Origin of the sequence: Pandoraea apista, from assembly GCF_001465595.2 — a bacterium.
GTDB lineage: Bacteria > Pseudomonadota > Gammaproteobacteria > Burkholderiales > Burkholderiaceae > Pandoraea > Pandoraea apista.
Window position 1 is genome coordinate 3,442,694 of record NZ_CP013481.2, and the last position, 461,373, is coordinate 3,904,066.

General features: G+C 62.2%; 396 protein-coding genes, 4 tRNA genes and 8 pseudogenes (2 of these 408 only partly in view). 174 read left to right on the plus strand and 234 right to left on the minus strand.

What is annotated here, in order from left to right; genetic code table 11:
• From AT395_RS15705 to AT395_RS15735, 7 genes are all read right to left on the minus strand, one after another.
• On the minus strand, nt 1–1,136 hold the 5' portion of the coding sequence (locus AT395_RS15705) for a 2-isopropylmalate synthase (RefSeq protein WP_042116519.1). 409 nt of this gene lie to the left of the window's left edge; 1,136 of the gene's 1,545 nt are visible here — the first part of the coding sequence; its start codon is at nt 1,134–1,136; its stop codon lies beyond the left edge, outside the window.
• A gap of 407 nt (nt 1,137–1,543) precedes the next feature.
• Nucleotides 1,544–2,029 (minus strand): peptidoglycan-binding protein LysM, encoded by a 486-nt coding sequence (gene lysM / locus AT395_RS15710; RefSeq protein ID WP_042116520.1) that lies wholly within the window; start codon nt 2,027–2,029, stop codon nt 1,544–1,546.
• 194 nt (nt 2,030–2,223) lie between these two features.
• Nucleotides 2,224–3,102 carry a CDP-alcohol phosphatidyltransferase family protein gene (locus AT395_RS15715; protein WP_039374156.1) on the minus strand — a complete coding sequence of 293 codons (879 nt, stop codon included), beginning with the start codon at nt 3,100–3,102 and terminating at the stop codon, nt 2,224–2,226.
• Nucleotides 3,103–3,262: 160 nt separating this feature from the next.
• A complete protein-coding gene (locus AT395_RS15720; protein WP_048629723.1) occupies nt 3,263–3,898 on the minus strand; it encodes a phosphatidylserine decarboxylase in 636 nt (211 codons plus the stop codon).
• Between the two features lie 366 nt (nt 3,899–4,264).
• Nucleotides 4,265–5,281, minus strand: coding sequence for a ketol-acid reductoisomerase (ilvC, locus tag AT395_RS15725; RefSeq protein ID WP_042116521.1), 1,017 nt, complete (start codon nt 5,279–5,281; stop codon nt 4,265–4,267).
• 78 nt (nt 5,282–5,359) lie between these two features.
• Entirely contained in the window at nt 5,360–5,851 is a 492-nt protein-coding gene (gene ilvN / locus AT395_RS15730) for an acetolactate synthase small subunit (RefSeq protein WP_010806091.1), read from the minus strand.
• Between the two features lie 84 nt (nt 5,852–5,935).
• Complete coding sequence (locus AT395_RS15735) at nt 5,936–7,705, minus strand: acetolactate synthase 3 catalytic subunit (RefSeq protein ID WP_042116522.1); 1,770 nt, start codon at nt 7,703–7,705, stop codon at nt 5,936–5,938.
• A 449-nt stretch (nt 7,706–8,154) separates the two neighbouring features.
• Here AT395_RS15735 and AT395_RS15740 point away from each other — a divergent pair, with 449 nt between their 5' ends.
• The 11 genes from AT395_RS15740 (at nt 8,155) to AT395_RS15790 (ending at nt 16,824) form a co-directional block, all read left to right on the plus strand.
• On the plus strand, nt 8,155–8,727 hold the full coding sequence (locus AT395_RS15740) for an RNA polymerase sigma factor (RefSeq protein WP_042116523.1): 573 nt from the start codon (nt 8,155–8,157) through the stop codon (nt 8,725–8,727).
• Nucleotides 8,724–9,152 carry a DUF3619 family protein gene (locus tag AT395_RS15745; protein WP_042116524.1) on the plus strand — a complete coding sequence of 143 codons (429 nt, stop codon included), beginning with the start codon at nt 8,724–8,726 and terminating at the stop codon, nt 9,150–9,152. Before AT395_RS15740 ends, AT395_RS15745 begins: the two co-directional genes overlap by 4 nt.
• 22 nt (nt 9,153–9,174) lie before the next feature.
• A complete protein-coding gene (locus tag AT395_RS15750) occupies nt 9,175–10,023 on the plus strand; it encodes a DUF3106 domain-containing protein (RefSeq protein WP_048629719.1) in 849 nt (282 codons plus the stop codon).
• Nucleotides 10,024–10,408: 385 nt separating this feature from the next.
• On the plus strand, nt 10,409–10,852 hold the full coding sequence (locus tag AT395_RS15755) for an RDD family protein (protein WP_048629720.1): 444 nt from the start codon (nt 10,409–10,411) through the stop codon (nt 10,850–10,852).
• Entirely contained in the window at nt 10,849–11,805 is a 957-nt protein-coding gene (locus AT395_RS15760) for an esterase/lipase family protein (RefSeq protein WP_053086408.1), read from the plus strand. The genes AT395_RS15755 and AT395_RS15760 overlap by 4 nt, the downstream gene beginning before the upstream one ends.
• A gap of 245 nt (nt 11,806–12,050) precedes the next feature.
• Complete coding sequence (locus AT395_RS15765) at nt 12,051–12,977, plus strand: UDP-2,3-diacylglucosamine diphosphatase (RefSeq protein WP_376738475.1); 927 nt, start codon at nt 12,051–12,053, stop codon at nt 12,975–12,977.
• Nucleotides 12,978–13,151: 174 nt separating this feature from the next.
• A complete protein-coding gene (locus tag AT395_RS15770; RefSeq protein WP_042116527.1) occupies nt 13,152–14,186 on the plus strand; it encodes a glycosyltransferase family 4 protein in 1,035 nt (344 codons plus the stop codon).
• A 38-nt stretch (nt 14,187–14,224) separates the two neighbouring features.
• Nucleotides 14,225–14,659 (plus strand): diacylglycerol kinase, encoded by a 435-nt coding sequence (locus AT395_RS15775; RefSeq protein ID WP_042116528.1) that lies wholly within the window; start codon nt 14,225–14,227, stop codon nt 14,657–14,659.
• Nucleotides 14,660–14,799: 140 nt separating this feature from the next.
• Complete coding sequence (locus AT395_RS15780; RefSeq protein ID WP_042116529.1) at nt 14,800–15,471, plus strand: TetR/AcrR family transcriptional regulator; 672 nt, start codon at nt 14,800–14,802, stop codon at nt 15,469–15,471.
• Nucleotides 15,472–15,474: 3 nt separating this feature from the next.
• Nucleotides 15,475–16,071, plus strand: coding sequence for an LOG family protein (locus tag AT395_RS15785; RefSeq protein WP_042116530.1), 597 nt, complete (start codon nt 15,475–15,477; stop codon nt 16,069–16,071).
• Between the two features lie 267 nt (nt 16,072–16,338).
• Nucleotides 16,339–16,824, plus strand: a complete 486-nt coding sequence (locus AT395_RS15790; protein WP_048629726.1) for a DUF2062 domain-containing protein — start codon at nt 16,339–16,341, stop codon at nt 16,822–16,824.
• A 33-nt stretch (nt 16,825–16,857) separates the two neighbouring features.
• Here AT395_RS15790 and AT395_RS15795 read toward each other — a convergent pair whose 3' ends face one another.
• On the minus strand, nt 16,858–17,469 hold the full coding sequence (locus AT395_RS15795; protein ID WP_048629727.1) for a DUF924 family protein: 612 nt from the start codon (nt 17,467–17,469) through the stop codon (nt 16,858–16,860).
• 54 nt (nt 17,470–17,523) lie between these two features.
• Nucleotides 17,524–18,255 carry an alanyl-tRNA editing protein gene (locus AT395_RS15800; RefSeq protein ID WP_042116533.1) on the minus strand — a complete coding sequence of 244 codons (732 nt, stop codon included), beginning with the start codon at nt 18,253–18,255 and terminating at the stop codon, nt 17,524–17,526.
• 364 nt (nt 18,256–18,619) lie between these two features.
• Between AT395_RS15800 and AT395_RS15805 the strand changes: the two genes are divergently transcribed.
• Together AT395_RS15805 and AT395_RS15810 are read left to right on the plus strand one after the other, a co-directional pair.
• Nucleotides 18,620–19,057 (plus strand): tetratricopeptide repeat protein, encoded by a 438-nt coding sequence (locus AT395_RS15805; protein WP_048629728.1) that lies wholly within the window; start codon nt 18,620–18,622, stop codon nt 19,055–19,057.
• 66 nt (nt 19,058–19,123) lie between these two features.
• Nucleotides 19,124–20,122 carry a hypothetical protein gene (locus tag AT395_RS15810; RefSeq protein ID WP_124988692.1) on the plus strand — a complete coding sequence of 333 codons (999 nt, stop codon included), beginning with the start codon at nt 19,124–19,126 and terminating at the stop codon, nt 20,120–20,122.
• Between the two features lie 52 nt (nt 20,123–20,174).
• Here AT395_RS15810 and AT395_RS15815 read toward each other — a convergent pair whose 3' ends face one another.
• The 17 genes from AT395_RS15815 to trxA form a co-directional block, all read right to left on the minus strand.
• Nucleotides 20,175–20,618, minus strand: a complete 444-nt coding sequence (locus AT395_RS15815) for a group II truncated hemoglobin (protein ID WP_042116539.1) — start codon at nt 20,616–20,618, stop codon at nt 20,175–20,177.
• 87 nt (nt 20,619–20,705) lie between these two features.
• A complete protein-coding gene (locus AT395_RS15820) occupies nt 20,706–23,255 on the minus strand; it encodes an ABC transporter permease (RefSeq protein WP_048629730.1) in 2,550 nt (849 codons plus the stop codon).
• Nucleotides 23,242–23,838, minus strand: coding sequence for a DUF4126 domain-containing protein (locus AT395_RS15825; RefSeq protein WP_042118786.1), 597 nt, complete (start codon nt 23,836–23,838; stop codon nt 23,242–23,244). Before AT395_RS15825 ends, AT395_RS15820 begins: the two co-directional genes overlap by 14 nt.
• Before the next feature lie 278 nt (nt 23,839–24,116).
• Entirely contained in the window at nt 24,117–24,434 is a 318-nt protein-coding gene (sugE, locus tag AT395_RS15830) for a quaternary ammonium compound efflux SMR transporter SugE (protein WP_042116544.1), read from the minus strand.
• A gap of 452 nt (nt 24,435–24,886) precedes the next feature.
• Nucleotides 24,887–25,597, minus strand: coding sequence for a two-component system response regulator KdpE (kdpE, locus tag AT395_RS15835; RefSeq protein ID WP_042116545.1), 711 nt, complete (start codon nt 25,595–25,597; stop codon nt 24,887–24,889).
• Complete coding sequence (locus AT395_RS15840; RefSeq protein ID WP_048629748.1) at nt 25,590–28,415, minus strand: sensor histidine kinase; 2,826 nt, start codon at nt 28,413–28,415, stop codon at nt 25,590–25,592. The genes kdpE and AT395_RS15840 overlap by 8 nt, the downstream gene beginning before the upstream one ends.
• 182 nt (nt 28,416–28,597) lie before the next feature.
• On the minus strand, nt 28,598–29,182 hold the full coding sequence (gene kdpC / locus AT395_RS15845; RefSeq protein ID WP_048629731.1) for a potassium-transporting ATPase subunit KdpC: 585 nt from the start codon (nt 29,180–29,182) through the stop codon (nt 28,598–28,600).
• Between the two features lie 79 nt (nt 29,183–29,261).
• On the minus strand, nt 29,262–31,388 hold the full coding sequence (kdpB, locus tag AT395_RS15850) for a potassium-transporting ATPase subunit KdpB (RefSeq protein WP_042116547.1): 2,127 nt from the start codon (nt 31,386–31,388) through the stop codon (nt 29,262–29,264).
• Between the two features lie 28 nt (nt 31,389–31,416).
• On the minus strand, nt 31,417–33,222 hold the full coding sequence (gene kdpA, locus AT395_RS15855; RefSeq protein WP_042116549.1) for a potassium-transporting ATPase subunit KdpA: 1,806 nt from the start codon (nt 33,220–33,222) through the stop codon (nt 31,417–31,419).
• Nucleotides 33,219–33,311 carry a K(+)-transporting ATPase subunit F gene (kdpF, locus tag AT395_RS15860; protein WP_064675054.1) on the minus strand — a complete coding sequence of 31 codons (93 nt, stop codon included), beginning with the start codon at nt 33,309–33,311 and terminating at the stop codon, nt 33,219–33,221. The genes kdpA and kdpF overlap by 4 nt, the downstream gene beginning before the upstream one ends.
• A gap of 327 nt (nt 33,312–33,638) precedes the next feature.
• Nucleotides 33,639–34,610 carry an amino acid ABC transporter substrate-binding protein gene (locus AT395_RS15865; protein WP_224787451.1) on the minus strand — a complete coding sequence of 324 codons (972 nt, stop codon included), beginning with the start codon at nt 34,608–34,610 and terminating at the stop codon, nt 33,639–33,641.
• 116 nt (nt 34,611–34,726) lie between these two features.
• Nucleotides 34,727–35,635 carry a LysR family transcriptional regulator gene (locus AT395_RS15870; RefSeq protein WP_048629732.1) on the minus strand — a complete coding sequence of 303 codons (909 nt, stop codon included), beginning with the start codon at nt 35,633–35,635 and terminating at the stop codon, nt 34,727–34,729.
• A gap of 105 nt (nt 35,636–35,740) precedes the next feature.
• The gene (locus AT395_RS15875) at nt 35,741–36,514 is read right to left on the minus strand and encodes an SDR family oxidoreductase (protein ID WP_048629733.1); all 774 of its coding nucleotides are present in this window, start codon (nt 36,512–36,514) and stop codon (nt 35,741–35,743) included.
• Between the two features lie 172 nt (nt 36,515–36,686).
• Nucleotides 36,687–37,700, minus strand: a complete 1,014-nt coding sequence (locus tag AT395_RS15880) for an amino acid ABC transporter substrate-binding protein (protein WP_048629734.1) — start codon at nt 37,698–37,700, stop codon at nt 36,687–36,689.
• A 264-nt stretch (nt 37,701–37,964) separates the two neighbouring features.
• Nucleotides 37,965–38,552, minus strand: a complete 588-nt coding sequence (locus tag AT395_RS15885) for a P-loop nucleotide/nucleoside kinase family protein (protein ID WP_042116554.1) — start codon at nt 38,550–38,552, stop codon at nt 37,965–37,967.
• Nucleotides 38,549–38,926: a cupin domain-containing protein gene (locus tag AT395_RS15890; RefSeq protein WP_048629735.1), complete on the minus strand. Its 378-nt coding sequence runs from the start codon at nt 38,924–38,926 to the stop codon at nt 38,549–38,551. Before AT395_RS15890 ends, AT395_RS15885 begins: the two co-directional genes overlap by 4 nt.
• A gap of 38 nt (nt 38,927–38,964) precedes the next feature.
• On the minus strand, nt 38,965–39,816 hold the full coding sequence (gene trxA / locus AT395_RS15895) for a thioredoxin (RefSeq protein WP_048629749.1): 852 nt from the start codon (nt 39,814–39,816) through the stop codon (nt 38,965–38,967).
• Between the two features lie 174 nt (nt 39,817–39,990).
• Between trxA and AT395_RS25850 the strand changes: the two genes are divergently transcribed.
• Nucleotides 39,991–42,573, plus strand: a complete 2,583-nt coding sequence (locus AT395_RS25850; protein WP_053086409.1) for a cation:proton antiporter domain-containing protein — start codon at nt 39,991–39,993, stop codon at nt 42,571–42,573.
• 126 nt (nt 42,574–42,699) lie between these two features.
• On the opposite strand, the gene AT395_RS15905 is transcribed toward AT395_RS25850, so the two are convergent.
• A complete protein-coding gene (locus AT395_RS15905) occupies nt 42,700–43,599 on the minus strand; it encodes a pirin family protein (protein WP_042116557.1) in 900 nt (299 codons plus the stop codon).
• Nucleotides 43,600–43,800: 201 nt separating this feature from the next.
• Between AT395_RS15905 and greB the strand changes: the two genes are divergently transcribed.
• Entirely contained in the window at nt 43,801–44,361 is a 561-nt protein-coding gene (gene greB / locus AT395_RS15910) for a transcription elongation factor GreB (RefSeq protein ID WP_048629736.1), read from the plus strand.
• Nucleotides 44,362–44,451: 90 nt separating this feature from the next.
• Here the strand turns inward: greB and AT395_RS15915 are convergent, their stop codons facing one another.
• The 4 genes from AT395_RS15915 to AT395_RS15930 all read right to left on the minus strand — a co-directional run bounded on the left by AT395_RS15915 (nt 44,452) and on the right by AT395_RS15930 (nt 48,836).
• Complete coding sequence (locus AT395_RS15915) at nt 44,452–46,866, minus strand: RelA/SpoT family protein (RefSeq protein ID WP_048629737.1); 2,415 nt, start codon at nt 46,864–46,866, stop codon at nt 44,452–44,454.
• A gap of 60 nt (nt 46,867–46,926) precedes the next feature.
• Nucleotides 46,927–47,133: a DNA-directed RNA polymerase subunit omega gene (rpoZ, locus tag AT395_RS15920; RefSeq protein ID WP_010804294.1), complete on the minus strand. Its 207-nt coding sequence runs from the start codon at nt 47,131–47,133 to the stop codon at nt 46,927–46,929.
• A gap of 90 nt (nt 47,134–47,223) precedes the next feature.
• A complete protein-coding gene (gmk, locus tag AT395_RS15925; protein WP_042116559.1) occupies nt 47,224–47,901 on the minus strand; it encodes a guanylate kinase in 678 nt (225 codons plus the stop codon).
• A 5-nt stretch (nt 47,902–47,906) separates the two neighbouring features.
• Nucleotides 47,907–48,836, minus strand: coding sequence for a YicC/YloC family endoribonuclease (locus AT395_RS15930; protein WP_042116560.1), 930 nt, complete (start codon nt 48,834–48,836; stop codon nt 47,907–47,909).
• A 211-nt stretch (nt 48,837–49,047) separates the two neighbouring features.
• Between AT395_RS15930 and rph the strand changes: the two genes are divergently transcribed.
• From rph to hemW, 3 genes are read left to right on the plus strand one after another with little or no spacing between them, the layout of a single operon-like run.
• The gene (gene rph / locus AT395_RS15935) at nt 49,048–49,776 is read left to right on the plus strand and encodes a ribonuclease PH (protein WP_042116562.1); all 729 of its coding nucleotides are present in this window, start codon (nt 49,048–49,050) and stop codon (nt 49,774–49,776) included.
• 2 nt (nt 49,777–49,778) lie between these two features.
• Nucleotides 49,779–50,396 carry an RdgB/HAM1 family non-canonical purine NTP pyrophosphatase gene (gene rdgB, locus AT395_RS15940; protein ID WP_042116563.1) on the plus strand — a complete coding sequence of 206 codons (618 nt, stop codon included), beginning with the start codon at nt 49,779–49,781 and terminating at the stop codon, nt 50,394–50,396.
• A gap of 5 nt (nt 50,397–50,401) precedes the next feature.
• Nucleotides 50,402–51,622, plus strand: a complete 1,221-nt coding sequence (gene hemW / locus AT395_RS15945; RefSeq protein ID WP_042116565.1) for a radical SAM family heme chaperone HemW — start codon at nt 50,402–50,404, stop codon at nt 51,620–51,622.
• A gap of 136 nt (nt 51,623–51,758) precedes the next feature.
• On the opposite strand, the gene AT395_RS15950 is transcribed toward hemW, so the two are convergent.
• Entirely contained in the window at nt 51,759–53,483 is a 1,725-nt protein-coding gene (locus AT395_RS15950; RefSeq protein WP_104927626.1) for an acyl-CoA synthetase, read from the minus strand.
• A 316-nt stretch (nt 53,484–53,799) separates the two neighbouring features.
• On the opposite strand from AT395_RS15950, the gene AT395_RS15955 reads away from it, so the two are divergent.
• A tRNA-Ser gene (locus tag AT395_RS15955) sits at nt 53,800–53,889 on the plus strand.
• A gap of 289 nt (nt 53,890–54,178) precedes the next feature.
• On the plus strand, nt 54,179–55,645 hold the full coding sequence (locus AT395_RS15960) for a hypothetical protein (protein WP_048629738.1): 1,467 nt from the start codon (nt 54,179–54,181) through the stop codon (nt 55,643–55,645).
• Nucleotides 55,646–55,653: 8 nt separating this feature from the next.
• Here AT395_RS15960 and AT395_RS15965 read toward each other — a convergent pair whose 3' ends face one another.
• Both AT395_RS15965 and AT395_RS15970 read right to left on the minus strand, forming a co-directional pair.
• Nucleotides 55,654–56,358 (minus strand): tyrosine-type recombinase/integrase, encoded by a 705-nt coding sequence (locus AT395_RS15965; protein WP_072632849.1) that lies wholly within the window; start codon nt 56,356–56,358, stop codon nt 55,654–55,656.
• A gap of 375 nt (nt 56,359–56,733) precedes the next feature.
• Nucleotides 56,734–58,842 (minus strand): annotated as a pseudogene (locus tag AT395_RS15970) (polymorphic toxin type 22 domain-containing protein); the annotation flags it as partial.
• A 479-nt stretch (nt 58,843–59,321) separates the two neighbouring features.
• On the opposite strand from AT395_RS15970, the pseudogene AT395_RS15980 reads away from it, so the two are divergent.
• Nucleotides 59,322–60,465, plus strand: a pseudogene (locus AT395_RS15980) (IS3 family transposase).
• Nucleotides 60,466–60,547: 82 nt separating this feature from the next.
• Entirely contained in the window at nt 60,548–60,913 is a 366-nt protein-coding gene (locus AT395_RS25920; RefSeq protein WP_048629739.1) for a hypothetical protein, read from the plus strand.
• A 725-nt stretch (nt 60,914–61,638) separates the two neighbouring features.
• On the opposite strand, the gene AT395_RS26295 is transcribed toward AT395_RS25920, so the two are convergent.
• The gene (locus AT395_RS26295) at nt 61,639–62,205 is read right to left on the minus strand and encodes a BrnA antitoxin family protein (protein ID WP_312024211.1); all 567 of its coding nucleotides are present in this window, start codon (nt 62,203–62,205) and stop codon (nt 61,639–61,641) included.
• A 310-nt stretch (nt 62,206–62,515) separates the two neighbouring features.
• On the opposite strand from AT395_RS26295, the gene AT395_RS16000 reads away from it, so the two are divergent.
• The 4 genes from AT395_RS16000 (at nt 62,516) to tcuC (ending at nt 67,513) form a co-directional block, all read left to right on the plus strand.
• Complete coding sequence (locus AT395_RS16000) at nt 62,516–63,469, plus strand: LysR family transcriptional regulator (RefSeq protein WP_048629740.1); 954 nt, start codon at nt 62,516–62,518, stop codon at nt 63,467–63,469.
• 63 nt (nt 63,470–63,532) lie between these two features.
• Complete coding sequence (gene tcuA / locus AT395_RS16005; RefSeq protein WP_042116573.1) at nt 63,533–64,942, plus strand: FAD-dependent tricarballylate dehydrogenase TcuA; 1,410 nt, start codon at nt 63,533–63,535, stop codon at nt 64,940–64,942.
• The gene (gene tcuB, locus AT395_RS16010) at nt 64,929–66,137 is read left to right on the plus strand and encodes a tricarballylate utilization 4Fe-4S protein TcuB (RefSeq protein ID WP_048629741.1); all 1,209 of its coding nucleotides are present in this window, start codon (nt 64,929–64,931) and stop codon (nt 66,135–66,137) included. Before tcuA ends, tcuB begins: the two co-directional genes overlap by 14 nt.
• 56 nt (nt 66,138–66,193) lie before the next feature.
• The gene (tcuC, locus tag AT395_RS16015) at nt 66,194–67,513 is read left to right on the plus strand and encodes an MFS transporter (RefSeq protein WP_042116575.1); all 1,320 of its coding nucleotides are present in this window, start codon (nt 66,194–66,196) and stop codon (nt 67,511–67,513) included.
• 172 nt (nt 67,514–67,685) lie between these two features.
• Here the strand turns inward: tcuC and AT395_RS16020 are convergent, their stop codons facing one another.
• Nucleotides 67,686–68,135 (minus strand): (R)-mandelonitrile lyase, encoded by a 450-nt coding sequence (locus AT395_RS16020; RefSeq protein ID WP_042116576.1) that lies wholly within the window; start codon nt 68,133–68,135, stop codon nt 67,686–67,688.
• A 129-nt stretch (nt 68,136–68,264) separates the two neighbouring features.
• Here AT395_RS16020 and AT395_RS16025 point away from each other — a divergent pair, with 129 nt between their 5' ends.
• Nucleotides 68,265–69,158 carry a LysR family transcriptional regulator gene (locus AT395_RS16025; protein ID WP_042116577.1) on the plus strand — a complete coding sequence of 298 codons (894 nt, stop codon included), beginning with the start codon at nt 68,265–68,267 and terminating at the stop codon, nt 69,156–69,158.
• 84 nt (nt 69,159–69,242) lie between these two features.
• Here the strand turns inward: AT395_RS16025 and AT395_RS16030 are convergent, their stop codons facing one another.
• Nucleotides 69,243–70,154, minus strand: a complete 912-nt coding sequence (locus AT395_RS16030) for a SphA family protein (RefSeq protein ID WP_048629742.1) — start codon at nt 70,152–70,154, stop codon at nt 69,243–69,245.
• A gap of 860 nt (nt 70,155–71,014) precedes the next feature.
• On the opposite strand from AT395_RS16030, the gene AT395_RS16035 reads away from it, so the two are divergent.
• Nucleotides 71,015–71,602, plus strand: coding sequence for a BPSL1445 family SYLF domain-containing lipoprotein (locus AT395_RS16035; RefSeq protein WP_042116581.1), 588 nt, complete (start codon nt 71,015–71,017; stop codon nt 71,600–71,602).
• Nucleotides 71,603–71,918: 316 nt separating this feature from the next.
• The gene (locus tag AT395_RS16040) at nt 71,919–74,588 is read left to right on the plus strand and encodes an AAA family ATPase (protein ID WP_048629743.1); all 2,670 of its coding nucleotides are present in this window, start codon (nt 71,919–71,921) and stop codon (nt 74,586–74,588) included.
• Between the two features lie 14 nt (nt 74,589–74,602).
• On the opposite strand, the gene AT395_RS16045 is transcribed toward AT395_RS16040, so the two are convergent.
• The 4 genes from AT395_RS16045 to AT395_RS16060 form a co-directional block, all read right to left on the minus strand.
• A complete protein-coding gene (locus tag AT395_RS16045) occupies nt 74,603–75,772 on the minus strand; it encodes a helix-turn-helix domain-containing protein (protein WP_048629744.1) in 1,170 nt (389 codons plus the stop codon).
• Between the two features lie 201 nt (nt 75,773–75,973).
• Nucleotides 75,974–76,840 (minus strand): response regulator transcription factor, encoded by an 867-nt coding sequence (locus tag AT395_RS16050; RefSeq protein ID WP_048629745.1) that lies wholly within the window; start codon nt 76,838–76,840, stop codon nt 75,974–75,976.
• Nucleotides 76,837–77,868, minus strand: a complete 1,032-nt coding sequence (locus AT395_RS16055) for a helix-turn-helix domain-containing protein (RefSeq protein ID WP_042116585.1) — start codon at nt 77,866–77,868, stop codon at nt 76,837–76,839. Before AT395_RS16055 ends, AT395_RS16050 begins: the two co-directional genes overlap by 4 nt.
• Before the next feature lie 322 nt (nt 77,869–78,190).
• Nucleotides 78,191–78,979: a response regulator transcription factor gene (locus AT395_RS16060; protein WP_048629746.1), complete on the minus strand. Its 789-nt coding sequence runs from the start codon at nt 78,977–78,979 to the stop codon at nt 78,191–78,193.
• Nucleotides 78,980–79,457: 478 nt separating this feature from the next.
• Between AT395_RS16060 and AT395_RS16065 the strand changes: the two genes are divergently transcribed.
• The 6 genes from AT395_RS16065 (at nt 79,458) to AT395_RS16090 (ending at nt 88,143) form a co-directional block, all read left to right on the plus strand.
• Nucleotides 79,458–80,414, plus strand: a complete 957-nt coding sequence (locus AT395_RS16065; RefSeq protein ID WP_312024212.1) for an acid phosphatase — start codon at nt 79,458–79,460, stop codon at nt 80,412–80,414.
• Between the two features lie 163 nt (nt 80,415–80,577).
• The gene (locus tag AT395_RS16070) at nt 80,578–80,877 is read left to right on the plus strand and encodes a YXWGXW repeat-containing protein (protein WP_042116588.1); all 300 of its coding nucleotides are present in this window, start codon (nt 80,578–80,580) and stop codon (nt 80,875–80,877) included.
• 121 nt (nt 80,878–80,998) lie between these two features.
• On the plus strand, nt 80,999–82,567 hold the full coding sequence (locus AT395_RS16075) for a DUF1254 domain-containing protein (protein ID WP_082117951.1): 1,569 nt from the start codon (nt 80,999–81,001) through the stop codon (nt 82,565–82,567).
• Nucleotides 82,568–82,788: 221 nt separating this feature from the next.
• On the plus strand, nt 82,789–83,844 hold the full coding sequence (locus tag AT395_RS16080; protein ID WP_042116589.1) for an AI-2E family transporter: 1,056 nt from the start codon (nt 82,789–82,791) through the stop codon (nt 83,842–83,844).
• Nucleotides 83,845–84,389: 545 nt separating this feature from the next.
• Entirely contained in the window at nt 84,390–86,975 is a 2,586-nt protein-coding gene (gene acnB / locus AT395_RS16085) for a bifunctional aconitate hydratase 2/2-methylisocitrate dehydratase (RefSeq protein WP_042116591.1), read from the plus strand.
• 385 nt (nt 86,976–87,360) lie between these two features.
• Complete coding sequence (locus AT395_RS16090) at nt 87,361–88,143, plus strand: hypothetical protein (RefSeq protein ID WP_125347690.1); 783 nt, start codon at nt 87,361–87,363, stop codon at nt 88,141–88,143.
• A gap of 100 nt (nt 88,144–88,243) precedes the next feature.
• Here AT395_RS16090 and AT395_RS16095 read toward each other — a convergent pair whose 3' ends face one another.
• Nucleotides 88,244–88,927, minus strand: coding sequence for a TetR/AcrR family transcriptional regulator (locus AT395_RS16095; RefSeq protein WP_042116594.1), 684 nt, complete (start codon nt 88,925–88,927; stop codon nt 88,244–88,246).
• A 184-nt stretch (nt 88,928–89,111) separates the two neighbouring features.
• Here AT395_RS16095 and AT395_RS16100 point away from each other — a divergent pair, with 184 nt between their 5' ends.
• From AT395_RS16100 to AT395_RS16130, 7 genes and pseudogenes are all read left to right on the plus strand, one after another.
• Nucleotides 89,112–90,398 (plus strand): alpha/beta fold hydrolase, encoded by a 1,287-nt coding sequence (locus AT395_RS16100; RefSeq protein ID WP_048629757.1) that lies wholly within the window; start codon nt 89,112–89,114, stop codon nt 90,396–90,398.
• 52 nt (nt 90,399–90,450) lie between these two features.
• Nucleotides 90,451–91,364 (plus strand): annotated as a pseudogene (locus tag AT395_RS16105) (VOC family protein).
• Between the two features lie 29 nt (nt 91,365–91,393).
• Nucleotides 91,394–93,103, plus strand: coding sequence for an AMP-binding protein (locus AT395_RS16110; protein WP_048629758.1), 1,710 nt, complete (start codon nt 91,394–91,396; stop codon nt 93,101–93,103).
• Entirely contained in the window at nt 93,100–93,588 is a 489-nt protein-coding gene (locus AT395_RS16115; protein WP_042116605.1) for an acyl-CoA thioesterase, read from the plus strand. The genes AT395_RS16110 and AT395_RS16115 overlap by 4 nt, the downstream gene beginning before the upstream one ends.
• Nucleotides 93,585–94,364 (plus strand): maleate cis-trans isomerase family protein, encoded by a 780-nt coding sequence (locus tag AT395_RS16120; protein WP_042116607.1) that lies wholly within the window; start codon nt 93,585–93,587, stop codon nt 94,362–94,364. Before AT395_RS16115 ends, AT395_RS16120 begins: the two co-directional genes overlap by 4 nt.
• Nucleotides 94,365–94,406: 42 nt before the next feature.
• A complete protein-coding gene (locus AT395_RS16125; RefSeq protein WP_048629759.1) occupies nt 94,407–95,555 on the plus strand; it encodes an FAD-dependent monooxygenase in 1,149 nt (382 codons plus the stop codon).
• Between the two features lie 73 nt (nt 95,556–95,628).
• Nucleotides 95,629–97,008 (plus strand): MFS transporter, encoded by a 1,380-nt coding sequence (locus AT395_RS16130; RefSeq protein ID WP_048629760.1) that lies wholly within the window; start codon nt 95,629–95,631, stop codon nt 97,006–97,008.
• A gap of 124 nt (nt 97,009–97,132) precedes the next feature.
• Here AT395_RS16130 and AT395_RS16135 read toward each other — a convergent pair whose 3' ends face one another.
• The 7 genes from AT395_RS16135 to AT395_RS16165 form a co-directional block, all read right to left on the minus strand.
• Complete coding sequence (locus AT395_RS16135; protein WP_042116613.1) at nt 97,133–98,371, minus strand: phenylacetate--CoA ligase family protein; 1,239 nt, start codon at nt 98,369–98,371, stop codon at nt 97,133–97,135.
• Nucleotides 98,372–98,428: 57 nt separating this feature from the next.
• Nucleotides 98,429–99,241: an ABC transporter ATP-binding protein gene (locus tag AT395_RS16140; RefSeq protein ID WP_042116614.1), complete on the minus strand. Its 813-nt coding sequence runs from the start codon at nt 99,239–99,241 to the stop codon at nt 98,429–98,431.
• Nucleotides 99,242–99,338: 97 nt separating this feature from the next.
• Nucleotides 99,339–100,613 (minus strand): ABC transporter substrate-binding protein, encoded by a 1,275-nt coding sequence (locus tag AT395_RS16145; RefSeq protein ID WP_224787561.1) that lies wholly within the window; start codon nt 100,611–100,613, stop codon nt 99,339–99,341.
• A 132-nt stretch (nt 100,614–100,745) separates the two neighbouring features.
• Nucleotides 100,746–101,822 carry a branched-chain amino acid ABC transporter permease gene (locus AT395_RS16150; protein WP_048629761.1) on the minus strand — a complete coding sequence of 359 codons (1,077 nt, stop codon included), beginning with the start codon at nt 101,820–101,822 and terminating at the stop codon, nt 100,746–100,748.
• 66 nt (nt 101,823–101,888) lie between these two features.
• Nucleotides 101,889–102,803 carry a branched-chain amino acid ABC transporter permease gene (locus AT395_RS16155; RefSeq protein WP_042116617.1) on the minus strand — a complete coding sequence of 305 codons (915 nt, stop codon included), beginning with the start codon at nt 102,801–102,803 and terminating at the stop codon, nt 101,889–101,891.
• An 81-nt stretch (nt 102,804–102,884) separates the two neighbouring features.
• Nucleotides 102,885–103,691 (minus strand): ABC transporter ATP-binding protein, encoded by an 807-nt coding sequence (locus AT395_RS16160; protein ID WP_042116619.1) that lies wholly within the window; start codon nt 103,689–103,691, stop codon nt 102,885–102,887.
• Nucleotides 103,692–103,751: 60 nt separating this feature from the next.
• Entirely contained in the window at nt 103,752–105,725 is a 1,974-nt protein-coding gene (locus AT395_RS16165; protein ID WP_042116621.1) for an AMP-dependent synthetase/ligase, read from the minus strand.
• A gap of 333 nt (nt 105,726–106,058) precedes the next feature.
• Here AT395_RS16165 and panV point away from each other — a divergent pair, with 333 nt between their 5' ends.
• Together panV and AT395_RS16175 are read left to right on the plus strand one after the other, a co-directional pair.
• Entirely contained in the window at nt 106,059–106,730 is a 672-nt protein-coding gene (gene panV, locus AT395_RS16170) for a pandorabactin biosynthesis transcriptional regulator PanV (RefSeq protein WP_042116622.1), read from the plus strand.
• Nucleotides 106,731–106,817: 87 nt separating this feature from the next.
• Nucleotides 106,818–107,435, plus strand: a complete 618-nt coding sequence (locus AT395_RS16175) for a GNAT family N-acetyltransferase (protein ID WP_042116623.1) — start codon at nt 106,818–106,820, stop codon at nt 107,433–107,435.
• Nucleotides 107,436–107,546: 111 nt separating this feature from the next.
• Here the strand turns inward: AT395_RS16175 and AT395_RS16180 are convergent, their stop codons facing one another.
• The 9 genes from AT395_RS16180 to AT395_RS16220 all read right to left on the minus strand — a co-directional run bounded on the left by AT395_RS16180 (nt 107,547) and on the right by AT395_RS16220 (nt 116,037).
• Nucleotides 107,547–108,647 (minus strand): diguanylate cyclase, encoded by a 1,101-nt coding sequence (locus AT395_RS16180; RefSeq protein WP_048629762.1) that lies wholly within the window; start codon nt 108,645–108,647, stop codon nt 107,547–107,549.
• 227 nt (nt 108,648–108,874) lie between these two features.
• Nucleotides 108,875–109,231 carry a RidA family protein gene (locus tag AT395_RS16185; protein WP_042116624.1) on the minus strand — a complete coding sequence of 119 codons (357 nt, stop codon included), beginning with the start codon at nt 109,229–109,231 and terminating at the stop codon, nt 108,875–108,877.
• A gap of 56 nt (nt 109,232–109,287) precedes the next feature.
• Nucleotides 109,288–110,721, minus strand: a complete 1,434-nt coding sequence (locus AT395_RS16190; protein WP_048629763.1) for an FAD/NAD(P)-dependent oxidoreductase — start codon at nt 110,719–110,721, stop codon at nt 109,288–109,290.
• Entirely contained in the window at nt 110,718–111,026 is a 309-nt protein-coding gene (locus AT395_RS16195; RefSeq protein WP_042116628.1) for a (2Fe-2S)-binding protein, read from the minus strand. Before AT395_RS16195 ends, AT395_RS16190 begins: the two co-directional genes overlap by 4 nt.
• Nucleotides 111,004–112,104 (minus strand): NAD(P)/FAD-dependent oxidoreductase, encoded by a 1,101-nt coding sequence (locus tag AT395_RS16200; protein ID WP_048629764.1) that lies wholly within the window; start codon nt 112,102–112,104, stop codon nt 111,004–111,006. Before AT395_RS16200 ends, AT395_RS16195 begins: the two co-directional genes overlap by 23 nt.
• A 3-nt stretch (nt 112,105–112,107) precedes the next feature.
• Nucleotides 112,108–112,923, minus strand: a complete 816-nt coding sequence (locus AT395_RS16205) for an ABC transporter permease (RefSeq protein WP_048629765.1) — start codon at nt 112,921–112,923, stop codon at nt 112,108–112,110.
• 12 nt (nt 112,924–112,935) lie between these two features.
• On the minus strand, nt 112,936–113,871 hold the full coding sequence (locus tag AT395_RS16210; RefSeq protein WP_376738415.1) for an ABC transporter permease: 936 nt from the start codon (nt 113,869–113,871) through the stop codon (nt 112,936–112,938).
• A complete protein-coding gene (locus AT395_RS16215; RefSeq protein ID WP_048629766.1) occupies nt 113,868–114,947 on the minus strand; it encodes an ABC transporter ATP-binding protein in 1,080 nt (359 codons plus the stop codon). The genes AT395_RS16210 and AT395_RS16215 overlap by 4 nt, the downstream gene beginning before the upstream one ends.
• A 22-nt stretch (nt 114,948–114,969) precedes the next feature.
• Nucleotides 114,970–116,037 carry an ABC transporter substrate-binding protein gene (locus AT395_RS16220; RefSeq protein ID WP_082117953.1) on the minus strand — a complete coding sequence of 356 codons (1,068 nt, stop codon included), beginning with the start codon at nt 116,035–116,037 and terminating at the stop codon, nt 114,970–114,972.
• A 173-nt stretch (nt 116,038–116,210) separates the two neighbouring features.
• On the opposite strand from AT395_RS16220, the gene AT395_RS16225 reads away from it, so the two are divergent.
• The 3 genes from AT395_RS16225 (at nt 116,211) to AT395_RS16235 (ending at nt 118,636) form a co-directional block, all read left to right on the plus strand.
• Nucleotides 116,211–117,101 carry a LysR substrate-binding domain-containing protein gene (locus tag AT395_RS16225; protein WP_224787552.1) on the plus strand — a complete coding sequence of 297 codons (891 nt, stop codon included), beginning with the start codon at nt 116,211–116,213 and terminating at the stop codon, nt 117,099–117,101.
• A gap of 137 nt (nt 117,102–117,238) precedes the next feature.
• Nucleotides 117,239–117,712 (plus strand): cupin domain-containing protein, encoded by a 474-nt coding sequence (locus AT395_RS16230; RefSeq protein ID WP_048629767.1) that lies wholly within the window; start codon nt 117,239–117,241, stop codon nt 117,710–117,712.
• Between the two features lie 90 nt (nt 117,713–117,802).
• Nucleotides 117,803–118,636 carry an AraC family transcriptional regulator gene (locus AT395_RS16235; protein WP_048629768.1) on the plus strand — a complete coding sequence of 278 codons (834 nt, stop codon included), beginning with the start codon at nt 117,803–117,805 and terminating at the stop codon, nt 118,634–118,636.
• On the opposite strand, the gene mnmH is transcribed toward AT395_RS16235, so the two are convergent.
• From mnmH to AT395_RS16255, 4 genes are read right to left on the minus strand one after another with little or no spacing between them, the layout of a single operon-like run.
• A complete protein-coding gene (gene mnmH, locus AT395_RS16240; RefSeq protein ID WP_048629769.1) occupies nt 118,572–119,675 on the minus strand; it encodes a tRNA 2-selenouridine(34) synthase MnmH in 1,104 nt (367 codons plus the stop codon). The two genes, AT395_RS16235 and mnmH, sit on opposite strands and share 65 nt — an antisense overlap.
• Nucleotides 119,672–120,319 (minus strand): tetratricopeptide repeat protein, encoded by a 648-nt coding sequence (locus AT395_RS16245; protein WP_048629770.1) that lies wholly within the window; start codon nt 120,317–120,319, stop codon nt 119,672–119,674. The genes mnmH and AT395_RS16245 overlap by 4 nt, the downstream gene beginning before the upstream one ends.
• A 24-nt stretch (nt 120,320–120,343) precedes the next feature.
• Nucleotides 120,344–121,831 carry a glycosyltransferase family 2 protein gene (locus tag AT395_RS16250; RefSeq protein WP_082117954.1) on the minus strand — a complete coding sequence of 496 codons (1,488 nt, stop codon included), beginning with the start codon at nt 121,829–121,831 and terminating at the stop codon, nt 120,344–120,346.
• 14 nt (nt 121,832–121,845) lie between these two features.
• Nucleotides 121,846–122,388 carry a cytochrome b gene (locus tag AT395_RS16255; protein ID WP_231586235.1) on the minus strand — a complete coding sequence of 181 codons (543 nt, stop codon included), beginning with the start codon at nt 122,386–122,388 and terminating at the stop codon, nt 121,846–121,848.
• A 355-nt stretch (nt 122,389–122,743) separates the two neighbouring features.
• Here AT395_RS16255 and AT395_RS16260 point away from each other — a divergent pair, with 355 nt between their 5' ends.
• Nucleotides 122,744–123,568 (plus strand): isocitrate lyase/PEP mutase family protein, encoded by an 825-nt coding sequence (locus tag AT395_RS16260; RefSeq protein WP_042116641.1) that lies wholly within the window; start codon nt 122,744–122,746, stop codon nt 123,566–123,568.
• Between the two features lie 185 nt (nt 123,569–123,753).
• Nucleotides 123,754–124,560 carry a class II aldolase/adducin family protein gene (locus AT395_RS16265; protein ID WP_082164874.1) on the plus strand — a complete coding sequence of 269 codons (807 nt, stop codon included), beginning with the start codon at nt 123,754–123,756 and terminating at the stop codon, nt 124,558–124,560.
• Here the strand turns inward: AT395_RS16265 and AT395_RS16270 are convergent.
• A complete protein-coding gene (locus AT395_RS16270) occupies nt 124,506–125,468 on the minus strand; it encodes a LysR substrate-binding domain-containing protein (RefSeq protein WP_048629771.1) in 963 nt (320 codons plus the stop codon). The two genes, AT395_RS16265 and AT395_RS16270, sit on opposite strands and share 55 nt — an antisense overlap.
• A gap of 121 nt (nt 125,469–125,589) precedes the next feature.
• Entirely contained in the window at nt 125,590–126,978 is a 1,389-nt protein-coding gene (locus AT395_RS16275; RefSeq protein ID WP_042116645.1) for an MFS transporter, read from the minus strand.
• A gap of 508 nt (nt 126,979–127,486) precedes the next feature.
• Here AT395_RS16275 and AT395_RS16280 point away from each other — a divergent pair.
• From AT395_RS16280 to AT395_RS16300, 5 genes are all read left to right on the plus strand, one after another.
• Nucleotides 127,487–129,298 (plus strand): CPBP family intramembrane glutamic endopeptidase, encoded by a 1,812-nt coding sequence (locus tag AT395_RS16280; protein ID WP_048629772.1) that lies wholly within the window; start codon nt 127,487–127,489, stop codon nt 129,296–129,298.
• 63 nt (nt 129,299–129,361) lie between these two features.
• Complete coding sequence (locus AT395_RS16285; RefSeq protein ID WP_042116648.1) at nt 129,362–130,033, plus strand: DUF1345 domain-containing protein; 672 nt, start codon at nt 129,362–129,364, stop codon at nt 130,031–130,033.
• Between the two features lie 250 nt (nt 130,034–130,283).
• Nucleotides 130,284–131,729, plus strand: a complete 1,446-nt coding sequence (locus tag AT395_RS16290; protein WP_048629773.1) for a cytochrome ubiquinol oxidase subunit I — start codon at nt 130,284–130,286, stop codon at nt 131,727–131,729.
• A gap of 40 nt (nt 131,730–131,769) precedes the next feature.
• The gene (gene cydB, locus AT395_RS16295; protein WP_042116651.1) at nt 131,770–132,768 is read left to right on the plus strand and encodes a cytochrome d ubiquinol oxidase subunit II; all 999 of its coding nucleotides are present in this window, start codon (nt 131,770–131,772) and stop codon (nt 132,766–132,768) included.
• A gap of 180 nt (nt 132,769–132,948) precedes the next feature.
• Entirely contained in the window at nt 132,949–133,512 is a 564-nt protein-coding gene (locus AT395_RS16300) for a YbhB/YbcL family Raf kinase inhibitor-like protein (protein ID WP_224787555.1), read from the plus strand.
• 82 nt (nt 133,513–133,594) lie between these two features.
• On the opposite strand, the gene folE is transcribed toward AT395_RS16300, so the two are convergent.
• On the minus strand, nt 133,595–134,161 hold the full coding sequence (gene folE / locus AT395_RS16305; RefSeq protein WP_042116653.1) for a GTP cyclohydrolase I FolE: 567 nt from the start codon (nt 134,159–134,161) through the stop codon (nt 133,595–133,597).
• Between the two features lie 232 nt (nt 134,162–134,393).
• Here folE and AT395_RS16310 point away from each other — a divergent pair, with 232 nt between their 5' ends.
• From AT395_RS16310 to AT395_RS16325, 4 genes are read left to right on the plus strand one after another with little or no spacing between them, the layout of a single operon-like run.
• Nucleotides 134,394–135,359, plus strand: a complete 966-nt coding sequence (locus AT395_RS16310) for an HlyD family secretion protein (protein ID WP_053086412.1) — start codon at nt 134,394–134,396, stop codon at nt 135,357–135,359.
• Nucleotides 135,356–136,351, plus strand: coding sequence for an ABC transporter ATP-binding protein (locus tag AT395_RS16315; RefSeq protein WP_042116656.1), 996 nt, complete (start codon nt 135,356–135,358; stop codon nt 136,349–136,351). Before AT395_RS16310 ends, AT395_RS16315 begins: the two co-directional genes overlap by 4 nt.
• Nucleotides 136,348–137,490: an ABC transporter permease gene (locus tag AT395_RS16320; RefSeq protein ID WP_042116657.1), complete on the plus strand. Its 1,143-nt coding sequence runs from the start codon at nt 136,348–136,350 to the stop codon at nt 137,488–137,490. Before AT395_RS16315 ends, AT395_RS16320 begins: the two co-directional genes overlap by 4 nt.
• A gap of 7 nt (nt 137,491–137,497) precedes the next feature.
• On the plus strand, nt 137,498–139,030 hold the full coding sequence (locus AT395_RS16325; protein WP_082164876.1) for an efflux transporter outer membrane subunit: 1,533 nt from the start codon (nt 137,498–137,500) through the stop codon (nt 139,028–139,030).
• Here AT395_RS16325 and AT395_RS16330 read toward each other — a convergent pair.
• Nucleotides 139,015–139,977, minus strand: a complete 963-nt coding sequence (locus AT395_RS16330; RefSeq protein ID WP_042116660.1) for a LysR family transcriptional regulator — start codon at nt 139,975–139,977, stop codon at nt 139,015–139,017. The two genes, AT395_RS16325 and AT395_RS16330, sit on opposite strands and share 16 nt — an antisense overlap.
• A 179-nt stretch (nt 139,978–140,156) precedes the next feature.
• Between AT395_RS16330 and AT395_RS16335 the strand changes: the two genes are divergently transcribed.
• The gene (locus tag AT395_RS16335; RefSeq protein WP_042116661.1) at nt 140,157–140,576 is read left to right on the plus strand and encodes a VOC family protein; all 420 of its coding nucleotides are present in this window, start codon (nt 140,157–140,159) and stop codon (nt 140,574–140,576) included.
• Nucleotides 140,577–140,699: 123 nt separating this feature from the next.
• Nucleotides 140,700–141,404 carry a fumarylacetoacetate hydrolase family protein gene (locus AT395_RS16340; RefSeq protein ID WP_042116662.1) on the plus strand — a complete coding sequence of 235 codons (705 nt, stop codon included), beginning with the start codon at nt 140,700–140,702 and terminating at the stop codon, nt 141,402–141,404.
• A 743-nt stretch (nt 141,405–142,147) separates the two neighbouring features.
• On the opposite strand, the gene glpK is transcribed toward AT395_RS16340, so the two are convergent.
• The 4 genes from glpK to AT395_RS16360 form a co-directional block, all read right to left on the minus strand.
• Nucleotides 142,148–143,650 carry a glycerol kinase GlpK gene (gene glpK, locus AT395_RS16345; protein WP_048629774.1) on the minus strand — a complete coding sequence of 501 codons (1,503 nt, stop codon included), beginning with the start codon at nt 143,648–143,650 and terminating at the stop codon, nt 142,148–142,150.
• A 39-nt stretch (nt 143,651–143,689) separates the two neighbouring features.
• Nucleotides 143,690–145,228 carry a glycerol-3-phosphate dehydrogenase gene (glpD, locus tag AT395_RS16350; RefSeq protein WP_042116666.1) on the minus strand — a complete coding sequence of 513 codons (1,539 nt, stop codon included), beginning with the start codon at nt 145,226–145,228 and terminating at the stop codon, nt 143,690–143,692.
• A gap of 173 nt (nt 145,229–145,401) precedes the next feature.
• The gene (locus AT395_RS16355) at nt 145,402–146,235 is read right to left on the minus strand and encodes a DeoR/GlpR family DNA-binding transcription regulator (RefSeq protein ID WP_125347694.1); all 834 of its coding nucleotides are present in this window, start codon (nt 146,233–146,235) and stop codon (nt 145,402–145,404) included.
• A 139-nt stretch (nt 146,236–146,374) separates the two neighbouring features.
• Nucleotides 146,375–146,875 (minus strand): hypothetical protein, encoded by a 501-nt coding sequence (locus AT395_RS16360; RefSeq protein ID WP_042116668.1) that lies wholly within the window; start codon nt 146,873–146,875, stop codon nt 146,375–146,377.
• A gap of 547 nt (nt 146,876–147,422) precedes the next feature.
• Here AT395_RS16360 and AT395_RS16365 point away from each other — a divergent pair.
• Nucleotides 147,423–148,574 (plus strand): glycerate kinase, encoded by a 1,152-nt coding sequence (locus tag AT395_RS16365; RefSeq protein ID WP_042116669.1) that lies wholly within the window; start codon nt 147,423–147,425, stop codon nt 148,572–148,574.
• A 160-nt stretch (nt 148,575–148,734) separates the two neighbouring features.
• Here AT395_RS16365 and AT395_RS16370 read toward each other — a convergent pair whose 3' ends face one another.
• The 5 genes from AT395_RS16370 to prpB all read right to left on the minus strand — a co-directional run bounded on the left by AT395_RS16370 (nt 148,735) and on the right by prpB (nt 156,222).
• Entirely contained in the window at nt 148,735–150,183 is a 1,449-nt protein-coding gene (locus tag AT395_RS16370; RefSeq protein WP_048629776.1) for a bifunctional 2-methylcitrate dehydratase/aconitate hydratase, read from the minus strand.
• A 24-nt stretch (nt 150,184–150,207) separates the two neighbouring features.
• Nucleotides 150,208–151,398, minus strand: coding sequence for a 2-methylaconitate cis-trans isomerase PrpF (gene prpF, locus AT395_RS16375; protein ID WP_048629777.1), 1,191 nt, complete (start codon nt 151,396–151,398; stop codon nt 150,208–150,210).
• A gap of 11 nt (nt 151,399–151,409) precedes the next feature.
• A complete protein-coding gene (acnD, locus tag AT395_RS16380; RefSeq protein WP_042116673.1) occupies nt 151,410–154,022 on the minus strand; it encodes a Fe/S-dependent 2-methylisocitrate dehydratase AcnD in 2,613 nt (870 codons plus the stop codon).
• 129 nt (nt 154,023–154,151) lie between these two features.
• Entirely contained in the window at nt 154,152–155,303 is a 1,152-nt protein-coding gene (gene prpC / locus AT395_RS16385) for a bifunctional 2-methylcitrate synthase/citrate synthase (protein ID WP_042116674.1), read from the minus strand.
• A gap of 28 nt (nt 155,304–155,331) precedes the next feature.
• Nucleotides 155,332–156,222: a methylisocitrate lyase gene (gene prpB / locus AT395_RS16390; protein WP_042116676.1), complete on the minus strand. Its 891-nt coding sequence runs from the start codon at nt 156,220–156,222 to the stop codon at nt 155,332–155,334.
• A 441-nt stretch (nt 156,223–156,663) separates the two neighbouring features.
• On the opposite strand from prpB, the gene prpR reads away from it, so the two are divergent.
• A complete protein-coding gene (prpR, locus tag AT395_RS16395; RefSeq protein WP_048629782.1) occupies nt 156,664–158,673 on the plus strand; it encodes a propionate catabolism operon regulatory protein PrpR in 2,010 nt (669 codons plus the stop codon).
• A gap of 29 nt (nt 158,674–158,702) precedes the next feature.
• On the opposite strand, the gene AT395_RS25625 is transcribed toward prpR, so the two are convergent.
• From AT395_RS25625 to AT395_RS16410, 4 genes are all read right to left on the minus strand, one after another.
• A complete protein-coding gene (locus tag AT395_RS25625) occupies nt 158,703–158,864 on the minus strand; it encodes a hypothetical protein (RefSeq protein WP_156181660.1) in 162 nt (53 codons plus the stop codon).
• Between the two features lie 164 nt (nt 158,865–159,028).
• A complete protein-coding gene (locus AT395_RS16400) occupies nt 159,029–159,832 on the minus strand; it encodes a MetQ/NlpA family ABC transporter substrate-binding protein (RefSeq protein WP_042116678.1) in 804 nt (267 codons plus the stop codon).
• Nucleotides 159,833–160,242: 410 nt separating this feature from the next.
• Entirely contained in the window at nt 160,243–160,947 is a 705-nt protein-coding gene (locus AT395_RS25630) for a hypothetical protein (RefSeq protein ID WP_156890207.1), read from the minus strand.
• A 443-nt stretch (nt 160,948–161,390) separates the two neighbouring features.
• Nucleotides 161,391–162,359 (minus strand): LysR family transcriptional regulator, encoded by a 969-nt coding sequence (locus AT395_RS16410; protein WP_042116679.1) that lies wholly within the window; start codon nt 162,357–162,359, stop codon nt 161,391–161,393.
• Between the two features lie 278 nt (nt 162,360–162,637).
• Here AT395_RS16410 and AT395_RS16415 point away from each other — a divergent pair, with 278 nt between their 5' ends.
• Genes AT395_RS16415 through AT395_RS16430 form a run of 4 tightly spaced genes read left to right on the plus strand, consistent with a single transcriptional unit; the run spans nt 162,638 to nt 167,413 of the window.
• Nucleotides 162,638–163,957, plus strand: coding sequence for an MFS transporter (locus AT395_RS16415; RefSeq protein ID WP_042116681.1), 1,320 nt, complete (start codon nt 162,638–162,640; stop codon nt 163,955–163,957).
• A complete protein-coding gene (locus AT395_RS16420; RefSeq protein WP_048629784.1) occupies nt 163,954–164,733 on the plus strand; it encodes an SDR family NAD(P)-dependent oxidoreductase in 780 nt (259 codons plus the stop codon). The genes AT395_RS16415 and AT395_RS16420 overlap by 4 nt, the downstream gene beginning before the upstream one ends.
• A 47-nt stretch (nt 164,734–164,780) precedes the next feature.
• The gene (gene ilvD, locus AT395_RS16425; RefSeq protein WP_048629785.1) at nt 164,781–166,526 is read left to right on the plus strand and encodes a dihydroxy-acid dehydratase; all 1,746 of its coding nucleotides are present in this window, start codon (nt 164,781–164,783) and stop codon (nt 166,524–166,526) included.
• Nucleotides 166,523–167,413, plus strand: coding sequence for an NAD(P)-dependent oxidoreductase (locus tag AT395_RS16430; protein ID WP_048629786.1), 891 nt, complete (start codon nt 166,523–166,525; stop codon nt 167,411–167,413). Before ilvD ends, AT395_RS16430 begins: the two co-directional genes overlap by 4 nt.
• A gap of 72 nt (nt 167,414–167,485) precedes the next feature.
• Here AT395_RS16430 and AT395_RS16435 read toward each other — a convergent pair whose 3' ends face one another.
• From AT395_RS16435 to AT395_RS16445, 3 genes are all read right to left on the minus strand, one after another.
• Nucleotides 167,486–169,090, minus strand: a complete 1,605-nt coding sequence (locus tag AT395_RS16435) for an ABC transporter substrate-binding protein (protein WP_042116689.1) — start codon at nt 169,088–169,090, stop codon at nt 167,486–167,488.
• Nucleotides 169,091–169,217: 127 nt separating this feature from the next.
• Nucleotides 169,218–170,090, minus strand: a complete 873-nt coding sequence (locus tag AT395_RS16440; RefSeq protein ID WP_048629787.1) for a 4'-phosphopantetheinyl transferase family protein — start codon at nt 170,088–170,090, stop codon at nt 169,218–169,220.
• Between the two features lie 272 nt (nt 170,091–170,362).
• Complete coding sequence (locus tag AT395_RS16445) at nt 170,363–171,208, minus strand: IclR family transcriptional regulator (protein WP_048629788.1); 846 nt, start codon at nt 171,206–171,208, stop codon at nt 170,363–170,365.
• Between the two features lie 391 nt (nt 171,209–171,599).
• Here AT395_RS16445 and AT395_RS16450 point away from each other — a divergent pair, with 391 nt between their 5' ends.
• Nucleotides 171,600–173,960 (plus strand): cytochrome P450/oxidoreductase, encoded by a 2,361-nt coding sequence (locus AT395_RS16450; RefSeq protein WP_048629789.1) that lies wholly within the window; start codon nt 171,600–171,602, stop codon nt 173,958–173,960.
• Nucleotides 173,961–174,238: 278 nt separating this feature from the next.
• Here AT395_RS16450 and AT395_RS16455 read toward each other — a convergent pair whose 3' ends face one another.
• The 3 genes from AT395_RS16455 to AT395_RS25635 all read right to left on the minus strand — a co-directional run bounded on the left by AT395_RS16455 (nt 174,239) and on the right by AT395_RS25635 (nt 177,604).
• A complete protein-coding gene (locus AT395_RS16455; protein WP_042116696.1) occupies nt 174,239–175,450 on the minus strand; it encodes a multidrug effflux MFS transporter in 1,212 nt (403 codons plus the stop codon).
• Between the two features lie 165 nt (nt 175,451–175,615).
• A complete protein-coding gene (locus AT395_RS16460) occupies nt 175,616–176,971 on the minus strand; it encodes an MFS transporter (protein ID WP_042116697.1) in 1,356 nt (451 codons plus the stop codon).
• 294 nt (nt 176,972–177,265) lie between these two features.
• Nucleotides 177,266–177,604: a hypothetical protein gene (locus tag AT395_RS25635; protein WP_125347660.1), complete on the minus strand. Its 339-nt coding sequence runs from the start codon at nt 177,602–177,604 to the stop codon at nt 177,266–177,268.
• Between AT395_RS25635 and AT395_RS16465 the strand changes: the two genes are divergently transcribed.
• Nucleotides 177,603–178,280, plus strand: a complete 678-nt coding sequence (locus tag AT395_RS16465) for a hypothetical protein (protein WP_048629791.1) — start codon at nt 177,603–177,605, stop codon at nt 178,278–178,280. The genes AT395_RS25635 and AT395_RS16465 overlap by 2 nt on opposite strands.
• Before the next feature lie 118 nt (nt 178,281–178,398).
• Here the strand turns inward: AT395_RS16465 and AT395_RS16470 are convergent, their stop codons facing one another.
• A complete protein-coding gene (locus AT395_RS16470) occupies nt 178,399–178,665 on the minus strand; it encodes a hypothetical protein (protein ID WP_042116701.1) in 267 nt (88 codons plus the stop codon).
• Nucleotides 178,666–178,981: 316 nt separating this feature from the next.
• Complete coding sequence (locus tag AT395_RS16475; protein WP_072632852.1) at nt 178,982–180,535, minus strand: EAL domain-containing protein; 1,554 nt, start codon at nt 180,533–180,535, stop codon at nt 178,982–178,984.
• A 265-nt stretch (nt 180,536–180,800) separates the two neighbouring features.
• On the opposite strand from AT395_RS16475, the gene AT395_RS16480 reads away from it, so the two are divergent.
• Entirely contained in the window at nt 180,801–181,373 is a 573-nt protein-coding gene (locus AT395_RS16480) for a C1 domain-containing protein (protein ID WP_048629793.1), read from the plus strand.
• Here the strand turns inward: AT395_RS16480 and AT395_RS16485 are convergent.
• Nucleotides 181,312–182,229 (minus strand): LysR substrate-binding domain-containing protein, encoded by a 918-nt coding sequence (locus AT395_RS16485; protein ID WP_048629794.1) that lies wholly within the window; start codon nt 182,227–182,229, stop codon nt 181,312–181,314. The two genes, AT395_RS16480 and AT395_RS16485, sit on opposite strands and share 62 nt — an antisense overlap.
• 193 nt (nt 182,230–182,422) lie before the next feature.
• Here AT395_RS16485 and AT395_RS16490 point away from each other — a divergent pair, with 193 nt between their 5' ends.
• Nucleotides 182,423–183,919: an acetyl-CoA hydrolase/transferase family protein gene (locus AT395_RS16490; RefSeq protein WP_042116711.1), complete on the plus strand. Its 1,497-nt coding sequence runs from the start codon at nt 182,423–182,425 to the stop codon at nt 183,917–183,919.
• Between the two features lie 195 nt (nt 183,920–184,114).
• Here the strand turns inward: AT395_RS16490 and AT395_RS16495 are convergent, their stop codons facing one another.
• The 5 genes from AT395_RS16495 to AT395_RS16515 all read right to left on the minus strand — a co-directional run bounded on the left by AT395_RS16495 (nt 184,115) and on the right by AT395_RS16515 (nt 190,570).
• Entirely contained in the window at nt 184,115–185,710 is a 1,596-nt protein-coding gene (locus AT395_RS16495; protein ID WP_042116713.1) for a methyl-accepting chemotaxis protein, read from the minus strand.
• Nucleotides 185,711–185,980: 270 nt separating this feature from the next.
• On the minus strand, nt 185,981–186,337 hold the full coding sequence (locus tag AT395_RS16500; RefSeq protein WP_048629795.1) for a GFA family protein: 357 nt from the start codon (nt 186,335–186,337) through the stop codon (nt 185,981–185,983).
• 183 nt (nt 186,338–186,520) lie between these two features.
• Nucleotides 186,521–188,407 (minus strand): methyl-accepting chemotaxis protein, encoded by a 1,887-nt coding sequence (locus tag AT395_RS16505; RefSeq protein ID WP_042116717.1) that lies wholly within the window; start codon nt 188,405–188,407, stop codon nt 186,521–186,523.
• 414 nt (nt 188,408–188,821) lie between these two features.
• Nucleotides 188,822–189,532, minus strand: a complete 711-nt coding sequence (locus AT395_RS16510) for a GntR family transcriptional regulator (protein WP_042116719.1) — start codon at nt 189,530–189,532, stop codon at nt 188,822–188,824.
• A 27-nt stretch (nt 189,533–189,559) separates the two neighbouring features.
• A complete protein-coding gene (locus AT395_RS16515; RefSeq protein ID WP_042116720.1) occupies nt 189,560–190,570 on the minus strand; it encodes an asparaginase in 1,011 nt (336 codons plus the stop codon).
• A gap of 112 nt (nt 190,571–190,682) precedes the next feature.
• Here AT395_RS16515 and AT395_RS16520 point away from each other — a divergent pair, with 112 nt between their 5' ends.
• Nucleotides 190,683–192,038: an MFS transporter gene (locus AT395_RS16520; protein WP_048629796.1), complete on the plus strand. Its 1,356-nt coding sequence runs from the start codon at nt 190,683–190,685 to the stop codon at nt 192,036–192,038.
• 18 nt (nt 192,039–192,056) lie between these two features.
• On the opposite strand, the gene AT395_RS16525 is transcribed toward AT395_RS16520, so the two are convergent.
• Nucleotides 192,057–192,941 (minus strand): LysR family transcriptional regulator, encoded by an 885-nt coding sequence (locus AT395_RS16525; RefSeq protein WP_042116724.1) that lies wholly within the window; start codon nt 192,939–192,941, stop codon nt 192,057–192,059.
• Nucleotides 192,942–193,102: 161 nt separating this feature from the next.
• Between AT395_RS16525 and AT395_RS16530 the strand changes: the two genes are divergently transcribed.
• Entirely contained in the window at nt 193,103–194,239 is a 1,137-nt protein-coding gene (locus AT395_RS16530) for an agmatine deiminase family protein (RefSeq protein WP_048629797.1), read from the plus strand.
• A gap of 206 nt (nt 194,240–194,445) precedes the next feature.
• On the opposite strand, the gene AT395_RS16535 is transcribed toward AT395_RS16530, so the two are convergent.
• Nucleotides 194,446–195,306: a DMT family transporter gene (locus AT395_RS16535; RefSeq protein ID WP_048629863.1), complete on the minus strand. Its 861-nt coding sequence runs from the start codon at nt 195,304–195,306 to the stop codon at nt 194,446–194,448.
• A gap of 198 nt (nt 195,307–195,504) precedes the next feature.
• Here AT395_RS16535 and AT395_RS16540 point away from each other — a divergent pair, with 198 nt between their 5' ends.
• Entirely contained in the window at nt 195,505–196,845 is a 1,341-nt protein-coding gene (locus AT395_RS16540; RefSeq protein WP_048629798.1) for an aminotransferase-like domain-containing protein, read from the plus strand.
• An 88-nt stretch (nt 196,846–196,933) separates the two neighbouring features.
• Here AT395_RS16540 and AT395_RS16545 read toward each other — a convergent pair.
• Nucleotides 196,934–197,009 (minus strand) — tRNA-Ile (locus AT395_RS16545).
• Nucleotides 197,010–197,037: 28 nt separating this feature from the next.
• Nucleotides 197,038–199,125, minus strand: a complete 2,088-nt coding sequence (gene rpoD, locus AT395_RS16550; protein WP_224787557.1) for an RNA polymerase sigma factor RpoD — start codon at nt 199,123–199,125, stop codon at nt 197,038–197,040.
• Between rpoD and AT395_RS25925 the strand changes: the two genes are divergently transcribed.
• The gene (locus AT395_RS25925) at nt 199,124–199,711 is read left to right on the plus strand and encodes a hypothetical protein (protein WP_042116734.1); all 588 of its coding nucleotides are present in this window, start codon (nt 199,124–199,126) and stop codon (nt 199,709–199,711) included. The genes rpoD and AT395_RS25925 overlap by 2 nt on opposite strands.
• A 14-nt stretch (nt 199,712–199,725) precedes the next feature.
• Here the strand turns inward: AT395_RS25925 and dnaG are convergent, their stop codons facing one another.
• The 3 genes from dnaG to AT395_RS16565 form a co-directional block, all read right to left on the minus strand.
• Nucleotides 199,726–201,609, minus strand: coding sequence for a DNA primase (dnaG, locus tag AT395_RS16555; protein ID WP_048629864.1), 1,884 nt, complete (start codon nt 201,607–201,609; stop codon nt 199,726–199,728).
• Between the two features lie 69 nt (nt 201,610–201,678).
• Complete coding sequence (locus tag AT395_RS16560; protein ID WP_010806280.1) at nt 201,679–202,128, minus strand: GatB/YqeY domain-containing protein; 450 nt, start codon at nt 202,126–202,128, stop codon at nt 201,679–201,681.
• Nucleotides 202,129–202,500: 372 nt separating this feature from the next.
• Nucleotides 202,501–203,751 carry a BaiN/RdsA family NAD(P)/FAD-dependent oxidoreductase gene (locus tag AT395_RS16565; RefSeq protein ID WP_048629865.1) on the minus strand — a complete coding sequence of 417 codons (1,251 nt, stop codon included), beginning with the start codon at nt 203,749–203,751 and terminating at the stop codon, nt 202,501–202,503.
• 91 nt (nt 203,752–203,842) lie between these two features.
• Between AT395_RS16565 and tsaD the strand changes: the two genes are divergently transcribed.
• Nucleotides 203,843–204,874: a tRNA (adenosine(37)-N6)-threonylcarbamoyltransferase complex transferase subunit TsaD gene (gene tsaD, locus AT395_RS16570; RefSeq protein ID WP_042116736.1), complete on the plus strand. Its 1,032-nt coding sequence runs from the start codon at nt 203,843–203,845 to the stop codon at nt 204,872–204,874.
• Nucleotides 204,875–204,955: 81 nt separating this feature from the next.
• Here the strand turns inward: tsaD and folE2 are convergent, their stop codons facing one another.
• From folE2 to AT395_RS16590, 4 genes are all read right to left on the minus strand, one after another.
• Entirely contained in the window at nt 204,956–205,765 is an 810-nt protein-coding gene (gene folE2 / locus AT395_RS16575) for a GTP cyclohydrolase FolE2 (protein ID WP_042116738.1), read from the minus strand.
• Between the two features lie 199 nt (nt 205,766–205,964).
• The gene (dxs, locus tag AT395_RS16580; RefSeq protein ID WP_048629799.1) at nt 205,965–207,881 is read right to left on the minus strand and encodes a 1-deoxy-D-xylulose-5-phosphate synthase; all 1,917 of its coding nucleotides are present in this window, start codon (nt 207,879–207,881) and stop codon (nt 205,965–205,967) included.
• 199 nt (nt 207,882–208,080) lie between these two features.
• The gene (locus tag AT395_RS16585) at nt 208,081–208,986 is read right to left on the minus strand and encodes a polyprenyl synthetase family protein (protein WP_094068486.1); all 906 of its coding nucleotides are present in this window, start codon (nt 208,984–208,986) and stop codon (nt 208,081–208,083) included.
• A 117-nt stretch (nt 208,987–209,103) separates the two neighbouring features.
• The gene (locus AT395_RS16590; RefSeq protein ID WP_042116740.1) at nt 209,104–209,373 is read right to left on the minus strand and encodes an exodeoxyribonuclease VII small subunit; all 270 of its coding nucleotides are present in this window, start codon (nt 209,371–209,373) and stop codon (nt 209,104–209,106) included.
• A 227-nt stretch (nt 209,374–209,600) separates the two neighbouring features.
• Between AT395_RS16590 and AT395_RS16595 the strand changes: the two genes are divergently transcribed.
• From AT395_RS16595 to AT395_RS16605, 3 genes are all read left to right on the plus strand, one after another.
• Nucleotides 209,601–210,716: an aromatic ring-hydroxylating oxygenase subunit alpha gene (locus AT395_RS16595; protein ID WP_042116743.1), complete on the plus strand. Its 1,116-nt coding sequence runs from the start codon at nt 209,601–209,603 to the stop codon at nt 210,714–210,716.
• Nucleotides 210,717–210,976: 260 nt separating this feature from the next.
• Complete coding sequence (locus tag AT395_RS16600) at nt 210,977–211,837, plus strand: DMT family transporter (protein WP_042116745.1); 861 nt, start codon at nt 210,977–210,979, stop codon at nt 211,835–211,837.
• A gap of 154 nt (nt 211,838–211,991) precedes the next feature.
• Nucleotides 211,992–212,876: a sulfurtransferase gene (locus AT395_RS16605; RefSeq protein WP_058375218.1), complete on the plus strand. Its 885-nt coding sequence runs from the start codon at nt 211,992–211,994 to the stop codon at nt 212,874–212,876.
• 128 nt (nt 212,877–213,004) lie between these two features.
• Here the strand turns inward: AT395_RS16605 and AT395_RS16610 are convergent, their stop codons facing one another.
• From AT395_RS16610 to polA, 4 genes are all read right to left on the minus strand, one after another.
• On the minus strand, nt 213,005–214,009 hold the full coding sequence (locus tag AT395_RS16610) for a ZIP family metal transporter (protein ID WP_231606168.1): 1,005 nt from the start codon (nt 214,007–214,009) through the stop codon (nt 213,005–213,007).
• Between the two features lie 105 nt (nt 214,010–214,114).
• Nucleotides 214,115–214,990 carry a dienelactone hydrolase family protein gene (locus AT395_RS16615; protein ID WP_048629801.1) on the minus strand — a complete coding sequence of 292 codons (876 nt, stop codon included), beginning with the start codon at nt 214,988–214,990 and terminating at the stop codon, nt 214,115–214,117.
• Between the two features lie 232 nt (nt 214,991–215,222).
• Entirely contained in the window at nt 215,223–216,587 is a 1,365-nt protein-coding gene (locus AT395_RS16620; protein WP_048629867.1) for an NAD(P)/FAD-dependent oxidoreductase, read from the minus strand.
• 207 nt (nt 216,588–216,794) lie between these two features.
• A complete protein-coding gene (gene polA, locus AT395_RS16625; RefSeq protein ID WP_048629802.1) occupies nt 216,795–219,533 on the minus strand; it encodes a DNA polymerase I in 2,739 nt (912 codons plus the stop codon).
• On the opposite strand from polA, the gene AT395_RS16630 reads away from it, so the two are divergent.
• Nucleotides 219,534–220,268: an LOG family protein gene (locus AT395_RS16630; RefSeq protein WP_042116753.1), complete on the plus strand. Its 735-nt coding sequence runs from the start codon at nt 219,534–219,536 to the stop codon at nt 220,266–220,268.
• A gap of 105 nt (nt 220,269–220,373) precedes the next feature.
• Here AT395_RS16630 and AT395_RS16635 read toward each other — a convergent pair.
• A pseudogene (locus tag AT395_RS16635) lies at nt 220,374–221,474 on the minus strand (YeeE/YedE family protein); the annotation flags it as partial.
• Nucleotides 221,475–221,929: 455 nt separating this feature from the next.
• On the opposite strand from AT395_RS16635, the gene AT395_RS16640 reads away from it, so the two are divergent.
• From AT395_RS16640 to AT395_RS16650, 3 genes are all read left to right on the plus strand, one after another.
• On the plus strand, nt 221,930–222,301 hold the full coding sequence (locus tag AT395_RS16640; RefSeq protein ID WP_224787559.1) for a hypothetical protein: 372 nt from the start codon (nt 221,930–221,932) through the stop codon (nt 222,299–222,301).
• A gap of 128 nt (nt 222,302–222,429) precedes the next feature.
• Complete coding sequence (locus AT395_RS16645; protein ID WP_048629803.1) at nt 222,430–223,401, plus strand: homoserine kinase; 972 nt, start codon at nt 222,430–222,432, stop codon at nt 223,399–223,401.
• Nucleotides 223,402–223,432: 31 nt separating this feature from the next.
• Entirely contained in the window at nt 223,433–224,242 is an 810-nt protein-coding gene (locus AT395_RS16650) for a BPSS1780 family membrane protein (protein WP_042116762.1), read from the plus strand.
• Nucleotides 224,243–224,339: 97 nt separating this feature from the next.
• Here AT395_RS16650 and AT395_RS16655 read toward each other — a convergent pair whose 3' ends face one another.
• Nucleotides 224,340–226,661 carry a UvrD-helicase domain-containing protein gene (locus AT395_RS16655; RefSeq protein WP_048629804.1) on the minus strand — a complete coding sequence of 774 codons (2,322 nt, stop codon included), beginning with the start codon at nt 226,659–226,661 and terminating at the stop codon, nt 224,340–224,342.
• Between the two features lie 111 nt (nt 226,662–226,772).
• Here AT395_RS16655 and AT395_RS16660 point away from each other — a divergent pair, with 111 nt between their 5' ends.
• Together AT395_RS16660 and galU are read left to right on the plus strand one after the other, a co-directional pair.
• Entirely contained in the window at nt 226,773–229,634 is a 2,862-nt protein-coding gene (locus AT395_RS16660; protein WP_048629805.1) for a valine--tRNA ligase, read from the plus strand.
• 29 nt (nt 229,635–229,663) lie between these two features.
• Nucleotides 229,664–230,548, plus strand: a complete 885-nt coding sequence (gene galU / locus AT395_RS16665) for a UTP--glucose-1-phosphate uridylyltransferase GalU (RefSeq protein WP_042116767.1) — start codon at nt 229,664–229,666, stop codon at nt 230,546–230,548.
• A gap of 77 nt (nt 230,549–230,625) precedes the next feature.
• On the opposite strand, the gene AT395_RS16670 is transcribed toward galU, so the two are convergent.
• Together AT395_RS16670 and AT395_RS16675 are read right to left on the minus strand one after the other, a co-directional pair.
• Nucleotides 230,626–230,853 (minus strand): sulfurtransferase TusA family protein, encoded by a 228-nt coding sequence (locus AT395_RS16670; protein ID WP_010806302.1) that lies wholly within the window; start codon nt 230,851–230,853, stop codon nt 230,626–230,628.
• 109 nt (nt 230,854–230,962) lie between these two features.
• Complete coding sequence (locus AT395_RS16675; RefSeq protein WP_042116771.1) at nt 230,963–231,493, minus strand: NUDIX domain-containing protein; 531 nt, start codon at nt 231,491–231,493, stop codon at nt 230,963–230,965.
• Nucleotides 231,494–231,730: 237 nt separating this feature from the next.
• Between AT395_RS16675 and AT395_RS16680 the strand changes: the two genes are divergently transcribed.
• A complete protein-coding gene (locus tag AT395_RS16680) occupies nt 231,731–233,026 on the plus strand; it encodes a chloride channel protein (protein WP_042118847.1) in 1,296 nt (431 codons plus the stop codon).
• Between the two features lie 30 nt (nt 233,027–233,056).
• Here AT395_RS16680 and AT395_RS16685 read toward each other — a convergent pair whose 3' ends face one another.
• The 5 genes from AT395_RS16685 to alaS all read right to left on the minus strand — a co-directional run bounded on the left by AT395_RS16685 (nt 233,057) and on the right by alaS (nt 239,707).
• Nucleotides 233,057–234,181 (minus strand): threonine aldolase family protein, encoded by a 1,125-nt coding sequence (locus AT395_RS16685; RefSeq protein WP_072632853.1) that lies wholly within the window; start codon nt 234,179–234,181, stop codon nt 233,057–233,059.
• A gap of 90 nt (nt 234,182–234,271) precedes the next feature.
• Complete coding sequence (locus AT395_RS16690) at nt 234,272–234,466, minus strand: 4-oxalocrotonate tautomerase (RefSeq protein WP_042116773.1); 195 nt, start codon at nt 234,464–234,466, stop codon at nt 234,272–234,274.
• 123 nt (nt 234,467–234,589) lie between these two features.
• Complete coding sequence (locus AT395_RS16695; protein ID WP_042116775.1) at nt 234,590–235,360, minus strand: class II aldolase/adducin family protein; 771 nt, start codon at nt 235,358–235,360, stop codon at nt 234,590–234,592.
• 101 nt (nt 235,361–235,461) lie between these two features.
• Nucleotides 235,462–236,727, minus strand: coding sequence for a YbfB/YjiJ family MFS transporter (locus AT395_RS16700; RefSeq protein WP_048629806.1), 1,266 nt, complete (start codon nt 236,725–236,727; stop codon nt 235,462–235,464).
• A 355-nt stretch (nt 236,728–237,082) separates the two neighbouring features.
• On the minus strand, nt 237,083–239,707 hold the full coding sequence (gene alaS / locus AT395_RS16705) for an alanine--tRNA ligase (RefSeq protein WP_042116778.1): 2,625 nt from the start codon (nt 239,705–239,707) through the stop codon (nt 237,083–237,085).
• A 252-nt stretch (nt 239,708–239,959) separates the two neighbouring features.
• On the opposite strand from alaS, the gene AT395_RS16710 reads away from it, so the two are divergent.
• Complete coding sequence (locus AT395_RS16710; RefSeq protein ID WP_048629807.1) at nt 239,960–241,183, plus strand: CaiB/BaiF CoA transferase family protein; 1,224 nt, start codon at nt 239,960–239,962, stop codon at nt 241,181–241,183.
• A 114-nt stretch (nt 241,184–241,297) separates the two neighbouring features.
• On the opposite strand, the gene AT395_RS16715 is transcribed toward AT395_RS16710, so the two are convergent.
• The 15 genes from AT395_RS16715 to AT395_RS16785 all read right to left on the minus strand — a co-directional run bounded on the left by AT395_RS16715 (nt 241,298) and on the right by AT395_RS16785 (nt 258,015).
• A complete protein-coding gene (locus tag AT395_RS16715) occupies nt 241,298–242,161 on the minus strand; it encodes an isocitrate lyase/PEP mutase family protein (RefSeq protein ID WP_042116783.1) in 864 nt (287 codons plus the stop codon).
• Complete coding sequence (locus AT395_RS16720; RefSeq protein WP_048629808.1) at nt 242,158–243,573, minus strand: FAD-dependent oxidoreductase; 1,416 nt, start codon at nt 243,571–243,573, stop codon at nt 242,158–242,160. Before AT395_RS16720 ends, AT395_RS16715 begins: the two co-directional genes overlap by 4 nt.
• A complete protein-coding gene (locus tag AT395_RS16725; RefSeq protein ID WP_048629809.1) occupies nt 243,570–244,187 on the minus strand; it encodes a cysteine hydrolase family protein in 618 nt (205 codons plus the stop codon). Before AT395_RS16725 ends, AT395_RS16720 begins: the two co-directional genes overlap by 4 nt.
• Before the next feature lie 22 nt (nt 244,188–244,209).
• Nucleotides 244,210–246,282: a hydantoinase/oxoprolinase family protein gene (locus tag AT395_RS16730; RefSeq protein WP_048629810.1), complete on the minus strand. Its 2,073-nt coding sequence runs from the start codon at nt 246,280–246,282 to the stop codon at nt 244,210–244,212.
• Nucleotides 246,279–247,973 (minus strand): hydantoinase B/oxoprolinase family protein, encoded by a 1,695-nt coding sequence (locus AT395_RS16735; RefSeq protein WP_048629811.1) that lies wholly within the window; start codon nt 247,971–247,973, stop codon nt 246,279–246,281. Before AT395_RS16735 ends, AT395_RS16730 begins: the two co-directional genes overlap by 4 nt.
• Nucleotides 247,967–248,515: a LeuD/DmdB family oxidoreductase small subunit gene (locus tag AT395_RS16740; protein ID WP_042116794.1), complete on the minus strand. Its 549-nt coding sequence runs from the start codon at nt 248,513–248,515 to the stop codon at nt 247,967–247,969. Before AT395_RS16740 ends, AT395_RS16735 begins: the two co-directional genes overlap by 7 nt.
• Nucleotides 248,516–248,538: 23 nt before the next feature.
• A complete protein-coding gene (locus tag AT395_RS16745; RefSeq protein ID WP_048629812.1) occupies nt 248,539–249,807 on the minus strand; it encodes a 3-isopropylmalate dehydratase large subunit in 1,269 nt (422 codons plus the stop codon).
• A 4-nt stretch (nt 249,808–249,811) separates the two neighbouring features.
• On the minus strand, nt 249,812–250,522 hold the full coding sequence (locus AT395_RS16750; RefSeq protein WP_042116798.1) for an ABC transporter ATP-binding protein: 711 nt from the start codon (nt 250,520–250,522) through the stop codon (nt 249,812–249,814).
• Nucleotides 250,519–251,277 (minus strand): ABC transporter ATP-binding protein, encoded by a 759-nt coding sequence (locus tag AT395_RS16755; protein WP_048629869.1) that lies wholly within the window; start codon nt 251,275–251,277, stop codon nt 250,519–250,521. Before AT395_RS16755 ends, AT395_RS16750 begins: the two co-directional genes overlap by 4 nt.
• On the minus strand, nt 251,270–252,286 hold the full coding sequence (locus AT395_RS16760; RefSeq protein WP_042116800.1) for a branched-chain amino acid ABC transporter permease: 1,017 nt from the start codon (nt 252,284–252,286) through the stop codon (nt 251,270–251,272). Before AT395_RS16760 ends, AT395_RS16755 begins: the two co-directional genes overlap by 8 nt.
• Before the next feature lie 16 nt (nt 252,287–252,302).
• Nucleotides 252,303–253,175, minus strand: a complete 873-nt coding sequence (locus tag AT395_RS16765) for a branched-chain amino acid ABC transporter permease (RefSeq protein ID WP_042116801.1) — start codon at nt 253,173–253,175, stop codon at nt 252,303–252,305.
• Nucleotides 253,176–253,179: 4 nt separating this feature from the next.
• The gene (locus AT395_RS16770; RefSeq protein ID WP_042116803.1) at nt 253,180–254,391 is read right to left on the minus strand and encodes an ABC transporter substrate-binding protein; all 1,212 of its coding nucleotides are present in this window, start codon (nt 254,389–254,391) and stop codon (nt 253,180–253,182) included.
• 20 nt (nt 254,392–254,411) lie between these two features.
• On the minus strand, nt 254,412–255,209 hold the full coding sequence (locus AT395_RS16775; RefSeq protein WP_042116805.1) for a GntR family transcriptional regulator: 798 nt from the start codon (nt 255,207–255,209) through the stop codon (nt 254,412–254,414).
• A gap of 179 nt (nt 255,210–255,388) precedes the next feature.
• Nucleotides 255,389–256,573 carry a porin gene (locus tag AT395_RS16780; RefSeq protein ID WP_048629813.1) on the minus strand — a complete coding sequence of 395 codons (1,185 nt, stop codon included), beginning with the start codon at nt 256,571–256,573 and terminating at the stop codon, nt 255,389–255,391.
• 548 nt (nt 256,574–257,121) lie between these two features.
• Complete coding sequence (locus AT395_RS16785; protein ID WP_048629870.1) at nt 257,122–258,015, minus strand: LysR substrate-binding domain-containing protein; 894 nt, start codon at nt 258,013–258,015, stop codon at nt 257,122–257,124.
• Between the two features lie 165 nt (nt 258,016–258,180).
• Between AT395_RS16785 and AT395_RS16790 the strand changes: the two genes are divergently transcribed.
• Both AT395_RS16790 and AT395_RS16795 read left to right on the plus strand, forming a co-directional pair.
• Nucleotides 258,181–258,708 carry a hypothetical protein gene (locus tag AT395_RS16790; protein WP_048629814.1) on the plus strand — a complete coding sequence of 176 codons (528 nt, stop codon included), beginning with the start codon at nt 258,181–258,183 and terminating at the stop codon, nt 258,706–258,708.
• Between the two features lie 49 nt (nt 258,709–258,757).
• On the plus strand, nt 258,758–259,609 hold the full coding sequence (locus AT395_RS16795) for an MBL fold metallo-hydrolase (protein ID WP_048629815.1): 852 nt from the start codon (nt 258,758–258,760) through the stop codon (nt 259,607–259,609).
• A gap of 230 nt (nt 259,610–259,839) precedes the next feature.
• Here the strand turns inward: AT395_RS16795 and AT395_RS16800 are convergent, their stop codons facing one another.
• Nucleotides 259,840–260,430 (minus strand): dihydrofolate reductase family protein, encoded by a 591-nt coding sequence (locus AT395_RS16800; RefSeq protein WP_048629816.1) that lies wholly within the window; start codon nt 260,428–260,430, stop codon nt 259,840–259,842.
• A gap of 237 nt (nt 260,431–260,667) precedes the next feature.
• Between AT395_RS16800 and AT395_RS16805 the strand changes: the two genes are divergently transcribed.
• Nucleotides 260,668–261,084 (plus strand): winged helix-turn-helix transcriptional regulator, encoded by a 417-nt coding sequence (locus AT395_RS16805; protein ID WP_042116817.1) that lies wholly within the window; start codon nt 260,668–260,670, stop codon nt 261,082–261,084.
• Nucleotides 261,085–261,671: 587 nt separating this feature from the next.
• Here AT395_RS16805 and AT395_RS16815 read toward each other — a convergent pair.
• Nucleotides 261,672–261,748 (minus strand) — tRNA-Arg (locus AT395_RS16815).
• A gap of 254 nt (nt 261,749–262,002) precedes the next feature.
• Here AT395_RS16815 and AT395_RS16820 point away from each other — a divergent pair.
• From AT395_RS16820 to AT395_RS25645, 5 genes and pseudogenes are all read left to right on the plus strand, one after another.
• Nucleotides 262,003–262,623, plus strand: coding sequence for a hypothetical protein (locus tag AT395_RS16820; RefSeq protein ID WP_042116822.1), 621 nt, complete (start codon nt 262,003–262,005; stop codon nt 262,621–262,623).
• Nucleotides 262,624–262,781: 158 nt separating this feature from the next.
• On the plus strand, nt 262,782–263,528 hold the full coding sequence (locus AT395_RS16825) for a hypothetical protein (RefSeq protein ID WP_048629818.1): 747 nt from the start codon (nt 262,782–262,784) through the stop codon (nt 263,526–263,528).
• Nucleotides 263,529–263,557: 29 nt separating this feature from the next.
• Nucleotides 263,558–263,791: pseudogene (locus tag AT395_RS16830) on the plus strand (AAA family ATPase); the annotation flags it as partial.
• Nucleotides 263,766–264,110, plus strand: coding sequence for a hypothetical protein (locus tag AT395_RS16835; protein WP_125347666.1), 345 nt, complete (start codon nt 263,766–263,768; stop codon nt 264,108–264,110). The pseudogene AT395_RS16830 and the gene AT395_RS16835, both read left to right, overlap by 26 nt.
• Before the next feature lie 614 nt (nt 264,111–264,724).
• The gene (locus AT395_RS25645; protein ID WP_125347668.1) at nt 264,725–265,117 is read left to right on the plus strand and encodes a hypothetical protein; all 393 of its coding nucleotides are present in this window, start codon (nt 264,725–264,727) and stop codon (nt 265,115–265,117) included.
• A gap of 287 nt (nt 265,118–265,404) precedes the next feature.
• On the opposite strand, the gene AT395_RS16840 is transcribed toward AT395_RS25645, so the two are convergent.
• The 3 genes from AT395_RS16840 to AT395_RS16850 all read right to left on the minus strand — a co-directional run bounded on the left by AT395_RS16840 (nt 265,405) and on the right by AT395_RS16850 (nt 266,734).
• Nucleotides 265,405–265,851: a replication protein gene (locus tag AT395_RS16840; protein WP_048629820.1), complete on the minus strand. Its 447-nt coding sequence runs from the start codon at nt 265,849–265,851 to the stop codon at nt 265,405–265,407.
• 1 nt (nt 265,852) lies between these two features.
• Nucleotides 265,853–266,104, minus strand: coding sequence for a helix-turn-helix domain-containing protein (locus AT395_RS16845; protein WP_048629821.1), 252 nt, complete (start codon nt 266,102–266,104; stop codon nt 265,853–265,855).
• Between the two features lie 321 nt (nt 266,105–266,425).
• Entirely contained in the window at nt 266,426–266,734 is a 309-nt protein-coding gene (locus tag AT395_RS16850) for a hypothetical protein (protein WP_048629822.1), read from the minus strand.
• A 156-nt stretch (nt 266,735–266,890) separates the two neighbouring features.
• On the opposite strand from AT395_RS16850, the gene AT395_RS16855 reads away from it, so the two are divergent.
• Both AT395_RS16855 and AT395_RS16860 read left to right on the plus strand, forming a co-directional pair.
• The gene (locus AT395_RS16855) at nt 266,891–267,154 is read left to right on the plus strand and encodes a hypothetical protein (protein WP_048629823.1); all 264 of its coding nucleotides are present in this window, start codon (nt 266,891–266,893) and stop codon (nt 267,152–267,154) included.
• Between the two features lie 292 nt (nt 267,155–267,446).
• The gene (locus AT395_RS16860; protein WP_048629824.1) at nt 267,447–267,707 is read left to right on the plus strand and encodes a hypothetical protein; all 261 of its coding nucleotides are present in this window, start codon (nt 267,447–267,449) and stop codon (nt 267,705–267,707) included.
• 194 nt (nt 267,708–267,901) lie between these two features.
• Here the strand turns inward: AT395_RS16860 and AT395_RS16865 are convergent, their stop codons facing one another.
• Nucleotides 267,902–268,225: a transcriptional regulator gene (locus AT395_RS16865; RefSeq protein ID WP_072632854.1), complete on the minus strand. Its 324-nt coding sequence runs from the start codon at nt 268,223–268,225 to the stop codon at nt 267,902–267,904.
• 86 nt (nt 268,226–268,311) lie between these two features.
• Here AT395_RS16865 and AT395_RS16870 point away from each other — a divergent pair, with 86 nt between their 5' ends.
• The 4 genes from AT395_RS16870 to AT395_RS16885 all read left to right on the plus strand — a co-directional run bounded on the left by AT395_RS16870 (nt 268,312) and on the right by AT395_RS16885 (nt 270,627).
• Nucleotides 268,312–269,052: a S24 family peptidase gene (locus AT395_RS16870; protein WP_048629825.1), complete on the plus strand. Its 741-nt coding sequence runs from the start codon at nt 268,312–268,314 to the stop codon at nt 269,050–269,052.
• Between the two features lie 19 nt (nt 269,053–269,071).
• Nucleotides 269,072–269,458 carry a hypothetical protein gene (locus AT395_RS16875; protein ID WP_048629826.1) on the plus strand — a complete coding sequence of 129 codons (387 nt, stop codon included), beginning with the start codon at nt 269,072–269,074 and terminating at the stop codon, nt 269,456–269,458.
• Between the two features lie 472 nt (nt 269,459–269,930).
• On the plus strand, nt 269,931–270,350 hold the full coding sequence (locus tag AT395_RS16880) for a hypothetical protein (protein ID WP_048629827.1): 420 nt from the start codon (nt 269,931–269,933) through the stop codon (nt 270,348–270,350).
• Nucleotides 270,351–270,444: 94 nt separating this feature from the next.
• On the plus strand, nt 270,445–270,627 hold the full coding sequence (locus tag AT395_RS16885) for a hypothetical protein (protein ID WP_048629828.1): 183 nt from the start codon (nt 270,445–270,447) through the stop codon (nt 270,625–270,627).
• Between the two features lie 574 nt (nt 270,628–271,201).
• Here the strand turns inward: AT395_RS16885 and AT395_RS25650 are convergent.
• A complete protein-coding gene (locus AT395_RS25650) occupies nt 271,202–271,711 on the minus strand; it encodes a hypothetical protein (RefSeq protein WP_156219777.1) in 510 nt (169 codons plus the stop codon).
• A gap of 153 nt (nt 271,712–271,864) precedes the next feature.
• Between AT395_RS25650 and AT395_RS25655 the strand changes: the two genes are divergently transcribed.
• The 4 genes from AT395_RS25655 to AT395_RS16900 all read left to right on the plus strand — a co-directional run bounded on the left by AT395_RS25655 (nt 271,865) and on the right by AT395_RS16900 (nt 273,899).
• The gene (locus AT395_RS25655; RefSeq protein ID WP_156219779.1) at nt 271,865–272,014 is read left to right on the plus strand and encodes a hypothetical protein; all 150 of its coding nucleotides are present in this window, start codon (nt 271,865–271,867) and stop codon (nt 272,012–272,014) included.
• 123 nt (nt 272,015–272,137) lie between these two features.
• A complete protein-coding gene (locus tag AT395_RS16890) occupies nt 272,138–272,491 on the plus strand; it encodes a hypothetical protein (RefSeq protein ID WP_048629829.1) in 354 nt (117 codons plus the stop codon).
• Nucleotides 272,488–273,381, plus strand: coding sequence for a ParB/RepB/Spo0J family partition protein (locus tag AT395_RS16895; RefSeq protein WP_053086413.1), 894 nt, complete (start codon nt 272,488–272,490; stop codon nt 273,379–273,381). The genes AT395_RS16890 and AT395_RS16895 overlap by 4 nt, the downstream gene beginning before the upstream one ends.
• A 2-nt stretch (nt 273,382–273,383) precedes the next feature.
• Nucleotides 273,384–273,899, plus strand: coding sequence for a hypothetical protein (locus tag AT395_RS16900; protein ID WP_053086414.1), 516 nt, complete (start codon nt 273,384–273,386; stop codon nt 273,897–273,899).
• Nucleotides 273,900–273,913: 14 nt separating this feature from the next.
• On the opposite strand, the gene AT395_RS16905 is transcribed toward AT395_RS16900, so the two are convergent.
• A complete protein-coding gene (locus tag AT395_RS16905) occupies nt 273,914–274,360 on the minus strand; it encodes a hypothetical protein (RefSeq protein WP_048629830.1) in 447 nt (148 codons plus the stop codon).
• 36 nt (nt 274,361–274,396) lie between these two features.
• On the opposite strand from AT395_RS16905, the gene AT395_RS16910 reads away from it, so the two are divergent.
• From AT395_RS16910 to AT395_RS16925, 4 genes are read left to right on the plus strand one after another with little or no spacing between them, the layout of a single operon-like run.
• Entirely contained in the window at nt 274,397–274,729 is a 333-nt protein-coding gene (locus AT395_RS16910; protein ID WP_058375219.1) for a hypothetical protein, read from the plus strand.
• Nucleotides 274,726–275,394 (plus strand): hypothetical protein, encoded by a 669-nt coding sequence (locus tag AT395_RS16915; protein ID WP_048629832.1) that lies wholly within the window; start codon nt 274,726–274,728, stop codon nt 275,392–275,394. The genes AT395_RS16910 and AT395_RS16915 overlap by 4 nt, the downstream gene beginning before the upstream one ends.
• Nucleotides 275,387–276,568: a hypothetical protein gene (locus tag AT395_RS16920; protein ID WP_053086415.1), complete on the plus strand. Its 1,182-nt coding sequence runs from the start codon at nt 275,387–275,389 to the stop codon at nt 276,566–276,568. Before AT395_RS16915 ends, AT395_RS16920 begins: the two co-directional genes overlap by 8 nt.
• Nucleotides 276,565–276,819, plus strand: coding sequence for a hypothetical protein (locus AT395_RS16925; RefSeq protein WP_048629833.1), 255 nt, complete (start codon nt 276,565–276,567; stop codon nt 276,817–276,819). The genes AT395_RS16920 and AT395_RS16925 overlap by 4 nt, the downstream gene beginning before the upstream one ends.
• A gap of 2 nt (nt 276,820–276,821) precedes the next feature.
• Here the strand turns inward: AT395_RS16925 and AT395_RS16930 are convergent, their stop codons facing one another.
• A complete protein-coding gene (locus AT395_RS16930; RefSeq protein WP_048629834.1) occupies nt 276,822–277,103 on the minus strand; it encodes a hypothetical protein in 282 nt (93 codons plus the stop codon).
• A gap of 32 nt (nt 277,104–277,135) precedes the next feature.
• On the opposite strand from AT395_RS16930, the gene AT395_RS16935 reads away from it, so the two are divergent.
• The 5 genes from AT395_RS16935 (at nt 277,136) to AT395_RS16950 (ending at nt 283,189) form a co-directional block, all read left to right on the plus strand.
• Nucleotides 277,136–278,824, plus strand: a complete 1,689-nt coding sequence (locus AT395_RS16935) for a DNA cytosine methyltransferase (protein WP_048629835.1) — start codon at nt 277,136–277,138, stop codon at nt 278,822–278,824.
• 224 nt (nt 278,825–279,048) lie between these two features.
• The gene (locus AT395_RS16940; RefSeq protein ID WP_072632856.1) at nt 279,049–279,294 is read left to right on the plus strand and encodes a DUF4224 domain-containing protein; all 246 of its coding nucleotides are present in this window, start codon (nt 279,049–279,051) and stop codon (nt 279,292–279,294) included.
• Between the two features lie 3 nt (nt 279,295–279,297).
• Nucleotides 279,298–280,368, plus strand: a complete 1,071-nt coding sequence (locus AT395_RS16945; RefSeq protein WP_048629836.1) for a tyrosine-type recombinase/integrase — start codon at nt 279,298–279,300, stop codon at nt 280,366–280,368.
• A 57-nt stretch (nt 280,369–280,425) separates the two neighbouring features.
• Nucleotides 280,426–280,743: a hypothetical protein gene (locus AT395_RS25660; RefSeq protein ID WP_156219782.1), complete on the plus strand. Its 318-nt coding sequence runs from the start codon at nt 280,426–280,428 to the stop codon at nt 280,741–280,743.
• Nucleotides 280,744–280,942: 199 nt separating this feature from the next.
• Nucleotides 280,943–283,189, plus strand: coding sequence for a hypothetical protein (locus tag AT395_RS16950; protein ID WP_072632857.1), 2,247 nt, complete (start codon nt 280,943–280,945; stop codon nt 283,187–283,189).
• Nucleotides 283,190–283,315: 126 nt separating this feature from the next.
• On the opposite strand, the gene AT395_RS16955 is transcribed toward AT395_RS16950, so the two are convergent.
• The gene (locus AT395_RS16955; protein WP_167370736.1) at nt 283,316–287,662 is read right to left on the minus strand and encodes an IPT/TIG domain-containing protein; all 4,347 of its coding nucleotides are present in this window, start codon (nt 287,660–287,662) and stop codon (nt 283,316–283,318) included.
• Nucleotides 287,663–288,790: 1,128 nt separating this feature from the next.
• Between AT395_RS16955 and AT395_RS16960 the strand changes: the two genes are divergently transcribed.
• On the plus strand, nt 288,791–289,510 hold the full coding sequence (locus tag AT395_RS16960; protein WP_042115264.1) for a hypothetical protein: 720 nt from the start codon (nt 288,791–288,793) through the stop codon (nt 289,508–289,510).
• Between the two features lie 103 nt (nt 289,511–289,613).
• On the opposite strand, the gene AT395_RS16965 is transcribed toward AT395_RS16960, so the two are convergent.
• The 3 genes from AT395_RS16965 to AT395_RS16975 all read right to left on the minus strand — a co-directional run bounded on the left by AT395_RS16965 (nt 289,614) and on the right by AT395_RS16975 (nt 292,872).
• Nucleotides 289,614–291,179, minus strand: a complete 1,566-nt coding sequence (locus tag AT395_RS16965) for a complex I subunit 4 family protein (protein WP_083577663.1) — start codon at nt 291,177–291,179, stop codon at nt 289,614–289,616.
• A 472-nt stretch (nt 291,180–291,651) separates the two neighbouring features.
• The gene (locus AT395_RS16970; RefSeq protein WP_042115262.1) at nt 291,652–292,272 is read right to left on the minus strand and encodes a flavin reductase family protein; all 621 of its coding nucleotides are present in this window, start codon (nt 292,270–292,272) and stop codon (nt 291,652–291,654) included.
• A gap of 87 nt (nt 292,273–292,359) precedes the next feature.
• Nucleotides 292,360–292,872: a cupin domain-containing protein gene (locus AT395_RS16975; protein WP_048629839.1), complete on the minus strand. Its 513-nt coding sequence runs from the start codon at nt 292,870–292,872 to the stop codon at nt 292,360–292,362.
• Between the two features lie 305 nt (nt 292,873–293,177).
• Between AT395_RS16975 and AT395_RS16980 the strand changes: the two genes are divergently transcribed.
• From AT395_RS16980 to AT395_RS17000, 5 genes are all read left to right on the plus strand, one after another.
• Nucleotides 293,178–293,831 (plus strand): DsbA family oxidoreductase, encoded by a 654-nt coding sequence (locus tag AT395_RS16980; protein ID WP_042115258.1) that lies wholly within the window; start codon nt 293,178–293,180, stop codon nt 293,829–293,831.
• 6 nt (nt 293,832–293,837) lie between these two features.
• Complete coding sequence (locus tag AT395_RS16985; protein WP_042115256.1) at nt 293,838–295,244, plus strand: MFS transporter; 1,407 nt, start codon at nt 293,838–293,840, stop codon at nt 295,242–295,244.
• Nucleotides 295,245–295,439: 195 nt separating this feature from the next.
• Nucleotides 295,440–295,844: a DUF3224 domain-containing protein gene (locus tag AT395_RS16990; RefSeq protein WP_042115254.1), complete on the plus strand. Its 405-nt coding sequence runs from the start codon at nt 295,440–295,442 to the stop codon at nt 295,842–295,844.
• 43 nt (nt 295,845–295,887) lie between these two features.
• Complete coding sequence (locus tag AT395_RS16995; RefSeq protein WP_042115253.1) at nt 295,888–296,241, plus strand: VOC family protein; 354 nt, start codon at nt 295,888–295,890, stop codon at nt 296,239–296,241.
• Nucleotides 296,242–296,417: 176 nt separating this feature from the next.
• The gene (locus tag AT395_RS17000; protein ID WP_048629840.1) at nt 296,418–297,176 is read left to right on the plus strand and encodes a COG4705 family protein; all 759 of its coding nucleotides are present in this window, start codon (nt 296,418–296,420) and stop codon (nt 297,174–297,176) included.
• A 313-nt stretch (nt 297,177–297,489) separates the two neighbouring features.
• Here the strand turns inward: AT395_RS17000 and glmS are convergent, their stop codons facing one another.
• Nucleotides 297,490–299,319, minus strand: a complete 1,830-nt coding sequence (glmS, locus tag AT395_RS17005) for a glutamine--fructose-6-phosphate transaminase (isomerizing) (protein ID WP_048629841.1) — start codon at nt 299,317–299,319, stop codon at nt 297,490–297,492.
• 158 nt (nt 299,320–299,477) lie between these two features.
• On the opposite strand from glmS, the gene AT395_RS17010 reads away from it, so the two are divergent.
• From AT395_RS17010 to AT395_RS17025, 4 genes are all read left to right on the plus strand, one after another.
• Nucleotides 299,478–299,972: an Lrp/AsnC family transcriptional regulator gene (locus AT395_RS17010; RefSeq protein ID WP_048629842.1), complete on the plus strand. Its 495-nt coding sequence runs from the start codon at nt 299,478–299,480 to the stop codon at nt 299,970–299,972.
• Between the two features lie 103 nt (nt 299,973–300,075).
• Nucleotides 300,076–300,858, plus strand: a complete 783-nt coding sequence (locus tag AT395_RS17015) for a DeoR/GlpR family DNA-binding transcription regulator (protein ID WP_042115244.1) — start codon at nt 300,076–300,078, stop codon at nt 300,856–300,858.
• A 44-nt stretch (nt 300,859–300,902) separates the two neighbouring features.
• A complete protein-coding gene (locus AT395_RS17020) occupies nt 300,903–301,889 on the plus strand; it encodes a glycerophosphodiester phosphodiesterase family protein (protein WP_224787628.1) in 987 nt (328 codons plus the stop codon).
• 201 nt (nt 301,890–302,090) lie between these two features.
• A complete protein-coding gene (locus AT395_RS17025) occupies nt 302,091–303,326 on the plus strand; it encodes a porin (RefSeq protein ID WP_042115242.1) in 1,236 nt (411 codons plus the stop codon).
• Nucleotides 303,327–303,441: 115 nt separating this feature from the next.
• Here AT395_RS17025 and AT395_RS17030 read toward each other — a convergent pair whose 3' ends face one another.
• The 12 genes from AT395_RS17030 to AT395_RS17085 all read right to left on the minus strand — a co-directional run bounded on the left by AT395_RS17030 (nt 303,442) and on the right by AT395_RS17085 (nt 313,741).
• Complete coding sequence (locus AT395_RS17030; protein ID WP_072632859.1) at nt 303,442–304,332, minus strand: AraC family transcriptional regulator; 891 nt, start codon at nt 304,330–304,332, stop codon at nt 303,442–303,444.
• Between the two features lie 108 nt (nt 304,333–304,440).
• On the minus strand, nt 304,441–304,731 hold the full coding sequence (locus AT395_RS17035) for a DUF4148 domain-containing protein (protein WP_042115240.1): 291 nt from the start codon (nt 304,729–304,731) through the stop codon (nt 304,441–304,443).
• 325 nt (nt 304,732–305,056) lie between these two features.
• Nucleotides 305,057–305,548, minus strand: coding sequence for an Rrf2 family transcriptional regulator (locus AT395_RS17040; RefSeq protein ID WP_042115238.1), 492 nt, complete (start codon nt 305,546–305,548; stop codon nt 305,057–305,059).
• Nucleotides 305,549–305,708: 160 nt separating this feature from the next.
• The gene (locus AT395_RS17045; RefSeq protein WP_072632860.1) at nt 305,709–306,731 is read right to left on the minus strand and encodes a branched-chain amino acid ABC transporter permease; all 1,023 of its coding nucleotides are present in this window, start codon (nt 306,729–306,731) and stop codon (nt 305,709–305,711) included.
• A 7-nt stretch (nt 306,732–306,738) separates the two neighbouring features.
• The gene (locus AT395_RS25665) at nt 306,739–307,629 is read right to left on the minus strand and encodes a branched-chain amino acid ABC transporter permease (RefSeq protein WP_104927287.1); all 891 of its coding nucleotides are present in this window, start codon (nt 307,627–307,629) and stop codon (nt 306,739–306,741) included.
• Between the two features lie 21 nt (nt 307,630–307,650).
• On the minus strand, nt 307,651–308,409 hold the full coding sequence (locus tag AT395_RS25670) for an ABC transporter ATP-binding protein (protein WP_042115235.1): 759 nt from the start codon (nt 308,407–308,409) through the stop codon (nt 307,651–307,653).
• Nucleotides 308,406–309,185: an ABC transporter ATP-binding protein gene (locus tag AT395_RS17060; protein WP_048629844.1), complete on the minus strand. Its 780-nt coding sequence runs from the start codon at nt 309,183–309,185 to the stop codon at nt 308,406–308,408. The genes AT395_RS25670 and AT395_RS17060 overlap by 4 nt, the downstream gene beginning before the upstream one ends.
• A 4-nt stretch (nt 309,186–309,189) precedes the next feature.
• Nucleotides 309,190–309,879: a DUF2848 domain-containing protein gene (locus AT395_RS17065; RefSeq protein WP_048629845.1), complete on the minus strand. Its 690-nt coding sequence runs from the start codon at nt 309,877–309,879 to the stop codon at nt 309,190–309,192.
• A 35-nt stretch (nt 309,880–309,914) separates the two neighbouring features.
• Nucleotides 309,915–311,156, minus strand: a complete 1,242-nt coding sequence (locus AT395_RS17070) for an ABC transporter substrate-binding protein (protein WP_042115229.1) — start codon at nt 311,154–311,156, stop codon at nt 309,915–309,917.
• A gap of 104 nt (nt 311,157–311,260) precedes the next feature.
• On the minus strand, nt 311,261–311,641 hold the full coding sequence (locus tag AT395_RS17075) for a cupin domain-containing protein (RefSeq protein WP_042115228.1): 381 nt from the start codon (nt 311,639–311,641) through the stop codon (nt 311,261–311,263).
• Between the two features lie 73 nt (nt 311,642–311,714).
• Nucleotides 311,715–313,196 (minus strand): 4-hydroxyphenylacetate 3-hydroxylase family protein, encoded by a 1,482-nt coding sequence (locus AT395_RS17080; protein WP_048629846.1) that lies wholly within the window; start codon nt 313,194–313,196, stop codon nt 311,715–311,717.
• 26 nt (nt 313,197–313,222) lie between these two features.
• The gene (locus AT395_RS17085) at nt 313,223–313,741 is read right to left on the minus strand and encodes a flavin reductase family protein (protein ID WP_174554644.1); all 519 of its coding nucleotides are present in this window, start codon (nt 313,739–313,741) and stop codon (nt 313,223–313,225) included.
• A 415-nt stretch (nt 313,742–314,156) separates the two neighbouring features.
• On the opposite strand from AT395_RS17085, the gene AT395_RS17090 reads away from it, so the two are divergent.
• The gene (locus AT395_RS17090; RefSeq protein ID WP_048629847.1) at nt 314,157–315,389 is read left to right on the plus strand and encodes an IscS subfamily cysteine desulfurase; all 1,233 of its coding nucleotides are present in this window, start codon (nt 314,157–314,159) and stop codon (nt 315,387–315,389) included.
• A 70-nt stretch (nt 315,390–315,459) separates the two neighbouring features.
• Here AT395_RS17090 and AT395_RS17095 read toward each other — a convergent pair whose 3' ends face one another.
• The 4 genes from AT395_RS17095 to AT395_RS17110 all read right to left on the minus strand — a co-directional run bounded on the left by AT395_RS17095 (nt 315,460) and on the right by AT395_RS17110 (nt 320,464).
• The gene (locus AT395_RS17095) at nt 315,460–316,002 is read right to left on the minus strand and encodes a MarR family winged helix-turn-helix transcriptional regulator (RefSeq protein WP_048629848.1); all 543 of its coding nucleotides are present in this window, start codon (nt 316,000–316,002) and stop codon (nt 315,460–315,462) included.
• A gap of 166 nt (nt 316,003–316,168) precedes the next feature.
• Nucleotides 316,169–316,903 carry a transporter gene (locus AT395_RS17100; RefSeq protein ID WP_048629849.1) on the minus strand — a complete coding sequence of 245 codons (735 nt, stop codon included), beginning with the start codon at nt 316,901–316,903 and terminating at the stop codon, nt 316,169–316,171.
• A 134-nt stretch (nt 316,904–317,037) separates the two neighbouring features.
• Entirely contained in the window at nt 317,038–319,791 is a 2,754-nt protein-coding gene (gene mgtA, locus AT395_RS17105) for a magnesium-translocating P-type ATPase (RefSeq protein WP_072632861.1), read from the minus strand.
• A 325-nt stretch (nt 319,792–320,116) separates the two neighbouring features.
• Nucleotides 320,117–320,464 (minus strand): hypothetical protein, encoded by a 348-nt coding sequence (locus tag AT395_RS17110; protein WP_042118142.1) that lies wholly within the window; start codon nt 320,462–320,464, stop codon nt 320,117–320,119.
• A 721-nt stretch (nt 320,465–321,185) separates the two neighbouring features.
• On the opposite strand from AT395_RS17110, the gene AT395_RS26165 reads away from it, so the two are divergent.
• Nucleotides 321,186–321,305: a hypothetical protein gene (locus tag AT395_RS26165; RefSeq protein WP_231606169.1), complete on the plus strand. Its 120-nt coding sequence runs from the start codon at nt 321,186–321,188 to the stop codon at nt 321,303–321,305.
• A gap of 22 nt (nt 321,306–321,327) precedes the next feature.
• Here the strand turns inward: AT395_RS26165 and ribA are convergent, their stop codons facing one another.
• From ribA to AT395_RS17135, 4 genes are all read right to left on the minus strand, one after another.
• Complete coding sequence (gene ribA / locus AT395_RS17120; RefSeq protein WP_042115218.1) at nt 321,328–321,975, minus strand: GTP cyclohydrolase II; 648 nt, start codon at nt 321,973–321,975, stop codon at nt 321,328–321,330.
• A 161-nt stretch (nt 321,976–322,136) separates the two neighbouring features.
• Nucleotides 322,137–323,240 (minus strand): threonine aldolase family protein, encoded by a 1,104-nt coding sequence (locus AT395_RS17125; RefSeq protein ID WP_048629851.1) that lies wholly within the window; start codon nt 323,238–323,240, stop codon nt 322,137–322,139.
• Nucleotides 323,237–324,556 (minus strand): dicarboxylate/amino acid:cation symporter, encoded by a 1,320-nt coding sequence (locus AT395_RS17130; RefSeq protein ID WP_072632862.1) that lies wholly within the window; start codon nt 324,554–324,556, stop codon nt 323,237–323,239. Before AT395_RS17130 ends, AT395_RS17125 begins: the two co-directional genes overlap by 4 nt.
• Nucleotides 324,557–324,610: 54 nt before the next feature.
• The gene (locus AT395_RS17135) at nt 324,611–325,303 is read right to left on the minus strand and encodes a GntR family transcriptional regulator (RefSeq protein WP_042115214.1); all 693 of its coding nucleotides are present in this window, start codon (nt 325,301–325,303) and stop codon (nt 324,611–324,613) included.
• Nucleotides 325,304–325,708: 405 nt separating this feature from the next.
• On the opposite strand from AT395_RS17135, the gene AT395_RS26305 reads away from it, so the two are divergent.
• The 5 genes from AT395_RS26305 to AT395_RS25675 all read left to right on the plus strand — a co-directional run bounded on the left by AT395_RS26305 (nt 325,709) and on the right by AT395_RS25675 (nt 329,208).
• Nucleotides 325,709–326,038 carry a metalloprotease gene (locus AT395_RS26305; RefSeq protein WP_053086417.1) on the plus strand — a complete coding sequence of 110 codons (330 nt, stop codon included), beginning with the start codon at nt 325,709–325,711 and terminating at the stop codon, nt 326,036–326,038.
• On the plus strand, nt 326,020–326,154 hold the full coding sequence (locus tag AT395_RS26240; RefSeq protein ID WP_257787202.1) for a hypothetical protein: 135 nt from the start codon (nt 326,020–326,022) through the stop codon (nt 326,152–326,154). The genes AT395_RS26305 and AT395_RS26240 overlap by 19 nt, the downstream gene beginning before the upstream one ends.
• Before the next feature lie 173 nt (nt 326,155–326,327).
• The gene (locus AT395_RS17145) at nt 326,328–326,969 is read left to right on the plus strand and encodes a LysE family translocator (protein WP_048629852.1); all 642 of its coding nucleotides are present in this window, start codon (nt 326,328–326,330) and stop codon (nt 326,967–326,969) included.
• Between the two features lie 25 nt (nt 326,970–326,994).
• Complete coding sequence (locus tag AT395_RS17150) at nt 326,995–327,495, plus strand: P-loop nucleotide/nucleoside kinase family protein (RefSeq protein WP_048629853.1); 501 nt, start codon at nt 326,995–326,997, stop codon at nt 327,493–327,495.
• A gap of 1,047 nt (nt 327,496–328,542) precedes the next feature.
• Nucleotides 328,543–329,208, plus strand: a complete 666-nt coding sequence (locus AT395_RS25675; RefSeq protein ID WP_125347990.1) for a hypothetical protein — start codon at nt 328,543–328,545, stop codon at nt 329,206–329,208.
• Between the two features lie 33 nt (nt 329,209–329,241).
• On the opposite strand, the pseudogene AT395_RS17155 reads toward AT395_RS25675, so the two are convergent.
• The 8 genes and pseudogenes from AT395_RS17155 to fdnG form a co-directional block, all read right to left on the minus strand.
• Nucleotides 329,242–329,687 (minus strand): annotated as a pseudogene (locus AT395_RS17155) (IS3 family transposase); the annotation flags it as partial.
• Between the two features lie 520 nt (nt 329,688–330,207).
• Nucleotides 330,208–330,303 (minus strand) — tRNA-Sec (locus AT395_RS17165).
• 86 nt (nt 330,304–330,389) lie between these two features.
• Nucleotides 330,390–332,300: a selenocysteine-specific translation elongation factor gene (gene selB / locus AT395_RS17170; RefSeq protein WP_048629855.1), complete on the minus strand. Its 1,911-nt coding sequence runs from the start codon at nt 332,298–332,300 to the stop codon at nt 330,390–330,392.
• Nucleotides 332,297–333,742, minus strand: a complete 1,446-nt coding sequence (gene selA / locus AT395_RS17175) for an L-seryl-tRNA(Sec) selenium transferase (protein ID WP_048629856.1) — start codon at nt 333,740–333,742, stop codon at nt 332,297–332,299. Before selA ends, selB begins: the two co-directional genes overlap by 4 nt.
• Before the next feature lie 10 nt (nt 333,743–333,752).
• Complete coding sequence (gene fdhE / locus AT395_RS17180) at nt 333,753–334,763, minus strand: formate dehydrogenase accessory protein FdhE (RefSeq protein WP_058375325.1); 1,011 nt, start codon at nt 334,761–334,763, stop codon at nt 333,753–333,755.
• 108 nt (nt 334,764–334,871) lie between these two features.
• Nucleotides 334,872–335,510, minus strand: a complete 639-nt coding sequence (locus tag AT395_RS17185) for a formate dehydrogenase subunit gamma (RefSeq protein ID WP_048629858.1) — start codon at nt 335,508–335,510, stop codon at nt 334,872–334,874.
• Nucleotides 335,511–335,512: 2 nt separating this feature from the next.
• Nucleotides 335,513–336,463, minus strand: coding sequence for a formate dehydrogenase subunit beta (fdxH, locus tag AT395_RS17190; protein WP_042115202.1), 951 nt, complete (start codon nt 336,461–336,463; stop codon nt 335,513–335,515).
• 9 nt (nt 336,464–336,472) lie between these two features.
• On the minus strand, nt 336,473–339,541 hold the full coding sequence (gene fdnG, locus AT395_RS17195; protein WP_146110276.1) for a formate dehydrogenase-N subunit alpha: 3,069 nt from the start codon (nt 339,539–339,541) through the stop codon (nt 336,473–336,475).
• A gap of 205 nt (nt 339,542–339,746) precedes the next feature.
• Between fdnG and AT395_RS17205 the strand changes: the two genes are divergently transcribed.
• From AT395_RS17205 to AT395_RS17225, 5 genes are all read left to right on the plus strand, one after another.
• Nucleotides 339,747–340,400, plus strand: coding sequence for a paraquat-inducible protein A (locus AT395_RS17205; protein ID WP_231586202.1), 654 nt, complete (start codon nt 339,747–339,749; stop codon nt 340,398–340,400).
• Nucleotides 340,397–341,041, plus strand: coding sequence for a paraquat-inducible protein A (locus tag AT395_RS17210; protein ID WP_048629859.1), 645 nt, complete (start codon nt 340,397–340,399; stop codon nt 341,039–341,041). The genes AT395_RS17205 and AT395_RS17210 overlap by 4 nt, the downstream gene beginning before the upstream one ends.
• Entirely contained in the window at nt 341,034–342,698 is a 1,665-nt protein-coding gene (locus AT395_RS17215) for a PqiB family protein (RefSeq protein ID WP_048629860.1), read from the plus strand. The genes AT395_RS17210 and AT395_RS17215 overlap by 8 nt, the downstream gene beginning before the upstream one ends.
• Nucleotides 342,695–343,360 carry a PqiC family protein gene (locus AT395_RS17220; RefSeq protein ID WP_048629861.1) on the plus strand — a complete coding sequence of 222 codons (666 nt, stop codon included), beginning with the start codon at nt 342,695–342,697 and terminating at the stop codon, nt 343,358–343,360. The genes AT395_RS17215 and AT395_RS17220 overlap by 4 nt, the downstream gene beginning before the upstream one ends.
• Before the next feature lie 300 nt (nt 343,361–343,660).
• Nucleotides 343,661–344,911: an ABC transporter substrate-binding protein gene (locus AT395_RS17225; RefSeq protein ID WP_048629862.1), complete on the plus strand. Its 1,251-nt coding sequence runs from the start codon at nt 343,661–343,663 to the stop codon at nt 344,909–344,911.
• A gap of 7 nt (nt 344,912–344,918) precedes the next feature.
• On the opposite strand, the gene mdtD is transcribed toward AT395_RS17225, so the two are convergent.
• The 5 genes from mdtD to AT395_RS17255 form a co-directional block, all read right to left on the minus strand.
• On the minus strand, nt 344,919–346,364 hold the full coding sequence (gene mdtD / locus AT395_RS17230) for a multidrug transporter subunit MdtD (RefSeq protein ID WP_058375223.1): 1,446 nt from the start codon (nt 346,362–346,364) through the stop codon (nt 344,919–344,921).
• Between the two features lie 169 nt (nt 346,365–346,533).
• A complete protein-coding gene (locus tag AT395_RS17235) occupies nt 346,534–347,124 on the minus strand; it encodes a hypothetical protein (RefSeq protein ID WP_042115186.1) in 591 nt (196 codons plus the stop codon).
• 231 nt (nt 347,125–347,355) lie between these two features.
• Nucleotides 347,356–349,227, minus strand: coding sequence for a glycoside hydrolase family 15 protein (locus tag AT395_RS17245; RefSeq protein ID WP_048629027.1), 1,872 nt, complete (start codon nt 349,225–349,227; stop codon nt 347,356–347,358).
• A gap of 358 nt (nt 349,228–349,585) precedes the next feature.
• Nucleotides 349,586–350,821 (minus strand): CaiB/BaiF CoA transferase family protein, encoded by a 1,236-nt coding sequence (locus AT395_RS17250; protein WP_042115182.1) that lies wholly within the window; start codon nt 350,819–350,821, stop codon nt 349,586–349,588.
• Between the two features lies 1 nt (nt 350,822).
• The gene (locus tag AT395_RS17255) at nt 350,823–351,602 is read right to left on the minus strand and encodes an enoyl-CoA hydratase-related protein (protein ID WP_048629026.1); all 780 of its coding nucleotides are present in this window, start codon (nt 351,600–351,602) and stop codon (nt 350,823–350,825) included.
• 210 nt (nt 351,603–351,812) lie between these two features.
• Here AT395_RS17255 and AT395_RS17260 point away from each other — a divergent pair, with 210 nt between their 5' ends.
• Nucleotides 351,813–352,487 (plus strand): GntR family transcriptional regulator, encoded by a 675-nt coding sequence (locus AT395_RS17260; protein ID WP_048629025.1) that lies wholly within the window; start codon nt 351,813–351,815, stop codon nt 352,485–352,487.
• 71 nt (nt 352,488–352,558) lie between these two features.
• On the opposite strand, the gene AT395_RS17265 is transcribed toward AT395_RS17260, so the two are convergent.
• Nucleotides 352,559–353,278 (minus strand): GntR family transcriptional regulator, encoded by a 720-nt coding sequence (locus tag AT395_RS17265; protein WP_042115176.1) that lies wholly within the window; start codon nt 353,276–353,278, stop codon nt 352,559–352,561.
• A 288-nt stretch (nt 353,279–353,566) separates the two neighbouring features.
• Here AT395_RS17265 and AT395_RS17270 point away from each other — a divergent pair, with 288 nt between their 5' ends.
• A complete protein-coding gene (locus tag AT395_RS17270; protein WP_042115174.1) occupies nt 353,567–354,325 on the plus strand; it encodes a 2-keto-4-pentenoate hydratase in 759 nt (252 codons plus the stop codon).
• A 72-nt stretch (nt 354,326–354,397) separates the two neighbouring features.
• Here the strand turns inward: AT395_RS17270 and AT395_RS17275 are convergent, their stop codons facing one another.
• From AT395_RS17275 to AT395_RS17305, 7 genes are all read right to left on the minus strand, one after another.
• A complete protein-coding gene (locus AT395_RS17275) occupies nt 354,398–355,642 on the minus strand; it encodes an MFS transporter (protein WP_058375224.1) in 1,245 nt (414 codons plus the stop codon).
• A gap of 241 nt (nt 355,643–355,883) precedes the next feature.
• Complete coding sequence (locus tag AT395_RS17280) at nt 355,884–357,245, minus strand: ankyrin repeat domain-containing protein (RefSeq protein WP_058375225.1); 1,362 nt, start codon at nt 357,243–357,245, stop codon at nt 355,884–355,886.
• A 405-nt stretch (nt 357,246–357,650) separates the two neighbouring features.
• Complete coding sequence (locus AT395_RS17285; protein ID WP_042115168.1) at nt 357,651–358,601, minus strand: LysR family transcriptional regulator; 951 nt, start codon at nt 358,599–358,601, stop codon at nt 357,651–357,653.
• A gap of 140 nt (nt 358,602–358,741) precedes the next feature.
• Complete coding sequence (locus AT395_RS17290; protein ID WP_048629021.1) at nt 358,742–360,181, minus strand: NAD(P)(+) transhydrogenase (Re/Si-specific) subunit beta; 1,440 nt, start codon at nt 360,179–360,181, stop codon at nt 358,742–358,744.
• A 1-nt stretch (nt 360,182) separates the two neighbouring features.
• Nucleotides 360,183–360,521, minus strand: a complete 339-nt coding sequence (locus tag AT395_RS17295) for an NAD(P) transhydrogenase subunit alpha part 2 (protein WP_042115164.1) — start codon at nt 360,519–360,521, stop codon at nt 360,183–360,185.
• A 15-nt stretch (nt 360,522–360,536) separates the two neighbouring features.
• A complete protein-coding gene (locus AT395_RS17300) occupies nt 360,537–361,667 on the minus strand; it encodes a Re/Si-specific NAD(P)(+) transhydrogenase subunit alpha (protein ID WP_042115163.1) in 1,131 nt (376 codons plus the stop codon).
• Between the two features lie 43 nt (nt 361,668–361,710).
• Nucleotides 361,711–362,085: an HAD family hydrolase gene (locus AT395_RS17305; protein WP_042115161.1), complete on the minus strand. Its 375-nt coding sequence runs from the start codon at nt 362,083–362,085 to the stop codon at nt 361,711–361,713.
• Between the two features lie 253 nt (nt 362,086–362,338).
• Here AT395_RS17305 and AT395_RS17310 point away from each other — a divergent pair, with 253 nt between their 5' ends.
• Nucleotides 362,339–363,322, plus strand: a complete 984-nt coding sequence (locus AT395_RS17310; RefSeq protein WP_042115159.1) for a LysR family transcriptional regulator — start codon at nt 362,339–362,341, stop codon at nt 363,320–363,322.
• Between the two features lie 106 nt (nt 363,323–363,428).
• Here AT395_RS17310 and AT395_RS17315 read toward each other — a convergent pair whose 3' ends face one another.
• From AT395_RS17315 to oxlT, 6 genes are all read right to left on the minus strand, one after another.
• Nucleotides 363,429–364,202 carry a fumarylacetoacetate hydrolase family protein gene (locus tag AT395_RS17315; protein ID WP_042115157.1) on the minus strand — a complete coding sequence of 258 codons (774 nt, stop codon included), beginning with the start codon at nt 364,200–364,202 and terminating at the stop codon, nt 363,429–363,431.
• Nucleotides 364,203–364,324: 122 nt separating this feature from the next.
• Nucleotides 364,325–365,572 (minus strand): formyl-CoA transferase, encoded by a 1,248-nt coding sequence (frc, locus tag AT395_RS17320; protein ID WP_042115155.1) that lies wholly within the window; start codon nt 365,570–365,572, stop codon nt 364,325–364,327.
• 691 nt (nt 365,573–366,263) lie between these two features.
• Nucleotides 366,264–366,704 carry a PAS domain-containing protein gene (locus tag AT395_RS17330; RefSeq protein WP_048629019.1) on the minus strand — a complete coding sequence of 147 codons (441 nt, stop codon included), beginning with the start codon at nt 366,702–366,704 and terminating at the stop codon, nt 366,264–366,266.
• A gap of 217 nt (nt 366,705–366,921) precedes the next feature.
• Entirely contained in the window at nt 366,922–368,172 is a 1,251-nt protein-coding gene (gene frc / locus AT395_RS17335; RefSeq protein ID WP_042115150.1) for a formyl-CoA transferase, read from the minus strand.
• A 25-nt stretch (nt 368,173–368,197) separates the two neighbouring features.
• Nucleotides 368,198–369,988 carry an oxalyl-CoA decarboxylase gene (gene oxc, locus AT395_RS17340; protein ID WP_172417137.1) on the minus strand — a complete coding sequence of 597 codons (1,791 nt, stop codon included), beginning with the start codon at nt 369,986–369,988 and terminating at the stop codon, nt 368,198–368,200.
• A 191-nt stretch (nt 369,989–370,179) separates the two neighbouring features.
• The gene (gene oxlT, locus AT395_RS17345; protein WP_042115148.1) at nt 370,180–371,526 is read right to left on the minus strand and encodes an oxalate/formate MFS antiporter; all 1,347 of its coding nucleotides are present in this window, start codon (nt 371,524–371,526) and stop codon (nt 370,180–370,182) included.
• 742 nt (nt 371,527–372,268) lie between these two features.
• Between oxlT and AT395_RS17350 the strand changes: the two genes are divergently transcribed.
• From AT395_RS17350 to AT395_RS17380, 7 genes are all read left to right on the plus strand, one after another.
• Nucleotides 372,269–373,282: a 2-dehydropantoate 2-reductase gene (locus AT395_RS17350; RefSeq protein ID WP_048629013.1), complete on the plus strand. Its 1,014-nt coding sequence runs from the start codon at nt 372,269–372,271 to the stop codon at nt 373,280–373,282.
• Nucleotides 373,283–373,857: 575 nt separating this feature from the next.
• Nucleotides 373,858–374,076 (plus strand): hypothetical protein, encoded by a 219-nt coding sequence (locus tag AT395_RS17355; RefSeq protein WP_042115144.1) that lies wholly within the window; start codon nt 373,858–373,860, stop codon nt 374,074–374,076.
• A gap of 29 nt (nt 374,077–374,105) precedes the next feature.
• Nucleotides 374,106–374,819 (plus strand): GntR family transcriptional regulator, encoded by a 714-nt coding sequence (locus AT395_RS17360; protein WP_039409675.1) that lies wholly within the window; start codon nt 374,106–374,108, stop codon nt 374,817–374,819.
• A gap of 626 nt (nt 374,820–375,445) precedes the next feature.
• A complete protein-coding gene (locus AT395_RS17365; RefSeq protein WP_042115141.1) occupies nt 375,446–375,913 on the plus strand; it encodes a formate dehydrogenase subunit gamma in 468 nt (155 codons plus the stop codon).
• Nucleotides 375,910–377,535 carry a formate dehydrogenase beta subunit gene (locus tag AT395_RS17370; RefSeq protein WP_224787634.1) on the plus strand — a complete coding sequence of 542 codons (1,626 nt, stop codon included), beginning with the start codon at nt 375,910–375,912 and terminating at the stop codon, nt 377,533–377,535. Before AT395_RS17365 ends, AT395_RS17370 begins: the two co-directional genes overlap by 4 nt.
• 13 nt (nt 377,536–377,548) lie before the next feature.
• On the plus strand, nt 377,549–380,413 hold the full coding sequence (gene fdhF / locus AT395_RS17375) for a formate dehydrogenase subunit alpha (protein WP_094068425.1): 2,865 nt from the start codon (nt 377,549–377,551) through the stop codon (nt 380,411–380,413).
• A gap of 259 nt (nt 380,414–380,672) precedes the next feature.
• A complete protein-coding gene (locus tag AT395_RS17380) occupies nt 380,673–380,906 on the plus strand; it encodes a formate dehydrogenase subunit delta (protein ID WP_042115138.1) in 234 nt (77 codons plus the stop codon).
• Nucleotides 380,907–380,938: 32 nt separating this feature from the next.
• On the opposite strand, the gene AT395_RS17385 is transcribed toward AT395_RS17380, so the two are convergent.
• Both AT395_RS17385 and AT395_RS17390 read right to left on the minus strand, forming a co-directional pair.
• Nucleotides 380,939–381,787 carry an EamA family transporter gene (locus AT395_RS17385; RefSeq protein WP_048629012.1) on the minus strand — a complete coding sequence of 283 codons (849 nt, stop codon included), beginning with the start codon at nt 381,785–381,787 and terminating at the stop codon, nt 380,939–380,941.
• A 400-nt stretch (nt 381,788–382,187) separates the two neighbouring features.
• The gene (locus AT395_RS17390; RefSeq protein WP_053086373.1) at nt 382,188–382,700 is read right to left on the minus strand and encodes a hypothetical protein; all 513 of its coding nucleotides are present in this window, start codon (nt 382,698–382,700) and stop codon (nt 382,188–382,190) included.
• A gap of 342 nt (nt 382,701–383,042) precedes the next feature.
• On the opposite strand from AT395_RS17390, the gene AT395_RS17395 reads away from it, so the two are divergent.
• Nucleotides 383,043–383,555 carry an SLOG cluster 4 domain-containing protein gene (locus tag AT395_RS17395; RefSeq protein WP_082117822.1) on the plus strand — a complete coding sequence of 171 codons (513 nt, stop codon included), beginning with the start codon at nt 383,043–383,045 and terminating at the stop codon, nt 383,553–383,555.
• Here AT395_RS17395 and AT395_RS17400 read toward each other — a convergent pair.
• From AT395_RS17400 to AT395_RS17420, 5 genes are all read right to left on the minus strand, one after another.
• Nucleotides 383,539–384,768, minus strand: coding sequence for a ShlB/FhaC/HecB family hemolysin secretion/activation protein (locus tag AT395_RS17400; protein ID WP_125348069.1), 1,230 nt, complete (start codon nt 384,766–384,768; stop codon nt 383,539–383,541). The genes AT395_RS17395 and AT395_RS17400 overlap by 17 nt on opposite strands.
• A gap of 588 nt (nt 384,769–385,356) precedes the next feature.
• The gene (locus AT395_RS17405) at nt 385,357–386,970 is read right to left on the minus strand and encodes a bifunctional aspartate transaminase/aspartate 4-decarboxylase (RefSeq protein WP_042115132.1); all 1,614 of its coding nucleotides are present in this window, start codon (nt 386,968–386,970) and stop codon (nt 385,357–385,359) included.
• Nucleotides 386,971–387,104: 134 nt separating this feature from the next.
• On the minus strand, nt 387,105–388,790 hold the full coding sequence (aspT, locus tag AT395_RS17410; protein ID WP_042115130.1) for an aspartate-alanine antiporter: 1,686 nt from the start codon (nt 388,788–388,790) through the stop codon (nt 387,105–387,107).
• A gap of 74 nt (nt 388,791–388,864) precedes the next feature.
• Nucleotides 388,865–390,553, minus strand: coding sequence for an aspartate-alanine antiporter (aspT, locus tag AT395_RS17415; RefSeq protein WP_048629010.1), 1,689 nt, complete (start codon nt 390,551–390,553; stop codon nt 388,865–388,867).
• Between the two features lie 744 nt (nt 390,554–391,297).
• Nucleotides 391,298–391,663, minus strand: coding sequence for a YXWGXW repeat-containing protein (locus tag AT395_RS17420; RefSeq protein WP_082164790.1), 366 nt, complete (start codon nt 391,661–391,663; stop codon nt 391,298–391,300).
• A gap of 245 nt (nt 391,664–391,908) precedes the next feature.
• On the opposite strand from AT395_RS17420, the gene AT395_RS17425 reads away from it, so the two are divergent.
• Nucleotides 391,909–393,240 (plus strand): MATE family efflux transporter, encoded by a 1,332-nt coding sequence (locus AT395_RS17425; protein WP_058375226.1) that lies wholly within the window; start codon nt 391,909–391,911, stop codon nt 393,238–393,240.
• A 12-nt stretch (nt 393,241–393,252) separates the two neighbouring features.
• Here AT395_RS17425 and hisN read toward each other — a convergent pair whose 3' ends face one another.
• Entirely contained in the window at nt 393,253–394,053 is an 801-nt protein-coding gene (hisN, locus tag AT395_RS17430; protein ID WP_042115124.1) for a histidinol-phosphatase, read from the minus strand.
• 228 nt (nt 394,054–394,281) lie between these two features.
• Here hisN and rarD point away from each other — a divergent pair, with 228 nt between their 5' ends.
• From rarD to AT395_RS17445, 3 genes are all read left to right on the plus strand, one after another.
• Nucleotides 394,282–395,202 (plus strand): EamA family transporter RarD, encoded by a 921-nt coding sequence (rarD, locus tag AT395_RS17435; protein ID WP_042115122.1) that lies wholly within the window; start codon nt 394,282–394,284, stop codon nt 395,200–395,202.
• A 148-nt stretch (nt 395,203–395,350) separates the two neighbouring features.
• Entirely contained in the window at nt 395,351–395,605 is a 255-nt protein-coding gene (locus tag AT395_RS17440) for a hypothetical protein (RefSeq protein WP_082164789.1), read from the plus strand.
• A 258-nt stretch (nt 395,606–395,863) separates the two neighbouring features.
• Nucleotides 395,864–396,325 carry a universal stress protein gene (locus tag AT395_RS17445; protein WP_042115120.1) on the plus strand — a complete coding sequence of 154 codons (462 nt, stop codon included), beginning with the start codon at nt 395,864–395,866 and terminating at the stop codon, nt 396,323–396,325.
• Nucleotides 396,326–396,481: 156 nt separating this feature from the next.
• Here AT395_RS17445 and AT395_RS17450 read toward each other — a convergent pair whose 3' ends face one another.
• From AT395_RS17450 to AT395_RS17515, 14 genes and pseudogenes are all read right to left on the minus strand, one after another.
• Nucleotides 396,482–397,366, minus strand: a complete 885-nt coding sequence (locus tag AT395_RS17450) for a carbohydrate ABC transporter permease (RefSeq protein ID WP_224787633.1) — start codon at nt 397,364–397,366, stop codon at nt 396,482–396,484.
• Entirely contained in the window at nt 397,363–398,238 is an 876-nt protein-coding gene (locus AT395_RS17455) for a carbohydrate ABC transporter permease (protein WP_048629008.1), read from the minus strand. Before AT395_RS17455 ends, AT395_RS17450 begins: the two co-directional genes overlap by 4 nt.
• A 130-nt stretch (nt 398,239–398,368) precedes the next feature.
• Complete coding sequence (locus AT395_RS17460) at nt 398,369–399,673, minus strand: ABC transporter substrate-binding protein (RefSeq protein ID WP_042115117.1); 1,305 nt, start codon at nt 399,671–399,673, stop codon at nt 398,369–398,371.
• Between the two features lie 316 nt (nt 399,674–399,989).
• A pseudogene (locus AT395_RS17465) lies at nt 399,990–401,033 on the minus strand (ABC transporter ATP-binding protein); the annotation flags it as partial.
• 286 nt (nt 401,034–401,319) lie between these two features.
• On the minus strand, nt 401,320–402,189 hold the full coding sequence (locus AT395_RS17470; RefSeq protein ID WP_048629007.1) for an alpha/beta hydrolase: 870 nt from the start codon (nt 402,187–402,189) through the stop codon (nt 401,320–401,322).
• Nucleotides 402,190–402,191: 2 nt separating this feature from the next.
• The gene (locus tag AT395_RS17475) at nt 402,192–403,073 is read right to left on the minus strand and encodes a DUF4118 domain-containing protein (protein ID WP_082117819.1); all 882 of its coding nucleotides are present in this window, start codon (nt 403,071–403,073) and stop codon (nt 402,192–402,194) included.
• A gap of 342 nt (nt 403,074–403,415) precedes the next feature.
• Nucleotides 403,416–404,234: a M55 family metallopeptidase gene (locus AT395_RS17480; protein WP_042115112.1), complete on the minus strand. Its 819-nt coding sequence runs from the start codon at nt 404,232–404,234 to the stop codon at nt 403,416–403,418.
• A gap of 25 nt (nt 404,235–404,259) precedes the next feature.
• A complete protein-coding gene (locus tag AT395_RS17485) occupies nt 404,260–405,387 on the minus strand; it encodes a DmpA family aminopeptidase (protein ID WP_058375227.1) in 1,128 nt (375 codons plus the stop codon).
• 20 nt (nt 405,388–405,407) lie between these two features.
• Entirely contained in the window at nt 405,408–406,310 is a 903-nt protein-coding gene (gsiD, locus tag AT395_RS17490) for a glutathione ABC transporter permease GsiD (protein ID WP_048629004.1), read from the minus strand.
• Between the two features lie 10 nt (nt 406,311–406,320).
• Nucleotides 406,321–407,241 (minus strand): glutathione ABC transporter permease GsiC, encoded by a 921-nt coding sequence (gsiC, locus tag AT395_RS17495; protein ID WP_042115106.1) that lies wholly within the window; start codon nt 407,239–407,241, stop codon nt 406,321–406,323.
• Nucleotides 407,242–407,338: 97 nt separating this feature from the next.
• Nucleotides 407,339–408,898: a glutathione ABC transporter substrate-binding protein GsiB gene (gene gsiB / locus AT395_RS17500; protein WP_042115104.1), complete on the minus strand. Its 1,560-nt coding sequence runs from the start codon at nt 408,896–408,898 to the stop codon at nt 407,339–407,341.
• A gap of 208 nt (nt 408,899–409,106) precedes the next feature.
• Nucleotides 409,107–410,993, minus strand: coding sequence for a dipeptide ABC transporter ATP-binding protein (locus AT395_RS17505; protein WP_042115102.1), 1,887 nt, complete (start codon nt 410,991–410,993; stop codon nt 409,107–409,109).
• Nucleotides 410,994–411,080: 87 nt separating this feature from the next.
• Nucleotides 411,081–412,037, minus strand: coding sequence for an isoaspartyl peptidase/L-asparaginase family protein (locus AT395_RS17510; protein ID WP_042115098.1), 957 nt, complete (start codon nt 412,035–412,037; stop codon nt 411,081–411,083).
• The gene (locus AT395_RS17515) at nt 412,034–413,161 is read right to left on the minus strand and encodes a MurR/RpiR family transcriptional regulator (RefSeq protein ID WP_048629003.1); all 1,128 of its coding nucleotides are present in this window, start codon (nt 413,159–413,161) and stop codon (nt 412,034–412,036) included. Before AT395_RS17515 ends, AT395_RS17510 begins: the two co-directional genes overlap by 4 nt.
• A 417-nt stretch (nt 413,162–413,578) precedes the next feature.
• Between AT395_RS17515 and AT395_RS25930 the strand changes: the two genes are divergently transcribed.
• Nucleotides 413,579–414,007 (plus strand): hypothetical protein, encoded by a 429-nt coding sequence (locus AT395_RS25930; protein WP_048629002.1) that lies wholly within the window; start codon nt 413,579–413,581, stop codon nt 414,005–414,007.
• Here the strand turns inward: AT395_RS25930 and AT395_RS17525 are convergent.
• The 3 genes from AT395_RS17525 to AT395_RS17535 all read right to left on the minus strand — a co-directional run bounded on the left by AT395_RS17525 (nt 413,981) and on the right by AT395_RS17535 (nt 417,048).
• Nucleotides 413,981–414,538: a YggT family protein gene (locus AT395_RS17525; protein WP_042115093.1), complete on the minus strand. Its 558-nt coding sequence runs from the start codon at nt 414,536–414,538 to the stop codon at nt 413,981–413,983. The genes AT395_RS25930 and AT395_RS17525 overlap by 27 nt on opposite strands.
• Before the next feature lie 64 nt (nt 414,539–414,602).
• A complete protein-coding gene (locus AT395_RS17530) occupies nt 414,603–415,766 on the minus strand; it encodes an enoyl-CoA hydratase/isomerase family protein (RefSeq protein ID WP_048629001.1) in 1,164 nt (387 codons plus the stop codon).
• 148 nt (nt 415,767–415,914) lie between these two features.
• Nucleotides 415,915–417,048 carry an acyl-CoA dehydrogenase family protein gene (locus AT395_RS17535; protein ID WP_048629000.1) on the minus strand — a complete coding sequence of 378 codons (1,134 nt, stop codon included), beginning with the start codon at nt 417,046–417,048 and terminating at the stop codon, nt 415,915–415,917.
• Nucleotides 417,049–417,485: 437 nt separating this feature from the next.
• Here AT395_RS17535 and AT395_RS17540 point away from each other — a divergent pair, with 437 nt between their 5' ends.
• From AT395_RS17540 to AT395_RS17550, 3 genes are all read left to right on the plus strand, one after another.
• Entirely contained in the window at nt 417,486–419,144 is a 1,659-nt protein-coding gene (locus AT395_RS17540) for an acyl-CoA synthetase (RefSeq protein WP_197090697.1), read from the plus strand.
• A 32-nt stretch (nt 419,145–419,176) separates the two neighbouring features.
• A complete protein-coding gene (locus tag AT395_RS17545; protein WP_048628998.1) occupies nt 419,177–419,944 on the plus strand; it encodes an SDR family NAD(P)-dependent oxidoreductase in 768 nt (255 codons plus the stop codon).
• A 143-nt stretch (nt 419,945–420,087) separates the two neighbouring features.
• The gene (locus tag AT395_RS17550; RefSeq protein ID WP_048628997.1) at nt 420,088–421,098 is read left to right on the plus strand and encodes an AraC family transcriptional regulator; all 1,011 of its coding nucleotides are present in this window, start codon (nt 420,088–420,090) and stop codon (nt 421,096–421,098) included.
• Nucleotides 421,099–421,121: 23 nt separating this feature from the next.
• Here AT395_RS17550 and AT395_RS17555 read toward each other — a convergent pair whose 3' ends face one another.
• The 3 genes from AT395_RS17555 to AT395_RS17565 form a co-directional block, all read right to left on the minus strand.
• Nucleotides 421,122–422,498: an MFS transporter gene (locus AT395_RS17555; RefSeq protein ID WP_042115077.1), complete on the minus strand. Its 1,377-nt coding sequence runs from the start codon at nt 422,496–422,498 to the stop codon at nt 421,122–421,124.
• 95 nt (nt 422,499–422,593) lie between these two features.
• The gene (locus AT395_RS17560) at nt 422,594–423,676 is read right to left on the minus strand and encodes a porin (protein WP_042115075.1); all 1,083 of its coding nucleotides are present in this window, start codon (nt 423,674–423,676) and stop codon (nt 422,594–422,596) included.
• Between the two features lie 579 nt (nt 423,677–424,255).
• The gene (locus AT395_RS17565) at nt 424,256–425,056 is read right to left on the minus strand and encodes an IclR family transcriptional regulator (RefSeq protein WP_042115073.1); all 801 of its coding nucleotides are present in this window, start codon (nt 425,054–425,056) and stop codon (nt 424,256–424,258) included.
• A gap of 729 nt (nt 425,057–425,785) precedes the next feature.
• Here AT395_RS17565 and AT395_RS17570 point away from each other — a divergent pair.
• Nucleotides 425,786–426,181: a transposase gene (locus AT395_RS17570; RefSeq protein WP_039366796.1), complete on the plus strand. Its 396-nt coding sequence runs from the start codon at nt 425,786–425,788 to the stop codon at nt 426,179–426,181.
• Nucleotides 426,182–426,350: 169 nt separating this feature from the next.
• Here the strand turns inward: AT395_RS17570 and AT395_RS17575 are convergent, their stop codons facing one another.
• The 8 genes from AT395_RS17575 to AT395_RS17610 all read right to left on the minus strand — a co-directional run bounded on the left by AT395_RS17575 (nt 426,351) and on the right by AT395_RS17610 (nt 434,399).
• A complete protein-coding gene (locus AT395_RS17575; protein WP_048628996.1) occupies nt 426,351–427,463 on the minus strand; it encodes an NAD(P)/FAD-dependent oxidoreductase in 1,113 nt (370 codons plus the stop codon).
• A gap of 124 nt (nt 427,464–427,587) precedes the next feature.
• On the minus strand, nt 427,588–428,520 hold the full coding sequence (locus tag AT395_RS17580; RefSeq protein WP_042111970.1) for an electron transfer flavoprotein subunit alpha/FixB family protein: 933 nt from the start codon (nt 428,518–428,520) through the stop codon (nt 427,588–427,590).
• A 13-nt stretch (nt 428,521–428,533) separates the two neighbouring features.
• Complete coding sequence (locus AT395_RS17585; protein WP_042115070.1) at nt 428,534–429,283, minus strand: electron transfer flavoprotein subunit beta/FixA family protein; 750 nt, start codon at nt 429,281–429,283, stop codon at nt 428,534–428,536.
• A 75-nt stretch (nt 429,284–429,358) separates the two neighbouring features.
• Nucleotides 429,359–430,588 (minus strand): MFS transporter, encoded by a 1,230-nt coding sequence (locus AT395_RS17590; RefSeq protein ID WP_042111975.1) that lies wholly within the window; start codon nt 430,586–430,588, stop codon nt 429,359–429,361.
• 135 nt (nt 430,589–430,723) lie between these two features.
• Complete coding sequence (locus AT395_RS17595) at nt 430,724–431,614, minus strand: amidohydrolase family protein (RefSeq protein WP_048627510.1); 891 nt, start codon at nt 431,612–431,614, stop codon at nt 430,724–430,726.
• A gap of 110 nt (nt 431,615–431,724) precedes the next feature.
• A complete protein-coding gene (locus AT395_RS17600; protein WP_048627511.1) occupies nt 431,725–433,137 on the minus strand; it encodes an FAD-binding oxidoreductase in 1,413 nt (470 codons plus the stop codon).
• A gap of 52 nt (nt 433,138–433,189) precedes the next feature.
• Nucleotides 433,190–433,921: a FadR/GntR family transcriptional regulator gene (locus AT395_RS17605; RefSeq protein ID WP_048627512.1), complete on the minus strand. Its 732-nt coding sequence runs from the start codon at nt 433,919–433,921 to the stop codon at nt 433,190–433,192.
• Nucleotides 433,922–434,099: 178 nt separating this feature from the next.
• The gene (locus tag AT395_RS17610; RefSeq protein ID WP_042111983.1) at nt 434,100–434,399 is read right to left on the minus strand and encodes an antibiotic biosynthesis monooxygenase family protein; all 300 of its coding nucleotides are present in this window, start codon (nt 434,397–434,399) and stop codon (nt 434,100–434,102) included.
• Nucleotides 434,400–434,806: 407 nt separating this feature from the next.
• Between AT395_RS17610 and AT395_RS17615 the strand changes: the two genes are divergently transcribed.
• The gene (locus AT395_RS17615) at nt 434,807–436,009 is read left to right on the plus strand and encodes an ammonium transporter (protein ID WP_048627513.1); all 1,203 of its coding nucleotides are present in this window, start codon (nt 434,807–434,809) and stop codon (nt 436,007–436,009) included.
• Nucleotides 436,010–436,202: 193 nt separating this feature from the next.
• On the opposite strand, the gene AT395_RS17620 is transcribed toward AT395_RS17615, so the two are convergent.
• Nucleotides 436,203–437,873 carry a hypothetical protein gene (locus AT395_RS17620; protein WP_058375228.1) on the minus strand — a complete coding sequence of 557 codons (1,671 nt, stop codon included), beginning with the start codon at nt 437,871–437,873 and terminating at the stop codon, nt 436,203–436,205.
• Between the two features lie 329 nt (nt 437,874–438,202).
• On the opposite strand from AT395_RS17620, the gene AT395_RS17625 reads away from it, so the two are divergent.
• Complete coding sequence (locus tag AT395_RS17625; RefSeq protein ID WP_048627515.1) at nt 438,203–439,153, plus strand: flagellar brake protein; 951 nt, start codon at nt 438,203–438,205, stop codon at nt 439,151–439,153.
• Complete coding sequence (locus tag AT395_RS17630; protein WP_042111988.1) at nt 439,153–439,944, plus strand: IclR family transcriptional regulator; 792 nt, start codon at nt 439,153–439,155, stop codon at nt 439,942–439,944. The genes AT395_RS17625 and AT395_RS17630 overlap by 1 nt, the downstream gene beginning before the upstream one ends.
• 203 nt (nt 439,945–440,147) lie before the next feature.
• Here AT395_RS17630 and dmpG read toward each other — a convergent pair whose 3' ends face one another.
• Both dmpG and AT395_RS17640 read right to left on the minus strand, forming a co-directional pair.
• Nucleotides 440,148–441,167: a 4-hydroxy-2-oxovalerate aldolase gene (gene dmpG, locus AT395_RS17635; protein WP_042111990.1), complete on the minus strand. Its 1,020-nt coding sequence runs from the start codon at nt 441,165–441,167 to the stop codon at nt 440,148–440,150.
• Nucleotides 441,168–441,201: 34 nt separating this feature from the next.
• Entirely contained in the window at nt 441,202–442,083 is an 882-nt protein-coding gene (locus tag AT395_RS17640) for an acetaldehyde dehydrogenase (acetylating) (RefSeq protein WP_231586225.1), read from the minus strand.
• An 821-nt stretch (nt 442,084–442,904) separates the two neighbouring features.
• On the opposite strand from AT395_RS17640, the gene pagP reads away from it, so the two are divergent.
• On the plus strand, nt 442,905–443,567 hold the full coding sequence (pagP, locus tag AT395_RS17645) for a lipid IV(A) palmitoyltransferase PagP (RefSeq protein ID WP_162597724.1): 663 nt from the start codon (nt 442,905–442,907) through the stop codon (nt 443,565–443,567).
• Here the strand turns inward: pagP and AT395_RS17650 are convergent.
• Nucleotides 443,559–444,986 carry a sugar MFS transporter gene (locus AT395_RS17650; RefSeq protein ID WP_072632866.1) on the minus strand — a complete coding sequence of 476 codons (1,428 nt, stop codon included), beginning with the start codon at nt 444,984–444,986 and terminating at the stop codon, nt 443,559–443,561. The two genes, pagP and AT395_RS17650, sit on opposite strands and share 9 nt — an antisense overlap.
• Nucleotides 444,987–445,232: 246 nt before the next feature.
• Here AT395_RS17650 and AT395_RS17655 point away from each other — a divergent pair, with 246 nt between their 5' ends.
• The 7 genes from AT395_RS17655 to AT395_RS17685 all read left to right on the plus strand — a co-directional run bounded on the left by AT395_RS17655 (nt 445,233) and on the right by AT395_RS17685 (nt 451,152).
• On the plus strand, nt 445,233–446,318 hold the full coding sequence (locus AT395_RS17655) for a hypothetical protein (protein ID WP_124988661.1): 1,086 nt from the start codon (nt 445,233–445,235) through the stop codon (nt 446,316–446,318).
• Between the two features lie 311 nt (nt 446,319–446,629).
• Nucleotides 446,630–447,085: an HU family DNA-binding protein gene (locus AT395_RS17660; RefSeq protein ID WP_042111998.1), complete on the plus strand. Its 456-nt coding sequence runs from the start codon at nt 446,630–446,632 to the stop codon at nt 447,083–447,085.
• A 474-nt stretch (nt 447,086–447,559) separates the two neighbouring features.
• Complete coding sequence (locus AT395_RS17665; RefSeq protein ID WP_048627536.1) at nt 447,560–448,357, plus strand: transporter substrate-binding domain-containing protein; 798 nt, start codon at nt 447,560–447,562, stop codon at nt 448,355–448,357.
• A 385-nt stretch (nt 448,358–448,742) separates the two neighbouring features.
• Nucleotides 448,743–449,399 (plus strand): PadR family transcriptional regulator, encoded by a 657-nt coding sequence (locus AT395_RS17670; protein ID WP_048627517.1) that lies wholly within the window; start codon nt 448,743–448,745, stop codon nt 449,397–449,399.
• A complete protein-coding gene (locus AT395_RS17675) occupies nt 449,399–450,238 on the plus strand; it encodes a siderophore-interacting protein (RefSeq protein WP_048627518.1) in 840 nt (279 codons plus the stop codon). The genes AT395_RS17670 and AT395_RS17675 overlap by 1 nt, the downstream gene beginning before the upstream one ends.
• A 59-nt stretch (nt 450,239–450,297) precedes the next feature.
• Entirely contained in the window at nt 450,298–450,651 is a 354-nt protein-coding gene (locus AT395_RS17680; RefSeq protein ID WP_048627519.1) for a cupin domain-containing protein, read from the plus strand.
• Between the two features lie 153 nt (nt 450,652–450,804).
• The gene (locus AT395_RS17685) at nt 450,805–451,152 is read left to right on the plus strand and encodes a hypothetical protein (protein ID WP_042112004.1); all 348 of its coding nucleotides are present in this window, start codon (nt 450,805–450,807) and stop codon (nt 451,150–451,152) included.
• Nucleotides 451,153–451,282: 130 nt separating this feature from the next.
• Here AT395_RS17685 and AT395_RS17690 read toward each other — a convergent pair whose 3' ends face one another.
• Complete coding sequence (locus AT395_RS17690; RefSeq protein WP_048627520.1) at nt 451,283–452,038, minus strand: SDR family oxidoreductase; 756 nt, start codon at nt 452,036–452,038, stop codon at nt 451,283–451,285.
• Between the two features lie 392 nt (nt 452,039–452,430).
• Here AT395_RS17690 and AT395_RS26455 point away from each other — a divergent pair.
• From AT395_RS26455 to dxs (AT395_RS17730), 8 genes and pseudogenes are all read left to right on the plus strand, one after another.
• Nucleotides 452,431–453,156, plus strand: a pseudogene (locus AT395_RS26455) (CDP-alcohol phosphatidyltransferase family protein); the annotation flags it as partial.
• 42 nt (nt 453,157–453,198) lie between these two features.
• Nucleotides 453,199–453,948 (plus strand): HalD/BesD family halogenase, encoded by a 750-nt coding sequence (locus AT395_RS25690; RefSeq protein WP_446674123.1) that lies wholly within the window; start codon nt 453,199–453,201, stop codon nt 453,946–453,948.
• A complete protein-coding gene (locus tag AT395_RS17705) occupies nt 453,949–454,971 on the plus strand; it encodes a flippase-like domain-containing protein (RefSeq protein ID WP_048627521.1) in 1,023 nt (340 codons plus the stop codon).
• A 15-nt stretch (nt 454,972–454,986) separates the two neighbouring features.
• Nucleotides 454,987–455,751, plus strand: a complete 765-nt coding sequence (locus AT395_RS17710) for a phosphocholine cytidylyltransferase family protein (RefSeq protein ID WP_042112010.1) — start codon at nt 454,987–454,989, stop codon at nt 455,749–455,751.
• On the plus strand, nt 455,748–457,457 hold the full coding sequence (aepX, locus tag AT395_RS17715) for a phosphoenolpyruvate mutase (protein ID WP_042112012.1): 1,710 nt from the start codon (nt 455,748–455,750) through the stop codon (nt 457,455–457,457). The genes AT395_RS17710 and aepX overlap by 4 nt, the downstream gene beginning before the upstream one ends.
• Nucleotides 457,450–458,637, plus strand: coding sequence for a phosphonopyruvate decarboxylase (aepY, locus tag AT395_RS17720; protein ID WP_042112014.1), 1,188 nt, complete (start codon nt 457,450–457,452; stop codon nt 458,635–458,637). Before aepX ends, aepY begins: the two co-directional genes overlap by 8 nt.
• A 40-nt stretch (nt 458,638–458,677) precedes the next feature.
• The gene (locus AT395_RS17725; protein WP_042112017.1) at nt 458,678–459,751 is read left to right on the plus strand and encodes a 2-aminoethylphosphonate aminotransferase; all 1,074 of its coding nucleotides are present in this window, start codon (nt 458,678–458,680) and stop codon (nt 459,749–459,751) included.
• 23 nt (nt 459,752–459,774) lie between these two features.
• Nucleotides 459,775–461,373, plus strand: the 5' portion of a protein-coding gene (gene dxs / locus AT395_RS17730) for a 1-deoxy-D-xylulose-5-phosphate synthase (RefSeq protein WP_048627522.1). It continues 327 nt past the right edge of the window; the window shows 1,599 of its 1,926 coding nt (coding positions 1–1,599); its start codon is at nt 459,775–459,777; its stop codon lies beyond the right edge, outside the window.

Below are 461,373 nucleotides of genomic sequence, written 5' to 3' on the forward strand. Positions count from 1 at the left end.
GCCAGAATGTCTTCGTCGAAGATTTCGGACTTCTGGTCGGCCAGCTCCTTGAAGCGTGTGAACGCGGCATTCACGTCCTGCTCCGACTCCATCTCGATACCCAGCTCCTGCAAACGCTGCTTGAACGCATTACGGCCCGAGAGTTTGCCGAGCACGATCTTGTTCGCGGTCCAGCCCACATCTTCCGCGCGCATGATCTCGTAGGTGTCGCGCGCCTTGAGCACGCCGTCCTGATGAATACCCGATGCGTGAGCAAACGCATTCGCACCCACGACCGCCTTGTTCGGCTGGACGTTGAAGCCGGTGATTTGCGAAACGAGCTTCGAGGCCGGCACGATCTGCGTCGTATCGATACCCAGTTCGAGACCGAAATAGTCCTTGCGGGTCTTGAGCGCCATCACAACTTCTTCAAGCGACGTATTGCCGGCGCGCTCGCCAAGGCCGTTGATCGTGCACTCGATCTGACGCGCGCCACCCAACTGCACGCCTGCCAGCGAATTCGCGACCGCCATGCCGAGGTCGTTATGGCAGTGGACCGACCAGACCGCCTTGTCCGAATTCGGCACACGCTCACGCAGCGTGCGCACGAGCTGACCGTAGAGTTCCGGCACGCCGTAGCCCACGGTGTCGGCCACGTTAATGGTCGTGGCGCCCTCGTTGATGACGGCTTCGAGCACGCGGCACAGGAAATCCAGATCCGAACGGCTGCCGTCTTCCGGCGAAAATTCGATGTTGTCCGTGAACTGACGCGCGTACCGCACCGCAAGCTTTGCCTGCTCGAACACCTGATCCGGCGTCATGCGCAGCTTCTTTTCCATGTGAAGCGGCGACGTGGCGATGAACGTGTGAATACGCGATGAGTTCGCGCCTTTGAGCGCCTCGGCAGCACGCGCGATATCGCGATCGTTGGCGCGGGCGAGCGAGCAGACGGTGCTGTCCTTCACGATGCCGGCGATGGCCTGAATCGCTTCGAAGTCACCGTTCGAGCTGGCAGCGAAGCCTGCTTCGATGACGTCCACGCGCAGACGCTCCAGTTGACGGGCGATGCGAATCTTCTCGTCGCGCGTCATCGATGCGCCGGGCGACTGTTCACCGTCGCGCAACGTCGTATCGAAAATGATCAGCTTATCGGCCATGACTTTCTCCTGTGGGGATCTTGTAGGGTTCGGTTTGTTCTTGATGTCTCGATGCGGCGAATCTGCGTGCCGGGTGCCGCGCCGACGCCCAGGAGCATTCCGTCACGGCGCAGGTCGCAGGTCGCACAGCCGGAGGATCGTCGTACGGGCGGGCAACTACCGGGAGGGAATCAGCGCGCGACGCGCGTGCAGGCATAGCATTGGCGGTGCGTGAGGAAGGCCCGAAGCCGGGGTGACGCCTGAAATCATGAGCGCCAATATAGTCGCAATCGGGTGATTTCGCAACGCGCAGCGCGGGCCGCAAGCCGCATCCGGACGGGCGCTCGCCGCCGCCCAGTCATGGCCGCCAGCCCCAACGAAACAGCCCGGCGCAGGGCCGGGCCGAGAGTCACGAGAGACGCACCGGATCAGGCCGGCGGAATACGCAGCACCTGCCCCGGATAGATCTTGTCCGGGCTGGAGAGCATCGGCTTATTGGCTTCGAAGATAGTGTTGTACTTGTTGGCGTCGCCGTAGACCTTCTTCGAGATGGCCGAGAGCGTGTCGCCCTTCTCGACGGTGTGATACGTGGCTTCGGCCGACGCCGTCGACACCGACATCTTGTCGTCCACCTTCTCGACTCCCTTCACGTTGCCGCAGCACAGCAGAATCTTTTCCTTGGTCGCCTGATCGGCGGCCACGCCGAACACGGTCACGGTACGAGAGGCGCCGTCGAACGTCACGGTCAGGCCGGTGGCGTCAAGATTCTGCGTCTTGATGTAGTTCTCGATGGCGTCGGCCGCATTGCGGTTGGCCGCGTCCGCATCGGGACCCGGTGCGGGGGCCTCGGCGGCCTGCGCTTTGCTGCCCAACAGCGCTTCGCCTGCTTCTTTCACGAAGTCCAGAATGCCCATAATTTCTCCTTCGTCACATAGAACAACGGAAACGGCGCCGGAAACCGCCGGATTTACCACGGCATGCCCGGGCCAGGGGGGTACTTCTGAGCCTGCATTCGCAAGACTACAGCATTGCCATGCAGATTCGCGTGACAACGTTGACGCCCAGATGCGACAAGGGGCGTACCGAGACGCCCCTTGTACCGACTGCCTTACTCGTCGACTTCGCCGAAAATGCGCTGCCGGCGGCCCTTGAGGAAGCGGAACCCCCAGAGCACATACCCGGAAATGCTATACAGGCAGAACAGCCCGAAGAGCACCAGCGGCGGATCTGACGACACCAGAATGAAGCCGACCATGAACAGCAGCACCACGCCGAACGACACGCGCTGGCGCACATCGAGCGCCTTGCCGCTGTAGAACGGCGCATTCGACACCATCGACATGCCGGCGTAGATCGTCAGACCGAAGGCCACCCAAGGCATCCAGAAAACATTGACCGGCAACTTGTTGTCGATCGTGATCCATACGAAGCCAGCGATCAGCGCCGCAGCAGCCGGGCTTGCCAACCCCTGGAAGAAGCGCTTGTCGACAACGCCGATGTTCGTATTGAAGCGCGCGAGCCGCAGCGCCGCCCCCGCCACATAAACGAACGCCGCGAGCCAGCCCCACTTGCCGATCTCGTGGAGAATCCACTCGTACATCACCAGCGCCGGCGCCACGCCGAACGAGGTCATGTCGGAGAGCGAGTCGTATTGCTCTCCAAACGCGCTCTGGGTGTTGGTCATGCGCGCCACGCGCCCGTCCATGCCGTCGAGCACCATGGCGAAGAAAATCGCGATGGCGGCTTGCTCGAAGCGGTCGTTCATTGCCTGCACGATCGCGAAGAAGCCGCAGAACAGGGCAGCCGTCGTAAAAGCGTTCGGCAGCAGGTAGATACCGCGGTTGCGCGGGCGCACCGGCAGGTCGTCCTCCGCACCTTGGTCGTGGTCTTCGTTCATCGATGGCTCTGCGGATGGATTCTTGTGACGGCCGAACGGCGAGAGATGCCTGACATTGTTGCGCAAGCGGCCGCGATGGTTTTCCGGCATCTGTACCTCCTTGACGATGCTGAGACTGCGGGCGAACCCGCGACGGATCACCGCTATTGGAACGTGAGAAGCGAAAGCAGTTGCAGGCCGCGGCACAGCGACGCACGACCTGACGTCGCAGCGCCGCTCGCGGCCTCGGGGTTGAGCGTACGCGCCGGGCTTACAGTTCGGCGAGAATCGTCGAGGTCGCCGACACCTTGTCGCCGATCGCCACACGCGGGCGCGAGCCCAGCGGCAGGTACACGTCGACACGCGAGCCGAAACGGATAAAGCCGTAACGCTGACCGCGCGTGAGCGCGTCGCCCGGCTTCACGTAGCAGAGAATCCGGCGCGCGATGAGCCCGGCAACCTGCACGCTCGTGACAATCTGGCCGCCTACGTCGATCACCAGTGCATTACGCTCGTTTTCGAGCGATGCCTTGTCGAGATCGGCGTTGAAAAAACGTCCCGGGAAATATTCCATCTTGGTCACCGTGCCGTCAACCGGGGCACGATTCGAGTGAACATTGAAGACGTTCATGAACACGCTGATCTTCAGCGCTTCACGACCTGCGTAGGGGTCCTGCGTGGTTTCGATGGCCACAATGCGGCCGTCCGCCGGCGAAAGCACGGCACCCGCCTGTTGGGGCACCTGACGCGGCGGGTCACGGAAGAACTGCAGAACAAACAGGGCGATCACCCAGAACGGCGCGGCCCAAAACACGCCAGCCATGAAATGCACGACAAGCGCGACGGCGACGGCAATACCCAGGAAGGGCCAGCCCTCGCGGGCAATGATCGGGTGAGGATAATTCATGCGATTGAACTCGCGTCCTTGGTAAAACGGTTGAGTGAGCGGGTCGGCCTGCGTTGGGCCAAACCGTGGCGTGGCGGCATTGTAGCAATGCGCGCGGCGTGGCGACACTTTTTCCCCAATCGACACGTTCGCGTCATAAAGGCAAAGCCCGAGACGGGACTCGGCCATTCCCCGGGAACGCCGCCGATTCGGCACTCACACGAAAAAAGCCGTCCGCCTTGCCATAGCGACAGCCACGGCAAAACGAACGGCCCGGAGCGACGGGTCACGAAGCGATGCGCGTCACGCGCCCACCCCGCCACGCCGTGCGCCGCTAACGCGTGCACCCCGAATGGCTGGGCGTACGCATTGTGCGGCGCGTCGTACTTAGTTCTTCGACTGGTCGACGAGCTTGTTCTTGGCGATCCACGGCATCATCGCGCGCAGCTTGCCGCCGACTTGCTCGATCTGGTGCTCGGCCGTGATCCGACGACGCGAGATCAGGGTCGGAGCGCCGGCCTTGTTTTCCAGAATGAACGACTTGGCGTATTCGCCGGTCTGGATGTCGGTCAGGCACTGCTTCATCGCCTTCTTCGTCTCTTCGGTCACCACGCGCGGGCCGGTCACGTACTCACCGTACTCAGCGTTGTTCGAGATCGAGTAGTTCATGTTGGCGATGCCGCCTTCGTAGATCAGGTCGACGATCAGCTTGAGTTCGTGCAGGCACTCGAAGTAGGCCATTTCCGGCGCGTAACCGGCTTCGACCAGCGTTTCGAAACCGGCCTTGATCAGTTCGACGGTACCGCCGCACAGCACGGCTTGTTCGCCGAACAGGTCGGTTTCGGTTTCTTCGCGGAAATTCGTTTCGATGATGCCGGCACGTCCGCCGCCGTTAGCCGCAGCGTACGACAGCGCGATGTCGCGGGCGGCGCCCGACTTGTCTTGCGCCACAGCGATCAGGTGGGGCACGCCGCCGCCTTGCGAGTACGTCGAGCGCACCGTGTGGCCCGGGGCCTTCGGGGCGATCATGATGACGTCGAGGTCAGCACGCGGGATCACGCAGCCGTAGTGCACGTTGAAGCCGTGCGCGAAGGCCAGTGCGGCGCCTTCCTTGATGTTGGCGTGCACTTCGTTCTTGTACACGTCGGCGATCTGCTCGTCCGGCAGCAGCATCATGACGATGTCGGCCGACTTCACGGCTTCTGCCACTTCCTTGGTGTTCAGGCCGGCGTTGACCGCCTTGTTCCACGAAGCGCCATTCTTGCGCAGACCGACCGTCACGCTCACGCCGCTGTCCTTCAGGTTTTGTGCGTGAGCATGGCCCTGCGAGCCGTAACCGATGATCGTGACTTGCTTGCCCTTGATGAGGGAGAGGTCGGCGTCTTTGTCGTAGAAAACTTTCATTTGGAATTGTCCCGTAATGCCAAAAAATAACTGAAATCAGAATGGATCGAAATCCGCTTACCGCGTTGCCGTTGCCGGTCAGACCTTCAGGATGCGCTCACCGCGCCCGATGCCCGAGCCACCGGTACGAACCGTCTCGAGAATCGCCGTACGATCCAGCCCTTCGATGAATGCGTCGAGTTTCGACGAATTCCCGGTGAGTTCGATCGTATAGGTCTTTTCAGTAACGTCAATGATGCGGCCGCGGAAAATATCCGACATCCGCTTCATCTCTTCGCGCTCCTTGCCCACGGCGCGAACCTTGATGAGCATTAGCTCGCGCTCGATGTGCGCCCCTTCGGTCAGATCCACCACCTTCACCACCTCGATGAGCCGGTTCAGGTGCTTGGTGATCTGTTCGATGATGTCGTCGGAGCCTGTCGTGACCACCGTCATGCGCGAGAGCGACCGGTCTTCGGTCGGCGCGACGGTGAGTGTCTCGATATTGTAGCCACGCGCCGAGAAAAGGCCGACCACACGCGACAGCGCGCCCGGCTCGTTCTCGAGCAAAACAGAAATAATGTGCCTCATGGTGTATCCCGGATTGTCCTAGTGTGGGGGCGTCGCACCCGCGCCGGTCACACCGGCGACGACTGACGGCGCGCGCGCCTCTGTTTACAGATCTTCCGAACCGAGCAGCATCTCGCTGATGCCCTTGCCCGCCTGGACCATCGGCCAGACGTTTTCGGTAGGATCCGTTTGGAAATCCATGAATACCGTACGATCCTTCAGGCGCAACGCCTCGCGCAGTGCCGGCTCGACGTCCGACGACTTCTCGATGCGCATGCCCACATGACCGTAGGCCTCGGCGAGCTTCACGAAGTCCGGCAGCGCGTCCATGTACGAACTGGAATAACGCTTGCTGTATTCGATCTGCTGCCACTGGCGGACCATGCCCAGATAGCGGTTGTTGAGCGACAGGATCTTGATCGGCGTGCGGTATTGCAAACACGTCGAGAGTTCCTGAATGCACATCTGAATCGAGCCTTCGCCGGTGATACAGGCGACTTCAGCATCGGGATGCGCCATCTTTACGCCCATGGCCGCCGGCAGGCCGAAGCCCATCGTGCCCAGACCACCTGAGTTGATCCAGCGGCGCGGCTTGTTGAAGCGATAGTATTGCGCGGCCCACATCTGGTGCTGACCGACATCCGAGCACACGAAGGCTTCGCCGTCCGTGAGCTTCCAGTAGGTCTCGACCACATGTTGCGGTTTGATGATTTCGCTCTCGCGATCGAAGGCGAGGCAATCGCGCGCGCGCCATTCCTCGATCTGCTTCCACCAGTCGGCGAGCGCCGCGGTGTCCGGACCATGCTCGGCCGTTTGCAGATTCTCGATCATTTCGCGCAGCACTTCCTTCACGTCGCCGACGATCGGAATATCGACCTTCACACGCTTGGAGATCGACGACGGGTCGATATCGATGTGAATGATCTTGCGCGCACGCTCGGAGAAGTGTTCCGGATTACCGATCACGCGGTCGTCGAAGCGCGCGCCGATGGCAATGAGCACGTCGCAGTGCTGCATGGCCATGTTGGCTTCGTACGTGCCGTGCATGCCCAGCATGCCGAGGAACTTGGGATCGCTCGCGCGATACCCGCCCAGGCCCATGAGCGTATTGGTCACCGGATAACCGAGCAGATCGCAGAACTGGTTCAGTTCCTTCGATGCATCGGCCAGAATAATGCCGCCGCCAGTGTAGATATAGGGACGCTTGGCCGAGAGCAGCAGGCTCATCGCCTTGCGGATCTGGCCCGAGTGGCCCTTCGTGACCGGGTTGTACGAGCGCAGCGACACCGACTTCGGATACTCGAAGCGGCAGCGCGCCTTGGACACGTCCTTCGGAATGTCGACCAGCACCGGGCCCGGACGGCCCGTCTTGGCGATATAGAAGGCTTTCTTGATGGTGGCGGCGAGATCGCGCACGTCCTTCACGAGGAAGTTGTGCTTTACGCACGGACGCGTAATGCCGACCGTGTCGCATTCCTGGAAGGCGTCTTGACCGATCGCGGCCGTCGGCACCTGCCCGGTGATGATCACGAGCGGGATCGAATCCATATACGCCGTGGCAATGCCGGTGACCGCATTGGTCACACCGGGCCCAGACGTCACGAGGCACACGCCGACTTTGTCGGTGGAACGCGAATAAGCGTCGGCCGCATGGACGGCTGCCTGCTCATGGCGCACCAGAATGTGCTGGATCTTGTCCTGCTTGTAGAGTTCGTCGTAGATGTAGAGAACCGAACCGCCGGGATAACCCCACAGATGTTCGACCCCTTCTTCCTGAAGCGAGCGCACGAGAATCTCGGCGCCAATCATGTCTTCGGAAGTGTTTTGGTGGCGTGTAGCTTCCGCCTCGGAGAATTCCGCGCTTGGCATGTTCATCGTCGACCTTTCAAAGTTTCGGCAAAAATTTTGATCGGGTGCTCTCCCCGCGAACTTGTGGTTCGGGCTCAAGCTGCGCGTCTGAATGATGGACACCCCGGATAGGCGTGCCGATATTGAGACAATCACAGATATTGCGAACTGGCAACCTTACCGGTTCGCAGCAAAATGGTCAAGCGAGATTATGCATTTGCAGCATGATTGCAAAGTCCGCCTCGGACAATCCACACGACGCCACCCATGTCGCCCCATGCTGGTGCAAAATCTTCACACGATAGGAACCTGACGAAACCGGCGTCGTACAAAACGTGGCACCACCGGATGCAAAAGCGGTTACAGCGAAGCGCGTTTTTGGTAGCATCCGCTCCGACTACGCGATCTTTACGTGATCTTTACGCTTACACGGCATTTCACAGACGCAGCGGCAAACGCTGCGTGCACCCCACCGGATGGCATCTGACAAGGAACTGGCGGATTTTCTCGCGAGCATTGAACGGCGCGCCTTCAAGCAGGCCGTCTATGCCGTTCGCGACGACGAGGCCGCCCTCGATATCGTTCAGGATGCGATGATCCGCCTGGCCGAGAAGTACGGCGACAAGCCGCCGGCTGACCTCCCGCTGCTGTTCACGCGCATTCTCCAGAACACGATTCACGACTATTTCCGCCGGCAAAAGGTGCGCAACACCTGGGTCACGCTATTTTCGAATCTCGCCGGTCCCGGCGACGACGAACGCGACGATTTCGACCCGTTGGAAACCTTGCTGGGCGAAGACGGGTCTGTGCAGACCGAGAGCAGCGAAGACTCCGTTTCGCGTGCCGAAATCCTCTCGATCATCGAGACGGAAATACAGAAACTACCGACACGTCAACGAGAAGCCTTCCTCATGCGTTACTGGGAAGACATGGACGTTGCCGAGACCGCCGCTACGATGGGGTGTTCGGAGGGCAGCGTCAAGACGCACTGTTCGCGTGCGACCCACGCGTTGGCGCAGGCGTTGAAGGCAAAAGGGATCAGGTTATGAGTCACGATCTGGAAACGAGGGAAATCCGCTTCGCAAATCGCGTGCGGCGTGCATTGGACGAAGCGTCCGACACGCCGTCGCCGAATATCGCGGCCCGGCTGGCCGCCGCTCGCCAGGAGGCGCTCGCCCGTAAAAAGCCGGAACCGGTCGCCGTTGTGCAACCGGCGCTGGTGCTCGCGGGCGTGGGTGCCGTGCACTCGCCGGACATCGGCGGGCCGCGGCGCGCGTTCGACAAGCTGGGACGCCTGGGCCTGTTGTGGCCGCTCGCCGCGTTGGTGATCGGTCTGGCGGGTATCGCGTACTGGGAACATCGGCAGCACATTCAGGATCTGGCAGATATCGATGCTGCCGTATTGAGCGACGAACTGCCGCTGTCGGCTTATGCCGATCACGGTTTCAACGCGTATCTGAAGCGTGCCCAGTAGTTCCCCCACTCAAGACCGACCAGTGACGCGACGCAACGTACTTTTTCTGGTCGCCGCGCTAATCGTGGCCGCGCTTGCCGGCACGGCCGCGCTGCGCCGCTCGCAAGCGCCGGAGCCGGTCTCCGACGCGCCACCGCTCATTACCGGCGCGTCCGTTCCCGGCACCGGCAGCCCCGTCAGTGCGCCGGTGGGCAGTCTCACAACCGATGCGGCAGCGAGCGCACCGGCGGCCGCCACGCCGTCGCCCGGCGGACTCTGGGCCAAGCTCACACCGAGCCAGCAAGAAGCCCTCTCCCCGCTCGCGCAGAACTGGAATCGGATGAATGAGCGTCAGCGCGACAAATGGATCGAGATCGCCAAGCGCTTTCACACACTGTCGCCCGAAGGCCGCAAACGTCTGCATGACCGCATGGCCGACTGGGTGGGCCTGACGCCGGAGCAGCGCAAACTGGCGCGCGAGAGCTATCAGAACGCCAAGGCCCTGCCGCCAGAACGCAAGGCGCAGGTGTGGCAGCAGTACCAGCAGCTCACCGAAGAACAGAAAAAGCGTCTGGCTGCCGACGACAAGAAGCAAGCCAACCGCCCTAACGTGGTCAGCGCGCCGCCGTCGGGCCGCACGGGCGTGAAGAATCCGTATGCAGCCGTGCACCGCAAGGACGTCGGCCCTGCGGCCAAAAACGCTCCGTTGCCGACCCCGGCGCCCTCGGGGGCGTCCGCGCCAAGCGCGCAGCCGATGCCGGCGGCTCCGGCACCTTCGGCGGCGACATCAGTACCCGCAGGCGCCAGCACGAGCGCTGCCAGCGCCGGAGCTGCGAGCGCCGACAAGAACGGTGATGCGGTCTTCAACTCCGAGATCTATCACCATAACTGACACACCTCGTCAGCCAACGTATGACGCTGCGGCCGCCTTCGGGCGGCCGTTTGCATTCCGGCGGCAGGCAGGTCCGCAGAGCGGCTGGCCCATCCGCCCATTCTTCCGCATAATGAGTGGCAGATAGCTCGACAGACCTGCCTGCGCGGTGCGTTGGCGCGGCGTCGGGCACCAGACAAGAAAGACTCCAGACCACGCCGCGATGACCGACTCCGCCTCTCAACCTGCTGCTCGGCCTCCTCAGCCTGTTATTCCGACTGTTATTCCGCCCGTCGTTCAGCCTGCCACGCCGTCTCACTCGCCCGGCCCCGCAACCTCGCCGCCCCCTGCCGCCGGCACACCGGGTAGCTACGCTGTACCGACACTGCGGCGCCGCCTGCTCTCGATGGTCTACGAATCACTGCTGCTCTTCGGCGTGCTGTTTCTTGCCGGGTACCTTTTCAGCGCTCTGACCCAGCAGCGCAGCGGCCTGATGTACCGCCACGCGATGCAAACCTGGCTGTTTCTCGTTCTCGGCGCGTACTTCGTCTGGTTCTGGACCCATGGCGGCCAGACGTTGGCGATGAAGACGTGGAAAATCCGGCTGGTCGACGCGCAGGGCCAACCGGTGCGTGCCGGTCGCGCCATCCTGCGCTACGTGCTCGCCTGGTTGTGGGTGCTGCCGGCCATGGCGCTCGACTGGGCGCTCGGCTTCACGGGCTGGAGCAGTGTCGTATTGCTCGCGGGCTGGGTCGTACTCTGGGCCCTGGCCATGCGGGTCATGCCGGATCACCAGTTCGTTCACGACCGGCTCGCCGGCACGCGCCTCGTCAGCGTGCTCGGCAAATGAGCACGGCACCACCGGCCAGCCTCCGCGTGGTGCGCCCTTCGCGCCCGCATCTGATCTACGGGGGCATCGAAGTCGCGTTGTCCATCGTTGTCGCCATAGCGACCTGGGCCGCCTGGCACAGCCCCTGGACGACCGTTCTGTGGACATTGCTATGGCTGCCCGTCTCCCACGCCATCGGTCTGGCAGCCGGCTTCATCATGGCCGCGCACGGCGACCCAACCTCGGAACGGCGCACGCCGGCCGGCACGAATGTGGCGGTGTGGGCATACGAATGCGCAGCGTCAATCCTGTTGCTCGACCTCTATCAGCCCTGGCGCAGCGCCGCCCCGCTGGCTGCCCCCAATGGCCCGGCGCGCCCCGTCGCCGTACTGCTGCTGCATGGTTATGGCTGCAATCGCGCGTTCTGGCTGCGTTTTTCGCGTCATCTGGCAGACGCCGGCTATCACGCCGACGCCATTAACCTCGGCCCGATATTCGGCGACATCGACGACTATGCAGCCAACATAGCGAACGCCACACAAGCGCTTGCCGAGCGTACGCGGCTGCCTGTTGTCATCGTGGGTCACAGCATGGGCGGCCTTGCGGCGCGCGCCTGCCTGCAACGCTATCCGACCTTGCCCGTCGCTCACACCATCACGCTCGGCTCTCCGCATTTCGGCACCTTGCACGCACGCCACGGCATTGGCCAGAACGTTCGCCAGATGAGCGTTGGCAGCGAATGGCTCATGGCGCTTGCGAATCGTGAGACCGACGCGGAGCGCGCCCGCATCACGTCGATCTACACGTTCCACGACAACGTTGTCTATCCCGTTCGGACCTCGATACTGCCCGGTGCCCGCAACATTGCGCTGGACCGGCTCGGACACGTATCGCTGGCGACGCATCCGCGCGCCCGGGCACTCGTGCTCGAAACGCTCGAGCGTGTAGCGCAAGGCCTGCGGCATAACGTCTGACACGTCTGACACGTCTGCCGTCATCGCGTGGTCGCATTGCGCGGTACGCGACACATCCGCATAGGGCAAACGAGGCGGAGGCGGCGGAGGCACGCCCGCGGTGTCTCATTGCCGCGACGTCGCAAGACACTTTCGCGACACGAGCGTGACTGTCATCGTCCCTTCACGAAGTCATGGCGCAATGCACGCATGTTCAACGCGACGTGCGAGCCGCTATGACGACGATACCCACCTTCGAGTTGCCGATCTCCACACCTGCGGCTCGCGCCGGCCACTTCGCAGATACCCCGCCGGGCCGCCCCGCCGCCCCGCCCGCCAGCCCCCCCGCCTCACCGCCCTCCACGATCGATCTGCCGCCCGACACGCCCGATCCGCTCGATCCGCCCCCCGAAGGCATCACCCGCTACCGCACGATCTGGCTCTCCGACATTCACCTCGGCACGCAAGGCTGTCAGGCGGAATATTTGCTCGACTTCCTGCGTCACCACGAGTCGGACTATCTGTATCTGGTCGGCGACATCATTGACGGCTGGCATCTGCGCAAAGGCTGGCACTGGCCGCAGGCGCACAACGATGTCGTACAGAAGATGCTGCGCCGCGCACGCAAGGGCACGCAGGTGATTTACGTCCCCGGCAATCACGACGAGGCGGCACGTCAGTTCTGCGGGCTGGCGTTCGGTGACATCGCAGTGCGCGACGAGGCGTTTCACACCACGCTCACCGGCAAGCGCCTGTGGATTACGCACGGCGATCTGTTCGACGGCGTGATTCAGCACGCCAAATGGCTCGCCTACCTGGGTGACTCGCTCTACACGCTCACGCTGCTGCTCAACCGTTGGTTCAACCGTGTGCGCACGCGCTTCGGCTTCCCGTACTGGTCCTTGTCCCAATACCTGAAGCATCAGGTGAAAAACGCCGTGAACTTCATTTCCGCCTTTGAAAACGTGATGGCGGACGAAGCGCGTCGGCGTGGTTGCGACGGCGTTGTGTGCGGTCACATCCACAAGCCCGAGATTCGCGAGATCGACGGGCTGCTGTATTGCAACGACGGTGACTGGGTCGAGAGTCTCTCGGCGCTTGTCGAGACCACCGAAGGCGAGTTGCGCATCGTCCACTGGACGCAGAAGCGCAGCGTACGAGCCAGTGCACGGGCAACGCCGGTCAGTGCCTGAACCTATCCGGCGGGCGTCGCCCATGCCCGCCCATCCCGCGATCGCAGCCATTCTGGCGAAACCGGTTCGATAACCCTCCGCGCACGCACGGCAGAGCAGCGCCGTACGTGAGCCCCCCTCGCGCGCGGCTGCGCGTGTGTCACCGATGCGCACATGTGCGCGAAGGAGCGCCCGATGAAAATCATGATCGTCACCGACGCCTGGGATCCGCAGATCAATGGCGTGGTCCGCACGCTGAAGAACACACGCGCTCAGTTGGAAGCCGCCGGCCACCGTGTCGAGCTGCTCACGCCTCAGGAATTCCGCACGATCCCGTGCCCGACCTACCCGGAAATTCGCCTCGCGTTTTTTGCCGGCGGCCGTGTGTCGCGCCGCATCGAGGAATTCGGCCCGGATGCCCTGCACATCGCCACAGAAGGCCCGCTCGGCATGGCCGCGCGCAAATGGGCAATACGCAACGACTTCCCGTTCACCACTGCCTACCACACGCGCTTCCCCGAATATGTGCAGGCGCGCTTCGGCTTTCCGCTGAACACGACTTACCGTTTCCTGCGCTGGTTCCACAAGCCGTCGCGCGCGGTGATGGCACCGACCCCGGTGGTCAAGCGCGATCTCGAAGCGAACGGCTTCCAGAACGTGGTGCTGTGGACACGCGGCGTCGACCTCGACATCTTCCGTGTGCAGGAGGCACATGTGCTAAATTCAGCACATCCGATTTTCCTCTACGTAGGGCGCGTTGCCGTGGAGAAGAACATCGAAGCCTTCCTGAAGCTGGATCTGCCGGGCTCGAAGTGGGTCGCGGGCGAAGGGCCACAACTGGCCGAACTGCGCTCGCGCTACCCCGATGTGAATTATCTTGGCATGCTCTCCCAGCCCGAGCTGGCGAAGGTGTATGCGTCGGCCGACGTGTTCGTCTTCCCGAGCCGCACCGATACGTTCGGTCTGGTGCTGCTTGAGGCAATGGCCTGCGGCCTGCCGGTAGCGGCCTACCCGGTGACCGGCCCGATCGATGTGCTCGACGGCTGCCCCGAAGGCGACGCTGGCGCGCTGCGAGAGGATCTGCGCGAGGCCTGTCTCGATGCGCTCAAGGTTTCGCGAGCCAGTGCACGGGCCTGGGCCGAGCGGTTCTCGTGGCAGGCTGCCTCTGAAGAGTTCGTCTCTCATCTGCATCCGCGCAAGCCCGAGCCGTCGCTCGCCCACGCGATCTGACCCACTTCTAGCGCCCGTTGCGGCGAGGAACCTGACGCTTGTTCATCGATCACCCGCCGCCACGCGACAAACAACCGAATCCGTACAAGGGCAACCGGGGTGTCATGCGCGCCTGGCGCGCCCTCAAGTACTCCCTGTCCGGATTCAAGTTTGCCGTGTTCGAAGAGAGCGCTTTCCGGCAGGAACTGGCGCTCGCCGCCATCCTGCTGCCGGCAGCGATCTTCCTGCCCGTCAACGCTGTCGAGCGCGTACTGCTCATTGGCTCGGTCCTGCTCGTGCTCATCATCGAGTTGGTCAACTCAAGCATCGAAGCCGCCATCGACCGCATTTCGCTCGAACGGCACGAACTCTCCAAGCGTGCGAAGGATTTCGGCAGTGCGGCGGTCCTCGTCGCGCTCGGCCTCTGTCTGCTCACCTGGGCTTCGCTCGCCGGGCCCGTCATCGTCGATCTGATACGTACGGCGCTTTTCTGATATTGCCTTTTGTCCCCCTCCCATGTTTGGCAGTACGCGGCTGCCGGGTATAATCGTTCGCCGTATACCTGACATTCAACTGATAGACGCAAGCGGAGAACATCCTTCGCCGAGCTTGCCGCTAACCGGGGCCGACAGACATGGAAGCAAAGCCGCCACGCCGAACCCGCGAACGAATTCTTGAAGTGTCGCTACGACTCTTCAACGAAATCGGCGAACCGAACGTAACGACCACTACGATTGCCGAGGAGATGAAAATCAGCCCCGGCAATCTGTACTATCACTTCCGCAATAAAGACGACATCATCAACAGCATCTTCGCGCAGTTCGAGGAAGAGATCGAACGCCGTCTGCGGCTGCCAGATGACCACAAGCCGAAACTCGACGAAGTCGGAACGTATCTGGAATACATGTCCGAATTTCTGTGGCGCTTCCGTTTTCTTTATCGCGACCTGAACGATCTGCTGGCGCGTAACCGCACGCTCGAGACGCACTTCAAGCAGATCGTGGGCCATAAACGGCGTTTTGCACGCGAGATGTGCGAGTTGCTCGTGGCGGAAGGGGAAATGGAGATCACGCAGGAACAGATCGACGTGGTGACCACCAACATGGTGGTGCTTTCCACGTACTGGTTGTCCTATCAGTTCGTGATGAACCCGCGCAAATATAACGATCCCGAAGCGATCGGCGCAGGGCTCCATCAGGCGAGCTATCACATCCTCTCGCAAATGGCGCCCTATCTGAAGGGCAACGCGCGCCAGCTCTACGACCAAATGGCGCAGAAGTCAGCAGCATCCAAGGGAGCGCAGTAAAGCATGTCGTCGGACGTCAAATCCATTTGTATCTATTGCGGCGCTGCCACGGGCGTGCGCCCGGCGTATGCGGAGGCAGCGCGTGAGCTGGGCCGTCGCATGGCAGAAGCAGGCATTCGCCTTGTGTATGGCGGCGGCAAGGTCGGGCTGATGGGCATCATCGCCGACGCCGTGCTGGCACATGGCGGTCAGGTCGTCGGCATCATTCCGAAAGCGCTGATGGAAAAGGAAGTCGGCCACACCGGGCTGACGGAGTTGCATGTCGTCGAGAACATGCACCAGCGCAAGCAGATGATGGCCGATCTGTCGGACGCCTTCATCGCCATGCCCGGCGGCATCGGCACCTGCGAAGAGCTGTTCGAAGTCTTCACATGGCTCCAAATCGGCTATCACGCAAAGCCGATCGGTCTGCTCAACGTCGAGAAATACTACGACCCGCTGATGGTGTTTCTCCAGTCGATGGTGACGGAGCAGTTCCTCAAAGGGGCGCAGCTCGATCAATTGCAAGTGGCCGCGTCGCCCGAAGCGCTGCTCGAGACGATACGGCACTTCAAGCCCTCGCAAGTTGATCGCTGGGCGCACCAGCGCACGCAGATCTAAGTATGCCGGCATGATCGCTGCGCAGCACTGACCGCTGCGCAGTGGCAACGCCTCCCTCCTCCCCCTCCCCGCCTCCCACCGTTGCCGCCCGCCAGACAAGGGCGTCGCACACGACGCGCCGCCGCCTCGTCATTGAACTCCTGCCGAACGCGGCACTCAGACATTCTTTGCATGCGGGAATCTACCCCCGCACCCGCCTCGTGCCCGCCTGGGTCAATACTCTCCTCGACGAGCAACCTGCCCATGATGTTAAAGATACTTCGCCCGATGAGGCTACTGCGTTCACGCTGGCTGCGCCCGCATGCCGGCCTGCTGCTGCGTCGTAGTCTGTGGCAGCCCACGCCACGCGGCGTGGCCATTGGGCTGGCGTGCGGCGTTTTCTTCGGAATTCTGATTCCGTTCGGTCAAATGCTCGTGGCCATACTTGCGGCGGCGTTGCTGCGCGGAAACCTCTTCGTAGCCGCCGTGGGCACGCTGGTGACCAACCCGCTGACGGCGCCCTTCGTCTATCTGGGGGCGCACCGTCTGGGCCGCTGGATGTTCGATTGGTCGCCACAGGCCGACATCGAGGCGACGGTGGCCGCCGCCGCAAGGGCCGGTGAGAGCTTCTGGTCGCAACTGAGGAATTTCGATTTCGGCACCGCGACACTGCATCTCGTCGTGGGCCTCACCGCTTGCGCCGTCGTCGGCAGCGTACTCGCTTACGTGATCGGATACCTTACGATCCAATGGCGTCAGCGTCGCCGGGCGTAAACCTGAGCCCGGTCGGCCGCGCAATCGCCCCCGTCAAAACGACGACCCCGGTTCCTTCAGAAAGGCGATTTCCTCGGGCGTCGAGACACGTCCCAACGCAGCATTGCGATGCGGATAGCGTCCGAAACGCTCGATGATGACCGCGTGTTTGCGCGCGTAATCGAGGTTATCGATCATGCCCGACGTCTTCGCCAATTGCTCGTACAACGCCAGCGAGAGATGCTGACTTTCCAGCGACTCGTCGTGTTCGAACGGCAGATAGACGAACACACGATGCTGCGCGGTAGGCAGTCGCTGATCGTCCCCCGCCTCCACCAGTCGACGCGCCACGGCCAGCGCGCGCGCATCGCCCGCAAACGCTTTCGCCTGATGCCGGAACAGATTGCGGGAGAACTGATCGAGCACCACGATCAGCGCGCAGGCGCCGAGCGGTGTCTGCGTCCAGTCTTCCAGCGCTCCCGCGAGCGCCTGCGCATGCAGCGCACCAAAGCGGGTACGGATCTCTTCATCGAATGCCGCCGACTTACGAAACCACTCGACACGCGACATGCCGTACTCCGGAGAATCCGGGGTGCCGAACCAGAAGTCGAGCACATCTCGCCAGGGCTGCGTTTGCGGGGAGGTTTCTGCTGCCGAAGTTGCCATCGATTGTCCTGATGCGGGGTTGATCGCTAGGGAATGGCATGCATGATGCCAGACTCAGGCGAATGCCAACACCACCCGGCGCGTGCGCGACGTCTTCTTCTCGATCTTGGCCACGCGCAACGCACCGATCTCCGACGTATTGGCCACATGCGTGCCGCCGCACGGTTGCAGATCAATCCCTTCGATGCGCACCAGACGCACCCGTCCCAGCCCCACGGGCGGCTTCACGCTCATCGTGCGCACCAGTTCCGGACGCGCCGCCATTTCCTCGTCGCTGATACTGTCGATAGCCACCGGCCGTGCCGCCGCCACCAGCGCCGCCAACCCGGCTTCGACCGTCTCGCGCTCAATCGGCTCGTTCGTGACGAAGTCGAGCCGCGCGTACTCCGTGGTGATGCTGCACCCGTCGACTGCATGCGGCAATACGGCGCACATCAGATGCGACGCCGTATGAAAGCGCATATGGCGAAAGCGCCGTTCCCAGTCGATCTCGGCACGCACGGTGTCACCCACGGCCAATCGCGCCAGCAAGTCCTCCTGCCCCTCGGCAGGCACATGCACGGCGTCGTCGGGCGTCGCCCCTTCCTGCTTCGACTTGCGGGTATCCGCAATACTCAGCTTCGTCCCGTCGGCAAGCACGAACTCCCCTGCGTCTCCTGCCTGCCCGCCCCCCAGCGGATAGAAAACAGTGCGATCGAGCATGATGCCGCTCTCGTCGATATGGGTGATACGTGCCTCGCACGCGCGCAGATAGGCATCTTGCCGGAATAGGGCTTCGGTATTCATGGAGCGTCTCCTTATTTAATCCCCATAGTCGCGCGAACCACGCCTGAGTGACAAGGGACAATCCAGCGCCGCAGCGCCAGTACGGTCATTGCGTGCCCATATAGGCGTGTCTCCGCCATAGCGGACACCGTCGCTATCATCGCCTGGCAAAGGTTTCACGGCATAGGCCCAACGCTGTCGAATTGGGCGCATGCGGTGCGCGTGACGCAGTGGTTATCCCAATGCGTTAACTCATAAAGGGTGGACAACACTTTTGGTCGCAAATCGAAAGAGACGGATATGACGTCCCCCTTAGGATTTGTCCGAGTGCCGCGAGAGTGGCGCTCGTCAATCCGAATCGATGCAAAACGGAAGGAATCTCCTCATGCATTCCACGCGAAACACCCCCCCGATTTCTCACCGCGAAGCAACCGGGCACACACGGTCTGCCCCTGGCAACGCGGCCCCCCAGCTTTACCAGCAAGCGCGCGACGCCTACGAGGCTGCGGAATATGAAGCTGCCATCGATCTGCTTTACCCGCTTTTAAACGAGCGCCCGCTCGACATCAGCGTGAACAAGTTGTTGGGCTACGCGCATTTCGCTCGAAGGGAATATGCCCTTGCTGTCGGGCCTTTAAGTGCTGCAATGATCTTCGCGCCGGACGAGCCAGAGCCTTACCTGATCTGCGCGCAAGGTCTGGCCCACTTGGGTGAACGGGCGCTTGCCCGCGAGCTGGCCACGCATGCGGTGGATATCTCGCGTGAAGACCCCGCCTATGCCGACATAGGCATTCGTGCGGAGCATTTTCTCGTTACCGCCTAAGGCACTGGTCAGGCCCCGGCCTGAACCTGGCATGTCATCGAAAGCAGCAAGTCTTCAGAGGTCACCATGCATTTCCCGATTGCTTCCTCCGTTCCGCAAACCAGGAACACTTCAGCCACGCAGCAGGTCGCTGGCGTCGGCGGCTCCGGTCGAAACACCGATGTCGAGTCAGCAATTCCCCGAGCCCCTAGCGATTTACAGATGGGGAGTTGGGACAAGTTCAAACGGGCTGTCCATACCCACAGTGGCGCGCGCAATGCGGCATTGATCGGGCAGATTATCAACTGCTCGGCGAAAGGCGCGGCGTTAGGCGTCGCCATCGCGGAAATGCCATTCAACTGGAAAGGCTTCGTCGAAGTTCCGCTTCATGTCGTCGCAACCGGCGTAGAACTGATGAACCTGATGGTCGTGGGACATATGTACATGTCGGGATCCACCACCACGGGCAAGGAAATGCGCGACGCCAATATATTCTTGACCCTCGGCAATGCCATTGATAGCGCTTTCCTCAAGGAGTACGCGGAATACATCAATATGGCGACCACCACTACGCCGCTTGCCGCGTCGGCGATATTCTCCGGGCTTATCCCGGCAATGACGGCCCTTCGCATCCCGGTCCCCGACGCAATGCGCGACGCACTGCACGACAACTCCAACTCGTCGATTGCCGACAGCATAGCGTCATCATCAAGGCTGATACAACGCTACGTGGTCACCTGGTTTATCGAGGGTCATGAGAAAGCGAAACAACTCGAGAGGAATGAATCCGGCGATACACATGACACTTTTGCGTTTGCGTCCGGCGCAGACGGCTTCGAATACGTCATCCCGAGACCCAACATCGCCCTGACCATTCAAGACGGAAATGTGCAGGCAACGATTGTGACGGACAACGATGGGCCAGATGACTCGCATGACACGGATGACATGGACGACACCTCGTCGCAGATATCCGATACGCCAACCGAGTACTTTGACGCACTCCCATACGTATCCAACGACGAGCCCCCCAATCCCGCGTCGTCGTCTCCACGAACGCCGGGCATAGCGGAGACCACGGTTTAAGGCATGGCAATGCCCGCACGCTCACCGCGCGGGCATCCAAGCACATCCAGCATTATCCGGCCCGATTTCTCATCCAGTCCGCCGTACCGTGAAACGCCTGCATAAGCCGCTCTTGCAGCGACACTTCCACACCGATGTCCTGCATGGCCCACGCCATGCAGCGCAACCATTGGTCGCGCTCGCTCGTTGCAATCGGGAACGGCAGATGGCGAGCACGCAACATGGGATGGCCGAATCGTTCGATGTAGTGGTTCGGGCCGCCCAGCCACCCGCACAAGAACCAGAAGAGCTTGTCGCGCGAGTCGCCCAGCGACTCCGGATGCAGGCGCCGAATGCCCGCAAACTCCGACTCCAGGTCCATCAGATCATAGAAACGATCGACGAGTTCGCGCACGCGATCCTCGCCGCCAAGCAGGGAAAAGGCCGTCGGTTGCGCAGGCGAGTCCTGCGTGTCGTCGTCCGTCGGAGGGGTTTGAGAAGTGTTTTCGGTCGTCATGGCCGCTATTGTGCCCGAGCGCCACAACGTCTGCCATCGCCGCCCAATTGGCGGGACGCGGCAAGATGTCGCGCCCCCGGCCTCAGGTCAGATCTCGCGCAACGTGCGCAGCGCCGACTGGCGCAGCACAGCTCGCAGGCCGCTCCATCCGCCAACCAGCGCGCATAGCACGCCCGCCACCACACCCAGCACCGGCAGCCACGGATTGAAACGCAGCGCGAACTCGAAAACGTAGCGCGCCAATGCCCAGCCAAGCGCACCGGCCCCCAGCGAGGCCAGCAAACCGGCCAGCGCGCCGACCGTCACCAACTCCGCCAGATGCACGTCGCGCAGTTGCCGGGACGACGCGCCCAGCGCACGCAGAATACCGCTCTCGCGCATGCGCTCGTCTCGCGTGCCGGCAAGCGCCGCGTAAAGCACCAGCACGCCCGCAGCGAGCGTGAAGAGGAACAGCGCCTGCACGGCATCGATTACCTGCGACAGAATCTGCTGAATCTGTGCGAGCAGCGCGCCAGTGTCGATCACAGTGACATTCGGGAACTGACGCACCAACGCATCGGCCACGCTCTGCTGCTTCGGCTCGAGATGGAACGACGTGATCCAGGTCATCGGGAAATCACGCAGTGCCGCGGGCGGCATCACCACAAAGAAATTCACCCGCATCGAGCCCCAGTCCAGCTTGCGCAGGCTGGTGATCGGTGCGTCGATAGTCTGCCCCGTGACTTCGAAGCGCAGCGTGTCACCGAGCTTCAGGCCCAGTGTCTTCGCGATACCTTCTTCCATGGAAATTTGCGGCGTCGCGGCGTTGCCGTACCACTGCCCGGCCGTCACGCGATTCCCCTCGGGCAGCGCCGAGGTGTACGACAGATTGAACTCGCGTTCGGCCAGACGCCGGGCCCGCTCTTCCGTATAGCTTTCCCCCGTCACCGGCTTGCCGTTGATAGCGGTCAATCGCGCGCGAATCATCGGAGAGAGCTGCACATCGGGTAGCCCCGCAGCGCGCAGTTGCGAGAGCACCGGTGCGTCCTGCCCCGGCTGGATATCGATGACGAAGCGGTTCGGAGCGTCGGGCGGGCTCGACTGACGCCACCCCGCGACAAGGTCGTTTCGCGTGACGGCAAGCAGCAGCAGCGCCATCAGACCAAGTCCGAGTGCCACGACCTGCAAGGCACTGCCGAGGCCACGGCGGCGCAGACCGGCGATGGCGTAACGCCATCCGATGCCGCCCATCGCGCCGCCAGCGGCACCGGAGCGTCGAGCCCATGCCGCCAGCACGCGAATGGCCAACCAGGCGAGCACGCCAAACACCATCGCACCGGCCACGAAGCCGCCAGCCACCATCGCCCCCAGGCGCAAGTCCCTTGCGGCGAACAGCAGCAGCACGCCAAAGGCGAGCGCGCTCGCACCGTAGGCCAACCAGCCTTGACGGCGGGCGCCGCCCACCACATCGCGACGCAGCACATGCAGCGGTGCAACCTCGGACAGCGGGAGCAACGGCGGCAACGCGAACCCCAGCAGCATGACCAGCGCGCTCGTCAGGCCGAACACTGCGGGACGCCACGTCGGCGCCGGCAGCCCGGCCGGGATCACATCGCCCAACTGGGCCAGCAGCGCCCAATGCGCCGCATAGCCAAGGGCCACGCCGAGCACACCGCCGATCAGACCGAGGCCGATAAATTCGAGCGTCACCATGCCGCGCAATGCGCGCCGCGGCAGCCCCAGACAGCGCATCACGGCACAGGCGTCGAGATGGCGCTCGCTATACCGGCGCGAGGCGATGCCCACGGCGACCGCCGCCAGCACGGCGGCGAGCAGGGCAACCAGCGACAGAAAGCGTTCGGCGCGATCGAGCGTCTGGCGCACCTGCGGCTGCCCTTCTTCCAGCGATTCGAGATGCACGCCCCGCGCCTGTTCGGCTGCGGGACGCGCCCACGCGGCGAACTTGGCGATCTGAGCGTCGGTGCCTGCGAGCAGCAGGCGATAGGTGATGCGGCTGCCGAACTGCACGAGCCCTGTCGACGGCAGTTCGTCGAAACGCATCATGACGCGCGGCGCCAGCGATCCAAAGCCGTAACCGCGATCCATCTCGCGCGTGATCACGGCCGCAATGCGCAGCGTGCGATTGCCCACACGAATGGACTCGCCGGGTTTCACGTGCAGGGCGTCGAGCAATGCGGCATCGACCCACACCGTGCCCGGCTCGGGAATGCCGGCGGCGGGGGCGTCTTGTGTCCCCGCGCCTGAGTCCGGTGCGGTACGCACGCGACCCCGCAGGGGATAGCCGTCGCTGACCGCCTTGAGCGATGACAAGCGGCTGGCGCTGACCTGCCCGCCCTCGCCCATGGCGCTGGCCATGCTCGGAAAATTGGCGATGACGGCCGTTGTCAACCCGTCGGCTTGCGCCTGACGGGTGAATTCGGGAGACAACGGCGCATCGCTGCGAACGACAAGATCGGCCGCGAGCATCTGCCGCGCGTCGCGCTCGAGCCCGCCCTGCATCCGATCCGAGAGAAAACCCACACTGGAGAGTGCGCCGACCGCCAGCAATAATGCAACGAGAAGCAAGTGCAACTCACCTGCGCGCCAGTCGCGCAGGAACATCCGCCATGCCTGGCGGGCAACGTCAGTGAACCCCATCGTTCCTCAATCCTTTGACCCGCGCCAGCACCGAGCGCCACCCGCGCCAGACGCGGGGCAACCACCACCACGCCAGCACGACGAAGACCAGCAACATGACGAGAAAAACGGCGGGAAGGAAAAACGCAAGCGCCAGTCCGCCCACCGTGGAGATATCTTCGCCGGCTGAGGCCGCCACATTGGAGAAAGGTTCCGGCGACGTGTTGATCAACGCGCGGCTGCCCGCCTTGGCCAAGTGCGCCGTTCCCGCCAGCGCGCCGCCCGCCAGACCGGCCAGCACCGTGACGGTCGGGTCCATCTGTCCCAGCGCCGCAGCGCCCAGCACGATCCCCGCCGGAATGCGAATGAAGGTATGCACTGCGTCCCAGGCGCTATCGACGAACGGGATTTTGTCGGCGAAGAACTCGATGGCCGTCAGCACCCCGGCCGTGGCGATCACCCACGTCGACGTCAGCACCATCAACGACGGCGGCAAATGCAACCAGCCCAGACGCGCCGCCAGCCCCGCGCAGAACACCGTCAGGTACAACCGCAGACCACTGCCCCAGGACAGCCCTGCGCCCAGCGCAATCGATTCAAGCATGGTGACCTCGCTGCCGCCGACATGGCGGCGTCGCACGATCACGCGCCTCAGACTGCCGACGCGATAACGGCCAACCGGCAGGACGCACAGTTGCCACGCCATCCGGACTGAAAAGGCGGATGAAGGCCCGGGACGAACCCCTGCCACCGGCCCCGCCGCCGAAAGGGAATTCGGCCGTTACCGCGCCATTATGCCGCGCGTTGCGGCAACGCACCACCGGTGCCGAAAATTGGGTAGATGGCCCCGATAGCCCGGTCTGCTCCGTGCCCGAACCGCCCTCAGGCTGCCGTCAGCTTCAGTCCGACCAGACCGGCCAGAATCAGCGTCACGCTGGCGATACGCGCGGCAGAGGCCGATTCCCCGAACAGCACGATGCCCAGGACAAAGGCGCCGACTGCGCCAATACCCGTCCATATCGCATACGCCGTGCCCAAGGGCAGCGAACGCACGGCGAGCGCCAGCAACCAGACGCTGCCGATCATGGCCGCGATCGTGAAAACCGATGGCACAAGACGCGAAAAGCCTTGCGTGTATTTGAGGCCGACGGCCCATGCGACTTCGAGCAAACCGGCGAAAACGAGAAGAATCCAGGCCATGACTGACTCCGATAAGAAAAATCGGGGTCGTCCCCGGAAGACAAGCGAGCCGATTGACAGGCCGTCCTGGCAATGGGTTCTATCGGATGTCGAACGAAATGGCAGAGCGCCAATGTTGCGAGATTACCGCTTGGCATCTCACCGCGAGGGAGATCGCCAGACACGCCGGACAGAACAGCGCGATTTTAGCAAAGCTGAGACGTTGCGGCCGTACGCCCCACCCATAACAGGGTCATTGCGGGGAATGCCGTCGGGGCACTGTCGTGACGTAGCCATACTGCTATGTCGCCTTACCGCTATATCGCCGTGTCGCCGTTTAGCCGTGTCGCCGTTTAGCCGTTTAGCCGTTTAGCCGTATCGGCCCGTCGTCGCGTCACTGTGTCGGCCCGTCGCGGTGCCGGCAGGTCACCTTGCGCGGCCTGCCCGCTTCGGCAAGCGATCCGGTCAACGGGTCACCCGATCGCTTCCACCTCCAGCCGGTAGCCAACGCCTGTTTCGGTCAGGATGTGCTGAGGCTGCGCCGGATCGGCCTCCAGTTTCTGGCGCAGATGTCCCATGTAGATGCGCAGGTAGTGATTGCTCTCAACGTGCGAGGGCCCCCACACTTCCTTGAGCAATTGGCGATGTGTCAGCACGCGCCCCGCATGCCGCACCAGCGTGACCAGCAGCCGGTACTCGATGGGCGTCAGGTGAACGGGCTCACCGGCACGCGTGACCTTTCGTCTCGCCAGATCGATGTTGATATCGCCGAACGAAAACGCCTCGTCGAGCGTCTCGGTGTTTCCACCGCGATGATGCCGCCGCAATTGCGCCCGAATCCGCGCAAGCAGTTCCGACACCCCGAATGGTTTGGTCAGATAGTCGTCGGCGCCCACATCGAGCGCCACCACCTTCTCGGCTTCCTCATTTCGGGCGGACAGCACAATGATCGGCATATCGGTCCAGCTTCGCACTTCCCGAATGACCTCTACACCGTCAATATCCGGCAGTCCCAGATCGACGATAAGCAGGTCGGGCTTGCGCGTGGCAGCCTCGACCATGCCCTGCCGCCCTGCCTCGGCCTCGTGCACGACCATGCCTTCGGCTTCCAGCGAAGTGCGCAAAAACCGTCGGATCTGCCGTTCGTCTTCAATCACCACAATGGTGATGGTGGGTTCACTCATGTTGTTGCGTAGCGTTTGCGCCTGAGGCGCTGGGTGACTGCGGGCCTTCGCTGTGACGATCCGTCATGTTCGGCTCGTCCTCGTCAACGCCTTCGGGCGCGTCCGGAGCCACAGGCGGCGTTTCCACCGGCAGCGTGAAGACGAACCGGGCGCCGTGACCGTCTGGCACATTGGTGGCGTGGATTTTACCGCCGTGCGCCTCGACAATGGCACGACAAATCGCCAGTCCCAGGCCAATGCCCGGTTTGGCGGACTCCTTCTCCCCTCGCATGAATTTCTCGAAGATACGGCCTTCCATTCCTGCCGGCAGGCCGGGGCCATCGTCGCTCACACTGACTTCGACGTCGTCGCCCTGCACATGTGCGGCAATCTCGATATGAGACCCCACCGGGGAGTACTTCGCCGCATTTTCCAGAAGATTGGTGAAGAGTCGTTCGAGCAGCACAGCGTCGAAGCGCAACAGCGGAAGATCGGCGGGCAGCCGGGTCGTGACCTCATGCCCGGCAAGCACACGGCGGCTAGCGCGTAACGACGTACCCACGACCTCCTCGAGCATTTGCCATTGACGGTTGAGTTGCACCCCGCCCGCCTGCAACTTCGCCATGTCGAGCAAATTGGTCACGAGGCCCGTCATGCGCTGTGCTTCTTCATGAATGGCGTCGACGAGTTCCGTGCGCAATGGGCCCGGTGTCTGCGCATTCCGGCTGAGCATACTTGCGAAACCCACAATCGACGTGAGCGGTGTTCGCAGATCGTGTGAGATCGCCGAGAGCAGCGAATTTCGCAGACGTTCGGACTCCATGGTCACCAGCGCGTCCTGAGCAATTTCCACGTAATGCACGCGCTCCAGCGCCAGCGCGATTTGTGCCGCAAACGTATCGAGCAGACGTTGCTGCTCCGGTGTGCCGATGGCACCGCTACCTTCGGGTTCCGGCGCCACCACCAGCACGCCACGCGTGCGCATGGGTGCGCGCAGCGGCAGATAGTAGGCATCCGATGCCGGCAACGTGTTCGTGCCCCGCCCCGCAGCCTGTTGACGATCGTAGACCCACTGAGCGACATCGGTATCGATATGCGCCGGCATGGTCTCCGCACGCGCATTCTCTACCGGCTGCCGCACGCTGCTCTGGCTGTCCGGCAACAGCAGCGCCACACGCGCCTGGAACACTTCGCGCACATGACGCGAGCCGATTTCCACGATCTGCGGCGTAGTGAGCGCCGCCGCCAGTTCGCGCGCCATGGCATACACGGCCCCTGTGCGGCGTTCACGCCAGGTGGCCAGTTGCGCCTGGAAACGCAGGCTGGTCGTGAGATGGCTGATGACCAGCGCCACCGTCAGCATGACGGCGAATGTCAGCAGATACTGAGTATCTGACACCGAAAGCGACATTTTCGGTGGCACGAAGAAAAAGTCGAACGACACCACCGATAGAAAGGACGCGAGTACGCCCGGCCCGCGCCCCAGGCGCATGGCGGCGACGATCACGCCGAGCAGATACAGCATGGCAATATTGGCGAGATCGAGGAACGACGTGAGTTCCGCGGCGGCTAACGACACCGCGCCGCAAATACCGACCGCCCACGCATACGCCCGCCACGGGCCGCCAACGAGCCCCAACTCAGGCACTGTCTCGAACCAGTCGCGCCAGTCGCCGCGCACCACGCGCCTGTCTGCCGTCGGGTCTCCGGCGGCTGGTCCGATCAGCACGACATCGACACCGCGTGCGTGCCGCAGCAACTGCTCGTGCAGCGGCGTACGTGCGGTCCACCAGCGCCGCGCACCGCTCGCACCGACTACCAGCTTCGAGACGTTACGCATTTGCGCATAGGCGAGAAGCGTGGTTGCCGCTTGCGCACCGTCGAGCGTGAGCGTTTCCGCACCCAGTTCCTGCGCGAGTTTGAGCGTGGTGTAGGTGCTTTCGCGACGCGCCGCCGGCTGCCGCAGAATCTCAGGCGTTTCCACGTGAACGGCCAGCCAGTCGGCCCGCAGACTCGCCGCCAGCCGCGCGGCCGCACGCACCAGCGCCACGCCTTCGGGCCCGGGCCCAATGGCGACGAGAAGCCGCTCACGTGCTTGCCAGACCTGACTGATCGACTGATCGGCGCGGTATTCGCGCATCTGCGCGTCGACACGGTCGGCCGTGCGGCGCAGCGCCAGTTCGCGCAGCGCAATCAGATTGCCCTTGCGAAAGAAATTGCGTACGGCGCGTTCGGCCTGCGCAGCCATATAGACTTTGCCCTCGCGCATGCGCTCGAGCAATTCGTCGGGCGGCAGGTCGACCAGTTTCACCTCGTCGGCGAGATCGAAGACCCGGTCGGGGACTGTCTCCCACACGCGAATGCCGGTGATCTGACCCACCACGTCGTTGAGCCGCTCCAGATGCTGCACATTGAGCGTGGTGTACACGTCGATGCCGGCATCGAGCAGTTCCTGTACGTCCTGCCATCGCTTCATGTGGCGCTCGCCCGGCACATTCGCATGGGCCAGTTCATCGATCAGCGCCACGGCCGGTTTGCGTGCGAGCATGCCGTCGAGATCGAATTCGCGCAGCACACGTCCACGGTAGTCGATCGACTTCTGCGGCAGAACTTCCAGCCCTTCGAGCAGGCGTGCCGTTTCCTCGCGGCCGTGCGTCTCCAACACACCGACCACTACGTCGGTGCCCTCCTCGCTCAGCTTGCGTGCGGCTTGCAACATCGCGAACGTCTTGCCGACACCGGCAGACGCACCGAAGAAAATCTTCAGCCGCCCACGCTGATCGCGCGCATTGTCGCGTTGCAGCTTGTCGAGCAATTCGTCAGGATCGGGGCGTTCCATGCCAACCATCGGATCAGTCCACTGTAAGGGCGCGGGCCACGCCAGGCGGCGCGGCAACCATCAAACGACCGGTTACCCAGTGATGCAAAAAGCGGCACGCGCCAGGGCGTGCCGCCAATCTACCGCAGGACCGCGGGCAAGACCAGCGATTCACTGGCTTCCCCGGCTTGCAGATACGCTTTTCAGACGCTGCCGGGCGCCAGTCCGTCCAGCGCGAGGTTGAGCTTCAGAACATTCACACGTGCCTCTCCGAAAATGCCCCATTGGCGGCCTTCGGTGTAGCGCGCCACGAGCGAGCGCACGGCGTCGGGCGTGAGACCACGCGCCTTGGCGACGCGGGCGACCTGATAGTCGGCGGCGGCCGGGCTGATTTCCGGGTCGAGGCCGCTGGCCGACGCCGTGACCAGATCGGCGGGCACCGGCAGCGTGGCACTCGGGTCGGCCGCGCGCAACGCCGCGATGCGGCCCTTTACGGCGTCGGCGAGTGCCGGGTTGAGCGGACCGAAGTTCGAGCCCCCCGACGCCGTGCCGTTGTTGGGCATCGGCGCCGTGGCCGACAGGCGGCCCCAGAAGTACTTCGGTTCGTCGAAGTTCTGACCGATCAACGACGAACCCACGGCCTTGCCGTCCTTGTAGATCAGGCTGCCGGCCGCTTCGCGCGGGAACGCCGCCCGGCCAATGCCCGTCACGACCAGCGGATACACCAGGCCCGTGATGACCGAGAGCACGACGAACAGGCTCAGCATCGGGCGCAAGAGGGTTTTCATGACGTCTATTCCTTAGAGTTTCAGCAATGTGGCCCGGACACACCACCACGGTGGGCATGTGTGTCCGGATGCCCCGCGATCAGGCCCAGCCCATCGCGGCAATGAACATGTCGATGACCTTGATACCTACGAACGGCACCAGAATCCCGCCCAGACCATAGATCACGAGGTTACGGCGCAGCAGCGTCGCGGCGCCGAGCGGGCGATACTTCACGCCCTTGAGCGCGAGCGGAATCAGCACCACGATGATCAGCGCGTTGAAGATCACCGCCGACAGAATGGCCGACGACGGACTCGCCAGACGCATCACGTTGAGCGTATCGAGTTGCGGATACGTGGTGGCGAAAGCCGCCGGGATGATGGCGAAGTACTTCGCCACGTCGTTCGCAATCGAGAACGTGGTGAGACTGCCGCGCGTCATCAGCATTTGCTTGCCGATCTCAACGATCTCGATCAACTTGGTCGGGTTCGAATCCAGATCGACCATGTTGCCGGCTTCCTTCGCCGCTTGCGTGCCCGAGTTCATCGCCACCGCCACATCGGCCTGTGCGAGCGCCGGGGCGTCGTTCGTGCCGTCGCCGGTCATCGCGACCAGCTTGCCTTCGGCCTGATACTTGCGAATCGTCGCGAGCTTGGCCTCCGGCGTGGCTTCAGCGAGGAAGTCGTCGACACCCGCCTCGGCCGCAATCGCCGCTGCCGTGAGGCGGTTATCGCCGGTGACCATCAGCGTCGTGATGCCCATCTGGCGCAGTTCGGCGAAACGTTCCTTGATACCGCCCTTGACCACGTCCTTCAGTTCGATCACGCCCAACGCGCGAGTGCCATGCCCGTCTCGCTCCGCAACCACCAGCGGCGTGCTGCCACGGCGGGCAATCTCGTCCACCGACGTGGCCAGCGCGACCGGCCAGACACCACCCGCCGACTCCACGTACCGCTTGACGGCGTCGGCGGCGCCCTTGCGGATCTGCTTGTCGGCGAGATCCACGCCACTCATGCGCGTTTGTGCGGTGAACGGAATAAAGACGGCGTGCAGACCGCTCATCTCGCGCTCACGCAGATTGAAGCGCTGCTTGGCAAGCACGGCAATGCTGCGGCCCTCCGGCGTTTCGTCGGCCATCGACGCCAGTTGTGCGGCGTCGGCCAGCGTACGCTCGTCCAGACCCGGGGCGGGCACGAACTGCGACGCCTGACGATTGCCCAGCGTGATCGTGCCCGTCTTGTCGAGCAGCAGCACGTCGACGTCGCCGGCCGCTTCCACCGCACGGCCCGACGTGGCGATCACGTTCGCCTGCATCATGCGGCTCATCCCGGCCACACCAATCGCGGAGAGCAGCCCGCCGATCGTGGTCGGAATCAGACACACCAGCAGCGCAACGAGCACCGTAATCGTGACCGGATGACCGGCCTGCGTGACGAGCACGCTGTAGATCGAGTACGGCAACAGCGTGGCCGTAGCGAGCAGCAGCACGAGCGTGAGCGCGACGAGCAGAATCGTGAGGGCGATTTCGTTCGGCGTCTTCTGACGCTTCGCGCCTTCCACCATCGCGATCATGCGGTCGAGGAATGCCTCGCCCGGGTTGACCGTCACCTTCATGACCACCCAGTCCGACAGTACACGCGTGCCGCCGGTCACCGCCGAGAAGTCGCCGCCCGATTCGCGGATCACCGGGGCCGATTCCCCCGTGATGGCCGATTCGTCGACCGACGCCACGCCTTCCACCACTTCACCGTCGGCCGGCACCACATCGCCGGCTTCCACGAGTACGAAGTCGCCGCGCCGCAGGCTGGCGCTGTCGATGACCAGACATTCCGCGTCACGACTGGCGGCGCGCAGTTGCTTGGCCGGCACGTTCTTCTTTGCCTGACGCAGCGATGCAGCTTGCGCCTTGCTGCGCCCTTCCGCCAGTGCTTCGGCGAAGTTCGCGAACAACACCGTGAACCACAGCCAGAGTGTGATGGCGAGGATAAACGGCGCGCTCGCCTCGGCGTGACCCGCCAGGGCCATGCCGTAGAGCACGGTCGTGAGCAGACTGCCGACATACACCACGAACATCACCGGGTTCCTGGCCTGAGTGAGCGGATGCAGCTTGCGGAACGAGTCGACGATGGCCGGCTTCACGATCGCGGGGTCGAACATCGACTTGGTCGCCGACGTGTGACCTTCGCCGACCGGCCGGGTAACGGTATTTCCTGAGGTTTGATTCATGAGTGCCTCGAATGCCTCATTTCAATATTCAATGCGCGCCGATCATCGCCAGATGTTCGGCGACGGGACCGAGTGCAAGCGCCGGTACGTAGGTGAGCGCGCCCACCAGCAATACCGTGCCGAGCAACAGCACTACGAACAGCGGACCGTGCGTGGGCAACGTGCCTGACGTTGCGGCAATCCGTTTCTTGCGGGCGAGTGCGCCGGCAATGGCCAGCACCGGCACGATCACCCAGAACCGGCCGAACCACATCGCGACCGCCAGCGTGTTGTTGTAGAACGGCGTGTTGGCCGACAAACCGGCAAACGCGCTGCCGTTGTTGTTCGCCGCCGAGCTATAGGCGTAGAGAATTTCCGAGAAGCCGTGAGTGCCGGGATTTGCAACGCCCGCCTGACCTGCCGCGGCAAGCACCGCGACGGCGGTACCGCACAGCACGAGCAGCGGCGTCATGAGAACGGCGACGGCGACCATCTTCATCTCGAACGCTTCGATCTTCTTGCCGAGGTATTCTGGTGTGCGCCCGATCATCAGTCCGGCCACGAACACCGCGAGCATTGCAAAGACCAGCATGCCGTACAGGCCCGAGCCGACCCCGCCGAAGACCACTTCACCCAACTGCATCAGCAACATCGGCACCATGCCGCCCAGCGGCGTGAGCGAGTCGTGCATGGCGTTGACCGCACCGCACGACGCAGCCGTCGTCACCGTTGCAAAAATGCCCGACGCAGCGATACCGAAGCGCGTCTCCTTGCCTTCCATGTTGCCGCCGGCCTGCGTGGCGCTTGCTTGCTGGTCTGCACCAAGCGTCGTCAGCACAGGGTTACCGGCTTGCTCGGCTGACACCGTGGCGACCGCGGCAATTGAGAATGCGATCGTCATGGCGGCGAGAATCGCCACTCCCTGACGACGATCGCCCACCATGCGGCCAAATGCGGAGCAAAGCGCCGCCGGGATCAGGAAGATCGCGAGGATCTGCAGGAAATTCGACAGCGGCGTCGGGTTTTCGTACGGGTGAGCCGAGTTCGCGTTGAAGAAACCGCCACCGTTCGTGCCGAGCATCTTGATCGCTTCCTGCGAGGCGACCGGGCCCATCGGCAGTGTTTGCGTCTGTGTCACGGCAGGCGTCGTCACCGGCTTACCGGCGGCATCGACCTTCGGCTGACCGTCCGGGCCAAGCACCGGATTGTCGTAGTGCGTAGCTTGCAGCGTGCTCACGTCCTTATAGGCGTCGAAATTCTGAATCACGCCCTGACTCATGAACACGGCGGCGATAACGATCGACAGCGGTACCAGAATGTAGAGCGTAATGCGGGTCATATCGACCCAGAAATTGCCGATCGTCTGCGCCGTGTGGCGCGCGAAGCCGCGAATGAGCGCAATGACCACCGCGATACCCGTAGCGGCCGACATGAAATTCTGAACGGCCAGACCGAGCATCTGCGTCAGATAGCTCATGGTCGATTCGCCCGAGTAGCCCTGCCAGTTCGTGTTCGAGATGAAACTCACGGCCGTGTTCATCGACGAGTCGGGCGTCACGGCGCCAAACCCTTGCGGGTTGAGCGGCAGCCAGACTTGCCAGCGTTGCAGCGCGTAGACCGCGAAAGCACCGAGGGCGTTGAAGCCGATCAAAGCCAACGCGTAGGCGCGCCAGTGCATTTCCTTTTCGGGATCGATACCGCACAGGCGATAGAGCCCGCGCTCCAGAGGCGCGAACCAGCGGTTCACACGAGATTCGCCGGCGAGAACGTCGGCCATGAAATGGCCGAGCGGGCGAGCCAGCACCAGCAGCACGACGAGGAATACGCCGAGCTGAATCCAGGCATTGACTGTCATGCTAGGTCCTCCGGCTTGAACAGCGCGTAGACGAGATAAACGAGCAGCGCGAGCGTGAGTCCGCCGCTCAGCCAGTACATGGCTGTCATTGCTGCCCCCCTACCGACGCGCAGAACGCGACAAAGCCGACGGTCGTGGCAGCGAACACCGCGATAACGCCGAGATATAACCAGTCCATGACAACTCCCTATCGTGTGGCGGCCGGCACGCCACGGGCGCGACGCGCCTTCGCATGCACATGCCAGCCGTGAACTGAACGATACGGATCGGCGCGTAAAGACGGGGACAAAAGGGATAAAGGGGGTGTAAACAACGCGTAAACAAAAAGCCCGCCGATATCGCTATCGGCGGGCTTCAGACCTGGTTGTAGACGCGAGCGTAGCGGGCTCTCTGCCCGCCGGCGCCTCAGCCGCGTGTCATTCGGTCACTTGCGACCCTTTGTGCCAAACCTCGATCACCTCCTTGCTCGGCTCGAGGTTCAGGTTCACGTTACGCGGAGGAATCGGTTGCTGGAACCACTTGCGCTGGAGGCGACGGATCTCGCCCGAGCTGAAGACGTGGGCGAGCGTCGTATCGACAAAGCGTTTGAATTGCGGATCGTCGCGGCGCAGCATCAGCGCGTTGAGCTCTGTCTCCAGCGGCGCACCGACGATGACAAAGTCCCCCGGCTCACGTGCCGTTGCGCGCAGACCGGCGAGCAGCACGTCGTCCAGTGCGAACGCTTTGGCGCGTCCGGTTTCTAGCGTCATCATCGATTCGCCATGATCGCGAGCAGGAATCACACGGAACCCGCCCTTGTCGGCCTGAAGGCGTGCCAGGCGCTCACCGGTGGAGCCGGCCGATGCCACGAGATTCTGCCCCTTCAGGTCTTCGAGACCGCGAATATTGTCCTTCTTGTTCACCAGCAGGCGAACCTCCGAGACATAGTACGGATGACTGAAGCCGACCTGTTCGGCACGTTCCGGCGTAATCGTATTCGGGGCGCAATCGAGGTCAACCGTACCGTTCTTCACCAGCGGAATGCGGTTCTGCGGGGTAATCGACATTTCGCGCACGCGCAGATTCGGCATATTGAGGGCCGACTTCACGGCGTCGACGACCGCGTAGCAGAGATCCATCGTGTAGCCGACGGGCTTGCCCTTGTCGTTCACGTAGGCGAATGGAATGGCGGCTTCGCGGTAACCAAGCGTGATAAGGCCTGTGTCGTGAATTTTCTTGAGGGTGCCGGTCAGATCGCCGTTCAGCGTGGGCAGCGCGACGACGGCGTCTGCCTTGGCGGGGGCGGCCATGGCCGTCGATACCGCACCGGCGGCGGCAAACCAGACGGAGAGACCTAATGCGACGCGTTTGGCGGCGACTTTCCAGTTGACTTCAGCGAAACCGTTCACAGCAAATTCCTATCGGATTAACAGCACGATAGGAATTTACAGACATAGGGCCCGGAGGGCAAAGAAACCTTAGTCATTAGCTTATGCAGGCGGCGACGGGAAGCCATTACCGGCGACTACGCTTCCAGATGCTCTCGCATCAGTTCGTCAAACCACTCCATAAAAACGGTCAACCGTCGCGAGCGCTGACGACGGTGAGGGTACAGCAGCGAGACTGGCATCGACGCCGGCCGGTGCGCTGGCATCACCTCCACCAACTCCCCCGAGTCCAACAGGTATTGCACATCGAACCGCGGAATCTGAATCAGTCCCAAGCCAGCCCGACAACAGGCAATGTAGTCCTCGGCGTTGTTCGTCACCACACGGCTGGGAACGTCCACAGTGCATTCGACGCCCTCTTCACTCAGGTACTCCCATGGCAACTCCCGGCCCGTTGTGGGCGAGGCGTACCCCACCATCGCATGCCCGGCGCTCAGTCCATCCGGGTGCTCGGGAACGCCGTTTTCCTTCAAGTAAGCGGCACTAGCACAATTGATCAATGCAATCGTACCTAACAATCGCACCACAAGACTGCTGTTATGCAAGCTCCCCACGCGCACCACGCAATCCACGCCGTCTTGCACAAGATCGACAGCACGATCGCTCGATCGCAACATCAGTCGCAAATGTGGGTGCCTCTGCAATAGCGTCGGCAATGCCGGCGCTATCAGTCGACGCGCGATTCGACTGGGCACGTCGATCTGAAGCAGACCCGATACCTGACGCTGACTGGCATGGAACAGCGAATCGATTTCCTCCACGTTTGCCAGTACCGCGCGCACACGTTCGAGCAGCAGCGCACCGTCAGCCGTTAGTCGCACCTGACGAGTGGTCCGGTGCAGCAACCGAGCGCCTACCTCGCTCTCCAATTGCTGTATGGCGGCAGACGCCGAGGCACGCGGCACATCCAACGCATGCGCCGCTTTGATGAAACTGCCCATCTCGGCAACCTTCAAGAAGACTCGGTACCGGTCAAATCTATCCATGTTCGCCTTTGCCGCTGCGCCTTATTCGGCGCAGAACGAATTGTCTCTGGATGTTGATTCCCTACGGAAGATCGTTATCCCTCATGGACGAGTGTCGCACACCGCTCACTTCGTGGTGTAGCCGCCGTTGATGAGAATTGTCTGCCCGGTAATCCACCAGCCATCGCTGACAAGGTGACGAATAAACGGCACAACGTCTTCGATGTCGGTGAGTCCGGTCTTGCTAAACGGGGACAGCGCCGCAGCGGTTTTGTGGTAAGCCACGGCATCCTCCCCTTCGGCGGGATAGAAGAACGGCGTGTCCATCGGGCCCGGCCCGACTGCCGTCACCGAAATGCCGCGCGCGCCCAACTCCTTGGCCGCCGCACGAGTGAAATGCTCCACCGGTGCTTTCGTGCCAGCGTAGGACGCGTAGAACGGCGTGAAAGCCCCTAGCAGCGAAGTCACCAAGGTCAGGACTTTTCCATGGTCGTTGACGTGCTTTCCCGCCTCTTTGAGGAAGAAGAACGCCGTCTTCGAATTGACTGCACTCATCTCGTCGTATTCGGCTTCGCTAATCTCGACCAGCGGCTTCTTTAGCACCTTGCCTACCGTATTGATCGCAATGTCCGGGCGGCCAAATGTCCTGACGGTGTCGGCAAACAGTTTCTCGACGGCGGCAGCAGTGCTGAGGTCTGCTTGAAAAGCGACTGCCTTGGCGCCCAAAGCCTCGATTGCAGCCACGGTCTCGTCCGCATGGGCTTTGCTGGCCTGGCTGTTGTAGTGGACTGCGATGGCTTTGGCGCCATGCTGTGCCAAGTCGCGAGCAATCAATCCGCCCAGGTTCTTCGCACCCCCTGCGATCAGAACCACTTTGCCCTTTATCGAGTGATCGGCCATCGGAATCTCCTTCACGAATAGGTCGCGTGTTAAACAATGAGGATCCCAATCTACCCCCTATCCGCCGGCCTACCAATTCCCAAATTCAGGATAGACAATCCAGAAAATCGTTCTAATGCGACGCGCGCTTCGCGGGCCAGCGAACTGGTGCTGGTCGAAATGAGGCGAGGCGTTAGCTCCCGGGAGGTTGAGGGGAGGCCGAGGCATCGTGTTCCGTGGGTTTAGGAAGCGGGTCAGGTTTAGCATCCCGACCTGAAGCGGCACCGTAGCGGGCACCGGCGGCCCAGACAGCGAGCACATCGGCGGACAGGCCGAGATTCAGGTTGTGCCCGAAGGGCGGCACGGCGGTTTGAAACGATTCGCGTTGAAGTCTGGCGACTTCGCCGTTGCGGAACATCTCGGCGAGTGCGGCGTCTACGCTGGCCTTGAAGGCGGGATCGTCCTTCGGCAGCACCAGAGCGTAGTACTCAGGGCGATCCGACAGCGGTGGCCCGACGATTTCGAAGCGATCGGGCGACTTGCTCGTGGCGCGCAGCCCTTCGAGAAGCACGTCATCGAGTGCGAGCGCTTGAGCCCGATGTTCGCGCAGCATGCGAAACGCGTCAGCGTAGTCGCGTGCCATGAGCAGTTGGAAGCCCGCACGGAGGTGGTGGGCTCGCACGAGCCGCTCAGCGGTGGTGCCTTGCACAACAGCGAGGCGGAGCCCCCGCATGTCGTCGACGGACGCGATACCTGCGCCTTTCCTCACCAGCAGGCGAATGTTCGCCGCATAGTATGGAAGGCTAAAAGCCACCTGCTTTCCCCGCGTTGCCGTGACGGTCGACGGTGCGCAATCAATGTCAATGGCGTCGCCCTTGATTAACGGGCCGCGCATCTGCTCGATCACGCGAACAGGTGTCACGCGCAGGTCTCGCATCGCCAGCTCGCGTTGCAACGCGGGCACGATACGTTGGCAGAGTGCCCATGCCAGCCCCGTGGGTCGATCATTCGCGTCGACGTACGAAAACGGTACAGCCGTCTGCCGATAGCCGAGCACGATGCGACCTCGCTCGCGAATACGTGCCATCGTGGGCGCCACGTCAGACGTCGCAGATAACGTAGCAACCCTATCGCCCAATGCCGGCGAATCCTCCGCATACTGCGGCAACGGCAGCCCCACCGTATTCACGCGTGGCAACCCTGGCATCGGCGGCTCTCCGGCGCGCGCCATGACGGGGGCCACAATCGCCAGCCCGGCGATCGACGTCAGCAGAAAACGAAGGGATTTACGTAGAAGGCCCGCGACACCAGCCGCAGACGAGGACGAAAACAACGGGCAAAGAGGCAGGGACATAGTCGGCATGGGGCCTGGGGCCAGGGAGGAAAGTGCCCATACCTTAGAACGCTCCCTCTCCCGCTTTCCCCCGTCACACGCCTTTTAAGACTTTTCCCTTGGAACGAATTTCGATAATCAGCGCGTCTGTGCCAACAGCGTTTGCAGCAGCCGCTCGTCGTCATCCAGCGTCGGTGCGGTGTTGTCGAAACGAATGAGTCCGGGGAACGCCGCGGCGGGCGGCAGGAAACGGCGTACACGGTACTCGTCCCAATGCGCGAGCTTGTAAGCGTCGTTCGGATTGCCGCGATGCTCGATGCGCGCCTTCGCTTGCGCCTCGTCCAGATCGACCCAGACCACATGAACGCCCACGTCGTCATCGATACCGAGCCATGCACGGTCGAACAACAACCCTTCGCGCAACTCGCGAGACAGCGGCCCGACCACCAGAACATTCACACCGAGGCGCAGATTCTCCCGCGCCGTCTCCAGCAGTCCGGCATACTCCGGCTCGCGCAGCGTCTGCAAATACAGCGGACTGTCCCGGTCATTCGGATTACCGGTCAGCGCGCCCATTACCGACGCGCTGTAATCGCCGTAAAGCGTATCCTTGTCCAGCAGGCAAAACGCCTCGCCGCTACGCGCGATCAACGGTCGGATCAACCGCTTTGCGAGCGTTGTCTTGCCTGCACCCGAGTGACCGCAAAAGAAAATGAGGCGGGTCATGATTGCGCCTTGCGCTCGAACATCACGAAATGCTTACGGACCGGCTCCACCACTTCGAACACCCCTTCGAAGCCCGCCGGGATCACACAGGCGTCGCCCGGCCCGAACTCCGACACGTTACCGTCGAGATCGCTGATACGAATACGGCCCTCGATCACCGAGAAATACTCCTGACGATGCGCACCGAAAGCGATGCGCCACGCGCCGACCTCACACGTCCATTCCCCGCAATCGAACTCGCCCAGCGCATCGGTGTAGAACGGACGCGTTACCCGTTGCGGATTGCCGCTCACGCGGCGGGCCTCAGCGGGATGATCGAAGATGGCTTCGCCCGCCTGATCGGGCGCAAAGGTAATCAGAGAAGGAGCAGTCATCGGCGTGCCGTCGGTGAAGAAAAGAAAAGGAAGTGGGCTTAGTTGAGCGCCGCGCTCAGCTTGCGTCGCCATACGGCGACCGTGGCCGGATCGGTTTCGGACAGCGCATCGAAAATGGCCAGCATCGACTTGCGGCCGGCGTCGTCGCCAAACGAACGGTCGCGCTGCACGATATCCAGCAACGTCTGCAAGGCCGGCTCGTATGCGCGGTCGGCCAGATAACGATTCGCCAGATCGAGCCGCGCCTGCAAGTTATCCGGCTCAGCCGCCACGCGCGCGAGTAATGTCTGCGCGGGCGGCAAATGGCTCGCCTGCTCCGCCGCAGCGATGCGCGTGGTCAGCGCGGCGATGCGGGCGTCACCGCTCGCGGCCGTACGCGGCGAAAGCAACGTCAGCTCCGTGCGCGCACTCCCGACGTCGCCCATCCCCAGCAAAACGTCGACGAGATCGAGGCGCACGTCGTCATGCGCAGGGTCCAGCGCAAGCGCGGCCTGCAACGCATCGCGCGCGACCTCCGGCTTGCCCTCTTGCAAAGCCCCACGCGCCACGCGACGCGCCATCTCCGCCGGATTCGGCACCACGCGGTCGATGAACGCGCGCAGTTGCCCCTCGGGCAGCGCCCCCACAAACTGGTCCACGGGCTCGCCGTCCACGAACGCCACCACCGTGGGCAGACTGCGCACGCCGTACTCCGCGCAAAGCTGTGCGTTCTCGTCAGCGTTGATTTTCACAAGACGAATGCGTCCCTGGGCTTCCGCCTCCAGCTTTTCCAGCAGCGGGCCAAGCACGTTGCATGGGCCGCACCACGGCGCCCAGAAGTCGACCAGCACAGGCACCTGATGCGAGACGGACAGCACGTCGGTGTCGAAACTGGCGAGGTTGGTATCGATCATAGATTCGTATTGAGCATGGTAAATTGCGTTTACAGCGGCCGTTACTTATCGAATACGGCCGCCAGCTACAAGCATGGTAATCGCAAAACTGGGCAAATCGGTACGGACGCGCTTTAGCGCGCCGGGTTCCCTTCCCCGGCGCGCGCCGTCCCACGACAGGCAGGGAGGCACATGCACGCAGGCCACGGCACCGCAATCTTCTTCACGCAGCTCCTTTTACTGGTCCTCGTCGGCCGTCTGCTCGGCGAGGTAATGCAACGCCTGCGGCAGCCCGCAGTCATGGGCCAGTTGCTGGCGGGCGTGGTACTCGGCCCGTCGGTCTTCGGTGCGCTCATGCCTGCCTGGCAACATGCCGTATTCCCCGACTCGGAAGCCCAGAAAAAGATGCTCGACGCGGTCTCCGAGCTGGGGGTGCTGCTGCTTCTGCTCTCCACCGGACTGGAAACCGACCTCGGCCTCGTTCGCCGCATGAAGCGAATGGCGATCTTCGCCTCCGCAGGCGGCATGCTGATTCCGTTCGCCTGCGGGTTCGCACTCGGCTGGCATCTGCCCGATAATCTGCTGCCACACCCCGAAGCGCGACTCGTCACCTCCCTCTTCCTCGGCACGGCACTCTCCATCTCGTCGGTCAAAGTCGTGGCCATGGTCATTCGCGAGGTGGACTACCTGCGCCGCAACATTGGCCAGATCATTCTCGCGGCCGCCATTCTCGACGACACCACTGGCTGGATCATCATTGCGGCCATTGCCGGCTTGGGCGCGAGCGGTTCGATCGATCTCGGGCACCTGTCGTTCAGCCTCGGCGGCACGTTGCTGTTCATCGTGCTGTGCTTCACCGTCGGCAAACGGGCCGTCGCCGTGGCGGTGCGCTGGACGAACGACCGCTTCACCAGTGAAATGCCCGTGCTGAGCGCGATTCTCGTCATCACCTTCGTGCTGGCGCTCGCGACCGACAAACTTGGCGTGCACACTGCGCTGGGCGCCTTCATGGCAGGTGTCATGATCGGACAGTCGCCCATTCTCATCGAACAGATCGAAGCGCAGCTACGCGGGCTCATCGTCGCCCTCTTCGCCCCTGTGTTCTTCGGCGTGGCGGGGCTGTCGGTCGATCTGACGATCCTGTTCGACTGGCGAATGCTCGGGCTCGTCGCCGGCCTGATCCTGATTGCCAGCATCGGCAAATTCTCTGGATGTTTCATCGGCGGACGCCTCGGCGGCATGTCCTCGGCCGAAGCCCTGGCCCTTGCGACCGGTATGAACGCGCGCGGCTCCACCGAGATTATCGTGGCGAGCATCGGGCTGTCGCTCGGTGTCCTCAGCAAAGACCTGTTCACGATGATCGTAATCATGGCACTCATGACTACGCTCATCATGCCACCCGTGTTGCGGCGAGCGCTCGTTCGCATTCCGCTCTCTGAACAGGAGAAAGCGCGACTTGAGAAGGAGGCCGCCGAAGAGAAGGACTTCCTGCCGAACGTCGAACGCATTCTGGCCGCCGTCGACGGTAGCGCCAACGGACGCTTTGCCGCCTGGATCGCCGGCCTGACGGCCGGGGTGCGCGGCACGCTCACGACGGTGCTGGCGCCGGCACCTGCCGCCACCGACGGCGGAAAGACCGCACGCACGGCGAGCAGGTCTGCACAGGAGGCACTGGAGCCTGAAGGTGCCGGACAACGCAAACCTGCCGGGCATCACGAGAACGACGACGACCGGAACCAGGCGAACGGCAAGGGGGCCGACGACGAAGGCACCGGGCGCGACGCCTACGACATTGCCCTCGCAGCGGCCACGCTGGCGGTGGCGCGGGCGCCTGGCACGCCGGGCGTGGAAGACGATGCGAGCCAGAATCACGCACGCGAGGCGTCGCGGCTGGTGCTGCGCGAGCGTACGGGCAAGCCGCCCCAGAAGACCCCCGAGCTGCCGCATGGGCCGGTCAAGGAAAGCAAAACCCGGGGTGACGACGACACGCCAGCACCATCGGACGGTAGTGACACCCATGCCCCGCGACACGAGCCGGTGGGCGAAGCGCACGACGACAAGCGCGTGAGCGAGGCAACCGAGGAAGGTGATTTCGGCGCGCGTGATCCGTCTGACACTGCACATGAGCAAGAGGTATCGCACCCCGACAGCAGTCACGAAGCCACTCGAATTTCCGACGAAATCGCCAAGGGCTACGGCTTCGTGATCGCCGGATTCGACGCGCCCGGCGAGGAATCCGATTCGGATGTCCCACCGCTCCCCCTGCCCACGGGCGTCCTCCCGCTGACCAAGGCGTTCGATGGCGCAATCGGCATCGTACTCGCGCATGGCGACCATATCCGCCAACCCGATGCGTCGCTGAATATCCTCGTCCCGGTCTCAGGCACCGACTATTCGAGGCACGCAGCCGAACTCGCCATCACGCTGGCACGGGCGGCCAACGCGCCCGTCACCGCTCTGCACGTCTCTGCACGCGTCGCGCCGGGCATGCTGCATCGGCGCTGGCGTCCGAGGGTGCTGCGCCCAGACGCCGCCGAAGCCGCGATGATGGAAAATCTCCACGCGCTGGCAGAACGAAACGGCGTAAAGCTGCGCACGCGCCTGCTCGCTGGCGGCAAGGTCGACGAAGCTGTGCTGCATCAGATCCATCACGGCAAGCACAATCTGCTCGTACTCGGCGTGCAACCGCGTTTCGGCGACCGCCTCAACTTCGGCGCGATCTCGCACCGCCTGCTTGAAGAGCGCCGCTGTTCGGTCATTGTGCTGAGTGCGTGACACGTCCCGCACGACTATCCGCGCTGCCGAATGCCGAGGCAAAACGCCTGCGACCGATCACCTCGATAGCAGGCGCTGGAATGCCGGGTTGCCGGATTGCCCGGCGGCGGCAACGCGGAAAACGGCTTATTTCGCGGTCGGCTTGCGCTCGGGCAGCGCAATCCACTCAGTCTCGCCGGGCACGGTGCCCATCTGCTGGGCCGTCCAGGCCGCCTTGGCCTGCTCGATACGTTCACGGCTCGACGACACGAAGTTCCAGAAGATAAAGCGCTCACCGTCAAGCGGCGCGCCGCCCAACAGCATCAGCCGTGCGGGTTGGTCGCCTGCAACGATGCGCACGTCGGTGTGCGGCGCGAGCACGCCCATGCGCTGCGCCGGCAGGACTTCGTCGTTCACCGTTACCTCGCCCTGCACGGTGTAGACGGCGCGCTCGGCGTACTCGGGCGGCAGCACGAACGCGGCGCAAGGCGCCATATCGACGGCCAGATAGAAGATGGGCGAGAACACCTTCACCGGCGCCTTTTCACCGAACGCTTCCCCGAGAATCAGGCGCATATGCACGCCCGGCAGAAAGATATCGGGCAGCGACGACGCCTCATGATGCGCGAACGTCGGCTCGGTCTCTTCATCGGCCTGCGGCAGCGCGACCCACGTTTGAATGCCGTGAACGTCACCGCCGCGCTCACGTACCTCCGGCGGCGTGCGCTCAGAATGCACGATGCCGCGTCCGGCCGTCATCCAGTTCACCGCCCCCGGCGTAATGCGCTGGTCGCTACCGAGGCTGTCGCGATGCCAGATCTCGCCGTCGAACAGATAAGTGACCGTTGCCAGCCCAATGTGCGGATGCGGGCGAACGTCCATGCCCTGCCCCGGCGCCAGCGTGGCCGGGCCCATATGGTCGAAGAAGATAAACGGGCCGACCGTCTTGAATGGCAGGCTGGGCAGACTGCGTTGCACGGTAAAGGCACCAATGTCGCTCAAATGCGGCTTGAGTACGGCAAGAAAGGGGCTCGTGGAATCAGTCATTGCGCGATTCTCCTGCGGTCATGGGGGCGGGCTGCATCGATTGTAGAGGACATTGGCGAGGCACTCCATGACACCTGAGCATGATTGCCGGATGGCCAATTCGGGCAAATCGGGCTCGCGCACATGGCTGAGGCACATCGAACCTATAATGCAGGCATCCCGAAACGCATTTCTGCACGCGCTCGTTGCGTGCCTGGACTTATGAACAAAGCCTTCGTCAAGGAAGACAGCGGCGACGACGATGACGATCTCGACGCCGGTGCCCCGGAAATTCCGGCGGGCACCAAGAACTACATCACACCGGCCGGCTACCGTCGCCTGAAGGACGAATTGCTCGACCTGATCGACAATCAGCGCCCCGAAGTCGTGAAAATCGTATCGTGGGCGGCATCCAATGGCGATCGCTCGGAGAACGGCGACTACATTTACGGCAAGCGGCGTTTGCGCGAAATCGACCGGCGTATCCGCTTTCTCACGCGACGCCTCGACAATGCGGAAGTCGTCGACACGCGCCGTCAGGAGAACGTCGATCAGGTGTTTTTCGGTGCAGAGGTGACCTATGCCGATAGCAAGGGCGACGAACACAAGATCATGATCGTCGGCATCGACGAAGTCGATCTCGACCGGGGACATGTCAGTTGGATTTCGCCCATCGCCCGCGCGATCACCAAGGCGAAGATCGGCGACACGGTGCCGCTGCGCACCCCGGCCGGACTCGAACAGATCGAGATCCTGGACGTGCACTATCCGCCGTCGGAATGACAACGACGCTCACGAGAACTTTCAGCGTCTGAAAAATCGCGGCAGAGACGGTGCCGGCGCGCCACGATCGACGGGGCGCCGGCCGTCTCGTCAGAAGTTACCGCGTTCGCGCGCCACGCGCATGGCGTGCAGTTCTTCCTGATGGCGCTCGCTCGGACGCTCGCGCGCCACACGCATCACATCGGGATTCACACGGATACGGCGCATCACGTTGGCCAGATGCACGCGGTCGCTCACCTGAATGAGGAAGCGCAGCGTGGCCGATTCGTCCGGCACCACTTCATCCATGCCAATGTGCACAATGTTGGCGTCAGACGCGGTAATGTCGGCTGCCACCCGCGAAAACACGCCGCGGTTGTGATGCACGAGCACCTTGATCCCAACGTCGAACAAACGTCCCGGCTGCGGCGCCCACGCAACGTCGATCCAGCGGGTCGGATCCTTGCGATGAATGCGGCGGGCGACCGGGCAGTCGGTCGTGTGGATCGCCATGCCCAGACCGATACCGATATACCCCATGATGGCGTCGCCCGGAATCGGACGGCAGCACGACGAGAACTGCACCGACATGCCTTCCGTCCCCGTGATGAGCACCGGCGGGCCAACGTTCTCGTCGCCTGTGCGCGGCGAATCGGGATCGTCCGGGCTATCGGTGTCATTCTCGCTTTCCTTGCCCGACAAGAGCACGGCCAGACGCTTGGCCATAACAGCCGCCACGCGGCGTCCGAGCCCGATGTCCGCGAAGATGTCCTGCCGGTCCTTGTTACCGGTCCACTGCGCGAGCTTGTCCCAGATCTCCGGCGAAATCTCGCTCATCGTCAGGCCATAGCCCTTGAGCGCCTGTTCGACCAGACGCTCGCCAAGCTGCACCGACTCGGCGAAACGCATCGTCTTGAGGTAATGACGAATGGCCGAGCGCGCCTTGCCCGTGCGCACGAACCCGAGCCAGACAGGGTTCGGCTTGGAATACGGCGCGGTGATGACTTCCACGATATCGCCATTCTTCAACTCGGTGCGAAGCGGCAGCAACTCGTTGTTGATCTTGACGGCAACACACTGATTACCCAGATCGCTGTGCACCGAATAGGCAAAGTCGAGCGCCGTCGCACCGCGCGGCAGCGCCATGATGCGCGCCTTGGGCGTGAAGACGTAAACGGCGTCGGGGAACAGGTCGATCTTGACGTGTTCGAGGAACTCGGTCGAATCGCCGGTCTCGCTTTGAATGTCGAGCAACGACTGCAACCATTGATGCGCATGCTTCTGCACATCGTTCATATCTGCGCCACCGTTCTTGTACAGCCAGTGGGCAGCCACGCCCGCCTCCGCGATCTCGTGCATGCGGCGCGTGCGAATCTGAAATTCGATGGGGGTACCGAAGGGGCCCACCAGGGTCGTGTGCAACGACTGGTAGCCATTAACCTTCGGGATTGCAATGTAGTCCTTGAACTTGCCCGGTACCGGCTTGTAGAGCGCGTGCAGAACACCGAGCGACAGATAACACTGCGCATTCGACTCGACCACAACGCGGAAGCCATACACGTCGAGCACCTGCGAGAACGACAGTTGCTTTTCCTGCATCTTGTTATAGATGCTGAAGAGCGTTTTCTCGCGGCCAAAGACGTCGGCACTCACACCGCCATCGGTGAGCGCCTTCTCGACGGCGTCGAGGATCTTGCCGACCACTTCGCGCCGGTTGCCGCGCGCGGCCTTCACGGCCTTGTCGAGCACGGCGTAGCGACGCGGATGATAATTCGCGAAGCTCAGGTCCTGAAGCTCGCGGTAGGTATTGTTCAGACCGAGACGGTGCGCAATGGGCGCATAGATGTCGAGCGTCTCGCGCGCCACGCGGCGCCGCTTTTCCGTCGACGTGACGCCCAGCGTGCGCATGTTGTGCAGGCGGTCCGCGAGCTTAACGAGGATGACGCGAACATCGCGCGCCATCGCCAGCAGCATCTTGCGGAAACTCTCGGCCTGCGCTTCCTCCCGGCTGCGAAACTCCATCTTGTCGAGTTTCGACAGACCGTCGACCAGTTCTGCGACCTTCGGGCCGAATCGCTCGGCGAGCTCGGCCTTGGTCACCCCCTGGTCTTCCATCACGTCGTGCAACAGGGCGGCCATGATCGACTGCGCATCGAGTTTCCACTCGGCACAGATCTCGGCAACGGCAACGGGATGGGTGATGTAGGGTTGTCCGCTCTGGCGATATTGGCCCAGGTGGGCCTCGTCGCTGAACTGGAATGCCTCTTTGATTTGCGCGAGATCGCTTTCCTTGAGGTATTCCCCAAGCATGCCCTTCAGACGGGCAATCGAAACGACCTCATGCTTACGCGGCTGCTCAGGCGTTGCGGTCGGACCGAACAAATGCCGGTACGACTGCTCTAGCAGCGCATCGATGTATTGCCGCGTGGCGCTTTCGCCCTTCTTTTTCTTGCGCTCGGGCTTCGGCTCCCCCGCTTTGGGTTCATCCGCAGCGATGGACGCGGCCGGTGATTTCGCATGACTCATACGTGTACCTGCATCGTCGAGCGGCCCGGAACGTCACATCGCATCAGTGCAGTCTCCTGATCAGAGCGGCACTTTCTTGAGCATCTCGATGCCCACCTGACCCGCAGCGATTTCGCGCAGCGCGACAACGGTAGGCTTGTCCTTGTTGTTCTCGAGCTTCGGCGTGTGACCTTGCGCCAGTTGGCGGGCGCGGTAGGTCGCGGCGAGTGCCAACTCGAAGCGATTCGGGATTCTTTTCAGGCAGTCTTCAACGGTAATACGGGCCATAAGGAGGTTCCTTCTTGATATAAGGCGTATTCTATCGCAGCCGGCGCAGGCTCGCGCAAAACGCGAGCGCCACCGGCCAAGCGCAGGGGGTTACGGGTGCTCGTTCGGCGCGTGGATGTCCAGATCCGTGAACAATGTCTTGTGCCGGGCGTACTGGGAAGCGAAGCGCAAACGCACCGCAGTGAAGACCGATTGCAGTTGGTCGAGGGCACGCTGGAATTCGTCGTTGATGATGATGAAATCCGCTTCGGGCGCGTGGGCGATTTCGCCGCCGGCCGCCAGAAGACGACGTGCGATCACCTTCGGCTCGTCTGTGCCGCGCTTCTTCAGCCGCGCTTCGAGCGCCTCGATGGACGGCGGCAGAATGAAAATGCCGACCGCATTCGAAAAGCGCTTGCGCACCTGTTGCGCACCCTGCCAATCGATCTCCAGCAGCACGTCCCGGCCTTCGCGCATCTGCTCTTCGATCCACACGCGCGACGTGCCGTAGTAGTTGCCATGCACTTCGGCACTTTCCAGAAACTCGCCGCGCTTGCGGCGCTCCAGAAACTGCTCGACGGAGATGAAGTTGTAATGCACGCCCTCTTCCTCGTTCGGACGCGGTGCGCGCGTGGTGCACGAGATCGACAGGCGAACCTCGCTGTCCTGCGCGAGCAACGCGTTGACGAGCGTGGACTTGCCCGCGCCCGACGGGGCGACCACCATGAACAGATTGCCGGGATACTCGGCATGCAGCGCGGGGGGCGTGACTTGCGATTGCGGGGTCATGCGACTTACTCCAGATTCTGCACTTGCTCTCGCATCTGCTCGATGTAGAGCTTGAGCTCCATCGAGGCATCGGCGAGTTCCTTCGAGGCGGCCTTCGAGCCGAGCGTATTCGCTTCGCGATTGAGCTCCTGCATCATGAAGTCCAGCCGTTTGCCGACCAACCCTCCCTTGTCGAGGATGTGGCGGGTTTCCTTCAGGTGAGCGTCCAGGCGCGTGAGTTCTTCCGCCACGTCGATACGCACGCCATACATCGTCACTTCCTGACGAATGCGTTCGGCGATTTCCTCCTTGCCGGGCGCGGCCGAGCCTTCCGGCACGACGACACCCAGCGCCTCCTGCAGCCGATCGATGATCTTCTGCTGATGGCGCGAGATCAGCTCCGGCACCAGCGGCTGCAAGCCGGTGAGGATCTTCTCCATGTTCTCGATACGCTCGATGAGGCTGGCCTTGAGCTGCGCACCTTCACGTTTGCGTACGTCGACGAGATCGCCGATGGCGGCGCGTCCGGCATCGATCACCGCGTCGCGCAGCGCTTCGGCAGTCACCGACTCTTCGCCGAGCACGCCCGGCCAGCGCAGAATTTCGCCAGTGCGCATACGTTCCGCGTCCGGGAAAATCGCGAGAACCTGCTGTTCGAGTTCGGAGAGTTGTTTGACGGCGTCGAGATTGAGCGCACCGTTCGTGCCACTCTCGGGACGCTGCACATTGATACGAATATCGACCTTACCGCGCGAGAGCTTCGCAGTGAGCGCTTCGCGCAGCACTGGCTCGCAGGCACGCGCTTCTTCCGGCATACGGAATGCCAGATCGAGGAAGCGCGAATTAACCGTGCGCAATTCGACCGACACGCTCGCGCCTGCGGCTCCATCGGCATGCGCAATGTCGCGCGTGACGCTGGCGTAGCCGGTCATACTGTAGATGTTGTTGTCTTTCATCGGGGTGTCCGGTACCACAGCCTCGTGACAGTTTTTCAGCGAGGGGGTGCAGCAATCGGATTCGCATGCATGGATGAAACGCGATTATCGCATTTTCCTGCCTTGTCCTCAGGAATCGGCACGCGGCGCCGGGCGGCGATGCCAGGCTCGACGCATTTAGCGATACCATTCGGGTATTGCCGCATAAATTCACCTCGCAGGACATTCACTCATGACGCTAATCACCCGCCCGGACGGCCGTGCGCAAGACGCACTGCGCCCCGTGCGCATTACCCGCCAATACACCCGTTATGCCGAAGGTTCGGTACTGATCGAATGCGGCGAAACCAAGGTCATCTGCACCGCCAGCGTTGAAGAGAAAGTGCCGGGCTTTCTGCGCGATTCCGGTCAGGGCTGGCTCACCGCCGAATACGGCATGCTGCCTCGCGCCACGCACACTCGCAGCGATCGCGAAGCGGCTCGTGGCAAGCAGAGCGGACGCACCCAGGAAATTCAGCGCCTGATCGGCCGTTCGCTGCGCGCCGTGTTCGATCTCGAGAAATTCGGCCCGCGCACGATCCAGATCGACTGCGACGTCATTCAGGCCGACGGCGGCACGCGTTGTGCGTCGATCACCGGCGCTTTCGTCGCAGCGCATGACGCCGTCTCGAAGCTCATCGCCGACGGCAAACTCGACGCGTCGCCCATCCGCGCGCACGTTGCCGCCGTATCGGTCGGGCTGTATCAGGGCCACCCGGTGCTCGATCTGAACTACGCGGAAGACTCCGCGTGCGACACCGACATGAACGTCATCATGACGAGCGAGGGCGGTTTCGTCGAAATTCAGGGAACGGCCGAAGGGGCGCCGTTCACGCGGGCGCAAAGCAACGTGCTGCTCGATCTGGCCGATACCGGCATTCGTCAGTTGATCGACGCGCAGAAGCGCGCATTGGGAGTCTGACGATGGCGATGCACAAGATCGTGCTGGCGTCTAACAACCCGGGCAAGCTGCGCGAGTTCGCCTCGTTGTTCGAGCCGCTCGGCATCGAGTTGGTGCCGCAGGGCATGCTTGGCGTTTCCGAAGCCGAAGAACCCCACGTGACCTTTATCGAGAACGCCTTGGCGAAGGCGCGGCATGCTGCGGCGGCGACCGGACTGCCGGCACTGGCGGACGATTCCGGCCTGTGTGTGCCGATCCTCGGCGGCGCCCCGGGCGTATATTCCGCGCGCTACGCCGCCCGTGCCGGGCGCGAAAAATCGGATGCCGCGAACAACCGTCATCTGATCGAACAACTCGCACCGCACGCCGACACCCCCGGCTATCGCGACGCCTATTACTTCGCAGCGCTCGTACTGGTGCGTCATGCCGAAGATCCGCAGCCAATCATTGCCGAGGGCCGTTGGGATGGCGAGATCGTCGACACGCCACGCGGCGCACACGGTTTCGGCTACGATCCGCATTTCCTCATCCGCTCGTTGAATCAAACGGCTGCGGAACTCGATCCCGCCGTCAAGAACGCCCATAGCCACCGGGCGCGCGCCTTGCGCGTACTGCTGGAAAAAATGGGCCGGGAGGCGTGAGCGGTATGAGCGAGTCCGTGCTGCCCGTGCAGAACTTCCTGCGGTCCGGCAAAATCAGTTTGCCGGCATTGCCGCCGATGTCGCTGTACGTGCACTTTCCGTGGTGTGTGCGCAAGTGTCCGTACTGCGACTTCAATTCGCACGAGTGGCGCGGCGATGGCGGCGCGCAGGCCTTCCCCGAGCAAGCCTATCTTGACGCGCTGCGTCAGGATCTGGAGCAAGCGTTGCCGCTGGTGTGGGGGCGCCCCGTGCACACCGTCTTTATCGGTGGCGGCACGCCAAGCTTGTTGTCGGCGGCGGGGCTGGATCGTCTGCTATCGGATCTGCGCGCACTGCTGCCGCTCGACGCCGACGCCGAAATCACCATGGAAGCGAACCCCGGCACATTTGAAGCCGACAAGTTTCGCAGCTTCCGTGCGAGCGGCATCAACCGGTTATCCATCGGGATTCAGAGCTTCAACAGCGAGCATCTCAAGGCACTCGGACGTATTCACGATGGTGACGAAGCGCGTCACGCGATCGAGATTGCCCAGGCGAACTTCGACAACTTCAACCTCGACCTGATGTTCGCGTTGCCGAACCAGACGCTGGCGCAATGCCAACAGGACGTTGAGACTGCTTTGTCGTTCGCGCCGCCGCATTTATCGCTGTATCACCTCACGCTCGAGCCGAACACCCAATTCCACAAGTATCCGCCTACCGTGCCGGATGACGACACGGCTGCGGACATGCAGGACTGGATCGCAGAGCGCACGGCGTTGGCAGGTTATGGGCATTACGAGGTGTCGGCGTATGCGCAACCGCATCGTCGCGCGAAGCACAACGTGAATTACTGGGAGTTCGGCGACTATCTCGGCATTGGCGCAGGCGCGCACAGCAAGATTTCATTCCCCCACCGGGTGCTGCGTCAAATCCGGCACAAGCATCCGCAACGGTTTATGGAAGCGGCGACGGCTGGCAATGCCGTTCAGGAAGAGCGAGAAGTGGACGTGCGCGATCTGCCGTTCGAGTTCATGCTCAACGCGTTGCGGCTGACGGACGGCGTGAAGAGCGAGCTTTTCGCGGACCGTACCGGCTTGCCGATGGCAAAAATTGCCAGAGCGCTGGCGGCCGGCGTCGACAAAGGATTGCTGGTGGACGATCCGCAGCGCATCGCCCCGACCGAGTTGGGCCAGCGCTTCCTGAACGACCTTCAGGGAATGTTTCTGGAGCGCGACGGGAAGTAATCTTCCGCCGTCGCATGCGCGTGCGTTCGGCGGCTTATTTCAGCGAGACATGCGCCGTTGCCCGGCGCATGTCCGCCCGCCTGCCGTCCCGCCCTCCTCCCTCGTCATGGGCTCCGGCGTCGGGAACACACCGGCATCATCCCAACGACGTGCCCATCTCCCGCAACGCCTTGCGGATGATCTTGCCGGTCACTGTCATCGGCAGTTCCGGCAGAAAGACCACCTTACGCGGATACTCATGCGCCGCGAGGCGATGCTTCACGAAATCCTGAATTTCCTTCGCGAGAGCATCGGACGGCATATGTCCTTCGCGCAGCACCACGAACGCCTTCACGATTTCCGTGCGGAGTTCGTCGGGCTCTCCGATCACGGCGGCGAACTGTACCGACGGATGGCGGATCAGGCAGTCTTCGATGGGGCCGGGGCCGATACGATACCCGGCGCTGGTGATCACGTCGTCCGAGCGGCCCGTGAACGTGATGTAGCCTTGTTCGTCCACAAACCCCGAGTCACCGGTAAGCAGGTAGTCGCCGCGGTATTTTTCCATCGTGGCGTCCGGGTTGTGCCAGTAGCCCAGGAACATGACGGGGTTGGGCCGCGCGATGGCAATGTTGCCAACGGTGCCTTGGGGAAGCGGCTTGCCGTCGTCATCGACGATGGTGACGGCATGACCGCGTACGGCGCGTCCAATGGCGCCGGGCAGCGCTGGAAATTCGGCGGCGCATGACGAGACGACCATGTTGCATTCCGTCTGTCCGTAGAACTCGTTGATATCGACGCCGAGGTGCTCGCGTCCCCAACTCAGCAATTCGGGGCCCAGCGACTCGCCGCCGCTGGCGACCGAGCGCAGTTGCAGCGGCCAGTGCTCGCGCGGCGACGGGACGGTGCGCAGCATCTTGAGCGCCGTGGGCGGCAGAAAGGTATTCCGCACGCCGTGGCGCGCCATCAGATCGAAAGCCGCGACCGGATCGAACTTCTCGAAGCGTCGCGAGAGGACGGGCACGCCGTGATGCAGGGCCGGCAGGAGGACGTCGAGCAGTCCACCGATCCATGCCCAGTCTGCGGGTGTCCAGATCAGATCGCCATCTTGTGGAAAGCCGTTGTGCGACGTCTCCACACCCGGCAGATGACCGAGAAGCACCCGATGCGCGTGCAGTGCGCCCTTGGGCTTGCCGGTGGTGCCGGAGGTATAAATGATGAGCGCGGGGGCGTCGGCGCGGGTCTGGACGGGTTCGAAGTGAGGATCGCGCGAGGCGATGGCGGGCCAGAGGGCGAGCAGACCGTCTTCGGCAACACCCCAATCCTTGTCGTCGGCGACGTGATGATGCGCTTCGGGGAGGTCATCGTGCACGACGTAGACGAGGCGCAGGTCCGGAATTTCGGCGCGAATGTCGTCGATCTTCCCAATGCTCGCGAGGTCGGTGACGAGCACGGCGGCGCCGGAATTTTGCAGGCGATAGGCAAGCGCTTCCGGGCCGAAGAGTGTGAAGAGAGGAACGGCGATGGCGCCGAGTTTATAGGCGGCAACGTGTGCGACGAGTGTGGCGGGCGATTGCGGCAGGAAGATGCCGATGCGGTCGCCGGCCTTGACACCGTTGGCGCGCCATTCGTTGGCGAGTTGATTCGAGAGTTGTTTGAGGACATCGAACGTGAGTCGCACGTGCGAGCCGTCTGCGCTTTCGTGAATGAGGGCGAGACGGTTGGTACCGTCGGCCCATTTGTCGCAGACATCGACGCCGATGTTGTAAAGGGTTGGAATTTGCCAGGTGAAAGCGTTGGCAGTCGGGGCGTCGGTCACGCGCTCGCCGCTGGCGTCGTTTGACGTCTCTTGGGCGGAATCGCGGGAGGTGTCGGCATCCATGCGGTGTCTCCGGGTCATGTCTGGCCTCGCACGGTAACGCGGGGGGCGTTCACCGCACGTCTTGAAGCATGATGCATGCCGGAGGATGACAAGACAAGGGGTGGATGAGGAAAACACTAGGATTTGAGCGGGTAGCGGGGTAATTTGGGTGTGGGGGAGGCTTCACATGGCGTGCGGAGCGGGTATAATGCCGGCTGCCGTGCGGTACCGGTCTGCGTCGGAGTCCCGACGCCGATTCCCCCGGACCGCACGCATCCCAACGCCGTCTTTTCAGACGGCATCCCATGCCACGACACTCGGTCGTGCGCAACGCCCCGGAGGCGTGCCAGAGTGGTTTAATGGACTGGTCTTGAAAACCAGCGAAGGGGTAACCCTTCCGTGAGTTCGAATCTCACCGCCTCCGCCAGTTTTTCCCTTAATAGCAACGTTTGCGGCCGCTAACTCGCGGGCTAACTGCCCTGCGCTCTTTAGCTCTGCCGGAAATTAGCATTCGGACGAGCAAGCGCGACCATTTTGCAACGATCGGAAAAGGATCTACATCGGTAATATCGCGATGCCGAAGAGCCGATCGGCCCCCTGTTGGCCCTCCAACTTGACGCCGCTCCGCGCCGGACGGGACGATCTGAGCGCACCCATCATTACCCCAATAAGTTTGAGGTACGATACGTTTTCCCAGATCGAAAACATCAAGAAAAATGAAAACAAAACACGACCTCAAGATCTATTTCTCAGATTTCTTTGGCGTCACGCCAACCGCCGTTGAGGATTATGGGGCTTTCAACATCTCTCTCCTTGGCGACCTCCCGCTATTCATTGACCCCTTTCTTCTCTTCAACAGCGAAAACAAAGATTACCAAATACTTCATGACGAAATAATTAAGTACATGCTCTTCCTTAAGAAAAAATCGTCAGGAGAGCTTCCAAAAGAATTGGTTAAGGCATGGTTTTACTTCCCAGAAGTTAAGCAAAACTGGTTCGGCTACAGCAAAACTGGAAACGACGGACGCGGCCTAGGAAAAGAGTTTGCATTTTCACTAAAAAGAAACTTCATTTCAGCGTTTGCGGATTTTGGCAATGAATCGCGAACAGGCACTCACCTCGGAAAACTTACCCTCATAAAAAATGGCGTTGGGAAAGACAACATTAGCGACTTTACATGCAATCTCATAAAAGGTTTTTTAGCAGAGTACACTGAAAATTTCGCAAAAAATCACATAGATCCGAAATACTTATCAAAATTCAACATCGGAAAGACTAGCTTTAACTACAAAACTGAGAGTTGGGCAACGAAAGAATACACACTTCCCAAATTCGGCAACGATTTCGTGCTGCTCACCCCCGTCAACATACTTACTAAAGACGATGCTTGGATATCCCACAACGGTTTTGTTGAGGATTTTTCACGAGTTCTAAGCACAGTAGAAAATGCCGTTCTACGCAAGCAGATGGAGAACTATTTTATCTCGGCACTTCCGACCCAACCGACAAAAACGGAACGGGAGTCGGCAATCGAAAAGGTTGTGCAGCAGTACCCAGAATTGCTTGATTTGTACGTAAAAATTCAGGAAGACTCGTCGTCTGATGCCACATCAACCAGCGCGGACAAGGTGCAAGCCGCGTATACAATTTTCGTTAACCAGATAAAGCATCTCGCGAGCCTTCTTGATAAGACAAAATTCTACGAAACAAACACCAGCAGCTATACAGAGGGAATGAAAAGAATTCAATTCCTCAAAGACGTGATCGAACAACAGGACGGATATAGATTATTTTACATCGATGGAAAACCGATATCCCGAGAAAGCGATATTCAAATTATGTTCAAGCTAACGTGGTTTGCATCGTCATATAGCGCAGACGCCGAAGTGAACAACGGACGAGGTCCAGCAGATTTTCTCGTATCTTATGGAAGTGCAGACAAATCAATAATTGAATTCAAACTTGCGAAAAACACTCAACTTGAAAAAAATCTGAAGAAACAAGCCGAAATATACTCACAGGCATCAAAAGCCACGCACCCACCAATTAAAGTCATATTGTTTTTTACACAACCAGAACTTACAAAAACAACTTCTATACTCCAGAAGCTCAAGCTCGACAAATGTCCGGAGATTGTCCTCATCGACGGACGCGGAAAGATTTCCGCGTCGAAAGCAACATAAAGCGTTTGTCACTTAGTGGGGTCCACCTTGTCCCCGCGACGGTTGCGCATGTATCGCTCGGTAGTCATTATGCTTGTGTGCCCCAGCTGCTTTTGGGCTGCACGGACATCGCCGGAACTTTCGACCGTGTCCGTGCCAGCCTTAGCTCGCAGATCTCGAAACTGAATGTTTTGAGCACCACTTAGCCCGGATCGCATCCGAGCCTCGGCGAACATCGACTGAATCGACTTGATGCCGATCGCATCACCCCGCTCATTGACAACCAGTCGCGTGCTGCACTTTTGAATTTCTTTTTGTTTTTTAATACGCTGCAACGTCTGCTTGAGTTGTCCGGCGACGCAAATACGTAGTTTGACTCGCGTCTTCCCTTGCTGCACGCACAAGTAACCATCCATGATGTCCTGATCCCTCATTTTCAGAACGTCAGACGGCCGCTGCCCCGTCAAGTAGGCCAAGTCCATTGCATCACGCAAGGGCTGGCGCGCATTCTCATATATTGCGCGGTATTGAGCATCCTCAATATAGACGTCTCTTGCTCGCTCTCGGAACCCTTTTATTCCGGCGCAAGGATTTTGTAAATTTGTATACCCCCACTCTCGAGCCTTGTTCCAGAAGTGCGAGAACAAGGCCTTCTCTCGATTCGCACGCACCTGTCCTTCCGTACCTTTGACTTCCTTTCCGCCAGCGCGCAGGGTGTCTACAGTGGTCCGCACACGCCAATCCAAATACTGGCGGATGTTGATCGGCTTGCTCTCATCAAGTGGAGCTGGCGGGTCGTCAAAGAAGGCGTAGTGTAGTGGTCAACCCATCCCGGACATTGCGTTAAGTTTTTCTTCCGCTACGGCAGGAGCTAGCGCCTCGTCGCACACAACCATTTTTCGTCAAACAAACAACATGGATGACAGACTCGGCGCCTCCTCCCGTAGGCATCTAACATGCACCTTAGAAAAAAAACCTTTTGATTGCCATAGCCCCCAAGATTGCGCACGCTACGGCAACACATACCCAATAGACGGTTCGATCTTTTGAACTCATTTTCTCCCATTGCTCTGGGGTTGGTCCTCCGCCTGCAGCCATAATTACCTCGCTTATTTCAACGGTTCCGTTACCTGAGTGGAATGCCCCCAAGGCTGTACGCCGACGGTGAGCGGACCTAGCGTACCGATGCCAAATTCAATCCCGGTCGCCCCTCCATACGAATGGGTGATCGCACCACTAACGTTAACCCTAAAAGGTGTTGGAATGGAAATGAACATCTGATTGCCGTCCCCTGCAAGGAAACTGCTAGTTCCTTTGGCGCTGTCAACACCAAAGATCCAGCCAACGGTGGCGCTTAAACCAGGCCGCCAAGAAATTGAAGATGGATTTGTTTGAGCCACGCCCCCTGATAGATAGGTAGATCCATCGTAGAAATTGATGACGCCGGTCACAACCCCAGATAAGGCCCCGGTATTCAATGTTCCGTAGTCGGGCTTAAGACCACGACCACTTGTGCCCAACCCTGCTGAATAGTCCCCCGTATTAAATCCCGGTGGAAACGGCCCGTTACCTTGACTATTCGGCAAATCGGCGGGCGAGCGCCCAATACTCTCAGACGACGATACGTTCCAGCTGTACGGCGAACTTCGGCCCCCAGTATTCGCTGCGATCAGGTCGCGCAACGCATCGGGAGGTGGGGATAGCATCGCAGCATTCTGGACAAGATACTTGTTTCCGGACGTATCGATGAAAACACGCATGCCGGTACTATCGTAAATCTCCTTTGCCTTTGTGTCGGCATTGAGCGGCACTACCATTCCCGTCCACGCGGTCTCGCCGTAGGCGCTGTTATTGGCTGAGCGCATAGCATTCTCAATTTGATCTATCGAGATCGGAGATCCATCTTGGTTGACGATGCCTCGCCGTCTTGCATCCGCCAAGACCCTCTTAGCGAGCACCTTTTCATCCGGATGCAACTGCCGATTAAACCGATCAACGTTATACCCGGTGAACGCCCCAGAACTTCCACCAACCGCTGCCCCCACCGCCGTACCAACGCCCGTCGCCACAATCTGTGCCAACGCCTGATCGATGTCGGCATTCCCCGTCGGATGTGCCTTCTGAATGTTCTCGCTCAGTTCGTTCAGCGCGCCACCAAGCTTCGACGTAAGCCCTGCGCCTAGCGCACCACCCAAGGCATTCCCGCCTCCTAAGCCTGCGATGATCGCTCCACCTGCAGCGTGCATTGCCGCACGGTAGTCACCGCCCTCCTTCCAGTCGTCAGCTTCCTTCTGATACTGCGCCTTCAACTCCGGATCGGTCGTAGCATCGGCCAGCTTTTGCGCCGCCTCTCGCTTCTTATCTGCATACGTCCCGATATCCCGCGCCACCGCTTCCCCGGCCGCCGTCGCGGCCGCCATCAGGCGCGACTGATTGTTAAGCAGGTTCTGCAAATCCGGTGTGCGATTCACCGTTTCGTTCAGGTTCGACGTGTCGCGGTTCAGACTGGCGAGATCCTGCGTCTGATTCGCGCCGTTCGTCAGCGTGATCGTGCCTTCGCTCACGCCGCTGCGCGTCACACCTCGCTCGCTCCCGCTCTCCGACTGCGGCAGCATGGGTGCGATGCCACCCGTGTTCTTGCCCGAGCTCGGCCCCGTCGTACGCTCGTTAGCGCCGCCATTACCGAACGTGCCCCCGCCGCCAAAGCCGAAGCTGTTCGCGCTGTAGTCGGAATGGTTCTGGATATCGGAGAACGTCAGCGTGCCCGTCGTCAGTTGGTTCTTCGACGGATCTGCCGTACTCGCGATGTACGCGCCCTTCAGATCCGTATTGCCCTTGACGTCGACGTCGAACCCGCCAGACCCGGCCTTAATCCCAGATTGCTCAACAACACCAGCGTAGTTGCCGCTCGCGTTACCGCGCGAATAGCTGAAGCTGCCCGACGCACCTCCCATGCTCGCGCTGAAGCCACCGCCCATACTCTCCTGATGTGCCGAACTCTCGCTCGTGTCCTGCACGCTGGCGATGTTCAGATCGCCGCCCACACGCGCAATCACTTTGTCCGCATTCACATTGCCGCCGACGATATTCGTATCGCCGCCGCTCACAATCACTGCCGTATTACTCGCGTTGATATGCGAGTTGTTCTGGAAAGTCGAATCCGAGTTAGCGTCGCCGTTGGACTTTGAGAACGATGCCGATACACCCCAGCCACTGGTCATCGATTATTTTTTCGTACTGCTGATCGATGATGTTGATTGACTCGCGAAATTTCTCAACCCAAACGTTCAAGGAACGCGTTCGATGGGGACGAAGTACCACGCTGGTTGCAAGCTACGCTCAGGGACTAGATGATCGACATAACCTAATTTAGGTTCACGCCCTCCGTTGCCCTCGCCGCAAGAAAAACGCAATGCAAAAATACAAGCAAATTGCCGAGGTCAAGACAAACATGCCCAAGAGCATATATTCGTTATTTGTATCGAACACTTTGCGCGCCACGATAACGACGATTGCCCCCCAGAAGACACTTGAACATAGAAATGCTCCACCAACTATAAGTAGCAAGCGGATCGAGGCGACTATGCGGCTAACGTTCATTTTTTAGATTCTTGGATATCATTAAATGTCTTTATGGAGCGGCCAGCCTTTCGTAGACATCTTCGAGCCATAGTCTACGGCAACCGAGGAGGTCAGCATGAGTGGCAAGCGGTACACGGATGAGTTCAAGATCGAGGCAGTCAAACAGGTAACCGAACGCGGTCATTCGGTGGCAGAGGTGGCCCAGCGTTTGGGTATCACAACCCACAGCCTTTACGCATGGAAACTGAAGTTCGGCAGGCCCGACGCCGTGCGGCAGGCGGAGCTGGATCAGAACGCCGAGGTTCGGCGACTGAAGGCCGAGCTCAAAGCGCATGACTGAGGAACGGGACATTCTAAAAAAAAAGCCGCCGCGTACTTTGCAAAGGGATAACGGCAAGGTACGCGTTCATGCGAGCCCATCTCGGCGAGTTCCACCTGCACTCGATGTGCCGAGTCCTCGGCGTGCATCGCAGCGGCTATTACGTCTGGCAGCGGCAGACAGTCGGAGCCCGCAAGCGCGAGGATGATCGATTGCTCGGTTTGATCAAGCATTCCTGGCTAGCCAGCGGGGGCGTCTATGGCTACCGCAAGGTCACGGTGGATTTGCGTGAACCGGGCGAAACGTGCAGCCGTCACCGCGTCCATCGCATCATGAAAGGCGAAGGTCTGCGGGCAGAAGTGGGCTATGGCAGCAAGCCCTGCTATCGGGGTGGTCCAGTCGGCGTGATCGCCAACGTGCTGAACCGTGAGTTCGCGCCAATCGCACCGAATCGGGTCTGGGTAACGGATATCACGTGCATCCGGACTTACGAAGGCTGGCTGTATCTGGCGGCTGTTATGGATCTGTACTCGCGCCAGATCGTTGGTTGGGCTACGCGCTCGACGATGACCAGCGATCTGGTTTTACAGGCGTTGTTGGCTGCGGTTTGGATACGCAAACCGGGACCCGGTGTCATGGTGCATTCAGATCCGGGCAGTCAATTCACGAGCGATGACTGGCAGTCATTCCTGAAGGCGCACCATATGGTGCCAAGCATGAGTCGGCGCGGTAATTGCCACGACAATGCCGTGGCCGAGAGCTTCTTCAGCGCCCTAAAAAGGAGCGAATCAAGCGGCGCATCTATCCGAGTCGGGCGAGCGCGACCTCGGACCTGTTCGATTACATCGAAGTGTTTTATAACTCGGTTCGTCGGCATGGTTCCGCCGGCGATCTTTCACCGATTGAGTTTGAGCGGCGCTACGCGCCAAACGGCTCGTGAGTGTCTATGAAACTCTGGCCGGTCCAAACCGCATTTTGAACGACAGCAAACTGCCGTCTGTCGCCGGATTGCTAGGGTGCGCATGCGGGCCGGATCGTGGCACACGCTATACAGCGCAGACCAACGCGACCGATTCCTCTTCGAAAACGATCACGACGGCCTAGTCGCCGTCGGCGTCCGGGTGCAGATAACCCCGCTCACAGTGACAAGCCTGTCAGACAACCTCAACCGGACCGTGGTCATCACAGTGATCGCCATGCGGATGATGGAGATGACCGTTAACCAAGTAGTCGACATGATCGCCGTGCGGAACAGGTTCGTGGCCGCAGCCGGGCCCGTGTACGTGACCTGGTTCATGACCACCGCAGCCCGGCGTACATTGATTCGGATTCTTGGCATTGACCTCAATGCTGTGTTCGTCGACGTGATCACCGTGCGGATGATGTAAATGGCCGTCATGCAGATAGTCGACGTGGTTGCCATGCTTGATTGCGGTGTGCCCACAACCAGGACCGTGCACGTGGTTATGGTGGGCGTGATGCGGTTCGTTGCAAGTGCTCATGCGAGTCCCCCTCTAATATTTGCCCACACAAGACCGTCCTCGGCCATAGTCGGCAAAAATGGAACGAATATCTCGGCCACGGTACCCATCCAACGATATCTTCGCAGCCCCCCATTCAATAGACTAAACCGGGTTTGACGGATATCGAGTTTGCGGGACGGGATTCCGGCGTTTGGAAAAACCGGATCAAAACGCATCGCCACGTCAGCACAAGAATACTCCCCGGCTGCTTCGAGCGTCAAACGCATTGCTTATTGGTGTGGGGGAGACTGTTTGTGGCGGACAAATGCGCCGAAGTGAGCCTCCCCAAACGCTATTTGACTGCCTGTAGACGGCTGCCTTCGACCGATTCTGTTGCAGAACTCGGCGCAATCGATCTCGCAAGGTTCTTCTACCCTCTTCCCATCAAGTCGCGCAGGCGACTCAGCCGCTCGCTCGTCAGCAACGTTGACGCTCAAATGTCCGCGCAAAAGCGTCGATGAACGGCCGGAGTTGGCTGTGGATTCCGCCGGGCATTCGCATGCCTCACGGCCAAAAATCATCTAAAAGGAAAATGGTATCGGCGTCGACTGCTCAAAGAGACCGCGATATATTCCGTTCGGCGGATTCCATCACACCCAATGCGGATGCTCTGCAATGAACTGCCGCAGCGCCGCATCGATACGCGTTTGCCAACCGCTACCGGACACCTTGAAGTAATCGACAACCTCCGGCGACAATCGAATGTTGATTCGCTCCTTCGTTATTTCAGCCTTGGGCCGACCACGCGGCTTGAGCAATTTCTCGTCAGCCTCTTCGCCCACGATCCCCGGCAACACCTCATTCGCAGGCCGCGCCTTGGCGAAGTCCTTCTTCGTCCCTTCCGGATTCTGCGAATCCTGACGCATTTGCTTTTTGATCTTAGCGTCCTCAGCCGGCGTAGGAAAGACGGTTCCCGGCTTAAGTTTCGGCATAGCGTTCACCGCTCGCGAATTCGCCTTGCGCAAGCTGATGACGTGTATTTTTTCTGTGCGAGCCACGAGGGCCAATGCGAACAGCCGGTCACCGATCTGCCCGAACGCCCAGTAACGTCTTTCGCCATAGTCGGCTAGAACCTCCTCTTCGATCACCGCGCTGCCCCATTCAACATCCTGGGCTACCGTGAACGGCACCCCCCGTTCCCGCAGTTCAAATTTCACCGCCGCCTCCAGAGTTCTTTGTTTACCGTGGTAGTGGCTACTGACTTTTGTAGGTGATGCTCCGCAAAAGCAGGCAATCGCACCATTTGACGCGTCCCTTGGACGAGGCTATGGCAAACGTGCTTTAGTGCAACTAGTGACGGCTTTTGGCCACGAGCAGCCTTTCAACCGAGCCGCTGGAAGGTCATTCGAGAGTCCGTTTTCGCGCCGGTCGCAGACGCTATAGGGGACGCGCTGTGGTCCCTATACCGCAGATTGTCTGACGACGTTCTGTCAGAATATTCGCCTAATCCCTCTGACCGGTCACGGAATGGAACTCAGACAACTACGCTATTTCCTCAGCGTCGTGGAACACGGAAGCATGGGCAAGGCAGCGCTGGAACTCGGTGTGGTGACCTCGGCATTGAGTCAGCAGATCAGCCGTCTCGAAGGCGAACTGTCCACGCGTCTGCTGCAACGCACTTCGGGGGGCGTCGTTCCGACCGACGCGGGTTTGGCGTTCTGGCGTCAGGCACAACTCGCGCTGCGTCATATCGAAGATGCAGCGCTCGCCGCACGCTCAGCACGTCTTTCGGGGCATGTCAGCGTCGGCATGGCGCCGAGCACGGCGAGCGTGCTAGGTGTCCCATTCATGCAGGCCATGCGCTCGCGCTATCCCGATGTGCGGCTGCATATGGTCGAAAGTCTCTCCGGCTATCTTGCGTCCATGCTGAGTGCGCGCCAGATCGATCTCGCCGTGCTGTTCCGAGAGGAGTCCGCGCAACGCTGGAGCGTGCTGCCGCTGCTGGACGAGCGGCTGTTCCTGATCGGCGTAGGCGATCTCGATGGTATGCCGACGAGCGCATCCGTCCGGCTTAAAAATCTCGGCAGGCTTCCGCTCATTCTTCCCAGCGGCACGCATGGGCTGCGTTCGCTGCTGTTATCAGCGTTCAGGCGCGCCGAATACGAGCCGAACATCGTCGCCGAAGTCGACGGCCTTGCGCTCCTGATGGACTTCGTTCGCACCGGCATCGGCGCGACGATACAGCCGGGCGCGGCGCTCGCAAGGCCCGAGAATGTGATTCTGACGAGCGTGCCCGTCGCGGAAAAATACGCCACGCGGCCCAACATACTCGCCAGCATCTCCGACGACGAACTGTCTCCCGCCGGTCTTGCTGCGCGCGTGGTGCTCGCCGATGTCGCCCGTCAACTGGTGCGGGAAGGCCGTTGGCCCGGAGCGCGACTACGGGAACCCCCGCCTTCACAAAAAGTGAAGACCCCTTGACGGCTGGCGGGTAGCGACGCGGGCACGAGACCTTTACGATTTGTCCAAAAGGAGACAAGTCTGATGGTCGATGTGCTCGTAATCGGAGGAGGCAATGCCGCGCTGTGTGCCGCATTGATGGCGCGCGAAGCGGGCGCCTCGGTCCTACTTCTCGAATCCGCGCCGCGCGAATGGCGCGGCGGCAACTCGCAACACACGCGCAATCTGCGCTGCATGCACGATGCGCCGCAAGACGTTCTCGTCGATGCTTATCCGGAAGAGGAATTCTGGCAGGACCTGTTGAAGGTCACCGGCGGGATCACGAATGAGCATCTCGCACGTCTGACGATCCGCGCGTCGTCGTCGTGTCGGCCGTGGATGCAGAAGCACGGCGTACGCTTCCAGCCGCCGCTGTCCGGCGCGCTGCACGTCGCACGTACCAACGCATTCTTCATGGGCGGCGGCAAAGCACTCATCAACGCGTATTACCGCAGCGCCGAAGCGCTCGGCGTCGATATCCGCTATCAAACGCCCGTCGATTCCCTTGAACTCGACGGCAATCTCTTTATCGCGGCGCGCAGCGGCAGTCAGCGCTTCGAGGCACGCGCCTGCGTGCTGGCGGCGGGCGGTTTTGAATCAAATCGCGAATGGCTGCGCGAAGCGTGGGGGCAAAACGAGCGCGGCGAATGGCCCGCTGACAACTTCCTGATTCGCGGCACGCGCTTCAACAAGGGCGTGCTCATCAAGCATATGACCGACGCCGGTGCAGACATGATCGGCGACCCGTCGCAGTCGCACTGCGTCGCCATCGACGCACGCGCGCCGCTGTATGACGGCGGCATCTGCACGCGCATCGACTGCGTGTCGCTAGGCGTCGTGGTGAATCGCAACGCCGAGCGCTTCTACGACGAAGGCGAGGATTTCTGGCCGAAGCGCTATGCAATCTGGGGACGGCTCGTCGCGCATCAGCCGGGGCAGATCGGTTATTCGATTATCGACTCGAAGGCAATCGGCCGCTTCATGCCGCCAGTGTTTCCGGGTGAAAAAGCCGACACGCTGCCGGAACTCGCCCGCAAGCTCGGGCTGCCGGAAGCACGCTTCGTGGAAACACTCACGCGCTATAACGATTCATGCCGCGACGGCACCTTCGACCACACCGCGCTCGACGACTGCCACACCGAAGGCCTCGCGCCGCCAAAAACACACTGGGCGCGCCGAATCGAGACGCCGCCGTTCTACGGTTATGCGTTGCGGCCAGGCATCACGTTCACGTATCTCGGTCTCAGGACCAATGACCGCGCGCAGGTCCACTTCGGCGGCAAAGCCAGTGAGAACCTGTTCGTAGCCGGCGAAATGATGGCCGGCAACGTGCTCGGTAAGGGCTATACAGCGGGCGTCGGCATGTCGATCGGCACGGCCTTCGGGCGCATTGCCGGGACGCAGGCCGCGCGCGCCGCACTCAAAACAACGGAGGCAACCAGTGCAGCAGTCTGACGCGCTCGTGCCCGATCGCACGCGCACGGTGTTATCGGTCGATACGAACAAAAATCCACACGGCGGCACAGCGCGCGTGATCCCCATTGCGCCGATGAGCGCCAGCGAAACCGAAGTGGCGCGGCAGATGCAGATCTGCAACGCCTGCCGCTATTGCGAAGGCTTCTGCGCCGTGTTCCCGGCGATGACGCGCCGCCTGGAATTTGGCAAGGCTGACGTCAACTATCTGGCAAATCTCTGCCACAACTGCGGCGCGTGCTATCACGCTTGCCAGTACGCCCCGCCGCATGAATTCGGCGTGAACGTGCCGAAAGCGATGGCCGAAGTCCGGCTCGAAACCTACACCGAATACGCGTTCCCCGCGTCGTTCGGTGCGCTGTACAAGCGCAACGGCCTGACTTTGTCGGTGGCACTGGCGGCCGGACTCGCGCTGTTTCTGCTGCTCGGCAGCGCATTGCACGGCGGCTTGCCGGGCGATGCCGCGCCAGCGAACTTCTACGCGATATTTCCGCACAACCTGCTCGCGGCAATGTTCGGCACCGTATTCCTGTTCGCCATTCTCGCGCTCGGCGTGGGTGTCACGCGCTTCTGGCGCGACGTATCGACAGGCACGGCGAGTGCGCCAGCCGTCGCTGAAGCGGCCAAGAACGCGCTGACGCTCAAGTACCTGGACGGCGGCCATGGCGACGGCTGCAACGAAGAGAACGATGCCTTCACGCTGGCGCGGCGCCGTTTCCATCATCTGACGTTCTACGGCTTCATGCTGTGCTTTGCGGCAACCGCGGTCGCGACGCTCTATCACTATGCATTCGGTCTGGAGGCGCCGTATCCGTTGCTGAGCGCACCGGTGCTGCTGGGAACGGGGGGCGGCATCGGACTGATTGCGGGGCCGGCGGGACTGCTGTGGCTGAACCTGAAACGCGCGCCGGAGCGAGGCGATAGCCGTCAGCGGCCAATGGACCGCGGCTTCATCGCGCTGCTGCTGCTGACGAGCGCATCCGGTCTCGGACTGCTCGCGTTCCGCACGACCTCGGCGATGCCATCGCTGCTCGCGATCCATCTTGGCATCGTGATGGCGCTGTTCGCCACGCTGCCTTACGGCAAGTTCGCGCACGGCGTCTTTCGCTCGGCGGCGTTGCTCAAATCATCGATAGAAAAGCGGCAACGCAACACACAGAGCCTCAGCTCGGATTAGCAGTCACCAGGGCCCCCTTGGGGGCCCATCACTATAGATAAGAACCAGGAGACGAAATGACCCGCAGAGAACCGATCGCCGCTACGTCCGGCGTTTCGCCCATGACGAGGGCCGCCGCCGTGTTGCGCGTGACCAGCGGCAATTTCATCGAACAGTTCGATTTCTTTCTGTTCGGCTTCTACGCGACATCGATCTCGAAGATCTTTTTCCCGTCCACCAGCGAGTTTGCCTCGCTGATGCTCACCTTCGCCGTGTTCGGCGCGGGCTTTCTGATGCGTCCGCTCGGCGCAATCTTTCTCGGCGCGTACATCGACAAGGTCGGGCGGCGCACCGGGCTGATCGTGACACTCTCGATCATGGCGAGCGGCACTATTCTGATTGCCTGCGTGCCAGGGTACGCGACCATTGGCCTGCTCGCGCCAGCGCTCGTGCTCCTCGGGCGTTTGTTGCAGGGCTTCTCGGCGGGTGCGGAACTGGGCGGCGTGTCTGTCTATCTCGCGGAAATGGCGACGCCCGATAACAAGGGCTTTTACACGAGTTGGCAATCGGCGAGCCAGCAGGTCGCTATCGTCGTAGCGGCGGCCATCGGTTATGCGCTGAACCAGTGGCTGTCCGCGCAGCAGATCAGTGCATGGGGCTGGCGCGTACCGTTTTTCATCGGCTGCGCGATCGTGCCGTTCCTGTTCATCCTTCGCCGTTCGCTGCAGGAGACCGCAGCGTTCGAAGCGCGGCGGCATCATCCGCAGGCGCGCGAGATTTTTGCGATGCTGCTCGGCAACTGGCGCACCGTCATCGGCGGCATGCTGCTGACGGCGATGACCACCACCACCTTCTACCTCATCACTGTCTATACGCCGACATTCGGGAAGTCAGTGCTGAACCTGTCCGCCGCCGACAGCCTGATGGTGACGCTGCTCGTGGCCGCATCGAATTTCGTCTGGCTGCCGATCGGCGGCGCGATCTCCGACCGCATCGGCCGCAAGCCGCAGTTGCTCGCCATTTCCGTGCTGGCGATCTTCACGGCTTATCCGGCGCTGTCCTGGCTCGCCGATGCACCGAGCTTCGCGCGCATGCTGATCGTGCTGCTGTGGTTCTCGTTCTTCTTCGGCATGTACAACGGCGCGATGGTCGCCGCGCTCATCGAAGTGATGCCGGTCGAAGTGCGCGTCGCGGGCTTCTCGCTGGCATTCAGTCTCGCGACGGCGCTGTTCGGCGGCTTTACGCCAGCGGTATCGACGTATTTGATTCAGGTCCTGCATGACAAGGCCGCACCGGGCTACTGGCTGAGCTTCGCAGCGCTCTGCGGCTTGTGTGCGACGCTCGGGCTGTATCGCCGCCGCGAGGGCAGCAACGCGTCGGCGGTATCGTCGGCCTGATCGCCCTTACATCGGCGCGTTTCAGTCAGCCCGGCTTCGCGCCGGGCTTTCGCGTCGTCACCGGCAACAAGACAGGGCGATGTGGTCCAGTTGGCGCAGCAACGCAGGCCACTCAATCCTGCCGGAAGCGTGGCACGTCTGCGGCTGATCGCTCATATGCCAGACGCGCAGATCACGAGCTGAAGGCTGATTCGACTGACCGACGCTTATGTTCATGGCCGTCACGCCCGGCGGTGTATTGCGCATCGGTGACATGCTCCAGCCACACGACGTTCTTGCCGTCGAGCGCTTCCTGAACGGCGATATGCGTCATCGAAGTGGTGGGTGTTGCACCGTGCCAGTGTTTGTGACCCGGCGGGCACCAGATGACATCGCCCGCACGAATCTCGACGATCTCCTCGCCTTCGCATTGGGTCCAGCCGCAACCGGCCGTGACAATGAGCGTCTGGCCGAGCGGATGGGTGTGCCACGCGGAACGTGCGCCGGGCTCGAAGGTGACACTGGCACACGACACACGCGCCGGTGCCGGCGGGTTGTTCAGAGGGTCGATGCGAACCGTACCGGTAAAAAACTCGGCGGGGCCCTTGATGGAAGGTTGTGATCCGACGCGCTTCAGTTCCATGGTCAACTCCTTGAGGTGGCTTTCACGCGGCTTGCCCATGCAAGCCATGCACATATGGCGAATGTACAAGCCCCCCAATTGTTTGAGAAGATTGCAAAATCGGCATACTCTGGTGCAAGAATTTCACCAATGCAAAGAGAGAATCTGAACGATCTGCAAGCGTTCGTAACGGTTGCCCGCGAGCGCAGCTTCACGCGAGCCGCCGCGCAACTGGGCATTTCACGCTCGGCGTTGAGTCACGCCATGCTCGCGTTGGAAGCTCGGCTAGGCGTGCGCCTGCTCACGCGTACCACGCGCAGCGTGTCCACCACCGAGGCTGGTGCGCGCTTGCTGGGGACGTTGGCGCCCCGGCTCGACGAAATCGAAGCGGAGCTGGCGTCGCTGACGTTGCTACGGGATAAACCGGCTGGCACCGTGCGCATCACGGCACACGATCACGCCATCGCCACCGTGCTTTGGCCGCGACTCATGCCGTTGTTGCACGAGTACCCGGACGTCCGTCTGGAATGCAGCGTGGACTATGCGCTCACCGATATCGCCGCGCATCGCTTCGATGCGGGCGTACGCGTCGGCGATCAGGTGGACAAGGACATGATTGCGGTACGCATCGGCCCCGACTTCCCTATGGCAGTTGCCGGTTCGCCTGCTTATCTGGCGGGGAAATCTGTTCCGGTCACGCCGCGCGAACTCACGGAACATCGTTGTATCAATTTGCGCCTGCCGACGCATGGCGGTCTGTACGCCTGGGATTTCGAGAAAGACGGAGAGTCGCTCAACGTACGTGTGGACGGCCAGACAGTCTTCAACAACACCTTCCTGATGCTGCAAGCTGCACTCGACGGCATGGGGTTGGCGTATTTGCCGCTCGATCTGATTGAGCCCCATATCGCCGATGGCAGGCTGGTGCCCGTGCTGCAAGCGTGGTGGCCGCGACTGCCCGGCTATCATCTTTACTACGCCAACCGGCGCCAGCTTTCCCCCGTGCTATCCATGATGATCGAGACGCTTCGCTTCGACGGCTAACAGACGTCGCCCGGTCGTGTATGCCCGGGCGATCTCGGCGCGCAGCGCCCGACAAGCGTGTTTTGCTATCGACGGCCTGCGATGCTAGAAGATCAGCGTGCCCGTTGCCATGAACGTCTGCGTGCTCTTGAAGCGGTTCGTGCTCGCAATGGTCGGCACCCAACGCGCCGAGAACGAGAGAGGCAGCTTGCCGTCGATCTTCGTGTCGTAGGTCACGATCGGCCCAAGCGCAACGTCTTGCCCGCGAAACCCACCCAGGCGATCGGCGGTTACGCCGCTGTCACTGCCAAGCTGCTGCGTCGTGCCCACGACAAGACCGACGCCCACCCCATTCGAGAATTTCTTCACCCCCATCGCGTCGAGCGTGAACAGCGGCGCGTTCTGATAGCCGGTGGCGTTATTGCGCGTATAGAACTGCAAGCCGGCCACCACGTTGAACTCCAGTCCATACGAGGGCACATACTTCGTATAGGCCACCTGAGGGATAAACGTCCAGTTGTTCAGACCCGTGTTGGCCAACGAGTTCGCATCGTAGCGCCCGGTCGGCGCCCAGATGTTGAGCGAGAACGCGATATGGTCGTTCTGCGAGAAGTGGTAACCGGCAATGATTGGCGCGAAGCTGATGTCGAACAGGTTCGACGCCCGCTGTGACGTCGTCGCGTTGTGGCTGCCGGCCCCAAGAGACGCCTTCACGTTGGTCCACATGTAAGGCAACGTGAAACTCGATGCGAAATTCCATGCCCCGGTGCCCGTCTCCCACGTCTTCATTAACGTAGCAAGCGTCAGAGCAATCTGCCCGTCGAGTCCTAACGACGTCTTGCCCGCCACCGGCACCTGCCGGTCTCCACCGACATTTCCGTTGAAATAGATCTGCGAAACGTTTGCGATCCAGATCGGCTCGGGCAACACGACTCCGATACCGGACTGAACGGCCGTGCCCGACATCGGACGCCCGAGTGCCCCTTCCGTGGCTTCGGCGGGCGCCGCCGCGACCATAAGCGTTGCGGCGCCCAACACAATGGCAGGCCGTCTGAGCGAGGTCGATTTCGGGGAAATCCGTTGAAACAGGCGCGGTGAAATCACGAGAAAGTCCTCATGCGTCAACGCCGGACCCTGGCCCGGCGTCGGTCGATAAATAAACGGAAATGGTGGAGGCCGGCGTCAAGCGCAAAGGCTGTCGGCAACGCCTACCGGAAGCGGACAATGTCGGCCGGCTGGCAAAGGCAAATCCATTGGACACCGCCCAATTCATAGTTGCCGCCGCCCCACCTCGATGCGCTCGTAGACATCGATGACCGACAATTCAGACATTTGCCCTTTCGTGCGTGAAAAATAGTGGAAGTTTTGAGGACCGGTATTTGAATAATCGTCGCACTTCGTTGAATCACACCCCCAGCCCAATCATTTTGGCTCGGCAACCGCTTGCGCCCCGGCAACGCGCAAACGCGAGCGAACAAAGTGACACGCAAACTTGTACGCGTCGCACGGCAAAGGGCGCTACATACGGTAGACGTCGAATCAGAATGTTTCAAATCCAGAGCGATGACAAGTATCAAACCATCGAACGAGACGAATTGAAGAGGGAAATGAGACGACGGGATCTTGTGTCAAGAAAGCTGCGTGACAGAATTAGATGTCCTGATGATGAAGCCGCACGAAGGCTCGGGCGTCAATGATCTGAGCGCCTTAAAGACGCACGAAAATCCACGGCTTCCTGTCTTTCTCTGTGTTTGACGAACGAATGAGCGACGCGCAATCCAGCAAGGACGCCGGCCGATTTTGCCCGCCTCGTTCGCATGTTCAGCCCTTGTGGCGAAGACTCATTGACTGTGTATGACAACTGATAGGGAAGAACGATGCAGAAACGAAACCCCACGCTAATGGTCGCAGCCGCACTCGTCGCCGGCAGTCTTGCGCTCGCCGGTTGCACGACCACCTCCGACAAGCCCGACACTGCTGCGACAAGTGCGTCCAAGGGAGCGGCAATCGACGCCAGCGTCGACGCAACGCTGTCGCGGCTCTATTCCACGGTCAAGGGCTCGCGCGAACTTGTCGCGAAGTCTCGCGGCGTGCTGGTCTTCCCGGAAGTGATCCAGGCCGGCTTCATCGTCGGCGGTCAGTCTGGTAACGGTGCACTGCGCATTGGCGGCAGTTCGGTCGGTTACTACAACACGTCGTCGCTGTCGGTCGGCCTCCAGGCTGGCGCGCAGTCGAAGGCAATCGTCTTCCTGTTCATGACGCAGAACGCACTCGACGAGTTTCGTCATTCGGACGGCTGGGCCGCAGGTGCAGGCGCTTCGGTCGCGCTCGTGAAGGTCGGCGCAAACGGTGCGCTCGACACGACTACCGCTACCGCCCCCGTCCAGGTAGTCGTAATGACAAATACCGGCCTGATGGGCGACGTGTCGATCAACGGCACGAAGGTCACGAAGCTCAAGATCTAGGGGCAGCGATGGGCATGCGCAGGGGCCGAAGCTGGCCACTGCGCAAATGCCCGAGCCGGTGCTGCGCAACGCAGCGGGGAATCCGGGCACGTCGGGAACGAGATCAAACGGCCTTTTCAGAAGATCAAAGGCGAGGTGCGGCGGGCATTGCTAATGTAGGTCATGGCGCCGGATCCATACGGTGCCGAGTGCATCCGCCGATGCGCGGCGGCCGGCCTGGGTTACGCGGTTTGGCGAAGACGGACTAGCGCATCTCCCGCGCGAACCCAGAGAATTTGCAGCCCCCACGTCCTCCCGGATTTCTTGCGTGCCCGACATGACAACTCGCGATACCACTCCCATGCTGCAACGCCTCAACACCCACTGTGCGATGGCACTCGAGGCAGCCGCGAGCCTTTGCCGGCTAAGGCTATCCGACGAGATCACGGTCGAACATTGGGTGCTGACGCTCCTTGAGGCCGGCGATGGCGATATCCCCGCCATCATGAATCACTATGGCATCGACGTCGATCTCCTCTGGAACGTCCTGATGTCCACCGTTGACCGACTGCCGCGAAATCTGCGAAAAGACCCAATCCTGTCACCTCAACTGGTGAGTCTGCTTCATGCCTGCGCAGACAACGCGCACTGGCCGGTCCGTTCGGCTCACTTGCTTCAGGTCATCATCGACTTACCGCAAGTGCTGCGCGCCCCCTCGCTCTGGCCGCAGTTGAGTTTCAGCAGTGCTCAAATCGGCAAGCTCATCCCTCAACTTGGCACCGACACATGCGAAACGCAGCAGCCCTTTAGCGCTCCCTCGGCGGTCGTCGAATCGATGCTGCAAATGCCGTTTCTGCCCGAAAGACTATCCAAAGGGCATTTCCCCGGCTCGGCCTCGGCTAATGATATCGACAAGGCATGGGAGGCCGCCGCACTGCCACGCTACACGACAGACCTCACGAAGCAAGCCCGGGATGGAGAACTTGACGCGGTCTTCGGGCGCGACCGGGAGGTTCAGCAGTTGGTCGAAGTATTAGCCAAAAGCCAGAGAAACAACCCGATCCTGGTCGGCGATCCTGGCGTAGGCAAAACCGCTTTGGTGGACGGCCTGGCACTTCGCGTGGCCAACGGCGACGTGCCGAATGTCCTCAGCGATATTCGTATCCTGACACTCAACCTCGATTCATTGCGGGCCACAGCCGAAGGCGAAGGGAAATTCGAGCAACAACTGAATACCGTCATCGACGCCGTAAAAGCGCTTGCGGAGCCGGTACTTCTGTTCATTGACGAAGTCCATACGCTCTGCGATTCGCGTAGTGCGTCCAACGGGCCAGCCGCAGGGAATCTATTCCGGCGCGTGCTCGCGCGCGGTGGCGTCCAAACGATTGCAACGACAACGTGGACCGAATACAAAACCATCGTCGAGCACAATGCCACACTGACACGTTGTTGCCAGATCATTGAGGTCAACGAGCCGGACGACGACGCCGCATGTCTGATGCTGCGCGGACTCAAGTGGCACTACGCGACCTTCCATCGAGTCCATGTGCGCGACGAAGCGCTGGTGGCCGCCGTCAAACTCGCACGCCGCTACATTCCAGCGCGCAAGTTGCCGGAGAAAGCCTTCGATTTGCTTGATACGGCGGCCGGTCGCGTAAGAATGGCATTGGATGTCGCACCAGCGGCGCTTCAGCGCGCCTCGGCCACTGTCAACGCACTCGAAATCGAGCAAGCCACACTTGAATTCGATGTTGCCGAAGGAAGCGTCGACGCGTCCAGACGATTGAAGGACCTTGAGAGCTCACTTCTTGCCGCCAGAGCCGCAGCGACCGACGTTCGCATTCGTTGCGCAAGCGAGCGCGAACTCGTCGATGCCATATGGGTACAGCGCGACGCTGCGCCCGAGGCGCGAGACGCCAGCGCATTGGCACTCGCCTGCGGCGCATTGGCTCAGGCTCAGGACTCGCCACCGCTGGTGGCCGCCGACGTCGACGCGCACGTCGTCGCGCAGGTGGTGTCTGAGTGGACAGGAATTCCTGTTGGCAATCTGGTCACCGACGAGCCCCGCAATCTCCTCGCGCTCGACACCCTATTGGGTTCGCGTGTCGTGGGTCAGCAGCGCGCCGTTCAAGCGCTCGTTGCGCGTCTGCGTACTGCCAACGCCGGGTTTGCGCCGGCGCACGCGCCGTCCGGGGTATTTCTTCTGACCGGACCTGCCGGGGTCGGGAAGACCGAGACGGCGTTGGCGCTGGCCGATATCCTGTTCGGGAGTGAGGCCGCGCTGATCCCTCTCGACTTGTCCGAGCACAAAGAGTCCCGCAGCGTGTTCCGGCTGACGGGATCGCTGCCGAATGACACCGGACATGGTCTGGAAGGCGTGCTGACCGAAGCGGTGCGTCAGCGGCCGTACAGCGTTGTCCTGCTCGACGAGCTTGAGTATGCACACCGGGACGTTCTTGACCTGCTCTGCCGTGTATTCGATGGCCGCGTGACTCGTGACGACGACGGACGTGCTATCGATTTCCGCCACTGCATCTTCCTGATGACGTCGAGCGCAGGGGCCGACGCAATAGCGTCAATCGCCGCCGGGCAACCGGATGTGTCAGAGGAAACACTGTTAGACGCGGCTCGGCCGGCGTTGTTGACGCAGTTCCCAAGCGCGTTACTCGCGCGCGTCCAGATCCTGGTGTACCGTCCGCTCGAAACACCGGCGCTGAGGGAAGTGGTGCTACTGAAAATTGGAAAAATCGCGCAGCGCCTCAAGGATAAACATGGCGTGACGCTGGTCTCGGACGACGCGCTGGTAACGATGTTGACACACCGCTGCCTCTCGTTGCATGCGGGCGCGCATGGCATTGACACGTATATCAATCAGCAGATCCTGCCGAGAATATCTCGTGAAATTCTCGCCAGCCGGGTTTCGGGCAAGGTACCGCAGCGTATAGCGCTGGCGCTTTCGCACGACGGTCAGCTTGACGTCGATGTCGTAGCCAACGCCGCACACTAACCGTTGTCACACCCTTATCCTGGCGTCTTGACGCTAGTGGCCGCCGCAGTGGCGCTCAGAAAATCGTCAGGAAACGGCGTCAGCTTCTTGAGCGGGGTCGCGATTCGCCGCGCTAAATTGTCCGAAGCAGGATTTGCGTAATTCAACAGATGCGAGTACAAGCTCGCAACGTCCTGATCAGCGAGCTCAAAGGAAAAGGCCTGCTCACGCGCCTCCGTCGGTGTCACCCCGAAACGCGCCCGGAATGCCCTCAGGAAATGGTTACTCCCGGAGAACGCCAGTTCGTGAGCCAAGCGTGTAATGGACAAGGCGCTCCGCCCGTTGCCCTGCGTCAAGGCCCGATAAGCAGCGTCCAGCCGCTTATTGCGAATCACCGTTGCAATGCCGCCGTCTGCCTCAAAAATGCGGTAGAGATGGGCACGCGAAACGCGAAATCGCGCGATGATGGCATCCAGCCCCAATGACGGTGACGTGAGATTGGCATTGATATAGGAGAGGACTTGCGTGCGCAGCACGCGCGAGAGCACCGAGTCTTCGTTGAATCGTGCCGCCTCGGATTTCCTGGCCAGAATCTCGGCAAGCAGAGTCACCGCACCGCTCTCGACACCCAGCGCTTCGTCTCCTTCGATTCCGGCGGCAACATCCGACAAACTAATGAGAAAGCTGGCAAGTAATCGCGTGACAGCTTGTTCCGCCTTGATGACGGTTCCATGGATGCTTCGTCCGCCGGTCGCTTTGTCGATCGCCTCGCGCGGGACGATCAAACTTACCGTTGCACCGGGGCTGATCTGTGTATTGGCAACGCGAGAGAGATCCATGGCGATGATGTCGCCCGGACGAACGGCGACAGGCCTGCCGTCGCAATCACCATCCAGCGAGCCCGAAACAAATAACTGAATCAGGTACTGGTCGAGACTGCTGCTCAACGCCAATTTCCGGCTTCGCTCATGTCGCTGTGAATTAAACGCCGTCTCGCCTATCAACAACCGGCCGATGTGCGTCGACGTCAACGCGCCCTCGAGATTTCCCCCTTTTTCACTCTTGATGTGACGTGCGTCGAAAAACGGGCTAATGAGCTTGCGGCACGCGTCGTTACGCTCCTCCGGCAACAGATAGGCCGTCGAAAACGTCACGCCGCTAGTCGACTGCAAGCCGTACGCGTCCGATACAAGGTTAGTGAGCATGCGTTATTTTCCTTAGTGCCAACGCGTCATATGCGGAACCTGAAGACAGAATGTTCTGGCTGTCTTCAACAGAACCCATCTTCGGTGGCACTTACAGAAATATAGGGAATTTCATTTGACAGGCGATGAGAACAAATACCACAAAACTCGCTTAACTAAGCATCAGGGCGCATTTTTGCAACATCTTTTTTTCCCACCCCGTCACTTCCTTTGTTTCGCTGCCCAAAGCGAATTTTCCTCGCGCCGCTTATCTGCCATTGAAGACTGCCGATCCGCACGGAATTGAGATGGCGTCAGACCCATGTGATTCTTGAAGGCGACACTAAAATTGCACGGGCTTCGGAAGCCGACCTCATGTGCGACATCCGTAATCGAAATACCGGAGTGCTGCAGCAACCACGCCGCGCGCCCCAGCTTCTCCCGTCTCAGATGCTCGGACACCGAAACCCCCAGCTTTTCCCTGAAGTCCCGCGACAACCGGCGATCACTGGCGCCCACGGCGCTTGCCAGCGTCTTCGCATTGATGTCGGCGATGCGTCCTCCATTGATCAACGTCATTGCGATACGGGTGTTCCGCGATGCACGATCAGCCCGCTCGGGTTCCGCCGGATTGTTGGCACCGCGTACGATACGCAATTGCACACGCACCCGCGCGATCAATTCCTCGGGCATGAAGGGGGACACGATGCAATCGGAGGCCCCGGAAGCCAATGCTCGGCTGCGGGTCTCGCTAGCCCCCTGCGCATCGACGTAGATGATGGGGACGCCACGAAGACGTGCCGCACCGCTCACCAGACAACAAAAGGCCCTTGCATCCATTCCAGCCAAGGCACCATCGACAACAAACGCCGTCGGCGGAGAGACAAGCGCCTCGTAATAGCTCGTCCAGCCATCGCTCACTTCCCTCACGTTGAAAAGTTGAGCGCGCAGTTCGCCAATCACCTCTTTGAACGCACCGGGGCGCTCATTCAATATCCAGATTGAGGCACGTACCGCTGCGTTGGCGGCGGTTCTGCCCCCGTTTTCCTGTGAGAAATGAGGCCCGAAGGCAGGTAGCGCGTTCATCATGGCGCCGCTCCCTCTCGCTCGCCTCCCCGCCACTGAGAAGTACCAGCCACCGACTTCCGGCTTGTCGCCGTGGCGACGTTCCCGCTTTGGCGCGCTCCGCTCCGTCCAAATCGGTATTCGGATGGCGTTTTTCCAGTCTCTTGCCGGAATGCCGTCGCAAAGTTGGCACCATCGCAAAAGCCCAGCAGTTCGGCGATAGCCGTGACGCTCATGAGGCTTTCCTCAAGCAACATCCGGGCAATGTCCATCCGGCGCCGCCGAAGAAATCGCACAACGCTATAGCCCATAACGCTCCGGAAGGCGGTGTCAAGGTGACCGACAGAAACTCCGATACGCGAGGCCAGCAACTGCTGAGAAATGTTGCCGATCTCGGTTTGTGAAAGGTATTTCACCGCCAGTTGGCAGATTTCCTGTTTGCGTGAGCCCGTGATTTCCCGAATCTCCCGCGAGGCTGCAACGTCAGCAATCTGCCACCGATTCTTGATATGCATTCCGATACGCAAGTCTAATTCCCTGGCCGATGCACTCGCGTCGATGTAGTCGACAGCGCCAGCCCGGAAGCACCGCACCCGTAATGCGGGTTCCTGTTCGGGGCCGAACGCAATGATCGGTGCATCGCGCTGCCGCAACACGTCATGACACCTGGAAATCGCATCAACGTTAGCATCCCGAACCCCGACAAGCACCAGATCGGGCAATTCGCCCGTCAGGCAGCTCTCCAGAGCCTCAGTCACGCTGCGCACTGTGCGCAGGACGATGCCGCTCAAGTTTGCACTTTCCCTGATCCCCATCAGGTGGCCGATGCCGCTGTCAACCAACACGTAGCGACCGGATTGCGATTGCCGTTGCATGGCGTCTCCCCGTTGATACAAGCCAGACACGCTCGCTATCGGAAGCCGATAAGTCTGCGCCTTGCCGTGTAGCACGCCCCCACCGTAACGCGTCCGTGGTTGCTGCCGCACACCATCGATCCGGCCGAACGGCACATCAAGGATCATGGGAGCATTGTCGTCAACATCGGAGAACATGACTCGCCCTGGCGTCTCAGAATTCCGCCTTTTTTGTCTCCCGTCATCCGTATTCCACGCCAAAGCGCACGAAAAAGCCGGTCGATGGCTTATCGCCTCGGCAAAAAACGACAGTCAGCAATGTATCCGTTCCCGCAATCTGCAAGCCTAATGAATGTTTCTCGCCATCCTCTTTGAAGAACCCAAAAACGATATTGAATTACCGTCTCACCGGGAACCGAATTCGCGAAAGACCACGTCGAGATCGGCAATTCGGGCATTACCGCTTGGGCCACAGTTCGCCGCTAAACCGTCGGGGTGGGCGAAATGGGCAAACCGAACCTCACTGGTGCGTTCGCAGCGAAACGGGAGACCACACGTGATCGTCATCGAGAGGTTTTGCCGAACGCAGAATCCGGTACCCTTGCCCGCGTACAGCGGTCAGTTGCAACTCACCCGTGACGCTGAACTTCAGCTTGTTTCGTAGCCTGACCACCAGAACGTCGATGCGGCGAGTGTCCCGGTCGACATTCAGACGCCAGACATTTCGCAAGAGCGCTTCTCTGGGGACAGTTCGCTCGAAGTTGGAGAAGAGTGTCCAGGCGACATCGAATTCGAGATCCGTCAACGCGACGGGACGCCCCGCCACCAGCACGGAACGCGTGGCAATGCACAATTCGTAAGCCCCGATTTGAATATGTGCGGGACGGCGCGTGTTTTGGAGTGGCCTTCGCACCAGTGCGCGCAGACGTGCCAGAAAGACTGACGGTGCGCAGGAGGCATCGACACATTCGCTGGCACCGGCGTCGAGCGCCATCACGACTTCGTGATCGGTCATTCGAACGCCAATCACCAGAATCGGTACGGACGGATTGCGCAGATGCACGACCCCGATCTGTTCAAGCGAGGCCCAGCCCACCCTCTGAAAATCAATCACGACGACGTCCGGAACCCCATTCTCAATGGCGGCAAGTGCCTTTTCGAGCACATGAAATCTCAGGACGTAATGCCCGTCTCCCACTATCGAGCGTGCGAGTGCCTCAACCTTCGCGTGGTCCGAGCGTGAAGGTGTCACGACCGGCGACGTGTCCGCGTCGAGAAACGCCGACTCAGTCAGTATCAATGCAAACACCGTTTATCCTCCGGCTCGCCCCGCGACGCCATGCTTCGGTGCGCGAAAAAAACCAGCCTGTCTGTTTCGTAGTCCGTTCATCATTCGCTCGCCCATTCGGGGAATCCAGCGAGTTCGGACGATTCGCTTTATACATTCAGGCAACAGGCGTCGCGTTTGATAGCTGGCACGAAATGTTTGATATCGGCACCCTGCCCAGCACGACATCGCCGGGAGATAAATCGTCCTCTCCCGAGTATTTGGGCCAGCTGCCACCAATTCGTTCTAAAGGCGATGGACTGCGATAGCAACATCTTCCTTACAAGTGTCCACGTCAGAGTCCCTGGCCAGAAACGCCCCTCACTACCCGTCACGGCGAGCACGTCTCGAATTCGTCTCATTCTTATCGCCAATTTGACTCATTTGGACACCAACCCCGTATCTGCCGAAAGCGGCCGGGGTACAGTCCGGGAACCATTGCCGTGAAGCGTGCCACCGAATGTTAGGTCGCTATTTTTGCGAGCGAATAGATAAGCAAGCTCCTTTTCTTTACGGCAAGACACCGGCTATTCCATGCTCAATGCGCGATCAATTTTCAATCACGTTGAAGCGAGAACCCTCATCTATGCGCTTTAAAAATCCCCCATTGACGTGCATGCTCGGCGTCGCGCTTCTGAGTCTTGTCAGCGCAGCGGCGACCGCTTCAGACAGCTCGCCAAATCCGAAAATCACCGATCCGCACTTCAAGTTCGCGGCCGGCTATCTCCCGCCAAAGGACTTGCCGGACAGTCTTGAATTGCTCGGGCCGCCACCGGCCGAAGGGAGTGCCGCACTCGCCCGCGACGAAGCCGCGCGGGAAGCCACCGTGCCGTTGCGCGGCAAGACGCGCGCCGATATCGCGCGTCTCGACGCCGATCTGGTGTTTCCACAGCCAGCCAAGAACTTCTCTTGCGCAATGGGCGTCGACATCGATCAAAAGAAAACGCCTCGCCTCTATCACCTGATGGAGCGGGTACTGACCGATGCAGGGATGTCGACCTATGGTGTCAAGAACAAATACAACCGCACTCGTCCCTTCGTAGTCCACAACGAAGGGACATGTATGCCCGAGCAGGAACCATTGCTGCGTCATGACGGCTCCTACCCGTCGGGCCACACGTCCGCGGGCTGGGCATGGGCACTGGTTTTGGCTGAAATCAGCCCGGATCGCGCCGACGCACTGCTCAAACGTGGCCTGGCGTTCGGCCAAAGCCGAGTTGTCTGCAATGCCCATTGGCAAAGCGACGTGGACGCCGGACGCACGATGGGCGCCGCCACGGTGGCGAAGCTCCATACCAATGCGGAATTTCTCGCCGATGTGAAGGCCGCTCGCAAGGAAGTTCAAACCGCACGAGCCAAGCGTTCAGCGCCGGCGCTCGACTGCGGCGCAGAAGACGCAGCCCTGTCTGCTCAATAACAACGCCCTCGGATGCGCTCGCTCGACTACCAAGGCGAGCACACCGAAAGAGACGGGGCGTCGCGCCCCACTATCGGGCTCGCTAACGCCTCACCGGTGAGCTCCGATGGCGGAATGGGTGCCACCCGGTTCCGCCGACCGTCAACAAGGAATTGTCGTCGTTATGACAAAGCAGTCCGTTCGTGCGTGGCTCACCGCCGCAGCGCTCACACTCGCTAGCGGCATTGCCGTCGCGGAAACGATCATCATCGCGCCCCACGAGCCGCCCGCCGCGCGCGTGGAAGTCGTGCCAGCCCCACGCGCAGGTTATGTCTGGGACCCGGGCCATTGGCGCTGGGCCCCAGGCGGGTACGTCTGGGAGCCGGGCCACTGGCAAGCGGTGCGCGCCGGACATCACTGGATCCCCGGCCATTGGATTCGCTTCGGTGCGAATTGGCGATGGATTCCGGGTCACTGGGACTAAATCAGCGCCGCCAGTCTCACCGATCGACGAGCCCGGTCGCGCCGATGGCGATCACCTGGGCACGCGCGCCAAAAGCCCGACAAATGCATCGCTTTAGCCACAACTCCAAAGGGGGAATCGAATGATATTCAACCGTACCCGTAGCCTTGTCACGGCTACCCTCATCGGCGCACTTTGTGCCCCGGGTGTCTACGCGCAAAAGGCTCCCGATGACGCTGCGCCCACACGTGGGTTCAACACCTACATTCCGCCGGAAATCCTGACGCCGGATACCGTGCAGACCCGAATCGGCACGCTCAACTTCGTCGACGGCGTGCCGACGAAAGAGACCGCCCAGCTAGCCTTCGACAACCTCGACTTCCTGCGCGGCGTGGAGGTGTTCCTCAATCTCATGCCTGCGGCGAGCATCGAAGCCATCCGTCGCTCGACGGTTGCATTGGGTGCCACCAAGAGCCATCAGGCCACGATCTACGATCAACTGGCCGATTCCAATCCGCTTCTGCTCACCGCCAACACCGACACGGTCTACGCCTTCTCCATGCTCGACTTGCAGACCGACGGCCCAACCGTGGTCGAGGTCCCGCCGGGCAGCGGTCCGGGAACGGTCAACGACGCGTTCTTCCGATTTGTCGTCGACATGGGCGCTCCCGGGCCGGATCGCGGCAAGGGGGGCAAGTATCTGATCGTGCCGCCGGACTACACCGGCAAGCTCCCCAAGGATGTGAAGGACGGTGGCGAGTACTTCATCTCGCGCTCCCCCTCCTATGTGAACTTCGTAGTCCTGCGCGGATTCCTGGTGAACGGCAAACCCGACGCGGCGTCGAAGATGTTCCGTAACGGCTTCAAGGTCTACTCGCTGAGCCGCGCAAAGAATCCGCCGAAGATGGAGTTCATCAACTCCTCCAAGCAAGCCTTCAACACCGTGCACGCCAACACCTTCGCGTTCTTCGAAGAACTCGATCACGTGATTCAGAAGGAACCCATCGGCTTCATCGATCCCGAACTGCGAGGCCTCGCTGCGTCGATCGGCATCCGAAAAGGCAAGACATTCTCACCCGATGAACGGATGACGAAGATTCTTACCGACGCGGTCGCCGTCGGCAATGCCACCGCCCGGTCCATCAGCTTCCGCAGTCGCGATCCCCGTGCGGCGCTGTACCCCAACAGTGCATGGCGCATCAGCTTTATCGGTGACGACTATCGCTGGCTCGGCGGTGACGGCCTCTCCGGGCGCGACCTCGATGCGCGCACGAACTTCTTCTATGTCGCGACCGTCAACACGCCGGCCATGGCAGCGAAACTGGTCGGTGCAGGTTCGCAGTATGCCGTTGCCAGCAACGACTCGACAGGCAAGCCCCTGGATGGTGCGAAGTACTATCGGCTGCGCATTCCCAAGAACGTGCCCGCAAAGGACTTCTGGTCAGTGGTCGTCTACGATCCGCAGACCCGCTCCGAACTCCAGACCTCGCAACCGTTCCCCAGCAAGAACAACAAGCGTGACAAGCTGATCGCCAACGCCGACGGGTCGGTCGATCTCTACTTCGGACCGGCCGCCCCCAAGGGTAAGGAAGCCAATTGGATGCAAACGGTGCCCGGCAAGGGCTGGTTCACGATTCTGCGACTCTACGGACCGCTTGAGCCGTGGTTCGACAAGACGTGGAAACCGGGTGAAATCGAAGAAGTGGAATAAGGACTAGCGAACGGTGTCATCCGCGAAAGGATTGGCAAGATGATTGGGGCCGCCTGCTGACATAGCGAGGCGGCCTTTTTTGTACATGCCGACTTGCGCGTGCTCCCCCGGCCTGCCATACCGACGCCATATCCCCGCAACAAATTTGCCTGATATTCTTGCGGACGAAAGACGCGTGATTCGAGCCGCGTTTTCTGCCTCTACCGTAAAGAAAATCCATCATGACAACAACACCTGGGTCCGTTGCACAGACAACAACGGGCGTAGCCGCAGGTCTGGCAATCCTGTATTTTCTTCGCCCGGTACTCATTCCTTTCTTCCTCGCCATCCTTCTGCGAATTCTGATCTCGGGCATTGTCTCCGTGGTCGTACGCCTGCTGCCGCGGGCGCCGAAATGGCTGGTCCTGGTGGCGAGCGCAGCGATTGTGGGCTTCAGCGCCTATAGCATTTTCATCATCACGCTTCAGGGCATCAGCGATCTCATCAAAGCGTCCCCCGACCTGCCGGGGCAACTCGACCGCCTGATCCGGTCTGCCACGGTGGGCTTTGGACGGAAGTTCGATCTGGCAACCGTGCTCGGCTTGATCGATTTGCCCCAGCTCGAACACAGCCTTGCCTCATGGTTGGGGAATGCCGTGTCGATGGCATTTCTAACCTTGCTGTTTCTTGTGTTCATGCTGTTTGGGGCGACGAGAAGCCGCGATCCCAAGATTCTGAGGATCACGACGAGCGAGGCCCGAGCGAATTCTCAACGCATTGTGCTCAACAAGATCGTGCATGGCGTGCAGGCGTATCTGATCTCTCAGACGGCGATCAATCTGGCCATTGCCGTGATCTCCGCCGTGGTCTTCCGCGTTGCCGAACTGCCCAATACGGCATTCTGGGCGGTAACGGTGTTTCTTCTCGCCTTCATGCCCGTGATCGGACCGTTCGTCGCGAGCGTCGTGCCTGCATTATTTGCAGCGATTCATAGCGATTCGATCACGATGCCGCTCGTGGTGTTTGCCGTCACGCTTTCGATCTTCCAGATCGCGCACAATCTCGTACAGCCCAAGCTCCAGGCGAAAAGCACCAATACCGACCCACTCTTCGGACTGTTCGCATTGGGCATCTGGACGCTGGTGTGGGGTATGCCCGGCGCGATTCTGTCGACCCCGCTAACCGTCCTTGTGATGGTGATCGCGGCGCAGTTCGAAAGCTCACGCTGGCTGGCAATTCTCATATCGCACGACGGCGCGCCCGACGCCATGCTTCCGCCACCTTCCGAAGGGAAATGAGCGTGTAGTGCCGCGCCCGGAGGCTTGTACGGCGCGCCGGCGCACAAAAAAACCGCCTCGATCGAGGCGGCGAGGCTCCTTGCCAACTGGGGGGCCAGCAAAGAGAGGTGCGGTGGAGGTACACCGCGGGGAGAACGATTCGCCTGCATCAACGCCTTCGAGTTGAGCCGCGCAATCGTTGGAAACCAGCGTAACCTGAGCGTCACGGCGTCACAAGACAGATCGCCCGGGATTCGGCATCCCACATCAGAACTCAATGCCAGGGACGGAAAATTCAAAACCCCGAGGCGCTCGTAGCGACCGCCCCGCCTTCGTGGCCCCCCCCGCCCCGCGGCGCCGTTGAAACGTTCCCGGGCAATCTTTCCCGATTTCGGCAATCGTCTGGCCATGTTGGCGTCTCAATCACGCCACTCAACTCTTATATAAGATATAAGACATTTGACGCAACGAAGCGCCCGGACTAAAATCACGATCAAAGTAGCGCCCGGTATAGCCTTGGAGGCCTGACAGGCCTTCCCCCGAAACGCAACACAGCAGGTCTCCCCATGCTTGAAAACTATCGTGCTCACGTGGCCGCACGCGCCGCGCTTGGTATTCCTCCCCTGCCGCTGACGGCACAGCAGACCGCCGAACTGGTCGAATTGCTGACGAACCCGCCGGCTGGAGAAGAGCAGACCCTGCTCGACCTGATCACCCATCGTGTGCCTGCCGGCGTGGACGAAGCCGCTCGCGTGAAGGCTGGCTTCCTCGCCGCCGTTGCCAAGGGCGAAACCCCGTGCGCGCTCATCTCGCGTGCCCGCGCGACCGAACTGCTCGGTACGATGCTCGGCGGCTACAACATTCAGCCGCTGATCGAACTGCTGCAGGACGCCGAAGTCGGCACCGTCGCTGCCGACGCCCTCAAGAAAACCCTGCTGATGTTCGATCAGTTCCATGACGTCAAGGAACTGGCCGACAAGGGCAATGCCAATGCGCGCGCCGTGCTGCAAAGCTGGGCCGATGCCGAATGGTTCACCAGCCGTCCGGAAGTGCCGGAAAGCCTGACCATCACCGTGTTCAAGGTGACGGGCGAAACCAACACCGACGACCTCTCACCGGCGCCGGACGCCACCACGCGCCCTGACATTCCGATGCACGCACTGGCGATGCTCAAGAATGCGCGCCCGGGCATCACCCCGGAAGAAGACGGCAAGCGCGGTCCGGTCAAATTCATCGAATCGCTCAAGGAAAAGGGCCATCTGGTCGCCTATGTGGGTGACGTGGTCGGTACCGGTTCGTCGCGCAAGTCGGCCACCAACTCGGTGCTTTGGTTCACCGGCGAAGACATCCCGTTCATCCCGAACAAGCGCTTCGGCGGCGTGTGTCTGGGCAGCAAGATCGCCCCGATCTTCTACAACACAATGGAAGACGCCGGCGCCCTGCCGATCGAACTCGACGTGTCGAAAATGGAAATGGGCGACGTGGTCGAACTGCGTCCGTACGAAGGCAAGGCCCTGAAGAACGGTGAAGTCATTGCCGAATTCCAGGTCAAGTCCGACGTGTTGTTCGACGAAGTGCGCGCCGGTGGCCGTATTCCCCTCATCATCGGTCGCGGTCTGACCGCCAAGGCCCGCGAAGCGCTCGGCCTGCCCCCGTCGACGCTGTTCCGCCTCGCGCAGCAGCCGGTCGATACCGGCCGTGGCTTCTCGCTGGCACAGAAGATGGTCGGGCGCGCCTGCGGCCTGCCTGAAGGTCAGGGCATTCGTCCGGGCACGTACTGCGAACCGAAGATGACCTCGGTCGGCTCGCAAGACACCACTGGCCCGATGACCCGCGACGAGCTCAAGGATTTGGCATGCCTGGGCTTTTCCGCCGATCTGGTCATGCAATCGTTCTGCCACACCGCGGCTTATCCGAAGCCGGTGGACGTGAAGACGCACCAGACCCTGCCGAACTTCATCAGCACGCGCGGCGGTATCGCCCTGCGTCCGGGCGACGGCGTGATCCACTCGTGGCTGAACCGCATGCTGCTGCCCGACACCGTGGGCACCGGTGGCGACTCGCACACGCGTTTCCCGATCGGCATCAGCTTCCCGGCAGGCTCGGGTCTGGTCGCCTTCGCGGCAGCCACCGGTACGATGCCGCTGGACATGCCCGAGTCAGTGCTGGTCCGCTTCAAGGGCAAGATGCAGCCGGGTGTCACGCTGCGCGATCTGGTGAACGCGATCCCGCTGTATGCCATCAAGCAAGGTATGCTGACCGTGGCCAAGCAAGGCAAGAAGAACATCTTCTCGGGCCGCATCCTTGAAATTGAGGGCTTGCCCGACCTGAAGGTCGAGCAAGCGTTCGAACTGTCGGATGCCTCCGCCGAGCGCTCGGCCGCCGGTTGCACGGTGCATTTGAACAAGGAACCGATCATCGAGTACCTCAACAGCAACGTTACGCTGTTGAAGTGGATGATCGCCCAGGGCTATCAGGACCCGCGCAGCCTGCAACGCCGTATCACGGCGATGGAGCAATGGCTGGCCGATCCGAAGCTGCTCTCGCCGGACGCCGACGCCGAGTACGCCGCGGTCATCGAGATCGATCTGGCCGACATCCACGAGCCGATCGTGGCTTGCCCGAACGATCCGGACGACGTGAAGACCCTCTCGGATGTGGCGGGCGCGAAGATCGACGAAGTGTTCATCGGTTCGTGCATGACCAACATCGGTCACTTCCGTGCGGCGTCGAAGCTGCTCGAAGGCAAGCGCGACATTCCGGTCAAGCTGTGGGTTGCCCCGCCGACCAAGATGGACCAGAAGCAGTTGACCGAAGAAGGTCACTATGGCGTCTTCGGCACGGCCGGTGCCCGTACGGAAATGCCGGGCTGCTCGTTGTGCATGGGTAATCAGGCACAAGTGCGTGAAGGGGCAACGGTCATGTCCACGTCGACCCGCAACTTCCCGAACCGTCTGGGCAAGAACACGAACGTGTACCTTGGCTCGGCCGAACTCGCAGCGATCTGCTCGCGTCTGGGCAAGATTCCGAGCAAGGAAGAGTACATGGCCGACATGGGGGTGCTCGCGACCAACGGCGACAAGATCTACAAGTACATGAACTTCGATCAGATCGAAGACTTCAAGGAAGTGGCTGACACGGTGCAGATGTAAGTCTGACGCCGGGCGACAGCGCGCGGTTTGCGCGGTAACCCGGCAGCATCACTATCGAATGGCGTCTGGAGCCTTGCGCTCCCGGCGCCATTTTTTTATGGACGCGATGGACCGCGGTTAGCCAGGGGCAAGTCGCGTGGGTCATCAAACCTATTAAACATCCGCAGAAAACTGCCGTTATCCCTCAGACGGTCCGGCGCCGGTCGTCCGGGCGTAGCAATCCTCAAGTCTGCGGCCACCGGAATCTTGTGAATTTCCACCGCAGCAATACGAGGCCGTTTCATTATCACAAGCAGACGAGATGAATCTGAGATTACGATATGGCGTCGCCACGGCGCTGCTCTGTGCCCTTCTGGCGGGTTGCGAGGACTCTGAAATCGGTCAGGTGAAAGCCGCCAGCGACCCTGTCGATGCCACGCAAACTTATGGCTCAGCATTGTCCGAACGGGCCGCCTGTAAAAGCGTCAGTTGGAAAACGTTCAAAGACAGCAGCAACCGCACGGCGGTCGAATATCGCTGCGAACTGAACGACGCCGTCGCCGAGCTGAACAAGGTTCGCGACGCACAGATCGAAGAGATCAACGGCTATCTCAAGGCGAGCAACGAGAACCTCGGGAAAGCGATTGAAGGCGCGGCGGGCGACGCGGCTCGCTATGCGAAGCTCGTTGAAGAGAAGAAAGCCGAATTGCAGCAGATCGACGAGAAGAGCCAGGCCCAAACGGCCGGCATGGATGGCCCGTCGGCGCTGAAGGCCAGGCAAGTGTGGGACGCCTCCCGGGCTTACGCGGCATCGGAACTGGAACGCTACCAGGCAGAACTGGACAAGGCCAATGCCGGCGCGAATACCGCGTCGCTGGAAGGATCGCGGCAAAGCTACGAGCAGCGTTATACCAACGACATCGCCAATCTCCACCGGAAATATGACGGCGTGAAATCCGTCACGGAAGTGATCCAGTGGGTCGTGAACGACAAGCAGGTCGTTCCGACCTATTTTGGCTTTGACATCGACTCCGAACTGGGCAAGAAGACCAACGACAAGTCGGCGCAGTTCCGAGGCTTTCTGCAACAAATGGGGCAGCAGCGCGGGCAGGATTACGTGGCTTGGGTCGCACCGATGGTCCTGACTGGGATTTCCGCCACGACCGAAAAACAGGCATCGCCGGGCTAACCCCAAATTCCGCCGCGCATAGCAGCACAAGCAGGAGGGGCGCCACCAATAAGCGCGCTACCTCCCGCTCCCCTCCTTCCGCCCAAGCGTTGCAACGCGCTCACGATTTGATATGCCGCTCCAGCAAATCGATATCGTCGCGCAGCAACTTCAGCACCCCCGCAGCACTCTGCTCGCTCAACTGCCGCCCGGCCTCCTGTTCGACCGAGCGCAGCGCCATATCGGCAATCTGTTCCGCGATCTCGTCAACGTTGCGCGGGCCGGAGGGCGTGAACCACCAGGCCGTCCAGTTACACATGCCGATGATCGAAAAAGCGGCGACCTTCGCATCCATCACGCGAAACTGACCGCGCTCGATACCCAACTCGATCGCTTGCCGGAACTGCTCCAGCACCGCACGGCGCGACTGCTCGGCCAGCTTCCTCTGCTTGAGCGGCAAATTGTCCTCGTTGCGTTCCACCACGCGGAATTGCAACGGATGCGTCAGGATCAGATGCGCGTGCCGCAGCACCAGATGCCGCAGCATCGCGGCCGGTTGCCGCATATCCTCCGGTAACGCCTCAGACGCCAGCGCCCCCGCCGCGCGAGTGACCACCGTGGTCAACACTTCGAGAATCGCTTCTTTGCTCTTGAAGTAGTAGTACAGCGCCGGACGGCTCACCCCGACGACATCCGCAATGTCGTTGAAGCTCGTGCCATCGAAACCCCGCTCGATGAACAGCCGCGTGGCGACTTCCAGAATGTTCTCCCGCAACGCGTCGCTTTTGGTCTGTGCTTTGCTCATAACGACTCTTGGTCTCTCTTTTGACGACAGCGTCAGAAAACCCCAACGATAACCAAATTCCCCCGCCGCGCAAAGGCTTACGGGCAGATAGCCTCAAGATTTTTTACGCACCCGTCAAATTTACCCAAAAATGTTTACTCATTCGTAAAAAATTAAACTAGTATGTAAAAAAGGAGGTGAGGAGATGAGTCAACGACAGCAAAGCCCGGGCGAAACCCGAGGCGCGACGGCGGGATTTCTCAACACGGACTGGAATCCGCGAGACCTGCCATTGGGTGCGACGACGCGCAACGTCGTCCTACGCACCGCAGACGGCGCGGCGACGAGCGGCGCGCTTTACACCGCAGGATCGCCAGATACCGTGGTGTGCATCATGCATCCCCGCGAATTCATGGCATGCCATTACCTGATCCCGGAAATCGTGGAGGCTGGTTACGCCGCGTGGACCCAGGCCCCACGCTCGGTCGGCAACGACATGCGCCTCGAACACGAATTCGCGCTTTATGATGTGGCGGCCAGCATGCGATTTCTCCGTGAAGCGGGATTCAAACGCATCGTTCTGCTCGGCAATTCTGGAGGCAGTGGCCTCTATGCGCTATACGCGCAGCAGTCAGGGCTCTCCCCGGGAGCGCGCATCGAACGCACCCCGGGCGGACGTCCGACGAAGCTGGCCTCGCTCGATATGCCGACCGTCGACGGCATGGTTTTCGTCGCCCCCCACCCCGGACAGGGGGCGCTGTTGCAGACCTGCATCGATCCGTCGGTAACCAACGAGCACGATGCGCTGTCCGTCGACCCGACGCTCGACCCGTTCGACCCGGCCAACGGGTTCGTACCGAAACAGCCGGGCGCTGCTCCCTCGACACGTTACGACGCCGACTTCGTGACACGCTACCGCGCCGCGCAAACCGCTCGTGTCGCGCGTCTCGATGCCATCGCACGTGACTTGATCGCGACACGTCAGGGCGCGCGCGAGCGCCTCAAACGCAGTGCAGATCAGCCCGACGCCCGCCTGCGTCGCATGGCAGCCCACACACCATTGATGACCGTCTGGCGAACCGATGCCGATCTGCGCTGCTTCGACCTGACGCTGGACCCGTCCGACCGGCACTTCGGCTCGCTCTGGGGCAGCGATCCGTTCACATCGAACTACGGTTCAGTAGGTTTCGGCCGCGTTTGCTCCCCCGAGGCCTGGCTCTCGACGTGGTCGGGACTGTCCTCAAACGCCTTGCTGTCGAAAACCGCACCGGCCATCGTTCAGCCCACACTGCTTATCGAATACACGGGCGATCAGGCGTGCTTTCCCAGCGTCATCGCAGACATCTACGCCAGCCTCGGCACCGCGCAAAAATCGCACCGGCGCGTGCGCGGCGACCATCACGGCCGGGCATTGGCCGAAGGCGAAGAGGCCGGGCGCTACCTTGCGGGCCGTTTGCTGCAGGACTGGCTGCGCGAAACCTTCCCGCAGTAACGCACCCTGCCCATACCTCCAATTTGCACCATCGAACTTCGGGAGACCCGACATGAAGTTGAACGACATCCCCGCAGCCGATCTCGCCTTGCGTCTGCATGGCGTGGATCACACGGCGCGGCCAACCTGGCGACTGCGGCAGACGGTCGAGTTCTATCGCGACGTTCTCGGCCTGCCGCTGATTCACACGATCTCGGCGCGCGGCTGGGGGCCGGCGACACACCCGGACTTCTTGCACTTCTTCTTCGATAGCGGCCACGGCAGCACGATCGCCTTCTTCTACTATCTCGGCAGCGAGGAGCCGGCATCCCTCGCCCATCGTCCCGGCCGCGCACCGTTCCCCGACGACCATGTATTCGACGCCACGCATACCGCATGGCTGGTCGACAGTCCGGAAGCGCTCCGGGCATGGAAGACGCGGCTCGAAGCCCGCGGTGTGGAAGTCTCGACCGAAACCGCCCACGAAGTGATCGAGTCGATCTACTTCCGCGATCCGAACGGCTACTTCATCGAGATCACCCGGAAATTGCGCCCGCTGGAAGGTATCGATGCACGCGACGCGTCGGTCACGCTTGAAGCCGCCATGGAAATCGAAGACGAAGCCCGGGCCGGCGGCGCCCCGTTCACCAGTATCGATACCGTGTGGCAACGCAAGGCGCAGCGCCTGCGCCAACGTCTGCGTGGGGAGAGTCGATGATGAGTACCCCATCGTTACAACCGCTGCAAATCTTCGTCCTCAACGTACCCGAGTTCGCGTCGCTGACCGAAGCCGCACGCCAATTGCCGTCGTGCCGCGTGGAAAACCTCGGCGACTACACCGTAATTTCCAGCGACGTACCGATCGCCTTCGAACGCCGCGCACTGGGCCTGAAGCCCGCTGTCTGGTACGGATTGTTCACGGGCGGCCTCGACGCCCGCATCGAAAGCTACGAACGCGACATCGTGCGGATCGCCCCGCGCGCATAACGTCGCCACAGGAACGTGCAGGAGACAATATGAGCGGTATCTATCACCGGATCGACGGCGTGACGTACTGTCCGCCGGACCTGGCACAGCGGTATTTCGCGTCGAACGCCTGGGTGGACAGCACCCTCGGCGACGCCCTGCGGGCGACGGCTGCACGTGTGCCAGAGCGCGCAGCCTACCTCAGCGACGAGGCTACCCTGACCTTCGCCGCGCTCGACATGCGCAGCGAACGGCTGGGCGCTGCGCTGATCGAGCTGGGCCTGCGTCCGGGCGACCGGGCGATCTTCCAGATGGGCACCTGCGTCGACACGGTCATCGCCTTGATGGGGGCCTATAAGGCGGGTGTCGTCCCCGTATGCGCCGTACCGCAGTACCGGGAAATCGAAATCGGCCAGTTGGTTTCGCAATCCGAGGCACGCGGCTACTTCGTGCAAGCGGACTTCTCTGCGTTCGATCTCGTCGGGTTTGCCCATCGGATGATGGCGCGGCACCCGTCGCTCGAGCATTTGCTGGTGGCACGCGGGGAGCAGCGCACCCACGCTGACGCGGGCTACCACGCCATCGACCGTCTGATCCACGCCATGCCGCCCGAGCGCGCCCGCGCCGTGCTGGCCGACATCCGTATCGGCAGCGAGGACGTGTTGAGCTTCCAGCTCTCGGGGGGCACGACCGGCGTGCCGAAGATCATCCCGCGCTTTCATGCGGAGTACATCGGTCACTCGCTGACATGGATGCGCCACATCGGCATGACCGAACACAGCCGCATGATCTGGTCGCTGCCGTTGTTGCACAACGCCGGTCAGCTCTACGTGCTCGCATCGACCGTGGCGACCGGCATGACGACCGTGTTGATGCCGCGCGTCGACATCGCCCGCATGCTTACGCTGATCGAAACACACCGTGTCACGCATGGCCTGTCGATCGGGCCTGTCGCGCCGCAGATGATCGCGTACAAGGATGTTGGCAAACACGACCTGTCCTCCCTGCAACTCTTTGGCACGATGAGCCGTGCCGACTCGCTGGAAGCCCACCTCGGCGTGCCGTGCTTCAACCTCTATGGCACGACCGAAGGGCTGCTCATGGGCGCTGGCGCTCACCTGCCTGCGGCGTTGCGCCATCACACGCAAGGCCTGTCGGGGTGCGATGACGACGACATTCGCGTGCTGTTTCCGGGCACGGACACACCCGCTGGCGAAGGCGCCGCCGGAGAGCTGTGCTTCCGTGGACCGTCGAGCCTGCGCGGCTATTACAAGGCCCCCGAAGCAACGGCCCAGACCCTGACGCCGGACGGCTTCGTGCGCACCGGTGACATGGTGACGGAGAAGGTCATCGACGGGATTCGCTGCTTCGCCTTCGAGGGGCGTTTGCGCGACAACATCAATCGCGGCGGCGAGAAGATCGGATGCGAAGAAGTCGAAGCGTTCGTCAGCCATCACCCCGCGGTAGCCGACGCCAAGCTGGTCGCCATGCCCGACCCGGTCTACGGCGAACGCGGTTGCGTCTACCTGATCCTGCGCCCCGGGCATGCTGCCCCTTCCGTCACCGAACTCGCCGAGTTTCTCGTCGGCCACGGTCTGGCGAAGTTCAAATGCCCGGAGCGTATCGAGACAGTCGACGAATTCCCGGTGACGCGCGTTGGCAAGGTCGACAAGGCCGCATTGCGAGCCGCCATCGCCGGACGTCTTGCGGCAGAAAGCGCGCCTACCGGCACAGTCCGGCCTGCAAAGGAGAACGCATGATAAGCACCGAATATGTGGTGAGCGAGCGGCCTTTCGTGGTGCGCCGTCAGGTGAGATGGGGCGAATGCGACCCGGCCGGCGTCGTCTACACGGCGACCTTCTCCGACTACGTCATCTCCATTGCGGAGTTGTTCTACGGCTCGCTCTTCGGGGGCACGCCGCAGGCGGTGAAGAACCGGCACGGATTCGGCACGCCCACCCGTGCGCTGGCATTCGACTTCCGCCGCTCGCTCTGGCCGGACGATGCCTTCGACGTCACCGTGGAAGTCGCCGAGATCCGCACCAGAACCTTCGCTCTCGCAATGACGGCGCGCAAAGCCGACAACGATGTCGCCTTCATTGCACGACTCACTCCGATCTGCATCCAGCGCGGCACGCGCGAGTCGATCGACATGCCGCCGGTGCTTCGCGCAGCGCTCGAACAATACCGGGAGCGTTGCGAACACGCCGTAGCCCCCTCACTCGCCGGAGACATCACGTTATGACCCCCACTTCATTTCGCATCGGGCAGATCGTGCCCAGCTCCAACACCACGATGGAGACGGAGATTCCTGCCATGTTGCGCTCGCGCGAGCAGATCCTGCCCGAGCGCTTTACGTTTCATTCGAGCCGCATGCGTATGCATCGTGTGGTGAAGGAAGAACTGGAAGCGATGAACGCCGAAGGACTTCGCTGTGCCGCCGAACTCGCCGATGCGCGCGTGGATGTCATGAGTACCGCCTGCCTCGTGGCCATCATGGCGATGGGGCCGGGCTACCACCGTCAGGTCGAGGAAGACCTGCGCCGTGTCGCGCGCGAGAATCATTGCGAAGCCGCCATCATGACGTCGGCCGGCGCACTCGTAGCGGGACTGAAGACGCTGGGCGCACGCAAGATCGCGCTGATGGCCCCTTACATGAAGCCGCTGACGCAAGCCGTGGTCGAGTACATCGAGCACGAAGGCATCGAAGTGCTCGACGCCCTGTCGTTCGAAATTCCCGACAACCTTGAGGTTGGCCGCCGCGATCCCATGCAGTTGCTTGACGACGTCAAGCGCCTCAACACGGCGAATGCCGACGTCGTAGTGCTGTCTGCCTGCGTGCAAATGCCATCGCTGCCCGCAATCCAGACCGCACAGGACCGGCTCGGCCTGCCCGTAACGTCGACCGCCGTGAGCACCGTGCGCCAGATGCTCGACCACCTCGGCCTGGCGCCGGTCGCGCCCGGAGCAGGCGCCCTGCTGTCGGTGCCGGGTGCGCAGCCGCTGACTCGCATTGCCTGAGGTTATCGCCATCATCGCCAGCCCAAAATCAAGGAGCCCATCATGAGAATCGCCGTCATCGGTGGCGGGCCTGCCGGCCTGTACTTTTCGCTGTTGACGAAACAGCGTCATCCGCAAGACGAAATCGTCGTCCATGAGCGCAACGCTGCCAATGCCACTTATGGCTGGGGCGTTGTCTTCTCCGACATTGCGCTCGCCTTCCTGAAGGACGCGGACGAGGCGTTCTTCCGCAAATTCACAGCGCACCATACCCGCTGCGACTACATGGAGATCGTGCATCAAGGCGTGCCCGTCCGACTGAGCAACAATCATTTCTCGCGCACGTCCCGGATCGACATGTTGCGTGTGTTGCAGCAGGCGTGCGCCGACGCCGGTGTCGACGTTCGTTATCAGAGCCACGTCACCGATCCCGCTCAATTGCCGGACGCCGACGTGATCGTTGCCGCGGACGGCGTAAATAGCGAAGTCCGCACGCACATGGCCGATCATTTCATGCCGAGCTTCGATGAGCGGCGGAACAAATTCGCGTGGTATGGCACGTCGCAACGCTTTCACCCGGTGTCGTTGATCTTCCGCCAGACACCGCACGGCGTGTTCATGGCGCACGCGTACCAATACAGCCCAGATCGCTCAACGTTCCTCGTGGAAGTCGATCCAGAGACGTGGCAGCGCTGCGGCCTCGGTACCGCCACCGAGGAGCAGAGCCGCGCGTTTTGCGAACAGATTTTCGCAGACGACCTGCAAGGCCATTCGCTGCTGACCAACCGGTCGAACTGGTTTCAGGCGCGGGTGGTGAGCAATGCGCGCTGGTCGCACGGCAACGTGGTGTTGCTTGGCGACGCCCTGCGCAGTGTGCACTTCTCGCTCGGCTCGGGCACACGCATGGCCATGCAGGACGCCATCGCCCTGTTCGAAGCGCTGTCGGCTCACCGGCACGACATCCCCACCGCGTTCGCATCGTTCGAGCAGCGCCGCCGAAGTGCATCGGATCGCTTCCAGGACGCCGCGAGACGCAGCCTCGACTGGTACGAGTCTGTCGACCAGCGCATGCATCTTGATCCCGTGAGCTTCGCGTACGACTACATGCTGCGCACGGGACGCGTCAGTCACGAAGACCTTCGTGAGCGAGATCCGGCGTTCATCGCGCAAGTCGAGGCCAATGCCGCCTCAGTGCGCGAGCATGCCGCGTAGCCGTCGGCATCATCCGGATCTTCCACATAAAAGGGCGACATCGCATCGCCACATCGGGACAGGAGACACTTTCATGGACAAGCACGACACCCGGCACACGTCAGTCGACGTGCGGGACTTCATCAACGCGACCCCGGTGTCGCGCTTCCAGATCATGATCAGCGCCATGTGCTTCCTGATCGTGGCGCTGGATGGGTTCGACATCGCGATCATCGGCTTCATCGCCCCGCACATCCGCGCCGAGTGGCAGTTGTCGATGGTCTCGCTCGGCCCCTTGTTCAGTGCCGGATTGCTCGGGCTGATGGTGGGCGCGTTCTGTAGCGGGCCGATGGCGGACCGTATCGGTCGACGCCGTGTCCTGATGCTGTCCGTCGCATGGTTCGGTGCGGCAAGCGTCGGTGCAGCGTTCGCACCGAACGTCGGATGGCTGATCGCCCTTCGCTTTCTGACGGGACTCGGCTTGGGCGGCGCCATGCCCAACGCGATCACGCTGACCTCGGAGTTCAGCCCCGAGCGGCGCCGGGGCACGTTGCTCACGCTGATGTTCTGCGGCTTCTCGCTCGGCTCGGCGCTGGGCGGCGTGGTGACGGCCTACCTCGTGGCGGGTATCGGTTGGCGCGGCTTGCTCGCTGTTGGCGGACTGCTGCCGCTGGCGCTCGTGCCGGTACTCTGGTTCACCTTGCCGGAGTCGGTCCGGTTTCTGGCGATCCGAGGTGGTACGCAAACGCAAATCGCAGCGATTCTGGCGCGCGTCGCGCCGGGACGTGTCGTCGCGGGTCAGCAATACACCGCCGCCGACGATCGCCTGCCATCCTCGCCCGTCGTGCAACTGTTTCATCGCGACTACCGGCGCGGCACGCTGCTGCTATGGCTCGCGTTCTTCATGAGCCTGCTGTTGCTGTACCTGCTCATCAACTGGCTGCCGATTCTGGCCGAGCGCAGCGGCCTGACGCTCAAGCAGGCATCGATGTTCGCGGGATTGTTGCAAGGCGGCGGCGTGCTGGGTGCGATTGTGCTGGGCGTGCTGATCGACCGGTTCCACCCGTACAAAGTGGTTGCGGCAGCCTATGTACTGGGCGCACTCGCGCTGGCGTCGCTGGCGATCGCCAATGGCGCGGTGTGGCTGGCGTTGGGTATCTTCGTGACAGGATTCTGCGTGAGCGGGTCGCAAGTCTGCGCGAACGTGATCGCTTCCGCGTATTACCCGACATCCAATCGCGCGACCGGTGTGGCATGGGCGCTAGGCATCGGTCGCATCGGGGCAGTGGCGGGTTCGTTCGGCGGCGCCATGCTGCTTGCAGCGGGTTGGAGCAACGCCGGATTGTTCACAATTCTCGCGATACCGGCATTGCTGGCCGCATTGGGAATTCTGCTCGCAGGGGCAAGGCAGGGACGGACAGCGCGCAATGAGGTCGTCGCAGCGCAATCGCCCGCCTCGCTTTCTAAGATCTGACTAAGATCCGACGGTGGCGAACTGGCCTGACGGTCGCGACGAATTCCCGTGGCGACTGTCAGGCCAGTTTGCGGATGCGGGCTCCTTGACCGATTCGAGGCGCTTGCGCACGCCGGGCGGCGACTCAATCGTAGGCCCGCGCGTCCTCGACCAGTTTCCCATCGGCCGGCAGTGTCCCTGCGGCGACAAAATCGACCTCGCCGCGCAACCGGGTCACATCCCTGAATGTCTCCTGCACACGGGCCGCCAATCCTTCCGGCGGGGCCGCATTCGTTTCGCAAATCAGCCGCATCCGATCGTCACCGACCCGTCCCTCCACACGCAGGCGCAGCCGCACCAACTCGGGATATCGCTTTCCAATCTCGCCAATCTGCCCCGGATGCACGAACATTCCGCGTACCTTGACGGTCTGATCGGCGCGTCCTAGCCAGCCTTTGAGCCGCATGTTGGTGCGCCCGCACGGGCTGATTCCCGCTTCTACCGCCGATAGATCCCCCGTTGCGAAGCGAATCAGCGGATAGTCCGGATTGAAGTTCGTTACCACGACTTCGCCGATCTCGCCGTCCGGCACCGGCTTCGTGCCGCCGGGCTCTACCAGTTCCACCAGCACGTTCTCGTCGACGATCAGACCCGCCTGTGCGTCGCTCTCGAACGCGATCAACCCGAGATCGGCCGTACCGTATAACTGCCGCGCCGTAATGCCGCGCGTCTTGAACCAATCGCGTAACGACGGCGGCAGCGCCTCACCGGAGAGGGTCGCCCGCCGGATGCAGCCGATATCCGCGCCGGCCGCCTCGCTCTTCTCGATCAGAATCTTCAGAAACGAAGGCGTGCCGGCGTACGCGACGGGTTGCAAGTGACGAATCGCGTCGAGTTGCATCTCGGTCTGCCCAACCCCGGCCGGGAACACGCAACATCCCAGTCGCGCGGCGCCCGTCTCAATCATCATCCCCGCGGGCGTGAAGTGATACGAATAGGTGTTGTAGACCAGATCGCCCGCGCGCAGGCCCGCCGCAAACATGGCCCGTGCAAAGCGCCACCAGTCGCTGCCGCGTCCATCCGGCTCGTAGATCGGACCGGGTGACTGGTACACATGCGCCAGACCGCCCAGGGGCGTCGCGTTCATCCCGCCCAGTGGCGGATGGCGCACCTGATACGCCGTCAGATCCGACTTGCGCGTCACGGGCAGACCGGCCAACGCGTCGCGCGAGCCGATGGCCTGCGCGTCGACCTCCCCCAGTGCCTGCGCGAAATACGGCGCGCGTGTCTGTGCATGCGACACGTGCGACGGCAACGCAGCCAGCAGGGCCTTCTCGCGAACCTCCGGCGCACGAGTTTCCAGCGTGTCGAAGTAATCGTTCATATAGACGGAAATACATTGAGAATTAACGGTCAGCCACGCCTCCACGCGCGCGAATGCTCATGCGATCCATCGCTTGCGGCGTCGATAGCTCTTCACGTTTCGGAAGCTCCCCGCACTGCTGGCGCCGTCCTTGGCGATCCCCAGGTAAAACTCCTTGACGTCTTCGTTATCACGAAGCGACGCCGCGTCGCCATCCATCACGACCCGGCCGTTCTCGAGAATGTAGCCATAGTCCGCGTAACGCAGCGCCGCCATCGTGTTCTGTTCGGCCAGCAGAAAGCTGACCTTCTCGCGCTGGTTCAGATCGCGCACAATGGCGAAGATCTCTTCCACGATCTGTGGCGCGAGCCCCATCGACGGCTCGTCGAGCAAGATCATCGACGGCTGCGCCATCATGGCGCGGCCGATCGCGCACATTTGCTGCTCGCCACCGGACGTATAACCCGCTTGCGATTTTCGACGCGTCTTCAGACGCGGGAAGTACGCGTAGATTCGTTCGAGCGCATGCTGCTGTGCACTGCGCGATGCATGCCGCACATAGCCGCCCGTCAGCAGATTCTCTTCGATGGTCAGGTGCCCGAAGCAGTGACGCCCCTCCATCACCTGAATCACCCCACGCTTGACCAGTCCGTTCGGCGTGAGCTTCTCCACCCGTTCGCCGCGATAGTCGATCGTGCCCTTCGTCACCTCGCCTCGCTCGGCGTGAAGCAGATTCGAAATCGCCTTGAGGGTCGTACTCTTGCCCGCGCCGTTGGCCCCGAGCAATGCCACGATCTTGCCTTCCGGCACGATCAGCGACACGCCCTTGAGCACGAGAATGACGTGGTCGTATATGACTTCGATATTGTTGACGCGCAAACTCGCTTCCATGCATGACTCCGGAATCGATGCTGCCGGGTTCACCCACCGGCCGTAGTTCGTCTGCCGTCGCCCGCGTCGCGCCTTGCCACGCGGGCGACGACGTCGATCACATCTTGTAGCAGGCGGGCGTGATTCCCTTCTCTTTGGCGTACTGTTTGGCCGATGCCTCAAAGAGCGGGTGAATCAAACGCCGGTTGCCCTCGATCCAGTCGGACACGAGCACCCACTTGGCACCGTCCCATTGCTGAATACGCACCTTGCCCGACCCCTCGTGATCCTCGCAACTCGTCTTGATGTCGGGCAGCAAACCGGTGGCGCCGAGCGCCTTGAGCCGGGCGGCGTCGATATTCAGGTTCTCAAGCGCCCAGCGCACCTGCACCGGGGTCATGACCTTGCCCTTGCCGAACTTGTTCTGCGCCGTGTTGAGCGCTTCGACCGTGGCCACCGCCGCCGAAACGCCGCGGTTATAAAGCACCGAACCGACCTTCGACGGGTCTTGCATATTGCCCTTGCCCGCGCCGTAGACCACTTTCTCGATATCGGCAATCAACGGTACCTGCTTGCCCGCCACGTTCCACGTTGCGCTCATGTACCCCTTGGCTGCCGCGCCCGCCGGAATGGTGTCTTCCTCTGAACCGGCCCACCAGCTACCCACGATCTTCTCGCGCGGATAGCCCACCTTTTGCGCCGCCTTGAGCGCCGTCTGGTTCATCACGCCCCAACCCCAGAACACCACGTAGTCGGGATTCTCCTGACGGATGCGCAGCCACTGCGCGCCCTGTTCGTTACCCGGATGCGCTACCGGAATCTCGATCAGGTTGAATTTATTGATCTTCGACTCTGCCTGCATGGCGACGATCGGTTCCTTGCCGTAGGCCGAGTCGTGATAGAGGAAGACGATTTTCTTGCCATTGAGCGAGCCGCCGTTCTTGTCCGCGAGGAACTTGATGATGGCCGACGCCTGCATCTGATACGTGGTGACCAGCGGGAACGCCCACGGGAATACCGTGCCGTCCACCGCGTCGGTACGGCCGTAGCCCATCATCACCAGCGGCACCTGATCGGTCGCCGTCTTGTCGATCAGCGCGTACGAAATGCCGGTAGCCATGACGTGATACGCCGTGCCCTTGGTCACCGGGTTCTTGCCCTTGAGGCGCTCGTAGCACTCCACTCCCTTGGCGTTGTTGTACTCGGTCTCGCACTCTTCCCATGTGAGCTTGACGCCATTGACGCCGCCGTTCTTCAGATTCACGTATTGCAGATAGTCGATGAAACCGCCATAGAACGACTGTCCGTTCGCGCCATACGGCCCGACGCGATAGTCAGCGAGCGCGATGAACTGATCATTCGATTGTGCGAACGACACGCCCACGCTCCCCATGCCGAGCACGAGCGCCGTACCCAACGAGACCGCCAAGTGTTTCGTGTTCATGCTGTGTCTCCATCTGTGGTTTTATTCATGGCAAAACGTGTCTGGCAGCGCGCAACTCCCGGTGCGCGAACCAGGCGAAACTCAATGCGGGAAGGGCCAGATGCGCAGCTTCTCCTTGGCAATCTGCCAGAGCCGCGCCAGCCCGTGCGGTTCGACAATCAGGAAAAAGATGATGAGACCGCCAAACACCATCAACTGAATATGCGAGACGGTCGCGTTGGTGAACGGCAAATGCAGGAACGAGGCGATCGCAGGCAGTGTGCTGTCGAGCAGAATCGGCAGCAGCAGAATGAAGGCAGCCCCCAGAAAGCTGCCGAGAATGCTGCCCACGCCGCCAATAATGATCATGAACAGAATGCGGAACGACAGATCAAGCGAGAAGCCGTCGGGCTCGACTGAACCGAGATAGCAGTAGGCATAGAGCGCACCTGCCACGCCGCAATAGAAGGAACTCACGGCGAAGGCCAGCAACTTCACCCGCATGAGCGGAATGCCGATCACTTCGGCCGCCACGTCCATGTCGCGCACCGCCATCCAGGCACGGCCAATGTGGGAGCGCACCAGATTCTTCGCCACCAGCGCCATGACCGTCACCACCCCCAGCACGAACAGGTATTTGCGCACCGGCGTATCGATGTCCACCCCAAGAATGGAGATCTTCTGCGCGGTGATCACGCCCGACGAACTATTGTTTGAGAGCCACGGAAACTTCGTGAGTACCCATAGCACGAAGAACTGCGCCGCGAGCGTGGCGACCGCCAGATAGAAGCCCTTGATGCGAAGCGACGGCAAGCCGAACGCGATACCGACGAGTGCCGCACAGACACCTCCGAGGGCGAACGAGGCGAGAATCGGCATGCCCTCGATACGCAACTGAAAGTTGTACGAGGCATAGGCGCCGACCGCCATGAACGCTGCCGTGCCCAGCGACAGCTGCCCGGCGTAGCCCGTCAGGAGATTCAGACCGAGCGCGGCGAGCGAGAACACCAGAAACGGCACCAGAATCGCCGTCAGCCAGTACTCGGTGGCAACCCACGGCAACACGCCGAAGGCTATGGCGAGCACCGTACACACAGCGATTCGATCCTGCCGGATCGGGAAAATCTGACTGTCGGCTTCGTAAGATGTCTTGAACTGCCCAGCTTCGCGATAGAACATGTATGGCCTCTGCGATGAATGCTTGCGCGTACGTCCTGCGTCCTGCGTCCTGAGCCGACCGCCGGTTCAGACCCGATCGATATGCCGCTCGCCGAACAGCCCCTCTGGGCGAACCAGCAGGAACAGCAGTGCGAAGACATACGGGAACCAGCCCTCGATACCGCCGAAATTCCCGCCGAACTGACTTTGCAGCAGTTGCGGCACGTAGATCTCCGCAAGCTTCTCCGCCGCACCGATGATCAATCCGCCGACAATCGCGCCGGGGATCGATGTGAAGCCACCGAGAATCAAGACGGGCAGCGCCTTGAGCGCGGTCATCGTCAGGGCAAACTGCACACCGTTGCGCGAGCCCCAGAGCATGCCCGCCACCAGCGCGACAAACCCCGACACGCTCCACACCACCACCCAGATCCGTTGCAACGGAATGCCCAGCGAGAGCGCCGCCTGATGATCGTCGGCCACCGCACGCAGTGCCCGGCCAATGCTCGTCGCCTTGAAGAACAGTGCGAGCAGCGCGACCAGCACGGCCGCAATGCCCGCCGCGGCGAGATCGAAGCTGCTGACCAGCACACCGGTGGAGTCCATGATCGACGCAATGGGCTCGTCGACGATACCCAGCGACAGCGCCCGCACCTCGTTGCCCCACAGCAGCGGCGCCAGCCCTTCGAGGAAGAACGACAGACCGATAGTGGCCATGAACAACGTAATGGGCGACTGATTCACCAGTTTTCGCAACACGAACCGTTCCGTAGCGACACCGACCAACACCATGACACCGAACGCGCCGATGGCGGCCAGCCACAGCGGCAAACCTCGCTCCATCAATCCGACGACCGAGAGCGCCGCGAAATACACCATCGCGCCCTGCGCGAAGTTGAATACGCCCGAGGCCTTGAAGATCAGCACAAAGCCCAGCGCGACAAGCGAGTACATCACCCCCGAGAGCAACCCGCCGATCAGGATTTCCAGAAAGAACTGCATCGATGTCTCCAAGTTGCCTGCACGCCCTCGCGCCCTGCCGATCGCTGCCTGACCCGCCGCGCGTCGCTTATCGTCTACCTGTCATGCCGCAGCAGGCATGCCCTGCGCGGCGCCCAGATAGGCGCGTATGACCTCCGGATCGCTTCTGACCTCGGCGGGCGTTCCGTCGCCGATCTTCTTGCCATAGTCGAGCACCACGACCCGGTCGGAAATATCCATCACCACGCCCATGTCGTGCTCGATCAGCACGATGGTCGTGCCGAACTCTTCGTTCACTTCGAGTATGAAGCGGCACATGTCGCGCTTTTCTTCCAGATTCATGCCGGCCATCGGCTCATCGAGCAACAGCAGTTCCGGCTCGGCGGCCAGCGCACGTGCCAGCTCGACACGCTTTTGCAGGCCATACGGCAGTCGCCCGACCGGCGTCTTTCGGATGTGCTGGATTTCGAGAAAGTCGATGATCTCCTCGACCTTGGCGCGATTGGCCATTTCTTCCCGCCGCGCCTGCCCCCACCAGATCGCGCTGGCGAGCAGGCCCGAGCGCATCCGGGTGTTGCGGCCCGTCATGATGTTGTCGAGCACCGTCATGCCCTTGAACAGGGCGATGTTCTGGAACGTGCGGGCCACCCCTTGACGTGCGGCCGACGTCGGATGCATACGTTGTCTCACCTGCCCACGGAAAACGATCGTGCCCTGCTGCGGGTGGTAGACCCCATTGATCACGTTGAGCATGGAACTCTTGCCCGCGCCGTTCGGGCCGATGATGGCGCGGACCTCGTGCTCCAGAACGTTGAACGAGATGTCCGTCAACGCCTTCACGCCACCAAACGACAGGCTGATGTGCTGCAAATCGAGCAAGATGTCGCCGGTTTTGCGGTTATCGTTCATGCCTTTCCTTCTCCTGCGAAATGCCTGGCTGAGTGCCGGTGAGGGGGAACGTTGCGAACGTCAGGCGGCGCAGCGCAATTTCTCAGGCGCAGGGTCGTCGACAGGCGCCCGCGCACCCACCACGCGAGCGGAATGGATCGTGAGCGTGGCGCTCACGCTGCCCTCGCGTCCGTCTTCGAACTTCACGCGGGTCTCGATGAATTGCGTCGACTTGCCCGAATAAAATGCGTCGACCAGCACGCCGTACTTTTGTGCGATGAATGCGCGACGCACCTTGCGCGTGCGCGTAAGCTCGTCGTCGTCCGGGTCCAGTTCCTTGTGCAGAATCACGAAGCGCCGAATCTGTGCCGCCGAGAAGGCCGGCTCCTTGGCGAGATCCGCGTTCACGGCGTCCACGCACCCCAGAATCAGTTCGGCAACACGAGGATTGCCGGCAAGATCGACATACCCCGCATACGCGAGGCTCTGCCGCTCCGCCCAATTGCCCACGGCGTCCATGTCGATGTTGATGAACGCGCACACGCCGTCGCGTCCGTCTCCAAATGCGACCGCTTCCTTGATGTACGCGAAGAACTTGAGTTTGTTCTCGATGTATTTCGGCGCGAACAACGAACCGCAGGCGAGCTTGCCCACGTCTTTCGCGCGATCGATGATGCGCAGATGACCGTCTGCGTCGATGATGCCCGCATCGCCCGTGCGGAAATACCCGGCCTCGTCGAGCGCTTCGCGCGTGGCGTCGGGCCGTTTGTAGTACTCCTTGAGCAATCCCACGCCGCGCACCAGCACTTCTCCGGTATCGGCAATCTTGATTTCCATGCCCGGTGCTACCGGCCCCACGCTGTCGAATCGCACTTCACGATCCGGTTGCAGACAGACATAGGCACACGTCTCCGTCTGCCCGTAGAACTGTTTCAGGTTGATACCGATTGCGCGATAAAAGCGGAAGAGATCCGGCCCGATGGCCTCCCCGGCGGTATATGCCGTGCGAATCCGACTCATGCCAAGCGTGTTGCGCAGCGGCCCGTAGACGCAGAGATTGCCCAGCGCATATTGCAGTCTGTCGAGGAGCGGCACCGGGCGCCGGTCGAGCACCGCCGCACCGCAACGGTTCGCTACGGTCATGAAATGCGCGAACATCTTCCGTTTGAAGCGATTCGCATCTTCCATACGGATCATCACCTGTGTCAGCACATTTTCATAAACGCGTGGCGGTGCGAAGTAGTAGGTCGGGCCGATCTCGCGCATGTCTGTCGCGATGGTGTCGGGCGACTCCGGGCAATTGACGGTGAACCCCGTCACCAGCGCCTGTGCGTAAGAGAACAGATGATCGCCGACCCAGGCCATCGGCAGGTAGGAGAGCACCTCGTCGCCAGGGGAGAGCCTGTCGAACGTGCTGCCATGAAACGCCGCACCGATCAGGCCTGCGTGCGAGTGGCACACCCCCTTGGGTTTGCCGGTCGTGCCCGACGTGTAGAGAATCGTTGCCGTGTCGTCGGGATCGACGCTCGCGACCGCCTCGTCGAAGTAGCGCGGATGTCTGGCGTTGAAGTCGCGCCCCTGCGCCACGGCATCAGCGTAAGACAGCAAACCTGCGGCGTTGTAATTGCGCAGCCCTCGCGGGTCCTCGTAGATGATGGTCGACAGGCGCGGCACGCGCTCGCGCAACTCGAGCAGCTTATCGACCTGCTCCTGATCTTCAACGATGGCAAAGTCGATTTCGGCGTCGTCGAGCACATGGATCATTTCCGCCGCGACGGCGTCCTGATACAACGGCACAGCCACGCCGCCCAGTGCTTGTGCGGCCGTCATGGCCCAGTACAGGCGCACACGGTTGTTGCCGACGATAGCGAGGTTATCCCCGCGCCTGAACCCGGCTGCCGCCAACGCGCAGGCCAGCATCCGGACTTCGTGCGCGGCCTCCTGCCAGCTCCAGCTTTGCCAGATCCCCAGATCTTTTTCCCGATACGCCGTGCGGGCGCCGCGCGTTGCAGCATGGGCCAGCAATAAACGCGGGAAAGTGGTCCGCTCCTGCATGCCTGTCTCCTGTGTCTCGCCACGATTCGACGTCAGTCGAGGGGGAGTGGCGTGGCTCGGTCGGCGCGCGTGCGTGTGGCACGCTCTCTCATTCTTTAGTGCGAGTCGCGTCTTGGAACGACGCTTTAATTCGGTCAACGGCTTAGTTTGCGAAAGTCTGCAATACGGAGCGACGACGGCTATGCCCGGCAGTCTGCAGCTTCTATACTTGTGCTTCGGCGTCGTGTACGAACCGCCATGAATGCTTGTCTCGGCGCTGCCAGGCAAGGCGAAGATACCTCATGGCTCACGGCGGATTTGTCACCCGGATGACAATCAAGGGAAAATCCCTATATGTCGCTCGAAACCCTGTTGCAGCGCAGCGCCTGGGCGCAAGGACTGACGCCAGACCAGCGCGCACGCGTCGTCGCGGAGATTCAGGTGCGGCCCGTCGAGAACGGCGGCTACGTGTGCCGCAAAGGCGATCCCACGCACGCGTGGTTCGGTGTCATCGAAGGGTTGGTGAAGATTGCGACGGCATCGGCCAGTGGGAAGTCCGTAACGTTCACGGGCGTGCCGGCGGGTGCGTGGTTCGGTGAGGGGTCGGTGCTCAAGCGCGAAATCCGCAAGTACGACGTGATGGCGCTTCGCGACTCCGTCCTCGCGCACATGCCGATCGCCACGTTCGACTGGTTGCTCGATACCAGCATTGCCTTCAACCGGTTTCTGACGCTCCAGCTCAACGAGCGTCTCGGCCAGTTCATTGCCGCGGTCGAACACGAGCGCTTGCTTGACACCGACGCCCGTGTCGCACGCTCGCTCTCCTCGATGTTCAATCCCAATCTGTACCCGTCCGATGACAACACCGTGCAGATTTCGCAGGAGGAATTGAGCTATCTCGCCGGGGTGTCGCGTCAGCGTGTCAATCTCGCACTCAAGGTGCTGGAGCAAGCCGGGTTGGTCAAGGTCGACTATGGCGTGCTGACGATTCTCGATCTGGAAGGGTTGCGCGAATTCGGCATGTAGGCGCGCCGCGCCATTACCTTGCCGCCACCCGGCACTCAGCGCAGAATTGAGATTTTGCAGACTGCCCCGTCCCCAGAGTCCCTCCCTATGTCCACAACCGTATCCCCGGCTGACGAAATGCGACCTACGCTGGTTGGCCGCAGCGTCGAACTCCATCCCCTTGAAGCCCATCATGCACCGGCGCTCCTCGCAGCGGCGGCAGACGGAGAACTTTGGAATTTGAAAGTGACCGTCGTGCCCGGCCCCGAGACAGTCGGCGGTTATGTCGACAAGGCATTGAAGGGACGCGAAGACGGCACCGTCATCCCGTTCGTCCTCGTGTCGAAGGCGACGGGAAAGGTTGTCGGCAGCACGCGATTCTGGAAAATCGACCGCGCGAATCGGAAGCTGGAAATCGGACACACCTGGTTAAGCGCCTCGGCCCAACGCTCGAGCATCAACACGGAAGCCAAATACCTGCTGCTCACGTTCGCCTTCGAGACACTGCAATGTGTTCGCGTGCAATTCACAACCGACGAGTTGAACGAGAAGTCACGCGCGGCCATCTTGCGCATCGGCGCCAAACAGGAGGGCATCGTTCGCCACGAACGCATCATGCCCGACGGCCGCAAGCGCAACTCGGTGCGCTTCAGCATCATCGATGACGAGTGGCCCGAGGTGAAGGCCGCGCTGGAGGGAAGACTCGGGCACGGGCCGACCGGCTAATCGCCTGATCGGCCATCACAGCCTCATCACCTCGTAGCCTCATCATCTCGTAGTCTCGTCGCTTCGTCGACTCGCTGCGCCGCAGCCCCTTCACTCACCGGCGCCGCGACACTACCTGAGCACCGCCCCGTCGAACGTGCCGTTCGCAGGGGCGATCACGATCTGGTTCTTCCCCGAGCGCTTGGCCGAGTAAAGTGCGCCGTCGGCCAGCGCCAGCCATGAGGTCGGCGATATCAGGTCTCCGTCGAAACCGGCAACGCCGACACTCAGCGTAACGCTGCCCGACGCATCGAGACCTCGCGTAGCCTCGGCAAATACCGCACACACCTTCTCCAGCTTCTTGCGAGCCTTCTCGGCGGTTTGCCCGTCGAACAGGACACAGAACTCGTCGCCACCGTACCTGCCGATTACGTCTCGACTGCCCAGCGCGTTCGACAGCACATCGGAGAGAATCCGGATCAACGAGTCGCCCTGAAGATGACCATGAATGTCGTTGATCTCCTTGAAGCCGTCGATATCGATCAGCGCAATGCTCGCCGTGCCCGACCGGCCGGCGCGTTTGTCGGCATAGCAATTCGTGAGCGCCCGCATCCACGAGCGGCGATTGAGCAGCGACGTCAGATCGTCCTGATCGCTGATCCGGCGCAATGCACGCTCGCTTTTCGAGAGTCGCTTTGCCAGACGGAAGCTGGTCAGCCCGACGAGCGTCGGATAGATCATCAGCAATGGCAGACTCGCCAGCAACTCGGAGAATTCGATCTCGGTCTTGAAAACGAAGCCAATCACCGCACCGGTAAGGACACCGCCGGCGATCATGGCCAGAATGCCGTCGCGCAGCAGCCGGTAGCCGCCGGCCGATGCATTGTGCATGAGCAACACCGAGATCAGCACTGTCGACGGTACGCCACTGAAGTGCATCGCCACCACCCAACCGCCACCGAACGCGGAATCGCACAACAGATTGCGCCGCTCGGCCGCCACCGGGTCGACGGCCGCCATGGCAACGGCATGCGCAAAGGCCGGCCAGAGGAACGCGTTGAGTGCCCACACGCCATAGGCGAAATGCGATGCACCGATATGCTGAAACACGGTGAAAACGGCAATGGCGCTCAGCGCACAGCCCAGACTGCGCAGACCCAGCACGCGACGCGAGAAGTCTCGTCCGCGTTGAGATTTGGCGCGCGTGGCCTGGTCCGTCGATTGATCCGTCATTTCGCCAACATCCGGGGCGTCATCGGTTTAAGAAAGTGGTTTCGCCTGGCGGCTTGCGCATTATGCCTGCTCGACTTTCCTTCCGACGATACGTAGCGTCAACCAACGACCTCATGAAATTCATCAATGCATCAAGCTGAGCATTCAGACGTTTGCGACGCCCCTCATGAAGAAAGGCCCGCGAACCATCGCGGGCCTGAAATACAAACAGCGTACGGTTTTGCCGATTACTTCGCCGCAGCGATCACCGCAATCTCAACTAGCAGATCGGGGGCCGCGAGACGCGATTCCACGGTAGCGCGCGTCGGCGTATTGCCCGGGCTCGTCCATGCGTCCCACACGGCGTTCATGCCGGCAAAATCGGATTCGATGTCCTTGAGCCAGACTTGCGCCGACAGCAGACGCGACTTGTCGATGCCGGCGTCTTTCAGGTACCCGTCGATCTTCGCGAGCACCTGTTGCGTCTGCCCGGTGATGTCCTGCGTGCGATCGTCGGCCGTCTGGCCGCCGATGTAGACCGTTCCGTTATGCACTACGACACGGCTCATCCGTGCATTCGTGTGATGGCGTTGAATATCGCTCATTAACCACGTCTCCAAAAGGAATAAAAAGAGTAGATGAGAGGCGCGAGCCGCCTCACCTACTTGGGGAAGCCTGCGCGCTCGCTCAGGAATTCGGGGGCCTCGACAGCGGTGGCCAACTCGCCCAGCGTGACCGGCTTGATCGGGGGACGAATCCGGTAGTAGCCGACTTCCGGCACGGCGCAACCCTGCGCCTGTGCCAGCAATTCCGCGACCGTCAACCCGCAGAAGCGGCCCTGACACGGGCCCATGCCGCAACGGGAAAAACTCTTTGTCTGGTTGGGGCCCACGCAGCCAAGCCCCGCCATGCGACGCACGTCGCCCGCCGTCACCTCTTCGCAGCGGCACACGATAGTGCTGTCGTCGGCCGGCGCCCGAAACGCCTCGGCCGGCCGGTACAGCGCGTCGAGGAACGGCCGAATCGCCGTATGCGCCGCCAGTTCGCGGCGCAGGGAAAGTGCGCGCGAGTCGCGTTTCGCGTCGTCGAGCCTGCCGAGCTTTACGGCGGCTTGCACGGCGGCCAGGCGTCCTGAGGGTTCTGCGGCCAGCGCGCCGGCGATCCCCGCACCATCACCGGCGACGAAGATACCCGGCAAATTCGTCTCGCCCCAGATGTCTGTCTTCGGCCGCCAGCACAATTGCGCCTCGTCCCACACGTGTTCGCAACCGATCGAACGGGTGACCTGCGTGTTCGGAATTACGCCCTGATGCAGCAGCACCAACGCCGTGTCGATGCGCGCCGTGCGGCCATCCACGACATACTCGATGCCCTCGGCTTGCCGGGTCCCGAGCACGCGCAACGATTCCACATGCTTGACATGTTGCACGCCTGCCGCACGAATGGCGCGCAGCAGCTTGAAACCCTTCATCAGATAAGACGGCGCCCGCAAGGCCCCGCCGGCGTGGCGCAAGGCCTCGCGCCGTCCGCCCGGCTCGGCCGTGTCGAGAATCGCGCGCACCGGCACGCCGGCATTGATGAGCTGCCACGCAAACAGATAGAGCAACGGGCCGCAACCGGCCAGCACCGCAGGCGAGTCCGGCACCAGCGCCGACGCCTTGAGCAGCGTTTGCGCCGCGCCCACGCCCATCACCCCGGGCAGCGTCCAGCCGGGAATCGGAAACGGCCGCTCCTGTGCACCGCTCGCGAGCACGATGGCGCCCGCTTCGATTTGCAGCGTGCCGCCGCCGGCGCCCTGTCGGGTGACGGACACACGTTTGTCCGCCCCAATCTGCCAGGCGAGTGTCTGTGGCCAATAGTCGATGCCCGCCGCGGTGAACGCATCGACGAGCGTACGTCCGCGCAAATAGTCCGGCCCGAGGATTGCCGGGTCAGCCAACGGCGAGCGGCTCACACTGCGGTAAATCTGTCCGCCGGGCAGACCGTTTTCATCCACCACCAGCGGCGCAAGCCCGTGACGCTTCGCCTCCAGCGCCGCCGCCAACCCGGCCGGTCCGGCACCGATCACCAGCAAATCCACTGTCTTCGTACTCATGCCACGCTCCTCGCGCCATCCATCCGGCGCACCTGCATGCCCTCGCGCACGGGCGTCATGCACCCCTGCCGGTTCGGCACGCCGTCGATCTCTACAAGACAGTCGAAGCACACGCCCATCATGCAGAACGGCGCGCGCTCGCTGCCAGTCACGGGTGTAGTACGGCACGCCGTCACGCCCGCGAAGAGCAAGGCGGCCGCCACATTCATGTCAGTCGGCACATCCACCGGTGTGCCGTCGATAAACATCCGCACCGTCGCGCCATCCTTGCGCGCCAGCGACTTAAGCAGCGAAACGTTTGGCATAGAAATGGTCCAGAAGCGCGGGACGCGGCGCGCCGAGAATCCACGGCGCGATGGTTTCACAATGAGCGGCGGCGAGCGTCACGCCGCTGTGGCAGGTAGCGAGGAACGCCCCCGGACAAGCCTCGGAGGCTTCGTAGATCGGCAGACCGTCCGCCGTCATCACGCGCAAGGCGCCCCACGCTCGCACCACACGCACGTTCTTGAGCAACGGGAACGGCGCAATGCCGCGACGGGCGATGTCGGCAAGCACGTCGGGGGTCACACCGTCGTTAAAGCCCACGTCTTCGGCCGAGTCGCCGAGCATGACCGATCCCTCGACGGTCTGACGCACATAGATCGTCGGATACGAGAGAAACGGTTTGACGCGCTCCGTCACGAGAATCTGGCCACGAAGCGGCTTGACGGGGGCGTTCAGTCCCACCATCGGGGCGAGATCGCGATTGCCAAGGCCGGCGGCAAGCACAACGCGGCCGGCTTCAAACGATGTATCGCCCATGGTGATGCGAAAGGCGCTGCCGACCTGACGAATGTCGGTGACACGCCCGTTCGGCGCATACTCGCCCCCCTCCTGCTCGAAAGCGGCAAACAGCGCGCGCAGGGTATACAGCGGGCTCACATGGCCGTCGTTCGGCGAATAGATGCCGCCGGCCACCTCGGGGCCGATGGCCGGCAGACGCTCCGCGAGCGCGTCGTGATCGAGCACCTCATACACGAGTGCAGGTTCGGCTTCCTGCAGCTTGCGCATGCTCTCGACCTTGACCGCCAATTCCTCCGGGGTTTGCGCAATGTTGAAGCCGCCGGGCCGCTGAAAGCCGACGGATACGCCCGTGCGCGCGAACAGCTCGTCGGCAAAGCCTTGCCAGGTGTTGGCCGAGTGTAGCGACCAGCGGGCGTAATCCGTGCACGCGCCTCCCTTGCCCTGCACCCAGACCAGGCCGAAATTGCCACGTGCGGCGCGCAACGAATTGTCTTCGCCATCGCAAACGACGACGCGTTGTCCGCGCTTGGCGAGCCCGTAGGCGATCGCCATGCCGACGAGGCCGCCGCCTATGACGGCGATATCGTATGTCTTTTGCATGTTTTAGTGAGTTCCAACCAGAACCTTGTTCAGCCCGTAAATGCGGTCGAGCACCAGCATCACTGCCAGCGTCAGTCCGATCAGCAGCGTCGAAATCGCCGCCACGCTCGGATCGACCGTCTCGCTCATGTTCATGTAGATGCGCACCGGCAGCGTGATCGTCGTGGGCGAGGTGACGAAAATCGTGGCCGTGAGCTCGTCGAAACTGTTGATGAACGCCAGTACCCAACCGCCCGCCACCCCCGGCAGAATCGCCGGCAACGTGATCCGGCGGAACGTCGTCCATCGCCCTGCGCCGAGCGAACGCGCCGCCCGCTCCGATTCGTCGGCCTGCCCCACGAGCGCCGACATGATGAGACGCAACGCGTACGGAAAGATCAGCAGCGCATGACAAGCCACGAGGCTCACAAACGAGCCGCCCATGTCGAGCAGCGTGAACAACCGCAGGAACGCAATGCCCAACACCACCGGCGGAATCATCAGCGGCGAGAGCAGAAACGAGTTGATCGCGTCGCGCCCGGGAAAGCGGTAGCGGGCCAGCCCCATCGCGGTCGGCACGGCCAACGCGGTCGACACGGTGGCCGACGTCACGCCCAGCCAAAGACTCGTACGCAGCGCCGACTGAAAGTCCTCATCGCTCATCAGCGACGAAAACCAGCGTAGCGAAAAGTGCTGCGTCGGAATCGATAGAAAGTTGTCCGGCGTGAACGCGACCAGACACACCACCACCAGCGGCGCAAGGATGAAGACGAGAAACAGTAGATGAAACGCGAGCGCCGCCACGCCATTGCGATCGTACTGAGGATCTTGCCGGTTCATAAGCTGTGCTCCTCAGCCGAGACGGCGCGTGAAGCGCTTTTCAAGCGCGCGGTTGTATCCGCTGATGATGGCCACGTTGACGATCAACAGCACAATGGCGATGGCAGCCCCCAGCGGCCAGTTCAACGTGCCGAGAAACTCGTCGTACGCAGTGGTCGCCACAACCTTCAGGCGTCGGCCGCCAATCAGCGCCGGCGTGGCGAAGGCACTCGCCGTCAACGCGAATACGATCAGACTGCCGGAGAGAATGCCTGGCGTAATCTGCGGCAGCACCACGCGCCACATCACCGTTGCGCGTCCCGCGCCGAGCGAGCGCGCAGCATGTGCCACCGCCGGATCGAGCCGGGTCAGCGAGGTCCATACCGACAGCACCATGAGGGGCACAAGCACGTGCACCAACGCTACCGTGACCGCGCCCATCGTGAAGAGCATCTGCAACGGATGATCGATGAGTCCCAGCTTCGAGAGCACCGTATTCACCAGCCCCTCACGGCCCAACAGGATCGACCAGCCCAGCGTGCGCACAACGACCGAGATCAGCAACGGCCCGAGCACCAGCACCAGACAGAGCGAGCGCCACGGGTCACGCATGCGGAACAGGAAATACGCCTCCGGCACGCCCACGAGCACGCACAGCAACGTCACACCGACGGAAAGCACCAGTGTGCGCAGGAAGATCTCGTAGAAGTAGCTGTCGGTAAGAATGTCGGCGTAGTGCTGGAGCGAAACCGTTGGCAATATCCCGCCCACATTCGGATCGAAGCCATGCAGGCTCAGCACGAACGTGAGCACCAGCGGCACCGCCAGCAGCACGAGGAAGTAAAGCGTCGCCGGCATGACCAACGTCCAGGCGGTGCGCCGCTGGCGGGCAATCTCGGGCGAGACCCCCGTAGTCGCCTTCATGTCCGGCACGGCAGCATCTCCCGAAGGGGGGGACATCGCATTCATGCCCCCTCCTGTACGAGACGCAGCGCGTCGTCGGCCCAATCGAGCCCGACCGCTTCACCGTCGTTCGCTGCGGGCGCGCCGTCGTTCGACACCAATACCCGCAGTTCGCCCAGTGCCGTAGACACGGTGAGTACCCAGTGATTGCCGTGAAAACTGCGCTGACCCACGCGGCCGGCGAGCCGCCCTGCCGTGGCCGACGTGAGGCGAATACGCTCGGGCCGCAGGCTGAATGTCGCCGGGCCATTGGCGCTCCCCGCCGACGCCGGGCCAGCATGTGCGGGCGACACGGCGAGCCGGTGCCCTTGCGCATCGAGCACGGCCACGCCGCTACGCACGTCGAGCTGACCGGTGATGAGATTGGTCTGCCCGATGAAGTGCGCCGCAAAGGTGGCGCGCGGGTCTTCATAAACGTCGTGCGGCGTATCGATGCGCACCACACGTCCAGCGTTGAGCAACACCACCCGATCGCTGATGGCGAGCGCCTCGGCCTGATCGTGCGTGACCATGATGGTGGTCGTGCCGACCTTGCGCTGAATGGCGCGCAACTCGTCCTGCATCTGCTCGCGCAACTTCGCGTCGAGGTTCGACAGCGGCTCGTCGAGCAGCAGTACGGGCGGCGCGATCACCAACGCCCGGGCGAGCGCCACGCGCTGACGCTGGCCGCCCGAAAGTTCGCGCGGATAGCGCTGCGCATGTTGGCCAAGGTGCACCAGTTCCAGTGCGTCTTGCACACGGCGTTGCTTCTGCGCTGCGTCCACGCGGCGCATGTCCAGGCCGAACGCAACGTTCTGCGCCACGGTCATGTGCGGAAACAACGCATAGCTCTGGAACACGATACCGAGGCCGCGCTTTTCCGGCGGCACTGGCGTGAGGTCGCGGCCCTCGAGCAGAATGCGACCGGTACTCGGCGCGACAAACCCCGCGATCATCTGCAACGTCGTGGTCTTGCCGCAGCCGGACGGGCCCAGCAGCGAAATGAATTCGCCCTGCGCAATCGAGAGATCGACGCCCTCGACCGCGACCGTGTCACCGAAGCGCTTGCCGAGTTGCTCGAGACGCAAATATGGAGTGCTCATTACGCTTGTGATCTCCTGCGCCTTAACGCTCGATCTGACGGTTCCAGCGCTGCGTCCACTCAGCGCGCTTGGCGTTGACCACGTCCCAGTCGACACGCACGAGCTTGTCGATCTGCGCAGGCGACGGCACACGTGCCGCAACGGACATCGACAGTTGGGTCTTCTTGTTGGACGGCGCAACGCCCTGGCTTTCGGCGAGAATGGCTTGCGTCTGCGGCGAGAGAATCGTCTGAATGAACTTCTGGGCGAGCGCATCGTTAGCCGACTTGTCCACTACGCACATGCCCATCCCCAGCGCTACCGCGCCTTCCTTCGGATACACGAACTCGACCGGAATACCCTGCTGGCGCAGTGCCTGCACACGGCCATTGCCCCATACCGCGATACCGACTTCATCCGCCTGGAACAACTCGGCGATCTTGCCCGGCGACGGATCGAACGACAGCACGTTCGGCGCGATCTTCTCCATTTCGCGGAAGCCCGGATCGATGTTGGTGTCGCTGCCGCCATTGAGCTTCGACTCGACGAGCAGGGCGTGCAGGCCGTAGGTGTTCTTGATGCTCGGCATCACGAGCTTGCCCTTGTACTTCGGGTCCGACAGATCTTTCCACGACGTGGGTGCGGGCCAGCCCTTCGATTGGAACAGACGCGTGTTGTAGGCGATGCCCGTGGCGATCAGGCCGGCGGCCACAGCGTTGCCGCTCTTGAACTTCGCAATGTCGTACAGATCCTGATAGACCGGCGCATCGGCGAGCTTGCCGCAGAATCCCATCTGAATGGCCTGATACATCGGGCCGTCGTCCAGGAAGACCACGTCCATGCCGGCCTTGCCCTTTTGCGCCTGCAACTTGGCAAGCGTCGTCGTCGAATCGCCCGGCACGATCACGACCTTGGTGCCGGGATTCGCCCGCTCGAAACTGGGAATGACGTCTTTCTTGAGCATCTGTTCAAACGAACCGCCATAGGCGCCCACATACAGCGTGGTGTCGGCATGAGCGGCCGTGGCACCGAACAACCATCCGGCAACACCGGCCGAAACAGCGGCGGCACGGCCAAGCTTGCGAAGCGTTTGGGGAACGACAGTCTTCATCGGGAAGCTCCTTGCGTGATGCAGTGTTATGTGATGTTATGACCCGGCATTACGAAAAAAAGGCAAACCATTGCGTGGTTTTCGTAGAGTCATTTTCGACACACTCACCGTCAAATCACATTTTTTTACCCGACCATACGCAAATGTTATGGGAGGGTTCAGACGAGGCTTCGATGAAGATTCGGCAGTTGGAGGCATTTCGCGCGCTGATCCTGCGCCAGACGGTCACTCGCGCGGCCGACATGCTTCACATCTCGCAGCCGGCGGTCACGCGCCTGATCAACGATCTGGAAGCCGACGTAGGGTTTTCCTTATTCGACCGGATCAATGGCCGGTTGAACCCGACACCCGAAGCGATGGTGCTGTTCGAGGAGGTGGAGCGCTCGTTCGCCGGGATTGACCGCATTGCGCAGACCGCAGAGCAGATCAAGTCGCTGCGGCGCGGCTCGCTGCACATCGCAGGCGCGCCCGCCCTCGCACTGGAATTCCTGCCCACCACCCTGACCGGTTTCATGCGCGAGCATCCGGGCATCAGCACCACGCTGCTGATTCACGCGTCGAGCATTGTGGTGGACATGGTGGTCGGGCGCCGGTGCGACGTGGGCTTCATCGCGCACCCGCTCACGCATGCCGGCGTGAATGTCGAGACACTGCATCGAGCCCCCATGCGATGCATTCTTCCGCTCGGCCATCGGCTCGCGGACCGCGATGTGATCCATCCCGAGGATTTGCGCGACGAGTCGTTCGTGTCGTACCCCAAGGAATTCGACGGGCGGATGTATATCGATCGCATCTTCGCCGAACGGCAGATCGACCGGGTGATGAGCGCCGAGTCGCAATTGTCCGCAGCGATTTGCGTGCTCGTCCAGCACGGTGCCGGCGTGGCGATCATCGACCAGATCACGGCCCGGTATGCGGCAGGACGCGTCATCGTCAAACCGTTCGAGCCGACTGTGCTGTCGGGCTTCTCGCTCGTGACCTCGACGCAGCACCCGCCCTCGCAACTCGCGAAAGCCTTCGTCGACTATACCAAGCAGCGCATGATCGAGCAGTTCGGCAATTGAACCAGCGCCGGCCACCTTGCACGAGGGCCTTGCCTGACGCACGGCGCGATTGATAAGCTCTCGGCCGGCCAACGAGCGGACGCCCGGGTGCGTCCGCTCGTCTCCCGGCACACGACAAGAGAGACAGAGACAACAACATGCTGCAACGCAGGACCTTTCGAGCGGCTCGTATCGCCGCTGCGCTGATCACGCTCGCCCTTTGCGCCACGAGCGCGGGTGCCGAGACCCTCCATCCCATCAAAGTCTCCAGACAGGCGCTCGCCGGTCCGGTATTCGACCGCGCCGATGCCGTCCACGAGAACGAGGACGGTAACGATACGATCGACGTCAACACGTTCACCTCGGCCGACAAGGCTTTTCAGACCGGCGTGTTTCAATCCGGTCCCGTGCGGGAGGACATCCGCGCAGTGCCCGGCTATCCGTACACCGAACTGCTGGTGTTCCTGAGCGGCGGCGCAAAGTTCACATCGAGCGACGGCAACGTGGTCGAAGCCGGCCCGGGCGAAGCCATTACATTGCCGAAGGGCTGGACCGGCGTGTTCGAGTCGAACGGCTATACGAAACTCTACGCCGTCTACGATCCGGACGCGCCTGCGCACATCGGGCAGTAAGGCGGAATTCGGGGGAACAGACACATACCCGCCGCATAACCGCAAAATCGGCAAATCGCCTCTCGATACATTGGTGTCCAAGGAGCGCAAATGAAACCCGAGACCCGCCGTCGATATGCCCAACGCATGGCGCCCGTGCTGGAATGGCTGGCCAGTCATCCCGACAGCACGCCGGATCTTTACCACCTTGCTGAGTTGGCATGCCTGTCGCCGTATCACTTTCACCGCATCTACCGGGCATTGCTCGGCGAAACGGTGAATGCCACGGTGCAGCGCATTCGCATGCATCGTGCGGCGGTGGCGTTGGCGGAATCCGGGGATTCAATGCGTGTTGTGGCGTCGCGAGCCGGCTATGCGTCGGATGCGGCCTTCAACCGGGCTTTCGGCGCGTTCTTCGGCATACCGCCGGGACGCTACCGCGAGGCTCGCTCCTGCCCCATCGATCCACAGGAGCTCACCATGTATCCGATTACCGTCGAGTCGTTCCCCGCCACCACCCTCGCCGTGCTCAGGCACAGCGGCAACTATCAGGAAATCGGCCCCGTGTTCGTGCGCGCGTTCATGCTCGCCGCAGCCCACGGATTGGCCCACCCCGACGCCACCGGCTTCGGGGTCTATTTCGATGACCCGGAACAAGTCCCCATTGAGCAACTGCGCTCGCTGGCGGGCGTTTCGGTGCCTGCCGACGCGGACCTCGGCCAGGATCTGGAACGTTTCGAGATCCCGGCCGGACGTTGCGCAATATTGACCTACACCGGGCCGTATAACGAAATGAGCCAGCCGTATCAGTGGCTCTTTTCGGAATGGCTGCCGAACAGCGGGCTTGAGCCCGCCGACTTCCCGATGTTCGAGCAGTACCTCAACGATCCGCGCTCGACTCCTGCGGCGCAATTGCAGACCCGGATCTGTCTGCCCGTGAAGTAAGTGCGAGCAAGGTCTGCGCCTGCGGGCGCAAGTCTGGCGCCCCCGGATGGAAGCCGAACGGAATCGCCGTCCCCACCCCCGGCAACATCTTGCGGGCGCTTCGCGAATACGCGGGATCGTAGTGTCGCGTGATGAGCGCGTGCGACAGCTCGCGCTGCCGTCCGGCGTCGAGCAATGCCAGCCATTCGTCGATGACCGCACGGCCGTGCAGCGGCAACAGACGAAGCAGTTGTGCACGGAAGTGTTCCGGCGATCTCAGCAAGTGACCGTACTCCTGCATCAACAGGTCGATGCGTTCGTCGAGCGAAACCCCCACTTCGACGCGCACCGTCGAGCTGCGTAGCGATGTCATCAGCGACTCGGGAAGCGTAATGAGCCCGATCCTGCGACTCTCCGCCTCGACGAACACTGGCCGCATCGGATCGAACCCGCGCAACACGCCGACCAGCGCGGTATCGAACGATTTCTGCGATGGCTGGGGAGCGTCGGGCATCGCGCCGAGCAAAGAGCCGCGATGCATGGCGAGCGCTTCGAGATCGAGTGTCTGCGCCCCCACCTGCGCCAGCGCGTGCAGCAGCCGTGTCTTGCCGCTGCCCGTGTGCCCCGTCAGCACAATGTATTGCAGGGTCGGCGGCAGTGCGTCGAGCGAAGCCACCACATCGCGCCGATACGCCTTGTAACCGCCTTCCAGTTGTCGCGCCCGCCAGCCGATCATGTTCATCATGACGTTCATCGACGCGGAGCGCGAACCGCCCCGCCAGCAATAAATGAGCGGACGCCAATGACGCGGCCGGTCGGCAAACGTCGTGTCGAGATGCAAAGCAATGTTGCGCGCAATCATGGCCGCGCCCACGCGAGACGCCTCGAACGGGGAGACCTGCTTGTACATCGTGCCGACGATGACCCGCTCTTCGTTGCTGAGTACCGGCACATTAATCGCGCCGGGAATGTGGTCGTCGGCGAATTCGAGGGGGGTGCGAACGTCGATGATTTCATCGAAGTCGCCAACGTTTTCCAGCGAGACACGCAGAAAATTCATCGTGCCCCCGCCGCCAATTGCCCGCAGCGCGTGCCGTACGGCGTGCGCGACGTGGCTTGCCCCAAGGGAGCATCGACCAGACCGGCACGCACCTTTGCGGCGCGGTCGATGATACGCGTGGCGGCTTCGGCATCGCCCGCACCGCCTAGCGCCAGCGCGTAGTCGTCGAGCACCTCGACATACGCGTACGGCGCCTTGCGCGCCGCCTCTACGTGATCGAGGGAACCGATTGCCCGGCCGAAGTACTTGGCCGATTGCGCAAACTGACGTTGTACCAGCGACAGCCGCGCCAGTTCGATCAGCGCGGGATACCGGTAGCGCGCCGTCAGAATGTCGAGATCGTAAGCGAGGCTAAGCTCTCGTTCGGCCTCTGTGTAGTAACAGGTCACACCCAGCGCGCGGCCGTAGTCGTAGTGAATGGCCGCGCGTTGCGATGCCGGCCAGCCCGACTGGTCTGCCTCAAGGACCGCCTGCCCGAAGGCACGGCGCGCACCATCCCAGTCGCCGCGGACTTCTGCCGCGCCACCGAGCGCCGCATAGTCGGGACCGGACGCCCTGCGCTCGGGCGCACTACTGCAACCGGCCACACTCAACAAGCCGCCGAACGCGCATATCACGGCCAGCCACGTCAAAGATCGAATCATCAGGAAAAGGAAACCGCCGCAAAGTCATCTGTCGCGGGACACCTCCGTCTCGCGCTCGCCCGACAGAATACCGCGTCGGACCTGAACGCCCCAATGTTGGCGTCCCGTCAGGAAGTGGCCCCACCCTAGCGCCGCGCCCGTGTGGCGCATCAACTGGAACGAAAACGGTTCCAGCACTGCGGCGACAAAGGCCAGTCCGAGGCTCGTGCCCGTGCGGTGTCCGGTCCAGCGCCGATAGGCCTGCACCGACCAGAGATGGAAGCCGAGATCGATGACGATCTTGCCCAGAATAATGCCCGATACCGGCAGCACTACACCGTAATGCCCCTCGCAGACGAACGTGACTAGCAGCACGAAAGCGGTGAGCCCGTAGATCGGCTGAAGCGTGTCGAACGCCTTCACCGGCAGCATCCAGCGTCCCAGATTGCCGTAGCGGCCATTGCCGACCATATCGCGGTACCAGTATTGCGTCTGGAGAAAGCCCGCGAACCAGCGCCGGCGTTGACGCAGAAAACTCGTGAGCGTGCCCGGTGCATCGGTGATCGCCTGCGCGCCGCCGATCACTCGAACCTCCCAGGCCAGTCCGTGCTTGACCGAATACCGGCGCAGGCGATGAATCAGTTCGTAGTCTTCGACCAGACACGCCGGATCGAATCCGCCCACGGCCAGCACGGCCTCACGGCGGAAGCAGGCGAATGCCCCCGAAATCAGCAGCAGGCCGTCGGCACGCATCCACGCAAAGCGCGAGATGAAGTTGCGGATGTACTCGTAAGTCTGGAAGAACTGGAGTACACGCGCGCTCACCGTGGTGCCGCACACCGGTGTCAGAACGCCGGTCGCAGCCACCAGCCGGGGACGGCGCGCGAACGCGTCGTGCATCGCAGCGCACGCCTCTACGTCGAGCAGCGTGTCGGCATCGACCGTCATCACAATGTCGGTATCCATGCCCACGAGCGCCGAATTGAGCGCGCGCGCCTTGCCGCCATGCGGCACCCGCAACCAACGCAGATTCGGGTACCGGGTGCTCGGCGCGCTGAGTCGTCCCATGCCGGGGTCCGTGAGGCCGTACTCGCCGGTGAGCAGTGCCACCGTGTTATCCGTCGAACCGTCATCGGCAATGACGATGGCCTCGGGCACCTTGCGCCCCGCCATGAGTGCCCGCAACGTGACCGGCAGCGCCGCCGCCTCGTTATGCGCCGCGATCACGACGCCGAGCGTCAGCCGAACGTCGGCCGCATCGAGGTGGGCAAGGGCCGCCGTATCCTCGGGATCGGGCCGCATCAAACGCCACGCCTGCCAGAACACAAACATGAGCAGCACCGTGTCGTACACGACATAGGCCACGCCGGTGCCCCAGGCGAACACTCCCTTGAGAAAGAACGCCTGCGCGAACAACAGGCACCACAGCGCTGCCACACCAGTATGCACAAGCCAGCTTGCCAACGGTGTCGGCGGCAAGGTGAAGCGCGGCGAGTGGGCCTCGCGCGCGGCTTCGAGCCGCGACGTCGTCATCGTCATGTCGTGACTCACGGCAGCATCCGGCCGAGCACCGGGTGACGGTCGATCCACTGATGCTTGAGCGCACCGCCAATGTGCAACGCCAGCAGCACGTACAGGCTGTAGGCACAGTACGTGTGGACGTTACCCAGCACACCGTGCCAGTAATCCTTGCTCGCGTCGTTCATGGCCATCAGGAAACCCATGCGCGGAAACGGCACGCTGCCGAACAGCACCAGCGGGTGGGTCGATGCCGCCACCCACGCCGAGTCATGGGCCCAGCCCGAGAGCGGCAAGGCAAAGATCACGACGTACAGCAGCCAGTGCACCAGATGCGCCGCAGTGCGCTCCCACGATGCAAAAACTTGCGAGAGTGCCGGAGGACGATGGGTTGCGCGCCAAAGAATGCGCAAGATCGCGAGACCGAGCACGGTGATGCCGATCGACTTGTGCAGATCGATCCAGAAGCGCACGTCGATCTTCTCGAGCGTGGCGTCCGAGAGCAGCGCGATGGTCTGGCCGATAGCGACGTTGCCAAGCATCAACAACGCCACGGCCCAATGCAGCAACATCGCCACACGGGTGTACCTGGCGTCTTCAAACAGCGCGACACCGGACTGGCGTGCCGATGCAGAAGAAACTGAGGGGGGCAGAGAATTCACGTCGAACATCCTGAGAACACAGTGGAGATGATTGCATAACGCGGGTTGAACCGCGCTTATTCCCGCGTTGCCGCAAAAAAGGTTTTACGACCGGTTACAGCGTACGCGCTGTCACAAGTTCCTGCGCGGCAGGGAAAAACGTCTAAAAGTCGGCATTGCGTCTCGCGAGCGCCTGACGTGCCTTGCGAGCCCGGCACAAAACCGCGATGATCGGCTTTCCGCGCGCAGACTGTGAGGATCTGCGCCCCTGTTCAGGAGACAAGCCATGCCACGCAGCACTGCCGAAAAACGCGCCGCCTTTCGAGAACTTCACCTTGCCGGTTGCTTCGTGATCCCGAATCCATGGGATGCAGGCAGCGCACGGTATCTCGAGCACGCCGGCTTCAAAGCCATCGCCTCGACCAGTTCGGGCTTCGCCTGGTCGACGGGCCGCCCCGACAACGGGGTGACGCGCGACACCGTGCTCGCACATTTGCGAACCCTCGTCGACGCCACCGATCTGCCGGTGAATGCAGACTTCGAAAGCGGCTTCGGCAAGACGCCGGACGACGTGGCGCAAAGCGTCAAGATGGCGGTGGCGACGGGCGTTGCGGGATTGTCGATCGAAGACTCGACGGGCAATGTCAACGCGCCGCTCTTCGCGCTCGATGAGGCGGTGGCACGCATGAAAGCCGCCCGCCGCGCGATCGACGACACCGGTGGCGACACGCTTCTCGTTGGCCGAGCCGAGAATTTCTTTGCCGGCGTACCCGATCTCGACGACACCATTGCGCGGTTGCAAGCCTATGCCGAAGCGGGTGCCGATTGCCTGTATGCGCCGGGCATTCAGTCGGCCGAGCAAATCCGTGCGGTAGTCACGGCCGTCGCCCCCAAACCGGTCAACGTGCTGATCGGGGCGACGTCGCCGTTCACGTTGCAGGATCTGGCCGATCTGGGGGTGCGCCGTGTCAGTGTCGGCGGCGCGCTCGCCCGAGCGGCATGGGGCGGGTTCATCCACGCGGCGACGGCACTCGCCGAGGGCCGCTTCGACGGCTTCGACGGCGCCGCCAGCGGCGCAACGCTTAACGGGCTGTTCCGGCCGGGCGAGTAACCGACTCATGCGGAGAACGGAGAGACGCTGCGCATCACGGCAACCGGCACGGCAGGTGCATGACCGGTGACTTTTCGTCGATAGACGGGCCGCGCCCCGGCCGGGACAATTGGCTGTCAGCCGATGCACCGCAATGTCTTCCGAATGCGGCATGCACGGCGCCTACCCGTCAATGGAGCGTCCCCATGAACATGCCGCAAGCGGCATTCGCCATTCCTACGCCCCTCGGAGCAGCGCTGCCCAAGCCGCGCGTTTTCGATAACGTCGAGGACGAACGCGCCGATCGAAAACTGCGTCTTGCCGTGGCCTTCCGGATCTTCGCGCGCTTCGGTCTCGCGGAGGGCATCGCCGGTCACATTACGGTGCGCGACCCCGAGTTTCACGACCGCTTCTGGGTCAATCGGTACGCACAACACTTTTCGTCGATTCATCCGGACGATCTGATTCTCGTCGACGAGGCGGGCGGGCTGCATCACGGCGAAGGTCCGGTCAATGCCGCCGCCATGGCGATTCACGCCGGCATTCATGCCACCCTGCCCCACGTCACCGCGGCAGCGCACACGCACACGACACACGGCCGCGCCTTCTCCGCGCGCACCCGAGCGCTGGCGCCGATCAATCAGGAAGCCTGCCTCTTTTACGACGACCACGTCCTGTTTCGCGGCGACGTGCTGGTGCTCGGTGCCGACGAAGGGCGTCGAATCGCCCAGACCATGGGACACAAGCGTGCCGCCGTGTTGCTCAACCACGGGTTGCTGACAGTGGGCTCATCGGTCGATGCGGCCGCCTATCGCTTTCTCGCAATGGAGCGATGCGCGCAAGTGCAGTTGCTCGCCGAAGCCGCCGGGCCGCTTGAAGTGCTGTCCGACAGCGAAGCCCGCGAGGTGCATCGTCTGCTCGGCTCGGACTACGTGGCCTGGCTGGGCTATCAGGGCCTCTATGAGCAGGTGCTGCGCGAGAGTTCCGATCTGCCGGCTCTGACTGCCCGGTAAGCATCGACAGCGCGGTGCAACCACGCATCGAACTGACGCAACGGCGCCCAGTCGCGGCGCTGCGCCGGATACGAAAAGTAGATGGTTTGCGGATTGGCAAGCGTGTGCGGGTGCGCCTGCACCAGCGCGCCGCTGGCCAGCTCACGCTCGATCAGCACGCGCGGCAGCAAGGCAACGCCAAGCCCTGCCACCGCCGCGTTGATCGCCATGATGAACATGTCGTAACGTTGCGCGCTTCGCGTGGGTTTGATGTCCGCGCCGATCACAGACGCATCGGCTCCCCCAACCGACGCGAGCCAGTCGACCCACACGCGCGGCAGGTCGCGCGGGCAGATCCACGAAAGCGCAGCAATCTGTTCCAGCGAGAGCGACGTCTGCCCTTCCAGCAAACGCGGCGCCGCGACGAGCAGGAGTGAATCGTCGGTGATGAGCGCCGAGCCGGGCATACCGGGCCATAACCGCGTGCTGAAGTAGATCGTGGCGTCGAACGCGGAATCGTCGAAGAACACCGGTTGATCGCGCCCGAGAATGTGAAGGCGAACGTCGCGCGTGCTCGCATAAAAGTCGTCGAGCCGGGGAATCAGCCATTGCGCCGCGAAGGTCACGCCGACAGCAATTTCCAACGATGTCTCGCGCCCCTGTTGCACAACGTCCAGCGTGTCGCGCCGGATCTGGTCGAGGTGCACACGAATGCGCTTAGCGTATTCCGCGCCGGCCGGCGTCAACACGAGCCGTTGCTTTACGCGCTCGAACAACGCCACGCCGAGATGCCTCTCGAGTTCGCCAACGCGTTTGCACACAGCGCCATGCGTGAGCGCAAGTTCCTGTGCGGCCTGTACGAAATTCTGATGACGTGCGCTGGCCTCGAAGGCCTGCAACGCCGAGAGGCTGGGAACGCCCAGACGCATGGTGTCTCCTGCGGGAATACGATCTAGCCCGTCAGTCTATGCGAAGCGCTCCGGAGAAACAAAACGGCCCGCCATGCCGAAGCATCGACGGGCCGCAAAGCGTTGGATTGCCGCGCCGGACTTACTCGACGTGCGCCACGCCCCCCGGGAGGACAGCGCCCCCCGCCACTTCCTTCGGCAATGCCCACGACATCCAGTGCGTACGCAGCGCAACGACCAGCACGAACGCCAGCGCCGCCAAGGCACCGAACGTGGCGAAGCCCATCTGATAGCTTCCCGTCGACTCCTTGGCGATGCCCATGATGACCGGCAGATAGAAGCCGCCGATGCCGCCTGCGGCACCGATGATGCCCGACATCAGCCCCGTCTTGCCTTGCCAGCGTTGCGGCACGAGCTGGAACGTCGCACCGTTGCCAAGGCCAAAGCATACGTAGACCAGCACGAGCAACGTGATACCGGCACCTTGCGGCGGCATCCATGCGGCGAAGACCAGGTCGATGGCCGAAATCGCCGCGAGCAGCAGCACCAGCGCCCGCACGCCGGAGATCTTGTCGGCAACCAGACCGCCGATGGGACGCACCAGCGCACCAAGAAATGCGAGCAGCGACATGAACAGCCCCGCTTCGATACGCTGCATGCCATACAGAGAGATAAGCAGTGTCGTTACGTACGACGACATGCCGACGAATCCGCCGAACGTGATGCTGTAGACCAGCATGATCACCCACGTATCGCGCTCGGCCAGCACGCCACGATAGTGGCGCGGCAGCACGGCAATCGCGAGCAATGCACCCAGCACCGGCAGTAACAGCACACCGGCCTTGCCTTCCCCGAACGCGCCCGCATGCACGCACAGCACAAGCGCAACGAGACCGAACACAGTAATGAAGAAGCTCGTGAACGCGCGCGATGCACTGCCCGATTTCACGCCCTGATCCTTGGCCCAGAACACCAGCGCCAGCGCGGCGAGCCCGAGTAGCGGCAATGCGGCGCCTGCGGCGTGCGCCCAGCCGTAGCGTTCGGCGAGTCCGGGGAACATGAAGCCGTCGAGCACCGCGCCCACGTTGCCTGCCGCCGCGAGACCGAGCACGAGTCCCTGCACCTTCGGCGGATAGTTGCTGCCTGCCATCGGCAGCGCCACGGCAAAGCTCGCCCCGCCAACGCCGAGGAATACCCCAAGCACCAGCAACAGCGTGTACGACGGTGTGCCCGGCATGAGCAGCAAGACCACCGACGGAATGGCCGAGAGTGTAAGCCCCATCAGCGCGATCTTGCGGCCGTCGAAGGCCTGATACAGATTGCCCAGCGTGACCCGCAGAATCGCCGCCCCCAGCACCGGCACGGCCACGAGAAAACCGGTCTGTGCGGGCGTCATCGCAATGTCTTTACCGATGAACGGGGCCAGCGGGCCAAGCATCACCCAAACGGTGAAACCTGTGTCGAAGTAAAGAAAACATGCAACCAGCGCGCGCCAGTTCCCACTTTTCAACGATTGCGTGAGCGTGCTCATGGATACCCTCGTGTTCGTGTGCCGAAAAAAAAGCGCCCCGAAGCCTTACGCCTGTAAACAGGCCTATGACTTCGGGACGCCGTTGCCCCGAAATCCCCGCTCGCGCGGGGACATACATGCGGTGCAGAAAATTCGCTTGTCTTCACTCGGCCGCCATTGGCCTTATGCAATGCTTAGCAAGCGGCGTGCCATGTGCCGCCCAGGGCGGCGTACCAACGCCCCGCCAAGCCCCGCAACGCAAGGCCCTGCGCAAGATCGGCCTGTCTTCCTGAACGGGCTCCGGTCAATGCGCGGCCGTGCGCGAGCCCTGCCGCCGATGACACGGCAACGGGCACAATGCCGCATCGCGATGCGGCAGCGCACCATATCTGTGCCCACCGAATGTTGGCCGGCAGCCCCCCTCATTCCAGGGAGGCGCGCTACAGTTCAACCGGCATCGGTCGTTATTCCCCATCAGGTTGGCCACGTGTACGGCGGCCAGCGACAACCACATCCCTGGAACTCTCGCGTGTACCGCACCCTTCTCTTTCTGGTGGTCGCCGTGCTCGGCTTCTCGCCACTGGGCCACCTCGACGCCGCCCCGTCTCCTTCGGCAACACCCCAAGGCCTGCCGGACCTCGAAGAGGCCTCCCGGCAGGTCGACAACGCCTCGTTCGCCAAATATCGCCAGATTGCTGCGGACTACGCTGCCGCCGTGCGCACGCGTCCCGACGATGCGGCACTGGCGATGGCGCGCTGCCGGTTCATACAGAACTTCTCCTGGTCTGACGAGTTGCGATGGGCCGAGCAGGCACAAAAGGATCTGGAAGCGTGCCGGCAGGATCTCGGAGCCCGTTTTGCCGACGAGCCGGAGGTCGCGCTATACCTGTTGCAAAGCGTGTATGGCAAGGCGGCGATCGCACAGGGCACCCCCCTTTTGCCCAAGGCGGCGCGTTGGCCGGCGAAGGATCGGGCAAGTTTGCACGCCGCGCTGTCCAACGCGTATCAGTCAACACAGGACACGCGCAATGCCGGCTTGCAGGCGGTAGAAGCCGCCAGGCTGGCGCCCGACACGCCCGTGCTGATGAGCGCCGTTCGCTATCTCGCCACGTCCGGTCAGAAGGACGAGGCCAAGCGTCTGCTGATGAACGCGCCGGTGCCGAAAACACCATGGGTCGCGAATGCATACATCAATACTGCACACGACCTGTTGCCGGGAACGACGGCGCGCGATGTTTTGCTTCGCATGGAGAAGGCGGGGCTGAAGGTCGACCCGCACGTGAGCGCACGCGCCCTGCTTCAGGCCGGCGACGCCACCGGCGCACAGCGCGCGCTGGCCAGCGCCCCCAGTCGGGGCGCCAACGAGACGCCTCAAAATCGTGCCTTGCGTCTGCAAGTCGGCCTTGCCGCCGGCGATACCAAGGCGACCGAAGCTGCCCTGCAAGCGTCGCTCGACCATGAAAAAGGCAATCTCTGGCCACTGTCGCAATCGTACGGTGTGCTGCTCACGATCGAACCCAGCGCGGTGTTTCGACCGGCCTTCATCCCCCTGCTGCTCACCCTCGCGGCCAGCGTGCTCCTGGTAATCCTGTTGCCGGGCGTACTGATGTTCCCCGCGCACTATGTCGGCACCGTGCGTGCGCGCAAGGGCCGCACGACCCTTCCCCTGTTTGACGGCATCGGTCTGCGCCACGCGTGGTATGCCCTTGCCGTGCTCTGCGCAGTTACGGGGATCGTGCCTACGCTGATAGCCGGACAGTCCACCCTGCGGTTCGGCAACAACATGGCGCTCCTGGAACCCAGGCTCGCCATTGCGCATGTCGTGACCCTCTGCGTCATTGTGCTCGCGCTCTGTGTCTCGATATGGCGCTTCGGCCGGGGTCAGTGGCTCGGGATCGGCAAGTGGAAGGTGACATGGTTCATCTGGCCCGTGATCCTTGTCTCGCTCATTGCCCTCATTGGCTGGGCGGCGTCGCGTCATGTGTCGACGGGTGCGCAAGTGCCTCAATGGGCCGAGGTGATCGCGCGGGGCGCAGCGCAGTTGGGCGGGATCGGACTCGCCCTGTTGCTGCTCGCGGTCGCGGTGCCGATCGTCGAGGAGTTCGTCTTCCGAGGCTGTCTGCTCGGCGGCCTGACGCGTCACATGAGCTTTTTCGCGTCGAACCTGTGGCAAGCCGTGATCTTTGCCACCGCTCACGTCGACGCCCGGCGTTTTGTGTTCTATGTATTGATCGGACTCACGGCCGGCTGGCTGGCGAAGAAAACACGCGGACTGGCCGCACCCATCCTCCTTCATGCGGCGGTCAATACGATTTTTGTGGTTCTGGTGCTATCGCACTGATCGAGCAAGTGACGGCGTTAGTGGATAATCGAACCGCCTGCCGTCACCGCCCGGACCCGCTTAATGAACGCCAAGCTCTTCCCGCATCTGCTTCGCTTCCACCCGCGACTGCTCATCGCCATTGTCATTGGCGTGCTCGCCGGCCTGTTCGTTCACATTGTCGTGAAGGGCGAGTTCAGCCCCGTCACGCGAACCCTGATTGGGTGGAATGCGGGGGCGTGGTCATATCTCGCGATGATCTGGTTCATGATGGTCACCGCCCCCAAACGCAGCATTGAGCGCTTTGCAGAACAGGAAGACCAGAGCGCCGCCGTCGTCCTCACGGTGGTCAGCCTGTCGGCCATCGCCAGTGTGGCCGCCATCATCCACATTCTGGCCAGCGCCAAATCCGGCGCGCCGCACCAGACGTCCGAACATGTGCTGTTCGCCGCGGCCACCCTCATTGCCGGCTGGTTTCTCGTGCCGACAATCTACACGCTGCACTACGCACGGCTGTACTTCACCGACACGGAATCGCCCTACGCGCTGGCGTGGCCGGACCGTGACTGCGATCCGGATTACTGGGACTTCCTGTACTTCTCGTTCACCATCGCAGTGGCGTCGCAGACTGCCGACGTCGCCCTGAAGTCGCGCCGCATGCGGCGCGCCACACTCGCCCAGGCAATCCTCTCGTTCTTCTTCAATCTGGCCGTGCTCGGCCTGTCGATCAACATTGGCGCCGGGCTGCTCAGTTAAGGCCCATCCTCGCGGTGCCCCCCTCGCCCTGTGTGACATGACGTCGCACGGGGTACAGACATAATTTCCTTAAAAAACATACAAGTAGCGCCATTCGACGCGTCAACGCACACCGCGTCAATGCGCCACATGTGACGTCTTGTCACGCATGTTGCGTCGCAGCACATCCTAATATGCATGCAAATAAATGGCGATAGGTGGATTTATACGCCATACAAGACAGGGTTAATTTGCATACATAGAGCGCAACATGACTGCCGTTCCGGAAGCCCTCGACCTCGCACGCCTGCAATTCGCGTTCACGGTCTCGTTTCACATCGTTTTCCCCGCTGTCTCCATCGGTCTGGCGAGTTTCATCGCCGTACTCGAAGGTCTCTGGCTCAAAACGCGTCAGCAACACTATCTCGACCTGTGCCGCTTCTGGTCGAAGGCCTTTGCCGTGTGTTTCGGCATGGGCGTAGTCTCGGGCGTGGTGATGGCCTACCAGTTCGGCACCAACTGGTCGGGCTTTTCGAGCTTCGCCGGCGCGGTCACCGGGCCGTTGCTGACTTACGAGGTGATGACGGCGTTCTTCCTCGAAGCCGGCTTCCTCGGCATCATGCTGTTCGGCTGGAATCGCGTGAGCCCGCGTGCGCACTTTGCCGCGACCTTGTGCGTTGCCATCGGCACATTGATTTCGACGTTCTGGATTCTCGCGTCGAACAGTTGGATGCAAACGCCGCAAGGCTACGAGATCGTCGATGGCCGCGTGGTTGTGCTGTCGTGGTGGGACGTGATCTTCAACCCGTCGTTTCCCTACCGTCTGGCGCACATGAGCATCGCCGCGTTTGTCGTGACCGCCCTGGTCGTGGCAGGTACCGGCGCGTGGCATCTGCTGCGCGGCCGCCGCGACCCCGCCGTCAAGACCATGTTTTCGATGGCCATGTGGCTGCTGTTGATCTTCGCGCCGTTGCAGGCCTTCGTGGGCGATCTCCACGGGCTGAACACGCGCGAGCATCAGCCCGCCAAGCTCGCCGCCATCGAAGGGCTTTGGGAGACGAAGACCGGCGGCACACCGCTCAATCTGTTCGGCTGGCCCGACATGGAAGCCGAAACCACCCGCTACGCCCTCGAAATTCCGCATCTGGGCAGCCTCATCCTCACGCATAGCTGGGACGGTGAGATTCGTGGTCTGAAGGAGTTTCCAAAAGACGAACGCCCCAACGTGCCACTGGTTTTCTGGAGTTTTCGGATCATGGTCGGCCTGGGCCTGGCAATGATCGCCGCAGCGCTCACTGCCGTCTGGTTGCGGCGTCGCGGCACACTCTTCACCTCGCGCACTTTCGCCCGCACCATGCTCGTGCTCTCGCCGACCGGGTTCGTTGCCCTGCTCGCCGGCTGGGTCACGACAGAAGCCGGACGCCAGCCCTGGGTCGTCTACGGGGTGATGCGCACTGCACATGCGATGTCGCCGGTGAGCCTGCAGCAAGTGCAAGTCTCGCTGCTGATTCTCGTGCTGGCTTACTTCCTGGTGTTCGGCACGGGGGTGTATTACCTGCTGAAGATTTTGCGAGGTGGCCCGGTGCTGCCCGGCGATCCGTCGACGGTACCCGGCAGCGGACAAGCCCCGCGTGACGGACATCTTGCGCCACAAGCCGCGTCTGCCCTGTCGAGTGTGTCCGGACGCATGGACACCGACCGCGCGCACGCCACCTGATCGTCGCCCCGACACGATACCGACCTTAGTGAGACTTCTTATGGATCTGACCTTAGCCTGGGCCGCCATCATCGCGCTCGGCCTGTTTCTCTACGTGGTGCTCGACGGCTTCGACCTCGGCATCGGCATTCTCTTTCCGTTCTTCCCCGACGCGCGCGAACGCGACACGATGATGAACTCCGTCGCCCCGGTCTGGGACGGCAACGAGACGTGGCTCGTGTTCGGCGGCGCCGGCCTGCTCGCGGCGTTCCCGATGGTGTATTCGGTGCTGCTCTCGGCGCTGTATCTGCCGCTCATGTTCATGCTGGTGTGTCTGATCTTTCGCGGCGTGGCCTTCGAGATTCGCGGGAAGTCACGCCGCACCCGCCAGTGGTGGGATCTGGCGTTCATTGGCGGCTCGGCCGGCGCCACGTTCTTTCAGGGCGTTGCCCTCGGGGCGTATCTGTCCGGCATTCCGGTGGAAAACGGTCAGTTCGCAGGCGACGCCTTCGCGTGGGTCACGGCGTTCAATCTGTTCACCGGTCTGGGCCTGCTCGTTACGTATGCGTTGCTCGGCGCGTGCTGGCTGATCGGCAAAACCGAAGGCGACTTGCAGCGCCGCCTGCGCGTAATCGCCTGGCCGCTGACCATGGTGCTCGTGGTCACGATGGCCGTCGTCTCGCTGTGGACCCCGCTGCAACTGCCGCTCGTGACCGAGCGCTGGTTCGACGAACAATGGTTCTGGCGCTGCCTGCCGGTACCGTTCCTCGTGGGCGGCGCCGCGCTGGTCATGCGGCGCGTGTTGCGCCGCGCGCACGACGCCACACCGTTCTGGCTCGCCAACGGGCTCGTGTTTCTCGGTTACAGCGGCCTGCTCATCAGCGCTTATCCCTATGCAATTCTGCCCGGCATCACGCTCTGGGACGCCGCCGCGCCGCATTCGAGCCTGTCGTTCACGCTATGGGGCGCGGCCTTCATCGTTCCGGTAATCCTCGCGTACACGATGCTGGCCTACTGGGTATTTCGCGGCAAGGTGCCTCAAGATGCGCACTATCACTGATCTCGTACGCCCCGGAGCGCGCCGTCAGCACGCACGGACAACCATACGCAGCCCGTGGCAGCAGCGCCTGATTCGCTGGGGATGGTTCGTCGCGCTATGGTGTGCCGGTGTGGCGGGCACCGCACTGCTTGCACTACCATTCAAACTCATCATTGCATCTGCCAAATAGGAGGCATGCTTATGAAACGGCTTTCATCCCCGGGCGCGATGGGCATTGCGGGCGCGGTCGCCGTCGCCATGACGCTCGCGGCCGGAACAGCGCGCGCCGAAGGCATGAGCGTATCGTCGAGCGCGTTTGCAGACAGCGGCCTGCTGCCTGCGATTCACGCCGGGCCGGGCGAGTGCGGCGGGAAGAACGTCAGCCCGCCCATCGAGTGGAAGCATCTGCCGCAGGCCACGCGCAGCGTGGTCGTCACGATGAAAGACCCCGATGGCGCAAAGGGCGGCGGTGTGGTGCATTGGCTCGCTTACAACATTCCGGCCACGGTCTCGTCGCTTGCCGCCGGTGCGGGTAACGAAACCGGCCCGCAGATCACCGTTGGCAAGAACATCAGCGGCGCAATGGCGTATCGCGGTGCGTGCCCGCCGGTTGGCGACACGCCGCACCACTACATCATCACCGTGACGGCCACCGATATCGAACCGGGGCAATTGCCGGCAGGGCTCGACGCGAATGGCCTGAGCGCCGCGCTCGCGGGTCACACGTTGAACGGCTCGACCATCGTGGCGCGTTACGGCCGATAAAACGGCCCGACGCCATTAAAAAAAGCGCCGGCGGGGAGTCCCTCGCCGGCGCTTTCTCCTATTCTGCCTGCCGACGCGTCGCTTACTTGTCGCGAGCGAGCGCGAGAAACTCCGTGCGCAACGCCAGATTCGGCTGCAACTCGCCAAGCATGGCCGACGTAACCGTCTCTTCGCCCGCCGTGCGAATGCCACGGCTTTCCATGCACATATGACGGCACGACACCACCACGCCGACGGCCTTTGGTTGCAGATGCGTCATCAGCGCTTCGGCGATCTGCGTCGTCAAACGCTCCTGCACTTGCAGACGACGGGCGAAGCAATCGACCAGACGCGTGAGCTTCGACAAACCGACGATCTTGCCATTAGGCAGATAGCCGATAGTGGCTTTACCGAAGAACGGTGCGAGATGATGCTCGCAATGGCTATAGACAGGAATGCCGCGCACGACGATCAATTCGTTGTACTGCTCTGCCCCGTCTTCGAAAACCTTGAGCACTTCGGCCGGGTCCTGACCATAACCGGCCGTCCATTGACGCCAGGCCTTTTGCACGCGCGACGGCGTTTCGTGCAGACCGGGGCGGTCCGGATCTTCGCCAATGTGTTTCAGGAATCGCTTCCAGTCGTGTTCGTCGAACGTGTCGTGAGACATATCAATCAAGCTCCTTGCATGAGGTCCGGTGCGCCGCGCCGCTACGGCTTGCGCGCCCCGTGCGCCGCCGGACATGTGCGCACAATAGCAGAGAGTCCCCTCGGGCGCATGGCGCCTGCCTCGACGGTGCCGATGGTTCCGAGGTTCCCCGTGGGCCCGGATTCCCGGATTGCCCGCGCCGGCGCTTTTGCGCTAAGGTGGCACCGGACAACCGCAACGCACGAGGCGTGTCATGCAGGCATACACTCGCATGTGCACTAACGCGATGACCCTTGCCGTCACGGCCGCACTGGCCGGCTGTGGCGATCACGGCCCCGCGCCGTGGCAGGGCTATGTGGAAGGCGAGTTCGTCTACGTCGCCTCCTCGCAGGCCGGCACGCTCCAGACCCTGTCGGTCACGCGCGGTCAGCAAGTCAAGGCAGGCGACGCCCTCTTCACTCTCGAATCCACCTTCGAACTTGCCGCGCAGGCCCACGCGCGCGAAACGCTTGCCAGTGCCGAAGCGCAATTGCGCGATCTCGATACCGGCAAGCGTCCCGACGAGATCGCCGTGTCCGCCGCGCAACTCAGGCAGGCCATCGCCGTACGCGACAAGTCGGTCGCCCAGTTCGACCGCGATCAGGCGCAATACGCCGCCGGCGGCATCTCCCGCGAGCAACTCGACGCCAGCCGTGCCGACGCCCGCAGCAGTACGGCACATGTGCAGGAACTGCAAAGCAGCCTTGCCGTGGCGAAACTGCCGGGCCGCGAAGCGCAACGGCAGGCGCAAGCCGCACAGGTCGACGCCGCGCGCGCCTCGCTCGCGCAAGCCGACTGGCAACTCGCGCAAAAACACCCGGGCGCAAGTGCTTCGGGGCGCGTGTACGACACCATGTATCGCGTTGGCGAATGGGTGGCGGCAGGCAGTCCCGTCGTGCGGCTGCTGCCGCCGGGCAACATCAAGGTCCGCTTCTTCGTGCCGGAAACCGCACTGGGCAGCCTGAGCGCCGGGCAAACGGTGCATATTTCCTGCGACGGCTGCGGTGCGGGCGTCGACGCCCGCATCACTTACGTCTCCAATCAGGCGGAGTACACCCCGCCGGTCATCTACAGCAACGACACGCGCGACAAGCTCGTCTACATGATCGAGGCGCACCCGGCCCCGGCAGACGCCCCCAAGCTCAATCCGGGGCAGCCCGTGCAGGTCACCCGCCAATGAACCGCCGCGATACACCGCCACCGGCCGACACGGCTGCACGGCATGGCAGTCACGGCGGCAATGGCGATCTCGCCATCGACGTGAGCGGTCTGAACAAGCACTTCGGCGACAAGCACGTTGTCAGAGACGTGTCGCTACAGGTGCGGCGCGGCGAGATTTTCGGCTTCCTTGGCCCGAACGGCAGCGGCAAGACGACTTGCATCCGCATGATGTGCGGCCTGCTCACGCCCGATTCGGGAAGCGGCACTTGTCTGGGCTTCGATATCGTGCGCGAGAGTGCGCAGATCAAGCGCCATGTCGGCTACATGACACAACGTTTCTCCTATTGGGAAGACCTGACGATTCGCGAGAATCTGGATTTCGTCGCACGCGTGTACGGCATGCCAAACCGGCGCGAAGCGGTCGATCGCGCCATCGAAGGACTCGGTCTCAAAGGCCGCGCGAAGCAGTTGACCGGGTCGCTCTCGGGGGGCTGGAAGCAACGTCTCGCGCTCGCGGCGTGCATGCTGCACGAGCCGCAGGTACTGTTGCTCGACGAACCGACGGCGGGTGTCGACCCGACCGCACGGCGCGATTTCTGGGAGGAACTGCACGAGTTGGCTTCACGCGGCATTTCCGTACTGGTGAGCACACATTACATGGACGAAGCGGAGCGTTGCCATAAGCTCGCCTACATCTCTTACGGCGAGTTGCTCGCACGAGGCACGGCGAATGAAGTCATCGAGAGCCAGCATCTGTCGACTTGGACGGTACACGGCGAGAATCTCGTCGATCTGGCACGCGAACTGCGCGCCCAACCTGCCGTGGCGCAAACGGTCGCATTCGGCAGTGCGCTTCACGTGAGCGGTCAGGACGCCGACGCCCTCGGCAAACTGCTGCATCAACTCGCCTCGACGCACGGGCTACGCGTCGCGCCCATCGACACCAGCCTGGAAGATGTCTTCATCTATCTGATGAGCCACGCGAAAGACAACTTCGGAGACGGCGCATGAGCGCGCGGCTGGGGTTCTCCATCGCACGGTGGTGGAGCATTGTGTGCAAGGAGTTTCTGCAACTGCGACGCGATCGCGTGACCTTCGCGATGATCGTGGGCGTGCCGCTCGTGCAACTGACGCTCTTCGGCTTTGCCATCAACACCGATCCCAAACACATGCCCACGGCGGCGATCGTTGCCGACGACAGCGAATTCACGCGCAGTTTCGTCGCGGCGATGGAGCACTCACAGTACTTCCACTTCACCGAAACGCTCACCAGCGAGGAGGCGGGACGCGCCGCGCTGGCGCAGGGACGCGTTCAGTTCGTGCTGAATATTCCCGCCGATTTCACCCGACGGCTGCTGCGCGGCGAGCGGCCCGCCGTGCTGGTTGAGGCCGACGCGACGGACCCGATGGCGATGGCCTCGGCGCTCGGCGCATTGCCCGCCATCGCGCAGTCCGTTGCGCAGAAGGATCTGACCGGCCCGCTCGCCTCGCTGGCCGGCGGGCAGAGCGCCTTCGACGTGCAGGTGCATCGCCTCTACAACGCCGAGGGAATCACGCAATACAACATCATTCCCGGGTTGATGGGGGTGATTCTGACGATGACCCTCGCCATGATGACCGGGCTCGCCATCGTGCGTGAGCGCGAACGCGGGACGATGGAAAACCTGCTCGCCACACCCGTTTTGCCCATCGAAGTCATGACCGGCAAGATCGTGCCGTATATCGCCATCGGTCTGATTCAGGCGAGCATCATTCTCATTGCCGCCCGGTTCGTCTTTCATGTGCCGTTCGAGGGCAGCGTGATCGCGATCTATCTCTCGGCGCTGGTCTTCATTGCAGCCAACCTGACGGTGGGCATCGCACTGTCCTCGTTCGCGCAGAATCAGTTGCAGGCCATGCAGCTCACGGTGTTCTATTTTCTGCCGAACATGCTGCTCTCGGGCTTCATGTTTCCGTTTCGCGGCATGCCCGCGTGGGCGCAGGCCATCGGCAACGTATTGCCGCTCACGTATTTCAACCGGCTCATTCGCGGCATTCTTCTCAAGGGCAACGGCTGGGGCGATGCCTGGCACGACCTGTGGCCGCTGCTGGTGTTCTCCGCCGTGCTCATGACGGCGGCCGTGAAATTCTACAAACGAACGCTCGACTGAGGCCATCATGCGAGTTGCCCAAGGTGCGCATCGTCACCGCCCAGCCCTCGGCGCGTTGCCGTGGCTCGCGCTCGGGTTGAGCACAACGCTGGCCGCCTGCGCAGTCGGGCCGGACTTCCACGCCCCTGAGCCCACAAACGTTGCTCGCTATACGACGGGGCCTCAACCCACCGCAACCGACAGCGCCGACAGCGCCGACGGCGCGCAGGGCGGCGCGCAAACCCTCGTCGCCGGGGACGAGGTGCCGTCGCGCTGGTGGACTCGCTTCGGCTCCCCAGCGCTGAACGCGCTCGTTGCCCAAGCGCTGGCCGATAGCCCGACGCTGCGTCAGGCGCAGGCGAAGCTGCGTCAGGCGCAGGAAGACTACCGCGCGCAGGCTGGAGCACGATTGCTGCCGTCTGCCGATCTGAAACTCTCGGCCACTCGCGAGCAAGTCGATCTCACGTCGTTCGGCATCACGAGCGTGCCGAATCCCGGGCCGTTCACCCTGTATAACGCGAGCGTCGACATTTCGTACACGCTGGACGTGTTCGGCGGCAACCGGCGGGCACTGGAAGGTCTGGCCGCCCAGATCGACTACCAGCGCTTCGAGGCCGAAGCCGCACGGCTCTCGCTCGCGGGCAATGTGGTGACGGCCGCCCTGCGGCAAGCCAGCGCGCGAGCACAACTCTCGGCGCTCGAAGGCATGGCGAGCGCGCAGCGCGCGCAGCTCGATATCACTCGCTCGCGTCAACGCGCCGGTGGCGTGGCCACGCTGGATGTCGAGAATCAGGCCGCGCTCGTTGCGCAGACCGAAGCGCAGTTGCCCGCGCTGCGCCTGCAAATCGCTCAATACGATCATCAATTGGCTCGCCTGACCGGTCAGCCGCCGGCAGCGTTCACGTCTCCCGCGATCGATCTCGACAGCCTGCATCTGCCGCAGACAGTTCCCGTTTCCTTACCCTCGACGCTGGCACGGCACCGCCCGGATATTCGTGCCTCGGAAGCCTTGCTGCACAAAGCGAGCGCCGATGTCGGCGTGGCGACTGCGAATCTGTATCCGCAATTCACACTCTCAGGCAGCTTCGGTACCCAACGCATGCGAACGGCCGATCTGGGGAATGGCATCAATATCTGGAACATCGGCATGAATCTGCTTCAGCCGCTGTTTCGCGGCGGCGAGTTGCGCGCGCAACGCCGCTCGGCCGTCGCGGCTTACGACGCCGCGCTGGCGTCGTATCAGGACACCGTGCTGCTCGGCCTCGCACAGGTCGCCGACGCAATGCGCGCGCTGGAGGCCGACGCCAGCACATTCGCCGCCCGTGACGATGCCGCGCGACGCACGGAAGCCGCGTTCCGGATCGCGAGCGAGCGATACCGCGTGGGCGGCATCAGCCATCTCTCGCTGCTCGACGCACAACGACAGGCGCTCGACGCCACCCGCGCCCGGCTAGACGCACAAGGGGCTCGTCTGACAGACACGGCGGCACTTTGGCAGGCGCTCGGCGGAGCAACGACAGTGCCCTCCGCCGAAACGGCAAACGCTCACCCCAGCGACTGAGCCTCGTCGGCGAGACACTTCATCAGCGTGGCGACCGGCGCGCGTTTGAGCGCCGATTGACGCACGAGCACCCCCAACTCGCGCGTGAGCGGCGCGCCTGAGAGCGGCAGTACCTGAACCCCCTGAGCTACCGCCCCACCGCCTTTGCCTGCCTTCGCTATCTTGTCCGCCATCGCCGGCGCAACGGTCTTCGCAGCGGGTTGCGCGTCGACCGGCAGACCGATGAGCGTCGCGGGCACGATCGACCATCCCAGACGCGCGCGCACCAGGCGAAGAATGACCTCGGGCTCGTCCAGCTCCACGCCTTCTCGCACCCAAAGCCGGTGCCTTCGGAGATATCGCTCGACAAGGTCGCCACCGTACGAGCGTCGGTTGTAACGCACGAAGGGCATCTCGGCCGCCCAGTCGGCCACCATGCCGCGCGTGCCTTTCGGTGCGATGGCGACATAGGGCTCCTGCATCAGCGTGAGCCATTTCATGTCGGCCGGCACACCGATGCGCGGCCGGATCATCACGGCCAGATCGAGTTCTTTCGCGTCGAGTTGCCCCAGCAATTGCACAGACATGCCCGGCACGATATTCAGGTGCGGCATGGCGCCGAGTGCCGTCCACCGTTGCACAGCCCCCGGCAACAGGCCAAGCTGCACCGTGAGAATCGCACCGACATGAATGGGGGCAAGCGCCGCCTGTCCGTCATGCGCCCCGGCTTCACCGCGCATGGCCTGATATCCCGCAATCACCCCCTGCGCCTGCGCGAGCAAGCGGCGGCCATCGTCCGAGAGCGACACGGCGCGTCCGGTGCGCTCGAAGAGTTGCACCCCAAGATCGTCTTCGAGACGCTGAATCTGGGCACTCACGGCAGACTGCGTCAGGCCAAGCCGTGCCCCTGCCGCCGAGAACGAAGCGGTTTCGGCTGCCGTGACAAAGGTTTTCAGGTAACGGATCATTGATCGAAATTTTTGTGACTGAGCGGTCGAATTATTCTTTTCTGATTATTTTTATCGATGGATAGAATTTACATCAAATCGGTGAAGGCGTTCCGCCCGCCGATGGCAAGGAAAAAAGACATCCGTGAGCCCACGCGGTGATCGAACCTTGTTCAACCCCACATTGCACCGGAGTCCACATGGCAACACCGCTCTTTCACCTCGCGTTCCCCGTCGACGACCTCGAAGCGGCCCGCCGCTTCTACGGCGGCGTGATGGGCTGCCCCGAAGGCCGCAGTTCGGACCACTGGATCGACTTCGATTTTTTCGGTCATCAACTGGTCGCGCATCTCTCCCCGGACGAGGCAGGTAAGCGCATCACGAATCCGGTCGACGGCGATGAGGTTCCCGTCCCGCATTTCGGCGTTATCCTTGACATGGCCTCGTGGCACGCGTTGGCCGACCGCCTGCGCGCCGCCGGCACCCGTTTCGTCATCGAACCGCATATTCGTTTTGCCGGACAGGTGGGCGAACAGGCAACGCTGTTCTTCTACGACCCGGCCGGCAACGCGCTGGAGTTCAAGGCGTTCGCAGACTTGTCGCAGGTCTTTGCCAAGTAATGGTGTGTTAGGTGCCGCGGTACGATCGTTCGTGGCAATCGCCGCGAGCGTCTTCAAGACGCTGTCGTGCGCCGGCATCTGTGTTTCGTTGGTTATTGTTTCGTTTCAGCCGAGAGTCTTCTCATGAGCCAATTCGTTATTTCGCCCCCGCCTCAGGCGTCGGTCGCCGTCGCGGGCAGCGACGCCCGCTTCCCCGTGCGCCGCGTATTCTGCGTCGGCCGCAACTACGCTGCGCATGCGCGCGAAATGGGCAGCAATCCGGATCGCGAGCCGCCGTTCTTCTTCATGAAGCCGGCCGATGCCGTGGTAGCCGCCGAGGGCACGTTGCCCTACCCGCCGCTCACGAGTGAGCTGCATCACGAGATCGAACTGGTCGTCGCCATTGGCGCCGACGGCGAGAATGTCGACGCCCGTCAGGCGCTGTCGCTGGTGTGGGGCTACGGTGTCGGTGTCGATCTCACACGCCGCGACTTGCAGCAACAAGCCAAGGACACGCGCCGTCCGTGGGACTGGGGCAAAGCCTTCGACGCCTCGGCACCGTGCGGCCCGTTGCACGCTGTGGCGGAAGTCGGGCACCCGAAGGAAGGTCGCGTATGGCTCGACGTCAACGGCGAGAACCGTCAGACCGGCGATCTGAATGAGCTGATCTGGTCGGTGCCCGACCTGATCGCGGAGATCTCGCGCAGCGTGAAACTCGCAGCCGGCGACCTGATCTTCACCGGCACGCCGGCAGGTGTCGGGCCGCTGTCGCCGGGCGACAAGGTCAGCGCCGGCGTGGCCGGTGTGGGCGAGATCGCTTTCACCATCGGCAAGAAGCCGGCCGCCTGACGATTCGTCATCCGATCAACGTGGCTTTGATCGCGCAGGACCCGCACCGGCCGGTTGGCAAGGATATCCACAGCAACTGTTGATAACCCTTTGCATAAGTACCCGGCCGACGGCGCAAACGCCCGTCGGCATTGAGTGTCAAGTGCATTGCCTAATTTGCCGTCACCGGTGCGGCCCCCGATCCCCCGAACGGGTGCCCCCACGAGCACGCTGTCACCGCCTGCGCATCGCCCTCCCCCTGCTTTCATTCCTGAAACGTTTTCGTCGGGAAGGTGGCGCACACCCTGTTTCAAGCAGTGAACTTTCCTGTCGATTCAAAGGGTTGCATCGATTGGCATGCTTCTCGCATCGGTAAGTGTGCAAGCCGTCCGCCTCCGGGGAAGTCTCTTCGCCCGGGTCGACCGCCTCGGGAATCACGCCATGCACGCCACATGGCCCCGGCACGCCCGATGCCTATCCTCGCCGGGAGCGCCCTGGACGCGGACGGATTGCACCAGTGACCGATTCACGTCAGACGATGGGACATATCAGGGAGGGGATCATGCAAATGCGCCGCACCGGGCCTTGCGCCCTTAGTCCCTGTGTCCGGTCGCTCGCGCCTGCGAGCCCGGCCAAGTCGGCCCGCCGTCATCCGCGTGAGCGGTGTGCGAGCTGGCGGCACCGGCGGCACGATGCCGCCGGCGATCGCCGCCATGTGGCGCCCGGAAGAGCCATGCGCTGAAGCCAACCCTCGTCAGGTGGCTTCAGCCCTCTTCTGCCCAGACCTTGGCGGCACGCACCGCACGCTGCCAACCGCTCACGGCTCGGGTCACGTCGCTTTCCGAGAGTTTGCGGGAGAAGCGTTGCTGTAGTTGCCACTGGCGTTGCAGCGTGTCGATGTCCGGCCAGAACCCGACGGCGAGCCCGGCGAGATAGGCGGCCCCCGCTGCCGTCGTCTCGATCACCTTGGGCCGCACCACGTCCGCCCCGAGCAAATCCGCTTGCCATTGCATCAGGAGATCGTTGGCCGCCGCGCCGCCGTCGACACGCAACTCCGATACATGCAGTCCGGCATCGGCTTCCATGGCGCGCAACACGTCGAGCGTCTGGAACGCGATGCTGTCGAGTGCGGCGCGCGCCACATGCGCTGCGGTCGTGCCGCGCGTCGCACCGAACAGCGTGCCGCGTGCGCGGGGCTGCCAGTGCGGCGCCCCCAGCCCGGCGAACGCCGGCACGAGAACCACGCCATCGGCATCGGGCACGCTGGTCGCAAGCGCTTCCACGTCGCGCGAGTGGCGAATGATGCCCAGCCCGTCGCGCAGCCACTGCACGACCGCACCGCCGATGAAGATACTGCCCTCGAGCGCGTAGTCGACCCGGTCGCCGATTTTCCACGCCACCGTCGTGAGCAGGTTATGCCGGGACACCTGCGGCTGGCTGCCGGTGTTCATCACCATGAAGCAACCCGTGCCATAGGTGTTCTTTACCATGCCCGGCGAGAGACACATCTGGCCAAAGAGCGCCGCCTGCTGATCGCCCGCGATGCCCGCAATCGGCACCGGCACGGAGAACAACGACGTCGCCGTGTGGCCGAACACTTCGCTCGACGAGCGCACCTCAGGCAACATGCTGCGCGGCACTCCGAGCAGCGCGAGGAGTTCGTCGTCCCATGCGAGCGTGTGAATATTGAAAAGCAGGGTGCGCGACGCATTCGACACGTCCGTCACATGCAGTTTGCCCCCCGTCAAATGCCAGACGAGCCAGCTATCGACCGTGCCGAATGCAAGGTGCCCGGCTTCGGCGGCTTCGCGTGCACCGGCAACGTTATCGAGAATCCAGCGAATCTTCGTGCCGGAAAAATAGGAATCGACACGCAGCCCGGTGCGGCTTGCCACGAGATCTTCCTTGCCTTGCGCACGCAAGGCATCGCAGAAATCCGCCGTGCGGCGATCCTGCCAGACGATGGCGTTGTACACCGGCTCGCCCGTACGTCGATCCCACACAACGGTCGTCTCGCGCTGATTGGTAATGCCGATGGCGGCAATGTCGCTCCCTCCGACACCGGCATGCGTCAACGCTTCGGCAGCCACGCCGGCCTGCGTCGACCAGATTTCGCGCGGATCGTGTTCCACCCAGCCCGGATGCGGATAGATCTGACGGAATTCCTTCTGCGCGGTCGCCACGACATGGCCATCACGATCGAACAGCAACGCGCGCGAACTGGTCGTGCCCTGATCGAACGCGAGAATGTAGCCTGCACCTGCCATTGCGCTTGTCTCCTGATTTTCTATGGACGCCAGTCGCCGTCAGGCCGCCATTTCCATGTGCTGCGCAAACCACTGTTGCACGCTGGCTTCGCCATCCTTGCCGAGGTGCAGACCGAGTTTGGTCCGGCGCCACAACACGTCCTGCGCCGTGCGCGCCCATTCGTATTGCAAAAGATAGCGAAGCTCGGCTTCGTACAGATCGCCGCAAATGCGTTGCCCCAGATCGTCGAGCGAACGTGCATCGCCCACCAGCACATGGGTACGCGTGCCGTATGTGCGCGCGAAACGATGCGCCAGTGCCTGCGGCAGCCACGGAAACTGTGTGCGCAGCGACGTTTCGAAGGCCCCGGCATCGGGCTCGGCCATGTCGCCGCCAGGCAGCGGCGCGCCCGCTGTCCAGTCGCCGTGCGTGAAGCCCAGCGGCCCGTGCAGACGCCACATCGCCTCCTCTGCAAGACGGCGATACGTCGTGATCTTGCCGCCGAACACCGACAGCAACGGCGCACGCGAGGTGGGCGCATCGAGTTCGAGCTTGTAATCGCGCGTGACGGCCGAGGGATTCGCGACTTCCTCTTCCATCAACGGCCGCACCCCCGCGTAAGTCCAGACGACGTCGGCCGGCACGATCGGTTGGGTGAAGTAGTCGCTGGCCGACTTGCAGAGATAAGCAATCTCGTCGTCGTTGATCGCAACGTGCGCCGGATCGCCGTGAAACTCGATGTCGGTCGTGCCGATCAGCGTGAAATCGCGCTCGTACGGAATGGCAAAGATGATGCGCTTGTCCGGGTTCTGGAAGATGTACGCGTGGTCGTGATCGAACAGCTTACGCGTGACGATATGGCTGCCCTTGACCATGCGCACGCGATGCGTAGCGCTCTGGCGCAGCACGTCGCCCAGCAGATGACCGACCCACGGCCCGGCCGCATTGACGATGGCCCGCGCGCGGACGGTCTGGTGCGAACCCTCGGGCGTTTCAAGCTGGGCCGTCCACATGTGCTCGCCGCGGTCCGCGCCAATGAGTCGCGTGCGTGTGAGGATCGTTGCACCGCGCTCGGCGGCGTCCTGCGCGTTGAGCACGACCAGACGCGCGTCCTGCACCCAACCGTCCGAATAGACGAAACCGCGCGTCAGGTCACGTCGCAGCGGCGCCCCCGCCGGATGCTGGCGAAGGTCGATGCCGCGCGAGCCCGGCAGCATTTCGCGGCGCGCCAGATGATCGTAAAGGAACAGCCCCGCACGAATCATCCACGCCGGTCGCAAATTCGGCATGTGCGGCATGACAAAGCGCAGCGGCCACATGATGTGCGGCGCGGCACGCAGCAACACTTCACGTTCCTGCAACGCCTTGCGCACCAGACCGAACTCGTAGTACTCGAGATAGCGCAACCCGCCGTGAATCAGCTTGGTACTCGCCGACGACGTATGTGAGGCCAGATCGTCCTGCTCGACGAGCAACACCCGCAGACCACGACCTGCGGCGTCGCGCGCAATGCCCGTTCCGTTGATCCCGCCGCCAACGACCAGCAAGTCGTAAGGCGCAAGTAGGTTGTCCGATGGCGATTGGGCGGATGTCTGCACGTCGTCACTCCCGGGTGATGGGCGTCAAATCAGGGAAAGGTCAAAATTGCTCGTTGCCGATGTTCGTTTTTGAACATTAACGCTCGAATTCTAACAGATCACGTCAAATTATTTTCGAATTCGCGCATTTCACTCACCCAATGCGCGAATTCGCGCCCCGCCCGTCGCCCGTCTCAGTCTGCGACGTGCACCAGCGTGCCGGCCTCGGCGATCACCTGCGCCATGGCTTCCGGCACCGGGCGATCGGTAAACAGCGCGTCGATCTGGGACAGGTGCCCGAGCCGGACAAGTGCGGGGCGGCCAAACTTGCTGTGATCGGCGGCCAGAAATACGATCCGCGACTGCGCGATGATCGCCTCGGCCGCACGCACTTCGCCGTAGTCGAAGTCGCGCAGCGTGCCGTCGGCGTCGATGGCGGAAATGCCCACGATGCCGAAGTCGACTTTGAACTGACGAATGAAGTCGAGCGTGGCCTCGCCCGTCACGCCCTGATCGCGGGCACGCACAACACCGCCGGTAATGATGACCTCGGCGTCGGCATAGCCACTCATCATGGCCGCGACATGCAGATTGTTGGTGATGACGCGCAAACCGCGATGGCGCGACAACGCCCGGGCCACCGCTTCCGTTGTGGTGCCCAGATTGATGAAGATCGATGCGTGATCGGGGATTTGTTCCGCGAGGCGCACGGCGATGCGGCGCTTCTCATCGGCCAGATGGGTCTGGCGCGCGTCGTAGGCGTCGTTCTCCGCCCCGCCCGGCAAGCCAACGCCGCCGTGGTAACGACGCACCCATTTGCGTTCGGCCAGAAAGTTGATGTCGCGCCGGATGGTCTGCGGGGTCACGTCGAAGCGCGCAGCCAGTTCATCGACCGTGAGAAAACCGTCGCGGCGAACCGCGTCGAAAAGCGCCTGCTGACGCGGGTTCAGCGAGGTCTGCCCGACGTCCCCCGCAGGAGAGAGCGCCTCGGCGGTATCGACAGATTCAGCGGATTCGGTATGAGACATTGGCACGCACGCGGTAAAAGCCCTCGCGCCGCCCGGCCGGCGACACGTTCGCCGTCATGATACCCCGTCGTTGTATGGCGCTGCCGTGACAGCAGCGTGACGCGCGACGGCTACCCGCGCGCCGCCGGTGTCGGTGCCGTCAGAGGCACTGACGCACGGCGTCGGCGAGCGACTGCGGGCCGGTTGACCCGAGATAGAGCGAACCCTGGCTGCCCGGCTTGTTCGGTGCGAGATCGAGAATGGCGAGAACGCCATCGTCTTGCGAAGAGAGTTGGAGCGTTTGACCGGTGCCGGCCTTTTGCCGTTGCAGACGGGCATAGGGCAACTGCTTCTTCCAGAGACGCGCCGTGCAGGCACTCACGCGCGCGAACGCCTTTTTCGACGAGCCCTGCCACACCGCACCGTTGCTGCGTGCGTCGTCGACCGTGTCGCGATAGGCGGGCAACGTCTCGACTTTTACATTTTCCGGTGCAACGTCGGCCACGCTGCCCACTGGCGGATCGTCGGCCGACGCAACGGGCGCCGTCTGCGCACACGCGGCCAGCAACACAACGAGCACGCCCGCTGCCGCCACCGCCCCCGTGGCACTGCGCCGCGCCCCGCGCGTTGTGCCGGAATTCCTGTCCTTGCCCCGGTTCATGCCCGCTCCACGCTTGCAAATGGCTGTCGCACGCGCCCTGCCTTCCGGCTGCCGCAGCCAGCCGGGCATCGTCGTGACGACCGCTTGGTATCTGGTTCCGGCGCCCAATCGCCGGTGGGATGGAGGACTGCTGGCCGCGCGATGTCTTTATGCATCGAAGTCGGACCACAGCTCGCGCCGTATTGTTCGTTCTACTCTGGTAATGGCAGCATGCTCCCGCGCACGCCCGCGCCTTGCATTGCGGGCCTGCGCCCTATCGGGGAACGCACCGCCGGTTGGCGCTCATCTTACTCGTGTTATTCATAGCATGGCAATTCGCGCAATGCGCGCTGGCCCGAATCGCGTATATTGCATGTTTCTGTCACACTGCGCCGCACCGCCTCGCGCACGACCCTGCTGCGAGCCGACGTGCACTCCCGCCCACCGGCCCCGGATCGACCGTCCGGCCGGTACGCCATAAGCGATAACAACCTGCGGGCCGATCGACACACGTGGTGCACGTGAATCCAGCCAACCCGTATCCATTTTTGCGACTGTCCCGATTTCCATGTCCAGCAATGCGCAAGCCCCGATCATCGTCATCGCCCCCGATTCGTTCAAAGGTTCACTGAGTGCCCCGGAAGTGGCGCGCGCCATTGCGGCCGGCATCGCCCGGGCACTGCCGCAGGCCGATCTGCGACTGCGCCCGATGGCCGACGGCGGCGAGGGCACGCTCGACGCCCTGCTCTCCGCAGGCGGACGCCGCGTGCCGCTGTCCGTGCGCGGCGCCGGCCAGGCGTCGGTGACGGCCGAGTACGGCATCATGCCCGACGGCACGGGTGTGCTGGAAAGCGCCAATGTGGTGAGCATCACCGACCCTGTCGGCATGCAGACACCGGTGGCCGAACGCTCAACCGTTGGCCTCGGCGAACTGCTGCGCGCCTTGCTCGATACCGGCGCGCGACGCGTGCTGATCGGTCTGGGCGGCAGCAGCACGAACGACGGCGGGGCCGGTCTGCTGGTCGGTCTCGGTGCACGCTTGCTCGACGACTCGGGTGAAGCCGTACCACCGGTGCCTGCGGCGTTGCATCGCGTAGCGTCGATCGATCTGAACGGGCTGGATGCGCGTCTGAAGGATTGCGAACTGATCGCCATGTCCGACGTGAACAATCCCCTCAACGGCACGCAAGGGGCGACAGCAATCTTCGGGCCGCAAAAGGGTGTGAGCAACGCACAGATCGAACCGCTCGACCGTGCCATTGCGCATTTCGCCGGACACGCCCATCGTGCCTTCAACGCCAATGAGGCGGCAAGCCGCGCCGGTGCCGGTGCGGCAGGCGGTCTCGGCTTTGCGTTGCATTTGCTGGGGGCGCAATTCCGCTCCGGGGCGGAAGTCGTCGCCGAGCGTGTCGGGCTGGCACAGGCGGTCGAAGGCGCCGACTGGCTCATCACCGGCGAGGGCCGTAGCGACGGCCAGACACTCTCCGGCAAGACACCCATGATTGCGGCTCAGGTAGCGATCAAGGCGGGCGCAACGGCATCGCTGCTCTCCGGTGCGATCGATCGCAGCGCGCTCGACAGCCTCTCGCGCGTGTTCTCGGGGTGCTTCTCGCTGACGTTCGGCCCGACCACGCTGGAGAAGGCGATCGCCGACGCCGCCGGCCTGCTGACCGACAGCGCGGAACAGATGACTCGCCTGCGTTATACGCACAAGGGCTGAGCTGCCCGCGTCGCCCTCAGCGCGTCAGCGCGTCATTGCGTCATCGACGACGCCCGGTAATGCCGCCGAAATTGCCCCCCGTGCCGGCGGCAAGCGGCGAACGGGCGGGCGCCGATGACCCGGCGCGTTGCCCCGCCACCGCCCCCCCTCAAAATCCGCATCACACCATCAGATCCACGAACTGATGCACCGGCATTGCTTCGAGCCGTTGCTGATCGAGCGCGACATCGAGAATGCGCGCTTGTGCGCGGGCCGCGAAACGCCGCGCCAGATTCGTTTTGAACTTCTCTACGAGCAGCGGAATCCCCTCGGCGCGTCGACGCATGTGGCCGATGGGATATTCGACCAGTACTTCGTCGAGCGTCGTGCCGTCGGTCAAAGTCACGGTCAGTCCGTTGGCAATCGAGCGCTTGCCGGGATCGTGATAGTCGCGGGTGAACTGCGGATCTTCCTCACAGACGATGTTCGCGCGCAATGCATCGATACGCGGATCGGCCGCGACGGCGTCCTCATAATCGGCCGCCGTCAGCCGCCCGAACAGCAGCGGCACCGCCACCATGTACTGAATGCAGTGATCGCGGTCGGCCGGATTGGCGAGCGGCCCCTGCTTGTCGATAATCCGAATCGCTGCCGCGTGCGTGCGGATTCTGACCGAGCGAATGTCTTGTGCGCTGCGTCCCATCGCCTGCAATTGACGATGCAATGTCATCGCCGCCTCTGCGGCCGTCTGCGCGTGAAACTCCGCCGGAAATGAAATCTTGAACAGCACGTTCTCCATCACGTACGAACCGTAGGGACGCTGAAACGTGAACGGCTTGCCCCTGAACAGCACGTCGTAAAAGCCCCAGGTCTTCGCGGTGAGTACCGACGGATAGCCCATCTCGCCAGTGCGCGCCATCAGCGCGAGCCGCACGGCACGGCTCGTCGCATCGCCAGCCGCCCATGACTTGCGGCTGCCGGTGTTCGGTGCATGACGATACGTGCGCAAACTCTGCCCGTCGATGAACGCGAGGGAGACGGCATTAATCAGTTCGTCACGGGAGAGTCCGAGCATTTCGCCGACAACCGCCGTCGACGCGACTTTCACCAGCACAACGTGATCGAGGCCAACCTGGTTAAACGAGTTCTCCAGCGCCAGACAGCCCTGAATCTCATGCGCCTTGATCATGGCCGCGAGCACGTGGCGCATCGTCAATGGCGGCTGGCCCTGGGCCACCGCCGTGCGCGAGAGCCAATCGGCCGTCATCAGAATGCCGCCGAGATTGTCTGAGGGGTGTCCCCATTCAGCAGCCAGCCACGTATCGTTGAAGTCGAGCCAGCGAATCATCGCGCCCAGACTGAACGCCGCCTGCACCGGATCGAGTTGATACGGCGTGCCGGGGACTTTCGCGCCGTTCGGCACGATCGTGCCCGGCACAATGGGTCCCAGCAGCTTGGTGCACGCCGGATAGGACAACGCTTCGAAACCGCACCCAAGCGTATCGATCAGGCAGTTGCGAGCGGTATCGAAGGCGAGATCGCTGCCGATCTCGTAGGTCAGGACGTAGTCGACAATGTCCGAGAGAACCTTGTCGGGCGAAGGACGCACATTCGAAATGCCACCAGACATCGACGACCTCCTGTAATTACAGGTTCAGAACGCGTCTCCGGGAATTCGCACCCAGCCCTCCATCAGCACACGGGCACTGCGACTCATGATGGCCTTGGTGACGGTCCACTCGCCGCCTTCCTGCTTCGCTTGCGCACCCACGCGCAACGTGCCCGACGGGTGCCCGAAGCGCACCGAGTTGCGCTCCCCGCCACCGGCAGCCAGATTGACCAGCGTACCCGGAATCGACGCCGCCGCGCCGATACAGACCGCCGCCGTGCCCATCATGGCATGGTGCAGCTTGCCCATCGACAGGGCGCGCACGAGCAGATCGATGTCCTCCGGGTTCACCACCTTGCCACTCGACGCCGTGTAGCCTGCCGGCTTCGCCACGAAGGCGACCTTCGGCGTGTGCTGCCGCGTGGCCGCTTCCGATACGTCCTTGATCAGGCCCATACGGATCGCGCCGTGCGCCCGAATCGTCTCGAACATCGCGAGCGCCTTCGGATCACTGTTGATCGCGTCCTGCAATTCCGTGCCGCGATAGCCAATGTCTTCCGCATTGAGGAAGATGGTCGGAATGCCGGCATTGATCATCGTCGCCTTGAAGGTCCCCACGCCGGGCACTTCGAGATCGTCGACGAGATGGCCGGTCGGGAACATGGCGCCACCCTCACCGTCTTCCTCGGCGGCCGGATCGAGGAATTCGAGTTGCACTTCGGCGGCCGGAAAGGTCACGCCGTCGAGTTCGAAGTCCCCCGTCTCCTGCACTGCACCGGCTGTCATCGGCACGTGCGCAATGATCGTTTTGCCGATGTTGGCCTGCCAGATACGCACGACAGCCACGCCATCGCGCGGCACGCGTGCGGGGTCCACCAACCCGCCGCTGATCGCGAACGGGCCGACGGCGGCCGACAGATTGCCGCAGTTGCCGCTCCAGTCGACAAACTTCTGGTCGATCGACACCTGACCGAACAGATAGTCCACATCGTGCCCCGGCCGTTCGCTTTTCGCGATGATGACCGTCTTGCTCGTACTCGACGTGGCCCCGCCCATGCCGTCGATCTGCTTGCCATACGGGTCGGGACTGCCGATCACACGCATGAGCAGCGCGTCGCGCGCCGCGCCCGGCACCTGGGCGGCGGCGGGCAGGTCCTGCAGACGAAAGAACACGCCCTTGCTGGTGCCGCCACGCATGTAGGTGGCGGGAATGCGGATTTGTGGCTGATGCGCCATCACGTCTCTCCTCAGGCAGCCGCCTGCGACGATTCCAGAAAGTCCTGCGCGAAGCGCTGAAGCACCCCGCCCGCCTCGTAGATCGACACTTCTTCGGCCGTATCCAGACGGCAGGTCACCGGCACTTCCACGCGCTCGCTGCTTCCGTCTTTCTTATGGCGGTGAATGACCAGCGTGAGATCCGCGCGCGGCGTGCGCTCACCAATCACGTCGAACGTTTCACTGCCGTCGATGCCAAGCGTCTTACGGTTCGTGCCCGGCTTGAATTCGAGCGGCAACACGCCCATGCCGACCAGATTGGTGCGGTGAATGCGCTCGAAGCCCTCGGCAACGATGGCCTCGGTGCCTGCCAGACGCACGCCCTTGGCCGCCCAGTCGCGCGACGAGCCCTGACCGTAATCGGCCCCGGCAATCACGATGAGCGGCTGCTTGCGCGCCATGTACGTCTCGATCGCTTCCCACATGCGGGTGATCTTGCCTTCCGGCTCGATACGCGCGAGCGAACCCGTCTTGACCTGGCCGTCGACCACGACCATCTCGTTCCTGAGCGTCGGGTTGGCGAACGTGGCGCGCTGTGCCGTCAGGTGATCGCCCCGGTGCGTGGCGTACGAATTGAAGTCCTCTTCCGGCAGTCCCATCTTCGCGAGGTACTCGCCGGCCGCACTGTCGGCCATGATCGCGTTCGACGGCGAGAGGTGATCCGTCGTGATGTTGTCGCCCAGCACGGCAAGCGCGCGCATGCCGCGCAATGTGCGCTCACCGGCAAGCGCCCCCTCCCAATACGGCGGACGCCGGATATAAGTGCTCGACTCGCGCCACTGGTACAGCGGTTCGGCCGGCTCGCCATGCACGACAGAGGCAGCGAACATCGGCTCGTACACGCGCCGGAATTGTTCCGGCTTGACGCTGCTCGCGATGATCGCGTCGATTTCTTCGTCGCTCGGCCACAGATCCGCAAGCCTCACGGGCTTGCCGTCGGCGTCGACGCCCAGCACGTCCTTCTCGATGTCGAAGCGGATCGTGCCTGCAATGGCGTAGGCCACCACCAGCGGCGGCGATGCGAGAAACGCCTGCTTCGCGTATGGATGAATGCGGCCGTCGAAATTGCGGTTCCCCGAAAGCACCGCCGTGGCATACAGATCGCGCTCGATGATTTCTTGCTGGATCGCGGGATCGAGCGCCCCCGACATTCCGTTGCAAGACGTGCAGGCATAGGCTACGACACCGAAGCCGAGCGCCTCCAGTTCCGGCAGCAGCCCGGCCGCTTCCAGATACAGTGTGACGGCTTTCGACCCCGGGGCCAGCGAACTCTTCACCCACGGCTTGCGCGCGAGCCCCGCGCGATTGGCGTTGCGCGCGAACAGTCCCGCAGCAATCATGTTGCGCGGGTTGTTGGTGTTCGTGCAGCTCGTGATCGCCGCGATGATGACCGCGCCGTCGGGCATCAGACCCGGCTCGTTTTCGACTTTGCCGCTGATCCCGCGTGCGGCCAGCTCGCTCGTCGGCACGCGCTTGTGCGGGTTCGACGGGCCGGCGATGTTGCGCACCACGCTCGACAGATCGAACGTGAGTACGCGCTCGTACTGCACCTTCGTCAGACTATCGGCCCACAGCCCCGCTTGCTTCGCATACGTCTCGACCAATGCCACGAGGGCGTCGTCGCGGCCGGTGAGTTTCAGGTATTTGATCGTCTGCGGATCGATATAGAACATCGCCGCCGTAGCGCCGAACTCCGGCGCCATGTTCGAGATCGTGGCGCGGTCGCCCAGCGTGAGATTCGCCGCCCCTTCGCCATAGAACTCAAGGTAGGTGGATACCACCTTTTCCTTGCGCAGGAATTCGGTCAGCGCCAGCACGATATCGGTCGCCGTAATGCCGGGCTGCGGCTTGCCCGTCAGTTCGACGCCGACGATATCCGGCAGACGCATCCACGACGCGCGGCCGAGCATCACACTCTCCGCCTCCAGACCGCCCACGCCAATGGCGATCACGCCCAGCGCATCGACCATCGGTGTGTGCGAGTCGGTGCCAACGAGTGTGTCGGGATACGCCACGCCGTCCGTCACCTGAATCACCGGGCTCATGCGCTCGAGGTTGATCTGGTGAAGGATGCCGTTGCCCGGCGGAATCACGTCGACATTGCGAAACGCGTTCTTCGTCCAGTTGATGAAATCGAAACGGTCTTCGTTACGGCGATCTTCAATGGCGCGGTTCTTCGCGAACGCGTCCGGATCGAAGCCGCCACACTCGACTGCCAGCGAGTGGTCGACAACGAGTTGCGTGGGCACCACCGGATTGACCAGCGACGGATCGCCGCCCTGCGCTGCAATGGCGTCGCGCAGACCGGCGAGGTCGACCAGCGCGGTCTGCCCGAGAATGTCGTGGCAGACCACGCGCGCGGGAAACCACGGAAAATCAAGATCGCGGCGTCGCTCGATCAGTTGTTTGAGCGAATCGGTGAGCGTTGCTGGATCGCAGCGGCGCACGAGGTTCTCGGCCAGCACGCGCGACGTATAGGGCAGCGTGTCGTAGGCGCCCGGCGAAATGGCGTCGACAGCAGCGCGGGCGTCGAAGTAATCGAGCGACGTCCCGGGCAGCGTTTTGCGGTATTCGGTGTTCATCATGTGAGGAAGGTGTCGGCCCGGCCTGTGGCAGTGGTCAAACGATATCTCTGAACGGCAGACGGGGCAGCGACGGCGATCCTGCCACCGCCGCCCGGTCGTCCGGGCAAATCATGCCCGGCTCGGACAATCTCAGCGCTTTTCGATCGGCACGAACTTCTGATCTTCCGGCCCGGTGTAGTTGGCGCTAGGACGAATGATCTTGTTGTCGATGCGCTGCTCGATGATGTGCGCGCTCCACCCCGACGTGCGGGCAATCACGAACAACGGCGTAAACATCGCGGTCGGCACGCCCATCATGTGGTAGCTGACTGCGCTGAACCAGTCCAGGTTCGGGAACATTTTCTTGACGTCCCACATCACCGACTCCAGACGCTCGGCAATGTCGTACATCTTCGTGTTCTGCTGATCCTTCGAGAGTTCGTGCGCCACTTCCTTGATGACCTTGTTGCGCGGATCGCTCACGGTGTAGACCGGATGGCCGAAGCCAATGATCACTTCCTTGTTCTCGACGCGAGCGCGAATGTCGGCCTCGGCTTCGTCGGGCGAGTCGTAGCGCTTCTGAATCTCGAAAGCCACTTCGTTCGCACCGCCGTGCTTCGGGCCACGCAGCGCGCCAATGGCACCGGTGATCGCGGAGTGAATGTCCGAGCCCGTGCCGGCGATGACCCGCGCCGTGAAGGTCGACGCATTGAATTCATGTTCCGCGTACAGGATCAGCGAGGTGTGCATTGCGCGCACCCACAGGTCAGACGGCTTCTCGCCGTGCAGCAAGTGCAGGAAGTGCCCGCCGATGCTGTCGTCGTCCGTCTCGACATCGATACGCACGCCGTTCTGGCTGTAGTGATACCAGTACAGCAGCATTGAGCCAAGGCTTGCCATCAACCGATCGGCAATGTCGCGCGCGCCGGGCACGTTGTGATCGTCCTTCTCCGGCAGCACTGTGCCGAGCACCGAAACACCGGTGCGCATCACGTCCATCGGATGTGCTGCGGCGGGAATGGTCTCAAGGGCGTCCTTGACGGCAGCCGGCAAGCCGCGCAGCGACTTCAGCTTGGCCTTGTAACCGCGCAGTTCCGCCACGCTCGGCAGCTTGCCGTAGACCAGCAGATACGCGATTTCCTCGAACTCGGAGGTCTGGGCCAGATCCAGAATGTCGTAGCCGCGATAGTGCAGATCGTTGCCCGAACGGCCCACGGTACACAGGGCGGTATTCCCGGCGGTCACCCCCGACAGGGCGACGGATTTCTTCGGTTTGAAGCCAGTGGCAGTCGTCTCGCTCATGCTCATTCCTCCAGGATCAGGGATTCGGTTATTTCTGTTGGGCGAACAGAGCGTCGAGCTTCTGTTCGTAAGCGTGGTAGCCGATGCTCTCATAGAGTTCGGCGCGCGTTTGCATGGTGTCGAGTACGGCCTTTTGCGTGCCGTCGCGACGAATTGTGTGATAGACGTTCTCTGCCGCCTTGTTCATGGCGCGGAAGGCCGAGAGCGGGTACAGCACCAGACCGACCTGCGCATGCTTCAACTCTTCCACGGTGAACAACGGCGTTGCGCCAAATTCGGTAATGTTCGCGAGCACCGGCACTTTCACCGCGTCGGAGAACTGGCGATACATTGGCAATTCGGTCATCGCTTCCGGGAAGATCATGTCGGCCCCCGCTTCGACACAGGCGCAGGCGCGGTCAATGGCGGCTTGCAGCCCTTCCACTGCCAGCGCGTCGGTGCGCGCCATGATGACGAAATTCTCGTCGGTACGCGCGTCGACCGCAGCCTTGATGCGATCAACCATCTCCTGCTGACTCACGATGGCCTTGCCCGGACGATGGCCGCAACGCTTCGCGCCCACCTGATCTTCGATGTGCATGGCGCCTGCGCCAAACTTGATGAGCGACTGCACCGTGCGCGCGATGTTGAATGCCGACGGACCGAAGCCGGTATCGACATCGACCAGCAACGGCAGATCGCAGACGTCGGTGATGCGGCGCACGTCGGTGAGCACGTCGTCGAGGGTGGAAATGCCCAGATCGGGCAGGCCGAGCGAGCCCGCCGCCACGCCACCGCCGGACAGATAGATCGCCTTGAAACCCGCTGCCTTGGCGAGCAGGGCATGGTTGGCATTGATCGCGCCGACAACCTGCAACGGTTGCTCGGTCTTGACGGCCTCGCGGAAGGCGGCGCCGGCCGAACGAATGGTTTGCGTCACTTGAGTCCCTCGGTCGTGTCATGCACGACTCGCGGCCTGAGCCACCGAATCGCACGTTGGTTAAGTTGCGGCTTCTTCAATAGCAATGGCCGTGCCAGCCGGGCCATGCACCTTGTCCGGGAACGGGTATCTCTCTCCTAATGCATTCATTTGTCAGCGGAAATTCTTCGCGGATGTGACGTTTACGTCAAGTCGATTGTCGTCCGCCGCGCCTCATACATGTCGCGCTATGTTTCATTTTGAAACATACAATGAAACAATATGTTGCAGCATGCTACGATATGGCTTCATGTCTCGCGGCAGGGTCTGTCCATCGCCGCGTGTTCGCCGATGAGTTACGCCATGCCCAGCGCCGCCGATCTTCCCTCCCGCCTGCCCTCCCGTCTTCCGGCTGCTGCCGCAAGCGTGGCCCGCACGACGCTCGCGCAACCCGTGACCGCCATGCGCAAGCCGGTAATCTGGGCGGTGGGCATCAGCAAGCTTGGCGAGTTGTACCGTGACATCGTGCCGGATTACGCCGCCCACGCCGATGTGCAAATCATCGACAAGGGCTATGAAGCTGTCATCGAGGCACTGGAACGATTGCCCGCCGGCAGTGTTGACGGCATCGTTGCTGCCGGATCAAACGGTGCGTTTCTGCGCGAGCGCGTTGCTTTGCCCGTGGTGCTCGTGAAGGTGACCGGCTTCGACGTGATGCACGCACTCGCGCGAGCCCGTCGCGCCTTGCCCTCCCCCTCGCCCGCGTCGCGAATCGCGCTGGTGTCGTATGCACGGCCTGCGCCCGAATTCGAACGCTTCAAGAGCGCCTTTCACCTCGACATAGCGCAACACGCCTACTTCGATGCTCACGATGCGGAAGATCTGGTGCACCGGTTGCGCGACGAAGGCATGGAAGTCATTGTCGGCCCTGGCCTCGTGACCGAGCTGGCCGAGCGGGCCGGGCTGACAGGCGTGTTTCTTTACTCACAGGATTCGGTGCGCGCCGCATTCGACACCGCGCTCGAAGTGGCGCGCTTCGGGCGCATTGAAGCGCAGCGTCGCGAGCGGCTCGACACCGTGCTGCGGCACTTACACGAGGGCGTAGCGGCAGTCGATCTGAACGGGCGCATCGAGGCGATCAATGCTTCGATGGCAGGTATGCTCGGCGTAACGGTTGCCGACGCCGTCGGCCGGCCGCTGGATGCCATTGCCCCTGCGCTGGATATTGCGCGCACGCTCGAGACCGCGAGCGCCGAACTCGAAGCCATCGTCTCGATGGCAGGCAAAACGTGGGTCATCAATCGCATTCCGCTTCTCGATCAGGGCACGCTGACGGGCGCGTTGCTCACCTGCCAGGACTCACAATCGTTCGCTCGTGTGGATCGTTCGCTGCGCTCGCGCCATCGCCCCCGTCATCTCGTGGCGCGCTATCGGCTCGACGATCTGATTGGCGATTCGGCGGCCATGACACAGGTGCGTACGCTGGCGCGCCGTTATGCGCAAACCAACTCGACCGTGCTCGTTCATGGTGAGAGCGGCACCGGCAAGGAACTGCTCGCCCAAGGCATTCACAACGCCAGCCGGCGACGCGATTACCCGTTCGTCGCGATCAACTGCGCTGCATTTCCCGAGACGCTGCTCGAGAGCGAGCTGTTCGGCTATGAAGACGGCGCATTCTCGGGGGCGCGTCGCGGCGGCAAGGCGGGATTGTTCGAGACTGCGCACAACGGCACTGTCTTTCTCGACGAGATCGGCGAGATGCCAATGCCGCTGCAAACGCGTCTGTTGCGGGTCTTGCAGGAGCGCGAAGTGCTTCGTCTGGGGGCCACCGAGCCCGTGCCCTGCGATGTGCGCGTGATTGCCGCCACGCACCGCGATCTTCGTCAGCAAGTCGCCGCCGGCCTGTTTCGTGAAGACCTGTATTACCGGCTCAATATTCTGCGCATGGTCTTGCCGCCGCTGCGCGAACGCATGGACGACCTGCCGCGGCTCACCCCGCTATTTCTCGAACGTGCACTCGCGCGTGCCGGGGCCCGTATGAGTGTCGACGCGTTGCAGGCATCGCTGCTGCCGCTGCTCGCCACCTATCGGTGGCCGGGGAATGTTCGGGAACTGGAGAATCTGCTGGAGCGCATTGCGGTCGTGTGTGCAGACGTTGTCGACGCCCGGGAAATCGGCCATGCGCGATTGATCGAGATTGCCCCCGAGCTTGGCGTGACACCGTCAGATGTTTCAAAAGCGAACAATGGATGGAAAATCGGGGCGCACGAGCCGTTTGAAAACGGTGCTACCGGGAAGGACACTGGCACGACGGCGCCCCTGTCAGGCCGCGCTCGCCGCGCCGCCGAGGAACTCGACCGCATTCACGCCGCACTGGCGGCGTGCGGGGGTGATCGCAGCGCCGCCTGCGAGGCGCTTGGCATCAGCCGATCGACACTCTGGCGCAAACTTCGCGACACGCGAGACGGCTGAGGATCATCGAGCGAGCGCAAAACGCCCGGTCAATGCTGGTGACGGATGCGATCCCACATCTCGTGCCAGTCCAGACGCTTGTGCTCTGCCGACTCGTCGTGATGTGTCACCCAGAAATGATCGACGAGCATACCGATGGCAAAGCCGACGAGCAGCGCCACAAGCATCATCGAAACGTTGAGCATGGACATGGCGGCCTCCTGTCGGTCGGGGTGATGCTTCCATTCTAGTCAACCATTTTCATGCCGTTGTCCCGATCTCCGAGCGGCGCAGGCATAAAAAAACCGGGGTCGAAACCCCGGTTTTTCATTGCCTCGACGATGCGTGCAACACGCATCGGAAGCGGCTTCAATGCCTACCACGTCGCGATCAGCGCGCCCTTGAACTGGGTTTCGATGAACTTTTTCACTTCCTCCGAGTGATAGGCCTCGACCAGTTGCTTGACCCACGGCTTGTTCGCATCCTGCACGCGCACGGCGATCAGATTGGCATACGGCCCCTTCAGGTCTTCGATGGCGATGGCGTCACGTTGCGGCACCAGACCGGCTTGCGCGGCAAAGTTCGTGTTGATCGAAGCGGCGTCCAGATCGGGCAATGCGCGCGGCAATTGTGCAGCTTCGAGTTCCACGATCTTCAGCTTCTTCGGGTTCTCGGCGATGTCCAGCGGCGTGGCATTCTTGCCTTGCAGGCCTGCACGCAACTTGATCAGACCTTCCTTTTGCAGCAGAAGCAGCGCCCGGTTGCCATTCGACGGGTCGTTCTGAATACCGACCTTCGCGCCGTTCGGCAGATCCTTGAGCGACTTGAACTTCTTCGAATAGAAGCCCAGCGGCGAGACGTACGTGAGACCGGCGCTCACGATCTTGTAGCCACGGTCCTTGATCTGGCTGTCGAGGAACGGTTTGTGCTGGAAGCCGTTGGCGTCGAGATCGCCGGCGTCGAGCGCGGCATTCGGCTGTGCGTAGTCACTGAACTCGATGATCTTGATTTCGAGGCCGCGCTGATGCGCTACCTTCTTCACCACCTCGAAGATCTGCGCGTCCGAGCCGGCCATTGTGCCGACCTTCAAAGGCTTGTCGGCCGTCTGAGCCGAGGCGCCGAGGGATGCCAGCGCAAACGTAGCGCCGAGGAACGCGTTAATCAGTTGACGGGACAGCATGTGCGATTTCTCCTTTGCTTATTTGACGCCTGTTGGGCGCCTGTTCGGTATCACGCGAGCCTGATGGGCCCGCAGCGGTTACGGAAGAACATTAGCCCCTCGCGCAACCCAGACCCCGGATGCTGCCACAGGTGCGGGTTTACGCGAAATACATAATTGGTATTTCCATATCCCCCATTCGTTTCGATAGGCTTGGCAAATGAAAAAAAGCCCCCTCGATTTACCGAGGGGGCGCGTCGTCGGGAGAACAGCCTGATCACGGGCCGGGGGGGTGGCACGGCTGACGGCAGCGCCGCCAGCCGGTCGCATCAGGAACCGACGATTAACCTGTGAGACTCGCTATACCGCTGCAATGCTGAGCAGACCCTGCACGCGCTGTGCCGAGCGTGTGCAGGCTGCCCCCGACTGGCTCAGGGACACGGCTCCTCGCCGTTCTGGCCATTCATCGAACATCCACCGCCACCACCGAATCCGCTGGGGCCGCCGAAGGCGGCAAGCCCGTTGCCACCGGCCGAACCGCCAATACCGAGTCCGCCAGGACCGGAACCGCCACCACCGCCGCCGGAGCCTGCCCCAACACCACCACCGGTGCCGCCACCTGTCCCACCGCCGGTGCCACCACCGCCGCCGCCACCGCCGCCACCGCCGCCACCACCGCCGCCACCGGGGCCACCGCCGCCGCCGCCGCCACCACCGCCACCACCGCCGCCACCGCCACCGCCGCCGCCGCCACCACCGCCGCCACCGCCACCGCCGCCGCCGCCACCGCCACCGCCACCGCCGCCACCACCGCCGCCACCGGGGCCACCGCCGCCACCGGGGCCACCGCCGCCACCGGGGCCACCGCCGCCGCCGGGGCCACCGCCGTGTCCGCCGCAACCGCAGCCTCCCGCGCCGCCGATACCAACGCCTACCCCTACGCCAACGCCAGTTCCAGTCCCGCCGGGTCCTCCAAACGCACCCAGTCCGCCGAATCCACCCGCGCCGCCAAAACCGATGCCGCCCCCCCCGCCGCGCCCACCGCCACCCCCGGCGGCATACGACGCATTGATCGAAATCCCACACAGCATGGCTACCGCCGCTGCGCCCACCAAAGTCGCCTTGAACCCGTTCATGGTCCCCTCCCCGCGCACGCGTACTTTCACTTCGGAACACACAGAACCCCGCCAGAAAGTTCTGCGTTACGGCGTGTGCGCTTCAACGAAAACAGGCAATAGGGGGGCCGCCCGTGCGTTGATGCACAGGGAATCCTTGCCAACTGCCTGCGGAAATTCCGGGTTAGCGCTTCGCCATACACGATTCACATACGCGAATTCCGTGCCAGACGATTCAACCCATTGATTTAAAAGAAATTAATAACTCAATCTGCGAGACATCGAAAGAGCGCCTGCCGAAAACGTATCGTTCTTGAAACGCTTGCAACGCAGATCGTTCCTGCTCAACGATCGTCTGCCCGCACGATTCACCGTCACGACACCGGCTCGCGAACCGTACGGCACACCTGATGCAACGCGTGTGCCCGCAGTGCCGACGAGGAACGCGATGCACGACCATTGGCTCAGTTGGCGTCGATCAGTTCGGCCGACGACTCTCGTAAACACGCGGCGAAGAGTTGCGCAGCAGGGGTCGTCGTATCTTCGCGCCAGTAGAGAATCGCCTCGCCCAAGGGGCCGAGTGGCGGTAGTGGCAGCACTCGCATCGAGCCGCGCTGAACATAGCGGCGAGCGAGCGACAGCGGCAGGATCGAGACAAAATCCCCACCTCGGAGCAACGAGAGATTCAACGCCAGCGAACTCGACTCGATAGCCGGACGCTGCAATGTGACGCCATGTTCGGCAAGGATCTCCACCATCGTTGCGAACGCGGGCGAACCACGCATCGGCGTGATCCAGCGCACATCCTGGAGATCCTCCCAGGTGACAGGCCTGTCGGCACTGTCATGCCCGCCCAGCGGATGGCGTGTGCCGACCACAAACACGAACGGCTCATGATGCAGCGATTCGTGACGCATGACGGGCAAGTGGCCGGTCACGCGATTGCGCCCGAGCGCCAGATCGAGATTGCCCTCGTCCATCATCTTGAGCAGACGGTCGAGTGTGGCTTCCACGAAAGAAAACGACGCATTCGGCGCGCGCCGCGTGAACAATTCGACCGCATGCGCGATCAGCGGCTGCGGAATCGTGACCACGGCGCCGAAGCGCACATGGCCTGCCGTACCGGCGCTCAGCGCACTGACGTCGCGCCGCGCCAGTTCGATCTGCCGGAGAATCTCGCGGCCTCGCTCGACAAGCACGCGCCCGATGCCGGTCAGCTCCACGGCATTGCCCACGCGACGCACGACCGGCGCGCCCAGCGCCTCTTCAATCTCCGCAATCTGCTTGGAGATGGCCGGCTGCGTGACGTGAAACGCCGCCGCCACCCGCGTGACCTGCCGCAGTTCGCCCAGCGTCACCAATATGCGCAAATGCCCCAGCTTCAGGCCACTACGGAAAAAACGTTCTATCGAGGTATCGGTCGTCGTTGACATGGCGGGCGCAAAAAAGCCGTAGCGTCGTATAGGCGCGGAACGCCGACATCATAACCAAACGGTAATGCCGCGAGCACAAAGTGTGATTTGCCGCAGTGCCCGCCCTGCCCTTACCCTCTGATCGAGCAGTATGGCCGCGCGGGGACCTCCCTGGGGCATCGGACAGTCGAGCACGACCGCATCCCTGCCTGTCCGAGACGCCACCGTATAACCGAACGCGCACAGGCTGCCCAATAACTCGACGTGCCGAATGGCACGCATCCACGGAGACATCACCCATGAGCACGTCCCTTTCCGGCGCCGGCGCGCAGCCGCATGCCGTCCTGGACCCCATGCAGCGCAACGCGCTGTATCGCAAGCTGACCTGGCACATCATCCCGTTCCTCTTTCTCGCCTTCATCGTGGCGTACATCGATCGGGTGAACGTGAGCTTCGCGAAACTGGAAATGCTCGCAGACCTGTCGTTATCCGAAACGGTTTACGGCGCGGGCGCGGGCGTGTTCTTCCTCGGCTATTTCATTTTCGAAGTGCCTAGCAATCTGATCCTGCATCGCGTAGGCGCACGCATGTGGATCGCGCGCATCATGGTCACGTGGTCGATCATCTCCTGCCTGACGATGTTCACGCAGGGGCCGGTCTCGTTCTACGTGCTGCGCTTTTTGCTCGGCGTGGCCGAAGCCGGTTTCTTCCCCGGTATCGTGCTGTACCTCTCTAAGTGGTTCCCCTCGAACAAGCGCTCGCAGATCATCGCCCTGTTCATGGTGGCGATTCCGGTGTCCGGCGCCATCGGCGGCCCGCTGTCCGGTTGGATCATGCAGCGCTTCGGCGGTCTGCACGACCTCGCCGGCTGGCAATGGCTGTTCCTGATCGAGGGCATCGCTTCGCTGTTCGTGGGCATCGCCGCGTTCTTCGTGTTGCAGGACCGGATCGAGACAGTGAAGTGGCTGAACGCGGACGAGAAGCGCCTGCTTGCTCAGGACCTCGCGGCCGACGACAGTACACGCGCCCACCAGAGCGTGCGGGAGGTGTTCGGTAACGGCAAGGTCTGGTTGCTCGGCCTGCTGTACTTCTGTATCGCGATGGGCAATTACGGCCTCGTGTTCTGGCTGCCAACGATGATCCGCGCAGCCGGCGTTGCCAACCTCGGCAACATCGGGCTGCTCTCGGCGGTGCCGTCGCTCGTGAGCGCCATCGCCATGATTCTGGTCGCTCGCCACGCCGACCGTCATAACGAACGCCGCGTGCATGTGGCCGTGTGCTGTGTGCTGGGGGCCGCCGGCATGCTGGCCTCGGTGTTGCTCGCCCAGCATCTGTGGTGGTCGATGGCAGCGCTCATTGTGGCAGCCATCGGTATCAATTCGATCGCACCGGTCTTCTGGGGCATTCCCACGGCAATGATGGGCGGCGCCGGTGCGGCGGCGGCCATCGCGCTGATCAATTCGACCGGCAACCTCGCGGGCTTCGTCAGTCCGTATGTCATTGGCTTTCTCAAGGACAGCACCGGCCAATTGCTGCCGGGCATGATCGTGCTGGCGTGCGCGCTGGTCGGCGGTGCCTGCATCGTACTGTCTCTGAAGCCGCAACGGAGTCACGCATGAATTTTCCCGTCTGCCTCGTGACCGGCGCCGCCACCGGCATCGGCGCCGCCACGGCCCTGCGCTTCGCCCGCGAGGGCTGGGCCGTGGCCATCAACAACTTCGACGACAGCACCCGCGCTGCGGCGGAATCGGTCGCAGCGCAGTGCCGCGACGCCGGTGCGCAAACGCTCGTTATCGATGCCGATGTCGGTGACGACGCCGCATGCCGCCACATGGCGAGTGCCGTCGGCGCGCAGTGGGGCCGGCTCGACGCGCTGGTGAACAGCGCAGGCACCACGCGCGTGATCCCGCACAGCGACCTCGAGGCGATCGACGACGCCGAGTTCGAGCGAATCTATCGCGTCAATCTGATCGGGATGTTCCAGATGACACGTGCCGCCGCTGGGTTGCTGCGCGAACGTCCGGCGGGCGCGTCGTCTGCCGCCGTCATCAACATTTCGTCGCTGGCGTCGCTCAACGGCACGGGGTCGTCGATTGCCTATGCTGCGTCGAAAGGGGCCGTCAATTCGCTGACGCTCTCGCTCGCGCGCAATCTCGCCCCGCAGGTGCGCGTGAACGCCATTGCACCCGGCATGGTCGATGACGGTCTGCTGCGTCGTGTGCTCGGCGACGACGCCTATGCCCGCGTGGTCGACGGCATGCGCGAGAACGCGCCGCTCAAACGCGTTTCGCAGCCCTCGGAAATCGCGGACCTCGCCTGGTTCCTCGCCGCCCATGCGCCGGCAATGACCGGTCAGGTGCTCGCCATCGAAAACGGTTTGCTGCTGAACACCTGAGCGACGGCGTCAGCGCAGCGCGCGCAACACAACATAAGGAAGTCCCCATGACAGATCTGCACAAACACCGCTCCCGAACCGTGACTGAAGGCGTGACGCGCACGCCGCACCGCGCGTTTCTTCGCGCCACCGGTCTCGACGACGCCGCCATCGAAAAACCGTTCGTCGCCATTGTCGATACGTTTGGTGAGAACACGCCCTGCTCCATGTCGTTGAATCAGGTCTCGGACAATGTCCGGCTGGGCGTGGCAGCCGGCGGCGGCGTGCCGATCCGCGGCTCGGCAATCTCGGTGTCGGACGGCACCTCGATGAATCACGCCGGCATGCGCTTCTCGCTGGTCTCGCGCGAGACGATTGCCGACAGCGTCGAGCTGTTCGTGCGTGCGCATTGCTACGACGCCCTCGTTGGCGTGGCCGGCTGCGACAAGACGCTGCCCGGCATTCTCATGGGCATGGTGCGCGTGAACGTGCCCGGGGTGTTCCTGTTCGGCGGCGCAATGCTGCCGGGCGTGGCGCCGGACGGCACGCAAGCGACGATCCTCACCGCCATCGAAGCGGTGGGCGCCGCGCAACGCGGCGACATGAGCGCCGACACACTACTCGGCATTGAAAAACACTGCACGCCGACCGCCGGCTCGTGCCCCGGACAATTCACGGCGAACACCATGGCCATGGTCGCGGAAGTGCTCGGTCTCGCGCCGCTGGGCTCGGCCATGGTGCCCGCGGTGTATAGCGAGCGCATCGCCATCGCACGGCGAGCAGGAGAAAACGTCATGCGCGCCCTGCGCAACGGCGGCCCGTTGCCGCGAGATCTGGTCACGCGCAAGAGTCTGGAAAACGCCTGCGCCGCCGTGGCCGCCACCGGCGGCTCGACCAACGCCATGCTGCATATTCCCGCGATTGCGCATGAAGCCGGTATTTCCTTCACGCTCGACGACGTCTCCGAAGTCCTCGCGCGCACGCCGCTCATTGGCGACATGCAGCCCGGCGGCCGTTATCTGGCGGTCGATCTGCATCACGTGGGCGGGGTACCTGCCGTGCTCAACGCGCTGCTCGCGGGCGGCCATATTCACGGCGATACGCTCACGCAAAGCGGCGAGACCCTCGAAGTCGCGCTGCGTGCGTTTCCCGGGCCCGACGGGCGCGTGGTCAAACCGCACACCGAACCGCTCTCGCCGAACGCGGGACTGGTGGTATTGCGCGGCAACCTGGCCCCGGACGGCGCTGCACTGAAGACGGCCGGCCTGAAGCAACTGGTCTTCTCAGGCAACGCGCGCGTGTTTGAAACGGAAGAGGACTGCATGGCCGTCGTCTCGGCGGGTACGTATCGCGAGGGCGACGTGCTGGTCATTCGCAACGAGGGCCCCAAAGGCGGGCCGGGCATGCGCGAAATGCTGAGCGTGACGGCCGCGATCTATGGGCAGGGGATGGGCGAAAAAGTCGCGCTGCTCACCGACGGGCGCTTCTCCGGGGCAACGCGCGGCATGTGTATCGGCTACGTGGGTCCGGAGGCCGCGGCCGGTGGCCCGATCCGTTTATTGCGCGACGGCGACCGCATCCATATCGATGCCATCAAGGGTAAGCTCGACGTCGAACTCTCCGACGAGGAACTCGCCACACGGGCCGCGCAAACCCGACCGTTCGTGCGCGGACGTCTGGGCGGTGTACTGGAAAAGTACGAAGCGCTCGTGCGGCCCGCCAAGCTCGGCGCCGTCACACATTCGGGGGCGGTGGAATGGCCTTACGAAGCCTCGCTCGGTGAGACGGCAACCCGGGAGGACACACATCGATGACTATCTCACGTGTCGGCTTTTGCGGCATCGGCCGCATGGGCGAACCCATGACGCAGCGCCTGCTCGCTGCCGGACATGACGTCGCCGTATGGAACCGCTCGGCAGCGAAGCTCGCGGCCTTGACCGATGCTGGCGCAATGGCCTGCGTCACCCCTCAGGCGCTGGGCGAATGCGTCGATATCGCCCTGCTCTGCCTCGGTGACGGCAAGGCGGTGGAGGACGTGGTTTTTGGCGAGCACGGGCTCGTGCACGCGGCCACGCCGCCGCGCTTTCTCGTCGATCACTCGACGCTCTCGCCGGCGTTGACCCGCACGCTCGCCAAACGCTGGCATGACGCGACCGGCAGTGTGTGGATCGACGCACCGGTGTCCGGTGGCACCGCCGGCGCAGCGGCCGGCACGCTCGCCATCATGGCTGGCGGCCCGGCGCACGCCGTCGAAGCGCTCACCCCGGTACTTCACGCGTTCTCTTCGCGCGTCACGCGAATGGGCGATACCGGCGCGGGCCAGACCACCAAGCTCGCGAATCAGGCGATCGTCGCCACCACCCTCGCCGGGTTGGACGAAGCCTTTGTACTGGCCAAGCGCAGCGGTATCGACACGTCGGCCGTGCCATTCGCTCTGCAAGGCGGCTGGGCCGATTCCGTCCTGCTGCAAACGCTTTGGCCGCGCATGGTGACCCCTCCGGCGCAAGCGACCGGCACGGTTCGGGTGATGCTCAAGGATCTCGATGCGATTGCTGAACTCGCTCACACGAGCGCTACGGTGCAGCGCGTGCTGCCCGAGGTGCGTCGTCTGCTGAGTGACGCCGCGCAACGCGGCATGGCGGATTGGGATTTGTCCCAGATTTTCCGGATCGGCGAAGCCGAGAGTTCGCCGCAGGCGTGATCGTGCAATGGCACGATGACGTGAATGAGGCCGACCATGCCCATAGGGCACGGCCGGCCATCACGCGAGGCTTTACTTGACCTGCACGGTCGCGAAGTTCTGGCGGCCGAACGGGCTCACCTGATAGCCCGACACATCAGCGCGCGTGATCACCGCAGCCGTCGGATGGGCCAGCGGAATCCACAGCGCGTCTTCCTTGATCGTCTTCTGCGCGGCCTGATACTTCGCAGTACGCGTGGCCACATCGGGCGTGCGTTTGCCGTCGCTGATCAGCTTGTCGAGATTGGCGTCGCAGAAACGCGCGAAGTTCGTGCCCGAGGTCACGGCCGCACAGCTGAACTGGGGCGTGAGGAAGTTATCGGGATCGCCGTTATCCCCCGACCAACCCATGAACAACAGGTCGTGCTCGCCCGCCTTGCCCCGGCGAATCAGCTCACCCCACTCCACGGTCTTGATCTGCGCCTTCACGCCGATCTTCGCCAGATCGCTTTGCAGCATCTCGGCGCCCACGCGCGGATTCGGGTTGAGCAGACTGCCAGCCGGCCGTGTCCAGATCGTCGTTTCAAAGCCTTGCGGGAAACCGGCGTCGGCGAGCAGTTTCTTCGCCTTCTCGATATTGTGCGGATAATCCGCCACGTTCTTGGCGTAGCTCCACGTATTCGGCGGATACACGTTGGCCGCCGGGGTTGCCGTGCCTTCGAAGACCTGCTTGACGTAGCTCGGCTTGTCGAACGCCAGATTCAGCGCCTGACGCACACGCACGTCGTTCAGCGGCTTGTGCTGCGTGTTGATGGCGACGAACGCCGTCATGAAGGCCGGCGTTTCCACAACCTTGAGCGCCTTGTCCCCGCGCGCCGCCTGCACGTCGAGCGGCTTGGGCGACAGTGCGATCTGGCACTCGCCGACCTTGACCTTCTGGGCACGCACTGCGGCGTCGGGCACGATCGTATAGATCAGGCGTTCCGAGGCCGGCTTGCCGCCGAAGTACGACGCGTTCGCGTCGAAACGAACAACACTGTCCTTCTGATAGCTACGGAAGACAAACGGCCCCGTGCCGATCGGACGCGCATTCAGTTCATCCGTCTTGTTGGCAGCCATGAGCTTATCCGCGTACTCGGCCGAATAAATCGACGCGAAACCCATCGACAGCATCGACAGGAATACGGCGTCCGGCTCGGACAACGTAAAGCGAACGGTGTTGTCGTCGACCTTTTGCACGGACTTGATCAGCTTGCCCAGCGAGAGCGATTGCGCATGCGGGAAGCCCGACGGCGTGAGCTTGTGCCACGGCGCGTTGTCGTTGAGCATGCGCTCGAACGTGAAGACAACGTCGTCTGCGTTGAAGGCGCGCGTCGGTTTGAAGAGGTCGTTGCTATGGAAGCTCACGTTCGGGCGCAGCGTGAACGTGTAGGTCAGGCCATCGGGGCTGACTTCCCACCGGGTCGCCAGACTCGGCACGACTTTCGCCTGCGCCGCATCGAATTCGACCAGACGGTTGAACACCGGATCGGCAGACGCATTGGTGGTGGTAAGCGAGTTGTAGCGCACGACATCGAAGCCTTCAGGGCTGGCTTCGGTACACACGGTCAACGGTTTGGCGTGCGCTACGAGAGGCACCATTGGCAGGGCAAGGACGGTCAGAACAGCAGCGAGATGACGACGCGAGCGACGGTGCATGAGCTTCTTCTCCAGGAAGTCGATGACGGTTGATAAGCAGCCGGCCAGAATAGCGCAAATTCAGGATAACTGCCTTTACACGAGCGCATATGCATATAACCGCTGTCACGAATCCCGAAGCCGAACGTCAGTTCTGCCAACCGAAGGCCCGCATGCGGTGAACGATGCTGTCGCGCGCGGCCACCACGGTCAGCCGGGAGCTGACCGACATGTCGTAGAGATACCGTGTGCGCCCCGCATAAGGCACGCTCACGTAGGGATGTGCCAGTAACGGGATCGCCGCCCCCGTCGCCAGCGCCTGCCCCTCGCCTGCCAGACGCGCCAGACACAAGCGATGCGCGGCGTCGCGCGCCACCGAGAATGGATCGCCCTGCTGGGCACTCCGCCGTGCCGTGTCGTCCGGCCCGGTCGGTGCTGGCGCGTGTGCGGTCAGGGCGACCGGCCCCTGCCCCACGGCAACGAACAACCACAATCCCGCGTGCGCCATATCGACCCAAACCTTACCGTGCGGTCCGTCGCACGCGAGCGACGACACCCCGGGCGTAGGTGCCGGGACAGGCGCCTGCGCAGGAGGGCAATGGAACCAGCGGCCGAAAATCCAGCGTAGTGCGATGCGCTCCGACAAGAAGCGATGGCGCATCTGGGGGCGTGGCAGCCGCCGCGCAAGCGCATGCTCCGCCGCCGAGAGCCAGGTCGCGCCGTCATCGGGCCCGCCGGCGCTCGCGCCCGTCGCACCGAAGGGGCGTCCGGCGAGCAGAAAGCGCCACAGCCACAGTTCGTCACCACCGCATTGCGGAGAAGCATGCGCCGCAGCAGGCCGATCGCCGTCGGACTTCTCGGCAGTCTGCCTGTCGCTGCTGGCCAGCGCACGATGCTGTTCGCCACCGCTCAGCTTGCGCTCCCCCTGACCGAACTGCCCCAGCGGCACATAGGTCATGGAAGGCGTTGGAATCGACGCTACGCGCGGCGTCAGATCAACCGTTCGTTTCAACATCAGCATTTACGACCTCCACGGGCGAGGTCTCCGATGACGCGGCTTGCTTCTGCACAAGGCCATCGGCGGCCATTCATTTGATAATGAGAATCATTATCAAATGATAGCACAGGGATCCCTGGGGCCGTGCAGCGGAAACGCGCTGAAATGGGTGCGCGAGGAGACGGAAAGCGCTTGTGGGGCCCGGGGACGTATTGCGTAGAGGCGGTGGACGGTAAGCGCGGACAGCCGCAAGTGCGGCTGCTTCATTTAGGCTACGGCGGACGAACGTTGACGGATCAAGCGCTGGCGGGCAGCGCAGGACGGTAGCCCAGCGCATGACTGGCGGCCAGGGCTTCGCGGCGCACGGCTTCGCCAATGGGGCCCTCCATCCGGGCGTCGAATCCGCCGGTCGCGCCCAGCGCCGTAATCACGCCGACTAGGCGGCCGTCGTAGTTAAACACTGGCGCGGCCAATGCGCTGATCCCCGTCAGGTTGGTATCGCGTACGCTCGCGCCCTGAGCCGCACGCACCGACGCCCGGAGTGCGCCGATGGGGTCCGCCGCATCGAGTTGGGCCCGATGTTCCGGCGAGGCTTGCGCCAGTTCGGCCTCGGCCATCGCCAGCACTTGAGGATCGTCGAGCAGGCCAAGGAAAACACGGCCGGCCGCCGACCAGAGCACCGACATGACAGAACCGATGCGCACGTTGATCGTCACTGGTAGCCCCGGCTCTTCGAACCGCACGATGGTCGGCCCCTTGTTGCCCATGACGGCAATGAAGCAGGTGACGTCGAACGCCTCGCGCAGACGCACGAGCGCCGGCTCGGCCGCCCTCACCGGATCGGCCTGCCGCATGGCGGCCACGCCGATGAGCATCGCTTCGAGCCCCAGATGATAATGCTGCGAATCGGTGTCCTGCGCGACGAGCCCCTCTTCCACGAGACTCATGAGATAGCGGTGAACTTTGGCGGGGCTTTGCTGCACATGCAAGGCGAGTGCCGTGAGGCTCGCACGACCACCCAGACGGGCCAGCCCCTTGAGTACCACCATGCCGGTTTCAGCCGACTGAACGCGCTGACGCCGCCCGCGCTCGCGCGGTGCGCCGGAAGCGTCGATGTCGGATGCCGCCAGGCTATCCGTCATGCCGGAAGGCTCGGCCGCGCGACGCGGACGGCCTGCTGTGGGTCGTTTGATTGTGGTCATCCGCGAGATTTTATGATGCAAATCGCCGTCGCCCGGCCTCGACGGGACTAGAGGTTAACCCCAGTCCACTAATTTACGCAATGCGTATTATATTTACGCTTAATAGATTCAGAGAATGTGAACGCTTCGCGGGCAAGGGGTTGCCGGCCAACTTTGGCCCACCGGGGCGTATCACATCGGGATGAGGAGACGTCCCCGTCACACGCGGGCGCCCGTGCAACGATGCGCACGACGTCCGGTCGCGAGCCGCTCCTCTACACTTGTTTCATTGCGTGTGTCGCCGCGAGCCCTGCACGGCTGTCGTCGCACCCGACCCAGAGAGCGTGAACGGATGAGCCAAACGATTTCCCCCACCCCCGACACTGCCGCCGCGAGCGCCGGCGGCTGCCCGTTTCATCAAACGGCCCCAGTCACGGCGCCGAATGGCTGCCCGGTGAGCGCCCGGGCCGCCGACTTCGATCCGTTCGAAGACGGCTATCAGCAAGACCCGCCGGAATACGTTCGCTGGGCGCGCGAGCAGGAGCCGGTGTTCTACAGCCCGAAGCTTGGCTACTGGGTCGTCACGCGCTACGACGATATCAAGGCGATCTTCCGCGACAACATCACGTTCAGCCCCTCGATTGCGCTGGAAAAAATCACGCCGACGGGACCGGAGGCGAATGCCGTGCTGGCGTCGTACGGATTCGCGCTGAACCGCACGCTCGTCAATGAAGACGAACCCGCGCACATGCCACGCCGTCGCGTGCTGATGGAGCCGTTCACCCCCGAGCATCTCAAGCATCACGAGCCGCTGGTGCGCCAACTCGCACGCGAGTACGTGGACCGCTTCGTCAACGACGGCCGCGCCGATCTCGTCGACCAGATGCTGTGGGAAGTGCCGCTCACCGTGGCGCTGCACTTTCTTGGCGTGCCGGAAGAAGACATGGACAAGCTGCGCGAATACTCCATCGCGCACACGGTCAACACATGGGGGCGTCCGAAGCCTGAAGAGCAGGTCGCCGTGGCGCACGCCGTGGGTAACTTCTGGCAACTCGCAGGCAAGATTCTGGACAAGATGCGTCAGAACCCGGATGGCCCGGGCTGGATGCAGTATGGCATTCGCAAACAGCAAGAGCATCCGGAAGTCGTCACCGATTCGTATCTGCACTCGATGATGATGGCGGGCATCGTGGCGGCGCACGAGACGACGGCCAACGCCACCGCCAATGCGATGAAGCTGCTGCTTCAGCACCCGGATGTCTGGCGCGAGATCTGCGAAGACCCGTCGCTGATTCCGAACGCTGTGGAAGAGTGCCTGCGCCACAACGGGTCGGTCGCCGCGTGGCGCCGTCTGGCTACGAAGGATGTGACCATCGGCGGCATCGATATCCCAGCAGGCTCGAAACTGCTGATCGTGACCTCGTCTGCCAACCATGACGAAGCGCATTTCGCCGATGCCGATCTGTTCGACATCCGCCGGGAAAATGCCAGCGATCAGCTCACGTTCGGTTACGGCTCGCACCAATGCATGGGCAAGAACCTCGCCCGCATGGAAATGCAGATTTTCCTCGAGGAATTCACCCGCCGTCTGCCACACATGAAGCTCGCGGAGCAGTCGTTCACCTATGTGCCGAATACGTCGTTCCGGGGCCCCGAGCATGTGTGGGTCGAATGGGACCCGGCGCAAAACCCTGAGCGCCGTGACCCGGCCGTGCTCACGCGCCACTCGCCCGTGCGTATCGGTGAGCCGTCGGGCCACAGCGTGACCCGCCCGGTCGTGGTCGAGTCGGTGACCCCGGCCGCAGAAGGCATCGTCAAGCTGCGTCTCGTTGCCCCGGACGGCCGCACCATGCCGCGCTGGGCACCGGGCTCGCACATCGACATCGAATGTGGCGACACGGGCCTCTCACGTCAGTACTCGCTGTGCGGCGACCCGTCGGATGCGCATGCGTTCGAGATCGCCGTGCTGCATGAACCCGAGGGCCGGGGGGGCTCGAACTGGGTTCATACCCAAGTGAAGATCGGCGACCGTCTGCGCATTCGTGGTCCGCGCAATCACTTCCGGCTCGATGAATCGATATCGCGCGCGATCTTCGTAGCCGGCGGTATCGGGGTGACGCCGATCGCCGCCATGGCACGACGCGCGAAAACGCTGGGCATCGACTACGAAATCCATTACAGCGGCCGCAGCCGCCGCACAATGGCGCTGCTCGACGAACTCCAGACACTGCACGGCGATCGCCTGCATCTATGGGTGAAAGACGAAGGACAGCGTGCCGACTACGCCAGCCTGCTCGCCACGCCGCAAAACGGCACGCAGGTGTATGCCTGCGGCCCCGTGCGCATGCTCGATGGACTGGCGCAATGCTGCGCGCACTGGCCGGAAGACACGTTGCGTGTTGAGCACTTCCAGTCGCAACTGGGCACGCTGGACCCCGAGAAGGAGCATGCCTTTGAGGTCACGCTCAAGGATTCGGGCATTACGGTGACCGTGCCGGCCGATCAGACCTTGCTCACGGCATTGCGCGCCGCGAACATCGATGTACAGAGCGACTGCGAGGAAGGATTGTGCGGTTCGTGCGAGGTGCAGGTGCTCGAGGGCGACGTGGATCATCGCGATGTCGTGCTCACGCGCGCCGAGCGCGACGCCAACACGAAAATGATGTCGTGCTGCTCGCGGGCCTGCGGCAAGAAGCTGGTGCTGGCGCTGTAAGCGGCGGCGTCTGATTGCGGTAAGACAAAGGGGCGCTGCGGCGCCCCTTTCCATGCCACGACGGAATTTGCGAATCGACAGTGTATGGCGAGCGCTCGCGGGAATTCCGAGCGATTCCCGATGGGCGCGATGGGCACAATGTGCATGCGTATCTTCGGGACGGGCACAGGCCGTCGAATCGTCGTGAACGAAAGCCGGCCGCCCGGGGCGGCACCGGCCCAACTGCGCCCCCGGGCACGGGTCCGGCGCGGCGCATTACGAGTCGCCGTCGCGGCTTCTTATGCGTGCTGAGGCTTGCGCAGCATCGTTACCAGCGCGATGAGCGCCAGCACTGAAAATCCGCACATGACGGTCGCAAGCGGACGGGGCGAGCCGTCGTTGAGCAACCCGAGCAGGCCGCCCGCCGCGAAGCCGAAGCCGTACTGCACACTGCCCACGAGCGCCGCCGCCGCACCCGCGCGCGTTGGATGATTGGCCAACGCCCCTGCCACCGAGTTCGCGGTGATGATGCCGCGCAGCGACATGAACAGGAACAGCAGGGCAACCATCACCGGCAGCAATGCAACGCCCAGCCACACCGTCGCACACAACACCGATGTCACGATCGCGCATCCGATGATGCCAATGCGCATCAATCGATAAGGACCGATTTGCCCCACGCGACGCGAATTGAACATCGTCACCGAGGCCATGCCGACAATGTTGATGCCGAAGAGCACCCCGAAGAACTGCGGCGAAACGTGGAAGTACTCCATATACACCAGCGGCGTGCCGGTAATGTAGGTGAACGACGCGCCGAAGACCGCTCCGCCGGCCACCATATAGCCAACGAAATGCGGGTCACGCAGCAGTTGCAGATAAGACGCCGCCACGGCGCGCGGCCCGCCCGCCTGACGCGCATGCACGGCCCCCGTTTCGGGCAAGCGCCACAAGGCGAACATTGCCACCACGCCGAACACGGCAAGAATGCCGAAGATCACCCGCCACGTGGTAAAGCGCAGCATCTGGCCACCGATGAGCGGCGCCACAATCGGCGCTACGCTCATCACCAGCAGCATGATGGAAAACGCGCGCGCACTGTTGCGCGGCCCGTAGACGTCGCGCACGATGGCTTGTGCAATCACCGGCATGGCGCATCCGCCGAGGGCCTGCACAAAGCGCCACATCATCATATGGTCGATGCTGTCTGCGAACGCGCAGCCAATGGAACCGAAGATGTAGAGCGCGATACCGGCCGCCATCGGCCGGCGACGCCCGAAGCGGTCGGCCAGCGGCCCCCACACGAGTTGCCCGAAAGCGAAACCGAGGAAGAAGTACGACAGGGTGAGTTGTGTGGCTGCGGCACTCGCGCCCAACTCATGGCGCATCGTCACGAGCCCCGGCAGATACATGTCGGTGGACGCCGGCGCGATCATCATGAACAGGCCGAGAACGCCGAGCAGCACACGCTCGGATGGCAACGCAGGAGAGAGTTCGGACGTCGATGTCATTATCGTTATGATGATTCGGCGCGAAGCCAGTTGCGCCGTAGAAGACGCCGCAAAAGCAACGACGCCCGCCATGATAACGCCGGCGGGCGTCGCACTTTCATACTCGATGGTTATCGGACCCTTAACCGCTGCTTATGGCGCAGTCCGCAGGTCTGAAGCACGTCCTCAGTTGGCCGCGGCCGTGCGCAGATTGCCACCGTCGCCGCGCTGTGTGCGGGCAATCGCCAGCACCCCGATCAGCGACACGCAGGCCGGCACTGCTGCTGCGAGGAACAGCGACGACGACGACCATTGCAAATGCATCAGTGCGCCACCAAGCACGGGGCCAAGCACCGAACCGATCCGGCCGACGCCGAGGCTCCAGCCAATGCCCGTCGAGCGCAGCGACGTCGGGTAGTAAGTCGCCGCCAGCGCGTTGAGTGCCGGTTGCCCCCCGATGATCGAGAAGCCTGCGAAGAAGATCGCGATGAACACCGCAACCATCGACACCATCACCACCGGATTGCCAATGGCCGCGGTGGCCGCAATGGCGATCAGGAAGGTGACCGCCAGCACACTTGTGAAGCCCACACGGTCGATCACCCTGCCAAGCAACAGCGTGCCGATCACGCCACCGGCCCACAACGCGGTACCCGCCATCACGGCGACCTGCGTGGAGTAACCGGCATCGCGAATCACCGTCGGCAGCCAGTTCGACAGGAAGTACATGTCGAGCAAATTGGCGAAGTTGATGACCCAGAGCAGCAGCGTGACACGGGCACGGCCATCCTTGAACAACTCGATGAACGGCACGCCCTTCGCCTTCTGCTCGTCGAGCACGAAGTGAGCGTCGACCGGCACGTTGGCGTTGGGCGCCACGCGCAGCAACTGCTTGCGAATACGCACGCGGTCGCTCTTCTTGAACATCAGAAACTGGATCGATTCGGGCAGCGAAATCCACATCAGGATGCCGAGCACCAGCGGAATGGCGCCGCCGATGAAGAACACCGCGCGCCACCCCATACTCGGAATGATCGCTGCCGTGATGAGCCCACCGACCACACCGCCCAGCGTGAAACCGCACGACACCATCATCATGAGCGACACGCGAATGCGGCGCGGGCTGTACTCACCCGCAAGCGCCATGGCGTTCGGCATGATGCAACCCAGCCCCAGACCAGCCACAAAGCGCCAGACCACCAACTCCGTGATCGTGTTGGCGAAGCCGGTAAAGATCATGCATACGGCGAAGAACAACGTCGCGCCGATCAGCACCGGACGACGGCCCAGCTTGTCGGCCAGCGCCGAGAACGTGAGCGAGCCGACCAGCATGCCGAAAAGCCCTGCGCCAAACACCGGTGAGAGCGTTTCCTTCGCGATGCCCCACTCGCGAATCACCACGGGGGCGACGTAACCCATTGCCTGGACGTCGAAACCGTCCACCACCAGGCACATTGCGCACAGCGCGATGACCCACCACTGATAGGCGCCCAGTCGACTCTCATCGATCAGTTTGCCCACATTCACTTCTGCTGCTTTCATCCTGTCTCCAAACGTTCTCGCAACTTCGTGTCATTGCGTACCCGGTCGAGGCGCCGGCTTCTCCAGTCGTTGCCTCGCACCAGGCACCCATGCGGCCCCGGTCGGGCATGCAGGGCATTTCATGCGTCGGGTCGGAGGCCGGATTCAGCCAGGTCTCACGCGCACAAAATTACGCTTTGCGGAAGTTTATATCGCCTAACGTAATTCACTGCTTGGTGTTAACACTTAGATTCCCGGCGGATGCGTGCAACGGGGGACACGACGCTCGCCATGCCGGAGGCAGCCGATGCCGGCTTATCGAACCGGAGGGCACAAATGTCTGTGGTTTTTCTCCATCTGGAGAAGAGAGCGCCGTTCGGGCGATGCACCCAAACGCCATATGGGGAGTGGAATTGGGCGATTGAAAGGAAAAAAAGCGACGAATTGTCGCAGTTGTGGTTTTTCTACAGATTTTTTGGCAAAGGTTAACCCGTCTAGGGATTTCCCTGATATAGTTGCACCTGTCTCCTCCACCTCCTCCTGGTGGATTTCACGGCCAGCAAATTGCTGGCCGTTTTTTTTGCTTTTTTCCGATTGATCCGGGCGGCCTCGTGTCGGCGGCAATAGATCGTAATGCAGGCGCATCGCCGGCATGGGTGACGCCGCGTTCTCCTGCGCTACACTCGATGCCATGAAACTTGCGCCGCTCACCACCCTGCTCTGTCTTTTGCCGCTCTCCGGCTGCTATGTCGTGCAGTATCCGGGAGGCGCTCTTGCGCTCTCGCCCAGCCCGGCTGCACCGCAAGCGATGCGGGCAGCGCCCGGCGCCCCGGGAGCCGCCGATGTCTCGACAGCGCCGGTGCCGACCCCCAGCATCCCGGCTGCGCCGGTAGCGGCGTCTCCGGCGCTGCCACCGCCGCCAGCAGGCACCGTAGCACGTCAGCGTTATCCAAATGGTTCGCCGGTGCCGCCGGATTACCGGCCGCCGGTACAGCAGGCGCCACGCACGCCCGTGTATCCGAACGGCTCGCCGGTGCCGCCGGATTATGTGCCGCCGCCGACATCGAGAGCACCGGCCGGCAACGCGCCTTACGCCCAAGACCCGGGCTACGCGACCTATTCCACCTACCCGGCGTATCAGGCATATCCCGAGTATTCGGCCTATCCTGCGTACGCCGCATATCCCGCCTATCCCACGGTCTACCCGGCATATGCGCCGTTTTACCCGGCATTCGGCCCGTCGCCCTGGGTCAGCAACGTATCGCTTTCGTTTTCATGGGGACGCGGCTGGGGTGGATGGGGCGGCCGCTGCTGCCATCGCTGGCGCTGAACAACTGTCTGCCGTAAGCACGGCTGGCGTCTGACGAATACGCGCCTTCACAGGCCGGGCACAATGCCTGGCCCGGTTGCCAGCGCAGCCCTCGGCACGGCTCGGCGCTTGGGACGGGTCAGTGCGAAGTCGAGGCCTCGCGGGCCACGCGGTCTTCGATACGAAGCTCGATACGTTTTCGGATTTGCTCCGCCGCTTCAGACGCATCGTGCGCGTCGATACTCGAGAATTCGCAACGGCCGATATAGTGCCCATCGCAGTAGGCATCGACAGCGCCATCAAAGCGCTCGTCGGCGCGCGGCGTAATCGCCCCGGCCAGTTCGAACGGGCGTCCCGGTGGCGTGTTGCTCACATAACGCCAAGAAAAATGATATGAATCGGTCACATGTCCCCCTCGGTAGTGCGACAGCTATGGAACTGTCTGCCAACGCTGTTTTTTGAGGAATCGTAACATGTACAACAATCTCGACAAACGGCAGGAAAAAAAAGCGGCCCGCCATGGCGGCGAGCCGGATAGTCCGTGGAGGTCGGGGGCACATCAGGACCACGGTGATTTCACTGTAGTCCCGAATCATTGTCGTTATTCTCGGTAATTTGCCTGATGCGCCGAAAAAAAATCTGCTGACTGCCAACAACACGACACGCCTTCTACACACGAAAATCTCGGGGTTTTCGCTGAGAAAAGTGCACATTTGCCCGCTTCAGACGCCGTCGAATTCCGACGGCAAATCGTCGGCGGGTACCGCTTTGCCGAACAACCACCCCTGCCCGATCGCCTCCGGATACCGCGCCAGCATGTAGTTCGCCTGCGCCTCGGTTTCCATGCCCTCCACAATCACTTCGACCTTGAGCAGGGCCGCCATCTTGCAGATCTGGTCGACGATGGCACTGCCCACGGTATCGGTCCCGATCGACTGCGTGAACATGCGGTCGATTTTGAGCGCGTCGACATTGAGCGTCGACAAATAGGCAAGGTTGGAGAACCCCGTGCCGAAATCGTCGATGTGAATCTGATACCCGTCGACACGCAAACGATCGAGGGCCTCTCTGAGCCGCGTCATGTTGTCTGTCGAACGCTCGGTAATCTCCAGCGCAATCTGCGCGCGCGGCACCCACAACGAGGACGACATGTGGTTCAGATACGCATGGAAGGTGCTGTCGACGATATCCGTTGCCGCGAGATTAATGCTGATGTGAAACTCCGGGTCGGCCATCGCGCGCCCATGCATATCGATCAGTGCGCGACGCACGACCTGCCGCGTAATCAGCCCGATCACGCCCCGGCGTTCGGCGATGGGAATGAACATGTCCGGTGAAATTGGGGCTCCGGCACTGTCGTTCAAACGCGCAAGCGCTTCCACACCGACCATTTTCCGGTCACGCAGCCGCACCAGCGGTTGATAGACGACGTTGATGCCACCCGACTCGGCGGCTTGCTGCGTCACCCAGTCGATCGACATCCGATAGCGCCGGCGCGAACGCCACGACACCCCCATCGATACGCCCGCCGCCGCACCGATCGAGAGCGCCAGCGCCAGGCCCAGCGGATTGGCCAGGATCTGCGACGACACATAGACCGCCGATGCGCAAACGTCCACCCGCCCCGAACACGTCGAATACCGGCGCAACGATCCGATATCGAGCCATCGCGATGTCGCCCCCAGCTCAATGCGCTGCTGGTCCTCGAACATGCCGGCCCGCCAGAACTGGAAACGCATGTCGCTTGTCGAGGCGACGGAAGCAAAGCCGTTTGGCGGCGTTGCCAGCCGCTCCGGCAAGACGGGGGGACTGAACACCACAACATCGCCCATGCCCGTGGCGTTGACCTGTACGCCCGGCGTCACAAGACCCGTGAGCGTATGCCAGAGCTTCAGACCACTGCGCGTTTCATGACTTGGCGGCGGCAACTCCGGTGCCGGCTCGAGCCGCCCTGAAATTGCAGTACACAAAAGCCGGGAACCATGCACCCGGCCGATGTCGTGGAAATAGGGGCTGCGCATCGCAACGCGGCGCAGCGCGAAAATGTCGGCATCGGTACAGGGCACCGCGCCGCTGTACATCGCACTGAGCAGGGCATCCTGACTGGACACCGATGCGTCGCTCATGAAACCCATGATGTCCTGCACATAGGCGCGCAGGCGGAAGTCGTCGACGCGAGTCTGCACGATCTGCGCCACAAGCAGCATGACCAACATGCCCGCAACGGCGCCTGTCAGTACCGGCAGCCAGCGAGTCAGTCTTCTGAGCGTTTGCATGGAGAGTGGCATCCGCGTAAGGCCCCGTATCCCATACGAGGTACGGCCGCCAGTGTATCGCACGGCTCGTCAAAAGGATCGGATTGCCACACGATCGGCGGGCAAGACGTGAGGCTGAAACGGTTGACGCTTACCACCGCCCAACGGCGCCGCCATCATCGATGGAGCGGCCCGCACGGCACAGCCGCACGCGCACTCGGCAGTGGGACGAAATGGGGTCGGCGTTGGCGTAACGTTGCGACTATCCCCCCTTTACTGCCTCATCATGACGCTCAAATTCCGTAATCCGGCGAACGGCGATGTCGTCGAGATCACGTACATGTCGTGCGTCGCGGCATTCTTCCTCGGCCCGCTTTATCTGCTGGCCTACGGCTTCGCATGGCATGCGCTCATCTGGGTTGCCCTCGCCATCGGCCCTGCCCTGGTCTGGCGAGAATCGGTGCTGGCGATTTCTCTGCCGCTCACCTGCCTGCTCTATTCGCTGATCATTCACCCCATGCTCGTCGCCAGATTGCGTGCCAACGGCTGGGTGCCGACCTTTGACGATGCGGTCCCCGGCCCGGGCCAGCGCGGCTACGACGCCTATGGCGACGCGCCGAGCACCGGCCGCGCCAGCGCAGGCATGAGGCTCGCCCCCACATTGTCAACGCTTGGTACCGCGCACGAAGGCGGTAACGTCGGCGCGGCGCTCGCCGCCCAAAGTCCGGCAGCGGATGAGAGCGCGAGCCTGAGCCTGGCGGCTGACGAAAAGTCGTGCCCGTTCTGCGCCGAAACGATCAAGCGTCAGGCGCTTCGCTGCCGCCACTGCCTGGCGAATCTGCCGGCAACATCGCAATAAACCGGTCAAGCGCCGCCGAGCCGTGGTCCGCGCGATAGGCCAGACTGATCGGCGCGTACGGCACCTCGCCATCGATCGGCCAGAAGCCCATTCCGGGCGTGCGAATCTGACTCACCGAGGCCGGCACCATCGACACGCCGAACCCCGCCGCCACCATTGGCACGATGGAGGTAATCTGCGGCGCCTCCTGCCCCAGCTTCGGACGGAAACCCGCCGCCTCGCAAGCCGCAATCGTGCGGTCGTACAACGCGGGACTAATTTCGCGGGGCAGCAAAATGAACTCGTCCTGAGAGAGCGCCGCAAGCGGCACACGTTCACGCGCGCACATGGCATGACCGAGCGGCAGCACCAACACCATCGGTTCGTCGACCACCGGCACGCTTGCGATGCCCGGAGGCACTTCGAACGGTGTACGCACGAACGCGGCGTCGATGGCTTCGTTCACCAGGGCCGTCAACAGACTCGCCGTATTGCTCTGCTGCGGATGCAACTGCACGTCGGGATACTGCGCACGGAAGTCGCGAATCCACGCAGGAATGCGCGGCTCGAAGTAGGTCGCGCCGGCGAATCCGATACGAATCTGCCCCGCTTCGCCGCGCGAAATCTGCTCCATGCGACGCTTGACGCGCTCCACCCGCGCCAGAATCTGCCGCGCTTCCGGCAAAAACGCCTCGCCAAGCTCCGTGAGCACCACGTCGCGAGGCAAGCGCACGAACAGCGGGCCGCCCAGTTCCGCTTCAAGCTGCCGGATCTGTAAGCTCAACGGCGGTTGCTGAATCCCGACACGCGCGGCAGCTCGCGTGAAATGACGCTCTTCGGCCACGGCAATGAAATATTGCAAATGCCGCAATTCCATCACGACCCTCCTGTCAGCCCAGCGCCACCGGGCTTCGCATCATCAATACATAAAAAGTATGAAAACAACATGTTCAATATATTGGAAATGTAACCGATGGGTCAATACACTTCGAGTCAAGCGCTCAGGGCCGCATCGTAGGTCACTGCGCCAATAGATAGAGACTCGAATAAGAGAGACGAGGAGCCTTACGATGTTTGAAGACCGCATCCGCCTGGCGTCGCTACGCGACCGGGTGATGAGCGCCGACGACGCGGCAACGCTGGTTGGCGACGGCATGGTGGTCGGCATGAGCGGGTTCACCCGCGCCGGCGACGCCAAGGACATGCCGATTGCGCTGGCCAGGCGGGCGAAGGCCCACCCGATGAAGATCACGCTGATCACCGGGGCATCGCTGGGGCACGATTCCGACAAGACACTCACCGAAGCCGGCGTCCTCGCCAAGCGCTTGCCGTTCCAGGTCGACACGACACTGCGCGGCGCGATCAATCGCGGCGAGGTGATGTTCGTCGACCAGCATCTCTCGGAGACCGTCGAATTTCTGCGTGCCGGCCAATTCGGCAAGCTCGACGTGGCCGTGATCGAGGCGGTCGCGATTACCGAAGACGGTGGGCTCGTGCCAAGTTCGTCGGTCGGCAATTCGGCGAGCTTCGCGATCCTCGCGGAAAAGGTCATCGTCGAGATCAACCTTGCGCAGCCGCTCGCCTTCGAAGGCATGCACGACATCTGGATCCCGGGCCAACGCCCGCACCGCACGCCGCTGCCCATCGTGGACGTGCGCGACCGGGTCGGCACGAACGTGGTGAAGATTGCGCCGGAGAAGATCGCCGCCATCGTCATTACCGACACGCCGGACAGCGCGTCCAATGCCTTGCCGGCCGATGCCGACACGCAACGCATTGCCGGCCATCTCATCGAATTCTTCCAGCACGAGGTGTCGCGAGGCCGGCTGCCGCGCACGCTGCCTGCGATTCAGTCGGGCATCGGCACCATTGCCAATGCGGTGCTCACGGGCTTCATCGACTCGCCGTTCGAAGACCTCACGATGTACTCGGAAGTGCTTCAGGACTCGACATTCGAACTGATGGATGCCGGCAAGATGGTATTCGCGTCGGGCTCGTCGATCACGGTGTCGCAGGCGGTGCAGGATCGCGTTTTCAAGCATCTGGAGCGCTATCGCGACAAGCTCGTGTTGCGTCCGCAGGAGGTCAGCAACCACCCGGAAGTCATTCGCCGGCTGGGATTGATTGCGTTGAACACCGCGCTTGAGGCAGACATTTACGGCAACGTGAATTCCACGCATGTCGGCGGCACGCACATGATGAACGGCATTGGCGGATCAGGCGATTTTGCGCGCAATGCCCGCATGGCGATCTTCGCCACCAAGTCGATTGCCAAGGACGGCAAGATCTCGAGCATCGTCCCAATGGTGCCGCACGTCGATCACAACGAACACGACGTGGACATTATCGTGACGGAACAAGGTCTCGCCGATCTGCGCACGCTCGCTCCGCGTGAGCGCGTGAATCTGGTGATCGATCACTGCGCACACCCGAGCTATCGGGAAGTGCTGCGCGACTATTACCGCGACGCACTGCGTTATGGCGGACAGACGCCGCACGCACTGGAACGCGCGTTCGACATGCACGTCAATTTGCGCGAGCGCGGTTCGATGCTGGCAGGGAAGTGACATCGGCGCCGGTCGCCGTCGCCGGGGGGCGGGCGGCCGGACGCCGATTGACCGGCATCGATGGCAAAGGTCGATGCCGGGGAGAACATGGGACGCATGCGGTCCCGTGGGCCGAACGCTGGTGAGAGTGTTCAGGCATTCGCGGCTCGCCGGCATTGGCCGGCGAGCCGCCTTTTATGGCACGGCGAACGCCGTTCAGGCCGACAGTCGCTGAGCGCGATGGCCCTGATTGGCGGCCCCTTCGAGCGTGAAGATCGACACCAGTTCGCGCAGCCCCCCTGACTGCGCCGCCATCGATTGTGCAGCGGCCGAGGCCTCCTCCACCAACGCGGCGTTCTGCTGCGTCACGGTATCCATCTGCATGACAGCCTGATTGACCTGTTCGATGCCGGTGCGTTGCTCGGTAGACGCTGCGGCGATCTCCGCCATCAGATCGGTCACGCGCTTGACGGCATGAACGACCTCGTCCATCGTGCTGCCCGCTTCGGCAACCAGCTTTGCGCCCTCGCTGACCTGGCGCGTCGACGCGTCGATCAACTCCTTGATCTCCTTCGCCGCATTGGCGCTGCGCTGGGCGAGCGTGCGCACTTCGCCCGCGACCACCGCAAAGCCCCGGCCTTGTTCTCCGGCACGCGCAGCTTCCACGGCAGCATTGAGTGCCAGAATGTTGGTCTGGAACGCAATGCCTTCGATCACGCTCGTGATATCCGACACACGGGCCGAGCCCTCCGAGATCTCACGCATCGTCTCGACGACCTGACGCACCACGGCACCCCCACGTTGCGCGATATGCGACGCGTTGGTGGCGAGCACGTTGCCCTGCTCCGCGTTGTCGGCATTCTGCTTGACCGTGGTGGTCAGTTCCTCCATGCTCGCCGCCGTTTCCTCGAGCGACGCCGCCTGCTGTTCGGTGCGCGACGACAGGTCGGTATTGCCTGCGGCGATCTGAGCCGAACCGGTCGCAATGCTCTCGCTGGTGTTACGTACTTGCCCCACGACCTGCGCCAGCTTCGTGTTCATATCGCGCAACGACCCCAGCAATTGCGCCAGTTCGTCTTTTCCGTGCACTTCGATACGCGAACTGAGATCGCCACGTGCCACCGTCTCAGCGATATCCACGCAGCGGCCAATCGGCACCGTAATCGAGCGGGTAATCACCAGCGCGATGACGACATTCACGACCAGCGATAACAGGATCAGCACGACGGTGGCAATAAATGCCGTGTGGTAATTGTTCGCCGCCGCCTCGCTCGCCGTCAGCGCACCGGCGCGGTTCACCGCCACATGTTCCTTGAGTCTGTCGCTGAGCTCCGCGAACCGCTTGACGGCGTCGGTCATCACGAGCGTGCGTGCCTGCTCCTTCCCCGCGTCATCACCCTTTTCCAGCTCGGCGGCGCGGTTGTCGACCTCGAGGTAGCTCGTCCATGCGGCACGCACCGCGTCATACGCGCGACGGTCTTCGTCCGACGCCACCAGGCTGTTGTAGCTGTCGAGCGTCTTGTTCATCAGATCGATAGATGCCAGACGCTTTTTCGTTTCGTCCGCCCGTGTGCTATCCACGGTGGTGAGCAGCATGGCGAGCGAGGCCCGGCGCGCCCCGTTGGCCGCGACCTGCGCAGTCCCCAGCGTCTGCACGCTGGGCAGCCAGTTGTCGGCCAGGTCGCGCGTGCCGTCATAAATACGCGACGCCTGGAACACCGCCATGCCCCCCACGATGCAAAGCAGGATCAACGTGATGGCAAATCCGATGGTCAATCGTGTGCCGATTTTCAGACTACCCAAGAACTTCATGCCCGCTCCCATATGCGATAAAACACCAACAATCGCATGGCATAACGGGAAACCATTCAACAAACTTGAGCCAATAAACCCTTGATTCTCACGCAATGGCTTTCAAATTATTTCAAGCCCCCCCAAAAAACAGACACATAACGGCATTGATTCCGACGTCGGTTTTACAAAGCAAACCGATAACTTTCGAATCATTAAAAATATCCATTGAAATATATTTATTCGTCTATTTGCGCGAATATCAGTGTCGTCTCGCACAGTCGGCGTTACTCACTTGCTCGCGCCGTCGAAGGGGGCCGGATGCACCGTAGCCAGATCGATATCATCGATACAGCGCACATTGACAGCAGCCATTTTTGCACCGTCCGGCATCTCGCCGAATGCAAATGCTTCGACACCGCATGTCGGGCAGAACTGGTGACGAATAATGTGTTTGTTGAAAAGATATTCCTTTGCTTTCCCAACGCCCGCCGTTTGCGAGAATTCCGCAATCGGAGAAAAAGCGAGAATCAATCCACGTTTTTTGCAAATTGAACAGTTGCACGCAATTGTTTTGGACAGATCAATATTCGCAGTGAATCGCAAATCACCGCAATGGCATCCGCCAGAGTATTGCTGATTAGCCATGGCCCGTCTCCTGATGATGTGGGAACTTGGCCGGCGGGAATCGAATTTGCGAAATCTGCGAGAAGACGCCCGCCGGATGTGCGGCCTATTGTGCGACAGAATCCGGCGGGCGGTAGCCCACGCCAATGGCGCAGGCTTCGCTCAGGAGGGAGGTGAAACGTGGGGAGGAAGTAAGACGCAGGCTCAGGCGGCCATGGCCGGTTCGTCGCGATACGGGTCGCGCGAGCCTTGGGAGTGGCTGCGAACCACAGTCTCGCCGTGGCGGCTGTGTTCGCGCAGTTGAAACAACGCCACCGTATCGGCGAGATTGCGCGCCTGTTCGCTGAGCATTGCCGAGGCTGCCGCAGACTCCTCCACCAATGCCGCGTTCTGCTGCGTCGACTGATCCATCTCCGCCACGCTGCGATCGATCTGGCTGATACCGGTGCTTTGCTCCGTCATGGCGCTGTGGATCTCACCGATCAGACGGCGCACGCGCGAAATGCCGTCAACGATGTCGCCCATCGTGTTGCCTGCGGCCTGCACACGTTGCGTGCCGCTCTTGACGTTCTGCACCGATGCTTCGATGAGCGTCTTGATCTCTTGCGCAGCCGCGGCGCTGCGTTGCGCCAGCGTGCGCACTTCGCCGGCAACCACGGCGAAACCACGGCCCTGCTCGCCCGCGCGGGCGGCTTCGACCGCTGCATTCAGCGCGAGAATGTTCGTCTGGAAGGCAATGCCGTCGATCACGCTGATGATCTCGGTAATCCGCTCCGACGATTGGGCGATTTCGCTCATCGTCGTGACGGCCCCTGTCACGACTTCACCGCCGCGCGCGGCCGCCTCGCTGGCGTCGTTGGCCAGACGGGTCGCGTGCTCTGCCGCTTCGGCCGTCTGCTTGACGCTGGCAGTCAGTTCGGTCAGCGCCGCCGACGTCTCCTGCAACGTGCCTGCCGAGGCTTCGGTGCGTTGCGACAGATCGCGGTTGCCCATCTCGATCTCGCTCGTTGCGGAGGTCATGCCATGCACGCCGGCGCGCACGTCGATCATGACCGTGCTGATCTTGTCCACGAATGCATTGAACGAACGCGAAATCTGTGCGACTTCATCGTGACCGACGACATCGAGGCGTCGCGTGAGATCGCCACCGCCCGAACCAATGGTATCCATCGCGTCGCGTACTTGCGACAGACGGCGGAATGCCTGTGACGTGAAGAAGCTCGCGATACCGATGGCACACAGCGTGAGTACGATCAGCGTAATGATCGTGGCGCTCAGCACCTGCGACAGACCTGCCGTCGCTTCGGCCTTGTCGAGAGCCACGACGAAGAGCCAGTCGGTACCCGGCACCGGCTGCACCTTGAGCAGTTTCTCGGCACCGCTGAGATCGACTTCCATCGGCTCGGTGGCGCGCTCCAGACGCGCTAGCGCCTCGGGCGTCAGCGACGGAGCCAGATCGCTCGACTGCTTGAGCATGAGCTTCTCGTCAGGGTGAGCGATCACCAGACCGTCGCGCGACACAACGAACGCGAGGCTCGACGGCGTGGGATGCACGGCCTTGACGACTTCCTGCACGGCATCGAGCGGCACGGCGCCGCTCACGGCCCCGAGCGTCTGCCCGTCGCGCAGAATCGGCGCAGCAAACGAGACGTAAAGCTTGCCCGAGGCGATATCGGCGTATGGCTTCACGACCGTCAGCTTGCCCGCGCCCGTGGCGCCCTTGTACCAGGGGCGCGCCGTCGGATCGTAATCGGGCGGCGTGGGACCGCTGGAGAAATACGACTTGTCGCTCCAGCCAATGCTGGAAATCGGAAAGCCGTTTGTGGCGCCGAGCAGTTTGGTGAGCGCCACGCCCTGCTCGCCCTTTTCAACGGCGGCGGCGGTGCCCACGACCGATTGGCCCTTGGCCGCCGCCCAACGTTCCACGGCGAGCGTGTTGCCGCGCGCCACGGCGTCGAGCGTGTTGGCGATGGTCGACATCATGCTGCTGCGCACGATGACATATGTGGTAATGCCGGAGAGGATCAGTGCACCAATAACGGTGGCACACGCGATCAGAATGATGCGTGTTCTAAGCGAAGATACTGTCATGCTGTCTGGACAGGCAGGCCTGCGGCTAGGGGGGTCAAAAGACAGGATCCGGCGCCCAGGCCACCGGCTCCACGAGGTGGGGTTCCACCCTCTGACTTACGGCTCGCGCCGGCAGAACTTTAGGTGTTAACCCGAAATTGAAATGAAATGTTGCCGGCGTTAGTGCAGACCCATCGGATCCCTAAGATTACGGCATGCAGATCACTGCCACCGTGAGACGAGGGTTACAGCTTGGAATTTTCGGCTACGGCAGAAAAATTGTCGGGCGTCAGTCCGGAATGGGACGGTGACGGCGCCGATGCCAACGCGGCGAGAAGCACGCACCAGTCGTCATGGACAACGAAGCGTCAGGGAACAGAAACATGTAAAACGGGAAATGCGCCCCCACGATGAGGCGCCCGATCGACATCGATGTCAGTCGTTAGCCGCAGCTTCGGCTTCCGTCTGCTCGATGGCCTTGACGATGATGCGCAGCGTGGCGTCGAGGTGGTCTTCCGTGTGGCGCCGGGTGGCTGCCACGTCGCGTGCCCGATATTCGTCGAGCATCTTCTGATGTTCCTGGTTGCTCACGTCGACGTGCACGGGGCGCATATAGAGCGACAGAGCAATATAAGGACCCGAGGCATCGCGCAAGGTCTTAATCAGGTGCGCGAGACGCGAATTGTCCTGCGACGCCCAAAGCGCCGCATGAAACGCCTGATTCAGTTCGGTCCATTTGGCGACGTCCGTCGTCGCCAGCATCTCGGCGTGCAACGCCTGCGCCCGTGCAATGTCCTCCTCCCGGATCGTGGCCATCGCTTGCTCGGCCATCATCGGTTCGAGGGTTTTCCGCAAACGATACAGCTCGTTGACGTCGTCGATCGTGAGACCACGCACCACGGCACCGCGATGGACGTCGAAAAACACCAGCCCCTCGGACACCAGCGTGCGCAGCGCTTCGCGCACAGGCGTCGTCGACATCTCGAGACGGCGCGCGAGATCATCCTGCCGAAGGCGGTCCCCCGCCTTCAACTTCCCTTGGAGAATCTCGGTACGCAGTGTCTCGATGGCATATTGATATGCCGTGAGCCGGCGACGGCCAGACGCGCCAGTCGTGCCGGACACGCTGGCAGATGCGGAGGACATGCTTTTCAATGGGGTGCCGTGTGTAGATTATTGACGCGTGAGTTTACTCCAATTTGCCAGTGCGTCTCCCACCGCACCGGGCGCAACGCCCGAGGCCAGCAACGCCGTTACCAGCAAGCGCGCCTTGAGCGGCGAGAGCCATCCGCAAAGGTGAGCACCGCGTCGGGCGAGATCGATTTCCGCCCCGACATAACCGTAAGTCCGCGATGCCGTCGATCCGCCTGCTGCACGGCTGGCGATCACCACAGGAACCTGCGCCGCCAGCGGGCCAATGCGCTCGGCGAATCCGAATGAAACGTGGCCCGCGCCTTGCGCCGCGATCACAACAGCTTCATAGCCCCCCTTGAGCGCCATCTCCGCCAGTTCACCGTCGTCGCCCAACACGGCCGTCACCATCGCCACTTTGGGCCAGGCGCGCACGGGGCGCGCCAATGGTTGCGGGCGTGTCTGCCGGGCGTGGAAAAACGTTGGACATCCCTCGACGAGACGCGCCGCAACCCCGCCGTCGAGCGACACAAACGCCTGCACCGCCAGCGCATCGCCCTTGCTCACCCAACGCGCGTAATGCGCCGTGTCGTTCATCACCACAAGGACGCCACGCCCAATGCTGTCGGGGTGCACCGCCGTGCGTACCGCCGCCAGCAGATTGGCAGGACCGTCGGCCCCCGCCGCCTGAGGCGCCCGCATGGCGCCGGTAAGGATCAGCGGCGCCGGCAGCTTCCAGAACAGATCCAGCAGGAACGCCGTTTCCTCAAGCGTATCGGTGCCCTGCGTGAGCACCACGCCGCTGGCACCGTCGGCCACCTGCTGTTCGGCCCACGTGAGCGCGTCCATCAGGTCGCCATAGCCGAGTGAAGCGCTGGGCAATTGGCGAAGCGACGTCGTCTTGATGGTCGCGACCTCGGACAAACCGGGGACAGAGCGGGCCAGTTGCGTGGCGTCGAGTGTCGGCACAACGCCGCCGGCTGCGTCTGACGGGGTCATGCTGATCGTGCCGCCAAGCGAGGCGACGGCAACCACGGGAAGCGAATTGGACATGGTGGGCAGGTTTTTGATTTCAGTTGATATGCATTGTGCATTATATATAATCGACAATCGTTTGCGAAGGGCATCGGGTGCTTCGCAGAGACCCCAACACTTAGGAGACGTCATGCAACCAACAACTGTGGGCCATCCGGCTGCCGGGGCGACACGCTACCGGTTTGCGGTATTCGCGCTGATCGTGGTGATCGCCCTCGTGAACTACATCGACCGTGGCGCGATTTCTTACTCGGCTGCGCAGATTACGTCGGAATATGGCTTCGACCGGGCTGGCTGGGGTGCGGTCCTCGGCTACTTCGGCTACGGCTATATGTTCGGCGCACTATTTGGCGGCGCACTGGCTGACCGCGTGGGCGCCAAAAAGGTGTGGGTGATTGCGGGTGTGGCGTGGTCGGCGTTTGCTATCGCCATGATCTGGGCGGGCGACCTCGGCATCGCCGTGCTCGGCGGCTCGGCACTGACCGGCTTCGCCACGATCCGCGTGCTGTTCGGCTTTGCCGAAGGCCCCGCCTACTCGATCATCAACAAGACGATGGCCGCCTGGGCCTCGCCCTCGGAGCGTGGCTTCGCGGTGTCCATCGGGCTGCTGAGCACGCCCCTCGGCGCTCTGCTCACCGCCCCGGTGGCCGTTGGTCTGCTACTGCTCACCGATAGCTGGCGCACGATGTATATCGTGCTCGGTATCGCGGGCTTCGTGCTGATCGCGCTGTTTGCGCGCGTCTACACGAACCGCCCGGAAGACAATCCTCGCGTGAACGCGGCAGAGGTGGCGCTGATTCAGGCGGGACGCCCCGAACAGAACCCGTCGGCCGCCGCCGCCGCGAGCGACATGCCGTGGTGGAGCTTCTTCAAGAGCAAGACGCTGGTGTTCAACTCGATCGGCTACTTTGCGTTCATCTATGTGAACTTCATGTTGCTGACCTGGACGCCGAAATATCTCGCCGACGAGTTTCATTTCACGCTGTCGTCGCTCTGGTACATCGGCATGATCCCGTGGACCGGCGCCTGTGTCACGGTGCTGCTTGGCGGACGCATTTCCGACTGGTTGTATCGCAAGACGGGCAAGCTGGTCATCGCGCGTAGCTGGTTCGCCGCGGCTGCGCTGACCTGCACGACCTTGTGCTTCCTGATGGTCTCGCAGGCAACCAGCGTGTGGGCCGTGATCGCATTGATGACGCTCGGCAATGCGCTGAACGCCCTGCCGAATTCCGTGTATTGGGCGGTGGTGATCGACACGGCGCCCACGCGTGTGGGTACGTTCAGCGGTCTGATGCACTTCATCGCAAATATCGCCGCAGTGCTCGCACCGACGCTTGCCGGCATTCTGTCGGCCAAGTATGGCTACTCGTCGATGTTCGTTGCGACGGCCGTGGCAACCGCAGTCGGTGTGTTTGCGATGCTTCAGGTTCGTCCGGGCGTTGGACCGGATATAGGCCGGCGAGATGCGAAGGCGGTGTCGGCTTGAGGCGGACAGCGCACTGATTCACTGCGCGCTCGCGATCAACCAGTCGAACACATCGGTCACCACCGGCGAGCGCGGCTCGCCGGCGACCCGCGACACCCACCACGCGACGCCCTCGATGCGCGGATAGTCCGCGAGGATGTGCAACCGCCCTTGCGCGAGACTCTCCTCCGCCACCAGGCGGGAAAGACACGCAATACCACGACCGCGCAAGGCGGCATCGAGTAAGAGACGTTCGTCGTCGTAAATGACGTGTTTGCGAAACGGCGCCAGTTGATTGCGAAACAGCGCGGCCGTGTCGTCTCGCGTGAAACTCTCTTCGAGGCAGATCAGCGACGCATGCTCGGCGTGCTGTGCAGCCGGAACACTCGCCAGTTGTCCAGCCAGCCTATCGTTCGCCACGACTACCCACTCGTCTTTCAGGAATGGCACTTCCAACAGACCGGCTTGTTGCAGCGGCCGGTCGCCAATCGCGATATCGATGTCGGTCTCGTCGATGAATCGCGCCGATTCGTCGGTCGACAAGATCGGACAAAGCGCCGGATAGCGCGCCAGAAGTTGATCGATACGAGGACTCAGCCAGCCATGCAATAACTCGGCCGGGCCGGCGATCACTACAAGCCCCGGGTCAAGATATGTCGCAATGCGGTCCAGACCGCTGCGCAACATGCCCACCGAGCGCTGGACGCTGCGCTGAAGCACCTGGCCCGCCACCGTCAACTCCACGCCGCGCCCCACGCGCCGGAACAGCGGCTGACCGACCTCCTCCTCCAATTGCTGTATCTGATGGCTGATCGCCGATTGGCTGACGTGCAATTCGTCCGCCGCGCGCGAAAAGTTGCCGTGACGGGCCGCAGCCTCAAAGCCCATGAGCAATTTGAGTGACGGAATTCGCTGGCGGCTCATGATTATCCCGATAGGTATGAGAAAAATTGATTAATTGTAGCAATTAATCTCGTTTTTATTTATTGATCACGTACCTCAAACTACGTGAACTGCCAGACTCGCCAGCGCACAAGCGGTCACTCGATGGCGGAGCCGTGCGGTAATCATGAAGAGAATGGGTAATGCAAACGAGACGTGGTTTTTTGAAAAGGGGATTCGCAGCATCGGGTGCGACCCTGTTCGCAGGAGCGGCAGGCGGCAGTTTTGCCGAGACCGCAAATGCGTTGTCATTCGGCAACGCGGGCAACAATGGCCTCGAGGCATGGATCATGCCGGACGAGGGGGCGCGCCACGCCGCCACATGGATGGCGTTCGGTGCGCCTGAAGACCTTTGGGGCCGTCGACTGCAACGCGGGGCGCGCAAAAGCCTGGCCAGAATCGCGAAGTGCATTGGCAGCTTCGAGCCGGTCAATATGTTGGTGTGTGAAAAGGACTATGACACCGCTTTGCGCATGTGCGGCAACACGGTCAACCTGATCGTGCAGCCCATCGACGATCTTTGGATTCGCGATACGGGGCCAGTCTTCGTTCGTACGCGCAATGGCGAAAAGGCTGGCGTCGACTTCAACTTCAACGGATGGGGCATGAAGCAGCCCCACACCCGCGACACCGAGGTGGCCAGATTCGTCACCCGAAAGGTGGGGGAGCGTGTGCGCTGTACGCCGCTCGTGCTTGAGGGCGGCGCCATCGAGGTTGATGGCGAAGGCACCGCCATCATTACTGAGAGTTGCGTGCTTAATCGGAACCGTAATCCAGGAATCGGCAAGTCGGCATGCGAGATGGAATTGAAACGGCTTCTCGGCGTGCACAAGATCATCTGGCTGCCGGGTATCGCTGGCAAGGACATTACCGACGGGCACACCGATTTCTACGCGCGGTTCGTGCGGCCCGGCGTGGTCGTCGCTCACCTGGAAAACGACACATCGTCGTATGACCACGCGGTGACGATGCGCCATCTCGAGATTCTGCGTCAGGCGACGGATGCCACCGGGCGCAAGCTGCAAGTGGTCGTATTGCCCGGGCCGAACAGTGTGCGCAGTGCCTACGAGTCGGATACGTTTGCCGCCGGGTATATCAACTTCTACGTATGCAACGGCGCCGTCATTGCGCCGCAATTCGGAGACACGCAGACCGACAAGAGTACGCGAGACAAACTCCGCGATCTGTTCCCGAAACACGAGATCGTACAGCTCGACATTGACGGGATCGCGAGCGGTGGCGGTGGCATTCACTGCACTACGCAGCAACAACCTGCGTAGTGCGGCGCGGGACGAGGTTGCCGAGTGCTCACCCGAATCGACAAATGCGCTTGTGCATTTCAAGCTCAGGCCGCGGGAGCGGCAGCCTCCCCGACGGAAGACCTACCGCTTCTGACACTTCGGCGCGGGCACATGACACCCAGTCATGTGCCCCCGGCCCTCTCCCTCCGGAGGCACTACGCAAACGCCGGACGTGTGAGAGCGCTTTACCTGGCGTACTTCTTTGCGCCGGCCACACAGACGACGGCCCCAAGCGTGGCGACCAACATCGTCCAGTTCACTTGTTCGTGAAGCAGCACCGCTGCGAGCCCCAGTCCCATGAACGGCTGGAACAACTGAAGCTGGCCGACTGCGGCGATACCTCCCTGGGCCAGGCCTCGATACCAGAAAACGAACCCCACCAACATACTAAAGATGGACACATAGCCAAGACTGAACCAAGCGGGCTCCGTCACCTGCGAAAACGAATCGGGAGAGGTGGCGAGTGCGATCATCAGCATGACCGGCAGCGACAGAACCAACGCCCAACTGATCACTTGCCAGCCGCCAAGCTTGCGCGACAATCTTGCGCCTTCGGCATAACCCAACCCGCACACCACGATGGCGGCGAGCATCAGCAGATCGCCCGCAAGCGACGCTTCACCTCCGCCGATGAGCGCATAGCCGACGACAAATGCACTCCCAATGACAGAGAAAACCCAGAACAAGGGTTTCGGCCGCTCCCCACGCAGAACGGCGAATGCCGCGGTACAAAGCGGGAGCAGTCCGAGGAACACAATGGAATGCGCGGCCGTGACGTGTTGCAGCGCCAGCGCGGTCAATAACGGGAAGCCAACGACACCCCCCAGCGCGGTAAGCGCCAGGGAGGGGAGGTCTTTGACTTCCGGTCGACGCTGCTTGAGCAGAACAAGGAGCGCCAAGCTCAGAAATGCTGCGATGGTGGCGCGAGCGGAGGTCAGGAACGTCGGATCGAAGTCCTTCACTGCCACACGTGTCGCAGGGAGTGACCCGGCAAATATCGCGACGCCGATGAACCCGTTAATCCAACCGCTCGTAGCCTTTTCCACCGCCATCTCCGCGAGCCGGCGCGAATGCTGCCGCCGACACCTGATTTCACATTTGGTCTATCCCCCGACTCTCTCGCCGCTCCGGAAGCGCATGGGGCGGCACAGATTTCGCGTCAGACTTGAAACTTAGGGGGTGAGCGAGCATTGTATGGGCCAAGTGCGATACAACCGAAATAATTGTCATGGATACATTTGACGATGGGAAAAGCTCGCTACAAGACGCTCGTGGACGCAATTGCCACGGAGATTAACGAAGGACGGTTGCTTCCCGGCGCACGCCTGCCAACGCATCGCGAATTCGCAACCAAACATGGGCTTGCGCTGGTGACGGCGACCCGCGTGTTCTCCGAGCTGGAGGCAATGGGTCTGGTCAGCGGTGAAGTCGGCCGTGGCACGTTTGTGCGCGACATCTCGCTCCCCAGCGGACATGGGATTGATCAACAGGACCTGGTGGCCGCAGGCACGGTCGACCTGAACTTCAACTATCCGTCGTTGCCGGGCCAAACCGACACGTTGCGCCAGGCGTTACGCCAACTCGCATCGTCAGGCGATCTTGAAGCCGCGTTGAGGTATCAGCCGCACGGTGGCCGCCCCATTGAGCGTGCGGCCGTGGCCAGACATCTGGAGCGCAGTGGTCTGAAAGTCGAAGGGGCCAATGTATTGATCGTCAACGGCGCCCAGCATGGGCTGACTGTCGCCGTGATGGCGCTGCTCAAACCGGGCGACGTGGTGGCTGTGGATGCACTGACTTACCCTGGCTTCAAGGTACTGGCCGAAGTCCATCGATTGGAACTGGTACCGGTGCCGGCATCCTCGACGGGGCCGGATCTGGACGCACTCGAACGTCTATGCGCCAAACGGAGAATTCGCGCAATCTATGCGATGCCGACAATGCACAACCCTCTCGGGTGGGTCACGCATATTGAGTGGCGCGAGCGGCTGGTAGCGATCGTCAGGAAGCATGGACTACTGATTATTGAGGATGCTGCTTATGCATTTCTTGCGAACGACCCACCCCCGCCCTTAGCGGCGTTGGCTCCGGAGACAACCGTTTATGTCTCTGGCCTTTCGAAAAGCGTCGCAACGGGACTGCGATTTGGGTTTGCGTCGGCGCCGCTGAAGTGGATACCCGCCATGGAGCGCGCCATCAGAGCGACCACCTGGAACACGCCTGGCGTGATTACCGCGATGGCGTGCGGTTGGCTCGCCGACGGCACGGTTGCGCGACTCGAGGAAGAAAAGCGGCAGGACGCGATGCTGCGGCAGACGATCGCGACGGAGATGTTGTCGGGCATGTCGTTCGTGCGGCACCCATCGTCGTATTTTCTCTGGTTGCCACTCGAGACCGAGGTCAGAGCGGACCTGGTTGCAATGGCACTCATGCGAGAGGGCATTTCTGTCTCGACGTCAGAACCCTTTGCCACGTCGTCCCATAGCACGCAAGCCATACGGCTGGCGTTAGGCTCGGTAGATATCCCGAAACTCCGGGCGGCGTTGGAAACAGTAAAGCGCGTCATTCACCACCAGTTGTATCTGTGACGGATAGACAACCGTGAGCGCAATTTCCCCAACGGCTTGACTCAAAAACAAAAAGGGCCAGCAGACGTGCATCTGCTGGCCCTATTCCTGGTAGGCCGTGCTGGGTTCGAACCAGCGACCAAGGGATTATGAGTCCCCTGCTCTAACCGCTGAGCTAACGGCCCTTCACTACCGGCGCTCGCTCAGCAGCAATCAATTGCCTTCGAGGAACGACTTGAGCTTGTCGGAACGGCTCGGGTGACGCAGCTTGCGCAGCGCCTTGGCTTCAATCTGACGAATACGCTCACGCGTCACGTCAAACTGCTTGCCCACTTCCTCGAGCGTATGGTCCGTGCTCATCTCGATACCGAAACGCATGCGCAGCACCTTGGCCTCGCGCGGCGTCAGCGAATCAAGCACGTCCTTCACGACGTCGCGCATACTACCATGCAATGCGGCGTCAGCAGGTGCTACCGTGCCCGTATCTTCGATGAAATCACCCAAGTGCGAATCGTCGTCGTCACCGATCGGCGTTTCCATGGAGATCGGCTCCTTCGCGATCTTCATGATCTTGCGGATCTTGTCCTCCGGCATTTCCATCTTCTCGGCCAGCGTCGCCGGATCCGGCTCAACACCGGTTTCCTGCAGAATCTGACGCGAAATCCGGTTCATCTTGTTGATCGTTTCGATCATGTGCACCGGAATACGGATGGTACGCGCCTGGTCAGCGATCGAACGCGTAATCGCCTGACGAATCCACCACGTGGCGTACGTCGAGAACTTGTAACCGCGACGGTATTCGAACTTGTCCACCGCCTTCATCAGGCCAATGTTGCCTTCCTGAATCAGATCCAGGAACTGCAGGCCGCGGTTCGTGTACTTCTTCGCGATCGAAATCACCAGACGCAAGTTCGCTTCGGTCATCTCACGCTTAGCCTTGCGCGCGCGACGCTCACCTTCCGCCATCTTGCGATTGACGTCCTTGAGTTCCGCAAGCGGCAGCACCACGCGTGCCTGCAGGTCGATCAGCTTCTGCTGAAGTTCCCGCACGGCCGGCACGTTACGTTCCACCACCGAGCTATATGCCTTGTTGTCGGCCACAACGGTGTAGATCCAATCGACATTGGTTTCGTTGCCCGGGAAACGCTGCACGAAATCCGCGCGCGGCATGCCGCACTTGTCGACCACGATATTCAGAATCGCACGCTCGATGTTACGCACTTCGTCCACTTGCGAACGCAGCGTGTCGCACAGACGCTCGACCGTACGCGCCGTGAAGCGAATCGTCATCAGCTCCATCTGGATGGCTTCGCCAGCCTTCACATACGGCTTCGACTGATAACCTTCCTTCTCGAACGCACGACGCATCTTGCCGAACCACTCGGCAATCACGGCGAACTTGGCGAGCGCATCGCGCTTGAGCTGCTCGACCTGCGCTGCCGAAGCACCACCACCGCTGCTGCTGTCGTCTTCCTCGTCCGCTTCTTCTTCCTCTTCTGCCGCTTCTTCCTCCGCATCCGCGTCGAAATCTTCGTCTTCAGAGGCGGCCGCCGCCACAGCGTCCGCATTCGGATCGATCAGACCGTCGACCACTTCGTCGATGCGCATTTCTTCGCGCTCGACCTTTTCGGCCATGGCCAGGATCTCGGCAATCGTCGTCGGGCATGCGGAAATGGCCTGCACCATGTGCTTCAGGCCTTCCTCGATCCGCTTGGCGATCTCAATTTCGCCTTCGCGCGTCAGCAGTTCGACCGTACCCATTTCGCGCATATACATACGCACCGGGTCAGTCGTGCGACCGAACTCGGAATCGACCGTCGACAGGGCCGCTTCCGCTTGCTCCTCAACTTCGTCGTCCGTTGCAGCGTTCGGCGCATTGTCATTGAGCAACAGCGTTTCGGCATCCGGCGCCTGCTCGTAGACGGCCACGCCCATGTCGTTAAACGTTGCGATCACGCCTTCCAGCGCGTCGCCCTCCACCACGTCGTCGGGCAGGTGGTCGTTGATCTCTGCAAAGGTCAGGAAGCCACGTTCCTTGCCCAGCTTGATCAGTGTCCTCAGTTTGCCGCGACGTTCCTCAAGTTCCTCGGCCGTACCGGGCTGGTGCGAGGAAAATGCGTCCTTGAGCAGTGCTTTCTCTTTTGCCCGGCGATCACGCGCCTTCTGCTTTTCCACTTTGGTCTGATCTTCGTTCACGGGTTGATCATTAGTATTCGCTGCGACGTTTTGCGCTCCCGAAGCGGCGGTCTTCGCGGCCTTGCCACGCGTCTTGGAGACGGGTGGTTCAACTGTTGCCGGCATGACTTCCACTGCCTCGGGTTTGCTTGGAGCCCCGGTCTTACGTGGAGCTCGCGTCGCAGGTGTACTGCGGCCCGCCAAGGTCGATGCCTTGGCGGTAGTTGCGCTCTTCGCGCTTTTTTCAGCGGGTTGTCGGGCCTGCGGTTTCCCACCTGCCGTCGCCTTCGCGGTCGTTGCCGTCTTCGTCGCTTTGACGGGCGGCTCGGACTTCACCGTCGGCCTGGCCGCTTTCGCAGCCCCCACCGTCGCGGCGGTCGCACTCTTGCGCTTGGTGACATCGGTCACCTTCGCAGCCGTCTTGCCGGTCGTCTTTTTTGCGCCGGCGGCTGCCTTAACTTGCGTAGTACGTTTCGCCGAACTTGCCTGGCTGGCTGTTTTCTTCGTGGCTTGCGCAACCGTGCCGGCTTTTACGGCAACGCCAGCTTTCGCAGAACGAGACGCCCCCTTCCCACCGGACGCCGCCGCCGCGCTTGTCGCGCGCTTTGCCTTCGGTGCAGGGATAACCGTCTTTTTTCCGCTGGTCGTTGTCATCTTTGCCATAGCGATCTCGCTTGCCAGAAAACAGCCCACTGAAAACTTTCCATTATAGCACGCGGGCTTACCTCAACTTCGCGCGCCTCCTGTGCTGACCGGAGCCAGCAACCGCTTCAATTCGTCGCGTTGCCGCGACAGCGCCTGAGCGTGGCGCAATTCATCGGACGTCAATGACGGCCGCTTGAAAATCGTCTCCAGGGCTTCGCACAGCCCGTCGTACTGCAAACGCCGAATCGCGCTTCGCAGCTCGGTCAGCCGCAGTGCAATCTGCTCTTCGCGACGCTCGGCCTGCGCCTCATCGGCGGGGTCGTACAACAATAAGTCGCGGGCATTCTCTTCAAAGGACAGGATTTCACGGATGATGTCGTCGAAGCTCGCCCAGTTCGGCGAGGTGCGCAGCCGATCCGACATGTACCGGAAGTCGGCCTGCTCGCCCATCTCGCGACAATGCGCCAGCACTTCCGAGAAAATCTCGGCATGGTGACGCCCATCCAGCAAAATCTTGGTCTCTTCTTCCGTCAATTCGTTTCCAAGCACCGGAAACATCAGCAAATTCTGTAATGCTCGATGCTCGGTGCCCATGACGCGCCGCTTCTCGCGCTTGGGCGGCGCCTTGTCCCATGTGTTCTGACGCCGCGCGACGCCGATATGCAACTCGCACAATTCGGCGACTTCTTCGATGGAACTTCCCACCCGCTCGGCCAGCGCATGCAGAATCTGCCCGCGCAGCGCGTTCGCCGGCATTTGCTGCAATAGCGGCTTTGCCTCGAACAGCGCGCGCGCCCGGCCCTCGGGCTGGTGCATCTCTTTGCCGGCCGTCACCTCGCCGATCAGGAACTGCGACAGCGGCATGGCGCGCGACACCTCCTCGGCGAATGCGTCCGCGCCATGCTCGCGCACGTAACTGTCCGGATCGTGCTCGCTAGGCAAGAACAGGAACTTGAAGCTCCGGTTGTCGTCTGCGTGCGGCAAGCAGGCCTCCAGCGCACGGCGTGCCGCCCGTCGGCCCGCTGCGTCGCCGTCGAAGCTGAACACCACCGTCTCGGTCTGGCGCAACAGCTTCTGGACATGCATCGGCGTACATGCCGTACCCAACGTGGCCACCGCCTGCGGAAAGCCAAGCTGCGCCAGCGCCACCACGTCCATGTAACCTTCCACCACCAGCACGTAGCCCGCATCGCGAATACCGATGCGCGCTTCGAACAGGCCGTACAACTCACTGCCTTTACTGAAAAGCGGCGTTTCCGGCGAATTCAGATATTTCGGCTCACCTTTGTCCAGCACTCGTCCGCCGAAGGCAATCACCTGCCCCTTCGTGTTCCGGATCGGGAACATGATCCGGTCGCGAAAACGGTCATAACGGCGCTTCGCACCGCCCGCCTCGCCCTTTTCACTCTCAATCACGAGGCCAGCGTCGAGCAACTGGTCGTCCCGGTAATTCTGAAAGGCGGCTTCCAGGTTCTGCCAGCCATCCGGGGCATAGCCCAAACCAAAATGCGCGGCGATTTCGCCCGTCAATCCGCGTCGCTTCAAATAATCGATGGCGACCGGCGCACCGCGCAATTGCTTGCGGTAGTAGTCGCAGGCTCGCGTCATCACGTCGACCAGACCGAGGGTTTGCGCACGTTGCGCGGCAGGTGCCGGCGCGCCAGGCAACGGCGCCTCATGCGGCACATCCAGCCCGACATTCCGGGCCAAGTCCTCGACAGCTTCGACAAATCCAAGTCCGGCATGCTCCATCAGGAAGCTGATCGCGCTGCCGTGCGCGCCACACCCGAAGCAGTGATAGAACTGCTTGGTGGGACTTACCGTAAATGAGGGCGACTTCTCATTATGAAAGGGGCACAGCCCCATGAAGTTCGCCCCACCTTTCTTCAACTGAACGTAGCGACCCACCACCTCGACGATATCGACGCGGTTGAGCAGGTCCTGCAGGAACGACTGGGGAATCACTGGATCGATGCCATCGCGATGCGGTGCCGCACCGTCGCCCAAGCGACGGAAACTTGCCGCACCACCGGATTACGCAGCCAACGCCGCCTTCACTTGCGCGGACACGGCCGTCATGTCGGCACGACCAGCCAGCAGGCCCTTGAGCACGCCCATCACCTTGCCCATGTCCTGCGGACCGGCAGCACCGGTTTGCGCCACGGCAGCCTTGACCGCCTGCGCGACTTCGTCTGCCGACAACTGTTGCGGCATGTAGACCTGGAGTACTTCGAGTTCGGCAGCCTCCTTGTCGGCCAGATCGGTACGGCCGGCAGCCTGGAACTGGCTGATGGAATCCTTGCGTTGTTTGATCAGCTTGTCGACGATAGCGACAACCGCCGCGTCATCGTCAAGAGAGATGCGCTCGTCGACTTCCTTTTGTTTGATTGCCGCGAGCAGCAGCCGGATGGTCCCCAGTTTGTCGGCGGCCTTGGCACGCATGGCCGTCTTCATGTCTTCGTTGATGCGTTCTTTCAGACTCATGAGCAGGGGTTCCGGAATTCGAATACGTTTCAGTGTAGTGCATGCCGCCCCAAAGAAAAGGACGACCGCCATCGGGCACTCACCGCGCGCAGCCGCCGCCGGTCAGTTGGCGCAGGAGCGAACGGGGGTCAGAAAGCACAAAAACCCGCTTGGGGAGACGATCACAAATGCGATCTCAAGCGGGCTCGCCGGAGACCCGGACCCGCCCCGACGCAGGCGCACAACGCCCATTTGGCCGGTGACGGGTCGGACGCAAAATGTCCAGAAATGCTTCGGAAGCGTCCTGAACTGTCGTCACAAACGTCCCGAAAACCACCATTGATGCGTCGTCTCCACGAAGGTGAGAGCGTATCACAGTGCGAGAGTAGCCGTCTATGACAGCGCGTCCTCTCCGGCCCGATCCGCCCGAACGCTTTCGGACATCGCCCGGGCGCAGGCGACTGCCGACGCCCACGCCCATTGGAAGTTGTAGCCGCCAAGCCACCCTATCACATCCACGACTTCGCCAACGAAATGCAGCCCCGGCTGGGTGCGAGCCTCCATCGTCGCTGACGACAGCGCCCGCGTGTCGACACCACCGCGCGTGACTTCCGCCTTGCGCCAGCCCTCGGAACCACACGGTTTGAGTGTCCATCCCGAAAAGGCCTGCGCGAGCGAGCGCAGCGCCTTGTCCGGCAACTCCTGCACGCGCGCCTGAGGGGAAAGCCCGCTGTTCGCGACCCAGGCATCCGCCAGTCGCGCCGGCACCCATTGGGCCAGCAAATTCGCCAACTGGCGCTTCGATGCCGACTTTGCCTCGAACAATGCCGCCTCGATGTCCGACGTTGGCGCCAGATCAAGCGTGATTGGCTGACCCGGCGTCCAGAAGCTGGATATTTGAAGGATGGCCGGCCCGGACAATCCCCGGTGCGTAAACAGCAGATCCTCGACGAAACTGCCGGCGTCCTTGCCCTTTCCCGTGCTGACGTCGACTTCGAGCGACAGGCCGGATAACCCGGCAAAGGGCGCCCACGTCGAGGCATCAAACATGAGCGGCACCAGCGCCGGGCGCGGCTCAATGATCTCCAGACCGAACTGACGCGCAATGCGGTATCCCCAATCGGTCGCGCCAATCTTCGGGATCGACAGACCGCCGGTCGCGATCACAAGCCTTTTTGCGGCGATATGCCCCGCATCCGTCGTCAAATGATAGCGATGCGCCCCGCCCGCCTCTGTATACGCGACCGTGTGAACCGCACACGGCATCCGCCAGTGCACATGTCCCGCCGCACACTCCTTGCGGAGCATTTCAATGACATCTTCAGCACTTTCATCGCAGAAGAGCTGCCCGCGATGTTTTTCGTGCCACGCGATACGGTGACGGCCCAGCAAGTCCAGAAAGTCGCGCGGCGTATAGCGCGCCAGCGCCGACCGGCAAAAACGAGGATTCTCGGACAGGTAGTTGGCCGGTCCCGCATTGATATTGGTGAAATTGCAGCGCCCGCCGCCCGAAATCCGGATTTTCTCCGCCAGACGCGTCGCATGATCGATGAGCACCACGCGCAGCCCCAACTGCCCGGCCACGGCCGCGCACATCAGGCCGGCCGCGCCAGCACCCACAATCGCTACATCGAACTTTTCCATGGCGCGCATTGTAACCGGCGGGGGATAAGGTCGACTGGTATACTTCCGGGTTGTCCCTTTTATTGACGCTCCGCGCGCACCTCCTTACGCCATGCTGGTTCTAGGCATTGAAAGCTCCTGCGACGAAACCGGACTCGCCCTCTACGACACCGAGGCCGGCCTGCTTTCGCACGCCCTGCATTCGCAAATTGCCATGCATCGCGAATACGGCGGCGTAGTGCCCGAACTCGCGTCGCGCGACCACATTCGTCGCGCGCTGCCTCTGGCCGAGGAAGTGCTCTCCCAGGCCGGCAAGCCGCTCAGCGCGGTCGATGCCATCGCCTACACGCAGGGCCCGGGCCTTGCCGGCGCACTTCTGGTCGGCGCAAGCGTCGCCAACGCACTGGCTTTCGCGCTCGATCGTCCGGTTGTGGGCGTGCACCATCTGGAGGGTCACCTGCTCTCCCCGCTGCTCGCCCCGGATGCCCCCGACTTTCCGTTCGTCGCCCTGCTGGTCTCCGGCGGCCACACACAGTTGATGGAAGTGCGCGCCTTCGGTCAGTACGCGATGCTTGGCGAAACGCTGGACGACGCCGCAGGCGAAGCCTTCGACAAGACCGCCAAACTGCTGGGGCTTGGTTATCCGGGCGGCCCGGCGGTCTCGCGTCTGGCCGAGTTCGGCACGCCGGGACGCTACGACCTGCCGCGCCCGATGAAGCACTCCGGCAACCTCGACTTCAGCTTTAGCGGCCTGAAAACGGCCGTGCTCACGCAAGTGCGCAACCTCGCCGGCAACGTCTGCGAACAGGAAAAGGCCGATCTTGCGCGGGGATTTGTCGATGCGATCGTCGACGTACTCGTCACCAAGTCGATGACCGCGCTCAAGCAGACCGGCATGAAAACACTGGTCGTCGCCGGCGGCGTCGGCGCCAACGCGCAACTGCGCGCCGGCCTGAATGAAGCCGCCCGTCGTCGCGGCTATCGCGTGCACTACCCCGATCTGGCCTTTTGCACGGACAACGGTGCCATGATTGCCTTTGCCGGCGCCATGCGCCTCAAGCATTGGCCGGACGAGGCCGACATTGAATACGCATATACCGTGCGCCCTCGCTGGGATCTCGCCGATATCGTGCGCAACGTCTGATCCGTCTCCCGGCAAATGCCCAATAAAAAAACCGCTCCGAGGAGCGGTTTTTTTCTGCAAACCCTCAAAGGGGCTGCAACCTCAAGCCACCGAGCGCTTGTCGCGTTCGATCACAGCGTAGGCACTGTGATTGTGGATCGACTCGAAGTTCTCCGCCTGAAGCACATACGCCACAACGCGCGGCTCGTTATTCAGACGCGTTGCCACGTCACGCACAAGATCCTCCACGAACTTCGGATTCTCATAGGCACGCTCCGTCACGTATTTCTCATCCGGGCGCTTGAGCAGGCCCCACAACTCGCAAGACGCTTCCTCTTCAGCCATACGCACCAAATCCTCGACGGCGATATCGCCCGCGATTTCGGCATCGATAGTGATATGCGAGCGCTGATTATGCGCACCATACTGCGAGATCTTCTTCGAGCAAGGGCACAGACTCGTGACCGGCACGAGTACCTTGAGCCACACGCGCGTCTGGCCGTCGCGCACGTCACCGGTAAGCGTCACCTCGTAGTCCATCAGGCTTTGCACGCCCGAGACCGGTGCCGTCTTGTTGATGAAGTACGGAAACGTGACCTCGATACGACCCGCCTCGGCTTCGAGCTTGTCCAGCATGCTGCCGAGCATGGCGCGAAAACCCGCGACGTCCATCGGCGCGCGATGCGCTTCGAGCAACGCTACGAAACGCGACATGTGCGTGCCCTTCTGATCGGCAGGCAAATGCACGTCGAGATTGAACAAGCCCACAGTGGCTTGCGCATCGCCATCGGCCAGACGCACCGACAACGGGTGACGCACACCGCGCACACCAACGCGTTGAATCGGAATCTGCCGGGTATCGACGGTGCTCTGCACGTCCGGCATGACGAAAGCGGGGTTCATCTGATTCATCTAGTTTCCTTCTTTGCCGGCGAGCCGACTGGGGGGAGGCAATGGGCAAACGTATCCGACGCACGGCTCGCAAGCCTCCGGCGAGTGTCATCGGGAACGTGCCGGAGAACCCCGGCACGGCATGGAAAATACGCAACGCAAAACGAAACGATCCGGCACACAAGCCGGATCGTTCGGATATTCAAGGACTACCGGACGTTCAGGCGACGAGCTTCGTGGTGACCTTGCCGGCAGCCTGCGAGGCTTCCAGCGGTTGCAGGTCAAAACGCGCGCAAATCGACTTCGCGATGCCCACCGCGTCGAGTCCCTCGGCCGACAACAGCGCCGCAGGATCGCCATGATCGATGAAACGATCGGGCAGGCCCAATTGTAGTACGGGCCGAGTAACCCCACCGGCGAGCAGGGATTCTGCAACAGCCGAACCTGCCCCACCCATGATGCTGCCCTCTTCTACCGTCACGAGATAGTCGTGTGTCTGCGCCAGTCGCGCGATCAACTCGTCGTCGATCGGCTTGACGAAGCGCATGTCGGCCACGGTCGCGTCCAGTTGCGCGGCAGCGGCAAGCGCCGGGGCCACCATGCTACCGAACGCCAGGATTGCTACCCGACGTCCGGCTTGCGCCTGACCTTCCCGGCGCACGATGCCCTTACCGATCGGCAAAGCGGTCATCGTTTGTTCGATAGCCGCGCCCGTTCCCGCACCACGCGGATAGCGCACTGCCGACGGGCCGTCGATCTGCACACCGGTGTAAAGCATCTGACGGCATTCGTTTTCGTCGGACGGCGCCATCACAACCATGTTCGGGATACAACGCAGATAGGCGATGTCGTACGCACCGGCGTGCGTTGCACCATCGGCACCCACAAGGCCCGAACGATCCAGCGCGAAGAGAACCGGCAGATTCTGCAACGCGACGTCGTGAATCAACTGATCGTAGCCGCGCTGCAGGAACGTCGAGTAAATGGCAACGACCGGCTTGAGGCCCTCGGTCGCCATACCGCCCGCGAACGTCACCGCATGCTGCTCGGCGATGCCGACGTCGTAATACCGATCCGGGAAGCGCTTCTCGAACTCGACCATGCCCGACCCTTCGCGCATGGCAGGGGTAATACCCACGACACGCTTGTCGGCTGCCGCCATGTCGCACAGCCAGTCGCCGAACACTTGCGTGTACGTCTTCTTGCTGCTAGTGCTCGGCTTGATGCCTTCGGCCGGATTGAACTTGCCCGGGCCGTGATACAGCACCGGATCGGCCTCGGCCAGCTTGTAGCCGTAACCCTTGCGCGTGACCACGTGCAGGAATTGCGGCCCCTTCAGATTCTTGATGTTCTCGAGCGTCGGAATCAGCGACTCAAGGTCGTGACCGTCGATCGGACCAATGTAGTTGAAACCGAATTCCTCGAACATCGTTGCAGGCACGACCATGCCCTTCGCATGCTCTTCGAACTTGCGCGCCAGCTCCAGCACCGGCGGCGCCACGCTGAGCACCTTCTCCACGCCCTTCTTGGCAGCGGCGTAGAAACGCCCCGACATCAGACGGGCGAGGTAGCGATTGAGCGCGCCCACCGGCGGCGAGATCGACATGTCGTTGTCGTTCAGGATGACCAACAGCGGCACATCTTCATGGACCCCCGCATTGTTCATCGCCTCGAACGCCATACCGGCCGTCATGGCGCCGTCGCCGATCACTGCGATACCGAAGCGGTTCTCACCCTTCGTTCGCGCGCCGAGCGCCATGCCGAGCGCCGCCGAAATCGAGGTGCTCGAGTGTGCCGTGCCGAACGTGTCGTACGGTGATTCGTCGCGCTTCGGGAAGCCCGAAATACCGCCAAGCTGACGCAGCGAACCCATCGCGTCGCGACGGCCGGTCAGGATCTTGTGCGGGTAGCTCTGGTGGCCCACGTCCCAGACGATACGATCCTCCGGCGTGTTGAACACGTAGTGCAGCGCAATCGTCAACTCGACCGTGCCGAGGTTGGACGACAAGTGCCCGCCCGTGCGCGACACACTTTCGAGCACGAAAGCACGCAGCTCTTCGGCCAACGGCGCAAGTTGGCGACGCTCCAGACGCCGCAATGCGGCCGGGTCATCGATAGTGTTTAGAAGTTCGTACATCGTCGTTCCATATATAGGCGTTTTTATCGGACAGCTCCCCCCAGAGAGCGAGCCCGATCTCCTGCCGGTGCGTTCTGTGGGGAGATCGCGCCGACCCTCCTTGCCCCTTGCTTATGTCTACTGCAACCGCCCCCGGATCGCGTGATCCCGTCCTGCGCGGGGGCCGCCTCGAAACTTGCCAGTCCGGCCAATCGGCCGGTTAGTTGATACGATCGACCACGTAATCGGCCAAAGCACGCAACCGATCCGCATTACCAAGCGATGCACTCGCCGCATGCGCATCGGCCCGCAACTTTTCTGCGTAGGCACGCGCACCCTCAAGGCCCATCAGCGACACATAGGTCGGCTTGTCGTTCGCAGCATCCTTGCCCGCCGTCTTGCCAAGCGTGGCCGAATCGGCCGTCGTATCGAGAATGTCGTCCACAACCTGGAAGGCCAGCCCCACGGCAGCCGCATAGGCATCCAGCGCCACGGTTTCGTCGTCCGACAATGCGCGACCGCAGATCGCACCCATACGCAACGAAGCGCGCAACAGTGCGCCCGTCTTCAGACGATGCATGTTTTCCAATTGCGCCTGCGTGAGCTTGATGCCGACGCTTTCCAGATCGATCGCCTGGCCGCCCGCCATACCAAGCGCACCCGAAGCCAGCGCCAGTTCGCGCACCAGCGCGAGCGACTGCGCGGCGCTCAGATCGCCCGTGGCCTCACCGAGCAACGCAAAGGCTTGCGTTTGCAGGCCATCGCCCGCGAGAAGGCCGGTGGCTTCGTCGTACTGCACATGTACCGTCGGCTTGCCACGACGCAGATCGTCGTCGTCCATGCACGGCAGATCGTCGTGCACCAGCGAGTAGGCGTGGATCATTTCCACCGCACAGGCCGCACGATCGAGGGCCGCTTCGCTGGCCTGCGTCACTTCGCCAGCCGCAAAGCACAACAACGGGCGCACCCGCTTGCCGCCCCCGAGTACCGCATAACGCATCGATTCGTTGAGTCGCGCCGAGCCGCCATCGGCTGCCCTGGGCAGCGCGGCGTCGAGCGCCTGTTCCACACGGGCCTGCACCGCCTGCATCCAGGCCTTGATATTCTGATCCGCCATCGTCTTCATCCTGCACGTACCCTTCAGGCCGCGCGTGTTATTGGTTCGCCCCGGACCCCTCTTGGGACGCTTTGGGTCGTGGGTCGCTTTGCCGTGACGCCATATTGCCCTATGGCCAGTCGCCGGTCAGAAGTCGTCGCGCGCCGCCTCAAGCGGCTTGAGCGTTTCGCCTTCCAGCACCTTGACCTGCTGCTCCACCTTCTCGAGCAAGCCCTGGCAATATTTCACGAGGACAGCACCGCGCCGGTAAGCGCCGAGCGATTCCTCCAGCCCCAACTCACCGCCCTCCATGCGCGCCACCAGCTTCTCCAGCTCGGCGAGCGCAGCCTCATAGGTCTCGGGCAGGTCCTGCGGCACCTCAGGCACCGCGTCTTGCGACTTTGCAGTCTTGGCCATAAACGCAAAATTCAGGTCGAATGTTCCATTTTACGGCAAAAGCGCGACAGCTCGCAGAGCGTAAATTGCCTGAAAACCGTTCGCGGTGACAATTTTCGGACATTATTTAACGCAAATCATGGACTTAGCAGCCCCCGACAGCGCATACCGGGTATAATCGTCGGTTCCCTAAATCGATTCTTCGATGGTTGGGTTGTTCACTGCTTTCAAGCTCGACGGGAGTGGGAATGTCCAATCTAAGCAGCGCTTTGCAATTGAAACCGGCCTCGAGCCAATTGCCGGTCTACACGTATTTCGATGAGGCGCTCCTCGCCCGCGAACGTGAAGTCCTATTCAAACACGGGCCTCGTTACGTAGGTCACGAACTGATGGTGCCGGAAGCGGGCGACTATTTCGCCCTGCCGGCTGAGCAGGAAGGTCGCATGCTGGTCCGCAACGGCGCGGGCGAGCATAACGGCATCGAACTGCTCTCGAACGTCTGCCGCCATCGTCAGGCGGTCATGCTCAATGGACGCGGCAAAGCACGCAATATTGTGTGCCCGCTCCATCGCTGGACTTACGACACGACGGGCGAACTGCTCGGCGCGCCGCATTTCCCCGAGAAACCGTGCCTGAACCTTGGCAAGTTCCCGCTGCAACGCTGGAACGGGCTGCTGTTCGAAGCAGAAGGTCGCGATGTACAGGCTGATCTCGCGCGTCTGGGCGTGAAGCATCATCTCGACTTTTCGAACTTCATGTTCGATCACGTCGAAGTGCACGAATGTAACTACAACTGGAAGACGTTCATCGAGGTTTATCTCGAGGACTACCATGTCGTGCCGTTCCATCCAGGACTGGGCAGCTTCGTCTCGTGTGAAGACCTGAGCTGGGAGTTCGGCGACTGGTACAGCGTCCAGACGGTAGGCGTGCACGAAGGTCTCGCCAAACCGGGCAGCCCGATCTATCGCGACTGGCACGACGTGCTGCTGCGCTACCGTGAAGGGGTTCCGCCGGACTTCGGTGCGATCTGGATGGTGTACTACCCGCACCTGATGATCGAGTGGTATCCGCATGTGCTAGTCGTATCGTGGCTGATTCCACGCGGACCGCAGAAGACGACGAACATCGTCGAATTCTATTACCCCGAGGAAATCGCGCTCTTCGAACGTGAATTCATCGAGGCAGAGCGTGCTGCGTACATGGAAACTGCCCGTGAAGACGACGAGATCGCCGAGCGCATGGATGCAGGCCGTCGCGCCCTGTTCGAGCGTGGCGTGTCGGAAGTCGGCCCCTACCAGAGCCCGATGGAAGACGGCATGCAACATTTCCACGAATTCCTGCGTCGCCAGATGGGCGACTTCTGAGCGATTCGCCCCGGAAACTCTCATCAGGTGAGAATGCAGGCATATCCGGCTGAAGTCCCGCCGGACGGCAATGGGGTACTGGCGAGACTGAATTAAATATTTGCCGAATTTTCACGGAACGGCGGACCATCGGTCCGCCGTTTTCGTTAGAATCGTTGCCATGCTTCAGATATGACCATGCGGTAACAAGTCATACCGCACGAGTCGCCCGCGTTCAGCAAAAAACGCGCTTCTTCGCCGCCAATCGGCCACAATTCGCCATGCAATCGCTCTGGATGTTGGTCTCCGCCTTCATGTTCACGTTGATGGGGCTCTTCATCAAACTGGCGGCAAACGAATACAACACCGGCGAAATCGTTCTCTACCGCAGCCTTATCGGCGTTATCGTCCTGCTGGCAATTGCAGGTGTGCGGGGGAAGACGATCCGCACTCGCCACCTTGGCTCTCACGTCAAACGCAGCACGGCCGGCGTTATCTCGCTGGGCCTCTGGTTCTATTCGCTCACGCAATTGCCGCTATCTACGGCGATGACGCTCAATTACATGTCGCCGATCTGGATTTCGCTGATCGTCATGGCGACTGCCGCGATGCGCGGCAGCCTGCGGACCGACTTTCGTCTGGTGGCAGCCATCTTCGCGGGTTTTGTCGGCGTGGCGCTGCTGCTCCAGCCAACCATCGACAGCCAGGCGTGGGGAGGCGGTGTTGCAGGCGTTGTCTCGGGCGTGTTCTCGGCGGTAGCGTACATGCAGGTAAAGGAGCTTGGCGCGGCGGGCGAGCCGGATTGGCGCATCGTCTTCTATTTTTCGCTCGGCGGCGTATTGCTGGGCCTTGGCTGGGTCGCGATCGACGGCATGCATCCGCTGACATGGCGCGGCACTGCGCTCATGCTGGGCATCGGGATTGCCGCGCTCATCGCGCAAACGGCGCTCACCCGGGCCTTCAGTCTGGGCAATACGCTCGTCACTGCGAATCTGCAATATTCCGGCGTAATCTTCGCTACACTGATCAGCATGCTTGTCTGGGGCGATTGGCCCGCACTGGCCGGCTGGATCGGCATGCTGCTGATTGTGGCGAGCGGCATGACGGCACTGCGCCGACCATCGGTGCCTGCCCGAAGCTGACTGGGCGTCTCGCGAAGGCGCAGAGGCGTAGAAGCGCTCGGTCACACTTCCGGCTGGCGAGCGCACCCTTACGGGGGGCGCGCACGATCCGCCCGGCAAGCAACGCGGTCAGTTGCCGCTGAACGATTCCCCCACGCCCGTCTGCGGAGACGTCATGATTCACACGCATTTCACCACGCTCATCAGTCCGCAAAATCTCGATGCGCTGATGCAAACCGCCGCCGGTGGCGGCGCCCCGGTGGTCATCTTCGATTGCCGCTTCGATCTCGCCAACCCGGCCGCTGGCGAGACCGCCTATGTCGACGGGCATATCTTTGGCGCGTTTTACGCGCACCTCGACCGCGATCTGTCTGGAAGGCCAACTGGCAAGAACGGCCGCCACCCCCTTCCCGATCGCGATGCGCTGGTGCGTTACCTCGCCGACTGCGGGCTCTCGAAAGGCCAGCAGGCTGTCGCCTATGACGCACAGGGCGGCATATACGCCGCGCGCTTGTGGTGGCTGCTGCGTTGGCTCGGCCACGAATCCGTTGCGGTGCTCGATGGCGGCCTGCAAGCCTGGGAAGCGGCGGGATTCAAACTCGATGCAGCACCGCCTGAAACACCACCGGCCGGCGACTTCACCCCCGGCGAGCCGCTGGCGACCACCGCAGATGCGGCAGCCATCGAACGCAATCTGACGTCACATGAACGTCTGGTCATCGATGCCCGCGCACCGGATCGTTATCGAGGCGAGAACGAGACCCTCGATCCGATCGGCGGCCATATTCCCGGCGCAGTCAATCGCTTCTTCAAAGACAACCTCGGCCCCGATGGCCGTTTCAAGCCTGCCGCCACGCTTCGAGAAGCGTTCATGCAAGTCATCGGCAAGGATCGGCAGCCGGAGCGCGTCATCTCGCAATGTGGCTCGGGCGTGACCGCCTGCCATAATCTGCTCGCAATGGAGGTGGCCGGACTTCACGGCGCCAGCCTCTATCCGGGATCGTGGAGTGAATGGTGTGCCGACAAGCGCCGCCCCGTGGCCACCGGCGCGCAACCGTAAATCACACAGCGTCTGCGCTCCTGCTTCTGTGGTGGTGACGCGGCGAGAATGAAAAAGGGCGTCTCAAGGGACGCCCTTCTTTATGGATTCACGACTCAACACCCAGCGTCGAGAACCGTGTAACCCCATCAATGCGGCAACTTGCCGGTCGCCACATCGCCGCTACCGTCAACGGCTGGTGTCTGAGTCGTCATAGACATTGCGAGCGCGTTGCCGCCGTCGTCGTGGTCATGTCCGTGGTCGTGATCATGATCGTGTCCGTTGAGCCACACGACCAGCGTCAGTCCGACGGCAATCAGCAGAATCTGCGGCAGCGCGTCGCGCGGCGAGGTCCGACGCTGCATCTGTGGCATCAGGTCCGACACGGCGATATAGATGAAGCTGCTCGCCGCCAGCGCCAACAGGTACGGAATCAGGCTCTGCAAACGGTCGAGCATGAAGTAGCCGAGCACGCCACCGGCCAACGCCGTCAGGCTCGACGCCAACGTCAGCACCAACGCTTTGCGACGCTTGAAGCCCGCGTTGAGTAACACCATGAAGTCGCCGAGCTTGTGCGCGACTTCGTGAACCGTGATCGACACCGTTGCCGCCACCCCGAGGCGCGGATCGGTGAGAAACGCCGCAGCAATTACAACGCCGTCGGCAAAGTTGTGAATCGCACTACCGACCAGAATCATCCAGCCGCCCTTGCCTGCCTCATGGGCATCGTGCCCATGCTCATGGTGATGTCCATCGCCCTCGTGATGGTGACTGTGGCGCAAGAGCGCCAGCTTCTCCAGCAGGAAGAACCCAAGCAACCCGCCCAGCAGCCAACGCGTGATGACATGGGCGTCGACGTGCGCCTCCAGACTCTCCGGCAGCAAATGTAACAGCGCCGTGCCGAGCAGCACGCCCGCCGAGAAACTCACCATCTTGTCGATCAGCCTCGATAGCAGGCCGAGCGACAGCGACGCCGCCCCGGCAAGGCTCAGCGCGCCGGAAGCCAGCGTGGCGATAACGATGAATATGAAGATGGCGTCGATGGTGATTCTCCTGCAGGCAAGCCGGCGATTTAACCAGCTTTTACCGTTACAGGCAAACCGACCGCCCGCAAAAGGCAATAACACCCAACGTATCTGGTGTGCAGGGCGCATTCCATACGTCCGATACACTCGATACGTTCAACGTCTTCGGCACTTCCGATGTCCCTGCCCCGCGCGCTTGCCCCCATTTGCCGGCTCGCTCGGGGCATCGGCAACTCAAATCACGCCGTGCTTACGGAACCAATCCAACGCCAGCGTCCAGCCCTCCTTCGCGTCGGCCTCGACATAGCTCGCCCGGTAGTCCGCAAAGAAGGCGTGTCCAGAATTCGGAAACACTTTCAGTTCCGAGCCCTTCGACGCCGCATTGCCTTTGGCCAGCGCCTCGCGCGCCTGTTCGACGCTCGCCACCGGAATGCCCGTGTCTTTGCCACCGTACAGACCCAGCAGCGGCCCGTGCAGTTGACCCGCAATATCGATCGGGTTCTGCGGGAAGTTGGCACTCTTGTCGCCGACGATTCGCCCGTACCAGGCGACAGCGGCCTTTACATTTGGATTGTGTGCGTCGTACAGCCACGCCACACGCCCGCCCCAGCAAAAACCGGTGATCCCCAGACGCTTCTCGTCACCGCCATGGGCCGTCGCCCATTTAACCGTCGCATCGATGTCGCTCATCACCTGCTTGTCCGGCGTCTTTGAGACGATCTGCGATTGAATTTCGGCAATCGTTCCCAGCGACTGCGGATCGCCCGCCCGGGCGAACAGTTCCGGCGCCAGCGCAAAATACCCGAGTTTGGCGAAGCGACGGCAGATGTCGGCAATATGCTGATGCACGCCAAAGATCTCCGAGACCACAATCACGGTCGGCAAATGTGTCTTGCCCGCAGGCTTCGCGTAATAGACCGGCATCTTGATGCCCGGCACGTCGAGCATAACTTCGCCCGCATCGAGCCCCTGCGTATCGGTAGTAATAGTTTCGGCCGCCACCGGCAGCACGGCCAGCGCGAACGCCGAGCCCACCGCGGTCTTCAGAAAATCACGTCGATTGCGCGGCGCCACTTCGGGCACGAGACTATCCAGATCCGCTTGCGACATATCGCACTCCAGAGAAAAGAGTCAGTGGAAGAATTGCCGGGAAGACTGCCAACGGAAAGAGTAACGAACCGTCGGTCCGAAGCCAGACGTTCGGATATTACTAGAGAGGGGAGGGACTTGCACTCAGACACCGGCGCGCTCGCGGTCGGATCAATCCGAAACCGCGACCGTCCGGCAGGAACAGGCATTCCGACGGCAGGGGCGGCACGCTTGCCCCCTGGCGTCGAACGTCTCAATGCAATTTGACGCGCGGCACGGTAGAGCGTCGCAGACGGTTGGCAACGGTATCGAGCATCATGCGCCAGACACCATGCAGCGCCGCCACGTGCATGCGATAGAGCGACGTGTACATCACTCTCGCGAAGAGCCCTTCGATGAACATGCTGCCGCCGATCAAACCGCCCATCAGGTTACCCACGGCACTGAATCTGCCGAGCGAGACGAGCGACCCGAAATCGCGATACGTGAAGGCCGGCAGGCTTTGGCCCTTGAGCCGTGCATCGATAGCCTTGACCAGAAAACTTGCCTGCTGATGTGCCGCTTGCGCACGCGGCGGCACGAACCCGTGTTCCGGCCACTCGCAGCTCGCGCAGTCGCCAAAAGCGAAGATATCCGGGTCGGTCTTGCTTTGCAGTGTCGGCAATACTTCGATCTGATTCAGACGATTGACGGCGAGTCCCAGCGTACCCAGCACCGGCGGGGCCGTGATTCCCGCCGACCAGACCGTGATGTCGGCAGGCAGCACTTTTCCACTGGTCGTCGTCACTTCGTTCTTGCGCACCTCGGCGACCGAATCGCCGCACAGAATGTCGACGTCGAGCTTGCCGAGCAATCCTGCAACCGCGCCTGACACCCGCTCCGGCAGCGCCTTCAGAATGCGCGGACTCGATTCGATGATGGTGATGCCTACGTCCTTGCGCGGATCAAGCTTCAGACCGTAAGAGCGGAGAACTTCCGCCGTATTGCGCAGCTCCGCCGACAGTTCCACGCCCGTTGCACCCGCCCCCACAATGACCAGATTGACCTTGCGCCGCCCCGACGCCGGCACGAGCGCGCCGCCCTGCACGCCATCGCTCGGAGCGGCATTCCGCCCTGCCGGAGCCTCGGCCTCATTTTGCGCACGCACGCAGGCCGCCATCAGACGGCGGCGGAAACGCTCGGCCTGCTCGACCGTGTCCAGTGCAATGGTGTTTTCCTGCGCCCCGGGCACACCGAAGAAGTTGGTGGTGCTGCCCATAGCGAGCACGAGCGTGTCGTACGGCAAGGTGCGCTCGGGCAGCAGATCGCCCTCGCCCTCATCAGCCGCCGCCGGCACCGCCGCCAGCCGGATCGTCCTGGCCGCGCGATCCAGGCCGATCATCTCGCCCGCGGCGAACTCGAAGTGGTGCCAGTTGGCCTGCGCAACGTAGGAAAGCTGGTGCGTTGCGGTGTCCATGACACCGGCGGCCACCTCATGCAGCAGCGGTTTCCAGATGTGCGACAGCGAACGATCGACCAACGTCACCTGAACGTCCTTGCCACGCCCGTACTTGTCGCCCAACCGGGTGACAAGCTCCAGACCGCCGGCGCCGCCGCCGACCACAACAATGCGATGCACACTCACGATAACTCCCCGTGCTTGGAAAACCGTCCGGCCGGTCGGCAACTGCCAGCCCGGCGATAGCGATCACCTTACCGCAGAGTGCGGCCTTCGGGTATGCCCGCATCCCTATTCCCGTTATTGGCGTCCCCGATTGTCGCTGCGATCAAGCCGTGTCGCGCCCTGTCCGCGCACGCACTTTAGGCGTCAACCCAGTCGAGCGTGTCAGTGCGCCTGCTCCCAATTCTCGCCAACACCGACTTCGGCGATCAGCGGCACACGCAACTTCGCCACGCCGCACATCAATTCCGGCAGGCGCTTGCGAACCTCGGCCAGTTCGTGATCGGGCACTTCCAGCACCAGTTCATCGTGCACCTGCATGATCTGACGCGTCTGCAAGCCGCTATCGTCCAGCCAGCGCTGCACGGCAACCATCGAGAGCTTGATGAGATCGGCGGCGGTACCCTGCATCGGCGCGTTGATGGCGGCGCGCTCGGCCGCCTGACGACGCGGACCGTTGCCACCGTTGATATCCGGCAACCACAACCGGCGGCCGAATACCGTTTCGACGAAACCCCGCGCCTTGGCGCTCTTGCGCGTCTCGTCCATGTAGCGGGCCACGCCAGGGTAACGCATGAAGTAGCGGTCGATGTACTGCTTCGCGGCGTCGCGCTCGATCCCGAGGTTTGCGGCCAGCCCGAACGCACTCATGCCGTAGATCAGACCGAAGTTGATGACCTTGGCATAACGACGCTGCTCTGAAGAGACTTCCAGCGGCGTGACGGCAAAGATCTCCGCTGCCGTTGCCCGGTGGATGTCTTCGCCATTGGCAAATGCACGCAGCAGGCTTTCGTCGCCCGAGATATGCGCCATGATGCGCAACTCGATCTGCGAATAGTCGGCCGACACCAGTTGGCTGCCCGGCGGTGCGATAAACGCTTCACGAATGCGACGCCCCTCGGCCGTGCGCACCGGAATGTTCTGCAAATTCGGATCGTTCGACGCCAGACGCCCGGTGATCGCAACCGCCTGTGCGTAGTTCGTATGCACACGGCCGGTCGACGGATTGACCATCTTCGGCAGCTTGTCGGTATAGGTCGACTTGAGCTTGGCGAGGCCACGGTAGTCGAGCAACACCTTCGGCAACGGATAGTCTTCCGCGAGCTTCTGAAGCACTTCCTCGTCGGTCGACGGCGCGCCGCTGGCGGTCTTCTTGACGACCGGCAGTTGCAACTGCGTAAAGAAGATATCGCCGATCTGCTTGGGAGAATTCAAATTGAATTGCTGGCCGGCCAATGCGTAGGCTTCCGTTTCAAGCGCGATCAGCTTATGGCCGATCTCGTCGCTTTGCGCGGCGAGGCGAGCGGTATCGACGAGCACGCCGTTACGCTCCATACGCTGAAGCACCCGCGCCGTCGGCATTTCAATACTGCTGTAGACAAATTCCAGCGTGGCTTCGCGCGCCACATCGGGATAAAGCGCGCGGTGCAGGCGCAACGTAATGTCGGCATCTTCGGCGGCGTAAGCCGTGGCCTGCTCGATTCCGACTTCGTCGAAGCCGATCTGCTTGGCGCCCTTGCCGCATACGTCTTCATATTTGATCGTCGTCACGCCGAGGTGACGCAACGCCAGACTGTCCATGTCATGGCTGCGATGCGATTCAACCACGTACGACTGAAGCAGCGTGTCGTGGGCAATGCCGCCCAACGAGATGCCGTAATTCTCGAGCACATGCGAGTCGTATTTCAGATTCTGACCGACCTTCTTGTGATCCGGGCTCTCGAGCCAATGCTTCAAGCGTGCGAGCACTTCGTCGCGCGGCAATTGCTCGACCTCGCCCGGCGCACGGTGTGCCACCGGGATATAGGCAGCACGCCCCGGTTCGCACGAGAACGACAAGCCAACCAGTTGTGCCTGCATCGCATCGAGCGACGTGGTCTCGGTATCGAATGCCGTCAGGTCGGCGGCCTCGATGATTTTCAGCCACGCGTCGAACTGCTCCCAGGTCAGCACCGCTTCGTACTGGCGCTCGATTGTGTCGGCTACCGGCGCCGGCGCTTCCTCGCCGACCTTCGCGGCAACGGCCGTCTCTGCTTCGCGCAACAGGGTCTTGAAGCCGTGACGCGCGAAGAAATCGCGCAACGTCTCGACATCCTCGGGTTGTGTCTGCAAGCTTGCTTCGATGGAGGTGACCTGCGGCGCGAGATCGCAATCGAGCGCGACCGTCACGAGCTTTCGTCCCATCGGTAGCCAGTCGAGCGCGCGGCGCAGGTTCTCGCCGACCGCGCCTTTCACTTCCGCCGCATTGGCAACGAGGTTATCGAGATCGCCATATTGCGTGAGCCACTTGACGGCCGTTTTCGGTCCGCACTTGTCCACGCCCGGCACGTTATCGACCGTGTCGCCCACGAGCGTGAGGTAGTCGACGATGCGCTCGGGCGGCACACCGAACTTCGCGGTGACGGCATCGGCATCGAGCGTCTCGTTGGTCATGGTGTTCACCAGCGTGACGCGATCGTTCACGAGTTGCGCCAGATCCTTATCGCCCGTAGAGACCACCACGCGCATGCCACGCTCGGCCGCCTGCTTCGCCAGCGTGCCGATCACGTCGTCGGCTTCTACGCCGTCGATCATCAGCAGCGGCCAGCCCATGGCGCGCACGGCTTCGTGAATCGGTTCGATCTGTGCGCGCAGATCTTCCGGCATCGACGGACGATTCGCCTTGTATTCGGGGTACCAATCGTCGCGAAAGGTCTTGCCCTTGGCGTCGAAAACGCAGGCGCTATACTCTGCATGTACGTCTTTACGCATGCGGCGCAGCATATTGACGATGCCGTGCAGCGCCCCCGTGGGTTCGCCATTGGGGCCGCGCAAATCCGGCAGGGCGTGATAGGCTCGATAAAGATAACTCGAACCATCGACCAATAAGAGCGTCTTACCTTCCAGACTTTGCTGTTCCGACATATGACCAAGAGAAGAAAAGAGATACCGAGTCTGCGCATGTTGGCAGACCATGAACGCGCCACCGCAAAAAAGGCGCGCGCATCGTGGCAGATGTTCACGATTATGGCAGAGTTCATCGAGGCGACCGAGTACCTGTCGGAGATCCGGCCGGCCGTGAGCATCTATGGCAGCGCGCGTATCAAGCCGAAATCGCCGTTCTACAAACTGACGATGACCATCGCCCGCAAATTCTCCGACAACGGGTTTGCGGTGATCTCCGGCGGCGGCCCCGGCATCATGGAAGCGGCCAACAAGGGCGCGCATGGCGGCGCCTCCCCCACCGTTGGCCTGAACATCGAATTGCCGCACGAACAGAAGGGCAATCAGTACCAGGACATTTCGCTGCGCTTCCGCCATTTCTTCACGCGCAAAGTCACGTTTGTGAAGAACTCGGACGCCTTCGTGATCATGCCCGGCGGCTTCGGCACACTCGATGAACTGTCCGAAGTCCTGACCCTTATCCAGACGCAGAAGTCGCGCCACGTGCCCGTGATTCTCGTGGGTACGGAATTCTGGAAGGGGTTGCTCGACTGGGTGCGCACGACAATGTTGCCAATGGGACTGATCGGCGAGAAGGATCTCGATCTGGTGCAGGTCATCGACGATCCAGACGAAATCCTCAAGGCCGTGTTCGCCTTCTACGACGGCCACATCGAGCCCGAGACGGAGACCAGCGAGAAGATGTTCTACCTGTAATCGCTGTCCGCTTCATCCATGAAAAAACGGCGCCGCATGTGATTGCGGGCGCCGTTTTTTTGGGACAGACGCTGAATCTGTCGCGAGGTTCAGTCGCTTCGTCGATCAGCAGCCGGTTTCGCGCGGCGTGGTTTCCACTTCCAGACCGAACAGCGGGCGCAGACGCGTGCCGAGCACGTTGCCGAAGAACGCTGCCGCCAGCCACAGCCAACCATGCAGGCTGCCGGAAATGATGCCGCTGAAATACGCACCGATATTACAGCCGTACGCCAGGCGAGCCCCGTAACCGAGCAGAAGCCCGCCTACCACGGCCGCGATCAGCGAGCGCACCGGAATCTTCCACACGGGAGCGAACTTGCCAGCGATGGAAGCCGCAGCAAGGGCTCCAAGAATGATGCCGATGTCCATCACCGTCGTGACGTCCTGCGTGACCGGAGCGTTCAGCACGTTGGCCTGCTTTGCCCAGTAGGGCCATGAGGCCACGTCAACGCCAAGCGCCATGAAGGCCTTGGCGCCCCAGAGGGCGAACGCCGACGTCACGCCCCACGGACGGCCGGCCAGTGCCAGCGTCGCGTAGTTGAGCAGCACGAGCGCCAACGCGCCCCAAAGCAACGGCCACGGACCTCGCAGCAAGGCGGGAGCGCCCTTCGCGCTGCGCGTCATCGGCACGCCGACGACCCGGCCATGGCGACGTTTTTCCGCCCACAACGTAAAGGCGCCGATCGCGGCGAACAGCACGAGGTTAGCGATGAGTGCGGGCCACAGCCCCCACACCTTGACCAGCGACACCGGCTTGATATGCGGCAGCGTCTCCCACCAGGGCAGATGCGCTGTGGCGACCACAGAGCCGACGATGAACGCGGCCAGCGTCACGATCATGCGCGTGCTGCCGCCCCCCACGGTGTAGAGCGTGCCCGACGCGCATCCGCCGCCGAGTTGCATCCCGATACCGAAAATGAACGCCCCGAACGCCACCGACACGCCAACCGGCGAGACGAGGCCCACGACTTTGTTACCGAACAGCGTCCCGTCGGCCAGCGCGGGGAAGAACAGCGCGACCCCGACCGCGAGCATGACCATTTGCGCGCGCAACCCCGCACCGCGACGATCGGCGATGAACACGCGCCACGCCGAAGTGAACCCGAACGCCGCGTGATAAAGGGCCACGCCGAGGAGTGCCCCGACACCGGCCAACGCGGCTTGCTTCGGGCCATCAGCACCAGGGCGACGGCAAGCGGCCGGGCGTTATATGAGGAAGGCGAAGGCGGGGCCGTTTTGACGGCGGCCGAAGCGGCAGAAGAAGACATATGACTTGCGGACTCCAGAATGCAGATGGGTGGCGCTCGGCCACCCATTAAGACAACGTTAGAAAATGCCAGAACGAGGCAGCAAGGAAAACAACTGTTTCGTGATTTTCTTATTACCCAGAGGAATATAGGGAATGGCGATCAAGCGTTTGCGACCGGCCAGCCCCCCTTCCCCCTCGCGCTGAAGCAGCCGCCCGGAACCCATCGCCACCCCGGGCGCAAGGAACCACGGGCATTCAACGCGATTTCACGATGCGAAGCGGGGGACGTTTGATAGAATGGACATATTGGAACCCGCTGCGCCGGTCCGGCTTGGCTCACACGTCGCGGATGCGTTCCCGCCTTCGGAGAATAATGATGAAAACGCGCCTTTCCCATGCCCTGCCCCTGTTGTTCGGTGCCGGCCTGTTGCTCGCCGGCCATGCATTTGCCCAGGATGGCAAGGAAACCGCCGCGCAAGCCGCCAAACGCGAGGCCGATGCCCGCGCCGCCGCCACCAGCAGTTCGTCGGTAGATGTCAATCAGGAACGCAAGCCGAGCTATTACGTCAACGACCAGGGCACGACCGTGACCGAGTACCGGGATCGCGGCAAGCCTACGGAAGTGGATGTTCATTCCCGTTTCGGCACGAACTATCAGTTGACCACGCCGCCGGACAACTCGCCACGCGCGCGCGACAACACGTCGCAAAACGACCGCTTGCCGTCCGTCGGCCTGAAGTTCTGACGTCTCTGGTAATCTGACTCACCCGCGCGCACCGCCTGGCGGCGCGCCAGCTTCCTGTATGTCTCGAATCAGCGGCCCGCTGCACGTGCACGGGCCGTTTGTCTGAGACACCTCCACTTAACGCAAGCATGGCCGTTTTCACTTCCGTCTCGCCCGAGCAGCTTCAGCAATGGCTGCAACGCTACGATTTGGGGAAAGTTCTCGATTTCCGGGGCATCAGCTCCGGCATTGAAAACACCAACTACTTCCTGACGACCGAGCGCGGCGAGTTCGTGCTGACGCTGTTCGAGAAGCTCACGGCAACGCAGTTGCCGTTCTATCTCCAGTTGATGGGACACCTCGCGCATCACGGCGTGCCGGTACCCGACCCGATTCCCGATCGCGCCGGCGAGATTCTGAGCGAACTGAACGGCAAGCCCGCAACCATCGTCACGAAGCTAGCGGGCCGCTCTGAACTGGCGCCCACGCCCGAGCACTGCACGCACGTGGGCGCCATGCTCGCGCGCATGCATCTGGCCGGGCGCGATTTCACGCTTGAGCAGGCCAACCTGCGCAGCCTGCCGTGGTGGCGCGAAGCGGCGCCCGAAGTCATGCCGTTCCTAAGCAACGCAGAACGCGCGTTGTTGCAAAGCGAGATGGCGCATCAGGAGGCGTTTTTCGCGTCGAGCGACTATCGCGCGATGCAGGCAGGGCCGTGCCATTGCGACCTGTTCCGAGACAATGTTTTGTTCGACAAGGCCGAAGACGGCTCGCCTCGCCTGGGCGGATTCTTCGATTTCTACTTTGCGGGTTGCGACAAGTGGCTGTTCGATCTGGCGGTAACGGTCAACGACTGGTGCTGCGACCTGTCGACCGGCGTGCTGGACGAGGCTCGCGTGCGTGCCATGCTGCGCGCCTACGAGACGGTGCGCCCGCTCACGAATATCGAAGCGGCTCACTGGCGCGATATGCTCCGGGCGGGGGCGCTGCGCTTCTGGGTGTCGCGCCTGTATGATTTCCATTTGCCGCGGGCGGCCGAAATGCTCAAGCCGCACGATCCGGGGCATTTCGAACGAATCCTGCGCGAGCGCATCGAAGCCGTTTCCATTCCCTGGCTGTAACCTGACGTCCCATCGGAGTCATTCGAACCCTATGCAATTGCTTGAAGTCCCGCCGAAGAGTGGTTATGTGTGGCTGCGCCAGGGTATCTGGCTGTTCCGCAAGAATCCGCTCGCCATTCTGACGCTGCTCTTCGCCTACTTGTTTGGCGTGATGCTGCTGTCGATCCTGCCGGTCGTGGGCGCGTTCCTGCCGCTGCTGTTCATTCCCGGCCTGTCGGTCGGCTTCATGGCCGCCTGCCGCGACATCATCAAAGGCAAGCAGGTCTTGCCGAACGTGCTGCTCGACGGCTTTCGCGGTCACGGCAAGGAAGTGTCGCGCCGGCTGCTGATCCTTGGCGGCTATTACATAGTGGCAATGGCCGTGGTGTTCCTGTTCTCGGCGCTCTTCGATGGCGGCGACCTGCTCAACAAGATGATCTTCGGCGGCCGCATCAGCGAAGAATCGCTCATGAACGGCTCGATGGGGCAAGCCATGCTCGCAGCAGCCGTGGCGTATGTGCCGGTCGCGATGATCTTCTGGTTCGCGCCGGTGCTTGTGGCCTGGCACGATGTCCCCCCCATCAAGGCGCTCTTTTTCAGTTGGACGGCCTGCGTGCGCAATTTGCGCGCCTTCTTCGTCTATGGGGTTTGCACAGCAGTGGTGGCCACGGTACTGCCGCTGATCGTGGCACTCACGATGGCTGCAATGGGCATCCATCAATACGCCATGCTCGTACTCATGCCGTACTCGATCCTGTTTACGGCCGTGTTGTACTGCTCGTTCTATGCGAGCTATCGCGGCTGCTTCGGCGTGCAGGAAATCGGCGCTATCGATCCGAACGTCGCGCCGCCGGAGGCGTAAGCGCCAACACTGCCACCGGACAAGAGGAACATCCGGGAAAGCAGGCGAAAAAAAGGGCACCCGAGGGTGCCCTTTTTTATGGCTGACGACGGCGGCGTTACTCGATTGGCTGGAGCTTGGCGACAGCCAGCGCGAGCCACTTTTCACCATGGCGGCCGAATTTCACGTGCGCGCGCGCTTCTACGCCCGTCCCCTCAAGCCCGATAATCTTGCCCTCACCGAACTTGGTGTGGAACACTCCCTGCCCGAGCTTGAAGCCGGTCTCCGAAGCGCGCGAACGGTCGGCAAGGGCCTGCTCCGACTTGGTTGCCACCCATTCGTCCTGCTTCGTCGCCCCCACCTGCGGACGCGAAAACCAATCGCGCCCCCATGCCGGCTCAGCTTGTCCCAGACGCGCGCCCGGCTGCGCACGCGGCGTCAGGAACTTCAGCACCTCCTCCGGAATTTCCTCGAAGAAGCGCGAACGCACGTTGTAGCGCGTCTGGCCGTGCAGCATTCGGCTTTGGGTGAACGAGAGATACAGCCGCTCCTTCGCTCGCGTGATCGCCACATACATCAACCGGCGCTCTTCTTCGAGACCGTCGAGTTCGAGCGCGCTGTTTTCGTGGGGGAACAGCCCTTCTTCCAGCCCCGTGACGAAGACCGCGGTAAATTCCAGCCCCTTCGCCGCGTGAACCGTCATCAGTTGCACGGCGTCCTGCCCGGCTTCGGCCTGATTGTCCCCGGCCTCGAGCGACGCATGCGAGAGAAAACCGGCGAGCGGTGTCATTTCCACCGGGGTATCGGCGTCGACCACACCATCGGGCGAGGCCAGCACGTCCGGGGCGCCCGGCAGCGAGGGCCGCGTGGCGATCAAACGCGCCGGCGCGTCGAGCCCATAGCCCTCCTCCGCGATAAACGCCGTAGCGGCGTGCACCAGTTCCTGCAAGTTCTCGATGCGATCCTGACCTTCTTTCTCGGTCTGATAGTGCGCAATCAACCCGCTTGCGTCGATGACGTGCGTCACGACCTCCGGCAGCGTGAGGCGGGCGGTGTCCTGCCGCATTTGCTCGATCAACCGCAGGAACCCCGTCAGATTGGTGCCCGCCTTGCCGGTCATATAAGGCACGGCGGCGTACATCGAGCAGTTGTACAGACGCGCCGCATCGGCCAGTTGCTCAAGCGAACGTGCGCCGATCCCGCGTGTCGGGAAGTTCACGACACGGGCAAATGCCGTATCGTCGTTCGGATTCTCGATCAGACGCAGGTACGCCAGCGCGTGCTTCACTTCCTGGCGCTCGAAGAAGCGCAGCCCGCCGTACACGCGATACGCAATGCGCGCCCCCACCAGTGCGTGCTCCATCACTCGCGACTGGGCGTTGCTGCGATACAGAATGGCGATGTCCTGACGCGACAGACCCTGCGCGACAAGCGCCTTGATCTCTTCCACGAGCCAGCTCGCCTCTTGCAAGTCGGTCGCGGCTTCGTAGACCCGGATCAGTTCGCCATGCCCCGCATCGGTGCGCAGATTCTTGCCCAGACGCCGTGCGTTATTCGAAATCAACGCGTTGGCGGCATCCAGGATGTTGCCGTGCGAACGGTAGTTCTGCTCCAGCTTGATCATGTGACGAACGCGGAATTCGCGCTCGAAGTCAGCCATATTGCCGACGTTGGCACCACGAAACGCGTAGATGCTCTGATCGTCATCACCCACGGCAAACACTGCGGCGTTCGATCCCGCTAGCATCTTGAGCCAGGCGTACTGGAGTTTGTTCGTATCCTGAAACTCGTCGACGAGAATGTGGCGGAAGCGCGACTGGTAGTGCACGCGCAGGGGCTCGTTATGCTTGAGCAGTTCGAAACAGCGCAGCAGCAGTTCGGCAAAATCGACCACACCCTCGCGCTGACACTGTTCCTGATAGGCGGTGTACAGCTCGACGAACTTCTGGTTGAAGGCGTCGTTGGCCTCGACCTCGTGCGGGCGCAGCCCCTGTTCCTTCGCGTTATTGATGAAATATTGCAGGTTTTTCGGCGGATACTTCTCATCGTCGACATTCGCCGCCTTCATCATTCGCTTGATGGCGGAGAGCTGATCGGCCTGATCGAGGATCTGAAAGCTCTGTGGCAGTCCGGCGTCGCGGAAATGCGCACGCAGCATCCGGTTGCACAGGCCGTGGAAGGTGCCGATCCACATGGCGCGGGTGCTGATCGGCAGCATGGCGCCCAGACGCGCCTGCATCTCCTTGGCCGCCTTGTTGGTAAAGGTCACCGCCAGAATACCGGCCGGACCCACGTGGCCCTGCTGGATCAGCCAGGCGATACGGGTGGTCAGCACGCGCGTCTTGCCGGATCCTGCGCCCGCGAGAATAAGGGCTGGCTCGTCCGGGAGCGTCACGGCGGCCAGTTGTTCGGGGTTCAGATTGGCTAACAGATCGGGCATGTCGGGAGGGAATTTCGAGTGAACCCCGATTATAAATCCTGCTGCGGCGCGGAAACGGCACCGAATCTTTTATAATTCAGGGTTTCACGCATTACACGGTCCATCCAATCCATGAGCGACAGCGACAATACGCTTGCCAAGAGCTTCGAGCCGCAGGACGTCGAAGCCCACTGGGGCCCCGAATGGGAACGCCGCGGCTATGCCCGGCCCACTTTCGACGACGCCCGTGAAGATTTCAGCATCCAGTTGCCGCCGCCGAACGTTACCGGCACGCTGCACATGGGGCACGCGTTCAACCAGACGATCATGGATGGCCTCACCCGCTATCACCGCATGAAAGGCGCCAACACCCTCTGGGTGCCGGGCACGGACCATGCGGGCATCGCCACGCAGATCGTCGTCGAGCGTCAGCTCGACGCCCAGAAGGTCTCGCGCCACGACCTCGGCCGCGAGAAGTTCGTCGAGCGTGTCTGGGAATGGAAGGAACAGTCGGGCAGCACGATCACGCGTCAGGTGCGCCGTCTGGGCGCCTCCATCGACTGGAGCCGCGAGTACTTCACGATGGACGAAAAGATGTCGCGGGCCGTGCGCGACGTGTTCGTCACGCTGTACGAGCAGGGACTGATCTATCGTGGCAAGCGCCTCGTGAACTGGGAATCGACCCTGCTCACCGCCGTGTCCGACCTGGAAGTCGTCAGCGAAGAGGAAGAAGGCTCGCTGTGGCATATCCGCTATCCGCTGGCCAACGGTTCGGGCTCGCTCACGGTTGCCACCACGCGTCCGGAAACGATGCTCGGCGACGTGGCGCTGATGGTTCATCCGGAAGATGAGCGCTACAAGCACCTGATTGGCCAGATGGCCAAGCTGCCGCTGTCGGATCGAGAAATTCCGATCATCGCCGACGATTACGTCGATCTTGAATTCGGCACGGGTGTGGTGAAAGTCACGCCGGCGCACGATTTCAACGACTACGCCGTGGGCCAGCGTCACAACCTGCCGCAAATCAGCATTCTCACGCTCGACGCGAAAATCAACGACAACGCCCCGGAAAAGTATCGCGGGCTGGATCGCTTCGACGCACGCAAGCAGATCGTGGCCGACCTCGACGCGCAGGGTCTGCTCGAATCCGTCAAGCCGCACAAGCTGATGGTGCCGCGCAGCGACCGCACGGGCACGGTCATCGAACCGATGCTGACCGACCAGTGGTTCGTTGCAATGAGCAAGCCCGCGCCGGAAGGCACGTTCCATCCGGGCAAGTCGATCACCGAGACTGCGCTCGACGTGGTGCGCAGCGGTGAAATCAAGTTCGTGCCGGAGAACTGGACGACGACTTACAACCAGTGGCTCGAGAACATTCAGGACTGGTGTATCTCGCGTCAGTTGTGGTGGGGCCACCAGATTCCCGCGTGGTACGACGACGCGGGCAACGTGTACGTCGCCCGTACGGAAGAGGAAGCGACCGGGAAGGCCCGCGCAAACGGCTTCACCGGTGCGCTCAAGCGCGATGAAGACGTGCTCGACACGTGGTTCTCGTCGGCACTGGTGCCGTTCTCGTCGCTGGGCTGGCCGCAAGAGACGCCGGAACTGAAACATTTCCTGCCGTCGTCGGTACTCGTGACCGGCTTCGACATCATCTTCTTCTGGGTGGCGCGCATGGTCATGATGACCACGCACTTCACCGGCAAGGTGCCGTTCAAGACCGTGTACGTTCACGGTCTCGTTCGCGACGCAGAAGGCCAGAAGATGTCCAAGTCCAAGGGCAACACGCTCGATCCGATCGACATCGTCGACGGTGTGTCGCTCGACACCCTCCTCGCCAAGCGCACGACCGGCCTGATGAACCCGAAGCAGGCGGCGAGCATCGAGAAGAAGACTCGCAAGGAATTCCCCGACGGCATTGCACCGTTCGGCACCGATGCGCTGCGCTTTACGTTTGCGTCGATGGCCACGCTCGGCCGAAACATCAACTTCGACCTCGCACGCTGCGAAGGCTATCGCAACTTCTGCAACAAGCTGTGGAACGCCACGCGCTTCGTGCTGATGAACTGCGAAGGCCAGGACTGCGGCATGGCGCCGTGCGTGGGCGATTGCGGCCCCGACGGTCAACTCGACTTCTCGCGCGCCGACCGCTGGATCGTGTCGCTGTTGCAGCGTGTGGAAGCCGACGTTGCGAAGGGCTTTGCCGACTATCGCTTCGACAACATTGCCAGCGCGATCTACAAGTTCGTGTGGGACGAGTACTGCGACTGGTATGTCGAACTGGCGAAGTGGCAGATCCAGAACGGCACGCCGGCGCAACAGCGCGCCACGCGCCGCACGCTGCTGCGCGTGCTGGAAACGGTGCTGCGTCTGGCTCACCCGATCATTCCCTTCATCACCGAAGCCCTGTGGCAAAAAGTGGCGCCGTTGGCCGGTCGTTACCCGGCGGACAAGGCGGCGGGCGAAGCCAGTATCATGGTGCAGCCGTACCCGGTGGCGGACATGAGCAAGATCGACGAAGGCGACGAAGCCTGGATGCAGCAGTTGAAAGCTGCCGTCGATGCGTGCCGTAACCTGCGCGGCGAAATGAACCTGTCGCCGGCGCAACGTGTACCGTTGCTGGTCGCAGGCGATGTGGAATTCCTCACATCGATCGCGCCGTATCTGCAAACGCTGGCCAAGCTCTCCGAGGTTCAGGTGCTGGCCGACGAAGCCACGCTCGACGCGCAGGCAGCCGGCGCACCGCTCGCCGTGGTGGGCGCGAACAAGCTGGCGTTGAAGGTTGAAATCGATGTTGCCGCGGAGCGCGAGCGCCTCGGCAAAGAAGTCAAACGTCTCGAAGGCGAGATCGCAAAGTGCCATGGCAAGCTCTCCAACGAGAGCTTCGTGGCCCGCGCGCCCGCCAATGTCGTGGAACTCGAGAAGCAACGATTGGTCGACTTTGAAGCCGTTCTCGGTAAGTTGCAGGCCCAGTTGGCCCGCCTGCCAGCCTGAGACGCTCGACATCCACCAGGGAGATACCAATGAAAACCGTTGTGACCAAAGCCGTGTTCCCCGTTGCAGGCCTCGGCACTCGATTCCTCCCGGCGACCAAGGCCAGCCCGAAAGAAATGCTGCCCGTCGTCGACAAGCCGTTGATTCAGTACGCGGTGGAAGAGGCGGCGGCCGCCGGCATTACGGAGATGATCTTCGTGACGGGCCGCAACAAGCGCGCCATCGAAGATCACTTCGACACGGCTTTCGAGCTCGAAGCCGAACTCGAAGCCAAGAACAAGCAGGCGTTGCTCGACGTCGTGCATTCGATCAAGCCGCCGCACATCGATTGTTTCTATGTGCGTCAGCCCAAGGCGCTGGGGCTGGGACATGCCGTGCTGTGCGCCGAAAAGCTGGTGGGCGATGAGCCGTTCGCGGTGATCCTCGCCGACGACTTGCTCGACGGCGAGCCGCCGGTGCTCAAGCAGATGGTCGATTTGTACAACCAGTATCACAACTCGCTCATCGGCGTGGAAGAGATCCCGATCGAGCAAAGCCGCTCGTACGGGATCGTTGCGGGGAACGAGTGGGGCGAGAAGGATATCGTCAAGCTGACGAATATCGTCGAGAAACCTGCGCCGGAAAATGCACCGTCGAATCTGGGGGTCGTCGGCCGTTACGTACTGCGTCCGCGCATTTTCGATTGCATCCGCGAGATCGATCCGGGTTCCGGTGGCGAGATCCAGTTGACGGATGCGATCCAGAAGCTGATGCAGGACGAGGTTGTCCTGGCGTATCGCTACAAGGGCAAGCGCTTCGATTGCGGCAGCAAGCTCGGCTACCTGAAGGCGACGGTGGAGTTCGCACTGCGCCACCCGGAGCTGAAGGACGCCTTCCGCGAGTACCTGCGCGAGACGCACGGCGATCTGGTGTAAGCGCCGGGTACTGAAGCCCCCAAAGAAAAAGCCGACGGCGTGTCCGTCGGCTTTTTTGTGCCCGCAGCGCTGTGCGATCAGCGGCGGCGCATCAGGAAATGGAACGTCTTGCCTTCTTCGCGCGACTCGATGAGTTCATTGCCGGTCTGCTTGGCAAATGCGCTGAAGTCGCGCGCCGAACCAGGATCGGTGGCGATGATGTGCAGCACTTCGCCGCTCTGCATTTCGGCAAGCGCCTTCTTGGCGCGCAAGATCGGCAGCGGGCAGTTCAGGCCGCTCGCGTCGACTTCTTTCTGAAATTCCATGCTCATGTCCCTCTCGTCAGTCCTGTCAGTCTTGTTCGAATCTTGTGCCGGGTTCACCCTGCAAACCGCGATTCTACCGTAGTCGCCGCAGCAAACCGCCTGCGGGCCGTCAGCCCGCTATCGACAGCCTTGCAGAATCCACGTATTCGACCGGTAGATTGCGTCTGCGCAGCCACTCGGCCACCGCATGTCCGGTGCCTGCACGCCAGGGGCGCACCCGTTCCGGCGGCACCAGACGGAACTCCGCAAGCTCTTCCGAGAGACGAATATCACCATCGCAGACCGCGTGATAGGCGATGATCAACTCGTTCTTGCGCATGAATTCGTAGACGCCGAGCAGCGAAATCGCGTCGGTTTCCAGGTTGGTCTCTTCCTTGATTTCGCGCCGCACGCCGTCTTCGGGCGTTTCGTCGCGCTCCAGAAAACCGGTGATGAGCGCGAACATGCCCTCGGTCCACGCAGCATTGCGCGCCAGCAGGATCTGACCGCGATACTCCACGAGGCCGGCCACCACCGGCAACGGATTGTCCCAGTGGACAAAACCGCAAACGGCATCCGGACAAGCGCGCCGAATACGCCCGGCGACTTCGCGCGAGTCGAGCCGCGAAGCACAGCGGGGACAGAAAATGAGTTCGTTCATGAGGGTTCTTCCGCGAATCCGAATATCTTAAATGAACTCATGACGCGATGCACATTCGGAAGATTCCGAGACGTCTGCGGACCAACCCCATGAGGACTGCGGCGTATAATCGACCGACCTTCTCCTCTCTTCACACACGACCCCGTGTCAGCTATCCCGCCAAACACCGAGTCCGCATCGCCTCCCTCGCCGCCTTCGCCGACACCCTCGCCTGCGTCGCCTTCGTTATCGACACGTCTGGCCAAACGGGGAGTCAACCGCTCACGCCGCCTGTGGCACAACTACGGCGTGTTCTGGCTCGGTGCCGTACTTGTGGGGCTGGTCTCGGTGGCCTATGCGAAACTGATCGACTTCGGCTTCGAGCTGTTCCAGCGCATGCTCTCGCACGGCGCGTGGCTGCCGCTGATCGTCACACCACTGGGCGCCGCCCTGGCAATCTGGCTGACGCAGAAGTTTTTCCGGGGTTCAGAAGGTAGTGGCATTCCGCAGGTCATCGCCACGCTGCAAGACTCTCGGCTGTCGAAGTCGCTGCTCTCGCTGCGGATCATGTTCGGCAAGATCGCGATCTCGTTTCTGGGCATTCTTTGCGGCTTCACCATTGGCCGCGAAGGGCCAACCGTACAGATCGGCGCGTCGCTCATGTACGCCATGCGGCGCGGCTACCGCCGCAGCAGCGTGCACATTGAGCGCCAACTGGCGCTGGCAGGCGCAGCCGCCGGTCTGGCGGCCGCGTTCAACACACCGCTCGCGGGCGTGGTGTTCGCCATCGAGGAATTGAGCCGCAGTTTCGTTGCCCGGAACAGCGGCACGCTCATCACCGCCATCATCTTCTCTGGTGTCGTGGCGCTCGGCCTGCAAGGCAATTATCTGTACTTCGGGCAAATCAAGGCGCTCACCGAGTTCCACTGGGCGCTGATCCCCGTGCTCATCGCCGCCAGCCTGCTCTCCGGTGTTGCGGGCGGCCTGTTCGGCTGGCTGATGCTCAACGTGCCGCGCTGGATGCCCGCGCCGCTCGTGAGCCTTCGCCAAACGTATCCGGTGCGCTTCGCGTTTCTGTGCGGACTAGCCATCGCGGTGATCGGCGTGGCCTCGGGAGGCACGACCTTTGGCAGTGGATATGCAGAGGCGCGCGGTCTGCTCGAGTCGCATCTGGCGCTCTCACCGCTCTACGCCATGCTGAAGTTCGCCGCGCTGTGCGTGTCGTACCTGTCGGGGATTCCGGGCGGCATCTTTGCGCCATCGCTCGCCATTGGCGCCGGGCTCGGCAATGTGATGACGCACATCACGTCAGCGGTACCGCTGCCGGCCATGGCCGCGTTATGTATGGTCGGGTATCTGGCGGCGGTCACGCAATCGCCGATCACGTCGTTCGTGATCGTCATGGAGATGATCGACGGGCATCAGATGGTCATTCCGCTCATGGCCGTTGCCCTGCTCTCGACGCAGGTCTCGAAAGCGATTGCGCCATCGTTCTATCACACGCTGGCACATCGATTCCTTACCCCTAAAGCGCCCTCGCCGCGACAGGCATAACCGCACCGCCGGGCCGCGCGCAGGCATCGCTCAGGCGTTTGCGCTCAGTGCCCGGATATCTGCGGCCAGACGTTCGACCGTCTCCGGGCGGGTATCCCACGCGCACATGAAACGGCAACCGCCGGCACCGATGAACGTGTAGAAGCGCCAGCCCCTGGCGCGCAGCGCTTCGATCACATGCAGCGGCAGTTCCGCGAAGACCGCGTTGGCTTGCGTCTCGAACATGATCGACACGCCCGGCACATCGCGAATACGCTGAGCGAGCAATTGCGCCATTGCATTGGCGTGGCGCGCGTTGCGCAGCCACGTGTCATGTTCCAGCATGCCAAGCCACGGCGCGGAAATGAAACGCATCTTCGACGCCAACTGTCCAGCCTGTTTGACCCGATAAGCGAAATCTTCCGCCAGCGCGCGGTTGAAGAACACCACGGCCTCGCCGACCGGCAAACCATTCTTCGTGCCACCGAAGCAGAGCACGTCCACGCCCGCCCGCCAGGTCACGTCGCCCGGATGACAGCCCAGCGTTGCTACCGCATTGGCGAAGCGAGCGCCGTCCATATGCACGCGCAGATTGCGCCGCTTGGCCGCCGCCGCGATCGCCTTGATTTCATCGACTGTGTAGACGGTACCGACCTCGGTTGCCTGCGTGAGCGTAACGACCTTGGGTTTCGGGAAGTGGATGTCCGAGCGCCGGTTGATGACCGACTCGATGGCATCCGGCGTGAGCTTGCCGTTGTTCTCGCGTCCGCGCGCAGTCAGCAGCTTCGCGCCGTTGGAGAAAAATTCCGGACCGCCGCACTCGTCGGTCTCGACATGCGCCAGTTCGTGGCAAATGACGGAGTGATACGACTGCGACAACGAGGCCAGTGCCAACGAATTGGCCGCCGTGCCGTTGAAGACAAAGAACACCTCGCAGTCCGTGTCGAACAACTGACGAATACCGTCGCACACGCGCTGCGTCCACGTATCGTCGCCGTAGGCAACCTCGTGACCGCTGGCATTTGCCTCGATCAGATAATGCAGCGCCTCTGGGCAAATCCCGGCGTAATTATCCGATGCGAAGTGTTGCGGCGTTTGCGGCGTTTGCGCCGGTTCGCTGCCAAGGAGGGCTTGGGCAGCCGTGTGAAGACTCGATACGGACGGGACTTGCGACATAACAACCTCATCGATACGGTGGGAACGCCATGAGAATCCCCACTTCAGACCTACCGGCGGCCCCCGCGGCGGCCACCGGTTCACACGGTTTTACTCGGGACGCGGATCGGACCAAAGCGCTCCTGCGGTCGCCCAGTTCTCCGGCTTGACGTCGGTAATGATGATGTCCACCGACTCCGCCTTGCAACCGATCGTCTTCACCGCAGCTTCGGTAACCGCTTTGACGAATGCGCGCTTTTGCTCGATTGTGCGCCCCTCGAACATTTCGACGTGAAACGTTGGCATTGCAGTCTCTCTCCTTATATGGTTTTCCAGACGGGCGGCATTGCCGCCACGTCCGCTTCTCAGGCAACGCCGTCATGCTTGCCCTGTGCCCGCTACGCGCCTGACCTCACGTCAGCGTGCCGCTCAATCGCGAAACGAGGCGTCTATTCTATCCAGTTTGCGCAGCAGTGCAGGCCACTCCAGCGCCCCTTCGATGGCGCCGCCATCTTCCAGTTGAACGGCGGTCTTGTCCTGCACAGCCACACTGGGCAGATGCGGCGCGACGCCGCCCGCCAACGCCTGCAACTGAATCTCGCACGCCTTGACCAGGGTGGCCATCAGAACGAAGGCCTCGGCGACCGTGCGGCCTGTCGTAAGGGTGCCGTGGTTGCGCAAGAGCATGGCCGGATGCGCCCCGAGCGATGCCACGAGCCGCTCGCCCTCCGATGGCGAAAAGGCCAGCCCTTCATAGTCGTGATACCCGATACGCTCATGAAAGCGTAACGCGTGTTGCGAGATCGGGAGCAGCCCGTGCGGCTGGATCGACACGGCGATACCTGCCGTGTTGTGCAGATGCATCACACACACGGCATCGGCGCGCGCCGCGTGCACCGCGCCGTGCAAGGCAAACCCGGTCACGTTCACGGGATGTTCGCTCTCGCCCACGATCTCGCCGGTCAGGGTGATCTTGACGAGATTCGATGCCGTCACTTCGTCAAATGTCAGGCCGAACGGATTGATCAGAAAGTGCCCCGGTTCACCGGGCACCATGGCGGAGATATGGGTGTAGATGAGATCGTCCCAGCCGTGCAACGCAACGAGCCGGTAACAAGCCGCAAGATCGACGCGCATCTGGCGCTCGGCATCGCTCACGGCGGTGGCGGCCTTTCTGCCCGCCTTCAGGGTAAAAGACATAGCGGCTCCCGGAGTGTGGAGGTGTCGGTTCGGCAGACGTCTGACGTGACAAGGGCGACGGCGGCAAAGAGTGTGTCCGGCGGCGACACCGAACGCGGATCTCAGGGTGCGCGTTCAAGCGAACGCCGCCAATCCCACACGAAGCCGATAGCGCCCAACACGAGCACGCCGGTCGCGCACAGCAGCGCCGCCGTGAAGCTGCCGGTGGCCTCAACCAAAGGCGCAGCCACCAGCGGCCCCACGATCTGCCCGATGCCGTAGGATGCCGTGACCAGTCCGATCAGGCCATTGGCATTGTCCCCACGCAGGCGTCGGCACTCGCGCACCGCGTACACGGTGATGGCCGTGAAGGGCAGCCCGACAAGCACGCTACCCAAAGCGAATCCGACGACATTCGGCAGCACGATGCTGATCCCCACGCCGACGCCCTGCATGACGTAACAAGCGGCGAGCAGCAGCCGATTGTCCCAGGCGAGCGGCGCGCGTGCACCGATGATCGCCCCCGGTATCACCATCAGACCAAGCAAGGGGAAAAAGAGATCGGGCCACGGTGAGCCCGGCAACGCCTGACGCGCGATCACTGGCAGAAACGTCGCCGTGATGATGTAGCCGAACCCGGCGAAACCGTAGAGCACCGTGACGGGAATCACACTCTCGCCACTGCCGTGATTGACGGCATGCGTCGTGGCCTGCGCAGAGGTTCCGCCCGGGGATCTGGCAGCGTCGGCCGACTTCGCGGCCTCGGGAGTTCCCGGGGTATCGGCAACAAACGTGCGCCAGATCACCACAAGCAACACCAGTGCGAGCACACCGCACAGCAGCCAACCACCACGCGCGGGCCACGCCAGCGTGTTGTTCAGGTTCGCAAGCAGCCCCGTCACCACAATGCCTGCGCCGGGTCCCGCAAAGATCACTCCCCCCAGACTCGGCATGCGAAGCTCGGCAAGCCGGCGAAAACCCCATCCGGCCGAGAACACCATCGCCCAGGCACTCATCACCCCCGCCAGCGTGCGCACAACAGCCCACACCGCAAACGATTCAAGCAGCCCCATCGCCAGTGTCAGCACGACGGTGGAAGCGAGGGCGAAACGAATGATGAGCGTCGGCGTGAGGCGCAGCCACATACATGACAGCGCGCCCGCGAAGTACCCCGCGTAATTGAGCGAAGCAAGCCAACTGCCGTGTTGAATGTCGGTGAGCTGCTCATGCAGCATCAGCGGCAGCATGGGCGTGAAGGCAAAGCGGCCAATGCCCATGGCGATGGCCAGCGCAAGCATGCAGGACAAGGCAATGCGCCACGCCGCGCGCTCAGGCGATGGCTGGCGCAACGAAACAGTTCTGTCGGAATCCGCGAGTGTGGCTGGCATGGCGATAGCTTTGTGGGGAACCGCGCATCGGTGCGCGCAACTTTCCGAATACTTTACATGCAAACCATCACCGGGGGCGGGGGTGCCCCTGCGCCGTGAAGGGCAATGCGCAGTATTGGTCGCTCGCCCCCATGTTTCGCGCGAGAGAAACATTCGCGGCTATCGTTTCGGCATCCTTTCGAATACTGAAACTGTACTGTTTGAACATCAGGCCACCCGGCGGCACGAGATCCTCCAGCCTGCCAAAGCAAAACGCGCACCGAAGTGCGCGTTTTGCTCAAGCCGTCCCGGCAAATCACCGGCAACACCGTCAATTCCACCGGGCACGGCTTACGCCGTCACCCGTACCGGATTGTCAGAACTTACCGGCGACCCAGCCCTGCACACCGGCAAGCGCCTGCGGCAGTTGCGACGGGTCAGTACCGCCCGCCTGCGCCATATCCGGGCGGCCACCGCCCTTGCCGCCGACCTGCTGTGCAACGAAGTTGACCAGTTCGCCCGCCTTGACCTTGCCGGTCGCGTCGGCCGTCACCCCTGCGATCAGGCTGACCTTTCCGCCCTCGACCGCTGCGAGCACGATTGCCGCGCTCTTGAGCTTGTCCTTGAGCTTGTCCATCGTTTCGCGCAGCGTCTTGACGTCGGCGCCTTCGAGTTGCGCGGCCAGCACCTTCAGGCCATTTACGTCGACAGCCTTCTCAACCAGTTCGTCGCCCTGGCTCGAGGCCAGTTTCGACTTGAGCGCTGCCAGTTCCTTCTCGAGCGACTTGACCTGCTCCTGCACCTGCGCGATACGCGGCGAGAGTTCGGCCGGCTGGGTCTTGAGCGCAGCCGCCGCCTCATTGACCTGATCGTCGAGCTTCTGCACGAAACGCACCGAGTTGTCGCCGGTGATGGCTTCCACGCGACGGATACCGGCGGCTACGCCCCCTTCCATCACGATCTTGAACAGGCCGATATCGCCGGTGCGGGCAACGTGCGTACCACCACACAGTTCGCGTGACGAACCGATATCGAGTACACGCACTTCGTCGCCGTACTTCTCGCCGAACAAAGCCATCGCACCGCCCTTGACTGCATCGTCGAAGGACATCAGCGCCGCATGCGTGGGGGCGTTGGCCAGCACTTCAGCGTTGACGATGTCTTCCACGCGACGGATTTCATCGGCGGTCATGGCAGCGTTGTGGGCGAAGTCGAAACGCGTCTTGTCGGCGTCGACCAGCGACCCCTTCTGCTGAACGTGAGCCCCGAGCACTTCACGCAGCGCCTTGTGCATCAAGTGCGTGGCGGAGTGATTGCGCACGGTGCGTGCACGACGCACGGCATCGACCTGCGCCGTGACGGCCTCACCCACCTTCAACTCGCCAGACTCCAACGTGCCGTAGTGGCCGAACACGTCGGCCTGAATCTTCTGCGTGTCGGACACACCGAAACGCGCGCCGCCGGCAACGATCAGCCCCTGATCGCCCACCTGACCGCCCGACTCGGCGTAGAACGGCGTGGTATCGAGCACGACGATGCCTTGCTGACCGGCCGAGAGCTTGCCCACGCTGGTGCCGTCGACGTAGAGCGCCGTCACCTTTGCACCTTCCAGCACGAGCTTGTCGTAGCCCTGGAAGCGGGTCTTGTCGCCGGTATATTCAAGCGCCGTTGCCATCTTGAACTTGCCCGCCGCACGGGCCTGTTCGCGCTGGCGCGCCATTGCGGCGTCGAACGCGGCTTCGTCGACCGTAATGCTTCGCTCGCGGCAGACGTCGGCCGTCAGATCGAGCGGGAAGCCATATGTATCGTGCAGCTTGAACGCGAGTTCGCCGTCGAGCGTGGTCACGCCGCGTTTGGCCAGATCGGCCAGCGCGCCTTCGAGAATCTCCATGCCGTTCTCGATGGTCTCGCCGAAACGTTCTTCTTCCTGCTTGAGCACGTCGGTCACGCGTTGCTGCGCCTGCGCGAGTTCCGGATAGGCAACGCCCATTTCGGCGACAAGGTCCGGCACGAGCTTGTAGAAGAACGGCTTCTTGCAACCGAGCTTGTAACCGTGACGGATTGCGCGGCGAATGATACGGCGCAGCACATAGCCGCGGCCTTCGTTGCCCGGAATCACACCGTCGACAATCAGGAACGAGCACGCACGGATGTGATCGGCGATCACCTTGAGCGAGTTCGCGCTGAGATCGGCCACTCCGGTCTCGCGGCCAGCGGCCTTGATCAGATGCTGGAACAGGTCGATTTCGTAGTTGCTGTGCACATGCTGCAACACGGCCGCGATACGCTCCAGCCCCATGCCCGTATCAACGCAGGGCTTGGGCAGCGGCGTCATGTTGCCCTGCTCGTCGCGGTTGAATTGCATGAACACGAGATTCCAGATCTCGATGTAGCGGTCGCCGTCTTCTTCCGGCGATCCCGGCGGACCACCCCAGACATCCGCGCCGTGGTCGTAGAAGATTTCCGAGCACGGACCGCACGGGCCGGTGTCGGCCATCTGCCAGAAGTTGTCCGACGCGTAGCGCGCGCCCTTGTTGTCACCGATGCGGATGATCCGCTCGGTCGGCACGCCGACTTCCTTCGCCCAGATGTCGTAAGCCTCGTCGTCTTCCTTGTAGACGGTGACCCAGAGCTTGTCCTTCGGCAGTTTGTAGACTTCCGTCAGCAGTTCCCACGCGTACTGAATCGCTTCGCGCTTGAAGTAGTCGCCGAACGAGAAGTTGCCCAGCATTTCGAAGAACGTGTGGTGACGCGCCGTGTAGCCGACGTTCTCCAGATCGTTGTGCTTGCCGCCCGCGCGCACGCTGCGCTGAGCCGTGGTCGCGCGCTTGTACGGGCGCGTCTCGAGACCGAGGAAGACGTCCTTGAATTGCACCATGCCGGAGTTCGTGAACAGCAGCGTGGGGTCATTGGACGGCACGAGGCTCGACGAGCGCACGATGGTGTGCCCCTTCGACTCGAAGAAGTTGAGAAATTTTTCCCGAATGTCTGCGACTTTCATAGGGTGCGTAAGCGTGGGGACCGGGCGAGCTAAGCCAAGCCTGGTGGGTATTTTGCAAACTTTTGATTATACGGGAAATCGACCTCGTCACCGCGTCGCAGCGCCAACCGCACTGCGAAACGTTACTGGTCAGAGGCGAACGACAGGACGTAGACTCACTGCCAGCAGTTCCGCATTGCAAAACATTGTTCCGCGCAATGCCAACGACCATAAATTCACGAATAGTGACGAATGCACAGGAGAGACGAATCGATGGGCGCGCTGAGCCATATCCGGGTGTTGGACCTTTCGCGAGTGCTGGCCGGGCCGTGGGCCACGCAGAATCTGGCGGATCTGGGGGCCGACGTCATCAAGGTCGAGCGCCCCGGTGTCGGCGACGACACCCGTAGCTGGGGCCCGCCGTATCAGCGCGACGCCGAGGGCAACGACACGCAGGAAGCCGCGTATTACCTCGCGGCCAATCGCAACAAGCGCTCGCTCACGCTCGACATCTCGCGCCCTGAGGGCCAGGCGATCGTGCGCGCCCTCGCTGCGCAAAGCGACGTCGTCGTCGAGAATTACAAAGTCGGACAACTCGCAAAATATGGCCTCGATTACGCGTCGCTCAAGGCGGTCAAACCCGATCTCGTCTATTGCTCGGTCACGGGCTTTGGCCAGACCGGCCCGCACGCCTCGCGCGCCGGATACGACTTCATCGTGCAGGGCATCGGCGGCTTCATGAGCATCACCGGCGAGCGCGATGGCCTGCCGGGTGGTGGTCCGCAAAAGGCGGGCGTGGCGATTGCCGATCTGATGACGGGCATGTATGCGAGTCTCGCAATCATGGCCGCACTCACCCACCGCGACCGCACGGGCGTGGGTCAGTACATCGACATGGCGCTGCTCGACACGCAGGTCGCCATGCTCGCCAACATGAACACCAACTATCTCGCAAGCGGTAAAGCGCCCGTGCGATGGGGCAACGCGCACCCGAACATCGTGCCGTACCAGACCTTCCAGACGGGCGACGACGGCTGGATCATCGTGGCCGTCGGCAACGACGGCCAATTCCGCAAGTTTGTCGAAGCGGGCGAGGAACCGGCACTTGCCGACGACGTGCGCTTCGCGACCAATCCATCACGTGTGCGTCACCGCGACACGCTCGTGCCGATCCTCGCGCAGATGGTGCGCAAGTTTGGAAAGGACACCTGGATCGACAAGCTCGAAGCGGCCGGCGTGCCGTGCGGGCCAATCAACACGTTGCCGGAAGTGTTCGCGCATCCGCAGGTCGTCGCGCGCGAGATGGCCGTCGAATTGCCGCATCCGTCCGGGGGCATCACCCGTTTGGTCGCCAGCCCGATGAAGATGAGCGAAACCCCGACGGTTGCGCGCAGCGCCCCGCCGACGCTGGGTCAGCACAGCGACGACATTCTGCGCGAGCGGCTCGGCTTCGACGATGCAAAGATCGCACAACTACGCGGCGACAATATCATCTGACGCCGATGAAAAAGGGCCTGACGCGAAACCAATCGCGACAGGCCCTGCCTACCGGCGCGACCCACGTGACGCGCCGATTCATCGCGCGGGCGCCCCCGCGTTTCCATTTCCCGCCTACTCGTATCGCTTGCCTTCGGCGAGCAGTGCCGGAGTGCCGATCACCGCGTTCAAGCCATCGAAATCAAGCATGCGATCGCTCCATGCCGCCGTGGTGCCTTGCGCGTGCAGATTGGCGTAATACCCCTGTAGGGTATTGGCCACGGCGCGTGCCGTCCCGCCCGGAAAGATCACGATACGAAAGCCGATGTCAGCGAGCGCCTGTGCGCTTTGCACCGGGGTTTTGCCCCCTTCGACCATGTTGGCGAGCAACGGCACGCGCTGCGCGAATCGCTCGCACGCCGCGGCCATCTGCTCGGGGCTGCGCAGCGCCTCGATGAACAGCGCGTCGGCTCCTGCCTCCAGATAGCGTTCGGCACGATCGAGCGCAGCATCGAGACCTTCGACGGCCACGGCGTCCGTGCGCGCGAGGATCAGGGTATTCGCGTCGTGACGCGCATCGAGCGCCGCACGTACCTTACCGACCATCTCCTGCACCGGCACCACGCCCTTGCCGTCGAGATGACCGCATCGTTTCGGAAAGGTCTGATCCTCCAACTGAATCATGGCGGCCCCGGCACGCTCGAAACCGCGCACGGTGCGTTTGACGTTGAGAGCGTTACCGAAGCCGGTGTCAGCATCGACGATGACAGGAATGTCCACGCGCTCGGCGATCCGCGCGAGCGTGTCTTCCACCTCCGGGTAGGTCGTCAGCCCGATGTCCGACCGCCCCAACCGGGTGTAGGCGATCGACGCGCCCGACAAATACAGTGCCTCGAAGCCCGCCTGTGCGGCGATGAGCGCAGACAGTGCATCGTAGACGCCCGGGGCGAGCAACACACCGCCACCGAGACGCTGTTTCAGAGACGACGAAGTCGTCATGCGGATGTCTCCTGAGAAGATGATTGGGCAGCAAGCGCGTCGACTGCCGTATGTGCCGCGAGAAAACCGCCCGCCACGGCCGAGAGCAGGCCGTTGCCCGACAGATAGCCCCAGACCGCGTTGCCAGACACGCCACGCGCCGCCCCCCCGGCGGCCAGCAGATTGGGGAACGGCTCGCCGTCGGGCGTGAGCACGCGGCAATGGGCGTCGATATCGAGTCCGCCCTGTGTGTGGAACAGCGCGCCGGTCACTTTCACCGCGTAATACGGCGCGGCGATGCCTCGGGCAAACGTGCGTCCGTCGCCCGCTGTCTTGGCGGGCGACACGGTATCGAGCGTCTCGCGCAAGATCGTTACGTCACAGCCGACAACCCGGGCGAGTGCGTCGATATCCGCACAGGTCTTGAGCGCCCCGGCGGCCTCGGCGTCCTGAAAATCGGGGAAAGTTCGGGCTAGCGCCAGCGTCTGCCCGTCGAACACGTTCCACGCAATACCATCCGGTTGCGCCAGCACATGCACGGCCGCCTCGGAGTAGCCATGTGTCTCGTCGTGGAAGCGCCGCCCCTCCCGATTGATCTGGATGCCGCCGTCCATGATGACGGCCCACGAAATCAGCACACCGTGCGGACTCGCCCACGAGCCATGTCCCTGATAGCCGCCGAGATCGGCCTGAGCCGCGCCCAGTTCGCGTCCCCAGAGCAGCGCACTCCCGTCGTTGCCCTCATGTCCGCCATACACCGCGTTCGCCATCTCAGGCAGCAGTTCGGCACGAAGCGCGGCATTGCCGCCGAACCCGTTACACGCCAGCAGCAGCATGTCGCAGCCGAGATACTCCATCGAACCATCCGGACGTAGGCCACCGACGGCGCACACACGCCCCGCCTCGTCCACCCACAGCTCGCGAACCAGCGTACGCGTGAGAATGGCGGCGTCGGTTGCCTGCACTGCGCGCTCCAGCGCTGCCATAAGCGCGGCGCCGGTGCGCTCCGGCAAGCTGTGCATGCGTCGCACGGTGTGCCCCGGATAAAGAAAGCCGTCGAGAATCTCGAAGCGCAGACCGTGGCGTGCCAACAAGTCCATCGCCGGGCCCGAGGCCTCCGTATAGGCGCGCACGAGATGCGCGGCGGCCGTTCCCTGGGTCTTGCCCGTAATGTCGCCGGCGAACCGGTGCGGGCTGTCGTCGATACCTGCCGCGCGTTGCACTTCGCTCCCCGCAGCCGGAATGAATCCCGACGAGAGCGCCGTGGAACCACTGGGCAACGCGTCGCGCTCCAACAGCACGCAGTCGATGCCGGCGTCTTGCAGGACCAGTGCCGCCGTCAGTCCGCAGGCGCCCGCGCCCACGATCACGACACTGACATGGGGCAGATCGTCCATCGGCGGCAAGCCGTGGCGAATCACCGGCGCGCTCATGATGAAATACGGCCCATGAAGGCCTCGCAAGTCACGATTTCGCCAACCGTGCACAGATCGGCGAGCGCGGCGTCGTGCGCAGCAGGTGTGGGGGCAGCGCACCCGTCCGAGAGCACCAGCACACGGTAGTCGCGCATGTGGGCGTCGCGCGCGGTACTCGCCACGCCGCCGTTCGTCACAATGCCGCACACCGCCACCGTCTCGATGCCCGCGCGCCGCAGCACCCAGTCGAGCTGCGTGTTGAAGAACGCCGAGTAGGCCACCTTCCACACCGACATATCGACATGGCGTGCGAGCGCGTCCACCGTCGCATGCCCCGGTGTGCCGGCCACGAAGTCGCCGCGCCGCAGGAAGGGCCGCAACTGCTTCAGATGCGGTGAAATCATGGGCTCGCCGTTCGCATCGGGCCAGAGCGTGAACTGGCTCGCCGCCACGTAACCGCCCGCCGCCTTGAGCGCCGCGGCGACCGGTGCCACCCGCGCAGGCAACGCTTGCGCCTGCGGCGTGGCCGCCGCACCCCGGTCGTACGCGCCGCCCGGGGTGATGAAGTCGTTCTGCAAATCCACGATAACCAGCGCCGTGCGGGCGCTGTCGAGATTGAGGGGTTGACTCATATCGTCTCTCCGGTCGCGCCGCTCAGGCGCTGCGCGTGATAAGCAGGTTGCCCAGCGCGTCGACACGCCCTGCGAATTCCGGCTCCAGCCAGATCGTGGTATCCGATTGTTCGAGGATCGCGGGGCCGGCCACCGTCGCCCCGACCGGCAAATCGAGACGCGCATATCGCACCGCATCCCACCACCGCCCGGCGTGATAGACACGTTGCGTGCCCAGCGGCGCAGGCATAGCGCTCGCTTGCGGGGCGAGTACCGCGAGATCGAATTTCGGGCGCACACCAATGCGGGCATAACGCAAATTCATGATGCGCACCGCAATGCCGTCGAGCGCGCGACCGAAGGCCTCGCGATAGGCGGCTTCGAACGCCTGGGCGATGCCGTCGCGATGCAACGCGTCGCGCGACACCGGCACACGCACCGTGTGGCTCTGCCCGACGTAGAGCATGTCGAGTTCGATGACTTCTCGCACCGCCTCGAAACGCACGCCAGCCGAGTCCAGACGTGTCTGACAAGCCTGCGCAAGCGCCTCTACCCGCGCGACAAGATCCTCGACGTCGAGCGCGGCAAGCGGCTGATTGAGTGTCTGCACGCTGTCGTGGCGCATATCGGCCATCACACAGCCCAGTGCCGAAGTCACGCCGGGGTAGCGTGGCACGATCCCGGTGGTCGTACCGACCTCGCGCATCATGGCGCACACATGCAAGGCGCCGCCGCCGCCGAACGGCATGTAGGCGAACTGACGCGGATCGTGTCCCCGCTCAATCGACACCACGCGAATGGCCCCGGCCATCTTGGCATTGGCCACCGTCAGAATCGCTTCGGCGGCCGCGTGCACTTCCAGCCCCAACGGCTCGGCGACATGCTCGCCGATGGCTTGCGCTGCCAGCCCCGCGTCGAGCTTGTCGAGCAAGCCGCCCCCCAGCGGCCGGTCTGCCGCAATGCGCCCGAGCAGCACGTTGGCATCGGTCACGGTCGGGCGCAAGTTGCCACGCCCATAGCAAGCCGGGCCCGGAATACTGCCCGCCGATTCCGGCCCCACTTGCAGCAAGCCGCCGGCATCCACCGACGCAATCGAGCCGCCGCCTGCGCCAATCGTTTCGATCTGGATCATCGGCGAGCGCACCACCATGCCGAATTCGATGGAAGTCTGCGCCGAGAGCGACGCTTCGCCGCCCGCCACGAGCGAGACGTCGAACGACGTGCCGCCCATATCCCCCGTCACTACGTTAGGGAAACCGGCCGCACGCGCAATCGCGGCACAGGCGATCACGCCCGCTGCCGGTCCCGAAAGCGCGGTGCGCACGGGCACGTCGCTCGCCGTCTGGCGCGACATGATGCCGCCGTTGCTTTGCACGACAAGCAGCTCCCCCGCAAAACCCTGCGCCTTCAGATCGCGCTCAAGCCGCGTGAGATAGCCGCCGACCACGGGTTGCAGCGCGGCGTTGAGCGTGGCGGTCGAGCATCGCTCGAACTCGCGAATCTCGGGCAACACTTCCGTTGCCGCCGTCACATTGCCGTTGGGCCACAGCGCGCGCACGGCGGCGACCGCTCGTTGTTCGTTGACGGGATTGGCATAGGCATTGATGAAAAACACGCACACTGCCTCGCAACCGGCTTCGAGCAACGCACGCGCTGCCGCTTCGACCTGAGCGATGTCCACGTCGGTGTGGATGGTGCCGTCCGAGAGCACGCGCTCATCGACTTCCAGGCGCAAGTCGCGCGGCACGATCGGCGTGAAGTCGCCGCGCAGCCCCCATGTGGCGGGGCGGTCGCGGCGGCGCATCTCCAGCACGTCGCGAAAACCGGCCGTGGTGATGATGCCGGTGCGGGCCACCTTGCGTTCCAACAGCGCATTCGTGCCGACGGTGGTGCCGTGCACAATGGTCGCGATGGCGCCTGCACCCGCTTTTTCAGCGGTGTCGCCCACCCGTTCGATACCGTTCATGAAGCCGCGTGCTTCTTCGCCGCGCGTCGACGGCACCTTGACGATACGCGCGGCACCGGCCGCCTCGTCGAGCACGAACAAATCGGTGAACGTGCCGCCCACATCGACACCCACGATCAGCGGGGCCCCGGTCGTTGCTGCTGTGCTCATGCCTGTTGCTCCTTCGTTGCCTTGCCGCTCGCGGCGTCGGCCGCCTGCGTCACATACCCCATCGCCCGGTCATGGGCACGCGCCGCCGCATCGCGCCGTGCGGGGTCTCCATAGCCGCCGCCGCCCGGCGTCTGAAGCCGCACACGTTCGCCGCGCGCCAGCTTGATGCCGAGCATCTTCGACGCCATCGGTGGCGTGTGCCATTCGCCATCGTTCTGATATTGGAAAACGTTCGGTACCGATGCCTGACCACCGGCAATGCCTTGCGGCGCCGAGCGGCCGCGCTCACCGAACACGAACGCTTCTGCGCTGTCTTCCAGCAATTCGATCTCGTAGATCGCGCCCAGCCCGCCCCGGTGTTCGCCGTCGCCGGCCGAATCGGGACGCAGCGCCCACTGCGTAAAGCGCACGGGATAGGCCGCCTCGAGAATCTCGACGGGCGGAATCGTGGCCGTCGAAATCGGCGCATTGCCGTGCGACAGACCGTCGCCGTCCATGTGGCCACCGTGACCGCCGCCGAAGAAGCTGAACATCACCCAACGCTGGCCGCGACGCGCCTCATCGGTGCGGTAACCCGCAATCGACAGCGCATTGATCGTGCCGTACGCCTGCGCCATCGCACGCGCCGGGGCGGCCTTGGCCATTGCGCAGAAGATCACGTCGATCATGCGCAGAATCGTTTCCGTGTAGCCGCCGACAGGGCGCGGACGCTGCGCGGAAATCACCAGCCCTTCCGGCAGTTCGAATTGCACGGCGTCCAGCACGCCCGCATTGGCGGGCACGTCCGGGAACAGGTGTTTGAGCGCCACGTAACAGGCGGCAATGGCGGTCGCCCGGGAAATATTCACCGGCCCCATGCACGCGGGCGACGTGCCCGTGAAATCGAGCGTGAGCGTCTCGCCCTGCACCCGCATGCGCAAGGCAATCGTGAGTGGCTCGTCGCGCACGCCGTCGTTATCGAGCATGTCCTGATAGTGGTACTCGCCGTCGGGCAATGCGGCCACATGCGCGCGCATGAGTTTGACGGCACGCTCGCGCAGTTGACCGAGCGCTTCCTGCACGGTGGTGTCGCCGTATTCGTCGAGCAGATCGGCCAGACGTCGCGCGCCGAGAGTCAGCGCCGACAGTTGGCCGTTCAGATCACCCCAGAGACTATCGGGCAGTCGCGTGTTCGCCTTGAGGATGGCGAGCACGTCGGCGTCGAGCACCCCGCCGCGAACGATACGCACGGGCGGGATCTGCACGGCTTCCTGCCAGCACTCGGTGGCCGCCGGGTTGTAGTTGCCGGGTACCGCGCCACCCACGTCATGCCAGTGCGCCGCCGAGGCCAGAAAGCAATACAGCCGGCCGTTGCGAAACACCGGGCGCACGAGCTTGAAGTCGTTGGCGTGGGTGCCGCCTTCGTACGGGTCGTTGAAGAGCCACACGTCGCCATCGACCATGCCGCCACGCTCGGCGGCCGCGCGCGCCGCCGCCTGCACGGCAAAGGCCATCGCGCCGACGAAGACGGGCAGGCCCGACTTGCCCTGAATCAGCGTGGCGCCGGTGGCCGCGTCGTAGATGCCGTGGCAAGCATCGTGCGCCTCGGCAATGATGGGGTTGAACGCACTGCGGTAGAGCGTCGCGTCCATTTCGTCGGCGATCTGCTCCAGACGGCCCTTGAGGACCGCCAGAGTGACGGGATCTAGCATGAAGAAACTCCGTTGGATGTCGCTTGAGGTGCCGTACGGCGCCGCTTGAGCAGGTTGAGCAGCCCTCCCGCGTCGACCATGTCGAGCAGGAAGCCCGGCACGGTCTCGCAGGCGAGCCGGCTGCCGTCGGCGCGTTCGACGAAGCCTTCGCGCGGCGCGAGCCGCAGGGCGTCGCCCTCGGCAATGCGATGTGCGTCGGCACAGGTGAGCAGCAACAGCCCCACATTGAAGGCGTTGCGGAAATACAGCCCGTTGAACGACGGCGCAATGACGGCACGCACGCCGAGATGCACCAGCGCCGCCGCGGCCTGCTCGCGCGACGAGCCGATGCCGAAGTTGGGACCGGCGACGAGGACGTCGCCGGCCTGCACGTTGGCGGCAAACTCGGGACGAACACGATGCAGGCAATGTCGCGCGATGTCGTCGATGCCGAACTTCATGTAGGCCCCCGGCGCGAGCGCGTCGGTATCGATATCGGCGCCCACTACCCAGGCGCGATGCAAGGTGCTGCGTGGATCAACAGTCGTGGTTGGGGTGGTCATGAACAAGTGTCACAAACGAAGTCTCAGACGAGCATGTCGCGCGGGTCGGCAATGCGCCCAGTGAGCGCGGCAGCCGCCACCGTGTAGGGCGAGCCGAGATAGACCTGAGCAGTCTCCGATCCCATGCGTCCCTTGAAATTGCGGGCGGTGCTCGACATGACGGTGGCGCCTTCGGGAATCGAGCCGCCGTAGCCGGCGCAAGCGCCGCAGGTCGTGGCGAGCACTTGCGCACCTGCGGCGGTGAGCACATCCATCACCCCCTCGCGTGCCGCCTGTGCCTGATCGCGCTGCGAAGCCGGGGCGACGACAAAGCGCATGCCCTTGGCCACGCGCTTGCCTTGCAGCACGCGTGCCGCCGCGCGCAAGTCTTCGAGCTTCGCCCCCGTGCAGGCGCCCAGATAAGCGACATCCACCGCCACGTCGGCGAATTCGCCGACTGCGCGCGTATTCGCGGGGCTGTGCGGCGCGGCCACTTGCGGGGCGAGTGCGGTGGCGTCGAACGTGTGAACTTCGGCCGCCGCGCCCGCATCTCCCTGCCAGCGATGAATGTCGATGTCCTGCGTCACGCCAACCGAGCGCAAGTAGTCCAGCGTGGTCTCGTCGGGGGCTATCAGCCCCACCTGCGAGCCCAGCTCGGCGCTCATGTTCGAGAGCGTCATGCGCTCCTGCATCGACAGCGCGCGCACGGCCTCGCCACAGAACTCGATCGCCTGATAGCGTCCGCCATTCATGCCGAAGCGGCCGATCATGTGCAGCATCATGTCTTTCGCGGTTACGCCGTCGGCCAGGCGCCCGTCCCAACGCATCTGGAGGGTTTCCGGCACCTTGACCCAGATTTCGCCAGACACGGCCACGCCCAGCATTTCCGTGCTGCCGATACCGAACATGTAAGCACCGAACGCACCGCCCGTAGGCGAATGCGAGTCGCCGCCCACGCAGAACATGCCGGGCCGCAGATGACCGTGCTCCGGCACGACCACATGGCAAATGCCGACCGAGTCGTAGACGTTGGGCAACGCCTGTGCGCTCGCCCAGTCGCGCGCAATGCGAACGATGCGCCGCGATTCGTCATCGGATTCCGGCACGTAGTGATCGATGACGAGCACCACTTTCGACTTGTCCCACAACTGCGCGCCCAGCGATTCGAGCATCGGTTGCAGCCGGCGCGGGCCGCTGGAATCGTGAAACATCGCAAGATCGACGCGGCAGGTGACGATCTCGCCCACGGCCACTTCGTCGCGGCCACAGGCGGCCGCCAGCAGTTTTTGCGTCAGAGTTTGAGTCACGGTCATTGCCTTACATTCCGAGATAGGCGCGGCGCAGGTCGCTGCTCGCCAGCAACTCGGCGCACGTGCCGCTGTGACGAATCGCCCCGTTCTCCAGGACATAGCCGCGCTGTCCGGTTTCCAGCGACTGGCCCACGTTCTGTTCGACGAGCAGAATCGACAGGCCGTCGTGTTGCAGGCGAGCAATCAGCGTGAAGAGCTCCTCGACCATCAGGGGCGAAAGACCCAGTGAAGGTTCGTCGAGGATGAGCAACCTTGGCTCGGCCATCAGCCCGCGGCCGATGGCCAGCATCTGCTGTTCGCCGCCCGACATCGTGCCCGCCGGCTGCGCAATGCGTTCGCGAAGACGCGGGAACAGATCGAGCATGCGCTCCAGACTTTGCTCACGCGAGGCACGTCCCCGGGCAAATGCGCCAAGCATCAGGTTTTCGCGCACGCTCAGGTTCGGGAAGATGCGACGGCCTTCCGGCACCTGAATCAGCCCCGCCTTCACGACGTCTCGGTAATGGCGTCCGGTGAGATCGTGTCCGTCGAACCGCACGCGCCCGGCCCAGACAGGATTGATGCCCGAGAGCGTGTTGTTCAGCGTGGACTTGCCTGCACCGTTGCTGCCGAGCAGCACCACGATTTCGCCCGCGCCGACCGTCAGATCGACACCGCGCAGCACTTCGACACGGCCGTAGCCGGTGTGCAAGCCTTCCACTTCCAGAAGATGGCTCATTGCGCACCTCCCGATTGGGCGGCGAGCCGCGCTGCGGTGCCGTGCCCCAGATAGGCTTCGATCACGGCAGCGTCGGACGTGACTTCGCGCGGCGTGCCGGCGGCAATCAGCTTGCCCTGTGCGAGCACCCACACATGCTCGGCCAGACTCATGACGGCGCGCATCACGTGTTCGATCATCAACACCGTCACGCCACTGTCGGCGATCTCGCGCACCACGGGAATCATTTCGTCGATCTCGCTCGGGTTGAGGCCGGCGAGCACTTCGTCGAGCAGCAGCAGACGCGGACGCGTTGCCAGCGCCCGTGCCAGTTCGAGCCGCTTGCGGCCGCAGACAGTCAAATCGGCGGCGGGCTTGTCCAACTGCGCCTGCAAATTCGTGCGCAGGGCAACTTCCTCGGCCTCGCGCAACGCTGCACGGCGATCGCGTTGGTGCAGATGCGCACCCACCGCAATGTTCTCGCGCACCGTCTGTGCGCCGAACGGCTGCACGATCTGGAAGGTGCGCGTTAGGCCCTGACGCGCGGTCTCGAACGGGGCTTGCCCCGTGATATCCCGCCCCTGAAACTCGACGCGGCCCGCCGTGGGTGTCAGAAACCCGGAGAGCAGACCGAACAGCGTCGTTTTACCGGCACCGTTCGGCCCCACGAGCGCAGTCAGCGTGCCCGGCTTGACGACAAGACTCACGTCCTGCACCGCCTTGAGGCCGCCGAACGTAATGGACAGGCCATTGGCCTTCAACAGCGCCTCAGACACGGGCATTCTCCTCATGCGTGGCGGCCGCCTGCGCGTCGGGCGCAGTGACCGTCTTCTTGTCCATTCCCAGCAAGCGGCGCACCGATGCCCCTGCGCCGGTCATGCCGCGCGGCAGGAACATCACGATCAGAATCAGCACCGCGCCGTAGATCACCATCGACAGGCCCGGCAACTCGCCGAACAGGTTGCGCGTGAACTCGCCCAGCGCGTACAGCACGGTCGCGCCCAGCACCGGCCCCCAAAGCGTGCCCATACCGCCCACGATCACGCCAACGAGCGCTTCGACCGAGATCGTCGAGCCGAACGCAATACCGGCATCGATGTACTGGAACATCTGCACGTAGCACATGCCAGCGGCGCTCATGAAAGCGCCGGACAAGGCGATCGCGCCGAGTTTGATGCGCAGCGGATTCACACCGACCGCACGAGCGGCGTTCTCGTTGTCGCGCACCGCTTGCAGCCAGGCGCCAAAACGCGAATGCCGCAGCCAGGCCGTGACCAGCAGCGCCGCCATCACAAACACGAGCAGCAACGTGGCGTAACCGCGCGGCGACGCGAATTGCAGATTCCCCACGCTCTGGCGCAGCGGCACCATGAGGCCCACCCCCGCCCCGGTGAACGGCAGCGACACGGCGAGAATTCGGAAGACTTCCGCAAACGCCAGCGTCACCAGCGCAAAGTACGAACCCTTGAGGCCGTAGCGAAAGGTGACCGCACCGATGACGACGGCCACCCCGGTGCCCATCGCAATCGCGAACGGCATCGCCAGCCACGGATTCCAGCCCCATCGCAATTGCGCAATGGCCTGCGCATAGGCGCCGACCCCGAAAAAGAGTGCGTGCCCGAACGACAACTGCCCGCCGAACCCGCCCAGAATGTTCCAGGACTGCGAGAGCAGCACGGTATAGAGCGTCATCATCACGAACGACAGCCACACGCCCGATTGCAGCGTGACCAGCAGCGCCGCCATCACGACACCAAACAACACGATCCAACGAAGGTCTCTCATCGCTTGCTCCCGCTCCTCACGCCCGCGCACCGAACAAGCCCTGCGGACGCAGCAGCACGACGATGATGAAAATGGCGAAGATACCCATCTGCCCGAGCGAATCGCCCAGCCACAGCCCGCCCAGCGACTCGACCACTCCGATGAGCAACCCGCCTGCGAGCGCGCCGGTGAAGCTGCCCATGCCGCCGAGCACCACGATGGTGAAAGCCACCAGCACGAAGCCACTGCCGACTTGCGGATTGACGTAATACGTGGGCATCAGAAAACACGCCGCTGCACCCACGCACGCCATGCCGATACCGAACGACAATGCGTAGACCCGCTCGACATCGATCCCCATGAGCTTCGCGCCATGCTTCTCCTTGGCGACGGCACGAATCGCGCGGCCAAGATCCGTCGCCCGCATGATCCAGAAGAGCAGTGCTGCCGCGCTCAGCGCACCGCCGAAGGCGATGAGCTTTGGCACCGAAAGCATGACCGGACCGACATCGACGGTCGCGAGCGTGTAAGGCGTGTCGATGGTGTGCGTATCGGACTTGAACCACACCAGCGCAAGGTTCTCCAGCACGATCGCCAGCCCAAGCGTGACGAGCAGAATGTTCTCGTCCTTGCCGTGGCTTGCCCGCTCGATCACGCCGCGTTGCAAGGCGTAGCCCAGCGCGAACATGCCTAGCGTGACGAACGGCAGCGCGACGTACGGATCGATGCCGAGCTTTTCCTTGAGCAGCCACACGGCGTACAGCGCGATCATCAGCGCTGCGCCGTGCGAGAAGTTAATGATGTGCAGCACGCCGTACACGAGCGTGAGGCCCAGGGCGATGAGCGCGTACACCGCCCCCGTGGTGAGCCCGTTGAGCACGGCCGAGAGAAGAATGACTGGGTCGAGCATCGCGTCAGGCCTTGAGCGGGAAGACCGGCGCCACCTGACGATACGTGTCGGGCAGAATCACCTTGATGTCGCTATGCGAGACCTGCGTGAGCAGCGGCTGAGCGCCCGTGTTCTGACCGTTGACGAACTTCGTCGGCCCGTACGGCATGATGTGATCCTTGAACGAACTCGATGCGAGCGCCGCCGTAATGGCTGCACGATCGACCGACCGGGCGCGCTCAATGGCATCGGCCAGCAACATCATGGCCGTGTAGGTCATGAAAACCTCGTAGCTGAAGAACGCGCCTTTGGCTTCCGTGCGCGCCTTGAGCGCCGCCACGCGCGGGTCCTTCGGATTGAACCAGTGGTTGCAGTCGATGATGCCGTCGGCGATGTCCGGAAACTCTTTGAGGAACTTGTAGCTCGATGCTGCACCGCCGAGCACGGAATAGATCGCCTTGGGCTGCACTTTCTGCTGTTTCATCGCGCGCAGCAGCAGCGCGTACTCGTTGTAGTAATTCGCGGGAATCACGATGTCCGGATTCACCGAGCGCATACGCAGCACGATGTTGTTGAAATCTCGCGTCGGGTTGGCGTGCTTGATGACTTCCTTGATCTCGAAGCCACGCGCGGGCAATTCCTTTTGCAGCAACGCCGCTGTACCCGTGCCGAAGAGCGACTCTTCGTGCACGATCATCACTGTCTTGGCAGGCTTGCCGGCGGCATTGTTGAGCGCGGCGAGATCGTCGACCGCACGCAGCGAGCACATGCGATAGCCGGGACCGAAGCGGAACGTGTTCGTCAGACCGCGCTCCACGATCTGGTCTGCCACCCCCACGTCGACAACATGCGGCAAGCCATACTTCGCTGCCGTTTGCGTCGTTGCCAGACAAATCGCCGACGCATACGCGCCGACAATGGCCGACACGCCCGCCTCGTTCATCTTCTCGACTTCCGCCGACCCGGCTTCGGGGCGCGACTGTGCGTCGCCGAGCACCGCCTCGATCGGCGCGCCGCCCAGCGACTTGATGCCCCCGGCGGCGTTGATGTCGTCAATGGCGAGCAACGCGCCGAGACGGCACTGCTGACCGGAGTAGGCCAGCGCACCGGTAACGGGATGCAGCACACCGATCTTGACCGGCTTACCGGCGGCATGCGCGAGCCACGGCGCGCTGGAAGTGGCAGCAAGCGCGGCCATGGCAGTGGACTGACGCAGGAACGTGCGACGCGAACTCATTGACGATTCTCCGGACGTGATCAGTGGAATTGGGCAGACAGTTCTTCGCTGACCCAGACCTTCGCGTCGATGTCACCGACACGAGAGAGTTGAAGTTGGTACTGGTAGCGATCGGGGCGATACAGACCTTGCAGCAGTTGCACGGGACGCTCGGACACATCGCGCACGAGGCGCGTAACCGCCAGCAATGCGGAGCCGACAGCGATATCGAGATGGCGCGCTACAACGGCATCGGCCAGGCGCGCCGAAATCGTTTGCGTCGCACCGCCGAGTTCGACACCGGCTTCTTCGAGCAGCATCAGCAGCGGTTTGCGCTCGAGTTCTTCGCGATTGATCTCGGCGATCCCCTGCGGCACATGAGTGGTGATGTACGACAAGGGGCCCGCCTGCGTGCTGCGCACGCGAATACTTTTGAAGACCGGTGCACCGGGTTCGAGCGCCAAGGCTTCGGCAACGGCATCGCTCGCGCCCACGACGCTCGATTCGAGCACCGACACGTTCGTGCGCAACCCCATGTTGACGATGTTCTCGAGCAGGCCGGTCAGATGCGCCTTCTCGCGCGAGAAACCAGGCGTCTTGCCGCCGGTGCGTTGCCCTGCGTGCAGCGGCCACGTTCCCAGTCCGGGGCGGCGCACGACAAGGCCGTCGGCCACCAGCATTTCCATCGCCTTGCGAATGGTGATGCGTGCCACGCTGAACTGATCGGCCAGCACATGCTCGCCCGGCACGCCATCACGATCGAAGCGTCCCTCCTGTAACTGCTCGCGCAGCACGAGGTAAATCTGGTGGTACTTCGGAAGCGGTAGTGGGGTATCCATGCGGCGATTCTGTAAGTGTCATAATGTCCGGTCAATAGAACAAAGTGACAGACAAAATGTTCTATCGGGAAAACACCTAAGGCATTCGGGATTACCGGGCAAATGACCTGCACACGCAGGCTGCACAAGGTTTTTCAGATTGCGGCGCAGCATGTTTCGATGCTGCGCCGCAGCCGTTTTCAGAAGCGGTGACGCAGGCCGACGTAGTAACTCATCTGGTTGTCGTACCCGTTGAGCTTCACGCCGTTGCCACCGGTCCAGTTGGTCGTCGAGGTGCCAAACAGTCCCGACCACCCGCCATCGACCCGCTCGTAAGCGGTGGCGAAGTAGACATCGGTGCGCTTGGAGAGGAAGTAGTCGATCACGCCATAGATCGTTTGCCGCTTGCCGCTGAAATTCACCGCACTCGTGTTGTCGTACATATAAGCCGCGATGAATTGCCACGCCGGGTTGAGCAGGTAGCTCGCGCCGAGGGTGAAGAACTGATCGCGTCGCGACGCAGAGAACACGGAGCCGATGGCAGCGACCGTGGTGGGGGTGGCTGCGGTGCTCATGTTCGTGATCGACGCGTAATCGGTGCCGCCGTTGGACACATCGAATCCGGCGTCGCGCTGGCTCTGAAGATAATCGGCGTGGAATTTCCACTGCCCGTAGCTCGCCTTCGCGCCAAGTGACCAGGTCTTCGCAAGGCGGCTCTGCGAGTCGTGCGTCTGTTGCACCTGCCCGGTGAAGACGCTGCCGTTTTGCTCCCACGACACCCCGCCCGATGCCGACGAACGTGCCGAGCCCTGCCCGGCGACGCCGCCGAGCGCATATTGAAGATTCACGCCGAAGGGGCCGAACTTCTTTGTCCACGTCAGCGCGTTGTTATAGCGCTGGCCCGTGAGGAAGACGAGCCACGAGTTCGTGGGCGGTGCGCCGATGAAGATCGGATCGACCATCGAGATCGCGACCACGGCCCCCGTGTACTGACGGCCAAGTGCGAACTCGCCCCAGCCGCCTTGCAAAGCGACGAATGCCTGCCGCCCGAAGAGTTGCCCCTGTTGATCGAACGTTCCGGCTTGCGAGTTGAAGCCGTTCTCCAGTACGAAGCGCGCCTTCATGCCGCTACCGAGATCTTCCACACCTTGCAGGCCGAAGCGGCTCGCGGAGAGGAACCCCTCACCGGCCTGATTGACGGAGTAGATGCGACCGCCGTCAGGGCTCGCATGGTTCTGCGAGACAACGGCCGCCTCGATCACGCCATAGAGCGTGACGCTCGATTGAGCGAGCGCCGGCGTCGCCGCAGTGGCGAGCCATAATGCAGCGCAGGCAGTTGAGACGGTGTAAGCGAGAGGTAACGTTTTGCGTGTGGTTCGAGGCATTGGCGTGCGTCCTTCTTTTGTTGAGGAAAGCAGTTCCCCAGTGCGCCGGGCACTTGCCGGCACCGTGAGCAGAACGCTCAGCGGGCGAGGCAAACGCGAGGGCGCACGAAGCCGCGTCGTGAGCACGCGGCGCACGTCGTACGGCAAGGGAAAATTGGGAGAGCACGCCGACGCGATCGATGTCGCAATGCGCCGCGTGCCCGAGGGCGAAAGCGGCTTACTCGCGCAGAACGCGATACGTTGCGCGCTTGATGGCGAACGTTTTCATCGGCATTGGAAGAGAGGAAGTCATCATGGCGACGACTCTAGGAGCGCCAATTTGTAGCGTCAATGGAACAAATGCCGAGTGCGGTTGTTCCATCGGGAAATTCCCGAGTTCGGCATCGGCTGACAAGATCCTGCCGCACCGTCGCTGAGAATCGATGGCGGGGGCAACGCATCGGCACAAATGCTGATCTGTACGAGCTGCTTTTGTGGGAGCCGTTTTTGTTGGCGCCGCCTGACGTCGCCGGGCACCACTGCGATGCGTTTCATTGAGACGTCGTCGTTCAACACACCGCGCCCGACGCTTCCTCCAGAATCCATTTTGCGAATGCCTGAACCGGCCGCTCGCTCAGTTCGATCGGCTCGGGAAGCACGAGGCAGAAGTTCTTAGTAATCGTTGTCCCCGCGGGCCACGGCGTAACCAAACGGCCTTGTTCAAGCTCGGGGCCGATATAAAAACGTGGCACCAACGCCACGCCCAAACCGGCCAGCGCCGCTTCGATCAGCATGGAATGGAGATCGTAACGCGCGCCGACCGCCGGGTTGCCGAGGACGATACCCGATGCCTGCGCGTACCGCTGCCACGCGTCCGGATTCTGCCGTCTGTGCAGCAGTGGCAGCGAATCGAGCGACGGGTTTGCGCCCGCTTCGCGCAGCAACGCCGGGCTACACACCGGCACCAGAATCTCTTCCAGCAGATGATGCAAGTGCATTCCCGTCCATGCCGGATGTTCGAAATGAAGCGCGGCGTCGAAGCCGCTGCCGGCGAGCAGGAAAGGGTCCATGCGTTCGGCAATGTGCACGGTAATGCTCGGATGTCTGGTCTGAAACCGCTTCAAACGGGGAATCAGCCAACGGGTAGCGAAGGTCGGACTGGCGGCGATATCGATGCTCGCCCCCTCAGTGGGTTGCCCCATCAGATACAGGCTGTCGCGTTCCAGCCGATCCAGAATCTCCCGAACCTGTGCTGCGTATCTCACGCCATTCGGCGCCAGACGGACTCGATTGCCCACGCGCTCGAACAGCGTCACCCCTAAAAACGCTTCCAGGCGGCCAATCTGACGACTGACCGCCCCCTCGGTGCGTGCCAACTCTTCGGCGGCTCGGGCGAAGCTGCCGTGTCGTGCCGCGGCTTCGAATGCCAGAAGCGCGGCGTTGCTGGGAATCTTGCGTGTCATGGGAATCTCACCGATCAGTTCGCGCTCGAAGCCAGCTTGAGCAAACATCACTGAAGGCTGACTTTTATTCGATATAAACGCTGAAAACGGCAGATTACCATTACGTTATTGCACTAAGAATGAGTTTCTCGCAGGAAGAGACTCGTCTGGAACGAGGACGATTCGATGATCTACACCGTGGAATGCAGCTTCGCCGATCCGGCCGGCGAAGCCGAATGGAATGATTTCTACAGCCATGAAAAATTGCCGGCCCTGATCTCCGTCACAGGCTTTCACACATCGCAGCGCTTTCGCGCGATCACGAAGGGCTGTCCGGTCTATCTCGCCGTTCACACGATCGACGGTCTCGACGTATTGACGGGAGAGGAATATCGCCGGAAAGGCGGCGGAAATTTCGCTCGGTGGCAACAACACATCACCGACTGGCACAGAAATCTGTATAGCGATATTGGGCTTGCGCCGGCGGTCGGCGCCGATGAGCTTCTCGTGCTTTGTTCCAGCGGCCCCGATCGTCTCGTGGAGATGGGTCTCGCACCGCTTGCCATGCAAGCGATTGCGCTGGAGAAAAATCCGGAGCGCCGTTGGCTGGCCGTTTCGTCTCGATCAAACGCTCGCCTTGTCGGGCACGTCGCCGACGGCATTCATCTTTACACGCCGATCACGGCACGACTGACGAGCGCATCTGCGACGTAAACCGTCGTCGAGCGTTCGCGTCGAAAATTCATCGATCTGGAGAAGTGTTGTGCCCATTTCCGCCTTTCCAAGCCAACAAGTTGGCGACTTCACGATTACCGCCATCAGCGACGGCTACCTCAGCGCCAGCCTCGACTTCCTCTCGAATATCGACGCGTCCGAGGCTGCGAGAATGCAGAGCGACGCTGGGCAGACGACGCCCTCGGCGGTGCACATCAACTGTTACGTGGTGCGTTCTGCGGGACGCACCGTCCTCATCGACGGTGGCGCTGGCGGCATCAAACAATGGGGGGGCCGGTTGCAGGCCAATCTGTTGCTCGCCGGTATCGAACCGTCTTCGATCGACACGATTCTGCTCACGCACGCCCACCCCGATCATGTCGGCGGGCTCGTGACGACCACTGGACAAATCGCTTTCCCGAATGCGGAGCTTGTCGCACATCGTCGAGAAGTCAGGTTTTGGCAAGATGATGGCAACCTCAGTCGTGCCAGCGAGCGAGCACGAGGCAACTTCCAGATCGCCCGCCGGGTGTTCGACGGCTACCGCGAGAGGCTGCGGACCTTCGATGACGGCGAGGTGTCGCCCGGCATCCACGCGATGGCGCTGCCGGGGCACACTGACGGACATACCGGCTATCTCATTGAATCGCGAGATCGGAGCCTGCTGATCTGGGGAGATGTCGTTCATTTCCCTCACATCCAGATTGAACGTCCGGACGTATCGATTGCGTTCGATCAGGACCCCACGCTGGCAGCCGCCACGCGATCCAGACTCCTCGACAGGGTCAGTTCGGAGGGACTCCTGATTGCCGGCATGCATTTGGGGGAACTCGGCTTTGCGCAAATCAGGCAGACGCGCGGCGGGTACGGATTGCATTATGTGGCCGAGGCGCAGGGATAAACTGGAAAGGGCCATATGGCACGCGCAAGCGGCAAATCCACTGGACTTTGCAGACGTGACTCATCCGGTCGCCCTCGCCTCTCGACGGTGCCAGTGCGAAGCGCGCAAGGAAAGACGCACATCGCGCATGCGTTGAAGTCACTGCGAGGTCTCGGTACTTTTCTCGGGTTGCGCACATCGGCTAGTGCCGTTAGCCGCTTGCCGTTCGCAGAACAGTTCCGCCGGGGATGCTAAGCCGGTACATACCGGTTCACAACAATCCCGCACGCGTAGCTGTCCGAGCGGATCAACCGGAGCCTCGTGCCATGCCGGGTATCGTGAAACAGCACGCCTCCGCTGCCGACCGCGACAGGGTTCACGAAAAACTGGAATTCGTCGACAAGCCCCGCGGCAATCAGCGCGGAGACAAACCCCTTGCCTCCGAACGTAATGAGGTTACCGCCAGGCTGCTGCTTGAGCGCGCCGACGGCGGCTGCCATGCCGCCACGGACGATCGTTGTCCGCTCCCATAGCGACGCGTCCAGCTTGTCCGTGACGACGAACTTCGGCAGGTCGACGATGCGTTGCGCGAACGCGTAGTTCGGGTCCGCCGGAAACCGCGTGGCGGCGCGGCCCCAATGATTCAGATACCCCTGCTGAACCATCGGCCGGCTCAACAGGATGCCGTCCACCGACGCGAATATCCGATTGAACTCGTTTTTGAGCGCGTCGTCCCAGGTCCAGTCCTCGCCCCAGTTCCAGACTTGCCAGTCGAGTTCGTCATTGGCCGCCGAGACGTAGCCGTCCACGGACATCTGCATTTGTACGATCAGCTTTCTCATGGGAGTCTCCGTTATCGAACGTTGCCAGACGCGTCGTCAGCCCAGTACTCCTGCGTCGTCGGCGTCGTGTTACCGACCGAGGCGGTCGCGTCTACCATCGTGAAGTACCTGTTTTCTGCTGCCATTTTTATGCAGTGCTGCGTCTCTTTGGCGTCGACTACTGATTGCTTTATGCAACTGGTTGCAGATTATTAAATCCGATTTTAGAATGCAAGCAGTTTTATAGAGAAACCAGAAATGACGACCTACCGCTCGCGCTGTCCGATCAATCTCGCGCTCCAGATCGTTGGCGACAAGTGGAGCTTGCTGATCCTGCGGGATCTGATGTTTGCCGACAAGCGGCATTTCCGGGAGCTTTTGCAATCGGAAGAGGGTATTTCGTCGAACATCCTCACCGAGCGCCTCGCGAGGCTGGTCGGGGCAGGCATCCTGACGAAGTCAGATGACTCGACGCACAAGCAGAAGGCCATCTACAGCCTGACGCCGATGGGTATCGATCTGCTGCCGGTGCTCGCGCAAATCGGCATCTGGGGCCGTAAGTACCTTGATGTGACGAAGGAAAGTGCAGCACAGGCGGCGCGTCTGGAGAAGGGTGGCCCGGCGCTGTGGAAGGCATTGCAGGCGGAGTTGCACAAGACGCATGTGAAACGGTGAGCATGCTGCTGTGGAAGGCGAATGGCGCGGGACCGCCCTCCACCGGGCGGTCGTCGGTATCTTCGTCCGAAGTGTTTTTGCTATACTCTTGCCCTCGCGTCAGGCCTGATTGGCCGACCTGCCCGGATTTGCGCTACGGATGACAACCCTGTCGGCGTTCAGCAGCAAATCTGTAGCAATGGCGACGTGAAACAGCAGGTTGCGGGGTGATCTGGAGTGATACGGTAGGGGTATCACGATCAGCCGGAAAGCCCCGTAGAATAAGGCGATGTCCTTGATTTCAAAGGACATCGCGCCAATGGATAGAATGCAGTCTCTCCCTGTAGTTCAATGGATAGAACGAGTGCCTCCTAAGCAGAAAGAGAGCAGTGGACGGCAAGGCTAAGTTATTGATTTTTATGTGATTCGATACGGTTAACTCCCTCCAAATCCACCCTATTCCAGCCTACTCTTGGAACAATTTTGGAACGTGGGGTATAGAAAAACGTCGCGCAAAAACGAAAACAGGTAGCTCATGGCTACCTGTTTTTTTTCGTGCTTCACAACGAAGACTCAACCTATCGTGACGTCTTGGTGGGCAAGTGTTTTGGCGTCCCCGACACGATTCGAACGTGCGACCCCCTTCTTAGGAGGAAGGTGCTCTATCCATCTGAGCTACGGGGACATGCAACCGCATATCATAGCAGCAGAGACGACCTACAGACAAGAAACGGGTAAGAACTGATCGATCCCAGCCCATTGACTATTTGAAGGGCTCCTACTTGCTTGAAGGCATGGACGAACTTGGTCGCTATAAACCAGTGCCAAGATGCTGGAGGTCAATGTAGGTGATAAGCTGTCCCTGCCGAAGAAGGAAGGGCTATCCCCCTTATTGACCGCAATAATCGCTTAATCGTTACTTTGGTGAGGGGGTGAAGCATGATAGTTGAGCATGAAGGTGAATTTTCTATTCACGGGCCTTACCAGGCCTTCTATATTCAATCCATGCTCTTCAATACCTCGTCTGCACTTCAAGCATGTCAAAGAGCTTCCAAATACATTGAAGCCATCTCCGATGGAAAGATTGGGCCTCAAGACAGAAAAGATGAGCTACTGGATTGCTTGCAAAACTTCATCAATCATAGTGGTGCAGTTGCAAGATACTTCTTCCCCTCGTTTGGTGGCATGAAGAAAGAAAAGAAAGATATCCACCAAAAACGTGCTGCTCACTTGTGTAGGGTTTTTGAAGTTGATGAAAAGAGCCCTCTTTTTGATAAGCAGCTTCGGAATGCCATAGAGCATTTTGATGAGCGACTAGATCGTTACCTTGAAGAAGGCATTGTTGGGCAAATTTTTCCAAGCCTCATTCTTGATAAGCCAGAAGAGACAGAAGTTCCACACCATATTTTTAGAGCCTACTATCTTAATGATGGTATCTATCAGGTTCTAGGTGAGCGGCACCATGTTCAGCCAATCTTGGATGAAATGATAAGAGTCCATGACATGCTGGTTAAGTTTGATGAGAATGGCGGAATGCTTCGTATCCAGTCAAAAAATTGAGTGAGTAGGTGAGCGCTATGAAATTCAGCCTATTGTCGATGAGATAGCTAAAATTCACGATCTCCTGGTGAGGTTTGATGGTGATGGTGGCGTTTTCAGGAAAGCATAAGAGCATCCAATAGGGTGTTTTTTATGCCCAGAAATAATATTGAAAAAATATGAGTTCGAGAATTTATCTTCTGATTAAAGTTTTTGAAAACGAAGAGCATGCAGATGCTTTTTTAAAGAAGGGGGAGATGTTTTGTAGAACCCTTGGGAATTTCAAAAAAATCGAAGATGATGAGGCGAGGGGGGATGCCTATGAGGGAGTTACTGACTGGCATCAGCCAGATAAAGTTTCTTTAGTTCTCTCATACAAAGATAAGGATGGTGTTGATCGCTCATTCCCGCTCAAGGATCTGGCTGGCCCAGTCATTATGCAAAATAGTGGGTATGACCGTCTAAATCTTTACTGCATGTATGCTGTCAAGATTCCAGATTTTGAAGAATCCTACGAAACTGAAGAAGAGAGGGTTCGTGCGGTCGAGAAAATCAATGCGATGCTTAAGGTGCATAGTACTTTGAGTGACGAGATGATGGTCATGGGCAAGTTTGCCGTTGTGATCTATAGAGTTGAGGATTTTGTAAGTAAAATTAAACTTGCTGCGCGTGAACAGGGATATGCCAGTTGGAATGGTTCGGTTAAATATTTTGATCCAGACACGTTCCACGGTAGCTTCAAGGAGCTTGAGTCGGTATTCAGAAAGAGGGATGCTTATTCCTACCAGAATGAGTACCGTTTTGTCTTTGGCTCGCATGAGCCAGAGGGCGCTAAGGTGATTCGGGTGGGATCACTGGAGGGTATTGCCATTAAAATTCCAACCGTTGAATTTAATGATAAGTTTGAGATGAAATTGGCGGAATGAAAAAAGCACCGAATTGGGTGGGTAATACCCCCGTTCATCTGCGAAATGCTCCAACAAAATTGATGAAGGAACTGGGCTACGGTCATCAATACCGATATGCTCATGACGAACCCTAAGCCAATGCTGCTGGGGAGACTCACCTTCCAGACGGCATAGAAGAACCTGGTTGGTATCAACCAGTTCCGAGAGGTCTTGAGATCAAGATAGGTGAGAAGCTTGCCTTGTTGAAGAAGTGGGATGAAGAGGCTGGCAAGAAACAGTAAAAATCATATGAATTTAACTGCTGATAAGCCAATTAAGCGGTTCGTCTTTGGACTGCATGAGAATGAAACAGGTCATGAGGTCATTGCTGTAGTCTTCAATGATGAAAGCAATGAGAAGATTCCTCTGACCGTTGAAAGTCTCTCATGGGCTGCTGGACTGGTGAAGACTCAAGGGGTGAAAGTCAATAGCCTGAATCGTTTGAACTTGGCACATCAGAAGATTTGGGATGAGCTTCTTCACTCAAAGGAAAGCAAAGAGTTTCTTGATAAATTGGTGGTTCAGGCCAAACAAGAAATTCAGCAAAGGCAGCAACTATAATTGACTTTATCCTTGCATTGCATATGTTCTTCTAAAAAGGAGAGGAAAGATTCAGGAGATCCAAAACCAGTTTGGTGGCCGTAACTTGAGCTATTGACCCTAACACTTGTCCAATATAATTCCCAGCGAAAGCAAGCTAAAGAAGAACTCAAACAACCTAAAACTAATTCATTAAATGATATGAGCAATTCAAACGAAAAATCTCTTTACTTTGACATAGTTCGCACTATCTTTAATCTAGTTTGTTTGGTGCTGTTGAATTTATGTGCTTGGATTGTGGTGGCAGTGTTTATTGGTGTCTATCTAAAGGAGAAGGTAGGCACATCCACCAATGCTGATTTCAATTGGTCTTTGCAGGCTGCTCTGCTGATCCTTATCCCATTGAACTGGTTCTACTGGAAAACAAAGGTAAAGGATGGAAAGTGGAAGAACTTGTTCTATCGCACTTGGAAATAGAGTCCCATTGCCAAACAACATAAAAGCACCTTCGGGTGCTTTTTCTTTGCCTGTTATTATTGACTTCTGCTTCTCATTTCGTATGTTGTTCTCAAAAAGGAGAATGGCATATGAAGTGGTTACGAAGATTTTTTAACTGGTTGAAAAGGATTTTTGGAATGAGTGATTTTGAAAAATTTCTCGCTTCATTGGACAAGGTTTTAAAAGAAAATGGAAGCTCTCCAATATCACCAGAAGAAAAAATAGAACTCGAAATCTCATTTAAAGACTGGATGAGTTTTTTGGATTTTTCTGAGGAATTGGCAGAAATTAGGTTCAACAAATTCTTTTACGATGTTCTAGAAAAATATTCTTCAATTACAAAAGAGGAAGTTAAAAAACTAAAGAGACAAGGAATGACAGTAGATAAAATTGTTGAAATTTTAAACAAGAGAGATAAAGATAAAAAAGAAGAGTCGGAGAAAAAGAAGACTGAAAATAAAATTCAATCCATCAGGACTAAGTCTTTAAGCAATCCTGATTCGGCATCAACACCAAAAAATGATTCCTAACCATAGCACCTTCGGGGAATCTTTCATGCCTGCTTTTTTGAAGGGCAGAACTCATCCAACCCCTTGGAGGCACCCGTTGTATCCTTTTTGTGACGCGTACCACAGCCATTGGACGCGAAAATAATCAATAAAAATCAAATGGTTGAGATACGGATTGCGTCCCTTTTAGGGGGCTGTTACATGCGTTTTAAGCCGTGGAACATATCTGGAACAAAAACCAGGCATTGACGAATTCTCCCTATATAAATCAACAACTTATAGAATTAGGGATGGAACCCTCCTAAGCGCTAGATACAGGTTCGATTCCTGTTTTCGGAACCATGAGTTCCTGATTCCGGAACCTCATCGTTCCGGTTTTCGGAACTCAAAACAGACAGATCCACGCGAAGGGACGCATCCCACTTGCTGTACGCCTTGTTAATCGAGAATTCACGGGCGTACCGGCCGGCGCCAACGAGCAAAACGTTCATTTTCACCAGTTCAGCCACGGCCACCGACGTCTGCGTCTTGCTGATGCCGGCGCGCAGTTGGATTTGCGAGAGTGCCAGCTGGTCAGACGTCTTGTTGAAGCCGTAAGTCTTCCGGATAAGCACCATCAGCACTTTGTATTCGTTGCGGCCGAACGGAGCCATCGTGATCGCTTCCAGAAGCTCGTTCGCCACACGCGTGTAGCCATGCTCCAACTGGGGCACGCGAACCTCCGGAAACGGGATGACTTGGGCGGGCTGAGCCATTTCAGACCTTGACGCGGTAGAGCGTCACACCGCGACGAACAGACGTCGACTCGACGTGCCCTGCCGCTTCCAGCGCCTTGATGGACTCGCGCACCGCCGATTCCGACATGCCGCAGTCACGCGCCAGGCGGCTTACCTTCGGGGACGACTCACCAGTCGACATAACGGCGTGGTGGCTCAGCGCGAGCAGCACGATCTTCTCGGTGTGGCGCAGCTCGACGCCCCACGCTTGATTGACTCGGTGTGAACTCATTCAGTGGGCTCCTAGTCTCGTGAGTTGCCGCGCGGGGCGAGCATAAGCAGCGTGGGGGCAAGAATTGCAGCAATGACCGTCAAGGCGATCCAATCCGAAACAAGCAGACTCATCCGTTCACCTCAGTGTTCGCAAGGCATTTCGCCGTTGCTCTGGCGCCGCGCGCCGCACGAAATACAAGTGACAGGCGGTGGCGGCTCGGAAAGAGAGGGGCCAATCACGTCTCTGCTCTCGGTACCCGCCTCGGTAACCGAACTCGACACGTTCATTGCGTACGGCGCCGGGACTCGCAAGCTGCGCATAACCTCTCTCATCCCTGCCTCACGCCGCGCGCGGCATAACTTTCACCCGCCGCTCAAATCCGCATTCGCCACCGCCCTCGCGAGCGCACCGACAGCTCACACCGGTCTCTGCCATGGAGGCCAAGGCATCGAGATACCGCGGCGTCACCATGACGAATCCAGTCAGCCCAATAACGGCATCCAGCTTGTCGATGGGAATGCCGTTCTGCCCCGACAGGAAGCGCGAAACTTGCGATGCGTCCCATCCCAGAACCTCCATCGCAGCTTTCCGCTCATCGCCGGAAAGTAGAAGGCGCAAGGCCCGTTCAATATTTGGCCGTTCAGCCATGATCAATCTCCCTCAATACAAGTTGCGTGCTGTTGCACGTCCAACAACCTACGATGCAAGTCATGTAAAACACGCCCTGCGAGATAAAGATGAGCACTCACCGTCATGCGAGAATGGTGTTTCCACACAACCAGTTCACTCAATCTAGGAGTGCTCATGACCAAGGAACAACTCGACGTAATCGTCGGACTTCTCGTCGGAACACAGACAGCGATTGTTACGCTCTCGGACTACCTTTCGAAAACCGGGGTGCTGAACAAAGACGAGCTATCTGCACACTTCTCAGCCACCGCAGATCTGCTTCCGAACGACCTGCAAAACAGGAATCTCATTGCGATGATTCTTCGCCAGGTTTCTGGAGGGATTGCGTCTGTACAGGAGAGCAGTCCGGAGGCAGAGATTCGGCAGTTGCTGCACTGATTGCGGCCAAAACTTCCGACTGGAATCCATTGAGAAGCGGCGCAGGGATTCGCGTCGCCCTCGATCGCGGAGTAGCTCGAAGGTGTGCCAAAAGCCACGTTACAAAGCTCACTCACCACCTCCGGAAGCGCCACCACCGATTTGTGCCAGATGAAGCGAGCGAAACAACGATGGACTCGCATCACTCACGACGACGGCATCGGTCGCAAGCCCGCAAGCGACTCCAGCGACTTTGATTTGGCTCCCAACAGGGAGCGCCCACTCACTCAAATTTTTGATAGGAATAACCACCTTGGCCCTCTATTTCTTGAGTTACGACCTGCGCAACGCCAGGAATTACCAGCCGCTTTACGACGAGTTGGCAAAATTCAATGCAGTGCAAGTTCTCGAGTCGGTATGGACGTTCGCGAGGTACAACACGACCAGTGAGGCGCTGCGCAATCATTTCAAGGGATTCATCGACAGCGACGACGGGCTGCTCATCATCAAGGCCAGCTCGTGGGCAGGCACGAAGATCAACGGAACTCCGCCGACACCCACAAGCTGGGACTAATCGGGCGAGTCGAAAACCTGCGCCTTCAGCTGGGTCTGTTGGGAGGCGCCTGAACCGCGCTACCGAAGGCGCAGGTTTTCCTACCGAATCCACGCGACATACGCGCCCCAAGGAGTCCAGCCTATGCCGAGCCAGATCCACCACGGGGTTGAAGCGCTGCCACTGCCCTTCCCAGATAAGCGATATGCGAGGCTTCATGCGATATCTCCACCAGCGCCGCCCCCAACACACTCAAGATTTGCGCCCTCGCTGTCTCTTGCAGCGTCGGCGCTCGATCGGTGGCGGGATGTGTCGTTCACAAGCTCAGGCCAAATCAGTCGCCAGTCGTCGGGGCGCAAGTCCCTACGCGTAACGCGCTCGTTCGACTCGCGCTCGATCGACACGCAGAGCTTTTCCCCGGCCTGTCTCTGCCCGTACATAACGTTCCTGAGAAACGCATACGTGGTGCCACAGCGCGCCGCGAATTCTTTGCGATCGTCTATGGAATACGGCTTGAGGAAGTTTTTGAGTTTTTCCATAGAACCAGATTACACCATTCGGTGAAGTACATCAACACCGAACGGTGAATTCACCAAATGCTTACTCCCATGGTGTAATCCGACCCATGACCGACCTATCAAATATCCGCCGCCAGAACCTATCCGATCTCGTCAACAAGCACGGGTTGAGTGAGGTTGCACGGCGGGTCAACAAACCCGCCAGCCAGATAAGCGACATGCTTTCGGGCCGAAAATCATTTGGTGAAAAAGTCGCGCGGGCGATCGAGCAGGCTTGGGGCGGGCAGCTTCCCCCCATGTGGCTCGACCAGCAAGACGGCGGACAGCCGATTTCCGAGATGCGGAAAGTGGAGCTTCCGGCCGAAAAAGGGAACGTACTTGTCTGGGAAAACCCAGAAGATCTACCTGAGGACACTGGCCGCGTGTGGATCGATAGATACGATTATCGATTCTCTGCTGGCGCCGGGACTATCCAGTGGGAAGTGAGGCAAAAGAGGGCTTTGCCTTTCGACGGAAGTTTCTTTCAGAAGATTGGATCGCGTCCACAGGACTGTAAATTGTGCATAGTCCGAGGCGATAGCATGGAACCATATCTCTTCAATCGCGACATGATGATGGTCGACAGCGCAAAAACCAATGTTCGCGATGGACGCATCTATGCTGTGCTCTTCGAAGATGAGGCACTCGTAAAGCAAGTCTTTAAGCAGGTCGGAGGAGGCCTCGTACTGCACTCATACAATTCTTCGAAATATCCCGACAAAGAGGTTCCTGCCGACAAGCTTGAATATCTGCGGATCGCCGGGGAAATTGTGTATCGATCAGGGTCGGGACCCGCGGGCGGCAACTAAACCGAGAGGTAAAAAGTTAATGAGCTATTCTCCTGCCTCGCTTCTCTCCATCTGCGTCGCTGCGGCTTGCTCCGCCATGATTGCGTCGACGCTTCACGCCGCCCCAGGTGATTCGTACGTCGTGCGCGGTGAGCCAGTTGTCGGATGCAAAGACAAAACCTACACTGCGCAGGTCAGTGACTTTATAAAGCGCGGGTATAGCCGTAGTGTTACTTCCGACGCAATGCAGCAAGGGAGGTGCCGCATGCTATCTTCGGCCGATCAACTCAGATTGGTGCGATACGAAACGCTCGCACTCCCCGCGGGAACCTTTAATCTTGCGCTGGTTGCGCAGGAAGTCACCATGAACGACGCGCAGGGCAAGCCATTCACTTTTAGAAGTGAGATCTACGTCCTCAGGCAGTAATCTCCCGACTAAATAATCAGGATTCAGTTCAAACCCGCTCCGGCGGGTTTTTTGTTGCGTCAGAGCAATGACTCCGTTCGTGCCCAAAGCGGCATCCGGAAACCCAACGTCACCCGCCCTCCGAAAATATTTCACCGTTTGGTGTTGACAGGCACTTCACCATTTGGTGTAATTCATTCCAACGCGACACATCGCCGCGCCTCCGGCCCAACCGGATCGCTCTGACGACAGGCTTAGCCTGCCCTCTCGATCAAAATTTGGAATGGGTGAGTCTTCCCCACGGCCCGGCGATTGGGTCGTAAGTCGGACAGGAAGTACCGCGCTAGGCCGCCGTCTTGGGCTACCGGTCAACTTCTGAGTACCCGACAAATAACGCAGCGCCCCGGTCATCGAGTTGATGCCGGGGAACTGCGAAGCTGTATCTGAGGCGGCTTTCTTCCGAGAGCCGCGCCATATACACGAGGAGAGCGACATGGGTACACGAGCGGATTTCTATGTGGGTCGCGGCGTTACCGCCGAATGGCTTGGCAGCGTGGCGTGGGATGGCTATCCGGACGGGTTCGATCGCCCCGGGTTGCTCGACGCCACCACGGAAGCGCAATACCGCGCCGCGGTGTCGGAAGAGCTGGCCTCGCGCGAAGACGCGACCTTGCCCGAAGCTGGGTGGCCGTGGCCGTGGGACAACAGCGCAACGACTGACTACGCCTACGCGTTTGACGGTGAGCGCGTGTATTCGTCGTGCTTCGGTCGCGCCTGGCATGACCTTGCGACGGCCATCGAAGATGAAAGCGACGAAGACGATGCTTCGCTGCGCGCTGTGTTCCCGGACATGAGCGCACGGAAAAATGTCGCCTTTGGCAGCAAAAGCGGCGTAATTGTCGTGCACGGCTGAATTAACCGGACACCTCCCCGGCGAGGGAACGCCCCCGATGATGCAGGCGTGACGGCCGCCAGAGTGCGGCACCCCATCAACTCAGGAGATTTCAATGAAAGGGCTGGCTTTTGAACTGGGCGACGCTGTCGCTCTCACGATGAGCAAGGAGGCAGGTTTCGTGATCGGCCGAGCCGAATACGAGTCCACCGCTGATCAGTACTTTGTTCGATACGTCACTACTGACGGTCGCCAGGTGCGCGACTGGTTCGGTGCCGAAGAGTTGGTGAAGCAATAAGGAATTGATGGGTGGCTCATCCCTCCCTTAACCGGTGGCCTGGTAATCAGGGGTACCGCGCGCGAATGATAATCGATGGCGAGTGACGAGCATCGCCTTCAGCGCGGGAAGAAATACGGGTGCAACAGTGGGATGACGATTGGCTCCCGTAAGGAGCCGCCTCACGCATGCGTTGCTTGGTCTAGCTGGGGTCTGACGGATCGAACCCCCAACCGTAACGGCCAATACGGCGCCACCAAGAGCGCAGTCGTGAGGGTGATTACGAAGTGGCGATTCGTTGACCGGCAGACGGGTGACCCGCACCTGAACGCCGCGAGCCTGCCGTCAGGGTGAGCAGCGCAAGCCGGAGAGAGCCGCCGGCCACCTTCACAGGAAGCGCCCGAAGCCGTGAAACGTGCCAACCAGGGTGGACGTCCGGATCTGAGGGGTAGACAGCCGCGTTATCCCAGGCTGGCGTTCGGTGGAAGCCCGAGCTCCTTCAAGTGAGCAGATCCGCGTCGGCGCGGCGACGTCAAATAGCCCGTATCCCATTTTTCCAGATCTGATCAGGATCTCGGGTCTGCTCTCTTGAGGGTTACGCCTTGGTCCGGCGAGCTTTCAATCTCTGTTTGGCCGTCGCCAAGACTTGGTTATAAATTTCGGTCGACATGGATATTTCTGTGAGCGTCGGCGGAATGACTGGATGCGAGTAGATGTAGATATTGCATCGGTTGTCATCGGATGACTCGTTGACGACCCCACAGTTCACACAAGTGACTGAGATTGAATGATCCATGACTCGAATCTTCGGCCCGTCATCTGATTCGTACACGACCGCCCCAAGACGGGGTGCACGATCTCCATAAACATGTTCCCGAAGCATCGAAGGCGGATGGTGTTCCAGGCTGGAAAGGAACATGTCCAGCGCCGACAGTTCTCGGCGGCATCCACGACAAAAGACGTGATTCTTGAATCGCCATTCGTGCCGCACCTCGCCACCTAGAACATTTGCAATGATCTTGGCCTCATGCGGCTTTATCGGATTCGTAATCTCAAAAGCAACCTTCACGACTTCAACTGCCGTACGTTGGTCAAGCTTTTTCATCGTGGCCACCCCGTATTTTCGCTTTTTGATTAAGGCGTAACGTGCAATCCCACTCCGTCGTCGCAACTGCGATAACAGAGCGGGAACAGCATAGCAGATCCTCTTCTCAGCACGTCTGCGCGCAGCTACGCGCGATCTCCTTCGAGGAACCCAATGAAGCACTTCATCGTGACGGTCTATACGGCCGGTGGCCGCTATCGCGGCGATGGTATCGCTCGCAGTTGGAGCGAACTCGGACAAGCTGCCGCAGCACACTTTGGCGTCGACGCCCTGCGGATCGTTGTGAGGCCCGCGCATGCTTGACCGCATCCTAATCTGGACCGTCAACGGCGCCGACAAGTGGATTCGCGCTCACCAGCCGGCCGCCTGGACTATCTGGGGCGCTCTCCTCGTCGCATGCCTCTATGTGAGGTGGAAGCACGGCGTATGAGCAATGCCCCGAATAGGGCAGCAGCAAAGCGGGCTTGGGATGCCCTGCGCCCTCTCGTGAACATGCGCAACGGACGTTCTCGTCGGCCAGCACTCGTCGGCTCTGCGAGATACCACGAGGAAATCGAGGCGCGCCAAGCGCTCGCCGAAGCACTCGAAGCACACACGCCCGTCCTGCTCGCCGCCCTCGCCTTCTACATCAAGACCGATGCCGCGCGCCGCAACGACGTCGAAGAAGACGCCGAGCGCTGGCGTCACATCGAATCCCACTACCCATACGGCGGACACCCCTCTAAGGGATTCCGAGAACACATCCGTACCGCCGTCGACCGCGAACGAGGAAAGAAATGACCGCCGTACCGTCCTTCAAACAGAAGATCAACGACAAGGAAATCCGCCGCGCGGACGCGATGAAGATCCGCTACGAGGATATCCACGTCGAACCCGGCTTCAATCTGCGCGCGTCGCTCGACCTGCTGGAAGGCGAAGCGCTCGAAGCTGCGAAAGAGGATGACGAGTGCCTGTTCCGCCACATCATGGCCGGCGGCCAGTATCCGGCACTTGAGGTACGGCCTAGGGCTGAGGGTGGCGTGTGGCTAGTTGACGGTCACCGCCGACATGCCGCGATCGGCCGCGCCGACGCTGCGGGCGCGCCGCTCCGCGACAAGGTCGGCGAGTTGATGGTGCGGATTGATGCCTTCGACGGAAACGACGCCGACCGAACTGTCCGGATCTTGTCGAGCAACAAGAATCGCCAACTGCACCCGCTTGAGAAGGCCTTCGGCTATCAGCGCCTGAGTCGGTTTGGCTGGGATAACGCGAGAATCGCTGAGAGTGACCGCGTATCGCCTCAATGGGTCGGAAAGATGCTCGTGCTGGCTGGCGCGAACTCGGACGTTCATCGCCTGGTATTCGCTGGGAAGGCTTCCGCATCGGTTGCGGCAGAGGCCGTGCGACAACACGGCGAAGCTGCTGGAGCATTCCTTTCCGGCGAGTTTGAAAGGGCTTCGGCCGGCGGCAAGAAGAAAGTCACGGCCGGGTCGATCAAAGGGAAGTCGTACCCGCGCAAGGTCGTCAGCACTTATGTCGAACGTGTCGGCTCTTTCGTCTCCACGCTTCCCGAGGCTCAACGCGTCGCGATCACGAAGAGCGAAACTGACTTTCAGGTTTCTGTGAGTGCCAAGGCCCTGCGCGAGCTTCTCTCCGCGCACTCGGACATCAGCGCCGCGCCGGGAGTCTGACTATGCGCATCTGGATACCGAAATTCGTCGCAAGCGCGATCATCGCTCGTGCTCAGCGGACGCCGTACTTCGACCTCAAGGGCTACATGCAGCGGTGGTGGGTCAAGAAGCCCCGCGGCCATGATGCCAGCGCCGCCGAGGACGGCCGGCGCGACACCAGTTGGGGCGCTCGCGTGCATCGGACGATCCGCAGCGACGCCGGCCGCGATCTTCACGATCACCCCTGGTGGAACATCTCAATTGTCTTGCGCGGCGGTTATTGGGAAATCATGCCCACCGAGCAGGAACAGCCCGCGCGCTTGGATTTCCGGCCTGAGACGACACTGTTGCGCGGATATCGCCGCGTCTGGCGCGGTCCCGGCTCGATCGTTTTCCGGCGAGCTACCGACCGACACCGACTCGAGATCCCCGACGGCGGAGAAGCGTGGTCCCTTTTCATCATGGGGCCGTGGCAGCGCAACTGGGGCTTTCATACGCCGTGTGGGTGGGTGCCGTGGCGTGAATATTTCCAGCCGTAAGCGCCCCCTGCGAACTACATGGCTCCTTGTTGCGCCATAAACCGGCGGACGCTGATCGTCGGATCAGCGCCCGACATGGCGACGACAATAAGCGCTCCAATCAATCTGGCCTCAGACCTAGCGGCGTCCTCACTGCCCACCACTTCAACGACGTTATAGAAGGGTCCGAGGAGCCACTCGTCTACCACGGGTACAGGATTCTCCTTCCTGAGGGCTTGCCGGAGCTCCGCGTGTACGGCGGGAGATATGCCTCCCAATTGATGCGCGACGTGCAATGACTGCTCGATAAACGATCTAGCAGTCGCAAGCTTCTTGTGCCCTGACATCTCGGCGTAACGCTGCCGCCAAAGCGGGAGTGTGAGGCGCGTCATGAGGTTCGCTTCCCTATTTTGCTTCCACACATAGAGAAAACCCAGGGCTGCCAACAGCACAACGCAAATGACAACGACACCAGTGTCCATTGATCCCCCCATTGTCAAATAGGTCGGAATCCTATCATGACTAGCTACATGGCCCCCCGCCCCGAAGGGCTGAATACCGATCCTGCGCCGCCGTCTGTGGTGCAGACGCTAACGCATCAGCGCAAGAGCTTCCACCTGTGCCTCGATGTGCGTGGAGCGCTTATGAACTGGAAGCCCCGCGACTTCCGGGGCATGTTCAAGCACGACGACGGCCGCATGATGACGCCCAACGAGGCGAAGGCCGAACTGCTTGATGAACTGTCGCGCGGCCACAACTTCATCCCGTTCGGCAAGTGCGACAACTTCGATCACAAAGAACATGGCTGCATGGGCCATCCCGTCATCCCGTCGAATGAGGTGGAAGTATGACCTGCACTCAAGAGAGATTCCTGCAAGACGCTGCCACGCATCAAATGACGGTGATTCGTGACGACGGTGTCAATCGCCACATAGCGTTTCGACGTGCAGAGGGCGGCTCATCTTACTGGTTCGAGATCCTGACGTGGCCCGGCGCACTGTGCATCCGTGGTGACATGGGCACTTACGTCTTCTCGCGGCTGACCGACATGTTCGAGTTCTTCCGCACTGACGATCGGGGCGACCCGGCCAAGCTGTATATCAATAAGGGCTACTGGTGCGAGAAGCTCCAGGCTGTCGATTGCGACGGGTACGGTCGTGGCCGCGCCGACGAATTCTCGTACGAGAAATTCGAGAAGCGCGTGACGGAACGTGTCGAGAGCCATCTGGAAGACGCCGAAATTTCCGATGAACGCCGCGCTGAACTGATGGCAGAGATTCAGGAAGAGATCCTGTCGCCGGTGCTCGACCACCGGGACGAAGGTGACGCGTTCAGGCGTATGTGCGATTTCCACGCCGCAGACCTCCCAGACCTCTTCACCGACTGCTGGGAATGGAACTGCAAGGAATACACCTTCCATTTCGTCTGGAACCTGTACGCAATCGCATGGGCGATTCGCCGGTACGACGCCGCGAAGAAAGCGGCTACCGAAACCTCGGAGATCGCAAATGCCTGACCACAAGACCGTGACGTTTGACGCGAGCCAGTGGCAATTGGTGCCGAAGAAACCCACGCAGGATATGGTGACCGCTGGCTTTGAATCGGAGCCTGACGAGGCTTTCAGCGAGCCCAAGGTTTGGGAAGCGTTCGAGAAACTCTCGGGCTGCCAACAGGCCGCGCACAAGGCCACTCTCTGCTACCGCGCGATGCTCGAACATGCCCCCACGCCAGCCGCACAAAGCGCAGGGCAAGAGGCGGTATTCACGCTACGCAAGCGCGGTGACGATTTCGACGTGACGAACATCACGCCGGGATATTCCGCGCTGCCCGAAGGTGAATACGCGCTCTACGCCGCGCCCGTGAATGGCGGCGAGCGCGAATGCGGAAATGCTGACTGTGGCTGGGTAGGGCCGACAAGCGAAACCGTTCATCCGAAGCATGACCGGTCGACGTTGCTTTGCCCGCGCTGCCATGAAACTACCGAGTCGAATGCCGCAGATGCGCAGCAGTCGTTCCTCGGCAAGTGGTCTGACACCATCAAGCAGATGCCGATGGGTGCCGCTGACGCGCAGCAGGCATGCAGCCCGTTCAAGTGCGACGCGGCCCAGCGCGACGGCGTTCTGTGCGCCGACGATGAGTGCGACCGCGCGAACGGTGTTCGTCCGGCAGATGCGCAGCAGGTTGTCGCCCAGCCTGCGCACGAGCAAGCCGCGCGTTTCGCAATCGACGGTGCCATCAGCTACGGCATGCAGGGCGTACATATGCCGCCCGACCGTGATCACTGGCTTACCGAGTATTGGGAGATCGGGCGTAAGTTGGCCGCCCTCTCGTCTCCCGCGAAGGCGGGCGGGGATGAGCCGAGCGACGCGGAAATCGAGCGTCTGGCGCTGGAGCATATCGCCCCGCATGCGAAGACCTTATTCCCGGACAAGGATTACAAGGAAACCGAGCAATTCCGGCGGGTCAAGGCGTACACGCTTGCCATGTTCGCAGCCCGCTCCCCGCTGTCGGCGGATGGCGGGGATCGCAAGGATGCGGAGCGGTATAGGATCGTCCGCCACAAAGTGTGCATCGTCGGAGATGCATTTCACATCATTAATCTCCGGCCTACCTATGTAGCGCCAGATGCCGGTGCAGAATTGGACGCAGTTGTCGACGCCATTGCCGCCAAGGCGAAGGGGGATGCGTGAGCTACGCCGAACTTGACGCCGCAATTCTCAAGAGCGTGTCGGGGGGTTATGTGACCTATTCCTACTTGATCTCAAAGCACGGAAGACTTGCCGACTCTCTCGCTAAGCCCGATCACGTCGGCGAGCGCAACGGCTGGCGCTTGATCGACCGACGCCTACAGGCACTTCGCAAGCGCGGTGAAATCACGTTCTCCCGAAAGGAAGGATGGACAATCGCCGCCTCGCAGGCAGCGGAGGAGCGGAAATCGTGACGCTACAAACCGATCACATCGACATCTCTGTCGCGCCCCTCGATGATCTCTATACCACGCTCAAAGCCACCTGCGATGGCGGCCTCGGGCGTTCCAAACTGGCATGCCGCGTCGGCGAAGTTTCGGCGTGTCGCAACCGAGTCACGAGCATCGCTCATACCAAGGCGGCAGATATGTGCCACGTAGCCCCATTTGACCTGCTCTGGCGGTGGCGGTGGTGGGCTGAATTCCGGGTTCGGCATAACCCAAATCTCGAATCCATCGTGTTCGTGCTTGGTCCACATACCGGCCTCCTTTCGTTTCGAGGAATCCTAGCATGATCAGAGATCAGTTCCTTCTCGACATTTCCGACGAGTTGATCATCGATAACTTCGCCGGCGGCGGCGGTGCGAGCTGCGGCATTGAACTGGCGCTGGGCCGCCACGTCGACCACGCGATCAACCACGATCCCGAGGCCGTGGCCATGCACGCGATGAACCACCCGCAGACCGAGCATCACTGCGAATCGGTGTGGGACGTAGACCCGCTCGCGCTGACACAAGGTCGTCCTGTGGGCCTCGCCTGGTTCTCGCCGGACTGCAAGCACTTCAGCAAGGCCAAGGGCGGCAAGCCGCGCGACAAAAAGATTCGCGGGTTGGCGTGGGTAGCGATGCGCTGGGCCGCACTGGTGCGTCCGCGCGTCATCATGCTTGAGAACGTCGAGGAATTCCGGACGTGGGGCCCAGTGCTCGCGGATGGCTCTCCGTGTCCAAAGCGCAAAGGCGAGACATTCCACTCTTTCGTCCGTCAGCTTGAGGCGATGGGGTATGCGGTAGAGCACCGCGAGCTGCGCGCCTGCGACTACGGTGCACCGACGATCCGCAAGCGCCTGTTCCTGATCGCGCGTTGCGACGGCAAGCCGATCGTGTGGCCCGAGCCGACCCACGGCGCGCCCGGAAGTGTTGCCGTGGTCGCCGGCGAACGCAAGCCGTGGCGGACCGCCGCCGAGTGCATCGACTGGTCGATCCCCTGCCCGTCCATCTTCGAGCGCAAGAAGGAATTGGCCGAGACAACGCAGCGCCGAATAGCGCGGGGCATGCGCCGGTACGTCATCGACTCGGCCGATCCGTTCATCGTGAAGGTGAACCACGGGTACGACTACTTCCGGGGTCAGCCGCTCGGCGAACCGATTCAGACGCTGACCGGCAAACACGGATTCGGCCTGGTCGCGCCGCACCTTACCAAGTTCCGCACCGGCTCGACAGGATCGGATCTACGCGAGCCGGCGCCGACCATCACCGCAGGCCCGAAGGAAAACCCGGCTGGTGCAGCGCACGCGCTTGGACTTGTCGTGCCGGTACTGACTGAGTGCGCGAATGCGTCGACACAACGCTCGTGGCCGGCGGACGAGCCGCTCCGCACTCAATGCGCCGAGGTCAAGGGTGGGCACTTCGCTCTCGCAGCGGCATTCCTCGCGAAGCACTACGGCGGGAATTACGACGGGCCCGGTGTCGGACTGAAAGAACCGGTCAGCACAATCACGACGGCCGACCATCATGCGCTGGTGTCGTCGCATATGGTCAAGCTGCGCGGCGAATGCACGGGGAGCGCCACCGGTGAACCGGTGCCGACCATTTCAGCACAGGGCAACCATATCGGTGAGGTACGCGCGTTCCTGGTGAAGTACTACAGCGAAGGCGGTCAGGATCAGGACTGCCGTGACCCGATGCACACGATCCCGACAAAGGACCGCCTCGGCTTGGTCACCGTCGCCGGCGAGCAATACCAGATCGCCGACATCGGCATGCGCATGCTCGAGCCGCACGAATTGTATGCGGCGCAGGGCTTCCCATCGACCTACGTCATCGCCCCCGAATTCAACGGCAAGCGCCTCGCGAAGCATGCGCAGGTTCGCATGTGTGGCAACAGCGTCAGTCCGCCGATGGCAGCCGCGCTCGTGCGTGCGAATGTGCCCGAGTTGGCTGCGTGGACGCCGAAGGAACGAAAGAGGTTGGCGGCAGCATGACCACCCACCCGGCCACGGCAAAAAGAAGCCCACGGCATTGCGCGGGCTGAGATCCGATCACCAGGGGCATTTCGGCTTACGGTCATTTCAAGCTACGCCCTTTTTTGACGGCCATTACTAAGGAATACCCGTGTGGCTCGATATCAAACGACCGCTTTAATGAATGAACGAAGCACTGGAAGAGATTCTGCGGGTCACCGCACAAGCATGGAGGGTTCTGAGAAATGAGTGACACTTTCCTCTCAGCCGAAGAAGTAGCAGAATTGTCCGGAGTGCGTACCGGACGCCGCGGGAAATCCCGTGAGGAATTACAAGCAACGTGGCTTCGATCTGCGGGCATCCCGTTTTGGACGAACGCCCGCGGACGACCCATCGTTGCCAGATCTGCAATTGAGGGTCGCCAAGCTGCCGCAGCAGCGGAGCCGCCCAGGAAGAAATGGCAACCCCCAACCCTCTCGCTCGCGGGCTAAGAAATGGGACGCAAACCAACCGTCAATACGAATCTTCCCCCGCGCATGCGGGCTCGAGTGCGGGGAAAGAAGACATACTATTTCTTCGACGCTGGTGGTAAACCCCGAAAGGAAATCTCGCTGGGCACCGATTACGTGGAGGCTGTGCGCCGCTGGTCAGAGCTAGAGCAAACGAAGGCACCCACCACACCGGGGCAGACATTCGACGTAGCCGCAACGAACTACGTAGCCGAAGTCTTGCCGACTAAAGCTCCCCGGACACGCTCCGATAACGTCAAGGAACTCGGTTTCCTGCGCGAATTCTTCGCCGGCGCCCCATTGGACGACATCGAGCCAACAGCTATACGAGGGTATTTTCGCTGGCGCGCCCAGAAGGCGCGGCAATGGTACGAAGATAAGAAGCGCGAGGTGCCGGCAGATGCGGGGCATGTGCGCGCCAATCGCGAGATCGCCCTGTTCTCGCATATCTTCAACTACGCGCGGGAGAGCGGTCTGACAAGCGCTCCGAACCCGGCTGCTGGGGTTAAGCGAAATTCTGAGGATGGGCGTGACGTTTACGTCGAGGATGACGTTTTCGCCGCCGTGTACAAGGCCGCTGATGCCCCGACGCGAGACGCGATGGACTTGGCCTATCTGACAGGTCAGCGTCCCGCCGACACACTGAAGTTCGATGAGCGGAACATAAACGGCTCCGACGAGTTGGAGATTCAGCAGGGCAAGACCAAGAAGAAGCTACGCATCGCAGTCGAGGGCGAACTGGCAGCACTCATTGAGCGAATCCGCGCGCGCAAGCGAGGGTATAAGGTCGTGAGCACCGCGCTTGTAGTCAACGAATCGGGGCAGAGACTGACCTCCGACGCGCTACGCTCACGCTTCGACAAAGCGCGTGCAGCCGCCGGCATCGATAAGGATCGGTTCCAGTTCCGCGACCTTCGCGCAAAAGCAGGGACGGACAAAACCGACTCGGCAGGTGACATCCGCCAGGCGCAACAACAACTCGGTCACTCGTCGGTAGTGATGACCGAGCGATACGTGAGGCAGCGCCGTGGCGACAAGGTGAAGCCGACCCGGTAAACCGTTCCGCAAACGGCACATGAACAACGGTTTTATGCGGGTTTCGGGGCGATATTTTTGGAAGATTTGCGGAACTATATCAAGGACAAGCTCATTGATTTTATTGATTTTTTTCATGGACTTTTAATCCGTTGGTCGCAGGTTCGAATCCCGCACGGCCTACCAAACGAATTCGAGGGGTTGCGAGAAATCGCAACCCCTTTTTGTTTTGTGATGTGTGCATTTCTGCCTTCGCTCGCGGACTTCGGCCATGCGGTCATCCCCCTCCCTCGTTGTGGCCGCCCGCAGCGTCACGAACGGCTAGCCGGACGTCGTGCCGATTCTCCCCTTTCCACAATCCAGCGCAAAGAAAACCTGCATCGGGATCCGGCATAACGGCCGCCCTGTTTCAGACACCGCCGAATCCCCGCTTACCGCCAACTCGCTACGGCTTTTCGCGTGGAAGTGTGTTCAATCATGCTCCCCAACGCGCGATTGCCGCCACTGGGATCCAGGGTCAAGTTTTCTGGGACATGAAGCGGGGTGAGTCATCTTTGATTCATGGAAGATCGGACTTTTTCTCCGATCTTCCACGATGGCAGCCTTTCTCATTTCTCGCCGAGGCGCGTTACCGCGCCGCTCCCTCCTCGCGCTTTCAGTCGGTGCATTGTTCTCCCAGCCGGCCTTCGCCGCCGATCCGGTGAGCGCGGACGCCCCCATTCTTTTCTGGCTGCCTCAGGCCAACTCAACGAACTCCGTAGCCATGAGTGCCGACGGTTCCACCGTGATCGGCACCTTCACAATGCCAAGCGGCACGCCCGCCTTTCGCTGGACAAGCGCCACGGGTATTGAGCAGATCGGTGCGTTAGGCGGGAACAATGCGTCACCGACAGCCGTGAATGCCGATGGCAGCGTCATCGTCGGGAATACCGGCGGCGGCGCCTTTCGCTGGACAAGCGCCACGGGCATGCAGCTCCTCGGCACGTTCGGCGGCAACGCCTCCGACGCGAAAGCCGTCAGCGCCGACGGCGCAGTGATCGTGGGCACCAGCGATTTGAGTGGCTCAAGCGAACAGCACGCATTTCGCTGGACGGCCGCCACGGGTATGGTGGATCTGGGGACGTTGGGCGGCACCAGTTCCACAGCGAATGCCGTCAATGCCGACGGCAGCGTGGTGGTCGGCACAGCCACGACGGTTACTGAGACGCGCGCCTTCCGATGGACATCGGGTGCGGGCATGCAGAATCTCGGCTCGCTCGGCGGCAGCCTCTCCGATGCCCGGGCTGTCAGCGCCGACGGTTCCGCTGTCGCAGGTATCGCGAACACGGCGACGAGCGCCACACGTGCATTCCGATGGACAAGCGCCACGGGCATGCAGGATCTCGGCACGTTAGGCGGAAGCGACACCTATTTCGGCGCAATGAGTTCCGATGGGTCAACCGTCGTCGGAGGCTCGCTGACGCAGGGCAACCCTTACATGCACGCGTTTCGCTGGACGAACGCAACAGGCATGGTCGACCTCGGAACGCTGGGGGGCCCCCTGTCTGCGGCGGTCGCAGTCAACGCCAACGGTGCCGTCGTCGCGGGGATAGCGTACAACGCACAAGGCGACTCGCGCATCTTCCGCTGGACCAGCGCGACAGGCATGCAAGATTTGGTAACGCTTCTGACGAACGCCGGCGTGAACATGCGGGGCATCATCCTGAGCTCCGTCACGGGCATTTCGGCAAACGGGCAATACATCGCCGGAGATGGCGGCACACCGGCGACAAGCGGCGTTGGTCAGGTCTACCTCGTTCGCTACATCGACGCGACGGTCTCGCCCAAGCCGAACCCAGACCCGGACCCCTCAGGCACACCGGGAAGCGGGTCAACCCCCACGACACCCTCAACGCCCTCAACGCCGGCCACCTCTTCCCCGCCGGCGAACCCCGTGATCGCCGGTATCACCACACCATCATCGGTTCAGGCCTCTGCCAATCAGGTGGGCAAAGCTCGCCAGAGCGTCATGGGACAAATGCACGGTTTTGCCGACCAGATGCTGGGGGAAGGAAAAATCTCCGACTCGCCGAGCGGCGTGGCGGCCTTTGGCGCCGTCGGCTCGTTGGCAGCGGGCATCACGGGGCATTTGAATCTGGCGCCGTTCGAACTCGTCGCTGGCGTCGGCTATGCCTCGGAGAGCTATGCGGATACCGAGATGAGAGGCGCTTTCACGGCGGCGGCGAAGCTGCGATATGCGCATATGTTCGACGAGCGATTCGGATGGTTCGGTGAGCTCGGCGGCTTCTTCTCGCCCGACAGCAACTACCGCTTTTCCCGCAACTACGCCAATGGCTCCGGCACGGCAACGGGGAGTGCCAGCGCGTCGGGGCGGCAAGCCTATGGATTTGGGCGCCTCGGCATGCTCATCAATGTGACTGCCAACGATCAGTTGACACAATCGATCGAACTCGGGCGTCAGGTCTTGCGCACGTCGTCGTACAGTGAAGTGCTCTCGCCGGGCAACCCGTTCGAAGCGAGTATGGGGGCCTCCTCGTCCACGATGAACTTGCTCAAAATCAGGGAGAAATGGGTACACGCCTTCACGTCGACCGTCGACGCCGCAGTCTGGGGCGCATGGGCGCATGGCTTTAGCTACCGTGACGGCTCGCGACTGAACGTGAGCGGCGTCGGCAGCCTCTCGCCGCAAGTGTCGAGCCAACTCAATTGGTTCGAGTACGGCGCCCGGGTGGGCTACAAGATGAGTCGGAAGGCGAAGGTGTCGGCATTCGTCAACGGCGTGAGCGGCGGCGACGTCGGCTCGCGCACGCATGTTGGCGTGAATTTCGAAATGTTCTTCTGAGCCGATTCGAGGCGGGCGGATCTCCGCCCGCGCGTGCCTCGTCGGGAACACCTTCCTTGCAGATTTTGCTTTGTGTCGTCATCTTGCGGTCCGCTTCCATCTACCGACGACGAACGCTCCCCGCCATCAGAAGGGCGCAGTGAAGGTCAACCGCACGCCCTGCTGCAACCCTCCCATACCGGTCATCACACTGTAATCCAGCCCGAAGGCAAGGACGCCCGCGCGCAGCTTGGCGCCGAATCCGACTTGCACGCGATCGCTGCCATAAGGACTCCCCGACACGAAGTACACCGGCCCGCTGCCGGCAATGTCGGCATAGGCAAGTCCAGCGACACTCTGACCATTAAAGTCGTGCTGCAACTCCACGCGGATATACGGTGAGACGATGCCGATTCGCGTGGCCTTCGAAAAGCCAGCACGCACACCCAGCGTGCCCGACAGCGTATTGACGTTCTGCTTGAAGTACGTGAGCGCGTTCAGCCCCGCCCCCGTCTCACTGTATTGATCCAGCGTAGAGCGCGATGCCGTCATCCGTCCATAGGGTGAGAACAGCCAGTCCTCGCTTCGGTACTCGTACCCCGCCGACACCGAGCCGAAGACCTGCTGGCCCGTGCGTTTGCCGCTCGCGAAATCGTTCGAATCGACGACCCAGCGGCGCGAGTTGAAGCTGAGCGAGCCGAAGCCCGCCACAGCATCGACAAACAGCGTGGGGATCGGGCGGAAGCTCGCGTAGAGCGCGCCACTGTAGCTATCGCCCGTATTGCGTGTCCCCGAACTGCCGATATCCGTCGAATCGTGCCCGTACCCCACACCGGCACCGAGCGAGAAATGATCGGAGAAGCGATAGTCCGCGCCAAGCGTCACCCCCCCGGTCGTGAACTTGAACCCGGAACGCTGCGCGGCAATGTTTGCGAAACCGAAGTCTACCGAACCCGCCGTCCAATACGCGAAGCGCTTGTCGTCGCGGGCGTCGTCGCCAGGTAAGTCGGGCACCTGACTGTCGCCCGTGCCTACCCCGCTGGCGCCTACACTCTTGTCGCGCACATCAAGACCTTTCGCCTTGCGCTGCGCGAGCGGGCTCACGTCACCTCGCAGACAAGCGTCGCGCTCGGCAATGCCCACGATGTCCTGACAACGCGACACGTTGCGATTACGCTCGGGCGACGGCAGCACCACATTCAGACCATTGCTAGAGGGCGCACGGCCCTTGCCGTGCAGCGCTTCGAGACGCTGGTTGTAGTTGCCGATCTGTGTCGTGGCGAAGCGGCGGGCCGCCTCCACCTGAGCACCGATGAGGCCGGTGACATCCGGGTCTGTCGACGGGTCCTTACGCGGGGCAACGCTCACTTGCAAAACCCCTGGCGCCGACGTCGCGTTCTCGTTGGAGAGCGTGTAGGTGATCACCGCGACACCGGCAAAAGTTGCCGCCGGCACAAAGCGCATGCTGTACTGCGTCGGCGCACTGACCGCCGTGCGCTGGATATCAGTACTCTGCGGGGCAGCCGCAGGCACCGAAACAATCGTCGCCGTACCCGCATCCGCTGGTGAGACCGACAGAACGGCGGCTCCCGTAAACGGCCCCCCCGTCGCGCCGCTTGTGATGTCGATATTTGTCGTCTCATTTGCGCTCACGCGGACCTGAAGGCCGGAGGCCGTCACCGGTACGGCCTGCACGGTGACTGTGACAGCGATGGGAGCCGACGTGCCGGTCGCATTGGTAAGCGCATACGCGAACGTGACAGCTCCGTTTGTATTTGCCGCCGGGGTGTAGACGATATCTTCACCATTGACCACCGCGGTGCCGCTGGCGGGCGGCGCGACAATGGCCACCCTTGAAAACGGGGCGCCCACAGCGTTTGCCGTAGCGTGAATCGTGAGCGGCGCGTTCGAAAGTCCCTTGACCTGTACAGGTGGCGCCGACGGGATCTGATTCGAAATATTGAACGTATAGCTTTGCGAGGCGGTAATCGGCGTGCCCGGCCCGGTGCTGGCATCGGTGGCCGTAATCGTGAACGTGCTGACGCCCGTCGTCAGCGGCGTGCCGGCCAATAGCCCCGACACCGGGTCGAGCGATAGCCCCGCGGGCAACGCCCCGTTTGTCACCGTGAATCGGTACGGCAATGTTCCCCCCGACGCGGTGATTGTCTGCCGGTACGCCTGACCTGCCACGGGCGTTGGCAGGGGTACCGGCCCAATGGACATTGCCGAAGCACTGATGTTCAGCGAAAAAGTCGTCGTCGTGGAAAATGGCGCGCCGGTACCCGTCGTGCTGTCGGTCATCGTGATCGAGAAATTGAACGTACCGGCCTGCGCCGGCGTGCCACTGATCGTGCCATTGGTGAACGTCATTCCCACCGGCAACGCACCGTGGAGGGCGTACGAATAAGGAGGGACTCCGCCGCTACCGGTCAGCGATTGAGAATAGCTCAGACCGATGGTGCCGTTAGGCAGCGTCGCAGGGAGTAACACTAGCGTAGGCGGCGCCACCTGAATCGACAGCGTCTGTGCCGCCGTCTGATTGCTGGCGTCTTTTGCCAGCACCACGAACGAGAAGTTGCCCGCAGCGGTCGCTCTCCCCGTGATATTGCCCGACGAGTCGAGCGTGAATCCCGTCGGCAACACACCGGAGCTGATTGAGAACTGATACGGCGCCACACCACCAGCGACCTGAATTTGCTGACTGTAGCCTGGCGTCCCCGCCACCGTGGCGGGCAGCGTCGAGGTCACAAAACCGATCGGGGCCGGGGCAAAGGAGTAGCCATTCGTGAGCGTGGCGGTTCCCCCGGGCGTCGAGACCAAGACAGGGACGGCGCCCACCGCGTGCGCAGGCGTCGTCGCCGTTAGCGAGGTCGCGCTGTTGACTATGACACCCGTCGCACCCGCCCCACCGAACGCGACGGTCGTCTCCCCGGCGACGAACCCCGTACCGGTGATCGTCACAGAAGTCCCTCCGCTCGATAGCCCGGTGTTGGGTGACACGGACGTCAACGACGGCGTGGCGACATAAAGGTACTTGCTCACCGGACTAGCGCCGCTCGTGCCGCCCGGCGTGGTTACCGACACATCGACCGTCCCGGTGCCGGGGGGCGCATGCACGCTTATCGAGGTGTCGCTAAGCACAACGTATCCAAGCCCGGCGGTGCCGCCGAATGACACAGCCGTCGCCCCGGTAAAGCCGCTCCCGGTAATCGTGACAGCCGTGTTCCCGAGGGTAGGTCCCGATGTCGGCGAAACCCCCGTCACCGTGGGGGCGCCAATATACGTGAACTTGTCCGCGCCGACGATCGCACTGGTGCCCCCTGGCGACACAACGGTCACGTCGACGATCCCTGCCCCGGCAGGGGCCTGCACCGTAATCGACGTGTCGCTGTTGACGGTGAAACCGGACGCGCTTGTCGATCCGAACTTTACCAAGGTCGCCCGTGTGAATCCGGAGCCGCTGATGGTCACTTGCGTCGCGCCGGCGGCGGGCCCAGATGCCGGCGAAATCGACGTCACTGTCGGCGGGGCCACATAGGTGAACTGGTCGCCGAGCGTCGTCGCACTGGTGCCTGTCGGCGTGGTGACCGTCACGTCGACCGTACCGGCGCTGCCGCGCGCGGGCGACGTCGCAGTGATTTGCGTTGCGCTAATCACCGTGAAGCCTGTTGCAGGCGCACCACCGAAGCTGACCTGAGACGCATTGGTGAAACCGGTGCCGGTAATGACCACACCGGTACCCCCGCCAAGGGGCCCGGACGCCGGTGAGATCGACGTCACCGTCGGAGAGGCCACATAGGTGAACTGGTCGCCGAGCGTCGTCGCACTGGTGCCGCCCGGTGTGGTAACCGTCACATCGACCGTCCCGGCACTGCCGCGCGCGGGTGACGTCGCAGTGATTTGCGTTGCGCTATTCACCGTGAAGCCTGTTGCAGGTGTACCACCGAAGCTGACCTGAGACACGTTGCTGAAACCGATACCGGTGATGACCACGCTGGTACCGCCGCCAAGCGGCCCGGACGTCGGCGAGAGTGCCGAAACGCTGGGCGGCCCGTAGGTATATGCGCCCGGTAACGTGGCCACCCCGCCCCCACCGCCAGCGGTGGCAGTGGTATCAACGACGACATCGACGGTCCCGGGCGCGTGCGCGGGCGTACTTAGCGAAATTGATGTGGCACTGTTCACTTTAAGGTTAGTGGCGACTGCCCCGCCAAACTTGACGACGGTCCCTTGAGCGAAGTTCGTGCCGGTGAGTGTGATCAGTTGATCACCCGCAGTCGGTCCGTAGTTGGATGAGACGCTGGAAAGCGTTGGGGCGGGGGGTGGGCGCTTGATGTTCAGAAGAACCGTGGTGGTGCCGTCAATCTGATACAACGTGAACGACCAGGCACTGCTTACCGTATTCGTCAACGGCGTGAAATACAAGAAATCGCCATAGAACGTAGCGTCGGTGGCTAATGTCGAGCCGGGGTCATTGCTGTCTCTGACCGTCACGTTCGTATCGAGCTCCGGATCGACATATAAGCCGCCGCGACCGGGATCGCATGCCGACAACTCGTCTGGCGACAAACTGTGGGTATATTGCCCCCCCGATAACTCGCTGGGGGAAAGCGTCCAGGTGAGGACACAGCTCTGTCGTCCCAAGGCGGGTGACGACACCGTGAACAACAGCAACGCGGCGAAGACCGCTCGCAGCCAAAAGCCCCAGGCGTCAGGCGAAAACAACGAACGTTGGTGGCGATACGATTTAACGAGAAGGTGAGAACTGAGCAACATGGCGAGTCGAAGCGAAGTCGGTACGCGAGCGAATTCAAGCGGAATACCATCGGACAAACGCAAGCCCCTCGAACGCAACTCGCCACGCAAGACACTGGCGAACGATTTTCGAGATGTGAACCGTAAGCGACCCCGCAGACTCGCTTACGGCGCCTGCATCAGTCGTCGGTCATTCGAAAATGGTGGGTAGCGCGTGTGCGCAAGACAGGCCGGACAACGCACCTGAAAAGATGGCAGTGGGTCCTGAAGGCAGTCCCACAATTAGTCTTTCACCCCGTTGGCATTGCATTTTTCTTCCACTCCCGAATTCTTTCGTCGATATCCGACAAGAATTCATTTGTATTTTTTGCCCGCCTCGCACAAAGACGAGACACCGATCCCCGCGGGCTGATCGCAGTACTGCCAACTTTATTTTTGTGAACGTCGCGTAGGTGATTCCCGACGCTTTTTTCAATTTTGCGAAAGCGTAAGAAACCTATAACCGAACGTCAAGCACCAAATTCAAAAAAATTTTCTCAAGATAATAACTCAATGATCTCCATCAACATTTGGACTCCTGATAATTATCCAGAGCAAAATTATCAAACACTCGTTTCGTATAAATTTCCCCGCCCTTGCCAAACAAAACGCTGTTGAGACGAGAATCGTCCAGGACATATCGCCACCATGGAAACTCAGAGGTCGACACCTCTCAAAATCAACAGGGGCCCAAAGGATCGCCCTAAAGTTTTTCGCCGAGATGCCGAATAAGCGTTCTGTCTCCGGGTAACGGAAAACAACGCATCGCGTTGCGCGCAGGAAGAGACAAGCAAGGCTTCAATCTATCGATACGGGGAAGAGAATTACATGTTTGTGAAAACCGTTCTGGGTGCGCTGGCCGGCGTTGCACTGATCAATGCCACATGGGCAGAAGACACAGGGGACTGGATCACCATTGCCGAAACGCAGAAATCCGTCTGGCAGGGCAAGAAAGGCAGCGGCGCGCTGTCCAACGTCGACGGCAAGAAAAACAACGGCTACAAGTATCTCTATCAAGTCAGGAACAAGTCGAAGAACACCTTCGACTACGCGCAGGCCGTTGTGCTGCTCGATGCATGCCGGAAGGGCTTCGGATACGTCTACTACAACGGCATGGAAGGCCAGTTTCTCGGCAAAGACCAATTTGTGCGCTTCGGCCCCACCGTCGCCGACAATCTCGGGAGTACTGCCTGCCAAAGTTGGGACAGCGACACAAACAAGGTCTCGCTCGCGGAAAAGGGAGATTCATGGGAATTTGCCGCGCAGGTGGAGAAGTCCGGCAATAAGGTATTCCTGAAACGCGACACGCTTCGCAAACGCACCTTCAAAGGCAAGCCGTCCGTGTCGATTCTGTCGCGCTTTGACAATCTTCGCGAAAAGACATACGAGTACAGCGAATTCGTAATTGCCTCAGCGGATTGCGAACGTGGTTACGGAACGCTCTACGAGCTGAATTTCGACGGCGGCATTTCAGACAAATGGGATATCGCGCTGAACGGCGAGTCCGTGGCGTCCGTTGTCGGCGGCGTGGTCTGCAACAAGCGCTGATTGCCTCCTTACCGAGGGACCGTCGCGCTGCTATGCCGACATAAAAAACGGGCGCTTCATTGCGCCCGTTCTTTCTGATACGTGTCTTACCGGTCAATCGCGATCAGGCGTCAGGCCCTGTGCCTTTCACCTTTGCCGCAGCGTGGCCTGCGACATCGCCATGCCGGCGTCCGGCCATCTCACGACTGCCCGGATCGCCTGCTGGCAAACGATGACTCTCGATGTCCTGCACCACCTGAATTGCTGTCGCATCGATACCGTCCGTAAGCGGCTTGGGGTCGAGGCCAATGCCGAGCACCATGACGGCCATGGCGCCGAGTAGTGCAAACTCGCGACGGCTCACGTCCTTGAGCAACGCCACCCGCGCATTACCGACACGCCCGAAAATCACGCGCTTGTACATCCACAATGTGTAAGCCGCGCTCAACACCAGTGTGAGCGACGCCAGCGCGCCGATCCAGAAATTCGCCTTGATCGCGCCCATCAACACAAGAAACTCGCCCACGAAGCCAGAGGTGCCCGGCATACCGACGTTCGCCATCGAGAAGAGCATGGCGAACGCGGCAAAGCGCGGCATCGTCGCTGCAACACCGCCATACCCATCGATCGACGCACTGCCGGTACGGTCATACAACATTCCCGTGCACAGCAGCATCGCACCCGAGACAATCCCGTACGAGATCATCTGCATCACCGCGCCGTCGGTGCCCATCTCCGAGAAGAGAAACAATCCCAGCGTCACCAAACCCATGTGGGCGACAGCCGAATAGGCCAGCAACTTGCGCAGGTCCGTTTGCACCAGCGCCACCAGACTCGCGTAAATCACGGCGATCAGCGACAACACCACCATCAGCGGGGCAAGGAAATGGCTCGCGTCCGGCAACAGCGGCAGATTGAATCGAAGCAGACCGTAGCCACCGAGCTTGAGCATACCGAGCATGACGGCAGCCCCCGTCGGGCCATCGAGATGCACTTCTGGCAACCACGTATGCACGGGCCACATTGGCACCTTCACCGAGAACGCCCCGAGAAAACCGATGAACAACATCACCTGCACCACCAGCGGCAAATGCAGCGTCTGCCAGCGAGCGATGTCGAAACTCTGCGTCTGCATGTAGAGGTAGAGCATCGAGAGCAGCATCATCAGCGAGCCGGTCAGCGAGAAGAAGAAGAACTTCACGGCCGCATGCGTGCGATTGGCGCGTCCGTACACGCCGATCAGCAAGTACAGGGGCAGCAGCGTCGCTTCGAAGAACACGAAGAACAACATGCCGTCCTGCGCGGTGAACACGCCTTGCATCAGGCCCGAAAGCACAAGAAAGCTGCCGAAGTACGAGCTCATGCGAGTCGTCACGGCACGCCACGACGCCAGCACCACGATGATGGTCGTCACACCGGTCAACGCCACGAGCCACAGGGAAATGCCGTCGATACCCACGTGCCACGACGCATCGAACGAGTCGATCCAGCGAAAACGCTCCACGAACTGAAGGCTCGCCACATGGGTTCGAAAACCCTGCACCAGCGGCACGACGGGCAGCGCCGAAATCACGGCGGCGAACAGTGACATCCACCGAACAGTATTCGGATGACGGTCCTGGCCCAGCAGCATGACGAGCGCGCCAGCCACGATAGGAAGCCAGATGAGAAGGGACAAGATGGGAAACATTGGGGGGCCTGATGTGCTGCAACAAAAATCCAGCGCAAACGCACCATTTCAGCGCAACCGGGACGAACCGACCCCGCACACATCGCGCATTGCAATGTGCGCAAATCAAGGCAGATCAATGCCGTCGGGAGGGGACGCCGGGCGCGAGGGCGTCAACGAAGGTGGCAAGCATACGCGCCTCGAAAACATTTTGCATCGCAGCAAATTTTACAAATGATTGCGAGCGATTCATCCGACCGGACGGTCGGCGATTGCACTGCCGCGCCCCTGCCCACACGATAAAGTGCGGCCAGAAACATCGACACCGTTGTGACGAAATCAATCGAAGTTCATGTCGATTTCGTCAATAACGCATTGCAGAATATGAAGACATTGCGGGCATCGCGCGCCGCGATATCCGCAATGAGAACGCGACATCACGCTCCAAAATGGTGCGTGATGCCGGGGGAAGGCATGGGGCAATCGGTACCGCTCAGCCCTTCGGACGACGCAGATCGAACATCGGCCCGATCTCGGCGTAATCGCCGAGATACCCTGCGCGCATCACCGGATGCGCCTTCGCCGTATCGAAGCGGCCGTCCTCCCGCAAATACTCTCGCCGAATGTGCACCCCGACCACTTGTCCGAGCGCCAGCCAGTTGTCCATCGGCTTGCCGTCGAGATCCTGCAAGCGCACGATTTGCAACAACTTGCACTCCAGCGAGGCGGGCGACTCCGCCACGTGAGGCACGTCGACGTTGACGCCGGGCGCCTTCGTCAATCCCGCCAGTTCGAACTCGTCGACCTCGTGCGACACGGGGGCCGAGGTCTGGTTCATCGGCTCGACCAACGACTTACTTGTCAGATTCCAGACAAACTCGCGCGTCGCTTCGATGTTGGCGATGGAGTCCTTAAAGCCCTCGCTGCAAAAGCCGATGATCGGCGGGAATGTGGCGAACGCACCGAAGAAGCTGTAGGGCGCGAGATTGGTCCGGCCCGAGGCATCGCGACTGGAGATCCAGCCGATCACACGCGGTGCGACGATGGCTTTGAAGGGGTCGTGGGACAGACCGTGACCTTTGGCCGGGTCGTAGAAATGGACGTCTTTGGACATGAGGCGGTGCACACGAAGTTGTGAGGTTTCCGGCGATGCTATCGCACTCTGCGGTCTCACGTTGCCCCCGTTTATTCCTCGATAGATTCAGACAGGTGCGCCACGCGCAAGCCGTTCGATCAAGACACGGTGTGCCGGCCACTGCGCGGCGAGCGCGGCCGGGTCGGCCAGCTCGAAGTCCTCGAATGCGAACCCCGGCGCGACGGTACACCCGACCAGCGAGTAGCGCGTCGACGGTGCGGGCTGCGCCGCGAACCAGTGTCCTGCGGGCACGACATGCTGAAGCTGCTCGCCCGCGGCGACATCGGCGCCCAGGCATGTGGTCGTCAGCTTGCCGTCCGGGGCGATCTCGTGAATCCGGAGCGTGCCGCCAAGATGGAAATGCCAGATTTCATCGCTGCGAATCCGGTGGAACGCAGAAAAATCGTCGGCTTCGAGCAAATAGAGAATCGCCGTGGAAATGTTCCGCGCGCCCGAAAAGCCGTCCGGCAGCGCCTGTGCCGCAATCGTGCCGGACGCCCGATACGTTTCGCGATAATGCCCTCCCTCCGGATGCGGCTGTAGCCCCAGAGACGTGACGAGATCGGCGGCAGACGGCATGACGGACTCCTGAATATGAATCGGCCCCATTGAAACGAATGCGCTACACGATATCGCATCGCGGCAGTCATCCGTTGGCGAACCGGCGGATGATTCATCAGACGAAACGACAATCCCACTCAATCAAACACTCGGCCGAGGCGGCGGCCTTCGCGCAATCGCCCCGAAAGCGCCTTAGACCAAGGCTTGCAGCGTGATCTCGACGGGACCCGGCGAGAATTGCCGAATTATGCGACGATTGCCGGGTTGCGTCGCGCAAGGCGACGCGTTTTTCATTGCACGCGCCGCCACGGCGCCGCCACATCATGCCTGCCACACTCAAGATCGATTTTGTCTCCGATGTCGCCTGCCCCTGGTGCGCCATCGGCCTTGCCTCGCTGAAGACGGCGCTCGGCCGTCTGGGTAACGAGGTCGAAGCCGACCTGCAATTCAGCCCCTTCGAACTCAATCCCGACATGCCGGCCGAAGGCGTCGCACTGGCCGATTACATGTCGCACAAGTACGGACTGTCGCCGGAGCAGTTGGCGCAGAATCAGGCGAACATCAGCGCACGTGCGGCAGCCGAAGGCTTCCCGATGCGCATGGATCTGCGCACGCACGCCTACAACACATTCGACGCGCATCGTTTGCTGCACTGGGCGCAGACGATCGGTCACGACAAGCAGTTGGCCCTGAAGGAAGCGCTGTTCCGCGCCTACTTCGTCGAAGGCAAGCGCACCAGCGATCCGGAAGTCCTGGTCGATGCCGTGCAGCAGGCCGGCCTCGATGCGGCGCGCGCCCGCGAGATTCTCGCGACCGACGAATATGCTGAACAGGTGCGTGCCCTTGAGCGTCACTATCAGAACCTCGGCATTCGTTCGGTGCCGGCGATCATTTTCAATAACCGCCATCTCGTGAGCGGCGGCCAGCCGCCGGAAGTCTTCGAACAGGCCATCCGTCAGATTCTGGCCGAGGGCTGATCCGTCATGTCATCGCTGCCCCCGACCGCCGATACGCCGACGGCTGGCGCCCCCGCAGGGGCGCAATCGCATGAGCCGCCCGCGACCGGACGCGGTCTCGCCATGACGGCGATCCTGCTCGCCGTCTCGCTCGCCAGTCTCGATACCGCCATCGCCAACACTGCCTTGCCGCAAATGGCGCTCGATCTGAACACCACGCCGTCGGCATCGGTCTGGATTGTCAACGCCTACCAACTGGCGATGGTTGCCACACTGCTACCGTTCGCCTCGCTAGGCGAGCGCGTGGGTCACAAGCGCGTCTTCATGTGGGGCGTGGCGGTGTTTCTGGTGGCGTCGCTGCTGTGCGCCCTATCGCCAACGCTAGGCTTTCTCGCCAGCGCTCGCGTCCTGCAAGGCGTAGGCGCGGCGGCGGTGATGAGTGTGAACATCGCCCTCATCCGCTTCCTGTACCCGGCCCATCAATTAGGTCGTGGCGTCGGTCTGAACGCGCTCATCGTCGGCATTTCGTTTGCCATCGGGCCGACGATCGCGTCTCTGGTGCTCGCGTTCGCCAGTTGGCCGTGGCTGTTCCTGATCAACGTGCCCACGGCACTGCTGGCGCTGGCGTTCTCGCGCCGCAACCTGCCGGACACGCCGCGCAGCGAGCACAAACCCGACATGATTGCCGCGTTGCTCAATGTGCTGACATTCGCGCTATTGATCTTCGCGTTGAGCCAAAGCGCACAGCGGGCAGACTGGCATCTGACGCTCGGCTGCTTCGTCGGCGCACTGGTGTTCGGCTGGGCGCTGATTCGCCGCGAGCGTGGTCATCGCGCGCCAATGCTACCGGTCGATCTGTTGCGTCTGCCCGCGTTCGCACTCTCGACCATCACGGCCATTTGTGCGTTTGCGACGCAGGGGCTGGGGCTCGTGTCATTGCCGTTCTATTTCGAGAACGTATTGCATCGCAGCCCTATCGAGACAGGCTTTCTGATGACGCCGTGGCCATTCTTCGTGGCCGCGATTGCCCCGCTGGCGGGGCGGCTGTCGGACCGTTATCCGCCCGGCGCACTGGGCGCGATCGGTTTGGCAATGCTCAGCGCAGGCATGGCATTGCTCGCGATCATGCCCGAGCATGCCGCGCTGTGGGACATTGGCTGGCGGATGGCGTTGTGCGGTCTGGGCTTCGGTTTCTTCCAGTCGCCTAACCTGAAAGCCTTCATGCACAGCGCACCGCCCGAGCGTAGCGGCGGCGCAAGCGGCATGGTCGGCACGTCGCGGCTGCTGGGGCAAGCCACGGGGGCAGCGCTCGTCGCGCTGGCCCTCGGCCTGGCAGGCACGCACGGATCAACGTGGGCGCTGGCGTGGGGTGCGGCGTTCTCCGCTGCCGGCTGTCTGGCCAGTGGCCTGCGATTGGTTCCGCAACGCGCCTGAGGCCGCCTGTCGAATTCACCGAATCGGTCTCAAGGCCAATGTCAGACAAAACCCCGCCACGCGCGGGGTTTTCTCATTTTGAGATGCCATTGAATCCAGCGCTTGCCTATTTGCGATGTTTGAGTACACCCATTACTGTATAAAAACACAGTATCAAAATCCCACTCCAAACCTACCTGATCGAGGAGCAGCCACGTGAACCACTCAGCCCAAGGCCACTTTGACGTCCAGCTTGAGCCGCAGCCGCTAAGCCCGATTGCCGAGAGCAGCGGGCTAGGTCGTCTATCGCTGAACAAGACCTATCACGGAGACTTGCAGGCAAGCAGCCGGGGCGAAATGCTGTCGTTCCGCAGCAGCGCCCAGGGTTCCGCCGGTTACGTGGCAATGGAAACGGTGCGGGGCACGCTGCATGGCCGCAGCGGCACGTTTGTGCTCCAGCACAGCGCCACCATGACGCGTGGCGTACCTGCGCAATCCATCGGCGTTGTGCCCGACTCCGGCACCGACGCGCTATCGGGAATTTCCGGAAGTCTGGTCATCACCATTACCGACGGCCGGCATTCCTATGCGTTCGACTACGTTCTGCCGGAGCGCGCGTAACGGCTCGCACCGCCGAACCCTTCCCATTCACCAGGACACAAGCATGAGCACGCAAGGCATCGACCGTCAGATAGACAATATCGAATTCAACGTGGGCGATATCGCCCGCAGCAAAGCTTTCTACGGCAGTGTTTTTGGTTGGACATTCACCGACTACGGCCCGACTTATACCGAGTTCAACGACGGCAGGCTCACGGGTGGCTTCACGACGGGCGAAGCTCGACCGGGCGGGCCGCTAATCATCCTGTACGCGAACGACCTTGCGGACACCCAACGCCGCATTGAAGCGGCGGGCGCCACCATCACCTTGCCCGTCTTCTCGTTCCCGGGCGGCCGCCGCTTTCACTTCACCGATCCGGATGGCTACGAACTCGCTGTCTGGTCGGCGGCTCAGTGAGACACGCGCACAAGCGGTATTCCTTTCGCGCAATCGTCTGGTGGCATTCACGCTGGGGCGGCCGAATACCCGGCCGGTCACACTAAGTGTGAACTAAGCGTCTTGCGCGAAACTTAACCTATTCACCATTGACGCTAGCGCAGCACAAGCGCAAACGTCTGCACCTGGGTTGAGCCATGAATACCAACGTACAGAATTCGTTAAGCAAGGTGCCAGAGGTCACACTCATGTTCTGGGTGGTCAAGATTGCGGCCACGACCTTGGGCGAAACGGGCGGTGACGCCGTTTCCATGTCGATGAATCTTGGGTACCTCGTCGCCACGGCGATCTTTGCCTTGATTTTCGCCATCGCGGTTACCGCGCAGATCCGCGCGAAATCGTTTCGTCCCGCGTTGTACTGGGCAACGATCATTGCCACCACGACGGTCGGTACGACACTGGCGGACTTTGCCGACCGATCATTGGGCATCGGGTACGCCGGCGGAAGTTCCATCTTGCTGGCGTTGCTGCTCGGATCGCTCTGGATATGGCATCGCACGATGGGCTCGGTGGCCGTCGATACGGTCAATTCGCCGAAAGCGGAGGCATTCTACTGGGTCACGATCATGTTCTCCCAGACGCTTGGAACAGCACTGGGAGACTGGACTGCCGATACGGCCGGGCTTGGTTACACCGGTGCGGCCATCATCTTCGGTGCGCTTTTGCTGATACTCGTTGGCGCGTATTTCTGGACCCGAACGTCACGTGTTTTTCTGTTCTGGGCCGCGTTCATCCTCACCCGGCCGCTGGGCGCCGTTGTCGGTGATTTTCTGGATAAGCCCATCAATGCCGGCGGGCTCGCGTTGAGCCGCTACTCCGCTTCGTTATCCCTGCTGGCGTTCATTCTGACCAGCCTGTTGCTGGTCCGGCAACGCGCCGCAGCGAAAGCGCATTAGCCTTGGCCATCTCTGTTTCACGCGAGTATCCGAATAGGCCGACATTGCCATTGTGAAACACCACGGCGCAGATCGCGCCGTGGTGTTCGATGATCCAAACCGTCCGAAGCGATTCAGAACGCCACGCGGATGAGGTAGTCGATCAGCGCGAAGAGAGGATTTTCGAAGTCGCCCATGTCAATCTCCTTGAAAGTTGTCTAACGGTTCCCCCCGGGTGCGCATGTCGTCTCGATGCGTCGGGTTGAAGCTATTCTCAGCCTCGTCCGGAGATGCCACAACTGCGATTAATACGGGCCGCCAACGCTCTCACACCTCACTCCACGGTTACCGACTTGGCCAGATTCCTTGGCTTGTCCACATCGGTACCGCGTGCAACGGCAGCATGATACGCAAGCAATTGCATCGGGATGGTGTGGAGAATCGGCGATAGCAGACCGTAGTGTTCATTCAACCGGATCACATCGATGTCCGCGCCCGGCGACAATCCGCAATCGCTATCGGCAAACACATAGAGCTTGCCGTTGCGTGCGCTCACCTCGTGCATGTTCGACTTCAGCTTCTCGAGCAGACGGTCGTTCGGCGCCACCGCGACCACCGGCATTTCATCGCTCACCAGCGCAAGCGGGCCGTGCTTGAGCTCCCCCGCCGGATATGCCTCTGCGTGGATGTACGAAATCTCCTTCATCTTCAGCGCCCCTTCCATCGCCACCGGATAGTGCAGCCCTCGGCCAAGGAACAGGATGTCCTGGCGTCGAGTCAACTGCTCCGCCCACGCAATGATCTGCGGCTCCAGCGCCAACACCTTCGCAATGGCGTCCGGCAGGTGCCGCAGCGCGCGCAGATGCTGCTGCTCATCGTCGTCCGACAAACGTTGCCGGGTTTGGGCCAGCGTCAGCGCCAGCAGGAAGAGTGCAACAAGTTGCGTGGTGAACGCCTTCGTCGACGCCACCCCGACCTCAACGCCTGCTCGCGTGAAGAACGTCAGCGCACATTCCCGCGCCAACGCACTCGTCGCCACGTTGCAGATTGCCAGTGTATGGCTCATCCCCCGTTGCTTCGCGACGTGCAAGGCCCCCAGTACATCAGCCGTCTCGCCACTTTGCGAGACGGCGACGACCAGTGTCTTCGGATTGGCCACGCTGTCGCGATAGCGGTACTCACTGGCAATTTCCACGTTCACCGGCAACTGCGCAAGACTCTCGATCCAGTACTTCGCCGTCAACGCCGCGTGATAGCTGCCGCCACAGGCGAGCAAGAGCACCGAGTCCACCGCGTTGAAGACCCGCCACGCGTTGTCGCCAAATAGTTCCGGCATGATCGACGTCACATCCTGCAAGGTGTCTGCCACCGCGCGCGGCTGCTCGAAGATCTCCTTCTGCATGTAATAGCGGTACGGCCCGAGATCAGCCGCCCCGCTATGCGCGGCGACCTGATTGACCGGGCGTTCAACGCGCTGCCCCTGCGCATCGACCACCCAATAGCGATGAAGCTGTACGTCTGCCACGTCGCCGTTCTCCAGATACACGATCTGGTCGGTGACGTTTGCCAGCGCAATCGCATCCGACGCGATGAAGTTCTCCCCGTTCCCAACACCGATGATCAGCGGCATGCCGTCGCGCGCGCCGATCAGGCGATGCGGTTCGTCGCGGCAGATCACCGCGATGGCGTAGCTGCCGCGCAATTGGGCCACGGCCGCCCTCACCGCTTCGAACAGATCCCCGTCGTAAAGATGGTCGATCAGATGGGCGATGACTTCGCTGTCGGTCTGGCTCGCAAAGCGGTAACCATGCGTCTCCAGCGTCGCACGCAATTCGTCGTGATTCTCGATGATGCCGTTGTGCGACAGCGCGATGCGCGGTGCGTCGGCGCTCGGTGAAAAGTGCGGATGGGCGTTATCAGTGATCGGTTTGCCATGCGTCGCCCAGCGGGTGTGCGCGATCCCGGTGTACCCCGTCAAACCCGTTCGGCTGATTTCATCCTGAAGATTCGCCACGCGCTGGACGCTGCGCGCACGCACCAACGCCCGGTCTCGATACAACGCCACGCCACACGAGTCGTATCCACGATATTCCAGACGCTTCAGGCCGTCGACGAGATTGGGGATGATGTCCCGTTGCGCGACCGCGCCGATGATTCCACACATAACGCCTCTCCGAAATGATTCGCTGCCAGTCAGTGAAGCGATGGTAGAGTCGTCCAATTGAAATTAAACTGCAATATTTACAATTAAATGAAAGATAAATTCAAATCGTCATTCACGTGAAATTTAATTTCACTAAGAATGATGCCACTGGAGATTTCATGGCCAACCTCACATTGGACGATCTTGACTTGCGAATCCTGAACGCACTGCAAGCCGACGCATCCATTTCGAACCTTGAACTATCCCGACGCGTGCACGCGTCCGCCCCGACTTGCCTGCGCCGGGTGCGGGCACTCACCGAGGCGGGCGTGATTGCGCGTCAGATCGCGATCATCGACCCGTCGAAACTGGGACCGACGTTGACCGCAGTGGTCGAAGTGAGTCTCGACCGGCAAACCGCCGAGGACCACGATGCCTTCGAGTCGTACATTTGCGCGGAGCCCGCGGTTACCCAGTGCTATCGCGTGTCGCCGGGCCCGGACTTTGTGGTCATCGCCGAAGTGCGCGACATGGCCGAATACGACGAACTCGCGCGCCGGCTGTTCAAAAGCTCTGCGAACATTCGCAACGTGCGCACTTTTTTCTCCACGCGTCGGGCGAAGTTCGAGGCCAATGCCCGCATTCCTCCGATTCGTTCGAACACGTCTCACTGATTGAAAATGTTCATTTGAACATTCGGCATCGTCATTTGAATGTCATGCTCGGCTGTCAAAGTGGCGCCCATTCCAGAACGAATGTGCGCCACACGACTGCCCGATGGACCTCTCCGAACGCCAGACCCGCATCGTTGCCCTGTTTCGCCAGCATGGCGAAATGAGTGTCGACGCGCTCGCCGACCACTTCGGCGTGGCGACCCAGACGATTCGCCGCGATGTCAACACGCTGTGCGACGCTAACGTGCTGCGCCGCTATCACGGCGGTGCGCGTTTGATGACACCGGGTCCGAACCAGCCCTATGAAGTGCGTCGCGTGCGCAATCTCGAAGGCAAGCTGCGCATCGGTCAGGCAGCAGCCGAACGTATCCCCGATGGCGCGACAGTTCTCCTCGGCATTGGCACGACGCCGGAACAGGTCGCCGTCGCCCTCGTGCATCGCAAGCGTCTGAGTGTCATCACCAACAACTTGCGCGCTGCACTGGTGCTTGCCAGCAACCCCGAACACCGTGTGATTGTTCCCGGGGGCGAGCTGCGTTCGCCCAACCCGGAGATTCTCGGCGACGAAGCCGACCGGCTGTTCCGCGCCTATCGTGCCGATGTCGGTGTGTACAGCGTAGGGGGCATCGACGACGACGGCACCCTGCTCGACTACGACCGTTACGAAGCCGCGTCGCGTGAAGCCCTGCGCGACGCCAGCCGCTATCGCATTCTCGTGGCCGACAGCTACAAGTTCTCGCGCAAGCCCAGCGTGCGTGGCGGTCAGATCGACGAACAGGATCTCGTCGTCACCGATGGTCCGTTGCCCGACCCGCTGCGCGAGCATTTGCGGTCGCGATCCGCTTCGTCCGGAACGCCTGCATCGCCCGAAATACTTATCGCCTGACCCGGCACCGATCGCCCTCACATTTCGCCCAGAGACTGCCCGCCATGCACCCCGCCACCCGCTTCGAACGTCCGCTTGCCTCGCCAGCCATGCCCGCATGGACCCGCTTCGCGGCCATAAGCGTCGCCGCATTCGCTTGCGCGTTCGGCACGTTGACCCCAACCGTCGTCACCGCCGCGCCGTTGATCGTTGCGCATCGCGGCGGCACCGGCGATACCCCGGAGAATACGGTGCGGGCATTCACCAACGCGTTGCAGAACGGCGCACAGGCGTTGTGGATGACCGTCCAGGTCACGCGCGACGGCGTGCCGGTGATGTACCGCCCGGCCGATCTTTCCGCACTCACGGAGGGTCGGGGCAAGCTCGCAGACATCGACTACGCCGACGTGCGCAAGCTCAACGCCGGCTACACCTTTTCCCGCAAGGGCGCCGACGGGCAGATCGTCTATCCCTACCGCGACAACCCGCTGCCGATTCCCACCTTGCGCGAGGCGCTCGCCGCCGTACCTGCCAACGTGCCCGTGCTGCTCGATTTGAAGCAAACGCCCGCCGCACCGCTCGTCGAAGCCGTGATCAAGGTTCTCGACGAGACCAACGCCTGGTCGCGTGTGCGTCTCTACTCGACCGAAGCCGAGGCGACCGATCGCCTGCGCGCACGCCGCCCGCAAGCACAACTGTTTGAATCTCGCGACGCGACCCGAAACCGCCTCGTTGCTGCTGCACTCGCCGGACAATGCGCCGCGCCGCCCGCCCCCGGCACCTGGGCCGGCATCGAATTCCATCGGCAGGTGGAAGTCGTGGAGCGCTTCACGCTTGGCGAAGGGATCTCGAAAGTCGTGGCGAACTGGTGGACGCCGGCCGCAGTGCAATGCTTCAAATCGCGCGGCGACGTGCATCTCGTTGCATTCGGTATCGAAACGCCGCAAGACTTTGAAGCCGCATCGCAACTTGGTTTCGATGCTGTGATGACCGACTCCCCCGCCCGCTTGCGCGCGGCACTGGCGAATCAGGGACAAGGCGCGTCGAAGTGAATTCTCGGCGCGTTAGCCCACTGACGGCTGCGCGCTGAACGCATGTCGCGCAGCCCGATCTGCCACTGAAGTCAGGCAGCTTCCCCACGGAAAATTGATTGGCTTATTTTTAGTATTCCTAATTTTAATCGCAATGCCACAACACGGTTCTTCCCGCCGGAAAAAGCATCGCACCTCACTGCCACGCACAGGAAACACACGATGAAGTCTCTTGCTCGCTCCCCTCTCGCCCGCACTGCCGCACTAATCCTCGGCTGCGGCGCTGCCACGCTTGCTCATGCGCAGTCGAACATCACGCTCTACGGTATCGTCGACGGCGGCATCGGCTACGCCAGCAATGTCGCCAGCGTCACCCGTGCAGGCGCTGCCGGGCGCCCTGCGCTCATGACCGGCGCGTCGAACTACGCGTTTCAGAGCGGCACATGGCAAGGCAGCCGCTGGGGCATGCAAGGGACAGAAGACCTCGGCAATGGCCTGAAGGCGCTCTTCCGCCTCGAAAACGGCTTCAACATCGGCAACGGCACCGCGAGTCAGGGCGGCGCGGAATTCGGCCGTCACGCTTACGTCGGCCTGCAAGACAAGGCTTACGGCACCGTCACGCTTGGCCGCCAGTACGATCCGTTGATCGATCTGGTCGGCTCGGTCGGTGGTACGGCATTGCTCTCGGGCGTTGCGGCGCATCCGGGCGACGTCGATAACCTCGATCACAGCTCGCGCGTGAACAACAGCGTGAAATACCGCTCGCCGACGTGGGGCGGCTTCACCTTCGGCGCCATGTACGGCTTCGGCGGCCAGCCGGGCACGATGGGACGCCAGAACACGTGGGGCCTCGCCGGTCAGTACGCAAACGGCCCGATCACCTGGGGCGTGGGTTACTCGCACGCCAACAACGACAAGGCCAGCGCCGCCGACACCACGATCGGAAGCTGGGCGGGGTCGTCCGAATCGGCATTCGCGTCGTCGATCAATGCGGGTTACGCCAGCGCCAAGGCACGCGACATCATCGCCACCTCAATGACGTACCAGATCGGCAACACCACGCTCGGGGCGAACTACAGCCACACGGAGTACTCGGCAGGCAGCTATTCGCGCTTCACCCGCACGGCCAAATTCGATTCGGTGGGGGTGCTGGCGATGTATCGCTTCACCAACGCATTCCGCCTCGGCGGCGGCTATAGCTTCACGAACGTGAATGCCCCGGCAGCAAACGCCTCGGGCGCGAAGTATCACCAGTTCAACCTCGCGGCGTTCTACAACCTGTCCAAGCGCACGGAGCTGTATGCGCTGGCCGGTTATCAGAAGGCGTCGGGCAGCACGCTCGACGCTTTCGGCAACGTGATCGACGCCACGGCCTCGGTCGGCGACGCCGCCAACGGCATGTCGTCGGCCACCAACACGCAAACCGTTGTGCGGCTGGGCGTCAGTCACGTTTTCTAAGCCGGTAAACAAACCGGCCGGTGACGTTGCGAATTCACGCACGTCCCGGCCGGTCTTGCCATAGATAAGGGACGCCCGGCTATGCCGGGCGCTGCCGATGGCCGCGCCAATGGCCTTAGGCCGCCTGGGCCGGCAACGCCGGCACGAGCGTCACGCGCGGCGGCGGCAGCATCGTCACGGCATGCATCTGGGCGCGCAACCAGTCGCGCGGGCTGCTGCCGGTCTTGCGGCGGAACGCGCGCGCTAGCGCCGACGCGCTTTCGTATCCCACCTCTTCCGCCACGCGCGCAATCGGCTGACCATCGCGCAGGCGCTTCTGCGCGAGCCCGATGCGCCAGTCCAGCAGATAGTCGGCCGGCGATTGCCCGATGACCTCGCGAAACTGCGCGGCGAAGTTGGCGCGCGACATATTGGCTGTTCCTGCCAGCGACTCCACCGTCCACGCTTCGCCCGGCTGGTTGTGAATCACATGTAGCGCCCGCGCGAGCCGCGGATCCGAGAGCCCGGCAAGCATGCCGCGACTCACGATGCGCTGCTCCAGCACATGACGGAGCAACTGAATGACGAGCAGTTCGAACAAGCGGTCCATCACGGCAAGGCGCCCGCACTGCGTGCCGAATGCTTCGGTGAAGAGCCAGTTCAGCGTGAGTTCGAGCGTGGAAAGCGATTTCGTCGGAAGGACGAGATACTCCGGCAACGCCGCGACGAGCGGGTTGTTTTGGCCACCGTCGAAAGACAGCGATCCACAAACCAGTTCCGTTCTCGCAGCTTCTCCCGAGAGCAACTGATGACGGTTGCGGCGCGGGAAAAAAATCAACGACGGTTCGACGATGTCCTGTCGCGAGCCGTCTTCGAGCACCAGCGCCACTTCGCCCGCACGCAACAGGTGCAGATGACCGCCGTCATGCGCGTCGACACCGTAGCTGGCGATACCGCACAGGCCGCCGCTGTGAAACACACCGGCGCGAACGCCGAAATTCGAGATCAGGGTGGAGAGCCGGTCCATGGCGCACTCAAGTTATCTAACCCGGTGCGCCGATTATGGAGGATTTGGACAACGCTTGCTTGGGACCGGCTTTTTTCCGCTCGGCGAGTCTCAACGGATGACAACACCTCAGGCGCGGTTGTCGCCCACCGCAGCAGCCGTACCGATTTCTGCGCGCACCGCAGCACGCGAACGGCCGACGGAGGTGCGTTGTTGCAGCAGCGACGGATACGTTTGGAGCGACTGGTCGAGTTGGCCCGAAGCGCGCGCCTGACGCAGCTCCTCACGGACTTGCGCGCGGGTCATACCTTGTGCTGCGGGCGGTTGGCCCACATCGGCGGTCTGGGTGTCGGCATAGGCAGAAACGGAGGCCAGTGTAGCCGTGGCGATCAGGGCAGCAGCAAAAATACGAGTGTTCATGATGAAACTCCTTTCGTTCGGCACGCGGTGCCGGTAGTCGGTTTCCTCAACGCGTCAGCCTCGGGACTTGAACAAGTGGACTGACGCTTTCGGGTACGACTCAAGATTACGAAAGGGCGACACCAATTTCGCGGCTGCGCGTCCGCAAGATGCAACCAATCGTCCAGACCTGTCGATCGCCATTGACCGGCGCTATGGTGCCGATAGCGAACGTCGATAAGCTGGGGTAAAAAACGGGAAAAGTGCTGAAAAAACAGGCAAAGAGATCCGCTGGGCCGATCGATCTGATCGAGCCGATGCGGCATCGATCCCGCATCGCCTGGAATTACAACCCGGTGACGCGACGCTTGACCTTGATATCCGCCACGGGGACGGCAGCCGCCACGGCGTCGCCGAGCAGGCGTCGCAACGCGGCGGGTTTGTCGACGAGATCGGCCAGCGTGTAGCGATCGAGCACCGCGAAGTAAGCGCGCAACGCTTCGCCCAGTACGCCGCGCAGGTTACACGCCGATGTGATAACACAGGCGTTCTCGCCCTGATGGAAGCATTCGACCATCGCAAAATCGGGCTCCATCGCCCGTACCACGTCGCCCAGTCCGATGCGCGCCGGTGCGCGTCCCAGCCGAATCCCGCCCGAGCGCCCGCGCACCGTGTGCAGAAAGCCCAGTTGACCGAGCTTCTGCACGATCTTCACGAGGTGGTTCTTGGGAATGTCGAACGCTTCCGCCACGGACTGTACGTGCACCAGCTCGTCGGGATGAACCGCGACGTAGATCAGGGTGCGCAAACTGTAATCGGTATGGTCGGTGAGTCGCATTCAGCGGGCAGCAGCGGGAACGAGCGAGGCGGCAGGCGTGCCGCCCGGTAATCTTGCGAGCGAGTTTAACATGGCCCCGATATGCATCTTATGCGCTACCGGGGCCCTGCGCCGTCCCGTTTCCAGCTTGGTTCCAGCCTTGTTCCGGCCTTCTGCCCCGCTATCCTTTGGCAGCCCCGGCCAATGCCGCCGGGCTAACCTTGTTGCTGCGGCGCGCCCTCCAGCGTTGCGACCACACGAGCCATTCACCAACGATGCCGCGTCGGAACAGCAGCACGCAGAGCACGAAGATCACGCCCGTGACCACGCTCACCATCGAACCCAATCCGGTGAAGGCCTGCCAGCCGGTGACCTGCGCCAGCCAGTTGCCGATATCGCCAAGCTTGGTCTCCAGCGAGACGATGAGCAACGCGCCCACCACCGGCCCGAAGCGCGTGCCCATGCCGCCGACCAACGTCATCAGAATGACCGATCCCGAGAGCGACCAATGCACATCGGAAAGCGTGGCGAAACCGAGCACCAGCGTTTTCAGCGCCCCCGCAAGGCCCGCCACCGCCGCCGAAAGCACAAACGCCAGCAGTTTGAAACGCTCCGCCTCATAGCCCAGCGAGATGGCACGCGGTTCGTTCTCTTTGATGGCCGCCAGGACACGGCCGAAAGGAGAGGCAATCACGCGAGACATGAGCCCGAATGTCGCCGCAACCACAGCAAGCACCACAAAGTACAACGTGAGATCGTGATCCAGCGACAGTCCGAACAGCGTCTGACGAGGCACACCCTGCAAGCCGTCCTCTCCCCCGGTGAACGGCGCTTGCAGACAAAAGAAATAGAACATTTGCGCGAAGGCGAGCGTAATCATCGCGAAGTAGATGCCCTGACGCCGGATGGCAAACAGCCCGAAAACCAACCCGAACACGGCACCGGTCACCACGCCGGTCAACACCCCCGCCAGCGGCGACCAGGCCAGGTCACGCATTACATAGCCCGCAAAGTACGCCGCCCCGCCGAAGAAGGCAGCGTGACCAAACGACAACAACCCCGTGTAGCCAAGCACCAGATTGAGCGAGCAGGCGAACAGCGCGAAGCACATCACCTTCATGGCAAAGACGGGATAGACCCCAAGGGCCGGCAACGCGGCCAACAACACGAGCAGCACAAGATCGAAACGGTATTGACGCATCATCGACGACTCACTTGTAGGCATAACCACCGAACAGACCATGCGGGCGCACCAGCAGCACAAGCGCCATGATCACGAACACGACCGTGGCCGAAGCCTCCGGATACCAAAGTTTGGTCAGTCCCTCCAGCACGCCGAGCGCCAGCCCCGTGACGACCGATCCGGCAATCGAGCCCATGCCGCCGATCACCACAATGGCGAAGACCGTCACGATCATCGGTTGCCCCATGATCGGGGAGACCTGCATGATCGGCGCGGCCAGCACGCCCGCGAACGCCGCCAGCGCGGCACCGAACGCATACGTGAGCGTGACCATGAGCGGTACGTTCACACCGAACGTCTCGACGAGACGCGCATTCTCGGTGCCGGCCCGCAACAACGCCCCGATGCGTGTGCGCTCGATGACCACCCATGTGATCGCACAGGCGGTGAGCGACGCGATAACCACCCACGCCCGGTAATTCGGCAGCACCATGAACGGCAGACGCGTAGCACCGGCAAGCCATGCCGGCCCCTCGAACGACATGCCCGACACGCCATACGCCGACCTGCCGAGCCCTTCGATGATGAGCGTGAGCCCGAGCGTGAGCAGCAGCCCGTACAAAGGGTCGAGCTTGTAGATGCGCGAGAGCAACCCGCGCTCGATACCCGCACCGAGCAAGCCGGCCGCCAGCGGCGCAATCACCAGCATCGTCCAGTAGTTCAGCCCGAGATACTGGCCGCCCATCCACGCGACAAGCGCGCCGATCATGAAGAGCGCCCCATGGGCAAAATTAATGACGTTGAGCAAGCCGAAGATGACCGACAAGCCCAGACTCAGCACGGCGTAGAAACAGCCGTTGACGAGCCCGAGCATCAGTTGGCTGAGCAACGCCGGCAGAGGAATATCGAAAGGATTCACGGCAATGACCTTCTGAGCGGGTTACACATTGAGCAGCGTTTGAAGTGCCGGTGTGTGGGCGGACAACTGCGCGGCGTCGAACTGCAATGCGATGCGGCCGTGTTCCATCACATAGAAACGGTCGGCGAGCGGTGCAGCGAAGTGAAAGTTCTGCTCGACGAGCACGATGGTGTAGCCGCGCGACTTGAGCGTCTCGATCATGCGCGCGAGCGTGCGCACAATGGCGGGCGCCAACCCCTCCGAGATCTCGTCGAGCAGCAACAGCCGCACGCCAGTGCGCAGAATGCGCGCAATGGCCAGCATCTGCTGTTCCCCGCCCGAGAGCCGCGTGCCCGGACTGTGCCGGCGCTCGGCGAGGTTCGGGAACATCGCGTAGATCTCGTCGAGCGACATGCCGGATCGACCGGGCAGGCCCGCTCGCCCCGGCGCCAGCACCGGTGGCAAGAGCAGGTTTTCTTCACACGACAGACTGGCAAAAATGCCCCGCTCCTCGGGACAGAATCCCACACCGCATCGCGCGATCTTGCGCGTCGGCAGATTCACGGTCTCGCGTCCGAAGACACGCACCGAGCCTTCGCGGGTATCCGTCAATCCGAGAATCGCGCGCAGCGTCGTGCTGCGGCCCGCGCCGTTTCGCCCCAGCAGGCTGACGACCTCTCCCTGCCCGGCCACCAGATCGACACCATGCAAAATGTGCGATTCGCCGTACCACGCTTGCAAGCCGCTCACCGCCAACGCCGGAACGCTGGCCGCAACGAGCGACGATTCATGCGCCTTCATGCGTGCGCTCCTTCCAGTTCGGCGTCCGCCGATCCCATGTACGCTTCGCGCACACGGGCGTCGGCAGTCACCGTAGCGTAGTCGCCTTCGGCCAGAATCTCGCCCCGTTGCAACACGGTAATCATGTCGGCAATGCCGGACACCACCTTCATGTTGTGTTCGACCATGAGCACCGTACGCCCGGCGGCAACTTGCCGGATGAGCGCGGCCACGCGCTCAACGTCTTCGTGCCCCATACCCTGCGTGGGCTCGTCGAGCAGCATGATGTCTGGCTCCATAGCGAGGGTCGTGGCAATTTCCAGCGCCCGTTTGCGGCCATAGGGCAACGACACCGTCAATGCATCGGCATAGGCGGCGATTCCCACCTCATCGAGCAACGCCATCGCACGCGTATCCAGATCACCCAGGCCACGTGTACTGCGCCAGAAGTGATACGACTGGCCGGTGGCGCGTTGCAGCGCCACGCGCACGTTCTCGATCACGGACAAATGCCCGAACACCGCCGAGATCTGGAACGAGCGGATCATGCCGCGCCGCGCCACCGCCGCCGGGGCGAGGCCGGTAATGTCCTCGCCGCGATAGAAGATCTGGCCCGACGTTGGCGTCAGGAACTTCGTGAGCAGGTTGAAGCACGTGGTCTTGCCTGCGCCGTTCGGGCCGATGAGCGCGTGAATAGCGCCGCGCCTGACCTTCAGATCGACCCCGTCCACCGCGGTGAAACCGCGAAACGCCTTGGTAAGACCGCGGGTTTCGAGAATGATGTCGTCGTGATGCATGGGCTTACCCCACCACCGGTAGCGGGGTAATGCCGTAACCGTGTTGCAGGCGACGTTCCAGCACGGGATCCTCCAGCTCGAAGTCGAAACGCTCGGCCGAACGAATGCCGCCAATGGCCGTCAGCGTGCCGCACAGCATGGCGGTGCCGTCTTCGAAGCGCCCGCCGGCTTCGGCGAAGCGCGCGAGCAGATCCTGCGGCGAGCGCATCGCGGTAACCGGCCCCTGCTGGTACAGCACTTTTTCGCCGTCGATGTTGGCGTAGCTGCGCAGCATGAGGCGGTCCCAGTGCGGCTCGATCTCGGCCAGCCGCCACAGCACCGTCGAGCATGGCTTCTCGCACATCTGCTTCGAGACGGTAATTCCATACGTCTCGACCTCGCGGTCCGTATGATCCGACGCCACGCCCACATACGTCTCGCCCCCACTGCGCACGAGCAGAAACTCGACCTCACCGCTGCTTGCACGCCCGCTCGCCTCGATGTGGGCCTGCGTGGTGAGCCGGTCGCTCGACACCCGGTAGAACATTGGCGTTGCGGCCGGGCGCTTTACGCCCAGTACCTCAAGCTCGCGAATGTGATGTTCCATCGCCTCGACATCCCGTCCCGTCCAGCCCGCGATCACAAGCTGTTTGATGACAATATCGCGCTCGACGATGCCGTCTTCCGTCTGTATTACGAAATGCATGAGATTCATCTTGCCAACTCCGGTCATAACCTGACTTCCCGAGATCACTTCTTCACGAGCGCGCACTGGCTCTGGGCGAGCGGACGGAACGCCTCATTGGCGGGAATCGTCTGCAGCACCTTGTAGTAATCCCAGGGCTTCTTCGATTCCTTGGGGGACTTCACTTCCACGAGGTACATGTCGTGCACCATCAGGCCGTCGGGGCGAATCTGGCCGCCCTTGGCAAAGAAGTCGTTGACGGGCGTTTGCTTCATCGACGCCATGACGGTGTCGGCGTCGTCGGTGCCTGTGCGTTGCACGGCTTGCAGGTAGTGCATGACCGACGAGTACGTTCCGGCGTGCACGAGCGTCGGCATCTTCCCGGTCTTCGCGAAGAATCGCTGGGCCCAGGTACGTGAGGCGTCGTCGCGATCCCAGTAGAAAGCGGTCGTCAACGTCATGCCCTGCGCCGCATCAAGCCCGAGGCTGTGAATGTCGCTGATGAACATGTGCAGACCGGCGATCTTCTGTCTGGCCGGCCCGGTGATGCCGAATTCGCGCGCCGTCTTGATGGCGTTCACGGTGTCGGCGCCCGCATTGGCCAGCGCAATCACCTTGGCGCGCGACGCCTGCGCTTGCAGCAGATACGACGACAGGTCCGACGAATTGAGCGGATGCTTGGCACGGCCCACGACCTTGCCGTTCACGTGTTGCAGCGCGTCGGTGGCGTCTTTCTCCAGCGACGCGCCCAACGCGTAATCCACCGTCAGGAAGTACCAACTGTTATCGCCGCTGCGGGTCATCGCCTTGACCGTGTTCGATGCGAACGAATAAGTGTCGTACGAGTACTGCACCGTGTACGGCGAGCAGTCTTCGTTCACAAGGCGGGTGGTGCCCGCCCCCGTCACAATGGCGATGCGGTGTTTGGCCTTGGCGACATTCGCCACTGCCAGCGCCACGGAAGACGGCAGCAAGTCTTCGACGACATCGACCTGCTGGTTGTCGAACCAGTCGCGGGCGATGGTCGCCGCCACGTCGGTCTTGTTCTGGTGATCGGCAGAAATCACTTTGATCGGCACGCCGTTGACCTTCCCGCCGAAATCGTCGACGGCCATTTGCGCGGCAATCACCGAGCCCTTGCCGCCGATGTCGGAGAAGATCGAGGACATGTCGGTGAGCACGCCGATCTTCACGACCCCGTCGCTCATCTTGCCGGGCTGCGCCTGCGCAGCGGACGATATGGCGAAGGCGGCAGCGAACAGCAGAGCAGCCATTGACGTGATACGACTTGCGCGAAACGTAGACATGATGTTTTCCCGATAGCCTGTAGAGGTGTGGTGTGGGTGAAACCGTCTCCCGACGGCGCGGCACGCCCTCACGTTCGCCGCGCCCATGCCCTGCCTTGAACGTGTCAGGCCGGGTCGTAGTAGTGAATTTCGAGAAGCAGACAGCCGCCGTTCGACTTGAACGGGCCGTGGAACGCGCCGGGCGGGCGGCACGCATAGGTGTTCGGCGCGAAAGCTTCGCCGCCCTCACCCTGCGCGTCGTTACCGACCGTCAGGTCGCCCGAGACGAGGTAGACCTCTTCCCAGTAGGTGTGCACGAACGGGGCTTTGGTGTAGATGCCAGGGGCAAAGCGCAGCAAGCGCGTGCGGCTGCCCGAACGGTTCGACTCGTCGAGCGAGCCCGCGAGAATCTTCTGTTCGATGCCCGGGGGGTAGCCCGGCGGCACCTCCCACCCCTCCTTCATATCGATGGAATGAAACTCGTCGTGCAATTTGTTGATCGCCATGGGAACTCCTTTTCAGTGGCGGGTAACGCCGCTGGTATGCGGCCATACGGTGGTTGTGGGGATGAAGTGCGACTCAGGCTGCGACCGGCTGCCGGACGATCTCGTCGGACAGCGCATAAGTGCCGAGCAGGTTGTCGACCAAACGCGTGGCCTTCTGCCAGTCGTACGTACGATAGGCATGGCCCTTGGTCACAAAGGTGGCCCCGGCATAGAACATCTCGTACTGGTTATGACGCGAGGCGAATTCGGAGCCGACGGCATCCCACGCGAGCTTGAAGAACTTGACGCGCTCTTCCGCGTCGGCCACCGGCGACTTCTGCGTCTTCTCGATAATGCTGGCGAGCATGGGATTCTCGAAGTCGTGGATGCTCGACGGCAGCATGATCATTCCCCCGCCCGCCAGTTCGCGGAGCGTGCTGAGCACCTTCGTGTAGAGCTGCTGCGTGAGCACTTGCGAGCCGTAGAGCAGGCTGCGATCCGGCACGTAGTAGCCCTTCTCCATATGGCCCTTCGCTTCCATGCCGTGCACCCACGCCTCGACCATTGCCGCTTCGGCCGCCAGTTGTCCGAGCGTCTCGCGCACCTGCGGGAAGGCGTTGGTGCCGTTCACCTCGGTGATACGCAGGGCGATGCCCACGAGGAAACGCAGCTTGACCATCAACCGCACCTGACACTGGTAATTCTGGTAGCTGTGCGCCGGTGTGGCGTGGAATTGCTTCGCGCACATGGCCGTGTCGCCGGCGACGAAGATGCGCTCCCAAGGCACCTTCACGTCGTCGAAATACAGCACGGCGTCGTTCTCGTCGAAACGCGATGCGAGCGGGTTATCGAATACCGACGTGGCGCTGCCCTCGTAAGACTTGCGCGACAGCACGCGCAAACCCTTGGTGTTCATGGGGATCGCGAACGACAGCGCATACATCTCGTCGCCCGCCTTGAGCGGCTGAATGCAACTGCAGAAGACCTCGTTGGCCATGATGCCGCTTGTGGCGAGCATCTTCGCGCCGCGTACCGTAATGCCCTCATGGTCCTGATCGACAATACCGACGGCGAGATATTTGTCCTCCTGCTCGTGCGCAGCTTTCGACTGATTGGCCTGCGGGTTGACGATCACGTATGTCAGGAACAGGTCATTGTCGCGTGCGTATTTGTAATAGTCGCGCAACGCTCCGGCGCGCCTGGTGTCGTATTGCTCGAAGACATCGATACCCATCACCATGCCGGAAATGCACGAGGCCACATGATCCGGCGAGCGCCCCATGAAACCGTAGTGCAGTTCGCTCCACGCTTCGAGCATCTCGCGGCGCTGCACCAGTTCGTTGTAGCTCGTGGGTAATTGCCAGATGCGCGAGACCCGATCGCCGGTGTCCGGCGACGCGAAGGTCATCGCCTCGAGGTTCTCGGGACGCGCCTGAAAATCGTACAGACTCGCGTAGCTGCGAATGGAATTTCGGAATGCCGGATGGGTGGTCACGTCGCCGACGGGCTTGCCGTCGATATACACCTCGCGTGCGTCGCGCAATTGGCCGATATGTTGACTACCGTTCTTTACCATGACTCTCTCCTGAAACCCTTGGGGACTCACGCCGTGACCGGCGTGGTGTCGAGCGAGCGGTACTGCCCGCCGAAGAAAATGAGCGGTCGGCCGTCGTGGCGTGCCGAATGACGCACCACCCGTCCGATAAAGATCACGTGATCGCCGCCGTCGTGCTGGGCATGCGGCTCGCACTCGAAGGCGGCGAGCGCCCCCGGCAGCCGGCCAATGCCCTCGCCTTCGAAACTCACGCCCTCCCACTTGTTGCCCCGGGCGGTCGCGAAACGATTGGAGGTGTCGCGCTGGTTTTCGTCGAGCACGTTCACGGTGTAACGACTTGCCGCACACAGGTCGTTGAGGCTGAGACAGCGCCGGTCGACGGAGAACAACACCAGCGGTGGCGCAAGCGAAACCGAATTGAACGAAGCCACGGTGATACCGATCGGTGGCCCGTCGTCGCGTGGCGCCGTAATCACGGCCACGCCTGTAGCGAACATGGCGAGCGTGCGCCGGAACTGCCGCGCTTCATCTTCCCGCGCCTGTACTGCAGTCAATGCTTCGTTCATGTTTACCTCCATCTGAAGCCAGCCTCTGTGGTGAAACGACACTTCCGACGTCGATTCATCCAGCAAACCGTCTTTCCTATTTAGCTTTGTTTGTTAGTAATTATTGAACGTTAACAAAAATAGCTAATCAAGCAAGGTAAACCCTGAGCGCAAAATAAGTGCATGGGCATTGTGCTGGTGCATCGCCGCACCCGAAGCGGGCAAAACCCTTTCCAGCCATAGGGTTTCGCGAGTCTCGCGACGCACAAGACACAACCCTATTGCGCACAACCAATCTCGTTTACCCGAGCCATAGCGCAGACAAACGGGGCAGCATGAAACCCTTTTTTCAATGTGGGAGAGTGCAATTTTCAGAAAATGCGGTGCTACACTCGGCCGCAATTCAAGATGTCCACTGGACGATTCGGAGTCCCCTATGCCGTCTGCCAAACCGTCGCTTTTCGAAGCCCCCATCTACATGGACTACAGCGCAACGACCCCGGTCGATCCACGCGTGGTCGAGACCATGGTTCCGTATCTGAACGTCAATTTCGGCAATCCTGCTTCGCGCAGTCACAGCTATGGCTGGGCGGCGGAAGAGGCCGTCGAGACGGCTCGCGAGCACGTTGCCGCATTGCTGGGTGCCGATCCGCGCGAGATTGTCTGGACGTCGGGCGCGACCGAAGGCAATAACCTCGCCATCAAAGGCGCCGCCAATTTCTACAGTGGTAAAGGCAAGCACCTGATCACGGTGAAGACCGAACACAAGGCCGTGTTGGACACCATGCGCGATCTGGAGCGCCAGGGGTTCGAGGTCACGTATCTCGACGTGCAGGAGAACGGCCTGATTACGGTCGATTCGGTGCGTAACGCGCTGCGTCCGGACACGATCCTGGTGTCGGTCATGATGGTGAACAACGAGATTGGCGTGATCCAGCCAATCGCAGAGATCGGCGAGCTATGCCGCGAGCGCGGCATCGTGTTTCACTGCGACGCCGTGCAAGCTGCCGGCAAGATTCCGATCGATCTGCAAACGCTCAAAGTCGATCTGATGACGGTCACGGCCCATAAGGTGTATGGCCCGAAGGGCATCGGCGCCCTGTATGTACGTCGTAAGCCGCGCATTCGTATCGAAGCGCAGATTCACGGCGGCGGCCATGAGCGTGGCATGCGCTCGGGCACGTTGCCAACGCACCAGATCGTGGGAATGGGGGAAGCGTTCCGGCTGGCGAAGCTCGAACTGGCATCGGAAGCCGAACGCGTGGGCGCCCTGCGCGATCGCCTGCTGGCGGGGCTTCAGGCGATGGACGAGGTGTATATCAACGGCGACATGACACACCGCGTGCCGCATAACCTGAACGTGAGCTTCAACTTCGTGGAAGGCGAGTCGCTCATCATGGGCATCAAGGGCGTAGCGGTGTCGTCAGGTTCGGCCTGCACCTCGGCGTCGCTCGAACCGTCGTTCGTCCTGCGCGCGCTGGGGCGCAGCGACGAACTCGCACATAGCTCCATCCGCTTCACCCTTGGGCGTTTTTCGACCGAAGCGGAAGTCGACAGCGTGATCGAACAGGTGCGCGGCACCGTCGGCAAGCTGCGCGAGATGAGCCCGCTATGGGATATGTATCAAGACGGTGTCGACCTGAACACGATCCAATGGGCCGCGCACTGAGTTGACGCCGGAGCCGCGCCGTGAATTCGCCGGATCGAATGTGGGATCGTGCGACTGGTGAGGTAGCGGATCAGCGCTTGTCGCGGATCGCCAGCAGATGGCTCAGATCGAGCGTGGCGCGGTCGCCGTTGGCGACGAGCCGGTCGACAACGGCACACAGCACTTTGAATTCGGTACGTGTCACGCCCTCGAACAGCACGTCGTTAATGCGCTGTTGCGAAGGCGTCAGCTCATGCAGGAGTTTTGCGCCGGCGGAAGTGACCGTCAGGCTCATTTTGCGGCGGTCTTCCGGATTCTGGCGCTTGTCGATCAGCTTGAGCGCTTTGAGCTTGTTCGTCTCGATGGTCACGAACGCCCCGGACAGGTGCAAATGCTCGGCCAGTTGATTCACGGTTACGTCGCCCAGCGACGAGAGGTGCACCACCGACTGGAGCAGCGAGTATTGAATGCCGGTCAGACCGATCAGACTGCCGAAGCCGTCGCGCACCGACAACAGGCGCGCGGCGAATGGCAGCAAGCCATTGATCAGATGACGGAATTCGGCGTCCGAGCCGTCAATGAGACAGGCCGGATTGGTGACGGTAAGGGCCTTCGGGGCCGACGATTTGGGCATGGAAATGTTCGGTAAGCGGCGCAGCGCGCCAGGACAATGACTTTGGAAAAAAATTATACTGCAAAGTTATCTTCGTCCCGGCGAACGGGGGTTTCGCTTCACGCCTGACGCTACGCGCCCCCGCCCTGCCGCGCCCCGGCCACACCGGTCCGGCCGGTCGATGTCCTTACCAGCGCACGGTCATCCCGCCCATCCACGAATAGTCATAGGTTTGTGGATTGAGTCCGCGCCGGTAACCGACGTCCAGATCCAGCCACGGCTTCGGGCTGTAGATCGCGCCGAGGATCATGTAGGCTGGATTCGTCCGCTGTGCAAAATCGGGGTTCTGCGACGTGCCCACATCCAGAATCAACTGCGTCGACGGCAACACGCGGTAGAGCACGGCGCCGGAAACCTTCCATACCGACTGGCGCTGCGCCTGGCGGTTGGCCTGGTAGACAGCCCCGGCGTTGAACAGGAACGTCCAGTCGTCGATCACATACTGCGTCAGCAGCGTGGCGCCGGCATTCACCCGGCCGGTACCGAGCCCTCGCTGATCGTTGCCCGAGGGAAACGTCAGGTAAGGCTTGACGCCAATACTGAACGCGCCGTCGTCGTACATGCGCCACTTGGCGCCGGTCTCCACATCGCCGATACCGCTGCCGGCCGTATCGGAGCGGTTCTGGATATTTGTGTAAGGCACGTTGACATAAAGGTCGAGCGCCTCGCCCACGCCGCGTGTCAGCGTGCTGTTCCAAAGGGTCTGGCGCCCGATGTCCTGTTGCTTCGACGTGACTTCGCCGTTCGTCTCGAATTGCCAATTGCCGTCGCCCTGTGTACCGGTGTCGTCAGTGACTAGCGGGTGTGCGGCGAAAGCGCTGAGCGGGCAGAACAGCGCCAGATACATCAGTTGCTTTTTCATGAGTCGTTCTCTTCTTATGCGTGTGTCGCGCCGTGCCTTGCACGGCGCTTGCGTGTGGATGACACGCTCCCCGCCCCGGCGGCCGGGAGTGTGTCATCAATGCCAAGTGAAAGGTGTATCGGATCGAGGCTTGCTCAGAACCAGCGGCCGAAGCGGCGGATATAGATCGTCTTGACCACCTGAGCCAGCGCGATGTAACCGAGCATGGTCGCCACGAGCCAGTAGAAATACGACCCCGGCAGGGCAACGAACCCCAGCGCCTCGGCGAACGGCGAGTACGGCAGCCAGCAGGCCAGTGCAATCGCCATCGTGGTGGACAGCATGATCGGCAGCGCCGGCGTGCTTTGCAGGAACGGAATCTTCTGCGTGCGCAGCAAATGCACCACAAGCGTTTGCGACACCAGACCTTCGACGAACCATCCCGAATTCATGATGACCTGCCCTGCATCTCCGCCCTGGGCGTGATAGAGCGCGCCCGCACCGAAGACCGTCCACATCAGGATGTAAGTCGTAATATCGAACACCGACGAGGTCGGTCCCAGCCACAGCATGAAGCGTCGGATGTTGCCCGCGTCCCACTTGCGCGGCTTCTTGAGGAACTCGGGGTCCATGCGATCCCACGGCAGGAACATCTGCGAGATGTCGTACACGAGGTTCTGCACCAGCAATTGCATTGCGAGCATCGGCTGCCACGGAAGGAACGCACTGGCCACCAGCACCGAGAACACGTTGCCGAAGTTCGAGCTGGCCGTCATGTTCAGATACTTCAGGATGTTGCCGAACGTCTCCCGGCCCTTGATCACGCCCTCTTCCAGCACCATCAGGCTCTTCTCGAGCAGGATGATGTCCGCGGTTTCCTTGGCGATGTCCGCGCCGGTGTCCACCGAGATACCAACGTCTGCGTCGCGCAGCGCCGGGGCATCGTTGATGCCATCGCCGAGGAAGCCCACGGTGTGACCGTTCGCCTGCAACGCCTTGACCACGCGCGCCTTGTGCAGCGGCGCGAGCTTTGCAAACACCGCCGTGCGGCCGACCACTTCGCGCAGCGTGGCGTCGTCCATCGGCTCGATGTCCGTACCCAGCAGCGGCGTGCCCGGCTCGATCCCCACCTGACGGCAAACATTCATCGTGACGATGGGGTTGTCGCCGGTCAGCACCTTCACGGTCACGCCATGTTCACGCAGCGCGGCGATGGCCGGTGCAGCCGAGTCTTTGGGCGGGTCGAGGAACGTCAGGAAACCGCAGACCGTGAGCCCCATTTCGTCGGCGGTCTTGTATTGCGCCTTCGTCTCCCCCACCGGGATGTCGCGCGTGGCGACAACGAGCACACGGAAGCCGTCTTCGTTATAGGCCTCGGCGCGAGCCAGCAGCATGGCGCGGGCCGTGTCGTCGAGCACGCGCACGCCCTGCGGCGTCTTCACATGCGTGGAGACGGACAGCATTTCTTCAACAGCGCCCTTGGTCACCATCAGGTGTTCGTCGCGCTCATTGGCAACCACTACCGACAAACGCCGGCGCACGAAGTCGAACGGCAGTTCGTCCACCTTGGCAAAAGTGCGCGGTTGCACAGACTCGCCGATCTCGTTGGCACGGCGAATGATCGCCACGTCGATCAGATTGCGCTGACCACTCTGGTGATAACTGTTGAGCCAGCCGAGGCGCAGCACATCTTCCTGAACATCGCCCGCGACGTCGAGATGCTGCTCGAGAATAATGCGGTCCTGCGTGAGCGTGCCGGTCTTGTCGGTGCAGAGCACGTCCATCGCCCCGAAGTTCTGCACGGAGTTCAGACGCTTGACCACCACCTTGCGGCGCGCCATTGCCAGTGCACCGCGCGCCAGGTTGGCGCTCACGATCATGGGGAGCATTTCCGGCGTCAGACCAACGGCCACGGCCAGCGCGAATGTGAGCGCGCTCAGCCAATCACCCTTGGTCAGGCCGTTGATCATGAACACGACCGGCACCATCACCAGCATGAAGCGGATAAGCAGCCAGCTCACGCTGTTCACGCCACGGTCGAAGCTCGTCTCGACCCGCTTGTGGCTCACCACGTTTTTCGCAAGGGCGCCGAAATACGTATCGCCTGCCGTCGCAACGACAACCCCGGTCGCGGTGCCGCTTACCACGTTGGAGCCCATGAAACAGATGTTCGACAGGTCGAGCAGATTCGCATGACCTTGCCCGGCGGCAGTTTCCGCAGACTTCTGCGCAACCGCCCCCATCGTGTCGTATTTCTCGACGGGCAGCGCCTCGCCGGTCAGGACCGCCTGACTGATGAACAGGTCCCGAGACTCCATCAGACGCAGATCGGCCGGAATCATATCGCCCGCCTGCAACGTCACGATGTCACCCACGACCAACTCGCGCATGGCGACTTCGTGACGTTCCGAATTCCCCGAAGCGGTAACACGGCGGCGAACGGTCGCCGTGGTGCGCACCATGGCCTTGAGCTTCTCCGCTGCACGCAGCGAACGGAACTCGGAGAAGAAACGCAGCAGGCCGCTGATCGTCACCATCGTCAACAGGATGATGATGCCCTTGTAGTCTTTGTCGTCCGCGTCGGCGAAATAGACATCGGTAAAGAAGCTGACGATGGCGAGCGCGAGCAGCACCATTACGAACGGGTTCTTGAACGCGAAGAACAATTGCACCGTCCAGTGGGGCGGCTTGTCGTGCGCAATTTCGTTGGGGCCGTAGCGGGTCTGACGCTGGCCGACATCGGCTAACGTGAGGCCGCTCACGTCGGTGCCGAGGGTGTGGAGAACGTCTTGCAGCGGCTCGGTCGCGAGCCGGGCAACGGCGTCGGGGCCCGAGTGAAGCAAGTCGGATGTTGTCGAGTGCTCGACGAAGCCGCGCTGTTTATGGCGCGAGCGAAGGTTCTTGTTCATGACGATTTCCTGGCACGGCTTACGCTGGCATGGCGGCCGGCCGGTCTCGTCAAACGCTACCGGAGATTATTTCTCCGAAAAATAGCGCGAACGCACCCAGCCGCGCCGCGCGGCGCGCGGTCGGTAATAACGAAAATTCTTGAATCTGGTATCGGATCGCCCGCCGGAAGTCCGTGCGACACGCGCGCGGTTCCGACGGGCCTCATTCGGCTACTTCCGTCTTCCATATCGGACTCCTTAGGTTCGTTTATTCGGCACACCGGCAGGTGCTATCGCGCTGCACGGTAAGGGAATACAAAACGGCGATTCGATCGGCAGCGCCCCACTATGCGTGCGCGGGCCGTGCCTCGGTACTTGCGCAGCGGGCGCTATCGTCGGACCAGAACACGCGACGCACGCTACGCTCGCCGGACAGGCGCATAACGAGCGACGTGAGCGACGCGCGCGAGGCAAGCGGGCAATCGAGCGTGACAGTGGCAGACGCTTCGTCGCGGTCGCTCCAGTGCGTAATGCTGACGTGCGTGGCACGAAGGCCAAGCGCGGTGAGATCAATGAACATCTGCTTGCGCAATGCGCCCAGCGCATCGGCCAGACAAACGATGGTCAGGCGCGACACCGGCAAGGTGCGCGTCGGTTGGCTTTGAAAAGCCTGAAACGTTTGAAAAACTCGCATGACTTCCTCGCATGACTGCGAATCGTCCTTGCCGCACGCAGCACGGACGGTCGGCTCGTGTGCGCGCCGTCTCGATGCGAAATGCATGCGCAAGACGACAACGCCCGTCACGGGCACAACAGTGGAATTTCTGCGGGAATTGCGCCGGAGGGTCACGCTCAGAAAGAGCGTTGATTGGCGCTAGACACCGCATCCTGCATGAGGACGCGGCACAGGGAATGGCTGTGGATCCTCAGGCAATCAGTCGATCAACGGTCGACTACTACTGGCATCGGAATTCACGGACAACCCCTTAAATTGAAGACAGGGCGGATGGTAACTGAGGCCAATTTGCAGCGTCAAGCACAAATTGCTGCATCGCAACTCAGATGAGATTTTGCCTATGGATTCAGACGCTTGATCGCCGCTCAAGGCCGCCGCACGCACGTCGGCGCCGCAAAATGCACTTCCGCGGCAGCCTGGGCGGCACGGCGATGGACGGCGCCCACCAAAGACAGGGCCTACGCTGGCCGGAAGGGGGCGCAAACACACCGGTCAATACGACGTTGAACGAGGACCGCACATGATGCATCTCTGCACGTTTTCGATCTGTCTGGCGGGATTTGCCGCATTGGCGCTGGCGACCGAACGTCAACAGGCAACCCTGTTCGGTGGCGTCTCGCACGCGCGCACACGCTAATGCCGTCATATCGGATGGACGGCACTGGCCGCGGCGCTTGGCGTGAGCGTTGCGGATCAGGGATGGGGGTTGGGGCTGGTGACCTACTGCAGCCAGACCAGCATGACAGCCGGCCTGGTGTATCTCACGCTTATCGTGATGGAGCACCGCCGCTCGCGCTGACCGGCAAGTCCTGCATCGCGCGTTACTCGTTCTCTTCGAAGTAGTGCCCGAACTTCGCCTGCTTGGTGCGGATGTAGCGTTCGTTCTCTTCGCGCATCGGAACGTCGAGCGCCACGCGCTCGCACACCGGGATGCCGTGCTTCGCGAGCGTGTCGAATTTCTTCGGATTGTTGCTCATGAGGCGCACCGAGCCCACGCCCAGAATGCGCAGGATAGCCGCGGCCGAGTCGTACTCGCGGGCGTCGTCGGGCAGCCCCAGATCGAGGTTCGCTTCTACGGTGTCGCGGCCCTGTTCCTGTAGCAAATACGCGCGAATCTTGTTGCTCAGGCCAATGCCGCGCCCTTCGTGACCGCGCAGATACAGCATCACGCCGCGCCCTTCCTCAGCGATCTTGCGCATGCCTGCGTCAAGTTGTTCACCGCAATCGCAGCGATAGGAACCGAAGACATCCCCCGTCAGGCATTCCGAGTGCAGACGCACCAGCGTCGGCGCGGGCGTGGACACATCGCCCATGACCAGCGCGAGATGCTCGTTGTTACTGCCTTTGACGCGGAATGCGTGGGAAGTGAAAGTGCCATAGCGGGTCGGCAAAGTCGCGCTCGCGACAAGCTCGACGCATTCGCCAGCGTCGCACGCGGGCGTGGCAGAGGCATTACCAGGGGACTTCATGATGACGTTCAAACGGGCCGAAATGGGAGAGGTGCGTGCCACCAGACAGCAGTGGCGTGTGTTCGGAGTGTACCGCCATTTCCATTTTTCGGCCGGTAGCGGCGTGCAACACACTGTTGCACGCCGCTACCGAATCGGCTAAAGCCGAGACTTCGCAGGACTTAGTCGTCGGCACGCCGCGTGATCGGCGTGTCTCGGGCAGGCTTGAACGCGTCACGAATCGACGCGATGACCGCGATGGTCTCGTCGATATCGTCGTCGCCGATATGCCGGTGCGTGACCAGCCGCAGCATGCCCGTGCCGCTCGCACGCGCCAGAATGCCGTGCTCCGCCAGCGCGACTTCCCACGCCTTGGGATTGGGCTCTCGCTGCTCCGCGACACGCAACCGCACGATATTGCTGTTCGACGGCACCGCGTCCACCAATTGAGGATCGATCTTGGCGAGCCCCGCCCACAAGCGTTGCGCGCGCTGATTGTCGTCGACCAGACGCGTGACCATCGTCTCCAGCGCCACCTTGCCCGCTGCGGCCATGATGCCTGCCTGACGCAGACCGCCGCCGGTCATGCGACGGAACGTGCGCGCCTGTTCAATCATCGCGTGCGAACCGGCGAGCATCGCGCCCATTGGCGCCGAGAGCCCCTTCGACAGGCAGAAAGTCAGGCTTTCGCAATGAGCCGCGACTTTGGCGACGTCGACACTCAGTGCGGCGGCCGCATTGAAGACACGCGCGCCATCCATATGCACCGGCACACCCGCGCGCGACGCCAGCGCATGCACATCTGCAAGATACGCCAGCGACGGCACGTAGCCGCCTGAGTGGTTATGCGTCGACTCGACACTGACCATCGCCGTGGGCTGCCCGTAACGGGAAAAGCCGGGACGCAACGCCCCGGCCAGTTGATCGAGATCCATCTCCCCTCGCACGGACGGGATGAGTACCGGATACAGATGGGCGAGCCGCGACATGCCGCCCGCCTCCGACTTCGCCATGTGCGCCTGTGCATCGATCACTGCCTCGCCGCCGCGCGTGGCGTGGCACAGCGAGGCGATCAGATTGCCCATCGTGCCGGAGACGACAAACATCGCCGCCTCTTTGCCCGTCATGACCGCCGCGAGATGCTCGAGGGCGCGTACGGTGGGATCGCCTTCGAGCGTGTCGTCGCCCAGCGACGCGGTCTGCATCGCTTCCCACATGAGCGCCGTGGGACGAGTGACGGTATCGCTTCGCAGATCGACGAAGCGTTCGGTGTTACCTGAGGTCATGCGAACTCCTGACCGTGGGCATGATTGCCTGCGCCCCCAGCCAGCGCGCCGGACGACCCGGCCGCTTCTGCGGCGAGTGCCGCCTGCACGGCCTCGGGCGACTCGTACGGAATGCCGGCGAGTTTCATGACGAGCTTGATGGCCACGGTATTGCTGAAAACGTTGATGGCGGTACGGCCCATGTCGAGGAACGCATCGACACCGGCAATGATCGCGAGGGCTTCGATGGGCACGCCGATGGTCGTGAGCACCATGGCAATGGCCACGAGCCCGCCCGAGGGCACGTTCGCGCTGCCTTTGCTCGCGAGGGTGGTGACGAGCACGATAGAGAGCAGCGTCGGCATGTCGAGCGGCACATGGTAAGCGTCGGCCAGAAAACCGACGGCCAGCGCGAAGTACATGATCGAGCCGTCACGGTTAAACGCGTAGCCGAGCGGCAACACGACCGACGCGATGGCCTTGGGCACGCCCATCGCGATGAGTTTTTCCATATGCAGCGGCAGCGTGGCTTCCGACGAGCGCGTGGCGAAGGCGAGAATCACCGGTTCACTGATGGCGCGCGTGGTTGCCAGCGGCTTTTCGCCGATGGCCTTGAGCAGAATCCAGAACAGCACCAGCAGCACGCCGAGGCCAAGATACATGGTCCCTACGAGCTTGACGAGCGCGAGGATCGTGCCGATGCCCTGCGAGGCGAACAGCCACGAAATGATCGCGAAGATCGCAAGCGGCGAGAGCGAAATGATCCAGTCCGTGAGCTTGAACACGGCGCCCATGAGCGCGTCGAGCACGGCTACGAGCGGCTTCGCGCGTGCCCCGATGGACGAGAGCGCCAGCCCGAGCAGTACCGCGAAGACGAGCACCGGCAACAGGTTGCTGCCGCTCATCGCCGCGACGATGTTCGACGGAATCATCTCGAGGAAGAACTTGGTCCAGTCGACCGACGCGGCAATCGGCTTGGCCGTTGCATGTGCCGCAGCGAGATTCGCCCCGAGCCCCGGATGGAAGATGGCGTTCAGGCCGAGTCCGATCACGATCGAGATCAGCGTTGCGATGAAGAAGTAGATGAGACTGATTGCCGAGACACGTCCGAGTGCGCGGGCGTTGTGTCCCATCTGATAAATGCCGAGCGTGATCGCGGTGAAAACGAGCGGCACCACGATCATCTTCACGGCCTGCACGAAGGCGGTGCCCACAGGCATGAGCTTCGTGGCGAGTGCCGGGGCGACCATGCCGCAGCCGATGCCCAGCGCCAGACCGATCAGCATCTGGACGGGCAACGGGATGAGGCGTTTCTTGCTGGCAGTACGTGACGACATGACGACTATCTCCGGAAATTGCGTGGCGACGCGGTGCGCGCTTGCCAGTGCCGATCAGCGCGCGGTGCCGGGCGGTGCGGCGGGAGGAACGAGTGCCTGCAAGCGGGCTTGCATGGCGTGCGTGAGGTGATCCCAGACATGACGCTGGGCCTCCTCGGGACGCCCGGCGGCAATGGCATCGAAGATCGCGAGGTGCTCGCGAACTGCGGCGCGTGTGCGTTCGGCGTCGTAATGCGGAATGCGTTGCAGCGCCAGACCGTTCTGGGTACGCAACGCGTGATAGGTCTCGGTGAGGCGTCCGTTATCGGCAGCGGCGAACATCGCCTCGTGGAATTGCCAGCCCACGCGCTGCGTGATGTCGACGTCGAGCGGCAAGCCCTGCTCGCCTTGCGCATCGAGGGCACGCAGACGCACGGCGACCTCTTCGAGCGCGGGCGTCACGCCCTTTTGTGCCGCCAGCCATGCCGCCATGCCTTCGAGGGCGAGCCGGACTTCGTGAATCTCGCTCAGATCCCGTACCGACAACTGCCGCACGAAGGTGCCGCGCATCGGCACGATCTCCAGCAGACCGTCGTTGGCGAGCGCGCGGATCGCCTCGCGCACCGGCGTGCGGCTAATGCCGAAGCGCTCCGACAGGGCGCGCTCCGATAGCGCTTCGCCCGCGCGAATTTCGCCGGAAACGATCAGGGCGCGAATCGCGTTGTATGCCGAATTGCTCAGCGCCGGGGTGCGTTGGGTATGGTTCATGACTGGTATACCAGCAAAAAACAATTTGCCGGTCAACGAAAAAACCTGTCCGGCAAGGCAAATTGCGGGTAAACGATGATCTCTGCGCGGCGTCCGTCGATAGCTGGCCATGACGTCCTTTCGGCGAGGGAGAATCCATGGCGCTCAATGACTGTCCGGCGTTCTGGGCGGTGCATCGTGCGTGGCACGCCATACGCCGGCGGCGGGTTCGTGTCCGGATGGAAATTCGCGCTTGGCTTCGTGATCCTGCGGTTTGCCCGTGAGGCGGGCACGACTTAGCCGCGCGTCAGCGTGGTCTGGACGTGTGCCTGTCCACGTTCATCCCGTTCATCGGCGCCCGGAGCGAACTCAGGGAGATGGCGCTCAACGCCGAAAGTAAGCCTGCGTGGGGTTGGCGGGCCGTTCGTGGGCACATTCGCGCCGATCGCCTGCTGTTTCGCCCCGCGCGAGCAGGACAACAATCTGCTGCTCGCGCTTGCCTATGCGGGATGCTTCCTAAACCTTTTCAACCTGATTCCTCTCTCGCCGTTAGACGGCGGGCGCATCACCGCCGTGTTGTCACCGCGCATCCGGTTTGCGGGCGCGCCGGTGCTCGTTGCGTTGCTCCTCCGGCATCCGGGTCCGATCCTGATTCTGATTCTGATTCTGGTCGCCATCCTCGCCCCCCCCCGCAGTTGGCCAAGGCCTGGCGCTACCCCCCGCAAGCACCGGAGAACGTGCGCTACTATGGCGTGACGACGGAAATCACGGTGACGTACGGCGCCTGCTACCTCGGCCTGCTCGCATTCCTCGCGCTCATGACGTATAACCTGCACGACATGCTCGCGTCGGTGCGCCGCGCGGCAGGCTGAAGACTGTTCCACCGCGATATCGCGCTACTGTGGTACCGCCGCACCGGGCAACGCGCACAACACAGCAGATATCCGGCGCAGTCACGAGGCGGTGCCCCGGCGCGACGCACGCCGCCGGCCGTTGCTTCGTCGCTTCGTCACTTCGTAACGCCATTTCCGCAGAGACTTCCGACATGATCGATCTTGCCCTCCTCCCCTTCTTTCTGGCCGCCGTCGCCGTGCTCGTCGCGATTCCCGGGCCGACCACCATTTATATCTCGACGACCAGCGCCAGCCAGGGATTTCGCTTCGGCCTCGCGTCGTGCTTCGGCGTGATGCTCGCCACGATCGTCCATGTGAGCTTCGCTGCGGCCGGGCTCACCGCCCTGTTGCTCGCATCGCCACTGATGTTCGCGGTCATCAAGTACCTCGGCGCGGGCTATCTGGTTTTCATCGGCATCAAGGTCATTCGCGGCCGCGCGGAGCCCGCGAACGCCGAAGCACAGCCGCCGGCACGTGCGCTGGGCGCCTCGATGAAGAAGGGGTTTCTCGTCAATCTGCTCAATCCGAAGACGGGACTGTTCATCGCCGCGTTTCTTCCCCAGTTCGTCACGCCGTCGCTGGGTCATGTGCCACTGCAAATCGTCACGCTGGGCTTGCTTCTGGTGCTGGTCGGCGCCGTGAGCGATATCACCTACGCGGCTCTCGCCCGAGCTATTGGTCGTGCTCTGGCCAACCGCAGCCGCCGTCCGGGCATCGGGAAATATGTGGCTGGCGTGCTTTACATGGGTCTCGGCGTAGCCGCTCTGACAACGTCGAACGGTGCAGCGAAGTGACTACGCCCACGAAAGCGTGTTGCCAATGCTGATCGCCTTCGCGGGGCTCCCCGGCACCGGGAAAACGACCGTTGCGCGAGCCCTCGCTCGACAAATCGGCGCGGCCTATCTGCGCATCGATACGTTGGAGCAGGCATTGATCGCGTCCGGAAGTTGCGGCGTGGATGTCGGATCTGCCGGCTATCTCGCCGCCTATGCCGTGGCGAAAGACAATTTGCACCTTGGACTAAAGGTCGTCGCAGACGCCGTCAATGGATTGCCGGTAGCACACAACGCCTGGCGGCAGGTGGCGAGTGAAGCGGGAGTGCCGATCGTCGAGATTGCGCTGATCTGTTCCGATGTTGCGGAACACCGTGCAAGGGTCGAGGGACGATACGCCGATATTCCCGGACACACGCTGCCGACATGGGAAAGCGTGCTCGCCCGTCAATACGAGCCGTGGGACGCCGCGCCCATCGTCATCGACACCGCTCGTGTGACGGTGAAACAAGCGCTCGCCACGATCATTCGTCACCTGCCGAAGTGACATGGGAGACTCCGCACAGCGTCGGCGGTATCTTCTGGAAACGCACGCAAATGACTTTTTCCGGTTCACCTTTCGAAATCGTTGGGCTCGACTCGCGCGCTTCTGGCTCGCCCCGGCCTGGCGCCGCGAGAACGAGACAGACTCGCTCGTCACACGATGATGGAAAACGCCTTCGAGTGGGCACGGGTCACGCAGCATGTGCTGAACCCGAAAATGGACGGCCCCGCCCTGCTCAAGCGAGCACCTAAGCTGAGCGAGTTCCGCTATGGGGAGGATGCAGATGAGTGGTGGGAGAAGCCCGCTAGAACGAGCAAGACCCGCTAGCCTCTGATCTGTCGAATCGGATCGATTTATTGGCGCAAGAGAGTATCGAGCTGCGCGGACTTCCCGTGCGAAACTGGAATTGAGCAAATCGCGTAATACGGTCGCGAACACCTGCCGCCGATGCAAGCTTCTTCGTACCCGACGCGCCGAACCGAATTCGGCTCCTCGATGACGAAAAGGCTCTGGTCTGTCCACTGTCCCGCTCGGGGAGTGTCTACTCCCCATAGCGTGCAAAACTCGCCGCTACCGGGAGCACCACACTCCCAAACCGCTACGATCGCGGTTTGACCTCCACAGATTGCGGCCTCATTTTCCGGCGCTGCCTGCGCCGTCGCCCAAAAGCATCCGATAGAAATACACGTCAATAAAGCGCGCACTGATAGCATTTTCGGAAATTTGCTCAGTACCCCGATTCATCGATTATGCCTTTTTGTCGACTATACATAACATCGACATGCTCGGACAACCTGCGAATTTAAAAGCGGTGAGGATGCTAAGGAGTGGCGGGAAAAGCCGAGCCACGATGCCCTCACGAAAAAGATAGCTTTAGCTATCTTTCTCTAATTATTGATCACTTTGAGCATTATCCCCCCAAATCGGTGGCTCTGATGCAGCGCAAACGCCATTATCCCCCTTTTGTCGGATGGCGCTTTTTATTCTTAGAGCCCTATACTCCGCCCTGACGAGACTGCGATTACATCTTAAGAAGGAATGGGGGATGCGATGAAAGGAGCAGCGTGGCTTGCAACTGTATGCGTCATGTTGATGGCATGGGCTGACATATCGCACGGCCAGCAATGCGACTGCCAAAAAGTGATCGGCTCTTGCCAGGGCGCCGTTGAATTCGTGCGCAGCTACGGCTCGAAGCCGAGCTTTGGTGCCGAGCTGATTATTCACAGTTCGGAACGCCAGTGTTCGAAGGTCGAATACTACGTCAACAACACTCCATATCAAACGGTACTCGTCAATCGAAATGCCGAGCCTGAGAGCATATTTGGAACAAGTCGCATCCAAGAGAAAGACGTTTCCTACACTCGCTGCTCCGTGTGCGCTTCGTCGGAAAATGCATCCCAAACACCGCAACCATCTCAATCGTCACAATCGCCGGCAACCCGGTTTCAAGGCACTTGGGCTGGAACAGGTACGAACAGCTTCTTTTTGTCGAGACAACGTATACTTCACATAGATGTGACCGGTCCCAACTCGGCAAATGTTCAACTCGACTTGGGCGGTGAAATGATTCCTGGCACGGGCGAAATCCACGGATACGTGATGTCGATCCGGCTGAGTCGGGGGATCACCGCAACGGCCACTCTCACAGGGCAGAACGAACTTCGCTATGAAGCTAGCGGAATGGGCACAGTCACTGCAACAATGACGCGCCAGTAGGTATGGGCTGCTGCCGGTTACGTGGACAGCAAGTTAAGCTTTTCGAGCTTGCTCAAATTCAACGGGGCTGACGTATCCCAGTGTCGAATGTCGGCGAAGCGGATTGTAGAAGCGTTCGCTATAGTCGAACACGTCTGAGTGAGCCTCTTCCCGCGAACGATAGACCTTGCGCGCAGTGCACTCGGTTTTCAGGGTGCTAACGAAGCACTCCATTGCCGAGTTCTCCCAGACCTCGCCACCCGGCTCATGCTGCATGTAATGCCCTGTTCAGACAGAAGGCGCTGAAAGTGCTCGCTGGTGTATTGGCTGCCCTGGTCCGAGTGGCGCACTAGTTCTTTCGGCCATCCCCGTCGCCAGACGGCCATCATCAATGCGTCGGCGACGAGTTGCGAAGTCATACTGCTCTGCATCGACCAGCCGACGATGCGTCGAGAATACAGGTCGAGAACAGCAGCGACATACCGCCAGACGCGGCGAGTTGCTATACAGTGCCGCGCCCCCATCTGCGCCCGCACTTGCTCCACGTAGTTGCGAGTCTCCTTCGGGGCATTCTCCATACCCTTGCGCTGCACGTTGCCCCGGCCCCAGTCGTACCCCGCAAGGGCCTTGCTGAGAGCTCCGCCGTTCTGTTTGAGAAGGTCCCGGTACCTCTGCGCTGCGGCCGTCGCAGACTTCTAGAGGTCATTCGGATCATCGAGTCCGTATTGCTTGGCCGTCGCCTCCGTGAACTGGAAATGCCCCTTAGCGCCAGCCCCCGACAGCATATCCGCGCCGTGCCCGGACTCTTGAGCCCAAACGCTAACAAGACGGATACGACAGGCGATATCAGGCAGGCACAGAAGCAGTTGGGCCACACTTCCGTCACGATGACAGAGCATTACGTGCGCAACCGACGCGGCGACAAAGTGAAGCCGACAAAATGAGTTTTGCGGAACCGGTAGGATTTTGCGGAATAGAAAATCGGCAAAATTCGGGAATCAAAAACCGCCGAAAGCCTGATGGCGGAAAGCAGCCGGAGTCGAACCGACCTGGGAGCGACTGACGCCCCCAACCGGGTTTGAAGCCCGGCCGCATCACCGGATACGGATGCCTTCCTTTAGACGAAGCAATTTCACTTGCTCGGCGATGGTGTCAGCCCGCCCGCATTGTGCAGGACACCTGCCGATTACGTCGCAACCGACTTACGCCGCGCCCCACTCCACGCCGGGACGCCGCACATGCAAATCGCCAACGCGGCGAGTATATCCCGCACGATCGAAGAACTCCAGAATCTGAATCGCTCGCTTGCGTCCCAACCCCGTCGCGTCACGGAACGCACCCGCTTCGATCCTGCCATCTGCACTGGCAATCATGCCTGCCAGCGTCTGCACGCAGACCTCGTCGTAAAACAGGTCCTTGACGATCTGATGCACACGCCCCTGGCGAGCAAGCTTGCGCAACGCCGCCCGCACCCGCTCCTCCGGCACATTCAGTTCGCGCCCCATATCCCGCACCCAAGGGGGATCGAAGCGGCCCTTCATCACCCGAATCAACAAGGCTTCGGCCAGCGCATTTTCCTCATCGGTCATTTCGACGCGGTGCGTCGGCAAGTGCAGCCATGCGCCGGTACGTGCCACTGCCCCTTCGCTCAGCATGGCCCGCACCACGATTCGCCAACGCGAAGCATCAAGCGATGGCCACGTCATTCGGCCCAAACGGGCGGCGTCGAGGCCCGGCTCGTCAGGTGCCCGGGCATGATAGTCGCGCAACGCACCGAGTACCCGAGTGCGAACGTCGTCCCACGCCTGCGGCGCAAACGCCAGCGATTCGTCGTCGGCCCCCGCGAGCACCACGGCCGTCGCGGGCCAATGCCATTGCCCGGCCGGCAACCCCGTCAACGCCACCACCTGCGCGCTCGTCAGTCCGAATGCCGACTGGGCCAACAGCCCATCGAGCCCGTTGCCGTCGAGGTACTGCGCAACGGCGTCGAGCCACGCCAGACGAGCCGCCGACCGCCGCTTTCGTTCCGGCGCCGCGGGGTCCAGCACGCGTCCCCCGCCCACAGTGGCCGTCGCCTGCGGATTGCGCACGATGAACCGGTCGCCCGGCATGGCGCAAACCGGCGTATCGAAAACCAACTGCACACGCATCGTGTTCCCGGGCACCAACGTGTCGCCCCCAAGAAGCACGGTATGCGCCTGCACATGCGTGGTGCCCAGATGAACGTGCAACGGGAACCACTGCGTAAGCGGAGCGCTGCCTTCGAGCCAATGCAGTTCGACGTCTACATGCGTCGACGGTCTCGACAACCCTGGGGCAACGATCCAGTCGCCGCGTCCAAGCTGGTCGCGCTCAACGCCCGCCAGATTCAGCGCACAGCGCTCGCCCGCCTTGCCCGCGTCCACCGGCCGGTTCTGTGCGTGGATACTTCGCACGCGCACCGGCAGTCCCTGCGGCATCACAGTGAGGGTATCGCCCACGCGCGCGGTGCCGGCAAACGCCGTGCCGGTCACGACCGTGCCGTGGCCCGCCAGCGTGAAGACACGATCCACCGCCAGCCGGAACAACGCGTCGTTGCGCCGCGCGGCGTTGCCTGATGCACGCAATGCCTGCGCCGCTTGCGTCAGCGACTCGCGCAATGCCGCCACCCCGTTGTCGCCAGGTGTCGTTGCCGATACCGGCACCACATCGGCCTGCGCCAGCGGCGTGTTCGCAAGCCATTGCGAAATCTCTCGTGTCACCGCAGCCAGCCGCGCCGCATCGACGCGATCCGCCTTGGAGAGCGCGACCACACCACGCCGCACCCCCAGCATCGTGAGAATCGCCAGATGTTCGCGCGTTTGCGGCATGATGCCGTCGTCCGCTGCGATCACCAGTAACGCGAAATCAATGCCAACGGCGCCTGCCGCCATGGTGTGGATCAACTTCTCGTGGCCGGGAACGTCGATGAACCCCAACACCTCGCCATCGGGCAACGGTGTATAGGCGTAACCCAGTTCGATGGAAATGCCGCGCGCCTTTTCTTCCTTCAAGCGGTCGGTATCCACGCCGGTCAGCGCACGAACGAGGCTCGTCTTGCCGTGGTCGATGTGACCTGCGGTACCTACGATCATGCACGCAGCTCCGCAAATTGCAGCGCGAGACGCGCTTCTTCCTCCGCTTCGAGGCAACGCAGATCGAGCCACAACGTCTGATCGGCAATGCGGCCAATCACCGGATACGGCAGTGCCCGCAACGCGGTTTCGAGTTTGGCGAGTGCGCGTCCGCTGCCGCGCTTGCCGCCCCCCGCAGGTGCGATCGCCAGTCCATAGCTCGGAAGTTGCTCAACGGGCAATGCGCCGCTGCCGATCTGACTCACCATCGGTGCTGCGGTCACGGTATAAGCATCGCCCAGCGACTTCGCAAGCACCGGCGCGAGACGCTCCGCCTGCGCAGCCATGTCGGCGCGCGTTCGGGTCAGCAGCCTCAACGTCGTGAGCCGCTCGGTCAAATGATCGGGATCGCGATACAAACGCAGTACCGGTTCCAGCGCCGCCAGCGTCAACTTGCCGACGCGCAGCGCACGCTTGAGCGGATGCTTCTTGATTTTGGCGATGAGGTCCTTGCGGCCAACGATCATGCCCGCCTGCGGCCCGCCCAGCAGTTTGTCGCCGGAGAAGGTCACAAGGTCGGCGCCAGCCGCAATTGTCTCCTGCACCGTGGTTTCGTGGGGCAAGCCCCAGCGTTCGAGCGGCGCCAGGGTGCCGCTGCCAAGATCAACCGCGACGGGCACCCCGTGCGGCCGGGCAATCTGAACGACTTCGGCAACGTCGACACTCTTGGTAAATCCCGAGACTTCATAGTTGCTGCAATGCACCTTCATCAGCAGCGCCGTCTTGTCGCCGATAGCGTTGCGATAGTCAGCCGCGTGCGTGCGGTTGGTCGTGCCCACTTCGATGAGCTTCGCGCCAGCGTGCGTCATGATGTCGGGGATGCGAAACGCGCCGCCGATTTCCACCAGTTCTCCACGCGAGACCACCACCTCACGACGCTTGGCGAGCGTTGCCAGCATGAGCAGCACCGCCGCGGCGTTGTTGTTCACAACGGTCGCCGCTTCGCCCCCGGTCAGCTCGCACAGCAAGGGAGCCACGAGATCGTCGCGATCGCCACGTCCGCCCGTCGCGAGATCGAATTCGAGGTTGGCCGGGCTGGTGAGTGCCTGCATGACGGCCTCGACGGCGGCCTCGGGCAGCAACGCCCGGCCCAGGTTCGTGTGCAGCACCGTACCGGTGAGATTGAAGACGGGGCGCAGCGTCCCCCGATTACGTTCGGTCAGAAAACACGTTACGCGCGCTCCGAACGCGGCCGGGGTCAGTGTGTCGTGCGAGAGCGCTCCCGCCAGCGCTGCTGCGCGGCATTCGTCGAGATCGCGACGCAGCGCTGCTGTGACCTGTGTGCGTCCAAAATCGGCCAACGCCGACTGGAACTCCGACGTTCCCAGCAGCCGGTCGAGCGACGGCAAATCCGCCACCCTCGCCATCCCTGCCAGCCCACGATCTTGCTCGGCTATCCCCATCCCCACTCCCTTAGGCGTCTTCGGCGTTTTGCCAGAGCAACGGATTACCGTTGGCGCGCGCGTAGCCCGCTTCGCCCATCAACACGTCGAGGGCGAGGCTCGCGAGGTCATCGGCAACCGGCTCGACAAACGGGTCTTTGTCCTGATAGAAGATCTTGCGATAGCTGTGGCAGTCGTCGCACGACTCTGCCCGGATCGGCGACGACGCGACGCGCTTGGCCGCTTCGTCAAGCGTCGGCCGGCCGTCGGCACGTTTGGCGATACCGCTTTGGGCATCGGCATTGGCGTTCGTATTGGCGTTGGCGGTATCGGTATCCGCCGCCAGCACCTGCGCGCCCGATACTGACGCGTCGCCCGATTTGTCGACGACGTGATACGCCACATGCTCGCTCGCTTCGCAATGCGTGCACTTCACGCGAACCATATGCCATTCGGTCGAGCACAGCCCGCACGCAAGATAGCGATAGCCCTCATGCGCCCCGCCAATGCGAACGACGCTCGCCACCGGCAGCGTGCCACATACCGGACAGACATTGGGGACATCGAGCATGGGCACTTCGCCGGCGTCGAACGTGCTTGCCACGCCGGTCCAGAGCACTTGCAGCGCTGCCATCAGGAAAGGGGCACTCGCGGCGTCCACACCTTTGCCGTGTCCGGCGAGCAGCGCCTGAGCACCCGCTTCGAGCGTGGCCGGATCGGCCGCACGAATCCGGTCAAGCACCCCACGAACCGGCGCGGGCAAATCGGGCTGTGCGGCCACTGCGTCGAGCAACGGGGTCAGCAGTGGCTGCCAGCGCCCGGCGTCGTACCCGCCCGTCGCCGGCACGAGCGGCATGCAGTGTTGCTGTGCCTGTTCGATCGACTCGGCAGACGGACGCTCGGCCTGAAAGTTGTCGAGCACATGCTGCTGCGCGTCGACCAATGCGGCCATTAGCCGCAGGTAATCGCCAAGCGGATGCCCCTCGGCGAGCTGACGCAAACGCGCAGCGCGCGCCGAGAAAACCTCGGCACGTTGCGGCATGCGTAGACGGGGGATGGAGGTGCGATCGAGCGACTCGATCTGTCCGGGTTCAAGAATGCGTTGCAAGGTGGCCGGCCTCGTAAGAGCGTCCGGCCACCTGGGCCGGACTTATTTGTTGAGCTGCTTGTACCAGGCGCGATGGTGTTTCCACGCCCAGCCGCGAGTGACGGTTCCGCGCGTCATGGCGCGCACGGAACCCTTGATCCAGATCGCCGCGTAGATGTGCGTAATGATGCCGCAAATCAACACGAATGCACACACCGCATGAACATCCGATGCCAGACGAATCGCCCAGATCGGGAAGTAGAACGCGAAGTACGCGCGCCAGATCACGACGCCCGAGAGCAACAGTCCGATCATGCACAACACCATCACGTAGAAAAGCAGCTTCTGCCCGGCGTTGTAACGCCCGACCTCCGGCAGATTCTCTTCGCGATTGTTGAGCACGTCACCGATCTTCTTCATCCACTCCGTGTCGCGCGACTCGAACTTGTTGTAGCGGGCAAGCCGCAGTGCGAGCCACACGAAGGCGACGAACATCACCAGCCCCACGAACGGATGCAGAATCCGCGTCCACGGCCCGCCACCGAACAGATTGGTGAGCCAGAACATCGACGGATGAAACAACGCCAGCCCGGAGAGCGCGAGCAGGATGAACGTGCCCGCGACAATCCAGTGGTTGATCCGCTCCGCAGCGTTGTAACGCTCGATCAGATCGTCCTTGCGATCGCTTGGTTCATGCGACATGGTCAGACCTCCTCGTGCGTGACAACGCCTTTCTGGCCATCGGGACCGTCTCCCTTGCGGGAGGCATCGTACCGGCGGGCTTCGTCTTCATCCTCTTCGGTCGTCTCGTTCGGACCGGTCTTGATGTAGTGGAAGAAGCCGGCAATCGCGGTGAACGCCATGGCGGCCACGCCGAGCGGCTTGGCGATGCCCTTCCAGAAGGTCACCATCGGGCTGATGCGCGGGTTATCCGGCAAGCCGTGATACAGCGACGGCTTGTCGGCATGATGCAGCACATACATCACGTGCGTGCCGCCCACTCCCGCCGGATCGTACAGCCCCGCGTTGTCGAAGCCCCGCGACTTCAGGTCTTCGATACGCTCGGCCGCCTGATCTTTCATGGCGTCTTTGGTGCCGAACATGATCGCCCCGGTCGGGCACGTCTTCACGCACGCCGGCTCCAGCCCGACGGACACGCGGTCGGAACACAACGTGCACTTGTAGGCCTTGTGATCCTTCTGCGAGATACGCGGAATGTTGAACGGGCACCCGGTAATGCAATACCCGCAACCGATGCAGTTCTCTTCGTGAAAATCGACGATGCCGTTGGCGTACTGCACGATCGCCCCGGGCGACGGACAGGCCTTGAGACAGCCCGGGTCCTCGCAATGCATGCAGCCATCCTTGCGGATGAGCCACTCGAGGTCGCCCTTCGGGTTTTCGTACTCGGTGAAGCGCATGAGCGTCCACGAGTCCGCCGTCAGATCGCGCGGGTTGTCGTACACCCCTACGTTCTCGCCGACTTCGTCGCGCAGGTCGTTCCACTCCATGCACGCCGTCTGGCAAGCCTTGCAGCCGATGCATTTCGAGACGTCGATGAGCTTGGCGACGTCGCCCGTGTGCGCCTCGCGCACCGAGGGCGACGGCAAGGTCGTTGCCGAGCGCCGTTTGATATCAAGTGATTGCAATGCCATGGCGCCTCCCTATGCCTTCTCGACTTTCACCAGGAACGACTTGAACTCGGGGGTCTGCGAATTGCCGTCGCCAACGATCGGCGTCAGCGTATTCGCGAGGAACCCGGGTTTGGCCACCCCCTTGAAGCCCCAGTGAATCGGAATGCCCACATGGTGAATCGTCTTGCCGTCCACCTTGAGCGCCCGAATGCGTTTGGTCACAACAGCCTTGGCCTTGATGAAGCCCCGGTTGGACGACACCTTGACCGTGTCGCCCGCCACAATGCCGATTTCCTTCGCGAGCGCTTCGCCGATCTCGACGAACTGCTCCGGCTGGATGATCGAATTGAGCAACGCGTGCTTGGTCCAGTAGTGGAAATGCTCGGTCAGACGATACGTCGTCGCCACGTACGGGAATTTATCCACGGTCCCCATGGTTGCCAGATCGTCAGGGAACACGCGTGCGCCCGGATTACTGGTGGCCTTGGGTTGCTTCGGATGCAGCGGGTTGTAACCCAACGGGGTCTCGAACGGCTCGTAATGCTCGGGGAACGGCCCTTCGGCCATGCCCGCCTTCGCGAAGAAGCGCGCTACGCCTTCGGGGTTCATGATGAACGGGCTCATGCCGCCCGCCGGATCCTCGTCGACCTTGAAGTCGGGTACGTCCGCCCCCGTCCAGGCCTTGCCGTTCCACCACACCAGCTTGTGCTTCGGATTGAACGGCTTGCCGGTCAGGTCGGCCGATGCCCGGTTGTACAGAATCCGACGGTTCGCCGGCCACGCCCACGCCCAGTTCAGGGTCTGACCGATGCCGGTCGGATCGCTGTTGTCGCGGCGTGCCATCTGGTTACCCGCCTGGGTCCACGCACCGGCGAAGATCCAGCACCCGGAGGACGTACTGCCGTCGTCCTTGAGTTCCGCGAAGCCGGACAATTGCTCGCCCGCCTTGCGCGTAACCTTGGTCGGGTCCTTCGGATCGACGATGTCCTTAAGCGCGCGCCCGTTGTATTCCTTGGCGATTTCCTCGGGCGACGGGCTCTCCGGCTGGGCATACGGCCACGACAGATTGACGATCGGATCGGGATATTTGCCGCCCTGCGTCTTGTACATCTCGCGCAGGCGCAGGAACAGCCCCGTCATGATCTCAATGTCGGTGCGCGCCTCGCCCGGCGGCTCGGCCCCCTTCCAGTGCCATTGCAACCAGCGGCCCGAGTTGACCAGCGCGCCGTCTTCTTCGGCGAAGCAGGTCGTCGGCAGGCGGAACACCTCTGTCTGAATCTTGCTGGAGTCAACGTTGTTGTGCTCGCCAAAATTCTTCCAGAACTCCGATGTCTCGGTCGCCAGCGGGTCCATCACCACGAGGAACTTGAGCTTGGCAAGCGCCTGATCCCATTTGAACTTGCCCGGCGCGGCCGCGAGCGGATTGAACCCCTGCGCGATATAGCCGGTCATCTTCCCCTGGTTCATCAACTCGAGCACTTGCAGCAAGTCATACGGCTTGTCGAGCTTGGGCAGATAGTCGTAGCCCCAGTTGTTCTCGGCAGTCGCCGCATCGCCCCACCACGCTTTCATCAGGCTCACGTAGAACTTCGGATAGTTCTGCCAGTAGCTGAGCTGGTTCGGGCGCAACGGCTTTTGCGTGCGGGCCGTCAGATATTGTTCGACGCTCTGCTCGGCCTGCTTCGGCAACGACATATAGCCCGGCAACAGGTCGGTCATCAACCCCAGATCGGTCAGGCCCTGGATGTTGGAGTGACCGCGCAGCGCGTTCATGCCGCCGCCCGCCACGCCGATGTTGCCCAGCAGCAATTGCACCATCGCGCCGGTGCGAATCATCTGCGAGCCGATGGAGTGCTGCGTCCAGCCCAGCGCATACATGATGGTCATGGTGCGCGTAGGCGTCGAACACTCGGCGATCTGCTTGAAGATGTACTCGACCTTGTCAGCCGGGGTACCGCACACCCGCTCGACCATTTCGATCGTATAGCGCGAGTAATGCTGCTTCATCAGTTGGAAGACCGTACGCGGGTGTTGCAGCGTCGGGTCGGTCAGCACGTAGCCGTCGGCCCCCTTCTGGTAGTCCCACGAACTGCGGTCGTAAGTGCGCTTCTCGGCGTTGTAGCCCGAGTAGATGCCGTCCTCGAACGTGAACTCGTCTTTCACCAGGAAGGTGAAATCGGTATAGTTCTTGACGTATTCGTGCTGAATCTTGTCGTTCGTGAGCAGGTAGTTGATCAACCCGCCGAGAAAGACGATATCCGTGCCGGTACGAATCGGGGCGTAATAGTCCGCGACCGATGCCGAACGGTTGAAGCGCGGGTCAACGACGATCAGGCGCGCCTTGTTGTGCGCCTTCGCCTCGGTCACCCATTTGAAACCGCACGGGTGTGCCTCGGCAGCGTTGCCGCCCATGATGAGCACCAGATCCGCGTTCTTGATGTCGACCCAATGGTTCGTCATCGCTCCACGGCCAAACGTCGGGGCAAGACCTGCCACCGTCGGGCCGTGTCAGACACGTGCCTGGTTATCGAATCCCAGCATCCCGGTACTGCGGATGACTTTGTGCGTGAGATAGCCGACTTCGTTGCTCGATGCCGACGCCGCCAGCATGCCGGTGGTCGTCCAGCGGTTGACCGTGAGGCCGTCGTCGGTCTTCTCGACGAAATTCGCGTCGCGGTCGGCCTTCATCAGCTTGGCGATGCGATCGAGCGCGTCGTCCCAGGAGATGCGTTCCCACTTATCCGAGCCCGGCTTGCGGTACTCGGGGTAAAGCAGGCGGTTCGGGCTGTGGATGAAGTCGATCAGACTGGCACCCTTCGGGCACAACGTGCCGCGGTTGACCGGGTGATCGGGATCGCCTTCGATATGGAAAACGCTCTTCTTCGCGTTCTTGGCACCGTCGCCGTAGCTGTACATGAGAATGCCGCAAGCGACGGAACAGTACGGGCAGGTATTACGGGTTTCGGTCGCTCGTGCGAGCTTGAACTGGCGGACTTCCGCCAGCGCCGCGTCGGGCGCGAACCCGAGCATTGCCAGGCTGGACCCTGCCAGCGTTGCGCCACTTACTTTGAGAAACTGGCGCCTGGACATGTTTAGCATGGGGAATTCTCCTCAAATCTTTTGAATCTGTGCGGGAGTTTGTCGAGTATAGAGCAAACAAGCCATGTTTTCCGTGACTTAGCACAAATCGTGCCGCATCATGCGTTGTGCCTGCCCAAGAGGGAACTTCCTTGTCAATTTGGTATTCTGAGCGTCACTTTAGTCGCGCCCCCCGGTAATGGATACATTGCCCCCAGAAGATGACGTGACGAACCTGATCGCCTGTCCGAACTGCGACACGCTGCACCGTCGCCTGGACTTGCCGCCTCGGGAGACCGCACGCTGCGTGCGCTGCCACTCGGTGCTTTACCGCGCACCCGATCTGCGCCTGTCGCGCGTGCTCGCGCTCACCCTGACGTGTCTGATCGTGTTCGCCATCGCGAATGCCTTCCCGATTGTCGAGATTGAGGTGCAGGGCATCTATACGGAAACGACTCTCGTGGGCGCCGCCTGGGCGCTGTATCGCGAAGGCATGTGGCTCGTCGCCCTGCTGGTCTTCGCCACGACCGTGCTGTTTCCCCTGTCGCAACTGCTTGCACTGGTGCATCTCATTGGCCCGCTTTCGATGGGACGGCGCCCTTACGCGGTCTTTCAGGTGATGCGGGCCATCGAGTTCTGCCGCCCGTGGGGCATGATCGAAGTCTTCATGCTGGGCGTACTGGTTTCGCTGGTCAAACTCTCGGCCATGGCCAGCGTGCTGCCGGGCATTGCGCTGTGGGCGTTCGGCGCGCTTACCATGCTGCTGGCGCTGGTGCTGTCGTATGACCTGCGCAACCTCTGGATCGTGATCGACCGCACGCCCGATCCGAATGCGCCGAATGCGCCCGACGCCGCACGTCATCGCACGGTGCAACGATGAAATACCTCTCCGCCAAAGACGCAGGGCTCGTGGCATGCAGCGCATGCGGACGGCTCTCGCGCGAAGTCAGGACACTCGAAAAAGAGCGCTGCCCGCGGTGCGGCGCCGTGCTGCACCAGCGCAAGGTCGATAGCCTTGCCCGCACCTGGGCCTTGCTGATCGCCGCCGCGATCCTGTACATTCCGGCCAACCTGCTGCCCATGATGCAGACGCGCTCGCTGCTCGGAAACTCCAGCGACACCATCATGAGCGGGGTGATCTATTTCTGGACGAGCGGAGAGTACGATCTGGCCATCGTCGTCTTCACCGCGAGCATTCTCGTCCCGATGCTCAAGCTCATTGCGCTGTCGCTGCTGTGCTTTACCGCGCAGCGGGGCACGGGCTGGAAACCGCATCAACGCACCAAGCTGTACCACATGATCGAGTTCATCGGCCGCTGGTCGATGCTCGATGTCTTCGTCGTCGCGCTGATGGTGGCGCTCGTGAACATTCAATCGCTGGCCGTAATTCAGGCCGGTCCGGGCATCGTGGCCTTCGGCTCGGTGGTCGTGCTCACGATGTTGGCCTCCATGCAGTTCGACCCCCGCCTGATCTGGGATCAGATTCGAGACGACGATACCGAACAGGACGATCATGACTGACCCGAAAGATACCCAAGACCCGAAGGCAGCACCGCCCCCTGGCGCCAACGAGTTGCCCACCCCGGCCATCGAACCGCGCAAACGCTGGGCGCCGTCGCTCGTCTGGCTGATTCCGCTGGTGGCCGCGCTCATTGGCCTGTCCCTCGTTGCCAAGGTGCTCATCGAGCGCGGGCCGAGCGTCGTCATCGACTTCAAGTCGGCCGAAGGCGTCGAAGCCGGAAAAACCAAGGTCAAGTACAAGGACGTCGACATCGGCACGGTCAAGAGTATCGAGCTGTCCGACGACCTGTCGCATGTGCGTGTAACCGTCGACCTCACGAAAAACGCGAAGAAGTTCGCCGTCAAGGATTCGCGCTGGTGGATCGTGCGCCCGCGTGTGGCAGGCGGCAGCGTCTCCGGTCTCTCGACGCTGCTCTCCGGGGCCTACATTGGCGCCGACGCCGGCAAGTCGGGCGACACCGCGAACCATTTCGTCGGACTGGAAGTGCCCCCGGTTGTCTCCACCGGCCAGCCCGGCAAGCCGTTCATTCTGCACGCCGCCGACATCGGCTCGCTCGATATCGGTTCGCCGATCTACTACCGCCGGATTCAGGTCGGGCAGGTCGAGGCCTACTCACTCGACCCTGACGGCAAAGGCGTGACACTACGCGTGTTCGTGCAAGCCCCCTACGATCAGTATGTGGGCTCCAACACCCGCTTCTGGCATGCGAGTGGTATCGACCTGCGGCTCGACTCGAGCGGCTTCCAGGTCAACACGCAGTCGCTGGCCTCGGTGGTCATTGGCGGCATCGCCTTCCAGGCCCCGGGCGACTCGGGCGCTGGCGTGATGGCCAAGCCGGGGCAGGAATTCAGTCTGGCGCCGGACGAAACCACGGCCATGAAGCCGCCCGACACGCATCCGATCACGGTCGTGTTCCGCTTCCAGCAATCGTTGCGCGGTCTGGCCGTGGGCGCGCCGGTCGACTTCCGGGGCATTACGCTGGGTGAGGTGACGTCGATCGGCGTGGAATTCGATCGGGCGACCAAACAGATCAGCATGCCGGTGACGGTACTGGTCTATCCGGACCGACTGCGCCGCCGGGATCCGAACAACAGCATCGAGCCCGGTGCGGAGGCCCGCCGTCAGATTCTGGACTTGCTCGTGGCGCGCGGCCTGCGTGGTCAGTTGCGCACCGGCAATCTGCTGACCGGCCAGTTGTACGTGGCGCTCGACTTCTTCCCGAACGCGAAGCCGGCGAAAGCCGAGCGTGTCGACGACGTGCTGCTCCTGCCGACCTTGCCCAACACGCTCGACCAGTTGCAGCTTCAGATCGCTGACATCGCAAGCAAGCTCGACAAGATTCCGTTCGACAGCATCGGACAGAGCCTCGACTCTTCGCTGCGCAAACTCGACAAGACGCTCGACAGCGCGCAGGGCCTGTTCCGCCAGCTCGACGGCGAGATCGCGCCCGAAGCCAAGGCGACGTTGGGCGAGGCGAAGAAGAGTTTCGGCGCCGCCGAGCGCACGCTTTCCGAAGACGCACCGGTGCAACAGGACGTTCGTCAGGCCATGCAGGAACTCACCAAGACCCTGCGTTCGCTCAACACGCTCGCCGACTATTTGCAGCAGCACCCCGAAGCGCTGCTGCGCGGCAAACCGAAGGACCCGCAACCATGATGAGGCCCACCGAGATGACCCGCAGCCCGCGCCGCCTTGCGACGCCGACGGCCCGCGCCGCACTGGCAGTCCTCGCCTTGACGCTTGCGAGCTGTGCGTCACCGCCGTCGAGTTTCTACACGCTGACGGACGCCGCCGGCACTGCCCCCTCGGGCAGCGCCACCACCGGCGCCAACGCTCCGGCAACCCCTTACGCCATTGAAGTCTCGCCAGTAGCCGTGCCCGAGCAGGTCGACCGTCCCCAAATCGTCGTCACGCGCGGCGGCGGGCGTGTCGATATTCTCGAGGAATCGCGCTGGGCCGCGCCGCTCAAGAACGAGTTGACGTCGGCGATCTCCCGCGACCTCACGCAGCGCCTCGGCGCCATGGACGTTTATGGGCTACCGCGTGCCGATGGGCTCACCGTGTACCGGGTGTCGACGTCGGTGCAGCGCTTCGAGTCCTCGCCGGGCGAACAGGCTGCACTCACTGCGGTCTGGAGCGTTCGCCGCGTGCCCGGCGATATCGTGCTGACCTGCCGCTTTGCCGGCACGGAGCCTGCCTCGGGTGGCGTAGCCGAGGTCGTTGCCGCCCAGCGCAAGCTCGTCGACCGTCTGGCAGACGGCATCGGCAACGCCATTGCCATCAGCGCACAGGGCGCCACCCCACGCTGCCAGGGCTGAGCCCGGCTTTTTTCGCCCCCCCAAGTTCCGACGGAACGGCCGGTCTTGTCCCGAAAGAAAGACCGGCCCGTCGTCTCCGCACACGCCCCCGCCAGCCTCGATCTCCGCGCCGGATGCGCCACCTCATACGCCGTCCGGCAAAAATGCGATAGGTCAGGAAAATCCCGATGCGCCTCACACCCATTACGGATTGCGCAATCGATTACGGGATGTTTAAGATATTCGAGACCGAGCGGCATCAGCGATCCGAGAGAGATCGCTGTCGACGAGGTCTCATCATTCGAATATTGGAGACAAGACATGCCCAGCCTTTCCGGCCACTTGCGCCGTACGATCGCCGTCGCGGCTTCCGTTGCATTCACCGCACTTGGCGCCGTCCCCACTCATGCCGCCCCCGCCACCATTTCGGATGGCGTAGTGAAGATTGGCGTGCTGACCGACCTGTCCGGGGTATCGAGCGACAACGCAGGCAAAGGCAGCGTGCTTGCCGCCACCATGGCGATCGACGACTTCTCGCACGATCACAAAGTGCTGGGCGCACCGATCGAATTGATCTCCGCCGACTCGCAGGGCAAGACCGATACCGGCGCCACCATTGCCCGCGAGTGGTACGACCGGGGCAAGGTCGACATGATTACCGATCTCACGTTTTCGAACGTCGCCCTTGCAGTCGATCGCATCGCCGACGAAAAGAAGAAGATCGCGCTCGTGACCGGCGCGGGGTCGTCCGCCATCAGCAACGAGCAGTGCACGGCGCACAGCGTGCAATGGATGTACGACACCTATGCGCTCGCGAATTCGACCTCGCAGGCGCTGCTGCGTCGCGGTCTCAAGTCGTGGTACTTCATCACCGCCGACTACGCCTTCGGTCAGGCGCTGGAGAAGGACGCCAGCGACATTCTCACGCGCCAGGGCGGCAAAGTCGTGGGTTCGGTGAAGCACCCGGTGAACTCGCCCGATATGTCGTCGTATCTGCTGCGTGCACAGACATCCGGCGCACAGGTCATTGCGCTGGCGAACTCAGGCACGGACACCCTCAACACCGTCAAGCAGGCGTCGCAGTTCAACATGATCCAGGGTGGCAAGCAGGTCTTCACGCCGTTGCTGTCGCTGATCACGGAAGTACACGGCATGGGACTGAAGAACGCGCAAGGCATGGTCCTCACCAATGGCTTTTATTGGGATCAGGACGAGCGCTCGCGAGCCTTTGCGCAGCGCTTCTATGCACAGCACAAGAAGATGCCGACGATGATGCAGGCCGCCGTATATTCGGCAGTACTCAATTATCTGAAGGCTGTACAGGCGGCCGGCACCGATGAAGCCGACGCCGTGATGGCCAAACTCAAGTCGATGAAGATCGACGATCCGGTGATTCGCAGCGGTCAGATTCGGGCCGACGGCAAGCTGGTGCACGACATGCTGCTGGTGCAAGTCAAGACACCGGCCGAGTCGAAATCGGAATGGGATCTGTACAAGATCATGGAAACGATTCCGGCCGACAAGGCGTTCGCCCCGCTGGCCGAATCGAAGTGCGCGCTGGTGAAAAAGTAAGCGGCGCCTAGCGTTTGAAATCGGTGGCGGACGCGGGCGGCGTCTCGCCATCACCGGTTGCCGTGCCCGCCGCCGGGTCTTCCACGCGACGAAATACGAGCGCCGAGGCCAGCGTGATCAGGCCAACGCACACGAACGTCATGCGAAAGCCCGCCACGGTACCGCCGACCCCCACCTCCCCCGCCTGTCCGGCCAGATGACCGAACAGCGCCAGCAACTGGCCCCCGATGGTCACGCCCAGCCCCAGCGCCAGCATCTGTGCCATCGAGAACAAGCCGTTCCCCGCGCTGGCACGACGCATGCCGAGGTCCTTGAGCGTCACGCTGTTCATCGCGGCGAACTGCATCGAGTTCGCGCCGCCGAACACGGCCAGTTGCACCAACCCCAGCCACATCGGCCAGCCGGGCCCGAAGAGCGCGAAACTCGCGATCGAACCGCCAACGATCGCCGTGTTGACCATCAGAAAGCGCGTGTAACCGTGACGCTGCACCAGCGGCGTGACCATGCGCTTGACGACCACCCCCGCGAGCGCGACCGGCAGCATCATCAGCCCCGAGGCGAGCGGACGGTAACCCATGGCCACCTGAAGCAGCAGCGGCAGCAGAAACGGCACCGCGCTGCTGCCGATCCGGGCGATGAGATTGCCCAACAAGCCGAGACTGAAGCTGCGCGTGGCGAAGAGTTCAAGCGGAAACAGCGGGGCGGCATGGCGCCGGGCATACGGCCAGTACCCCAGGGTCGTGACAACGCAAAGCAGCGCCAGCCCCACGGACACGCCCCATCCCGTATCGGAGAACGGGTGATCGAGCGCAAGCGTGAACGACACCATTGCGACCGACAGCAAGGCGAAGCCGATCCAGTCGAAACCGGTGTCGATGACCTCGTCCTTGGTGGGACGCGGCAGGTAGTGCCGCACAGCCAGACTGCCGATCACGCCGATAGGTACGTTGATGAGAAAGATCCAGTGCCACGAAGCGACTTGCACGAGCCAGCCACCGAGTACCGGTCCGATCATCGGGCCGACTTGTCCCGCAATCGACACGAAGGCGAGCGCCGCCAGATATTCTCCCGCGGGGAACGTGCGCAGCACGGCGAGACGCCCGATCGGCAGCAGCATCGAGCCACCGGCGCCCTGCAAGACCCGCGCGAGCACCAATTGCGGCAACGTGTGCGCCATCGCACAGAATATCGAGCCGAGGACGAACAACAGAATCGCCACGAAATAGACGCGGCGCGTGCCGAACCGGTCTGCCAGCCAGCCCGACGCCGGTGTCAGCATGGCCATCGTGAGCGAGTACGACACCACTACCGGCTGCATGCGCAGCGGGTTTTCGCCAAGGCTTGCCGCCATCGCAGGCAAGGCCGTGTTGACGATGGTTGTGTCGAGCGCCTGCATGAAAAAGCCCGCCGCGACAATCCATAGCAGGGCGGTGAGTGTCTTATCTTGCTTCATGCGGCGCGTTGACGAGGCACAACAGCAAGTCATGCCCCGGAGAAGAATTAAGCGAAAGCAGAATTCTAGCGCGCTTCGGATACGCGCATCGATGGCCTTTCGTCAGGCGTCGACGAGCGTGCCCTTCCCTTTGGCTCTGTTTGGCTCCCTCTGGCTCTCTTGCGCCAATTCAGGCGGTGGTATTGACGCGCGTGCCAGTGGCCTTGGTCGGATCCATCAGCGCTTGGATCTGAGCTTGAATCGACATGGCCTCGGATGACAGTACCGTCGTTTGCTGGAGTTTCTCCTCGGGCGGTAGCGCGTTGTTGTTGCGCACAGCCTCCAGTTGCGCCATGACCTTGGCGAGCATCTGTTTGAGTTTCTCGATGGTCTGCGACACGATCGGGCTGACGCCACCGGCGCCCGATGCGCCGTCGGCGCTGTCCGCACTCCCCGAACTACCCGCGTTCCCCGTGATTGCCCGGCCAGCGCGCTTGGCGGTCTCGCTGACATCGCGCAGGTCGGCGACACGCTGGGTGTCGATATTGAGCGAAACCGAGCCATTGCCGCCAGCGCTAGCGCCGGCGCCGTCGCTGTTGGCGGTAGCCGTGGATTTCGCCGTCGACCCCGGCACGACTGCGCTCGTGCCCGCGGGCGCATTGCTCGACGGCGTCGAACCGGCCGACGCCTGCGCCTTGTTCGCCTGCTGTTGCTGGATATGGGCTTGCCAGACGTCGAGCATGCTCGACGTGGCACGGCTCGTGACGGAGACGATGGCCATGGAGAGTTGGACCCCGAAGAAAATGGAAAGTAAGGATATGAAAGGAATTACGGCAGCTTTCGTGAAATCCTTAGCTGTCCTTCGTGTCTGGCCCCGTTTCCGCCTTGCGTGCCGACGGGGACGCAAGATGCCCGCATCCGCCTCTTGCGTCCCCGATGCCACTTGCCTGTTTCAGGTGAAACGCCGGACGGCGTCCGCCTTAGCGTCCGCTCACATCGCGCGCGAGGCGCGTCAGGCTCTGACCGTGCGATAGCCCACGTGCTCGAAGCGGGCTTCGTCTTCGGCAGCACGTTCGTCTGCGGCATTATCAGCACGATCGTCGTCGGCGAGCGCTTCAAGGCGTATCGCAGCGTGCACCAGCGCGATATGCGAGAACGCCTGAGGGAAGTTGCCGACCTGACGTTCGTGGTGAGTGTCGTACTCCTCCGCCAGCAGACCAACGTCGTTGCGCAGCGACAGCAACCGCTCGAACAGCTTTCGGGCGTCAGCCTGACGGCCGATCATCACCAGACAATCGACCATCCAGAAGCTGCACGCCAGGAACGCCCCCTCGCCGGCCGGCAACCCGTCGTCGACACGGCTCGTGCGATAGCGCTGCACCAACCCGTCGCGCATGAGTTCGCGCTCGACCGCTTCGATCGTGCCGATCACGCGCGGATCGTCCGCCGGCAAGAAACCCACCAGCGGAATCATCAGCACGCTCGCGTCCATTTCCGGCGAACCGTAGGCTTGCATGAACGCATTGCGCTCCTTGTCGAAGCCGTGCTTGCAGACGTCTGCATGGATCTCCTTGCACAGGCTGCGCCAGTGATCGATCGGCCCCGGCAACCCGAAACGCTCGGCCGACTTGATCGCCCGGTCGAACGCCACCCAGGCCATCACCTTCGAATAGGTGAAGTGCTGCCGCCCGCCGCGCACTTCCCAGATCCCCTCGTCCGGTTTGCGCCAGACAGTCTCGAGATGGGCCACCAGCTTCGTCTGCACCTCCCAGGTGGCGTCGTCTGGTTCCAGACCGCCCAGACGCGCCTGATGCAAGGCGTCCATCACCTCGCCATAGACATCGAGCTGCAATTGTCCGACGGCACCGTTGCCCACACGCACAGGCTTTGCGCCCTCATAACCCGGCAGCCAGTCGACTTCCCACTCGGGAAGACGCCGCTCTCCCGAGAGTCCATACATGATCTGCACCTGCGACGGCGCCCCCGCCACGGCCCGCACCAGCCAATGGCTCCAGTCGCTCGCTTCGGTGTAGTACCCGCCGAGCATGAGCGCCTGCAAAGTGAGCGTGGCGTCTCTCAACCAGCAATAACGATAGTCCCAGTTACGTTCGCCACCGAGTTGTTCCGGCAGCGATGTGGTCGGCGCGGCCACCACGCCGCCCGTCGGCACGAAGGTGAGTGCTTTGAGCACGATCAGCGAGCGGCGAATCGCCTCAGCCCAGCGGCCGTCGAGCTGACAGCGGTTGGCCCATGTACGCCAGTAGCGCTCGGTATCGGTCAGCGCGGCCAGCGGATCGATCTCACGCGGATCGGCGTGATGCGACGCCACGCGAGAGAGTACGAACGGCACGGTCTCGCCGGCCTTCACGTCGAACCGCGCGCGCAGACTGCCCGGTACATCTTGAATCTCGACCGGCGTACGCACGACCACCTTGTCGGGCCCGGCAATGAGCCGCATGCCGGGACCGGTCGGATCGTCGCTGTCAAGCACGCGCGCCCACGGCACCGACGCCCCATAGTCGAATCGTAGAATCAGTTCCATCGACATCGAAACGTTGCCGTGAATGCCCTTGACCAGTCGCACCAGATCGGCCGCACCGTCGCGCAGCGGCATGAAATCGATCACGGCAACGCAGCCTTCCACCGTCTCGAAGCGGGTCTCGAGAATCAGCGTGTCGTCGTGGTAGCGGCGCGTACTGGTCGCGCGGGGATCGTCGGGAGCGAGCTTCCATCGGCCGTGCTCGGGGCCGCCGAGGAGCGCAGCGAAACAGGCGGGAGAATCGAAATAGGGCCAGCAGAGCCAGTCGATCGAGCCGTCGCGCGCCACCAGCGCGGCGCTGCGGCAGTCGCCAATCATTGCGTAATCTTCAATACGTGCCGGCATGCTCACCTCGCGAGAAGGGGAGGAACGGTGCCCCCGGTTGCAGCCGGGCATACGGGGGATGCGCGCGAGACGCGTGAGATGTGGGGTACGCGAGCGCGTGAAGCCCTATGGTACGCGCGTCGCCGGCACACGGCCATCGGGCAAATGGCGGGACGTAATTGTTGCTGACATTACTGCTGGTATGACTGCCGGTATGACTCCCAAACGTCATGCTTTCCCTCCTTACGACATTACCGTCGTGTCAGGTTGATCGGGGGCCGGTCATGCACCCGTCTCAAAACCGACCGGCCGCCGGGAGGGAAGTTCTACATAATTTGCGAAGACGCGCAGAATCCGCATCGCCAACGCGGCACATACGTCATGCGCCCGCTTGTGCCGTCTCCTCCAATGCATGCACGGCACCCTGCGCCACCAGGTCGCGCACCTGTCCGGCATCGAAGCCATACTCGCCCAACACCTCGAAAGTGTGCTCGCCAAGTCGCGGCGCGGGACCGCCCGTGCACTTCGGCGTTTCGGAGAACCGGATCGGCAAGCCGATGCTGCGTGTCGGACCGTCGAGCGGATGAATGGTCTCCACCACCATCTCTCGCGCCACGATTTGCGGGTGCGTTACCGCCTCGGAGATCGGCAATACCGGGCCAACAGGCAGGCCAACTGCATCGAGGCGCTCGACCCAGTTCTGCGTGGTGTCGCGCGTGAGATACGCCGTGAGCCGGTCGACGAGTTCGGCGCGGTGCGTGGTGCGGCCGGCATTCGTAGCGAAGCGCGGGTCGTTGGCGATCTCGGGGGCGTCGAGCACCTGAAGGAGACGCTCGTAGTTCGCCTGATTGGCTGCGCCAATGTTGATCCAGCCATCCTGCGTACGAAAGGCCTGATAGGGCGTACTCGTGGGATTGGCAGACCCGAGCTTGGGCGGATTCTCACCGCTTGCGAAGAAATTGGCCGCAGCCCAGTACATCTGCTGAAAGCCCGCTTCGAGCAGCGACGTATCGACAATCTGCCCCAGCCCGGTGCGTAGTCGATGCGCATAAGCCGCCGAAATGCCGAGCGCCGCGAGAATGCCCGCATTGATATCGGCAATCGGCGAGCCCGCCTTGATGGGTGCCTGTCCCGGCTCGCCCGTCACGCTCATCAGGCCTGAGAGCCCCTGGGCGATCAGATCGAAACCGCCTTTGTCCGCATAGGGCCCCGTGCGGCCGTAGCCGGAGATGCAGCAATAGATCAGGCCGGGGTTCGCTTCACGCAGCGATTCGTACCCCAAACCGAGCTTCTCCATCGTTCCCATGCGGTAGTTCTCGGTAACGACATCGGCACTCGCAAGCATCTTGCGCAGCACGGCCTTGCCGCCTTCCGTCTTGAGGTTGAGCGCAATGCCTCGCTTGTTGCGATTGAGCATCATGAACGAGGCAGATTCGCCGTGCGGGAGAATCGGGGCGAAGCGACGCGCATCGTCGCCGTCCATTTTCTCAACCTTGATGACATCGGCCCCCATGTCTGCAAGCATCATGCCGCACACCGGTCCCGACATGATGTGCGACAACTCGATCACCTTGACGCCTTGCAACGGTCCTGCTTTCTTTCCGGATTGCATCATGTCAGCGCCCCTCGAACACAGGCGACGTCTTCGCGAGGAATGCGCGATAGCCTGTCTGAAAATCGGCCGTGCCGAAGCACGCAAAACCTTCGTCGATCTGCGCCGGGGTCAGCGGCCGGCCGCTCGCAAGTTCACGTACGAAACGCTTGTGCCAACGTGCGACCAGCGGTGCGCCGGCGGCAATGCGTTCCGCGCTCGCCAGCGCTTCGCGCGTGACGTCGGCGTCGGCCGCCACACGGGTGACCAGCCCCACACGCAGCGCCTCCTGTGCATCGAAGATCCGGCCCTCGAGCAAGATTTCGAGCGACCGCGCAGGACCGAGCAGCCGCACGAGCCCCGAGAGCTCCGCATGCGCCATCACCAGCCCCAGCTTGTTGATGGGTGCGCCGAAGCGGCTCGATTCGCCACAAATGCGCACGTCGCACGACGCGGCGATCTCCATGCCGCCGCCCACGCAAATGCCATGAATCATCGCAACGAGCGGCACCGGGCAGTTGACGAGCGCATCGAGCGTGCGATGCATGAGCGCGCCATAGGCGCGCGCCTGCTCCACGTTGGCCCGGTCCGTCTCGAACTCCGCAATGTCATTGCCCGGTGCAAACGACTTCTCCCCTGCGCCGCGCAGCACGATGCAGCGCACCTCGGGGTCCGAGGACAACGCCAGAATCGTGTCGCCCAGCGCTTGCCACATCGGCTTGGTCAACGCATTGAGCTTCTCGGGACGATTGAGCGTGACCAGCGCAATTGCGCCGTGTCGCTCGGTCAGAACGGTCGATGTCACATTGCCTCCTTCAAACGCCGGCACTCACCCGATGTGGGCCAGCCTCGATTTTTGGTATACCAATTTTTGGTAAACGATAAATTCACCGTCTGGCACTTGGCAAGCAACAACGATATAAATCAGGGTTAACGTGCAGATCTAGGCGCTTGTCGATTGACGATTCCGTCTATCGCCATCAGAATTGGCATTCCATTTTTCCATCCATTACGCATGAGCACGTCTGCCTCGTTGAACGCCGCCGCTTACGACGCCCTCAAGGCGCGCATCGTGCGCGGTGACTTGCGCCCCGGCGCGCCGCTCTCGGAGCGCTCGCTCTGCGACGAACTGGCGGTCTCACGCACGCCGCTGCGCGAAGCGCTCAAACGGCTGGCAAACGAGGGGCTGGTAGAAATCTCGGAAACGCGCCGGGCGCGCGTGGCGCGCGTGAGTGTCGATGAAGTCGTGAATCTGCTCGCCGTGATGGCCGTGCTCGAAGGGCTCTCCGGGGAACAGGCATGCGAGAAAGCGTCAGACGCCGATCTCGACGTGTTGGCGCAACTGCAAACCGAAATGGAATCGGCTTACGCACGGACCGATCACGCGGCCTACTTTGCGTTGAACCAGCAGATCCATCTGAGCATTCTTCGCATGGCGGACAACGGCCCGCTGGCCGAGTACTTCCACAATCTCAATGCCCGTTTGCGCCATGTCCGGGAACGGCTCACGCCAACCCCCGAGCGCTGGCGTCAGGCGGTCGACGAGCACGCGGAAATGCTCGCGCTACTGCGTCGACGCGACGGCAAACGCTTGCGCGCGCTGATGGAAGCGCACCTGCGCAGCAAAACCGACGCCTACGTGGCAGCCATGCTCAACGAAGGGTTGGTGAGTATGAATCGCGCCGCGTGAGCGGGGATGTGAACAGGCGTGTGGGCGAGTATCTTCTCCGCGCCCGGAACTTGTGCGTTACGCGTTAAGCGTTACGCGGCAACTCGTCGATTGGCGAGCACGGTGGCGCATTTGGTCATCAGGTGAGTACGCAGCAGTCGCCCCAGTGCCGCCCCATCGCGTTGATGCAAAGCACGCAGCATCGCCACATGCTCGTCGACGGCTTGCTCCCATTTCCCTGCATGCAGATTGGAGCGGAACCGCAAGGCTTGCAAACGCTGATTGACCGATTGATACGTCTGCGTAAGGGCGGGATTGCGCGCGGCCGCGTTGATCCGATCGTGAATCCGCTGATTGCAGTCGAAATAGCCGGACAGATCGCCGTTCGCGTGACAAGCCGCCATTGTGGCGTGCAGTTCCTGAATCTCGTCGATTTCCGCTTGCGTGATGCGCTCGCAGGCCAGTTCGCCCGCCAACGCTTCGAGTCCGCTGAGCAATTCGAATGCATCGGCAATATCGCTGGCCGACAGCATGACAACGCGTGCGCCCCGATTCGGCAACAGTTCGATCAACCGCTCAACGGCCAGCATCTTGAGCGCCTCGCGCAGCGGCGTGCGCGACACGCCAAGCTGCTCGCACAGGGCACGCTCGTTCAAATGCGCGCCCGGCAGCAAGACGCCTTCGGTAATCATCTTGCGCAGACGATCCATCACGGCGTGATGCAGCGCCTGACGGCTGATCCGCTGCGCCGTGCCGGTGTCCGGCGGATGAACTGCGGTGTCGCGTACGGCATTCAGGGTCACGGAGTGCATAGGCTCGGGTCGTTCGCTTTGAAGGGAAGGTCATCGACTGCACGCACTGCACTGTCGTGGGCGAAGGACGTTTGCCATCGCTGTCAGGCCGCACGAAATATTACGAATTATTACGAAGTCCGATTCTCGCAGATCAGCGCGGTTTTGACTACGTTAGGTGGTGTTTTCACTGAGTAGCCATCACGTTCGCTGCACTGCGCAACGGCGCGCGAATTTTGTATACGATGTGTGCCAACGCGCCGCCGATAATTTTCCGGTGCATCGCCCTTCCCTCAGGAGACTTGCAACATGTTCGAGAATCAAGCCGCTGTCGAATCGCTGGCTCAACTGCTGGCCGACACCCGCCGTGGCAACACGCCGATCGACTCGCCAGCGCCAGCCTTGCTTCCTGCCGACGCCCGCGCCGCCTACGCGGTGCAGTTGCGCACGCTCGACCTGCTCGGCGAGACGATCGCCGCGTGGAAAGTCGGTGCCAAGACACCGTCGGATCTGCCCAATTGCGCACCGATTCCGGCATCCGTGGTGAGCGAGGCCGGCGGCACGCTGGCTCTCGACGATTTCTTTCGTCCGGGATTGGAACTGGAAATTGCCTTCCGTCTGGCGCGCGACATCAAGCCCGGCAACTACGATGAGCGTGAGGCGACGATGTTCATCGGCGAGACGCTCACCACGATCGAAATCACTGACAGCCGATTTGCATCGAAAGGGCTCGACAGCCGGTTCGCGCTTGCCGACTTGCAGAACAACGGGGCGCTCGTGATCGGCAGCGGCCGCGACTATGATGCATCGATCAACTACCTGACGCCAAAGCTCACGTTCTCGCTCGACGGCGCCGACATTGCCCCATCGCACACCGGCAACCCCGGTGGCGATCCGCGGGCTCTCTTCTCATGGCTCGTCAACCACAACGGCAAGCGCGGCATTACCATGCGTGCGGGCGCCGTCGTCACCTGCGGCTCCTATGTCGGCATGATCCCCGCCAGCGGTAAAGGTGAGTTGCGTGGCACGATCCACGGCATTGGCGAAGTGGCGGTCACGCTGAAGTAATCTGCACTCGACGACGGGCGGCGCGCTCCCGGCGACTCACCGCCGCGTAGCGTGCCCCTCCTGCCTCCCCTCCTACCCCTGCTGCCCCGCGCGCCCGTCGGCCCCCGCCAGCATCTTCGGCGCGAGCAGCGCGATCGGCGCAATGCAGAGCAGCCCCGCGCCCAGCGCCACCGGCAAACTGACGCCATGGGCGATCGCCCCGATCAGTACCGGCCCCACGAGCAGCCCCAGATAGGCCAGCCGCGCCATCACCGCAATGGCTTCGGCACTCGCCATGCCGGCACTGCGCGCGACCTCGCCCGAGGCCGCGAACATTACCGGCATCACATTCGACAAACCCAGTCCGGCGAGTGCAAAGCCCGCCACCGCAGCCGCCGGCACCCGCCAGAACAGCGCCAGCAGCACGCCGCCGACACAGAGCAGACTGCTCACCCTCAGTAGTCGCGCCCCGCCTAGGCGTGCGCGCACCGGATCGCCACCGAAGCGCCCGCCCGCCATGCCGAGCGAAAAGGCAGCGTAGCCTGCCCCAATCCATGCCCCCTGTGCGGCAACCACTTCCCGCATGTACACCGCCGTCCAGTCGTACATCGCGCCTTCGACCACGAGCCCCAGAAACGCGAGAATGCCGAAGCCCGTGAGCTTGCGATGCAGTCGACGACGCCCATCGTCGTCCAGCACCGGCGGTGGCGTATGCGGGCGCGCTGCCGCCTTACCGGCGCCACTGCTTGCAAGCGGCGCTTCGCCCGGCATCATGTCGGGTTGCATGAAACGCGCGCCCGCAACGATTACGGCCGCGCACGCCAGCGCAGCCAGACCCATGTGCCATTGCGGCGAGCCGTGGTGCGCAAGCCATGCGCCCCCCACGAGCGCCCCCGCCATGCCGCCGAGACTGAAACAGCCATGCAGCGACGCCATGATCGGCTGGCGATAGCGGGCTTCGAGCGTGGCGGCCTGCGCGTTGACGGCCACGTCGTACGTGGCGTTCGCTGCGCCATAGAGCGCGAGCCAGCCCACCAGGCCCCAGTAACTCGGCATCGACAAAATGAAAGCACTCGTCACCGCCAATGCCATGCCCGAACGCAGACTCGCCCGCTGGCTGCCGGCCCGCCCGACCCAGCGCGCCGTGCGCGACATCGTGACAATGGCCCCGCCCGCCACGGCGAACATCGCTACGGAGAGGCTCGCGTCGTTCAGGTCGAACATCGCCTTGACGGTAGGCACATGAACGCCCCACGTCGCATACAGGAATCCACTGCAAAACAGCAATGCCATCGTCGCCGCGCGGGCAGGCCAAAAGCCCGTGCGTGGCTTCGTCATTTGAGAAGTCATGGGAATCGCAAGAGAAGCAGGAATGACGCGGCAGAGAAAACTGCGTTGTCGTTTGAAGAGAGGTACGGCAAAACCCCGGCGCAATGCGGGGCCGTCCATGCTGGGAATTCTAGCGCACTCTGTGTGACAGTGCCGTGCACCCGTCAAGCGATTGGCATCGCGCGACGCGTCAATGTGATATTGAAAAAAACGGAGGCATTCGGCGTCGCGACACGCTACGGCATACAAATTACCACGCTTGGAGTTTCGACAGCAGCGCGCCCAGCGCCCAAATCGCGTCGTTCGGATTGTCGTGGGCGTTGACTTGGGCAAATGCGGCAACATGCTCCGCGCCGATCCCCGCATGCGCCTCGAAACTCACCCCCAGGTCGTTGAGCCTGACGATCAACTGCTCGAACTCGGGCCATTGATCCATGCCGCCCCCATCGCGCGAAGCGATCACCGAGTGAATCAGCGTGAGGCCCAGCCCTCCCCCATCGTAGCCACGGACACGCGGGTCAGCGCCAAGCCCGTGCAGCGAACACACAACGGCGGCGGTGGCATCGCGCAATCGGATGTCGGTGCGCGCCTGACGCCTGAAGGTCGTCGCCGCGTCGTGCCCATACAGCGCCGCCGCCCCCGCCCTTGCATACAGGATGGGCGAATAGCCACGCGTATCCCGTGCATTGAGATCGGCACCCGAGCTCGCCAGCAATCCGATCATTTCGAGGTCGCCGTGAAGCGCGGCGTAATGCAGCGGGGTGCCCCCTGAGAGAATAGGCACGGCATCTCCTGCAGGCGCACGCCCCTCTGGAGAGGCGACATTCACGTCGAAGCCGAGCGCCAGCATCTTTTCCACGGCCGCCACGGGAAATCCGGTGCGCATCGAGTACAGCAGGATCGGCTCGCCGGTGAACGTCGTCATGAGACGTTGCGAATGCGGATTGCGCGGCAGAAAGTCCAGCAGCGCCAGGCCCATGTCGGGATCTGCCGGCAGTCGGGAGGCGGTGCGGCATTGCAACGCCTGCCCCGCCAGCGTGACCGCGCCTCGCCAGACATTTTCGGCAAACGGCCACTGACGGTGGCCGGCGAGTTGCAGCACGCGAAGCGAACGCCGCGCGTTGCGAGACGCAACGCCCCCGGTGAGTGCCGGCACCTGACTCCACCAGTGCGCGAGCGGCAACGGCGTCGCTGCCATCGACGCCAGCGTAGTCATGACGGCGTCCTCGGGGGCGTCGCGAAGCAGACCGCACAGGTCATGGGCCGCATCGTTCGGGAGGCCGGCCCGCAGCAGTGCGTCGAGGCCGACCTCCTCTGCCGGCAAGAAGACCACACATCGCAACGCGGCCAGCTCTTGCGCGTTCAGCAGGCAACCGCCCCTGGCGTCGCGCGGCAGCAATGGGTCGAGAAATGCCGCGACGCTGCCTGAAGCTCCCGTTGCCATCGAGAAAAGCTGCCCGCGCAGCGGGCTGTCTCGCGGGGCCTGTGCGTACTGCCGCCGCAGGTCCGCAACGTCGGACGGGCTATCGCTGCCATATGGCCGATGCACGAACGTCGACGTCGAGACTTCTGAACGATACGGGGCAGCGCCGCCGCTCGATAAAGGGAACATGGGGGAACTCCAGAGCTGAGGGATAAGGGCTTGCCAGCCGGCCCGGTGACGAATCACTGGTCGTTGCCCGCGTCGTGGACGCACAGGCACGAGCCGTTGGGTATCCTATGCACCCTCGCGCCGGGGCATCTTGGCAATCCGACCTCAAGCTGTCGGGAGTCGACGTCGCTACGCACGCGACGGCCGCGAGTTATCCACCGTTTTTGTTCACAAGGCTGTGGACAACGAACGGAAGACAATCGCCAAGCGATTGATCGATATGGCGTTTTTGACGAAAGAGATCAGACGGCGCCCCCCGCAGGCAGATGGCCCGAAAGCGCCGCCGATTTATCCACAGATTGTGTGTTCAACTCTGTGGAAAAGTCCTTGATGACGGCATGCAAGTCATTGATTCAAATCGGAGATTCAGTCACCCGACGCCGCCGCAGCAGCCGCGTGGCACTCGGCCCCCATCGCGAAGCCCTTGTTACGCTCACGCACGACACGATGGATCAACTCCCACACCGTGTGCGCCACGGGCGAGAGCGAGCGGTTCTTGCGCCGCACGAGCACGATGTTGCGCTCGAACGCGGGCAACAGCGGACGCACCGCCAGCGTGGAGTTCTCCGGCAGCGGCAACGCCAGCGGCGGAAGCACGCTCACCCCCAGCCCTTCCTGCACCATGCGGAAGATGGTGCTCACATGCCCCAGCTCCTGCGTGATCGTGCCCTGCACCTTCTGTGTAGTGAGTGCGCGATCGATCAAGGGACGACTGCCCGAACTCTGATTGAGCAGCACCAGGTTCTCGCCGGTAAGTTCGGACCAGTGCACGGCCGCCTGCGTGGCAAGCGGATGATCGCTGCGGCACACCAGACAGAACGGCTCGCTCATCAGATGCTCGGTCGTGAGATCGTCTGCGCCTTGCGGGGCGACGACGATGCCGAAGTCCACGTCGCCCGCCCGCACGCTGTCGAGCACGGCGCGTTGCATCTGGTCGACGAGCGCCAGTGCAATGTCCGGATACGTCGCCTGTGACGCCAGCAACACGCGCGGCAGCAATGTCGCCGAGATCGTGGGTGCCGCACCGATGCGGACGCGCCCGGTCGTGCGAGCCTCGGCACCGTGAGTCTGCAACAGCGCGATCTCCAGTTCGTCGAGGACACGGTCGAGATTGCCCGCGAGCGTAACCCCCGCGTCCGTCAGCGCGACCTCGCGCGTGGTTCGGTCGACAAGGCGCAGGCCGAGTTGCCCTTCCAGTTCGTTGATGCAACGGCTGATGGCCGGTTGTGTCAGGCCGATCTCGGCGCCCGCGCGGCTGAAGTTCTTGCTGCGCGCCACGACCATGAAGACCTTGAGCTGTCTCAGCGATACGTTCATTTGCTTGTGCCCCGCCAGAATGTGAGCAAACGAGTCATGGAAATGACTCCGGCGCGCCGCATCGTGCGGCGCGCCCCTTGATTCTCCCGATTCCCCGATTTCCTGATTTCCTGATACCCGGGTCAAACCGGTCGATCGGGTCAGGCCGCCGCTTTCACCATCTCCTCCACGACCTTCTTCGCGTCGCCGAACACCATCATCGTCTTGTCCAGATAGAACAGGTCGTTATCCAGCCCGGCGTAGCCTGCGGCCATCGAACGCTTGTTGACAATGATCGTCTTGGCCTTGTAAGCCTCGAGAATCGGCATGCCGGCAATCGGCGATTGCGGATCGTTCTTCGCAGCCGGGTTCACCACGTCGTTCGCGCCAAGCACCAGCACCACGTCCGTCTGACCGAATTCGCCGTTGATCTCGTCCATCTCCAGCACCTGGTCGTACGGCACTTCGGCCTCGGCGAGCAACACGTTCATGTGACCCGGCATACGACCCGCCACCGGGTGAATCGCGTAACGGACATTCACGCCCTTCTCCGAGAGTTTGTCGGTCAGTTCCTTGAGCGCATGCTGTGCGCGGGCCACGGCCAGGCCGTAACCCGGCACAATCACCAGCGACTCGGCGTTGCTCATGAGGAACGCTGCGTCGTCCGGCGAGCCGGACTTGACCGGACGCTGCTGCTGTTCGCCGCCAGCCGCCCCCGCCCCGGCCTGAGCACCGAAGCCGCCAAGAATCACGTTGAAGAACGAGCGGTTCATGGCTTTACACATGATGTACGACAGGATCGCGCCCGACGAGCCGACCAGCGAGCCCGCAATGATGAGCATCGGGTTGTTCAGCGAGAAGCCGATCCCCGCGGCGGCCCAGCCGGAGTACGAGTTCAGCATCGACACCACGACCGGCATGTCTGCGCCGCCAATCGGAATGATGATGAGCACACCGAGCACGAAGGCGATCGCCGTCATGATGACGAACGGGGTCCAGCTCTGCGAGACAAAGAACGCACCACCGAAGCCGAGCATCGCAATTGCCAGCGCCAGATTCACCATGTGTTGGCCTTTGAAGACCACCGGCGCGCCCTGGAACAGGCGGAACTTGTATTTGCCCGAGAGCTTGCCGAACGCAATGACAGACCCCGAGAACGTGATCGCGCCCACGAACGTACCGATGAACAACTCGATGCGGTTGCCCGGCGGCAGCGGCTGACCTGCGGCGACGATGCCGAACGCAGCAGGTTCCGCCACGGCGGCGACCGCGATACACACGGCGGCCAGACCGATCAGCGAGTGCATGGCGGCCACCAGTTCCGGCATCTTCGTCATCTCGACCTTGCGAGCTACGTAAGCCCCGATACCGCCACCGACCACGAGGCCCGCCAGAATCAGGGCGAGACCCGAGTAGTTGCCGCCCGAGAGCTTGCGCAACTCGAAAATCAACGCCACGGTCGTGAGCGCCGCAATCGTCATGCCGATCATGCCGAACGCGTTGCCGCGCCGCGCCATTTTCGGATTCGACAGCCCCTTGAGCGCCTGAATGAAACAGATCGACGCGACCAGATACAACAGCGTCACAAGATTCATGCTCATGTCAGTGCGCTCCCTTTACTGCTTCGTCATTGGCCGCAGCCTTCGCCGGCTTGTCTTTTTTCTTGAACATCTCGAGCATGCGCTGGGTGACGAGGAAGCCCCCGAACACGTTCACGGCGGCGAGCGCCACCGCGATCACACCCATTGTCTTGCCGAGGCTGCCCTCGGTCAGACCGGCAGCAAGCATCGCGCCCACGATCACAATGGCCGAAATCGCATTCGTCACCGCCATGAGCGGCGTGTGCAATGCCGGTGTAACGTTCCACACCACGTGATAACCGACGTACACCGCCAGCACGAAGATGATCAGATTGATCACCGTGTGATTGATCATTTCCATTTGCGTCCCCCTCCCTTATGCCGCACGCAGCACTTCACCGTCGCGGCACATCAGGCACGCGGCAACGATGTCGTCGTTGGTATCGATCACGAGCTTGCCTTCCTTGTCGATCACCAGCTTCAGGAAGTCGAGCACGTTGCGTGCATACAGCGCCGAGGCGTCTGCCGCGACCATGCCCGCGAGGTTGGTGTACCCCGCAATCGTCACGCCGTGGACTTTAACGACCTCGTCGGCCACCGACAGCGGGCAGTTGCCGCCGCCGTTCGCGCCGCGTCCGGCCGCCAGATCGATGATGACCGAGCCGGGCTTCATCGCCTTGACGGTGTCCTCGGCGATCAGCGTGGGCGCGGCACGGCCCGGGATCAGCGCGGTGGAAATCACGATGTCCGCCTGTGTGAGACGGGTGTGCACCAGTTGCGCCTGGCGCGCGAGCCACGCGGCGGGCATCGGGCGCGCATAACCGCCCACGCCCTTGGCGATCTCGCGTTCTTCGTCGGTCTCGAAGGGCACGTCGATGAACTTGGCGCCAAGCGATTCGATCTGCTCGCGCACGGCCGGGCGCACGTCCGACGCCTCGATCACCGCGCCCAGACGCTTGGCCGTGGCAATGGCCTGCAAGCCTGCCACGCCGGCGCCCAGCACGACCAGACGCGCAGCCTTGACCGTGCCGGCCGCAGTCATGAGCATGGGCATGAAGCGTTGGTAAAGGTTGGCGGCGAGCATCACGGCCTTGTAGCCGGCGATGTTGGCCTGCGAGGACAGCACGTCCATGCTTTGCGCCCGCGTGGTACGGGGGGCGGCTTCCAAAGCGAAGCCGATGATGCCGGCGGCCGCCATGCGGGCGTTGTTCTCGGCATCGAACGGGTTGAGCATGCCGACGACCACGCTGCCGCGAGGGATCTGCGCGACTTCCGCGACCGAGGGTGCACGGACCTTGAGCACCAGTTCGGCACCGAGGGCCTGCGCCGCGGTGCCGCTCGACGCGCCCGCTGCAACATAGGCCGCGTCGGGCACGCTCGCGGCCTCGCCCGCGCCACACTCCACCGTGACGCGATGCCCTGCACTCACCAGCTTCTTCACCGTTTCCGGTGTGGCCGCGACGCGGGATTCGCCGCCGGCCGTCTCCTTTGGAATGCCAATATGCATAGTTATTGTCTCGGGGGTCTGAGCCCCTGTCGTGTTGTGAAACTCAGGCCACTGCGGCTTGCAAAGGCTGCATCGAGCGCCCTTCATTGGCCGCTTCGAAGCAACGCACCTTTGTGCAATGAATCAGGTCGCAAAGGAATTCCGGCTCGTAGGCGCGCAGCAAATGCGGCTGGTGTCCGTCGAGATAGGCCCCGATCAGTACCAGCTCAGCCATGCGCAACGCCTGCGCCGAAGCGCCTTCGAGATACGCCAGCGGCAAATCTTGATTCCCGGTCGTGTGCAACAGACGGGTGTACGTTTGGTGATCCCAATACCAATCCAACCCCAACTCCACGAATGCATTGTTGAACGCATGCAGATGGGCGTTGGCAACCGGGGCCAGTGCCGCGGGTTTGATGTGCGTTTCGATGACAGACATGATGGCGCTCTCCCAAAACAGTGATCGTCTCCAGAACACGCAAACCCGCTCTCGCCTGACGCGACATGTCACCGACGCTTTGTTTGTCACATCACTTTCATGCGGGCTGCCATTGCAGATTACGCAGCCCAACCCATAAAAGACAGTTAAAGTTAATTATGCAAACCATCAACGATTACTTATACTTCCAGAACCGTACTGCGCGAGCGGGAATCGTTCCGCCGCTTGTCTCCGATCCCAGGAAGCCTGCCGCATGAAACACGCCACGCTCCGTCAGTTGAAGGTCTTCGAAGCGGTGGCGCGCCATCTGAGCTTTTCGCGCGCCGCCGAAGAATTGCACCTCACACAACCGGCCGTCTCCACGCAGGTCAAGCAACTCGAGACACACGCGGGACTCCCGCTCTTCGAGCAATTGGGCAAGAAGATCTTCCTGACACCGGCGGGCAGCGAAATGCTTCACTACAGCCGCGCGATCATTGCGCTCTTTCGCGAAACCGAAGAGGCAATGGACCACCTCAAGGGCATAACCGGCGGCAAGCTCAATGTGGCGGTCATCAGCGCAGGCGACTACTTCTTTCCCAGGTTGCTCGCGGCATTTACCGTGCGCCATCCCGGCGTGACGCTGGGGCTCACGGTGCACAACCGCGAGGAGCTATTGCACCAGCTCACCGAAAACCTCACGGATCTGGCCGTGATGGTGCGGCCGCCCCACGAGATCGATACGATCAACGAGGCCTTCGCACCGCATCCGTATGTGATCGTGGCGCCCCCCGATCATCCGCTCGCCGGTCAACGCCAGATTCCGTTTTCGCGCCTGACGGAAGAACCGTTCATCAGCCGCGAGCGCGGGTCCGACACCTGGAACTCCCTGCAAGACGCGTTCGGTCATCGCACCCAGCAACTGAAGATCACGATGGAGATCGCCAGCACGGAAACCATCAAGCAAGCGGTCGTGGCGGGCATGGGCATCAGCTTCTTGTCCGCACATACCGTCGGTATGGAGTTGCAAACCGGCCAATTGACGGTACTCGACGTGCAGGGCTTTCCCGCGTGGCAAAGCTGGTACGTCGTCCATCGTCGGAGCAAGCGGTTGCCGCCGGTCGCGCAAGCCTTCCGGGAATTCCTGCTGGCCGACGGCGCCACGCTCATCGACGGCATGATGGCCTACAAGAGCCCGGTGCCGCCGCCCGAAGGCAGCACGAAACACTACGCTGCCCCGCGCCCGGCAGACACCTGATCTGCCGGCCGAATTTGTCGAAGCAGGGCAAAGCGGCCAAATGAAAAAGGGCGATCGACTCAGGCCATTGCCACCCCGGCCGACCACCGTGAAATCGGTTGCTTCGTCAGCCACCCATGCGGTTGGCCAACGTTCCCAGTCCGTCGATGCTCACTTCCACCAGCGCGCCCTCTTTCATCGAGCCGACGCCAATCGACGTGCCCACCGCGATCACGTCGCCCGGCAGCAGGGTCATGTCCTGCGAGAGACGCGCGACGAGTTGCCATGGGTTGAAGATCATGTCCGAAAGCGCATAGCGCTGACGCTCCGTGCCGTCGAGCCGCGTGACCAGCTCGGCTTCGCGCCAATCGAAATCCTGCGCAATAACCGGGCCGATGCACCCAAACGTGTCGAAGCCCTTGGCGCGCGTCCACTGCGCAAAGTTACCGTCCTGCTCAATGATTTCGGCGGCGGTGACGTCGTTGACCAGGGTGTAGCCGAGGATGTGATCGCGTGCGGCTTCCTCGCTCACGTTGCTCGCCCGCTTGCCGATCACCACGCCCAGTTCGCCCTCGAAAACAATCTTGCCGGCATACGACGCCGGACGGCGAATCACTGCGTTGGGTCCGGACAGCGACGTCGCAGGTTTGATGAGGAAAAGCGGATGCGATGGCGCCGCCTTGCCGAGCTTCGCGCCGAGCGCGTGAAAGTTGTTCCACAGCGCCACGATTTTCGACGGCTCGCACGGGCACAACAGATCGACGGCGTCGCGCGCAATGGTCGCGCCCGTGGCGATCGGCTGATCGAAGAGACTGCCGCGATGTTCGAGAATGTGGTCGCCCTGCAGCAGGCCGAAGCCGATGCGGCCATGTGCGGTCTTGAAACGGGTCCAGAGCTTCATGCGTTTGCCATTCCTGTAACGGCCCGGCGGCACGGCAGGCTTCGCCGCGCGCGCGCCGGGCACGATGTCTTGACGTCATTCACCGCTGCCTTGTGCAGACACTTGCGCTCGTGCGCCGTGACTTACAGCGCGCCGACTTCGCGCAGGGCAGCGATCTGTTGCGCGCTGTAGCCGAATTCGGCGAGCACATCGTCGGTGTGCTCGCCAAGCAGCGGCGAGCGCTCCACATGCGTGGGACTGTCCGAGAGCTTGATCGGGTTGCCGACGGTGAGGTACTTGCCGCGCTTCGGGTGGTCGACTTCGACGATGGTGCCGGTCTCGCGCAGCGACATGTCTTCTGCGATTTCCTTCATCGAGAGGATCGGGCCGCACGGAATGTCGTACTCGTTGAGAATGGCCATGACCTCGAACTTGGTCTTCGTCATGGTCCACAGCTCGATCGTGTCGAAGATCTCGCGCAAACGCGGCAGACGCGCACGCGGCGTGGCGTAATCCGGATGCTCGACCCACTCGGGCTTGCCGATCACTTTGCAGATCGAGCCCCACACGGGCGCCTGCGTAATGAAGTAGATGTAGGCGTTCGGGTCCGTCTCCCAGCCCTTGCACTTGAGAATCCAGCCCGGCTGACCGCCGCCCGACGCATTGCCGGCGCGCGGCACCGCGTCGCCGAACTGACCGTTCGGGAACTGCGGATACTCTTCCATCACGCGCGTACGCTCCAGACGTTGCTGGTCGCGCAGCTTCACACGGCACAGGTTCAGCACGCCGTCCTGCATCGCGGCCAGCACGCGCTGCCCCTTCCCGGTCATCGTGCGCTGGTACAGCGCCGTGACGATACCCAACGCCAGATGCAACCCCGTGCCGGAGTCGCCGATCTGTGCACCCGTGACCATGGGCGGGCCATCGTCGAAGCCGGTCGTCGACGCCGCGCCGCCCACGCACTGCGCCACGTTCTCGTAGACCTTGCAGTCCTGATACGGACCGGGGCCGAAGCCCTTGACCGACGCCACGATCATGCGCGGGTTCAGCGAATGAATGTGCTCCCACGTGAAGCCCATGCGATCGAGCGCGCCGGGCGCGAAATTCTCCACCAGCACGTCGCAGTCGCGAATCATGCGCTCGAGCACCGCCTTGCCTTCCGGGTGCTTCGTGTCGAGCGTGATCGACCGCTTGTTGCTGTTGAGCATCGTGAAGTAGAGGCTGTCCGCATCGGGAATGTCACGCAACTGATCGCGCGTGACGTCGCCATGACCGGCGCGCTCGATCTTGATCACGTCGGCGCCGAACCAAGCCAGCAACTGTGTGCACGTCGGCCCGGACTGCACATGCGTGAAGTCGAGAATGCGCACACCTTCGAGTGCCTTGCCCATGGTCGCCTCCGTTCAGCAGGCCGCCAGGGCGAACGCGCCCGGGACGTACACCGAAAGTTGGCTCGCGGCACACGCCGATGTCTGCTGCGCGTGTGTGCCACACGTGGGGCTGGCTTCGCGCCGGAAGCTGGCGACGGTGAACATGGTTTGTCTCCTCCTGATGCGACGGCGTTTATGTAATTGGTATGCGAAACGATTCGGTATGCAGGTTCCGCCGGATCTCACGATGGGCGTCGCCGCTTCGGGCGCCATGCCTGTCATCGTTCGATTGTTGTGATATACGGTATTTCATACACGATATTTTATCAACGGCTTTTTGTTGCCGATGCCATTTGCTGTGTCGCGGCAAAAATACGTTGAGAATAAGCAAAACCCTTATAAATAAAGGGAGAACGCAGTGCAGCATTGGCGTCGAAAAACCCGCTGTCTACGGGTTTACAGGCATACATTGCGGAGCGGAAATTGGATCGTCAGGGGCGAAATTTCATCAAGTCGCCTTTTAATATATTGAATACAAAATACCGATTATCTCCCCCCTCTTTCCATTGCCCCGCCAGAAAGCAAAAAACACCGAGTCACGACACCCACGGGGAGGACATCGCGAATCGGTGCTTCGTTGATATCGAGTGACGATCGCTCGCCTGAGCGCCGGCGAGCTGGAGAGTCTGCAAACCGTCGCGCCGCAACGCGATCAGCCGGCCGTTGCCCCCACCTTCGCTTCGAGTTCCGCCAGACGCTTGCGCAACTGCCGATCCTCCTGAAAGCGCGCCGTCTCGTCACGAATCACCGCAACGATGCCGGTCACTTCGCCGTCTGCGCCATGCAGCAGCGCCACCGTAAACGCAATCGACATGCTCCGGCCGTCCTTGTGGGCAGCGGGAACCTTCAGCAGGTCGCTGCCGTATTTGGTTTGCCCGGTGGCCATCGTCTTTGCGTAGCCTTCGTTGTGACGTGCGCGCAACCGGTCAGGAATGATGATGTCCAGCGGCTGCCCCACGGCCTCGGCCGACGAGAAGCCGAACATCTTTTCTGCGCCCGAATTCCACAGCGTGATGATGTTGTGCGGATCGGCCACGACGATGGCGTCGCCCACCACCTGGACCAACTGATTGACGTCGACGGATGCACTCATGATGTCTCCAATACGCTTGTAGGGAATGTGCTTGGCACGGCCACCAAACATGCCAACAAATTACATCAATTAGAGGACAGCACGGTCCCGAAAATAAAAATGGGTGCCTGCTCCGAGCGGAGCCGCACCCATGAACACCCTCGCGTGCGCGACCGCACGCGCCGTCGCCGCCCGGGGGCAGCTTCGGCACATGCGACACATCGTGCGCGTGGCGCGCTTACACCGAGCGCGACGTATGCAGATTCGCGATCTGTTCCTTGCTGTAACCCAGCTCGGCCAGGATCTCGTCGGTGTGTTCGCCCAGCAGCGGCGAGCCCGTGATTTCCGGCTTCAGGCCCGAGAACTTGATCGGGCTGCCAACCGTCAGGTACGTACCCCGTTCCTTGTGCGGCACTTCCACGATCGTGCCCGATGCACGCAGCGACGGGTCGTTCGCGATTTCCTTCATCGACAGCACCGGTGCGCACGGAATGTCGAACTTGCGCAGGATGTCGACCGCTTCGTACTTGGTCTTGTCGGCAAGCCACTCTTCGATGGTCGCAAAAATGTCGAAGATGTGCGGTTGACGCGCTTGTGCCGTGGCGTAGTTCGGGTCGTTGATCCATTCCGGCTTGCCCAGCGCGCGGCAGATCGGCTCCCAGGCGTGACCCTGAATCGTGAAGTAGATGTACGCGTTCGGGTCCGTCTCCCAGCCCTTGCACTTGAGCACCCAGCCCGGCTGACCGCCACCGCCGGCATTACCGCCACGCGGCACCACGTCGCTGAATTCGCCATGCGGGTACTGCGGATACTCTTCGAGATAGCCGACACGGTCCAGACGCTGCTGGTCGCGCAGCTTCACACGGCACAGGTTGATGACCGAGTCCTGCATCGACACGGCGACCTTCTGACCGCGGCCCGTCTGACCACGACCGATGAGTGCCGTCAGAATACCGATAGCGAGGTGCATGCCGGTGTTGCTGTCGCCGAGGGCAGCCGCCGACACCGTCGGAGGGCCGTCCCAGAAACCGGTCGTCGACGCGGCACCGCCAGCGCACTGCGCCACGTTTTCATAGACCTTCAGGTCGTCGTAGTGGTGACCGTCCGAGAAGCCCTTGACCGACGCCACGATCAGCTTCGGGTTCAGTTCGCTCAGACGCTCCCACGTGAAGCCCATGCGATCGAGGGCGCCCGGTGCGAAGTTCTCCACGAGGACGTCCGATTCCTTCACGAGCTTCTCGAGCACTTCCTTGCCTTCCGGCGTCTTCGTGTCCAGCGTCAGCGAGCGCTTGTTGCTGTTGAGCATCGTGAAGTACAAGGCATCGGCGTCGGGAATGTCGCGCAATTGGCTACGCGTGACGTCGCCCGAACCCGGGCGCTCCACCTTGATGACGTCCGCACCGAACCAGGCCAGCAACTGGGTGCAGGCGGGGCCGGCTTGCACATGCGTGAAGTCGATGATCTTGATACCTTCGAGGGGTTTGCTCATGTCATGTCTCCTTAATTGACTCGGATTACTTTTTCATCGCCGCGCTTTGCGGATTCAGGTTCGTCAGACGGCCGCTCTCGGTGCCCGCAGCTTCGTCGATGACAGCATTGATGAGCGCCGGCTTGCCTGCCGCAATGGCTTCCTTGAGCGCCTTCGTCAGTTCTTCCGGCGTGGTGACGTTGTAGCCAATGCCACCGAAGGCTTCGATCATCTTGTCGTAGCGCGCGCCCTTCACGAACACGGTCGGCGCTACGTCCTTGCCGCCCGTCGGATTGACGTCGGTGCCGCGATACACGCCGTTGTTGTTGAAGATGATGGTGGTCACCGGCAGCTCGTAACGGCAGATGGTTTCGAGTTCCATGCCGCTGAAGCCGAACGCGCTGTCGCCCTCGATGGCGACGACCGGTTGGCCGCTCGTCACGGCAGCGCCGATGGCGAAGCCCATGCCGATGCCCATCACACCCCAGGTACCCGAGTCGAAGCGCTTGCGCGGCTGGTACTGATCGATGATGGCGCGGGCGTAGTCGAGCGTGTTCGCGCCTTCGTTCACGAGGTTGATGTCCGGGTGTTGCTTGAGTACGTCGCGAATGGCGCCGAGTGCACTGTGGAAGTTCATCGGCGACGGGTTCTGGGCAAGCGTTGCCGCCATCTTGGCCAGGTTCTTGTTCTTGCGCTCGGCAATCGCGCCCGTCCACTCGGCGGAAGGCTTGCCGAACTTGCTGTCGATGCCGGCGAGCAGTGCCGACACGCAGGAACCGATATCGCCGATCACCGGCGCGGCAATCGCAACGTTGCTGTCGATCTCCGTCGGCGAGATGTCGATCTGCACGAACTTCTTCGGTGCCGAGCCCCACGTCTTACCCTTGCCGTGGGCGAGCAGCCAGTTCAGGCGCGCGCCGATCAGCACGACCACGTCGGCCTCTTGCAGCACGAACGAGCGCGCGGCCGATGCCGATTGCTCATGCGTGTCGGGCAGCAGCCCCTTGGCCATCGACATCGGCAGGTACGGAATGCCGGTCTTCTCGATGAGGGCGCGAATATCGGCATCGGCTTGCGCATAAGCCGCGCCCTTGCCCAGCAGAATCAGCGGCCGCTTGGCGCCCTTGATGACGTCGAGCGCGCGCTGCACGGCATCCGGCGCCGGGATCTGACGCGGTGCGGCGTCGATCACGCGAATCAGCGAGTCCTTCGCCTTTTGTGCGTCGATGGTCTGCGCCAGCAGCTTGGCCGGCAGATCCAGATAAACGCCGCCCGGACGGCCGGACACAGCCGCACGGATCGCGCGGGCGAGGCCCACGCCAATGTCTTCGGCGTGCAGCACGCGGTAGGCTGCCTTGCAATACGGCTTGGCCGCATTGAGCTGGTCCATCTCTTCGTAATCGCCTTGCTGCAAGTCGACGATCTCGCGCTCGCTCGAGCCGCTGATCAGGATCATCGGGAAGCAGTTGGTCGTCGCGTTGGCGAGTGCCGTCAGGCCATTCAGGAAGCCAGGTGCAGATACGGTCAGACAGATGCCGGGCTTCTGCGTCATGAAGCCGGCGATGGCGGCCGCGTGGCCTGCATGCTGTTCATGGCGGAAGCCGATGAATCGCATGCCTTCGGCTTGCGCGAGGCGAGCCAGATCGGTGATGGGAATCCCCACCAGACCGAAGATGGTGTCGATGTCGTTCGCTTTCAGGGCATCGATGACCAGATGAAAGCCATCCGTCGTTTCTGCCTCGGACACGATGTTCGCGTGTCGGCTGGTGTCTTTGAGCGTGTCGCCCGCGGTGTCGTTTTCCGCCTTGCCGACTGGCACGGTCATCGCAATGGACATAATTCTCTCCTCCAAATTTTCCGGTTTCAGTGTTGCGTCGTCTTGTCTGACGATTAGTGGGTAATCCTGTACTGCTTCTCTACTTGCTCACCCGGTCGTGCAACCGGGCCCGCGAGGGCACGGATTGCACGCCGGTCAAACATTTCGCTAATCAAGCCAGCCAGTCTGCTTCTTCACTTCGTCAGTGCGCGTTACGTGGTGCTGCGGCTCAGATCCGCAGCCTTCACGACCGGCTCACTGGATTGCGCCTTGTAGTCGCTGGCGTAACGCTGTGCCAGACGGGCACGCATCGGCTTGAGGACGAACAAAGCAAGGAAGGCAGCGAAGGCATTCATGCCGCAAGCGACCATGAACACGGCCTGCCAGCTGCCGGTCATCGAGGTGATGACACTTGAGAAGGGCACCAGCAAAGCGGCGGTCCCCTTCGCGGTGTACAACATCCCCGCGTTGGTGGCGGCATACTTCGAGCCGTACGTGTCGGCACAGGTCGCCGGGAACAAGCTGTAGATCTCACCCCAGGCGAAGAACACCAGGCCGGTCAGGAGCACGAATGCCACCGGGTGCTGGCCATACTTCGCCAGTGCGTAGATCCCCACGGCTTCCATCGCAAACGCGATGAACATGGTGTTTTCCCGACCGATCTTGTCCGATATCCAGCCGAACACCGGACGCGTCACCCCATTGAGCACACGGTCGATAGCCAGTGCGAAGGTGAGTGCGGGCAGCGTGAGACCGAGAAGCGAGACAGGCGCCTGATCCAGACCGTAGTCCTTGGCGATCGGGCCGAGCTGTGCCGTTGCCATCAGACCGCCGGCAGCCATCAGCACGAACATCAGATACATCAGCCAGAACACCGGGGAGCGCATGACTTCAGTCGGCTTGGCGTTGTAGCGCATGGCGCCCGGGGCCAGCTTCTTGAGTGCTTCGATCGACGCGGGCGGACTGGCGAGCGCCAGCCCCAGCACCAGCACGATGATCCCCTGGCCCAGCCCGAAGGTCAGGAAGGTGTTCTCGTAGCCGCTGGACTTGATCATGTTGGCGATCGGCACCACGGTCAGTGCAGAACCGGCGCCGAAACCGGCAGCGGTAATGCCCGCGGCAAGACCGCGACGATCCGGGAACCACTTCAGCGCGTTACCCACGCAGGTGCCATACACTGCACCGGCGCCCACGCCGCCCACCGCTGCTGCGAAATACAGCATCGGCAGCGAAGATGCATAGGCATTCAGCACCCACGCAATACCGCACAACAGACCACCCCCGACCACGACAGGGCGCGGGCCGAACTTGTCGACCAGATACCCTTCGATCGGCACCAGCCAGGTCTCGGTCACGACGAAAATCGTGAAAGCGACCTGAATGGCCGTACGGCCCCAGTGATACTTCTCATCGATCGGGTTGACGAACAGCGTCCACCCGTACTGCAAGTTGGCGATCATCGCCATGCAAATCACGCCGAACACGAGCTGAACCCAAGGGCTCGCGAACACGGATTGCTTACCGTGTTGATTTGTCGTCTCCACTTGTACCTCCTCCATCGGTTTCCAGTTGTTTGGCAGCTTCACAACAACAACACCTTCCGGATGGGGTCTATGCCCCCTGGGTATGCTTTACGAGGTCTTTGCCTCGTCGACTTGTCTCTGATGCTCACGGGAGTCCATTGCCTTTCCCGCAAATATACCGAACGAAATATACGATATATCAGATATAAGTCAACACTAATTTATCGCTGTCCTCGCTTTCCCCCTCGCGTGCCGAAGTCGTTTTCGTCCATTGCAGCGAAAACAACTACGGCACGCGAGGCACTGTCCTAAGTGGCGGCTAGATACAGTAACGCCACTGTAGGACGGAGCGGCGCAACAACGCAATGCGAAAACACTAAGGAGTTAACCTGATCCGCAAAGCCTGCCAGACAAGGCGCTCAGCCCTTTTATATCGGGCTCCTTGCTAATTTTTAAAACCAGCACAAGGCGATATTTTTGTGAATTTTTCTCACAAAATGGGATCAACTAACGCCCGTCGCTCTCGCTGTAACACACCGTAATAATTCGCTCATCGGAGGTCCAAAGCGTTTTTCATCCCCTCCCTTCATGCCGGTCACGCTCACACATCGATGCCTTGATTTTTCAGTCGCCTGCGGGGAAACCATGACCGCGATCGCCCGGAGAATGCTTGGCGATGTCCACCTTGTGATATACGATATACAACATTTGGTATTAGAAAAATAAACGGCCAGTACCAGGCCCCAGGTTTCGATTGACCTTTGGAGGGAGAGACTTCATGAAGATTTGCATCTATGGCGCTGGTGCCATCGGTGGCTATCTCGGTGTGCAACTCGCGCGCGCCGGAGCCGATGTCAGTCTGGTGGCGCGCGGCCCGCATCTGGCCGCCATGCGCGAGCACGGACTCAAGCTGCTGATCGATGGCGAGGAGCGCGTCGCCCAGTTGCGTTGCACGGACGATCCGCACGAACTCGGTCCGCAGGATTACGTGATCATCGCCCTGAAGGCGCATTCGGTCCCGGCGGTACTCGACGCGATGCAACCGCTGATCGGCCCGGACACGGCCGTCGTCACCGCCGTGAACGGCATCCCCTATTGGTACTTTTACAAGCACGGCGGCGCGCTCGAAGGTACGACGCTGGAGAGCATTGATCCGGGCGGCCGCCAGTGGCGTCAGCTCGGGCCGGAGCGCGCTATCGGCTGCGTGGTCTACCCCGCGACCGAAGTGGTTGCGCCGGGCGTGATCCAGCATGTCTATGGCAACAAATTCCCGCTGGGGGAAGCCAGCGGCGAGCGCACCGAACGTGTGGAGAAGCTCTCTCAATTGATGATCGCCGGCGGACTCGACGCCCCGATCCGCGAGAACATCCGCGACGAAATCTGGCTCAAGCTGTGGGGCAACCTCTGCTTCAATCCGATTTCCGCTCTGACTCACGGCACGCTCGACATCATTGCCAGCGATCCGGGCACGCGAGCCATTGCGCGCGCCATGATGCTCGAAGCCAAAGCGATCGGCGACAAGTTCGGTGTGCACTTTCGCGTCGACGTCGAGCGTCGCATCAATGGCGCAGGCGCTGTCGGCGCGCACAAGACTTCGATGCTTCAGGACCTGGAGCGCGGCCGCGCCATGGAAATCGATCCGCTCGTCTCCGTCGTGCAGGAGATGGGACGCCTCGCGGGCGTGCCAACGCCGACGCTCGACGTGGTGCTCGCCCTGATTCAGCAGCGCGAGTTCATGACACAACCCGACGCCGTCGCCGCCGCGCAGGCGCGATTGGCCAAGGCGGCCTGAGCAGGGCGCCGTTGATTCGGGATGGCGTCATGCAGGGCGCGCGGCAGCGCCCTGGCCAATTCAGCGCTATCTATATAGAGAACAGATAAAGAATCGCACGGCCGGTCGAGTGGGATATCACCGCTCCCCCTGCTGCGCAATCGCTCAAACGTGCCGCCGCCGGCTTCCCGGTCGCGGCCGATTTTTTGCCGCAGCCCCTCGGCTTGTCCGGCCGATATACGCAATACCGCGTGTGGTTTCGCGGCAACGCAATAACGCTCACTTGCCTTACCCCGGGCGCCCAACGGCGTCCCTCGAAAAACAGGCACGCCACCCGCGTCCCGAAATCCACACGAATGCAAGCCCGACGGACATCTGAGGAGGTACACCGCCATCATCGACCCAATGAACAGTATCGGAAAAAGAGACAAATCCAGGCAGTGGACGCATGATGTGACGTAAAGAACGTCCCGAAAAACGATAAATTTTGATATTCGGTATGTGGTATATCTTGAGACTTGTTGCGGCGCGACATACAATGCAAAGCAAGTTCTCCCCCACATTACGACCGTTAATCGTTTATCAGGAGTGTCACCATGTTAATCGCTGCGCTTACTTTGCTTGCCCTTGCTTCTGCCCTTGCCGCCGGTGTCGCGATGGTTCACCTTTTTGTCGCCTTGCCGGCCTCGATGCTCGAAAAAGCCGAAAAGAATGGCCGTTTCGCGTATCTGGCGGAAACCACGCAGGCAAACGAATCGGGTAAACTCGTTACCAAGCCGGCAACCATCGTGGGGCAGCAAGCATTGCGCCTCTGAAGGGGCCGTAATACCTAGGAGACTATTGCATGTCCCTGATCACCCCAACTCCGGCGCGCGTGACTCCGCTCGCGCTGGAGCCGATCGACACCACCACGAGTTTTCGCAATCAGGCGTATGCGCTGCTGAAAAAAGCCATCGCCGATGCCGATATCTATAACCAGAAGGAAGAAATTCGCCTGGATGAGCGTCAGCTTATCCAGGTGCTTGGCGTTTCGCGCACGCCGATTCGCGAGGCCATGACCCTGCTGGAACAGGAAGGCTTTCTGCGTACGGTGCCGCGCCGGGGCATTTTCATCATCCGCAAGACCAAGCGTGAAATCGTCGAGATGATTCAGATGTGGGCCGCCCTCGAAGGGATGTCCGCGCGGCTGGCCACGTTGCATGCGAGCGATGAAGAAATCGCGAAGCTGCGCCACTTGTTCGACGAGTTCGTCAATGCACCGCCGACGGATCATATCGAGGAATATTCGGACGCGAACATCGACTTCCATCAGGCCCTGATCAATCTTGGCGGCTCGCAAGCCATTGCCAATACGATCAAGAACCTGTTCATTCACGTGCGCGCCATCCGCAAGGTGACGATCGCTCAGAACGACCGGGCTGCCCGCTCGATTGTCGATCACCTGAAGATCATTACGGCCCTTGAGAAGCGTGACACGGAACTCGCCGAGAAACTCGCGCGCGACCACACGCTCGGCCTGGCTGCCTTCGTCGAAGAGCACTGCGACTTCCTCGAGTAACGTCAGCGTCTGCGAGCGCGTCCGGCAACGGACGCCGCCAGTAAAAAGGCCGGCGGCATGCAAATGCCGCCGGCCTTTTCTTTATCCCCTTTTGCCCCCCACCGCCCTGCCTCCACCCACGCACGAATGGAGGGAGGACCGCCCCCACTCACCGCGCTCACCGCCCTCGCCTGTCGCCTATCTCTCCCGAATTCGGGTAAACGAGGCTGCCAAACCGGGTGTCATGCTATTGCATGTATACCGTATATCATATATCGTGTTTCACATACTGATGCTTCGCCTCACCGTCGGCAACGGCCTGCCGAGCGAGCGAAAACGTGTGAGAAGCACTGCCCTTCATCGGGTGCATCGATGAGTGGCGAACGGTTTTGGCGTTGCAGGACTCGCGAGACCGGAGCATTGACCAAAGTTAACGGAAGTAAGCAACGGGCGAGAGGCCGAACCCGTGCGGCATATGGTGGGGGCTATGTGCCGCACGCTCTTCCGGCGCCGCGCTGATCGCTAGACCCGAGCAGCGTTGCCGGATGTGACCATTGGGCCTCTCGCCCCGGGGCAGGACAACAACAGATAACCCATACCCTCAGGCGCACAGTTCCCCACGGTGCGCCAAACAGGAGACAACAGCCATGCGCGAGGCTTTTTCCATCGCGACGGTGCAAGCGATTCTGGACGTACATGCGGCTCAGGAAGGCCCCCTTCTGCCGATCCTCCATGACGTTCAGGAAGCTTTCGGCTACGTACCCCCGGATGCCGTGCCTGTCATCGCCAACGCCCTCAATCTCTCTCGCGCCGAAGTGCATGGCGTGATCACGTTCTATCACCACTTCCGCACCAGTCCGCCGCCGCGTCATGTCGTGCAGATCTGCCGTGCCGAAGCGTGCCAGAGCATGGGCGCCGACGCACTCGTTGCGCATGCCGAGCGTGTATTGGGTTGCGCCATGCATAGCCACAGCGGCGATGTCGCACTTGAGCCGGTGTACTGCCTCGGCCAGTGTGCGACGTCGCCTGCCATCACGATCGACGACAAGCTGCACGCGCGCGTCACCCCCGAGAAATTCGACCGTCTGGTCGCCCGCGCAAAGGATGCCGCATGAGCCAAGCCTCCACTTCCACCTCGCCGGCCACCCCGCCCGCAACGGCTCGCACGGCCGGCAAAGTGCGGCTCTACCTGCCGCGCGATTCCGCCGCCCTCGCGCTCGGCGCAGATGACGTTGCCGAGGCGATTACCGCGCAAGCTGCACAGCGCGGCATCGATATCGAACTGGTGCGCAACGGCACACGCGGCATGCTCTGGCTTGAACCGCTGCTCGAAGTTGTCACCCCCGCAGGGCGTGTCGCTTACGGCCCGGTCGAAGCCGACGACGTGCCCGGTCTGTTCGACGCCAACGTCACGGCGGGCGGCGATCATCCGCTTGCGCTCGGGCTGACCGAAGAGATCCCGTATTTCAAGAAGCAGGAACGTCTCACGTTCGCCCGTGTGGGCCTCACCGACCCGGTATCGGTCGACGACTACGTGGCGCACGACGGTTATCGCGGTCTGCGCAACGCGCTCGCCCTGGACGGCGCCGCCATCGTCGCGCAAGTGACCGAGTCGGGTCTGCGCGGACGCGGCGGTGCGGCGTTCCCGACCGGCATCAAGTGGAAGACGGTGCTGAACACGCCGGCCGCACAGAAGTACATCGTGTGCAACGCTGACGAAGGCGATTCCGGCACATTCGCCGACCGCATGCTGATGGAAGGCGATCCGCTCGTGCTCGTGGAGGGTATGACGATTGCGGGCATCGCCGTAGGCGCCACGCGCGGCTACATCTACGTGCGCAGCGAATATCCGCACGCCATCGACGTGCTTAACGAAGCCATCGTCAACGCCAACAAGGCAGGCTATCTCGGCGAGAACATTCTGGGCTCGGGGCAAACGTTCCACCTCGAAGTGCGCAAGGCGGCGGGCGCGTATGTCTGCGGTGAAGAAACGGCGTTGCTCGAAAGTCTCGAAGGCAAGCGAGGCGTGGTGCGCGCCAAGCCGCCACTGCCCGCGATCGAAGGTCTCTTCGGTTTGCCGACGGTCATCAACAACGTGATTTCGCTGGCCTCGGTGCCGATCATCATGGATCGCGGTGCGGAGTTCTATAAGAACTTCGGCATGGGACGCTCGCGCGGCACACTCCCTATTCAGCTCGCCGGCAACATCAAATACGGCGGTCTCATCGAGAAAGCCTTCGGCGTGACGTTGCGCGAGATTCTGTACGACTACGGCGGTGGCGCCATCACTGGCCGCCCGCTGCGCGCGGTGCAGGTGGGCGGCCCGCTCGGCTCGTACCTGCCCGAATCGCAATGGGATACGCCACTCGACTATGAAGCGTTCGCTGCGCTCTGGGCCGTGCTGGGTCACGGCGGGATCGTGGCCCACGACGACACCGTGGATCTCGCCAGGCTCGCGCGCTACGCGATGGAGTTCTGCACTATCGAATCGTGCGGCAAGTGCACGCCGTGCCGTATCGGCTCGACGCGCGGCGTCGAAGTGATGGACCGGATCATCGACGGACGCGACCGTCCGAAGCAGATCAAGCTGCTGCGCGACCTGTGCGACACCATGCTCGCGGGCTCGCTATGCGCCATGGGCGGCATGACGCCCTACCCCGTGCTGTCTGCGCTGAATCATTTCCCAGAAGACTTCGGCGCGGCCGAGTCGTCGAATCTGCCGACCAAGGCCGCCTAGGAGAGTGCCCACCATGATGGACCCGATGTTTGAAAAGGATTACGGCACCCCGCGCCGCGAATCGACGAAGGAAGTCACGCTGGAGATCGACGGCGAACAGATCACGGTGCCCGCAGGCACCTCGATCATGCGCGCGGCCTCCGAGAGTGGCGTGAACGTACCTAAGCTGTGCGCCACCGACTCGCTCGAGCCGTTCGGTTCGTGCCGCCTCTGCCTCGTCGAGATCGAAGGCCGTCGCGGCTTTCCGGCGTCGTGCACGACCCCTGTTGAGCCGGGCATGAAAGTGCGCACGCAATCGCCAAAGCTGCAGGAATTGCGCAAGGGCGTGATGGAGCTCTACATCTCCGATCACCCGCTCGACTGCCTGACCTGCGCAGCCAACGGCGACTGCGAACTGCAAGACATGGCCGGCGTGACCGGACTGCGCGAAGTGCGCTACGGGTTCGATGGCGCGAATCACTTCGACAGTCAGAAAGACGAATCCAATCCTTACTTCACTTACGACGCCTCGAAGTGCATTGTTTGCAATCGCTGCGTGCGCGCCTGTGAAGAAACGCAAGGCACATTCGCGCTGACGATCTCGGGGCGTGGCTTCGAAGCCCGCGTCTCGCCGGGTCAGGATCAGCCGTTCATGGACTCGGAATGCGTATCGTGCGGCGCCTGCGTGGCGGCCTGCCCGACAGCGACGTTGCAGGAAAAGTCCGTCATCCATCTCGGTCAGGCCGAGCACGCCAAGATCACCACCTGCGCCTATTGCGGCGTGGGCTGCTCGTTCAAGGCGGAGATGAAGGGCAATGAAGTCGTGCGCATGGTGCCGCATAAGGACGGGCAGGCCAACGAAGGCCACGCTTGCGTGAAAGGCCGCTTTGCCTGGGGTTACGCCACGCACAAGGACCGTATCCTGACCCCGAAGATTCGCAAGAAGATCACCGACCCGTGGCAGGAAGTGTCGTGGGACGAGGCGCTCGACTATGCCGCCTCGGAGTTCAAGCGGATTCAAGCCAAGTACGGACGCGACTCGATCGGCGGTCTGGTGTCCTCGCGCTGTACGAACGAGGAAGACTATCTGGTTCAGAAACTGGTGCGCGCGGCGTTCGGCAACAACAACGTCGACACCTGCGCACGCGTGTGCCACTCGCCGACCGGCTACGGCCTGAAGGCAACGCTCGGCGAATCGGCCGGCACGCAGACGTTCAAGTCGGTCGAACAGTCGGATGTGATCCTCGTGATGGGGGCGAACCCCACCGACGGCCACCCGGTGTTCGGCTCGCGCATGAAGCGGCGTTTGCGCGAAGGCGCCAAGCTGATCGTGATCGACCCGCGCCGCATCGATCTGGTGAAGAGCCCGCACATCAAGGCCGACTATCACCTGCAACTGCGCCCGGGCACCAATGTGGCCATCATCAACGCCATGGCCCACGTCATTGTGACGGAAGGCCTGATGGCCGATGCTTTCATCGCCGAGCGCTGCGAAGACCGGGCGTTCGAACAATGGCGCGAGTTCATCGCGCGTGCCGAAAACTCGCCCGAGGCCACCGAGGTCCACACCGGCGTGCCCGCGCATCTCGTGCGCAGTGCTGCGCGGCTGTACGCCACGGGCGGCAATGCAGCGATCTACTACGGTCTGGGCGTGACCGAGCATGCGCAAGGCTCCACGACCGTGATCGGCATCGCCAACCTCGCCATGGCCACCGGCAACATCGGCCGCGAGGGCGTGGGGGTGAACCCGCTGCGCGGTCAGAACAACGTGCAAGGCTCGTGCGACATGGGCGCCTTCCCGCACGAACTGCCGGGCTATCGTCACGTATCCGACTCGGCGGCGCGTGCGCTGTTCGAAGCCGAATGGGGCGTAGCGTTGCAATCCGAACCGGGCTTGCGTATCCCGAACATGTTCGATGCCGCAATCGCCGGCACCTTCATGGGCCTGTACTGCCAAGGGGAGGACATTGTTCAGTCCGACCCGAACACCCAGCATGTGACCCACGCGCTCGAACAGATGGAGTGCATCGTCGTGCAGGACATCTTCCTGAACGAAACGGCAAAGTATGCGCATGTATTGCTGCCGGGCTCGTCGTTCCTGGAAAAGGACGGCACGTTCACCAACGCCGAGCGTCGCATTTCGCGCGTGCGGCAGGTCATGCCGCCGCGCGCCGGTTACGCCGATTGGGAGGTGACGATTCAACTGGCCAAGCGTCTGGGCTACGAGATGAATTACTCGCATCCGTCGGAAATCATGGACGAGATCGCTCGCCTCACACCGACCTTCACCGGCGTGAGCTACGAGAAGCTCGATCAGGTGGGCAGCGTGCAGTGGCCGTGCAACGAAGCAGCGCCGGACGGCACGCCCGTCATGCACATCGACGAATTCGTGCGCGGCAAGGGCAAGTTCCTCATCACGCAATACGTGCCGACGGACGAGAAAGTCACGCGTCGCTTCCCGCTCATTCTCACGACCGGGCGGATTCTGTCGCAATACAACGTGGGGGCACAGACACGCCGTACGGACAACGTCTATTGGCATGACGAGGACCGCCTCGAGATCCATCCGCACGACGCAGAAGAGCGCGGCGTGAAGGACGGCGACTGGGTCGGTATCCAGAGTCGCGCCGGTGAGACGGTGTTGCGTGCGGTAGTGAGCGAGCGCATGCAGCCGGGGGTGGTGTACACAACGTTCCACTTCCCCGAGTCGGGGGCGAACGTCATCACCACCGATAACTCGGACTGGGCGACGAACTGCCCCGAGTACAAGGTGACGGCCGTGCAGGTCACGCCGGTGGCGCAGCCGTCGGAATGGCAGCGCCAGTACTCCGACTTCAACCGTCAGCAGGAGGCGTTCCTCGGACACGCCCACAGCACGACGGAAGCGAGTCCGAGCTAAGCGGTAACGCGTGGCAGCACGCCACAAAGGGAAGCAACGCGCACCGTGCCGGCAGAGGTCTGTGAAGTCTGCAACCTCTGCGAAGCGGTGCGTAGCGCCGGACAATCCGCGTCCAGCGCCGGACGGCTCCGGCGGGCTTCACCGTCTAATGCCATGAGACGGTGCGGCGGACGCGAGATTGGCCACGTAGCAAGGCAAGACACCGCACATCGCACGGCAGCACACCGACAGAGAACGATTTCAGGGGACAGAACAGATCATGGACACCGACAATCTGGTCAAGATGGCCAATCAGATCGGCGACTTCTTCGAGACGATGCCCGATCGCAGCGAGGCGCTCGAGAACATTGCAGGCCACCTGCGACGCTTCTGGGCCCCACGCATGCGCATGACGATTCTCGAACATCTCGAGGCGACCGACGGGCACGGCATGCGCGAGATCGTGGTGGCTGCGATCACCGCGCATCGCGCCGAGCTCTGGCCGCGCGGCTAAGCTGCTCGGCGGACAAGCGTAGGCGGTTACGCCTACGCGCCCAGCTTGATGAGCACCGCGCCGCCGACCACGAGGCTACACGCCACGAGGCGGCGAGCGTTGAGTTTCTCGCGCATGAACAGCCAGCCCAGCAGCACCGCAAAAATGGCGCTCGACTCCCGCAGCGCGGATACCACGCCCATTGGCAAGTATTGCAGCGCGAACACCACCATGCCGTACGCGCACTGCGCGACCACGCCCGCACCCAATGCCTCTGTCACGCGGCGGCGCGGTGCGAGAAACATGCCTCGCCATCCCCCGCGCCACGCCCATACCGCGCCCACGAGCGGCACGCTGGCGAACAGATACGCCCACGCGATATAGGCAACGCCGTTGCCGTTCGACAGACGCACGCCAAAGCCGTCGATAATCGTGTACGCCGCGATGAACACGCCGGTGAGTAACGCCGCCGGCACGCTGTCGCCCGACAAACGGCGCCCGCGCAGCGCCAGCGTCAGAATGCCCGTGCAAATGCACACAATCCCCACCACAGCAATCCAGCGAGGTATTTCGCCCGCAAGCAGCAACGCCGCCCCCGAGATCAGCAGCGGAGAAATGCCCCGCGCAATCGGGTAGATTTGCCCGAACTCGCCCACGCGATACGCGCGAATGAGCGCCGCCGTGTAGGCAACCTGTGCGCAGGCGGAGAGCACGATGAGCGGCCAGACCTCCACGGGCGGCATGGGCAGCCACAGAATGCCGGCCACGGCCATGAGCCCTTGCGGCACGGCCATCATGCCGACCTGCCAGAGACGATCGGGACTGGCGTGGAGAAACGCGTTCCAGGTGGCATGCATCAGTGCGGAGAGCAGCACCAACAACACGATGGGCGTGGTAGTCATGGCGATCGAACGCGGCAGGAGGGGGTGTCGGAGAGCGTCTGACACAGCGCGCTGTCCGACGAACGGCAAAGGCGATATTGTCGCAGCGCGAACGACGTCGACATAGTGCCAGCGTTATGGATTCCCACAGGGCCAGACGACTTCTCCCGGCATCGCGAACTCGCGCCACCGGCTTTTGCTGGCGAAACGAGCGTCCCCCTGCTTCGGCCATCGAAGGAAAGGCAGCCGGCGTCGACGCAGGGCCGCGCCGAAAGTTGCCCACACCCTTTGTGGATAACCCACTGGATAACCTGCCCCCACCTTCCCGAATGCCTCATGAACAGGGGCTGTCAAGATCCCTGCTCAAAAAACGATCAGCAATGGAACAAATATTCGGCTTGACGGTCTGCTCCCTCCCTGCTCAAGCGCCATCCCCCTTGTTTGCCAACACATCGGGGTCCTGCCGGATCGGCCCACCGGTCTTTACGACGGCTTCGGGAGCGCCCGGCGTAGCGGGCGGCGATTGCGGCACACCGCGCAGCGCCGCGACGACCTGACTCTGGCCGAGCACGGCATCCGGAGCTTGCTGCAAAGCCAACCGGTAACGTTCGCCGAACTCGGCGTCGGTGTTGCGGAACAACTTGGCGGCTTCATCGGCCAGCGCAATGCCCGCGTCGCCCAGCGGCGGCGTTTGTTCCAGCCACTCGTCAAGGGCGACGATCAGGCGTGAAAGCGGATCCAGCCAGCGAAACCAGGCGTCTTCGGTCAGCAACTGCACGAAGCGGCCGGTCGGCACGGGGCCGAACACTGCTTCGTATTGCTGACGATCATTGGCAATCAGTACTTTGTGCTGGGCCAGCAATGCCGTGCGCAGCACTCGCATGGCGGCGATTTGGGCAGCGTTGGCCGGCGGGGTATCGGTCGATTCGGTCATTTGTCGCCCCATGAACGTCAGAAAGGTTAAGAAACGGAAATGGAAAGTGTCTGACATGGACTTTAGGACTTCGCCCATAGCCAGCAGACGCTCGGATCACGATACTACACGGGTCTCGCAGACACCTCGCGAGATCAGGCTTTCACTTCCCCGTGGGAGGCCTGCTTCCTCACCCGCCCATTCGGCGGGTTTTTTTTGCCCTCGCGGTTGGTATCGCCTGACCGGCTGACGAGCAGACCGGCGTTACGGTCGATGCGTCGATGCAATTTCGTTTATCATCGGCAGCGCTCCGACCCGCCTCCCGCTATGACTTCTGCCCTGCGTTCCATAACCGTTGGTGTCATGGGTTCCGGCAAACAGCCGTGGACCGAACTTGCCGCGCCCCTCGGACGCGCACTCGCGATCGCCGGCTACCACCTGCTGACTGGGGGCGGACAGGGCGTAATGGCGAGCGTGAGCGAAGCCTTCTGCGCCGTACCGCAGCGCATGGGACGCAGTATCGGTGTCGTGCCGACCGAGGCCGTAAGTCACGATGGCGAGCGTCCGACATTCCGCCCTCTGGCCGGCTATCCGAATCCCTTCGTGGAAGTGCCCATCGTGAGTCCGCTACCGCGCCATCTGCCCGATGCACCGGCAGGCACGCTCTCACGCAATCACATCAACGTGCTCTCGAGCGACGTTATCGTCGCGCTGCCCGGCAATCACGGCACGCGTGACGAAGTCGGGCTCGCCTTGCATTACGGCAAGCCCGTCATTCTGTTCGGGCAGCGCGAACACTTCGCGGACATGCCCGCCTCGCTGGTGCGAACGGTATCGCTCGATACCGTGATGGACTTCGTCAGAACGGCACGGTGAGTTTCGCGTCGATCGACTGGAAGCGATACGACCATCCCGGCGGGCCGCTCGACGCGGGCATCCACGGCGCGTTCAAACGCTGCATCACCGACAAATCGAGCTTCGACGTGCCCATATAGTGCGTGTGGCTCAGGCCCACCTCGGCGTAACTGTCGTAGGTGTGGATGGCGTTCGGGTCTTCGGTGCGGCTGCGGTTGTAGCGAAGTTCGAGCCCCGTCGACCCGTTGGCCGTGAAGTCGAACGCCCGGCGCACACGCCATTGCAGTGTCTGCGTCTGTGTCGTGCCGGTGGCGATCTGATCGGTCGCGGCATTGGTCTTGCCTGTGATGCCCACAGTCCAGTCCGCGTCGATCGGCAACGAATAGTTGGCGGTCACATCGCGATTCGTCGTATCGCGTCGCGCATTCTGCAAATCCTGACTCAGCGTCGTATTGAACTTGCCATCCATGCCCAGCGGATTGTTCATCAGCAGGTTCGCCGTGCCTTGCATCTTGCCCGTGGTCGTCATGCCGCTGTTGTTCATGCCGACGTTGAACTGGTACGGCTGCTCGTTGAGCACCTGAAGACCCACGGCGCCCTCGCCGGGAGTCCTGCTGCGCGTGGCGACAAGCGGTAACTGCTCGCTGCGCACCACGAGTCCCCGGCTCATCAGCATACGCAGATTGCGATTCGCAAGACTCTCGTGACGCGGCAACGCGCGCCAGCACGAGGCACGCGCGAGGAAGGCATTGGGCGGCGCAACGTCAGGTGCGGGCGGCGGTTCGCTCGCCGCCGAAGTTGCCGAGGCTGCGGCATCGAGATCCACTGCGGAAATCGCCGTGCCATCGGCGCTCAATTCCGGCGCGATCGCAAAATCGGCGGCAGGTAATGGAGGGGACGGCGGCGGCGCGGGGGAGGTATCGGCCGACGGCGCGCTTGCAGCCCCCTCACCCTGTGCCATCTGAGCGGGATCGGTGTTCGATGCCGTCACCGCTGAAGCCGTCTGCGGCGCCTGGGTCGCCGTGTCGCCCGTCGATGCAGCAGCGCTCGCGGCGGCGGCTCGCTCGGACGCCTCACGATCGACGGCAGCGGCGACCGCGTTCGGATCGTCTCCCGCGAACAACGCGATCGGGTCCGACGCCGCGCCCGGGTCCTGCACAACGGTCGCGGGCGGAGGCGGAGGCGGCACGAAATACTGAGGCGCAAGTCCGCGATCCCACAAACCATAGGACACGGCGTTCTGCTCAGTGAAACATGGCGGATTGGGGTCCGAGAACAAGGATTGTGCATGCGTGAGCCCCGGCATTCCGGCGCTCAGGCACGCGGCCAGCAGGAGACGACTCCGCACGGCCGGCTTTACCGACGACATTCGACACCTGAGATCCCACCCCGCGCTGATGCCATTCGCCAGCGTCGTGCGCTGCGTCCGACATGAGGGGGTGCTTTAGCGACAAGCGGATATTTTACGTCGATCGGATGACGCGATACCAGTAACAGATTGTCGGGAACTCTTTCGTTACATCGCCACTCATACCGCGTGACTTCCCCTGTAGTGATTTTTGCCCGCCTCGTGCGGGCATTTTTATTGGCGCCCGCCGATTGCGCCCTCGCTTTGGCGATTCCGCGCCAGCGAAGCACTTTGCGTACATTCACAGCACGAGGGGCCGGTCCCGATTCCACATCATAAAAAAGCCCGGAAAACCGCTTGCAAACGTTTCCCGGGCAATCGTCGATCGCCATGGAGGGGCGATCGAGGGGGGGCAGTGGTGCCGGTCGCTCAGACCCGGCACCGGTTTCGGACAGGGGCGACGCCCGGCGCGGCTTACTTTTTCTTGCCGCCCTTGCTACCGCCCGCGATGTAACGCTCGTTGTACTCGTCCATGAGCTTGCGCACCGTCACGCCGATCTGGATGTAGTCCGGCTCGTTGAGGTTGGCGAGCGACACACGGCCCGACGGATGCAGCGTGCCGAAGCCCCGGCCCGGCAGCAGCACCACGCCGCTTTCCTTGGCCAGACGGAACAGCACTTCCGACGGATCGATATTCTTCATGAACCAGTCCACGAAGCCTTTGCCGTAGATCTTCGTTCCCAGCACTTCGAGATCGAGAATGTTGTAGTAGTCCACGGCCGTAGGCCCGGTCTCATCCGCAATGCCGGCCGCGCGGTACATCGCGCTCTTGCGGCGGTGGATGATGCGCTTCACGGCATGCTTGTAGGCGTCCGGCTCGTCCATCAGGCAGAACAGCGAGAAGAGCGCCATCTGTACCTGCTGCGGCGTAGACAGGCCAGCCGTGTGGTTAAGCGCCACGGCGCGGCTGTCGGCCACCAGGCGGTCGATGAACTTGAGCTTCTCCGGCTCCGTCGTGATCGACGAATAGCGGGCGTTGAGGCCTTCACGCTGCGCCTTGGGCAGCTTGGCGATCTTGTCGTCGAACAGGTTCTTTTCGTGCGTGGCGATGGCGCCCAGACGCCAGCCCGTCGCCCCGAAGTATTTCGAGTACGAATACACGAGAATGGTGTTGTAAGGCGCGATCGCGAACAGCGAGCGAAAGTCGTCGGCGAACGTGCCGTAGACATCGTCGGTCAGGATGATCAGATCCGGACGCTTCTTGACGATCTCGGCCAGGTGATCGAGCGACGCATCGTCGAGCTTGACCGACGGCGGATTGCTCGGGTTCACGAGGAAAAACGCCTTGATCTTCGGATCGAGCAGCTTGTCGAGTTCCTTCTTCGAGTACTGCCAGCCCAGTGTGGGATCGGCATTCAGGTTCACTTCGTGAAGTTGGTAATCGGCCAGTTCCGGAATCTCGATATACGGCGTGAAGATCGGCATGCCCAGCGCGATGGTGTCGCCGGCTTGCAGCAGATGGTTGGTCTTGAGCGTATTGAACAGGTATGTCATGGCCGCAGTGCCGCCTTCGACCGCGAACAGGTCGAAGTTGCCCACGAACGGGTGACGCCCGACCATTTCTCGACGCAGATACTTGGCGGAGATTTTCTCGGTATTGCGCAGCATGCGATCCGGCACCGGGTAGTTACACCCGAGAATGCCGTGCACCATTTCCGTGAGGAAGTCCTCGACGACCAACCCCATCTGGTCGCGGATGTACGAGATCGCCTTCTCGAGGAATTTCACCCCCGGCTCATGCTGATGTTCGCGCGCGAAATCCTGCCAGCGCGCTTCAACGCCCTTGCCTGGCGGAATGCCGCCCACGCCTTCCGGCATATACGTGAATTGCCGGGCGGCTTCCGAGAGCGCAAACAGGCCCAACTGGAAAAAGCCATGACGCGGCTCGAGCGCAAGGAAGTTTGGATTGCCGCGCCCGGCATTGAGCATCGAACGCTGCGCGCCGTTCTCCTGTGCGAGTTCGATCAGCGTGTCCTTGAATTCGAACGGGCTGAGTTTGGCGAGTGCGTCGAGTTCCTTCGATTTCATAGTGATTTCTCCATAATCAACCACCTACAACTCATTGCGACTCCGTCATGCGGGGGCAACGACGGACAATCGGGCGAATGAATCAAACACGTTGCGTTGCAGGGCGTTGCGAGACGGCCACGCCCTGTCGCAGGTCAGGTCAGCGACACCACCAGCGGTCCGAGCAGCGTGAGCAGCACGTTGGCGATGGCATAGGTAATGGCAAACGGCACCGTGGGCACATTGCTTTCGGCCTTGTCGAGAACTTCACCGAACGCCGGGTTGGCGCTGCGCGAGCCCGAGAGCGCACCGGCCAGAATGGCCACGTTGTCGTAGCGAAGGACATAACGCCCGAAGAGATAAGTCAGGAGCAACGGCACGATCGTGACGATCACCCCGGCGACGAAGATCGAGACACCGCTTTGCTGCAACGTCTGCCACGCCTGTGCGCCAGCCGACAGGCCAACACAGGTCACGAAGGTGGCGAGCCCAAGCTCCTTGAGCAGAGAACTTGCGGCGAGGGGCATCGCGCCGAAGGTCGGATGCTTGCCACGCAGCCAGCCAAAGATCAGGCCGGCGAGCAGCGCACCGCCACCACTCCCGAGCGTGAGCGGAATGCCACCGACCTTGACCACGATGTAGCCGATCAGCAGACCGAACACGATACCGATCCCCATGTACACGTAGTCGGTCTTCACCGAGTAAGCCACCGGGTAGCCGGCTTCCTTCGCGGCGCGTTGCACGTCGCTGTCTGCACCGTACAGCGTGACAACATCGCCGTGATAAACGACGGTATCGTCGAGCACCGGCACCGGCTGCCCCATGCGGGTGATCCTGGCAATGTACACGCCGTGTTTGACGTCGCGCTCCACACCGGCCTTCAACTCGCCAAGCTTTTTGCCGTTCCCGCCCTTACGGGCGAACACCACTTCCTGCATGCGCAGCGGAATGTCGAGATCGCGCGACGGCGGCTGTTCGTCGCCCAGCAGACGCCACGCTTCGGTCGCCGCCTCACGGCGCCCGATGAGCATGACGTCGTCGCCCGCTTCGAGCACCAGATCGTCGGTCGCGATGATGATCTTTCCGTTACGCCGCAAGCGCTCGATGGTCACACCGTCGGTCAGATGCTTCTCGACCTCGATCACCCGCTTGCCCGCGCCGGTCGTCACACGATAGACACGGCCAACCAGCGGCGGCAGCGAATCGACCTGATCAGCCGAGAGTACGGTCTGGCCGCCGGTCATGGCGAGTTCGACCTTCTTCGCGTCGTCCTTGAGCGTACGGCCCATGAGCTTCGGCACGAGCGACGCGCACACGATGATTGCACCGAGGCTGCCGAAGATGTACGTGACGGCATAACCAATGGCCACTTCCGATTGCAGACGCTTGACTTCGTCCGCCGGCAGACCCAGACGCGAAATGGCGTCGCCGGCCGTACCGATGATGGCCGACTGCGTGAGGCCACCGCCCGCGACACCGGCAGCAAGCCCCTTGTCGAAGCCGAAGATCTTGGCGCAGATCAGCACCGTGACCAACCCCGAAGCGGCGAGGAACACCGCCATGCCGATTTCGCGCAGTGTCTTGCGCGAGAGCGAGCTGAAGAACTGCGGACCGCTTTCGTAACCCACGGCGTAGATGAAGAGCGCGAACATGATGCTCTTCACGCCCGAGTCGACCGAAATGCCGATTTGCGAGACAACGACGGCCACGAGCAACGAACCGCCCACACCGCCTAGCTGGAACGATCCGAACTTGACCGCTCCGATCGCATACCCGAGGGCGAGCGACAGGAAGATCGCGACCTCCGGGACATGATTGAGAATGCTATGCACGAGTTCCACGGCAGAACCTCCGTCAAGAAATGGGAACGGCGACCGGCGCGCTCAGGGCTGTGCCCCGACGGCACCGATGCGCCCTAACGCGAAAACTGATGGGCGACGAAGACGACCGCCGGCCCCATGAGCGGCAGCAACACGTTCGACAGGGCGTACGTCACCGTGTACCCCACGACCGGTAATGCGCTGTCTGCCGTTTGCACCACGGCGCTGATCGCCGGCGTGCTTGCCTGCTGACCGGCAATGGCGCCGATCAGGATCGGTCCATCGATACGCAGCAACTTGTGCCCCACCCACAGCGACACAAGCGCCGGAATCAAAGACACACAAATACCCACCACCGGCAGCGCCAGACCGTGCTCTCGCAACAGCACGGCGGCCTGAGGCCCTGCCGACAGACCGACGCACACCACGAACACTGCCAGCCCCAGATCCTTGAGCAATTCGTAAGCCGCCGGCGGGAACGTGCCCCATGTGGGACGCCGCGAGAGCAGCCAGCCGCTCGCCAGCCCCGTAAGCAGTGCGCCGCCGCCCGAGCCCAGCGTCATCGGCACACCGCCAATGCGCACGGACAGATGCCCAATGCAAAGCCCCACGATCAGGGCCACGCCAACGAACACGAGACTCGTCTTGTTGCCATATGGCACCGGCTTGCCGAGTACCTCGCCCGCACGATCCACGTCGCTTTGCAAACCTTGCAGCGTGACCACGTCCCCGCGTTGCAGCGGAATCTTGCCCAGCGACGGCAACTGCATGCCCATGCGCCTGACCGATTTGACGAACACGCCATGGCGCACGTCGACCGGCGCTTCGCGGCGCAAGTCGCTGACCGTGCGGCCCTCGGCTTCCTTGTTGGTCATGACGAAGTCGCGCTCCACCAGCACGATATCGTTCGTTTCGGTGCCTGCCACTTCGCGACCGACGAGCGTATGTGCTTCGAGCATGGCATCGCGCCGGCCGACGAGCAGAATTTCATCGTTCGGCTCAAGGACAAGGCTCTGCGCAACCGGCACCGAGGTCGAGCCACGCCGCACGCGCTCGACGGCCACTCGTGCTTCGAACGCGGCCTCCAACGTGGCAACGGTGAGCCCCGGATGCGCCACGCGATAGCTGCGCCCCACCAGATCGGGCGCCGCAGGCGCCCCGGTTTCACCACCGTTCTCGTCTTCCATCTCGCGGGCGAGCCGCGCGCTGTCCTGCCTGAGATCGATGCCCAGCAAACGCGGCGCCAGCAAGTTGGTGAACAGCACGATCGTGATGAGACCGAACACATACGTAAGCGTGTATGCGGTCACGACGTTGGCTTGCAGCGCCTTGAAGCTCTCAGGGGCGAGGCCAAGCCGGTTGAGCGCTTCGATGGCCGTGCCGACCATTGCGGACTCGGTGGCAGCCCCCGCCGCCAGACCGCCGGCCGTGCCCGCATCCAGACCGAGCACCTTCACGGCGATCATCACGATACCGAACACGAACACCACTTCGATAATGGACAACACGCCGAAGCGCAGGCCGCGCAGGTTCAGGTTCTCAACGAACTGCGGGCCGGCGGAAAAGCCCATGGCGAAGATGAAAAGCGCGAATGCGAAGTCCTTGAGCGAGCCTTCGGCCATGCAGCCGGTCTGGCCGATGAGCAACGCCACAAGCAGCGCGCCGCACACGCCCCCGAGCTGGACCGGACCGAGTTTGATGCGCCCGAGCAGTTGGCCCAGAACGACGCAGACGAACACGGTGATCAACGGCACGGCATCGAACAACGGGACTGAACATTGCATACACGCTCCTGCCACATGTCACGCAGAGGTGACGAGCTGTGCCACAAATTCGCGGCGTCTGTCAGGCATATGGCTTCAGGGAAAGGCAGATCGTCGTGGCCGGGGCCTCGCAGATCGGGGAAACAGCAGACCGCGCGTGCGGCCTTACGTTATGCACCCGTGCGCAACTCAGCCAGGCGTTGAAGTGGGAACGGACAGAGACGAAGCAAAACAACGGATCGATTGTCCGGTGAAGCGCGCCGCCCTCGGCAAGGCGCTTGAAACTATGCGTGCGGTGTACATAGCGGATCCCAAAACGTTGAGACAACCCGATAATCGATTACGCCCGCCTCCTCCCTGGAAGCCCTCGGGCGTTACACCATCAGCCGCTAGCCAGGCACTCGAATGACTTGTGCGAGGCGCATGAGTTGCACGCAATTTCGTTGCACAAGTAATTTAAATTACGCTATCTGCGACTGTTCCGCGCTTCGTGGTGACGCGATGTCGGGCATAGTGTTGTTCAACGTTCTGGACGTGTCAATATTTTTTGAGTAACGGCTCTGGCCTATGCGCGTCAAGTCTGTATTTTTCCTAATACATCGGATTACTGATTAATACGCCGGGAATGCTTTCCATGCGTGCACACCGTCGAGACACCGTGGCGCGACGCCATTGCGCGCTGTCACCGCCACAGCGAAACATCGAAGGATCGGATGAAAAATTCTCAAGCACTGCGACGTTGTGTCACAGCACCATGACACCCGATCACTTGGGCGCACGAATGTCGTGAATCGTGCCCGGGCCCCAGCCCGATGACTCCCATACGCCGTCGCGCAACGTCCACTCGTGATCGCCCGTTTCCTCCCAGTGCGGCGGGTGGTAGCGCATGCCGGGGCGCTTGGGTTCCATGTGACCGTCGACCCAATCGTAGCGGCCGTCTTTCCATTGCCAGTAGCCCGGCACCCAGAACGCTCCCTTGGGTGCGGCGTGCGGGTCTTCGAAACGAGGAGGTGGCGGGCCGCGTTTCAGTGTTACCTCGGCAAGTGCCGGCAGACTCGCGAGACACAAGGCGACGGCAAGCGCACAACGGCGGCGGGCCAAACGAGAAGTCGGAAAAATCGGCGAAGTCATGAAGAACGAAACCATGCAAAGCGGCAAAGATGGGATACGCCCGCGCACCCTGAACACAGAAGCGGAGACGCCACGTATTGTACCGTTCGCGTTTTGTCGATGTGCCTGTGCTGCGCCGCGTCCGGAAGTCTGTCCTGTCGGTCCATCGTCTTCTATCGTCCACCCCTTATAATCGGCCCACTCATAACCTACCGCCCCGCGCGGATCGACGGCGCCGCCATGAACGGCCGCCGCACAGCTCACCCATGAACCCTGCCCCTGCGGCCGCCGGTCACCGGCAACTTCTGCGTCTGGCGGTGCCCATCGTGCTCGCCAACCTCACCCAGCCCCTGCTCTCGGCCGTCGACACGGCCGTGGCCGGTCATTTGCCGGGGCCAGCCTATCTGGGCGGTGTCGCACTCGGCGGTCTGCTGCTGAACCTGATCTTCTGGGGCTTTTCGTTCCTTCGCATGGGCACGACAGGACTCGCCGCTCAGGCTTTCGGTGCCAACGATTCGACGCGTCTGCGCGATACGCTCGCGCGTGCGCTGGCGCTGGCGTTTGCCATCGGTGCCGTGCTGTGGGTCTTTCGCCATCCGCTGGTGTCGATCGGCGTGTCATGGCTTGGCGGCAGCGAACAGGTACAGGCGCTGGCTCGAGAATATGCAAGCATTCGCATCCTCGCCGCGCCGCTCGCACTGGGCAACTATGTCGTGCTGGGCTATCTGCTCGCGTGTCAACGCGTGAGACAAGGGCTGGCGGTGCAGGTATTCATCAACCTCGTGAATATCGTGGCCGTACTCGTGTTCGTGCGCGGCTTCGACTGGGGGGTGACGGGCATCGCCTCGGCGACCGCACTGGCAGACGCGCTCGGCTTCGCACTAGGCGCATGGTTACTCTGGCTCGCACGCACGCCGGGGCTGCCACCACTGCGATTCGCCACGCTGGTCGAGCGGGCCGCCCTGTGGCGCCTGCTGCGGCTCAATCTCGATATCTTTCTGCGCACCCTGTTCCTGCAACTCGCCTTCGCATGGTTCGCGCGTGTCGGTGCGCGGCTTGGCGATACGACGCTCGCCGCCAATGCACTGCTGCTGAACTTCCAGACCTTCATGGCGTATGGGCTCGACGGCTTTGCCCATGCGGCCGAAGCACTGGTGGGCGCCTATGTCGGGGCGCGGCAGCGTCAGGCGTTGCTGCACGCGATCCGGCTATCGCTGGGATGGGCGCTGGGCTGCGCCCTCGCGTTCGCGCTCGTCTATGCGCTGGCCGGGGGCGCCATCATCGATACGCTGACCGATCAGCCGGCACTGCGCAGCACCGCGCGCGAGTTCCTGCCATGGGCGGTGCTCTCGCCGCTCGTCGCGGTGTGGTGCTTCCAGCTCGACGGCGTGTTCATCGGGGCGACGCGCACTCGCGAACTGCTCACATCGTCATTGATCGGTCTGCTGGTGTTTGGCGCCGTGATGCCGCTCACGCTCGCGGCGTGGGGCAATCACGGCTTGTGGCTCGCGCTGCTGGCGTTTCTCGCCACGCGCGGCATTGTGCTCGGCGTCTTGCTGCCGCGAATCTGGCGAGGTCTCCCTCACCCGCTCGCGTGATCGCCTACGGTCTCAGGCTCCGCGAATGCACGCCAGCGCCGCGGCGTGCAGTTCGGCGTTTGCGGCGGCCAGCACACGTCCCTGCGAGGTCAGCGTGAGCGGCTTGCCTTCCCAGTCGGTAATGACACCGCCGGCCGCCTCGACGACCGGCGCCACGGCCAGATAGTCGTAGGTCTGCAAGCCGGCTTCCATGACAAGCTCGATGTGCCCGCTCGCCAGCAACCCGTAGGCGTAGCAATCGCCACCGAAGCGGCGACGGCTCACCGCCTTCGTCAACCGCTCGAATTGGGCGTACTCTGCCGCGTCGAAGATGTCGGGCGAGGTGGCATAAACGGTCGCGTCGGCCAGCGCCGTCACCGGGCTGGTGCGGCACAGCTCGCCGCCAAAGCGGGCTTCACGCACGCCGCTCGCCACGTCGTTCACCCCGACCCAGCGCTCGCCCGTGGCGGGAATGTCGATCAGGCCGACGACCGGCTTGCCGTTATGCAACAAGGCCAGCAAGGTGCCCCACAACGGGTGTCCCGTGATAAAGCTGCGCGTGCCGTCGATGGGATCGACCGACCAGACGAACTCCGCGTCCACACCGCGTTTGCCGAACTCCTCGCCCCAGATGCCATGTGCCGGATAGCGCGCCGCGATCTTCTCGCGCAGGGCGGTTTCGACCTCGCGATCGGCAATGGTGACCGGGCTTTCGTCTGCCTTGTCGTCGACGGCGAGACGCCGGCGGAACCAGCCCAGCGACAGCGGCCTCACGGCATCGGCCAACGACGCTGCGAAAGCCGCGTATTCAGCAACTGCGGGTACGGACGACATGCACGAATCTCCTGCAAAAGTGCCGCGCATCGCGGCAAAAAATGGAAAATGGTGACGCATGGGGATCATACGCGTTCGCGGTCCCCTCGCGGGCCTCTCGTGGGCCCCCTCGCCGCTTGGCCCCGCCCGTTGCGATCTCACAAGAACGCCCAATCTGGTGCAAATTTGCTATGCTCGCGGCCTGATCCGGGCTAAGCCCCGCCCCCGTCTCCATTTCACAGGTCCCCCATGCTTTCCGGTCGCGGCGTGATGCTCTCAGTCTCGGCGTCGGTGATGTTCGCCGTCATGCCCGCGCTCGTCTCGCAGTTGGCCCCGCTATCCGGACTGGATGTGTTCGCCTGGCGCATTCTGCTCACGCTGCCGGGCACCCTCGTCATCGTGACGGTGCTGCGGCGCTGGAACGTGCTCGGCCGCACGATGTCGCATGTGCTGCACCGGCCCGCGTTGCTGGGCGCCGTGTTGCTCTGCGCGGCGCTCCTGAGCGTACAGCTCTGGTTGTTCGTCTGGGCGCCGCTGCAACAGCGCCTGCTCGACGTATCCCTCGGCTACTTCCTGCTACCGCTCACCATGGTGCTCGCCGGCCGCACGGTATACAAGGAGCGGCTAAGTACATTGCAAACGGCTGCCGTGATTGCGGCCGCACTGGGTGTCGCCCATGAACTCTGGGCCACGCGCGCCCTGTCGTGGGTCACGGCGATCATCATGTTCGGCTATCCCCCCTACTTCATGCTGCGCCGCCGGTTGCGCCTGGACGCGCTCAGCGGCTTCATCATGGAACTGCTCGCCATGGCTCCGGTGGCAGCCGTGCTGCTCTGGCAGGCATGGCCGCAGAACGCCATGGTGCTTGGCGAGCCGCGCTACTGGTTCTGGCTGCCGGCCCTCGGGCTGCTGAGCGCCAGCGCACTGGCGAGCACGCTAGGCGCCGCGCGCGTGCTCCCCATCGGTTTGTACGGCATTCTCGGCTACGTAGAGCCAGTGCTGCTCTTCGCCGTCTCGATCTTCCTGCTCGCCGAGCCCTTCACGGCGCGCGGCCTGTGGACCTACGCGCCGATCTGGTTCGGCGTCGCCCTCATTGTGTTCGACAGCCTGCGCACACTGCGCCGACAACGCCTGGCAAGCGCCGCGGCGCGCGCAGAGGCGGCGCGGTAAGGAGCATCACAGCGCGGTGACGACGCGGTGACGGCGCAGCGCAAGCCGCCGCCAAAGGTCCGCTTGTGACGTATCCCAACCTTGAACGAGCGCGCGCGAGGCGTCATGACACCGCGTTATACTCGCGAAATCTTGTAAGACGACCCTTATGAAAAATCTCGCCAAGATCGCCATCCTGCTTTCCTCGGGGCTGCTCACCGTCACGCTGTCTGCCTGCGGCTCGTCTGCTCCGCTGTTCACCTCGGACGGCCGTCCCACTCAGCAGATCCAGTGTTCGGCCAATAGCGCCGGCGACTGCGACCAGCGCGCTCGGACACAATGCCTGCAAAAGGGCTACGACGTGCTCACCCGCGACGTGAGCGGCGGCGTCGCCAATCTCGTGATCGCCTGCCGGCCGAACTGAGCCCGCCCCTTCGGGCATCCGAAACGCTCCGCACCTCCCGGCGCATGGCACCCGGCGTGCAAGCGCCGGCGGTTGGCATTACGATGCGTTATTGCGCGTGGTCAACCCGCCGCCATTGCGCGGGATGACTTTCCATACGCGCAGTGCGAGAATGAAAATTATGCCGACGGATTGCCGCACATCGCTGTATCGACGCGCTCGCATGGCCCCCCGGCACCACCCGGCATCACGCATTTCCAGCCCAAAGAGGACACCATCATGTACGAACGCATTCTGGTCTCGATTGACGGCAGCACCCCCTCGAACCGCGCCATGGACGAGGCCGTCAAGCTCGTGGCCCTGAGCCAGGGCAAGATCCGCCTCGTGTCGGTCGTTCCCTCACTTGCCAACGCCTACGCCGCTGGCGCCTACAGCGGCTTCGTGCCGCTGGAAAGCGAGGAATCGTTCGAGAAAGAAACGAGCGAAATCCTTGCCACGGCACAAGCCGAACTGAAGAAGCGCGGTGTAGACGCTGAAACGAAGATGATCACCCTCGACGCGGGCACCGATGAAATCGCCGACGCCGTGCTGCGCGAAGCCCAGGAGTGGAACGCCGATGTGATCGTGCTCGGCACCCATGGCCGTCGCGGCATCAACCGCCTGCTGCTGGGTAGCGTTGCCGAAACGCTGCTGCGTATCACCACGTTGCCGGTGTTGCTGGTCAAGGCCGCCGACAAGTAAATCCGCAGTCATGCCAACACCGGCAATGCCCACGCGGCCGGCACCCTGCCCGATCCGATAGGGTCTGGCGATCGACAAAACGGCACACGCCTCGGTGTGCCGTTTTGTTTTTGGATGCGAGGATCGCCGCCGCCCTCGCCCGCGTGCCCGGCTCGCTCAGCGGATACCCGCCCGCATGAACGACTGCACGAACTGGCGCTGAAAGAGCAGAAAGGCGACAAACAACGGTGCGGCGGTCATCAGTGTCGCGGCCGTAATCATCGACCAGTCGATGCCCTGATCGGTCGACGCGAACACTTGCAACCCCACCGTCAGCGGGCGCGCCTCGACGGAGTTCGTGACGATGAGCGGCCACAGGAAGTTGTTCCAGTGATGGCTGATCGACACCAGCGCATAAGCGACGTACACCGGGCGCGCGAGCGGCACATACACGCGCCAGAGCACCTGCCACGCGTTGGCGCCTTCCACGCGCGCGGCGTCGTCAAGCTCGCGCGGCACCGTCTTGAAGGCCTGACGCAGCAGGAAGATACCGAACGCCGACGCAAAATACGGCAGCGCAATGCCGAAGATCGTGTCGAGCAAACCCATCCATGCGATGGTGCGATAGTTCTCGACGATCAGCACGTCGGGCATGACCATCAATTGCAGCAGTACGATCATGAACGCCACCTCGCTGCCGCGAAAGGTGAAACGAGCGAAGGCATAGGCCGCGAGCGTCGCAAGCACCAGTTGCGCGACGAGGATTACCGTCACCAGCGCGAACGTATTGACGAGGTAGCGCCCGAACGGCGCCGCCTGCCACGCGTGCACGAAATTCTCAAGCGTGAGCGGTGCGCTCAGCGAAAAGCGCGTGGCGTAGGCCGACGGATGAAACGCGCTCCAGAACGCATATAACAGCGGCAGCAACCACAGCAGGCCGAGCAGCCATGCTGCGGCGGTGTCGATCAGGTTCGCCTGACCGTTCGCGGAGAACGCCGGAAGGGCGGCACGCGATTTCGCAGACAGGCGTGCGGCAGACGTCGAGCGGGCAGAGGTCGTCATTGATAGTGCGTGCGTGAGTCAAGCAGACGAAATTTCACGAAGGCGACGATGGCAAGCAACGTGAGCAAGACCACCGTGAGCGCCGCCGCGTAAGACGTGTCCCAGAAACTGAAGGCGACCTGATAGATGTAAAACAGCAACAACTGGGTCGCGTTATCCGGCCCGCCGCGTGTCATCACGACAACGTGATCGACAAGGCGGAACGCGTTGATCACCGCATTGATCACCACGAACACGGTCGTGGGCATCAGCAACGGCCACTGCACCCGCCGGAAGTACTGCCAGCGCGATGCCCCTTCGAGGGCAGCCGCCTCGGCAAGCGTGGGCGAAATCTGTTGCAGCGCGGCCAGATAGAAGATCATGAAGAACCCAGCTTCTTTCCAGATCGTCACGACCATCAGCGCAGGCAGCGCCGTGCCGGGCTGCCCCAGCCAGTTGTGATCGCCCCAGCCGAACGCCTGCGAAATCTGAGCAATCAGGCCGTACTGCGGCGTGTAGAAGAACAGCCAGATGTTCGCCACTGCAATCATCGGCAAAATGGCCGGCGTGAAGTACGCCAGACGCAATAGCGCGCGCCCCGGCACTTGACGATGCACCCACAACGCCATGGCAATCGAGAGCGCAATTGCCGCAGGCACGGTAATCAGCGCAAACAGGAGATTGTTGCGAAGCGCCTGCCAGAACACGGGGTCTTCGGCCAGAAGCTGATAGTTCTCGGCGCCAACGAAGATGGACGTCGCGCCCGCGCGTGCCGTGGAGAAAAAGCTATGCCACAGCGTAGCGACAGCGGGATAGTGGGTAAAGGCGACGAGCAGCACCAGCGCCGGCAACAGCAGCAACCAGGGCACCCACGAAGCAGAGGAACGATTCATCGACGGTCCATCGATTCAACACTCGGGGCCGGCCCACGCGGCAATCTCGCCGCGATGTGACGGCCCCGCATTTCAACGTGACTGACAGCGGCGTCCCGCGATCAGACGAGCGCGAGACGTCGGCGAAACTTCAGCGGGCGTACGGACGCAGGATACGATCGGCTTCGCGTTGCGCATCGTCCAGCGCCTGCTTCGGCGACTTGGTGCCGGTGAGCGCGGCTTGCAGCGCATCGTTCAGCGCCTTGGTGACCCGCTGATTGTCGTGCGTGGAGAACTCCGCCACGCTCACGCCAAGCTGGTCCCGCGCCACGGCGGCAGCGGGCACCTTCTGCACGTACTGCTTCATCGCCGGGGTTTCCCAGGCGGCCGGCGTCACGGCAACGTAGCCCGTGTCGATACCGAACTGCGCTGCGCGCTCGGGCGTGGTGGCCCACTTGATGAAAGTCATGGCCGCCTGTTTTTCTTCCGGCGTGGTCTTCTTGAACACATAGAAGTTGCCACCGCCGGTCGGGCTGCCACCGCGCACCTTCGCTGGCATCTTGCCCACGCCGAACGGGAACGTGGCGTTAGTGCGAATGTTGGTCAGGTTGCCCGTTGTGGTGTAGATGATTGCCGTCTTCTTCTCGAGGAAGTCCTTCGGCGTGGTGCCCCACTCGATCGAGCCGGTCGGCATGGCCTTGTATTTCGCGGCAAGATCCACCCAGTACTGGAGCGATTCGACCGCCTGCGGCGCGTTGAGGAACGTCTTGGTGCCCGCCGGGTTCATCAGTTCGATGCCGGCCGGCGTGGTGAACGCCTGGAACAGCCAGTAGGCGAAGCCCACGGACGGTACCTTGATCCCCCACTGAGTCACGTTGCCCGACGCATCGCGCTTCGTGAGTTTCTGCGCGTAGCTGGTCAGTTCGGCCCAGTTCGCGGGGGCGCGATCCGGGTCGAGACCAGCCTCGCGGAACATGTCCTTGTTCCAGTACATAACAATGGTCGAGCGCTGGAACGGTACGCCCCAGGTGTGGCCGTTAATGCGCGAGTTCAGCATCAGCGCCGGATAGAAACCGTCGAGCCACTGTTTGTCGGCAGGCGTGCCGGCAATGCTGTCGATGGGCACGACGGCGTCTTCATCGATCAGCGTGAAGACATCGGCGGCGGCGAGCACGGCCACTTGCGGCGGCGTGCCGGCCTTCGCGGCGGTCAGTGCCTTGAGCACCGAATCCTGATACGTGCCGGCGTAGACCGGCTTGACCTTGATGTTCGGATGATCCTTCTCGAAGTCCGCCACCAGATCGTTGATGATCTTCGTGACCGGGCCGCCCACGGCAACCGGGTAATAGAACGTGAGTTCGACCGGCTTTTGCTGCGCCATGGCCGAGCCCGTCAGGCCGCCCAGTGCCAGCGTGGCCAGACTGGCCGCAAACGTTTTCAGAATCGTGCGTCGCATGTCGCTTGTTTCCCCATGTAAGCGTGGTGGTGTGATTCGTGTCCGATGCCCGGCTTCTCGCTCGTTGTGCCGGGCCGACTCGTATCGATTCGGCGGCAACGACGGCAGGCCAGTGTCAGACGTGTTGCTCGGACTTGTATGACGTGAACGCCGAGGCGGTCAACGGCATCGCCGGCACGCCCTTCGCGGGTTCCGTCGCCAACGCCGTGTTGGCCCCGGCACTGGCCGGCTCGTTCACGTCGACCGCGTCGACCACATCGACCGCTTCGACCGTTCGCCAGTTCGCTGTCACGCCAGCGAGGCGCGTGCCGCTGGCCGCGTCGAATAAATGCTGATCGGCGGCGTCCCATTGCAGGCCGATCGCTTCGCCCGGCGCAAACGGCCGATGCCCAGGCACACGCGTGGCGACTTCGCCGGCGTCTCCTAACGTACAGGCGACGAGCGTGTCCGCGCCCAGATATTCGACTGCGCTGACCGTAGCCAGTACCGCGCCCACCGACGTTGGCGGGACAGCTCTCACATGCTCGGGACGCACCCCGAGCAACGCAGCGTCTTGCGTGTCGCTCAGGGCGGTGGCCAACGCCGGGCCGGTCTGCCCGGCGGGCACCAGCGCGTCGCCATGGCGTACGAGGCGCAGCAATTGCATCGGCGGGGTGCCGATGAAACTCGCGGCGAAACGGGTAGCGGGGGTGGCATAGAGCGTGTGCGGTGCACCGCGCTGCTCGATGCGGCCGTTGCGCAGCAACACGACCTGATCGGCCATGCTCATCGCCTCGGTCTGATCGTGGGTCACATAAACGAGGGTCATGCCGAGCTGCTGTTGCAGCGCACGGATCTCGCGACGCATTTCCTGACGCAGTTGCGCATCGAGATTCGAGAGGGGTTCGTCCATCAGACAAACGGAGGTCTCGGCAATCACCGCGCGCCCAAGCGCCACGCGCTGTTGCTGACCGCCCGAGAGCTGTGACGGCTTACGCTCCAGATACGGCTCAAGGCCGAGGAGCGATGCCACGCGCGCCAGACGCTGCGGAAAATCGCGTGCCGGCTCACCGCGCACGCGCAGCCCGAACAGCAGGTTTTCGCGCACCGACAGATGCGGGAAGAGTGCATAAGACTGGAACACCATCGAGAGCTTGCGGCGCGCAGGCGGCAATCCGGTCACGTCGGTGCCGCCCAGCAGAATGCGTCCGGTACTCGGCGTATCGAGACCGGCGATCATGCGCAGCAGCGTCGACTTGCCGCAGCCCGATGGGCCAAGAAGCACCACCAGCGAGCCTGCATCGGCGGCGAAACTCACATCGTGAAGCGCGTGTGTATTGCCCCACTGCTTGCTGACGGATTCGATGACGAGCGATGACATGGCCAGAGGTATGCAGCGCCACCAGCAGATCATGCAGGCGGCTGGATCGGAAAACTCCGACCATAACCGGTCATCGATGGCAGTTTGATGACACCCCCCATTCACAATGACGGGGGCGAGCAACAGGCGGATATCAGGGCACCCGTCGCGCGATCGGGTACCTCAACACCTTTCGCAGTCCATGGGAAATAAGGCGGAGGTGCCGAGGAGATGAAGAAGCGAAGAAACTGAGAGAGAAGTGAGAAGGCAAGCGCGATCGCACACGCACTGCGATCACGCCTGCCGATCAGGCGGCTGCCTGACGGCGCTTCGCGCGCAGCAGCGCCTTCGAGATGACGCGTGTCTCCGATGTGGCGGCACCGGTGCTGCGTGCCACGGCATCGCGGAAGAAGCGGCGCGTTTCATCCGCCACGGTTTCGCGCTCGTTGTCCATCGTCAGAATGTGATAGCTCTCGCCGAGCAGGCACTTCTGCTTGACCTCGGACGACACGCCCTCGAAGACGATGCGCGCGTTGTGCGGACTCGACGTGTCGTCGTCCACCGCATGAATGATGAGGCAGTCGGCCGTCACGCGGCTCAGCCGGTTGCGCACGTGCGCCGCCAGCCGTCGTGCGTTGTAGAGGTGAGCCAGCGGCAACGAGGCCGAGCCGATCTCGGAGGCGTCGTGCATTGACATCGACTTTGCCACGCGCGCGCGCAGCGCTTCGTTTTTCAGGCCGAACGGCGCCTTCTCCTGATAGCGATAACGATGACGGAACGGCGTGTGGTAGACCAGATCGATGAGCGGGTAATACCAGGGAATGGTCCAGCCGTCGTACAACAGCGTTACTGCCAGCAGCGAAAGCGCCGTGATATCGGGCTCTTCCTCCGCGACGGCAAGGCTCAGCGTCGCGCCCATGCTCAGCCCGCACACCGACACCGTTTCGTGCGTGTCACGCAGTTCGCGATACTTCGCCCGTGCGGCGGCAATCCACGAGCGCCAGTCGGTGCACGGCGTGCCGAGCCCGTAGCCCTCGATATGCGGCACCGACACGGTATAGCCATCGCGATGCAACGCCTTCGCCACCGGACGCATTTCGAGCGGAGTGCTCGACAGCCCCGGTAACAGCAGCACCGCGTGTTCGCCGCCCTTGTAGAAAATATCGTCCTGGAACATCGTCAAACTCCGCCAGAGACGACCGGCGTCTCGCTGACATCACGCGCGTTGGCCGCCGGCGTGAGCGTATGCAACGGTGTGACCGGACGCACGGCCGGCCCCGCATGCAAACGCAAAATCACGTAGGTGCCGACATGGGCACGGAAATACTGCAATTCGCAGTGGAACATCTCGTAGTCGCCGTCGCGAGTGCGCATGCGCAGATTGTGCGCGCCGTGGTGCGGTCGCTCGCCATCCACCACAAACAGCCCGGCCAGACGCAGCGCGTCTTCGGGATGCAACAACGCGCGCAGACCTTCGCGCTTGACGACCTCGGGGGCAACTCCCGTGGCCCGGCGGAAATGTTCGTCGATGAATTCGTAATGCGTGACCGGATTGGCCAGATAGAAAATGGTATCCAGATGCTTCGTCAGATACGTCATCAGGGCATTACCCAACTGCACCGAGTCGGACAGCAACATGCGTTCGTTCTCGGCGCGCAGCAACATCTCGTAGCGCGTCTGTGCGACCTCCGCGATCAATTCGGCGCGGTACTGGGCGCGACGCAGGCGCTCGATCAGCGCAACGGCCAGCGGCGTAATCATCAGAAAGCCGGTCACGATCAGCGCGTCGCGCCGGTCAAGCTCGGCGATATCGCGAAAGGGCGGAACGAAGAAGAAGTCGAAAATTGGAATACTGATGACCATGGCCATGATCGCCGGTCCCAACCCCCACACGAATTCGACGATGATGGCGGCGCAGGCGAAAAAAATGCCCGGCATCGAGTGATCCAGCACCGGATGCAGCAGACTGCGAACAAGAAACGCAGCAAGTACCACCATTAGCGCGCCAACGTAACGCTTTGCGCCGGGCTCCGCCCAACGTCGGGCGTTTCTGATATCCATGATTCCCCGCCGGGACTTGCCGGCGCTCGATAATCCAAAGTGGCGCCCCCCAAAGGCGGCATGCCTGTTACAAAATATTACGGATTATCGCATGCCGGCTCTTGACGTTCCGTGACGACTAACCCCTATTGAGTCGCATCCCCACAACACACGACGGCAAGACCAGCATTGGCGCGCTCAGGCGGGCAGCCTTCGGTCCGTTGACAGGGGAAACCACAACGGACGTACCCGACTCAACCCCGCCCAAAGACCCTGATATGCATAGGGGTTTAGGCGATCGCATGAACCGAAGACGGGCTGGCCGGGGCGACTGCAGCAAAAACAGGAGGGGGAGTGTATTGCTCAGCGCAACATGAACGACATGGCCGACAGGCAATTGAGCACCCGCACCGCCGCCTCGACGCTCGGCGCCACGAACTGGAGCGTCACGCCGTCGACACGTTCGAGCGTGGGCCACTGGCAGAAGAGATCGGCCAGCGCCGTGGTCTGCGCCTGCAAACGCACTTCGACCGGCGTTTCCACCTTGTACGTATGCCATGTGCGCGGCGCGGCCAGCGACGCTTTCGCGGCAGCGCGAATCAGGTCGCAGGACTGGCTCGGACTGAGTGTCATGCCGCTGCCCTGCCCCCACGCCGCCTTCGTCTGCACATAATGAGCGTGCGGGAAGATCAGCCGGGTCTCCTCGCAAAACACGTCGTCGCCACTCGCCATGATCATCGGCACACCACGCTCGCCTGCGAGCGCACCGTACAGCATGGCCTCGCTCGCCTCCACGCCGGCCAGCCACACGCGCGCAAAGGCGAAGCTGTTGATCGTGTGCGCCAGAATGCCGGCGCTCTGCGCCCTGCCGTGGTAACCGATCATGAACAGCGCATCGCAGCCTGCCTCTACCCCTGCCACCATGCCGAGATAGCGCGGCTTGCCCAACACGAGGCGGGCGCGGGGATCGAGTTCGTCCGGCAGCAGGTTGCGAAATCCGCCATGCGAATCGTTGACCATGACTTCGGTCGCCCCGCCCGCGAACGCCCCTTCGACGGCCGCGTTGGCTTCGCGCGTCATCCAGCGGCGCGCGCGTTCGTATTCGCCGTTTCCCGCGCGCGTCTGTTCGGCGTGAAAAACGCCCGCAACGCCTTCGATGTCAGTGGAAATCAGAATTCGCATAATGTCAGCAAGGCAGGAGGAAGGCTCACAGCGTTGCCCAGTCGGGCAGCACGTCGGCAAGCGCGCGCCGCACATGGCCGTCGCGCCCGAGCACCGACTCGGCGGCAAAGAGCGCATGCAGGATCGCCTGCTCGGTGGCGTCGGCCGTGGCCTGAAAAATCGGATCGAGCAAGGCGTCGGGCACGAGCGCTGCGGGAGCGACACGCCCCAGGGCGTCGTGCGGCATCGTATAGCCGGTGGTAAAGGCAAGCGCAACGTCGCCGCTACCGTGGCCGTACACCGAGCCGGTGCGCGCCAGACCGGCACCGGTACGCGTGGCGACACGCCGCAATTGCCGCGCGTCGAGCGGCGCGTCGGTGGCGACCAGCAGGATGATGGAGCCGCGCTCGGGCGCCGCGCTCTCGTCCGGCTGCGCCAGACGCTCATCGAGCACCGGCCCGACGTGACGCCCGGCAATGGTCAATTGCGGCGCACGGCCGAAGTTCGACAGCACGAGCACGCCGACGGTGAACGCTTGTCCCGCCGTCTCCACCACACGCGACGCAGAACCGATGCCGCCCTTGAGGCCGAAGCTCGACATGCCTCGCCCCGCGCCGACCGCTCCCTGCTCGAACTCGGATGACGCGTTCGCCAGCGCCTGCGCATAGTGCGCCTCGGTCACGGCAAACGCCTGCATGTCGTTCAGATAGCCGTCGTTACATTCGAGAACGGTCGGATTAAGCGACGGACTGCCGCGCCCGATGCCCGGGTTCGCCGCCAGCGCCGCGCGCAACTGGCCGAGCACCACGTGACTTACGGAAAACGTATTGGTGAGCGCGACCGGGGCCTCGATGACGCCAAGTTCGTCGATCTGCATCAGACCAACGCTCTTGCCGAAACCGTTGATGACAGCCGCCGCCGCGGGAATCTTGGTGCGGAACGGGTCCCAGCGGCTATCGGGGGCGGTCGCCGGCGCCGCGCCCGCCGCCCCTGCCGTATCGGCGGGTGTTGGACAAACCACCGTCACTCCCGTCTGCAATGGCCCGTCGGCGAGCGTGACATGGCCGACGAAAACGCCCGGCACATCGGTGATCGCATGGCGCGGCCCGGCAGGCAGAAGCCCGATGTAAGGGGCGCCGAACAAGGCTTCGCGAGGGTCTGACGATGACGTCATGTCGCGCTCCTGCGTTGAATTCAGTGACGGTCGAGCTTCGGATCGAGCGCGTCGCGCAGGCCGTCGCCCAGCAGATTGAACGCGAGCACGGTCAGGAAAATGGCCAGGCTCGGAAAGATCGCGATGTGTGGCGCATTGACCATGTCCGCGCGGGCTTCGTTGAGCATCGCGCCCCATTCGGGCGTAGGCGGCTGCGCCCCCAGACCGAGGAACGACAGGCTTGCGGCGGTGATGATCGACGTGCCGATACGCATCGAAAAATACACCACGATAGACGACACCGTGCCCGGCAGAATGTGCCGCATGATGATCGTCCAGTCCGAGGCCCCGATGGAGCGGGCCGCTTCGATGTAGGTCAGGTGCTTGAGCACTAGCGTATTGCCACGTACCAGCCGCGCAAACGCCGGAATCGAGAAGATGGCGACAGCGACGATCACGTTGACCATGCCGTTACCCAGCACAGCCACCACGCCGATAGCCAGCAGAATGCCCGGGAAGGCGAACAGCACGTCGGAAATGCGCATCACGATGCGATCCCACCAGCCTTCGTAATAGCCCGCGAGCAATCCCAGCACCGTGCCGATCACCGCACCCAGCGCGACCGAGCCAAAACCGGCGGCGAGAGAAATTCGCGTGCCCGCGAGCACGCGGCTGAAGATGTCGCGCCCCAGCGAATCGACGCCGAACCAGTGCTTCGCCGACGGGCCGGCGTTCAGGGCGTCGTAATCGAAGAAGTTCTCCGGATCGAACGGCACCAGATGCGGCGCCAGAATCGCGATGACGACCAGCACCAGCACGAACGCGCCAGCGACCATGGCAATATGCTGTTTCTTGAATTTGCGCCAGAATTCGCGCCACGGCGTGCGTACGCGATTGCTGCCGGCAGCGGTAGGGGTGACAGTCGTTGGCTGACTCACATTCATGATGCGTGCCTCACTTGTAGCGAATGGTCGGGTTGATGACGGCATACAGCACGTCGACCACGAGGTTGATCAGAATGAACTCGAGCGAGAACAGCAATACCAGCGCCTGAATCACGGGGTAGTCACGCATCTCGACCGAATCGATCAGCAAACGTCCGAGCCCCGGCCAGTTGAACACCACTTCGACGACAATCGAGCCACCGAGCAAGAAGCCAAACTGCAAGCCCATCATCGTGACGACGGGAATCATGGCGTTACGCAGCGCGTGCTTGAACACCACGTGCATTTCGTTGAGCCCCTTCGCACGTGCCGTGCGCACGAAGTCCTCGTGCAGCACCTCCACGAACGCCGAACGGGTGAAGCGCGCCATCACGGCCGCCACCGCCGCCCCAAGCGTGATCGAGGGTAGGATGTAGCTCTTCCAGGAATCGGCGCCCATCGTGGGCAGCCATCCGAGCTGCACCGAGAAAATCTGCATCAACAGCATGCCCAGCGCAAACGCCGGGAACGAGATGCCCGAGACCGCGAACGTCATGCCCAGGCGGTCGGGCCAGCGATTGCGCCACACGGCGGACGCCACGCCCAATCCCATACCAATAATGACCGACCAGATCATGCTCACCAGCGTGAGCCACAGCGTCGGCATGAAACGGCTGCCGATTTCCTCCGAGACCGGTTGCTTGCTGCGCATCGACAAACCGAAGTCGCCCCGCACTGCGTGCGTGATGAAGTTCGTGAATTGCGTGAGCAGCGGCTTGTCGAGGCCGAGATCCTGGCGCACCAGCATCACGGTCGCCTCGTCTGCCTGCGGGCCGGCGGCCAGACGCGCCGGATCGCCCGGCAACATGTGCACGAAGCCGAACACCAGCACTGCCACGATCAGCAGCGTGGGGATCAGGCCGAGCAGGCGTTTGAGAAAGTAATTGAGCATCGCAGTCTTGCCGAACGTCTTGCCAAACCATGTCTTGCGGTAAACCGCGCCGCCAGCGTCGCTGGCGGCGCGGACACTTCACACTTGCGCGTGAGGCTTACTTCATCGAAATGTCGGTGAAGTTGAACGAGCCGTCAGGCATGGTGTACACGCCCGACAGGTTCTTGTTACGTGCGTACAGCAGCTTTTCCGTCACGAGGAACGCCCACGGCGCGTCGTTCCAGATTCTCTGCTGCGCGTCCGTGTAGAGCTTGGTCTTCTCGGCACGGTCGGTCGTGAGCAGCGCCTTGTTGAAGTCGGCATCCACAGCGTCGTTCTTGTAGTAGGCCGTGTTGAACAGCTTCGGCGGGAACGATTCCGAGGACAGCAGCGGGCGCAACGCCCAGTCGGCTTCGCCCGTCGACGACGACCAGCCCACGTAGTACATACGCACCGGCGCCTTGTCCGGATCCGGCGCCGACTCCACCAGTTCGACACGCTGACCGGCTTCGAGCGCACGCACCTGCGCCTTGATGCCTACCTGCGCCAGTTGCTGCTGCACGAACTGGATCACCTTCTGTGCAGTCGTGTACGTGTAAGCCGACCACAGCGTGGTCTCGAAACCGTTCGGATACCCCGCTTCCTTGAGCAGTTCCTTCGCCTTGGCGGGGTTGTAAGGCCACGGCCCGGTCTTGGCGGCATAGTCCACGCCCTTCGGCACCACACCGTCGGCCGGTGTGGCGTAACCCGAGAAGGCCACCTTCACCAGCGCTTCCTTGTTGATGGCGTAGTTGATGGCCTGACGCACACGCACGTCGTCGAACGGCTTCTGCTTCGTGTTGAAGCTCACGTAGCGCTGAATGATCGACGGACCGGCGATCACGTCGACCTTGCCGCTCGCCTTCAGACCGTCGGCCTGCTCATACGGCACCGGGAAAGCGAAGCCCGCCTCGCCGGTCTGCATGACAGCGGCGCGCGTGTTGTTGTCGACCACCGGCTTGAAGGTGATCGTGTCGACCTTCGGATAGCCCTTCTTCCAGTAGCCGTCGAACTTCTTCACCTTCACGTAATCGGTGCGGTTCCATTCGACGAACTCGAACGGACCGGTGCCGACCGGATGCGACGCAATGTCCTTGCCGTACTTCTTGAGGGCTTCGGGCGAAATGATCACGGCCGACGGGTGAGCCAGCGTGTTGATGAACGGCGAGAACGGCTCCTTGAGCGTGAACTTCACCGTATGGGCATCGACCGCTTCCGTCTTGGCGATTTCCTTGTACAGGTTGTAGCGTTTGAGCTTGTTGTCCGGATTGGTCACACGGTCGAAGTTCGCCTTCACCGCGGCGGCATCGAAGTTCGTGCCGTCCTGGAACTTCACGCCCGACTTGAGCTTGATCGTGTAGACGAGGCCATCCGGCGAGACCGTATAGCTATCGGCCAGCACGTTGATGAGCTTCATGTCCTTGTCGAAACCGAACATGCCCTCATAAAACGACTTGGCGACAGCCTGCGACAGCGTATCGTTGGCGTCGTACGGGTCCATCGTGGTGAACGTCGACTGCACGGCCATCACGACATCCTTGGCGGCGAACGCCGGCGCTGCACCGAGCACGGCGGAAGCCACGGCGACGGACGCGAACGCGGTTTTCCAGCGAGCGCCCAACAAAGCGGTTTTCGACATCTGTCTTTCTCCTTCTGGTCTGACGGGGTCGCCGCGAGCGAGTCGTACGACTGCTTCCCTTGGCGGACATTGTGGCTACAAAGAGAGCTGCAACTGGGTACTGCCTGAGCTACCGGAGACTTACTCCCCGGGGGAAAACCATACTGGTGGCGCGAGGCGCGTGCATAACGTCATAACGTCATAACGCCGCGCCGCCGCATCCGCCGTCTCAATACGCACCCGCCACGCGGTGACGCGCCACATAGTGCCCCGCACCGACTTCCACGAGCGGCTGCACCTGCGGTTCGTCGCCGACCGCGCGGATCGGACTCGGAATCTCTTCCGTCAACAACTCCCGCTTGGCGTGACGGCGCGCAGGATCGGCAACCGGCACCGCCGACATCAGTTTCTTCGTGTACGGATGTTGCGGGTTTTCGAAAATCGCGCGGCGCGGACCGATCTCGACAATCTGGCCGAGGTACATCACCGCGACCCGGTGGCTGATGCGCTCCACGACCGCCATGTCATGGGAGATGAACAGGAACGCGATGCCGAACTCCTTTTGCAGGTCGAGCATCAGGTTGATGATCTGCGCCTGCACGGAGACGTCGAGCGCCGAGACCGATTCGTCGGCGATCACGACCTTCGGCTTGAGCGCCAGCGCCCGCGCAATCGCAATGCGCTGACGCTGACCGCCCGAGAACTCGTGCGGATAACGTTGGGCGTAATCGGCCGGCAGCCCGACCCGGTCGAGCAACTCGGCCACCCGCTTCTCGGCCTCTGCGCCCTTCGCCACACCGTGTACGAGCAGCGGCTCCATGATCGAGAAGCCGACCGTCAGGCGCGGATCGAGCGAGGCGAACGGGTCCTGGAAGATGAACTGAATATCGCGGCGCAGCGTTTGCAGAGCGCGCCCGGCGAGGTCCTGAATCGGCTTGCCGCCGAATTCGATCGAGCCGCCCTGACTTGCGACCAGACGCAACAATGCTCGGCCGGTCGTCGACTTGCCGCAACCGGATTCGCCCACCAGACCCAGCGTCTCCCCCGGATACAAGTCGAAGCTCACGCGCTCGACAGCGTGCACGCGCTGCGTCACGCGGCCGAAGAAACCCGATGGCACGTCAAAGCGGGCCACGAGATCCTTCACGCGCAGAATCGGACCGGCTTCGGTCCTGACGGTTGGCTGCGGAGTCTCCTCGGCGGGCTTCGTGTCGGCCGGCGCGTCGTAACGCAGTAACGGGAAGCGAGCAGGCAAGTCCGTACCCTGCATCGAGCCAAGACGCGGCACGGCGGAGAGCAACGCCTGTGTGTAGCGCTCGCGCGGTGCGGCGAAGATCTCGCGCGACGGTGCCTCTTCCACCTTGTCGCCGCGATGCATCACGAGCACACGGTCGGCCACTTCCGCCACCACACCCATGTCGTGCGTAATGAACACCACGCCCATGTGCATCTCGTCCTGCAACGCGCGAATCAATTGCAGAATCTGCGCCTGAATCGTCACGTCGAGTGCGGTCGTGGGTTCGTCGGCGATGAGCAGGCCCGGTTTGCACGACAACGCCATCGCGATCATCACCCGTTGACGCATACCGCCCGAGAGCTGGTGCGGGAAACGCCCGAGTACACGACGCGCCTCGGGAATTCGCACGAGTTCGAGCATGCGCAGGGCTTCTGCGCGGGCAGACGCCGCGTCCTTGCCCTGGTGCAGGCGAATGGATTCGGCGATCTGCTCGCCCACCGGGAATACCGGATTGAGCGAGGTCATCGGCTCCTGAAAGATCATGGCCATGTCGGCACCGCGAATGCTGCGCATGGTCCGGCCGCTGGCACGGGTCAGGTCGACGAGCTTGCCGTTGCGGCGGCGCATGATCATCGAGCCGTGAGTGATGCTTCCGCCACCGTTCTCGACGAGGCGCATCGCAGCGAGCGACGTCACCGACTTGCCGGAACCGGATTCGCCCACGATGGCAAGGGTCTCGCCGCGGTCGACATGGAAGGACAGGTCACGTACGGCCGTGACCACGCGCTCGGACGTCGCGAACTGCACGGTAAGGCCGCTCACGTCGAGCACGCGCTCTTCGGGCAACGAAATCGTAGGGGTTGTCTTGCGCTCTGCCACACCTGTCCTCGCTAATCTTCGCTTGCTGAATCTGCTACTGAAGGTCTTGCCGTCTACGGCCCGGCCTTGTCTTTCACGTTCGGAAACTCACTCGTGAATGGCCGTCACGGGTGTCTCGCCCACGCGCGCTACGCCGCGATACATCCCTTCGGTATTGAAAGGCAACGCGACGTTGCCCTGTGCGTCCACCGCGATCAGGCCGCCACGGCCCTTAACGCGCAGCAGACGTTCGTGGATCACGCGCTCGGCAGCATCGGCAAGCGACAGCCCGGCGTATGCCATCAACGCGCCCACTTCGTAACAGGCCACGGTGCGGATGAATGCCTCGCCTGTGCCCGTCGCCGAGACGGCCGCAGTGGCGTCGTTTGCATAACAGCCTGCACCGATGATGGGCGAATCGCCCACGCGGCCGACTGCCTTGTTTGTCATGCCGCCGGTCGACGTCGCTGCGGCCACGTGACCGTTGCTGTCGCAGGCGACCGCGCCGACCGTACCGAACTTGGTGTCGGGATCGATCGGCTCTTTCTTGAGCGGCATGTCGTGGTCGAGCGCCACAGCGGCGTCGGCCAGCGCGCGCTGCCATTGGGCGTAGCGCGCTTCGGTGAAGAAATATCCGGGCTCGACCAGCACGGCACCGTGTGCCGCCGCAAAGGCTTCGGCCCCCTCGCCCACGAGCAGCACGTGCGGGCTGTTTTCAAGCACCGTGCGGGCGGCGAGGATCGGATTGCGCAAACGGTGAACGCAAGCAATGGCGCCCGCGTCGAGCGTGGCGCCGTCCATGATCGCAGCGTCGAGTTCGTGGGTGCCTTCATGCGTGAACACTGCGCCGCGTCCCGCGTTGAAGCGAGGGCAATCTTCGAGATGACGCACTGCCTCGGTGACGGCATCGAGCGCCGAGCCGCCTGCTGCGAGCACCGCCTGTCCCGCGCGCAGCACATCGGCCAGCGCCTCGTGGTACGCCTTGAGTTCTTCTGGCGAAGTCTCGCGGCTAATCGTTCCGGCACCGCCGTGAATGGCGATGACCGCGCGTTGGGCGTGACTCATAGTGCTTTGTCCTTTCTGTCCTGCCCGACCGGCACAGTGCGGGGCATGGCCGGATGGGCGGGGTTCGGTGCTGTTACCACCGCCGCGGCACTGGCGGGAGAGTTCGCCGTGGCGTTTGCTGCGGCGGTATGTTGGGGTGTGACGATGCGCCCGACCACCGGTCCCGCCGGCGAATTGGTCGGCGAATTGGCCGGCGAATTGGCCGGCGCATGGGCCGATGCGCTCGCACCTGACGTCTGAGCGACCGACGCGGAATCGAGCCACGGCAGCAGGAAATCAGTGAGTTCCGTGGCGCGGTCCACCGCATGCTTGGCGCGCTGCGCGACGGCGTCGCACAGGGCATCGATGATCGCCAGCACGCTCGCTTCCGAATTGCTCGACAGACGCGGTTTGCTACGCACGAAAATCACGATGTCGCCAAGCGGTGCCAACGGTGACGTCGGGCTGTCCGTGAGCACCATCACCGGCACACCTCGCCCTCGCAGACGCCGGCACAGCGTGATGGTGTCCGACACGTAGCGCGGGAAAGCGAGCGCGATCACCAGATCGCCTTCGCGCAATTTGAAAAGTTGGCGCGCGGCATGCGTCGATCCGCCCACACCGACCACCGCCTGCACGTTCTCGCAGTACGGATCGAGACCGTGATGCAGCAGCCCGGCAAGATATCCGCTCGCGCCCAACCCCAGCACATAGATGCGGCGCGCCTGAAGGATCGACTCGACAGCGCGCTCGCAGGTCGCGGCGTCGAGTGCGCGACGTGTCCAGTCGAGATTTTCGATGGCTTGCGCAAGCGACGCAGCCATCACGTCGGCGCTGGCGCTCGCCTGCGCTTTGCTCGTGCGCAGGCTTTCGATCGGCGCGAGCGTGGCCTCGTATCCACGCACCATCGCGGCTCGACATTGCGGATAGCCATCGAAGCCGAGTGCACGGGCGAAACGATTGACCGTGGCGAGCGACACGCCAACGGCATCGGCAAACTCGTCGATACGCATGGTTGCCGCACGAAACGTGTTGTCGAGCACGAACGCCGCCATGCGCTGCTGCGCTGGCGTGAGGTCGGGCATGGCACGCACGATGCGCTCGGTGAGCGGCAGGTCGGCGGGCAACGATTCGGCGTCAATCATGATTCGAGGCAATCCATCGGAGTGAAGGAAAGTATATTTTCATCAGAACCCCGTCAAAAGAAAAAAAATAGTTCAAACACTGCCGGAATGACGATGCACGCCCCCCTTCGCCGCGCAAACCCTGTCAAAACAAGGGGGCCGCGCCACACCGATACGCAAAATGCGGGCATACTAGGGGAAACCCGAATGCACGAACTTGCCGGACGCTTTGCGATCCGACTTCAGAACTACGGTGTCACGACGCGGCGGTTTTCTACCCTCGCGAAAAAATCAGGCAACGCAACACAGGACTGTCGCAGGACCGCCTGGGGAGGCTTGGTCGGAGGCGAGTCGTAACGTGCAGTAAACATGGCGTAGTCGCGGGCTTACATCTGCCCGGTACGCTGACGATATGAATTCGCCTCAAGGAGCATGACCATGCTGAGCCCGCATGAAATCGCCACGCTGTTGCTGGCGGCCGCATCCCTTGGACCTATCGATGCCGATGCACTTGAGCCGCCAGACCTTGCGGCACTGGAACAAGCGCGTCTGGTGCATGTAGATGTCGACGAAGGGCAAGCCAAGGTGATCGTGACCGAGGATGGTCACCGGGTACTGCGTCGTCTGGGTCTGGAGCGTACGGTGGGCGAGCGCACGGAAGCGCTGCGTCTGACGCAGGCGAGCGCGCAACGCGCGGATCGGCAGGCGGAGGTGAGTGTTCGCGGACGGCCCGCGCCAACCAATGTTTCCGTCGGCGAGACCGTCCGTGAGTTGCAGCAGGCAGCGACGCTGCCCGCCGATGTTGCGGATATTACCGACGTATCGGCACAAGCGACACGATCAGAGGGTCGCGAAGAACAGGCTTAAGCGGGCGAGCACGATCAGCAGAATCTGCATCAGCAGGAACAGCCCCAGCGGCGAGAGATCGAAGCCGCCCATCATCGGAATGACGCGCCGGATCGGGCGCAGCAGCGGGTCGAGCAAGTGCTGGAGAATCGGCATCGCGGCGGCGCGCGGATTCACCCACGACAGCACGGCCATCAACAGCGTGAGCCACATGACGAGGTTCGCGCCCCACTTTGCGACCAGCACCAGCGCCACGAGCAAGCCTCGCGGGAACACGGAAGCCGGAGACACCCCCACCACGGCCGTAATCAGCACCAGATAAACGATAGCGCTCAGCCAGGCGGCGATCACGCACGCCCAGTCGATCCCGCCGATACCCGGCACCACACGCCGCAACGGCAACACGATCCAGTTGGTGAACTGGAACACCCCTTGTGTGAGCGGATTGCGCGGGGGCAACCGCGTGGCCTGCATCCACACTCGCAATAGCAGCAAAGCGCCGAATAGCGAGAAAACAAGGTCTAGCAGCAGACGGGCGATTTCGACGAGCATCTGGACTCCAACGGATTGTGCGGTCCCCCGCAAAACCGGCATTGTCGCATGCGTTTGCCCGAGTTCAATGCTCCCCTAACGCTTTGAGGGGATGACCGTCGCCCGGCCACGGCGAGACGAAGAACGCTTCGACCTGCGCGGCTGGCACGTCCGCCAGCGTGGCGTAGCGCCAGCGCGGTTGCTTGTCCTTGTCGATCAGCAGCGCCCGAACGCCCTCGACGAAGTCGCCCGTCGCAAAGGCATGGTGGCCCAGCACCAACTCCATCCGGAAGGCATCCGCCAGATCGAGGCGACGCCCGATCTCCAATTGCCGGTCGGTCACACACAGGCTCAAGGGCGAGCGCTGCTGCAACAATGCCAGCGTCTCGGCGGCCCATGGCGTGTGCTGATCGTCGGCCAGCGACGCCACGATACCGTGCACGTCGACGGCGCTGAAATGCCGGTCCAACGTCGCTCTCACCCGAGCGAGTGGCGCAGCGTCCGTCCATGTGCGCCCCAACGGCAGAATGGCCGCGCGAAGCCGCTCAAGAAGAGCGGCCGAATCGGACGCGTATTGCCCCGCAAGCGGCTTGATCGGCGCTCCCGTCGCCCCGGTGTGCCAATCGAATTGTTTGAGCATCGTCTTTAGCCGTTGCGGTGCATCGCCTTCGAGCCAAACGTCAGCGAGGCCGCAGTACAGCGTGTCGGCAGCGGTGAGCGTCACTCCCGACAGGCCCAGATAGCGTGCCAGAGTCGGCGCCAGATGCCCCAGGAACCAACTGGCCCCGACATCTGGGAACAAACCGATGCCTGTCTCCGGCATTGCCAGTCGTGTGCGGTCGGTCACGATACGCAGCGCTGCCCCTTGTGCAACGCCCATGCCACCGCCCATCACAATGCCGTCGAGCAGCGCGATATACGGCTTCGGATATCGGTGGATCAGGTAGTCCAGCCGGTATTCGTCGACGAAGAACGCCTGATGCTCGTTCGCATGATTCACACGACTGTCGTAAAGCGCCCGGACGTCGCCTCCCGCGCAGAAAGCCTTCTCGCCGGCCCCTTCGATTAGTACAGCCCTCACCGCAGGGTCGTCGGCCCATGCGTTGAGTTGCGCCCACATCGCACACACCATGCCGTGGGTGATCGCGTTCAATGCACGCGGCCGGTTGAGAGTGATCACGCCGAACCCATTGATCACGTCGAACAACACTTCGTCTTGCGCCTCAACGGCGTTCTCACGCAGATTCACTCCCTCTCCTCCTTGCGGTGCCCAGCGTTTCGTGAAGCCTGACGGCATGCGCAGCCGCGCGGCGCGCGAAGCCCGGCGTCACGTCGCAGGCACTCGTGCATGCCTGCGGCTATAGCGATATAGCGTTCTCTCGGTTGCCGCGACCAGATCAGTCCAGCGCACGGGCGATGACCTGACGTTGAATCTCGCTGGTGCCCTCGTAAATCTGCGTGATACGGGCATCACGATAATGGCGCTCCACCGGATAGTCTTCGAGATAACCGTAACCGCCATGAATCTGGATGGCATGCGAGCACACCCACTCGGCAAGCTCGGACGCGAAGAGCTTCGCTTGCGACGCCTCGGACAGGCACGGCAATCCCTGCGTGCGGAGGGCTGCCGCGTGAAGAATCAGAAATCGTGCCGCGTTGATACGCGTTGTCATATCGGCGAGCATGTTCGCAATGCTCTGATGCTCGCGGATCGGCTTGCCGAACTGCTGACGCTCGCCGGCATAACGCAGCGCTGCTTCAAACGCTGCGCGCGCCACGCCAAGCGCCAGTGCAGCGATACCGATGCGCCCGCCTTCGAGATTCGACAGCGCAATCTTCAACCCCTGCCCTAACTCGCCAAGCAACGCCTCGTCGCCGACCTCGCAATCGACAAGCGTGATCGGACAAGTATCGGACGCCCGGATGCCGAGCTTGTGTTCGGGATGGCCCACTTCGAAGCCCGGCGTATTTGTCGGCACGATGAACGCCGAAATCCCTCGCTTGCCGGCGCCCGGGTCGGTCACCGCGAACACGATGGCCATGGCCGCCCGCTTGCCGTTCGTCACGAACTGCTTGCTGCCATTGAGCACCCATTTGTCACCGCGGCGCTCTGCGCGGGTTCGCAGGTTATTGGCTTCCGACCCGGCTTGCGGTTCGGTCAGGCAGAACGCGCCGATCTTGCGCCCGGCGGCCAGATCAGGCAGCCAGCGCTCGCGCTGGGCGTCCGTGCCGAACTTCAGAACCGGCGCGCATCCCACCGAGTTGTGAACGGACATCATGGTGGCGGTAGACGCGCATCCCACCGCAATCTCTTCCATCGCCAACGCATACGCCGTGTAGTCGGTGTACGACCCGCCGTATTGCTCGGGCACCATCATGCCGAGCAAACCTAACTCGCCCATTTGCGCGACCATCGCGTCTGGCAAAGCACAGTCGCGATCCCACTGCGCGGCGTTCGGCGCCAACTGCTCGCTCGCAAACGTGCGCGCCATGTCACGAATCATGCGTTGGTCTTCTGTATAGAAATCCATGTTCAGTCTCCTGCGCTCTGGCGTTGCCCAAATGGATCGCCGGCGCTTTTGCCATGTCGATGGGCCCAGTGTAGGGATCGCGTCGCTTTGGCACCATAGCCAAAAACGGCAAATTGCATGAGCGGAATTGCCATCGGAAACGTCTGAATCCCGCCCCGGACAAACCCTTAACTTGGCAGCCCGCCCCAAGGCGGGTTGCCGGGCAAGCCCCGGCCAGTCTCGAATTCCCCACTGCAAGAGTGGATAAATCCCTCACAAAGTCTGAGCCGATTGGACATTGCCTGCCGCCAACGCCAGGCATTACGATGAATTTCGCCATTGCCCCGTGAGCGCCGCGCCTGTCAAGACGGCGCCGGGGGTGACCAGCCGTGCGCGCCTGCATTTTTCCATGATAGGCGTGCCGCTGGCCAGCAGCCGACTACAGGAGACGATCCATGATTGCCGATTACGCCGACGCCTATCGGGCGTTCGACCTCGACACCGCTGTGCGCACCACGCTCGCCGGCAATCTCGACGCCATGAACGCGTGCGTCGAGTGCTGCGACCGCCATGCGCTTCCCGGGCGCATCGCGCTGTTCTGGGAAGGCAAAGACGGCACGAGCCGGACATGGACATTCCGGGAATTGCAAACGCTCTCCGCGCGCTTCGCCAACTTCCTGCGCGAACAGGGCGTGCAGCCGGGCGACCGCGTAAGTGGACTGCTGCCCCGAACCCCCGAACTACTCGTGACGATCCTCGGCACATGGCGTGCGGGCGCGGTATATCAGCCGTTGTTCACGGCGTTCGGGCCGAAAGCCATCGAACACCGCTTGCACAGTGCGCAGAGCAAGCTCGTGATCACCGACGGCGTCAATCGGGCCAAGCTCGACGAAGTGGCCAACTGCCCGCCGGTCGTCACGGTCAGCGGCCCGCGCGGCCAGGGCGTGCGTCGAGGTGACTTCAGTTTCTGGCACGAAGTCGAGCAACACACTCCCGACTTCGAACCTGTCATGCGGCGCGGCGACGATCCGTTCCTGATGATGTTTACCTCCGGCACAACCGGATCGGCGAAGCCTGTGATGGTGCCGTTGCGCGCGGTCCTGGCGTTTGTGGGTTACATGCGAGACGCGGTCGATCTTCGCCCCACCGATACCTTCTGGAACATTGCCGATCCGGGCTGGGCTTACGGCCTGTACTACGCGGTGACCGGCCCTCTCGCCATGGGCATTCCCACCACGTTTTACGACGGCCCGTTCAATGTCGAAAGCACCTACCGGATCATCGACAAGCTCGGCATCACGAATCTGGCCGGTTCGCCCACGGCGTTCCGCCTGTTGATCGCGGGCGGCGACAAAGCTGCAGCGCCGATCAAGGGCAAGCTCCGCGCAGTGTCCAGCGCGGGGGAACCGCTGAATCCCGAAGTCATTCGCTGGTTCGCCGAGCATCTCGGCGTGACCATTCACGATCACTACGGGCAGACCGAACTCGGCATGGTCGTGTGTAACCACCACGCGCTGGCCCATCCCGTGCAAGCGGGAGCCGCCGGCTTCGCCTCGCCGGGCCATCGCGTGGTCGTGCTCGATGACGACGGGCGCGAATGCCCGGTCGGACAACCTGGGGTTCTCGCGCTCGATCGCAAACAATCGCCACTGATGTGGTTCGGGGGCTATTGGGAGCGGGAGACGCCGGCGTTCGTCGGCGACTATTACCTCTCCGGCGATACGGTCGAACGTAACGAGGATGGCAGCATCAGCTTTGTCGGACGCAACGACGACGTGATTACCTCGGCGGGGTATCGCATCGGGCCGTTCGATGTCGAGAGCGCATTGATCGAACATCCGGCAGTGATCGAGACGGCGGTGGTCGGCAAACCGGACCCGGAACGCACCGAACTGGTCAAGGCTTTCGTCGTGCTGCATCCGCAGTTCGCACCGACAGAGGCGCTCGCAAGCGAGTTGCAGGCCCACGTACGGCATCGCCTGTCTACGCACGCTTACCCGCGTGAAATCGAATTCGTCACCGAACTGCCCAAAACCCCGAGCGGCAAGCTCCAGCGCTTCATCTTGCGCAATCAGGAAGTCGCCAAGGCCGCGCAAGCGGCGGCCAACGCAACCTGAGCGCCACCGCTTTCTTTCAGGAATCGCAGCTCATGCAAATCAAGGATCGTGTTTTTCTCGTGACCGGCGCGTCGTCGGGTCTGGGCGCCGCCACGGCGCGCATGTTCGTCGATGCCGGCGCGAAGGTCGTGCTCGGCGACATCAATGCGCAGGCGGGCGCCGCGCAAGCCGACGCGCTGGGCGACGCCGCACGCTTTGTCGCGACCGACATCACCCAGGAAGCCGACGTGCAGCGTCTGGTCGACACAGCGAAGCGCGAGTTCGGGGGGCTTAACGGCGTCGTGAACTGTGCCGGACTGGTCATCGGCGAGCGCATTCTGGGCAAGCACGGGCCGCACCGGCTCGAGAGTTTTGCGCGCATCGTCAACGTGAATCTGATCGGCACGTTCAATGTGCTTCGCATCGCGGCCTCCGCCATGGCCGAAGGCGCTGCCGACGCAGAAGGCGAACGTGGCGTGGTGGTGAACACGGCATCCGTCGCGGCATTCGACGGACAAATCGGTCAGGCGGCCTATGCCGCATCGAAAGGCGGCGTTGCCGCGCTGACACTGCCCGCGGCCCGCGAACTGGCGCGCGTCGGCGTGCGCGTTGTCACGATCGCGCCGGGCATCTTCGAGACCCCGATGATGGCCGGCATGACGCCAGAGGTGCAAGCCGCGCTTGGCGCCTCGGTACCTTTCCCGCCACGCCTCGGACGTCCCTCGGAGTACGCTGCTCTCGTGCGCCACATCGTTGAGAACACCATGATCAACGGTGAAGTCATTCGTCTCGACGGTGCATTGCGCATGGCACCGAAGTAAGTCGCCGTCCGGATCGAGATCCGGCGACACATGCGAAATCGGAAAGCGCCGAACCCATTTTCGGACGGCGCCGGAAGCGCCGACAGGGGCCGCACTGCTAGAATCCTTGCGTCCCCTTGCTACGACGTACCGTTTCGCGACGCATGGAAAAAGGCAGCATCTCGATCTATTTCGTTATTAACGCATTGGCGCATGTCGAACGGCTCGGCGGCGATCCGGTGGCATTGCTACGTGCCGCCGACATTGCGCCGTCCTTGCTCGCGCACCCGCAGGCCCGCGTTTCGGCAGATCGCTATGCTCACTTGTGGCGGCTGATCAGCCTCGCGCTAGACGACGAGTTTTTCGGGCAGGACTCCCGGCGCATGAAGGTCGGCAGCTTCGCGATGCTGTGTCACAGCGTGATTGCCTGCCGCACGCTGGAGCAAGCGCTGCAACGCGCGGCACGCTTCATGGGGTTGCTACTGGACGATCTCGAAGTGCATTTGGTTCGAGACGGCACCCTTGCACGGCTCGAAGTGCACGAGCGCGACGACGCGCAAGCGCCGCGCATCTTCGGGCACGAAACGCTGTTGATCTTGTTCTACGCGCTGACTTGCTGGCTGATCGCGCGTCGCGTGCCGCTGAGCACGGCCTACTTCGCGTTTCCCGAAACGGCTTACAGTGACGAGTACCGGACAATGTACTCCCCGCGTCTGGTCTTCCACGCCCCTCATACCGCCATCGAATTCGATGCGGCATGCCTGGATCTGCCGGTGGTGCAGGATGAAGTGTCCGTCAAGGAATTCCTGCGCGCCGCGCCGGCCAACATCATCCTGAAATACAAGAACACGAAGGGCATGGTCGCGCGGGTACGGCGGCGTCTGAAGACGATGCCGACCGATAGCTGGCCGGCCTTCGAAGCGCTCGCGGGAGAATTTCACACGACACCGTCAACACTGCGCCGACGGCTGGAGGACGAGGGGCAATCGTATCAGTCGATCAAGGACCAATTGCGGCGCGATCTCGCGATTCACGCGCTGTGTCATACGTCGAAGCCGATGCTCGAGATTGCCCTTTCGCTAGGCTTCGCCGATCCGAGCGCGTTCTTTCGCGCGTTCCGGAAATGGACGGGGGCCCGTCCCGGCGATTATCGGCGTCAGGCCGCAGAGGCCTGACGCATATCCTGCAATCCTGCAACTCAGGCAGAGTGAGCCTTCGCGCGAGACTGAGCGCCTACCGGCTCGCTCTCGCCACCGTCACTGTCGTCGTCAAGCTCAATGCGCTTCACCTCGCCGAGCAACAGCAAATAGCACAGCACGCCGGCAATCGCGAAGAGACTGATGAGCCCCAGCGCCCAGCCGAACGAGCCGGTCGCCTTGACGATAAAGCCGATGGCAATCGGCGTCACGATGCCCGACAGATTGCCCGCGAAGTTCACTGCACCGCCCGTGATCCCAACCATGCCCTTCGGCGCAATGTCCGCCACGAGCGACCACGACGCCGACGCCACGCCCTGCGCGAAGAACGCGAAGGACATAATGGCGATCACCAGCCAGTTTGCGTCGGTGAGCACGGTAAGCGACATCGTCGGCACCAGCAACAGGCCGGTCACGATAGGTGTCTTGCGCGCCGTTCCCACCGCCACGCCGCGACGCAGCAGCCAATCGGAGAGCAATCCGCCGCACACCACGCCAATGGACGCGGCCACGAACGGCACCGAGGTCATGCCTCCCGCTTTGAGCACCGTCATGTGGCGCTCAGTGATCAGATAGGTCGGGAACCACGTCAGGAAAAAGTACAGCGACGATAGCGACGCAAATTTGCCCACGCAAATCGCAATGATCTGACGATTGCGGAACAGTACCAGCAGCTTGCGCCACGGGAATTTCTGCGGGGTGGCCCGGTCCGCAGGCTTGGCCTCGACAAGTGCCCCGCCGCTGCGAATGTGCGCCAGCTCGGCCGCATTCGCCCACGAGCATTTATCCGGATCGCGATAGCCAACGTACCAGACACCGGCCCAGACGATGCCCAACAGGCCCGTCGCGTAGAAAATTTCACGCCACCCCCATGTGTGGGCAATCCAGAACAGCAGCGGCGTGAGGGCCGCCATGCCGATGTACTGCCCCACCAGATAAATGCTGGTGGCTACACCCCGCTCGCGTTGCGCGAACCAGATCGACACCACACGGTTGTTGACCGGGAACGTGGGGGCTTCGGCAATGCCCACGCCGAGACGCATGCCGAACAACGTGACGAATCGCGTCGCGAAGCCTTGCATGAATGTCAGCACCGACCAACTGAGAATGGCGATCCCGTAGATAGCCCGCGTGCCGAAGCGGTCGATGACCCAGCCACCGGGGATATTCGCGATCACGTAAGTCCACGCGTAGGCCGAGAAGATAAAGCCCAGTTCCACGGGACCGAGGCCGAACTCCTGCTTGAGCATCGGCGCGGCCACAGAGAGATTGGCGCGGTCGACGTAGTTGATGACCGTACCGACGAATACCAGAAAGAGCATCCAATAGCGCACCCGCGATGGGCGCGGCGAGGACGACTGGCGCAGAGAAACTGACATGATGAGTCTCGTAATGAGCGGCGATGCCTTCAGCACGCCGCCGAAATGCTTGCCGCCACCGGTGCGTCCGACGCCCGAACCGGTGGCGTCGCGACTTAGAAGCTGTGATACATGCCCACGCGCAGCAGCATCTGATCGTGGTTGCTCGACGCGCCGATCGGATACGACGCGGCATTGTTATTGCCATTTGCGCCGATATACGTCACCTGTGCCTGCAATTGCGTGCGCTTCGACAACGAATAGAGGTCGCCCGCTTCGACCTGGTTGTAATGCGTGTGATTGAACGACGAGTACGAGTAGCCCAGCGTGAGCGCGTTGGCGTCCGTTACCCGGTACTCGGTGCCGACATCGTAGTTGAACATGTTGCCCGAGCCGCCCGGCGCGCGCACTTCGCTGCGCGTGTAGAGCGCATGAACGTTCCAACGCGACGAGATGCGATACGAGGCACCAATGCCTGTGTTGTTCACGGCGTCGGACTTGAATACGTTCGAGGCCGACAGCCCCGACTGGCCGAAGATCGACGTGATGCCCAGACGCGACGAGAAATCGAAGGTCCGCTTGTTGATGCTCACGTAGGTCGCGGCGACAGAAAGCGGGCCGTTGTCGTACTTCACATAGCCGCCAGCCGTGCGGCCGAGTGCATTGCCGCCCGCGAAGCCGTACATCAGGCCGCCGGTCAGACCGTGAAAGCTCGCGCTGTTCCATTTGACCGCATTGTCGACCTGCGACGAGTTGGCCAGATTGTCGAGGTTACCCGGGTGGTAGGCATACAGATTGTGTTGCCAGAAACCGTTCGAGTAGCGAATCGAAACGTCTTGCATGAAGTCTGTCTGATGGCCGATCGATACCGTGCCGAATCGATCGCTGGCAAGACCGACCCATGCCTGACGGTTCCACTCCACGCCGCTGTTAATGAGCGCCCCGCTGCTCGTGTTGAAGCCCTGCTCCAACTGGAACACTGCGGACAGTCCGCCACCGAGGTCTTCACGGCCTTTCAGGCCAAAGCGATCGGGTTGCCCGATGCCGGCATCCATCTTGAACAAACGACCACCGCCCTGATTGCTCACGTACGTGAGGCCATCGTCGATCGTCCCGTAAATTTGCAACGAATTGCCTGCGGCATTGGCCGCGCCAACGCATGCCAAAAGGCAGACTGCGCCGATACTGCGTCTCTTCACCTTCCACTCCTGTAGCGCTTCCTGATGCCTGAGGCTGACTGGCGCCCCATGCCGGCAAGGTTGACGTCACCCGAGACGCGCCCGCCGATGCATCGTTATTGTCTCACCTATGAAACAATGGTTAATAGGTGAGACAATTATGGCGAAGTGAATACCGCGAGACAAGCAGAAAATAAGTCTGCGTTTATTGATGTTGCGCAAATGCTAATGACAAAGGCTTCGCGCGTCTGCGGGAAAAATTTGAGGAAGGTTCAGTGCGGCAGGCTGGCAGGCGCATGACTGCGCGAGCCGATGGGGCGTTGAAACGCGGAGGGGGGGATGACCCGCACGCGAGTGCGGGGGGGGGGAAGTGCGTGGGCGGACTTAGCGGCACTTATCGCGCCGTGTGGTCACTCATTGCGTATGCGTCGGGTCGGTGCAGATCGAGAATCTGTCTTTGTCCCGCTGTCGAGGCGTCAGGCTTGTGATGACTAAAGGAATGTTGTTCAGTATGCGAGCGCCTCATGTGACATTCGATTGTCGAATCGCGGAATGCCACGGCGCGCACGACTTCGCTAAGGCGATATACCGCACGAGCGCCTATACGACGTTCGCGCGCTCCTCACGATAGTTGAGCTTGTGCGAAAGCTCGTCGGCAGCAGACACGACTTTCTCCACGATCCCGTTCTCGAGCAAATCCGCTTCGACGCGCGCCTGCGGAATCGTCACGCTGATCACGGCAGCGATCTGTCCACGATGATTGCGCACGGGTGCGGCAATCGTCGAAATGTTCTGCTCGAAGAATGCCTGGCTCATGCTGTAGCCGCGAGCGATGTCTTCCTGAACCACGCGGTAAAGCGCTTCCACCGTCGTCGGCGTGTGTGCCGTGTAGGCTTCGAGTTTGCGCTCCGGGTAAAGCTGCTTGAGCGACGGCAGCGAATAATCACCCAGCAGAATGTGCCCTACCGCTGTGGCATGTGCCGGCAAACGTGTGCCCACGCGCACCGTACCAAACACCAGTTCTCGGCTCGCGGCCTTGGCGACGAACACGGCATCGCGCTGATCGAGAATCAGAATATGGCTCGAGAAACCCGTCGCATCACGCAACTTCTCGATGACCGGCGTGCCGAGATCGGTCAGCTCCAGCGAATTCAGATATTCAAACCCGAGGCGCAGCACCGCCACCCCAAGCCGGTAATGACGCTCGTCGCCGGCCTTCTCGATGAAGCCCTCGGCTTCGAGCGTCTGCAACAGACGGAACACCGTGGAGCGCGGGATATCCAGACGCCGCGCAAGATCGGCCCCGGCCAGCACGGGCTCGCGCGCGGAAAAGGTCATGAGAATGCGCAGGCCGCGCTCAAGACCCGGGACGGAGTATTTGTTATCGCTGTCGTTGCTCATGCCGTTTGCGCACACTGGCGCCGACCGGTGGTGCGGCAGTTCCGCGCAACCGATAGACGATATTCATGGAAGGCGCACATTATAGGCTACGGGCCTGCCACCCCGCCATGACGGAACGCGACACCGCGACCGGGCCACTTTCTCACGCAACGAGACTCGGTTGCGCCGCCCGCTTCGCGGGTTGCGCCCGTTCTCGCGACATGGTGCCCAAGTTGAGCGCAGGCCGGCACCCAACTTGGGCGAATCGCCTTCGGCATGGGTCATGCACCGCAATGGGGGTAATTCCGAAGCGCGTCGACTCCCGCTTTTTGTCATCATTGCGCCTGCAAGCTTGACAAGCTGGCGCATGTGGAGCGAGACACCGTGGCCCGAGCCGAGAACAACAATCGATCCGGACTGGCCAAAAGGCACGTATTCCTTTTCTCCTGACGCTTTTGCGATTGCCTATCCCAATAGCCACTCAGGAGCTGCGCCCACCTGCCAAGTGGGCGTTTTTTTGCTGGTTAAACGCTCCCTTCGCTGTGTGGTTCGACCCCGCCCGCGGTGTTCTTCACGAGAGAACCCGATGCCCTGGCATGCTTGTTGCTTGTGTTTCCAGCATCGGGGAACGACGCCGCCTTGGCCGAGGTTTCATTGATAAGCACGCACCAGATTGCATCGGTACCTGCCAGATCGTGAAGCCCGGACTCGCCCCCTGCGGCGCCTCCGTTTGTTTTGGGTCGAGGTGTTATGTTTACTGAACTGAGCGACGTTGAATGGCACGCCCTGCGTGATCTGATTTGCGACCGACCGGTCCGTACGGAACGACGCGGCCGCCCTCAAGTCGAGCAGCGCACGCTGACCAATGCTGTCTTGTGGGTGCTGTTCACTGGCGAAAGCTGGTCCAAACTGCCGATGCAATACCCTTCCGTACCGACTTGCCGCCGCAAACTCAACGAGTGGCGCGAATCGGGCATGCTCGATACGATCCTGAAACGCCTGCAACAATCGGGCCGCGATATCAGCGCCTGTGCAGGTCAAATCAGCAAGCCGGCGCGCAGCACGCCGTGCGGCGACACCGATCGCCTGCGCGGGGTGTTCTGGACGAACCCGGCGTCGTGGAAACCGCCGGTTGCCATGCGTTGAACGGCCTAGATCGGCCCTGATCGGCCGATATGCCGGAACAACGCGATTGCAATTGTTTTCCTTCGACAGGAATGTCCGCGCAACGCTCGCGGCACCGTCGGGCAGGCATTACGGGGTTAGCCAGATAGCAGCCAATACGCGAGATGTGACCACGGGGCCACGTCTCGCGTCAAAGCGCTGCGCGCACCGCTTCGGCAATGGCCAATGAGGCCGTCAGGCCGGGCGACTCGATACCGAACAGGTTGACGAGTCCCGCAGCACCATGCACCGCCGGCCCGTCGATACGGAAGTCTGCCGACGCGTCTCCCGGTCCGCTGATCTTCGGTCGAATGCCGGCATAGCCGGGTTGCAACGCGCCGTCTGCCAGCGCCGGCCAATAGCGCCGCACCGCTGCGTAAAAACCATCGCCATCCGCTGGATCGACCGTATAGTCGATCTCGTCGATCCATTGCACGTTTGGCCCGAAGCGCGCTTGCCCCGCGAGATCGAGCGTCAGGTGTACGCCGAGCCCGCCCGGCTCGGGCACCGGATAAATCAGGTGCGAGAACGGCGCGCGCTGCGCACACGTGAAGTAACTACCCTTCGCGTAGTAGCGCTGAGGAATGTGCTCGGGCGCCAATCCGACGAACGTGCGCGCAATGTCGACGGCATAGAGTCCGGCGCTGTTGACAACGGTATTCGCGAGCAGTGTCGATGTCGCGCCCTGCGTCTGCACATCCAGTTCGATCCCGTCGGCACGGCCCGCCTGACCAACCCGGGCGCCAACGACGCGCGCGTCGAACGCAAGCATTGCGCCGGCGTTCTCCGCGTCCCCCTGCAAAGCCAGCATAAGCCCGTGGCTATCGACAATGCCCGTTGACGGGGACAGCAGTGCACCAAAAGTGTGCAGCGCCGGTTCAAGACGGGCGGCGTCCCCGGCGCTCAGCCATTGCAAGTCGTCGACACCACTGGCGCGCGCGTTGGCGGCAATGGCTTCGAGTTCGCCTACCTGATGGTCGGTGGTCGCAACGATCAGCTTGCCGCAGCGGCGATGCTCAACGCCATGCGAGGCGCAGAACTCGTACAGCCGATGCTTGCCCTCGACGCACAGCTTGGCCTTGAGCGAGCCCGGCGGATAGTAGATACCACCGTGAATGACTTCGCTGTTACGCGAACTCGTGCCGGTGCCGATCGCGCGCTCGGATTCCAGAATGATCACCTCGCGGCCGGCCATGGCCAGAGCCCGTGCAACGGCCAATCCCACCACGCCTGCGCCGATCACGACGCAATCGACTTTGTCCATTGCTGTTCCTTGATTACCTTCCGATTCGCATGAAGACACCCGACCGTTGCCGGCCAGCCTCCTCATGCGGATCGGCTGCGGGAGGCACTTGCCTGCGCTCCCGCAACCTCACCTCACGACACGCTTACAGCGCGCCCGTGAGCTCCGGCACCACCGTGAACAGATCGCCCACCAGGCCGTAATCCGCCACCGAGAAAATCGGCGCCTCCGGATCCTTGTTGATCGCCACGATCACCTTCGAATCCTTCATCCCCGCCAAGTGCTGAATCGCACCCGAGATGCCCACTGCGATGTACAACTGCGGCGCCACGATCTTGCCCGTCTGACCCACCTGATAGTCGTTCGGCACATACCCCGCGTCGACCGCCGCACGCGAGGCGCCCAGCGCCGCACCCAGCTTGTCCGCCAACGGCTCGAGCACCTTCGTGTAGTTCTCGCCGCTGCCCAGACCCCGGCCGCCCGAGACGATGATCTTCGCGCTCGTGAGCTCCGGACGGTCCAGCTTCGTCACCTCACGGCCCACGAACTGCGACAACCCCGCGTCCGGCGTCGCCGACACCGCTTCCACCGCCGCGCTGCCTCCCGTGGCCGCTGCCGGGTCGAAACCCGTCGAGCGCACCGTGATCACCTTCACCTTGTCCGCGCTTTGCACCGTCGCAATCGCGTTGCCCGCGTAGATCGGACGCTCGAACGTGTCCGCGCTGTCCACCTTCGTGATGTCCGAGATCTGCGCCACGTCCAGCAGCGCTGCCACACGCGGCGCGATGTTCTTACCGTACGCCGTCGCCGGGGCCAGAATGTGCGAATAGTTGCCCGCGATCGACACCACCTCATCGGCGATGTTCTCCGCCAAGCCATCGGCGAAGTACGGCGCGTCGGCCAGCAACACTGTCTTCACGCCTGCGATCTGCGCTGCCGCATCGGCCGCCGCCTTCGCGTTGCTGCCCGCCACCAGCACATGCACGTCCTCGCCGCATTGCAGCGCTGCCGTCACCGTGTTGAGCGTCGCCGCCTTGATCGATTGGTTGTCGTGTTCTGCGATTACCAAAATGCTCATCTCGTCGTCTCCCTTAGATGACCTTGGCTTCAGTCTTCAGTTTCTCGACGAGCGCTGCCACGTCCGCCACCTTCACCCCCGCACTGCGCTTGGGCGGCTCGGCCACCTTCAGCGTCTTCAGGCGCGGCGCCACATCCACCCCAAGATCCGCCGGCTTGACGGTCTCCAGCGGCTTCTTCTTCGCCTTCATGATGTTGGGCAGCGTCACGTAACGCGGCTCGTTCAGGCGCAGGTCCGTCGTGATCACCGCCGGCAGCGACAGCGACACGGTCTCCAGCCCTCCGTCCACTTCGCGCGTGACCTGAGCCCGGTTGTCCGCCACCGTCACCTTCGAGGCGAACGTCGCCTGCGGCAGCTTCGCCAGCGCCGCGAGCATCTGACCGGTTTGATTGGAATCGTCGTCGATCGCCTGCTTGCCCAGGATCACCAGTTGCGGCTGCTCCTTGTCCACGATCGCCTTGAGCAGCTTGGCCACCGCCAGCGGCTGCAGTTCTTCGTCCGACTCGATCAGGATCGCCCGATCCGCGCCGATGGCCAGCGCCGTGCGCAGCGTCTCCTGCGACTGCGTCACGCCCGCCGACACCGCGATCACCTCCGTCGCCACGCCCGCTTCCTTCAGGCGCACCGCCTCTTCCACCGCGATTTCGTCGAACGGATTCATCGACATCTTCACGTTCGCGATATCGACGCCGCTGCCGTCGCTCTTCACGCGAACCTTTACGTTGTAATCCACTACCCGTTTGACCGGTACCAGGATCTTCATGCACAACTCCCTTGATTCAGAAAACCCGGGAGGCGGGCCGACTCGACGGCGCTCGCCCCCCCGGAAGATACGAACTTACTCGATCTCGCGCCCTTTCGTCTCGGGCAACAAGAATGCGGTGACCAGTACGACAAGATAGGCACCGCCGGCAAACATGCCGATGGCGGTTCCCAGGCCGCTGGTCTTGGCCAGATACCCGACAAGACTCGGAAACAGCGCGCCGATGCCGCGCCCGAAGTTATACGCGAAGCCTTGCCCATTGGCACGCACCGCCGACGGAAACAGCTCGGTGAGATAAGCGCCCATGCCGCTGAAAATGCCCGATGCCGCGAAACCCAGCGGGAAGCCCAGGATCAGCATCTGGTCATTACTCAGTTGAAACTGTGTATAAGCATAGATGCTCGCCCCCGACAGCACGGCGAAGATCAGCAGATTCGCGCGCCGGCCCAGACGGTCGGTCAGATAGGCCCCCGTCAGGTAGCCGATGAACGACCCCAGAATGATCACAAGCAAATATCCGCCGGTACCGATGACCGAGAGATGACGCTCGGTCTTCAGGAACGTCGGCAGCCACGTCGTCACGGCATAGTAGCCACCCTGCACGCCGGTGCACAGCAGCGCCGAGAGCGCCGTCGTCTTGATAAGCGAAGGCGAGAAGATCGCCCAGGCCGACGTGCGCTTGGCCGCCCGCTCCTCTTGCTTGCGCGTACGCTCGAACAGCTCAGGCTCCGGCACATGCTTCCGGATGTAAAGCACGAACACCGCCGGAATCACGCCAATCCAGAACAGCGCGCGCCAGGCGTACTCCTCCGGCAACAGGGAGAACGACGCCGTGTAGCACAGCGCCGCCACCGCCCAGCCGATCGCCCAGCCGCTTTGCACGGTGCCGACGGCGCGTCCGCGATACTCGGTGCGCACAATCTCGCCCATGAGCACCGAGCCGACCGCCCATTCACCACCGAAGCCCAGCCCCTGCAACGCGCGCAGCACGAAGATCTGTTCGAAGTTCTGCGCAAAGCCGATCAGAATCGTGCAGATCGAGAACCACAGAATCGTGGCTTGCAGAATGCGGACACGGCCGAACCGATCGGCAAGCACGCCCGCCACCCAGCCGCCAATGGCCGAGAACAACAGCGTGACGGTGGCCAGCATGCCGGCCTGCCCCTTATCGATACTGAATACGGTGATCAGCGTCGAGATCACGAAAGTGAACACCATGAAATCGAGCGCATCGAGCGCCCAGCCACCGAACGCCGCGATAAAGGTGCGCCGCTCGGTTGGGTTCATCTGGCGATACCAATCCATCTTGTCTCCTCCTCTTGTACCCGTGAACTGCAAGAGCGCGAGGTGCGCCCGGTTAGGATGAACTTCAGTAATGAGAACGTCAGTGCATCGAGTGGCAACGCGGCAGTCTGTGCAACCGCGTGTGCCCGTGCATCGTCAAACGGTTGCGGGGAACCCGTACAGTCGCGCCGGGTTATCCACCAGAATGCGGCGGCGTGTGTCGGCATCCGGCGCCCATTGCGGCAGCAGATTGCGCAGCGCCCCCGTGTTCGGCATACGCGTGAGCGACACATGCGGCCAATCGCTGCCCCAGACCATGCGATCCGGCGCGTCTTCGATCAGAGCTTGCGCAAAGGGCGTCACGTCGTCGAACGACGGGAAGCGCTCGCTGATGCGATAAGCCCCCGAGAGCTTGACCCAATAACCGTGATCGCGAACGAGCGAGCGCAAAGCGGAGAAACCGGGGGCTTCAAGGCCCTGCGCCACCGGGGTGTGTCCCATGTGATCGACGATGCCCGGCACCGGCAGCTTCGTCATGCGCGGCATAAGTTCCGGCAACGCGTTCACGTCCATCAGGAACTGCATATGCCAGCCGAGATCCTTGATCCGGTGCGCCAGCGTTTCCATCGCCGTGAAGCCGATACCGCCGCCGAACAGCACGTTGATGCGCAAGCCGCGAACGCCCGCCGCATGCATCGCTTCGAGTTCGGCATCGGTCACGTCCGGCGACACAACCGCGATGCCGCGCAAACGGTCGCGGTGGCGACGCAACGTCTCGAGCATGTAGCGGTTGTCGGTGCCGTAAACACTAATCTGCACGAGCACACCATAGGTCATACCCGTGGCGTCGAGCATCGCGAGGTATTTGTCTTCCGGCGCGGGTGGTGGCGTGTAGCTGCGCTCGGGCACCATCGGGTACGCGTCGCTCGCGGCGACCACGTGCGCATGCGTGTCGACGGCGCCGAACGGCACGTCGAAAGTGGGTGGATCGATCTCCGGCAGCGGGCCAAGACACAGCGGCGCTCCGGCGGCAGGGGTTGCAATCATGTCGACTCCTCAGGAGGCGCGAGGGCGACAGTGGCAACGTCGGGCTCACGCCAGGGGTAAAACAAAGACAGATCGGGCACCGCTGACGGTGCCCGTCAGAAGGCAGGCGCTTACAGCAACTTGCCCGGATTCATGATGCCGGCCGGATCGAACACGGCCTTGATCTCGCGCATCAGGCGCAGTTCCAGCGGCGACTTGTACTTCGCGAAGTACTCCCGCTTGAGTTGTCCGATACCGTGCTCGGCGCTGATGCTGCCGCCGAAGCGCGCGACTTCATCGAGCACCTCGGCCGTGATCGCTTCGCCATGCGTTGCCATGAAGTTCGCCGCTTCCCCCGCCGGGCGCGACAGGTTGTAGTGCAGATTGCCGTCGCCAAAGTGCCCGAAGATGAACGGACGCACCTGCGGACAAACGCGTCGCACGCGCGCTTCTGCACTCGTCATGAATTCCGGAATGGCCTCGATGGGCAGCGAGATATCGTGCTTGAGGTGCAGGCCGTCTGCGCGTTGCGCCTCGGAGATTTCCTCGCGCAGCTTCCACATTTCCTCGACCTGACCCAGCGTGGACGACACCACGGCATCGGCGCACAGATCGCGCTCAATGGCCGTCTCGATCACACGTTCGAGCAAGGCTGCCAGTGCCTTTTCGTCGGCCGTATCGGCCAGTTCAACCAGCACATAGCCGGGGTGACGTTCGCCGAACGGTGCGCGTACGCCGGGCACATGCGCCATCACCAGATCGACGCATTCGCCGGTGAAGAACTCAAACGCCTGCATGCGCGGGCCGCACTCCGCGAACAGCAATTCATACAATTCCAATGCCTGACGCGGCGATGTCACCGCGGCGATCACGACCTGACGCACGGGCGTCGGCGCATACAGGCGCAGTGCCGCCGCCGTGATCACACCCAGCGTACCTTCGGAGCCGATCAGCAATTGCTTGAGGTCATAACCTGTGTTGTCTTTACGCAGCGTGCGCAGGCCGTGCAGGATTTCGCCGTTCGGCAGTACGGCTTCCACACCAAGGACCAGTTCGCGTGTCATGCCGTAGCGAACCACGTTCACACCGCCAGCGTTCGTCGCCAGATTGCCGCCCAACTGGCATGAGCCTTCCGCCGCAAGACTGAGCGGGAGCAGACGGTTCGCGTCGCGCGCCGTGCGTTGCAGGTCTTCGAGGATGCAACCGGCTTCGGCGACCAGCGTGTTCGCAATGGTGTCCAGACTGCGCACGGTATTCATGCGATCGAGGCTCAGCACCACGTTCTGCGCAGCGGTGTCGGGCGTCGCTCCGCCGCACAGACCGGTGTTGCCCCCGCGGGGAACCACCGGCGTCGATGTGCTCTGGCACAACGCGAGAATCCGGGCGACGTCCTGCGTCGTACGCGGGCGCACGACGGCCTGCGCATTACCGCGATACATGCCGCGCCAGTCGGACAACCACGGCGCCAGGTCGTCGGCGGAAGTCAATACGCTGTCGGCACCGACGGCATCGATGAGTCGTTGAGCAAAAGCGGAGAGGGTCATAGGGTCACGCGTCGGGGGTTACGGTGCAGGGAGATGGCATCTGACGAAGCGGTCAGACACGGGTCGGCGCGATGGCGCCAGTGATGATGTCGCGCCCGGGCAGCGTGAGGCCAAGCCGCGCCGAAGCACGCAGCAGATGCGAGAGCGACGCCGCGCGGGCGAGCAATGGATCGCGCGCCTTGATCGCATTGAACACGGCCACGTGCTCCTGATGCACCTGCGCAGCAAGTCCTTCATGGCGGAGCGTATTCGTGCGCGCCGCTTGCACCACCTGGCGAATTTGCAGATTCAGATACTGCAAAAGGTCGGCGTAATAGCGATTGTGCGTTGCGCGCGCGATCGCGGCATGGAATGCGGTGTCGAACTCCACGCCGTTTTCCGCGTGATACAGATTTGTTTCCAGCTTGCCGAGTATGTCGGAGAGAACGCGAATGTCCTCATCGGTGTGACGAACGGCAGCGAGCGCCGCAGCGGTGCTCTCCAGATCGAGACGCAGTTCGTAGACGCTGGCGAGATCCGCGGCGTCCTGCCCGACAGGCACCTGAAAACCGCTCGACGGCGTGCGCGCCCTCACCGTTACGCCCGCCCCCTGCCGGCTGTCGATCAGCCCCTGCGAGCGCAAACGCTCCGTGACCTCCCGGATCACCGCCTGACTCACGCCATACGTTTCGGAAAGCTGCTTGCCGGTCGGCAACTTGGTGCCAACGGGGTAGGTGCCCTGCCGGATCGCGTCCTGCAACTGCTGCGCAACCTGCTCGGTCAGGGTCTTGGGCTTGGTCGTCATCCTCTCGCGTCGTCTCATGCTTTTCTGGTTTGCATGTTATCTGAAAACTTTTGACGCTCGTTACCGAGTTAACCCTTAGTCCGCCGCGCGATGAATAACAGTGGTGACTGGGAGACGGGTTCCGCCGCCTCCCCGGACGAATAGCGCGCCACGCCTTGCGACGTGACGCGCATTGCCCTCAGAAGCCGATCAACGCTTCGGTGACGTGACTCACGTTCGGCGGTGCCGCGAAGCAATCGCTCACCAGCGCGCGCCATTGCGAGAAGGCTTCGGAGTTGCGGAAGTGGACGGTGTGGTCCTCAAGCGTTTCCCACGTGACGACCAGGCTGTAGTGGGTCGGCTGTTCGATGGACTTGAGCAGACGCATGCCATGGCACCCCTTCGAGCCCTTGAACAGCGGCGCGGCCTTCGCCACACCTTGTTCGAACGCCGCTTCGGTGCCGGGCTTCACTTCGATCTGGGCAATTTCAAAGATCATCGGATTTCCTCTGTGGTTGATGCGTGATGGTGCGTAGTTGTGCTGTCGATCTTGTTGTCGTCGCACGATGGCGCCGCCGGTTGGGCAGGCTCGCGGAATCGTGGAATCGTCGGCGCCGGGCGGTGGCGACAGTGCCGCGAGGACGCTCGATTCTATACCGCACATACGCGCGGCGCATCGCGTGTCGCCCCTCCCGACCCTTTCAGCGTTTTTCCGTCCCCGCACCTCATGCCCATGCACGGACTTCGCTCATCGACCGGCCACGCAGCACCATGAACGTGCAGCGTAGCGACGCACGCATCGCATCACCAGCCAAAACACCCCAATAAATCAAAGACCTGAAAAAGTCTGGCATTGCTCTTGCATATCTTCATTTTTCTTTACATTTGCACCAAAAGAGCACATTCATGCCCAATTCCAATACCCCCGGCGACGTGCTGTTCCTTTTGCTCGGCGCGATTCTGGTGCTTGCGATGCACGCCGGCTTTGCCTTTCTCGAACTCGGCACCGTCCGCAAGAAAAATCAGGTCAACGCACTGGTCAAGATCCTGACCGACTTCGCCGTCTCGGGACTGGCCTACTTTTTCATCGGCTATCCGCTCGCGTACGGTGTCGACTTCTGGTCGAGCGCGGCAGTGCTGTCCGAACACAATGGCTACGCGCTGATCCGCTTCTTCTTCCTGCTGACGTTCGCGGCCGCGATTCCCGCCATCGTCTCGGGTGGCATTGCCGAACGGGCGAAGTTTCATCCGCAGTCGGTGGCGACGTTTTTCCTCGTGGGAGTGATCTACCCGTTCTTCGAGGGGATTGCATGGAATGGTCACCTCGGCATTCAGGACTGGCTCACGCGAGTATTCGGCGCCCCCTTCCACGATTTCGCCGGTTCGGTCGTCGTGCACGCGGTTGGCGGCTGGATCGGGCTGGCCGCGGTGCTGCATCTGGGTGCACGCCGCGGGCGTTACAACGGGCAGGGGCAAGTCGCCGCGCACCCGCCGTCGTCGATTCCCTTCCTCGCGCTCGGCGCGTGGATTCTGATCGTCGGCTGGTTTGGCTTCAACGTGATGAGCGCGCAGCGTGTGGGGGGCATTTCCGGGCTGGTGGCCGTCAACTCGCTCATGGCGATGGTCGGCGGCACCCTCGTGGCAATGTGGGTCGGCAAGGACGACCCCGGCTTCATTCACAACGGTCCGCTCGCAGGGCTGGTCGCGGTGTGCGCCGGGTCAGACGTCATGCATCCGCTCGGCGCGCTCGTCGTGGGCGCGGTAGCGGGTGGTCTGTTCGTGTGGCTTTTTACCGTGACGCAGAATCGCCTGCGCATCGACGACGTGCTCGGCGTCTGGCCGTTGCATGGCGTGTGCGGCATCTGGGGCGGTTTGGCGGCAGGCATCTTCGGGCAGACGGCGCTCGGCGGATTGGGTGGCGTGAGCTTCGTTGCGCAAGTCGTCGGGACGGTGATGGGCGTGGCCATCTCCTTCGCCGGAGGCTATCTGGTGTATGGCGTTATCAAGCGCAGTGTCGGTTTGCGGCTCGACGACGAACAGGAGTATTACGGCGCCGATCTATCCATCCACAAGATCACCGCCACGCCGGAACGCGAGACGAATTGGTGACGCTCACCATTGCCGGACAGCCAGCAGGTTGCCCGGGGATTCGAGGGTAAGGTCGCGGCAGACGCTTACCCACCGCATCGACAATGGACGCGTGAATGACTACGGCACGGCGACTTTGCCAACGTGCCGACGAAGCCGAAGCCGCCTTCGCCGCAGCAGCGGCGAGAAGGAACGAGTGCAGCCCGCGGCCTCGTCAGACTCGCGTCGACTCGATATCGACGTGCGCAACACCGGATCGGGTGCGCTTCACGCCCGCCGGATCGACGGACGACGATTCGGCATCGGGCGTCGCGCCCATGCAAGACGACGACAACGCCCGCTCCAGCAATCCCGAACTCCAGTGCTGATACGACAGCAGTAGCCGGTACGACGCACGCGCCGGTGTCGCACCTCCCCACTGCCACGCGTCGCCCGTCCACCGATGGCCCCACGGACTCTCCGCCGGGTTCAGGCTCAGATAAGGGGTGCCGTCAACGTACGAGGTGTGGCATGGCACGCAAAACTGCTCGCAAGCACGCGCGATCTCGCCTGCCGTCAACGAATCGCCTCGTGCGAGTAAGTGCTCGCGTAGCGTGTCGTGCGAAGCGATCTGCGTCATGAGTGGCGTGTCGCAGTGCTCGGAGAGCCGTGTTACGCACGCGACACGGCGAAGTACGGTGGACTGGCCGGCGCCCGGCACGTCGGCGAGCCGGGCGCATAGCATTTGCCATCGATGAGTCAGGCGGTGCGCATCGTGTGTGAACGCCGCGTTGCGCGCCCACGTCCCCAGCAGGCTCGTCACGGCGCGACACGAATCGAGCATCAGACCCGCCACGCGCAAGATGCCCCGGTAGCCATTGATCTCTGCCGGTGGATTCGTGAACCAGGAAGGAACCCAAAGCCCCAGACGCGCAGGCGGTATCGCCGTGTTGGCAAATGTGAAGAGCGTAGCCACGTCACGAGCGCGCGTGAGCGAGCCCAACGCCTCGCGCCAGGAATCAGGTACTGCGGGAGATGGCATCTCAACACACGCCTCCAGCAATCGGCACCCCGCTTCCATACGCTTGAGCACTTCATCGACCGCATGATGGCGAATCAGTGTCGGCGAGCCGAGCGACTGCGTGATCACACCCTTCGCCCCCTCGAACGCCAGCAGCGTCCAGTCGGCCCACGGAACCCCGAACGGGGTGTTCGCGATCGTGGCGTCGCGGACAGTGGCTGGCGAGCCGTCGTTCTCAGCCGTCTCCTGCGAATAGAAGCAAGCGGCAATGATCGCAAGCAACGACAGATTGCCCGCCAGCGACAGGGCATCACGCGCCGCGCGGAAATGCCATCCCCGGTTGCCGGTGGCAGCGACCGTTTCGAGCCACTGCGCGATGTCGCGCTGCACCTGCTCGATAGCGATACCGTCGGGCAACGCCTGGACGGCGGAACGCTGCGCGCCCTGCGCGTGAGTCGGTGCCAACATCGCTTCAACCTGTGTCAGATGGCGTCCCAGACGCGCATCTCGCTTGTGCGCCAGATCGAACTCCTTGCGGTAGAAGTGCTGAGACGGGCCGGTGCTGACCCACAATCCCGCCCACGCCTGAGCAAACGCGCCCGCCAACGCAGGATCGACGCGGCGCGATGCATCGATGCCATTACGCCGGGCATGACTCGCTGCGTTGGCCGTGCGTTCCAGACGCTCGCCAAGCCCGTTTCGCTCGGCACGGTGCTGCGCTGCCGGCTCACGCATGCCCGCCAACTCGATATCCGGCGTCGCGCGCCAACTGGCGTTCCAACCGCTTGCCCCTGCACACTGCTGGTACCACATCGCTATCCCCCAATGGTCGTCGCCGGACTCGCCGGCAAACCGTCGACTATAGGCAGACGACACGATACGCATGGCATTGCGTCGAGCGGGCACTCACGCAAGCCCCGGCGCTCGGGTCGCGATGACCCCGAATATGTGCCGAACAGCTTCCCCAGCGAGCACCCACTTACGCAGCTTGCACAGGCGAGAGTGTCATCTCCTCTCGCCAAGTGCCGATGCGTCGCGGTAGACTTTCGCCACACCTGACGTCTGCGGTCCGGCGCGCACGCTCTGGCAAGTGCCCACTTCGCTGATATTCCGGCGAAAATGGTGCGCCAATGCCGACGGTGCCAACCGGCCAACGACCCCAGACCTTTCGACGCACGATTGCGAGCGCGCCTGTCGCGCGCCCCCCAACCCCTATGTCCAACACGCCGTCTCAAGCACCCGCTGCCGCCGTCACCCCGCTTCCGCTCGTCCCGCTGACGCCCGACGAGGTTCCGCTGGGTGAGGCGCTGCCCTGGGCCATCGTCGATCGACATGGTGAGCCGTTGCTGGCCGAGGGCGATATTGTCCCCACGCAAGCCGGACGCGACTGGCTGTTCACTTCCTTCGCCCCCCACCGTGTGGCGAACCTCGGCGAAGACGACACCGCCACCCCCGATGCGGGCACGCCATCGCCGCCTCCGGCCACGGAAAGCGCAGCATCAACGGCGGGGGCAGCCCAACCGCAGTACGCGCTCACCGACCTCAATCTGCGTGCTGGTGACTGGTTGCAGATCCAGTTGCCGCCGGGTGCCGGATCGCAGCGAGTGCGCACACGCGTCATCGGGTATGCGCCGAATCAGATGCTATTCGTCACCGCCCCGACGGGACGCGCCGCGCCCCCGACCTTGCAGGCGAGCGAGCGGCTGGAACTCTGGACGTTTTCGGGAGAGGACATTTATCACTTCGTTTGCACGGTCGAACGCGTTGAGCGGGTGCCGTTCGATTACGTTGTTCTCTCGGCACCGGCCCAGATTCGCCGCAAGGTGCTGCGCCGTTCGCAACGCGTGCCCGCGAAGCTGGTTGCATCGGTCACCATGGGCGAAGCCCGCCACCTCGCATTGCTGCAGGACGTGAGCGCCGAAGGCGTTTCGCTGTTGGCTGATGCGCCGCTCGGGGCGCCGGGCGACAGCATCCATCTCGCGTTTCGCGTGCGTGTGGGCGATATCGACATGCCGATCGACGCCACCGGCACGATTCGCGGTGTGCAACAAAGCGACGATGGCAGTCATCTGCACGGCATCGAATTGCCCGTGCTCGAACCCGCGCATTACGTTGCACTCAAGTGCTACGTCTACGAGCGCCTGCTCGCGCTCGGGGGCGCCTGATGGCAAAACCCAAGTCACCAGAGGCCGAACGCCCTCGCACACTCGCCAGTCAGACACTGTTTCGCGGGCTCGATATCGTGGAGGCGGTTGCCGCCGGCATCGATACCGTGCCGGCGCTCTCGGCGCACACGGGCATCACGCCTTCGACAACGCACCGCATTGCATCGGCCCTCGTACATGCGGGCTACCTGCGATTCGAGCCGCGTCGCGGCTACCGGCTGGGCAACAAGCTCATCGAACTGGGGTTTCTTGCCTACCGCCAGATCGACTTGCCGCGCGTTGCCCGGCCAACGCTGGAATGGCTCGCAAACGAGACACAGGACACCGTGCATCTCGCCGTGGCCGACGGCTGGGAAGTGATGTACCTCGACAAGTTGCCGGGACAGCGCGCCGTTGAGATCAGTTCGCGCATCGGCGGACGCAAGCCGATCTGCGTGACCGGTGTGGGCAAGGCACTGCTGCTCGATCAGGACGAACGGGAATGGCAGGCGCAGCTCGCGCACTACCAGACGCAGGTGCCATCGCATCCCATCGATACCGCGGCATGGCTCGCGCGCATGCACGACTACGCGCGCCTCGGCTACGCCTTCGATCTGGAAGACGACACACCGCAGATTCGCTGTGTGGCCGCCCCGTTGTACGACGCGAGCCAGCGTATCGTGGCCGCGATCAGTGTCTCGAGTACGACCAAGTACATGAGCCGCGAGCGGATGCAGGAACTCGTACCGCGAGTGAAAGACGCCGCGGCACAGATCAGCCGCCAGCTTGGTTGGTCTGGCCACACACGCTGATCCCCATCGTCAACCGACGAAAAAAAAGCCGGCCCTTCCATGGAGGGGCCGGCATCGGTAAGGCTTCGGAGATGCCACAACCTGGGTGATGCCTCAGGCACCGTTTGGGTGATGCCTGAGTGATGCCTGAGTGATGCTTGAGTGATGCCAAGGTAATACTTCGATGCATGGCCACGGCCGGCGCGGCCGGTCGTGCCGGTACGTTATGCAGCGCGGCGCTTGAGCAGGTCGAGCGCGACGTCGACGATCATGTCCTCCTGACCGCCCACCATGCGACGCTGGCCCAGTTCGACGAGAATGTCGACCGTCTTGAGGTCGTAACGCGCCGCCGCCGCTTCTGCGTGACGCAGGAAGCTCGAATACACCCCCGCGTAACCGAGCGCCAGCGTCTCACGATCCACGCGCACGGCGCGATCTTGCAGCGGTCGCACAATGTCGTCGGCCGCATCCATCAGCGTATAAAGATCGCAGCCGTGGTTCCAGCCCAGGCGCGATGCCGCCGCGATGAACACTTCCAGCGGCGCATTGCCCGCGCCTGCGCCCATGCCCGCGAGGCTGGCGTCGATACGGTCGCAGCCCTCTTCCACCGCAACGATGGAGTTCGCCACGCCGAGACTCAGGTTGTGGTGCGCGTGCATGCCCGTGAGGGTTTCGGGCTTGAGCACATCCTTGAACGCGCGGAAGCGGTCCCGCACATCGTTCATGCCCAGGGCGCCGCCCGAATCCACCACGTAAATGCAGGTAGCGCCGTAGGACTCCATCAGCTTGGCCTGTTCGGCGAGATGCTGCGGCGTGGTCATGTGGCTCATCATCAGGAAGCCGACCGTATCCATGCCCAGTTCGCGTGCGTAAGCAATGTGCTGACGCGAAACGTCTGCCTCGGTGCAGTGCGTTGCGATGCGCACGACACGAGCACCGGCGTCGTAAGCTGCGCGCAGGTCGTGCACGGTGCCCACGCCCGGGAGCAGCAGCGTGGCGACCTTGGCATGCGTCACGGTCTCCGCCACCGCAGCGATCCACTCGAGATCAGTGTGTGCGCCAAAGCCGTAATTGAAGCTCGAACCGGCGAGGCCATCGCCGTGCGCGACTTCGATGGAATCGACGCGGGCGGCGTCAAGCGCAGCGGCAATCGCCTTCACGTTGGCAATGCTGTACTGGTGACGAATCGCGTGGCTGCCGTCGCGCAGCGTCACGTCGGAGATATAGAGCTTTTTCTGCGTCATGATGAGGTGTGTCTCCTGAGAGCGCGTGCAACGCTCAAGCGGCAATCGCCAGGCGGGTGGCGGCAATACGATCGGCACAGGCCAGCGCGGCGCTGGTCATGATGTCGAGGTTGCCCGCGTAAGCCGGCAGATAATGCGCGGCGCCTTCCACTTCGAGGAAGACCGAAGTCTTCAGGCCAGTGAGCTTGCCCAGCCCAGGTACGTTCAGCGGACGCGATGCGTCGAACAGTTCGAACTGCACCTGCTGCTTGAGACGGTAGCCCGGCACGTAGGCATGCACCTTGTCGACCATTGCCTGAATACTGGCTTCGATGGCCGCCTGATCTCCCGGCTCCGACAACACGAACACCGTGTCGCGCATGATGAGCGGCGGCTCGGCCGGGTTCAACACGATGATCGCTTTACCGCGCGACGCCCCTCCCAGCACTTCAATCGCCTTCGACGTCGTTTCCGTGAACTCGTCGATATTGGCGCGCGTGCCCGGACCTGCCGACTTGCTCGAGATCGACGCGACGATTTCGGCGTAATGCACCTTCGTCACTTGCGAGATCGCCGCGACCATGGGGATCGTTGCCTGACCGCCGCACGTCACCATGTTGATGTTGCGGGCGTCCAGATGCGCGTCGAGATTGATCGACGGAATCACATAGGGGCCAATGGCCGCCGGCGTCAGATCGATCACCTGCACGCCACGCGCCTGCAACAGCTCGTTGTGGTGCGCATGAGCCTTGGCCGACGTGGCGTCGAATGCGATGCGGATGTCTTCGAAACCCGGCATCGCCAACAGGCCCTCGATGCCGCCCGCAGTCACCGGCACGCCGAGACGCTGCGCGCGCGCCAAACCATCCGAGGCCGGATCGATACCGACCATCGCGCCCATCTCCAGATGCTCGCTGTTGCGCATCACCTTGATCATCAGGTCGGTGCCAATGTTGCCCGAGCCAATGATCGCCACTTTCTGTTTGCGTCGTTCCGTCACTGTCGTCTCCTGAACGTGTCCGTCCACCGGTATGAGGCGCATCGTAATTCCGGAGCCATTCAAATGTCAATATGTAAACATTGATCTCATATTATGAGATTAATGAGATTCATGGCTTATCCACACTTTTTGTTCACAAGCCCGTTGATAACTTGCGGAAAAGCATGGCAAGTCGCTGATTCGACAGGAAAGAATTGCCACGCGCGAAAGTTGAGCCATGTGCTGCAAAACGAGGCGTGGCGCGGGTTTCCGCAAGGTAGGGTTATCCACAGATTCTGTTTGCAAGCCAGTGGACAACTCGCGGATAGACGATCCAAGTCGTTGATCCGGTAGGAAAAATATGCGGCGCGCATTTACTGCGCCTATCGGTGTCCTATCGATGTTCTGACGTCGCTCTCTTGCGCGTCGGTCGCGGCGCGGCATGACAGGCTCGCGAGCGCTGCGTGTTATCCACAGAAATTGTTCACAACCCGGTGCATAACACGTCGATATCCGCGCCATCTCATTGATGTAAAAGGATATCTTCATCGCGCAGCAGGTTCGGTCAATCAATGCGGCAGGCATGGGAATTTCCGCAAACCGGGGGCACTTCGAACTTTTGCGAGACGAGAGGGGTCTAGAGACACTTGAATGCCGGGCACGCGGTGCATTGAGGGAGGTACCGTCGATGGCTCGTCATGCTCACTGTGCCCCATTCGTCAGCACGATGTCGACGCTTGCCATCGACACGTTTCCCGCAAATAACGACGTACTCATCCATGCCTACGAACCCCCAATTCACTGGGCGGCTCGCGCTACCGATTCGACTCGCACCGCTTGCCTTACCCTTCCGGACTTCGCAACATACGCTCCGCCGCAGTCTCGCTGCACTGGGCACCGCATTGATGTTGCTCTTGCCACTCGCCGCCCAGGCAGACAATGCCCCCAGCGGCATCTCGACCTGGGCCGGCGCCATCGTCGACGAATTCCGCGAGGTGGCAACGCAAGGGGCCAGCGATCTTTATGTACCCCTGCATACGCATCACCTGCGCTTCGCGTATACCCGCGAGAAGATCGACCAGTACAACGAAAACCCGTGGGGTCTCGGCTACGGTCGCGTGCTGTCCGATGGCAAGAACGGTTCGCGCATGCTGTACGCCATGGCGTTCAAGGATTCACATAACGATTGGTCGCCGATGGCGGGCTACGGCCGGATCTGGAACTTGGCGAATGCCGGTCCTGTGCGATTCGGCCTCGGCTACACCGTGTTTCTGATGTCGCGCTCCGACACGCTCGGCGGCGTGCCCTTTCCTGCTGCGCTGCCGCTCGCGGAAATCGGCATCGGACGCGCCGCCGTCTCTACCGCCTATGTGCCTGGCGGTAAAGGCAACGGCAATGTGTTGTTCATCTTCGGGCGCTATACGTTCGGCAAATCAGGTTGATCGTCTGTCGCCGACAGACCGCGCGCCCCCCGCGCGCGTAGCTGCCGGCGCATGGCGAATGCCGGCATTCGGGCCGACCTCGGGTTCGGATTCGGATTCGGATTCGGATTCGGATTCGGATTCGGATTCGGATTCGGATTCGGGCATGATGCGCGCGCACCAGGCACCGAACCCGGCAATGTAGCCGTACGCCAAGGCAGGTGCAAGGAACGAGAACACGATGCCGATGCTGTCCGCCAGCGCCCCCTGCAAGTACGGCAGCACCGCGCCGCCCACAATCGCCATGCAGATCAGCCCGCCGCCCTCGCTCACCCGCGCCCCGAGCCCGCCGACCGAGAGCGAGAAAATCGTGGGAAACATGATCGCGTTGCCAAGGCCGCAGGCCAGCAATAGCCACATTGCGAACGACGCAGGCAACGTCATCGATACCGCAATCAACGTCAGGTTGCAGGCCGCGCACAGACTCAGCAGCCGTCCCGGCGACACCTTTCGCAGCAGCCATGCACCCGCGAATCGCCCCAGCATTGCCCCGCCCCAGTAAAACGCCAGATAGCGGCTCGCATACGCGTGATCGAGTATGCCCGTGCCCGTTTGCGTCAGGTAGACGATCAGGAAGCTGCCGATACTGACTTCCGCGCCAACATAAAGAAATAGCGCCACGATGCCGTAACGCAAGGGACGGTGCGTCATCAGGCTACGTACATTCCTGAGCACCCCTGGGGGCGACGCATCGCCGGCCCGCGGCTCCGGCAGCGTCAATCGCCAGAGCACGGCACCGCCAATGACGAGCACGGCGGCGAGCAACCCGTAGGGCCCCCGGACACTGTCTGCGGCGTGGCCGGTTGCGGTCGCCGCCTGCGGCGCGAGAATCCAGAGCGCAGCAAGCGGCGGCCCAACGGTCGTTCCGAGTGAGTTGAACGCTTGCACGAGCGTGAGACGGCTCGCCGCCGCACCGCGCGAGCCCAGAGTCTCGACATAGGCGTTCACCGCGACTTGCAGCAAGGTAATGCCGCTCGCCAGTACGAAGAGCGCCGCGAGAAAACAGAGATAGGACGTGAGCGCGGCCGCAGGAAAGAACAGCGCGCAGCCCAGACCGGCGAGCCACAGCGAACTGGCCAGCGCGCGCCGGTAACCAACGCGCGCGGTGTACTGGCCCGCCGGGTACGACACGACGAAATAGGCAGCGAAGAAACTGGATTGAATGAGCGCCGCGTCACGATAGGTCAGATCGAACGCTGCCTTGAAGTGAGGCACCAGAATATCGTTCAGCGACGTAATGAGCCCCATGGCGAAAAAAAGCGTCGCGAGCATCGCAAGCACGCGATTCGCGGAGGGCATGGGGAACGTGGTGATCGTGGGTGAATCGTTGGGAGGGGGAACCTCGGAACGACTGGGGGCATTCGTGCGATCGACAGGCATGCATGTCTCCAGAAGCCACTGGGCAGTGGCTCATTGAACGAGGGGCCAATACGCATCAGTGTAGAACGCGCTATCGATACCGGGATACGGGCGGAATCTCATATTTGCGTGACGCAGCGATGGCATGCGATACGCAGTCGAGTCCCCGATTTCCCTTGTTTTTTACTGTTTTCGGCTCTTGTCAGCCGACGTCTTTTGATCGACTATCCGCAGCACGGGATATGCCGCCACATTCGGGGAAACATCATGCGGGGTTTCAGGACTTTGAGGATTGCGACGGGATGGCTCGTCGCCGGCATGCTCGGCTTCGCCGGACACGCGTGCGCGCAGTCGGGTGGCGCGTTGCGCGCGCCGGTCACCGCGTGTAACTGCGCGCAGATCGTTGCCGATTGTTCGGCGTCTGTGTCGGTGATTCCGACACGCGCAGCCAACGGCGTGTTTTCCGCCGATGTCATGCTGCAAACCGACGCGCCCTCGTGCGCGAAGGTCGACTATCAGCTCGACGACACGCCTTACGTCACGATTCTGCGCGACGGCGCTCAGGGCGGACAGCGTCTCTACGGTACGCGTCCGCTCACGCGCAACAGCCTCTCTCACATGTCTTGCCACGTGTGCGCAGCAGCGTCAGCACCGGTGCCCAACGACGGTTTGTCTCCCGATATGGCGCGGGTGGACGGTGCGCCCGGCACATTTAGCGCAGCACCCGCTGCGGCCGTGCCGCCGCAGTCGCAGTCGCAACCGCAACCGCAACCGATTAACGCCAGCACTTACGCGCCGAGCGCCGCCGCTTCGCAAAACGCAGCCATGGCGGCGACAGCACCGGCGTCCGGCACACCGTTGCCGAGCACCATTGGCGACACGGCAGGACTGAAAGCGGTGAACGCCGCGAACGCCAATTCGCCGGAAGTCGCACGCGATGTCGCCGCCATCGAAGCGCCGCCCCCCGCAGGCACCACGCTCGTCACGCCGCCAATCGCCCCAGGTGCTGCCGTGCAAGCGAGTACGCCTGCGCCGTTGCGCGTGGTGAACCCCTCGGGACGTTGGCGCGGGCTTTGCACGAATGCACCTCCCTGGTGGGGTCTGTGGAGCTCGCCGATGACAAGACTGATGGCGCTCGCGCTCAACGGCGCGCAAGTCACCGGCAGTGTCGACGACGTGGAGCCAAACATCCACACCACGGTGCAAGGCACGCTGGCGGGCGATCGTTTGCAACTCGCCGGCAGCTACGGCGCGAAGCACAACATCACCTTTGGCCCCGACGGCACGACGCTTACCGACGCCTGGTGCAACAGCGACGGCCGCTGCGAAACCTGCGAAATGCAGCGTTTCTAAGGGTTTCCCGGCAATCAGGCTCGATAGCGATGCATTGGACGGATACAAAAATCGCGTAAAAAAATGTCGCGAAAGCCGACAGAAATTCGCGCTGAAAATTCGCATCGGCGACGACGAAGCGCCACGTTACGAATGAAACGAATCGAAATGCAGCGCGATCGTCGCTCAGCCTTGTGCGGCAAGCACGCAACATAATTCGCGCACTACTCTCACAAAGCGATTTCTTAGGTAGAATCGTCGGCGCAGCAAGACGTATCATTCGGGTGGCCGTTCTCCGACGGCACTTTCTTATTCTCATCGATTGGATCGATATGGCAACGGCAAAGAAAGCAGCAGCAAAGAAGGCCCCTGTGGCGAAAAAAGCTCCGGCAGCAAAGAAGGCTCCGGTAGCGAAAAAGGCAGCTCCGAAGGCAGCCCCGAAGGCCGCTCCGAAGGCAGCCGCCGGCAAGGTTTCGCCGATCAAGGAAGCGCTCAACAAGACCCAGCTCGCAGCGCACCTCGCCGAACAATCGGCTGTCGCTGTGAAGGAAGTGAAGGCAGTGCTGGCCGCGCTCGAGAACACGATCATCAGCTCGCTGCACAAAAAGGGTGCCGGCGAATTCACGCTGCATGGCCTGTTCAAGGTCACGTCGCAACAAATCGCCGCCAAGGCGAAGCGTTTCGGCAAGGACCCGTTCACGGGTCAAGAGCGTTGGTTCCCGGCCAAGCCGGCTTCGGTGCGCGTGAAGGTTCGCCCGCTGAAGAAGGTCAAGGACGCTGCCCAGTAAGTCTTGCGCTTACGCCGCCGTGGCCTCCACGGCAGCGTAAATTGCACAGATCTGGCAGGCAACGCCTGAATACGGTGCCGGTTTTCCGGCACCGTTTTTTTTCGTCTGCATTTCCCCCCCCTGCACTGAGACGACTGATTTCGTCGTCCTCATGACTTTGGCGACGTTGCGCCGCTTTGCGAAAACTCAGGGTTTTCTCTGGGGTTTGTGCTGAGTGGACGCCTCCAGTGTCCCCCGCTACCATCGCTCGGGGACAGCCATCAGCCAGCGGCGAACACCACGCCCGGCATCACAAGCTGGCATTTTCGGCGATGTCTTCGCGGCCTCTGGAGACTCAGCATGACTCGCAAGTTTTCGCGTCACCCTGCGCAAGTGCACCATGTGTCATCGCATCCGGCCAGCCGGCGCACCGTTCCGGGCACCGTAGAGAGCAGCGCGCGTCGCGGATTTCTCGCCACGCTCGGTGTCGCCGCCATGCCGGCCGCGTTCGTCGGATCGCTCGGCGGCACGCTTGGCGGATTGCTCACCAGCACCCTGTCGCTGTTCTCCACGCCGGCGCACGCGCAAACCATTGCCGACATCAAGAAGAAGGGCACGATCAACGTCGGCATGCTCATCGACTTCCCACCGTACGGCACGACAAATGCGCAAGCGCAGCCGGATGGTTACGACGCCGACGTCGCGAAACTGCTGGCCAAGGATCTGGGGGTGAAGCTCAACCTCATGCCCGTCACGGGACCGAACCGGATTCCGTATCTGCTCAGCGGTAAGGTCGATGTGCTCGTCGCCTCGCTCGCAATCACACCGGAGCGCGCCAAACAGGTCCAGTTCTCCAAACCGTATGCCGCCGCCACCATTCTGCTGCTCGGAAAGACGGGAGCCGCCATCAAGTCAGCCGCCGATCTGAAAGGGGTACGTGTGAGCGTTGCACGCGCCAGTACGCAGGACATGGCCGTGACCAAGACCGCGCCAGAAGGCACCGAGATCCGTCGTTTCGACGACGATGCCTCCGCGATGCAAGCACTGCTCAGCGGGCAGGTCGATGCCATCGGCTGCTCAGTAACGGTCGCAAACGCAATTCGTCAGCGTGCGCCCGGCCAGTTCGAGCCGAAGTTCAATCTGCTACAACAGGCAATGGGGATTGCGATGCGCCCCAATCAGCCGGAACTGCTGGCAGCCATCAACGACTTTGTCTCACGTAATACGGCCAATGGCGAATTGAACAAGCTCTATCGCAAGTGGCTCGAAACCGATCTGCCGAAGATGGCGTGAGCACCGCCGCGCGCCGCCCGCGTTGCGCAAATAGCCCCAGCGTTCTCTCCCGGTCGTTGCGTTCCGACGCCAGATTTGCGCACGCCTGGTGAAACCCATGCGCCCCACAAAAAAGTAGTCGTCAACGCGACAACGCATCTCACCCCCCTTCGCGGCACCTCGTCTCTGTTCGCCGGGTTGCGCAGCGTCTCTCGTCGGCCTATCGAAATGCACATTTCGATATCGTTTCCCTACATCCCCCGCCTGCTACCCAAATGCCCCAAATCCCTTATTCCACGGGGATTCCCCCTGATCTCCCTAGGGACAAAACGAAAAAAATTTTGCTTTCGATGCAATTTAGATATATCGTAAACACGTCTTAACCACATCGATAAGGAGTCGCATCATGCGTGGATCACGTGGCGATTTCATGGGCCGAGGCCCGTTTGACCTGGACAAAATGGATTTTGGCGACGAACGGCGCGGTGCGCGCCATGGACGGCGCGGCGGCGGCGAGGGCTATGGCGACGGCCGGTTCGCACGGACCGACGAAGCCCGCAGTGAACGAACAGAACGCGGTGGCCGGGGCGGACGCGGTGGCGGACGCCTCTTCAGTCACGGTGGTTTGCGGCTCGTGTTACTGCATCTGATTGCGCAACAACCACGTCACGGCTACGAACTCATCAAAGCCATCGAAGAAAGCGTGAACGGAACGTACAGCCCCAGCGCAGGCGTGGTCTATCCGACGCTCACGCTGCTTGAAGAAATGGGCTACATCCGTGTGCAGGAAAACGCAGGCGAGAGCCAACGCAAGTCGTACGAGATCACCGACACCGGCCGCGAGTATCTGGTCGAAAACGAAGACTCGGTCACGGAGTTGCTCGCGCGCCTCGCCACGCGTCGCGAGCGCTCGGAAGACATGCCGCCGCAGGTCATGCGCGCGCTGCACAACTTCAAATATGCCGTGCATTTGCGGCTGGGCGGCGAACCGCTCTCCACCGAACAGGCCAACGCATTTGCCGCGATTCTCGACGCGGCCGCACAACAACTGGAGCGACTCTGATGCAAGACAACGCTGCACCGAACGCTGTCCCCGACCGCACGCCGCAACGTGTGCGCCATGAACTCCGCATGCGCCTGCTCGAAGTGCGCAGCGTCGAGCCGCTCACGCCCCACATGCTGCGCGTGACGCTGGGCGGCGACGACCTCGATGGCTTCACCAGCCCCGGTTTCGACGACCACGTCAAGCTGTTCTTCCCCAACCCGCAGACCGGCGAACTGACACTGCCGCAGATCGGTGCCGAGGGCGTGGCCAAACCGGCCCCCGGCGACGCGCCGCGTCTGATGCGCGATTACACGCCGCGCGACTACGATGCGGCGTCGAAAACGCTCGTGATTGATTTCGCCATGCATGACTCCGGTTCCGCCACGCAGTGGGCGCGTTCGGCCAAACCGGGCGATCGTATCGGCGTTGGCGGACCTCGGGGCTCGTTCGTCATTCCCATGAACTTCGACGGCTACGTGCTCATCGGTGACGACACGGCGCTGCCGGCGATTGCTCGGCGTCTGGCCGAGTTGCCCGCAGGCGCGCTGGTGTTCGTCTTCGCGGAAGTCGACAGCCCTGCCGACCGCCTGCGCTTCGCAAGTCAGGCCGACGTCGTGGTGGAGTGGATCTATCGCGAAGGCAAGCCCGCCGGCGAAAGCACTGCGTTGATCGACACCCTTCAGGTTGCCTCGTTGCCCAACGGCGACGTGCACGTCTGGGTAGCAGCCGAAGCCGGTGTCGCGAAAGCCGTGCGCCGCCATCTCGTCGACGTTCGCGGACTCAACCCGAAATGGGTGAAGGCAGCCGCCTACTGGCGGCGTGGCGACGCCGCCGTGCACGAGAATCTGGACGATTGAGGAAGAGGCAGCGCGTGTATGCTTTCTATCCGTCGCTCAAAAAAGAACGCTTAATACGTATGGATACGCCGCTACTGCCCGATACCAACCTGTTTGCCGGCTTGCCTTCGCACCCGGTCGATCCGAAGGCGGCCGAGCAGTTCGATACACTGCTCAGCCGACCGGGAATGCGGGTCGAACGCATCGTCTCCACCGGGCAGGCGTCGCCCGAGGGCTTCTGGTACAACCAGGCGCAGCATGAGTGGGTCGTGTTGCTCACCGGCGGCGCCGGCCTCGCCTTCGCCGACACGCCGGGCCAGACGCTCGTGCTGAATCCGGGCGACGCCGTTACGATCGCCGCTCACCGAATGCACCGCGTGGCGTGGACTGCACCGGGTGAAACCACCGTCTGGCTGGCGATTCACTACGATTGACGCCGCACTTCCATTCCCCTTTGGAGAAATTCCCTGCCGTATTTCGGAATTGCCTGATAGAAAAGGCAGGAACAAATTCCGACTATGAAAACGCGCCCGGGGATGTCGAATCTCGGCACCCGGAGGGCGGTTCACCCAAGGGGGTACGACGACATGGAGCAACGCAAACGACACGACGGCTTCGAGCGTTGGGCAGCGGGCGCGACGGCGCGTCAGACGGGGCGGGACGATACCCGTTGGCGCGTATTTCGCGCACCGGAGCAGGCAGACTTTCACGGGTTCGTCGTGTGGTGTTACACGCAGGGCGTTTTTCTCGGTCAGGAGTTTGACCGGCGTACCGACACCATCACGCATTGCTACGTGCGTAACGGTGCCTGGGCCGTGCAATTCGATTCGTATGGGGAGGCCTGTGAGCGTGCCTTCGACATTCACACGCCGACACTGATTCTGTACGCACCGGAGCGCAACGGCGGCGTTTTCATCACCAGCACCGAGCAGTAAGGGGCGCGTCACAATCGACGTTTGCCGTAACAAGATGGCACCGGCCGGCAAAATACTGGCCGGTGCTTTTTTTCTGAAATGCTCCACCACACGGCGACGGGCGCCTTCGCGCCCGGCGTAGCGAACCGGATCAGGCGTAGTTGCGGATGTCGTCGATCTCGGTCTGACCGAAATCGTCGCGCTCGGTCAGTGCCAGAATGCGGCGGGCGACATCTTCCGGCGACGAGAGCTTGCCGCTCGCTTTGAGGTCCTGAAACCGTGCCAACGCCGGAAAACTCTCCACGCTGCTGCTGCGAATCGTCTCCTGCATGCCGGTATCGACCACGCCCGGCGCGAGCGACACCGCCTGCACCCCGTGCTCGCGATGCTCCGCGTTGACCACTCGCGTATACATATCCAGCGCAGCCTTGGTCGAGCAGTAGACCGCCCAACCGGCGTTCGGCTGACGGCCGGCGCCTGAAGAGATGTTCACAATCTGGCGTTTGGCGGTCAATCCTTGTGTCGCGGTGAGAAAACGGGCCGTAAGCAGCATGACCGAAGTCACGTTCAGCGCGAATGCCGCGCCGATGGCGGCCGGGTCCGTCAGGGCCGCGCTGTTGGCGACCGGATTGACCGTGCCGGCGTTGTTGATCAGCAGATAGCGGTCGGCGTTACGCGTCAGCGTGGCGAAGATACGCTCGGCGACCTGCGCAGTGGCTTGCGTGTCGGCCAGATCGACGGCGATTTGTTCGAGCGTGACGCCCTGAGCGCTCGCCTGCGCGGCGAGGTCGTCGTCCGTGCGGCGCGCCAGCGTCACGAGATGGGTACCGGAGGTGAGCAAACAGCGTGCGAGCGCCGCACCGAGACCACGGGAGGCGCCAGTCAGAATGGCAATCGTTTGGGACATTAGGAGATATGCGGTCGGAAAACGCCGCAAAAAGAGGCCATCGGGATCGTCATTATCCGCGCAACATTCCGGCACCGCTATCCCGTCTCATCTTCGTTTTTCCAGCCGAACCGGGCATGAACGCGGGGGCCGGCGACTGCCGGTGCGTCAAAACGACACCGGGTGCCTCCAAAGCGAAATGGAGTATTGCGGAATATAATCGCAAACTTCGCATGCTTATAACCTAAGGTAGTAAAAAGCGCGTTTGGCGAGGCCGCCGGAACGCTCAGGACACCGGCACGGCGAGAGGTTTATCGCCCGTCAATGTCCCGAATCGTCAAGCTTGTCGCGGTAGTTACAGGTCTGTTGAGTGCACTGCACATTACCGCCTTATGGGTATATATTCCCCCCTCATGGAAACGATACCGAAAATCATTTCGGCGCACGCTGCTGCGCCGGATGCGAGCAAAACTGCACGCCCGGTGCCACCGCGCCCGCGTCAATACGATGCGCGGCTTGCGCGCTGGATGGTCACGCCACTCGTCAATACCCGGGTGAGCCCGAACCACCTCACGACGCTTCGGCTGGTCGTCGGGCTGGCCTGTACGTGGGCATTTGCGCAAGGCAGCTATGCCATGGCCAATTTGGGCGCTTTGCTGCTCGTGCTGTCGAACTTCATCGACCACACGGACGGCGAACTGGCGCGCATCAGCGGCAAGACCAGCCGTATCGGCCACCTCTACGACCTCGCCTCTGACGCCTTCGTAACTGTGCTGCTGTTTGGCGGCATCGGCATGGGCGTCATGGCCTCGTCTACGGACCACTACCCGCTGCCCGTGCCGCTGTCGGCATCTGCGCTCGGCTGGATCGCCGGGTTTGCCGTGGCGCTGATCTTCTTCCTGCGCATGCGCATTGAAGACCGTGTCGGCAAGGCCGGTACGAAGCAGGCATCCGTCGGTGGCTTCGAGACGGAAGACGTGCTCTATCTGATGCCGCTCGTCACGTTGTTCGACGGCACGCGTGGTTTCCTGGTCGCCGCCGCCATCGGCGCACCGATCTTCGCGTTGCTCGTGATTGCCGACTACGTGCGTGTCATGCGCCGCCCGCTGCCTGCCAAGGCCGACGCTACCGGCGCTACTGCCCCCGCAACGCCTGTGGTATCCACTGCGCCCACTGAACCCGTGACGCCTGCGGCATTCGCGGCGGATGCGGAAATCGAGCGCGCACTGGACGCCATCGACTTCGACGCCGTCACCCGCGAGTTCAAATCGCAGGACGCCTTCATCTATCTCGAGAAGTTCCTGCCCGCGACGGTCACGGAACAATTGATTGCGGCGGCCCGATCGGTCACGCCGAACGTCAACCGTAACTACCTTCCCGGTCACAAACAGGGGGGCAGCGTAAGCCGCCACACGCTCGACGAGCTTGCCCCGTTCGTCGCCGAGTTGTACCGTTCGCCTGCCCTGATGCGCTTTCTGGAGCGTCTGGCCGGCGAAAAACTGCTGCCCTCGCCGCAAGACGACCCGCACGCGTATGCGCTGTATTACTACACGCGTCCGGGCGATCACATCGGCTGGCACTATGACACCTCCTACTACAAGGGCCGCCGCTACACGCTGCTGCTAGGCGTGGTGGACCAATCGAGCTGCAAGCTCGAATACCGACTTCACACCCGCAATCCGGGCGTGCCGCAAGTCGATGGCGCCGTGGCGTATCCGCCCGGAGCGCTGGTGTTCTTCGACGGGGACAAACTGCATCACCGGATCACGCCGCTCGGCGACAACGAAGAGCGAATCTCGCTCACGTTCGAGTACGTGACCGACCCGCGCATGGGCACGTGGCAGCGCTTCATTTCAAACATGAAAGACGCCATTGCCTACTTCGGTTTCCGCCAAGTGTTTCGTCAGGTATTGGGACGGACGAAACGCTAAATGAACCGGACTGCCATCGTATCTCTCACCCTCGGTTTCGCCCTTTTCGTCGCCCTGCTGATCTGGCAGGGCACGGGATCGGTGATGTCCACGCTGGCGGTCGCCGGTTGGGGGCTGCTACCCATTGCCGCCTTCCACCTCGTGCCGCTGGTGCTCGACGCCGCAGCCATTCAGGTGCTGGTGGCGAAATCCTGCTCGCTGCGCCGCGCCACACTCACGCGCTGGGTCGGCGAGTCGGTCAACAGCCTGCTGCCGGCCGGTCAGATCGGCGGGCCGATCGCGATGGTGCGTCAAATGAAGCAAAGCGGGATGGCCGGTCGCGAAGCTGCGGCTGCCATCACCGTCAGCACGACATTGCAGGCGGTGGCGCAAATCGTCTTCGCGCTGCTGGGGCTGGCCGTCTTCGGGATCAGCGCCACGCAAAACACCAATGACGGCCTGTGGCTGCCGATGCTGATCGCCACCGCACTCGTCTCCACGCTGCTCTATGCTTTCTATATCGCGCAACGGCGCGGCATCTTCGGTTGGGCGTTTCGCATGCTCTCGAAGATGTCTTCCAAGCGCGACTGGTCGTCGCTGCTCGATCGCGCCGACGCCGTCGACGAAATCGTGCAACGCATGTACGGCCAGCGCCGCCAGGTGCTCGCGAGCTTTATGCTCAGTCTCGTCGGCTGGATCGTCGGCACGGTGGAAGTCTGGTTGATTCTGCAATTCATCGGCCACCCGGTGAGTTGGGTCGACGCCATGTTGCTCGAAAGTCTGGGGCAGGCGATTCGCGGTGCCGCGTTCTTCGTGCCAGGCTCGCTTGGCGTGCAGGAAGGCGGGTACCTGCTGCTCGCCCCGCTCGTGGGTCTGCCGGCCGACGCCGCGCTGGCTCTTTCGCTGGCCAAACGCACGCGCGAGTTGCTGCTCGGCGTGCCGGGCCTCGTCTATCTGCATTTCTCCGAACGTGGCTGGCGCCGCCGGCGCGCCTCGCAACAAAGCGCGCCGCTGCCTGCCGCCACGGATTCTGCACCGCTCTGAAGAAGGATATTCGCCATGCGTGCCATTATTCTCGCAGCAGGCATGGGCCTGCGTTTGCTCCAGCCCGAAGATAAGCAGTCGCCCAAGTGCCTGCTGCCGTTCGACGGCATGTCACTGCTTGAGCGCCATCTGCGCATGCTCGCGGCGGCCGGGATCACCGACGTCGTGCTCGCGCTCGGCTTCCACCATGAGCAGGTGAGCGAAGCGCTCGACCGTCTGAACTGGACACCGCGCCCGCAGATCCGCCTCAACCCAGACTTCCATCTGGGCAGCGTGCTCACGCTGCACACGGCCGCCGATGCGATGACCGCAGGCGGCGACGTGCTCGTCATGGATGCCGACGTGCTCTACGATCAACGCATTTTCAATGCACTGGTCGCGGGCAAAACGGCGAACCGTCTGCTCATCGACCGCGATTTCGAAGTGGGCGACGAACCGGTCAAGCTGTGCCTGCGCAATGGCGTGCCGGTCGAGCTGCGCAAGCAGGTCATGGTCGGCCTTGAATACGACACGGTCGGCGAATCGGTCGGCTTCTTCCGTTTCAACGAAGCGACAGCCGCGCGTCTTGCGGAAATCACGCGCGATTACGTCGAATCGGGCCGCGCGAAGATGCCGCACGAGGAAGCTGTGCGCGATTTGCTGCTCGAGCGCGGTGCGCAATTCGAAACCGCCGATGTCACGGGCTTCCCGTGGATCGAAATCGACTACCCTGAAGACGTGAAGCGCGCTGCCGAACAAGTGCTGCCGCAACTCGAACCGCTCACGATGGTGTCAGAATGAACGCTCCCGACGCATTCACCCTCCCGCCGACGGCCACGCGCGCGTCGCAACTGCGCGCCATGCTGCGCAGCAATCAACTCGAATTCCTGATGGAAGCCCACAACGGCCTGTCCGCGCGTATCGTGCGCGAGGCCGGCTTCAAGGGTATCTGGGCCTCGGGCCTTGCCATCTCGGCGCAATTCGGTGTGCGCGATAACAACGAAGCCAGTTGGACGCAGGTTGTCGATAACCTCGAGTTCATGGCCGACGCCAGCAATCTGCCGATCCTGCTCGACGGCGACACCGGCTACGGCAACTTCAACAACATGCGACGCCTCGTGCGCAAGCTCGAGCAACGTGGCGTGGCCGGCGTGTGCATCGAAGACAAGGTCTTCCCGAAGACCAATAGCTTCATCGGCGGCGAACGCCAGCCGCTCGCGGACATCGACGAGTTCTGCGGCAAGATCAAGGCCGGCAAGGACTCGCAGGCCGACGACGATTTCTCGATCGTGGCGCGTGTCGAAGCGCTGATCGCCGGCTGGGGCATGGAAGAAGCTCTGCGCCGGGCCGAGGCCTATCGTCAGGCCGGCGCCGACGCCATCCTGATTCACAGCAAGCTCAAGCGTGCCGACGAAATCGTGCAATTCGCCCGCGAGTGGGATAACCGCTGCCCGCTGGTGATCGTGCCGACGAAGTACTACAGCACGCCGACCGACGTGTTCCGCGACGCGGGTATCAGTGTCGTGATCTGGGCAAACCATCTGATTCGCGCCGCCACATCGGCGATGCAGGCCGTGGCCGCCGAGATCCACCGCAGCGAGACACTCATCAACGTCGAAGACCGTATCGCGACGGTCGACGAGATCTTCCGCCTGCAAGACGCCGACGAATACACCGAAGCGGAAGACCGTTACCTGTCGGCCGCGAACGCACCGCGGTCGGCCATCGTGCTGGCCGCCAGTCGCGGCAAGAACCTCGAGAGCGTGACGACCGACCGCCCGAAGGTGATGTTGCCGGTCGCCGGCAAGCCGCTGCTGCGCTGGCTGGTCGACAGCTTCAAGAAACAGGGCGTGAATGACATCACGGTCGTGGGTGGCTATCGCGCCGACGCCATCGACACGGCGGGCATCACCCTCGCGGTGAACGAACGTCACGCCGAAACCGGCGAACTCGCCTCGCTTGCCCGCGTGCCCAACGCCTTCACGCACGACACCGTCGTCTCTTATGGCGACCTGCTGTTCCGCAGCTACATCGTGCGTGATCTGATCGAGAGCGACGCCGACTTCACGGTGGTCGTCGACTCAACGGCCGCGACCACGGCCAATGCCGCCAACGCCAGCGTGCGAGACTTTGCGTACTGCTCGGCCGGCGACGACCGCGGTCTGTTCGGCCAGCAAGTGCTGCTCGAGAAGATCAGTGCCAACGCCGCAGACGCCGGGCGCTCCCCTAACGGCCGCTGGATCGGCCTGTTGGGCGTGCGAGGCGACGAAGGCCGCGCACAACTGCAACGCGTCTTCGCAGCATTGCAGGCTCGCCCGGACTTCGACCAGCTCGGCATGCCCGATCTGATCAATGCGCTGGCCGCCGACGGCGCCCGGATCGAAGTGCAATACGTGCACGGCCACTGGCGCGGAGTGAACGACATGGAAGAATTCCGCCGCGCGGCGGACTTTGCCCATGGTCAGACCCCATTCAGCGGCGCCGCCCCGGAGACACAAGGTGATTGAGGCCGGACAGTTTGTCGAAGCCGCGCGCAAGCACGGCTTCACCTGGTACACGGGCGTGCCGTGTTCGTTCCTCACGCCGTTCATCAACTACGTGCTGCAAGATCCGACGCTGCATTACCTGTCGGCAGCCAACGAGGGCGACGCCGTCGCCATCGCTGCCGGTGCAACGCTCGGTGAAGGCCGCGGCGCACGCTCGGTCACCATGATGCAGAACTCGGGCCTCGGCAATGCGGTAAGCCCGCTGACCTCGCTCACATGGACCTTCCGTCTGCCGCAATTGCTGATCGTGACGTGGCGCGGTCAGCCGGGTATTACCGATGAGCCGCAGCATGCGCTCATGGGCCCGATCACGCCAGCCATGCTCGACCTGATGGAAGTGCCTTGGGAGCTGTTCCCCACGGCGCCCGAGGCGATTGCCCCCGCGTTGGAGCGCGCAGTGCGCCACATGGACGAGACTGGCCGCCCCTACGCGCTCGTGATGCAAAAGGGCAGCGTGGCGCCCTATCCGCTGCAACCGGCCGAGCGCCCCGCACGCCCGGCACAGCCCGCGCCGGTCTCGCTGGTAAAAGGTGTCGCCCCGTCCGAACTGCCGACACGTCGCGACGCGCTCGAGCGCGTCATTGCCCACACGCCGCTCGACGGCACGGTCGTGCTGGCATCGACCGGCTTCTGCGGCCGCGAACTGTACGCACTCGACGACCGCGCTAACCAGTTGTACATGGTCGGCTCGATGGGCTGCGTCACAACGCTGGCGCTGGGACTCGCGTTGGCGCGCCCCGACCTGCGCGTGGTCGCGCTCGACGGTGACGGAGCGGCACTCATGCGCATGGGGGCCTTTGCCACGCTGGGCGCTTATGGTCCGTCGAATCTGGTGCATCTGTTGCTCGACAACGCGTCGCACGACTCGACCGGTGCCCAGGCAACGGTGTCGCCGACGGTATCGTTCGCGGGCATTGCGGCCGCCAGCGGTTACGCGCTTGCACTCGAAGGCGACACGCTCGACGTTATCGAACAACTATTTGACGGGCGCGCCGCCAGCCTGAACGAAGGTCCGCGCTTTGCGTGCCTGACCACGCGTCCGGGAACGCCTGACGGGCTACCGCGCCCGAAGGTCACGCCCGAGGCCGTCAAGGCTCGCCTGATGGACCACATTGCACAACGCGCGCAGGCTTCGGCCTGAGCGTGCCCCCATTCACGAAATCTGCCGAGGAAGCTTCGCCATGCTGTTACTGAATCCGGGCCCCGTTACCCTGACCGAACGCGTCCGCAATAGCCTGTTGCAACCCGATCTGTGCCACCGCGAGCCCGAATTCTTCGACCTGCAGGATGAAGCCCGCGCACGCCTCACGGCAGTCTACGGTCTCGATCCGGCGGTCTGGACGCCGGTGCTGATGACCGGCTCGGGCACGGCCGCCGTTGAGAGCATGACCGCTGGCCTCGTGCCGGAAGGGGGGCGCCTGCTGATCGTCGAGAACGGCGTGTACGGCGAGCGCATCTCGCAGATCGCGAAGCAATACCGTATCGACCACGACGTTATTCATTTCGAATGGATGCAAGCCCCCGATCTCGCGCAGATCGTCGGCAAGCTCGACACGGCGGGAGATCGTCCGTACACGAATGTGGCGATCATTCACCACGAGACGACTACGGGCCGCCTGAACGATCTGGCCGGTATCGCCGCCGCCTGTCGCGAACGCGGCATCGGCCTGCTGGTCGATGGCGTGAGCAGCTTTGCCGCCGAAGCCATTGATTTCAACGACTCGGGCATCGTGGCGGTGGCCGCCACGGCAAACAAGTGCGTACATGGCGTGCCGGGCGTGTCGTTCGTGATGGTGCGCAAAGACGCCCTCGCCAAGGCTGCCAGCCGCACCTATTACCTCGATATCGCTCGCCTCGCCAAGCTGCAGGCCGAGCGCAATACACCGTTCACGCCGTCTGTGCACGCGTACTACGCGCTGGTCGAGGCGCTGCGCGAACTCGATGACGCCGGAGGCTGGCAAAAGCGTCATGCGCATTACGGCGCGCTTGCCGAGCAGGCGCGCGCCGGTCTGGCCGCACTGGGTATCGACAGCGCGTTGCCCGCAAGTGAGTCGTCGGTGGTGCTGCGCGCCTACAAGTTGCCTGCCGGGGTCGACTACCCGCGTCTGCACGACTGGCTCAAGGCCGACGGCTTCGTGATCTACGCGGGGCAAGGCGGCCTGTCCAAGGAACTGTTCCGAATCTCGACCATGGGCAACCTCACCGCGGCCGACATCGATCGCCTGCTGGCTTCCTTCGCAAGACTGGTGAAGTGAGCGAGGGGACCGGACGTTCAGCCATGACCGATTTGCTAGTCAGCATCCACTCCCCATCCGAGCTGCGCGCGCTCTCGCGCGCCGACTTGCACCGTCTGGCGGACGAACTGCGCGCCTGTGTACTCGACAGCGTCTCGCGCACGGGCGGGCACCTCTCGTCGAATCTGGGCACCGTCGAGCTGACGATCGCGCTGCACTACGTTTTCGACACGCCTAACGATCGTATCGTATGGGACGTGGGGCATCAGACGTATCCGCACAAGATCCTTACCGGCCGGCGCGAGGCCATGTCGAGCCTTCGTCAATGGAAAGGCTTGTCGGGCTTCCCCAAGCGCGAGGAATCGCCCTACGACACGTTCGGCACGGCGCATTCGAGCACGTCGATTTCGGCCGCGCTCGGCATGGCGCTCGCCAGCAAGGTCAAGGGCGAGAAGCGGCACGCGATTGCCGTGATCGGCGATGGGGCGATGACGGCGGGCGAAGCGTTCGAAGCGCTGAACAACGCCGGTGTCTACGAAGACCTGCCGTTCCTCGTGGTGCTCAACGACAACGACATGTCGATCTCCCCGCCGGTCGGTGCCCTCAATCAGTACCTCACGCGTCTGATGTCCGGGCAGTTTTACTCGGCCGGCAAGGAGAGCGTGCGCAACCTGCTGCGCAACGCCCCCGCGCCGATGCGCGAACTGGCACACAAGCTCGAGGAACACGCCAAGGCCCTCGTATCGCCCACCGGTACGATGTTCGAGGAGTTCGGCTTCAACTATCTCGGCCCCATCGACGGCCACGATCTCGACGCGCTCATTCCCGCGCTCGAGAACATCAAAGCGCTCAAGGGCCCGCAGTTCCTGCACGTCGTCACGCGTAAAGGCCGTGGCTACAAGCTCGCCGAAGCCGATCCGGTACTGTATCACGGCCCGGGCAAGTTCAATCCCAGCGAAGGGATTCGTCCCGCTGCACCAGGCACAGTCGCGGCCAAGACCTATACGCAGGTCTTCGGTGAATGGCTGTGCGATGCGGCGGCGGCGGACAAGCGTGTCGTAGGCATTACGCCGGCAATGCGCGAAGGCTCCGGACTTGTGGAGTTCGAGAAACGCTTCCCTGAGCGTTACTACGATGTCGGCATCGCCGAGCAGCATGCCGTGACGTTCGCGGGCGGGCTGGCGACCGAAGGGCTCAAGCCGGTAGTGGCGATCTACTCGACGTTCCTGCAACGCGCTTACGATCAGGTGATTCACGACATAGCCCTGCAAAACCTGCCGGTCGTGTTCGCGATCGACCGGGGCGGTCTTGTCGGTGCGGACGGGGCAACGCACGCGGGGGCGTACGACATTGCCTACCTGCGCTGCATTCCAAACATGGTGGTCATGGCGCCGGCCGACGAGAACGAGTGCCGTCAGATGTTGCAGACGGCGCTCGGCATCGATGGCCCGAGCGCGGTGCGTTACCCGCGTGGCGCGGGCCCCGGTGTGAAGACGCAGGCCGGCTTGTCGACCTTGCCGGTGGGCCGGGCGCAGGTGCGTCGGCAAAGCGCCGCCCCGGCAGGCCGTCGCGTGGCAATTCTCGCGTTCGGCTCGATGGTGGCACTGGGCGAACAGGTCGCCAGCGAGTTCGATGCGAGCGTG

Excerpts from the sequence above, each read along its gene's own strand:
- AT395_RS17130 (WP_072632862.1), bottom strand. The coding sequence starts at position 324,556 with ATGTCGTCACGTACTGCCAGCAAGAAACGCCTCATCCCGTTGCCCGTC.
- glpK (WP_048629774.1), bottom strand. The coding sequence starts at position 143,650 with ATGGCAGGTGCAGGCTACATTCTCGCGTTCGATCAGGGCACGACCAGT.
- AT395_RS17725 (WP_042112017.1), top strand. The coding sequence starts at position 458,678 with ATGCTGTTACTGAATCCGGGCCCCGTTACCCTGACCGAACGCGTCCGC.
- AT395_RS17590 (WP_042111975.1), bottom strand. The coding sequence starts at position 430,588 with ATGGATTGGTATCGCCAGATGAACCCAACCGAGCGGCGCACCTTTATC.
- AT395_RS16140 (WP_042116614.1), bottom strand. The coding sequence starts at position 99,241 with ATGGAAGCGAGTTTGCGCGTCAACAATATCGAAGTCATATACGACCAC.
- AT395_RS16300 (WP_224787555.1), top strand. The coding sequence starts at position 132,949 with ATGAAACGGCTTTCATCCCCGGGCGCGATGGGCATTGCGGGCGCGGTC.
- AT395_RS17665 (WP_048627536.1), top strand. The coding sequence starts at position 447,560 with ATGCCGGCCGCGTTCGTCGGATCGCTCGGCGGCACGCTTGGCGGATTG.
- dxs (WP_048629799.1), bottom strand. The coding sequence starts at position 207,881 with ATGTACGAACTTCTAAACACTATCGATGACCCGGCCGCATTGCGGCGT.
- AT395_RS16155 (WP_042116617.1), bottom strand. The coding sequence starts at position 102,803 with ATGCAGTTCTTTCTGGAAATCCTGATCGGCGGGTTGCTCTCGGGGGTG.
- AT395_RS17150 (WP_048629853.1), top strand. The coding sequence starts at position 326,995 with ATGCTGATCGCCTTCGCGGGGCTCCCCGGCACCGGGAAAACGACCGTT.
- AT395_RS16360 (WP_042116668.1), bottom strand. The coding sequence starts at position 146,875 with ATGAACCGGGGCAAGGACAGGAATTCCGGCACAACGCGCGGGGCGCGG.
- AT395_RS16135 (WP_042116613.1), bottom strand. The coding sequence starts at position 98,371 with ATGAACGATTACTTCGACACGCTGGAAACTCGTGCGCCGGAGGTTCGC.
- AT395_RS16965 (WP_083577663.1), bottom strand. The coding sequence starts at position 291,179 with ATGTTTCCCATCTTGTCCCTTCTCATCTGGCTTCCTATCGTGGCTGGC.
- AT395_RS17040 (WP_042115238.1), bottom strand. The coding sequence starts at position 305,548 with ATGCGACTCACCGACCATACCGATTACAGTTTGCGCACCCTGATCTAC.
- AT395_RS17305 (WP_042115161.1), bottom strand. The coding sequence starts at position 362,085 with ATGTCTGTCATCGAAACGCACATCAAACCCGCGGCACTGGCCCCGGTT.
- AT395_RS15745 (WP_042116524.1), top strand. The coding sequence starts at position 8,724 with ATGAGTCACGATCTGGAAACGAGGGAAATCCGCTTCGCAAATCGCGTG.
- AT395_RS16200 (WP_048629764.1), bottom strand. The coding sequence starts at position 112,104 with ATGCAAAAGACATACGATATCGCCGTCATAGGCGGCGGCCTCGTCGGC.
- AT395_RS16500 (WP_048629795.1), bottom strand. The coding sequence starts at position 186,337 with ATGGCTAATCAGCAATACTCTGGCGGATGCCATTGCGGTGATTTGCGA.
- AT395_RS16045 (WP_048629744.1), bottom strand. The coding sequence starts at position 75,772 with ATGCTCACTAACCTTGTATCGGACGCGTACGGCTTGCAGTCGACTAGC.
- AT395_RS16970 (WP_042115262.1), bottom strand. The coding sequence starts at position 292,272 with ATGTCCAAAGACGTCCATTTCTACGACCCGGCCAAAGGTCACGGTCTG.
- AT395_RS17020 (WP_224787628.1), top strand. The coding sequence starts at position 300,903 with ATGCACCCCGCCACCCGCTTCGAACGTCCGCTTGCCTCGCCAGCCATG.
- hemW (WP_042116565.1), top strand. The coding sequence starts at position 50,402 with ATGAGCGAGTCCGTGCTGCCCGTGCAGAACTTCCTGCGGTCCGGCAAA.
- polA (WP_048629802.1), bottom strand. The coding sequence starts at position 219,533 with ATGTCGGAACAGCAAAGTCTGGAAGGTAAGACGCTCTTATTGGTCGAT.
- AT395_RS17030 (WP_072632859.1), bottom strand. The coding sequence starts at position 304,332 with ATGGACCGGCTCTCCACCCTGATCTCGAATTTCGGCGTTCGCGCCGGT.
- AT395_RS16915 (WP_048629832.1), top strand. The coding sequence starts at position 274,726 with ATGACCTGCACTCAAGAGAGATTCCTGCAAGACGCTGCCACGCATCAA.
- AT395_RS16760 (WP_042116800.1), bottom strand. The coding sequence starts at position 252,286 with ATGAGAGACCTTCGTTGGATCGTGTTGTTTGGTGTCGTGATGGCGGCG.
- AT395_RS17090 (WP_048629847.1), top strand. The coding sequence starts at position 314,157 with ATGCCGTCTGCCAAACCGTCGCTTTTCGAAGCCCCCATCTACATGGAC.
- AT395_RS16270 (WP_048629771.1), bottom strand. The coding sequence starts at position 125,468 with ATGCGTCTGGGCGTTCCCAGCCTCTCGGCGTTGCAGGCCTTCGAGGCC.
- AT395_RS17010 (WP_048629842.1), top strand. The coding sequence starts at position 299,478 with ATGGCCAACCTCACATTGGACGATCTTGACTTGCGAATCCTGAACGCA.
- AT395_RS16530 (WP_048629797.1), top strand. The coding sequence starts at position 193,103 with ATGCAAACGAGACGTGGTTTTTTGAAAAGGGGATTCGCAGCATCGGGT.
- AT395_RS17145 (WP_048629852.1), top strand. The coding sequence starts at position 326,328 with ATGATCGATCTTGCCCTCCTCCCCTTCTTTCTGGCCGCCGTCGCCGTG.
- AT395_RS16640 (WP_224787559.1), top strand. The coding sequence starts at position 221,930 with ATGATGAAAACGCGCCTTTCCCATGCCCTGCCCCTGTTGTTCGGTGCC.
- fdhE (WP_058375325.1), bottom strand. The coding sequence starts at position 334,763 with ATGCCGCAACGTGCCGAGGTTTTCTCGGCGCGCGCTGCGCGTTTGCGT.
- AT395_RS17685 (WP_042112004.1), top strand. The coding sequence starts at position 450,805 with ATGGAGCAACGCAAACGACACGACGGCTTCGAGCGTTGGGCAGCGGGC.
- AT395_RS17535 (WP_048629000.1), bottom strand. The coding sequence starts at position 417,048 with ATGGATTTCTATACAGAAGACCAACGCATGATTCGTGACATGGCGCGC.
- AT395_RS16615 (WP_048629801.1), bottom strand. The coding sequence starts at position 214,990 with ATGTCGCAAGCGGATCTGGATAGTCTCGTGCCCGAAGTGGCGCCGCGC.
- AT395_RS16995 (WP_042115253.1), top strand. The coding sequence starts at position 295,888 with ATGAGCACGCAAGGCATCGACCGTCAGATAGACAATATCGAATTCAAC.
- AT395_RS16850 (WP_048629822.1), bottom strand. The coding sequence starts at position 266,734 with ATGGCTGAACGGCCAAATATTGAACGGGCCTTGCGCCTTCTACTTTCC.
- AT395_RS17405 (WP_042115132.1), bottom strand. The coding sequence starts at position 386,970 with ATGAAATCGAAGGAACTCGACGCACTCGCCAAACTCAGCCCGTTCGAA.
- prpR (WP_048629782.1), top strand. The coding sequence starts at position 156,664 with ATGCGCAAGCCGGTAATCTGGGCGGTGGGCATCAGCAAGCTTGGCGAG.
- AT395_RS17070 (WP_042115229.1), bottom strand. The coding sequence starts at position 311,156 with ATGTCTACGTTTCGCGCAAGTCGTATCACGTCAATGGCTGCTCTGCTG.
- AT395_RS17060 (WP_048629844.1), bottom strand. The coding sequence starts at position 309,185 with ATGCATCACGACGACATCATTCTCGAAACCCGCGGTCTTACCAAGGCG.
- AT395_RS17295 (WP_042115164.1), bottom strand. The coding sequence starts at position 360,521 with ATGGAAATGATCAATCACACGGTGATCAATCTGATCATCTTCGTGCTG.
- AT395_RS16745 (WP_048629812.1), bottom strand. The coding sequence starts at position 249,807 with ATGACCGTGACTCAAACTCTGACGCAAAAACTGCTGGCGGCCGCCTGT.
- AT395_RS17440 (WP_082164789.1), top strand. The coding sequence starts at position 395,351 with ATGAAAAATCTCGCCAAGATCGCCATCCTGCTTTCCTCGGGGCTGCTC.
- AT395_RS15795 (WP_048629727.1), bottom strand. The coding sequence starts at position 17,469 with ATGGCAACTTCGGCAGCAGAAACCTCCCCGCAAACGCAGCCCTGGCGA.
- AT395_RS17350 (WP_048629013.1), top strand. The coding sequence starts at position 372,269 with ATGAAGATTTGCATCTATGGCGCTGGTGCCATCGGTGGCTATCTCGGT.
- AT395_RS16400 (WP_042116678.1), bottom strand. The coding sequence starts at position 159,832 with ATGCTGTCCCGTCAACTGATTAACGCGTTCCTCGGCGCTACGTTTGCG.
- AT395_RS16800 (WP_048629816.1), bottom strand. The coding sequence starts at position 260,430 with ATGAGAAAGCTGATCGTACAAATGCAGATGTCCGTGGACGGCTACGTC.
- AT395_RS17510 (WP_042115098.1), bottom strand. The coding sequence starts at position 412,037 with ATGAGTCACGCCCAACGCGCGGTCATCGCCATTCACGGCGGTGCCGGA.
- glmS (WP_048629841.1), bottom strand. The coding sequence starts at position 299,319 with ATGTGTGGAATCATCGGCGCGGTCGCGCAACGGGACATCATCCCCAAT.
- AT395_RS16610 (WP_231606168.1), bottom strand. The coding sequence starts at position 214,009 with ATGCGCCCTGCACACCAGATACGTTGGGTGTTATTGCCTTTTGCGGGC.
- AT395_RS17600 (WP_048627511.1), bottom strand. The coding sequence starts at position 433,137 with ATGACCCTCTCCGCTTTTGCTCAACGACTCATCGATGCCGTCGGTGCC.
- AT395_RS17580 (WP_042111970.1), bottom strand. The coding sequence starts at position 428,520 with ATGAGCATTTTGGTAATCGCAGAACACGACAACCAATCGATCAAGGCG.
- AT395_RS17655 (WP_124988661.1), top strand. The coding sequence starts at position 445,233 with ATGCGGGGTTTCAGGACTTTGAGGATTGCGACGGGATGGCTCGTCGCC.
- AT395_RS16245 (WP_048629770.1), bottom strand. The coding sequence starts at position 120,319 with ATGATTCGATCTTTGACGTGGCTGGCCGTGATATGCGCGTTCGGCGGC.
- acnB (WP_042116591.1), top strand. The coding sequence starts at position 84,390 with ATGCTTGAAAACTATCGTGCTCACGTGGCCGCACGCGCCGCGCTTGGT.
- AT395_RS15800 (WP_042116533.1), bottom strand. The coding sequence starts at position 18,255 with ATGAATACCGAAGCCCTATTCCGGCAAGATGCCTATCTGCGCGCGTGC.
- AT395_RS16675 (WP_042116771.1), bottom strand. The coding sequence starts at position 231,493 with ATGAACGAACTCATTTTCTGTCCCCGCTGTGCTTCGCGGCTCGACTCG.
- AT395_RS16780 (WP_048629813.1), bottom strand. The coding sequence starts at position 256,573 with ATGCCTCGAACCACACGCAAAACGTTACCTCTCGCTTACACCGTCTCA.
- AT395_RS16195 (WP_042116628.1), bottom strand. The coding sequence starts at position 111,026 with ATGCCAAACGTTTCGCTGCTTAAGTCGCTGGCGCGCAAGGATGGCGCG.
- AT395_RS16890 (WP_048629829.1), top strand. The coding sequence starts at position 272,138 with ATGAGCAATGCCCCGAATAGGGCAGCAGCAAAGCGGGCTTGGGATGCC.
- rarD (WP_042115122.1), top strand. The coding sequence starts at position 394,282 with ATGCTTTCCGGTCGCGGCGTGATGCTCTCAGTCTCGGCGTCGGTGATG.
- oxc (WP_172417137.1), bottom strand. The coding sequence starts at position 369,988 with ATGTCCATTGCGATGACCGTGCCAGTCGGCAAGGCGGAAAACGACACC.
- AT395_RS17380 (WP_042115138.1), top strand. The coding sequence starts at position 380,673 with ATGGACACCGACAATCTGGTCAAGATGGCCAATCAGATCGGCGACTTC.
- AT395_RS15715 (WP_039374156.1), bottom strand. The coding sequence starts at position 3,102 with ATGCCGGAAAACCATCGCGGCCGCTTGCGCAACAATGTCAGGCATCTC.
- AT395_RS17185 (WP_048629858.1), bottom strand. The coding sequence starts at position 335,510 with ATGTCGCATGAACCAAGCGATCGCAAGGACGATCTGATCGAGCGTTAC.
- AT395_RS17075 (WP_042115228.1), bottom strand. The coding sequence starts at position 311,641 with ATGGCGATCAACAAATTGCACGACGAGTTTCATTCCATCGATATGAAG.
- AT395_RS15825 (WP_042118786.1), bottom strand. The coding sequence starts at position 23,838 with ATGCTTGAATCGATTGCGCTGGGCGCAGGGCTGTCCTGGGGCAGTGGT.
- AT395_RS16335 (WP_042116661.1), top strand. The coding sequence starts at position 140,157 with ATGGCAACACCGCTCTTTCACCTCGCGTTCCCCGTCGACGACCTCGAA.
- AT395_RS16315 (WP_042116656.1), top strand. The coding sequence starts at position 135,356 with ATGAACCGCCGCGATACACCGCCACCGGCCGACACGGCTGCACGGCAT.
- AT395_RS17630 (WP_042111988.1), top strand. The coding sequence starts at position 439,153 with ATGGCAAAACCCAAGTCACCAGAGGCCGAACGCCCTCGCACACTCGCC.
- AT395_RS17045 (WP_072632860.1), bottom strand. The coding sequence starts at position 306,731 with ATGATGCGTCAATACCGTTTCGATCTTGTGCTGCTCGTGTTGTTGGCC.
- AT395_RS16775 (WP_042116805.1), bottom strand. The coding sequence starts at position 255,209 with ATGGATACCCCACTACCGCTTCCGAAGTACCACCAGATTTACCTCGTG.
- AT395_RS16160 (WP_042116619.1), bottom strand. The coding sequence starts at position 103,691 with ATGAACGATAACCGCAAAACCGGCGACATCTTGCTCGATTTGCAGCAC.
- AT395_RS15815 (WP_042116539.1), bottom strand. The coding sequence starts at position 20,618 with ATGACGACCGAAAACACTTCTCAAACCCCTCCGACGGACGACGACACG.
- AT395_RS15785 (WP_042116530.1), top strand. The coding sequence starts at position 15,475 with ATGTCGTCGGACGTCAAATCCATTTGTATCTATTGCGGCGCTGCCACG.
- AT395_RS16785 (WP_048629870.1), bottom strand. The coding sequence starts at position 258,015 with ATGACACGCAAGATTCCCAGCAACGCCGCGCTTCTGGCATTCGAAGCC.
- AT395_RS17015 (WP_042115244.1), top strand. The coding sequence starts at position 300,076 with ATGGACCTCTCCGAACGCCAGACCCGCATCGTTGCCCTGTTTCGCCAG.
- AT395_RS16075 (WP_082117951.1), top strand. The coding sequence starts at position 80,999 with ATGATATTCAACCGTACCCGTAGCCTTGTCACGGCTACCCTCATCGGC.
- AT395_RS17690 (WP_048627520.1), bottom strand. The coding sequence starts at position 452,038 with ATGTCCCAAACGATTGCCATTCTGACTGGCGCCTCCCGTGGTCTCGGT.
- AT395_RS16210 (WP_376738415.1), bottom strand. The coding sequence starts at position 113,871 with ATGAATGCGATGTCCCCCCCTTCGGGAGATGCTGCCGTGCCGGACATG.
- AT395_RS17585 (WP_042115070.1), bottom strand. The coding sequence starts at position 429,283 with ATGAAGATCCTGGTACCGGTCAAACGGGTAGTGGATTACAACGTAAAG.
- AT395_RS16600 (WP_042116745.1), top strand. The coding sequence starts at position 210,977 with ATGCAATCGCTCTGGATGTTGGTCTCCGCCTTCATGTTCACGTTGATG.
- AT395_RS15740 (WP_042116523.1), top strand. The coding sequence starts at position 8,155 with ATGGCATCTGACAAGGAACTGGCGGATTTTCTCGCGAGCATTGAACGG.
- AT395_RS16445 (WP_048629788.1), bottom strand. The coding sequence starts at position 171,208 with ATGACGGATAGCCTGGCGGCATCCGACATCGACGCTTCCGGCGCACCG.
- AT395_RS16960 (WP_042115264.1), top strand. The coding sequence starts at position 288,791 with ATGTTTGTGAAAACCGTTCTGGGTGCGCTGGCCGGCGTTGCACTGATC.
- selB (WP_048629855.1), bottom strand. The coding sequence starts at position 332,300 with ATGATCGTAGGTACCGCAGGTCACATCGACCACGGCAAGACGAGCCTC.
- AT395_RS16805 (WP_042116817.1), top strand. The coding sequence starts at position 260,668 with ATGACGACCTACCGCTCGCGCTGTCCGATCAATCTCGCGCTCCAGATC.
- AT395_RS16845 (WP_048629821.1), bottom strand. The coding sequence starts at position 266,104 with ATGAGTTCACACCGAGTCAATCAAGCGTGGGGCGTCGAGCTGCGCCAC.
- AT395_RS15950 (WP_104927626.1), bottom strand. The coding sequence starts at position 53,483 with ATGGATGCCGACACCTCCCGCGATTCCGCCCAAGAGACGTCAAACGAC.
- AT395_RS17210 (WP_048629859.1), top strand. The coding sequence starts at position 340,397 with ATGAAATACCTCTCCGCCAAAGACGCAGGGCTCGTGGCATGCAGCGCA.
- AT395_RS16670 (WP_010806302.1), bottom strand. The coding sequence starts at position 230,853 with ATGGAATTTCAGAAAGAAGTCGACGCGAGCGGCCTGAACTGCCCGCTG.
- AT395_RS16455 (WP_042116696.1), bottom strand. The coding sequence starts at position 175,450 with ATGACATCGACGTCCGAACTCTCTCCTGCGTTGCCATCCGAGCGTGTG.
- AT395_RS17420 (WP_082164790.1), bottom strand. The coding sequence starts at position 391,663 with ATGACTTCGCCGATTTTTCCGACTTCTCGTTTGGCCCGCCGCCGTTGT.
- AT395_RS17610 (WP_042111983.1), bottom strand. The coding sequence starts at position 434,399 with ATGATCTTTGAAATTGCCCAGATCGAAGTGAAGCCCGGCACCGAAGCG.
- AT395_RS16145 (WP_224787561.1), bottom strand. The coding sequence starts at position 100,613 with ATGGGGAGCGTGGGCGTGTCGTTCGCACAATCGAATGATCAGTTCATC.
- AT395_RS15760 (WP_053086408.1), top strand. The coding sequence starts at position 10,849 with ATGAGCACGGCACCACCGGCCAGCCTCCGCGTGGTGCGCCCTTCGCGC.
- AT395_RS15870 (WP_048629732.1), bottom strand. The coding sequence starts at position 35,635 with ATGGATAGATTTGACCGGTACCGAGTCTTCTTGAAGGTTGCCGAGATG.
- AT395_RS17615 (WP_048627513.1), top strand. The coding sequence starts at position 434,807 with ATGCCCAATTCCAATACCCCCGGCGACGTGCTGTTCCTTTTGCTCGGC.
- AT395_RS17620 (WP_058375228.1), bottom strand. The coding sequence starts at position 437,873 with ATGCGTATCGTGTCGTCTGCCTATAGTCGACGGTTTGCCGGCGAGTCC.
- AT395_RS15810 (WP_124988692.1), top strand. The coding sequence starts at position 19,124 with ATGCATTTCCCGATTGCTTCCTCCGTTCCGCAAACCAGGAACACTTCA.
- AT395_RS16370 (WP_048629776.1), bottom strand. The coding sequence starts at position 150,183 with ATGTCTGGTGGCATTTCGAATGTGCGTCCTTCGCCCGACAAGGTTCTC.
- AT395_RS16440 (WP_048629787.1), bottom strand. The coding sequence starts at position 170,090 with ATGCTGATGTTGAAACGAACGGTTGATCTGACGCCGCGCGTAGCGTCG.
- AT395_RS16125 (WP_048629759.1), top strand. The coding sequence starts at position 94,407 with ATGAGAATCGCCGTCATCGGTGGCGGGCCTGCCGGCCTGTACTTTTCG.
- AT395_RS16025 (WP_042116577.1), top strand. The coding sequence starts at position 68,265 with ATGCAAAGAGAGAATCTGAACGATCTGCAAGCGTTCGTAACGGTTGCC.
- AT395_RS25670 (WP_042115235.1), bottom strand. The coding sequence starts at position 308,409 with ATGAAGGCGCATGAATCGTCGCTCGTTGCGGCCAGCGTTCCGGCGTTG.
- AT395_RS16410 (WP_042116679.1), bottom strand. The coding sequence starts at position 162,359 with ATGTCAACGACGACCGATACCTCGATAGAACGTTTTTTCCGTAGTGGC.
- AT395_RS15875 (WP_048629733.1), bottom strand. The coding sequence starts at position 36,514 with ATGGCCGATCACTCGATAAAGGGCAAAGTGGTTCTGATCGCAGGGGGT.
- AT395_RS15770 (WP_042116527.1), top strand. The coding sequence starts at position 13,152 with ATGAAAATCATGATCGTCACCGACGCCTGGGATCCGCAGATCAATGGC.
- AT395_RS16420 (WP_048629784.1), top strand. The coding sequence starts at position 163,954 with ATGAATTTTCCCGTCTGCCTCGTGACCGGCGCCGCCACCGGCATCGGC.
- AT395_RS16975 (WP_048629839.1), bottom strand. The coding sequence starts at position 292,872 with ATGCCGTCTGCCGCCGATCTCGTCACGTCTCTGGGGCTACAGCCGCAT.
- AT395_RS17095 (WP_048629848.1), bottom strand. The coding sequence starts at position 316,002 with ATGCCCAAATCGTCGGCCCCGAAGGCCCTTACCGTCACCAATCCGGCC.
- acnD (WP_042116673.1), bottom strand. The coding sequence starts at position 154,022 with ATGATGAACACCGAATACCGCAAAACGCTGCCCGGGACGTCGCTCGAT.
- AT395_RS17660 (WP_042111998.1), top strand. The coding sequence starts at position 446,630 with ATGGCAACGGCAAAGAAAGCAGCAGCAAAGAAGGCCCCTGTGGCGAAA.
- AT395_RS16605 (WP_058375218.1), top strand. The coding sequence starts at position 211,992 with ATGATTCACACGCATTTCACCACGCTCATCAGTCCGCAAAATCTCGAT.
- AT395_RS16690 (WP_042116773.1), bottom strand. The coding sequence starts at position 234,466 with ATGCCAACGTTTCACGTCGAAATGTTCGAGGGGCGCACAATCGAGCAA.
- AT395_RS16320 (WP_042116657.1), top strand. The coding sequence starts at position 136,348 with ATGAGCGCGCGGCTGGGGTTCTCCATCGCACGGTGGTGGAGCATTGTG.
- AT395_RS17460 (WP_042115117.1), bottom strand. The coding sequence starts at position 399,673 with ATGCGACGCACGATTCTGAAAACGTTTGCGGCCAGTCTGGCCACGCTG.
- AT395_RS17370 (WP_224787634.1), top strand. The coding sequence starts at position 375,910 with ATGAGCCAAGCCTCCACTTCCACCTCGCCGGCCACCCCGCCCGCAACG.
- kdpC (WP_048629731.1), bottom strand. The coding sequence starts at position 29,182 with ATGAAAACCCTCTTGCGCCCGATGCTGAGCCTGTTCGTCGTGCTCTCG.
- ilvC (WP_042116521.1), bottom strand. The coding sequence starts at position 5,281 with ATGAAAGTTTTCTACGACAAAGACGCCGACCTCTCCCTCATCAAGGGC.
- AT395_RS15930 (WP_042116560.1), bottom strand. The coding sequence starts at position 48,836 with ATGAAAGACAACAACATCTACAGTATGACCGGCTACGCCAGCGTCACG.
- tsaD (WP_042116736.1), top strand. The coding sequence starts at position 203,843 with ATGCTGGTTCTAGGCATTGAAAGCTCCTGCGACGAAACCGGACTCGCC.
- rpoZ (WP_010804294.1), bottom strand. The coding sequence starts at position 47,133 with ATGGCCCGTATTACCGTTGAAGACTGCCTGAAAAGAATCCCGAATCGC.
- AT395_RS17475 (WP_082117819.1), bottom strand. The coding sequence starts at position 403,073 with ATGGATATCAGAAACGCCCGACGTTGGGCGGAGCCCGGCGCAAAGCGT.
- alaS (WP_042116778.1), bottom strand. The coding sequence starts at position 239,707 with ATGAAAGTCGCAGACATTCGGGAAAAATTTCTCAACTTCTTCGAGTCG.
- AT395_RS17310 (WP_042115159.1), top strand. The coding sequence starts at position 362,339 with ATGAAACACGCCACGCTCCGTCAGTTGAAGGTCTTCGAAGCGGTGGCG.
- AT395_RS17565 (WP_042115073.1), bottom strand. The coding sequence starts at position 425,056 with ATGAGCAACGACAGCGATAACAAATACTCCGTCCCGGGTCTTGAGCGC.
- AT395_RS15820 (WP_048629730.1), bottom strand. The coding sequence starts at position 23,255 with ATGGGGTTCACTGACGTTGCCCGCCAGGCATGGCGGATGTTCCTGCGC.
- ilvN (WP_010806091.1), bottom strand. The coding sequence starts at position 5,851 with ATGAGGCACATTATTTCTGTTTTGCTCGAGAACGAGCCGGGCGCGCTG.
- AT395_RS17450 (WP_224787633.1), bottom strand. The coding sequence starts at position 397,366 with ATGACGACCTCTGCCCGCTCGACGTCTGCCGCACGCCTGTCTGCGAAA.
- AT395_RS17225 (WP_048629862.1), top strand. The coding sequence starts at position 343,661 with ATGCCCAGCCTTTCCGGCCACTTGCGCCGTACGATCGCCGTCGCGGCT.
- selA (WP_048629856.1), bottom strand. The coding sequence starts at position 333,742 with ATGGGGATAGCCGAGCAAGATCGTGGGCTGGCAGGGATGGCGAGGGTG.
- AT395_RS17425 (WP_058375226.1), top strand. The coding sequence starts at position 391,909 with ATGAACCCTGCCCCTGCGGCCGCCGGTCACCGGCAACTTCTGCGTCTG.
- AT395_RS16585 (WP_094068486.1), bottom strand. The coding sequence starts at position 208,986 with ATGAAGACGATGGCGGATCAGAATATCAAGGCCTGGATGCAGGCGGTG.
- AT395_RS16880 (WP_048629827.1), top strand. The coding sequence starts at position 269,931 with ATGGGTACACGAGCGGATTTCTATGTGGGTCGCGGCGTTACCGCCGAA.
- AT395_RS17065 (WP_048629845.1), bottom strand. The coding sequence starts at position 309,879 with ATGAATCTCATGCATTTCGTAATACAGACGGAAGACGGCATCGTCGAG.
- AT395_RS16115 (WP_042116605.1), top strand. The coding sequence starts at position 93,100 with ATGATAAGCACCGAATATGTGGTGAGCGAGCGGCCTTTCGTGGTGCGC.
- AT395_RS16505 (WP_042116717.1), bottom strand. The coding sequence starts at position 188,407 with ATGACAGTATCTTCGCTTAGAACACGCATCATTCTGATCGCGTGTGCC.
- AT395_RS17260 (WP_048629025.1), top strand. The coding sequence starts at position 351,813 with ATGAGCACGTCTGCCTCGTTGAACGCCGCCGCTTACGACGCCCTCAAG.
- AT395_RS16340 (WP_042116662.1), top strand. The coding sequence starts at position 140,700 with ATGAGCCAATTCGTTATTTCGCCCCCGCCTCAGGCGTCGGTCGCCGTC.
- AT395_RS17330 (WP_048629019.1), bottom strand. The coding sequence starts at position 366,704 with ATGAGTGCATCCGTCGACGTCAATCAGTTGGTCCAGGTGGTGGGCGAC.
- AT395_RS16355 (WP_125347694.1), bottom strand. The coding sequence starts at position 146,235 with ATGTCTCATACCGAATCCGCTGAATCTGTCGATACCGCCGAGGCGCTC.
- gsiB (WP_042115104.1), bottom strand. The coding sequence starts at position 408,898 with ATGTCGAAAACCGCTTTGTTGGGCGCTCGCTGGAAAACCGCGTTCGCG.
- AT395_RS16945 (WP_048629836.1), top strand. The coding sequence starts at position 279,298 with ATGGGACGCAAACCAACCGTCAATACGAATCTTCCCCCGCGCATGCGG.
- AT395_RS16645 (WP_048629803.1), top strand. The coding sequence starts at position 222,430 with ATGGCCGTTTTCACTTCCGTCTCGCCCGAGCAGCTTCAGCAATGGCTG.
- AT395_RS17080 (WP_048629846.1), bottom strand. The coding sequence starts at position 313,196 with ATGGTAAAGAACGGTAGTCAACATATCGGCCAATTGCGCGACGCACGC.
- AT395_RS16930 (WP_048629834.1), bottom strand. The coding sequence starts at position 277,103 with ATGTGGACCAAGCACGAACACGATGGATTCGAGATTTGGGTTATGCCG.
- AT395_RS16905 (WP_048629830.1), bottom strand. The coding sequence starts at position 274,360 with ATGGACACTGGTGTCGTTGTCATTTGCGTTGTGCTGTTGGCAGCCCTG.
- AT395_RS16185 (WP_042116624.1), bottom strand. The coding sequence starts at position 109,231 with ATGAGCGATATTCAACGCCATCACACGAATGCACGGATGAGCCGTGTC.
- gmk (WP_042116559.1), bottom strand. The coding sequence starts at position 47,901 with ATGACCCCGCAATCGCAAGTCACGCCCCCCGCGCTGCATGCCGAGTAT.
- AT395_RS16495 (WP_042116713.1), bottom strand. The coding sequence starts at position 185,710 with ATGAAGTTCTTGGGTAGTCTGAAAATCGGCACACGATTGACCATCGGA.
- AT395_RS17085 (WP_174554644.1), bottom strand. The coding sequence starts at position 313,741 with ATGAACGAAGCATTGACTGCAGTACAGGCGCGGGAAGATGAAGCGCGG.
- AT395_RS16985 (WP_042115256.1), top strand. The coding sequence starts at position 293,838 with ATGTCATCGCTGCCCCCGACCGCCGATACGCCGACGGCTGGCGCCCCC.
- AT395_RS15885 (WP_042116554.1), bottom strand. The coding sequence starts at position 38,552 with ATGACCCGCCTCATTTTCTTTTGCGGTCACTCGGGTGCAGGCAAGACA.
- AT395_RS17135 (WP_042115214.1), bottom strand. The coding sequence starts at position 325,303 with ATGAACCATACCCAACGCACCCCGGCGCTGAGCAATTCGGCATACAAC.
- aepX (WP_042112012.1), top strand. The coding sequence starts at position 455,748 with ATGAACGCTCCCGACGCATTCACCCTCCCGCCGACGGCCACGCGCGCG.
- prpF (WP_048629777.1), bottom strand. The coding sequence starts at position 151,398 with ATGGCGCATCAGCCACAAATCCGCATTCCCGCCACCTACATGCGTGGC.
- AT395_RS17555 (WP_042115077.1), bottom strand. The coding sequence starts at position 422,498 with ATGTCAGTTTCTCTGCGCCAGTCGTCCTCGCCGCGCCCATCGCGGGTG.
- AT395_RS17100 (WP_048629849.1), bottom strand. The coding sequence starts at position 316,903 with ATGAAAAAGCAACTGATGTATCTGGCGCTGTTCTGCCCGCTCAGCGCT.
- AT395_RS15755 (WP_048629720.1), top strand. The coding sequence starts at position 10,409 with ATGGTCTACGAATCACTGCTGCTCTTCGGCGTGCTGTTTCTTGCCGGG.
- dmpG (WP_042111990.1), bottom strand. The coding sequence starts at position 441,167 with ATGACGCAGAAAAAGCTCTATATCTCCGACGTGACGCTGCGCGACGGC.
- AT395_RS16835 (WP_125347666.1), top strand. The coding sequence starts at position 263,766 with ATGAAGAGGCTGGCAAGAAACAGTAAAAATCATATGAATTTAACTGCT.
- AT395_RS17670 (WP_048627517.1), top strand. The coding sequence starts at position 448,743 with ATGCGTGGATCACGTGGCGATTTCATGGGCCGAGGCCCGTTTGACCTG.
- fdxH (WP_042115202.1), bottom strand. The coding sequence starts at position 336,463 with ATGGCATTGCAATCACTTGATATCAAACGGCGCTCGGCAACGACCTTG.
- AT395_RS25850 (WP_053086409.1), top strand. The coding sequence starts at position 39,991 with ATGCACGCAGGCCACGGCACCGCAATCTTCTTCACGCAGCTCCTTTTA.
- AT395_RS16050 (WP_048629745.1), bottom strand. The coding sequence starts at position 76,840 with ATGATGAACGCGCTACCTGCCTTCGGGCCTCATTTCTCACAGGAAAAC.
- AT395_RS16475 (WP_072632852.1), bottom strand. The coding sequence starts at position 180,535 with ATGCAAACGCTCAGAAGACTGACTCGCTGGCTGCCGGTACTGACAGGC.
- AT395_RS17705 (WP_048627521.1), top strand. The coding sequence starts at position 453,949 with ATGAACCGGACTGCCATCGTATCTCTCACCCTCGGTTTCGCCCTTTTC.
- AT395_RS15735 (WP_042116522.1), bottom strand. The coding sequence starts at position 7,705 with ATGAACATGCCAAGCGCGGAATTCTCCGAGGCGGAAGCTACACGCCAC.
- AT395_RS16290 (WP_048629773.1), top strand. The coding sequence starts at position 130,284 with ATGACTGCCGTTCCGGAAGCCCTCGACCTCGCACGCCTGCAATTCGCG.
- AT395_RS16900 (WP_053086414.1), top strand. The coding sequence starts at position 273,384 with ATGCGCATCTGGATACCGAAATTCGTCGCAAGCGCGATCATCGCTCGT.
- AT395_RS17355 (WP_042115144.1), top strand. The coding sequence starts at position 373,858 with ATGTTAATCGCTGCGCTTACTTTGCTTGCCCTTGCTTCTGCCCTTGCC.
- AT395_RS17000 (WP_048629840.1), top strand. The coding sequence starts at position 296,418 with ATGAATACCAACGTACAGAATTCGTTAAGCAAGGTGCCAGAGGTCACA.
- ilvD (WP_048629785.1), top strand. The coding sequence starts at position 164,781 with ATGACAGATCTGCACAAACACCGCTCCCGAACCGTGACTGAAGGCGTG.
- rdgB (WP_042116563.1), top strand. The coding sequence starts at position 49,779 with ATGGCGATGCACAAGATCGTGCTGGCGTCTAACAACCCGGGCAAGCTG.
- AT395_RS16630 (WP_042116753.1), top strand. The coding sequence starts at position 219,534 with ATGACCAAGAGAAGAAAAGAGATACCGAGTCTGCGCATGTTGGCAGAC.
- AT395_RS16485 (WP_048629794.1), bottom strand. The coding sequence starts at position 182,229 with ATGGAATTGCGGCATTTGCAATATTTCATTGCCGTGGCCGAAGAGCGT.
- AT395_RS16250 (WP_082117954.1), bottom strand. The coding sequence starts at position 121,831 with ATGACGACGTCGCGGCTCGAAGCCGCGCGCGAGGCCCACTCGCCGCGC.
- gsiD (WP_048629004.1), bottom strand. The coding sequence starts at position 406,310 with ATGAATGTGAGTCAGCCAACGACTGTCACCCCTACCGCTGCCGGCAGC.
- AT395_RS25930 (WP_048629002.1), top strand. The coding sequence starts at position 413,579 with ATGCTGAGCCCGCATGAAATCGCCACGCTGTTGCTGGCGGCCGCATCC.
- AT395_RS16310 (WP_053086412.1), top strand. The coding sequence starts at position 134,394 with ATGCAGGCATACACTCGCATGTGCACTAACGCGATGACCCTTGCCGTC.
- AT395_RS17455 (WP_048629008.1), bottom strand. The coding sequence starts at position 398,238 with ATGAATCGTTCCTCTGCTTCGTGGGTGCCCTGGTTGCTGCTGTTGCCG.
- AT395_RS16430 (WP_048629786.1), top strand. The coding sequence starts at position 166,523 with ATGACTATCTCACGTGTCGGCTTTTGCGGCATCGGCCGCATGGGCGAA.
- AT395_RS17570 (WP_039366796.1), top strand. The coding sequence starts at position 425,786 with ATGTTTACTGAACTGAGCGACGTTGAATGGCACGCCCTGCGTGATCTG.
- AT395_RS16070 (WP_042116588.1), top strand. The coding sequence starts at position 80,578 with ATGACAAAGCAGTCCGTTCGTGCGTGGCTCACCGCCGCAGCGCTCACA.
- frc (WP_042115150.1), bottom strand. The coding sequence starts at position 368,172 with ATGAGCAAACCCCTCGAAGGTATCAAGATCATCGACTTCACGCATGTG.
- AT395_RS16875 (WP_048629826.1), top strand. The coding sequence starts at position 269,072 with ATGAGCTATTCTCCTGCCTCGCTTCTCTCCATCTGCGTCGCTGCGGCT.
- AT395_RS16035 (WP_042116581.1), top strand. The coding sequence starts at position 71,015 with ATGCAGAAACGAAACCCCACGCTAATGGTCGCAGCCGCACTCGTCGCC.
- AT395_RS17515 (WP_048629003.1), bottom strand. The coding sequence starts at position 413,161 with ATGATTGACGCCGAATCGTTGCCCGCCGACCTGCCGCTCACCGAGCGC.
- AT395_RS16080 (WP_042116589.1), top strand. The coding sequence starts at position 82,789 with ATGACAACAACACCTGGGTCCGTTGCACAGACAACAACGGGCGTAGCC.
- kdpB (WP_042116547.1), bottom strand. The coding sequence starts at position 31,388 with ATGAATCAAACCTCAGGAAATACCGTTACCCGGCCGGTCGGCGAAGGT.
- kdpA (WP_042116549.1), bottom strand. The coding sequence starts at position 33,222 with ATGACAGTCAATGCCTGGATTCAGCTCGGCGTATTCCTCGTCGTGCTG.
- AT395_RS16205 (WP_048629765.1), bottom strand. The coding sequence starts at position 112,923 with ATGAACCGGCAAGATCCTCAGTACGATCGCAATGGCGTGGCGGCGCTC.
- AT395_RS16825 (WP_048629818.1), top strand. The coding sequence starts at position 262,782 with ATGAGTTCGAGAATTTATCTTCTGATTAAAGTTTTTGAAAACGAAGAG.
- AT395_RS16865 (WP_072632854.1), bottom strand. The coding sequence starts at position 268,225 with ATGGAAAAACTCAAAAACTTCCTCAAGCCGTATTCCATAGACGATCGC.
- AT395_RS16175 (WP_042116623.1), top strand. The coding sequence starts at position 106,818 with ATGTCCACAACCGTATCCCCGGCTGACGAAATGCGACCTACGCTGGTT.
- AT395_RS16415 (WP_042116681.1), top strand. The coding sequence starts at position 162,638 with ATGAGCACGTCCCTTTCCGGCGCCGGCGCGCAGCCGCATGCCGTCCTG.
- AT395_RS17595 (WP_048627510.1), bottom strand. The coding sequence starts at position 431,614 with ATGATTGCAACCCCTGCCGCCGGAGCGCCGCTGTGTCTTGGCCCGCTG.
- AT395_RS16450 (WP_048629789.1), top strand. The coding sequence starts at position 171,600 with ATGAGCCAAACGATTTCCCCCACCCCCGACACTGCCGCCGCGAGCGCC.
- AT395_RS16510 (WP_042116719.1), bottom strand. The coding sequence starts at position 189,532 with ATGTCCTCCGCATCTGCCAGCGTGTCCGGCACGACTGGCGCGTCTGGC.
- AT395_RS16230 (WP_048629767.1), top strand. The coding sequence starts at position 117,239 with ATGCTGCAACGCAGGACCTTTCGAGCGGCTCGTATCGCCGCTGCGCTG.
- AT395_RS16770 (WP_042116803.1), bottom strand. The coding sequence starts at position 254,391 with ATGAGTTCGCGTCGCACGTTCCTGCGTCAGTCCACTGCCATGGCCGCG.
- AT395_RS25655 (WP_156219779.1), top strand. The coding sequence starts at position 271,865 with ATGAAGCACTTCATCGTGACGGTCTATACGGCCGGTGGCCGCTATCGC.
- AT395_RS16885 (WP_048629828.1), top strand. The coding sequence starts at position 270,445 with ATGAAAGGGCTGGCTTTTGAACTGGGCGACGCTGTCGCTCTCACGATG.
- prpC (WP_042116674.1), bottom strand. The coding sequence starts at position 155,303 with ATGAGCGAGACGACTGCCACTGGCTTCAAACCGAAGAAATCCGTCGCC.
- AT395_RS16065 (WP_312024212.1), top strand. The coding sequence starts at position 79,458 with ATGTTAGGTCGCTATTTTTGCGAGCGAATAGATAAGCAAGCTCCTTTT.
- AT395_RS16740 (WP_042116794.1), bottom strand. The coding sequence starts at position 248,515 with ATGACCACCCCAACCACGACTGTTGATCCACGCAGCACCTTGCATCGC.
- AT395_RS15805 (WP_048629728.1), top strand. The coding sequence starts at position 18,620 with ATGCATTCCACGCGAAACACCCCCCCGATTTCTCACCGCGAAGCAACC.
- AT395_RS16225 (WP_224787552.1), top strand. The coding sequence starts at position 116,211 with ATGAAGATTCGGCAGTTGGAGGCATTTCGCGCGCTGATCCTGCGCCAG.
- AT395_RS17365 (WP_042115141.1), top strand. The coding sequence starts at position 375,446 with ATGCGCGAGGCTTTTTCCATCGCGACGGTGCAAGCGATTCTGGACGTA.
- AT395_RS17680 (WP_048627519.1), top strand. The coding sequence starts at position 450,298 with ATGGATACGCCGCTACTGCCCGATACCAACCTGTTTGCCGGCTTGCCT.
- folE2 (WP_042116738.1), bottom strand. The coding sequence starts at position 205,765 with ATGAATCAGATGAACCCCGCTTTCGTCATGCCGGACGTGCAGAGCACC.
- aspT (WP_048629010.1), bottom strand. The coding sequence starts at position 390,553 with ATGCAATGTTCAGTCCCGTTGTTCGATGCCGTGCCGTTGATCACCGTG.
- AT395_RS16330 (WP_042116660.1), bottom strand. The coding sequence starts at position 139,977 with ATGATCCGTTACCTGAAAACCTTTGTCACGGCAGCCGAAACCGCTTCG.
- AT395_RS17315 (WP_042115157.1), bottom strand. The coding sequence starts at position 364,202 with ATGAAGCTCTGGACCCGTTTCAAGACCGCACATGGCCGCATCGGCTTC.
- AT395_RS16480 (WP_048629793.1), top strand. The coding sequence starts at position 180,801 with ATGACGCTCAAATTCCGTAATCCGGCGAACGGCGATGTCGTCGAGATC.
- tcuC (WP_042116575.1), top strand. The coding sequence starts at position 66,194 with ATGACCCGCAGAGAACCGATCGCCGCTACGTCCGGCGTTTCGCCCATG.
- AT395_RS17605 (WP_048627512.1), bottom strand. The coding sequence starts at position 433,921 with ATGACGACCAAGCCCAAGACCCTGACCGAGCAGGTTGCGCAGCAGTTG.
- AT395_RS16020 (WP_042116576.1), bottom strand. The coding sequence starts at position 68,135 with ATGGAACTGAAGCGCGTCGGATCACAACCTTCCATCAAGGGCCCCGCC.
- AT395_RS16950 (WP_072632857.1), top strand. The coding sequence starts at position 280,943 with ATGGCAGCCTTTCTCATTTCTCGCCGAGGCGCGTTACCGCGCCGCTCC.
- AT395_RS16790 (WP_048629814.1), top strand. The coding sequence starts at position 258,181 with ATGATCTACACCGTGGAATGCAGCTTCGCCGATCCGGCCGGCGAAGCC.
- AT395_RS16560 (WP_010806280.1), bottom strand. The coding sequence starts at position 202,128 with ATGAGTCTGAAAGAACGCATCAACGAAGACATGAAGACGGCCATGCGT.
- gsiC (WP_042115106.1), bottom strand. The coding sequence starts at position 407,241 with ATGCTCAATTACTTTCTCAAACGCCTGCTCGGCCTGATCCCCACGCTG.
- AT395_RS16130 (WP_048629760.1), top strand. The coding sequence starts at position 95,629 with ATGGACAAGCACGACACCCGGCACACGTCAGTCGACGTGCGGGACTTC.
- AT395_RS17710 (WP_042112010.1), top strand. The coding sequence starts at position 454,987 with ATGCGTGCCATTATTCTCGCAGCAGGCATGGGCCTGCGTTTGCTCCAG.
- AT395_RS16920 (WP_053086415.1), top strand. The coding sequence starts at position 275,387 with ATGCCTGACCACAAGACCGTGACGTTTGACGCGAGCCAGTGGCAATTG.
- fdhF (WP_094068425.1), top strand. The coding sequence starts at position 377,549 with ATGATGGACCCGATGTTTGAAAAGGATTACGGCACCCCGCGCCGCGAA.
- cydB (WP_042116651.1), top strand. The coding sequence starts at position 131,770 with ATGGATCTGACCTTAGCCTGGGCCGCCATCATCGCGCTCGGCCTGTTT.
- AT395_RS16695 (WP_042116775.1), bottom strand. The coding sequence starts at position 235,360 with ATGTCTTTTACCCTGAAGGCGGGCAGAAAGGCCGCCACCGCCGTGAGC.
- mgtA (WP_072632861.1), bottom strand. The coding sequence starts at position 319,791 with ATGAACAAGAACCTTCGCTCGCGCCATAAACAGCGCGGCTTCGTCGAG.
- AT395_RS17220 (WP_048629861.1), top strand. The coding sequence starts at position 342,695 with ATGATGAGGCCCACCGAGATGACCCGCAGCCCGCGCCGCCTTGCGACG.
- sugE (WP_042116544.1), bottom strand. The coding sequence starts at position 24,434 with ATGGCCTGGATTCTTCTCGTTTTCGCCGGTTTGCTCGAAGTCGCATGG.
- AT395_RS17390 (WP_053086373.1), bottom strand. The coding sequence starts at position 382,700 with ATGACCGAATCGACCGATACCCCGCCGGCCAACGCTGCCCAAATCGCC.
- AT395_RS15720 (WP_048629723.1), bottom strand. The coding sequence starts at position 3,898 with ATGAATTATCCTCACCCGATCATTGCCCGCGAGGGCTGGCCCTTCCTG.
- AT395_RS15890 (WP_048629735.1), bottom strand. The coding sequence starts at position 38,926 with ATGACTGCTCCTTCTCTGATTACCTTTGCGCCCGATCAGGCGGGCGAA.
- pagP (WP_162597724.1), top strand. The coding sequence starts at position 442,905 with ATGCCTACGAACCCCCAATTCACTGGGCGGCTCGCGCTACCGATTCGA.
- AT395_RS16490 (WP_042116711.1), top strand. The coding sequence starts at position 182,423 with ATGTTTGAAGACCGCATCCGCCTGGCGTCGCTACGCGACCGGGTGATG.
- AT395_RS16260 (WP_042116641.1), top strand. The coding sequence starts at position 122,744 with ATGCCACGCAGCACTGCCGAAAAACGCGCCGCCTTTCGAGAACTTCAC.
- AT395_RS16190 (WP_048629763.1), bottom strand. The coding sequence starts at position 110,721 with ATGAGTACGAAGACAGTGGATTTGCTGGTGATCGGTGCCGGACCGGCC.
- AT395_RS16565 (WP_048629865.1), bottom strand. The coding sequence starts at position 203,751 with ATGGAAAAGTTCGATGTAGCGATTGTGGGTGCTGGCGCGGCCGGCCTG.
- frc (WP_042115155.1), bottom strand. The coding sequence starts at position 365,572 with ATGGGCAAGGCACTCGAAGGTGTGCGCATTCTCGACTTCACGCATGTG.
- kdpF (WP_064675054.1), bottom strand. The coding sequence starts at position 33,311 with ATGACAGCCATGTACTGGCTGAGCGGCGGACTCACGCTCGCGCTGCTC.
- AT395_RS17575 (WP_048628996.1), bottom strand. The coding sequence starts at position 427,463 with ATGGACAAAGTCGATTGCGTCGTGATCGGCGCAGGCGTGGTGGGATTG.
- ribA (WP_042115218.1), bottom strand. The coding sequence starts at position 321,975 with ATGAAGTCCCCTGGTAATGCCTCTGCCACGCCCGCGTGCGACGCTGGC.
- AT395_RS16165 (WP_042116621.1), bottom strand. The coding sequence starts at position 105,725 with ATGCAGGAGCGGACCACTTTCCCGCGTTTATTGCTGGCCCATGCTGCA.
- AT395_RS17125 (WP_048629851.1), bottom strand. The coding sequence starts at position 323,240 with ATGACCTCAGGTAACACCGAACGCTTCGTCGATCTGCGAAGCGATACC.
- mnmH (WP_048629769.1), bottom strand. The coding sequence starts at position 119,675 with ATGAATTTTCTGCGTGTCTCGCTGGAAAACGTTGGCGACTTCGATGAA.
- AT395_RS17675 (WP_048627518.1), top strand. The coding sequence starts at position 449,399 with ATGCAAGACAACGCTGCACCGAACGCTGTCCCCGACCGCACGCCGCAA.
- AT395_RS16055 (WP_042116585.1), bottom strand. The coding sequence starts at position 77,868 with ATGTTCTCCGATGTTGACGACAATGCTCCCATGATCCTTGATGTGCCG.
- AT395_RS16525 (WP_042116724.1), bottom strand. The coding sequence starts at position 192,941 with ATGAGCCGCCAGCGAATTCCGTCACTCAAATTGCTCATGGGCTTTGAG.
- AT395_RS25630 (WP_156890207.1), bottom strand. The coding sequence starts at position 160,947 with ATGAACGGGTTCAAGGCGACTTTGGTGGGCGCAGCGGCGGTAGCCATG.
- AT395_RS17110 (WP_042118142.1), bottom strand. The coding sequence starts at position 320,464 with ATGCGAGTTTTTCAAACGTTTCAGGCTTTTCAAAGCCAACCGACGCGC.
- mdtD (WP_058375223.1), bottom strand. The coding sequence starts at position 346,364 with ATGAAGCAAGATAAGACACTCACCGCCCTGCTATGGATTGTCGCGGCG.
- AT395_RS16895 (WP_053086413.1), top strand. The coding sequence starts at position 272,488 with ATGACCGCCGTACCGTCCTTCAAACAGAAGATCAACGACAAGGAAATC.
- AT395_RS25925 (WP_042116734.1), top strand. The coding sequence starts at position 199,124 with ATGACTTCCACTGCCTCGGGTTTGCTTGGAGCCCCGGTCTTACGTGGA.
- AT395_RS17035 (WP_042115240.1), bottom strand. The coding sequence starts at position 304,731 with ATGAACACTCGTATTTTTGCTGCTGCCCTGATCGCCACGGCTACACTG.
- AT395_RS16650 (WP_042116762.1), top strand. The coding sequence starts at position 223,433 with ATGCAATTGCTTGAAGTCCCGCCGAAGAGTGGTTATGTGTGGCTGCGC.
- AT395_RS16725 (WP_048629809.1), bottom strand. The coding sequence starts at position 244,187 with ATGAGTCAACCCCTCAATCTCGACAGCGCCCGCACGGCGCTGGTTATC.
- AT395_RS16840 (WP_048629820.1), bottom strand. The coding sequence starts at position 265,851 with ATGGCTCAGCCCGCCCAAGTCATCCCGTTTCCGGAGGTTCGCGTGCCC.
- AT395_RS16275 (WP_042116645.1), bottom strand. The coding sequence starts at position 126,978 with ATGAGCACGCTCACGCAATCGTTGAAAAGTGGGAACTGGCGCGCGCTG.
- AT395_RS16515 (WP_042116720.1), bottom strand. The coding sequence starts at position 190,570 with ATGTCCAATTCGCTTCCCGTGGTTGCCGTCGCCTCGCTTGGCGGCACG.
- AT395_RS16110 (WP_048629758.1), top strand. The coding sequence starts at position 91,394 with ATGAGCGGTATCTATCACCGGATCGACGGCGTGACGTACTGTCCGCCG.
- AT395_RS17625 (WP_048627515.1), top strand. The coding sequence starts at position 438,203 with ATGTCCAACACGCCGTCTCAAGCACCCGCTGCCGCCGTCACCCCGCTT.
- AT395_RS16100 (WP_048629757.1), top strand. The coding sequence starts at position 89,112 with ATGAGTCAACGACAGCAAAGCCCGGGCGAAACCCGAGGCGCGACGGCG.
- AT395_RS16285 (WP_042116648.1), top strand. The coding sequence starts at position 129,362 with ATGAACGCCAAGCTCTTCCCGCATCTGCTTCGCTTCCACCCGCGACTG.
- AT395_RS16660 (WP_048629805.1), top strand. The coding sequence starts at position 226,773 with ATGAGCGACAGCGACAATACGCTTGCCAAGAGCTTCGAGCCGCAGGAC.
- AT395_RS16540 (WP_048629798.1), top strand. The coding sequence starts at position 195,505 with ATGGGAAAAGCTCGCTACAAGACGCTCGTGGACGCAATTGCCACGGAG.
- AT395_RS16655 (WP_048629804.1), bottom strand. The coding sequence starts at position 226,661 with ATGCCCGATCTGTTAGCCAATCTGAACCCCGAACAACTGGCCGCCGTG.
- AT395_RS16000 (WP_048629740.1), top strand. The coding sequence starts at position 62,516 with ATGGAACTCAGACAACTACGCTATTTCCTCAGCGTCGTGGAACACGGA.
- AT395_RS16180 (WP_048629762.1), bottom strand. The coding sequence starts at position 108,647 with ATGACGGATCAATCGACGGACCAGGCCACGCGCGCCAAATCTCAACGC.
- AT395_RS16595 (WP_042116743.1), top strand. The coding sequence starts at position 209,601 with ATGTCCAATCTAAGCAGCGCTTTGCAATTGAAACCGGCCTCGAGCCAA.
- AT395_RS17445 (WP_042115120.1), top strand. The coding sequence starts at position 395,864 with ATGTACGAACGCATTCTGGTCTCGATTGACGGCAGCACCCCCTCGAAC.
- AT395_RS16215 (WP_048629766.1), bottom strand. The coding sequence starts at position 114,947 with ATGAGCACTCCATATTTGCGTCTCGAGCAACTCGGCAAGCGCTTCGGT.
- AT395_RS15915 (WP_048629737.1), bottom strand. The coding sequence starts at position 46,866 with ATGAGTCATGCGAAATCACCGGCCGCGTCCATCGCTGCGGATGAACCC.
- AT395_RS16870 (WP_048629825.1), top strand. The coding sequence starts at position 268,312 with ATGACCGACCTATCAAATATCCGCCGCCAGAACCTATCCGATCTCGTC.
- greB (WP_048629736.1), top strand. The coding sequence starts at position 43,801 with ATGAACAAAGCCTTCGTCAAGGAAGACAGCGGCGACGACGATGACGAT.
- AT395_RS15790 (WP_048629726.1), top strand. The coding sequence starts at position 16,339 with ATGAGGCTACTGCGTTCACGCTGGCTGCGCCCGCATGCCGGCCTGCTG.
- AT395_RS17485 (WP_058375227.1), bottom strand. The coding sequence starts at position 405,387 with ATGACGTCATCGTCAGACCCTCGCGAAGCCTTGTTCGGCGCCCCTTAC.
- AT395_RS16710 (WP_048629807.1), top strand. The coding sequence starts at position 239,960 with ATGGGCGCGCTGAGCCATATCCGGGTGTTGGACCTTTCGCGAGTGCTG.
- rph (WP_042116562.1), top strand. The coding sequence starts at position 49,048 with ATGACGCTAATCACCCGCCCGGACGGCCGTGCGCAAGACGCACTGCGC.
- AT395_RS25645 (WP_125347668.1), top strand. The coding sequence starts at position 264,725 with ATGAGTGATTTTGAAAAATTTCTCGCTTCATTGGACAAGGTTTTAAAA.
- AT395_RS16935 (WP_048629835.1), top strand. The coding sequence starts at position 277,136 with ATGATCAGAGATCAGTTCCTTCTCGACATTTCCGACGAGTTGATCATC.
- AT395_RS16730 (WP_048629810.1), bottom strand. The coding sequence starts at position 246,282 with ATGAGCACAGCAGCAACGACCGGGGCCCCGCTGATCGTGGGTGTCGAT.
- AT395_RS16820 (WP_042116822.1), top strand. The coding sequence starts at position 262,003 with ATGATAGTTGAGCATGAAGGTGAATTTTCTATTCACGGGCCTTACCAG.
- AT395_RS17245 (WP_048629027.1), bottom strand. The coding sequence starts at position 349,227 with ATGCCGGCACGTATTGAAGATTACGCAATGATTGGCGACTGCCGCAGC.
- AT395_RS17280 (WP_058375225.1), bottom strand. The coding sequence starts at position 357,245 with ATGTTCCCTTTATCGAGCGGCGGCGCTGCCCCGTATCGTTCAGAAGTC.
- AT395_RS17270 (WP_042115174.1), top strand. The coding sequence starts at position 353,567 with ATGTTCGAGAATCAAGCCGCTGTCGAATCGCTGGCTCAACTGCTGGCC.
- galU (WP_042116767.1), top strand. The coding sequence starts at position 229,664 with ATGAAAACCGTTGTGACCAAAGCCGTGTTCCCCGTTGCAGGCCTCGGC.
- AT395_RS15905 (WP_042116557.1), bottom strand. The coding sequence starts at position 43,599 with ATGACTGATTCCACGAGCCCCTTTCTTGCCGTACTCAAGCCGCATTTG.
- AT395_RS15960 (WP_048629738.1), top strand. The coding sequence starts at position 54,179 with ATGAAAACAAAACACGACCTCAAGATCTATTTCTCAGATTTCTTTGGC.
- AT395_RS17385 (WP_048629012.1), bottom strand. The coding sequence starts at position 381,787 with ATGACTACCACGCCCATCGTGTTGTTGGTGCTGCTCTCCGCACTGATG.
- AT395_RS25625 (WP_156181660.1), bottom strand. The coding sequence starts at position 158,864 with ATGTCCATGCTCAACGTTTCGATGATGCTTGTGGCGCTGCTCGTCGGC.
- AT395_RS16520 (WP_048629796.1), top strand. The coding sequence starts at position 190,683 with ATGCAACCAACAACTGTGGGCCATCCGGCTGCCGGGGCGACACGCTAC.
- AT395_RS17215 (WP_048629860.1), top strand. The coding sequence starts at position 341,034 with ATGACTGACCCGAAAGATACCCAAGACCCGAAGGCAGCACCGCCCCCT.
- AT395_RS16700 (WP_048629806.1), bottom strand. The coding sequence starts at position 236,727 with ATGCCAGCCACACTCGCGGATTCCGACAGAACTGTTTCGTTGCGCCAG.
- AT395_RS16040 (WP_048629743.1), top strand. The coding sequence starts at position 71,919 with ATGACAACTCGCGATACCACTCCCATGCTGCAACGCCTCAACACCCAC.
- AT395_RS16220 (WP_082117953.1), bottom strand. The coding sequence starts at position 116,037 with ATGAAGACTGTCGTTCCCCAAACGCTTCGCAAGCTTGGCCGTGCCGCC.
- AT395_RS16720 (WP_048629808.1), bottom strand. The coding sequence starts at position 243,573 with ATGAGCGCGCCGGTGATTCGCCACGGCTTGCCGCCGATGGACGATCTG.
- AT395_RS17480 (WP_042115112.1), bottom strand. The coding sequence starts at position 404,234 with ATGCGAATTCTGATTTCCACTGACATCGAAGGCGTTGCGGGCGTTTTT.
- AT395_RS17265 (WP_042115176.1), bottom strand. The coding sequence starts at position 353,278 with ATGCACTCCGTGACCCTGAATGCCGTACGCGACACCGCAGTTCATCCG.
- AT395_RS25635 (WP_125347660.1), bottom strand. The coding sequence starts at position 177,604 with ATGCCGGCGATGCGCCTGCATTACGATCTATTGCCGCCGACACGAGGC.
- oxlT (WP_042115148.1), bottom strand. The coding sequence starts at position 371,526 with ATGGAGGAGGTACAAGTGGAGACGACAAATCAACACGGTAAGCAATCC.
- AT395_RS17300 (WP_042115163.1), bottom strand. The coding sequence starts at position 361,667 with ATGCATATTGGCATTCCAAAGGAGACGGCCGGCGGCGAATCCCGCGTC.
- AT395_RS17640 (WP_231586225.1), bottom strand. The coding sequence starts at position 442,083 with ATGATCAAGGTGATGCGCAACAGCGAGCATCTGGAGATGGGCGCGATG.
- AT395_RS17285 (WP_042115168.1), bottom strand. The coding sequence starts at position 358,601 with ATGAACGTATCGCTGAGACAGCTCAAGGTCTTCATGGTCGTGGCGCGC.
- AT395_RS16465 (WP_048629791.1), top strand. The coding sequence starts at position 177,603 with ATGGGTGACGCCGCGTTCTCCTGCGCTACACTCGATGCCATGAAACTT.
- AT395_RS15840 (WP_048629748.1), bottom strand. The coding sequence starts at position 28,415 with ATGGAACGCCCCGATCCTGACGAATTGCTCGACAAGCTGCAACGCGAC.
- panV (WP_042116622.1), top strand. The coding sequence starts at position 106,059 with ATGTCGCTCGAAACCCTGTTGCAGCGCAGCGCCTGGGCGCAAGGACTG.
- folE (WP_042116653.1), bottom strand. The coding sequence starts at position 134,161 with ATGTCTCACGACACGTTCGACGAACACGACTGGAAGCGATTCCTGAAA.
- AT395_RS16365 (WP_042116669.1), top strand. The coding sequence starts at position 147,423 with ATGTCCAGCAATGCGCAAGCCCCGATCATCGTCATCGCCCCCGATTCG.
- kdpE (WP_042116545.1), bottom strand. The coding sequence starts at position 25,597 with ATGAGTGAACCCACCATCACCATTGTGGTGATTGAAGACGAACGGCAG.
- AT395_RS17395 (WP_082117822.1), top strand. The coding sequence starts at position 383,043 with ATGGGTTCCGGCAAACAGCCGTGGACCGAACTTGCCGCGCCCCTCGGA.
- AT395_RS17470 (WP_048629007.1), bottom strand. The coding sequence starts at position 402,189 with ATGTTCCAGGACGATATTTTCTACAAGGGCGGCGAACACGCGGTGCTG.
- AT395_RS17650 (WP_072632866.1), bottom strand. The coding sequence starts at position 444,986 with ATGCCTGTCGATCGCACGAATGCCCCCAGTCGTTCCGAGGTTCCCCCT.
- AT395_RS17550 (WP_048628997.1), top strand. The coding sequence starts at position 420,088 with ATGGAAAAAGGCAGCATCTCGATCTATTTCGTTATTAACGCATTGGCG.
- AT395_RS16435 (WP_042116689.1), bottom strand. The coding sequence starts at position 169,090 with ATGCACCGTCGCTCGCGTCGTCATCTCGCTGCTGTTCTGACCGTCCTT.
- tcuA (WP_042116573.1), top strand. The coding sequence starts at position 63,533 with ATGGTCGATGTGCTCGTAATCGGAGGAGGCAATGCCGCGCTGTGTGCC.
- AT395_RS25675 (WP_125347990.1), top strand. The coding sequence starts at position 328,543 with ATGAAAGGAGCAGCGTGGCTTGCAACTGTATGCGTCATGTTGATGGCA.
- AT395_RS16750 (WP_042116798.1), bottom strand. The coding sequence starts at position 250,522 with ATGAGCCATCTTCTGGAAGTGGAAGGCTTGCACACCGGCTACGGCCGT.
- AT395_RS16940 (WP_072632856.1), top strand. The coding sequence starts at position 279,049 with ATGAGTGACACTTTCCTCTCAGCCGAAGAAGTAGCAGAATTGTCCGGA.
- AT395_RS16715 (WP_042116783.1), bottom strand. The coding sequence starts at position 242,161 with ATGACGACTTCGTCGTCTCTGAAACAGCGTCTCGGTGGCGGTGTGTTG.
- AT395_RS16765 (WP_042116801.1), bottom strand. The coding sequence starts at position 253,175 with ATGCTCGACCCAGTCATTCTTCTCTCGGCCGTGCTCAACGGGCTCACC.
- rpoD (WP_224787557.1), bottom strand. The coding sequence starts at position 199,125 with ATGCCGGCAACAGTTGAACCACCCGTCTCCAAGACGCGTGGCAAGGCC.
- AT395_RS16150 (WP_048629761.1), bottom strand. The coding sequence starts at position 101,822 with ATGTTCTATCGCGAAGCTGGGCAGTTCAAGACATCTTACGAAGCCGAC.
- AT395_RS16980 (WP_042115258.1), top strand. The coding sequence starts at position 293,178 with ATGCCTGCCACACTCAAGATCGATTTTGTCTCCGATGTCGCCTGCCCC.
- AT395_RS15780 (WP_042116529.1), top strand. The coding sequence starts at position 14,800 with ATGGAAGCAAAGCCGCCACGCCGAACCCGCGAACGAATTCTTGAAGTG.
- AT395_RS17545 (WP_048628998.1), top strand. The coding sequence starts at position 419,177 with ATGCAAATCAAGGATCGTGTTTTTCTCGTGACCGGCGCGTCGTCGGGT.
- AT395_RS25650 (WP_156219777.1), bottom strand. The coding sequence starts at position 271,711 with ATGAAAAAGCTTGACCAACGTACGGCAGTTGAAGTCGTGAAGGTTGCT.
- AT395_RS17275 (WP_058375224.1), bottom strand. The coding sequence starts at position 355,642 with ATGACGAAGCCACGCACGGGCTTTTGGCCTGCCCGCGCGGCGACGATG.
- AT395_RS16325 (WP_082164876.1), top strand. The coding sequence starts at position 137,498 with ATGCGAGTTGCCCAAGGTGCGCATCGTCACCGCCCAGCCCTCGGCGCG.
- AT395_RS16120 (WP_042116607.1), top strand. The coding sequence starts at position 93,585 with ATGACCCCCACTTCATTTCGCATCGGGCAGATCGTGCCCAGCTCCAAC.
- AT395_RS16235 (WP_048629768.1), top strand. The coding sequence starts at position 117,803 with ATGAAACCCGAGACCCGCCGTCGATATGCCCAACGCATGGCGCCCGTG.
- AT395_RS16255 (WP_231586235.1), bottom strand. The coding sequence starts at position 122,388 with ATGTTGCTGCATTGGGCCGTGGCGTTGTTGATGCTTGGCAACGTCGCT.
- AT395_RS17025 (WP_042115242.1), top strand. The coding sequence starts at position 302,091 with ATGAAGTCTCTTGCTCGCTCCCCTCTCGCCCGCACTGCCGCACTAATC.
- hisN (WP_042115124.1), bottom strand. The coding sequence starts at position 394,053 with ATGTCGTCCGTACCCGCAGTTGCTGAATACGCGGCTTTCGCAGCGTCG.
- AT395_RS17290 (WP_048629021.1), bottom strand. The coding sequence starts at position 360,181 with ATGAGCATGAATCTTGTGACGCTGTTGTATCTGGTCGCGTCGATCTGT.
- AT395_RS17250 (WP_042115182.1), bottom strand. The coding sequence starts at position 350,821 with ATGATGCAATCCGGAAAGAAAGCAGGACCGTTGCAAGGCGTCAAGGTG.
- AT395_RS16685 (WP_072632853.1), bottom strand. The coding sequence starts at position 234,181 with ATGTCGCAAGTCCCGTCCGTATCGAGTCTTCACACGGCTGCCCAAGCC.
- AT395_RS25920 (WP_048629739.1), top strand. The coding sequence starts at position 60,548 with ATGCGGGCCGGATCGTGGCACACGCTATACAGCGCAGACCAACGCGAC.
- AT395_RS15880 (WP_048629734.1), bottom strand. The coding sequence starts at position 37,700 with ATGCCAGGGTTGCCACGCGTGAATACGGTGGGGCTGCCGTTGCCGCAG.
- AT395_RS16460 (WP_042116697.1), bottom strand. The coding sequence starts at position 176,971 with ATGAAAGCAGCAGAAGTGAATGTGGGCAAACTGATCGATGAGAGTCGA.
- AT395_RS17360 (WP_039409675.1), top strand. The coding sequence starts at position 374,106 with ATGTCCCTGATCACCCCAACTCCGGCGCGCGTGACTCCGCTCGCGCTG.
- AT395_RS16095 (WP_042116594.1), bottom strand. The coding sequence starts at position 88,927 with ATGAGCAAAGCACAGACCAAAAGCGACGCGTTGCGGGAGAACATTCTG.
- AT395_RS16030 (WP_048629742.1), bottom strand. The coding sequence starts at position 70,154 with ATGGTCGCGGCGGCGCCCGCCGAAGCCACGGAAGGGGCACTCGGGCGT.
- AT395_RS17235 (WP_042115186.1), bottom strand. The coding sequence starts at position 347,124 with ATGGCCATCGTCTCCGTCACGAGCCGTGCCACGTCGAGCATGCTCGAC.
- AT395_RS17525 (WP_042115093.1), bottom strand. The coding sequence starts at position 414,538 with ATGCTCGTCGAAATCGCCCGTCTGCTGCTAGACCTTGTTTTCTCGCTA.
- AT395_RS16855 (WP_048629823.1), top strand. The coding sequence starts at position 266,891 with ATGACCAAGGAACAACTCGACGTAATCGTCGGACTTCTCGTCGGAACA.
- AT395_RS16265 (WP_082164874.1), top strand. The coding sequence starts at position 123,754 with ATGAACATGCCGCAAGCGGCATTCGCCATTCCTACGCCCCTCGGAGCA.
- lysM (WP_042116520.1), bottom strand. The coding sequence starts at position 2,029 with ATGGGCATTCTGGACTTCGTGAAAGAAGCAGGCGAAGCGCTGTTGGGC.
- AT395_RS16735 (WP_048629811.1), bottom strand. The coding sequence starts at position 247,973 with ATGCTAGATCCCGTCACTCTGGCGGTCCTCAAGGGCCGTCTGGAGCAG.
- AT395_RS16910 (WP_058375219.1), top strand. The coding sequence starts at position 274,397 with ATGACTAGCTACATGGCCCCCCGCCCCGAAGGGCTGAATACCGATCCT.
- AT395_RS16590 (WP_042116740.1), bottom strand. The coding sequence starts at position 209,373 with ATGGCCAAGACTGCAAAGTCGCAAGACGCGGTGCCTGAGGTGCCGCAG.